Raw genomic sequence first — 445532 nt, 5'->3', positions numbered from 1 at the left:
TGCGCCGGGGTCGAGGCGTAGCAACCAACAGAAAGCAGAGAGATGGGTGCACTTCTAAGCGTCGCCGGACTGCTGGACGGGATCGCCAGGTGGATCGGCAAGACGATCGGCTGGATCATGATCCCTCTAATTCTGGTGATCATTTTCGACGTCATCACGCGGAAGCTCGACTTCACGCGTTTGCTGTTTGCCGAGTACACGGCGACGTCCGGTTATTCGGTTTCGACGATTCTGCAGGACCTGCAGTGGCACTTCCACGCGGCTCTGCTGATGCTGTCTTTCGGTTTCGGATATCTCGCCAATGCGCATGTGCGCGTCGATGTGTTCCGGGAATTGCTGCCGCGCCGACCGCAGGCCTGGATCGAGGTCTTGGGCCTGGTGTTCTTCGGCTTCCCCTTCGTCGTGCTGATGATCTTCTACTCCTACCAGATGACCGAGCTGTCCTTCCATCAGGGCGAGGGCTCGGAATCGATGACGGGCATCGGTCAGCGTTGGTTCATCAAGAGCTTCCTGCTCTGGGGCTTCATCGTGACCATGATGGCCATCCTGGCGACGCTGTTCCGCCTCATCGCCTTTTTGTTCGGCGGTCAGGACGCGCGGGACGAAGCGCTCGAGGGACTGGAAATCTTCGCGGACGAAAATGAAGAGCTCGCAGCGGCCCGCCGGCTGGCGGAAGAAGCCCTCAAGCGTGGTGGAGACTGACCGATGGAGTTCTTCGACGCGATCTACGATCACCTCTACGAGTTCATCGGCGCCTATATGTTCCTGGCGCTGGCGCTGACGCTGTTCACCGGTCTGCCGGTGGCCATCGCGCTCGGCGGCATTTCGGTGATCTTCGGCGGTCTCGCCATCTATCTCGAGTTCCTGGATGTTGCCGTATTCTTCCAGGTCATTCAGCGGGTCTGGGGCGGTGACGGTGCCTCCGGTGCCGTGCAGAACCCAATCCTGGTCGCGGTTCCATGTTTCGTCTTCATGGGCACGATGCTGGAGAAGTCACGGGTGGCCGAGGACCTGCTGCACATTCTGCAGGTGATGCTGCGGCGCGTGCCCGGCGCGCTTGCGCTGTCGGTCACGGTCATGGGCACGATCATGGCGGCGACCACCGGCATCATCGGCGCCTCGGTCGTCATGATGACCCTGCTGGCCCTGCCGGCCATGCTGCAGCGCGGGTATCACCCGGCCCTTGCGACCGGAACGATCGCCGCCTCGGCGACGCTCGGCATTCTGATCCCGCCGTCGATCATGCTGGTCCTCATGGCCAACCTGCTCGCGGTGTCGGTCGGCAACCTGTTCATCGGCGCGATCTTCCCGGGACTGGTGCTGTCGGGCCTGTACTTCGCCTACATTCTGCTGATCAGCGGTATCCGTCCGCAGCTGGCGCCGCCGCTTCCGGACGACGCCATCGTGCTCGAACCGACGCAGAAGAAGAACGTCGGCCGGGTCTGCATGGTTGTGGCCGGCGTCGTTCTCGTGGCCGTCCTCGGTGAGGAATTCCTCGGCGACGACATCATCAACTGGGGCCTGTGCGGCTTCCTGGTCATCTTCGCTGCCTGCATGATCCTCGGCCGGCTGGAGGGGGACACGATGCTGGGCGGCGTGCTCCGGGGCTTCGTGCCGCCGATCTTCCTGATCGTCATGGTGCTGGGCTCGATCTTCGCCGGGTGGGCGACGCCGACCGAAGCGGCCGGCGTGGGTGCCTTCGGCTCGCTCATTCTCGCCTGGTTCAACAGGACACTGTCCAAGCAGGTCCTCACCCAGGTGATCCACCGGACCGCGCTTACCACCGCGATGATCTTCTTCATCTTCGTCGGTGCGACGGCGTTCTCTACGATCTTCCGGAACGTCTATGGCGAGGATCTGATCATCGAATTCATCGAGTGGCTCGACCTGCATCCGTGGTCGCTGCTGTTCATGCTGATGTTCACGATCTTCCTGCTGGGCTTCTTCTTCGACTTCCTGGAGATCACCCTGATCATCCTGCCGGTCTTCGCGCCGATCATCCGAGCCATGGCGCCAGCCTTCGCCAACCATCTTGGATATGCCGACCCGGTGACAGTGGCGGATACGCAATTCCTAGAGGCACAGGTCATATATTGGTTCGCCATCCTGGTGGCGACGAACCTACAGACCTCGTTCCTCACGCCACCCTTCGGTTTCGCGCTCTTCTACATGAAGGGTGTGGCACCCTCCTCGGTGAAGATGCAGGACATCTATCTCGGTATCGTCCCGTTCGTGGCCCTGCAGGTGATCGGCATCCTGCTGGTGCTCGAGTTCCCGGGCCTGGCACTCTGGCTACCCGAGCAGATCCTCGGCCGCTGACGCGGCCGGGCCTACCGACGACCAAAGCGGCCGCTCCGGATCTCCGGAGCGGCCGTTCTCATTGGCGGGGCAGCGCGCTACGATCCCTCCATCAGGCACCGATAAGCCCCAAAAGGAGAGGAAGACCATGGCGCTGGATCCGCAATGCGTAGAGCTGATGGCTGCGATCGACGACATCGGCTCGCCGTTCGACACGGACGATCCGGTCGAGGCGCGGCGCCGGGTGCAGGAATCCGTCGACCGGGCCAAGCCCTATGGCGGACGGTTCAGCGCGGTGGAGAACGGCGGCTTCGACGGACCGGGCGGCAGGATCGCCTACCGTCTGTACCGGCCGGAGGATGCGGCGGAGAGCCCGGGGCCGGTGCTGGTCTACTACCACGGCGGCGGCATGGTCTTCGGCTCACTCGACAGCCACGACCCGATCTGCCGGGCGATCGCCGAGGCGGTGCCCTGCACGGTGATCTCCATCGACTACCGCCTGGCGCCGGAAACCCCGTTCCCGGGCGCGGCACAGGACGCCATCGCCGCCTTCCGCTGGGTGGTGGCCAATGCGGATGCGCTGGGCGTGGATGCAAGCCGGGTGGCGGTCGGCGGCGACAGTGCCGGCGGCAATCTTGCGGCGGTGGTCAGCAACGAGACCCGCGGCGACCCGATCCCGCCCTGTTTCCAGTGGCTGATCTATCCCAACGTGGATCTGGCGGCCGAGGGCGGGTCGATCGAGGAGTTCGCCGAGGGCTACTTCCTCACCAGGTCGGCGATGGACTGGTACAAGAACTTCTACGCGCCGAACCGGGCCGAGCGCCTGAACCCGCTCTGCTCGCCGCTGCGTGCCGACAGCCTCGCCGGGGTGGCGCCGGCGCTGGTCACCACGGCCGGCTTCGATCCGCTGAAGGACGAGGGCAGGGCCTATGTGGAGAAGCTGAAGGCGGACGGCGTGCCGGTCGAGTACATCGACTATCCTGGCATGATCCACGGCTATCTGCGGGCCTTCGCCATCGTCGACGTGGCCCGCCAGACCATCGCCGATTCCGCCCGGTCGATCCGCGCGGCCTTCGGGATGTCCGAAGCCTGAGCGCGGGGAGGGCGGTCAGGCCGCCCGCTTCTTCTTCACCACCCGGATCAGGGCATCGAGGCCGAGCAGATAGGAATCGATGCCCATCCCGGTGATCATCCCGTCCGCCTCGCTGGACGGGATCGAGGGGATGCCGCGCCGCTCGATGTTGGACATGTGGACTTCCACATAGGGCAGCGCTACGCCGCGCAGACAGTCGCGCAGGGCGTATCCGGCGTAGTTGAAGCCGGCCGGATTCATCATCAGCCCGTCTATCCCGTCGCGGGCGGCCTGGTAGATCCGGGTGATCGCCTCGCCCTCGATGTTTGTATAGAAGATGTCCAGCTCGACGCCGTAGCGCTTGGCCTCGTCCAGCAGCAGGGCGTCGAGCTCGTCGGCGGTCGTGGTGCCGTAGACTTCCGGCTGGCGCCGGCCCAGCCATTCCATGTTGGCGCCCTGGATCAGCAGCAGCTTCACCGGTTCCTCCCGTGTTCTTCTGACGTTTATGCGCCCCGCAGGTATCGCACGGCGGCGTCGCGCTCGAACAGGTAGAGAAGCGTGCGCACCGCCTTGCCGCGCGGCCCCTCCAGTTCTGGATCCTTGCCGAGCAGCAGGCGGGCGTCGTCGCGGGCGACCTCGAACAGGTCGTTATGGGCGGCCGCATCGGCCAGGCGGAAGGTCGGCAGGCCGCTCTGGCGCGTGCCCAGCACCTCTCCGGCGCCGCGCAGTTTCAGGTCCTCCTCGGCAATGCGGAACCCGTCCTCGCTGTCGCGCATGACCGACAGCCGCGCGCGCCCGGTCTCGCTCAGCGGCGGCGCGTAGACCAGCAGGCAGGTGGAGGCCTTGTCGCCGCGCCCGATGCGGCCGCGCAACTGGTGAAGCTGGGCGAGGCCGAAGCGCTCGGCGTGTTCGATCACCATCACCGTGGCGTCCGGCACGTCGACGCCGACTTCGATCACCGTGGTGGCCACCAGCAGGTCGACCGGCCCCTCCTTGAAGGAGAGCATCATCTTGTCCTTGTCCGGCCCCTTCATGCGGCCGTGGATCAGCCCCACCCGGTCGCCGAACCGCTCGCGCAGGGTGGCGGCCCGCTCCTCGGCGGCGGCGACGTCCAGCACCTCGGACTCTTCCACCAGCGGGCAGACCCAGTAGACCTTCGCCCCGGCATCCATGCGCCGGGACACGCCCTCGATCACGTCCATCAGCCGGTCGTTGGAGACCACCCGCGTGTCGATCGGCTGGCGGCCCGGCGGCTTCTCGGTCAGGCGCGAGACGTCCAGGTCGCCATAGGCGGTCATCACCAGGGTGCGGGGGATCGGCGTGGCGGTCATCACCAGGATGTCGACGCCTTGACCCTTCTGCCCCAGCACCATGCGCTGGTGCACGCCGAAGCGGTGCTGCTCGTCGATCACCGCCACGGCGAGGTCGCGGAACTCCACCTCCTCCTGGAACAGGGCGTGGGTGCCGACGACGATCTGCGCCGTGCCTTCGGCGATGCGGCCGAGAATGGCGCCGCGGGTCTTGCCCTTGTCCCGCCCGGTCAGGATCTCGCAGCGGATGCCGGCGGCGCGGGCCAGCGGTTCGATGGTGGCGAAATGCTGGCGGGCCAGGATCTCGGTCGGCGCCATCAGGGCCGCCTGTGCGCCGCATTCGATGGCGTTGGCCATGGTGACCAGGGCGACCAGGGTCTTGCCGCTGCCCACATCGCCCTGCAGCAGGCGCAGCATCCGGTTGGGTGCCGCCATGTCGCCTTCGATCTCGGACAAGGCCGTGCGCTGGGCGCCGGTCAGGCTGAACGGCAGGTTCTTCAGGATCGCGTCGCGCAGCCGTCCGTCGCCCTTGATGACGCGGCCCTTCTGCTTCTTCATGCGAGCGCGCACCAGGGCGAGGGCGAGCTGATTGGCCAGGATCTCGTCATAGGCCAGGCGCTGGCGGGGCAGGGAGTCCGGCTCCATCTCCAGCCGGCTTTCCGGATGGTGCACCGCCTTCACCGCCGCGTCCCAGGCGGGCCAGCCGCGCGCCTGAATCAGGGTCGGGTTGATCCACTCGTCCAGCGCCGGGACCCGCGCCAGAGCGCCCTCGATCGCCTTGCGGAGGATGCGCTGATGCAGCCCGTCGGTGGAGGGATGCGTCGGCTCCACGATCCGCACGCTCTCGGCCTCTTCCAACGGCACCACGTGATCGGGATGCGGCATCTGCGCCTTGCCGCGGAACCGCTCGACCTTGCCGCTGATCACCCGTTTCTGGCCGTGCGGCAGCAGCTTCTCCAGCCAGTCTCCCTTGGCGTGGAAATAGACCAGCTCGATCTCGCCGGTCTCGTCGGCGCAGATCACCCGGTAGGGTGCGCGGCCCCGGCCGGGCTCGTGGCGCAGGGTGGTGACGGTGAGGGTGGCGATCATCCCGTCCGGTGCGTCGGCCACCGTCGGGGAGAACCGGCGGTCGACCATGCCGCTCGGCAGGTGCCAGAGCAGATCGACGATCTGCGCCCCGACCGCCTTTTCGATCAGCTTGGCGTAGCGCGGGCCGATGCCCGTCAGCTGGCCGACATCGGCAAAGAGCGGAAAGAGAATCTCAGGGCGCAATGTCGCAACTCGTCCAGTCGGCGTGCCGGGGGTGGTCTCGGGTCTGTCCCTGCTTTATATCCCACAGCCCGGCATTGCGAGACCATCGCCGCCGCAAGGCAAGAATCCGGGTCGGACATCTCGAAGAGGAGTGCCGTATGACCGAGGCGCTGGAAGCCCGCCGCAAGCGACTGCGTTACCGCAGTACCTATACCGGCACCAAGGAGACCGACCTGCTGCTCGGCGCCTTCGCCGACCGGCATCTCGACACCCTGGAAGTTTCCGATCTGGACGATTACGAGCATCTGCTCAGCATCGAGGATCCGCGGCTCTATACCTGGATCACCGGGCAGGAGACCCCGCCCGACGAGTTCGACACGCCGGTGCTGCAGATGCTGCGCGACTTCAAACTGACCCAGGCCTGAGAAGAAGAAGGACCGGCCCATGGACATGGTGGGCGACCACGACCGGTTATTTGCCGACTTCCCGAAAGCCGTCGGCCGCGTCGCCATCGCGTCGGCCCCGGAAGGGGTGGATGCCGAGGCGATCGCCGCGCTGGCCAATGCCCGCGGTCTGCTGCTCCATGTGGCGCGCGACGACACGCGGGTCGCCGCCCTGGCCCGGGCCATTGCCTTCTTCGATCCCGACCTGCGGGTGATGCAGCTCCCGGCCTGGGACTGTCTGCCCTACGACCGGGTGTCGCCCAATACGGAGATCGTCAGCCGCCGGATCGACACGCTAGCCCGGCTCGCCGCGCGCAAGCGCAACGCCAAGCCGACGGTGGTCCTGACCACGGTCAACGCCGTGCTGCAGCGGGTGCCGCCCAAGAGCTTCTTCGACGGCGCCACCCTGGTCCTCAAGCTCGGCCAGTCCATGCCGCTGGACGACCTGACCGCCTTCTTCACCCGCAACGGCTACAACCGGTCCGACACTGTGCGCGAGCAGGGCGAATACGCCGTGCGCGGCGGCATCGTAGACGTGTTCCCGACGGGTACCGAGGAGCCGGTGCGCCTCGACTTCTTCGGCGACGACCTGGAGGAGATCCGGCGCTTCGACCCGATGTCCCAGCGTACCACCGGCAAGCGCAAGAGCGTGGCCTTCCTGCCGGTCGGCGAGGTGCTGCTCGACGACGCGACGATCCAGCGCTTCCGCTCCGGCTACCGCTCCCTGTTCGGCGCCGAGGTCACGGCCGATCCGGTGTATGAGGCGGTGTCCGCCGGCAGGCGCCATGGCGGCATGGAGCACTGGCTGCCGCTGTTCCACGAGACGCTCGGCACCGTTCTGGACTATGTCGACGACGCGCCGGTGACCCTGGATCACCAGGCGGAGGAATCCGCCTCCGCGCGGTTCGAGCAGATCGAGGAGTATCACGACGCCCGGGTGCAGATGCTGCGCGCCGGCGGGGCGGAGGCCGGCGGCATCTACCGTCCGCTCGGCCCCTATGCCCTGTATCTGGCGCCGGCGGACTGGTCGGTTCTGATGGCCGACCGGGCGGTGGGGGCGTTCACGCCGTTCTCCCTGCCCGAGGACGGAGCCGTCATCGATTTCGGTGCCCAGTCCGGGGTGGATCTGGCCGAGGCGCGGGCGCGCGGCGGCTCCGCCGTCTACGACGCCGTGCGCGATGCGGTGGTGGACGAGATCGGCAAGGGGCGCCGGGTCGTGGTCGCCGGCTACAGCGAGGGCTCCTGCGACCGGCTGGCCCATCTGCTGCGCGACCATGGCATCGACGCGATCGAACCGGCGCCCAGCCTCGAGGCGGCGATGGCCCTGCCGCCGGCCACGGTGGCGACGGCGGTGCTGCCGCTGGAGCACGGCTACCGGCGTGGCGACCTGACCGTCATCTCCGAGCCCGACATCGTCGGCGAGCGGCTTGTCCGCCCGTCGCGGCGGCGCAAGCGCCGGGGCGAGGACTTCCTGCGCGAGGTCTCCTCCCTGGAGGCGGGCGACTACGTCGTCCATTCCGAGCACGGCATCGGCCGCTATCTCGGGCTGGAGACCCTGGAGATCGGCGGTGCCCCCCACGACGTGCTGCGCCTGGAATATCTCGGCGGTGACAAGCTGTTCGTGCCGGTCGAGAACATCGACGTGCTGTCGCGCTACGGCAGCCAGGAGACCAAGGCGCAGCTCGACAAGCTGGGCGGCGCCGGCTGGCAGTCGCGCAAGGCGCGGGTTAAGAAGCGGCTGCTCGACATGGCCGAGGCGCTGATCGCCATCGCCGCAGAGCGCGAGCTGCGCAAGACCGAGCCGCTGTATCCGCCGCCGGGCACCTATGACGAGTTCTGCGCCCGCTTCCCCTTCACCGAGACCGAAGATCAGCTCAAGGCGATCGAGGACGTGCTGGAGGACATGGCGTCCTCGCGGCCGATGGATCGGCTGGTCTGCGGCGATGTGGGCTTCGGCAAGACCGAGGTCGCCCTGCGCGCCGCCCTGGTCGCGGCTGGCCAAGGCTATCAGGTGGCGGTCGTGGTGCCGACGACGCTGCTCTGCCGCCAGCATTATCGGAACTTCCGCGACCGGTTCCAGGGCTTCCCCATGCGGGTCGCCCAGCTCTCCCGCCTGGTCACCACCAAGGAAGCCAACGAGATCCGCGAGGGCCTGCGCACCGGCGACGTGAACATCGTGGTCGGCACTCACGCGGTGCTGTCGAAGCAGAATCAGTTCGACAATCTCGGCCTCGTCATCGTCGACGAGGAACAGCATTTCGGCGTGACCCAGAAGGAGCGGCTGAAGGACCTGCGCAAGGAGGTGCACGTCCTGACCATGACGGCGACGCCGATCCCGCGCACCCTACAGATGGCGCTGTCAGGCGTGCGCGAGATGAGCCTGATCGCCACCCCGCCGGTCGACCGGCTGGCGGTGCGCACCTTCGTCATGCCCTATGACGGGGTCATCATCCGCGAGGCCCTGCTGCGCGAGCGCTACCGCGGGGGCCAGACCTTCTATGTCTGCCCGCGCATCGAGGACCTGAGCCGGGTGCACGAGCGGCTGCTGAAGCTGGTGCCGGACCTGCGCATCGGCCTCGCCCATGGCCGCATGGCGCCGACCGAGCTGGAGGACGTGATGACGGCCTTCACCGACGGCAATTACGACGTGCTGCTGTCCACCAACATCGTGGAGAGCGGCCTCGACATTCCTTCGGCCAACACGATCGTCATCCACCGCTCCGACATGTTCGGCCTGGCCCAGCTCTACCAGCTGCGCGGCCGGGTCGGCCGGTCGAAGACCCGGGCCTATGCCTATCTCACCACCCATCCGACCAAGGTCCTGCCGCCGATCGCCAAGCGCCGGCTGGAGGTGATGCAGACTCTGGACAGCCTGGGGGCGGGGTTCTCGCTGGCCAGCCACGACATGGACATCCGCGGGGCCGGCAACCTGCTGGGCGACGAGCAGTCGGGCCAGGTGAAGGAAGTCGGCATCGAGCTGTACCAGGAACTGCTGCGCGAGGCGGTGGAAGCGGCCCGGGCGGGCGAGGGGGCGGTGACCGAGGACAGCTCCTGGACGCCGCAGATCGCCATCGGCATGCCGGTCCTGATCCCCGACGCCTATGTGCCGGACCTGTCGGTGCGCATGAGCCTGTACCGGCGGATCGCCATGCTGGTGGACCAGGACGAGATCGACGGGTTCGCCGCCGAGCTGGCCGACCGCTTCGGCCCGACCCCGCCGGAGGTGGAGAACCTGCTGAAGGTGGTCGCCATCAAGGGCCTGTGCCGCTCGGCCGGGATCGAGAAAGTCGATGCGGGACCGAAGGGGGCCATCGTCGCCTTCCGCAACAACACCTTCGCCAACCCGCAGAAGCTGGTGAACTTCATGCAGCAGCAGGCGGGCTCGGTGCAGCTTCGCCCGGATCACAAGCTGGTCTACCGCCGCGCCTGGAACAAGCCGGAGCAGCGGGTGCTGGGGCTGACCCGGCTGATGGAGGAACTGGCCGCCCTGGCGGCATAACAGTTCCGTGATGTCGACGGCTTGGTGGCGGCTTTCGGGGAACCGGAGGCCGCCCGCGACATTGTAGCTTGAATGAACACATCAAAGCCCGGACCGGAAAACAAAGCGTCGCACGGGAGTGACCCCGAAGACATCGTGCCCCACGAGTCGGACGAGGCCCGTGCCACATCGCCGGCGCGGGTGACCAAAGCCCGCTCCAATGTCGAGGAGGCGGAGAAGAGCGCTCAGCGGGTGGAGGAACTCCGGCCGCTGTCCTCGGACGAGATGTTCGAGGTCGTTCGGCTGAACGGGGTGGAGGAGCTCCGCCGGCCGACCCTGTCTCTGGCCTTCTCGGGACTGGCCGCCGGGCTCGCCATCGGATTTTCCGTCATCGCCGAGGCCGCCATCCTGGGGCGGCTGGACAGCGATGCCGGCTGGGCCTCCCTGGTCGGCGACATGGGCTACACGGTCGGCTTCATCATCGTGGTTCTGGGCCGCCTGCAGCTCTTCACCGAGAACACGATCACCCCGGTCCTGCCGATCTGTCATGCGCCGACCCGCGCCAACTTCCTGGCGCTGACCCGGAACTGGAGCATCGTGCTCGCCGCCAATATCGTCGGCGTCACCATCTTCGCCGCCTTCCTGATGTGGCTGCCCTCGATCTCCCATGACATGCGCGAGGCGATCCTGCACCTCGGCCGGCACTCGGTCGACGGCGGCTTCTTCGTGACCCTGACCAAAGGCGTGGGTGCCGGCTTCCTGGTGGCCGCCCTGGTCTGGGTCAACGCCAACAGCAAGGGCTCGGCCCTCGCGGTGGTGTTCGTGGTCGCCTACATCATCGCGCTGTGCGAGTTCTCGCATGTGATCGCAGGCACCATGGAGATCGTGGCCCTGGTCATGGCCGACAGCATCACCCTGTCGGGGGCGGTCTTCGGGTTCTTCATCCCCGCGCTGATCGGCAACGTCATCGGAGGGACCGTGCTGTTCGCGTTCATCTCCTACGGTCAGGTGTACCAGGAGATCTGAAGTGTTCCTCAGCAGACCCAAGCGGATCGACCGGACGGGCGACGACCGGCCGGCGTCTGTCAATGCCGCCCGTAATTTCCCCAGAAGCGCCGAAGTAAATTTCCCCAGTTTCGCCGGTCAGGTTGTCGCGGTGATGTGGTCGTTTTTGGGCGGCCGTCCCCTTGGCCGTCGTAGCGGTGCTGGGGTCGGCGGTGTGATGGTAGCCTTGGAGCGGACGTGCTCGGGCATGAGGTCGGCGTGCTGGCGCAACCGGTAGCTGGAGCCTTCGATCTGGATGACCAGAGCATGATGCAGCAGGCGGTCGAGGAGTGCGGTGGCGACGACCGGGTCTCCGAACACCTCGCCCCATTCGGCAAAGCCGCGGTTGGAGGTCAGGACCATCGCACCACGCTCGTATCGGGCGTTGACCAGCTGGAAGAACAGGTTGCCACCCCCAGGAACGACGGGCAGGTAGCCGATCTCGTCAACGATCAGCAGAGCCGGTCGACAGAAGAAGCGTATGCGTTCCGTCAGCCGTCCCTCGCGCTCGGCGCGGGCGAGTTGCCCGAGCAGGTCGGCGAGTGTGCAAAAGTAGACACTGCGCCCTGCCTTCACCGCCTCGACGCCGAGGGCGATGGCCAGATGGCTCTTGCCGGTGCCGGGCGGGCCGAGGAAGTGGACGACCTCGCAGCGACCGATAAAGCCGAGTTGTGCGAGGGTGAGGATACGATCGCGGTCGAGCGACGGCTGGAAGGAGAAGTCGAACCCTGAGAGCGTCTTGATGGTCGCCAGTCGGCCCATGCGCAGGGCCGTCTTGATGCGGCTGTTCTCGCGCAGGGTCAGTTCCTCGGCGAGCAGCATGTCGATGGCCTCCAGAGCACCGATCTCCCCGTGCTCGAGGCGGCGCACGACCTGATCGAGGGCTTCCAGGGCGCGTGGCATTTTCAGACCGACCAGATCGTGGCGGATCCGCTCCAGGGTCGACGGGGTCAGATCACCTGGAGCGCTCATGACCGGCACTCCCGGGCAAGACGGCGAGCGACAGCGTCGTAGAACTCCAGGGAGCGCTGAGCGACCACGTCGCCGGTTCGGCTGACGACCACATCTCCGTCGGCTCCACGTCTTCGTCCTGTGGAGCCCCCTCCTTTTCGGTGTCCAGGAGCCACCCGGCGCTGGTGGCGGCCTTCCAGGACCGGATGGGTCGCGATCAACGTGCCGTCCTCGAAGATCCTGATCTCCTGGGCGAGCGTGTGCACCTCGACCGTGCGCCGCCGGGTGGCATCCGGAACGCTGTAGAAGTTGCCACCGACGCTTACCATCCCTTCCCGGGAGATCCGTCGCTCCAGACGTAGTACGGAGCGGAACGGCGCCAGAGGCAGAACCAGCAGGTGCGGCTTCTCCTCGGCGAACGCCTCGTTCACGACCCGCCGGGTTGTGGCATGCACCCTGGGATTGGCGACACTGTCCAGCCAGCGCCGCAGCTGCTCGTTCAGATCGTCCAGGTTGCGGAACGAACGGGCCAAGAAGAAGTCCTCGCGGATGTATCGGAACGGCCGCTCGACCTTGCCCTTGGTCTTGGCCCGGTAGGGCTGGCACGCGCGCGGGTGGAAGCCATAGTGGCGGGCCAGATCCACAAGGGCCCTGTTGTAGACGATGCCGCGCGGCTCCCCGTCAGCAGCTTCGCCGATCACCGCCGTCTTCATGCGGTCGTAGAGAAGCTCGCGTGGCACGCCGCCGATCGCGTCGAAGGCGGCGACGTGGCAGCGCAGCACTGTCGCTAGGTCCTGATGGGCGACGAACCGTGCCCAGATCAGGCGGCTATGCCCCAGGACCAGCGAGAACAGCCACACGATCCGCGGCTGTTCCGGCTCATCGGTGAACACCACCTGGAACTGAGCAAAGTCGACCTGTCCTTGCTGACCGGGAGGTGTCTCGAAGCGGATCTCATAACCCGGTGTCGGCGCGGGACGGATATCACGCAGATAATCCGTCACCGCCGTATAGCCGCCGCTATAGCCGAGGTCCCGCAATTCTCGCAGCAGCCGGGCGCCGGTCAGGCCAGGCCACGTCATCACGCGTTCGCGCAGATAGGGGGTGTACGGATCCAGCAGACGTGACCGTGGCCTGCGTGGGCCATAGCTCGGTGGCTCCAGGCCGCGCTCGATGTAGCGACGAACGGTCTTGCGGTCGAACCCGCTCTCCCGTGCGATCGCCGATATAGACAGCCCCTGCCGATGCAGTTCCAAGATCATGAGCATCTCTCCCAGTTTGATCACCGCCGAACTCCTCTCGCCGACCGAGAGGAGCATCGGCAACTCGCCGCCGCCGGTCATCCGGGGCGCGCCCCGGATGACCGGCGACACGCCAACTGGGGAATTTTCAAACGGCGGTTCTGGGGAGATTCACTCCGGTATCAACAGGCGTCCAACCTGGCGTCGTTCATGTGGCGCATGAGCGGCTGGTATCAGCTTCCGGCCTGCGCTCTGGCGCTTCTGGTTGCGGGGCTCACCGTGGTTCCGCTGGAGCTGCAGCGCCGGATCATCGACGACGCGCTCGCCCAGGGGAACGCAGACCTGCTTCTCACCCTGGCGATGATCTATCTCGGCGTCATCAGCCTGAACGGCATCGTGAAGTTCACGCTGCGGGTCTATCAGGGCTGGCTGGCGGAGAGCGCCATCGCCTATTGCCGCCGCCACATCATCAACCTGCATGGCCGGGAGACCAAGGGCGAGGGGCGGAACGGCACCGCGGTCTCGATCGTCAATCACGAGCTGGAAGCCATCGGCGGCTTCGTCGGCGACGGCATCTCGGACCCGCTGGCCCAGGTCGGCGTTCTTGTCGCCATCGTCGTCTACATGGTGGCGGTGGAGCCGATGATCGCGCTGGTGAGCGTCGCCTTCCTCGGGCCGCAGATCCTCGTGATCCCTCTGATTCAGCGCAAGCTGAACGCTCTGGTGGACAAGCGGGTCGACCTGATCCGCTCGCTCAGCGAGGACGTGGCTGAACAGTCCGAGGACGAGGACGACCAGCGCCGGACCGACAACGACATCCGCCGGATCTTCGGCAACCGGATGCGGTTCTTCCTGTGGAAGTTCCTCGGCAAGGTGGTGCTCAACTTCCTCAACGCCGCGGCACCGCTGATGGTGCTGGGCTTCGGCGGCTGGATGGTGGTGCAGGGCAGGACCGAGGTCGGCGTGATCGTCGCCTTCATCTCCGGCTTCAACCGCATGGGCGAGCCGCTGCGAGACCTGATCAACTACTACCGCACCTACGCCCAGACCGACGTGAAGCACGACAAGGTGGCGAGCTGGATGGACGACCGGGCCGGCGCGGACGACAAAGCCGGCTGAGCGCGCGGCTCAGGCCGTGTTGGCGGCGACCGGCTTGCCGGCGGCTTCGTTCTGAACCAGCTCGAACAGCGGGAAGAACGCCTCCGGCTCCTGCGCCCCGGCCAGCGCGTAGCGCCGGTCGAAGATGAAGCAGGGCACGCCGTTGATACCGTTCTCATAGGCGAAACGGGTTTCCGCCAGCACGTCGGCCACCCCGTCGTTGCCGGTCAGGAAGGTCTCCGCCTCGTCCCGGTCGAGTCCGGCCTCGGCGGCGATGTCCGCCAGGGTCTGCACGTCGCCGATGTTCTTGCCGTCATAGAAGTAGCCGGTGAACAGCTTCTCCACCAGGGCGTCGGAGGCGCCGCGTTCCGTGGCGAAACGGATCAACCGGTGCGCCCGCACGGTGTTCGGCGTGGTGCCGATCTTCTCGAACTGGAAGTCCAGGCCTTCCTTGCGCCCGTTCTCGCGGATCGTGTCGTAGATCTGCGCCGCGCGCTCCGGTCCGCCGAACTTGGTCTGCAGGTAGGTCTGCCGCGGCATCCCCTGCACCGGCATGTCCGGGTTGAGCTGAAAGGCCCGCCAGTGGATCTCCACCTGATCCTGGGGCCGCTGGGCGAGGGCGCGCTCCAGCCGGCGCTTGCCGATGAAGCACCAGGGGCACACGACGTCTGAGAAAATATCGATACGCATGGTCAGACCCTAACGTGCACCCCCGGCGCAGACAACCGGTCTATGGCGACCGCGCCGGGGGAACGAACGGTTTAGATCGGATGGGAGTAGGCCCCACACTACCTAGTTCACGATCGGGTTACCGCCAGCCGTGGCTGTGGTGCAAAGAAGATCAGTGCCTGGGCCTGGGTACTCGAAAAGGTGATAGGAGGTGTAATCGTTCTGATTGTGATAGACGCGAACCGTCATGTGGTTCTTACCATTTCCGGGAATGCATTCCGTGCCGTCGTCGTGCCATCCCCAGGACACTCTGCATCTGTTGTTGTGGTAGGCATCCCGGACCGCCCGGGCGCTGGAACTGGCCGCATGTTCCTCAATGTCCGGGTCGATTGTCCCTCCGACGTCGCCGATGAGGGGGCAGCCTGCCGCGACGGCAGGATGTGGCATCGCGGCCATCGCGAGTAGGCCGATGACTCCCAATGCGAGCGTGACGACAACCGTCTTCATGGCGATTCCTTTCGATGTCTGATGACGCAAATGTCCGACCTGCGCGAGATCAGCGTCTGAAAAGAACCCCGAACGGATATCCCATCACCGGAGGGACGCTGACAGAGAAGCGGACTGGCTACAGAGCTAGTTGTTGACCACCACCACCTGATTGTTGATGACGGTGGTGGTGCAATAGCGGGCGTTGTTGTTCGCCACGGCGTAGCCGAAGACGTGATAGCGGACGCCGTTCACATCGACCGTGATGTGGTTGTTGCCCATGCCGCCGCGGCAGGCCGCTCCCGTCTGGTGGACCGTCGAGGCCAAGGTGCAGGTGGCATTGGCATAGGCGGTGCGAACTGCTGCGGCGCTGGACGTCGCCGGCCACTGATCCTCACCGTTGTGATACCGGAAATGGTTCTGCCCGATTGCGCAGGCTGCTGTAGCCGGCTTTGTGTCTGCCAGAAGGAGTGCTGAGGCGAGTGCGGCTATGCTGCAGGTCAACGCGAGGAATGAATGTCTCATCGTGGTCTCCTGTTGATCGTTCGGCCGCGTGCGGCCTCATCCCGCTGCTTCAAACAGTTGCGAATAACGGGATATTCATCGATAGTAGGTGCACGGTAAGATTGTGGCGCCTCCCATCCGGGAGGCCGTCCTTCGGCGGGTGCAGGAAGCGGTGAACGACGCGGCAGAGAACCAGTCGGGGGCGGCGGTCGGGGCGGTGATCGACGCGCTCGGCTTTCCCGCCGCCATCGTGGATGCCGGAAAGCGGGTCGTTCACGCCAACCGCCTGTTCCTCGACCTTCTAGCCTGCGACACCGGTGAGAGGATGTGGCGGCGGCTGAGGATCGACACGGCGTCCGGCTCCGGCACGCGGTTCGTGGTCGATCTGGGAGACGGAGCCGCCGGCCCCCGGATCGTCGGTGTGCGGGCGCTGGCAGGGTGCAATCACAAGGCGTATCTGGTCGCGGTCTCGACAGCCGGTCCCGCCGACCCGACCCTTGAGGGCGATATCACGCCGGCCGAACAGGCGGTTCTGTTCGGCATGCTCGCCGGGCGGAACCTGGCCGGAATCGCGCGGGACCGCGGCACCAAGGTCAGCACCGTGCGCTGGCACCTCAAGAACATCCAGTCGAAGCTCGGCATGACCGACAAGGCGGAGGTGATCGCCTGGATCGCCCGCAGCCCGGTCTGCTGGCTCGCCGGGAGGCCGGATCCCGGATCGGACGCTTGACCTTTGTCCGGCCCACGGAAATGGTTGAGGCTTCCGTCCCCGACGAATGCCCGCCAAGGACCGACCGACGATGACCGCCTCCATCTACGACCGCGACCTGGACCGCACGCCGGCCAACTACGCGCCGCTGACGCCGAGCGACTTCCTGGCGCGGGCCGCCCATACCTATCCGGACAAGGTCGCCGTCATCCACGGCACCCTGCGTCAGACCTATGCGCAGACCTATGCCCGGGCCCGGCGGCTGGCCTCGGCCCTGACCCGGCGCGGGATCGGGGTCGGCGACACCGTTGCGATCCTGGCGCCGAACACGCCGGCGATGCTGGAAGCGCATTACGGCGTGCCGATGTCCGGCGGCGTGCTGAACGCCATCAACACCCGGCTCGATGCCGCCACGGTGGCCTTCATCCTGGACCACGGTGCGGCCAAGATCGTGCTGGTCGATCGCGAGTTCACGGGCGTCATGTCCCAGGCCCTGTCGCAGTCGAAGGGCGATCCGACCGTGGTCTGGATCGACGACATCCTGGCCGAAAGCGGCGATCCGCTCGGCGAGTGCGAGTACGAGGCGTTCCTGGCCGAGGGCGATCCGGACTTCGCCTGGTCCTGGCCGGCGGACGAGTGGCAGGCGATCTGTCTGAACTACACCTCGGGCACCACCGGCGATCCCAAGGGCGTGGTCTATCACCACCGCGGCGCCTATCTGAACGGCATGGGCAACGCCATCGCCTTCCAGGTCGACCGGAACGCCCGGTATCTGTGGACCCTGCCGATGTTCCACTGCAACGGCTGGACCTTCACCTGGGGCGTCACGGCCGCCTGCGGCACCCATGTCTGCCTGCGCAAGGTCGACCCGAAGCTGATCTTCGAGCTGATCGGCGAGCACACGGTCACCCATATGTGCGGCGCGCCGATCGTGCTGACCATGCTGATCCACGCCCCGGACGACGTGAAGCGCCGCTTCGAGCACGAGATCCATATCGGCACCGGCGGCGCCGCCCCGCCCAGCGCGGTGATCTCCGGCATGGAGCAGATGGGCTTCAAGGTCGTGCATCTCTACGGCCTGACCGAGACCTACGGCCCGTCGGGCATCTGCGCCTGGCCGCCGGAATGGAACGAGCTGATGCTCGATGACAAGGCCCGCAAGATGGCCCGCCAGGGTGTCGGCTATCCGACGCTGGAGGGATTCCGCGTGGTCGATCCGGAGACCGGCGAGGACGTGCCGCGCGACGGGGCGACGATCGGCGAGATCGCCATCCGCGGCAACACGGTGATGAAGGGCTACCTGAAGAACCCGGCCGCCACCGCCAAGGCCTTCGTCGACGGCTGGTTCCGTTCCGGCGACCTGGCGGTGATGCATCCCGACGGCTATGCCGAGGTGAAGGACCGCTCCAAGGACATCATCATCTCCGGCGGCGAGAACATCTCGTCCCTGGAGGTGGAGGACGTGCTGTTCCGCCATCCCAAGATCATGGAGGCGGCGGTGGTCGCCCGGCCGGACGAGAAATGGGGCGAAACCCCCTGCGCCTTCGTCACCCCGAAGCCGGGAGCCGAGCTGACCGAGGAGGAGGTGGTGGCCTTCTGCCGGGAGAACATGGCGCATTTCAAGGTGCCGAAGACCATCGTCTTCACCGACCTGCCGAAGACCTCCACCGGCAAGATCCAGAAATTCGTCCTGCGCGAGCAGGCCGTCGCGATGTAGCGGAGGGGCGGCCATGGCTGCCGAGACCGGCTTCCAGATCCGCCGGCCCGGGTTCGCGGCGGACGACCGGTAGTCCTAGCGGCCGGCCCTTCGACACGTCCCCCGGATTGTCATCCGGGGTCCTGCTCAGGGCGAGGTCATTCTCAACACTTCACTTTTCGTCATCCCGAACTCGTTTCGGGACCTATGGACAGATGATGAAGCATGAGGTCCCGAAACGAGTTCGGGATGACGGTTGTTGTTTTGACCTCGCCCTGAGCAGCCCCGCAGGGGCGTGTCGAAGGGCCGGCCCACCCCTCTAGCTGTCCATCTCTCCGCCCTTCGGCGCCTGGTGGTCGAAGGCGGGTTCCGTCGGGACCGGGCCCAGCATGCGGTCCTGGACGTCGTCGCGCCGGAGCCGGGTGTCCGTGTGCGGCCGCGGGAAGGCGATGCCGGCGGCGCGCAGGCGCTCTGCCACCGCGAAATGCAGGTCGTTGGTCACCGTCAGGAAGTTGTTGATGTCGGTGAGATAGACGCGCAGCTGCAGCCGCATCGCCACGTCGTCGAACCCGTGGAAATACAGGTACGGCTCCGGCCAGGTGGCGACCATCGGGTGCTCGGACGCGATCTCGAGCAGCATGTCGCCGACCCGCTTGGGATCCTCGCCGTAGCTGACGGGGACCGCCACGTCGATCCGGCCGTACTTGTCCTTGTGGGTATAGTTGACCAGGGCCGAGGAAATCAGCTCCGAATTCGGGATGATCACCTCGGAGCGCTGGAAGGTCTGGATCTCGGTGGCGCGTACGTTGATGCGCTTCACGGTGCCCTCGAAGGCGCCGATCTTGATCCAGTCGCCGACCTTGATCGGCCGCTCCGCCAGCAGGATCAGGCCGGACACGAAGTTGTTGACGATCGCCTGCAGGCCGAACCCGATACCGACCGACAGCGCACCGGCGATCAGGGCGAGGTTCGACAGGTCGAAGCCGACCACCGCCACGCCGGTCAGCAGCGCCAGGGTCACGCCGACATACCCGATGCCGGCGGTCACCGAGTGCTGCACGCCCGTGTCGATATGGGTGTGCGGGAAGATCCGGCGCACCAGCCCGCGTTGGATCATCCGGGTGATCACCAGGGCCACGAAGAACGCCACCAGCCCGGCCAGCAGGCTGCCGGGCGAGATCCGGACCGAGCCGACGTCGAAGCCGTCGAGGGTGCGCAGGACGATCAGGTACAGATCCCCCGCGCTCATGCCGGCGATCAGCGCCACGCCGATCAGGGCGGCGGCGAAGGTCGCCAGATCGATCAGGATATTGAACCAGAAGATCGTCCGGGTGATCGCGGTGTCGCTCGCCCCGGCGATGCGCTGGATCCAGCGGTGGGGGCGGGTCTCCTGGTCGTCGACGATGCCGGCCAGATCACGGATCAGGCCGCGTGCCATGATCAGGGCGAGGGCGAGGAAGCTGATGTCGATCAGCTTCGACAGCACCCAGATCGCCGCCTCGCTGTAGCCGACGATGGCGAAGGCCACACCGGCGACGGCGACCAGGATCAGCACCCAGCGGATGACGGTTCCCGGATCGACCCCGGCGCGCGCATCGTCGGACTCGTCGTCGCCGAAGACCGTCTGCGCCTGGGGCTCCCAATAGACCCTGCGCAGCAGCGCGAGCAGGTTGGTGGCGATCAGCAGGCTGAACACCAGGGCGAAGCTCGAGCGCAGCTCCGGCGTGATGTCCAGGTTCTGGGCCACCTGGATCAGGAATAGGGCGACGTGCAGCGTCGTCAGCAGGATCAGCGAGCGCCGCCAGATCACCGAGACGGATGCGTCGGGAATGTCGGGCAGGCGCCAGGGGGTGTTGTGCGGCGACAGGGCGGCGCGGATCAGCCCGGTCAGCAACAGATAGCGCACCAGCGCTTCCTGGGCCGATACCAGGACGATGGCGGCGAACCCGGAGGCGAGCGCCAACTGGTCCGTCACGTAGATCGGTGCCGCGATCACCGCCGCCGGCGCCAGCCCGCGGGAGATCGCGACGACCACGGCGGCCAGCACCTTGCGGGAATAGGAGCCGGGCTCTCCATGGGGACCGAACCGCCGCTCCAGCCAGAACAGGGACGCCAGCCAGAAGGCCAGCGCGGCCAGCGTCACGGAGATCAGCGGCGGCAGCGCCGTGGTGCCGCGCTCGAGAAACCGGCGCAGATCCATCACCGGCGCCGAGACGATCCGCGCCAGCACGTCCAGCCCGTCGCGCAGGCCGGTCAGCAGCACGTCCGGGCGCAGCGGCGTCGGATACTGGGTGAACAGCCGGTCCCGCAGTTCCGCGACCCGGGCGACGCCGATCCGCTCCACGAGCTGGTCGGCCAGCTCGATCAGCAGGCCGATTTCCTTGTGCCGGCCTTCGATCTCGCGCAGCCGTTCCGTCAGCTCGCCGCGCCGGCGCAGGACCGCGTCCGGCTCCAGACCGTCCTCCGGGGCCGGGCCGAGGGAGGCGATCTGGGCGTTCAATTCTGAGATATGGGCGTCGAGCCGGCGCCGCTGTTCCTCGATCACCCCTTTGGTTTCGAGGATCTGGGTGCGGATGATCGCGAGCTGTTCCTGGCTCAGATCCGCCCGCCCGCCGATCAGGCGGAACATCTCCAGCGCCTGTTCCCAGCGGGTGATGTCGCTGTCCGCCTCGTCCAGAATGCCCTCGAGATCGGGGCTGGTGGCGGGGGCCAGGGAGCGCGACAGCGTCTCCTGCAGGCTGTTTCCGGACGGCGCACCGGTCGGCTGGGCGAGGGCCGGCTGGCCGTAGAGGCTCCATCCCAGGACCGCGAGGGCGAAGCCGACAAGGAGGGCAGGGCGCAACATGGGGGCGATGTGCCATGGCAGGCGCTTGCGCACAAGCGGCGTCTGGACCAGCCTCACGGCGTTGACAGGAGGTACGGATGACCGACCGGATCGCGATCGTCGGCTGCGGCTATTTCGCGGCGTTCCATCATGAGGCCTGGACCCGCATTCCCGGGGCGCGGGTGGTTGCGGTGTGCGACCGGGAACCCGCCCGGGCCGAGGCGGTCCGCGCCCGGCATCATCCGGAGGCCCGGGTGTTCGACGACGTGGCGCGGATGCTGGACGAGACCGGGCCGAGCCTGGTCGACATCGTCACCCCGCCGGCCACCCACGCCCCGCTGGTCGCCCTCTGCGCCGCCCGGGGCATCGACGTGATCTGCCAGAAGCCGCTGGCGCCGGACCTGGAGGCCGCCCGGCGGCTGGTGGACGACGCGGAGGCCGCCGGGATCCGGCTGGCGGTGCACGAGAACTTCCGCTTCCAGCCCTGGTTCCGCGAGGCCCGGCGGGCGATCGACGGCGGCCGGTTCGGCCGGCTGCACTCGGTCGCCTTCCGGATGCGGCCGGGGGACGGGCAGGGGCCGCGCGCCTATCTCGACCGCCAGCCCTATTTCCAGCAGATGACGCGGTTCCTGGTGCACGAGACCGTCGTGCATCTGATCGACACCTTCCGGATGCTGATGGGCGAGCCGGTGACGCTCTACGCGGACCTGCGGCGGATCAATCCGGTGCTCGCCGGCGAGGATGCGGGCTACATCCTGCTGGGCTTCGAGAGCGGGAGCACCGGCCTGGTCGACGGCAACCGGCTGAACGACCACGTGGCCGACAACACCCGGCTGACCATGGGCGAGATGTGGCTGGAGGGGGAGGGCGGCGTGCTGCGCCTCGACGGCGCCGGCCGGCTCTACTGGAAGCCCCATGGCGGGGCCGAGGCCGAGCACGCCTATGCCTGGGAGAACCGGGGCTTCGGCGGCGACAGCGTGTTCGCCACCAACGCCCATATCGTCGAGGCCTGGCGCGCCGGTACGCCGGCTCAGAACGAGGGCCGCGCCTATCTGCGCAACATGGAGCTGGTGGAGGCCGCCTACGCGTCCAGCGAGGCGGGGCGCCGGCTGGACGTCTGAGCGGTCAGCGCAGCCGCCAGACGCGGATCGGATGGGACACCCCGCGCAGGGCGCGCTCGCCGAGGCTCTGCGCGTCGGCGGGCGGGCCGCCGGCGTCGGTCACCGTGACGTCGCTGGCCAGAGCGACGATCTCGGCCGTTGGATCGACCTCCTTGCCGAGCTGCTCGATCCGGTTGGCGACGTTCACCGGTTCGCCGACCAGGGTGTAGTTGACCCGGCCCGGCGCCCCGATATTGCCGACCACGACGGTGCCGGAGTGCAGCCCGATGCGGATCCGCACCGGGGGCTCGTCCCCTGCGGTCCGCACCTCGTTCTCGGCATGGATCGCCCGGGCGATGGCGCCGGCGGCCCGGATCGCGCGGGCGGCGTGGTCCTCCTGCCGGCTCGGCGCGCCCCAGAACGCCATGACGCTGTCGCCGATATATTTGTCGATCGTGCCGTCCTCGGCCTCCACGCAGCGGGCTATCAGCGAGAAATGGGCGTTCAGAAGCTCGGAGATCTCGCGGGCATCCTTGCCGTCCGACAGCTCGGTGAAGCCCGTGATGTCGGTGAACATCACGGTGACCTCGCGGCTGCGGGTCGGATAGCCGTCGGTCTGGGGCGCGTCCATCAGCCGCTTGACCAGCCGGCGCGGCACGTACAGCTCGAACCAGCGCAGCGCCCTCACCATGCTGTAGAACGCCGCCGAGGCGTCGCGCAGCTCGGAGACCGTCGTCGCCGGCGCGTCGGGGATGTCGTCCAGATCGAGCCGCCGGATCGCGTCCGAGGCCAGCGCCAGAGCGGTCACCGGCTGGCGGACCGACTGGGCGACCCGCCACAGCAGGAACAGCGTCAGCGCCAGCACCGTGCCGCCGGCGATCAGGATCCCGTACAGCCGGGTGAACAGGATTTCCGAACTCTCCGTGCTGGCGACCACGCCGACCGTCCATTGCAGCGGCGCCACCGCGCGGAACGGCGCGGTGATGACCGCGTAGTCGATGTCGTCCCCGCGCACGACCGCGGAGTTCAGGTCCGGCAGCCCGCGCAGCAGGGTAGTCTTCTCGGTATCGCCGCGCACATAGGCGGCCAGAACCTCGTCGCCGATTTCCTCCGCCGTCGGCGCCACGTCGCTGTGGTCGCTGGGCAGGTTGAAGTTGGTGCGGTGGTGGGCGATGACCCGGTTCTCGGAATCGAGCAGGAAGGCGCGGACCGCCGGCGTCGACAGCCGCTCCAGGAAGGTGGACAGGTCGTCGGTCGTGATGCCGCTGGCGACGAAACCCAGGACCTCACCGTCGCGGCGGATCGGATAGCGGGCCACCACCAGGGCACGGCCGATATCCTTCGCCCAGATCGGGTCGGTCCAGGTGACGCTGTCCCCCGAGGTGACGGCGTCGAAGTTCTCCCGGGTCACGCCGATATCGGTCCAGGTCCCGCGGGCGACCAGATCCTCGCGCCCGATCCGGATGGTCCGGCCGTCCTTGAGGACGATGGCGGTGCCTCGGATCTGCGGAATCGCCGCCATGGTGAGCCGGACCCGGTCGATATCGCCGGAGCGGAAATCGAACTGCTCGGTCTCGATCATGCGGGCGACGGTCCGGGCATGGTCGGCGGCCGTGCGCAGATGCGTCTCCGTGCGCGTGGTGACGACGCGCATCACCTCCACCACCCGGTCCCGGATCAGTTCGACCGTGTTCTGCCCGGCGGCGATGAAGCCGGTGGCGAGCACGATGGCCAGGGACAGGGTCACGAGCGCGCCGACGCCGCCGAGCAGGAGCCAGGCGATAGGAACGCTGCGGGGGCGGAGCAGAGGTTTTTTGCGCGAGAACATCGGATAGGTGCATAAGCGCCCCGCGCCTCGGCGTCCAGCGCCGAGCCTTTACTTGATGATCACGGGCGCGGGGTTTATCTAGCGCCGGTCCAGATACCGAGCGGAAATGTCCATGCCCAGCCTGGCCGAGGAAGTGGATCGGCGTCGTACGTTTGCGATTATCTCGCACCCCGACGCCGGCAAGACGACCCTGACCGAAAAGCTTCTGCTGTTCGGAGGCGCCATCCAGTTGGCCGGTGCGGTGAAGGCGCGCGGCGATCGCCGGCGTGCGCGCTCGGACTGGATGAAGGTCGAGCAGGAGCGCGGCATCTCCGTCGCGTCCTCGGTCATGACCTACGAGTATATGGGCCGGACCTTCAATCTGCTCGACACGCCGGGCCACGAGGATTTCTCCGAGGACACCTATCGCACGCTGACCGCCGTCGACAGCGCGGTCATGGTGATCGATGCCGCCAAGGGCATCGAGGCGCAGACCCGCAAGCTGTTCGAGGTCTGCCGCCTGCGCGACGTGCCGATCGTCACCTTCGTCAATAAGCTGGACCGCGAGGGCCGCGATCCGTTCGAGCTGCTGGACGAGGTCGAGCAGACCCTGGCGCTCGACGTCACGCCGGCGAGCTGGCCGATCGGCATGGGGCGCAGCTTCAAGGGCTGCTACGACCTGTTCCGCGACCAGCTCATCCTGGTGGAGCGGGGCAACAACGACCGCCCGGCCGAGGGCATCCAGTGCAAGGGGCTGGACGACCCGAAACTGGACGAGCTGCTGCCCGCCGCCCAGGTCAAGGAGCTGCGCGAGCAGGTCGAAATGGCCCGTGGCCTGTGCCCGGAATTCGACCTTGAGGCGTTCCGCGAAGGGACGATGACGCCGGTCTATTTCGGCAGCGCGCTGAACAATTTCGGGGTGCGCGAGCTGCTGGAGGGGGTGGCCGAGTTCGCGCCGTCGCCGCGCCCGCAGCCGGCGGTCGAGCGGCCGATCCTCCCGTCGGAGGACAAGGTCTCGGCCTTCGTCTTCAAGATCCAGGCGAACATGGATCCCAAGCATCGGGACCGCATCGCCTTCGTGCGGCTCAGCTCCGGCCATTTCAAGCGCGGCATGAAGCTGAAGCACGTGCGCAGCGGCAAGATGATGACCATGCACAACCCGGTGCTGTTCCTGGCCCGCGACCGCGAGGTGGCGGAAGACGCCTGGCCGGGCGACATCATCGGCATTCCGAACCACGGCAACCTGCGGATCGGCGACACCCTCACCGAGGGCGAGGACCTGCACGTCAAGGGCATCCCCAGCTTCGCGCCGGAGCTTCTGCAGCGGGTACGTCCGCTGGATCCTATGAAAATGAAGCACTTGTCGCGCGCTGTTGAGCAATTGGCTGAAGAAGGTGCGGCCAAGGCGTTCAAGACCCGCCTGGGCAGCCAGTGGATCGTCGGCGTCGTCGGCGCCCTGCAGTTCGAGGTGCTCGCCGACCGCATCCGCACCGAGTACGACGTGCCGGTGACCTTCGAATCCGCCGGGCTGCACACCGCCCGGTGGATCGCCGCCGACGATCCGGCGGAGCTGAAGCGGTTCACCGACGCCCATGGCGGCGATCTGGCCGAGGATCACGACGGGGACCCGGTCTTCCTCGCGCGCAACGGCTGGCATCTGAACCATACGGCGGAGACCTGGCCGAAGCTGCGTCTGCTGGCCACGAAGGAGCCTGCGACCTGAGCGCAGGCGGCGCCGAAAACGGGGGCGTCATAAAAACGCATCTGACGGCAGGTTAAGTCAGTTGTTGGGAATCCGGGTTAGAGGCATGCTTCGGCTATGAGCGACGCGACCGTTGAGAGTTTTCTGGATCGGACCCTGCGCAACCTGAGGGGTGCCTGGTCCGACATTTCCGTTTCCACCCGCCATTACTGGACCGGCGAACCGCGGCCGGACCTGCCGTCCGACGATCTGGAGAAGATCCGCGGTCAGATGTCGGACTGCCTGTCCGACAAGGGCGGCGAGGTCACCGCGCGGGTGCGCGCGGCCGATCTGGGCCGTTCCTATCTGTCCCTGAACCAGATCGGACGGCACCGGTTCCTGGGGCTGCTGGCGACCGAGTTCGGCACCGACCATCAGGCGGTCGAGGTCGCCATGGCCAAGCTGCGCGAGGCCAAGGACGAGGCCGGCCGCCGCAAGGCCGAGCGGGCCCTGCGGGCGGCGCTGACGCCGCGCTGGCGGACCCTGCTGCGCCGCTTCACCGCCCTGCCGGAAGGGGTGAAGTTCCTGGTCGACCTGCGGGCCGAACTGCTGCCGCTGGCCCGCGAGACCCCGGAACTGGCCGATCTGGACGCCGACCTGAAGGATCTGCTGGCCGCCTGGTTCGATGTCGGGCTGCTGGAGATGAAGCGCATCACCTGGAGCGCGCCGGCCGCCCTGCTGGAGAAGCTGATCGCCTACGAGGCGGTGCACGCCATCCGGTCCTGGGAGGATCTGAAGAACCGGTTGGACAGCGACCGGCGCTGCTTCGCGTTCTTCCACCCCAACATGCCGGACGAGCCGCTGATCTTCGTCGAGGTGGCGCTGGTTGCCGGCATGTCCGACAACGTGCAGACCCTGCTGGACGAGGATGCGCCGGCCAGCGATCCGAAGAACGCCGACTCCGCGATCTTCTATTCGATCTCCAACGCCCAGCGCGGTCTGGCGGGAATCAGCTTCGGCAACTTCCTCATCAAACGCGTGGTCGACGTGCTGAAGAACGAACTGCCGAACCTGAAGATCTTCGCCACCCTGTCGCCGATTCCGGGTTACCGGCGCTGGCTCGGCGCCCGCCTGGACGAGGGCGAGGTGCCGGCGCTGACCGCTTCGGAGCGCAAGGCGCTGGTTCAGGCGCTCGAGCCCGGCAAGGAAGCGTCCGATGTGGAGCTGATCAAGGTCGCCCTCGGCACCGACGGCTGGTGGGACGACGAGGAGCTGTCGGAGGCGCTGAAGGGTCCGCTGATGCGCGGCGCCGCCAAGTACCTCACCACCGAGAAGCGGCGCGGCGGAAACGGCGCGGGCGACCCGGTGGCGCATTTCCACCTGTCGAACGGCGCCCGCATGGAGCGGCTCAACTGGCTGGGCGACCGCTCCGCCAACGGCTTCCGCCAGTCCTGCGGGATGATGATCAACTATCTCTACCGGCTGGCCGAGATCGACGACAACCACGAGGCCTATACCGACGATGGGCGGATCGCCCAGTCGTCGCAGATCCGCAGCCTGTCGAAAGGCTGACCCTGACGGCGTGACGTCCGGCGGGGGCCGCCGACAGGCGCTTTGCGGCGGTTGTCCAGGCGTTCGCCGGCCGCGCGGCCCCGGGCACGGTTGACGTCGCCCCCGCCGTCATATAGCAGTGCGCGTCCCCAATGTGGGCGCGTTTGCCCGGCGCGGGTGTGGTGGAAATGGTAGACACGCTGGATTTAGGTTCCAGTGGCGCAAGCCATGGGGGTTCAAGTCCCTCCACCCGCACCATGCGGCCAGGACGCGCGCTCAGCCGGGGAAGAGACACACTGGCCCACGCCACAAAAATGGCCCTGTTCGAGCGGGATTTTTCCTTATGCAAGTGAACGAAACCCTCAACGAGGGACTGACGCGCGAATTCACCATCATCATTCCGGCGGCGGATCTGGACGCGGAGCTGAACGGCCGTCTGGTCGAGCTCGCGCCGCAGGTGAATATGCCCGGCTTCCGTCCGGGCAAGGTGCCGCCGGCCCTGCTGCGCCAGCGCTACGGCGACTCGCTGCTGGGCGAGGTGATCGAGAAGTCGGTCAACGAGAGCTCCCAGCGCGCCCTCGACGAGCGCGACCTGCGTCCGGCCTCCCAGCCCAACGTGGAGATCACCTCCTACGAGAAGGGCAAGGACCTGGAGTACAAGCTCTCGGTCGAGCTGATGCCGGAGATCGAGACCGTCGATTTCTCCACGCTCGAGCTGGAGCGCGTCGTCGCCGAGCCGAGCGAGGACGACATCAACGACGCGCTGAAGCGCATGTCGGAAGGCCAGAAGGAGTCGGCCCCGATCGAGGAGGCCCGTCCGGCCGCCACCGGCGACGTCGTGGTCATCGATTTCGTCGGCAAGATCGACGGTGAGGCCTTCGACGGCGGCGCCGCCGAGGGGCATCACCTGGAGCTCGGCTCCAACACCTTCATTCCGGGCTTCGAGGACCAGCTCGTCGGCGTGAATGCCGGCGAGGAGAAGGCCGTCACCGTCAACTTCCCGGACGACTACCAGGCGTCGCACCTGGCCGGTAAGGAAGCGGTGTTCGACGTCACCGTGAAGGAAATCCGCGAGCCGAAGCCGGTCGAGATCGACGACGCCTTCGCCCAGCGCTTCGGCCTGGACACGCTGGACGCCCTGAAAGAGGCGATCGGCGAGCAGATGAAGGGCGAGTACCTGACCGCCACGCGCACCCGCATGAAGCGTCAGCTCCTCGATATCCTGGCCGAGAAGCACTCCTTCGAGGTTCCGCCGAAGATGGTGGAGGAGGAGTACAAGGGCATCGTGCATCAGGTCGTCCATCACTCGGGCGGCGAGGCGGCCCAGGATCACGACCATGACCATGACCATGACCATGACCATGATCACGGGCATGACCACGACCATGATCATGACCACGATCACGCCCATGATCATGATGCCGGTCACGACGCCGACGAGAAGAAGCTCAGCGAGGAAGACCGCGCCGAGTACCGCGGCATCGCCGAGCGCCGCGTGCGCCTGGGCCTGCTGCTGTCCGAGGTCGGCCGCCAGAACAACATCCAGGTGACCGACGAGGAAGTGTCCCGCGCGATCCAGGAGCAGGCTGCCCGATTCCCGGGTCAGGAGCGGTTCGTCTTCGACTACTACCAGAAGAACCCGCAGGCCCTGGCCCAGGTCCGTGCGCCGCTGTTCGAGGACAAGGTCGTCGACTTCGTGGTCGAGATGGCCAAGGTGACCGAGAAGACCGTCACCGCCGAGGAGCTGTTCCGCGATCCGGACGCCGAGGACGAGGGTGCGGAGACGGCGGACGACGCCGACAAGAAGCCGGCCAAGAAGAAGGCCGCGGCGAAGCCGAAGGCGGCTTCCTCCAAGGCGAAGACGGCCTCGAAGTCGAAGAAGAAGGCCGACGAGTCCGACGCCGAGGCGGACGGCGACGACTGACCGGAGCGCGCCGGCAACCGACACACTGGTGCCGGCGCTTCCGACGACCCATATTAAGGGGACGTGACAGTAGAGGGGTCGGGCAACGGCCCGCGACCAACCGGACGAAGGAAGAGGCACGATGGCCAACCCGGCCGATATCTACATGAACTCCCTGGTGCCGATGGTGGTCGAACAGACCAACCGCGGCGAGCGCGCGTACGACATCTACTCGCGCCTCCTCAAGGAGCGGATCATCTTCGTGATGGGTCCGGTGAACGACGCGGTCGCCAGCGTGGTCTGCGCTCAGCTTCTGTTCCTGGAAGCGGAGAACCCGACCAAGGACATCTCCATGTACATCAACTCGCCGGGCGGCGTGGTGACCTCGGGTCTCGCGATGTACGACACCATGGAGTACATCCGTCCCGACGTGTCGACCGTCTGCATCGGCCAGGCCGCCTCCATGGGCTCGCTGCTGCTGACCGCCGGTGCGCAGGGCAAGCGTTATGCGCTGCCGAACGCCCGGATCATGGTTCACCAGCCGTCCGGCGGGTTCCAGGGCCAGGCGACCGACATCGAGATCCATGCCCGCGAGATCCTCGCGGTGCGTGCCCGTCTGAACGAGATCTACGTGAAGCACACGGGTCAGAAGCTTGACGATATCGAGAAGGCCATGGAGCGCGACAACTTCATGACTCCGGAGGCCGCGAAGGGCTTCGGCATTATCGATCAGGTGATCGACAAGCGTGCGAGTCCCGTGGAAGACGGCGCCGGCTGACGGTCGCGGATTGTCCTTCCTATACGAAAAGCTGAATCCGGTTTCTCGCGGTATACCGCTGGTAAGGGGTTATTTACCGGCGTCGTGGGATATTTCGCATTGTGACTATGCGGGCCGGGTGGCTAACATAGAACCGATGGAACAGGTAAACAGGGCCGAGAACCATGAGCAAATCTGGTAGCGGCAGCGGCTCCAGCGAGTCCAAGAACACCCTCTACTGCTCCTTCTGCGGAAAGAGTCAGCACGAGGTCCGCAAGCTTATCGCGGGCCCGACGGTGTTCATCTGCGACGAGTGTGTCGAGCTGTGCATGGACATCATCCGCGAGGAACATAAGACCACGCTGGTGAAGTCCCGCGACGGTGTGCCCACCCCCCAGGATATCTGCACGGTGCTGGACGATTACGTGATCGGCCAGTACACCGCGAAGCGTATCCTGTCGGTGGCGGTGCATAACCACTACAAGCGCTTGGCCCACGGGGCGAAGAACAACGATGTGGAGCTGGCGAAGTCCAACATCCTGCTGATCGGCCCGACCGGCTGCGGCAAGACCCTGTTGGCGCAGACGCTGGCCCGGATCATCGACGTTCCGTTCACGATGGCCGACGCGACCACCCTCACCGAAGCCGGCTATGTCGGCGAGGATGTGGAGAACATCATCCTCAAGCTGCTGCAGTCGGCCGACTACAACGTCGAGCGGGCGCAGCGCGGCATCGTCTATATCGACGAGGTCGACAAGATCAGCCGCAAGTCGGACAACCCCTCGATCACCCGCGACGTGTCGGGCGAGGGCGTGCAGCAGGCGCTGCTGAAGATCATGGAAGGCACGGTCGCCAGCGTGCCCCCCCAGGGCGGCCGCAAACATCCGCAGCAGGAGTTCCTGCAGGTGGATACGACCAACATCCTGTTCATCTGCGGCGGTGCCTTCGCCGGGCTGGAGAAGATCATCTCCAACCGCTCCAAGGGCTCGTCCATCGGCTTCGGCGCCGATGTCCGGGCGCCGGACGACCGCCGCACGGGCGAGATCCTGCGCGAGGTCGAGCCGGAGGATCTGCTGAAGTTCGGTCTGATCCCGGAATTCGTGGGCCGTCTGCCGGTCATTGCGACCCTGGAGGACCTGGACGAAGAGGCGCTGATCGAGATCCTCACCAAGCCGAAGAACGCCCTGGTCAAGCAGTACCAGCGGCTGTTCGAGATGGAGGACGTGAAGCTCGAGTTCCGCGAGGACGCGCTGTCAGCCATCGCCAAGAAGGCCATCGAGCGCAAGACCGGCGCCCGCGGCCTGCGGTCGATCATGGAGAGCATTCTGCTCGATCCCATGTACGACTTGCCGGGGGCCGACGACGTCGAGGAGATCATCATCAACGGTGATGTGGTCTCTGCGGGCGCGAAGCCGATCTTCGTCCATGGCGAACGCCGAGAGGACGCAAACGCGGGCGCGTGAGCCGGACGCCTTGATCCTCGGGGGTCCGCGCGCCACTTAATGTCCTCGTGCGCAGGGTTCATCCCCCGCCCTGTGTGACGCCGATACACTTTCGACACGGGGGAGGCGCTTATATCGAGGCCATTTGACGTGACCGCAGGAAACGAGGTCTACCCCGTCCTCCCGCTCCGGGACATCGTGGTGTTCCCGCACATGATCGTGCCGCTCTTCGTAGGGCGCGATAAGTCGGTGCGGGCGCTCGAGGACGTGATGCAGGACGACAAGAAGATCCTGCTCGTAACGCAGCGCAATGCCGCTGACGACGATCCCGCGCCGGGCGACATCTACGACATCGGCACGATCGGGACCGTTCTGCAGCTGCTGAAGCTCCCGGACGGCACCGTTAAGGTGCTGGTCGAGGGCGGACAGCGCGCGAAGATCCACCGCTACACCTCCACCGTCGCCTTTTTCGAGGCCGAGGCGGAGATCATCGATGAAGACGCCGGCGACGACCAGGAGGTCGAAGCCCTGTCCCGCGCGGTGGTGGGTCAGTTCGAGCAGTACATCAAACTCAACAAGAAGATCCCGCCGGAAGTCCTGGTGTCGGTGAACCAGATCGAGGAGCCGGCGAAGCTCGCCGATACGGTCGCCTCGCATCTCGCGCTGAAGATTTCCGACAAGCAGGAACTGCTGGAAACCGCCGCCGTGATGGACCGCCTGGAGCGTGTCTACGGCTTCATGGAAGGCGAGATCGGCGTTCTCCAGGTCGAAAAGCGCATCCGCACCCGCGTGAAGCGGCAGATGGAGAAGACCCAGCGCGAGTACTATTTGAATGAGCAGATGAAGGCCATTCAGAAGGAACTCGGCGAGTCTGACGACGGCCGCGACGACCTGGCGGAGCTGGAAGAGCAGATCCACAAGACCAAGCTGTCCAAGGAAGCCAAGGACAAGGCGCTGCAGGAGTTCAAGAAGCTCCGCAACATGAGCCCGATGTCCGCCGAAGCGACGGTGGTGCGCAACTACCTCGACTGGCTGGTCAACATTCCCTGGAAGAAGCGCTCCAAGGTGAAGAAGGACATCTCCCATGCCGAGGTCGTGCTCGATGCCGACCATTACGGTCTGGAGAAGGTCAAGGAACGGATCCTGGAGTATCTCGCCGTGCAGGCCCGCGTCGGCAAGGTGAAGGGCCCGATCCTGTGCCTCGTCGGCCCTCCGGGTGTCGGCAAGACCTCGCTCGGCAAGTCGATCGCCAAGGCGACCGGCCGCAACTTCGTGCGCATGTCGCTCGGCGGCGTGCGGGACGAGGCCGAGATCCGCGGTCACCGGCGGACCTATATCGGCGCGCTGCCGGGCAAGGTCATCCAGGGCATGAAGAAGGCCAAGACCTCGAACCCGCTGTTCCTGCTCGACGAGATCGACAAGCTCGGCCAGGACTATCGGGGCGACCCGTCCTCGGCGCTTCTGGAAGTGCTCGATCCGGAGCAGAACAACAGCTTCCAGGACCACTATCTGGAGGTCGATTACGACCTGTCGGACGTGATGTTCGTGACCACGGCGAACACGCTGCGCATGCCGCAGCCGCTGCTCGACCGCATGGAGATCATCCGGCTCTCGGGCTACACCGAGGACGAGAAGGTCCAGATCGCGCGCCGTCACTTGATCGAGAAGCAGATCGTCGATCATGGTCTGCGCAAGGGCGAGTGGACGATCACAGACGAGGCTTTGTACGACCTGATCCGCTACTACACCCGCGAGGCGGGCGTGCGGAACCTGGAGCGCGAGCTGGCCAATCTGGCCCGTAAGGCGGTCAAGGAGATCGTGCAGAACGGCAAGAAGAAGGTCGCCGTCACGCCGAAGAACCTGGACAAGTTCGCGGGCGTGCGTCGCTACCGCTATGGCGAGGTCGAGGAAACCGATCTGGTCGGCGTGACCACCGGTCTGGCCTGGACCGAAGTCGGCGGCGAGCTGCTGTCGATAGAGGCGCTGACCCTGCCGGGCAAGGGCAAGGTCACCTCCACCGGCAAGCTCGGGGACGTCATGAAGGAATCGGTCCAGGCGGCCGAGTCGTTCGTGAAGTCGCGCTCGCTGACCTTCGGCATCCAGCCCAAGGTGATCGAGACCCGCGACATCCACGTGCACGTTCCCGAAGGGGCGACCCCGAAGGACGGTCCGTCGGCCGGCGTGGCGATGGTGACGTCGATCGTCTCGGTGCTCACCGGAATTCCGGTGCGCCGGGACGTGGCGATGACCGGCGAGATCACGCTGCGCGGCCGGGTTCTGCCGATCGGCGGGCTGAAGGAGAAGCTTCTGGCCGCCCTGCGCGGGGGTCTGAAGACCGTCCTGATCCCGCGCGATAACGAGAAGGACCTCACGGAGATTCCGGATAACGTCAAGCAGGGCATGAAGATTATCCCTGTGGGCACGGTCGACGAGGTGATCGGCCATGCGCTGACGTCGCAGCCGGTTCCGATCGATCCGGCGACCCTCGATCCGGATAAGGCCGATATCGAAGGTCTGTCGAAGACACCGAAAGGCGAAGGGGTCGAAGGCGTCGTGACGCACTAAACCCTTGCGCTCCCTATATGCTTCTCCGGCCGCTTGCCCAGTGCAGCGGCCGGTTGCATTTGGGAGGTCGGGTGGGGATCTTGCTTTGAAGTCAAGCTCGAAAACCGCAGAAAACCTTGAATTCTGGTCCTCAGGAACGTTGACGGACGCGGAATGAGCGGCATAGAGTCTGGGCCGCTAGCGTTGCCCAGACGACGCCATTTATGATTTACCCAGCCACATTGGGGGGCTCTTAAAGTGAACAAGAATGATCTCATTGCTCAGGTCGCCGAGGCGGCCGATCTCTCCAAGTCCGACGCGGCCAAGGCTGTTGACGCAGTGTTCGACTCCATCACCGGCGTTCTGAAGTCCGGCGGCGACGTTCGCCTCGTCGGTTTTGGCACTTTCTCCGTGGCGGCCCGTGCCGCCAGCGAGGGCCGCAACCCGCGCACCGGCGAAAAGATCAGCATTCCGGCTTCCAAGCTGCCCAAGTTCAAGCCGGGCAAGGGCCTGAAGGACGCCGTCAACTAAGACGGTTTCCTGGAGTACAAAAACGCCAGCCTTCTGCGGGGGGCTGGCGTTTTCTTTTCCGGCGCGCGGCCTGCTGTGCGAAAGTCGGGGAAGTCTCTTTGGGGGCGGTTAGCTCAGCTGGGAGAGCGAGCGGTTTACACCCGCTAGGTCGGCGGTTCGAACCCGTCACCGCCCACCATCCACCCTTACAGCGTCGGGATACGATCAGGCTGCGGTGTCTTCCGCGGCCTTGAGCTGTTCCACCTGCTCGCTATGCGCCCGCAGGCTCGCCTCACCGGCCTCGGTGAGCCGGTAGGTGCCGCGGGCGATGCGTTCGAACCAGCCGTAATGGTTCTTCTGCAGGATGTCGGCCGCCCGCTCGACGCGGGCACCGGCGCGAATCGCCTTGACCGCGAGCGGGCCGGAAGCGAGGGCCGCCGCGCAGCGAATCGCGTCCTGCCGGTAGGCGGTGACGATGGTGCGCCGGGTGATCCCACCGAGATTGGGATCGCCGACGCGGGCGGCGAACTCCGTGGCCAGCCGGTGATGGGCCTTGCGGTCGCGGCGCGGCTTGTAGGGGCCCGGATCGACGACGATCTCCACCGCCCGCGTCGCATCCGCGGCGACCGGGTCCACCAGCATCAGTCCGAGCTCCAGGCGCCGGCAGAGCCGCAGCAGGGCGCGCCGACGGCCGCGCCAGTTCCTGCGCTTGGCCGGAGTGTCCGGCGTCGGCACGGCCAGGTAGACGTCGTCGGAGAGCCGCTGGCGGCTGATCCCCTGGAGCACCAGCTCCAGGGAGAAGGCGGTCTTCAGCTCGACCACCAGGGGAGGGGTGTCCGGATCCGGCAGGCGGGCGACCACGTCGCAGCCCTTCACCTCCGCCTTCACGGCATAGCCGCGCGCCTCCAGGAAGCGCTTTACCGGCAGATAGAGGTCCGATTCCTTCACCGATTGTCTCTTCCCGGCCGGTGTCCCGGCTCAGATTCGCGTCCGGCGCAGGATGGCGTAGTTGTACATGGTCTGCAGTTCGCCGCGGGCCGCCGGGGTGAGCCGGCCGGCCTTGATGGCGTCGGCGAGCCGTCGGATGTCGCGCTTGGCGTCCACCGACACGTTCCCGCTGGCCAGCAGCAGGTCGTACATCTGCTGCGGCGTGGCCTGGCCCAGGGGCGGGGGACCGATGGTCTCCGGATCCGCCGGGGCGGCCGCCGCGGCTTCCTCCGGCGCATTGGCGCGCACCGGCAGCAGCTTGCGCGGCAGCAGAATGTCGCTCCAGGCGAGGCCGTGGGCATTGAGCAGCCGGTTGATCGCCATTGTGGCGTTCAGCACCTCGCCGTCGCTGTCGCTGCCCAGCATGTTGATCAGCTTGAGGAGGCGCTCGTAGTCGCCGGCATTCATCTGGTCCAACAGGCGCCCTCCCAAGGCCGTCTTCATGGTGCCCGAACAGTTTAGCGTCTTTTGCCCGCAAGGGGACAGCGCCCGGCATGGGGCGGCCCGGCACCGTCGGGCGAAAATTTCAGGACCGGATCGGCAGGATCCCTTGGGTCTGTGAGACCCGCGGACGACCGGATGGGGAAACCGTCAAAAAAGCGTAGCGAGGGTTGTTGACAGCCCCCAGGGTAGCGAGTACACCACGGCCCTCGACGCCGGGCGGCAAACACTTCGAACCGCCCCGACGTCTCCCGGAGGGGGTGTAGCTCAGTTGGTTAGAGCGCTGGCCTGTCACGCCAGAGGCCGCGGGTTCGAGTCCCGTCACTCCCGCCACTCTTCGACATAGCGATGACGTCGGAAACCTCCCCGCCCGGGGACGTATCGCCTTGCGCGAACGGCCGTTCCGCGCGCTTAAGCCGCGCCTCGAAATCGACCAACGGCCTTCCGAAACGGGTTGCACCGCACTATAGTCCGCCGCATTGTGCGGTGCGCGACCGGACCTCGTCCCGGTGCGCAGGAAAACGGCACTAAAGCCGTAGAGACAAAAGGGGACTTCCCCATGAACGCCATGCTGACCGAATACCTGCCCATCCTGGTGTTCCTGGTGATCGCGATCGGATTGTCGGCCGTCTTCGTGGCCGCATCCTTCGTCGTCGGTCACCAGCGGCCCGACTCCGAAAAGCTCTCCGCCTACGAGTGCGGATTCGAGGCTTTCGATGATTCGCGCCGGCAGTTCGACGTGCGGTTCTACCTGGTCGCCATCCTGTTCATCATCTTCGACCTCGAAGTGGCCTTCCTGTTCCCCTGGGCGGTGTCGCTCGGGGATATCGGGCTGTTCGGCTTCTGGTCGATGATGGCGTTCCTCGGGGTGCTGACGATCGGCTTCGTCTACGAATGGAAGAAGGGAGCCCTGGAATGGGAGTGATGCAGTCCGACCGTCCGGTTCCGGCGGGCGCCGACCAGGACGCGGTTCTTTCCGCCGTCGGCGATGAACTGCAGGAGAAGGGCTTCGTCGTCGCTCAGGCCGACAAGCTGTTCAACTGGGCGCGCACCGGGTCCCTGTGGCCGATGACCTTCGGTCTGGCCTGCTGCGCGGTTGAAATGATGCACACCGCGGCCAGCCGCTACGACCTGGACCGTTTCGGCATCATCTTCCGGCCGTCGCCGCGGCAGTCCGACGTCATGATCGTCGCCGGCACGCTGACCAACAAGATGGCGCCGGCCCTGCGCAAGGTCTACGACCAGATGGCCGAGCCGCGCTGGGTGATCTCGATGGGCTCCTGCGCCAATGGCGGCGGGTACTATCACTATTCCTATTCCGTCGTGCGCGGCTGCGACCGGATCGTTCCGGTTGACATCTACGTGCCGGGCTGTCCGCCGACGGCGGAAGCGCTTCTGTATGGGGTGATGCAGCTCCAGCGGAAAATCCGCCGCACGGCGACGATCGCCCGCTGACCGCGGGTTCTGGGGCGCCCGCGGACCGCGGGCTCAGGGACAAGTCGGCGGGCTGCCGCCGCTAACAGCGAGGACGGGGCGAGCGACGACATGGAGACGGCGACGCCAAATCAGACGGCTTCCGCGCTCAAGGAGCTGGCGGGCTATATCGAGGCCCAGCTCGGGAGCGACGTGAGCGACGTGGCGGTCAGCAACGGCGAGCTTTCGCTGCGCTGCGCGTCGAACAACCTCATCAAGGTCCTGACCTTCCTGCGCGACGACAACCAGTGCCAGTTCAAGGCGCTGATGGATGTGTGCGGCGTCGATCATCCGGAGCGCGAGCCCCGGTTCGACGTGGTCTACAACCTGCTTTCGATCAGCCAGAACAACCGCATCCGCCTGAAGACGGCGACCGATGAGAACACCCCGGTGCCGTCGGCCACCGCGGTCTTCCATTCCGCCAACTGGTGGGAGCGCGAGGCCTGGGACATGTACGGCATTTTCTTCGCCGATCACCCGGACCTGCGTCGGATCCTGACGGATTACGGGTTCGAGGGGCATCCGATGCGCAAGGATTTCCCGCTGACCGGCTATGTCGAGGTCCGCTACGACGACGAGCAGAAGCGGGTCGTGTACGAGCCGGTGAAGCTGGTCCAGGAATTCCGCAATTTCGACTTCCTGAGTCCGTGGGAAGGCGCGCAGTCGCTGCTCCCGGGTGACGAGAAGGCTGAGGAAGAGGCGGCGAACTGATGGCCGAATCGCAGATCAAACCGCTCACCATGAACTTCGGGCCGCAGCACCCTGCGGCCCACGGGGTGTTGCGTCTCGTGTTGGAAATGGACGGCGAGGTGGTCGAGCGCGCCGATCCGCATATCGGTCTGCTGCACCGCGGCACCGAGAAGCTGATCGAGCACAAGACCTACCTGCAGGCGGTCCCGTATTTTGACCGGCTCGACTACGTGGCGCCGATGAACCAGGAGCATGCCTATGCCCTGGCCGTCGAGAAGCTGCTGGGTCTGGAAGTGCCGAAGCGCGGCCAGTACATCCGCGTTCTCTATGCCGAGATCGGCCGGCTGCTGAACCACCTGCTGAACATCACCACCTTCGCGCTCGACGTCGGCGCCATGACGCCGCTGCTCTGGGGCTTCGAGGAGCGCGAGAAGCTCATGGAGTTCTACGAGCGGGCCTCCGGCGCGCGTCTCCATGCGGCGTATTTCCGTCCGGGCGGCGTCCATCAGGACCTGCCGGCCGGTCTGCTCGAGGACATCAAGGCCTGGGCCGAACGGTTCCCGAACTTCATCGACGACCTGGAAAGCCTGCTGACCGAGAACCGGATCTTCAAGCAGCGCACCGTCGATATCGGCGTGGTGACCCGCGCGGAGGCCCTGGATCTGGGTTTCTCCGGTCCGGTGCTGCGCGGGGCAGGGGTGGCCTGGGATCTGCGCACCGCGCAGGCCTACGATTCGTACGACGATTTCGACTTCGACATCCCCATCGGCAAGACCGGCGACTGCTACGCGCGCTATCTGGTCCGCGTTGAGGAGATGCGCCAGTCGCTGAAGATCATCCACCAGTGCATCGAGAAGATGCCGGGCGGACCGGTCAAATCGCTGGACCGGAAGGTGACGCCGCCGAAGCGCGGCGAGATGAAGCGCTCGATGGAAGCGCTCATCCACCACTTCAAGCTCTATACCGAGGGCTATCACGTGCCCGCCGGCGAGACCTACACGGCGGTCGAGGCGCCGAAGGGCGAGTTCGGCGTGTTCCTGATGTCCGACGGGTCCAACAAGCCGTATCGCTGCAAGATCCGCGCGCCGGGATTCGCCTTCCTGGCCGCCATGGACTTCCTGGGACGCGGACACATGCTGGCGGACACGGTGGCGATCATCGGGTCGCTGGACATCGTGTTCGGGGAGATCGACCGATGAGTACCAAACCGATCGCCGAGGCCCATCTCCAGCCGGCGACCTTCGAGTGGACGGCCGAGAGCAAGGCCAAGATCGAGACGATCGTGGCCAAGTATCCCGCCGGCCGGCAGGCCAGCGCGGTGATCCCGCTCCTCGACCTCGCCCAGCGCCAGCACGACAACTGGATTCCGCTGAAGGCGATGGACGCGATCGCGGCGACCCTCGACATGCCGCGCATCCGCGTGATGGAGGTGGCGACCTTCTACACGATGTTCAACCTCGCCCCGGTGGGGAAGTGGTTCCTGCAGGCCTGCACCACGACCCCGTGCTGGCTGCGCGGGTCGGACGACGTGATGCGCTGCATCAAGGACAAGCTCGGCCTGTCGAAGAACTACACCACCACGGCGGACGGTCAGTTCACCCTGCTCGAGGTCGAGTGCCTCGGCGTCTGCGCCAACGCGCCGGTGGTGCAGGTGAACGACGACGTCTACGAGGACCTGGACTACGAGCTGACGGCGAAGCTGATCGACGACCTGAAGGCCGGCAAGGCGCCCGAGGTCGGCTCGATGTCCGGCCGTCGTGGCTCGATGTCCAAGGACGGCCCGACCTCGCTGGTGTCCCTCAAGGACAGCGACGGAGTTCCCGCCTGGTTCGCCGAGAAGCAGGCCTCTGGCGGCGGAGACGACTGAGATGCTCAAGGACGAAGATCGCATCTTCACCAACCTTTACGGCTGGTTCGACCCGAGCCTCGCCGGTGCGCGTAAGCGCGGCGACTGGTCCACGACCAAGGAGATCCTGGCGATGTCCCCGGAGGACATCGTCGAGGTGATCAAGGCGTCCGGCCTGCGCGGCCGCGGCGGCGCGGGCTTCCCGACGGGCCTCAAGTGGTCCTTCATGCCGAAGGAAGTGAAGGACAAGCCGCATTACCTGGTCGTCAACGCGGACGAGTCGGAGCCCGGCACCTGTAAGGACCGGGAGATCATGCGCCACGATCCGCACAAGCTGATCGAGGGCTGCGTGGTCGGCGGCTACGCCATGCGCGCCCGGGCTGCCTACATCTACATCCGCGGCGAGTTCTACAACGAGGCCGTGGCTCTGCAGCGCGCCATCGACGAGGCGTATGACGCGGGGCTCATCGGCAAGAACGCCTGCGGCTCGGGCTACGATTTCGACGTGGTGCTGCACCGCGGTGCGGGCGCCTATATCTGCGGCGAGGAAACCGCGCTGCTGGAGTCGCTGGAAGGCAAGAAGGGCCAGCCGCGCCTGAAGCCGCCGTTCCCGGCGGGTGTGGGCCTGTACGGCTGCCCGACCACGGTGAACAACGTCGAGTCGATCGCCGTCACCCCGACCATCATGCGCCGCGGCGCGGAATGGTTCGCGGGCATCGGCCGGCCGAAGAATTCCGGCCCGAAGATCTTCTCGATCTCCGGCCACGTGAACAACCCGTGCAACGTCGAGGAAGAGCTCGGCATTCCGCTGCGCGAGCTGATCGAGAAGCATGCCGGCGGCGTGATCGGCGGCTGGGACAACCTGCTTGCGGTGATCCCGGGCGGCTCGTCGGTGCCGCTGATGCCGAAATCGACCTGCGACGACATCCTCATGGACTTCGATTCGCTGCGCGAGGTCCGCTCGGGCCTCGGCACCGCGGCGGTCATCGTCATGAACAAGCAGACCGACGTGGTGAAGGCGATCGCCCGGTTGAGCGCCTTCTACAAGCACGAGAGCTGCGGCCAGTGCACCCCGTGCCGAGAGGGCACCGGCTGGATGTACCGGGTGATGCAGCGCATGGTGCGCGGCGAGGCGGATGTCGAGGAAATCGACACGCTGGAGGAGGTGACCCGCCAGGTGGAGGGTCACACGATCTGCGCATTGGGTGATGCGGCCGCGTGGCCGATCCAGGGCCTGATCCGGCACTTCCGCCCGGAGATGGAACGTCGGATCGCGGCGTACAAGGCGGGCCAGCCGGTGACGGCGGTCGCCCAGGCTGCTGAGTAACGGCCAGGAACGGTCGGGAGAGAGGGCACGATGCCGAAGCTGACAGTCGACGGAATTGAGGTCGAGGTCCCCCAGGGAGCCACCGTCCTGCAGGCCTGCGAGGCCGCGGGCGCCGAGGTGCCGCGCTTCTGCTTCCACGACCGCCTGTCGGTCGCGGGCAACTGCCGCATGTGCCTGGTGGAGATGGAGAAGGCGCCGAAGCCGATCGCGTCCTGCGCCTTTCCGGCCGGCGACGGCATGGTGATCCACACCAAGTCCGACGTCGCCCGCAAGGCCCAGAAGGGCACGATGGAATTCCTGCTGATCAACCACCCGCTGGATTGCCCGATCTGCGACCAGGGCGGCGAGTGCGACCTGCAGGACCAGGCCATGGGCTACGGCTACCACTCGACGCGCTACGACGAGAACAAGCGCGCGGTGACCGACAAGTACATGGGCCCGCTGGTCAAGACGATCATGACCCGCTGCATCCACTGCACCCGCTGCGTGCGCTTCTCGACCGAGATCGCCGGCGTGACCGACATGGGCATGCTGAACCGCGGCGAGGATGCCGAGATCACCACCTATCTGGAGAAGGCGCTCGACAGCGAGCTGTCGGCCAACGTGATCGACCTCTGCCCGGTCGGCGCCCTGACCTCCAAGCCCTATGCCTTCGTCGCCCGCCCGTGGGAGCTGAAGAAGACCGAGACTGTCGACGTGATGGACGCGGTCGGCTCCAACATCCGGGTCGACGCCCGCGGTGCCGAAGTGCTGCGCGTGCTGCCGCGGCTGCATGAGGACGTCAACGAGGAGTGGATCTCCGACAAGACCCGCTACGCCTGCGACGGCCTGAAGCGCCAGCGGCTCGACCGCCCGTATGTCCGCAAGGACGGCAAGCTGCAGCCGGCTAGCTGGCCGGAGGCCTTCGCCGCCGTGGCCGGCGCCATGAAGGGCCTGAAGGGCGACCAGATGGCCGCCATCGCCGGCGACACCGTCGACGCCGAGTCGATGTACGCGCTGAAGCGCCTGATGGGCGAGCTGGGCAGCGCCAATATCGACTGCCGCCAGGACGGCGCGAAGGTCGGCGGCGGGGCCCGCTCCGGCCACCTGTTCAACACCACCATCGCCGGCATCGAAGAGGCCGACGCCATCCTGCTGGTCGGCACCAACCCGCGCTGGGAAGCCGCCTTGGTCAACGCCCGCATCCGCAAGCGCTGGATGGCGGGTCCGGTGGCCATCGGCCTGATCGGTGCGCCGGTCGACCTGACCTACGACTACGAGCACCTGGGTGCCGACCCGAAGACCCTGGCCGAGGTCGCCGACGGCTCCCATGACTTCGCCAAGCTGCTGAAGGACGCCAAGCGGCCGATGATCATCGTCGGCATGGGCGCGCTGGCCCGCGAGGACGGTGCCGCCGTGCTCGCCGCCGCCCGCAAGATCGCCGACGACACCGGCATGATCGTGGCCGCCTCGGAAGACGAGGAAGGCAACGAGATCGCCGGCTGGAACGGCTTCAACGTCCTGCACACCGCCGCCTCCCGGGTCGCGGGCCTGGACATGGGCTTCCTGCCGGGCGAGGGCGGCCGCGACGTGGCCGGCATCGTCGAAGGGGCGACGTCGGGTGCGGTGAAGCTGGTCTATCTGCTGGCCGCCGACGAGGTCGACAGCGATTTCGGCGACGCCTTCGTGGTCTATCAGGGCCATCACGGCGACAACGGTGCCCATGGCGCCGACGTCATCCTGCCGGGGGCGGCCTATACCGAGAAGGACGGCCTCTACGTCAACACCGAGGGCCGGATGCAGCTCGGCGTCGCCGCGACGTTCCCGCCGGGCGAGGCGCGGGAGGACTGGAAGATCCTGCGCGCGCTGTCCGAAGCGGTCGGCAAGACGCTGCCCTTCACCACGCTGGAGGATGTCCGTTCCGCCCTGCGGGCCGACCATCCGACCTTCGCGGCGATCGACACGATCGAGCCGGCCGAGTGGGGCGCGTTCGGCGCCGCCGGTGCGACCGACGACACGCCGTTTGCGTATCCGGTCGATAACTTCTACATGACCGACCCGATCAGCCGCGCGTCGAAGACGATGGCCGAGTGCACGGAAGCCTTCGTGCTGCCGAAGCGCGCCGGCGCGGCGACCGGAACCAACGGATAAGCGGCGGGGCAGGGCGCGGGTAATGGAGTTTGTCGATACATACGTGATCCCGGGCGCGATCATCGTCGCCCAGATCCTGGCCGTCGTGGTGCCGCTGCTGGTCGCGGTCGCCTATCTCACCTACTTCGAACGCAAGGTGATCGGCGCCATTCAGCTGCGCAAGGGACCGAACGTGGTCGGGCCGTTCGGCCTGTTCCAGCCGTTCGCCGACGCGCTGAAGCTGATGTCGAAGGAGACGATCCTTCCGGCCGGCGCCAACAAGGTGATCTTCATCCTGGCGCCGATGCTGACCTTCATCCTCAGCCTGATCGCCTGGGCGGTGATCCCGTTCGGCGAGGGCATGGTGCTGGCCGACATCAATGTCGGCGTGCTCTACCTGTTCGCGATCAGCTCGCTCGGCGTCTACGGCGTGATCATGTCGGGCTGGGCCTCGAACTCGAAATACGCCTTCCTCGGCGCCCTGCGCTCGGCCGCCCAGATGGTCTCCTACGAGGTCTCCATCGGCTTCGTGATCATCACCGTGCTGCTCTGCGTCGGCTCGCTGAACCTGACCGCCATCGTCGAGGCGCAGCGTACCGTGTGGTTCGCCATTCCGCTGCTGCCGATGTTCGTGGTGTTCTTCATCTCGGCCCTGGCCGAGACCAACCGCGCGCCGTTCGACCTGCCGGAAGGCGAGTCGGAGCTGGTGGCCGGCTACTTCGTCGAATACTCGTCGATGAGCTTCGCGCTCTTCTTCCTCGGCGAATACGCCAACATGATCCTGATGAGCGGCATCACCGTGGTGCTGTTCCTGGGCGGCTGGCTGGCGCCGTTCGACGTCGCCCCGTTCAACTGGGTCCCGGGACCGATCTGGTTCATCCTGAAGATCTCCCTGGTCCTGTTCGTCTTCTTGTGGGTCCGCGCCACGTTCCCGCGCTATCGCTACGACCAGCTCATGCGTCTCGGTTGGAAGGTCTTCCTGCCGCTGTCGCTGCTGTGGGTGGTGATCACGGCCGGCGTGCTGGTGACCTTCGACTGGGTTCCGTGAGGAAAGGAAGAGGCTGAGCCATGGCTTCCGTCCAATACCGCGCCAAGAGCATGCTGCTGACCGAGCTGGTCAGCGGCATGGCGCTGACGCTGAAGTACTTCTTCCGTCCCAAGGTGACGCTGAACTACCCCTACGAGAAGGGGCCGCTCAGCCCGCGCTTCCGGGGCGAGCACGCGCTGCGCCGCTATCCGAACGGCGAAGAGCGCTGCATCGCGTGCAAGCTGTGCGAGGCGATCTGCCCCGCCCAGGCCATCACCATCGAGGCCGAGCCGCGCGCCGACGGGTCGCGCCGCACGACGCGCTACGACATCGACATGACGAAATGCATCTACTGCGGCTTCTGCCAGGAAGCCTGCCCGGTGGACGCCATCGTCGAGGGTCCGAATTTCGAGTTCGCGACGGAGACCCGCGAGGAGCTGTTCTACAACAAGGACAAGCTGCTCGCGAACGGCGACCGCTGGGAAGTCGAGATCAGCCGGAACCTGACGGCCGACGCGCCGTACCGCTGATTGCGCGGCGCTCGGGTTTAGGTTTCGGTTTAGGAATGCGGGATAACCGATTGTATTTGATCGGTGACGGGTCGAAAGACCGGGGAAAGGGATCGGCATGGCTCTACAGGCCTTAGTCTTCTACCTGTTCGCCTTCGTGGCGGTCGCATCGGGCGTGATGGTCGTCACATCGCGCAATCCGGTGCATTCGGTGCTGTTCCTGATCCTGGCGTTCTTCAATGCCGCGGGCCTCTTCGTCCTGATGGGCGCGGAGTTCCTGGCGATGATCCTGGTCGTCGTCTATGTCGGCGCCGTCGCCGTGCTGTTCCTGTTCGTGGTCATGATGCTCGACATCAACTTCGTCGAGTTGCGCCAGGGCTTCGCGCGCTATCTGCCGGTCGGCGGGCTGATCGGCCTGGTGCTGCTGGCCGAGCTGATCCTGGTGGTCGGGGTGTGGAGCTTCGCGCCCGAGGTTGCGGTCGTCGCCGCCTCGCCGATCCCGGCCGAAGTGACGAACACCGAGGCCATCGGCCAGGTGATCTACACCCACTACGTTCTGGCCTTCCAGACCGCGGGTATCGTGCTGCTGGTCGCCATGATCGGCGCCATCGTGCTGACCCTGCGCCACCGTCCGGACGTCAAGCGCCAGTCGATCGACAAGCAGAACCTGCGCCGTCCCGAGGATGTCGTCGAGGTCGTGAAGGTGACCCGCGGGGGAGGGGTCTGAGATGGAAATCGCTCTGGGCCATTACCTCACGGTCGCCGCGATCCTGTTCACCCTGGGGATCTTCGGCATTTTCCTGAACCGGAAGAACGTGATCATCATCCTGATGTCGGTCGAGCTCATGCTGCTCGCCGTCAACATCAACTTCGTGGCGTTCTCCACCCATCTCGGCGATCTGGTCGGCCAGGTCTTCGCCGTGTTCGTGCTGACGGTCGCCGCGGCCGAGGCGGCCATCGGGCTCGCCATCCTGGTGGTGTTCTTCCGCAACCGCGGCTCCATCGCGGTCGACGACATCAATCTGATGAAGGGCTGAGCCGATGTACGCCGCCATCGTCTTTCTTCCGCTCATCGGCGCGCTGATCGCCGGGTTCGGAAACAAGAAACTGGGGGATCGGGGCGCGCAGATCGTGACCTGCGCCGCCATGGTGACCTCCGCAGTCCTCGGCGTCATCGCCTTCTGGGAAGTCGCGCTGAACGGCCAGTCCCAGACCGTGGAACTCTTCACCTGGATCGACAGCGGCAGCTTCGAGGCGAGCTGGGCCCTGCGCTGGGACACGCTGACCGCCGTCATGGTGATCGTCGTGACCGTCGTGTCGTCCTGCGTGCACGTCTATTCCGTCGGCTACATGAGCCACGACCCGTCGATCCCGCGGTTCATGGCCTATCTGTCGTTCTTCACCTTCGCCATGCTGATGCTGGTGACCTCGGACAACCTGATCCAGATGTTCTTCGGCTGGGAGGGCGTGGGTGTCGCCTCCTACCTGCTGATCGGGTTCTGGTATGACCGGCCGTCCGCCAACGCCGCCGCCATCAAGGCCTTCGTGGTCAACCGCGTCGGCGATTTCGGCTTCGCCCTCGGCATCTTCGGCTGCTTCCTGCTGTTCGATGCGGTGAGTTTCGACGCGATCTTCGCCGCGGCGCCGGAAATGGCCGGCACGACCTTCGACTTCCTGTGGTTCTCCGATGTCGACGCGCTGACGGTCATCGCCATCCTGCTGTTCATCGGCGCCATGGGTAAGTCGGCCCAGCTCGGCCTGCACACCTGGCTGCCGGACGCCATGGAAGGCCCGACGCCGGTCTCCGCGCTGATCCACGCCGCCACCATGGTGACCGCCGGCGTGTTCCTGGTCGCGCGGATGTCGCCGCTGTTCGAATACGCGCCCGACGCCCTGGTCGTGGTGACCATCGTCGGTGCCGCCACCGCCTTCTTCGCGGCGACGGTCGGCACGACCCAGAACGACATCAAGCGGGTCATCGCCTATTCGACCTGTTCCCAGCTCGGCTACATGTTCTTCGCCCTCGGCGTCTCGGCCTATCCGGCGGCGATCTTCCACCTGATGACCCACGCCTTCTTCAAGGCGCTGCTGTTCCTGTCGGCCGGCTCGGTGATCCATGCCCTGCACGACGAGCAGGACATGCGGAACATGGGCGGCATCTGGCGCAAGATCCCCTGGACCTACGCCATGTTCTGGATCGGCAGCCTGGCGCTGGCCGGCATCCCGTTCTTCGCCGGCTACTACTCCAAGGACATGATCCTGGAGTCCGCCTTCGCCGCCCATACCGGCGCGGGTGAGTTCGCCTTCTGGGCCGGCATCGTCGCCGCCCTGCTGACCGCGTTCTATTCCTGGCGCCTGCTGTTCATGACCTTCCACGGCAAGCCTCGGATGGACCAGCACACCTTCGACCATGCGCATGAATCGCCGCCGGTGATGCTGATCCCGCTGCTGGTGCTGGCGGTCGGTGCGGTGTTCAGCGGCTTCATCGGCTACGAGTATTTCGTCGGCCACCACATGGACGCGTTCTGGGGCTCTTCCATCAAGATCCTGGAAGAGAACAACGTGATCGAGGCGGCCCACCATTCGCCGCTCTGGGTCAAGCTGGCGCCCCTGGTGGTCGGCATCATCGGCATCGCCTCGGCCTATGTGGCCTACATCCTGAACCCGGGCATCCCGGCCAAGGTCACCAGCGCGATCCGTCCGGTCTACCTGTTCCTGCTGAACAAGTGGTACTTCGACGAGCTGTACGACTGGCTGTTCGTGAAGCGCTCCTGGCAGGCCGGCATGATGTTCTGGAAGACCGGCGACGGCACCATCATCAACGGTTTCGGTCCGGACGGCGTGAGTGCCATGACCCGCTGGTGCGCGGGGCAGGTGGCCCGGCTGCAGACCGGTTACCTCTATCACTACGCATTCGCCATGCTGATCGGTGTCGTGGCGCTGGTCTCCTGGTACCTGGCCTTCGGGGGTTGAGCTGATGCTCGAACAATGGCTTCTGACGATCGTGACGTTCGGCCCCCTGCTCGGGGTGGCGTTCATTCTGACGGTCCGCGGCACCCCGGAGCAGGTCGCGAGCTCCTCGCGCTGGCTGGCCCTGGTGGCGTCGGGCTCGGTGTTCCTGATCTCCCTGCTGATCCTGACCTATTTCGACCCGGCCACCGCTGAGTTCCAGCTGGTCCAGAAGGTCGAGTGGATCCCGGGCTCGTCGATCGCCTATCACATGGGCGTGGACGGCATCTCGGTCTGGTTCGTGCTGCTGTCGACCCTGCTGACGCCGATCTGCATCCTGGCGAGCTGGGAAGCGGTGCAGAAGCGGGTGCGCGAGTACATGATCGCCTTCCTGGTCCTGGAGACCATGATGGTGGGCATGTTCTGCGCCCTGGACATCTTCCTGTTCTACATCTTCTTCGAAGCCGTCCTGATCCCGATGTTCCTGATAATCGGCGTGTGGGGCGGGGCGCGTCGGGTCTACGCCGCCTTCAAGTTCTTCCTGTACACCCTGGCCGGCTCGGTGCTGATGATGCTGGCGGTCCTGGCGATGTACTGGCAGGCCGGCACCACCGACATCCCGACGCTGATGGCGACCCGCTTCCTGCCGGACGTGCAGACCTGGCTGTGGCTGGCCTTCTTCGCCTCCTTCGCGGTGAAGGTGCCGATGTGGCCGGTGCATACCTGGCTGCCGGACGCCCACGTGGAGGCGCCGACCGCCGGCTCCGTGATCCTGGCCGGCGTGCTGCTGAAGATGGGCGGCTACGGCTTCCTGCGCTTCTCCATCCCGATGTTCCCGGAGGCCTCGGCCGATTTCGCGCCGCTGGTCTACACCCTGAGCGTGGTGGCGGTGATCTACACCTCGCTGGTGGCGCTGGTGCAGCAGGACATGAAGAAGCTGATCGCCTACTCGTCGGTCGCCCATATGGGCTTCGTGACGGTCGGCATGTTCACCATGACCACCCAGGGCGTGGAAGGCTCGATCTTCCAGATGCTGTCCCACGGCATCGTGTCGGGCGCGCTGTTCCTGTGCGTCGGCGTGGTCTACGACCGGATGCACACCCGCGATATCGACGCCTATGGCGGTCTGGCCAACAACATGCCGCGCTACGCGCTGATCTTCATGCTGTTCATGATGGCCTCGGTCGGCTTGCCCGGCACCTCCGGCTTCGTGGGCGAGCTGCTGATCCTGGCCGGCGCGTTCCAGACCAACACTTGGCTCGCCGCCTTCACGGCGACCGGCTTGGTCCTGGGTGCCGCCTACATGCTCTACCTCTACCGCCGGGTGATCTTCGGCAAGCTCGAGAAGGAGCAGCTCAAGGCGCTGCTCGATCTCAGCCCGCGGGAGATCGCGGTCTTCGCGCCGCTCGTCGTCCTGGTGCTGTGGATGGGCATCTATCCTTCGACCTTCACCGACCTGATGTCGGCCTCGGTGGAGAACCTGATCACGAATTACAAGGTGGCGCTCGGCGAAGCCGGCACCGCCCTGGCGGCCCGCTAAAGCGGCCGGGAGCACGGATATGGACGCGGCAACGACCCTTCCGATCATGGCGCCGGCCTCGGCGGAGATCTTTCTGGCCATCGCCGGCCTTGCACTGCTCATGGTGGGCGTGTTCAAGGGCGAGGGCAGCCTCAAGATGCTGTCCTGGGCGACCATCGCCGCCCTGGTGGTGGCGGCCGTCCTGGTCGTGGTGAAAGGCGGCGAGGCGCTGGCCTTCCAGGGCCTGTTCGTCACCGACAGCTTCGCCCAATACGCCAAGATCCTGATCCTGTTGGGATCGGCCTTCTCGATCGTCCTGTCGCTCGGCTATCTGGAGCGCGAGCAGGCCGGCCGGTTCGAGTATCCGGTGCTGATCCTGTTCGCCACGCTCGGCATGATGCTGATGGTCTCCGCCAAGGACCTGATCATGCTGTACATGGGCCTGGAGCTGCAGAGCCTGGCGCTCTACGTGGTCGCCTCGATCCGGCGCGACACGCTGAAATCGACCGAGGCGGGCCTGAAGTACTTCGTGCTGGGCGCGCTCAGCTCGGGGCTGCTGCTGTACGGCTGTTCGATGATCTACGGCTTCACCGGCACCACCAGCTTCGAGATCCTCGCCACCGTGCTCGGCACCGGCGAGGCGCCGTCGACCGGTCTGGTGGTCGGCCTGGTGTTCCTGGTCTGCGGCCTGGCTTTCAAGGTCTCGGCCGTGCCGTTCCACATGTGGACGCCGGACGTCTACGAAGGTGCGCCGACCCCGGTGACGGCCCTGTTCGCCGTCGCCCCGAAGGTCGCCGCCATCGCCCTGTTCCTGCGGGTGATGATCGACCCGTTCGGCGATCTTCTGGCCTCCTGGCAGCAGGTGGTGGTGTTCGTGTCGCTCGCCTCCATGGTGGTGGGCGCGCTGGCCGCGATCATGCAGACCAACATCAAGCGCCTGATGGCCTACAGCTCGATCGGCCATATGGGCTATGCCCTGGTCGGTCTCGCCGCCGGCACCGAGGCCGGGGTGACGGGCGTCATGATCTACATGGCGACCTACATCTTCATGAATATCGGCACCTTCGCCGTGATCCTCGGCATGCGCCGCGACGGCCGTCTGGTGGAGAACCTGTCGGATCTCGCCGGCCTGTCGCGCACCCATCCGATGATGGCGCTGGCGCTGCTGATCTTCATGTTCTCCATGGCCGGCATCCCGCCGCTCGCCGGCTTCTTCGGCAAGTGGTACGTGTTCATGGCCGCGGTGAATGCCGGCCTCTACGGCCTCGCCGTGGTCGGCGTGCTGGCGAGCGTGATCGGTGCGTTCTACTATCTGCGGATCGTGAAGATCATGTATTTCGACGAGGCTCAGCAGCCGCTGGACGGCGCGGTGGCCGGCGACCTGCGGCTGATCCTGTACGGCTCGGCGATCGTCACGGTCCTGTTCTTCCTCGGCCTGTCGCCGATCTACGATACGGCGGCGGCCGCCGCCGCCAGCCTGATCGGCGCCTGATCGCCGTCAGGCAGAGAGGGGCCGGGTGGACGGCGAACCAGGGATCCGCCCGGTATTCCGTCATGGCCGGGATAGTTAGATGCTGCTGGTGATCGACTGCGGGAACACCAACACGGTGTTCGCCGTCTACGAAGACGGGCGCGAGGAGCCGGTCGGCTCCTGGCGGACCTCGACCAACGCCGACCGGACGGCTGACGAATACGCCGTCTGGCTGACCCAGCTCATGGCGCTCGACGCGCTGAACACCGGCGGGATCGACAGCGTGATGATCGCCACCGTGGTGCCGGCGACGCTGTTCAACCTGAAGACCCTGTGCCGGAAGCATTTCGGCATCGATCCCATGGTGATCGGCGAGCGGCCGACGGAGCTGGGGATCGAGGTCAGGATCGACCGGCCGGAAGAGGTCGGCGCCGACCGGGTTGTAAACGCCGTGGCGGCGCACAAGCTCTACGGCGGTCCGCTGATCGTCGTCGATTTCGGCACGGCCACCACGTTCGACGTGGTGGAGGACGACGGCGGCTATGCCGGCGGCATCATCTGCCCGGGCATCAACCTGAGCCTCGATGCGCTCTATATGGCCGCGGCCCAGCTCCCCCGGGTGGCGATCCGGCCGCCGGAGCGGATGCCCGGCGACAACGATCCGGTCCGGGTGATCGGCAAGAACACGCGCGCGGCCATGCATTCCGGGATCTTCTGGGGATACGTGGCGATGATCGAGGGATTGGTCGAGCGCATCCGAGCGGAATATGGCCGGCCCATGAAGGTGGTCGGCACCGGGGGCCTGGCGGCGCTGTTCGCCGACTGGACCGCGGTCATCGAAATCGTGGACGACGATCTGACACTGACGGGGCTGCGCATGATACATGACCGAAATCGGGCCCAGACGGGCGTCGCATGACCCTGAAGCTCGATCCCAACGACGACGACCTGTATTTCCTCCCGCTCGGCGGGTCCGACGAGATCGGGATGAATGTCAACCTGTACGGCTATGCCGGACAGTGGCTGATGGTCGATCTCGGCATCACGTTCGGCGACGACACCACGCCCGGCGTGGACGTCATCCTGCCGGACATCTCGTCCATCGAGCCCCACAAGGACACGCTCTGCGGTCTGCTGCTGACCCATGGTCACGAGGACCATATCGGCGCGGTGCCTTACCTGTGGGAACGGCTCGGCTGCCCGATCTACTGCACCCCGTTCACTGCCTCGCTGGTCCGCCGCAAGCTGGTCGATGTCGGCCTGCTGGAGAAGGTCGAGCTGATCGAGATCCCCGTCAGCGGTTCCGCGGTCATCGGGCCGTTCGAGATCGAGATGATCCGGGTCACCCACTCGATTCCCGAGCCGAACATGATCGTCCTGCGCTGCGGCGCCGGCACCGTCGTGCATAGCGGCGACTGGAAGTTCGATCCCACGCCCTTCATCGGCGGGCCGACCGATTTCGACGCCATCCGCGCGGTCGGCGACGAGGGGGTGCTGGCGCTGATGGGCGACAGCACCAACGTGTTCGTGCCCGGCCGCACCGGCTCCGAGGCCGAGGTCCGCATGGCGCTGACCGAACTGTTCGCCCAATACGACGGGCAGGGCCGGATCGCGGTCGCCTGCTTCGCCTCCAATGTCGCCCGGCTGGAGAGCGTCGCCATGGCGGCGGCGGCCAACGACCGGCAGTGTGCCCTGATCGGCCGGTCGCTCTGGCGGATGCACGACGCCGCCAAGGAGAACGGCTATCTGCAGGACGCCCCGACCTTCGTGAAGGAGGACGAGGCCGGCTACTTCCCGGAGGACAAGATCGTCCTGATCTGCACCGGGAGCCAGGGCGAGTCCCGGGCCGCCCTGTCGCGGATCTCCGACGGCGCCCATCCGCATGTGTCCTTGGGCGAGGGCGATATCTGCATCTTCTCCTCGCGCCAGATCCCCGGCAACGAGCGGGCGATCGGCCGGGTGCAGAACCGGCTCTCGGCCCGCGGGGTGGAGATCATCACCACCGAGGACCAGCCCGGCATCCACGTCTCCGGTCACCCGGCCCGCGAGGAGCTGGCCGAGATGTACCAGATGCTGCGCCCGAAGATCGCGATCCCGGTGCATGGCGACGCCCGCCACCTGCGCGAGCACGCCCGGCTGGCCAAGGCCTGCCAGGTCCCGGAAACCGTGGTGCCTTCCAACGGCAGCCTGATCCGCCTGGCCGCCGGCCATGCCGAGATCATCGACTGGATCAAAGGCGAGGGGGCCCAGGTCGTCGATGACGGCCAGATCCTCGGCCTGCAGTCCGAAACCCTGCGCGACCGGCGGCGGATGCTGCACAACGGGGCGGCGACGGTCACCCTGGTGCTGGACGCCAAGGGCAACCTTCAGGCGGACCCGCTCGTCTCCCTGGTGGGCATCGCCGGTCCGGAGGATGCCGAGGACGTCGCCCTCGATGCGGCGGACGCGATCCAGGACAACCTGCGCAAGCTGTCCAACCGGGACCGGCGCGAGGACGAGGCGGTCCGCGAGTCGGCCCGCCGGACGGTGCGTCGCATCGTGCGCGACGAGTTCAACAAGCGCCCGGTGACCGACGTCCATATCGTAAGGATCTGACGGAGCTCGATACCATGATCGGCCGATTGAACCATGTCGCCATCGCCGTTCCCGACCTTCCGGCGGCCACGGCGACCTATCGCGATACCCTGGGTGCCGCGGTGTCGCAGCCGCTGGACCTGCCGGAGCACGGCGTGACCGTGGTGTTCGTCGAACTGCCCAACACCAAGATCGAGCTGCTCCACCCGCTGGGCGAGGGCTCGCCGATCGCCGGGTTCCTGGAGAAGAACGCCTCGGGCGGCATCCACCATGTCTGCTACGAGGTGGACGACATCCTGGCGGCGCGCGACCGGCTGCGGGCCGAGGGTGCGCGGGTGCTGGGCGACGGGGAGCCGAAGATCGGCGCCCACGGCAAGCCGGTCCTGTTCCTGCACCCCAAGGACTTCACGGGGACCCTGGTCGAACTCGAGCAGGTCTGAGGGCGCCATGGATCTGGTTTCCGGAATCGTCGTCTACGTCATTCTGTGGTGGTGGATCCTGTTCATGGTTCTGCCGGTCGGCGTGCGCCGGGAAGACGACGTGCAGCAGGGCAACGACGCCGGCGCGCCGAAGAAGCCGATGCTGGCGGTCAAGCTGCTGGCGACCACCGTCATCGCCGCCCTGGTCTGGGTGGGGGTGGACCTGGTCGTTCGCTCCGACCTGATCTCGTTCCGCGAGATGATTCGGGATTGGCCCTGACCGGCGAACGCCGGGGGCCGCCCACTCTCATTTTCTCCCAGTACTCGAAGCCTTTGGCCGGGCTCGGCGAGACGCGGGCCGGAGCGCCTGCTTGAGCGATCCGGGCGCTGCGGCATCGCCGCGTCCGCCCCCGCAGCGGGCCGGAGCGACGGCGGTCCTGTTTTGCAGCGCGGCGATTGTGTTGCGATGCACAATACTGTGCCAAACACCCGCCGCTAAAAGTGACAATTGCACAAAAAATGAACAATGATATGCTTTTTGCCAAAAAAAAGAGCGGCTGAGGCGATAAAGCCTTGCCACTCCCTTTTGTCAGGCCTATTTTCCTGACTGTGATCGTTGGCGATCACATACGCCTGATGGCGTTTCCTCCCTAAACTCGGGCCGTGCCGGCTACGCCGGTGCGGTCTTTTCTTTGCCCGGGAAAGATAGGGGAACCAACCGAGCGCGTCGACCAAAAAAAGCGCTTTGCGGACAATTTTTGAACATGTTCGCATCCTAACGAGTATGTTTGTATCTCGCTGTTAGGAGAGACGGTCATGAACGCCCGACGGTTTCCATTCCAAAGGTCGTCGCGACGCTTGAACCGCCTGCTTGTCGCCGCAACCGTCGGTGTTTTCTGTCTCGCTGCCCACGACTCGCCCGTTGCCGCCTCGACGATTACCGTGACGGCCACCGACTGCCAGCGCCTGGTGGCGCACCAGCCCGCGGCCGACGTGGCCTACAAGCCCGGCGTGGACGTGAACGGCAACGCGGTGGCACCGGCCGACCTGCCGGGCTCGGTGACGATCAAGACGCCGACCGAGGTCACCTTCGACATCACCTACGATCTTCTGTCGAATTACGGCGTGGCCTCGGACACGGCACTCGCGCCGCGTGGCGAGGCGGTGATCGGCACGGTGAAATACGACCTGCTGTCCGGCGCGCTCACCTTCAACGGCGAGACGCTGGGCGATGCCGAGACCGCGGCGCTGCGCGAACTCTGCAAGGCGGCGGAGGGGCAGTAGCGACCCCATACCGTCATTCTGATGCACGTCAGGATCAAGCAGCCTGCGTCCGGAGACCCGCAGATCCTGACGGTCGTCAGTATGACGGGGGAGGGAACAGGGAATAAAAAAAGGGCCCCGCCGGAGCGAGGCCCTTTCGTCGTTCGGTGGCTCGTGGGGCGAACCCCCTTCGTTACCCGGTGAACGCCTGCAGGCCGGTCTGGGCGCGGCCCAGGATCAGCGCGTGCACGTCGTGGGTGCCCTCGTAGGTGTTCACGGCCTCCAGGTTCAGCACGTGGCGGATCACGCCGTACTCGTCGGAGATGCCGTTGCCGCCGTGCATGTCGCGGGCCATGCGGGCGATGTCGAGCGCCTTGCCGCAGGAGTTGCGCTTAGCCAGCGAGATCGCCTCCGGCGCGCCGCGGCCCTCGTCCAGCAGACGGCCCAGACGCAGGCAGGCCTGGAGACCGATGGTGATCTCGGTCTGCATGTCGGCCAGCTTCTTCTGGATCAGCTGGTTGGCGGCCAGCGGCCGGCCGAACTGGGTGCGCTCCATGGTGTAGTCGCGCGCCGCGTGCCAGCAGGCCTCGGCCGCGCCGAGCGCGCCCCAGGAAATGCCGTACCGCGCCTTGTTCAGGCAGCCGAAGGGGCCGCCCAGGCCGGAGATGTTCGGCAGCAGGTTCTCTTCCGGCACGAAGACGCCGTCCATGACGATTTCGCCGGTGATGGAGGCGCGCAGGCTGAACTTGCCCTCGATCTTCGGTGCGGACAGACCCTCCATGCCCTTCTCGAGCACGAAGCCGCGGATCTTGCCGTCCTCGGTCTTGCCCCAGACCACGAACACGTCGGCGATCGGCGAGTTGGTGATCCACATCTTGGCGCCGGACAGCTTGTAGCCGCCGTCGACCTTCACCGCGCGGGTCTTCATGCCGCCCGGATCGGAGCCGTGGTCCGGCTCGGTCAGGCCGAAGCAGCCGACCCACTCGCCGCTGGCGAGCTTCGGCAGGTACTTCTTGCGCTGTTCTTCGGAGCCGTAGGTGTAGATCGGGTGCATGACCAGGCTGGACTGCACGCTCATGGCGGAGCGGTAGCCCGAGTCGACCCGCTCGACCTCGCGGGCGATCAGGCCGTAGCAGACGTGGTTCACGCCGGCGCCGCCGTATTCCTCGGGGATGGTCGCGCCGAGCAGGCCGAGCGCGCCCATTTCGGTCATGATGTCCCGGTCGAAGACTTCGTGGCGGAAACCCTCGTGGACGCGCGTCAGGAGCTTCTCCTGACAATAGTCGCGGGCCGCGTCTCGGATCATCCGCTCTTCTTCGGTGAGCTGGTCGTCCAGCAGGAGCGGATCATCCCAGGCGAAATCGGGACGCTTCTTGATTTCGGACGCCGGCTTGTCAGCGACGGCGGCGACGGGCGGGGCCATGTCGATCTACCTCGTAATCTTGGTGCGTTCGTTCTTATATACGGTAGTGCGCGGCGTCCAAACATCCAGAGACGAGAATGCCTCCAAGAAGCGACGGACGAGTGATCCTGGAGTTCATCCCCAGGGGCGCCTACGTGAAGGTAAGCGCCATTGATACGGTGACCGGAACCGAAGTGTCCATCGTCGGAGATCCGACGCGCGGCGAGGCCGCCCTGCGGCAATTGGCCATCCGGAAGCTCGAATACGTGATGAACAAGCAAAAAAAATGACGGCCGCCGGGGATCCGACGGCCGTCCGATAGACTCAATGTCGCGTGACGGGCGCTCAGGCGCTCTTGCGACGGCCTCCGCGGCGGGAGGTCTGACGGCCGAGGCCGATCTTCTTGGCGAACTCGGAACGCTGGGCGGCGTAGTTCGGGGCGACCATCGGGTAATCGGCCGGCAGTCCCCACTTCGCCCGGTAGTCTTCCGGCGTCATGTCGTAGGTGGTGCGCAGGTGACGCTTCAGCATCTTCAGCTGCTTGCCGTCTTCCAGGCAGACGATGTAGTCGGGGGTCACCGACTTCTTGACCGGAACGGCCGGCTTCAACGGCTCCGGCTCCGGCTCGCCGCCGCCTTCAGTCAGATTGTTCAGCGCGTCGTGCACCGTATTGATCACCTCCGCGATTTGATTGGAGGCGACCGAGTTGTTGCTCAGATAAGCCGCGACGACCTGGGTCGTCATCTCGATCATCGATTTACCGGCGGCTGATTCAGTCTTGGTCTCGTCGCTCATTGAAAGGCTCAATTTTGTGGGGGACGTTTCATAATGCATGGCTGACACACGACAAAAGGCAAGTCAATACACTCGTCAAGAATTTCAGTGGCTAACTTTAAGTATGGCGCAGCACTTATTGCATGGATGTTGAAATAATTTCCCTACGAAATTTGTCGCTGAAATCAGTCCCGCCCGGAATCGCGAACGTTCGGACCCAGTCGGGCAGGTAGGGAAAGAGTTAAGGAATTCAACACCGACTCGCGCCAGCTTTTGTGGCATCGGACCGGCAAGTTGGCTTATATAGGGGCGAACTTGTCTCGGAGCCATAGAATATGACCTCTGCCGCGATCGCCGTTGCATCCGATCATGCCGGTTTTCCGCTCAAGTCCGATCTCGCGGAATTTCTGCGTGATAAAGGATTCGAGGTGGTGGATCTCGGCACCGACGGCTCGGAGTCCGTCGATTATCCGGATTTCGCTTTCGAGATGGCGCGCGCCCTGAAGGACGGCCGGGTGGCGCGGGGCGTTCTCGTTTGCGGCACCGGGCTTGGAATCAGCATCGCCGCCAACAGATATCCCTGGGTGCGCGCCGCCCTGTGCCACGACGTGACCACCGCGCGGCTGTGCCGGGAGCATAACGACGCCAACGTGATCGCCCTGGGCGGGCGGCTGATCGGCGTCGAGCTGGCACGGGACTGCGTGGAGACGTTCCTGGCCACCGAATTCGGCGGCGACCGCCACGCCCGGCGCGTCGGCAAGATGACCAATCCGCCGGAGTTGTAGGGCGCCGCTAGAGGGCGCTCGCCGGAACCGGCGCGCGCCGCACCATTCGCTATCACCTGACCCAGACTGAGGTCCGAAGGAGACCGATCTCTTCATGACCCTCGCTACCGATCTTCATACCGATGCCGAAAGCTTCTTCGGCGCGACCCTGGCCGAGAGCGACGCCGAGCTGCTCGGTTCGATCACCAAGGAACTGCACCGCCAGCAGTCGCAGATCGAGCTGATCGCCTCGGAGAACATCGTCTCCCGCGCCGTGCTGGAGGCCCAGGGCTCGGTCCTGACCAACAAATACGCCGAAGGCTATCCGGGACGGCGCTATTATGGCGGCTGCGAGTTCGTCGACATCGCCGAACAGCTCGCCATCGACCGGGCGAAGAAGCTGTTCGACTGCGCCTTCGCCAATGTGCAGCCCCATTGCGGCGCGTCCGCCAACCAGGCGGTGTTCCTGGCCCTGCTGAAGCCGGGCGACACGATTCTCGGCATGTCGCTCGATGCCGGCGGCCACCTGACCCATGGCGCCAAGCCGAACCTGTCGGGCAAGTGGTTCAACGCCATCGGCTACGGCGTGACCAAGGAAGAGGGCGTCATCGACTACGACCAGGTCGAAGCCCTCGCCAAGGAGCACAAGCCGGCCCTGATCATCGCCGGTGGTTCCGCCTATCCGCGCGAGATCGACTTCCCGCGCTTCCGCAAGATCGCCGACAGCGTGGGTGCGCTGTTCATGGTCGACATGGCGCATTTCGCCGGTCTGGTCGCCGGCGGCGTGCTGCCGAGCCCGCTGCCCCATGCCGATGTGGTGACCACCACCACCCACAAGACCCTGCGCGGTCCGCGCGGCGGCATGATCCTGTCGCGCGACGAGGATATCGGGAAGAAGATCAACTCCGCCGTCTTCCCCGGCCTGCAGGGCGGTCCGCTGATGCATGTGATCGCCGCCAAGGCGGTCGCCTTCGGCGAGGCGCTGCGGCCCGAGTTCAAGGCCTATGCCCAGGCCGTCGTGGACAACGCCAAGGCCCTGGCCGAGGTGCTGAAGAGCCGCGGTCTCGACATCGTGTCCGGCGGCACCGACAGCCACCTGATGCTGGTCGACCTGCGGCCCAAGGGCCTGACCGGCCGCGATACCGAGCACGCCCTGGAGCGCGCCGGCATCACCTGCAACAAGAACGGCGTGCCGTTCGACCCGCAGAAGCCGATGGTGACCTCCGGCGTGCGTCTCGGCACCCCGGCCGGCACCACCCGCGGCTTCGGTGTGGCCGAGTTCCGTCTTGTCGGCGAGCTGATCGGCGACGTGGTCGACGGTCTGGCCCGCAACCCCGAGGGCGACGGCCAGGTCGAAGCCCAGGTCCGGGCCAAAGTCGAGGAGCTCTGCAACCGCTTCCCGATCTACCCGGGCGCGGCCTGAGCGAGCGAGGGAGTAGAGGCATGCGCTGTCCGTTCTGCGGGAATGAAGACACTCAGGTGAAGGACTCCCGTCCCACCGAGGACAACACCGCCATAAGGCGCCGCCGGTTCTGCCCGGAATGCAGCGCCCGCTTCACCACGTTCGAGCGGGTTCAGCTTCGCGAGCTGACGGTGGTCAAGAAGACGGGCAAGCGCGCGCCCTTCGACCGGGACAAGCTGGCGCGGTCGATCCAGATCGCCCTGCGCAAACGCCCGGTCGAACCCGAGCGCATCGAGCGCCTGGTGACCGGCATCGTCCGGCGCCTGGAAAGCATGGGGGAGAGCGAGATCCCGTCCGACGTGATCGGCGAGATGGTCATGGACGCGCTCGCCAATGTGGACCCGGTCGCCTATGTGCGCTTCGCCTCGGTCTACAAGAACTTCCGCGAGGCGAAGGATTTCGAGAACTTCGTCGAAGAAATCCAGAGCGGCGGCAACTACATCGACGACTGACCGCCGGAACCTGCGGCGGCCTGTCATGACCACCGATCCCTCCATCGCTGCAGCCGACCGCGCCTTCATGGCGGTCGCGCTGCGGCTCGCCCGGCGTGGGACAGGGCGCACGGCGGACAACCCCTCCGTCGGCTGCGTCCTGGTGCGCGACGGCCGGATCGTCGCCCGCGCCCGCACCTCCGACGGCGGCCGGCCCCATGCCGAGGCGAACGCCCTGGCCCTGGCCGGGGAGGCGGCGCGCGGCGCCACCGCCTATGTCACCCTCGAACCCTGCGCCCATTGGGGCCGCACGCCGCCCTGTTCCAAGGCGCTGATCGAGGCCGGCATCGCCCGGGTCGTGGTCGCCGTGGAGGATCCGGATCCGAGGGTCGACGGCGGCGGCTTGGCGATGCTGCGCGCGGCCGGCATCGAGGTCGTGACCGGGGTGGAGACGGCGGCGGCCGAATCGGTGCTCGCGGGCTACCTGAAACGCCGCCGCACCGGCCGGCCGGCCGTCACCCTGAAGCTCGCCGCCAGCCTGGACGGCCGCATCGCCACTGCAACCGGCGCCAGCCGCTGGATCACCGGTCCCGAAGCGCGGGCGAGGGGGCATCTGATGCGCGCCCGCCATGACGCCATCCTGATCGGCGCGGGTACCGCCGCGGCCGACGATCCGGAGCTGACCTGCCGTCTGCCGGGACTGGAGGCGCAGTCTCCCGTGCGGGTGGTTCTGGACAGCAATCTGTCCCTGTCGCCGACCAGCCGCCTGATGGCGACGGCGGGGCAGGTCCCGACCTGGCTGGTCTGCCGCGGCGACGTGCCGGACCGGCGCCAGGCCGACTGCAGTCGGTTCGGCGCCACGGTCCTGCCGGTGGCGGGCGACGGGGAGGGCAGGCCGGCGGTGGACGCGGTCCTGGCGGTTCTGGCGGGGGGCGGCATCAACAGCGTGCTGGTCGAGGGCGGGGCCGCCGTGGCGGCCGCATTCCTGCGGGCCGACGCGGTGGACATCCTGGCGCTGTTCCGGGCGCCGGTGGCGATCGGCGGCGACGGCAGAGCGGCCCTGGACGGGCTCGGCGTGACCGATCTGGCCGGCGCGCCGCGATTCCGGTCGCACGGGATCGAGTGTCTTGGTGCGGATACGCTGGAAACATTGCGTCGAGCGACATAGGTTGCGGCCATGTTCACAGGCATCATCACAGATATCGGCCGCGTGCGGTCGGTCGAGCAGCGCGGCGACACGCGTTTCGTCATCGCCACCGGCTACGCCATGGACAGCGTCGATATCGGCGCCTCCATCGCCTGCGGCGGCGCCTGTCTGACCGTGGTCGAGAAGACGGCGGACAGTTTCACCGTCGACGTCTCGGGCGAGACCCTGTCGAAAACCACCCTGGGCACCTGGGCGGAAGGCACGCCGGTCAACCTGGAGCGCTCGCTGACTCTGGGCTCCGAGCTGGGCGGCCATCTGGTCACCGGCCATGTGGACGGACTGGCGAAGCTGGTCGCGGTCGAGCGGGACGGGGACAGCCACCGGCTGTCGGTGGAAGCGCCCGAGGGGCTGGAGGGCTTCGTCGCCACCAAGGGCTCGGTCTGCCTCGACGGCGTGTCGCTGACCGTGAACGCTGTCCAGGGGCGCCGGTTCGAGCTCAACCTGATCCCCCATACCTGGGATCACACCACCTTCCGCGAGCGGTCGGTCGGGGACAATTTGAACATGGAAGTGGATTTACTTGCGCGGTACGTTGCGCGCCTCGCCGAGACCGGGACCGTGCCCGTCTCGTCGCTGATCAGCCGAACGAATGGATCGTGATGTCCGAGCAGCAACCGCAATCCCTGTCGGAGGTCTATACCGGCGCGCTCTCCTCCATCGAGGAAGTCGTCGAGGAGGCCCGCTCCGGACGGATGTTCATCCTGGTCGATGACGAGAACCGGGAGAACGAAGGCGATATCTGCGTGGTCGCCCAAATGGCCACGCCGGAAGTCATCAACTTCATGGCCAAGCATGCGCGCGGGCTGATCTGCCTGTCGCTGACCCGCGAGCGGATCGACAAGCTCGGCCTGCCGCTGATGTCGTCGCGCAACGAGACCCGGCACGAGACCGCCTTCACCGTCTCCATCGAGGCGCGCGACGGCGTGACCACCGGCATCTCGGCCCATGACCGCGCCCATACCATCCAGGTCGCCATCGATCCGCAGCGCGGCCGCGAGGATATCGTCACGCCGGGCCACGTCTTCCCGCTGATGGCGCGCGAGGGCGGCACCCTGGTGCGCGCCGGCCATACCGAGGCGGTGGTCGACATTGCCCGCATGGCCGGGCTGAACCCGTCCGGCGTGATCTGCGAGATCATGAACGACGACGGCACCATGGCGCGGCTGCCGGACCTGGTGCAGTTCGCCCAGTTCCACAACATGAAGATCGCCACGATCGCCGACCTGATCGCCTATCGCCGGCGCACCGAGAGCGTCGTCGACCGCGCGGTGGAGACCACCCTGCGCAGCAAGTTCGGCGGCGACTGGCGGATGATCGTCTACACCAACAAGGTGACCTACGCCGAGCATGTGGTGCTGGTGAAGGGCGACATCACCACCAAGGATCCCGTGCTGGTCCGCATGCACGCGCTGAACGTCCTGGACGACGTGCTCGGCGATGCCAGCGGCAAGCGCGGCGGTACTCTCGGGGCGGCCATGAAGCTGATCGGCGAGGCCGGGCGCGGCGTGGTCGTGCTGATCCGCGAGCCGAGCCCGACCTCCCTGTCCGACCGGGTGCGCGACAAGCTGCGCGCCGAGGCGGAAGGGCGCACGCCCCACGCCGAGCTGCGAGACTACGGCGTCGGCGCCCAGATCCTGCTGGACCTCGGCATCCACGAGATGGTGCTGCTGTCCAACACCAAACGCACCATCATCGGGCTCGACGGCTACGGCCTGAGCGTCGTCGAACAGCGCCCGATTCCCGTGGACGAGTGAGAAGAAGACCATGCCCCGAGTCCTGATCGTTGAAGCCAGGTTTTACGAGGACATCGCCGACGAGCTCGTCCGCGGCGCCATCCAGCATCTGGAGGCCGAAGGCGTGGAGTTCGACCGGGTGACCGTGCCCGGCGCCTTCGAGATCCCCGGCGCCATCTCCATGGCCCACCAGGGCGCGTTGAAGGGCGGGGCCGCCTATGACGGCTATGTCGCGCTCGGCTGCGTGATCCGCGGCGAGACCACCCATTACGACTATGTCTGCGGCGAGAGCGCCCGCGGGCTGATGGATCTCGCCGTGCGCGAGAACCTGGCGATCGGCTACGGCATCCTGACCGTGGAGAACGGCGACCAGGCCTGGGCCCGCGCCCGGGTCACCGAGAAGAACAAGGGCAAGGATGCCGCCGAGGCCTGCCTGGCCATGGTCTCCCTGCGTCACCAGTTCTCCCTGTCATGACCGAATCCGCCAAATCCGGTCCCCGCGGCCGCGGCAAGACCGTCGCCCGCCGGCTGGCCCGTCTCGCCGCCGCCCAGGCGCTGTACGAGATCGAAGTCGCCAAGGCCTCGCCCCACGAGGTCGTGCCGGCCTTCGTGTCGCGCGGCTTCAGCGGCATCGTTGACGACGCCGAGTCGCGCCCGGTCGACGCGCTGTTTTTCGAGAAGCTGGTCCTCGGCGCCTATGGCGACACCCCGACCATCGACCCGATGCTGAGCAACGCCCTGGAGCCGGAATTCAAGCTCGGCCGCCTGGAGGTGCTGCTGCGCGCGATCCTGCGCCTGGGCGCCTACGAGCTCCTGTCCTTCGGCGACGTCCCGGCCAAGGTCGTGATCACCGAGTATGTGGAGCTCGGCCGCGACTTCTTCTCCGGCCGCGAGCCGGCGCTGGTGAACGCCGTCCTCGACCGGCTCGCGCGCCTGCTGCGCGAGGGCGAGGTCTCCGACCGGACCGAGTGACGGGCGGGGCGGGCGAGCGGGATGACCGATGACGCGGCCCCGATGGGCGAGTTCGACCGGATCGCCCGGTTCTTCGCGCCGCTGGCCGAGGGAGCGCCCGGCGCCTACGGGCTGACCGACGACGCCGCGGCCCTCCCGGATGCCGGTGCCGATCGCGAATGGGTGGTCACGGTCGATGCCCTGGTGTCGGCGGTGCATTTCCTGGCCGACGACGCGCCCGACCTGGTGGCGCGCAAGGCGCTGCGGGTCAATCTGTCGGATCTGGCGGCCATGGGCGCCGTACCCTACGGCTATACCCTCGCCCTGGCCCTGCCGAAGGACATGGCCGAGCCGGCGGCCTGGTTGGAGGCGTTCTGCCGCGGCCTGGCGGACGACCAGGCGGAATTCGGCATCCATCTGCTCGGCGGCGACAGCGTGTCGACGCCGGGCCCGATCACTCTCTCGATCACCGCCTTCGGCCTGGGCGTGCGCGGCAAGGCGCTGCGGCGGAGCGGCGCGCGCCCGGGCGACGACCTGTGGGTCAGCGGCACCATCGGCGACGGCGCCCTCGGGCTGCTGGTCGCCCAGGGGCGGTTCCCCGGCCGGTTCTCCGATTTGGCCGACCGCTACCGCCTGCCGCAACCGCGGGTGGGCCTGGGCAGCCGGCTGGTCGACGCCGCCGGCGCGGCCATGGACGTGTCCGACGGGCTGCTGCAGGACGCCGGACACCTGGCGACCCATTCCGGCTGCCGGCTGGTCATCGACGGGCCGCGCGTGCCGCTGTCCGCTTCGGCGGCCGAGTTGATCAGCGACGATCCGGACCTCTTCGCCCTGGCGCTGTCGGGCGGGGACGACTACGAACTGCTGTTCACCGCCCCGGCGGACGCGGCGTCGGCCGTCGAGGCAGCGGGCCGCGAGGCGGGCGTATCCGTCACCCGCATCGGTCGGGTAGAGTCCGGCACCGGTGTCGAGGTCCTCGACCATCGCGGTCACCCCCTGGACGGCCTGACGGCACGGGGTTGGCGCCACTTCTGACGGAGCGCTGAACGATGAAGATCGTGATCATCCTCGTCGTCCTGCTCGCGCTTGTCGGCGGCGGGCTGTTCGGCGTGGCATCCTTCGCGCCCCAGCTCCTGCCGCCGCAACTGCAGACCCTGATGGGGATCGAGGTGCCGGAACCGACCGAGCCGGTGGAGGAGAAGAAGCCGGAGAACACCGCGCTGATCGACGTCGAGGCGCTGACCATCCCGATCTTCGAGGACGGCGACGTGAACCGGTTCCTCGTGATGGACATCCTGCTCGAGGTCGAGGCCGGTCCCAAGCAGGCCTACGTCACCCAGCAGATGCCGCGGATCATCGACACGATCCTCACCCATGTCCACGCGCTGGCTGCCTTGGACATCGAGCCGGGCATCGCCGACCGACAGTTTCTCAAGGAGCGTCTGCTGGCGAAACTGGATGAGGTAATAGGTAAGGACTATGTCCTTAACATTCTGTTTCAGAACCTTTTCGAGCGACCTCTGGGGTGAGGTCATAGGGGCCGTGCTGGCGCACATGCTCCTTGAACGGCAGATCGTCCACCGGCAGGTCGTGCAGCGGGATGTGGGACTCGGTGATGGTGCCGTCGGTCAACGCGATCTGGGTGAAATGGAAGCCGTCCTCGACGGCTGACGGCGCGGCCTCGTCGGTCCGCACCGCGCTGGTCGTGCTCAGCGACAGGAGCCCGAGAAGCTGGAGCGTGCCGTTGCGGCGGACCGGGAGCAGCAGGCGCTCGAACTCGGCCGCCCTCAGACCCGTATGGATCACGTAGCCCTTGAAGATGCAGGCCTTGAGGTCGAACACGTCGAAGAAATACGGCGCCACCAGACTGTAGATGGCGGGAGGCACGACCTGGCTCAGGGTCTTGCCGATATGGCTGGAGAAGAAAAGGTCGTTGACCGACTCGCCCGACACCCGATAGCGCAGCGCGTCGCCGTCGCGCTCGAGAATATAGACGTGCGGCAGCAGGGGGGCTGCATCCATCGGATCGAAGCCCGGCAACTCGCCCGGCGGCATCCGAAGGAAGGAGGCGGCCCAGTGCTCCGCCAGCGCCAGCGTCGGCTTGAAGCGCAGCCGCCGGCGGCAGAGTGCCAGAAAGGCCTCTCCGGACCGGACCGCATCGGGCTCGTCAGTGTGCGGCATGGCGGAACCTGATCCGGGCTCGTTGCAACATTTTTAGTTACCTGAAAATGTCTAATAACGTGATTACCGGGTGAGGCGCTACCCGCGGTGTCCCGGCGGGCCCGATCGGGCCGGGTCGAAACCGCCGAACGGAATGCGCTCCAACCGGTTGAATCGAGGAGGAATCCAGGCGATCCGGCCGCTGCGTCAGATTGTGACCGGCGCCAGTTCGGGGCTGGACGCCATGGGCTGCGGGGAGTAGGGGACTGATCCTTCCCTCTTCCGGTATCCGCCCGAGTGTCGCGGACCTCCGCTCTTCCTGGAGCCTGATTCATGTCTTTCCGCGACCCCTCGGTCAAAAACGTCGTGCTTCTGGCGATCTGCCAGGCTCTGTCGATGTCCGGCATGATCATGAACATGACGGTCACGGCGCTCGCCGGCGAGACGCTGGCGCCGGATCCGGCCTATGCGACGCTGCCGCTGGCCTTCCAGTTCACGGCGACCATGCTGACGACGATGCCGGCCGCGCTGTTCATGCGCCATGTGGGCCGCCGTCTCGGGTTCATGACCGGGGTGCTGATCGGTGTGACGGGGGCGTTCATCGGCGTCTCGGCGATCTTCTCGGGCAACTTCATCCTGTTCTGCCTCGCGTCGATGCTGATCGGATCGTTCCAGGGCTTTGCGGTGCTCTACCGCTACGCGGCGGCGGATACCGCGTCGGACACGTTCCGGCCGCGGGCGATCTCGCTGGTGCTCGCCGGCGGCGTGGTCGCGGCGCTGCTGGGGCCGGAGCTGGCCAAGGCGTCCTACGACTGGTTCGCGCCGGTCATGTTCGCCGGCAGCTTCGTCGCCATCGCCGTCGTGCAGTCCCTCAGCCTGCTGTTCCTGGCCTTCGTGCAGATCCCGCGCCCGACCGCCGAAAGCCGCGCCGAGAGCGGCCGGCCGCTGATGGAGATCGTGCGCCAGCCGACCTTCCTGGTGGCCGTCATGGGCGCGATGGTCGGCTACGGCAGCATGACCTTCGTGATGACGGCGACGCCGCTGGCGATGGAGGATTGCGGCTTCGCGTTTCAGGATTCCGCCTTCGTCATCCAATGGCATGCGGTCGGGATGTTCCTGCCGTCCTTCTTCACCGGGTCGCTGATCAACCGGTTCGGGGTGATCCGGGTGATGCTGACCGGCGTGCTGGCCTACCTGCTCTGCATCGCCATCAACTTCTCCGGCATCGAGATCCTGCAGTTCTTCTCCGCCCTGGTTCTGCTCGGCATCGGCTGGAACTTCCTGTTCATCGGCGGCACCACGCTGCTGACCGAGTCGTACCGGCCGGCCGAGCGCGCGAAGGTTCAGGGCTTCGGCGATTTCCTCGTCTTCTCGGCCTCCACCGTGGCCGCTTTCTCCTCCGGTTACATCAACCACAACTTCGGATGGCAGGCGGTGAATCTCGGCATCCTGCCGCTCGCCGTGGCCGTCGGCGTCGCCCTTCTGTGGTACGGGAGCCGCCGCCGCGCCGCGGCTGTCTGAAAGCCCTAGAAAAACCGGGGATAGTTGAATGGACAATATTATTTGCTATTGTCCATTGGGCTTCTGAACCGGGGGCAGAGGCCCGCGAATACTACCCTCCGGCTGTTGTCATGAGAGGTCTCGCCAAGCCGTCGCAAAAGATCGGCACCGGGATCTCCTTAGAGGGATGGAAGGGCTTCCAAAGATGGATGAGAAACTTCTGTTCGTAGTCCTGTGCGGCGTGGCCGCCTTGATCTACGGCTGGTGGGCGAGCAGGTCGATCCTGTCTGCGAGTGCTGGGTCCGAGCGCATGCAGGAAATCGCCGGTGCCATTCAGGAGGGGGCGAGCGCCTACCTGAACCGTCAGTACACGACCATCGCCATCGTCGGCGCCGTCGTGACGGTCATTCTGCTCGTGACGCTGGGGATGACGGTCGCCCTCGGCTTCGTCATCGGCGCCGTGCTGTCCGGCGTGGCCGGCTATGTCGGCATGAACGTGTCGGTGCGCGCGAACGTCCGCACCACCCAGGCGGCGACCAAGTCGATGGTCGCGGCCCTGGACGTCGCGTTCAAGTCCGGCGCGGTCACCGGCATGCTGGTGGTCGGCCTCGGCCTGCTGGGCGTGTCGGTCTACTACCTGGTGCTGCAGACGATCTACGACGCCGGCGATCCCGTCGGCCTGCGGCATATCCTGGAAGCCCTGGTGGCCTTGAGCTTCGGCGCCTCCCTGATTTCCATCTTCGCCCGTCTCGGCGGCGGCATCTTCACCAAGGGCGCGGACGTGGGCGCCGACCTCGTCGGCAAGGTCGAGGCCGGTATCCCCGAGGACGATCCCCGCAACCCGGCGGTGATCGCCGACAACGTGGGCGACAATGTCGGCGACTGCGCCGGCATGGCCGCCGACCTGTTCGAGACCTATGCCGTGACCGTCGTCGCCACCATGCTGCTGGCGGCGATCTTCTTCACCGGGGCCGACGTCGTCGCCATGATGACCTACCCGCTGATGATCTGCGCGGTGTGCATCCTGTCCTCGGTGATCGGCACGTTCTTCGTCAAGCTGGGATCCAGCCAGAAGATCATGGCGGCCCTCTACAAGGGCTTCATCGTCTCCGCCGTGCTGTCGGCGGTGCTGATCGCCGGCCTTACCTTCTACCTGTTCGGCACCACCGAGGCGATCGCCATGGGCGACACCACGGTGAACGGACGGTTCCTGTTCTACTGCGCCCTGACCGGCCTGGTGGTGACCGGGCTGCTGATCTGGGTGACCGAGTACTACACCTCCACCGAGTTCCGGCCGGTGCGCTCGATCGCCAAGTCGTCGGAAACCGGCCACGGCACCAACGTCATCCAGGGCCTCGCGGTCTCCATGGAGGCCTGTGCCCTGCCGGCGATCATCATCTCCGGCGGCATCATCGTCTCCTACCTGTGTGCCGGCGTGTTCGGCATCGGCGTGGCGGCGACCACGATGCTGGCCCTGGCCGGCATGGTCGTGGCGCTCGACGCCTACGGTCCGGTGACGGACAACGCCGGCGGCATCGCCGAGATGGCGGAACTGCCGGAAGAGGTGCGCACCATCACCGACGCCCTGGACGCTGTCGGCAACACCACCAAGGCGGTCACCAAGGGTTATGCCATCGGCTCCGCCGGTCTGGCGGCCCTGGTGCTGTTCGCGGCCTATACCGAGGATCTGAAATACTACTTCCCGGATCTGGAGGTGCAGTTCCGCCTGCAGGATCCGTTCGTGGTGGTCGGCCTCTTCATCGGCGGCATGCTGCCCTACCTGTTCGGCGCGCTCGGCATGCAGTCGGTCGGCCGCGCGGGCGGTGCGGTCGTCGAGGAGGTCCGCCGGCAGTTCCGCGAGAAGCCCGGCATCATGCAGGGCACGGACAAGCCGGAATACGGCACCTGCGTCGACATGCTGACCAAGGCGGCGATCAAGGAGATGATCATCCCTTCGATGCTGCCGGTGCTGGCACCGCCGGTGATGTACTTCGTCGTGCTGTGGATCGCCGGCCAGTCGGCCGCGTTCACCGCGCTGGGCGCGATGCTGCTGGGCACGATCGTGACCGGCATCTTCGTGGCGATATCCATGACCGCCGGCGGCGGCGCCTGGGACAACGCCAAGAAGTACATCGAGGACGGCAACCACGGCGGCAAGGGCTCCGAAGCCCATAAGGCCGCGGTGACCGGCGACACGGTCGGCGATCCCTACAAGGACACCGCCGGCCCCGCCGTGAACCCGATGATCAAGATCATCAACATCGTGGCGATCCTGCTGCTGGCGGCCCTGGCGGCCTGATCCGCCCGGCCGTCCGCAACGGACCCAAGAACGGCGAAGGCCCCGGAGACGATCCGGGGCCTTCGTCTTTGAGCCGTCTGCATCGGCAGCGGAGGAGAGCTCGGAGGCTCAGTCGGTCGGGGAGAACCGGCCGACGTTGCCGATCAGCTGCTTCAGAAGGGTGATGCGCTGGCCGGCGGTCGGCGTCTCGCGGTCGACGATCGCGATCTTCTTGCCGTCCTCGAGATCCAGCGTGCCGATCGACTTCACGGTGCCGGCGGGCTCGAAATCGACATAGACGACCCGGCGCTCGATCGTCTCCGGACGATAGAACGCCTGGCGTTCGGTGAGCTGCCCGATGTAGTACCATGTCGGCTCGCCGAAATTCGCCTGACTGGACGGCGATCCGAGCAGGGCCAGAACCTCGGATTGAGGCGTTCTGCCCGGTTCGATCTTGGCGAGGGCGTCCACATCCACCATGTTGCCGTGTGTCGCGATCTGCGGGCTGCAGGCGGCGACCGTGACCGCCAGGGCCACGCCGGCCAGGGCGGAGCGGAAAACTGAGGACGTGACAGGCGGGCGCATCGCGGATCCTGGTATCTGGGTATCCCGCAAGGAACGGGGCGACGGTATGGTCGCTTTCGGAGTAACGGAGAACAAAGATTTTCGCACGGTTTTTCAAGAGGGACGAGACCCGCCTTGCGGTCGACCGTCTGTATGACGCGATCGTCGACCAGGCGCGCGTGCCCGCTTTCTATGCCGACTTCGAGGTCGCCGACCAGTTGGAGGGCCGTTTCGATCTCCTGGTGCTGCATCTTCACCTGGTCATCCGCCGGCTGTCCGCCACCGACGATCCGGCCGCGCGCAAGATCGCCCAGGCCCTGTTCGACACCTTCTTCCACGACATGGACCGCACGCTGCGGGCCATGGGCGTCGGCGACATGAGCGTCGGCAAGAAGGTGAAAGACATGGTGCGGGCCTATTACGGCCGGTGCGCCGCCTATGAGGAGGCGCTGACGGGCGAGGGGGATCTGGCCGAGGCGATCCGGCGCAACGTGTACGAGGGCGCCCAGCACGCGCCGCAGGCGCCCGCCCTGGCCGCCTACGTGCTCCGGGCCCGCGACGGGATCGACGCCCTGCCGCTCGACGCCCTGAAGCGCGGGGCCGTGTCGTTTCCGGCGCCGTCCGCCGACGACCATGCTGCGGCCCCTGCTGAGGAAAAGCGATGACCGAGCCGACCGCCGTTACCCTGGTGGAGCCGATTCCGGTCACCCGGATCGGCCAGCCCGCCAAGACCATCCGTTTCGAGGCCGGCCCCGAAGACCGGGCCGTGCTGGCGCGGCGCTTCGGGCTGATCGAGCTGACCGCCTTCAGCGCCGAGGCCACCCTGCGCCGCCGCCGCGATACCGGCTGGATCGAGCTGAAGGGCAGGCTGAAGGCCAGCGTGGTGCAGGAATGCGTCGTCACCCTCGAGCCGGTTCCGGCGGAGGTCGAGGAGGAGATCGACGAACTGTTCGACGACAGCCGGGAGGTCGACGGATTCGAGGTCGAGCTCGACCCGGTCGCCGAGGATCCCGAACCGCTGGAGGGCGAGGTGCTGGACGTGGGCGAGGTGATTGCCCAGATCCTGTCCCTGGCCCTCGATCCCTATCCCCGCGCACCCGGCGTGCCCCCGGTGGGCGAGCCGTTGGCGGAGGATGGAGCAGAGGACGGGGCCGGGGAGGCGGCCGAGGACGAGGCCCCGGCGTCTCCCTTCGCCGCCCTGGCCGCGCTGAAGGACAGGGATGTCAAGAAACGGTAACGTGGTTGTCCGGTGGGGCAGATGTGGCGTACAAGACGCGCCCGGTTCGCGAGAGCCGGGCGGGCCGGGGAGTTTTTCCGGCAGCGGTCGACGCGCGGCGGCTGGAAGGCTAGAGTCCGCACGATCGATTCAACCGGTCTGGGGGGACTGGGGACCGTTGGAGAAGCGACGATGAGGGTCGACGAGTGTCGGACGGTCTGACGATCGCACTGGACGCTATGGGTGGGGATAAGGCACCGGACATGGTCGTCCAAGGTGCCGAAATCGCTCTGGAGCGGAGCCCCGATCTCAAGATCATCCTGGTGGGCGACGAGGCACGCCTGCGACCGCTGGTGGACAAGACCAAGCGGCTGAAGGCGCAGTCGCCGGAGATCATCCATACGGACAAGGTCATTGCCGACGAGGACAAGCCGTCCGTGGCGCTGCGCCAGGGCAAGGGCTCGAGCATGCGCCTGGCCATCGACCTGGTCGGCCAGGGCAAGGCCGACGGCGTGGTCTCCGCCGGCAACACGGGTGCGCTGATGGCCATCGCCAAGCTCGTGCTGCGGCCGATGCCGGGGATCGACCGGCCGGCGATCGCCGGGTTCTTCCCGACCCGGCGCGGCGAAAGCGCCATGCTGGACCTGGGCGCCAACATCACCTGCGACGCGACCAACCTCGTGCAGTTCGCCATCATGGGCCAGATTTTCGTGCGCACGGTGCTGGGGCTGGAGCGGCCGGTGGTCGGCATCCTCAACGTCGGCATCGAGGAGCAGAAGGGCAACGACTCGGTCCGCGAGGCGGCGACCATCCTGCGCGGCATGACGGACATGCCCTTCGAGTTCCACGGATTCGTCGAGGGCGACGACATTCCGGCCGGCACGGTCGACGTGGTCGTGACCGACGGTTTCTCCGGCAACATCGCGCTGAAGACGGCGGAAGGCACCTCGCGGCTCATCGGCCAGTTTCTGCGCGACGCGTTCCGCAATTCGCTGCTGTCCAAGCTCGGCTACCTGTTCGCCCGCGGCGCGGTCGGCCAGCTCCGGCAGCGCATGGACCCGCGGCGCTACAACGGCGCGATGTTCCTCGGCCTCAACGGCATCGCGGTGAAGAGCCATGGCGGTACCGACGCGCTCGGCTTCGCCAACGCGATCGGCGTCGCGGCGGACATGAAGCGTTATGGATTCCTTGAGAAAGTCCGCGAAGAATTGACCAACGGCCGCCTCGATCGGCCGGACGAGCAACCAACAGCGGTGGCAACGGCATGATGAAACGGTCCCTGATGATCGCGACCGGGTCCTATCTCCCCGAGCGCGTGGTCAGCAATGAGGAGCTGTCGACCTGGGTCGATACCTCGGACGACTGGATCCGCCAGCGCACCGGGATCCGGCAACGCCATCTCGCCGCCGAGGGCGAACTGACCAGCGACCTGGCGATCAAGGCGGCGCGCAACGCCCTCGACATGGCGGGGCTGGAAGGCGAGGACATCGACCTGATCGTCGTCGCCACCACCACGCCGGACGACACCTTCCCGGCGACGGCGACCAAGGTCCAGAAGGCGCTGGGCGCTTTCAACGGTGCCGCGTTCGACGTCCAGGCGGTCTGCGCCGGCTTCGTCTATGCGCTCGCGGTGGCGGACAACTTCCTGAAGGCGGGCCAGGCCCGCACCGCCCTGGTGATCGGCGCCGAGACCTTCTCCCGGCTGCTCGACTGGGAGGACCGCACCACCTGCGTGCTGTTCGGCGACGGGGCGGGCGCGGTGCTGCTGCGCGCCACCGATGCGGCCGGCGACGGCTGGGGCGTGCTCTCCACCCATCTGCATTCCGACGGCCGCGAGCGCGACATCCTCTATGTGGACGGCGGTCCGTCCGCCACCGGGACCGTCGGCCATGTGCGCATGAACGGCAAGGAAGTGTTCCGCCACGCCGTCTCCAAGCTGTCCGGCGTGATCGACGAATCCCTCGACGCCAACGGCCTGTCGGCCGCCGACGTGGACTGGCTGATCCCGCATCAGGCCAACCGCCGGATCATCGACGCGATGGCCAACCGGATGAAGCTGCCGGCCGAGAAGGTGGTGGTTTCGATCGAGCGCCACGCCAATACCTCGGCCGCGTCCGTGCCGCTGGCGCTGGACGAAGCGGTGCGCGACGGCCGGGTCCGGCCGGGCGATCTGCTGCTGCTGGAGGCCATCGGCGGCGGGCTCGCCTGGGGCGCCGGGCTGGTCCGTTTCGGCATTCCGGCGCGCATGGAGAGGTCCGGGACCGAGACGGCACGCGAGGAAGTCGCGCCAATCGCCTGAAATCACCTAATTAATTGACGGTTCGATTCGTTCGGGGTACCGTTCTGTTCCACAACGGGGGTGCGCATGACCGGCGAAACGATCACCCGCGCTCATTTGAGCGAGGCCGTCTACCAGGAAGTCGGCCTGTCCCGAAACGAATCGGCGGATCTCGTCGAGTCGGTTCTTGATGAAATGATTGAAGCGCTGGTTCGCGGGGAGATGGTCAAGATCTCGTCGTTCGGCAGCTTCTCGGTCCGCCAGAAGGGCGAGCGGATCGGCCGTAATCCCAAGACGGGCGAGGAGGTTCCGATCCTGCCGCGCCGTGTCCTGGTGTTCCGTCCGTCCCATGTCCTGAAGAACCGGATCAACCGAGAGTCGGAGGACTGACCCCGGGGGGGTAGGGCGCAATGGCCGACACGCAAGCAACCTCCTCTGCGCCTCGCCGCAACGGCAAGTCGGCGGCGGCTTTCCGCACGATCAGCGAAGTCGCCGACGATCTGGATGTCCCGCCGCATGTGCTGCGGTTCTGGGAAACCAAGTTCAATCAGGTCCGGCCGCTGAAGCGCGGCGGCGGGCGGCGCTATTACCGCCCCGAGGATATCGCGCTGCTGCGCCGGATCCGGGAGCTGCTGTACCGCGAGGGCTACACCATCAAGGGCGTGCAGAAGCTTCTGCGCGAAGGCGCGGTGCGGATGCCGACCGCCGGCGAGACCGCCCGGGCTGTGCAGTCCGGCGATGCCGAGATGGCTCCGGCGCCGAGCAACGGCAACGGTAATGGTAACGGCCATGAGGGTGATGCCGAGCCGGCCGCGGCGGCCGGCGAGGAAGCGGATGTGCCGGCGACCGTGGACCGCAGCGCGATCAAGGCCGTGCTGGACGAACTGACCGCCCTGAAAAAGCTGCTGGCGGCCGCGCGCAGCTGAGACGACGCGTCCGGCGGGATCGGCGCCTGCCGTGCTGTTCCGGACCCCGTTTCACCCGTCGGACAAATCATCAAAAAGAGCTGAAATTCTGGGCCGCTTCGTGTTGTGGCCCCATGGCGGATCGCCTATAGTCCGCCGCGTCGGAGCGTAGCGCAGCCTGGTAGCGCACCACACTGGGGGTGTGGGGGTCGTGGGTTCGAATCCCGCCGCTCCGACCATCTTGATCTCTCGACGCCCCCATCCTCCCCCGATACCTTGTTCCGAGCTGTTTCACGCCCGGTCATTGTCGGGCCGGATATCGTTGGAGAGACCCATGTCGCTTGCCGCCGTTCCCGAGTCCGAGGGCCTCGACGCCCGCGCCAAGACCCGCATCGAGCTGGCGGCCGCCCTGCGCTGGGCCGTGCGCATGGGCATGCACGAGGGGATCTGCAATCACTTCTCCGCGGTGATCCCGGGCGAGGACGACCGCTTCCTGCTGAACCCGCACGGCTATCACTGGTCGGAGGTGCGGGCGAGCGATCTGGTGGAAGTCGACGCCGAGGGCAATGCCGTCGACGGCAAGGAGCCGCCGGAGCCGACCGCCTTCTTCATCCACTATCACATCCACCGGCTGGTGCCGGACGCCAAGGTCGTGCTGCACACCCACATGCCCTACGCCACGGCGATCACCATGCTGGAGGCGGGGCGGCTGGAGCCGGTGCTGCAGACCTCGCTGAAGTTCTACGACCAGATCGCCTATGACGACCTGTACAACGGGTTGGCGTTGGACGATTCCGAGGGCGAGCGCATCGCCGCGTCCCTGCAGGGCGGCAAGCGGGTGGCGTTCCTGGCCAATCACGGCGTGGTGGTGACCGGCCGCAACATCGCCGAGGCCTTCGACGATCTCTATTACCTGGAGCGTGCCGCTCAGGCGCAGGTCATCGCCATGTCGACCCATGCGCCGCTGCGCCGGGTGCCTCAGGACGTGGCCCGGATGACCGCCGACCAGATGTCGTCCAATTCCGAGCGGGCCCAGGCGCACCGGCATTTCGCCGCGCTGATGCGGCTGCTGGACCGGGACGAGCCCGACTACAAGGACTGATCCGGCCGCCGGACAGGTCGGAACGACAACGCCTTCATCTGAGAGATCGGATGAATGCGTTCGTTTATCTCACTGAATTTAAACGACTCAAGGCCAGGGCTGGCTGTCGACCTGCATGCCTACGCGCTTGAAGTAGGAGTCGAAATTGGTCTCCGGCCCGACGAGCTGGTGCACCAGCTTGGCGATGGTCACGCGGCGCTGCGGCACCTTGAAGACCGGGCCGGTCTCGTTGACCGGCTGGGGCAGGATGCAGCGCCAGCCGTCGACCGCCACCAGCATGTCGCGGTAGACCATGGCGCCGTTGAACAGGAAATCGATCAGCACGCCCTGGGCCCGCTTGTTGGGCAGCTTGTCGACCCATTCCTCCTTGTAGTTCTTGTCGCCGACCAGCCCCCAGGCCATGCCGAAGCGCACGTCGCGCAGGAAGGTGAGGGTGGTGGTGTGCTCCTGCAGCTCGAAATCGACGGTGCCGCCGCCGGAGGCTCGGATCGGCACGACCCGGAACATGAAGGTCGGCAGCACCGTGGCGCGCCAGTCGTCCGGCTTGCTGGCGGCGATCACGGTCAGGTAGTCGTCGAGCGTCATGCGGTCCCCCGTGCGGCCCCCCTAAGGCCGAGGGATAGTGGCCGGGGGAAGGGAGCCTGTCCAGCGGGTGAAGTGCCGTAAGTTACTGACCGCCGACGATCCTGCGACCATTCCGGGTCAGTTTGCAGACCAGCCAGTCGGGTTTGAGCGGGTTCTCGAACCAGGGCTCCGCCCATCCCCGGTCGAGGCAGGCCCGCACCATCCGGGCGTTCACCCGCTGGCCGTTTCGGTCGAAGAGCGGCAGCTTGCCGCCGGGCTGGTCGAGGCCGCGGGCGAGCCAGGCCCGCTGGGCGGCCGTCGGCCCGGGCGTGGCCGCCGAGCCTTTACCAGCCGGTTTCTTTGCCGCCGCCTTTCCGCTCGATGTCCCCGATCCCGCCATGGATCCGACTCTAGAAAGCCCGATGGCCCACCGCAAGCGCATGGCGGCGTCTTGTCGCCACTTTGCGTTGCGTGGGATAACGGACGAAAGAGGAAGCGCCCATGTCCAGCCCCGTCTCGCCCGTGCCCGTTTCGTCCATGCCGGTCTCGTCCCGGTTTGCGCTCGGCTTCTCCTGTGTCGGCCATACCTTCTCGCATCTGCTGATGCTGCTCTATCCGACGGTCGTCCTGTCGCTGGAGAGCGCCTGGGACATGCGGTTCGGCGACCTGATCGCGCTGATGCTGGTCAGCCAGATCCTGTTCGGCGCCGCCGCGGTCCCCGCCGGCTGGCTGGCCGACCGGTGGAGCGCGCCGGGGATGATGGCGTTGTTCTTCCTGGGCACCGGCGGCATGTGCGTCGCCACCGGCTTCGCCGACGGGCCGTTCGCCATGGCGGTCGGCCTGGGCGGCATCGGGCTGTTCGCCTCGATCTACCACCCGGTCGGCATCGCCTGGGTCACCCGCGACCCGGCGACCCGGGGCCGCGCGCTCGGCATCAACGGCGTGTTCGGCTCGCTGGGGACCGCCGGCGGGGCCGTGGTCGCCGGCACGCTCGCCGCCGCCTTCGGCTGGCAGTGGGCGTTCTTCGTGCCCGGGGCGATCTGCGTGCTGGTCGGCGTCGGCTTGGTCGTCTCGATCCTGTTCGGTCTGGTGGAGGACAACCGGGCGGTCCATCACGCAGCCGCCAGGGAGGCCAGCCGTGGCGACATGCTGCGCGGCGCCCTGGTGCTGATGGTGACGATCGCCCTGTCCGGTCTGATCTACCAGTCGACCTCCTTCGCCATGCCCAAGCTGTTCGACCAGCGGCTGGTCGGCATGGTCGAGACCACCGCCGGGGTCGGCGTGCTGGTCTCGCTGATCTACGCGGTGTCGGCGCTGGCGCAGGTGCTGGGCGGCTGGATGGCCGACCGGTTCGACCTGAAGCGGGTCTACATCACCTGCTGGGCGCTGCAGATCCCGTTCCTGGCGGTGGCCGCGACCCTGGCCGGGCCGCTGCTGCTGCCGGTGGCGGCGATGATGGTGCTGACCAACACCGCCTTCGTGCCGGCCGAGAACAGCCTGTTCGCCCGCTACTCGCCGCCGGCCTGGCGCGGCACCGCCTTCGGGGTGAAGTTCCTGGTGTCGCTGGGCGTGTCGGCGATCAGCGTGCCGCTGGTGGGCCAGCTTTACGACATGGCCGGCGATTTCGAGCCGCTGCTAGTGCTGCTGGCCCTGTTCGCGGCGGGTGGCGCTGTTGCGGGGCTGCTGCTGCCGGCGGGGCGGCGCACCGAGCCGGTGGCCCAGCCGGCGGAGTAGGGGCTACCCACTCATCCGTTTTAACCGTCATCCCGAACTTGTTTCGGGACCTCCAACGGCATCGACGCACGTGAGGTCCCGAAACGAGTTCGGGATGACACATGTTTAGAGATTAGGCGGGTCAGCTCCGCCTTGCCGCGAAGCGCACCGCTTCCTGGGCCGCGCGGATGAGGGCGCGGGCCTTGTTCTGGGTTTCCTGCCATTCGGCCTCGGGGTCGCTGTCGGCGACCACGCCGCCGCCGGCCTGGACGTACATGGTGCCGTCCTTCACCAGGGCGGTGCGCAGGGCGATGCAGGTGTCCATGGCGTTGGCCGAGAGATAGCCCACGGCCCCCGCATAGACGCCGCGGCGCGACACTTCCAGCTCGTCGATGATCTCCATCGCCCGGACCTTGGGCGCGCCGGACACCGTGCCCGCCGGGAAGCCGGCGAACAGGGCTTCCAGCACGTCCTTGTCCTCGGCCAGCTCGCCGTCCACGTGGCTGGCGATGTGCATGACGTGGCTGTAGCGCTCGATGGTGAACTGGTCCTTCACCTCCACCGTGCCGATCTTGGCCACCCGGCCCACGTCGTTGCGGCCCAGATCGAGCAGCATGAGATGCTCGGCCCGTTCCTTCGGATCAGCCAGCAGCTCCTCGGCCAGGGCCTTGTCCTCTTCCGGGGTCTCGCCGCGCTTGCGGGTGCCGGCGAGCGGGCGGATCGTCACCACCCCGTCGCGCAGCCGCACCAGGATCTCCGGGCTGGAGCCGACGATCGAATAGGCGCCGAAATCGAAGAAGAACAGGAAGGGCGAGGGATTCAGCCGCCGCAGCGAGCGGTACAGCGCGAAGGGCGGCAGGGTGAACGGCACCGACATCCGGTGCGACGGCACCACCTGGAAGGCGTCGCCGGCGTTGATGTACTCGACGGTCCGGCGGACCATCTCGTGATACTGCTCGCGTCCGGTATTGGAGACCGGCTCCGGCAGGGCGTCGACCGCCCCCGGCCGCTCGCGGCGGTAGGGCAGGGAGCGCTCGAAATCGGAGACCACGTCGGCCAGCCGCTCCGCCGCCGCCGCATAGGCCGCCCGCGCGCCCATCTCGGCGTCCGGATAGACCGGGGTGATGATGGTGACCATGTCGTCGATGTTGTCGAACACGCAGACGATGGTCGGCCGCAGCATGATGCCGTCCTGGATGCCGAGGGTGTCCGGGTTGTTGTCCGGAATGTCCTCGAACAGGCGGATGGCGTCGTAGCCCATATAGCCGAACAGGCCGGCCGCCATCGGCGGCACCTCGGCCGGCAGGTCGATGCGGCTCTCGGCGATCAGCGCCCGCAGGGAGGCCAGCGGCGGCTCCGACAGCGGCTCGAAGGCGTCGGTGTCGACCCGGGCCTGCCGGTTGATCTCCGCCTTGTCCTTGTAGAACCGCCAGATCAGGTCCGGCTTCAGGCCGATGATCGAGTAGCGGCCGCGCACCGCGCCGCCCTCGACGGATTCCAGCAGGAAGGCGTTCGCCCGGCCGTCCGCCAGCTTCATCATGGCGGAGACCGGCGTCTCCAGATCGGCGACCAGGGTGGTCCAGACCACCTGCGCCCGTCCTGCGTCGTAGGCCTCTCGGAACGCGTCGAAATCGGGACTGGTGGTCATTGCGCGCCTTCGTTCACGGTGAAGAGCTGACGCACGGCACCCGGATTGACGGTGACCTCGTGGCGGCTTTCCAGATCGGCGAGCAGCAGCTCGATCAGGTCGTTGGAGACGGCGCCGGCAATCTCGGCCCGGACCTGGTCCTGCGGCCCCGCCATGGAGCCGCCGCCCTCGATGACCTCGACCAGGGTGACCACGGCGGCGCCCTGGTCGCTGCTGACGGCGCTGGCGCCGCCGGCCTTCTGCTCGAACAGGGCGCCCGCGACGGCCGGCGGCCAGCCGGGGGTCAGGCCCTGGCCCTGGCGGGTGATCGCCGGCAGACGCTCGACCGTCAGGTCGTGCTCGGCGGCGGCCTCGGCGAGCGGCGTGCCGGCCTTCACGGCGGCGACGATCTCGTCGGCGATGTCCTCCGCCCGCTCCAGACGCTGTTCCGTGTCCCAATCGGCGAGCACCGCCGGGCGGACCTGCCCGAGTTCGGGAATCCGCGGCGGCTCGACGCCATCGACGCGCAGGATGAAATAGGTGCCGTCGCGGGTTTCGGTCAGCGTGCTCTGGGTGCCCGTCTCGGTCTCGAAGGCGGTCCGCAGGAACGGCTCGCCGGGCAGGGTGGTGACGATGCCGCCGGCCGGCTGACTGCCGTCGCGGGCGACGAAGGGGATCTGGTTCAGCGGGATGTTCAGCGACCGGGCCGCTTCCTCCAGGGTGGACCCGGCGGCGAGCGCGTCCTCCACGGCGTTGGAGCGCTCGAAGACCTCGTCATAGGCCCGTTCCAGGGCGACTTCGCGCCTCAGGTCGTCGCGCACGTCCTCGAAGCTTGCCGGCGCGCCGACCTCGGCCTCGCGGATGCGGAACAGGTGCCAGCCGAACGGGCTTTCCACCGGCTCCGTCACCGAGCCCGGCTCGGTGAGGGCGAAGACCGCCTCGGCGGTGCCTTCGGGCAGGTCGCTGCGGGTCACCTGACCGAAATCGAGTTCGGCGGCGGACATGCCGGTGACCTCTTCGGCCACCGCGGCGAAATCCTCGCCCGCCTGGATCCGGTCATAGGCGGCGCCGGCCGCGTCCTGGTCGGCGAACAGGGCCTGGTCGACCGTGCGCGTTCCCCGGGTGTCGAAGCTCGCCTTGCGCTCCTCGAACAGCTCCCGCAGCTCGTCCTCGGGGATCTCCATGGACTGGGCGATCGACTGGGGCGAGACCGCCAGCCAGCTCACGCCGCGGTATTCCGGCGTCTCGTAGTCCTTCTTGCGCTCTTCGTAATAGGCGCTCAGCGCCGCCTCGTCCGGCTGCTCGGGGGCGGGCAGGGCGGAGGCGTCGATGCGCACCGCCGCCGCGATCCGGCGCTCCTCGCGATAGTCGTGCAGCGTCTTAACGATCGCGTCAGGCACGGTCTTCTCGCTGCCGGCGGCCACGGCGCCGATGAGCTGGTTGCGGGCCAGGTCGCGGCGGGCGCGGGAGACGAACTCCGACTCGCTCCAGCCGTTCGAGGCCAGGAAGGTCTGGTAGGCGGTGCGATCGAACTGACCCAGGCTGTCGCGGAACTGCCGGTGGATGAGCTGGACGATCTGCTCGTCGCTCGCGGACAGGCCGAGCCGGTTGGTCGCCACGACCATCAGGCTCTGCACCGTCAGGTTCTGCAGGGTCTGGTCGAGCAGGCCGAGCTGGATCGCCTGATCCACGGTCAGCGGAATGCCCAGACGCCGGCGCGACCGGTCGAACTCCTCCGCCGCCTCGACCGCGGTGACCCGCACGTCGCCGTCGACCTCGACCGCGGCGCGGCCGGCGGGGCTGCCGAAGATCGTGTCGCCGATGCCCCAGATCGCGAAGCTCGCGATCAGCAGGACGAACAGAATCTTGACGAAGATCGAGGAGACCTTGGAACGAATAAACTGGAGCATGATACGGCGGCCTGATGCAGCGGGTCGCGAATGGTCGTTCGGATCAGGGTTGTAGGCTCCGTCCCCCTTAGAACGCAAGGCTTCGGGCAGGGCGGGGGATCGGGCCGGGGATCGGGCGAGGGATCGGACGGGGGATCGGCGGGTGGCGGGCACCCTTGCCCCGTGCTAGAGCGTCCCCACGTTTCAAAGCATCCAGTGACGACCAAGGAGGGTTTCGCCGTGGCTCCACGCGCGCTGATTGCCGGCAATTGGAAGATGAACATGGACCGCGTCTCCAGCGAGGTTCTGGCCGAGGCGCTGGCCCGCAACGTCGGCAAGGTGGCGGTGGAACTCGTGGTCTGCCCGCCGTCGGTCTATCTGTCGCCGGTCAGCGTCATGCTCGGTTCCAGCGGCGTCGCCCTGGGCGGCCAGGACTGCCACACCGCGGAGAGCGGCGCCCATACAGGCGACGTCTCCCCGGAGATGCTGGCCGATCTCGGCTGCACCTATGTCATCGTCGGCCATTCCGAGCGCCGCGCCGATCACGGCGAGACCGATGCGGAGGTCCGCGCCAAGGCCGAGGCGGCCCGCCGGGCCGGCCTGGTGCCCATCGTCTGCGTCGGCGAGACCGAGGCCGAGCGCGATGCCGGCAAGGCGCTTGAGGTGGTCGAGAGTCAGGTCCGCGGCTCGGTGCCCGAGGGGCTGACCGGCGAGACGCTGGTCGTGGCCTACGAGCCGGTCTGGGCGATCGGCACCGGCCGCACGCCGACCGCCGAGGACGTCGCCGCCGTCCATGCGCATATCCGCAAGGTGCTGGACGATATCTGCGGCGACGCGGCCAACGTCCGGCTGCTCTATGGCGGCTCGGTGAAGCCGGGGAACGCCAAGGAACTGATGTCGGTGGCCAACGTGAACGGCGCCCTGGTCGGCGGCGCGTCGCTCAAAGCGGAGGACTTCCTCGGCATCGCCCAGGCGACCCCGTGACCGCGTGTCTGAGATAGACGCACGACAGACTGGCCAACCGGCGCTGGAAACGTTACAACCCGCGCCGACCGAAGACCGGGGTTCGACATGCAACTGATCATTCTCACCGTACATCTCATGATCGCGCTGGCGCTGATCGTCACCGTGCTGCTTCAGCGCAGCGAGGGCGGCGGCCTGGGCATCGGCGGTGGCGGCGGCGGTGGCGGCGGCCTCGGGTCCTTCATGTCGGCGCGCGGCACCGCAAACCTGCTGACCCGGACCACGGCGATTCTGGCCGCCTGCTTCATGGCGACCAGCCTGACATTGGCGATTCTCGCCTCCCAGACCAAGAAGGCGTCCATCGTCGATCAGGTTCCGGCGGTCTCGACGCCGGCCGAGCCGACGGCTCCCGCCGCGCCTCTCTCGCAGTAACACATTGATTCGGCGGGAAATTCCCGCCCGTTCTCGACCGGCATCGCATTCGTGGCGCCGGATGGTCACAACGCGTGCTTGGATCGCACTCGATGATGTATAAGGAACGCCCATGACGCGGTTTATCTTCATTACCGGCGGCGTGGTCTCCTCCCTGGGAAAAGGTCTCGCCTCTGCCGCCCTTGGCGCGCTGCTTCAGGCACGCGGCTATAAAGTCCGGCTGCGCAAGCTGGACCCCTATCTGAACGTGGATCCGGGCACCATGAGCCCGTATCAACACGGCGAGGTCTACGTCACCGACGACGGGGCGGAGACCGATCTCGATCTCGGCCATTACGAGCGCTTCACCGGCGTCTCGGCCCGCAAGAGCGACAACGTGACCACCGGCCAGATCTATATGGACGTGATCACGCGCGAGCGGCGCGGCGACTATCTCGGCGCCACGATCCAGGTCATCCCGCACGTCACCGACGCGATCAAGGAGTTCGCCAAGGGCGACATCACGGACGAGGATTTCGTCCTGTGCGAGATCGGCGGCACGGTCGGCGACATCGAGGGCCTGCCCTTCCTGGAGGCGATTCGCCAGCTCGGCAACGAGCTCGGCCACGAGCGCTCGCTGTTCCTGCACCTGACCCTGGTGCCCTACATCCCCTCGGCCGGCGAGTTGAAGACCAAGCCGACCCAGCACTCGGTGAAGGAGCTGCAGAGCGTCGGTATCCAGCCGGACATCCTGCTGTGCCGGTGCGACCGGGAGATTCCGAGCGACCAGCGCCGCAAGATCGGCCAGTTCTGCAACATCCGTCCCGAAGCGGTGATCCCGGCGCTCGACGCCTCGTCGATCTACGAGGTGCCGCTGCGCTACCATGAGGACGGGCTGGACACCGAGGTGCTGCGCCATTTCGGCCTGCTGCAGGACGAGAGCGAGCCGAATCTGGAGCGCTGGACCGGCATCATGGACCGGGTCGCCAATCCGGAAGGTCATGTGAAGATCGCCGTGGTCGGCAAGTACACGAGCCTGCTGGACAGCTACAAGTCGCTGGCCGAGGCGTTGACTCATGGCGGCATCGCCAACAACGTGAAGGTCGAGCTCGACTGGATCGACAGCGAGATCTTCGAGACCGAGAGCGAAGCGGTCATGCGGCTGGAGGATGTCCACGGCATCCTGGTGCCGGGCGGCTTCGGCGAGCGCGGTTCCGAGGGCAAGATCGCGGCGGTCACCTTCGCCCGCGAGCGGCGGATTCCCTATTTCGGCATCTGCTTCGGCATGCAGATGGCCTGCATCGAAGCGGCGCGCTCCGGCGGCGGCATTGCGGGTGCGGGTTCCACCGAGTTCGGTCCCTGCGATGAGCCGGTCGTCGGCCTGCTCACCGAATGGACCCGGGGCAATGTCACCGAGACCCGCGATGCGGGCGGCGACTACGGCGGCACCATGCGTCTCGGCGCCTATGAGTGCCGGCTCGAGGACGGCAGCCGGGTACACGACATCTACGGCGACGCCCTGATCCATGAGCGCCACCGGCACCGCTATGAGGTCAACATCAACTACAAGCCGGCTCTGGAGCAGGCGGGTCTGCGCTTCTCCGGCATGTCGCCGGACGGTGTGCTTCCGGAAATCATCGAGCGGCCGGACCATCCGTGGTTCGTCGGCGTCCAGTTCCACCCGGAATTGAAGTCCAAGCCGTTCGACCCACATCCGCTGTTCACCAGCTTCATCGCCGCGGCGGTGGAGCAGTCGCGTCTGGTCTGATCCAGCAAAGGGCTGATCCCATGGTTGCCTCCCGCACCGTCCGCATCGGCGACCTCGCCGTCGCCAACGACCGCCCGTTCACCCTGATCGCCGGTCCGTGCCAGATCGAGAGCCGGGAGCACGCGCTGGAGATCGCCGAGGAACTGGTGAAGGTCTGCGCGGCGGCCGAGGTCCCGCTGATCTTCAAGTCGTCCTACGACAAGGCGAACCGGACCAGCCTGAATGCCGGCCGCGGCGTCGGCATCGACCAGGGTCTGGCGATCCTGGTCGAGGTGCGCGAGAAGTTCGGCTGCCCGGTGCTGACCGACGTGCATGAGCCGGCGCAATGCGCCATCGCGGCGCAGGCGGTGGACGTGCTGCAGATCCCGGCCTTCCTGTGCCGCCAGACCGACCTCGTGGTCGCCGCCGGCGAGACCGGCAAGACCGTGAACATCAAGAAGGGCCAGTTCCTGGCCCCCTGGGACGTGGCCAACATCGCAGCCAAGGTGGTCGCCACCGGCAACCAGAACATCCTGCTGACCGACCGGGGCACCAGCTTCGGCTACAACACCCTGGTCTCCGACATGCGCGGTCTGCCGGAAATGGCCCGCGACGGCTATCCGGTGGTGATCGACGCAACCCATTCGGTGCAGCAGCCGGGCGGCAAGGGCGGCTCGTCGGGCGGCCAGCGCGAATTCGTCCCGGTCATCGCCCGCGCGGCCCTGGCCGTCGGCGTGGCCGCCGTGTTCATGGAATGCCACCCGGAGCCGGACAGCGCCCCGTCCGATGGCCCGAACATGGTGCCGCTCGATCAGGTCGGCGGCCTGTTGGCGACCTTCAAAGCCTTCGATAGCATAGCCAAAGCGAACCCGATCACGCTCGACTGAGGGCGGACAAGGAGCTTCATGGCACTCCAGGAAGGCCGCTACGGCCTGACCTACACCAGCGCGCGCCCGGAGGCTGTGGAGGCCTTCGACGGCATGGTGACCTCCTATCTCGGCTTCGGCAGGGATATCGGCGACCGGCTGAAGCAGGTGTTCTCCGCCGATCCGGACATGCCGATGGCCCACGTGGCCAAGGGGTATCTGTTCAAGCTGTTCGGCAGCGGCGCCATGGCTGAGCGCGCGAAGAAGGCGCTGGCCGAGGCCAAGACCCGGGCGGAAACCCAGGGCGTGACCGAGCGCGAGGCGCTGCACCTGGCCGCCCTGGACGCCTGGTGTGCCGAGGATATCGACCGCACCACCGCCTGCTGGGAGCGGGCGGTTCTCGAATACCCCAAGGACGCGCTCGCCCTGCGGCTGGCCCATTTCAACCATTTCTACGCCGGCGAGGGCCGGATGATGCGCGACAGCACCGCCCGGGTGCTGCCGGACTGGAGCAAAGACGACCCGGATTACGGGTTCCTGCTCGGCATGCATGCCTTCGGGCTGGAGGAGGCCGGCGACTACGCCGCGGCCGAGCCGTTCGGCCGCATGGCGGTGGAGCAGAACCCGGCCGATGCCTGGGCCGTGCATGCGGTCGCCCATATCATGGAGATGCAGGGTCGCCACCGCGAGGGCGTGGACTGGGTCTCGGGTCTGGAGCCGTCCTGGTCGGCCACCAACAACTTCCGCTTCCATCTCTACTGGCACCAGGCGCTGTTCCACCTGGAGCGCCACGAGTTCGGCGCGGTGCTGGCGCTCTATGACCGGCAGATCGCCTCCGATCTCGACGCCGACATGTATCTCGACGTCTGCAATGGTGCGTCGCTGCTGTGGCGGCTGGAGATGTACGGCGTCGATGTGGGCGATCGCTGGAAGGACCTGGCGCGGGTCTCCCTGCGCCATGCCGAGGACCACGAGCTGATCTTCGTGTCGCTGCATTATCTGATGGCGCTGATCAAGGGTGGGGAGCCGCAGGCTGCGGCCACGCTCGCTGGGCATCTGGAGAGCTACGCCAACGCCGCGACAACGCAAGGCCGGGTCGCCGCCCGGGTCGGGACCGCCACGGCGGAGGCCATGGCGGCCCTGGCCGCCGGCGATGCGGCCACGGTCGTGGAGGCGCTCTATCCGGTGCGCTACGACCTGTACTGCATGGGCGGCAGCCACGCCCAGCGCGACGTGTTCGAGGAGATGCTGGTCACCGCCGCGGTGGAGGCCGATCCGATGCTGGCCCGGGCCCTGCTGGCTGAGCGCACGGCGGCGAAGCCGAACTCGGCCTGGAGCTGGCAGAACTACGCCACCGCGCTCAAGGCCACTGGCCGCGACCAAGCCGCCGATCTGGCGAAGGCGCGGGCTGCGGCCTTGGTGTCGGCAGCGTCGGGCTAGGGCGCGGTCTCATAGGTGCGCGCCTAACCGCGGCGAGGAGATCGATCTCGTGAGCCGGGACGGATTTTTCGACGAGGGGATCGCGGAAACCTACGATCGGGACCATGGCGGCACCGACCCTGACTTAATCCGGCAGACCGTCGAGTGTCTGATCGACTTGTCCGAGGGCGGGGAGATCCTCGAATTCGCCGTCGGCACGGGCCGGATAGCCATCCCCCTGGCCGAGCGAGGCGCGGTCGTGAAGGGGATCGAGCTTTCGCGGGCCATGGTCGAAAAGCTGCGGGCGAAGGAAACCGCGGCACCCATGGAGGTCGCGATCGGCGACATGACCTCGGTGCGGGTTGCCGGGAGTTTTTCGCTCGTCTTCCTTGTTTTCAACACCATCGACAATCTGACGACACAGCAGGCGCAGGTTGCCTGTTTCAAGAACGCTGCGGTGCATCTGCGGCCAGGAGGGCGGTTTCTCGTCGAGACGCAGGTCCCGCCCCTCCAGAAGTTGGCGTTCGGCGAGACCAGGCTGGCCTTCGCGAGCGATCCCCGACATTTCGGTGTCGATGTGTTCGATGTTGCGACGCAGAGCTACCGGTCGAACCACGTCTGGATGGACGGCGACCGCCACACGCACCTTTCGATCCCCTTCCGCTATGCGTGGCCGTCCGAACTCGATCTGATGGCAGAGCTCGCCGGTATGACGCTGGAGTTTCGGTGGGCCGATTGGAATCGCTCACCCTTCGACCGTCTGAGCGGCAAACACGTATCGGTGTGGCGCAAGCTCTGAGCCGATCCCGGCCTGGGGCGGGAGCAACTAGGCGCCGCCGCTGAAGGTCACCGGTGCATCCTCTTCCGACTTCCTGGACGTTCCCGGCGCAAAGCCGGGGGCGATCCAGGACCGTGTCCCCCGCGTCGATGCCAGGGTCCTGGATCGACCTCCGTCCCGGCTGGGCGCAGGGGTGGAGGTCGTCCAGGAAGTCGGTGAGGGGGAAGTCGGTGGGGGGGAAGGGGGAGATGGGGGGAGGCGCTGAACCCTGCGTTCCCGGCCACAAGGAGGGCTCCCGCCCGCGTCAGTCGTCCTGACCTGCAACCTTTCCGACTTCCTGGACGCTCCCGGCGCGATGCAGGGGGCGATCCAGGACCGTGCCTCTGGCGTCGAGACCAGGGTCCTGGATCGACCTCCGCCCCGGCTGGGCGCCAGGGTCGGAGCTCGTCCAGGAAATCGGGGAGGGGGAAGTCGGTGAGTGCGGAAGTCGGTGAAGGGTAACGGGCAAGGAGTCCGGTCGCCGCCTCCCAGGCCGCCCCGGGCTTGCCGACCCAATCAGTATGGAACCGCGCTGACGACCCAGCCGTTCCTGAAGGCGAGGACGGCCTCGTTTCCGAGTCAGGAGACGGCTTCGGCGTCTCATTCGTCCGGTCGTTCAGAGCCGATGGCGAAGGTCACGACGACCCCCGCTGAGAATACGCGCAAAGGAGAACAGTATGCATACCACATTGCTTGAAGACTTCGTGGTGGCGTCAAATTCAGACAACCGTATTGAGGCATTCTACATCGACACCGAGACGGCAACGGTCATGCATACATGGCAGCTGGAGCCGGATAATCCTGCTTCGTGGTCAAGTCCCGAGCCGCTATACGGGACGAATTCTTCGGGTGGAGGGTCGAACGCTTCCCTAACGGGCGCGCACCGTGTCGAGGCAACGACGGATGCCGATGGGCAGATCCATGTGGTCGCGTCGACAACCGACAACAAATATCATGTCTGCTATCAAACTCCCGGCAAGTGGAATGGGTGGTTCGAGATTCAGCAAAAATAGCTGGCCTGGCCTTCTGGGCCACAGACATCACGGTCGTTTCGGCGTGGCGGGCGTTTGACAGTGACGGCCGGTCACTCCGCCTTCTGGATCACCGAGCCGTCGCTGCGGCGCACGAAGTATTCCGCGCCATCGATCCAGCGCACCGCCATGTCGATGTCCGAATAGTCGACCTCGTCGCCCTCGGTGCGGTCGCCGATCTCCAGATAGGTCGCTTCCGCATCCGAGCGGTTCTGCAGGGCATGGCCGTCGCCGGTACCCTTGGGGAAGGCGGCACAGTCGCCCGCGCGCAGCACGCGCTCGCCCGCATCGGTCTGCAGCACCAGCTCGCCGGTCAGCACCATGACGAACTCGTCCTGCCGGGTGTGCCAGTGGCGCAGCGCCGACTGGCACCCGGCGGGCAGGGTGACGTGGTTGACGCCGAAATTGCCGATGCCGCCGTGATTGCCGAGCTTGCGCTTGATCCGGGCCGCCGAAGATCTGGCATAGGCGTCCGGATAGCCGTTGCCGGTTTCCGGCGGAACCGAAAGGGCGGCGTAGGTGGGCGTGGTGGGGTTATCCGTCATCGGTCATCCGTTGCGGAGGGAGCGCTGCCCCCAGTCTATCGCGACGGACTGAAATGAAAAACGGCGGCCCGAAGGCCGCCAGGGGAAACAAGAACGGCGGGCCGAAGGCCCGCTGGGGGAAACAAAAACGGCGGCCCGAAGGCCGCCGGGGATCCTGGGTCGGAAACGCGGTCAGACGAAGACGGAAACGCCGCCCGTCGCACCGGTGCCGCTGCGGTCGCTGGCGCCCGGAAGCAGCGAGTTCGTGCTGTTCGGCGCTGCGGCCTCTTCCTGCCGCTCCTCGTCCTCGCTGGCGGCCTGGGCGCTGTCGGTCTGGCCGGTACCGGTCTGGGCCGGGCCGGTGTCCTGTTCTTGGGTCGCCTGGATCAGCGCGCTCAGGGACTCGCTCGCCAGCGACGTGCTCGGAACGCTGCTGCCCTGTCCCGGAAGCGGGGAGGCGGCATCGCCGAACCGCTCCTCACGGGCCTCGACCTGCGAGGTGTCGGACGTTCCGAACCGGGCGTCCTGGGACTCCTGGGCTCGGTTTTCCTCAGCGCGGCTCGGCTGCTGAGTGTTGCGAAGGGCGCTAAGCTGCGAGCTGCCCTGGGTATCGACGCCGGCGATGGCCATGTCGCACTCCTAAATCGTCGCTTCCCGACATGCCAGCCGGGAGACACCGGAGAATTTAGTCCTTCTGCGGCGGAAATACAAATCCGCCGCGCACCTGGAAACCCGCCGGCCGGTCACGACCTGTTGAACTTGGCGTGTTGAATGCTGCCGGGAGCAAGGCTATTGAGAGCGCGCCGAACGCACCGACGCCGACCGCACGCGCCGCCACCCATCCTGCCCACCCCTTCTGTGTAGAGGACAGACATGAGCGCCATTATCGACATCACCGCCCGCGAAGTCCTGGACAGCCGAGGCAATCCGACCGTCGAGGTCGATGTGGCTCTGGAGACCGGCGCCATCGGCCGCGCCGCGGTTCCGTCCGGTGCCTCCACCGGCGCCTACGAGGCGGTGGAGAAGCGCGACGGCGATCCCAAGCGGTATGGCGGCAAGGGCGTGCTCGCCGCCGTCGATGCGGTGAACGGCGAGATCTTCGACACCCTGTCCGGCCGCGAGGCCTGCGAGCAGCTTCTCATCGACCGGGCGCTGATCGACCTGGACGGCACCGAGAACAAGAGCCGGCTGGGCGCCAATGCGCTGCTGGGCGTGTCCATGGCCGTCGCCAAGGCCTCGGCCGCCGAGATGGAGCAGCCGCTGTGGCGCTACCTGGGCGGCGCCTACGCCCATGTGCTGCCGACGCCGATGATGAACATCGTCAACGGCGGCGCGCATGCGGACAACCCGATCGACTTCCAGGAATTCATGATCATGCCGGTTTCGGCGCCGACCTTCGCCGAGGCGCTGCGCTGCGGCGCCGAGGTGTTCCAGGCGCTGAAGAAGCGGCTGGTCGCCGACGGCCACAACACCAATGTGGGTGACGAGGGCGGCTTCGCGCCGAACCTGTCGACCGCCGACGAAGCGCTGGGCGCCATCATGAAGTCGATCGAGGCGGCCGGCTACAAGCCCGGCGAGGACGTGATGATCGCCCTCGACCCGGCCTCCACCGAGTTCTTCAAGGACGGCAAGTACGTGCTGGCGGGCGAGGGCAAGACCCTCGACACCGAGGGCATGATCAAGCTCTACGCCGACCTGTGCTCGCGCTACCCGATCGTGTCGATCGAGGACGCCCTGTCCGAGGACGACTGGGACGGCTTCAAGGCGCTGACCGCCGAGATCGGCAAGAAGGTGCAGATCGTCGGCGACGACCTCTACGTCACCAATCCGAAGCGCCTGAAGCGCGGCATCGCCGAGGACAGCGGCAACGCGATCCTGGTGAAGGTCAACCAGATCGGCACCCTGTCGGAGACCCTGGAGACCATCCACACCGCCCAGGCCGCCCGCTTCGGCACGGTGATCTCGCACCGCTCCGGCGAGACCGAGGACACCACCATCGCCGACATCGCGGTGGCGACCAATGCCGGCCAGATCAAGACCGGTTCCCTGTCCCGCTCCGACCGGATCGCCAAGTACAACCAGCTCCTGCGGATCGAGCAGGCGCTCGGCCCGGCAGCCCGCTACGCCGGCCGCCAGTCGCTCGCCCCGCTGGCCGGCTAAAGGCCCGACCGGAAAGGCCATCCCGTGGCCGAGAAACCGCGTACCCATCCGTCCCGGCTCGGCGACAGCGCCACGCTGAAGCTGCCGGGATGGCGCCGCGGGGTGTTCCCGTTCGCCTGCGCCGTGGTGGTCGCCTCGGGGTTCGGGCTGATGTCCGGCGAGGAGCCGCGCCTGGAGACCGGGGCGGCGATGGTCGGCATCGGCATGGTCGCCGGCTCCCTGTTCCTGCTGGCGACCAACGCCTGGAACCGCCTGCAGGTGCATCTGGACCGCGAGGGCCTGACCGTCGCCAAGCTCTGGACCGTGCGCCGCTACCGCTGGGACGAGGTGTCGGAATTCACCGTCTCCGGCCGCGGCAATGCCCGGGGCGCGAAGCTGGCCTATGTGGTGTTCGATGCGGACCGGGGCACCGGCATGGGCCGGGCGATGAACCGCTTCCTGACCGGCAAGAGCCAGATCCTGCCCGTGGGGCTGGTCTTCGAGGACGGCTCCGGCGATGCCATCATCATCGCCGACGTGCTGAACGCCTGGCGGAGCCGCGCGCTCAAACACGCCCGCAAAGCCTGAGTCATTTCTGCAACACCGTGCCGGATTCGCCCTTTGGCGGGTTTCGATTCGCGTTCTGTTCACGGTGACCGTTAATCGGCTTCATGATTCAATGCGTCGTATTCGCAGATTGGAGGGTTCGGTGTCCCTGTCCGCTGAACTGAAGCGACGCGTTCCCAAGGTACTCGGCCCGCTGATGGCGTCGCTGCTGATGGCGTATTTCGCCTATCACGCGGTCGAGGGCGATCGCGGTCTGCGCGCGTGGCAGCGGCTCGACATCGAGATCGCCGAGGCGAGCGACGTGCTCGCGGAGGTTTCGGCCGAGCGCGAGGCCCTAGAGAACAAGGTCGCCCGTCTGAACCCCGCCAACCTGGACACCGACATGCTCGAGGAGCGGGCCCGTCTGGTGCTCGGATATATCCCGTCGAATTCCGTGGTCATCGGCAACGGCCTCGTTCCGAAGGACGGACTGGTGCTGAACGTGGCGGTTCGCTGAGTGATTTCGACGGCTTAACCAAAATCAAGTTAAGTGACGTTTTTGCGTTGCAACACAAGATGTTAGGCATCTTGAAAATGTGACGTGTTTCCCTTAGTTGTGTGGGTACCGAGTTGGTGCGGACTGAACGCGCCCCGGACACGTACAGGGGGAGACCCATGGCCCGTGCAGCCACGACGAAATCGGCCTCGAATTCCTCGGGTGCCGCGAAGAAGCCCGCCGCCACCAAACGCACGTCCCGATCCACCAAATCCGCGTCCGCGAAACCGGAGATGCCGTCCAAGGACGAGCTCGTCGGCTACTATCGCGACATGCTGGTGATCCGACGCTTCGAGGAGAAGGCGGGTCAGCTCTACGGCATGGGCCTGATCGGCGGCTTCTGCCACCTCTATATCGGCCAGGAAGCGGTCGTCGTCGGCATGCAGGCGGCGATCGAGGACGGCGACACGGTCGTCACCTCCTACCGCGATCACGGCCACATGCTCGCCTGCGGGATGGAAGCCCGCGGCGTGATGGCGGAGCTGACCGGACGCATCGGCGGCTACTCCAAGGGCAAGGGCGGCTCGATGCACATGTTCAGCCGCGAGAAGAACTTCTTCGGCGGCCACGGCATCGTCGGCGCCCAGGTGCCGATCGGCACCGGCCTCGGCTTCAACCACCGCTACCGCAAGACCGACCGGGTCTCGCTCACCTATCTCGGCGACGGGGCGGTGAACCAGGGCCAGGTCTACGAGAGCTTCAACATGGCGGCGCTGTGGAAGCTTCCGGTGATCTTCATCATCGAGAACAACAAGTACGCCATGGGCACCTCGCAGCAGCGCGCGGCGGCCGGTCCGTCCCTGGCGCAGCGCGGTCACGCCTACGGCATCCCCGGCGAAGAGGTCGACGGGATGGACGTTCTGGCGGTCAAGGCCGCCGGCGAGAAGGCGGTCAAGCACTGCCGCGAGGGCAAGGGCCCGTACATCCTGGAAATGAAGACCTACCGCTATCGCGGCCACTCTATGTCCGATCCGGCCAAGTACCGGACCAAGGAGGAGGTCAACAAGATGCGCCAGGAGCACGATCCGATCGACACCCTGCGCCGCCTGGTGCTGGAGCAGGGCGTGGACGAGGACACGCTGAAGAAGGTCGACCGCGAGGTGAAGGATCTGATCACCGACGCCGCCGACTTCTCGCAGCAGAGTCCGGAGCCGGATGTCGAGGAATTGTGGACCGACGTGCTGGTCGAGGCGCGCTGAGCGCGCCCGCCACCGTCGCGAGCGAAACAGAACGCGCGGTCCTGCCCCGGAGGGCGATCCGGCCGCTGCACCCGAGAGGGGGGACACCGAATGCCTACTCCCATTCTGATGCCGGCCCTGTCGCCGACCATGACCGAGGGCAACCTCGCGAAATGGATGGTGAAGGAAGGGGACACGGTCTCCGCCGGCGACGTGATCGCCGAGATCGAGACCGACAAGGCGACCATGGAAGTGGAAGCCGTCGACGAGGGTAAGGTCGGCAAGATCGTCGTTTCCGAGGGCAGCGAGGGAGTTCAGGTGAACGCGGTCATCGCCTACCTGCTGGAAGAGGGCGAGAGCGCCGACGACATCCCGGCGGATGGCGGCGACGCGCCGGCCCCGAAGGCCGAGGCCAAATCCGACGATGACGACGGCGGCAAGGACGAGGCGCCGGCGGAAATCGCCGACGGTCCCAAGCGCCCGGCCCCGGTCTCCGCCCCGTCCGGCGATCTCGGCTCGCCCCTGGCGACCGCCACCCAGATCCCCGACGACGTCGACGAGGCCAAGTTCTTCAAGGAGACCACGCGCCAGACCGTGCGCGAGGCCCTGCGCGATGCGATGGCCGAGGAGATGCGCAACGACGGCGAAGTCTTCCTCATGGGCGAGGAGGTCGCCGAGTACCAGGGCGCCTACAAGGTCACCCAGGGGCTGCTGGACGAGTTCGGCGCCGACCGGGTCATCGACACGCCGATCACCGAGCACGGCTTCGCCGGTCTCGCGGTCGGTGCGGCCTTCGGCAACCTGAAGCCGATCGTCGAGTTCATGACCTTCAACTTCGCCATGCAGGCGATCGACCAGATCATCAACTCCGCGGCCAAGACGCTGTACATGTCCGGCGGCCAGATGGGTTGTCCGATCGTGTTCCGCGGCCCGAACGGGGCCGCCTCCCGCGTCGCCGCCCAGCACTCCCAGTGCTATGCGAGCTGGTACGCCCACTGCCCGGGCCTCAAGGTCGTCTCGCCCTGGTCCGCGGCCGACGCCAAGGGCCTGCTGAAGGCGGCGATCCGCGATCCGAACCCGGTCATCTTCCTGGAGAACGAGGTCCTCTACGGCCAGTCCTTCGACGTGCCGACGGATCCGGACTTCGTGCTGCCGATCGGCAAGGCCAAGGTCGTGCGCTCCGGCAAGGACGTGACCATCACCGCCTTCTCGATCATGGTCGGCAAGGCTCTCGAGGCCGCCGAGAAGCTGGCGGAGGAGGGGATCGAGGCCGAGGTCATCGACCTGCGCACCATCCGCCCGCTCGACATCCAGACCATCGTCACCTCGGTGAAGAAGACCAACCGTCTGGTCACCGTCGAGGAAGGCTGGGCCTTCTCCGGCATCGGATCGGAGATCGCGACCCAGATCATGGAGGTCGCGTTCGACCATCTGGACGCACCGGTCGGCCGGGTCGCCGGCGCCGATGTGCCGATGCCGTATGCCGCCAATCTCGAGAAGCTGGCCGTGCCGCAGGCGGAGAATATCGTCGCCGCGGCCAAAGTCGCCTGCTACCGCGCCTGAGGGGGACCGAGCGATGCCTACTCCCATTCTGATGCCGGCCCTGTCGCCGACCATGACCGAGGGCAACCTCGCCAAGTGGATGGTCAAGGAGGGCGATACCGTCTCTCCGGGCGACGTGATCGCCGAGATCGAGACCGACAAGGCGACCATGGAAGTGGAAGCCGTCGACGAGGGTAAGATCGGCAAGATTGTCGTCGCCGACGGCACCGAGGGTGTCGCCGTGAACGCGGTCATCGCCTATCTGCTCGAAGAGGGCGAGAGCGCCGACGACATTCCCGCCGATGGCGGCGAGGCGGCGGCCGCGCCGGCGCCGAAGAAGGAAGAGGCTCCCAAGGAGGAGCCGAAGCAGGAAGCCCCCAAGCAGGAGGCCAAGCCGGCCCAGCAGGAGAAGTCGGCGCCGGCCCCGGCCAAGAGCGCCGGCAGCGGCGGGCGCGTGTTCGCCAGCCCGCTGGCCAAGCGCATGGCCGAGCAGGCCGGTCTCGACCTGAACGACGTCTCCGGCTCCGGGCCGAACGGCCGCATCGTGAAGGCGGATATAGAGAAGGTGATGGAAGGCGGCGCGCCGAAGAAGGCGGCCGCGTCCCAGGGTGCGGCTCCCGCCGCGGCGCCGGCTGCTGCGGCTCCGGCCGCCCAGGCGCCGTCGCCCGACGTGCCGGGCCTGCCGAGCTACAAGGAGATTCCGAACACCAACATGCGCAAGGTCATCGCCAAGCGCCTGACGGAATCCAAGCAGTTCGCCCCGCATTTCTACCTGACCGTCGACTGCGAGATCGACGAGCTGCTGAAGGTCCGCAAGGACCTGAACGCCAAGTCCGACAAGTACAAGCTGTCGGTCAACGATCTGGTGATCCGCGCCTCGGCCATCGCGCTGAAGCAGGTGCCGGCGGCCAACGCCACCTGGACCGAGAAGGCGATCCGGATCTACGACCAGGTCGACATCTCCGTCGCCGTGGCGATCGAGGGCGGTCTGATCACCCCGGTGATCCGCGATGCCGGCTCCAAGGGGCTGGTCGAGATCTCGGCGGCGATGAAGGACCTCGCCGGCCGGGCGCGCGAAGGCAAGCTATCGCCGGAAGACTACCAGGGCGGCACCTTCTCGATCTCCAACCTGGGCATGTTCGGCATCAAGGACTTCGCCGCCGTCATCAACCCGCCCCAGGGCGCGATCCTGGCGGTCGGTGCCGGCGAGCAGCGTCCGGTGGTCAAGGACGGCGCGCTGGCCGTCGCCACTGTGATGAGCTGCACCCTGTCGGTCGACCACCGGGTGGTGGACGGTGCTGTCGGGGCCGAGTTCCTGGCGGCCTTCAAGAAGCTGATCGAAGATCCGCTCACCATGTTGCTGTAAGGGGAGGCGCGTTATGGCCGATACCCAATTCGACGTCATCGTGGTCGGCGGCGGGCCCGGCGGCTACGTCGCCGCGATCCGCGCCGCCCAGCTCGGGATGAAGGCGGCGGTGGTCGAGCGCGAGCATCTTGGCGGCATCTGCCTGAACTGGGGTTGTATCCCGACCAAGGCGCTGCTGCGCTCCTCCGAGGTCGGGCACATCCTGCACAACCTCGACGCTTACGGCTTTTCCGCCAAGGACATATCGTACGATCTTAAGAAGGTGGTTAAGCGGTCGCGCGATGTCGCGAAGCAGCTTTCCGGCGGCGTCGGCCACCTGCTGAAGAAGAACAAGGTCACCGTCATCGACGGCCAGGGCAAGCTCGCCGGCACCGACGGCAAGCTGCGCAAACTGGAGGTGACCAAGGACGGCAAGTCGGCCGGCACCTACACCGCCAAGAACATCATCCTGGCCACCGGTGCCCGCGCCCGCACGCTGCCTGGCATGGAGCCGAACGGCAAGACCATCGTGACCTACAAGGAAGCGATGGTGCCCGAGACCATGCCGAAGAAGCTGCTGGTCATCGGCTCCGGCGCCATCGGCATGGAGTTCGCCAGCTTCCACCACGACATGGGCGCCGAAGTGACCGTCGTGGAAGTGGTCGACCGGATCCTGCCGGCAGAGGATGCGGAGATCTCCGCCTTCGCCCTGAAGCAGTTCACCAAGCAGGGCATGAAGATCCACACCGGCGCCAAGGTCCACAAGCTGGAGGGCTCCGACAAGGGGGCTAAGGCCGAGATCGAGGTGAAGGGCAAGAAGGAGACCCTGGAGGTCGACCGGGTCATCCTCGCCGTCGGCATCGTCGGCAACGTGGAGGATATCGGCCTCGACGGCACCAAGGTGAATGTCGAGAAGACCCACGTGGTGACCAACGAGTGGATGGAGACCGGCGAGCCGGGCGTCTACGCCATCGGCGACCTCACCGGCCCGCCCTGGCTCGCCCACAAGGCCAGCCACGAGGGCGTGATCTGCGTCGAGAAGATCGCCGGCGTGAAGGGCCTGCATCCGCTCGACATCGACCGGGTACCGGGCTGCACCTATTGCCGTCCGCAGATTGCCAGCGTCGGCCTGACCGAGGCGGAAGCCAAGGAGACGGGCCGCGAGCTGAAGGTCGGCAAGTTCCCGTTCATCGGCAACGGCAAGGCGATCGCGCTCGGCGAGCCCGAGGGCATGGTGAAGACCATCTTCGACGCCAAGACCGGCGAACTTCTGGGCGCCCATATGATCGGCGCCGAGGTGACCGAGCTGATCCAGGGCTATACCGTGGCCATGACCCTGGAGACCACGGAGGCGGAGCTCATGCACACCGTCTTCCCGCATCCGACCCTCAGCGAGATGATGCACGAGTCCGTCCTTGACGCGTACGGCCGGGCCATCCACTTCTGAGGTTCGCAATTCCGCACGGATCGAGCCTGCAAAGGACCGAGCAATGACAGAGGCGACCACATCTGCCGACAAGGCGCGGGTCCGCCATCCCGAGAAGGCGCATAAGCCGGACAACCCGGTGCAGAAGCGCAAGCCGGCCTGGATCCGGGTGAAGGCGCCGACCTCGGCGACCTACCAGGAGACGCGCAAGATCATGCGCGACCACAACCTCCACACCGTGTGCGAGGAAGCGGCCTGTCCGAATATCGGCGAATGCTGGTCCAAGCGGCATGCGACGATGATGATCCTGGGCTCGGTCTGCACCCGGGCCTGTGCCTTCTGCAACATCGCCACCGGCCGGCCGGATCAGCTCGATCCGCATGAGCCGGAGAACGTGGCGAAGTCGGTCGCCAAGCTCGGCCTGAACCACGTGGTCATCACCTCGGTGGACCGCGACGACCTGCCCGACGGCGGGGCGGGGCATTTCGCCGAGACCATCCTGCAGATCCGCAAGCACTCGCCCGGCACCACCGTGGAGGTGCTGACCCCCGATTTCCGGCGCAAGAAGGACGCGCTGGCCATCGTCGTCGCGGCCAAGCCGGACGTGTTCAACCACAACCTGGAGACCGTGCCGCGGCTCTACGGCACCGTGCGGCCGGGGGCGAGGTATTTCGGGTCGCTCCACCTGCTGCACCAGGTGAAGGAGATGGACCCGTCGATCTTCACCAAGTCGGGCATCATGGTCGGCCTGGGCGAGGGGCCTGAGGAGGTCCATCAGGTGATGGACGACCTGCGCTCGGCCGAGGTGGATTTCATGACCATCGGCCAGTACCTGCAGCCAACGCCGAAGCACCACGCGGTCGACCGGTTCGTGGAACCGGCGGAGTTCGACACCTACAAGAGCCGGGCCTTCAACAAGGGCTTCCTCATGGTCTCGTCCTCGCCGCTGACCCGCTCGTCCTATTTCGCCGGCGACGATTTCGCCCGGCTGCGCGCCGCCCGCGATGCGCGGCTGGCCGGCAAGCCGGTGCGCGAGGCCGACGCCATCGCCCTGTCCGAGACGAGCCCCATCGAGCCGGCCGCCGCCGCGCCCGCCGCCGAATAACCGACCCGATCGCTGCCGGAATGCCGACACACGCCGAAAAGCGCATCGTTCCGTATTCCCCGGACCAGATGTACGCCCTTGTCGCCGACGTGGAGACCTACCCGGACTTCCTGCCGTGGTGCGTCGGCGCGCGGATCAAGAAGCGCGAGGGCAACGTGTTCTTCGCCGACCTGATGATCGGCTACAAGCTGATCCGCGAGCGCTTCACCTCCCGGGTCGAGCTGCATCCCGAGGAGCACCGGCTCGACGTGACCTATACGGACGGGCCGTTCCGCTACCTGAACAACCACTGGGCCTTCATCGAGCAGGGCGACGGCGGCTGCCTGATCGATTTCTACGTCGATTTCGAGTTCAAGAACCTGGTGCTGCAGCGGGTGATGGGCCTGTTCTTCAACGAGGCCGTCCGCCGCATGGTGCAGGCCTTCGAGGACCGGGCGAAGGCGCTGTACGGCCCTTCGACACGCCCCGAGTAAGGCTCGGCGCTGCTCAGGATGAAGGGCACGGGTGGCCCTTTGACAGGCTTCCGGTATGCTGGGTCTCGGCCCGCCCCCGGATCAGGTCCGGGCGCGTCCGGGATGACGACGTAACTCGGGCTTCACACCTTCACAAATGTAAACGTCATCCCGGCGAACTCCGGGCTTGACCCGGAGGTCGGCCGGGACCCAACGTCGCTAAAGCCGCGCCAGCAGCATCTCCAGCGCCGTGCGGACCGTCGCTTCGCGCACCGCGGACCGGTCGCCGGGGAAGATCTCGCGCCGGTGAACCGTCTCGCCGCCCGCCATCGCGCAGCCGAAATGCACCAGCCCGACCGGCTTCTCCGCCGTGCCGCCGCCCGGTCCCGCCACGCCGGTGACCGCCACCGTCAGCCCCGCCCGCGAGTGCGCCAGAGCGCCCTCGGCCATCGCGCGCGCCACCTCCTCGGAGACCGCGCCCATGGCGGCGATCGTCTCGGCCGGCACGCCCAGCATCTCGGTCTTGGCCTCGTTGGAATAGGTCACGAACCCGCGCTCGACCACGGCGGAGGAGCCGGCGATCTCGGTGAGACACCCGGCGATCAGGCCGCCGGTGCAGGATTCGGCGGTGGCGATCATCACGCCGCGCGCCTTGGCCCGGTCGAGCACCTGGGTCGCGAGATCGAGAAGCGGGGCGGGGAGCATGAGAGCCTCCGAGGCAAAGATCAGGGGGCGGTCCACAGCCAGGCGGCGGCGATCCAGACCACCAGGGCGGCATAGGCGCCGGCCACCAGGTCGTCCAGGATCACGCCGAACGGCGTGTGCATGTTGCGGTCGATCCAGTTCGCCGGGAACGGCTTGGTGATGTCGGCCACCCGGAAGGCGACGAAGGCGATCGCCCACCACAGCGGGTGCGGTGGGCAGAGCGCCAGGGCGAGCCACTGGCCGGCGACCTCGTCGATCACCACGGCCCCCGGGTCCTGGGTCCCGGTGCGCTCCATATAGACCCGCGTCGCCCAGGTCCCCGCCAGGGTCGCCAGGACCGCGCCCCCCAGCAAGGCCAGAGACCCGCCGGCCTGGGCCAGCGGCCAGGCCAGCACCGCCGCCAGCAGCGAGCCCCAGGTGCCCGGCGCCTTGGGCAGGTAGCCGGTGCCGAGCCCGGTGGCGATCAGCACCGCCGGGGAGGCGAGGGAAGGGCGTACCACGGGAGGAAGACCGCTCACAGTGTAGCCGGACCGCAGGTTTTGGAGTCCGGGACAGCAGGTTTTGTAGCACATGCATTCTCCACGGCCGGTAGCTCGCACTTCATCGGTTCGTCACGATCAGCTCTCGCCTCCGGACGTCGGCAGCTGCGGGGTTGATCGTGTAGGACAGCTCGACCTCGAGCAAGCGCCGGCGGCCGAATAGCTCTCGCGCCTGGTCGCAATCGTTGATGCTGAGAACGAACGCCCCGGCCAGGCCTTCCAGGTGGTCGGCTATGCGGCGATGGTCGACGGCCGAGAACAGCTCCGCTCCATAGTCGTCCTCGCACCCGATGTAGGGCGGGTCCAAGTAGAACAGGGTGTAGGGCCGGTCGTAGCGGGCTAGGAAGGCTCCCGCGTCGAGACGCTCGATCACCACGCCTTCGAGGCGCTGGTGGACCCTCCTCAGCAGCCGCATGACCCGGCTTGGCTGGAAGCGCGCAGGGGAACCGGGGTCGACACCGAAGGTCCTGGACGTGGCCTTGCCTCCGAATCCCGCATACTGGAGGTAAAGGAACCGGGCAGCCCGCTCGATGTCCGTGAGGCTCTCCGGATCCTGTCGGGCCAGGCGCTCAAACTCGGCCCTGCCCATCAGCTTGCCTGACAGCTCCTCGGCCAGAGCTGCAGGGTGTCGCTGCGCGATGCGGAACAGGTTCACGACGTCGTCGCTCGCGTCGTTGATCACCTCGGCCGCCGCCCGTCTCGGCCGCCGCATGAAGACGCCGCCCATGCCTATGAAGGGCTCGGCATAGCATCGGTGCGGAATCCTCAGGATCTCTTTCACGATGCGGCCGGCGAGCGCCCGCTTGCCGCCAAGCCAGGGCGCGAGGCCCTGAAGCACGTCCACTTCGTCTTGGAACAATCTCGGAGTCGACTCCATCGCTGTACCTTCCTACGCTCGCCGTTCCCCCGCGCGGGGAGGGCGGGACCGGCGACCTGGTTGTCCATGGCGGCCGGTGTATCCGGTGCGGGGGTCCATCCCGCGGCTCGGGCTGTTAGCGCAGCCCGTCCCCCGCCCGGAAGCGGGGGCAGTATTTAAACGGCGTTCAAATGCAGTCGATGGACCGTTTAAACGCCTTCCGGCGGCCGTTACGGCCAGCCTGCCATGATGTCGATGGCGGTCAGATCAGCCTGGGTTTCGGCGTCGTCCACCTCTCCATAGAGACTGTTCTCATTCTCTTGGCAGGCGGCAACGTGGTCCTCGATCGCCCGAAGCATGTCTGTTGCGATCGCCGCCGTCAGGGTCACCCGAGCCTTGCCGCGAGTGACGACGGGGATGGTGCCAGCCGAATTGGTGCGGGTGATCTTGGCGATTGCCCGATCAAGTTCGACCGCTGCCTCGTGTGTCGTTGAGACTTCGACGTCGAATCCACCGATCGACGCGGTCGTGCCGCCATTTCGCCGACGACGGAACTCCTCGGTGATCGCCTCTTTCAGCACTGCCTTCCGCTCGGCCAACGGCAGAAACTCCAAGTGATAGGAGCGGCCGACATGCTTCAGCTCAGCGTCGATCGACATTTCCGGCGTCTGTCCGAGGGTTTGGCCAAGGCCCGGTGTTGGAGGCGGGAGATCTACCACTGGCCAGTAACCGACACCGTCTAGGTCCGGATAGGTACTCGCGAACAAGCTAAGGTCCGTCAACGTGTCGAGAGCTAGACCGACAAGGAAGTCGGGCAATGCGCCAACTTCCCCAACGCTTGTAGGCCCGGACAGCTCCACTCTTTGCCAGTCGGTCATGTCAGCCTCAGATCAGTTTAAAGGAGCCAGCGCCGGTGAACGTGACGATCTTGTACAAGCCGTCATTTGCCACCGAAAAACTTCCAGTAGCGACAAGCGTTCCTTCCGATGCCAGGAAGCGAACGATGACAACACCGGAACCACCGGTTTGGCCGTCGTCGTAGCCTGTTGAGCCGCCACCCAAACCGCCATTACCTGAGTTATTGGTGGCGCCGGGATATGACGTGCCCCCATTCGTCACGCCAGCCTGTCCGCCAGCGGCGTAGGTTACAGGTGATCCTGTGATGGATGAGCTTCGCCCCGGCCCGGCAGCGGTTCCGCCCCCGTTTGTACCGCCTGCGCCAGCCCCGCCTGGGCCAGTTGAACCAAAGCCGTAGCTTGCAGAGTTGAATTTGACCGATGACGATGATCCGGTGATACAGCCGCCACCCGAACCGCCGTCAAAGCCGCTGCCGTTTCCTGTTCCCGACGCACCCGGCGTATACGGAGCGCCACCACCACCGCCGCCGTTAACGGCCCAACGAAAGGCGAACGTTGCCTCTCCGCTCTCGCCGCGTTGCGCCACATTGCCGGCAGCGGAAGTCGTGGCACCGCCCCGTCCGCCCAGACCCGGCCTGATTGGGTAATCGACGCCTTTTTGAATGGTGAATGGCGTAGTGATTTCAAGAAACTCACCACCGCCGCCTCCAGCGCCGATGGCGCCTACATCAACAGACCCTCCTCCTCCTCCGCCGCCGCCGCCAACAAGGAGCAGCGCAGCAATCGTTGCCAGCGCAGCACCACGCACCGCCTTTGAGTAACCTGGCGGCGTCCCGGACGGCCTTCCCCCGGCTGGCTGCATCGGGTGCGCCATCAGAAGTCGTGCCCCTCGGCCACGATCACGACGCCGCCGCCGAGCGCGACGGCGATGGTAGCGCCGAGCACCGCGTCTGCCGGCAGATCCAGGAACGTGTACTGATCCTCCGGATCGATAACGGTAACCCGCCCGGCATTAGCCGTTGTGTTGGCGACAGTGTACGCCGGGATGAGGGCATCGAGGCGCGGAAGATAGGTCCACGTTGATCCCTCGTCGGTCGACAGAAAGAACCGAACCGCCGTCGCCGTCACCGTGGCCCGCGCCCCGGCGTAGAGGCCGGAAATGCGCCGGCCGTTCGCTCCAGCCGTGGCAACGGTCGTAATCGCGCCAGTGCCATCCGTCGCGGTGTTGGCCGAGGTGATTGCCGCCGTCTCGATCTTCGGGACCTGCGGCCAGGCGGGCGTGTTGGTCAGTGCCATGATGTTATCTCCTCTCTCAGCTAAGTGCGTAGGCGATGCCGGCGATCAGACCGAGATTGACCGAGATGGTGCGCGTCTCGTTGCCGCCTTCGTTTTGAGTGGCCATGTCGATGCCGGCGCCAGGTAGGAGCGCCTCCTCCAGGTGCTTCGGTGTGTCGTCATTGGCGGACACTCTCACGCCGTTCACGGCCGCCGCCGCATCGGTCGCCGACTGCTCGGCCTTGGCCGCGTGGTGCTTGGCCGAGTAGCGTCCCGCTTCGACCTCAGTGTCTTCGTCGGCGTCCGCCCACTGCTCAGCTTTGTCGCGGGCCGTACCCGCTGCACTCGCAGCGCCGGCAGCGGCTATTGCCGAGAGGCCGGCCGCGTCGGCGGCGTCCGATGCGTCAGAAGCATCGCCGCTGGCAGCCGTCGCCTTCGTCGCGACCTCGCTTCCGACGACGCCGAGCGCCTCGGCCAGGGCCGGCAGGTTCTCGGTGTGTCCGTCGTTGCCGAAACCACCGGGGTTGGCGTCGGTCTTGGACCCAGAGTTCCAATATCCGGCCAGGAGCCGGCTGATCGCTGTCGCAAAGTCGATAGCCATGCTGATCTCCTATCCCTGCATTTCTTCAAAGCGGAGCGTGACCGACCAGTCGCCGGTTTCGTCGACCTGGCGCGGCGGGCTCACCACGGTCATGACGGCGGGGAAAACCTCCCGAAACTCGTGCACCAAGTCGGTTCGATCCGGGTCAAAGACGATCGGGTGCTCGTCATCGAGCAGGGCGCGGTCGTAGATCGCCATGGCCTCGACCTTGGTCAGAGACGAGAAGCTGACCGTGTGCACGCGGGCGTTGGTACGGCGTGACTTGATCACCCGGCCGCCGGTGGTGACTTCTTCCTGAGTGCGCCGGCCGATGGCCAGCTCTCGGCCCCAATCGTAGGTCCAGCCAGGTGTCAACGCGGCGGTCGCTGCTAGGTATCCGATGTCGAAGTCCTTGCCAGCTTCGGCGACATCGCGGACGTCCAGCTCGACCAGAATACTGTCCGGCGAGCAGGAGAGCGGAAACCGGATCGGTTTATGGCGGGCATAGCCCTGGATGTCCTTGAGGCGCGGCTTTCCCGTGTACCAATTGCTTTGTTCGAAGGGCAGCGACGACGTCGGGTAGATGCGCCCGAAGATGTCGTGCCATCCGATCTGCTGCAGCGTGGTCTCCCCCTCGTAGCAGGTGACTCTGTAGCGACTGTCGAGCAGTGCTGTGTGACCGCCGATCAGGAGATCGGTCAGATACACCTTGCGGTCGAAGGTGATCAGGAACTGGCTCGCCTCGAGGTCGGACGGATCGGCGCACCGTGCCGGTTTGCTGACAATCCGGGGATCCAGGACGTTGTCGAGCGTGCCGCCCCAGCTGCCGCCGGACAGGGTGGCGTCGAGCGCCAGGTTGTCGAGGAGGATACGACCTGTCGTCATCTCAGCCCCACAGTCTCAAGGTGAGCTGACCGCCGGTCGGCCGGCCGGGCTGGGCAGCCATGACGATCATCACCCGGTCGATATCGTCGGCGCTGTACCGGAGCCGGACCTCCGCCTTGCCGATGCCAGGATCGGCCAACAGGTCGAGCCACTCTTCATCCTGCTCCACGGTGACCACCCACTCCGCGAACGGCGTGCCGTCCTCGCGCACCGACATGCAGTCGAAGAGCAGCTCGGCGACGTCGGTCAGGTCCGCCGGATCGCGTAGCGCGGTCTCCAGGTCGATCGAGCGGACATTGGGCCACCAGAGGTCGCGCAGCGCGGTGTCCTTCTTGATGCCGGTCCGCCACTCCCGACGCAGGCGCTCCTCGGCGTCAGTGCCCCATATGCTGCCGGCCAGGTTGCTGCGCGAATGGGTCTGGTAGAGCCGGCCGCCGCGTACCGTGACGGACCATACTGGCCGGCTGACCTCGGGATCGCCCGGCCGAATGGAGATGATGTCGACGTCATCGATCGTGCGATCCGGCGAGCCGGTCGGCAGGTGCAGCTTGCCGATCTGCCACACGCCCAGCGGATCCGGCAGGACCCAGCAGGCGATCGACCGGGCCAAGGCCTCGATGACGCGCGCGGTCGACGTTCGCTCGGCGATGTAGAGCCCGACCTTCGCCGTCTCGGAGATCGCCGCGAAGGTGGGGCCTATCGTGGCCGCCGGATCCTGTCTCTCGATCAGCGCGGCGATCAGCTCCGGAGCGGTGTCGAGGTAGCCCACACCGGCGACCAGATCGACCGCACCCTTCACGCCGGCGGTGACCACTCCGCCGAAGGACTGGTTGACCTTCAGCAGCCCTCGGCCGAGGTCGGTGACCCGATGGCCCGCAGACGGACTAGCGCTGTCGAAGGCAGATCCGGACACGTCCCCGTCGTCGGTCAGGCCGGTGGCGGCCCCGCGATCGTAGATCGCCGAATACTCCTCCATCTCGCCGGCGTGGGCCTGGGCGACCTGGGCGGTCGCGTTGACCCATATCAGCGGGATGTTGGCGGTAACCAGGTCGCCAAGTGCCAGCGGCTTGACGCTGTCCTTGAGATCGTCGGCGGTGCCCTCGTAGCCGGTAGCTCCGCTGTTGGATCCGTCGAAGGTCTCTTCCTGGATGTCGTTCTCCAGGTCCGCCCGGCGATCGTAGATCGGGATCTCCAGTCGGCTCGGCCGACTGCCGGTGACGTCCCAGGCCGGCGCCTCCGGTCGCGCGTCGACGATCTTGCGGAAGTCGGCCGCAAAGGAGCGTTCCTCCTCTTCGTCCGTCTTGATCTCGCCCCACCAGACGCGCACGGCCGTGAAGATGGAGCCGCGGTACTGGTTGAGGGCGCCATCGGCATTGGAGAGCACCAGAGCACCCGTGCCGAGCGCTCCGGTGAGCCGGGAGGCGTCGGCGAAGACCTCGAGCCCGATCGACGGGGCCTCCAGAATCCGGCTGTCATAGGACTGGTTCGGGCGATTGGCATCCGTCGAAGGCCAAGGGCGCATCGGCAGGTCGCTGAGATAGAGCGTCGTCGGCGACGTGCCGTCGGCCGCGGTCAGGTCGACCTCGGCAAGGTAGGCCATGATGCGCCCGCGGCTCATGATGACCTCTTCGACAGCTGCATGGAGAGATCGCGGATCTGGCGACCCTGGTCGGCGATGGTCATCCCCATGCGCTCCACCTGGCCGGCCAGATCTGCCGTGGCCATGGCCTGGCGATCGCCGGCCGAGTAGATCGCCGAGGTGGTCCGGCCGATCGCGCCGACCAGCGGCGTCATGTCCATGGTGTTGGTGTTCGCCGGCCGGGACATCAGCGCCAGCGACTGCTGGGCGTTGAAGACGTGCATCGGCCCGCCGGTGTAGAGCAGCTCGCCGGGGTGCACGATCGCCGGACCGCCGGGATGCCAGCCGCCCTTTTCGTACTCTCGCCCTTCCGCGATGCCATACTCGTGAGCGTGTTGATATGCGAGCTGGTTCAGGCGGACGCGTAGTTGATCCGGGTCGGTAACGCCCTCCGCCGCGGCCGTCGCCTGTGCCCACGCCGCAACGTCCGAATTTCGCGCCAGATACCGCTCCTCTCGCGTGTACTGGTCGCTGATATCTCCTGCAGACCCGCCGCTGGGCGTTGCAGCGTTGGGGGCGGCTGCAAGCACGGCTTCCAGATCGCGGATCGCGTCGGCGACGGAGATGACGTTGTCGTTGATCGAAACGAGTTGGCTGACCTGCATCTGCATTTGCGCCAGCTGCTGATCGGCGATCTGGGCTTGTTGCTTTGCAACGGACTCGACACGCGACAGGCGGTCCGCCGTCATGTCGAAGGCGGCGTTATAGTCCGCACCCACCAGGACCTCGCGGGCGATCTGGAGATAGTTCTGGGCCGCCTGCTCGATGCCGGCGATCGCGTCCTCGTTGCCCGCCTGGGCGCGCTCGAACACGTCGTCGAAGATACCCTTCGCGGCATCCAGCCGATCGGTGGGACCGCCCTTGGCCAGGTCGCTGACTTCCAGGCCGCGCCGGGTTTCACGGATCGAGTTTGCGAACCCCATCATGCGGTCGCGAAGGGTCTGCAGTTCGGCGCTCTCGCGCTTGTAAGCTTCGATCAGGGTATTGCGGGCTTGCTCTTGCTGCTCGGCGATCTCCGCAGTGGTTGCGGCAGTCTGGGTAAGGGAGTCCACCACCTGTGAATTTAGGGTCTCGGTAAGCTCTCGCAGAATGATGTCCGCGCCCTGGACCTGATCGGCCACCCCGCTGAATGCATCGATCAGAGCCTGCAGCTCTCCGGCTCCGAGGCCCTCGATGACGGGTCGGAAGCGGCCGTCGATCACCTGCGCCAGGGTATCGGCGCTCACGCCGGCCACTTCGGCATCGGTAGAGAGCTGTTTGAGCTGTGCCGCAAGGGAGAGGAGCTGGTTGTACTGGCCGCCTACACCGGCCGCCTCCGCCTCGAGGCTGGTGCGGAAGCCCTGCTGCACCTGGGTGACCGCGGTCGCGTAGTTGTCGGCCAAATTCTCGGTCGCCAGGCCAAGTTCCTTGGCGCGTTCCTTGGCCTCTTCGAAAGCGTCCTTCAGCGCATCCAGCTGCGTCTTCAGCGGTCCGGCGATATCGAGGTCCGGCAGGAACAACTCGTCCAGGCCGGCGGCGAAGTCCAAGTCCGAGAGCAGCTCTTCGATCGTCTTGGCCGACGAATTCTGGAGGGCTGTCGAAACGCGGTCCGTGTCGAAACCGTCGAAGGCCTTCTGCAGCGTGAGCCGCACGCCTTCCGTAACCGCCTCGTCGGCCGACAGGCCTCGAAACAGGTCCTTATCTGCCAGCTGGCCGTTGATGATTTCCTTCAGGTTGAAGCCGGCCGACTGACCCGAACCACCCTCCGGATTGGAGAAGGCGCCGACATCGAGCCCGTATGCGCGAGAGCCGGTCGCCCCGTAGCGATCGCTGGCCTCGGTGGCTATCTCCCGGATGCGCCGGGCAACCTCGCCGGCCGCCGTGGGGTCGCCGTCGTTGTCGGCGGAGAGCTGGATCTCGCTGGTGCCGATGACATTGGGTATCCGTGCCACCCCGGTCGGCCCGACCGAAGGCGTCTGACCGCCACCGAAGAGGCCGCCGACGACATTGCCCAGGGCCGAGCCAGCAATGGTGCCGAAGGGACCGAAGAAGGAACCGGCGACGGCGCCGATCGTCGAGCCGATCGTCGAGCCGATCCCTCGGTCGCCCAGGAGCTGGTCGAGCAGCAGGTTGGTGGCGAAGGAGCCGATGGAGCCGAGCGGAGATCCGAAGGCAAGGCCGGCATTGCCGAACGTGGCGCCCAGCTCAGCACCGCCGAGCCTGGAGCCCAGCGACGCGAAGAGGTTGCCGATCGTGGCCGAGCCCGTGGTCAGCGAGCCCCCGCGCAGCAGGTTGATCAGCCCCATGCCGGCGCCGATGCCACCGATCAGCCCGCCACCGCCGCCTGAGAAGGCCGGCAGGGCGCCGGTCAGTCCGCCGGCACCGCCTCCGAACTGGCCGGTGATGCTGGCGATCGCCGACGGGGACAGACCGACCGCCTGGCCGAGAGCGCCGACGATCGGGACGATGATCGGCTTGGCGATCGCCAGAGTGGCGATCTCCCCGAACATGCGCGCGAAGATGTCCTTCGCACTGCCAGCCAGATCCTTGAACTGCAGCTTGCCGTTGCGCACGACATTGGTGATCGCGTCGCTGAAGCCGCGCTGGATCCCCTCCGCCGCCGTCTTGAAGGCCTCGGCCAGCGGGTTGGCCTGATCCTTGATGCGCTCCAGCTCGCGCACCTGGCCCTCGTCCATGATCGCCTTGCGCATCCGATCGTAGGCCGCGTTCACCGCGTCGATCTGTTCTGGCAGGGCCTCGAGCAGGGCGCGCGACCGCTCCAGCTCCAGCTGCTCGAGCTTCCGCGCCGTGGTCAGCGCGACGATCCGCCGGCGGGCCTCGTCGGTGTTCTCCAGCTCCAGGCGTCGGATCTCGTTCTGGAACTCTAGGTCCTCGGCCGAGCGGACCATGGCATCGGCCGCCTGGTTCTGCGCGGCCGCCCATGCCTCCACCTGGTCGCCCAGGCGGGCGATCAGATCCAGGTACTGCTCGTAGGTGAGCTTGCCCGCCTCGAAGCCCCGCATCAGCAGCTGGGCCTGCTGGTCGACGTCGCGATACTTCTCGGCGATCGGATCCAGACGCGCGCGCAGTGCCTTCAGCGCCTCGTCCTGGCCGGATGACCATTCCAGCTCGGCGTCGCGGGTGGCCAGCACCGCGGCGCGCAGCTCGGCGTAGGCCGCGTTGATCTCCCCGATCTGACCAGGTGCGGCCGCCATGACGGCCTGCTGGCGACGGGACTCCAGGCGATCCAGTTCGCGGGCAGCGGTCAGCCGCACGATCTCCTGGCGGGCCTGCTCGGTGCCCTCGGCCTCGAGCTTGCGGACCTGTAGCGCCAGCGTAGTGTCCTGGGCCTGCTCGCGGGCCGCTCGAGCGGCGGCGCCCAGCCCGAAGGCGTAGGCGTCGGTGCCGTGGTTCAGCGCTTTGATCAGGGCTTCGACGTCGTAGCCGGCGGCCGTCAGCTTCTCATGCGACGCCCGCAGCTGCTCTTCGGCGTCGCTGGCCTCCCGCATGACCTTCGCCATCGGATCGAGCTGGTCCACCAGCGACTGGACGTCTGTGGCCAGCCCCCCGAAATCGGCGCCGCCACCTGGACCACTGGTCGGCAGGATCCCCGACAGACCGCCGGCTCCGAAGAGACCCTCGTTGCCGTCGAAGAGGGCGCGCAGCTCACCCTGGACATCGAGCAGCTTCAGCCCTTCGCGCAGTTCCTGGGCCTGCCGCTTGTATTCGGCCAGGTCCTCCTGGGCGGCCCGTCGCATCTGGCCGCCTCGGGTCGCGCGGACCTGTGTTTCGGCAATCAGTGCCTCGGTCAGCGCCAGGCTCGCCTCGGCCTCCTCACGGGCGCGCTGCGCTGCGTCCTGGCTGAGGCCGGCGCCCAGGCCGAGCTGGCGGTTAACGCCCTCGATCGCGCGCGCATGCAGCTCTGCGGCCTGCGACGCCTCCGACTGCCTGGTCGCCAGGTAGTAGATCCCGCCGGCGGCAAGTAGCGCAGCACCGGCCGGGCCGCCGATCAGGTTCATCGCCCCGGACAGGCCCCGCATGGCGATGGTCGCCGTGCGGGCGCCGACCGTAGTGGCTTGCAGGGCAGCCAGGTGCCGGGCCTCGGCGGCGGCCAACGCGTTCTTCTGGGCCAGTAGCTGGGCTTCGATTGCGAGCACCTGGCGCCCGACGGCAATGCGGGCCAGGTCGGCCTCCGCGGAGCCTGCAACCACCACGGCACGCGCGCGCTCAGCCTTGACCTGGGCCAGGGTGGACGCGGTTGCCTCGACACTGGCGCGGGCTGCTGCGACCTGGGCGGCCGCCTTCAGCTCGGTTGCTCGAGCGCTGTTAAGGTCGACGGCACTTCCGGTCGCGACGGCGGCGTTCAATGTCACCCAGCTGGCCGTGCTCGAGGCGACTGCCGGAACCAGCGCATTGATCGACTGCAGCACACCGACGATCCCCGGCCGCATACGGGCGAAGATTCCGACACCCACGGTGGCGGCGAGTATGTCCAAGTTGCTCGAGAGGGCGCCGACCGCATAGGCAACCGCGTCGAAGGTCGCCGCGACGTCGCCGGAATCCACCGCCTCCTGGACGAACGACCGCAGATCATCGGTCGCCTCAACAATCGCCGGCGCGAGTGCGGAACCCAGGGACGCGGCGATCTCGTCCAGTGCATTGCCGGTCAGAGCCAGCTGCGAAGACAAGGTCTGCGCCGACCGGAGATACTCTTCGTTCAGCGCGGTCGTATTGCGCGTCTCGTCGGCGACGATTCCCAGGAAACGGCTAAGCTGATCGCTGTTGACGGCCAGGGTCGGAAGGACTTTTAGCAGTTCCTCGCCCTGCAGGCCGAAGCGTTCCAGGACCTCGGCCGCGCTCTCTCCACTCTCGACCGCCGCCCCCACACCTTCGACGAACGATACGAAAACCGAGGTGGCGTCCTGCTCGAACGTCTGGCGGAGCTGGTCGCCGGCGATGCCGGTGATCTCGGCCAGCTCACGGAAGCGCTGACCGCCGCCACGGATGGACTCTTCGATCGCCCGGAACGTCCGGCCGACGGCGGACCCGCCCAGCTCGGCCTGGACACCGACCGACCGGAGCGCCGCGCCGAAGCCCGCAGCCTCGCCGGCGGAGACGCCGAAGATCGCGGTGGCCTGGGCGACCTGTGTGGCGACACGGGCGATCTCGGACTCACTGGCCGCCGCATTGTTGCCCAGCGCCACGATAACCGAAGCCAGGGTATCGATGCTGTCGATCGCCTCGCCGGTGACGTTGAGGATCCGTGTGAGGCTGGTCGCCGCTTCCTCACCGGCGAGGTCGGACGCGGTGCCGAGCTTCGCTACGGTCTCGGTGAAGAGCGTCAGGTCCTTCACGCCCTTGACGCCCAGCTGACCGCCGGCCTGGGCGATGCCGAGCAGCTCGGTGCGCGCGAACGGCATGCGCCTGGCCATCTCGGTGACGGCGGCACCCATCTCTCGGATCTGGTCTGCACTCAGATCGGCGGTTTTGGCGACACCGACCAGCCCGCGCTCGTAAGCGGCGAACTCCTGCACGGCATCGCGCACGCCGATGGCCAGGCCAAGTCCGGCGATGACGGTCTGCAGCGATCGAAGCGATGCGAGCGCGGATGAGCTGCGCAGCCGCAGATCTTCGAGAGCGCGGCCGGCGCCGGTACCGCTGTCGCGCAGCCCAGCCAGCTCCGATCGGGCGTTGCGGACCTCGCCGACGAAGCCCCGGCCGTCCGCACGCAGTGTGAGGCCGACGACGATATCGGTCATCGCGACCTCGCCGGCCGGGGTTGCTGTCGGCGGATCCGGGCCAGGTCCGCCATCCGGATCCGGTTGAGCACCTCGAGCGCCTTCATCTCGATGATCTGGATCCGGCCGAGCAGATCGGACCGGCGCTCAGCCGGGACGCCGAGCGCATCAATCACTGCGGTGACGGCCTCGACGCGCAGACCCGTATGGGCCGGCGGGTCGCCGGCATACGTCCATTGGGTCTGGCACCGCTGAAACACCATCACTGCCTCGGTATTGGCCGGCAGGATCGGATAGGCCGGCCTGGTCGCCGGCAGCTCCCGCTCCCGCCGGCGTTGACGGGCGCGTCGCCGGCGCTGTGCGTCGAGGAAGGCGTCGACGTCCTGACCGGCATCGCGCAACTGATCGGCTATTCCGTAGCCTTCCTGGTCTTCGCCTCCGCCGCCCGACGTGCCGCGCGGTTTGGCCCGCCGGCCTGCGGTTGCCCATCTTCGGGCGGCGTCTCGGAGTTTTTTTCCTCGATCCCCAGGACCATGCGGGCGGTGGCTTCCATCACGGCGCCGCGGATCCGCGGGTCGCGCAGTAGCTGACTCTTCGCGGCATCGGAATAACCGAGCGCGCCCTTGCCCTGGGCGGCGATCCCAGACCAGCCCTTCAGGTGCTTGTAGAGCGGGTCGGCGGCGTCGCCGTGCTTGCCGCCCTTGGCCGCATAGTCCGTCATGTCCTGCTGCAGCTGCATGTAGGCGTCCATGTCCAGGTAGTCGACGTCGATCCGGATCTCGTGCGTCTGGAACTGGCCATCGCCGATCGGCACACGGATCCGAGCCGGCCAGTTGCGGACCACCGGGCGGGCATCGAAGACGAACAGGCCGCCTTCCTCGAACGCATCGAGGGGAATGTCCGAGGCGTCGATGTCCTCGTGCTTCTGTTTCCTGGGCGCCATGCGGCTCTCCTCTGAGACAACGGTTGCCGGTCTCTCCCGGCTGTCACGCGCCATAGCTCCCGCGTTCAGCAGCTGTCCGCCCAGCTGCGGGCCTACTCCCGGATCGTCGGGCCTCGCCGGCCATTGGGTGTCGGGTGCGGCGAGGCCCTCCTCGGTTTCGCTTGGGATCTACTTGATCGCCAGCAGCAGCTCGTCGTTGCCGGCGTCGGACGGGAGCGCGGTGACGTTGGCCGAGAACATCGCCACGCCTTCCTCGTCCTGGTACTGCAGACCGGTGATCTCCAGCCGCGTGCAGGTCAGGTGGACGATCTCGCCGCGCACCAGGCCGTGGATCAGCTCGAAGGTGAGGGTCGACCCGTCGTCCAGGTTGTCGAAGAAGTCGGCGTCGTCGAGATCCAGCGCCTCGAACACGATCGTGCCGGAAGAGGCGCGGCCTGACGTGCGGACCTTCTTCTGACCGACCAGGGACCGCATGACGGTGTTCTGACCGACGTTGAGGTTGAAGCTCCGCAGCACGATCTCCACGCCGCCGAGCGCCACGTAGGGCGAGTTGTCGTCGTCGACGATCAGCGGATCCTGGAAGGCGGAGAAGTCGACGGCCGGGATCTCTTCGCTCGAGCGCACCCCCGGCAGACCCATGAAGTCGAACTGCAGGTCGAAGTAGCCGTCGGCCGCCGCGTTGATCGTGACGTTGCCGCGCTGCCCGCCGAAGCGATGCCGGTTGGTGCCATACTGGAAGAAGCTCTCACCGGATTCGAAGGTGTCGCTGATCGGCGCATAGAAGGAGCCAGGCGGGGACAGCTGGATCGTGTAGCTGTCGCCGACCTCGAAGGCGGTACCGACCGTCGGCGTGATGGTCGCACCGTGCAGAAGATCGAAGTCCGTGGCATCCGTCATGACCTGCGCGGTCGCCTCGTAGGCCGCCAGGTGCTTGGTGGCCGGCGCGCTCACCGTGAACTCCGCAACGCCAGACCCACCCCCGGTGGTGCACAGGAGCGTGACCAGGCGATCGACGATCCCCTCGTAGGGGTCGCCGGCCGCGTAGGTGAACGTGCCGGTGGGGCCGCCGACGCCCGTCGGCGGGCTCGCCGCGATCGTCGCCGCCGGCGCACGGACAGTCTCGGACGTGCCAGCCTGCCGCAGCAGTCGGCCGAACGCGGGTGCCTGGCCGGCATCGAGCGCCGTCTCGCCCGCGCCGGTCGCCTCAACGGTGAACTGCATGGTCCCGCGCTTGGCGGCCAGCTTGCCGGGGTTGGCGCCGAAGTACGGCGTGACGATGTCGCGCTCGACCCGGTTGCCGGTCAGCGGCACGGCGGTCATGGACTTGATCAGAACCGCGTTGCTGGCGGCCATCGCACCCGGAGAGACGTTGTATGTCTCCTCGAGCTGGTTGAACAGCACGGCCGTGTTCATGGAGATTTCGTCGGCCATTGCGGTCACTCCTTACCGCTAGAGGAATCGGACGCCGCCTTCGCCGAGCTGGTGCTCGTTCCCAGGGGGCGCGGGCTGCTGTCGCTCGTCGGCGATCGCCGCGGCGACGGCTTGTCGGACTTCGGCTCGGCCGCCGGCTTGGGCAGCGCCTGGACCGGCTTCTCGGCCGACGGCTCGGCCTTCTTATCGGCCTGGGCCGCCAGCTCCCGACGCTCGGCGCGGCTCAGAGACTTCGGCGGTTCGCCGACGCGCACGCGCTCGCCGGTCTTCGGATCGATGACGAATTGGCCTCCTGACATCGGACGGCTCCCTACGGTTGCAGCTTGGTTCGGACGGTGAAGTCGAGCTGGCGCCACACGACCTGGTCGCGCAGGCCGAGGGTGCGGCTCCCGGCAAACTGCATGGAGTCCTCGGCCCCGGTCGGCTTCCACCCCGCCAGCTGTGCGGTGACGGTCGCCTCCAGGTCTTCGATGGCCAGACTTGCGCCGGCGCCTCGCGGATCCCGCAGGTTGCCCAACGCCAGCACGACAGCGATGCCGCGGGTCACGAGCTGCCGGTGCTTCCCGATCAGCTCGGACTTGCCGGCTCTGTCGGTCGTAGCGATCACATAGCCAGCGGGTTGCAGGTGGCGCGGCGGGTTGCCGGTGAGTGCCGCGAACTCCGCGACACCTTCGATCAGCACCAGGCCACTGGCTTCTTTGCCCTCTTGGAGGCGTGCGATCGTCTGCGACAGGATCGTCATGCCGCACCCCCGGCCGCCATGGCGATCGGGGTGAACAGCCAAGCCTCGAACATGTCGATCACGGACGCCTCGTCCTCCGGACCGAAGCCGACGAACGGGCGGGGCGGCATGGTCACGCTCTGGACGTTGACGAAGCCCTCCTGGCCGCCTTCAGCGGCGAAGCCAGGCACCGTGAAGGACAGGCCTTTTTCGGTCTTAGCGCGGATCACGCCACCGAATTGGTGGATGGCCGCATAGATCACGTTGGTCCCCACCATGACCTCGCCGGCGGAGGCCTCGTAGGTCATGGAGTTTCGGAGGCGAGCGCTGTCAACCAGCGTCTGGCCACCCTCCTGAGAAGCTCGTCGGCTCTTCGGCCAGGCGGTCCCGTCCGGACCCTTGCCCGTCTCGAACCGGTCGAGCACGTTGTCGCGCAACGCGGCGCCGATGGGATCCAACAGCTCCGTCAGATCCTGCCCGCCGTCCGCCCACTGCGACAGCACGGTCGCCGCGCGGACCTCGTCGATCGACAGGGAAGCGGAGAAGCCGGCCATGGTCAGAAGTCCTTCAGGCCGGTTCGGGACATCAGGCGATCGTCGCCGACGAACTCGATGGTCGCGGACGCCGGCCCGGCGGCGGTCACTCCATCGTCGCCGAGCGTCGCCTTGCCGGCGGCCACGTCGCGCAGCCAGGTGAGCGAGTCTTTGTAGGCGGTGCGGACCTGCTCGGTCGGCGCATCGGCGTGGAGGAAGTAGCGGGCAATGTCGCCGGCGACACGCACCAGGCGCTCCGGGACCGTGGCGAGCGGCAGGGCCGCCCGCGCCGCGATGTAGCTGTCGATCAGCTCGTCGGCATCGGCCAAGGCGGAGGCGACCACCTCCGCATCGATCGAGCCGACGTTATCGCGATCGGTGAGCTGAAGGATCTCCAGCTCACCGAAACGATCGACCAGGGCCTGTTGCGTGGCGTAGGTCATGCGCTCTTGCCGCTGCCCTTCTTAGGCTTCTCTGCGTCGGCCTTCTCTGCGTTGGCCTTCTCTGCGTTGGCGTTGTCGGCAGCGGCCTTGTCGGCAGCGGCCTTGTCGGCAGCGGCCTTGTCGGCAGCGGCCCGGTCAGCGGCGGCCTTGTCGGCAGCAGCCTTGTCGGCGGCGGCCTTGTCGTCCTCGTCGTCCTCCAGTTCCACCGGAGAGACGGAGAGCATCGGCTCGGCCAGAAACTGGCGGAGCTGGTCCTCGGAGAAGCGGTCGACCGGATAATCGGTCGGCTTCTTCGGGTGGCGGACGCCAGCGCGACGGAAGCCGTCGCGCTGGGCGGAGATCCGGATGCCGGGGCGCGCCATGATCAGGCCGCCAGCAACTGTTCGACGTGGTGCATGGCCGTGCCCTGGGCCACGTTGGTCGCACCGGCCGCGTCACGCTCGGCCTTCAGGACCTCCAGAGCCTTCTTCTCCAGGCTCGGCGGCACGACCAGCAGGTTCGGGCGCAGCCGCAGCTGGCGGCCATGGTCGCCGGTCATGGACATCATGGCGGCGCGGGCGGCGAAGTAGTTCTCGGAGTTGAGCGTCTGCTTCGACGCATAGGCCAGCTGCCAGAGCCCGAACCCGGCAGCGCAGCGCATGTCCACACCCCACACGAACTGCTTCGCCATGAAGACGTTCGGGTCGGTGTTGTTGATCAGCGCTGTGAGCTGCGCCCGGCGGCGCATCTGGAAGATGAGCGGCTTGATCGCCCGCGTGGTGTCCAACAGGAACCAGGCGGTGCCGGCGCCGCCCTGGAAATTGGAAACACTCTGCTCGTCGCCGTTCTCGCCGATCACCGGGTGGTCTGTGTCGAAGAAATACTGGCCGTCGTAGCAGGCCTCAGTGAAGCCGGACTTCAGCAGGTTCCAGACCAGAAAGTCCGGGTGCTCGGCCGCCGTCTGACCCAGGTCGGCGACCAACGGGTTGTAGACCCCGATCTGATCGTCCTCGATGTCATCGCGATCTACGCCGATCGTGTTCTCGAACGCTTCGTTCTCGACCTTGTAGCCATCCTTGGCCACGTTGTTGATGACACGGTCGCCAACCCACCGCCGCATGCCCTGCAGCTTGGCGAGCCAGCGATAGTCGTTCTCGCGGGTGGTCGAGGGGACTTCCATGGCGATCTTGTTCCAGGTCGTCTCGACGCCGCCCAGGGCGCCGTTGAAGATCGTGTTGAAGCTGGTGTTGATCCCAGCCAGCGATGCGCGATTGACTTCCAAGGGTGCCTCCGGGGCTCAGGTTTCGATCAGCAGGGTGACCGCCGCGGTCCGCGCCGCGTCGTTGGTGCCACCCGGCGTGATGGTGATGACATCGCCGGCGGCCACCACGTTGGCGGCCGAGGGCGTGGCGCTGTCCGCGTCACCGGCGGCGGAGCCCGCCTGAGTGATCGTGATCACGCCGTTGGTGACGGGCGTCGCGCCGATGGCGGCCGTCAGCGTGGCGTTGCCGGTGGTCAGGGCGCCGTCGATCACCGAACGGATGCTGGTGATCATCCCCGCGACGGGGCTCACGATCCGGATCGGGTCGGTGCCGTCGAGAGCGGCGGCATCCGGGACGGAGAGCACCACCTGGTTGGCGCCGATGTTCGCCCGCGCCGTAGCCGCGTCGTCGACGTCGTCCAGATTGTTCTGGTCGAGCAGTGCGCCGGCATCGCTGTCGAACGGACCGTTGCCGACCAGGACCCACACCCCGCGGGTATCGACGTCGATAATCCGTCCAGCCCGCGACCGGGCGCCGGTGTCCGACGTCTTGGCCACCGTCTGATCATCGACGATGTAGCAGGCACTGTGGATGTTGGCGGCCGTGATCGCGTCGCCGCCTTCGCTGTTGGCGTACTGGAAGACGCCGCGCTTCACCTTCACCGACTTCGCGCCGTTGGCCCCGAGGCTGTTGTCGACCTGCTCCTCGGCCCGGCCGACGGCGATCAGCCCGGTGGCGGTCGAGCCCGGCTCGGCATAGCCGCCGTTCAGGACCACCAGGGAGCCGGCATGGATGGTGGTGGCGGCCGCGACCAGCAGCACCACCAGTTCGCCCGAACGCTCGGGCGTGTTGCGATCTCCGGTCAGCGCCGTCATGGATCAGCCCTCCGCCTGCACGCCAAGCTCTGCCTGGCGGGTCTTTTTGAAGTCCTCGAGCGGCACGCCCATCTGGGACGCGATCGCGCGGTCGATCTCGGAGAGCCCGTCCTCGCCCTTCTGGGGCTGAGCGGCGAGGCCCGAGGTGCCGGTAACCACCGGCGCCTTCTCCGACCAGGCCTTGAAGCCGGCGAGATCCTGGGAGGCGTAGGCGGTCGCCCATTCCTTCAGCGCCGGCGAGACCTTCCCGGCCTTCACCGCCGCATCGACGGCCGCGGTCGCCTTGTCGGTCGACAGCTCCTTCTGGATCGAAGCCAGGGAGGTCTGCAGCTCGGTGACCTGTTCGATCGGCACGAACTTGGACGGGTCGGGCGCGGTCGACTTCCGCGCCTCGTCGATCGCAGCGGCGAGGGCCGTCTCGGTCGTGTCCTTCACGCCGAGCTTGCTGGCCATCGCAGTGACGATCGCCGTCGAGCTGGAGAGCTTCTGAACATGCGCCAGGGCGGTCGCCTGGTCGGTGTCCTCCTTGAGGCCCAGCGCCTCAAGCAATGCTTTCAGGAACGGGTCCACCTGGACCTCCTTGTGCTGCTGCTGGTGGGAAAGGGCGGTCATGACGAAGGCGGGATTGTTCGTCAGCGCTGCATGGCGCAGCCGGACGATCTGCCGGCCTTCCTTCGTGTAGTCGAAGACCGGGGAGATGAAGCGATACTCTTTGGCCGCGATCGCCTGGGCCGCAGCAGCGGTCCACTCGACGCGTCCCCAGATGCCATCGGCCCGCTCGGCAAGCTCTTTGATCCAGCCCGCGGCGCGGGCCGTGCCGCCGACGCCTTTGACGGCCGACAGGTCGATCTGGTGGTCGTAGTCGATCGGGAGATCCAGGCCACGGGCCGCCGAGATCGAGGTCGCGATCACCGAGGCGGTGTCGGTTAGCTCATACGGCGGGCGTCCGTCGCGCGGCTGAATGAGGCCGAGCGGCATCAGCTGGATCCACTCGGGCGCAACGCCGGCGACCGGATCCGGAAGCTGAATAACCGCGCCCATACCGGTTTCGTGGCGCGTGGGGTCTGTGACCTTCTTGCTCATGGAGAGCATGGTGGAGCCGCCACCAGCCCGAAAACATGGTGACACCTGTCACCATGGGGAGCGATTAAACGGAAGGTCGGGAAGCGGTTCGGTGGGGCTTCAGGCCCGGTCGGTCGACTGGATCAGTCCCCCGAACTGGCCCCAGCATGGTGGTTTCGGGGTGCGCGGGCAAGAGACAGTCCGCCGAGCTACTCCCGAATGGGCCTGGGAGGCGCTCCAGGCCGTTTAAAAATCGTTTAAGGGATTTCAGGGCATCACCGGGGGTCTCAGAGCGATCTCGGCCGTCCTGGGGCTTCCTAGCGCCTCGCCTTGCGCGGTGGCTGTCTGTTCCAGAGGAGCGATCACTGGAATTTAAACGACCTTAAACGCGCTTCGATCCGATCGGTGGTGTCGTTCAGCCATTGCTTGACTGGATTTCATGGCGAGCCTACCTGATAGGAGCGGCGCGCGCGACACGGTGAAACTCTCCCGGCCGTAGCACCGTCCTCGGTAACGAAGACGGGAGCGCAATGCGGGGTTCATGGGAGGCCCCGCCGCGCGCCGTCTACTCCTCCCAGGATCCAAACAGAATGCGACCTCGCTGGATCAGCCGGCGGATATCGGCCGAGTTGGTCCGCCGGAACGACGTCACATAGGTCGCGGCTCCCGTGTCCGTCGCCTTGACCGCCGCCATAAGCGGGCCGTCCTGCCGCCGGACGATCACCACCGACACGTCACGATCCTGGACGATCAGGGAGGGCGCCGCGCCCAGCTCGGGCAGCTGCCGGTACTGAGCCGGGGTCAGGTCGGGATGCTGGCGGAGGTTCTTCGTCAAGCTCTCGGGCGACAGAACGGCGATCGGCGACCTGGCGCCGATCTCTTCGGCTACCGCCGGCGGCAGGCGCATGACCGGCATGGGCACGGTCGGCTTCGTCAGCTGGCGGGCGAAGTCCGGCGATCGCACAACGTCACGCAGGGCCGCATGGGCGATATCCGGGCGGGCGCCGGCGAGCTTGTCCAGCAGCGCGCGGGTGGCGCCGGACGACAGGCCCTGCTCCAGGGTCGCGTCGCGTCGGACGGCGTCGGCAGCGAGCCCGACATGGTAGTTCCATCCCGGATCGATCCCGGCTGGCACATTCTGGATCTCGCCGGTCCGCTGGTTTTCCCACCGGCGTTCCCTCAAGACGGGTGCTTCACTCACGCCGCCGAGCCGCTCGGCCTCTCTCGCCGAGAGCTGGCGCACGGTGCAACGACAGTTCCAGCCGTTGGGCGGGTAGTGGGTCGACCACCAGGCGTCGTCGACGGGGAGCACGGTACCGTGCCAGGCCTGATGTTCCGGCCGGGTGCGATCATCATCGACGGCGACGTACCGCAGATAGGGCCGTAGCCGCTTGGTGCGCTGGATCTGCTCCCAACGGCCGGCCGCATATGAGGTTCGGAGATTCACGTCGAAGATCGTCTTCAGCCGTCGCGGGCTGCCGAGCTGCGCCAGGCGCTCCTCGCCAGTGACCGGGTCGGTTACGCGCTGCCGGCCCCACCATCCCTTGGCCTGCAGCAGTGGCTCCAGGCCCTCGCGGAACTGAGCGAAGGTGGTGCCGTCGGCAAGCGCCTGGTCGACGGCGCCGCGGATGTCCTCAAGGATGTCTAGCTGCATCGCCTTGGCTACGGTGAAGTACCGGGCGTGCTCGCTCTGCCAGACGTCCTGCCAGGCAAAGCCCACCTTGAAGCCCTTCGAGCGGAAGTAGTCGACCGCCTCGCGCGGCGGAAGCGGTTTCAATTCGAGCGCGGGCATCGATCAGGCACCCGCGTCGGAACTGTCGTCGATCGGCGCGTCGACCTCACCGGCCAGTCGTGCTGCAAAGCCGGCCTGGGCCAGTACGGTGATGACCTCGTCGGGCTCCATCTCTTCGATCAGCTCCGGAAGGCGATCGCGCAGCTCCTCCAGGCTCGTCACGTCCTCGAGCAGCTGGCGGACCGGATCCACGATCGGCTCGACCATCGGGCGCCAGTCGTCAATCGCCTCGTCGGCAAGCTCGGTTACGGCGTCACGATCGCCGCGCGCTTGGGCGGCGGCCGTTGCCGTGTCCTGCTCCGGGTCCGACGCACCATCTCGGTTCTCGTTCGGTGCGCCCGGCGAGGCACGCCGACGGGGCTGCAGCAGCTCCTCGTCCTTGTCGGGATCCGGCAAGCCGAGCTTGTCGCGGACGACGGACGATCCGACCTTGCCGCCCATGTCGACATACTTCTCGATCAGCGGCATCAGCTTGGCCATGTCCGTCTGGTCGGGCAGGCCGATGAAGACCCGAGGGTACTTGCCATCCTTCGGCGGGCCGAAATTCAGATCGATCATCGGCTTGACCAGGTCCCGGTTGATCGGGATCGCCAGGCGCTTGGCGTCGCTCTGCTGGATATCCTGACGCACCTGGTCGTGAACCTTGCCGACCGCATAGCCGCCGGCGATCGCGTCGGTGGTCCCCACCTGACCGAGCACGGCCTTGGAGATCTGCTGATCCAGGAAGTTCGCGAGGCTGCTGAAGAGGGCGCCGTCGCCTTTCGAGGCCGACTCAACGAAGTCGATCTTCATGCTGTCGGGAATGATGCCGCCGGCGTCGTGACCGAGCTGCGATACGGCCCGCAGCAGCATCCGGCGGTCTTCCGGCGTGGATCCGTTCGGATACATGCCCAGCCGCAGCGGCTGACCATAGGTCTCCAGGAACGAGACCCAATCCTTCAGGCCGAAGTTTTTGAACAGCCAGGCCCACGACACCGGCCGGGCGAGACCGCCGCGGATCGGCAGGCCGGACTTGGCCTGGATGATCGACGTGATGAACTTGTACGGCGCAAGAGGCACAGGCTGACCGGCGTCGTCGCGCAGCCGAATGGTGCGAAGGTCGACCAGGTCGAACATGAACCACCGGGGATCCCGCCATTCCAGACGCCTCGGCCACCACTGTTTCTCGCTCGTCTCCCACAGGATCTCGACAACGCTGAAGCCCTTGCCGATCGCGTCGAGCATGTCGAACAACTCGTCTTCCAGCTCGTCTCGGCGGAGCCATTCCCGAATGAAGTCCGCGTGCTCCTGCCAGGGGCCTTTGTCCTCGGCCGCTTCCACCGTGATCTCGAGCTGGGCGACGGCGCGCTTGCGCGCCCCAAGGACGCCGACGTAGTGGAGGTCCTTCTCCTCGATGTCCTCGGCCAGCTCGAGATAGGAGACCGGGTCGCCTTCCTCAGAGGCACGCAGGATCGTGCCGAGCCGGGCGGGTGTGAGGCCGCGCGACGGGTGCTCGCCGATCGGGCGGCGCACACCGGCCATGGTCGGACCGGCCAGCTCGTCGAGAAGGACCTCGCGGCGTAGCGGCGTCACACCGTCCGGGCCAACAAGTGTCGGGATCTTGGCCATGCTCTCGTCTCCTACCAGGCACCTGGTCCAAACCGGGCGCCCGGCATTTCGTCATCGGTGCCATATGCGGGTGATTCATCGACCCGGCGACGCATCGGGATCGCGGCCTCGTATCCGAACTCGACGATCCCGGTCAGCGTCGCGACATAGAAATGCAGCAGGGCCTGGCCGGCGTCTCCGTGCCGCCGTCCACCGTCGCTGCCCTCGTTGCGGATATCACTCGGGATCTTGCCGACACCACCGACCACTCGGAACTGGCGCAGATCGTCCCGGACATCTCGATCGGCCGGGATCCAAATGGTCCGATCTTGGAAAGCGGCCGTGAACTTCGGGGTGTTCTCTCGGTACCATGCGTCGTTGGCCATCAGCTCGGTCACCCGGTTCGATCCGAACTTCTGGCGAGCCTCCTGGGCCAGCACCATGCCGTTGCCATTGGCGTCGAGGACCATCCGCTGCAGCCGGTTGAGCCGAGCCCCTATGTAGTAGAGCGCCTGCTTCTGTTGGTCGTAGGGGCATTGCCGCAGCTCGACCACCAGCGGCGCTCGGCGCACCAGGTTCTGAGCTGTGTAGCCGACGACAATACAGGTCCGGTCCTGGCGCATGGCGAAGTCCTCACCGATCGCCGTCGGGAGATCCTTCAAAGCCTCTAGATGCGGGCCGACGTTCTCGTCGAGCCAGGCGCGCATGTCGGCCTGGCGTTGAACCTCGGGGAGGTCAACAAACCCCTCAACCGGTGGCTCCCAGCGCGCGACGCGATAGTCCTCGATACTGCACGCCTCGATCCAAGCCAGGGGCAGCATCACGCCGTCGCCTTCCCGCGGAACGGCGTCCAGTTCTTCCCGCATCGCATCGACACGCGTGCCGTAGCTCCGACGGACCTTGCGGTACCACTCGGCCTTGCCCTCGGCCGAAGCCGTCCAGTTCCGCAGCAGACAAACCCGCTCGTAGAGGCCGTTGGCCACCGCGTCATCGAACGTAATGCGGTGGATGGAGTAGTCGTACCGGCCCTCGCGGGTCTCTTTGATCAGCTCGTTGAAGGCGTTCAGCGTGCCGTTGTGAGTAGAGATGATCCGGATCTTGCCGCCCCAGATGAGCAGAGCGTTGCAGGCGTCGATCACACCGCGGACGTTCGGATGGAACGCCGCCTCGTCGATGATCACGCGCCCCTGCAGGCCTCGGATGTTGGCCGGCCGGCTCGACAGAGCGCAGATCTGGAAACCGGATGCGAAGCGGATCCGGTATGCCTGGATCTGCCTCGAGCTGCCGTCCTCCTGGACGTCGTCGAACAGGAAGTCCTCCACGGACAGCAACTCGGCGGCGACGTTGCGCGCGAACTTGGCGCAGGTCCCGATGAACTCCAGACCCTTCTCCTTGGTGTCGCCGATGTAGAAGGTGTTGTCTCCTCCGGCCGAGGCGCTGGCCGCGCCGATCAAGGTGCTCGCAAGGGCCTCGGCGAAGGTGATGCCGGTCCGGCGGCCCTTCTCGGCGAGCTTCAGGTCGGACTCGTCGGAGACCCACTCCACCTGGTGGGCCATAAGAATGCCGTCCGCCAGAGGATCGAGATCGTCTGGCGGCAGCACTCCCAGGGGCAGATCGTCGATCGGCGATCGCGGTGGCGGCATGGTCGCGGTGGGGAGCTGCTCGCTCATGTGGCCTGGACCCGGACGCCGAGAATGTCGCGGCGGAGCTGCGCCAGGCGCTCGGCCGACAGGCCCTTTCCTTCACCCGCGGATTGGGCGTCTCGCTGCGCCTGGTCGAACAGCTTGGCGGCCTCGCGCTTCAGCTTGGCGAGGACCTTCTCCTCGGCATCGAGCGTGGTCTTGCGCGCGGAGGCCATGTCCTTCATGCCCTTCATCAGGAGCATGAACTCCTCGACCTCGAGGACGTTGTCGGCGCCGGCGTGTTTGTCCATCAGCTTGAAGGCGATGGTCTGCGCGATCTGCATAAGGAAGCGGGCGGCGTCGTTGTCCTGGTCGCCGAACTCTTTAGCCAGCTGAGACGTCACAGACTGCATTCGGTCCATGTCGCCGCGCATCTTGGCTGTCGTGGCGCTGTATCGCGCGACCGAACCGCGCGACGGTGTGTCATCCAGCTTGAGCGTCTGGAGGAACTCAACGACGTCGTCGATCGTGCGCCCTTCGACGTGCAGAAGCCGGTCGATCTCGGCTTTGATGGCCGGATCCAGCTTCTCGATCTTGCTCTTCGGGCCGCGCTTTCTCATGTGGAGCGCTACGCGTTCGGGCGACGCACGCCGGCGGTCTTGAGCCGCCCGGTGGCGGTCGCTTCGCCACGCGCCGTCAGGGTGGCCGTGTAGCTCACACGACCCGGCTGCGGATGCTCGGCGATCGTGAGCAGGCCGGCGTCGCGAAGCCAGATCAGCTCTGCCTGAAGCTCGGCGCGGGTCGGAAACTGGTTGTGATAGCGCGCGATCGCTTCCTGCAGCAGGCCCTCGTAGGCGCTCTGGCCAGGTACCTCGTTGAGGGTCACGATGATCGTCAGCCGCAGCTCCTCGCGCAGCATGTCCTGGATGCTCATGTGCTGACCCTCTGGCTCTGTGCGCCCTTGATCTCGTTCTCGACAAGCATGTCGACCTTCCGGCCGATCTGGCGAAGCTCCCGATCGAGACCGGTCACCTCCGACGCCATGGCCTTGACGTCGCCTCGAAACGACTCGATCGAGATCACGATGTTCTGCAGATCGGTCTGTGTCGGCGCGGTGGCCGCCCGCTGCTCGAGCCGATCGACTGCTCGCTCCAGCTTCTCCACTCGGTCGACCACCTTCTTGGCCGCTTCGTCCCTGGCCGCGACTTCCAGTTCCAGGTCGGAGCGCGGAGCGAACACGCTTCGCAGATACAGCATCGCGATGGAAACCATCGCGATCCCGACGACCGACAGCAGGCCGGCCCACGCGTTAAGCTCTTTAACCAGCTCGATCATCGTGTCGCGCGCTCCCGGTCACGTTGGCAATCGATACAGGTGACCGCGCCCGGATCGGCCGCTCGACGTGCCTCCGGAATCTCCTCCCCGCAGTCGATGCAGTGGGTCCGACCGTCGCCTTTCGGCACGGAGAGCGCGCGCCTCACAGCGGAAGCGCGCGCAGCCTCTTCGTACTCGCTGGCCTGGTCGGCGAAATCAGGCACTGCCGTCCCCATGCAGCTTGGCCCGCAGCTCGTCGGTGACAGCGTTGATGTCCGCCCACTCGGCATCAGTCGGGTCGCGGTTCTCGGCCACCATGCGCTCGATCGCCCGCTTCGCGGCGATCGCGTTCGGGATGCCCGCGGCGATCGCGTCGGCGATCTGGATCCCGATCAGGATCATGGACGCGTTCATCGGCCCGTCTCCTGGCGTGCGAGATAGACGGCAAGCTCGGCGACGGCCGAGCGGGCGAGGGACACGGCCGCCTCCACGGTCGGATCGTGCCCTCGGCGCACCGCGACCTGGGCGCGCTTCAGCGCCTCGTAGGCCGCGTTGTCCAGGCGCCGGATGGTCTGCACCTGGTCCTCGCTGATCAGCCCGCTCTCGATCAGCTCGGCCGCCGAGGATAGGGCGGCGTTGTAGTCCGACTGGACGGCGTAGACCGCCTGGGCGGGCGTAGCGGCCTCGGCCTTGTAGACCGCGTAGGTGCCGCAGGCGACCGGTCCGCCGAAGGCGAGCCCGCCCAGCAGCAGGAACATCAGCGCCACCTTCGTCACCGCGTCGCCGGGTACCTTGAAGGTCGACTTCAGGTCGCTGTCGATGCGCCGCAGGATGTCCAGGGCGGCCGGCGGCACGAAATAGTGCACCGCTCCCATGACCAGGCCGACCGCGGCCGTCTGGATCTCGGTGGGGACATCCACGCCGACGGCGGCCAGGACCAGCGTCAGCAGCCAGGTGGCGATGCCGGACAGCCCGGCGGCGAGGAACTTGCGTTCCGGGATCCAGTGCTTCTTCACGTCGTTCACTGCTCGGTCTCCTCAGTAGGTCCAGAGCGCCGGGCGCGGGGCGTGGTAGCCCTCGGCCGCGGTCATGTCGTCGAGGTGCACGAAGCGCGGTCCGTCGCTGCCATTGGGCTGGGACACGCCGATGCCGGTGAAGCCGAAGGCGCGCGCCTGCTCGACGATCGCCAGAGCCCGGACGCCGTAGACCTGGATGTCTACGGCCCGGCCGTAGGCATGCGTCCCCGGCTGCGCCTTGTTGCGCTCGGCCGGATGCGTGCGGTGGCGGTAGCCCGAGCTGATGATGAACGGAAAGCCCAGGATCTCACGGAGCGTCTGCAGCTTGTCCATGAAGTCCGGAACCACGACCAGCAGACCGGTGTACTTGCACCGCAACTCGTCGGGCGTGAAGTTCTTCCATTGCCAGTCCGGGATGACGGACGACTTCGGATCGGGCAGGGCTAAGGACATCGCGGTTCCTCGAACGTAGGGCGCGGGGCTATGCCCCGCTCACGTTCGAAGCGTGACCGATGCTCGGTCACAAACCCATGGTGACACCTGTCACCATGGCCGTTCTCTAGTCCTGATCTTGGGAGAGGCCGGCAAGAAGCGGAAGATCGTCATCCTGCTCTCGAGCTTTCGCACGATGCCGTTTCACCGTGCGTGCGGCAATGCCGAAACGCCGGGCGAGATCGGACGCACTGCCCTCTCCGTTGATAATCGCCTGCCGCAATTTCTCGGCACGCACGCGATCGCGGGCGTAGGGGCCAAGCGGTATGGCAACCGGACCGGTGCCGTAAGTCGAGACCAACCAGGTTGCGACCTGGTCCCCGAACCGGCGTGTCAGCAACGGGGTGGGCTTCTCTGGCAGGAAAACGATTGTCCCCCCTGCTTCCCGCGCGAGCGACAGAGCGGCCCCGAGACCATGAGCCTCGGCCAGCTCCGCGAGCAATTGAGGTAGCGGGAGCGCCGGCGCGGTCATGGTAGGCTCCGCCGGCGACGTTCATCGAGCGAGACTTTCTCATGGGGCCTAGACCGGTCGATCCGGACCTCTACAGGGCGGTTGCCATCGCCTATCGAGAGCGGCGCCAGGCAGGTGATCTTGACCACCCCGCTTTCTTGGCCGCCCGGAAGGTCTACATCGAGAAAACGGGCGACGAAGCTGGTGCAGCGGATGCTGTGCCGCGGATCATCCATTGGGTCTCTGAGAACTACACAAAGTGGTTCTGGACGGACGTTGGCGGCAAAGGTCAACTCTGAACCTCCCCGCCCAGGTACTGGAAGCCGGCCTCGACCAGCACCGGAACTGGCCAGCCGATTTGATAGTCCGGATCGTCGATCGGCCGCATCGCCACCACGCGCTGCACCGCCGTCTGTACTCGGTGGTCGAAGCCGTGGTCCCTTCCGAGACGGGCTGTCACCCTTTGGACTCCGTGCCAAACGGTCGTGTGGTCGCGGCCGTAGAACCGGCCGATCGCCATCAGGGAGTTTTCGCCATGCTGGGCGCTCAGCCAGAAGGCGACCTGCCGCGGCTCGGTGAACTTCCGCTGCCGGGCAGGTCCCCTGACTTCGGCGGCGTCCACACCCCAGATCTCGCAGACGATCGGCAGAATCCAACGGTTTGGGATGCGCCGGGTCATGACCTGGCCGCCAAGGCTTCACGCAGCGTCCGGCCAAACCATTCGGTAACCCGGAACCAGTCCTCCGGTTCGTAGAGATCGGGACGCGTCTTGTCGGTGGCGGCGATCGCGACGTTCCACCAGCGCGTCTCCTGGGGGTCGCTGACGGCGTCGAGATCCCGCAGGCGTCGCCACTGCGCCGACACCACGGCAAAGCGCTCGTGCGCGTCGATCGGCAGGTAGGGCGCCCAGGCTCCGAGGCCGTCCGTGCTCCAATCCACGCCACCGTCACGCGCTGCCCAGGCCTTCAGCGCCTCGATCGCCTTAAAGGCTTCCTCGCCCTTCAGCCATTCGAGGGCCTCAAGCCCACGGCCTCGGCCGCCGGTTACTCGCCGAACGTAGGTGACCAGGGCGGCCTCCGCTGGGTCGCGAACCACGCCCAGGTGATAGAGGGAAATCCAGAGCGCCCGGACCTTGCGGGCATACTTGTTCGTGGCCAGGCGCCTGCTGCCGGCGCGGGCCGGGGCGGCGGCCTTGGCAGGCTTGAAGCCCTGGGCCTTGAAATGGTCGAGCAGCTCGTCGAGCTGGCGGAGGTTCAGCGCAGTGCTGCTCTCGACACCGAACATCCGGCGGAGGAGCGCGCGATAAGTTTCGTCGTCGAGGCCCAGGTCTCTCTTGGCGATCTGGACCTTTTGCATGCGCGGCCGGCGAGCAGCCTTGTCGTCGGTGCGGGTGGCGGTAGCGGTCATTCGGCGGCTCTCTTGGCAGGGCCGGAACAGCGCCGGCCGGTGGCGTTCACGATCACCATGACGTCCGACCATCCGAGCTGGGCGGATGCGCGCTCCAGGGCCTCGCGCAGCTCGGTGGTCGGATCGCCGGCCGGCCGCTCGGCGGCCTCGCGGGCGGCTTGGGTGACCGCCGTCGCTGCCCGGCGGACGTTCTCCTGCAGGGCTTTCGGCTGATGCGGCAGCAGCTGCATCGTGGCAGACCAAAAGCCCAGCAGCGCGTCGTCGAGCGGCCGGGTCATCGCCGCGTCTCGCTGTCCGATACCGCCAGCGCCAGGGCGCCGCGATAACGGTTGACGGCCTGAAGCCGCTCGTCGATCGGGCTGCTCTGAACCTGCCGCCAACGCTGGCTGACATTCCGTCGATGGAATGTCGACGTCCGGTGCCAGCACTCGCGACACATGGCGTGGCCCTTTCGGAGCGGTGCGCCGCAGCCGCGGACGGGGCAGACGCGGTCCATGTCAGACTCCCTGGCCGGCGAGGAACTCGCCGATTGGAGGCCAGCCGAGCCACTCGGCGTCGGGCAGCGGCGTCGGCAGGCCCCGCACGGGGGTCACGGTGCGGACCTCACCACCGGCCGCGCGGTAGACCCACAGGTCCCGGCGGCCATACCAGAGATCGACGTGCACCACCGGGACCTCAGCCGGGCGGGATGCCTCGTAGATCTCGACCTGGATCAGATCGTCGGCGGCGGGTCGGGCGTGGCGGTTTGCGAGCGCGCCCATGGTCGCCTCCTCATACCGCGGCCAGGTCGATCGGCACGGCGCGCCACCCATCGGCCTGGTCGTTGCGAATGTAGAAGCGGGCGTAGCTCTTGGAGCCGATCACTCGGATGCTGTCCCGGATCGCCTCCTGGCCGCGTTTCCACCGAGCGTCGTCGAACTCCAGGCGCAGCAGTCGGAAGACGGCGTCGCGGCTCACCTGACCTTCCTTGTCGGCCTGGAAGGCCTGATCGACCAGCGTGCGCAGCTCGTCGCGGGCGTCCTCGGTCCAGTCGGAAATGCACTCGTCGAAGAGCGCACGCGCCACCTGCAGCTCCGGTCCGAAGCTGAGGCGGTCGGCGACCGCGATCTGCACCTTCATCAGACCGTCGAAGGTCATGAAGGTGACGTTGCCGCGTCCCTTCGCGCCTCGTTTCGTGGCGCCGTACTCCTCCTCCGCGAGGCTCATGTAAGACCCGGTGTCGGCGAACACGTGGCCCTTGAAGCGCTGGATCTGGTTGTGCAGCTCGACCGCGTAGCCCAGGACCTTCCGGACCATCTGATCTTCGAGCTGCTGGACCGGGCGGATGCTCGCTTCGGTGACGAACCTCCCCTTGGCGTCCTCGACGTAGCCAGCCGGGATTTCGCGGCCGGAAACGGGCAGAGTGAGTTGATCGCTCATATCAGGCTCCTCAGATCTGTGTGTCGGTGAAGCGGGAGCGATGGAGGCTGCCGAGCAGCCACCACCGCAGTTGTTGGCGGATCAGCCAGACCAGGCCGCGGCGCTTAGCCATGGTCGGCCTCCAGCGCGACCAGGTGCGGCTCGCCATCGGCGGTCTCGAATGTCATCGAGATCACGCCGCTGTCGGGGTTGGCATCCATGACGGCGGTCACCGAGGTTCCGTCGAAGAAGTCCAGACGGCAGACCTGCATGTGCCCGCTGGCGCGGATCTTCGAGACGACGGCGTCGATCCGAACCGCAGTCGTGCCTTTGCCTTCGACCCAGCTGATGCGCGCGCCCTCGCCCGGGTACAGCGGGGCGGTTTCCACCACGGCGCTCATAGACCGGCTCCCGATGTCGGCTGTTTGGCTCGCCCCCGGAAGGAGGCGAGATCGACGACGGGGTCGCTGGGGTCGGTCGACGCCACGACACGCTGGCGCCGCGGTACCGGCTTGGCTTCGAGGCGCCGCGCCATGCGGGCCGCGTCGTGCAGTTCGTCGATGCCCTGCATGAAGAGTTGGTGCGGGAAGACGCCGGTCTCCTGCATCACCGTGAACCAGCGCTCGATCACGCCTTCGATCTTTTCGGCAATCATTGGCCACCTCCCAGGTTTGCCCAGGCGGCCTTCAGGTGCTGGAGCCCCATCAGCTCCACGCCGCCCGCGTGCATCACGGCGCGGCGGACCACCTTGTTGACCAGGCGCAATGCGCCGGGCTTTGCCGCCACCTCCTCGACGTAGGCGATGCATTCCGGGCTGGTCACACCCCATGCTTCGGCCTGTGCTCGAACGTCGCCGGCGGTCGGGCGCGGTATGTACCGGCGCCCGCCAACGCGGCTGTAGACCTGGGCGTGCTCGCCGGTCCTGCCGCCGCCCGTCATTCGGCCGGCGACCGTCTCGTTGCCCAGAAACGCGATCCCGATGCCTGTGGCGTCATGGATGCTGCGGATTTCGTCGAAGCACTTGACGTTGAGGTGCTGCGCCTCATCCACGATCAGCAGGCCGCCTGTCTCGGCGGTTTTACGAAGGATCGCCCTATACAAGGGCCGGGCGCCGGTGAACGACATGTCCTTGATGCCCACCGCCTCGGCGATCTCCTGCAAGGCCGGCACGACGGACGAGCAGTGCGGGGCCATGGTGGCGAGCCACACCGACCGGTTGTTGTCCCGGTAGTGTTTGGCGGACTCCGTTTTGCCGACTCCCGGCACGCCAGTGATCGTCACGATGTCGCCGTCGGCATGGGCGATTGCGAGCGTCACCACGATGTCGCGCGCCGTCGGCCCATTGAAGAACGGAGGCGATGAAGGGATCCGCAGGGCGGCTTCCTGGCGGCGACTACGGGCGGACAGCCACTGCTCTACCGCCCGGTCAAAGCCGTCGTTATCGCCCTTGTATTTGCCCTGTAGCCACTGGTTGAGGGCACCGCCGGATACGCCGATCTCCTTTGCGGCGGCGGCCTGCGACAGGCGCTCAGCCTCCATGACGGACCGGGCGCGCTGGCGAAGGTCGCCGTCGTCGACGCTTTCCAGGGCTGTATGTGTGCTGATAAGGTTCATGTCTTCCTACCTCCACTGTTATCGACCGGTGGGCGTTCCCGCGCCCGCCGGTCACTCACGGCCCGTCACAGACGGGTGCGATCACGGATGGCCTTCATGGCCATCACGTTGTTCACGAACTCATCGGGGAGTGCGTTGGGGTCGCTTTCGGGCAGCCGGGCCGGCTGCGGCTTCGTGGCGGCAGCACTGAACCGCTGCGGTTTGACGACCCTGGCTTCCGGTTTCACCGGGGCGTCGGGCGTCGGCAGCATCCGTGCCACGTCGCGCTCATTCAGGACGATCTGCGCGTCGGCCAGCTCACGGGTTGCGCGCAGCCGGGCCTTCCTGGCTCGGGCGTGCTTCTTCGCTTCCGACTCATCCATGAAGCCGCTGTCGGCGATGCAGCCGGCGGCGGTGATGTAGGTGCCGTCCAGGTCATAGACATGGATGTGCTTGCCGAGTCGGTCCGGGTCGTAGCGGACCGCGACCTTGCGGCCGATATAGCGGGCCAGGGCAGGGTCGTAATAACGGTTGCCGTAGAGGTGCAGCACACCGTCCGGCTGGCGACAGGTAAGGCCGACCACCGACAGCAGCCAGAGGCGACGGATCGCTTCGTCCTCGGGGGCGACCTTGCGGATCAGGTCGCGCTCGTAGCTCTCGTTGAACACATCGTCGAAGGAGCGGCCCTGGGCGACCAGACTGTTGCGGTCGGTGCGGGCGTTGTAGCGGTTGATCTCGCGCTCGCAGACCCGCAGCAGGTCGATCATCCGCACGGCGCGCGCGCCGTAGTTTGCCGGCTTGTTCGTCGGACTGTTGCCGGTATAGGCGCCCTCGAACTCCGGGGCCTTGGAGATGTAGCGAGACAACTCACCGAAGGCGCGCTCGATCGGCTTGGACTGCCCGTGGCCCGGTTTGGTGAACCGCAGGTCGATACCGAGCGCCGGGAACAGCCCCAGGAAGTCGTCGTCGCGCGGCTTGTAGCGGTTGCGGTATTTGGCGCCGCCGGTATTGGCCTTGGCTGCGGCTGCCATCGTGTTGTCCGAGAAGACGGTGTCGGGGATGCCCCAATTCTCGATGACGTCGCCGAAGGCCAGGCGGAAGCCGGTGGCGTTCTCGGTGGTGTCGAGCCGCCAAGAAAGGATCTTGTTGCTCGACAGGTCCTGGAACCCCAACAGGAATGCGCGGCCGATCTCGCCGCCGGGCCACTCCACGAACAGGTCGATCTTGTGACCGTCGTAGTTGAGCGCCTCCAGGGCGCGCAGATCCGAGCGGTCCCGGCGCTGTGCTGGGTATTTCCGGTTGAACTCTTCCATACCTTCCCTCCTGAGTGTGATGACTTCGGGGTCGATCTCGCGCTTGAGCTTGCGGGACAGGGTCTTCGGCGTGCGCGGCAGCACCCATCCGTGGTCGCGCGCGGCGTCCTGCAGGCGTTGCCAGCATTCGGCGACGCTCGGCTTGCTGAGGCGCAGGTAGTCGGCGAGGAAGAAATCCCAGGCGTCGGGATGGATCTCGGACGCCGGCCCGCCGGCCCGCGAGAAGCGGGGTGTGAGCCAGGCCAGCCAGTCGGCGCGGTCTTTGCCCGCCACCGCCTCGAACCAGTTCCAGATGGCGCTGATGGCGACCTTGTTGTCGACGGCGGCCTGGGCGACTGCGGCGGAGCGATTGGCGCCCCCGCGCTCCAGGTCCAGCACGGCTGTCAGAATGGCGAGGTTGCGGCGGGCCCGGTCCTTCGACTTCGCGGTTGCGGCCTCGAAGTGCCGCCAGATCTCGCCGCGGCCGGGCTCGGCGCGCTGCGCGTCCGCCTCGGCCGCCCGTTCGCGGACCTCGCGGGCAAGCAGGGCGACCTGGGTGAGGGTTGGTAGAACGGTGTAGTGGTATTCGAAGCCGCCAGCGCCCTCGCGACCGGTGCGGCGTCGGGCGAGCGGCTGACCGGACAGGGTCTGCATCGCCTGCCAACCCTCTCGGTCAGCCATGGCGTTGACGCGGCGCTTCGTGCGCGGAAGTCCGCGCAACTTCATCTCGGCCAGTTCGGCGGCGGTGAACCACTCGACGCGCATCAGCGACCCCTCCACTCGCGGTCGGCACGGTCGGCATCCTGGTTCGCCATATCCGCCATCCGTTGGTATTCGCGGGCCTCGTCGCGCCGCATGGCGGAGCGCACCGCGGAGAGATACGGCCGGTCGATCATGACCTTGCCGACGCGCTGAACACCTGGCGCCAGCAGATCCGGTCGGTCCAATGCGACCGCCAGCGCGATCATCCGGGCGTGGCTGATGTTGTGATCGTCGCGGGCCTGGCTCGCGTATGCGTTCAGCATGTGCGCCGATACCGGCTCGCCGAGCACCCCGGACATCCTGCGGGCAACCTCGTCGCGCGGCAGGTCGGTGTCGCGCAACGCGTCGGCGACCTGCCGGCTGACGAACTCGGTAAGTCGGCAGCCGCGCGGCTCCGGTGACGGCTCGGCGTTGAGCGCCGGGAACGGCAGCGGCTCCTTGGGCACCCAGGACAACAGGTCCAGCGTCAGCGGATCGCGCGGCGCCTTGGCCATCATCCGGCCCCGCCAAAGTTGCCGGCATTATCGCCGAACGGCGGTCGGAACTGATCGATTCTACTGCTGGCGTCGAGGCGCGTAGCGAGTATCTTGCCGCTCACTGGATCCTGGAGGGCGTGCAGGATCGGTCGGCCTATCGAGCCGTCTGGCCATAGCACCAAGATGTCGAGCCTGCAGGCGTCGTAGATTGCAGCCTTCGCCATCATCCGACCTCACTGAATTTGGCGACCTCGTCGCCGAGGGACTTCCAGCCCGGCCGCGTGTTGCGCGCGAACAGCTCGAGATACGGGCCGTCGAACAGCGTCTCGATGCGCTCGTATTGGCTGGGAGGCTTCTGACTGTGGCCGCGGCGCGGAGAACGGATCTCGTCCTGCGGCCACCAGTCGATGAAGTCCCGGACGCTGTGCACGCCCTCGGGTATCTCGACGTCGCCGAAAAAGGCGGTCGGCTTGCGAACCTGCGGGTTGCCACGGGTGCAGAGCAGGCACGGCTCCAGGTTCTTGCGGGAGCCATAGCCGGGACCGAATGCATACTTGCCGGTCTCAGGATTGAACTTCCGCCATTCCCAGGCGAGGCCGGCATACTCGAAGCCCCAGGCCTTGATCACCCGCGTCCAGGCCGGCATGTGCGGCCAGGTCACCCACAGGAAGAGAACGGCGTCCTTAGCCGCCAGGAGGCTGACATCGACGCTGCAGATCTCGCCGATCGGCATGGTGTCGTAGTGGCGGCTGGGGCTCTTGCCCTGGCCCTTTTCGCTGTGCGTGTCGAAGGGCCAGTTGGGATCGGCGAGGATGACCGGATAGCCGCCGGTTCGGCGGTGGCGGATAAGCTGATGGCGATCACGGAGGTCGATCATGTGCGCGCCCTCCGCAGCCATTTAAGGAGCTGTTGCGGGGTCGTTGTGGCCTCGCCATCCAGGCGCTCGCAGCCGGGGATGACGTACTGCAGGCCCTGGTCGGTGAGGTCGACAGCGAACGGCGCCCCGTCGAGCCATTGCGAAGGGGCGGTCACCAGCTGACGAGGATCGCGGTCAGCCATACCCCCCCCAGGAGCGACGGCCGGGCTACGCATCACAACCGTGACGCGCGCCCGGCCGCGCTCTACCATCGGAGTTGCAACACAACCGATGGAGAGAACGATGGCCACTGACGATGGATTGCTGATCTCGAACTTCTTGATGTCGACAGCCGCTATTCGCGTCCTTGTGCGGTCAGGCGTCCTGGACAAGGAAGCCTTGCTCGCGGAGATCGAGGTTCTCCGCTCACACCTCAGCGACGCCGAGGACCTCGGCGAGTCGGTCGATGCCGCTCTGGAGGGGATCCGCAACATGCCGGGACCTAGCGGCTGAGGCCGTAGACAGAGCGCAAGAGAGCGGACGCCCGCTCTTCGGTGAGCCCGCCGCGATCCTCGAGCTTGACGGTTACGGTGAACGGCCCCTCTAGGCGGCCCCGGTTGAGCAGAACGGTCAGCAGGAGCTCGTCCCAGTCGCGACCACTCCACCCTTGGGCGTCCGCCCATGCCAGGAAGGTGTCTCTCCCGCTCGCGCCGTTGTAGATGGCGGGGTCGGCCGGCACGCTGCCGGGCCGGCGGTCGCCCAAGAAGAACGTCGAGAGAAGTTCGGCGCGCTTCTGTGCGGGTGTGGCGGAATTGGGATCGCGTGCGTTGTCGCTCATGCGTCTTCCTCCGGTTGGTCGCGCTCGGCCAGCCACGCGACGAACTCGTCACGGATGAGCGCGAAGAACATGTTGCGGACCCGCTTGGGCGCCCGGCGCAGCCAGGTGGCAAGGCGGGTGACTTCGCGCTCGGCGGCGCGGCTGGATTTGTCGGCATCGGGCTGATTGTCGCGCTGGCCTCGGATGGCGGCGGCCGCATCCGCGACCTTGCGCGGGCCACCTTCGGTCAACATCAGATCGACCGCCTGCGCCTGCTCCTCGGCCGTCAGCCTGGAGAGCCGGAACAGCTCACCCTCCTGGCGGGCGATCGATGTACCGGCGATGCGGGCGCGGACTGCTGGCGCCAGGCGGTCGTACATCTGAACGGCGCGCCAGACCGTGCGCTCGGCGCGGCCGGTCGACCGAGCGGTCGCGGCGGCGAAGGAGAGGACCGACGACCAAACTGCAATTTTTGCAGTTTGGCCTTTTTCAATGGCTTGCAGGCCGGCCGCGCCCTGAACCGCTCCTGGATACAGCTTCTCGTAATACTCCTTGCGCAGGGCATAGGAGGCTGCCCGGTCCAGCGGGTTCAGATCGTGGCGCGCCAGGTTCTCGTCGATCTCGCGCAGCCGGGCCTCAGTATCGGTCGCGACCACGATACGGGCCTCGATATCGAGGTACCCGAGGTCGCGCACCGCCTCGATGCGGTGCGCGCCGGACACCAGGATGTATCGATCGCGGAGCAACTTCTCGCTTCCGGGCGCCTTGCGGACCTCGATGGGCTGGCTCTGCCCGATGTCGCGGATGCTTTCGGCGATCGCGGCGACATGAGCGGGGTCGACCACCCGCAGCCGGTCGACGACGTCGATTTGGTCGAGCGGGATCCTGTGGATCTGTTCTGTGCCGGCCACCGTCACGACACCCCCCCCGTTTTGACGCTGTCTAGCAAGACGGGATCGTGGACTATCGACATACGACCAACGGATGCAGGAGATGAGGACATGGATATCAACGACGACCTGGCGCTAGAGGCGGCCACAACCTGGTGCATGGCCTTCGGGGTGTTGATGGCGGAGCTGGTGCGCGGCGGAGCACTAGCGCCGGAGGGCGCGGAGCGGGTGCTGGAGCGCATGGCTGGATTCACCGACGCCCTCGATCGCCAGGGCGACCTCGACCGTTCGCCGGCTCAGCAGAGCCTGGCGATGGATTTCCACCGGATGACGCTTGAGCGAGTCGGCGAGATCTTTCGAGATACGCTCGCCTTGCCGCCACATGATCCTGGGCCGCCTTCTGGTCGCTGAAGCTGCTGGCGATCGAGGTCGGACGAGGGGCGGGGCTCAAGAACGCGACGAGCTTCTTGATGATGCTCATGTCAGGCCACCTTCTGCTGGTGTTGCTGACGAAACTTCGGGCGATCCGTATAGTGCGAGCCGGGTTGAGGCTTCAGGCGCTCTCCCGTGCTCGGGTCGTAACGGCTGGGCCAGATCTCGCGCGGCGACATGCCGAGGCATTCCGCGATCGCCAACTCGCCTTTCGGATTGGGGCAGCGGGCGGTGACTCGCGCGACTGACTTCGGCAGACCGTACATCCGGTCGACGTCCGCGAAGGTCAGGCCTTTGCGATTCAAGAGGAACCGGATCTCCATCGGGTCCTTATCCGCGGCACGGCGTTTCGCCATGGGCTTCTCCTGTCGTGTGGCCGGCCTGGCAGGGCCGGCTTCGTTCGGGGTTTTGAGTGAACGTTTGTGAAGGCTCGCACTATGGTGCAAACAGATCAATATCAAAAGTATGAATATTCGTACTTTGGGGTGATTTTCGCTCAGGCTTCGCTGGTGGATGCCGCGCAATGAGCGAGGAAACCGAGTTCGCCGAACGGCTGAAAACCGCTATCGGACTGGAGCCCGTCCACGCCTTCGCAAAGCGCAGCGGCGTTGGCGATGGCAGCCTGCGGAAGTATCTGAAAGGGAGCGCCCCGAGCATCGATAAGGCTGCCGCCATAGCCGACGCCGCCGGTGTTTCCATCGAATGGCTGGCGACGGGCCGTGGGGAGATGCGCTCTTCCAATCCGCAGATGCTGCCCGAGGACGAGATCGATCGACGGCTTCTGGAGATCCGCGAAACCTTGATGGAGCATGTGGATCTGCCGGTCTCGGCTGACGCGCTCGGCCACGATGATGCGCTCTGGCCGATCTATGTGGAGCTACAGTCGCTCGCTCGCGGCGGCGGCGCTTCGGGCGCTCGGCGCGCCGAGGCCGATCTTTATCTGCGCACGGCCTTCGACGATAGGGGGGCCGACCGTCGCATGGAGCAGCGGGTCAAGGACGTCGGTGTCCGCATTCGCGCTGCTTACGCGGCTGTCGATGAGGCGCTGGCGGCGGTCGGTTGGACGCCCTCGCCGCTCTTCAAGGAGCAGCTGCGCACGCTCGCCTTCCGCCACGAAATGACGGTCGAGGACCTTACGCTCCTGTCCTCCGCAGTTAGGGACGAGGTGGGCGCTGCAGGCAAACCCGCGGCATCGGAGGTGGCCTCTGAGCCCTGAAACGCGGGCGCGACTTCGCTGACTTTGGGCGGCAAGATTGCGTCCCACCTTGATTCCGCGAATCCGCCGCCTCTCCTCGGTGATCACAGCTATGCTTCAATGGCTTAACGTAAGGTGGGACGTCTACGGTGGTGAAATCGCCAAACGTCCCACCTTGAGGTTCTGATTTCAGGGTGCCCCCGGCGGGATCGGCGCCCTGTAACTCGCAGTTTCTGGGCGTTTAAACGCCGCTTGAACGTTTATGCGCCGACCGCTTAAATATCGCCTGTCCGGCGCGATCAGGCGCGAAATCGCCGAATTTACTCCCGAACCCGCCGCGGCCGCCCGGGGGTGACACCCGCCCCGTTTTCCGCAGAACCCTGCGCCTGTCACGAGTTGTCACGCCGGATAACGGTTTGTAACGGGTTTCTCTAGAACCTACTGTCCGTCAACACACAGCTCTTCCGGGGCCGGCAGGGCAATGGTCGCGGCCGCCTGGGCGGCGATGCCTTCGCCGCGGCCGGGGAAGCCGAGCCGCTCGGTCGTGGTCGCCTTCACCGAGACACGGGCCACCGGCACGCCGCAGATCTCGGCGATGCGGGCGCGCATGGCCTCACGGTGCGGGCCGACCTTGGGCCGTTCGCATATCACGGTCAGGTCCAGGTGGCGGATCTGCCCGCCGGCGTCACGCACCCGGCGGCAGGCATCGGCCAGAAAGCGGTCCGAGGCGGCACCCTTCCATTGCGGGTCGCTGGGCGGGAAATGGGCGCCGATATCGCCGTCGCCCAGCGCGCCGAGCAGGGCGTCGGTGATCGCGTGCAGACCCACATCGGCGTCGGAATGGCCGAGCAACGCCTGGTCGTGCGGGATGACGATGCCGCCCAGCGCCACGCCGTCCACCCCGCCGGGCGTCTTGGCGCCCAGCCGGTGCACGTCGAAGCCGGTGCCGACCCGGGTTTCCAGGGTCCCGGCCAACAGCCGGTCGGCGAGCGCGAAATCCTGCGCCGTGGTGATCTTCATCGCATCCTCCGATCCCGGCACCAGCGCCACCGCGTGTCCGGCCCATTCCATCAGCGCGGCATCGTCGGTGACGGTCACGCCATCGGCCGCCGCCCGGCGATGGGCGTCGAGGACCGCGTCGAAGGCCATGCCCTGGGGTGTCTGCGCCCGCCACAGCCCGTCGCGGCTGACCGTGCCGGCCGCCAGCCCGTCCGCGCCGCGCTTCAGCGTGTCGGCCACCGCCAGCACGGGCAGGGCGGCGGGCGACGTCTCCAGCGCGTCCAGGACCCGGTCGATCACCGCTGCCGGCAGCAGCGGCCGGGCGGCATCGTGAATCAGCACGACCTCCGGCGCGTCACCGCTCAGGCTCTCCAGCCCGTTCAGCACCGAGCCCTGGCGCTCGGCCCCGCCGATCACCGGCGCGCCCAGGTCGAGTCCGGCCACCGCGGCGTCGTACAGGGCGCGATGCTCCTCGGCGATCATCACCCGCACCGTGTCGATGCGGGGATGCCGCAGGAAGGCCAGCACGGCCCGGCGCAGCACGGGGACGCCGCCGAGCGGCCGGTACTGTTTCGGCAGGCCGCCGCCTGCGCGCTCGCCCCTGCCGGCGGCGACGATCAGCGCGGTGGTTGTCATCGCGGGAAGTTCCGAGAAGTCATTGCAAAAAATCGGGTCTATGGTGGCCGCTGGAGTGGGGGCGGATCTTAGTGTAGGCAACGGCCCATGTCTCTGCTGGGCAACTCAATGCTGGTCAATCTGTCGGCGGTGGTCTCCATCCTGCCGATGGCGCTGCTCGCCTCGCGACCGCTTCCCGCCCGCGACCGGCGGTTCTGGATCGCCGTGGCGGTCGCCGCCCTTGGCGTGGTCGGCTGGACCCTGGTGCGGTTCGGCGACCATTGGGACGGCGGCCTGGGCGCCGCGCTCTGGGTCTCGGCGGCGGCGACGATGGGCCTGTTCGCCGCGATCTCGGCCCTGTCGCCCACCATGGCCCGGCTTGCCGGGCTGCTCGGCCCGTATCTGCTGATCATGGTCGTGCTGGCGAGCCTGCTGGACCGGCCGGCGGCGGGCGGCGTCAGCGGCATGCCCGAGGGCTGGGTGGTGCTGCATATCGTGGTGTCGCTGGCGACGTACGCCCTGGCGACCCTGGCGGCGGTGGCCGGTCTCGGCGTGTTCCTGAAGGAGCGGGCGCTGAAGGCGAAACGGTCCGGCGGGCTGAGCGCCGGCCTGCCGGCGGTGGCCGATGCCGAGACGCTGCTGTTCCGGCTGCTGACCACGGCGGAGATCGTCCTGGGCATCGGAATCCTGTCGGGAATGGCCCTCAACGTGACCGCCGGCCACGGCTGGCTGAGCAGCGATCACAAATCCATCCTGTCGCTCGGCGCGTTCGCCGTGGTAGGGGGAGTGCTCTTCGCCCATGCCCGACTCGGTCTGCGGGGACGGCGGGCGGTGCGGGGCGTTCTCGCGGTCTACCTGCTTCTCACCCTGGCCTATCCCGGGGTGAAAGCGGTTCACGCGCTGCTCGGGACCTAGCGCGTTTCCGCCCTGCGCGGCGGCCCGAACCGGGCCCGGGTGCATAGGCCCTTTGCGATACATAGATTCCCGGCTATCTTGCCCAAACATTGGTCACAATCGGTGGATGCCTATTAAATGTGCCTTCGGATCGGCTCACATACCCTGTCGGCACCGGTAATGGTCGCTCCGATGTCCGGGGTGACCGACCGTCCCTTCCGCCGGCTGGCGCGCCGCCTGGGTGCGCCGCTGGTGGTGACGGAGATGATCGCCAGCCACGCGGTGCTGCGCGACGTCCTGGAGGAGACCCGCAAGGCGGAGATCGATTCCGAGGACACGCCCGCCGTGGTGCAGATCGCCGGCTGGGAGCCCGAAATCATGGCCGAGGCGGCCCGCATGATGGCCGACCGCGGCGCCGATGCGATCGACATCAACATGGGCTGCCCGGCCAAGAAGGTCGTCAACAAATACGCCGGCTCGGCGCTGATGCGCGACGAGCTGCTGGCCGGCCGGATCATGGAAGCGGTGGTCGCCGCCGTCGACCTGCCGGTGACCCTGAAGATGCGCCTGGGCTGGGATGCGGAGAACCGCAACGCCCCGGAACTGGCCCGCATCGCCGAGGCCGCCGGCATCCGGCTGATCACGGTGCACGGCCGCACCCGCTGCCAAATGTATACCGGCACCGCCGACTGGTCCGGCATCCGCGCGGTCGTCGAAACCGTTTCGCTTCCGGTGGTGGCCAACGGCGACGTGACCTCCATCGAGACGGCCAGGGCCTGCCTGGAGGAATCCGGCGCCGACGGCGTGATGATCGGGCGCGGCTGCTACGGCCGGCCCTGGTTCCCGGCGCAGGTGGCCGCCGCCTTGGCGGGCGAGACGCCGCGCGCCGATCCGGACGTGCAGGAGCGCCGCGCGATCCTCGCCGAACATCTGGACGCGATGCTGAGCCATTACGGCGTGCAGTCGGGCATCCGCAACGCGCGCAAGCATATCGGCTGGTACACAGACGGCCTGGCGGGCTCCGCCGGGTTCCGCCAGCGGGTCAACAACACCACGGACCCGGCGGTCGTCTTCGCGGAGATCGACCGCTACTTCGCCGAGCTCGACGCCGGCGCTACCGGAAACGACGACAACGGCGGGAGGATCGCTGCATGACGGCAGTGGCGACGGTGGGACCGGATCGTGTCCCGTCCTACATGGACGGCAACACGGTACTGAACGCTCTGCCCTGGGCGGTGATCGTCCTCGACGGCGACAATTGCGTGCTGTCCCTGAACATCGCCGCCGAGAACCTTCTGGCCTCCAGCGTGGCCGCCGCCGCCGGGCGCAGCCTGACCGACTGGGTGCCCCAGGACAGCCCGCTGCTCGGCATGATCGCCCAGTCCCGCACGTCCCAGTCGGGGCTGAGCGACTACGACCTGGAGATCGAGTCCCCGCGCATCGGTCAGATCGTGGTGAACGTGCAGATCGCGCCGATCCCCGAAGTAGCGGGTGCGGTCGCGGTGAACCTCCAGGAACGCACCATCGCGTCGAAGATGCACCGCCAGCTCTCCTACCGCGGCGCCGCCCGGTCGGTCAGCGCCATGGCGTCCATGCTCGCCCATGAGGTGAAGAACCCGCTGTCCGGCATCCGCGGGGCGGCCCAGCTTCTCGAACAGTCGGTGCACGGGGACGAGCAGATCCTCACCCGGCTGATCTGCGACGAGACGGACCGGATCTGCGCCCTGGTCGACCGCATGGAGGTGTTCAGCGACGAACGCCCGATCGAGCGCACCGCCGTCAACATCCACGAGGTGCTGGAGCGCTGCCGCCGGGTCGCCCAGAACGGCTTCGGCCGCAAGGCGACCTTCATCGAGCGCTATGACCCGTCGCTGCCGGCGGTGCTCGGCAATCACGACCTGCTGGTTCAGGTCTTTCTCAACCTGATCAAGAACGCCAGCGAGGCGGTGCCGGAGGAGGGGGGCGAGATCACCCTGACCACCAGCTACCGCCACGGCATGCGGGTGGCCGTCGCCGGCTCGCGCGAGCGGGTGCATCTGCCGCTGCAGGTCACCGTGCAGGACAACGGCCCCGGCATTCCCGAGGAGCTTCAGGCCAACCTGTTCGAGCCCTTCGTGACGACCAAGACCAACGGATCCGGCCTGGGCCTCGCCTTCGTCGCCAAGGCGGTGGCCGACCATGGGGGCGTGATCGAGGTGGATTCGGTGCCGCGCCGCACGATCCTGCGCCTCACCCTGCCGATCGTCGATGCGCCCAAGCCGCGCCGCGTGCGCCGCCGGCGCGATCAGCAGGGCGTTCCGGGAACCGAAACCGGTGGGAGCACCAACATATGAGCCAACGGGCGGCTTCCATCCTGATCGCCGACGACGACCGGGCGATCCGTACGGTGCTCGGTCATGCCCTGACACGGCTGGGGCATTCGGTGCGCAGCACCGGCACCGCCGCCGGGCTGTGGCGCTGGATCGAGGACGGGGAAGGCGATCTGGTGATCACCGACGTGGTCATGCCGGACGATAACGGCCTGGACCTGCTGCCGCGCATCCGCAAGATCCGGCCGGATCTGCGGGTCATCGTCATGAGCGCCCAGAACACCCTGCTCACGGCGGTCAAGGCGAGCGAGCGCGGCGCCTTCGAGTATCTGCCCAAGCCCTTCGACCTCAACGAGCTGGTCGCCACCGTCGGCAAGGCGCTGGCCGCCCCGGCCCCCGGCGTGAAGGAGCAGGAAGGCGAGGTCCGCGAGGTCGCCGGCCGCAGCGAGGACACCCTGCCGCTGATCGGCCGCTCGCCCGCCATGCAGGAGATCTACCGGGTCCTGGCCCGGCTGATGGGCACCGACCTGACGGTGATGATCACCGGCGAGAGCGGCACCGGCAAGGAGCTGGTCGCCCGCGCCCTGCACGATTACGGCAAGCGCGCGGGAGGTCCGTTCGTGGCCATCAACATGGCCGCCATCCCGCGCGAGCTCATCGAGTCGGAGCTGTTCGGCCACGAGAAGGGCGCCTTCACCGGCGCCACCGTGCGCGCCACCGGCCGGTTCGAGCAGGCCCAGGGCGGCACCCTGTTCCTGGACGAGATCGGCGACATGCCGCTGGAGGCGCAGACCCGGCTGCTGCGGGTCCTGCAGGAGGGCGAATACACCACCGTCGGCGGGCGCACGCCGATCCAGGCCAATGTCCGGATCGTCGCCGCCACCCACCGCGACCTGCGCCAGCTCATCCGCCAGGGTCTGTTCCGCGAGGATCTGTTCTACCGCCTGAACGTGGTGCCGATCCGCCTGCCGGCCCTGCGCGAGCGGCGCGAGGACGTGCCCGATCTGGCCCGCCATTTCCTGGCGCAGATGCCGGCGGAGGGACTGCCGAGCAAGCATCTGGATGCCGGCGCGATCACCCGGCTGCAGGCCTATTCCTGGCCGGGCAACGTGCGCGAGCTGGAAAACCTCTGCCGGCGCCTCGCCGCCCTCTACGTGGAGGAGACCATCGGCGCCGAGGCGATCGATGCCGAACTGGCCGAGCCGCCGATGGTCGACGGCGACGGGACGGTGCCGGCGGTCGATGACGAGAACCTGTCCGGTGCGGTCGAGCGGCACCTGTCGGCCTATTTCAACGCCCATAAGGACGAGCTGCCGGCCTCCGGTCTGCACGAGCGGGTGCTGCGCGAGGTGGAGCGGCCGCTGATCTCGCTGAGCCTGAGGGCGACCCGCGGCAATCAGATTCGCGCTGCCGAGCTGCTCGGGCTGAACCGCAATACCCTGCGGAAAAAGATCCGGGAGTTGGACATTCCGGTAATCCGGAGCGTACGATCCGAGCCTTGATCGCTGCCGGCCGGTGCCGGCCCGCGACGATCGGTGGGACCACCGCGACGGCATAATGAGCAGCACATCCCCGTTTACCGAGGCCCCCTTCACCGAGGGGCAGCCGGAACCGCCGCGCCTGACCCTGTGGCACGCGCTGCGTCGATGGGCCCGCCGCGTGGCCCTGGAACGCAAGCTGGCGGTCGCCTTCAGCGTGCTGGCGATCCTGTCCGGTGCGGCCACGGCCATCGTCATCACCCGCTCGGGTCCGGAAGGGCCGGCGCCGGACCTGGTCCTGCTCTGCGTCTACCTGAACATCGCCTTCCTGCTCGGCCTGGGCGCCCTCGTGGTGCGCCAGCTCATCCGCATCTGGGTCGAGCGGCGGCGCGGGCTGGCCGGCGCGCGCCTGCATCTGCGGCTGGCGCTGCTGTTCGCGCTGATCGCGGTCACGCCGACGCTGATCGTCTCGGTCTTCTCCGCCGTGTTCTTCGATCTCGGGGTGCGCGGCTGGTTCAGCGAGCGGGTATCGACCGCCGTCACCCAGTCGGCGGCGGTGGCCGAGGCCTATCTGGAGGAGCACCGCCAGACCATCCGCGGCGACGTGCTGGCCATGGCCAACGACCTGAACCGGGAAGCGCCGTTCCTGCTGTCCGACAGCCGGCGGTTCGAGCAGGTCATCACCGCCCAGGCGGCGGTCCGCAACCTGACCGAGGCGGTGGTGTTCGACGGCGCCGGCCGGGTCTATGCCCGAACCGGCCTGTCCTTCGCCTTCGATTTCGAGCCGGTGCCGGAGAGCGACCTGGAGCGCGCTCGGCGCGGCGAGGTCGTCATCATCACCTCCGAGGACGACGACCGGATGCGCGCGCTGGTCGCCCTGAACCAGATCGTCGACACCTTCCTGTTCGTCGGCCGCTTCGTCGATCCGGCCCTGCTCGCCCGGGTCGAGGATACCCAGCTCGCCGTGTCGCAATACGAGGCGCTGGAGGGCAGGCGGCAGGACTTCCAGCTCACTTTCGCCATCGTCTTCGCCCTGGTGGCGCTGCTGATCCTGCTGGCCGCCATCTGGGTCGGCCTGTTGCTGGCCGACCGGCTGGTGCGCCCCGTCAGTTCGCTCATCGACGGCGCGGAACGGGTGCGCCACGGCGACCTGTCGGTGCGGGTGCCCCTCGGTGTCGGGTTGGACGAGATCGCCAGTTTGACGCGCGCGTTCAACAGGATGACGGCTCAACTTGAGTCGCAACATGAAGAACTGGTCGACGCCAACACCCAGCTCGACGAGCGCCGGCGCTTCACCGAGGCGGTGCTCGGCGGGGTGTCCTCCGGCGTGGTCGGCCTGGACGACGACGGCCGGATCAACCTGCCGAACCGGGCGGCGAGCCGGCTGCTCGGCATCGACCTGGAGACGCGGCTCGGCAGCACCTTCGCGGAGACCCTGCCGGAATTCGATCCGCTGATCGCCGAGGTGGCCCAGCGCCCGTGGCGCGAGGCCACCGACCAGGTCGCCATGACCCTGGAGAACGGCGACCACCGGATCTTCCACGCCCGCGTCACCGCGGAGATCTCCGACGGGGTGATCTCCGGCTACGTGCTGACCTTCGACGATGTGACCGAGCTGCTGTCGGCCCAGCGCAAGGCCGCCTGGGCCGATGTCGCCCGGCGCATCGCCCACGAGATCAAGAACCCGCTCACGCCGATTCAGCTCTCCGCCGAGCGCCTGCGCCGCAAATACCTGAAGGAGATCGAGTCCGATCCGGAGACCTTCGCGCGGATGATCGACACCATCGTGCGCCAGGTCGGCGATATCGGCCGTATGGTGGACGAGTTCTCTTCCTTCGCCCGCATGCCGACGCCGGTGATGCGCGACGAGGACCTGCGCGACATCGTGACCGCCGCGACCGACCTGCAGCGCGGGGCGCGGGCCGGGGTGAAGGTCACCGTCGAGACCGGCGACCGGCCGGTGATCCTGCGCTGCGATTCGCGCCAGATCCGCCAGGCTCTGACCAATCTTCTGCAGAACGCGGTGGACGCCATCGAGGGGCGCCAGCAGGCGGAAGGCGAGGGTGCGGCACCGGGCAGCATCCTCGTCACAATCGAGCCACGAGGTGATGCGATTGTGACAACTGTCGCAGATAATGGCCGCGGTTTGCCGGACACTGAGCGAGACAGGCTGACCGAGCCTTATGTCACCACGCGCGAGAAGGGAACGGGCCTTGGACTGGCCATCGTGAAGAAAATCATGGAAGATCACGGCGGATCGATAGAACTCCGCGACCGACCCGAAGGCGGCGCAGCGGTTAGTCTGGTATTCTCGGCGCCGCCCACGGTCCTGAACGAAACAAACCCGGCTCTGGCATACCATGGCCAATGATATCCTGATCGTCGACGACGAAGCCGATATCCGGATGCTGATCGGCGATATCCTCGAGGACGAGGGTTACGAGTCCCGCCAGGCGGCGAATTCGACGGAAGCGCTCGACGTCATCCGCCGGCGCATGCCCTCCCTGGTGATCCTCGACATCTGGCTGCAGAACAGCGAGCTCGACGGGCTCGGCATTCTCAGCGCCATCCAGCGCGACCATCCCGGCCTGCCGGTGATCATGATCAGCGGCCACGGCACCATCGAGACCGCGGTCACCGCCATCAAGAAGGGCGCCTACGACTTCATCGAGAAGCCGTTCAAGGCGGACCGGCTGCTGTTCATGGTGCAGCGCGCGATCGAGGCCGCCCGGCTGCGGCGCGAGAACGACGACCTGAAGAAACGCAGCGGCACCGCCAGCGACCTGGTCGGCATCTCCAACGGCATCAACACCGTGCGTGCCTCCATCGAGAAGGTGGCCCCGACCGGCAGCCGGGTGCTGATCACCGGCCCGGCCGGTGTCGGCAAGGAGATCGTCGCCCGCCGCATCCACGAGCGCTCGCGCCGCGCCACCGGCCCCTTCGTGGTGCTGAACTGCGCCACGCTGACCCCCGACCGCCTGGAGACGGAACTGTTCGGCACCGAGCCGGGCGGGGCGGAGCCGCGCACCATCGGCACCCTGGAACTGGCCCATAAGGGCACGCTGCTGCTGGACGAGGTGGCCGACATGCCGTTGGAGACCCAGGGCAAGATCCTGCGGGTGCTCCAGGAACAGTCGTTCCGCCGGGTCGGCGGCGACACCGAGGTCGAGGTCGACGTGCGGGTGATCGCCGCGACCAACCGCGACCTTCAGCAGGAGATGAGCGCCGGCCGGTTCCGCGAGGACCTGTTCTACCGGCTGAACGTGGTGCCGATCCGCGTGCCGCCCCTGCGCGAGCGGCGCGAGGACGTGCCGATGCTCGCCCGGCATTTCGTCGTCCTCTCGGCCGAGGCCAGCGGCATGGCCGCCCGCCCGCTGGGCGAGGACGCGGTCGCGGCATTGCAGGCCTACGAATGGCCGGGCAACGTGCGCCAGCTCCGCAACGTGGTCGACTGGATGCTGATCATGGCCGGCGGCGGCGCCCGCGAGCCGATCCGCGCCGACCAGCTTCCGCCGGAGATTGGCTCCGCCACGCCGGCGGCGCTGCGCTGGGAGAAGGGCAGTGAGATCATGGGCCTCAGCCTGCGCGATGCCCGCGAGACCTTTGAGCGCGAGTATCTGCTGGCCCAGGTGAACCGCTTCGGCGGCAACATCTCGCGCACGGCCTCCTTCGTCGGGATGGAGCGGTCGGCTCTGCACCGCAAGCTCAAGTCACTCGGTCTGCAGCAGGCGGAAAAGCCCGTCCGTCAGTCCGGCTGACCTCCTCATGAAAGTCATCGCTCGATGAAAGTCGTCATCTGCGGGGCCGGTCAGGTCGGCACCAGCATCGCCCGTCACCTTGCCGGCGAGAACAACGACGTCACCGTGATCGACCAGTCGCCGGAGCTGATCCAGAAGCTCAGCGACACCCTCGACGTGCGCGCCATCGCCGGCTTCGCCTCCTATCCCAGCGTGCTGGAGCAGGCCGGACTGCGCGATGCCGACATGCTGATCGCGGTGACCTACAGCGACGAGGTCAACATGGTCGCCTGCCAGGTCGGCCATTCGATCTTCAACGTGCCGACCAAGATCGCCCGCGTGCGCAACCAGGACTATCTGCTGCCGATCTGGGCCGATCTGTTCTCGCGCGAGCACATGCCGATCGACGTGATCATCTCGCCGGAGCGCGAGGTGGCCCGCGCCATCGGCCGCCGCCTGCAGGTGCCGGGTGCGCTCGACGTGGTCCCCATGGCCGACGGCAAGGTCCGGGTGGTCGGCGTGCGCTGCGACGAGACCACGCCGATCATCCACACACCCCTGCGCCAGCTCACCTCGCTGTTCACCGATCTCGCCGTGGTCATCGTCGGCATCCTGCGCGAGGGCAAGGCGATCGTGCCGAAGGCCGAGGACCAGATGCTGCCGGGGGACGAGGTCTATTTCGTCTGCGACAGCCGTCACCTTTCCCGGGCGCTCGCCAGCTTCGGCCACGAGGAGCCGGAGGCGCGCAGCGTCATCATCGCCGGCGGCGGCAATATCGGCCTGACCCTGGCCGAGGAGATCGAGCGCGAGCATCACGGCGTGAACGCCAAGGTGATCGAGTTCAACCGCGCCCGCGCCCGCTCGGTGGCCCAGTCGCTCCAGCGCACCATGGTGCTGAACGGCGACGTGCTCGACCCGGAGATCCTGGAAGAGGCCAACATCTCCCAGACCGAGACCTTCGTCGCCGTCTCCAACGACGACGAGGTCAACATCCTGAGCTCGCTGCTGGCCAAGCGCTCGGGCTGCAAGCGGACCGTCGCCCTGATCAACGCCTCCACCTACGCGCCGCTGATCACCCAGCTCGGCATCGACGCCGTGGTGAACCCGCGGGCCATCACCGTCTCCACGATCTTGCAGCACGTCCGCCGCGGCCGGATCCGCAGCGTCTATTCCCTGCGCGAGGATTTCGGCGAGGTGATCGAGGCCGAGGCGCTGGAGACCTCGGTTCTGGTCGGCCATCCGCTGAAGGACGCCAAGCTGCCGAACGGCGTGATCGTCGGCGCCATCGTGCGCGGCGAGGAGGTCATCGTGCCGCGCGCCGACACGGTGGTGCAGGCCCGCGACCGGGTGGTCGTCTTTGCCACCTATGAAGCGGTGAAGAAAGTCGAGAAACTGTTCGCCGTCCGTCTCGATTTCTTCTAGATATCCCTTACTTCCTTCCTGTCTCCCATCTCGCCCAGCCGGAGGTCCCATGTCCCGGATCGCCTATGTGAACGGCCGTTTCCTTCCCCATTCCCATGCCGAGGTCCATGTCGAGGACCGGGGCTACCAGTTCGCCGACGGCGTCTACGAGGTGGTTCTCGTGCAGAACGGCGTGATGGTGGACGAGATGCCGCATCTCGATCGCCTGGACCGCTCGCTGGACGAGCTGCGCATCGCCCATCCCATGAGCCGGGGCGCCCTGCGCTCGGTCATGCGCGAGCTGGTGCGCCTGAACCGGATCCGCAACGGGCTGGTCTACATGCAGGTGACCCGCGGCGTGGCCAAGCGCGACCACCCGTTCCCGAAGAACGCCAAGCCGAGCATCGTGCTGACCGCCAAGCGGATCGCCATGCCGAGCCAGGAGACGGTCGAGAACGGCGTCAAGGTCATCACGATCAGGGACATTCGTTGGGAACGCTGCGATATCAAGTCGGTAGCGCTTCTTCCTAACATTCTGGGCAAGCAGCAGGCTCGCGAGAACGGCGCCTTCGAGGCCTGGCAGGTGGACGAGGACGGCAACGTCACCGAGGGCACGTCGAGCAACGCCTGGATCGTCACCCAGGACGGCGAGCTGGTGACCCGGCCGGCGACCCACGACATCCTGAACGGCATCACCCGGCTGTCGATCCTCAAGCTGGCCGAGCGCCAGGGCCTGAAATACGTGGAGCGGGCGTTCTCCGTCGAGGAAGCCAAGAAGGCGCGCGAGGCCTTCGCGTCCTCGGCCACCGCCTTCGTCACCCCGGTCACCCAGATCGACGATGTGGTGATCGGCAACGGCAAGGCCGGCACCCTGTCGCGCGGCCTGCGCGACAGCTACATGGAGTACGCGGCCGGGGAAGGGGCCACCGCGTGAGTCGACTGCCGCGTCCCGACGCGGTGCTGTTCGACTGGGACTCCACGCTGGTGGACAATTGGGGCGGCATCACCCGCGCCCTGTCCACCACCTTCAGCGAGTACGGCCTTGACCCCTGGGACGAGGCGCAGGTTCGGGCGAACGCCAAGCTCTCCATGCGCGACAGCTTCCCCAAGCTGTTCGGCGAGCGCTGGGAGGACGCCTCCAAGCGGTTCTACGAGAGCTTCGCGTCGATTCACCTGGAGACCCTGCGGCCTCTGCCGGGAGCTGTCGAGCTGCTCGACGCCCTGGCGGCCGAGGGCATCCCCATGGGCGTGGTCAGCAACAAGTCCGGCACCTATCTGCGGCTGGAGACGGCCCATCTCGGCTGGGACAGGTATTTTCACCGGATCCTCGGCTCGCACGACGCGGCCAAGGACAAGCCGGCGGCCGATCCGATCCACATGGCGCTGGACGGCACCGGCGTGACGGCGGGGCCGAGCGTGTGGTTCGTCGGCGACAGCGCGGTCGATCTGCGGGCCGCTCATGCGGCCGGATGCGTCCCGGTTCTGCTGCATCCCGAGGATCCGCACCCCGAGGATCTGAGCGATTGTGCGCCCGCGGTGCAGCTTTTTGACTGTTATGCGCTTCTTGGCGAGCTACGCGGTTGAGTCGCAACGATTTCGCGGTATATCTTTCAATCTGATCTCGCATCTGCGAAAGAGGTGGTGTCACCACCCGCGCGCGCGAGCCGATTGAGGAGCGAAGGAAAAAACCATGGCCGCAGAAAAGAGCCAGAGCGTCCAAGATGTCTTTCTCAACAAGATCCGTAAGGACAAGACGCCCGTCACCGTGTTCCTCGTGAACGGCGTGAAGCTCCAGGGCATTGTCACGTGGTTCGACAATTTCTGCCTGCTGCTGCGCCGCGACGCCCATTCCCAGCTGGTCTACAAGCACGCGGTGTCGACGATCATGCCGCAGCACCCGGTCAGCCTGTTCGAGCCGGGCGAGGACAGCGATAGCTGATCCGCATGCCCCGTCTCGGGGTAGACTGCCTCCGCCGACAGCTCGGACTTGATCCGGGGCCCGGCCATCCACATGTTGGAGCGCTGGAGGGGACTCCCATGCGCTCCGGCATATCGCCGGTCTTGGCCCAGGCACGTCGCCGGGCGGACGCACCGTGTCGGGTCCCCGTAAAAGGAGCCCCGCTTGGGTAAGATCCGCGCCATCGTGCTGCATCCGCGTCTGCCGTCCAAGGACGAGGACACCCCCGGTGTCCGCGACCCGGAGGCACGTCTGGAGGAAGCCGTCGGCCTGACCGCCGCGATCGACCTGGAGACCGTCCACAGCGAGGTGCTGACCGTCAACCGGCCGCGCCCGAGCACGTTGTTCGGCGGCGGCCAGATCGAGCGCTTCCAGGCGCTGGCCGAGGCGATGGAGGTGGAGGTCGTGGTCATCGACCACGCGCTCACCCCGGTGCAGCAGCGCAACCTGGAGAAGGGGCTGAACGTCAAGGTCATCGACCGGACCCAGCTCATCCTCGAGATCTTCGGCGCCCGGGCGCGCACCCATGAAGGCCGGCTGCAGGTCGAACTCGCCTCGCTCACCTTCCAGCGCTCCCGCCTGGTGCGGTCCTGGACCCACCTTGAGCGCCAGCGCGGCGGTGCCGGCTTCCTCGGCGGCCCCGGCGAGCGCCAGCTCGAACTCGACCGCCGTCTGATCGGCGACCGCATCACCCGCATCAAGCGCGAGCTGGAGGAGGTGAAGCGGACCCGCGAGCTGCACCGCGAGGCGCGGCGCCGGGTGCCGTTCCCGATCGTCGCCCTGGTCGGCTACACCAACGCCGGCAAGTCGACGCTGTTCAACAAGCTGTCCGGCGCCTCGGTGATGGCCCAGGACCTGCTGTTCGCCACCCTCGACCCGACCATGCGGCGAATCGACCTGCCGGGCGGGCGCACGGTGATCGTGTCCGACACGGTCGGCTTCATCTCCGACCTGCCGACCCATCTGGTCGCCGCCTTCCGCGCGACCCTGGAGGAGGTGACCGAGGCGGACCTGGTGCTGCATGTGCGCGACATCTCGCACCCGGACACCGAGGCCCAGAAGCACGACGTGCTGGCGGTGCTGGAGGATCTGGGGGTCGACGAGACCACCCGGCCGGGACGCATGCTGGACGTGCTGAACAAGATCGACCGGCTGCCCGAGGAACGCCGCATCACCCTGCGCAACGAGGTCGCCCGGCTCAACGACACGGTCTGCGTGTCGGCGGTCACCGGCGAGGGGATCGCCGATCTGGTCAAGGCGATCGACGGCTTCCTGTCGGCCAACCACCGGGTGGTGACCCTGCACGTCGATTACGCCGACGGCGAGATCACCGCCTGGCTGCACAGCCATGGCGACATCATCGACCGGATCGACGACGACACCGGCTCGACGATCACCGTCGGATTGGACCCGAGCACCCTCGCACGGGCCGAAAAGCGCTTCGGAGAGCGGTTTCAGCGCCTGAACTGAGGCCAGCCGGTTGACAGAAACAGGGTAAACCTCCATACCCCTGGCACTCATTCACGGCGAGTGCTAATGCCCGCCGTTTTCTTTGGCCGAGCCATGGAGGAAGCCCCATGAAATTCCGTCCGCTGCATGACCGCGTTGTCGTCGAGCCGCTGGTGAGCGACACCAAGACTGCCGGTGGGATCATCATCCCCGACACGGCGAAGGAAAAGCCGATGCAGGGCAAGATCGTCGCCGTCGGCGCCGGCGCCCGGGACGAGTCCGGCAAGGTCGTCGCCCTGGACGTGAAGAAGGGCGACACCGTGCTGTACGGCAAGTGGTCCGGCACCGAGGTCAAGATCGACGGCAAGGACCTGCTGATCATGAAGGAGTCGGACATCATGGGTGTCGTCGGCTGATCGGCCGCTGACCGCCACGACCGACCCTGCCGCCATCCGGCAACGATCTAAGGAGAAACATAATGGCTGCCAAAGACGTCAAGTTTAACGTCGATGCCCGCGACCGCCTGCTCAAGGGCGTCGATACGCTGGCGAACGCCGTCAAGGTGACCCTCGGCCCGAAAGGCCGCAACGTGGTGCTGGACAAGTCGTTCGGCGCCCCGCGCATCACCAAGGATGGCGTGACCGTCGCCAAGGATATCGAGCTGAAGGACAAGTTCGAGAACATGGGCGCGCAGATGGTGCGCGAAGTGGCCTCGAAGACCTCCGACCTCGCCGGTGACGGCACCACCACCGCCACCGTGCTGGCCCAGGCCATCGTCCGCGAGGGCGTGCGCGCCGTCGCCGCCGGCCTGAACCCGATGGACCTGAAGCGCGGCATCGACCTCGCCGTCGCCGCCGTCATCAAGGACGTCGAGAGCAACTCCAAGAAGATCAAGTCGTCGAGCGAAGTCGCTCAGGTCGGCACGATCTCCGCCAACGGCGACGCCGATGTGGGCAAGCTGCTGGCCGAGGCGATGGACAAGGTCGGCCAGGAAGGCGTGATCACCGTCGAGGAAGCGAAGTCCCTGCACACCGAACTCGACGTGGTCGAGGGCATGCAGTTCGACCGCGGCTATCTCTCGCCGTATTTCGTGACCAATGCCGACAAGATGGTCTGCGAGCTGGAAAACCCGCTGATCCTCATCCACGAGAAGAAGCTGTCCAGCCTGCAGCCGATGTTGCCGCTGCTGGAGCAGGTGGCCCGCTCGTCCCGCCCGCTGCTGATCATCGCCGAGGATGTCGACGGTGAGGCGCTGGCGACCCTGGTGGTGAACAAGCTGCGCGGCGGCCTGAAGGTCGCGGCCGTGAAGGCGCCGGGCTTCGGCGATCGCCGCAAGGCCATGCTGGAGGACATCGCCGTCCTGACCGGCGGCACCGTGGTGTCCGAGGATGTCGGGATCAACCTGGAGACCGTCGACATCAAGATGCTGGGCACCGCCAAGAGCGTGACCCTGACCAAGGACGAGACCACGGTCGTCGACGGCGCCGGCAAGAAGAAGGACATCCAGTCCCGCGTCACCCAGATCAAGGCGCAGGTCGAGGAGACCACGTCCGACTACGACCGCGAGAAGCTCCAGGAGCGTCTGGCGAAGCTGGTCGGCGGCGTTGCGGTTCTGCGCGTCGGCGGTGCGACCGAGATCGAGGTGAAGGAGCGCAAGGATCGTGTCGACGACGCGATGCACGCGACCCGCGCCGCGGTTCAGGAAGGCATCGTCGCCGGCGGCGGCACCGCGCTGCTGTACGGCACCCGCGCCCTCGACAAGCTGAAGTATGCCAATGACGACCAGCGCATGGGCATCGACATCGTGCGCCGCGCCCTGCAGGCCCCGTGCCGGCAGATCGCGGAGAACGCCGGTGCCGACGGCTCCGTCGTGGTCGGCAAGCTGCTCGAGCAGAAGTCGAACACCTTCGGCTACAACGCGGCGACCGACACCTACGAAGACCTGATCAAGGCCGGCGTCATCGACCCGACCAAGGTCGTGCGCACCGCGCTGCAGGACGCCGCATCCATCGCCGGACTGCTGATCACCACCGAGGCCATGGTCGCCGAGAAGCCGGACACCTCCGGCGGCGGCATGCCCGACATGGGTGGCATGGGCGGAATGGGCGGCATGGGTGGTATGGGCGGCATGGACTTCTGAGCCAGCCGCACTCGTGTTAGGGAAGGGCCGGGCCGTGTGTCCGGCCCTTTCTCGTTTCCACGGAGCTTTCTGACGATGACATCCGTCGATCTCGACCGGCTCGCCGCTACCCTGACCGAGGTGGCGGAGGCGGAGATCCTGCCGCGCTGGCGCAATCTGGCCGAGGGCGACATCCGCGAGAAGACCGGTCCGACCGATCTGGTGACCGTCGCCGACGAGGCGGCCGAGCGCCGTCTGGTCGAGCTGCTGCCGGATCTCTATCCGGGCTCGGTGGTGATCGGCGAGGAATCGGTGGAGAAGGACCGCTCGCTGCTGGGCCGGATCGACGGCGACGCGCCGGTCTGGATCGTCGATCCGGTCGACGGCACCAACAACTTCGCCGAGGGCAAGGACCGGTTCTGCGTCATGGTGGCGCTCGCCCATCGCGGCGAGACCATCGCCTCGGCCATCCACCAGCCGGTGGAGAAGCGCACCGCCGTCGCGGCCCGGGGCGAGGGGGCCTGGATGCTGGCGGAGGGGACGCGCGCGCCGCTGCGGGTCGCCGCCGCCGCGGGCATCGAGGAGATGGAGGGAAGCTTCAACTTCCGCTTCTTCCCCGAGGAGGTCCGCCCGGGCATCCGCGCCCGCGCCAACGAGATGCTGGGCGACCGGCATTACCGCCGCGGCTGCGCCGGCTACGACTACATCCAGCTCGCGACCGGCCGGTGGCACTATGCGGTGTACTGGAAGAAGATGCCCTGGGACCACGCGCCGGGCCTGCTGATCCACGCCGAGGCCGGCGGCTATTCGGCCTGCGTCGACGGCACCCCGTACCGGCCGGGCAAGCTTGGCGGCGGCATCATCGCCGCGGCCGACGAGGCCGGCTGGCAGGCGCTGCGGGACCAGGTGGTGGGGCCCGTTCCGACGGCCCTGTGAGCGGCGGCCCTTCGACACGCTCCCGTTGGTCGCTGCTCAGGGCGAGGTCATTCATATCTAGAAAATAAGCCGTCATCCCGGCGAGCCCCGGACCTGATCCGGGGGTCGGCCGGGACCGAGCTCACGCGCCGGAACCGGCTCCCGTCCGGGCGCGTCCGGGATGACGATGAGAGCAATCCGGAAATGACGGCATCGCCGCGCCCAGCCTGCCCTTCTACACGCGCCTGCCCTTCGACACGCTCCCGCTGCTCAGGGCGAGGTCGAATTCAGTCTGATCGTCATCCCGGACGACCCGGACCTGATCCGGGGACGGGCCGGGACCAGGTTCCGGCGTGTGGGCTCGGTCCCGGCCGACCCCCGGATCAGGCCCGGGGCCCGCCGGGATGACGGCTTATATTCTAGATATGAATGACCTCGCCCTGAGCAGCGGGCGCGTGTCGAAGGGCGGCGCGTGCCGATAGCTCCTGTCACTCCTTGGGCGGCGGGGGTGGGCCGCAGTGTTTGTCGGCCCAGGCGCGGGCGCGCTCGGCGAAGGCGTGGCGCTGCTCGTCGGTCATCGACGTCACCACGTCGGTGATCGCCGCGTGGACCGCGACCTCCATGCGATCCATCGCGGCGCGCATCCGCCCCAGGGCTTCCTCGTACTCCTCGCGCACGAAGGGCTCGGCCGAGAGCGCGTCGGTCACCGCAGTGCGGGCGGCATCGGCGTCGCGGCGCAGCGGATCGATGACCCCCTCGTGGCGCTGCCAGACCTCGCGCACCGTATCCATGCCCTCCTCGCCGACCATGCGGCGCAGCCAGCGCGGACCCGGCCCGTCGGGCGGCGGCGGGCGCTCGAAGCGCTCCTCGGCGTCCCAGCCGTGATCGACCCACCGGCCGATGGCGAGGCCGCCGATGAACAGGTTCACCCCGAGGGAGGCGAGGAGGAGGAGGGTTAGCCAGCGGGTGCGTGTCATGTCGGGTCTCGGATCGGATCGGTCTTGCGGATATCGGCCATGGCTCAGAACGTGTCCTGGTTGGCGAAGCCCACCGCGGACGCGGCGGCCAGGGAGTAAGTGTCGGTCTCGGCCTCCGGCGCCGCCTGGACCGCCGCCAGGGTCGACGCGGCCTCGAAACCGGGCAGGGGTAGGGTCGGGTTGGTCGCTCCCAGCACGACGCCGAGCACGGCGGCGGCGGCGAGCCCGGCGGCCGGACGCCACAGGCCGAACCAGCCGGCGACCAGCTCCAGCAGCGGATGGCCGCGCTCCGGGATGTCCTTCAGCGCGACCCGCAGGGCCGGGCTCGGCTGCGGCACCGGCAGGGTGTCGAGCATCATGTCCAGGCTGCGCGCGTCGTCGGCGGCCCGCGCCAGCTCCCGGTCGCCGGACAGCAGGGCGACGGCCGCTTCTCGGTCGCGCTCCGGCCAGCGGGCGGGATCGCCGCCATAGGCCTCCACCAGCGCCAGAACCCGGGCCTTGGTCACGTTGCTCTGTGTCATCGGGTTTCTCCCAACAGTTCGGCGCGCTGGCCTTCCAGCGCCTGGCGCAGGGACCGGCGTCCCCGGGCCAGCAGCGATTCGAGGGCCTCGACGGAGATGTCGAGGGCGGCGGAGGCGTCGGCCCCGGAGAGGCCTTCGTAATGGACCAGCACGATGGCGGCGCGCTGGCGCTCGGGCAGGGCGTCGAGGGCGGCGCGCACCTTGCCGGCGGTCGCTTCGTCGTGGAGCCTGCGATCCGGGGCGGGGCCGCTGTCGATCAGGGTCACGTCGTCCGGGTCCACGGTCGGTTTGAGGCGGCGCAGCCGGTCCAGCGCGGCGTTGCGGGCCACCCGGTAGAGCCAGGTGGAGACCCGCGCCTGGGGCGTCCAGTCGCCGGCCTTGCGCCAGAGAGAGAGATAGGTGTCCTGCACCACGTCCTCCGCGGTCGCCCGGTCGCCCAGCATGCGCTGGGCGAAGCCGAGCAGGCGGTCCGCATGGCGGTCCACCAGCAGGCGGAAGGCGGCCGAATCCCCGTCGGCGACCCGCGGCATGAGCGCCGCATCCGGGTCCTCCTGGGTGTGATCCGTCAAACTGCCGCCTCCCGTGCTGCGTTCAGGGTCTCAAGGAAGCGTATCTTATTTCTTCGGCGCGCCGTGATGGGGCGGCTTCGCCGACATCACGTCCTCGGCGGTGACGATCCCGTCGCCGTCGCGGTCGAGCATCATGAACAGGCCGGCCTCGCGGGCGGGGAGCTCGGAGGCGCCGATCATGCCGTCGCCGTCGGTGTCGAACCAGGCGACCATGCGCTCCAGGTTGACCTCGCGCTTCTTGGCGAAGCCCATGGTCTTCAACTCGTCCACGCTCAGCTTGCCGTCGCCGTTGGCGTCGGCGGCCGTGAACTTGGCGACCCGGTAGGCCCGCAGGTCGGCGGCGTTGACCTTGCCGTCCTTGTCGGTGTCGATCTCGTTGAACCGCTGCATCATGCGTTCCTGCATGCGGGCGAGATCCGGACCCTTCTGACCGTCGGCGGCGGCATGGGCGAAGGTCGGGGCGATCACCGCCGTCCCGAGAGCCGCGGCGAGGGCGAGGGCTTTGATACGGGTGGTCATCTTGGATGTCTCCGTGAGGGGGGCTGATATCGGATCAGGTGGCCACCTGTACGACCCATAACGAGGGGCTTTCGGATATCCGTCGCAAATTGTTTGGGGACATGTCGCCACCCGCGCTTGCAGGGCTTTGACACCCCAGCGCGAACCGCTACCGTAGCGCCCGATAACGAGAAGCCGGTCAGACGGAGGAAACCATGGCGGCGAAGCAGAACAAGGTGATCATCACGTGTGCGGTGACCGGGTCGATCCACACCCCGACCATGAGTCCGCACCTGCCGATCACCGCCGACGAGGTCGCCCAGCAGGCCATCGACGCGGCCGAGGCCGGCGCCTCCATCCTGCACCTGCACGCCCGCAATCCCGACGGCAGCCCGACCCCGGACCCCAAGGCGTTCATGGAGTTCCTGCCGCGCATCAAGCAGAACTCCGACGCGGTGGTGAACATCACCACCGGCGGCGGTCACGGCATGACCCTGGAGGAGCGTCTGGCGGCGGCCGTGGCGGCCAGCCCGGAGATGACCTCGCTCAACATGGGCTCGATGAATTTCGGCCTGTTCCCGATCCTGGACAAGATGAAGGACTTCCAGCACGAGTGGGAGCCGAAGTTCCTGGAGAACAGCCGCGACTTCATTTTCCGGAACACCTTCAAGGACATTGAGTATGTTCTTAAGGAGCTGGGCGAAGGCCACGGCGTGAAGTTCGAGTACGAGTGCTACGATGTCGGCCACCTGTACAATCTGGCCCATTTCCTCGACCGCGGGCTGGTGAAGCCGCCGCTCTTCGTGCAGACGATCTTCGGCATTCTCGGCGGCATCGGCGCCGATCCGGAGAACCTGATGTTCATGAAGCGCACCGCCGACAAGCTGTTCGGCGACCAGTACAACTGGTCGGTCCTGGCGGCCGGGCGGCACCAGATGAACTTCACCACCATGGCGGCGATCAACGGCGGCAACGTCCGCGTCGGCCTGGAGGACAGCCTGTTCATCGGCAAGGGCCAGCTCGCCAAGTCGAACGCCGAGCAGGTCGCCAAGATCCGCCGGATCATCGAGGAGCTGAGCCTCGAAGTCGCCACCCCGAAAGAGGCCCGCGAGATGCTGGCGCTCAAGGGCGGCGACATGGTGAACTTCTGAGAAAGAGAAAACCGTAGGGTTCGATGGCATCGCGCTTCGAGCGGATTTTTGAACAAAAGGAGAGAGCCGAAGGAGTGCGCTTCTGCCCTCTCGCCAATTCGTTATTTTATGAAATAAATTTAGTATTGAATGAGGAAGTGAATAGCGAACATCTCGATTCCGCGCGTAAGAAATTTGCTGTTGTTCAATCAATCTCTGCATTTGAAATAGTTATTCGATCCCTAATTAGAGATTTAATTGATTTAAATGATGAAATTAGACTTAGGGCTGTTCCAGTTTTTCATGACGTAAAGTTCAATTATGAAACTGTAGTAGATATCGGATCTAATAGAATTAGTCTTGGGGATATCGCGGCGTACGGATCAAATATCTCGTCTGTCGAAGCTGGGATCGAAAAGCTTGAAACATTGTGGGGATTTTCCTTTGATGAAGGGTTAAAACAAGTTCAAGAGCATGGACATATTTCTGATTTCGATAAGAAATCAATATTTAAATCGGTGAGAGAACTATTTTCTTGGAGGCATATTATCGTTCATGAAAATCCAAATTCTATTAGTGTTTCTTTAGATGAAGTGATGGTGCACTGTCGTGAATGTGAGTCTCTATCGGAGGCTGTGACCGTAATTTCTGGTATATATCTTTGGAAAGATTGGGGAAAAAATCAGTCCCAAATGAATATTGAGGCAAATGAACGATATAGTCAAATTACCCAAGATATTGAATGTACAATATCAGAATTAAGGGGCCATTGCACGGAAGGTACTTTAGAGTGGTTCGATAAAACGATAGCTGCATGGTATGCACTTAGAGATAGTGCTGCCGAGCTTTCTGCTGAACAGGCTCGTGGAGGATCGGCCGAAAGTCACTATAGGAGTCTAGAGGGGATTGCTATGAGTAACCAATTCGTTGAGTCCTTACAGCGATTTACCCAGATTATTGTTCACGACCGGTAGGAAGAAACATGCCGACCCTCAACATCACGGGCAAGACGGCCGTCTACGGCATTCTTGCCCACCCCACCGACCATGTGCGCGCCCCGCAGGTGTTCAACGCGGCCTATGAGGCGGCGGGGATCGACGCGGTGCTGGTGCCGCTCGACGTGAAGCCGGAAGACCTGGCCACCGTCGTCGCCGCGCTCAAGGTCACCCGCAACTTCCACGGCCTCACCGTCACGGTGCCGCACAAGGTGGCGATGGCCGAGCTGTGCGACGAACTCGCCGCCGGCGGCGAACGGGTCGGCTCGGTCAACGCCATCCGCTTCACCGAGGACGGCCGCATGCTGGGCGACAATTTCGACGGCAAGGGCTACGTCACCGGCATGCAGAAGGCCGGTTTCGACTTCACCGGCAGACGCGTGCTCCAGCTCGGGGCCGGCGGGGCAGGGATGTCGATCGCCTTTTCCGTGGCCGAGGCCGGGGCGGCGGAGATCGCCATCGCCAACCGCACGGTCTCCAAGGCCGAAGCCCTGGGCCGGCGTGTCAACGCGGCGTTCCCGAACACCAGGGTGAGCGGCGTGGCGGCGGATGCGGATCCGGCGGGCTATGACGTGGTGATCAACACCACCTCGCTCGGCCTGCACGACGGCGACGCGCTGCCGGTCGACGTGTCGAAGCTCAGCCCCGGCACGGCGGTCAGCGAGATCATCATGACCCCGGTGCATACCGAGCTGCTGAAACAGGCCGAGGCCAAGGGCCATCCGATCTATTTCGGCAAGCCGATGCTGGACGAGCAGATCAAGCTGATCGGCGCCTTCATGGGCTGTCCGCTGCCCGATTGACGGCGCCCGTCCGGCCCTCGACCCGGAAGGCAAATTAATTGACGCCCGGGAGGCATTAAACCGCTTCCCGGCTTTCCGGTTCCGGGCGGTTGCGGCCGCGCGGCAGTGTCCCATTTCTTGGCGAGCCCGAACGGGCGCCACAGGATTTGGGAGGGCCCGCGATGATCGACCACATGATCCCTGAGCATCCGATCCACGTAATTCACGAGAACCCGGAATGGCTGCCGCCCTTCGCGCGGGCCTTCGCGGCGCGCGGCGAGGCGTTCGTCGATCTCGACCTGTCGGATGGCGCCATCGATCTGGCGGCCGAGCCGCCGGCGGGCCTGTTCTACAACCGCATGAGCGCGTCGGCCCATAGCCGCGGCCACCGCTACTCCCCCGAATACGCCGCAGCCGTCATCGCCTGGCTGGAGGCCCATGGCCGGCCGGTGATCAACGGCTCGGGCGCCATCTCGCTTGAGGTCAACAAGGCGGCCCAGCTCGCCAAGCTGAAGCGCGCCGGCGTGCCGGTGCCGCGCACCGTCGCCGCCCTGGGCGACGCCAAGGTGGCCGAGGCCGCCAAGCTGTGGGGCGAGGGGCCGGTCATCGTGAAGCCGAACCGGGGCGGCAAGGGCCTCGGCATCCAGCTCTTCGAGGACGCGCGTGAGGTGGTCGAGCGGGCGGCATCCGGCACCCTGCAGGGCTCGATCGACGGCATCACCCTGCTGCAGGACTACATCGCCACGACGGACGGCAGCGTCACCCGGGCCGAGTTCATCGGCGGCAAGCTGTTCTACGCCGTGCGCATCGATACCGGCGGCACCTTCGAGCTGTGCCCGGCCGATGTCTGCGCGCCGGACGAGGCGGAAGCCACCGGCGGCCCGGTCTTCACCGTGGTCGAGAACGCCCTGGAGAAGGATTTCCAGGCGTCCATCGAGCGCTTCCTGGTGGAGGCCGGCATCGACATCGCCGGGGTGGAGTTCGCCCGCGACGCCCAGGGGCGGCCGTTCGTCTACGATGTGAACACCAACACCAACTACAATCCGGACGCCGAGGCGGCGGCCGGCGTGTCCGCGCCCCAGGCCCTGGTCGACTACCTGATCCGGGAGCGCAACCGCCGCCTGGCGGCGCCGAAGGTGGCGGTCTCGCGCGGCTGAGCGACTCGGCCCCGTCGACCGGAAATCCACACTCTTCCAGAGACTTACAACCCGATCGCCCGGATTAACGCTCCGGGCGATTCGCGAATCGTGCTATGGAAACCGGGCTCCGATTCCTTCCCGGAGTCGTTTCGGCGCCGGGGCAGGGCACCCAACGAGTCGCGGCGAATCAACAAGTTCTAGTGTTATCCACAGCATTCTTCGCGAGATCTGGTGAACGCCCTTGTGACCCTACCCCAGATCCCGTAGCCTCTTGCCAGTTAGCCACTACATGTGGGTGAAACGAGTCGCTCCGACCGTTCGCCCTGGACCGGCCGGCAAGGAGGGATAAATGGGCGACAATTCGCAGAGCGTGTGGACCGACGAGCGCCTTGAGCAGTTGAAGGCCCTGTGGGGCGAGGGGCTGTCGATCACCCAGATCGGCCTGAAACTGGGCGTGTCGCGCAACGCGGTGGTCGGCAAGGTGCACCGCATGGGCCTGCCGAAGCGCCAGTCGCCGATCGTGCGCAGCGCCAATCCGAAGCCGGACGACCGCCCGATCCAGCGCCGCCGCGCCGTGCCGCTCACCCTGGAGCAGTGGGACCGCAACACCTGCTCCTGGCCGATCGGCGATCCGAAGACCGACAATTTTAGCTTCTGCGGCTCCACCGTCGAGCCGGGGCGGCCGTACTGCTCCCAGCACTGCTCGGTCGCCTATACCTCGGTGCGCGAGAAGGACACGTCGAAAAGCAGCGCTGCCTGACCGAGCGGGCAGTCGCGCTACCGGCCCTTCTTCCCGGCGACGGGAGGGAGGGCCGTTCGCGTTTCTGGGGCAGAGTGCGGGGCTCGGGTCAGGGGCGCACGAACAGCAGGAAGAACACCGCGCCGGACGCCATGTGCAGCGGCTGCAGCAGCAGGACCGGGTAGGGCATCCGCCCGGTCAGCCGGCGCACCGCCGGAATGCCGTAGAACACCGCCGCCGACAGGGCGGAGACGGCGATGGCGATCAGCGGGAAGCCCAGCAGGTAGACCAGCAGGTAGCCCAGCGCGGACGTCCCGCCGAACCGGCCCTCCAGGAAGACCGGCGCCACCTGCGCCAGCATCAGCACGAGAACGACGGCCAGGAACAGGACCAGCGAGCGCCAGAAGGCGGCGTAGATCGGGTCCTGGCCGTCATTGACCCACATGGGAAAGGCCTCTTCAGGCGGCGGCCGCCGCCTCGATGCCGGCATCCTCGGGCATGCCGAGCAGTAGGTTCATGTTCTGCACCGCCGCCCCCGACGCGCCCTTGCCGAGATTGTCCAGGCGCGCGGTGATTACCGCCCGGCCGGTCTTCTCGTCGGCGAAGACGAAGATCTCCAGCATGTTGGTGCCGTTCAGCGCCTGCGGATCGAGCTCCTTCATGCCCTCGGCCTCGCCCAGCGGGGCGACGCGCACGAAGCGGGCGCCCTCGTACTGGGCCAGCAGAATCTCGTGCAGCGACGCGGCACTGGGCCCGCCCTGGATCGCCCACAGGGCGAGGGGGACGCTGACCAGCATGCCCTGGGCGTAGTTCGCCACCGACGGCTGGAAGATCGGCGCCTGGCCGAGCCCGGACCAGCGGGCGATCTCCGGGACGTGCTTGTGGTTCAGGGTCAGCCCGTACTGCCAGAACGGATCGGGCTTGTAGCCGGACGTGCCCGTGGATTCATAACGCGCGATCAGCGCCTTGCCGCCGCCGGTATAGCCGGAGACCGCGTTGATCGTGACCGGGTACTCGACCGGCAGCAGGCCGGCGCCGACCAGCGGCGCCAGGATGGCGATCGCGCCGGTCGGATAGCAGCCCGGGTTGGAGATCCGCGTGGCGCCGACGATCGCGTCGCGCTGGCCGGACCGGAATTCGGCGAAACCGTAGACCCAGTTGTCGTCGGTGCGGTGGGCGGTGGAGGCGTCGATCAGCTTGGTGCCCGAGCCTTCGGCCAAGGCCGCCGCCTCGCGGGCGGCGTCGTCCGGCAGGCACAGGATGGCCACGTCGGCCGCATGCAGCGCGTCGCGCCGCGCACCGGCATCCTTGCGCTGGGCGTCGTCCAGGGAGATCAGGTCGATGTCGCGACGGGCAACCAGGCGCTCACGGATCTGCAGACCCGTCGTACCCGCTTCGCCGTCGATGAACACCCGTGCCGATCCCATGATCGCCTCCATTGTTTAGGGAGGCGCACCATACAGGAAAGCCGGCGGCGAGGGGTAGGGGCGTTTGGTGGCGGGGGTTGCAGGGGTGGGGGTGTGCGGGTGCCCTTCGACACGCGCCCGCTGTGCGGACGCTGCTCAGGGCGAGGTCAAGAGGTGAGAAACCCGATGACCTCACCCTGAATTCAATAAACCCAATGACCTCACCCTGAGCAGCCCCCCTGGATCTTGTTCAGGGGGGCGTGTCGAAGGGTCGGGCCTACTTCAGCCCCTTCACCACGTTGAGCGGCGAGAAGGCCTGGGCGCCGGCCATGATCTCGATGCGGTTGACGTTGATGTTCTTCGGCCGGGTCGCCGCCCAGAACACCGCGTCGGCCACGTCCTCGGGGCGGATCGGGTCGACGTCGTTATAGACCGCCGCCGCCTTGTCCTTGTCGCCCTTGAACCGGATCTCGGAGAACTCGGTCTCCGCCAGGCCCGGCTCCACGTCGGTCACATGGATGTTCTTGCCCACGAGATCGGCGCGCAGGTTGAGGGAGAACTGGCGCACGAAGGCCTTGGTGGCGCCGTAGACGTTGCCGCCCGGATAGGGCCAGTTGCCGGCGATCGAGCCGATATTGACCACGTGGCCATACCCGTTCGCCACCATCTGCGGCAGGATCGCCCGGGTGCAGTACATCAGACCCTTGATGTTGGTGTCGACCATCAGGTCCCAGTCGGCCAGGTCGACCTGATCGGCACCCTCCAGGCCGACCGCCAGGCCGGCATTGTTCACCAGCACGTCGACCGGCGAGAACTCGGCGGGCAGGGCGTCGACCGCCGCCAGCACCGCGTCCTTGTCGCGCACGTCGAGCACGATGCTGTGGGACGGGTTCTTCAGCTCCTTCTTCAGGGCCTCCAGGCGCTCGCCGCGCCGGCCCGAGATGACGGTCTGCCAGCCTTCGGCGTCGAACCGCTTGGCGGTCGCCTTGCCGAAGCCGCTGGTGGCGCCGGTGATGAATGCCGTCTTCGCCATTCTGTGTCCTCCTTCGGTCTCTGGTATCGGTTGTGTGCGAAACTCGTTGCGGCGGCGGGTCAGGCCTTTTCGGCCCGTTTGGCCCGCTGCCAGTGCCGTTCCATCTGCTCCAGCCCGACGCTCTGGATCGGCGTGCCTTCGGCGGCCAGCCCGTCCTCCATGAAGCGGAAGCGGCGCTCGAACTTGGCGTTGCAGCGGCGCAGGGCGGTCTCCGGGTCGACGTTCAGGCGCCGGGCCAGATTGACCACGGTGAACAGCAGGTCGCCCATCTCGTCCTCGATGCGGTCCGGATCGTCGTCGGCGCCGCCGGTGACCTCGGCGCGCAGCTCGCCCAGCTCCTCGTCGATCTTGTCGAACACGCCGTCGATGCCGGGCCAGTCGAAGCCGGCGCGCACCGCGCGGTTCTGCAGCTTCAGCGACCGCATCAGCGCGGGCAGGGCGCTCGACACCCCGTCCAGCACTGAGACGGCCCGGTTCTCGGCCGCGGCCTTGGCGGCGCGCTCGGCGGCCTTCTGTTGCTCCCAGGCGTCGGTCTGGGCCTTGGCGTCCTCGACGCTGGCGCCGGCGAAGACGTGGGGGTGACGGCGGACCATCTTGTCGGCGATGCCGCGGGCCACGTCCTCGAAGTCGAAGGCGCCGTCCTGCGGGGCGCGCTCGCGGGCCATCTGGGCGTGGTAGACGACCTGCAGCAGCAGATCGCCCAGCTCGTCGCGCAGCGCGCCCATGTCGCCCAGGGTGATCGCCTCGGCGACCTCGTAGGCTTCCTCGATGGTGTAGGGCGCGATGGTCTCGAACGTCTGCTCGAGGTCCCAGGGGCAGCCGCCGTCGGGATCGCGCAACTTCGCCATGACGGCGATCAGCCGCTCGATCGCGGGCTCGTCCGGGAGAGCCGCAAGCGCGGCGGCGGCATCGGATGTGGGGGCGCTGTCGGTCATGTCGGCGCGAGACTAACGAGGGAGCGGCGCCGAGGAAAGACGGGTCTGGGGCGGTGACCCTGTTTCCATCATGTCATCCCGAACTCGTTTCGGGACCTCCAGGGCGTCGGGGGCGATATGAGGTCCCGAAACGAGTTCGGGATGACGTGAAGGGGGTGGTGGGGTACGCAGGCCGAACGGAGGTCAGATCCCGACGCCGGAGCGATCCATGCAACGCGCATAATGTATATTGCTCAGAGGGATAGGTTCCCCACGTTCTCCGTGGGGAACCCTCCTTGCGAACAGAATGTGAACGCAGGAACCGCATCATGCCGCGTCTCGATGGGTTTGGTTCCGACGATCAAGTTCCGCTCGAACCAGTTTGTTGGCAGCGCGTGCGCCAACGCCAAGGCGATGGCCTATTTCAGTCCCTGACGCACCGCGCTGAGCCATGCTTAGGGCGACGGCCCTGCGAATGTCATTGAGACGCCGTTTCGCCCTCCGTTCGTGCAGCTTGGTGATACTGACCAAGGCAGGGCGACTGATGCCATGGATTGCTGCTTGCTCATCCAGATGCGCTCCCCATTCGTCGGGGGACGGGTTCCGGCGCCGCCAAAATCGGAACAGCGCCGCTCCTACGATCAACAGTCGCCGACGGTGCGTTGACCGACGCTTGGCGTCCTGGTGATCGCGCTCGCGACGTTCTTCTTGGCGGATGTTGTCATTTGCCGCTTCGGACGCCGCATGGGCGATAGCTATGAACTTGCAAAGCAGGTTGATGCTGTCCCGAAGGACCGCCTCAGAAATCCGCAATTCAACGGTCACACCGTCCGGATCTCGTTTAACATCTAAGGCGAACGCTTGCCGCGCGACGGTGGAATCAGTAGAATTTCGCTCTGTGAGCTTCATGCGATCTATCCTCTTGGATGGTTGCGGAGACCGCGCCAACGGTCTCGGAGCAGGCAGGTCAGACAGGCGGCTCGGACTTCTCGTCCGGGCCGTCATTCTTTGCAGCCGTTGCAGTCACATCGTTTGTTCCTCCTTCTGATTGGTTCTGGGCGCGGACGACGTCGTCGATGGCTTCAGCGAAGCTGTCGATATCCAACGAGACATCCCGCAGGTACATCGCCGTCTTCTTGAGCGATGCGAGTGCGCCCCCGCTAAGGTGAAACGAGCCGTAGCGAAGCTCGTGTTCCATCCAATGCCGATGAAAGCTGAAAAATCCGCCCTCTGCCTCGACTACATCGCTAAGGCCCTTGCCGATCTTTGGACTATCGGGGGTTTCAGCATTCTTGCAGAGGTAATCGTCGAAGATGCGGCGCGGATCTAGTTCGAGCACATAGGCAAGCCGTACTAGTGCACCGAGTGGCGGATATTGGCCGCCGGGCGAGCCCGCGAGCTCGTATTTCGCCAGCGAGTTCTGGCCGACACCAGTGAGTTCCGACAACCGAGCGCGCGAGTAGCCGTGAGCTTCACGTTCAGCGCGAAGTCGCTCCCCCGTGGTCATCATTGCTGCTGGGTCAGTTTTCATCGATGCCTTCAATTCATACGAACGATTTGTATGAATGAGGATTGCGACAAACGGAACTGTGGTCAACCAATTTTTTAACGAAATCGGTGCCAGGGATAGCGGTCGACCACCAAATATAGTTGGTCGACCGCCGATTGATGCCAGGATCTCGATCACAGCGCGTACATGAAGTCCCGCAGATCGTCGGGAAGCTGGTCAGCGAGCGCCATGCGCCGCACGGCCGGTCGCACTGCCTCGATCAGCACGTCGTCATTGGACCATCCGAGCCATCCATCGGATTCCAGGCCAGCCGCCTTCGCGATGTCCTGCAGCGCTTTGGGCGCGACCACGTGCAGGTCTACGCCGAGAATGGCGGTATCGATGATCCGCTCCTGGATCGCCGCGCAATCCTGCTGGCCGGTCTCGGGTTCGTTCTCCAGGCGCTCCTGGATCTCCCGCGCCTTCGGGAAGGTGGTCCGGTCGATGCCGCGGGAGTTGGCGATTTCCACCAGCGCCGCGGGCTCCTGATAAGCCAGCATGGATCGGACTTGATCGCACGTCGCCATGGCCTGACGGATCGTGCCGTCGAACCCCTCCGAGCGCAGGGTGTCGATCACACGGAGCGAAGCGTAAACGTCGGCGACCGTGGGAGGGGCGGGCGGCTCGGAGCGCCGCGACGGGGCGGGCTTGGGTGCCGGGGCCGGAAAGTCGTCAACCGCCTCGTCCGGCTCCTCGTCGCCCTGGAGCCACGCAGCGGACTTTCCCGTGGCCGTGGCGAGCAGCTTGACCCGCTGCACGGTCACCTCCTGTTCGCCGTTCTCGATGCGCTCGATGGTACGGGCGGAAATCCCCGTCGCGTCGGAGAGCGCCTTGCGAGACATGCCAGCCTCGGTGCGCGCCCGCTTGATGCGCTCAGCGATCAGGGCGGTGTCGTCGTCGGTATGCATCAGAGTGTCAGTGGACATTGTGTACCTCTCTCGGTTCAGTTGGTGGTGGTGAGAAGCCAGGATTTCTGCGGCACCCCGGCCATGGTGCCTGTCCCGGTAGATCGCCCCGGGCCGACCCTGGGCGTTGCCCTGGGGCAGGCCCGGTGATCACCGGAACGGGGCACCGGTTGAGCCCTGGTGCCTCGAATAGGCGCCAGGGGATTGCGTGGTCGGTGAGGAGTGCGGTGACGCCGTCGAGGCCGTCGGTCTCGAAGGCGACCAGCACGTCGGCCGTCAGACGCTTGGCGACGACTGCATCAAACACGTCGCGATCGATCGTCACGCGATGCGTCTCTTTTGAGAGGTCGGCCTTGGCGAGCGTTTCGTCTTCGGGCGCGTCGGGCAGGGCGTACCGGCGCCGCAGGTCGCGGCTCCAAGTCAGGTGGCGCGTCCCCTTGAAGGCGGTCGCATACTCGCGGAACAGGCGGGCGTCGGACGGGGAGCGGTCGCCGATATGATCGGCGAGGATCTGGAACGGTGTTCTGCCGTTCTTGGAGCGCTTCGTATGCGCCTTCGTGAGTTCCAGCGCAGCGCCCCACTTGGCCACGTAGTCCGCCGCTCCCTGGTCAAGATTGACCGGCTCGAAGGCGAAGGCATCGACGCTGCACCGGCCGAGCCCCATGCGCTCGATGGCGGCCCGCCAGCGGTCGAAGATCAAGCCCGCCAGTCCGTAGGCGTCGTCCTTCGTTGCCCACGGCTCGAAGAACAGCAACACGTGCAGGTGAGGGTGCCAGCCATTTTTGCCGTGGGTGACTTCCAGAGCGCGGATATCGCCCATCCAGCCGTATCGCTCGCGGGCTTCAATCCAGGCTTTGCCGGACTTCACCTTGCGCCAGCCGTTCGAGACGGCAGACCGAAGCGGCGCGCATGCCTGGAAGGCGTAATGGGGTAGGGTGAGGGTGACCATGTACGCCACGCCGCCAGCGTCCCGGTGAGCGCTCAGAACCGCATCGATCTCGGAGCGTCGGCCTTCGGTGATCTTCGCAGCACAGACCGGGCAGACCCACACGGACCCGCAGGTCTCGACACCTCCGAAGTGCGCCACGCCGCCGCTGTCATGGAGTGTAGCCCTGTGACCGATGGTCTTGCGGCCGCAATTCCGGACCCGCCAACCGTCACCGAGGATCCGCCCGGCCATGTTCCGGGACGCATGCCGGAGGCGCTTGGGCGAGGTCTTCCGGCTGTGCGCCGGAGCCGGGTGAGGGGCACAGGTAGGGGCATGGGGTAGGGCCTGTGCAACGACCGCTTGCGCAGCGGGTGAAACACTGCTTGCGTGTATATCAAGGGGCAGGGTCATTGGACCCGGCCCAGATAAAGGCACCGCTCTATGGAGACGCGGCGATGTTGACTATCAAGGATTTTATTCGAGAAACACTTCAGCAGATTTCTGATGCTGCCCTTGAGTTCGATGCAGAGAAGGACGCGAAGGGAGCCACTGTGTTCCCCGTGACTCGAAGACAGGATGAATCCGCCTGGGAAAAGCAGAACCTTATGTTTTTGGGGGTTGATGAGGCTGGAGCGATTTACGCAAGTTTCATCGACTTCGATCTTGCGGTGACAGTTCAGGAGGCTGAAACCGCTTCTGGGAGCGGCGGGATTTCGATCCTGTCTGTCGCCAAAGCTGGCGGACAGGTCCAGACACAAGCCTCGAATTCGTCTGTCAGCAGAATTCGGTTTAAGCTCCCTCTTCAGCTCCGACGCAGATAGCGAGAAATTTTGAAGAGTGGGGGCCTTGCCCCCATACCCCCGCGTCTCGCCGACGGGCAGGGTGCCTGGGCAGGAAGAGAGGCGCCGCTGCGCTCTGCCTCTTTCCGGTCCAGGCACCCGCCCCGAGCGTGGGAGCGGCTCCACGCCGTCAAGGCCCTTCCGCCGCGTGCTGCGCACGCGGTCTCCCGAGAAGGACCCTGACAGCGCTCCTCCGCTCGGGCCTGACCGGGAAACGCCAGAGCCTTGGATCAGCATGGGCATGAGGCGGAGAAGGGCGCTCACGGCTCGCCCCCGGCATCCTGGGCCTTTCGACCCGGATTGAAGGTGGTAGCTGCCACAAGGCGGCTCACCGCCGATCTGGTCTTTTGGGTGACGAGCCTTTGACGTTCGCGCTCTGCCGCCTGGAGGACACGCGACACGGTGGATTGCGAGACATCGCCATAAACCCGGCGCTGTCGGATCAGCCGGGCGATGCGAGTGGTTGTGAGCAAGTCATCGTTGCAGGCGAGGCGGCTGATCTCGCGATCCCGGCGCCGGCGCAGCTTGCGGTTCTGAACCTTTCGCTTGGTCTGGTAGAGCTGCTGTGCCGTAGCATCATCGAAATCCACCAATGAGGCGGCTTCCGCGATGATCTCTTCAAGCGTCCGAGGGATTGCCTGGTTGGTGACGGAGCGGCGAACAAACCGGTACAGCAGCCAAGTCCGCTGCCGCCGGTCCGAGAGATAGGCGCTTCCTTTGGCGGCGCTGTCCGGAACGTCCGCGTAGCCACCGTCGTCGGCAGCCGATTTCCCAATTTCCGGAGATGCGCGGCGCAATGCATCCACCGTCGCCTCAAGAACCTGCGCGACGGCTTCGACAAGGTCTGCCGGAACCTCGATTGAGAGGGTAACGGTCTGGGAATTATCCGCGTAGTGCTTGACCTTAGGTGCCATGGGGCACCTCGGTCGTCAGCAGTGGGTGGGAGGTGCCATGGCTGCGGTCATGTGGAACATCCGATCCACGTAACGCGCATAATGTATATTATGGGAAATCATGCTAACCCGTTCACAGGGTTCAGGACTTCCGAAACACGCGCCGTCTTCCTGACGCCGACCGGGCGATTTTCATGATACTGTTCAAGTGCGGTCGCCGCATCTCCCGGGATCGGCCGACACCTCACCCGCATCGCGGCGGATCTTCCTCGCCCGACACATCACTAGGGATTTCTCAAATGACGCGATTTCTTGCGGTCGTGGCGCTCGCCACGTGCCTGCCGTGGGCCGGTGCCTTCGGCGCTTCGATCTCGATCAAGAACTGCTACCCGGACAGCGCGATCGACATCAAGTTGTTCAACGGCACGGACCTGGTCCGCATGGTGCCCATCTCCAACACCAACGGCGTCGCCTACCGGCGCACGCAGATCCTGAGCTGCAAGACCGACACCTGCCGCGCCAGCATCGGCTACGGCTTCGGCGACAAGGTCTCGAACGGCGGTCTGGCCACCGCCTACGGTACCGGCCAGGCCAACGCGGTCTTCAGCCACCAACTGGACGACACAAAGACCTACTGCTTCGAGATGCTCGATTCCGGTCGCGCGAAGCTCGGCTGGAACGACTGCTGCTGACCGTCCGCCGCCGGACCGGCCGCCGGACCAGCAATCGGACTCGCGCTGCGGTCCGGCACCGAGTCGTCCGCCCGGCAGGCTGCCTGCCCAGCGGACGGCCCAGCGGACGGCCCGGCGACGCCGAGGCGCCGGCGCCGAACCCGTCGGGTCCGGGACTCCGGACCACGGCGCGCGCCCGCAGCCGGCACGATCCCATATGGTTTCACAGAACCGGCGCAATACCCGCACCGATTCTGTGGACACTCGTTTTGCCGAGGCTACAGAGTTCGCCGGCAAACATTCTTTGATCGCGTAGTATTTTTAGGGATAATGTGGGAACGATCTGCCCACCGTATTGTCGCTCCACTTCGAACAGCGGTTATCCGTCGCATGGAAGCATCGGCGCCAGGACGCTAAACGCCTTTCGACGGTCGCGCCGGACGGAGGCGGCGCGGCGGCACCAGGTATTGGGAATGCTCCGAGGCTCAAGGGCGGCAACGATTTTCTTGGAGGCGCGGGCCGGCATCGCGACCGGCGCCCCGAAGTGAACCGTTCCGACCTAGCCGCCAGGGGCTGACGATGAACTCCGAATACAAGACGAACCGCCTCGCCCTCCCCACGGACAGCCAGGCGAGTGGCAGCGATGCGACCGATCCGGCCCAGATCATCCGGCTGAGCGAGGAAGTCGCGCGGATCAGCCGCGAGAAGATCACCGAGATCCAGTCGATCACCGGCCGCACCCGGATTCTGGCGCTGAACGCGCTGATCGAGAGCGCGCGGGTCGGCGAACTCGGCCGCGGCTTCGCCGTCGTCGCCGGCGAGGTCAAGGGCGTGTCCACCGAGATCGCCGCCATCGCCGACGCCCTGGTGGCCGAACTGTCGGAAAAGACCACGCTGCTGGAGACCATCGGCCGCTCGGTGGTCGACCACCTCACCGGTCAGCGGCTGGTCGACCTGGCGCTGAACGCCATCGAGCTGATCGACCGGAACCTGTACGAGCGGACCTGCGACGTGCGCTGGTGGGCGACCGACAGTGCCGTGGTCGACTGCCTGCAGACGCCCGGCGAGGACGCGGTCCGCCACGCCTCCCAGCGGCTCGGCGTGATCCTGGGCGCCTATACCGTCTATCTCGACCTGTGGATCGCCGATGCCGACGGCCGGGTCGTCGCCAACGGCCGGCCCGACCGGTACCGGGTCGTCGGCGCCGATGTCTCCCAGGAGCCGTGGTTCCGCGATGCCATGAAAACCGCCAGCGGCGACGACTACGTGGTGGCCGACATCGCCACCAACGCCCACCTCGCCCACCAGCCAGTCGCCACCTACGCCGCGGCGATCCGCCGGGACGCCGAGGCACGGGGCCGGCCGCTGGGTGTGCTCGGCATCCATTTCGACTGGGGTCCCCAGGCCGAAGCCATCGTCCGGGGCGTGCGCCTGTCGGAGGCGGAAAAGGCGACCACGCGGGTGATGCTGGTGGACGCCAAGAACCGCATCATTGCCGATTCCCGCCAGGGTGCCGGAAAACAGGAGAGCGGGCGGTCGGGCGGCGGCACTTTCGACCTGCGCACCGGCGGCCAGGAATCCGGGACCTATCACACGCCCGAGGGCGCCACGGTCGGCTTCCACCGCACGCCGGGCTACGAGACCTATGCCGGGCTCGGCTGGTACGGGGTGCTGATGCGGTCCTAACGCCACCCCTCCTCCGTCATCTTGAGGTCCCGAAACAAGTTCGGGATGACGAGGGGGTTAAAACGGTGGGCGAGCAGGACTGGAGGCGAAGGGCGGCGAGACGTGCGCCACCCTTCCCGATCGTCCCGCCCCTAGCCCGCCAGCGCTCCCAGAAGCCCCTGCTCTTCCGCCGTCGGCGTGGCGTCGACGATATGGCCGAAGGCGGCCGCCGCCGCCGCGGTGCGGATCGGCGCGTCGTCCGTGGCATCGGGGCCGCTCAGCCGGAACGACGCCGGCGACAGCGGGCCGAGCATCAGCGCCCGCTCCAGCCCCGGCCAGTCGGCCGCCGTCGGCTCCGCGCCCAGAAGCCGCGCGAACACCACCGCCAGCGCGTTCATCGGAATGGCCGGCGCCCGGCGGAACTCCGGCGGCGTGGCGGCGATCACCTGGGCCATCTGCTCGGCCGGCGGCAGGGTCTCCGGCCGGGCCAGGCTCTCCGCCACCCAGCGGGCCTGCAGCTCAACCACCGGGAAATACGGGCCGAGCAGTTCATAGACGCCGACGAAGGCCAGCCCCGGCAGCTCCGGGTGGAAGGTCTGGGCGAACAGGTCCATGCCGACCGGGTCGAGCTGCAGGGTGGCGGCGATCTCCGGCGACAGGAACGGCAGGGACAGGGCATAGCCGGTGCCGAACAGGATACCGTCCACCTCCCTAGCGCTGCCGTCGGCGAAGCGCACCGTCCGCCCGTCGATCCGCTCGATCCAGGGCCGGGTGGCGATCCGGCCCTCCGAGACGGCCGGCAGGAAGCTCTGGGACTGGGTGATGCCGGCGGCGAAGACGTTCTCGTGCGGCTCCTGCGCGCCCCAGTCGGCCGGGTTGCCGGCGACCTTCAGGACCTGCGCCTTCAGGCCCTGGGCCACGACCTCCGGCGGAAACCGCTCGGCCATCAGGGCGGCGGCCCGGGTGAACATCACATGATCCGTGGGCACGCCGACGATCTGCTTGGGGAGCACGTAGCGCTGGCGCCGATAGGCCACGGTCACCTCGCCGGCGTGGTGCGCGAGCTCCGCCGCGATCTCCAGCGCGCTGATCGAGCAGCCGGCGACGAGGACCGAGGCGCCCACCCAGTCGGCCGTCCCCGCATAGGCGTTGGTGTGCCGGATGCCGAGCCGGCCGGCGAAACTCTCCAGCCCCGGAATGTCAGGGAGCGCGCCCTCGACCTGCCGGCCGGTGGCGACGATCACCCGCTCGAAGACCGCGGTCTGCGCCCCCTCTTCCACGCGCCAGTCCAGGCGCCAGCCACCCTCCACCTGCGCCAGCCCCTCTACTCGGCAGCCGAAGCGGATGGCGCCGGCGAGGTCGAACCGCTCGGCATAGGCGGTCAGGTACGCGTGCATCTGCTCGCGGGTCGGATAGACCGGCGTGCCCTCGGGGTGGTCCATGTCCGAGAACGCGGTCATCACCCGGCTGGTGTTGGTGCGCATGCCCGGCCAGGTGGCGCTATGGGGGGCGTCCGGATTCCACTGGCCGCCGAGCCCGGCGCCGGCCTCGAGGATCACGGCGTCCAGGCCTTTGGCCTTCAGCCAGCGGGCGGTCGCCAGGCCGGAAGGGCCGGCGCCGATGATGGCGATGGCAGGCAGGTCTTGCTGGGCGGTCATGGCGCGTTCCCCGTTAGGTGAGGGAAACGCCATACCATTATTCCGGGTTTTCCGGGGGACTATTTCGAGAGGTCCGTTTCCCGCCGGCTATTCGGAGGGGCTGGGACTCTTGTAGTCGATCTGGGCGGCGGCGCAGCGCCCCTCCTTGTCGACCATGGCGCGGAGCACGGTGCGCTGGTCGCTGTCGGCGAAGACCTTGGAGAAGCGGATGGTCTGGTCGGCGGTGCGCAGGAACACCCGGTGCTGGCGGCAGACCGCCATCAGATCCTTCAGGAACGCGCGGGCCTCGTCGCGGGTCATCACGTTCTTCTGGTGGTCCTTGGCGAGGTCGCCCAGCAGCTTGGGATCAATCATGGCGGGACGCCGCTCCGTTTTCGCGATACGATTCTTCGATGACCAGGGTAGCACTCGAACGGGCGCTGAAGAAACCGGGCCGCATTCTGACCTGGCACGCCGGTGCCGGCTGCCGCAGCCACAAGACCTCCGCGCGGGAGGATTACTACACGGTCATCCCCCCTCACCTCGCCGCCTTCGTGCATGGGTTCGGCTCGCACACGACAGAGGCCGACGTGCTGGAGCTGTTCCTGGAGGAGATGCTGATCGACCTCGCCGTGCTCGAGGCCGAGATGGAGGAGCTGGCGCGCGACGACCCGCTGATCCCGCGGATCCCCGAGGGCGGCGGGCCGGTGCTGTTCGAGGTGCGGGGATATTTCCAGGGCTGCCTGGAATTCTACGTCACCCAGCGGGTCATGGCCCGCACCGACCCGTTCCGCGCCGAAAAGGAGCCGCGCTGGCTGATCCTGGCGAGCCCGCATGTGCGCCAGGCGGCGCGCTGTGCCGCGGCCTTCGACGAGCTGCTCGACCGCTGCGAGGCGGTGTCGGCGCGGCACGATCTTGTGCTCGACATGGAACGGGTGCGCGACGGGTTCCGCACCATGCTGCGGCGCCGGCCGGGGCACCGGCCCGAACGGTTGGCGGTGCTGGCGGAGGAGGCGGTGCCGGAGCAGGTGTGGCGGTAGCCGCGCCGACCCGTCCCCTCCCCGTCGTCCTGCCGCACGTCAGGACCAAGCCGCAAACGTCACGGGCTGGGTCCCGGCCGACCTCCGGGTCAAGCCCGGAGCTCACCGGGATGACGGGTAAGTTATTCAGTTACATGAACGTCATCCCGGACGACCCCGTCCCGGATTTAATCCGGGACTGATCCGGGGGCGGGCCGGGGCACCGTCCCGAACGGTTGGCGGTGCTGGCGAAGGAGGCGGTGCCGGAGCAGGTGTGGCGGTAGGGAAACTGAATCGGAACGACTAAATTTTTCCGACTTCCTGGACTTGATCCAGGGCCGTAATGCGGACGTCACCGCCTGATCCGGGCCAACACCCTTTGAAACGCCAGCATCAAGGCCCTGGATCAAGTCCAGGAAGTCGGTTTCATTTGCGTTGGGGGGCCTTGCTTGGTGGGGGGCCGTGCGGTCGGCGCGCTGAGCTAAACCTCCACCACCAGCCCGTCATACCCGGGCTCGACCCCCGGCGGGCACTTCGCCAGGGTCTTCGCGTAGTCCAGGCGCCCGTTCATATGCGTGAGATAGGCCTGTTTCGGGGCCACGCGGGCGATCCAGCCGGTGGCCTGGGCGAGCGACGCATGCGCCCCGCTCTCCTCCTCGCGCAGGCAGTCGACGATCCACAGGTCCAACCCGAACCCCGCCAGCCGATCAAGCTGCGCCTCGCTCAGCACCGCCACGTCGGTGGAATACGCCACTTTGCCGTCGAAGATGAAGCCCAGGCTCTCGCCGGACACGCCGTGGTCCTGGCGCATGACCTCCACCTGCATTCCCGCGATCTCGTAGACCCCCTCGTCGATGTCGTGGCGCGCCAGCGGGGGCACGAAATGCGGCGGCGAGGACGGGGCGGCTTCCACCATGTAGCCAAACCGGGCCATCAGGTCGCCCCAGGTCACCGCGTCGGCATAGGTCGGGATCCGCTCCCGGGTGGTCCAGAACAGCGGCCGCAGGTCGTCCATGCCGTGGGTGTGGTCGGCATGCATATGGGTGAAGAGCAGCGCGTCGATGCTGTCCACCTGGGCATCCAGCAACTGCTCGCGCAGATCCGGCGAGGCGTCGACCAGTACCCGCCTGCCCGCCTTCTCCACCAGGAGGGAGCAGCGGCGGCGGCGGTTCTTCGGCTCGGCCGGATCGCAGGCGCCCCAGCCGCCGCTCAGGCTCGGCACGCCGACCGAGGCCCCGCACCCGAGCATGGTGATCTTCATGCCGCCTGCTCGAACCCTTCGGGTGCCGGAACCCGGTTGAACAGCCGCAGGAAGTTCTGCGTGGTGATCCGGGCGCTCTCGGCCTCGTCCAGCCCCTTGGTCTCGGCCACCACCCGGTGGGTGTGGACCACATAGGCCGGCTCGTTGCGCTTGCCGCGATGGGGCGGCGGGGCGAGGAACGGCGCGTCGGTCTCGACCAGCAGCCGGTCGGCCGGCAGGTCGGCGACGATGTCGCGGATGTCCTGGCTCTTCTTGAAGGTCACGATGCCCGACAGCGAGACGTAGAAGCCGATATCGACGGCCCGCATCGCCAGCTCGCGGCCGCTGGAGAAACAGTGCAGCACGCCGGTGAACGGCCCCTTGGCGTATTCCTCCTCCAGGATCGCCGCGGTGTCCTCATCGGCATCGCGGGTATGGACGATCAGCGGCAGGCCGGTCTCGCGCGCGGCGGCGATATGGGCGCGGAAGCCCTCCGCCTGGGCGTCGCGCGGGCTGTTGTCGTAGAAATAGTCGAGGCCGCATTCGCCGATCGCCACGACCTTGTCGTAGCTGCGGGCGAGTGCGACGATCTCCTCGGCCGGGATGCCCCGCTCCTCCCCCGCCTGGTGCGGATGGGTGCCGACGGAGCAGTAGACCTGCGGGAAGCGCTCGGCGATAGCGCGGATCCGCTCGAAGCGGCGGATCCGGGTGCAGATCGTCACCATGCGGGCGATGCCGGCGCGCTCGGCCCGGGCGACGACCTCGTCCAGCTCGGGGGCGAAGTCGTCGAAATCGAGGTGGCAATGACTATCCACAAGGGTGGGGACAGCGGTCTCAGTCACGCGGAGGTCTCCTCCGGCGCCACCCAGCGCGGGAAGACGCCTTCCGGTTTCGGCAGCGGCGTGCCCGGCACCAGCCGGTGGGCCGCCCCCAGATGGGCGAAGCTGCGCGCATCCGCCGGGATCGCCAACTGGTCCAGCATCTTCGCGCAGGAGGCCGGCATCACCGGCTGCAGCAGCAGGGCCGCGTGCCGGATCGTCTCCGCCAGGGTGTAGAGCACGGTGGCCATGCGCGCCGGATCGGTCTTGCGCAGCGCCCAGGGCGCCTGCTCGTCCACATAGCGGTTAGCGGCCCCGACCACGTCGAAGATCGCCTCCAGCCCCTTATGGAAGGCCTGGGCGTCGAAATGCTTGCGCACGGTCTCCAGCAGCGCGTCGGCGGAGGCCAGCAGCGCCTCGTCCTCCGGCGCGAAGGCCCCCGGCTCCGGCACGGCGGCGCCGCAGTTCTTCGCCACCATGGACAGCACCCGCTGGGACAGGTTGCCGATGTCGTTGGCCAGCTCCGACGTCATGCGGTTGGTCATGGAGCGGTGCGAGAAGTCGCCGTCATTGCCGAACGGCACGTCGCGCATCAGGAAATAGCGCACCTGGTCGAGGCCGTAGGTCTCCACCAGCGCGAGCGGGTCGATCACGTTGCCGACCGACTTGGAGATCTTCTGGCCCTCATTGGTCCACCAGCCATGGGCGAAGACCCGCTTCGGCGGCTCCAGCCCGGCGCCCATCAGGAAGGCCGGCCAGTAGACCGCGTGGAAGCGCAGGATGTCCTTGCCGACCATGTGCACGTCGGCCGGCCAGAACTTGGCGTAGGTGCCGGAGGTATCCGGGAAGCCGGCGGCGGTGATGTAGTTGGTCAGCGCGTCGAGCCACACATACATGATGTGGTCCTCGTCGCCCGGCACCGGGATGCCCCATTTGAAGCTGGTGCGGCTGACCGACAGGTCCTTCAGCCCGCCCTTCACGAAGGAGATCACCTCGTTGCGGCGGCTCTCCGGGGCGATGAAGTCCGGGTTCGCCTCGTAGAAGGCGAGCAGCTTGTCCTGCCATTTCGACAGGTCGAAGAAGTAGGACGGCTCCTCCACCCAGTCCACCGGCGCGCCGGTCGGCGCGATCTTCTGGCCGTCGACGGTCTTCACCTCGGTCTCGGTGTAGAACGCCTCGTCGCGCACCGAGTACCACCCGGCATAGGCGCCGAGATAGATGTGGCCGTTGTCCTTCAGGCGGCGCCAGATCTCCTGGGTCGCCTTGACGTGGCGCGGCTCGGTGGTGCGGATGAAGTCGTCCTGGCTGAAGCCCATCACCCCGGCCAGGTCGCGGAAGTTCTGGCTGACCTTGTCGGTGAAGCTCTGCGGGTCGATGCCCGCCGCCTCGGCCGCCTTCTCCACCTTCTGGCCGTGCTCGTCGGTGCCGGTCAGGAACATCACGTCGTAGCCGTCGAGCCGCTTGAACCGGGCCATCACGTCGCAGGCGAGCGTCGTGTAGGCATGGCCGATATGCGGCTTGTCGTTCACGTAGTAGATCGGCGTCGTGATGTAGTAGGTCGGGCTCATGGCCAAGTCTCCGCTGGTGCCCCGGAAAGAGGCGGCCCTTGGGTAACCCGCCACACCGGGCCGATCAAGGTCGCTGATGGTGCAGCGCGGTGCGGCGCCGCTCGGGACCGGGATGGGCTCAGGCGCGGCGGCGTTCCAGCCCCTCGCCGAAGGCCAGGGTGTGGACCGCGTCGATCAGCACCTGCTTGCGGTCCAGGTTCAGGGCGCTCTCCAGCCGGATCAGCCGCTGCACCGCCTCGCGGCGGCGGAAGGCGGCCTCCACGCCGATGCGGGCGACGTAGATGCGGCCGGCCTCCAGGTCGCCGGGGATGATCTCGTGCAGGCCCGGCGCGTGGTTGGCGGCCCGGATCGCCCGGTCGATCCAGCGCAGCAGCAGGTCGGTGCCGGTGCTGAACGGATCCTGCTCGCCCTCTTTCGGCTTGCGCCCGCCCCAGCTCCCGGCCAGCGCGTGCAGGTTCTCGCCGCTCACCTCCGGCAGGTCGGCCAGCACCTTGGCGACGTTGCGGTACAGCTCGGCGCCGCCGGCCTCCACGAACTCGACGGCCCGGCCGGGACTGCCCTCCGCCAGGCGCAGGATCAGGTCCATGTCCGGCCGCGGCAGATGCGGATGCGCGCGCGACACCAGGGCGGCGACGGCCTCGTCCTCCAGCGGCGACAGCAGCAGCCGACGGCAGCGCGACCGGGTGGTCGGCAGCATGGCGTTCAGCGCATTAGAAACAATGATAATCAATGTCTTGGAGGGCGGTTCCTCAAGTATCTTGAGAAGTGCGTTTTCCGCGTTCCGGTTCATCTTCTCGGCTTCGTCGACGATCGCCACCCGCCAGCCGCCGGAGCTGGTGCGGAAATGCAGCGAGCCTTCGAAGGCACGGACGTCGTCCACTCGGATCACCGCACTCATCACGCCGCGGTCGTTCGGCTTGCGGCGCAGGATCTTCAGGTCCGGGTGGGATTCCGCCGAGACCTGCCGCACCGCCAGATGCTCCGGATCGACCGACAGGCTGGTCGGCGGCAGCGCCTCGCCGAACAGGCCGCCCGCGGCTTCGCCGCCGCCAGACAGCACGAACTTGGCCAGGCGGAAGGCCAGCGTCGCCTTGCCGATGCCCGGCGGGCCGGCGAACAGCCAGGCATGGGGCATCCGTCCGGAATTCCAGGCCTCCAGCAGCCGGCGTTCGGCATCGCCATGGCCGAACAGCTCGGTGGCGGCGGCCGGCGTGGGCAGCCCTTCGGCCTGCGGGGAGTCGTCGGAGGTATCGCTCATGCGCGCAGTCTAGCCCAGGGACAGGCGGGCGGACACGGCCGAGAGGATGGCCTGGGCGACCGTCTCCACCGATCCGGTGGCGTCGATCAGGGCGCAGCGCTCCGGCTCGTCGGCGGCCAGCGCCCGGAAGCCCTGGGCCACCTTGGCGTGGAACGGCGCGCCCTTGCGCTCGAACCGGGTCTCGGCCGCCGGATCGTTCCCCCCTGTTCGCTCCCCTGCCCGCGCTCCGGCCCGGCTCAGCCCGGTCGCCGGGTCGATGTCGAGGATCAGCGTCAGGTCGGGCCGGGTGTCCTCCACCGCCATGTCGATCAGGCTGCGCAGGGTCGCCATCGGCACCCCGCCGGCCACGCCCTGATAGACCAGGGTGCTGTCGTAGAACCGGTCGCAGACCACCCAGTCGCCGCGCTCCAGCGCCGGGCGGATGGTGCGCACCACATGGTCGCGCCGGGCGGCGTTCATCAGCAGCGCTTCGGTGATCGCGTCCCATTTGCCGGGCTCGCCGGTGACCAGCAGGCGGCGGATCTCCTCCGCCCCCGGCGCGCCGCCCGGCTCGCGGGTCCTGACGGCGGTGATGCCGCGCTGCGCCAGCCAGGCGCAGAGGGCGGCGATCTGGGTCGACTTGCCGGCCCCCTCGCCGCCTTCCAGGGTGATGAAGCGCCCGCGCCGGGGCGTCGCGGCGTCAGTCACCCGTGCTCGGTCCCCAGATGAGGTGTCCGACCGCCGAGGTGATCCGGCCAAGCGGGCCGAGCTTGCCCACATCGGTGCCGGCACGCAGCGGCACCACCCGGTCTTCCATGTCCGGTGCGGCGATCCGCATCCTGGCCAGGACCTGGCCCTTCACGATCGGCGCCGGGATCGGCCCGTCGTATTCGACGGTGACCCGCATCTCCTTGCGGGCAGCGCGCGGCATGGTGAGGATCAGCTCGTTCTCGGTGACCAGCGGCACGGTCGCCTCGTCGCCGAGCCAGACGGCCGCCTGCTCGATCACCTCGCCGCGTTCCAGCATCTTGTAGTTGTCGAACTCGCGGAATCCCCATTCCAGCATCCGCTCGCTCTCGCTGGAGCGCTGGCTGACGCTGTCGAGGCCGTTGACCACCAGGACCAGCCGCCGGTCGCCGCGCTTGGCGCTGGCGGTCAGGCCGTAGCCCGCGTTCTCCGTATGGCCGGTCTTCAGGCCGTCGGCACCCATGCCCTTGTAGAGCAGCGGGTTGCGGTTGCCCTGCTTGATCTCGTTGTAGGTGAAGGTCTCCTCGGAGAATATCTCGTAGTAATCGGGAAACCGCCGGATCGTCTCGGCCGCCAGGGTGGCGAGGCCGCGCGCCGTGATCCGGTGCTCCGGATCCGGCCAGCCGGTGGAGTTGCGGAACGTGGCGTCCTTCATACCGATCTCCGCCGCCTTCTCCGTCATCAGCTCGGCGAAGGCCTCCTCGGTCCCGGCGATGGCCTCGGCCAGCGCGATCGACGCGTCGTTGCCCGACTGCACTATGATGCCGCGCAGGATGTCGTGCACCGTCACCCGAGAGCCGATCTCCACGAACATCTTGGAGCCGCCCTTGCGCCAGGCCTTCTCGGAGATCGGAATCTCGTCGTCCATGTGGAGCCGGCCGTCGGCGAGCCGCTCGAAGGCCAGGAAGACCGTCATGATCTTGGTCATCGAGGCCGGCGGCATCAGCTCGTCGGCGTTCTTCTGGAACAGCACCTGGCCGGTGTCGTAGTCCAGGAGGATCGCCTCCCGCGCGTTGGTCTCGATCCGGGCCGCCTCGGCGGCCGGCGGGACGGCGAGCGCCAGGAACAGGATCAGTGTGGCGAGACGGGTGAGGATGCTGACTCTCATCTTCGGCGGTCCGCTCCGGAATGGGGTGGTCGGGGATGACTGTCTCACGGCAGTCTCGCCGCGGAATGGGACGGAAGTGCGGCGGCGCGCGCGACATTCGGGCGTCGGCGCTGCCATGGCCTCAGTCGAGAACGATGCGCGCCCCGGGATAGCCGGCGACGATCACCCGCTCCAGCAGCCTGTCGGCATTGTCCACTTCGTTGATCGGGCCGATCCGGACCCGGTAGAACGTCTTACCCGAGACCTCGGCCGGCTTCACATGGGCGCCCTGAAAGTACGCGCCCAGCCGGCCGGTCAGGCGCTGGGCGTTGTCGGGATCCTCGAAGGAGCCGGCCTGTATGTAGATCTGGGTGGCTTCCGGCTTGGTGCGGCTGACCAGCGGGCGCGGCGTGTCCGTCGCGGGGGCCCTCGCCGCCGGCACGGAGGCGGTCACCGCCGGGGCCGGGATCGCCGTCGCCCCCGGCGTGCCTCGGGCGGTGCGGGCGCCGCTCGGCGCATTCAGGACCGCCACCTGCACCGAGCCGGACGGGGCGGCGCTGGGGGCCGGCGCCGACGGCAGTTTGGGGTCCGGCGACGGCACATAGTCCAGGCCCTGGGCCGCGGCCCGCTCGCGCAGGCTCTCCGGCTCCAGCAGCTCGACCCGGACCTTGGCCGTGCCCTTGTTCATGAAGCCGAGCAGCTGGGCGCTGCGCCGGGACATGTCGATGATGCGGCCATGGGCGAAGGGCCCGCGGTCGTTCACCCGGACGACGATCGAGCGGCCGTTGTCCAGGTTGGTGACCCGCACGATGCTCGGCATCGGCAGGGTGCGGTGGGCGGCGGTCAGGGCGTTCTCGTTGAACACCTCGCCATTGGCGGTGCTCTTGCCGTGGAAGCCCGGGCCGTACCAGGAGGCGATCCCCGTCTCCGAGTAGTCCCATTCCTCCTTGGGATAATACCAGACCCCCTGGATCTGGTAAGCGTTGCCGACCTTGTAGTAGCCCGTCGCCGGGGCCGCGTTCTGACTCTTGGCGGTCTTCGCCGTGTGCACCAAGAGCTCGGTCTCGGCGCATCCGGCGAGCACGACGGCAACGCCCAGCAGGAGGGCCGAGACCCATCTCCCGGCGATCGAATTCAGCATTGATATCTGCATATTGTGGTGGTCCCGATGTTATCCACCGCTAGATCGTGAAACTACCGTGCCCCCAGGGCATCGGCAAGCGTACCGACCGCGATCGCGAAATAGGTCGAGCGGTTCCACTTGAGGATCGTCTCGAAATTCTCGTAGGCCATGAAGTAGCGCGAGGAGCCATCGCGTTGGGTGACCTCGACCATCCGGCCCTCGACCGCCCGGCCGGGCAGCTCGCCGCCGCCGACCTTGCGCACGCCGAGCGCCTCCCATTGCGGCAGGGTCTTCTTGGTCTCCTGCGCGATCGCCGTCTTGTCGAAGCCGGCGGGAATCGAGACCTCGCGGCCCCAGGTGATGTCGTCGCGCCAGCCCGATTTCGACAGGTAGGTGGCGATCGAGCCGAACACGTCCGGCAGGCTGCCCCAGATGTCCTTGTCGCCGTCGCGGTCCTGGTCGACGGCGAAGAGGTGGAAGCTGGAGGGCATGAACTGGCTCTGACCCATGGCGCCGGCCCAGGAGCCCTGCATGTCTTTCGGCGCGATATGCCCCTGCTCCAGGATCTCCAGGGCGAACATCAGCTCCTTGCGGAAGAACTCGCTGCGCCGGCCGTCATAGGCCAGGGTGGCCAGGGCGGTGACCACGTCGAAGCCGCCGGTGATGCGGCCGAAATCGGTCTCGATGCCCCACAGGGCGACGATGAAGCGCTTCTGCACGCCGTACTGTTTCGACACCGCGTCGAGCAATTCGTGATGGCGCTGCAGCAGGGTGCGGCCGTAGTCGATCCGGCCCTGGGTGACGACCCGGGAGAGATACTCGTCGACCTTCAGCTTGAACTCGGGCTGGCTGCGGTCGAGCTCGATGATCCGCGGGATCGGCTTGATGCCGGTCAGCGAGGCGTCGAGAATCCGGTCCGACACGCCGCGGCCCCTCGCCTCCTGGCGCACGCCGTCGAGCCAGGCGTCGAAGGGCTGTTCGTTGGCGCCTGCCGGGCCGCCGAGACCGGCCAGCAGCACGCCGCCCGCCAGCAGTCTGATACCCGCGCGCAGTGCTGCCGCGGGGACATCCATCGGCGCACGTCCAAAACTGATCCTCACCGCCAACTCCCTGGCTGAAGTCCGTACCCGCGTCCCCGACACCGCGTGTGCCACGCCTGCGCGGCGGCTTCAAGGGGGACGCGATGTGACTCTTGCAGCGGATTGGGTCGGTGAGGTGCTTGCGGCGCGCGCCCGGCGCTTGTATCGATGCGGCAGCAGATGCCGGTCCGCCGACGCGCGGGCCAGGCACGGACGGGTGGCCGAGTGGTTGAAGGCAGCGGTCTTGAAAACCGTATAGCGGTGTCCCTGGCTGTCCCTGATTGTCACTAGGAGGCGCGGAAATCCTCGGATTTTTCGCCCCTCCTTCCCTCCCCGTCCTTCGTAATTTTTGCCCGTCCCGTGCAGTTGGGTGGCAAATGGGGTGGCAATCAGGGCGTCGACTTGGGTGGCTGGGGCGCCCGGAACAGCGAGGCGAAGCCCTTCCGGCGCTGCTTCAGTTCCTCGAGCAGCCCCGCCTTCACCAGGCGCTTGCACGCGACCTGCTCGGCTTCGTTCACGGCGGTGGTCCAGTATTCCCCGCCGTACTTGGCTAGGATCTCTTCATCCGTCATCGTGCAGCCGATCTCGGTATGCCTTCCACTCCGCGAGCACGTCTTCCTCACTCATTTCATGAGGGAGACGGAAGCCCTTTTCGACCCGGTACCTTGCCCTAGCTCTAACGCCTATTGGTTCAGCCAGTGAATTCGAAAGGCCCAAGAGCCCGCCAGCCGCAAGCTTCGGATCCCATCCGTGCCACTTTCTTACGAAGTATCGCACCGCGTCCGTGGCCACCGTGTCAGCGGCCGTGGTCCTAACTGACAGCCGGCGTAGATCCTCTGAGTGCGCACGTATGATCTCCGGACCATCCGGTCGGTAGAGGTTGCCATCTTCGTCGCGATCGAGAAGCCACGAACCTACATTTGCCGTGAAGATAAGCGCCTCGTAGGATTCACGCCGAAGCTGCCGCAGGTCCGTATATGGGGCCCCAAAAAGGTGGAACGCTATCCACCCAACACCCCCCAGCGCGAGCGCGAGAATTGACCCTGCAACGTGCTCCAACATGGATCAGCACCTTCGCGGCAATGACACGTCTCTATCTTACCATGACCACGCGGTGCTCAACGCTCGACCCATCACTGAACCGGCCGCGTGCGGTGATCAGGCCTCTGTCCTATCCGAGCGCAAACGGTGGGAGAATCCCACCATTGAACATCGATTTTGCAGGGTCATCCCCTATGGGGATGGGCGACATCCCCCCCTTCCAAAATCACTCTCAGTGAAAATGGAACTACCGCACTGGTCTAAGAGAGCGCCACGATAGGGTTTCGAGGGCGCCCCCCCCTGGGGCGGTACCAGGTCCCGGATGTGGTTACGACAATCCCAAGCCGGTCATGCCTGCTGAAACCGCCTCGATTGCGCCGCTCCTGGCCGAGGCGTGGTCGACGACAGACGGCGGGCTGATGGTGTGCCCAATCACCTTGAACGGCAGCGAGTAACCGTAACTGCGATGTAGCCAGATCATCTGGTGCCCGCTTCCGTCAACACGTGGTCGATCGGCCCACCAGCGACCCGTCGCACGCAGGTCGCCGTCCTGAAACGGGGCCAGCGGCACAGCCACCGGCGAGGCGAACAGAGCGGTATCATGCGCCTCCGACAGGTACGAACGCAGGGCGGCCACTTCCTCTGCCGTGAAGGATTCGGCGATCACCTCGCGGGTATTGTGGACCAACTCTACCGCATATTCTTCGTTCGCCTCGAAATCGGCCAGGAGTTCATCGTCGATTTCCGTGAATGGAGCTGGATCGAACGGGCGCGGGCGCTCGATCACGTGCCATCGCACGGTGTGGCCATTGAACACGCGCCCGTCGATCGACAGCACCGGCAGCGAAAGGGCTGTGTACAGGGCTGCGGGAGGTTCCGCATCGCTCATCGTCATGGTCACGTCCTTTCACGAAACTCCGTGTGCGAGCATCGCACGGGCTTGACGCTTGGTCACGGCGCGAGTGATCGCTGGCCACCGATGACGGCCTCACCGGTGGCATAGTCGAAGCGCAAGACCGTAGGGCCCTCCTGCTCCCCGCCGGCGACCGCGTGCAGGGCGTCGAAGACCTTCCGCTCTTCCGGGTCAGTGGGGGCGATCCGCAAGGCAATCCGCTCCAGCCCGTCGCGCAGCGTCGCCACCAGCCCCAGGTCGGGCGATGGCGCCTTGGCGTCCATCAGGCGCTTGTGCAGCGCCGTGGTGATCGGCAGCAGGGCGAGGGCCAGGATAGCGGCCTCCCGGCCGTCAGCGGGCACGCCGTGGCGCAGAGCGTCCATCAGTGCCAGCCGGGCCTCGGTCATGGCGTCGACCATCCAGCCGTCGACGCCCTCGCCTTGGGACTCATGGTCCGACCGGGCGATGATTTCCGCCGTGGGCCAGATCCAGGGCGTGAGTGTGCCGGCCGGCGGCTTCCGCGCGCTCATGACCGCACCGCCTCGGCAAGGAAGCGCCGGATCCGGTCCTCCGAGGATTCCTGAGCCAGGGCCAGCCGTTCCTGTTCCTGGGCCTGCCGTTCTGCCTTACGCTGTGCCGCCGCAACGCGGATCTCTTCGGCAAGTTGCTTGGCGAATTCGATGGCGCCGTCGAGGTTGGGGGTCAGCGGCTCCGGGACCACACCGCCAGCGACTGCATATGCGTCGTGGATCAGCCGGCGCATCACGGCGGCGTCCGCCGCTTTCTCATCCTCACCGAGGGCGCGCAGCTTGGCGGCAAAGCCGGCCGAGGTTTGAGGTGTGATCTCCATCAGGGCGTCCGTCGCCTCGCAGGCGCGGTCGTAGTGCGGGTCGCCGGCTTCGTCGGACGGAGCGTCGTTGCAGGCCTTCCGTTCGGCATGGGCCGTTTCGCAGAGCGCGAGCAGCTCCGCGTCCGGATGAGACAGGGCCGCCGCGGCTCCGGTGCTGCCGGCGATCGCGGGAACCGCGAGACCGGCAAGAGCCTGGCGGCGGGTGATGGTGGGCGATGTGCGATTAATCATGCTTCACTCCCGTTGGATGATTTCACGCGGAGTGATATATTTCGCTCAAAGTGAGCGTTAGTCAATATCTATGGATCAAAATGATAGGAATCGCTCAATGAACGTTTCCGGTCGGCAGATCGCCGCAGCCCGCGTCATGGCTGGGCTTGATCAGAAGACCCTGGCAGCCGCGGCCAACGTCTCCGTCGCGACCCTGAGACGAATGGAGGCGAGCGACGGAAATGCGGCAGGGCTGGCCAACAACGTCGCCGCTGTCATTCGAGCAATCGAGGAAGCCGGCGTCGAGTTAATACCGGAGAATGGCGGCGGCGCCGGGGTACGGCTTAGGAAGGGCCATGACGGACCAGGCTGACCATCGATCTCTCTACCAGTTGGCTATGAGAGCGCAGATTATCTACGACATGTTCGTGCGCACCGCAGACGAGGATTACGTCACCGCGCGCTGGGCAATGAGCACCCGCATGATGTCGACCTTCTTTTGGCTCAGCGCCCATTGCCTCGAGAAGTACTTCAAGGCTGTGCTGTTGATGAACGGCCACAGTGCCCGGACGCAGGGGCACGATATCGTAAGGCTATATAACGAGGTCAACGACTTGGCTGGAGAGCTTTTGCCTGAAAGCATGCAACGGCCAGATTGGGTTGAAGACGAATACTGGCATGATCAGACGATTGAACAGTTCATAGAACGCCTTGCGGAATTTGGACACTCCGACAATAGATATTTAGTGTTCGGCTATATTTATTTCGAGCAGGATTTATTTTTCCTAGATCATATGGTGCTTTGTATACGACGACTCATCGGGCGTCTGGATGAGCCAATCAATCCGGATGAATCCGACCTACCGACGCTGCGCGAGGCTTTGCGCTCGCCTGCCTATCATCCGATCCATGGCGCGAGGCTGTTGGAGGAATTGACGCAGCGCCCCGACACAAATGCCGAGGCTTCGAGAGCCCTGCTAAATCGAAATTTCTCACTCGCTCCGGCCGACTATCCGCATGCCGGTGCTGTTGGCGGATCCGGGTCGTCTAGCTCCGCAATCGTCCGGCAAATTCTAGAGCCTATGCGGAGCCCGAACAGAGAATGGGCTCTGGACGGCGTCGATACCGCCGATTGGCTGCTGACCAACGTCAGGCTCTCAAGAGGAGTGGAGAGGCAAATTCGTGAGGCGGTTGAAGAGGCCCGACGGCGATTGGCGCCGGACGAAGAATGACCGTCCCTCTATGCCACCGTTCTGGAGCAGGACTCAATTTCCGGCGCCACCGATCTGTCCCAGAGCCCACCGTTTGAGAGCTTCGACTCCCACTTCTTTGATCACCTTCAGCGGCATGGACGCCAAGTCTGACGGCGAGAACGTCTTTTTGATCTGTCCCCAAACGGTATCATTTTTTATGGCGGCCAGAAGGTCGTGGCCCTCCCAAGTGAGGTCTCTCACCAGAACGCGGGCGTAATTCGGCTCTGAGCTGCTGCGCAAGGGCGTGCCGTCTAGGAGCCCCTCTTGGTGAAGCATTTCGATATGTCGGCCTACAATGAGCGGATCGCGCCCTTCGATCACGATCGCCTGCGCCCTAAGATCTTCACGCGCTTCGACATGAAGCAGGATCTCGCGGACCACATCCATGTCCCGTCGCACGCGCTTCGCTCCCGAGCAGTCATCCACGGCCGAAGCGATATGGTTCATTGTGCAATTCTCCGTTGCAACCTGTTTGGCGACTTGATCTGCCGCAGCCCTACCCCTTCCCCGGGCCATTGAGCAGGCGCGTCACGTAGCCCAGGCAGGCCCCGGTGACTTCGGCCAGGTCGGACTTCGCGACGGCGGTGATGGTCTTCTTCACCGTGCTGCCGTCCGGCCGGCCAAGACCGACATGGACCACCACCCCGAGGGCGTCCAGGTCGACGGCCTTCACGCGATCGATGACCGGCAGCAGCCCACCGAACGCCCGGGAAATCCGGATCATGCCGTCTGCGCTCGGCGTCAGCGCCACGGCCTCCCCTGCCAGGGTCAACTCGAAGGAGTCCCCTTCCGCCTGCGCGGGGGGCGGCACCGGTGCAGCGGCTCCGGCGTCCGGGGTCTGTGTGGCTTCAGGCTGGTTCATGGCTCGGTTCCTTTTCGGCTGAATCGTTGGCTGGGGTGCGGCCGGGGTCGAACTGGCCTTCCAGGGTGGCGGCGATCTCTTGGACGCGGTGGCCAAGGTCCACAGTGCTGGCATGCACGGCCGGATCTTCCCAGAGCTGCGCGAGGGCGGCTGCGTAATCGACATGCATCCCCACCAGGAGCGTGAACCGCCACCGGTCGCGCTGCTTCGGCCAGGCCTCCCCACGGTCGACGGCGGCGCCGGCTGCAGCCTCGGCAGAGCGGACGAGCTGCGCCATGACGGGCGGTTCCTCGATCCCGGCTTCCTTCAGCTTGCGGCGGGCCGTGATCACGCTGCGCAGGCGCGGCGGGTCGAACGACAGTTCCTCGCCCGCCATGTGCAGATACAGGGCCGACAGGTCACCCGCGATCCGGCTGGCCAAGGTCCGCCAGGTCTGCCGGGGCGTCTCGGCGCCGAGGTAGCGGGCCAGTTCCTCCTGCGTGGCCAGCAGGCGCTCGATCATGTCGCCCCGGCGGGCGACGCGCAGGTCTTCCACGGTCTCGGCGGTCATGTGTCGTCCTCCAGGGCAGCGGCGAACAGGTCGAAAATCTCGCCGTCCTTCGCCTCGGCGTCGGCCAGGTTCGCGCGCACGTCGGCTGCGGTCATTCCGGCCGGCAGCAGGCGATTGCGGGTTTCGGTGCGGATCTGGGCCAGGGCGATGTCGACCACTTCCCGGCCGGCCGGCGTCAGTCGCACTCGGGTCAGGAGCGGGCGGACGGCCTTGACCACCGCGTCGGCGTGCCGGTCGGCGGCGTCCTCCATGCGCTCGGCGAAGGCGGCGGCGTCGAAGGCGTCGGACGATCGGGCCTCGGTCAGATCGGTCAGCAGTGCCGCGCGCTCCGGTGCGAAGCGCTTGGCCACGCCACGGGCGACTGCGCCCAAGGTTGCGCGGCTGATCATGCCGCGGCCTGCTGTGCCAGGAAGGCGGCTACGGCGGCGGCGTTCGGATCGCTGAAGGCTTCGGCGTGCTGCGCGTGGTCGGGATAGAGCCCGACGATGCGCTGATCCGCCCCGGCCGCCGTAACGGTCGTCAGGTGCATCACGCCGCCGATGCAGAGCTGGCCCATGAACTGGTCCCGCACCTTCCACTGTGCGAGGGCCAGGCGGATGAACTGCGCCTCCGACACCGTCGAGGGCATGGGAGGCAGCGTCGCCGGCCGGGGCAGCAGGTGGACGCCCTCGGTGAAGGTTTCGGCCTGCACCGGTTCCCTCGGCGCCTTGGTGACCATCTGGACGGCCAAGGCTCCCAGACGGTCGCTCCAGCCGGCGACGGTGATCTCGAGTCCCTTCCCTACGGCGTCATCGGCCAGCGTTTCGGCAAAGACCCGGGCGGCCAGGATCGCACCATCGGCGTCCGCGAGGCCTGCCGCCATTTCATCGAAGCGCTCGCCCAGCGAGACATAGCCGCGGGTCGTCCAGGCGAAGCGGCCGGACGGAGCAACATGCGTCTTCGTCTCGCACAGCGAGTGCGGCTCCCCTCCGGAATAGCAGAGCGTGTCCGAAAGCAGGTCGATCCGACCGGGGGCGAAATTGATGTTGAGAACGCTCATCGAAGGGCCTCCATGACCAGGGCGCCGAATGCCTCGGCGTGTTCATCGGGGATGGTGTCCAGGCTCTTAGCCGCGTCCTCCGCAGCCCGGGCCGCTTTCCTCTGCGCCTCGGTCTGCGTGTCCCACTGGTCGGACAGCTTCTTGGTCGCGGCGGCGGTCTTCAGGATGGCCGCTTCCTCGGTGTCGGAGATCTGGACGCCTGCCTTGCGCAGCTTGGCGATATCTGTCCGGATCTTCGCTTCGTCCTCACCCACCTGCAGCCGAAGCTTCGCCAGATCGTACTCCTCGCCTAGGCCGGCGATGTACTGGTCCAGCGCCTGGCGATCGGCGGTGCGTTCCTGCAGCTCGGCGATCTCGCCGAGGGTGTCGCGGTAGTCGGCGGCGGTGCGGGACTGGAGTTGACCGGACTCGATAAGCGCCTTGTTCGCGCTGTTGAAAGCCTCGGCGGCATCGGCCGCTTTCTGGTCCAGATCGAAGCCGGCGGAGATCTTCTCGAACGCGGCGAGCCCGGATCCGGCCAGCGCCTCATACGCCTTCCGCGACCGGGCAAGCTGGGTGTCCAGGCTGGTGAGGTTGTCATTGACCGCTGCGGACGCCTTCATGCTGGTCGAGGCGACCACGTCGGCGGCTGCCTTCCCACCACGCTCGGCTCGGTCGATGAAGCCCTGGATCGCGACGGACTCTTTCTCCAGCTCGGCGAGGCGCTCCTGTGCGGCCGTATTCTGAGCGCTCTTGCCGCGGGCGCGGCCACCATTGGCGATCTTGTCCTGGAGGTCGACAATCTCGCCCTGGACCCGCGCAAGTTCCTTGTAGGGGTCCACCGCCTCCAGGGCGCCGAGGCGGGCGCGCAAGGCGATGCTCTGCCGGGTGGCCGACCGCCCGTCCACATCGGCCAGTGCTTCCAGTTCGCCGCGAAGCGCTTCCGCCTGCGCCCGGGCGGCGTCGAGCTCGTCGCCGAACATGAATGTCTGCGGGCCAAGCCCACCGACCGCATCGGCCACAGCCACGGACAGCCGCTCGAAAACCCCGATCGCAGCTTCGATCGCCGGCGCCATGGAGAGCACGAAGGTCTGCGCGGCCGTGTCCGCCCGCTCGGATAGGATACCGAGGCGGTCGTTCAGTTCCTCAGATCGGCGGGCCAGGTCGCCACCGAGGACGACACCCGCATCGTTGGCCTGGGTCGCGAGATCAGCGAGGCCGGCGGAGCCATTCTTGAGCAGGTTGACCATCGGCCCACCGGACTTACCGAACGCCTCGGTGGCCAGCCGCATGCGCTCCTGGGGGCTGACAGCGCTGGCCAGGGCGTCCGCGTAGTCGCCAAGCACTGCCTCGGTTGAGCGCAGGCGCCCATCGTTATCCCGCAAAGCGATGGAGTACTGTTTGAGGATCGGGAGAAGGTTGCCGGTCCCCGCCTGCGCCTGGCCCAGCCGGCGGATCCACTGCTCGAGCGATTTGTCGAGCGCCTCCGTCGCCACACCCGATCGCGCGGCACCGAACCTGTACTCCTGCAGGCTTTCGATCGTCAGGCCGAGGGCGTCGGCCATTTTGACGAGTGAATCGGCGCTGGCAATGTTCGACTTCGTGAAGTTGACGACGGCCCCCACCGACAGCGCCACGCCGAGCGCGCCGAGACCTTTCGTCACCAGGTTGCCCGCCCGGTTGACCCTGCTCATCGCTTCGTCGACTTCTTTCATGCGCCGGTCGGTCTTCCGGGCGAAGTCGCCGACGGTATCGTCCGCTTTGCGCAGCTCGCGCCGCAATCCTTCGGCGGTGGCGTCGAGACGGAGGAGGAGCTCTTCAGTTGCAGTCGCCATCGATCACAAGGCCTCCATGACCAGGTTCGCGATTTTTAATTCGCCCCAAATTTTCAAATGCACGCGCAGAAATTTGACCAACCGACCGGCATGCGACCGGTCCCCGTCAGGGTTTTCGACCCCTCCCCCCTCCTCATGGCGTCGGCGCCCCGAGCTCGCGCCACAGGGCGTCGTGGAGTGGTGCGACCGGCTGTCCGTCAGCGTTCCGCATGAGGTGGAAGGGCCGCCGGCCGTGGCTGATTGCGGCGGTGATCTCGCGGTGATGGTCAGCGCACAGCGAGGCGAAAGGACCGGCCAGGAACTTCTCCCAGCTCGTCGGCGGCTCCGTATGGTGCACGTCCGTGGCAAGCTCGACCCGATCAAACACCACACGGCAGATGCGACAGAGCGGCTCCGATGAGAGATGGTCCGGCCGCACCCGCTTGCGCCACGCGGCGCGCATGTACCAGCGGCGCAGTTCCCCGTTCTCCCGATAGCGGCGCGCGTCGGTGCTGCGGCGCTGCTGCTGGCGGGTTGCCGATCGGGGGGCGCGGTGTACTGGCGGGCGGCTCGGCATCAGTCGATGCCCTCATCGTCGTCTTCATCACCACAAGCCGCGATCTCTTCCGGGCTGGCGTGGTTTTCAGGATCCACGAGGTAGAGCAGCTCCTTCCGGGCCGCATCCGATGCCATGCGGATCAAGCCCTGGATCGCCAGCAGGCGGGCTGCGCTTTCCCGTTCCATGCCGAGGCGCATCAGGTCTGTGATCGCCCCTTCAATGATCGCCCGCACCTGGGCAGTCGTGTCGCTCATTGGTCGCTCCGGTTCCAGGGGTGGCCAGGGTCGACCGGCCGGCCGGATAGGTCCGCACCCTTCACCCGACCGGTGGATTCCATCTGCTGTTTCTCGCGGCCGTGGTGCGATGCACAGAGCGGCTGCAGGTTGGTCTCGTCCCACATCAGAGCTGGGTCGCCTCGGTGCGGCACGATGTGGTCAACCACCGTCGCCTCGGTGGTCAGCCCCTCGGTCCGGCACATGACGCACAGCGCGTTCTCAGGGCGGGATAGGAACCGCCGCCGCATCCGCTGCCATCGCGCGTTGTAGCCTCGCTGAGCGGCAGTGCCGCGCCGGGCGTCGATCTCGCGCCACCGGCCAGCCGGCTTGGCATCGGCTTGCCTAACAGCGAGTGGTGGGCGCTTGGGCATTATCGGCCAGCCTTCCTGGCGCAGACGGCCTCAAACGCGGCGATGGCGCCATTGACTGCGCCGAGCCTGATTTCAATTGCATCGAGCCTGGCGTGCAGCGGTTCGACGGCCTCCTCGACTGCGGCCTCGATCGCGCCGCGCAGGGCGTCCCAAAAGCTAGTTTTGAAGTCGTCGCCGCCGTCGCTGGAGTCGGTCACTGGCCTGTCTCCGTGTCTGGGATGCTGCGCGGCGCCTCCACTGCATGCTCGCCTAAAGGCGCCGCGCGCTCCTCGTCCGCGTGGTTCGGCATGCTCGCCGGTGCGGTTGAGTCCGGGTTTGGTTGACGCAGTGAGCGGGCCGGTACGCGAACACGGGGCTTTGCCGGCGGTTCGCTACGGGTCGCAGCGACCTCAAGGGCGGCGATACGCTCCGACAGGACCGTGGTGGTTGCGCGTACTTCGCTGAGCGCTTCGCCGAAGATCGCGCCGATGTCGCCAACCGCGTCTTCCACGTCGGCGAGCGTTGCCTGTTCTTTCGGTGTGGCGCGAGAACGCGACAGAAGTTGGGCTATAGCGTCGAGCGGCGATGTCTGGTCGATGCTCATGACGTATGCGCTCCGCCACGGTGATAGAAGCCATCAACGAAGAACTCGCGGTAGTCCCCGACCGGGACCACGCGCCCATGATCCGCGATGAAAAGGTCGCCCTCGCAGGCGAATAACAGGACCGCGTGATGCTCCTGTTTCGGCTTCCATCCAGAGAGGACGACGCCGCCCAGGCGGCTTTGAAGCCAGAGACTTTTGTTTTCGCAATTTCCCTGGATTGACGGGATACCGCGCCCGCATCCCTCGCGGACGTAGGGTGCATTCCAGGCCTTTCGACACAGATCGACTGCGCGCACCAGGGCGACATCGACCACCGAGCGGGACCACTCAGCGGCAGGATCCGCTTCCGGCGAGCGTGCTACACGGGCCAGGGTCTCAGCGGCACGGGCCAGCACGCGGGTCTCGCGGCTGTAGTCGGCGGGGCTGGTCGTGGTCTCGGTCATCGTTCCTGCCTCCATGCGGCCTGAGGCATCGGTCCGTCGCTCGCCTTCGCGTGCCGGCGGCTGGCGTTGAGGACCCGCCGCATGCTTTCAATCCCGCCGCGCAGGTCCCGCAAGCGGGGCATGAGGCTGTTCGGCAGGAAAAAGCCGCGCTGCCGAACCTCGACGGCGGCGATAACGGCGGGGTCGATCAGGCGGTCCAGATCGTTCAACCGCTCTCCGACCGTGTCAGCGAGAATCTCGAGACCGTCGAGGAGCCGGGAGACCGTCGCGTCCTCAAAGGCCTTTTTCTCGGCGTCCAGGGCGGCTTGAGCGTCGTCCTCGGCGGCATAGAGTGCGGCGAGGCTCTTGCCGATCTCATCGACTTCGCAGGTGGTAATCGTCTGCGGCTGGCCTGGCACCTGCCGAGCCAGAACCCTCGACGCCTCGACGTGCTTCACCTGCCCGGCCTCACGGGCCGAAACCGCGTCGTGCAGGGCTTGCTCGGCGGCGACCAGCGTCGCCGGCTTCGGCGGCACGGCCAGCAGGGCAACGTAATCGTCGTCGGGCTGTTTCGTCTTTGTCGCCATTGTGTTCAGCCTCTGGTTCGGTGATTCGCCAAGAAATTTGCCCTAATCCGAGCGCGACGTATCGAACGCGTTCCTTTTGGTAGTGAGGGTTTCGAAAACTAGCCGGTAGACCGTATCGCTCAGTACCTTGTGATCCTCGCTGACATTCGCCTCGATTATTCCGTGATCTATAAGTAATCCGACAATTCGGTCGTCGGCTTCTTGGCGATAGAAAAACGTGCCCTTGCCGGCCTTCTGAAGTGCCCGCCACTTGCGGGTGCGGAGGGTGGCGGGCTTGGGATTGTCAGTGCGGGGGCGGGTCATCAGCCGACCTCCAGCGCGTCCACAAGGGCGACCAGGTCGTCATCCGACCCGATCGCCGCAAGCTTGAGGCGGATGCGGTGGTTAATGCCCAGCCGGTCGAAGATCTCGGCAGCATCGTGGCCCGGCTTTGCCGCGGCGATGGCGTCGAGCACCTGAGTCTCGGCCGCACGCCACCGCTGGCGGGAGTCTTCCTGCCGTGCCTGCTCGGCTTCGACTTTCCGCCGGCGCTCGCGCTCCACGTCGACCGCGTCCAGCGCGCGTAGGGCATGCCGGCGCGGACCCGCGTAACTTTCGGCCAGGGCGACAACCTCGGCTACGGCGGGCAAGAACGCCTTCGCGTGGACGATTTCCCAGCAGGCCCGGGCGACCACATCCGCAGGAAATCCGGCGAGGTGTTCGGCCAGGCCGATCACATAGCCGCGGATATCTGCTGCGCCGCGCTGTGGATACGCTGCGACAAGCCGGGCGATTGCCCGCTCCAGTTCGCTCACTTCAACCGGTTCAGTGGCCGCGACAAGATCTCGGCGGATCTCGTCTTCCTCGGCTAGCGTCGGGAGACGGCTGTATCGGTCGGGCATGGAGTACGCGAGCCATCCGTACGGGCCACGCTCCAGGTCCAGGCGGATAGTCGACAGGCCCGTTTCCCGGGCCACTGTCGCCGGAAGACGGCTCACGATTGCACCTCCTGCCCTCGCCGGATGTGTTCGAACACCTCCCCGACTTGGTCGATATGGCTGGCTGGTTTCGAGCCATGTCCGCCCGGCCTGAACTCGTGAGCCCGCCGGATCCAGTTGCGCCACGTCGCTGACCAGTCGGCCTTGGCCGCGTCGCGCCCGCTCTTGGCGAGCCAATGGTCCCGGAACCGGGCGGCCTCCCGGTCGATGGCGTTGTCGCTCATCCCCTCCCGGGCAGCGAATTCCCAGTCGGCCTGGCTAGGCCACCAGTCGGAACTGATTCTTGTTGCCCGCACCGGCCGGGTTGGCTTCGGGCTACCACCCTCTTCCAGCAACGAAGCTTGCGCGCGTTCTCTCTCTATCGGAGATATTGGATGGAGATAGTATGGAGAGGGCGCATCTCCTGCGCCCGTCCTGCGCATCTCCTGCGCCCCTACGGGCGCATATCCTGCGCCCGTAAGACCCGAGGGGCGCACCTCCTGCGCCTGTAGGGGCGCATCTCCTGCGCCCGTCGGGCGTTCCTCAACCTCATTCTGGAGATGACGATCGGCCACGGGTAGTTGATAGACCGTCGTGAGTTTCCGGCCAGCGTTTGCGGCTCGCGCGACGGCGATCAGTCCAGCGGCTTCAAGACCTCGCAACGCACCCTGCACCGCCCGGCGCGACAAGCCCGTCTCTTCGACCATCCGTGCGGTGGTTCGCCAGGCCTCGGACCCGTCGTCGTTGGCGGTGTCTGCCAAGCGAAGCAAGACGAGCTTTTGAGGCGCCGATACCCCGGAAATCGACCAAGCCCATGTGATCGCGCGAAGGCTCATCACGTCCACCTCCGCCGGGTGGTGTCAGGGCAGAATGCTTGCGTTTCTGCGGGGTTTGGGCTACTTTTAAAACCGTCCTGGCCGGCAAGCTGGACGAATTTCGAGGCCCCGCGATCCACCCGGACGGCGGGGCTTCGCGCTTTCGGGCGGGACATAGATCAGGCCGCCTCCCCGCTCAGCATGCGATCGCCGGCGACCTTAGGAACCAGTATGCGCTTGCCAATCCTGATGGTGGGAATTTGGCCTTCCCGCGCGGCGGCATAGACCTGATTTCGACCCACTCCCAGCATCGCCCCGAACTCGTCCAGCGTGTACGTCTGACGTTGCGGTTTGGCAGCGCGCGTTCTGTCGGTGGGATTAGCGTTGTGCATATTGGCCTCCTATTAGCTAGATGTGGTTTGCTGTACTGATACAGAAATACGATCCTCGGAGGTCTCTTGCAATATTTTTCTGTACCGGTATAGAATATAAACACCAATAGGGACGCGAGGGTACGAAATGACCGAAGAACGGAAGCGGCGGGGTCGGCCAACCAAAGAGCCAGGCCGGGAGGGACGGGTATCCCTAGGTCTCCGCGTGACGCCAGACGTCAAGCGTCGTCTCGACGCCGCGGCGGAATTGTCCGGCAGATCGCAAAGTCAAGAAGCCGAGATGAGGTTAGAGCGCTCTTTTCGCGAGCCACTTGCAGAGGCCAGCAATGAGCTCGTCGAACTTCTGGATCTGTTTACGAGGTACTTCGCCCATACGGGAAAGATGAAGGCGCTCAGTAAGAACCGACCAGACATCCAATCCGGCGCATGGGTGCGGGATCAGGATTGTCTTCGGCCTGCGATCGTCGCAACCGTCGCAGCCCTCATGACCGCTGATCTAGGAACGACCAAGGCAGACTGTGACCAACTCGTAAGTGAACTGGCTGAGCATTTCGAGGGTCTGGCCAAGGGCGGCCTAATCAAGGAGTAGGGAAATGGCTAACGGCAGCATCCGCCAACGCGGCGCAGGATCTTGGGAGGTCAAGTACGACATCGGTCGAGACCCATTGACTGGGAAGCGCCGCACCAAGTTTGAGACCGTCCGCGGCTCCAAACGCGAGGCGCAGAAAGTTCTCCGGGACCGGCTTACCACGATCGACCACGGGACCTATGCGAACGCTGGCAAGTTGACGGTCGCGCAGTGGCTCAGCGACTGGCTTGCCCAGGCGAAGCACGGGACCAGCGCGAAGACCTGGGAGCGATACACCGAGATCGTGAACCATCATCTGGTGCCAGGTCTCGGCGCCGTTACCCTCAACCAACTGTCGGCCGCGGCGATCCAGCAGTTCTATGCCAAGGCATTGGAGTCCGGCCGGCGGGATGGCAAGGGCGGCCTGTCCCCTCAGACCGTCCGGCATTTCGATCGCGTGTTGAACGTGGCGCTGAAGCGCGCCCGGGCCCTTGGGCTGATCGCGCGCAACCCCGTTGAGGATGTCGCCAAGCCGAAGGTGGAGCGGGGCGATATGCGCATCCTTTCACCGGACGAGGCTCGCGCCCTCCTCGCCATCGCCCGCCCTACCCGGCTGTTCGCTCCGGTGTTCCTGGCTCTCGGAACTGGCCTGCGCCGTGGAGAGATCCTGGGGCTGCGCTGGTCCGATATCGACCTTCCCCGCTCCTCCCTCACCGTGGCCCAGTCGCTGGAGACCACGAAGACGGGTCTGCGCTTCAAGGAACCGAAGACCAAGCGGGGACGGCGGACAATCGCGCTGTCGGCGTCCGTGGTCGAGGAACTGAAGGAGCACCGCGCCCGGCAGGCGAAAGAGCGGCTGCAGCTCGGTCTGGGGAAGGATCCGGCCATGCTGGTCTTCACGAAGATCGACGGCGAACCGGTCCAGCCGGACGGGATGAGCAAGGAATTCGTCGCCATGGCCAAGCGGGCGGGCCTGCCCAGGGTCACGCTCCACACTCTGCGGCACACGCACGCGAGCGACATGCTCCGCGTCAACGTCCATCCGAAGATCGTCAGCGAACGGCTTGGCCACGCCTCGGTGGCGATCACGCTGGACGTCTACAGCCACGCCGTTCCAGGCTTGCAGGAGGATGCTGCCTCGCGTATCGATGCGGCCCTGCGAGGCGTCCTCGGGAACTAGGGTGGCAATCGGGTGGCAGATGGACATGCCACCGCGCCGGCCCATCTTCTAACTCGTTGAAACGCCTTATAGGACGGGTGGCCGAGTGGTTGAAGGCAGCGGTCTTGAAAACCGCCAGGGGTGCAAGCCCCTCGTGGGTTCGAATCCCACCCCGTCCGCCATATTCCTGTGAAGGCTTTCACATCTGGTCCGCCGCGCCCTGTCCGGTTCATCCTTGACGCCTCACGCGGTACCGTGTGCGTGGGCCGATATCTACCGGCCTCTGTGCCACGCCAACCCGGTGAGCCTCCATGAAACTGCTGATCATCACCGACGACAAGGTCGGGCAACGGCCGGACGGGCGGCTGACCGCGCAGCTCGCCACCACGCGGCTTCGGCTGCTGGTCGCCTATCATGCCGCCCGGTCGGCCGGGTTCACCGCGTGGCTCGCGGTGCGCCATAAGCCGGCGGACCTGATCGGCTCCGATGCATTCCGGGACGCCGATACTGTCCTCTTTGGCAAGACGTTCGAAGACCACAGCGCGACGGCCCTGGCGGCGAAGCAGGCCGGCAAGCGGGTCCTGGTGGATATCGCCGACGGGTTGGGATCGACCGGCGACTTCGACGAGCTGGGCCGCGTCGCGGCATGTGCCGACGCGGTGTTCTGCTCGAGCGCGCGGTTGACGGAGATGGCGGCGGCCTGGGTTCCGGCCGACTGCCGGCGGTTCTGCATCGAGGAACCGGCGGAAGAGGCGATCCGCGCGCCCAAGGCCCAGCTCGGTGGAGACGGCATCCTCGAGCTGCTGTGGTTCGGCACCAGCAGGAACATCGTCTACCTCGTCCCGCACCTCTCGGAGATCGCCGCCCTCGCAGAGGACCGGCCGTTCCGGATCACGCTGGTCTGTCACGAGAACGTCGTGGCGCAGCAGCTCTGTGCCGCGGCGGCCGAGCAGGACCAGGGTCTGTTCAAGATCCGCTTCGAGGAATGGACGCCCCAGGTCCAGGCGGCGGCCCTCGATGCGACGGACATCGTCCTGATCCCCGGCGATCTGGCGAAGGATTCCGCGCAGAAGAGCCCGAACCGGCTGATCAACACCATCGCCGCCGGCCGGCTGGCGGTCGCCTCGCCGATCCCGTCCTACCTGCCCTTCGCCGATTTCGCGCTGATCCGCGACTGCCTGGCCGACGGTATCCGCGATGCACTGGCCATGCCGGCGGCGGATCTGGAGGCGCGGATCGGCGCCGGGCAGCGGGTGGTGGCGGAGCGCTACAGCGCGGCGGAGATCGGTCGGCACTGGATTGCGGCGTTTCAGGCGCTCGGCTCGGAACGACCATAACGGCCCGTCGGCCGCCGGCCCCTCCTGGCTCCGGCGCCGCTCATCCCAAGGGCAGCATCTTCGCGATCCCCTGGGGGCAGACCGGCTTCTCCACCGAGCCGATGATGTTCAAACCTTTGGCGCGGCCGTAGGATTCCGCCACGTCCAGAAGGTCGCTCATCAAGCCGCTGACCAGGAAGATCTGCGGTTTGGTGAGGCCGAGCTGCGCCATCTGCTCCAGCACTTTGAGGCCGTCGATCTCTTTGCGGAGGATCAGGTCCAGGACCACCAGGCTGGTCTCGTCCAGATCCAGTGTCTCCAGCGCCGGCGGTTCATCGAACCAGAGAACGTCGTCCACGCCGCGGCCCTTCAGCGCCCGGATCAGGGCCTCGGCGTCGCTCTCCGAGTCGTCGATGATGACGATCCTTCGTACCGGGGCCCGAGTGATCAGGGTCATTGTCCCGACTCCGATGATGCTCGATGGTCGACGGCGACCGTGCTGCAACCGAAATTATCGGTGAATATCTAATTAAACCTTAATCCGGCGCTTCGCGCCCCTCCTGCGACGGTCAATAATTACAAAAAAATAATGGTGATTTCAACAAGTTGTTCGGTATCCGGCCGGCGCGTGATGTAGCATGACTGGAACCTTGGAGGTGCCACGTGGTCGTGAGAACGTCGCCGGCGGGAACCCTGTCCCTGACCCTTCGAGCGAAATATCTACTGCTGGTATGTGCTGCCGTGGTGGTTGCCACGGCCGTCTCCGGCATCAGCTATTTCGTGTGGATCGAACGGCTGACCGTCGCCAAGGCCACAGACAGCCTGATGTTCCAGACCCAGCTCGTGGCGACCCAGGTGAAGCTGAATGTCGAGCAGCTTCGCAACGACGTGCTCACGGTGTCCCGCATGCCGCCGGTGCAGGGGATCATCCGCAGCGGCCGCAACGGCGGGATCGATCCGGCGGACGGCTCCACCGACGCGCAATGGCGCAACCGGCTGGAGGCCATCTTCACCTCGACCATGACCAAGCGGGTCGACTACGTGCAGATGCGCTATATCGGGCTGGCGGGCGACGGGCTGGAACTGGTGCGGGTCGATCGGGACAAGGACGGCCACCTGCGGACCACCGAGGAGGAGGACCTTCAAACCAAGGCCTCGCAGCCGTATTTCCAGGAGAGCCTGACCCTGGCGCCCGGCGAGGTGTACTTCTCCGACATCACGCCGAATGTGGATTTCGACCGGACGGAATTCGAAAACCCGATGCTGCGGGCGGTCACCCCGGTCGTCGATTCCAGCGGCGTGCCGTTCGGTTTCGTCCTGATCAACGCCCATTTCGGTGCCCTGATCCAGGGTATTCTGGCCCAGATCCCGCCCTCTCCGGACCTGTTCATCGTGACCGATGCCGGCGACTTCGTTCACCGCAGTGCCGCCGGCGTGGTCGATCCCCTGGTGCTGGCGCAGGGGAGCGACCGGCTTCCGGGTGCCTTCGGCCGCGCCATCCGCGAGGACGGCACCGATCCGCACGGTCCGACGGCCAAGATCTATGACGACCGGGTGGTCGCCACCGTGCGTTTCGCTCCGGACGTGGCCATCGCCCCGACCCTGGCCGTCGCCCTCAGCCAGACCCGCGAGGACCTGCTGGCCGAGGTGTTCGAGACCCGGCGCAAGGCCATCGTCCTAGCCCTCGGCCTGATCCTGCTCGTCGCGGTTCCCGGCTTTTTCATTTCGCGCCGGCTTACCGGCCCCCTGCTCCGCCTGGCGACCGACCTGCGGACCAGCGATCCGGGGCGCAGCGAGATCGATCTGCCGGTCGATCGGGGCGACGAGGTCGGCGAGGTCGCCCGAGCCATTGACGTGCTGATCGCCCGGCGCCGGCGGATCGAGGCGATCCAGGCCTCCACCCTCGCCCGGCTGCAGTCGATCCTCGACCGGACGGTGGATGCCATCGTCACCGTCGACGCCACGGGCACGGTGCAGAGCTTCAACCGCGCCGCCACCCGGATCTTCGGCTACGAGGCCGACGACATCATCGGCCACGGCGCCGATCTGCTGCTGCTCGACACGTCCCGTGCCGCGGTCGGCGCGGTGAGCGAACAGGAGGTGCGGACCGCCGACGGACGAAAGATCCCGGTGGAACTTTCCGTCAGCGAGGTGCAGACCGCCGAGGGCAAGTTCTTCAGCTGCATCGTCCGCGCGATCGGCGAGCGCAAGCGCCTGGAGGCGGCGGTCCGCGCCCATGCCGACGCGCTGGAACGCAGTAACGCGGAGCTGGAGGAGTTCGCCTATATCGCCTCCCACGACCTGAAGGAGCCGCTGCGGGCGATCAGCAACCACACCCAGTTCCTGGCGGAGGATCAAGGCGACAAGCTGGACGAGGACGGCCACCGGCGCATCGCCCGGCTGAAAGAGCTCTGCGTGCGGGCCGATCGGCTGATCACCGACCTGTTGCACTTCTCCCGCCTGGGCCGCGACGAGCTGCGGATCGACGCGGTCGATATCGGCGGAGTCGTCGAGGCGGTGCGTGCCGGTCTGGTCGACTACCTGAAGGAACGCAATGGGGAAATCCGAACCGTTGGGGAACTGCCGATCGTACGCGGCGACCGCAGCCGGCTGACCAGCCTGATCTACAACCTCGTCGTCAACGGCTTGAAATATAATGACCAGGGGGCGCGGTACGTCGAGATCGGCGTACGGGAGGGCCGGAATCGCGACCGCGTCATTGTGTTCGTGCGCGACAACGGCATCGGCATCGCGCCGGAGTTCCGCGACAGCGTGTTCAAGATCTTCAAGCGGCTGCACAGCGAGAAGGCTTATGGCGCCGGCTCGGGCGTGGGCCTGAGCTTCGCGCGCAAGATCGTCGAGCGGCATGGCGGCCGGCTGACGTTCGACTCCACTCCAGGTTCCGGCACAATCTTCTTCTTCGATCTGCAAAGGACAGGGACATGAGACCCTCACACGGCCAGCCGATCCTGATCATCGAGGACAGCGACGACGACTACGAGGCGACGCTGCGGGCGCTCAAGCGGGAAGGACCGCTGGCCAATCCGATCCTGCGCTGCGAGACCGGCCGGGAGGCGCTGGACTATTTCGCCGCGATGGGCACGGACGAGCGACCGCGACCCGGCCTGGTGCTGCTGGACCTCAACCTGCCGGGCATCGACGGGCGCGAGGTGCTCACGCGGATCAAGGGAGACCCGCGGACGGCGCGCATCCCGGTCGTCATCCTGACCACGTCCGACGACGACTGGGACATCACCCGCTGCTACGAGGCCGGCGCCAACACCTACATCAAGAAGCCGGTGACGCTGGAAGGGTTCTTTGTCGTGCTGAAAACGCTGCGCGAATACTGGCTGGAGGTGGCCCTGCTGCCGCGCGACAGTGCCGAGGAGGGCGGCTGACGAGGATTGACAGCAGCCCGGCATCGCCTTAGCACCGGCATCGGGTGAGAGACGCCCGCCGCTCGCCGGGACTGTCCCGATGGTGAAGATCTCCCGGCCGATGCGGCCGCGACGACTGTCCGACACGCGACCCCTCCTCCCGGTCCGGCGGCAAGGCGAGCCCCGCTCAGCGAGACCGGACACGAGGATCGGAGTCCGTCATGACCGCCCCCCTTCACACTCCCCCTGTCCATACCGCCGACCAGGCCAAGGCCCTGGCGAAGGCCCTGCGCGCCGACCAGGCGGCCGCCGGACACGCGATGAGCCATTCCGCCGCCCTGGAACGGGTCGCCCGCGACCAGGGCTATGGGACCTGGAACGCCATGTCTGCCCGGCTCTCCAACGCGCCGGAGATCGCCCTGCAGGTCGGCGACCGGGTGGCCGGCCGGTATCTCGGCCAAGCCTTCGCCGCGAGCGTGCTGGCGGTGCGCAGTCTCGGCCAGGGCCAGGGGCTGGAGATCACCCTGGAGTTCGACGCGCCGGTCGACGTGGTGACCTTCGACAGCTTCTCCGCCTTCCGCAGCCGGGTGACGGCAACGATCTCGCCGGGCGGAACCTCCTTCGCCAGGACCGGCAACGGGGTACCGCAGCTCGTGGTGACGCGGGTCGACGGGTAGCGGCAGGTAGGCGCACAGATAGAGGCGGCGGCGGTTACGGCGCCGTTCCCTCCTCCGCCCGCAGCCAGTCCAGCGCCTCCTGCCGGCAGAAGAACCAGCGCCGCCAATAGGGCCGCGCGTCGTCGAACCCTTCCGCCCAGAGCTTCAGGATATGCGCGTCGGTCGGGCTGGAGACCACGCAGGCGACGCGCAGCCGCTGGCGCGGCTCTCCCTCGTTCTTCATGCGGAAGACGTCGCGCAGGGTGCCGATGGTCAGGCCGCTCAGATCCGCCTCGCGCAGGTCCCAGAGCACGCCCCGGAAGCGGTCGGCATCGGGCAAGGCTTTCAGCGCGTGGATGATCGCCAGGATGTTTTCCGTCACGAACCTGTCGCGGAAGTCGATCTCGACGAGGTCTCTCTCGGCGTTGAACGTGACCGTGTGGCGACTCATATCCCATGCTTCCGGCCCGGTTGCCGCCGGGACCTGATTCGTGCTGCCAAGGCGTCGGGGCGTCCGACGGGGCACAGGATACCGTCCCCCTCCCCGCCGTCCTAGCGGCGCTTTCCGCCAGAGGCCGCCCGAGGCCCGCGCATCCACCCGTTGAAGCCGGAGGCCGCGCGCCTTATCTTGTGGGCAGAGTTTAAAAGGAACGCAAACATGCCCGACGGCGCAGTTCAGGACCGGAGCTTCGGCATCACCGAGAGCGCAGCCAAGCGGATCGCCTTCCTGAAAACCCAGGAACAGGACGGCGACGCCCTGCGGATGCGGGTCTCCGTGCTCGGCGGCGGCTGTTCCGGCTTCCAGTATGTCTTCGATTTCGACCGCACCCGCAACGACGACGACCACGTGTTCGAACGCAACGGCGTCGAGGTGCTGGTGGACGACGTGTCGCTCGACCTGCTGTCCGGCGCGCAGCTCGACTACAAGGACGAGCTGATCGGCGCCTATTTCGCGGTGGAGAATCCGAACGCCACCTCGTCGTGCGGCTGCGGCACCAGCTTCGCGATCGGCTGACCCTCCGGCCGTCCCGGCCTGCGCACTTGCGATCCGCAGGGGTTTGCGCTGACCTGTCGCCTTCCGCGCACAAGCGAGCGAGAAGGCCCCCGTCGATGAAGCCAAATCCATGAAGATCGCCACCTGGAACGTCAACTCCATCAAGGCGCGTCTGCCGAACGTCCTGGACTGGCTGAAATCGGCCGATCCGGACGTGGTGCTCATGCAGGAGATCAAAACCGTCGACGACGGGTTCCCCCGCCTGGAGATCGAGGCGCTCGGCTACGAATGCGCCGTGCACGGCCAGAAGAGCTATAACGGTGTTGCGATTCTCTCCAAGCGCGGGCTGGAGGACGTCTCCGCCCGGCTCGCCGGCGACGACGCGGACGAGCAGGCGCGCTATCTGGAGGCGACCGTCGACGGCGTGCGGGTCGCGACCATCTACCTGCCCAACGGCAATCCCGTCGACACCGAGAAATACCCGTACAAGCTCGGCTGGATGAAGCGGCTGAAGGCGCGGGCGGCAGAGCTGCTCGCCGAGGAGCGGCCGGTGGTGCTGGGCGGCGACTACAACGTCATCCCGACCGACGACGACGTGCACGACCCGGTCGCCTGGCAGGGCGATGCGCTGATCAAGCCGGAAACGCGGGCCGCATTCCGCGAGATCCTGTATCTCGGCTACACCGACGCGTTCCGCGCCAAGGACCCCACCCCGCATCGATACAGCTTCTGGGACTACCAGGGCGGCGCCTGGCAGAAGGATCACGGCATCCGCATCGACCATCTGCTGCTGTCGCCCCAGGCCGCCGACCGGCTGGTCGATGCCGGTATCGATTCCAAGCCGCGCGGCAAGGAGAAGGCCAGCGACCATACGCCGGTGTGGTGCGAGATCGCTGATAAAAACACGTCAAAGTAGTTTTTAACCTCGACATAACATATTACTCACACTAACCTTCGATCCGGTTCCTTTCGGATCGGAGGCGGTGATGGGGTCGGAGCGGTCGGTTTCACGGGAGAGATCTTCCGGACGCGCCGGCGCTCGACCCCGCGGCGCGGATCCGCGCCCCGATCGTCCCCTCCCTCCACGGGGCTTTTTCCCTCGCGCCCTCGGCGCCCCTCTCACGCTGATCGCGGCGACCGCCTGCGCCCAAGTCACGATCCAGTCGGGTGACGGCAGCGTCTCCCAGGCCACAAGGTTCGGCATTGTCTCCATCGAGACCGCGCCGGGCAGGCTGCCGCAGATCGTCGAGCTGCGCGGCGTCGGACTGATCGGCCAGAACGGCGGCATCACCCTCGGCTATCTGTCGTCGACCATGGCCGTGCTGCCGGTCGACGACTGCCGGATCGTCGTCTGGATCGACCCGGACACCCTGCTCGACGGGACCCTGCCCGCGCCCCTGCGGAACCTGCTCGCCACCCGTCCGGATGTCTGCGCGGTCGGACCCGCCGCCGGCATCGGAGCGGCCCCGCACATCATGAGTCCGGGCGTCACTGATTGGGGCAACGACACGGCTTTCACCCTGTCCGCCGCGGCGGACTGACAGCGCAATGGAGGGGACGATGAAATCGACGATCGTGACGGTGGTTCTGGCCGGGTTCGGCCTGACGGGCTGCGGCAATATGAGCGGCGCGGACCTGATTTTCGGCCAGCAGGAATCCATGGGCCTGTCGATTTCCGCGTCGGCCCCGCAGCAGGGCGGCGGGCTGACCCTGGGCTATTCCAGCCTGGATATCGCCATCGTGCCGGTGGTGATCGAGACCGCGAGCGGGAACATCGTCGTCAAGGGCGAGACCAAGACCCTCGACGACAGGGGCGAGTCGGCCGGCGGCCTGTCCGACGCGCTGTCGACCATTGGCCAGTTCGAGGTGGAAACCGGCAGCGACACGGTTCTGTCGGCCGGGCTGGCGAAGTTCTTCGCCACCGGCAACGCCGCCCAGGTCCTGGCTCAGGGCTTCGCCGACAAGTTGAGCGCGACCCCCGCCAAGTGACACCGGCGACCGATCGAGGGAAGGAACGGAAAATGGCGGATGACGGAACGCAGGATGAAGCACCCAAGGGAACGCCGCTCCCCCCGACGGCGAGCGGGTCGGAGGGTGCGGAGGATCCCGGGGCCGAGACCGAAGGGCGCATGGGCCGGATCGGCCGCGTGGGACGGGTCGGCCGCCTCGGCAAGCTGGGCGAGCTGGGGCGCGTCCCGGAGGAACCCGGGAGCCCGGAGGCGACGGGCGCCTGAACCGGCGCCCCGCCCTCACCCGTTCCAGACCGGACCCAGCGGCGACAGGCGCATGCCCCGGCGCAGCTTCTTCCAGGGCAGCTTGGCCGGATCGGCGATCATCGGGCCCGGAGCCGCCGCCACCAGGATCTCGTGGGCGATGGGGGCGAAATCGGCGCGGAAATGCACGGAGGACTTGTTGACCAGGATCGCCTGTTCGGTCGGCTCGATGCCGACATAGCGGTACAGGTTCTGGTCCGCCATCTGCACCTTGTGGGTCGCCAGCGCGATCCGCACCCCGCCGATCCGCAGGCAGGCGGACAGGCCGAGCCGCATCTTGGCGTTCTTGTAGAACGGTCCCGTGCCGGTGGTCTGTCCGTCATGCAGCGCTTCCACGGTATAGGTCGCCTCCAGCGGCGTGTCGCCGGGAATGCCGGAACAGCCGCCGAGCGGGATGGTGATCTCCGCCCCGACGCCCGCCGCATGGGCCGCCTTGGCGGCTTCCGGGTCGATCATCAGGCCGATCGCCGCATTCTCCACACCCGCGTTTACCAGCGCCTTCAGCATGCCGGCCGTGTCGCCGTTGCCGCCCGCGCCGGGGTTGTCCTGGGTATCGGCGATGACCACCGGCTTAGACGCTCCCTGGGACAGTCGCACCGCCTCGGCCACCGCCTCGTCCGGGTCGTAGATCTTGCCGGCGAATTCCGGCTCCAGGCGGTGGATATCGGCGGCGATGGTGTCGGCCGCCCGGTCGGCATCCTCCTGGGTGCCGCCATAGGCGAAGATGCTCGGCCCGCAATCGGCGATATCGGCCGCCGGGAAGCCGGGCAGATAGGACGTGGTCCACACGCCGCCGGTCTCCATGGCGGTCATCCGGTCGTAGACCGGTCCCGACGGCGCCATCATCGTGCACTGCCAGGACAGCGGGATGAGGAAGTCGATCTGGCGATAGGCCTTGGCCGGCTTGCCCTCTTTCAGGATGCGCTCCAGCACGGCGGCGGTCCGCTTGCCGGTATCGGCCATGTCCACATGGGGATAGGTCTTGTAGGCAACGCAGGCGGTGACCAGCTCGTGGAATCGCCTTGTCATGTTGCCGTGCAGGTCGAGCGACACGATGATCGGCAGGTCAGGGCCGACCACCTCGCGGACCCGGGCGACGGTCTCGCCCTCCCCGTCCTCGTGGCTCTCGGTCACCATGGCACCGTGCAGGCAGAGATAGACGGCGTCGATCTCACCGGCCTCCCGGATGCCGTCGCAGATCATGCCGGTGATCCGGTCGAAGGCCTCGTCGGTGACCTCGGCCGAGGGCGAGGCGGCGGCCCAGGTGGTGGCGACCAGCTCATGGCCCAGCGCCTGCGCCCCCTCGATGAAGCCGGCGCAGGAGATGTTGCGGCCTTCCATGGCGGCGAACAGCTCGTTGCCGGTGGTCACCGGCGGCCAGCCGCCGCCGATGTTGAAGGCGTCCCAGCCCGCCTTGGTCGGCGCGAAGGTGTTGGTCTCGTGCTGAAATCCGCCGATCGCGATCCGCGCCATGGTCTTCCCCGTTCTCAGGTTTTCTCGCAAACCGAGCTTAGACGAGGGAAGCGCGCGCGAGAACGCCTGGAAATCGGCATCCGCACCACGATCAACCCGATCAGGGCCAGCGCCATCCCGGCCCCGTCAAGCCATCCAATGCGGTCGCCGAAGGCCAGATAGCCGAGCACCATGGTTACCGGAGGGGTAAAGTAGAACAGGCTGGAGACCCGCACGGCACTGGCCCGGTCGAGCAGCCACCAGAGCAGTCCGAAACTGGCGATCGACTGTCCGGTGACCTGCCAGACCATGTTAGCGGCATAGAGCGGCGTCCAGGTCGCCTGCCAACCTTCCAGGAACACCGCGATCGGCGTGATCACCATGGCGGCCACCCCGAACTGCATGGCGAGCTGGGCGAACCCGTCCGACGCGCCCTGGGGCGAGGATTCCCCGGCCTCGCCACGGCGCCGTCGGTGCAGGACGGCGACCGTCATGGTGATCGCCGCCCCCGCCGCCACCAGATGCCCGAGGGCCATGCCACGGCTGCCCTCCGCTCCGGGCGCAATCACCAGCACGGTCCCTGCGAGCCCGAGCGCCAGGCCGAGCCAGTGACGCGGTTCGGTGGGCTCCCGGACCACCCAACCGGCCAGGGCCGCCGTCGCCAGGGGCTGCAGCGCGGCGATCAGCGCCACCTCCCCGGGGCGGGCGCCGAGCGCCTGGCTCTGGAAGATGCAGATCAGCCAGAACGCCTGGGCGGTCAGCCCCTGGATCACCGCATCGCTCAACCGGCTCCGGTCGAACCGGTGCCGGGCGCGGACAAAGAACGGCAGCAGCAGCGCGGCGGCGATCCACAGCCGGATGGTCAGTGTGATGAACGGCCCGCCATCCACCAGCGCGAGCTCGACCGAGATGAACCCGAAGGCCCAGATCAGAACGAAGATGATTTCGACGGCAACGAAGCCCATGGCCAACTCCTCTTGGTGTCGGCCTTGGCAGGTATGCGGCGGCTATCAATCAATCAAACGAGTTGTTTTGATCTCGATGATCACTAATTTGGATGCATGCTCGATGTCACCGCCCTGCGCACCTTTCTCACCGTCCTCGATCAGGGCGGGTTCAATGCGGCTGCGACCCTGACCGGGAAGCCGCAATCCACCGTCAGCATGCAGATCCGCCGGCTGGAGGAGACGGTCGGATCGCCGGTGCTGATTCGAGAGCGGCAGAACCTGCGCCCGACCGCCGCCGGCGAGACCCTGGCCCGCTATGCCCGGCGGATGGTGGACCTGCATGACGAGGCCATGGGCGCCCTCACCCCGGCGCGCAAGCGGAGCCTGCTGCGGATCGGCACCCCGGCGGATTACGCCACCAGCTTCCTCGCCGGCATTCTGCCGAGTTTCGGGCGCACCCATCCGCAGATCGACCTGGAGGTGGAGTGCGATCTCAGCCACATCCTGCTGGAGAAGCTGGCCGCAGGCCGGATCGACGTCGCCCTGGTGACCCGCGATCCGCAGCACGGCGCCCGGGGCACCCTGGTCCGGCGCGAGCGGATCGTCTGGGCCGGCGCCCGGGACGGCAGCGCGCATACCCGCACGCCCCTGCCCGTGGCCGCCTTTCCGTCCGGCTGCCTGTTCCGGCGTTTCGCGGCCGAGGCGGCGGAGCGGCTGGGCCGGTCGACCCGGCTGGTCTGTTCCAGCCCGGCCCTGTCGGCACTGCAGATCGCGGTGACCGGCGACATGGCGGTGGCGATCCTGGCCCAGAGCACCCTCACCCCGGACATGCGGGCGCTCGGTGCGGAGGACGGGTTCGCGCCGCTGCCTGACGTGGAGGTCGAACTGGTCGCCCGCGACGATGCGCCGCAGGGCTGGGGCGATTTCCGGGATGCGGTGACCCGGCTCTAGCTCTTCTCGAACTGGGCGGCGTGAAAGCAGCTCGCGATCCAGCCGGCGACGCTGCGCACCGACGGGTTATTGGACAGCTCCGGGCGGGCGACGACCCAGTAATCGGCCTTCAGTTCGGCGATCTCCGCCGACAGCCGCACTACACCGGGCAGCGTGTTGCCGATGAAGCACGGCAGGACCGCGACCCCGACCCCTGCGGCCACGGCGGCGGCCATCTGGTCGGTGCGCGACAGCCGCGCCGCCGCCGGCCGGTCGCCGGTCAGCGCCATGATCCACTGCATGGCCGAGTAATGCTGCTGCTCGGCGATGAAGGTCAGCCATGGCAGGGCGGCGAGATCCGACCGATCCAATGGCCGGGAGCGGCCCTCGGCGAAGGATGCCCGCCCGTAGACGGCGCAGGCGATCGCGCCGATCCGCCAGGTCAGACCCTCGCCGATCGTCGGCATGCCGTGGCGCACGACCACCTCCGGCGCCCGGGCGGCGACGGCGACGGTATCGCCGGACAGCACCAGTTCCACGCGCGGCCCGTCCGGCAGCGTGCCGAGCCCGCGGGCCAGAAGGGCGGCGGGCCATTCCATCGCCTCGACCCGGACCGTCTCGGCCAGGCCGCGAATCTTGTCGCGGGCGCGGCGCTCGACCCGCAGGGCGGAGGTCTCCACCGCCCGCACCTCCGGCAGCAGTTCCGCCCCCTCCTCGGTGAGCCGGTGGCCGTCGCGGTCCCGCTCGAAGAGTTGCAGGCCGAGATCCTCCTCCAGCGCCCGGAGGCGCCGGGCGACGGTCGGTTGGCTGACCACGAGCTCGATCGACGCCCGGCGGAGGCTTCCGGTGCGGGCCACGGCGAGAAAGGCCTGAAGATCGTCCCAGTTCATGAAACGAATTTGTAACGCCAGAACCGAATTCGTGGAACGAAAACCGACGTCCGGGTGTCCTATACGGGAGCATCGAGCTCCCGATGAGGTGTCCGATGCGTCCCGCTGTTCTCGTCACCGCCGCTGCCATCCTGTCCTGGTCCGCTTTGATAGCAATCAGCCGTATCCTGTTGGTTCGATACGATTTTGATCCCTGGGCCTATACCTTCATCCAGCTCTGCGCCGGCGGGGTCAGTCTGCTGGCGATCGGCGGGTACGGCCGGGTGTCGCTGGGCAGCTTCGCGCGGCCAAGTACCTGGATTCTCGGGGTTTTACGGGTCCTCTCCGCCGCCCTCTTCACCGCCGTGCTGGTCCATGTCAGCGCCATGGAGGCGGGCGTCCTCGGCGCGATCAACATGCCGATGGTGGCGGTCGCCGTCTGGCTCGTCTTCGGCCGCCGCCCCGCCCGCCTGGAATGGCTCGGCCATGCGGTCATCCTCGCCGCCATCGCCCCGCTGGTCGTCAGCCTGGAGGGCGGGATCGCCAATCCGGCGGTTATCCTCATGATTCTGAACGAGATCGTCCTGGTTGCCGGTACCCTGATGGCCGAGCGTCATCCCGACAATACGGGCACCGAGCCCGGCAGCCGCGCCCGGTTTACCGGTGCGGTCCTGCTGGTGACCGCCGGCCTGTTCCTGGCCCTGCGGGTCCTGGAGGTCGGCGGCGTGGGCGATGTGGAGTGGAGCGCCCCGCTCATCGTCTCGGCCGTTCTGGTGGGCGTGTTCCTGCGCGGCCCGTCGATGTTCCTCACCTTCTGGTCCACCCGGCTGGTCGGATCGCAGAACTACGTCGCCTGCTGCACCCTGCTACCGGTAATCGGTATGGCCCTGGAACAGGCCGCGTTTCACCTGGGTCTGATTGACGTTACCCGTTTTCGCCCGGAGACGGTGCTGCTGACCGCCGGGGTGATCGCCGGAACTCTGATCGCGGTTGCCTCCCGGCTCCGCGCGGCCCGGCGGAAAGAGCCGATCCACGCGTGAATCGGCCGGTTCGCAGGAAGGCGACGATCTGCCGGTGGACCTCTCGGCGCCACGGCAGCATGGCGTGAGTGACGGGCGCAGAACGATGTGATCGGCCATGCCGTCGAGCCGGGTACGATCCACCGCTACCCGGCCGTCATGGGGGCCGGAGAACAGGAATCGGGCCACCGGATAGAGCCACCCCGCATCCCGGCGATGATCCCTACCGGGTAGCCGGATCGGTCGACATTCGCGTCCTGCCAAACGGTGGTGAGCTGACGGCCGGCCGGGCCGTAAAACCAGTGGTACGGGCTGAAAGTGAACATTAAATCCGTAACTTCGCTACCCCGGTTCGGCGGGCCGATCATGACGGCGCGCCCCGTCCATCCTGGCGACATCGCACCGGACGCGAGGTAGTCCCTGAGCACCAATCCGCGCATGGAATGGGTGACGAAATGGACCGTCCGGCCTGAGGCCCAAACCCCGATCCGTTGCAGATGGGCGGACAGCCGGTCGGCCAGCGCTGAGGTGTCGTAACGCAGGGAGGGGTATGCAAAAAGGCGGGCCTCGAAGCCCGCCTTCCTTAGTGCCCGGGCGATGCCGAGCATGTTCCATCGGGACTCGCCGATGCCGTGGAGGATCACGACGATCGGCGCATCCTCCGCCGGCGCCATGGCGCCTAGCCGACCTGCTCCAGGCGGCTCAGCGCGGCGGCCAGCCGGTCGCGGCGCTCGGTCTCCTCGGCGAGCCGGTCCTTGTTCTCCTCGACCACCTCTTCCGGCGCCTTGGCGAGGAAGCCCTGGTTCGACAGCTTCTTGTCGATCTTGGCCATTTCGCCTTCCGCCTTGGCGATCTCCTTCGACAGGCGCGCCCGCTCCTGGGCGATGTCGATCACGTCGGCGATCGGCAGCACCAGGGTGGCCTCGTCCAGCACCCCCTGCACCGCACCGGCCGGAGCGGTGCCGCCGGTCTCGATGGAGGACAGCCGGGCCAGACGGGTGAGCAGGTCGCCGTACTTCTCCGCACGGGCGGCGGTCTCGGCACTGGCGCCGATCAGCAGCAGCGGGATCTGCGCCGAGGGCGGTACGTTCATCTCGGCGCGGATCGACCGCACCTCCGAGATCAGCCGCACGACCCAGTCCATCTCGGCCGAGGCCGTGGCGTCGATCACATCGGCCGATAGCGCCGGCCAGGGGCGCGAGACGAGAAGCTGCTCGCTCTCCTCGCCGAAGCTCGCCCAGAGCTCCTCGGTGATGTACGGCATGATCGGGTGCAGCAGGTGCAGCGCCCGGTTCAGCGCCCAGGCCGTGGTCGCCCGGGTCTCGGCGGCACTCGGGTGCTCGGTGCCGCCTTCGGGGGTCTGCAGGATCGGCTTGGTGAACTCCAGGTACCAGTCGCAGAACGTGCCCCAGAAGAACTGGTAGAGGGCCGCGGCCGCCTCGTTGAACTTGTAGGCGTCGAGCGATCCTGCGACCGCCTCGGCGGTCTTGGCCACCTCGCCGACGATCCAGCGGTTCACCGTCTCGGTGCAGGACGCCGGATCGAAATCCGGGTCGACCTTGCAGCCGTTCATCTCGCAGAAGCGGGCGGCGTTCCAGATCTTGGTGGCGAAGTTGCGGTAGCCTTCGACCCGGCCCTCGGCCAGCTTGATGTCGCGGCCCTGGGCGGCCATGGCGGCCAGGGTGAAGCGTAGGGCGTCGGTGCCGTACTGGCCGATCAGGTCCAGGGGGTCGATGATGTTGTTCTTCGACTTCGACATCTTCTGGCCCTTGGCGTCGCGCACCAGGGCATGGATGTAGACGGTGTGGAACGGCACCTCCTTCATGAAGTGCAGCCCCATCATCATCATCCGGGCGACCCAGAAGAAGATGATGTCGAAGCCGGTGACCAGAACGTCGCCGGGATAGTAGCGGTCCAGCTCCGGCGTCTTGTCCGGCCAGCCGAGGGTCGAGAACGGCCACAGGGCCGACGAGAACCAGGTGTCGAGCACGTCCTCGTCGCGGGTCAGCTCCACGGCCTTGCCGTAATGGGTCTCGGCGGCGGCAGCGGCCTCTTCGGCGCTCTCGGCGACGAAGACCTCACCGTCAGGGCCGTACCAGGCCGGGATCTGATGGCCCCACCAGAGCTGGCGCGAGATGCACCAGGGCTGGATGTTGCGCATCCATTCGAAATAGGTCTTCTCCCAGTTCTTCGGGACGAAGACGGTCTTGCCGGTCTCCACCGCCTCGATGGCCGGCTTCGCCAGGGTGGCGGCGTCGCAGTACCACTGGTCGGTCAGCCAGGGCTCCAGCGGCACTCCGCCGCGGTCGCCGTGCGGGACCATGTGACGGTGCGGCTCGATCTTCTCCAGCAGCCCCGCCTCTTCCATGTCGGCGACGACGGCCTTGCGGGCGGCGAAGCGCTCCATGCCGCGGTACTTCTCGGGCACCTCGTCGTTGAGATGCGCCCGGGCGTCCATGATGTTGATCATCTCGAGGCTGTGGCGCTTGCCCACCTCGAAGTCGTTGAAGTCATGGGCCGGGGTGATCTTCACTGCACCGGACCCCTGCTCCGGGTCGGCATACTCGTCGCCGACGATCGGAATGCGCCGGCCGACCAGCGGCAGGATCGCGTAGGTGCCGATCAGGTCCTTGTAGCGCTCGTCCTCGGGATGCACGGCGATGGCCGTGTCGCCCAGCATGGTTTCCGGGCGCGTGGTGGCGACGATGATGAACTTGCTCGGGTCGCTCTCCAGCGGATAGCGGAAATGCCAGAGATTACCGTCGACCTCCTTCGGCTCGACCTCCAGATCGGAAATCGCCGTGACCATCTTCGGGTCCCAGTTCACCAGCCGCTTGTCGCGGTAGATCAGGCCTTCCTTGTAGAGCTGCACGAAGACCTTGAGGACGGCCTTCGACAGCCCCTCGTCCATGGTGAAGCGCTCCCGCTCCCAGTCCGGGCTGGCGCCCAGCCGGCGGAGCTGGTTGACGATGGTGCCGCCGGACTGCGCCTTCCATTCCCAGACCTTCTCGACGAACGCCTCGCGGCCGATGTCGCGCCGGTCGATGCCTTTCGCGCCGAGATTGCGCTCGACCACCATCTGGGTGGCGATGCCGGCGTGGTCTGTGCCGGGCTGCCAAAGGGCGTCGCGGCCGGCCATACGGTGGTAGCGGGTCAGGATGTCCTGCACCGTCATGGTCAGCGCATGGCCCATATGCAGGCTGCCGGTGACGTTCGGCGGCGGCATCATGATGGTGTAGGGCGCCGCGTTGGAGGCCGGGTCGCAGGCGAAGGCGCCGGATTGCTCCCAGCGGCCGTACAGCCGGGCCTCGACATCGGCGGGGGAGTAGGTCTTCTCAAGCATCTGTCGGGTCCTTGACCGGCGCAGGGACGGTGCCGTCCGGACAGGATCCGGGGCCGTCCACGTGCTTCAATGACGACGGAGGCCGTTCATAGGCCAAGCGGGCGCGAAATGCCACACCCGGCCGGCAGATTTCGGGAGGGTCTCCGCCCCTCGCCGCGCGGCTCGGGGCGGATATCGGCGCTACCAGCGGTCCCGGCGTTGGGACAGCATCACCAGGCGCTCGATTTCCTCGCGCACCAGACGCTCAACCATCGACGGCAGGTGCTGATCCAGCCAGTCCTTCAGCATCGGCCGCATCAGCTCGCGGGTCAGACGTTCCAGGGTGACCGCGCCGTTGCCGAGCGGCAGCTCCTGATAGTCCTCGTTGAGCTTTGCCTGCAGCTCGGAGAAGGAATGCACCGTCTCCTGCGCCTGGGACGGCGACACCAGCCCCTGAGGCTGCGGAGCCGGACGGGGTGCCGGCGGAGGCGGCGGTGCGTAGACCGGCTGAGGCGCGGGCTCCGGTTCGGGCTCGGGCTCTGGTTCCGGAAGCGGCTCCGGCTCGGGCTCGGGTTCCGGATCGGGCTCCGGCTGCGGTTGGGAATACCGCTGTTCATCGAAGAGAGGCTCGGCCTCCTCTTCCTCGTCGGCTTCCATATCCGACAGGTCGAGGACGTCCTCTTCCTCTTCTTCTTCCTCTTCAGGTTCCAGGTCGGGCTCGGGAAGAGGTTCAGGTTCGGGTTCCGGCTCTGGATCCGGCTCCGCTTCCTCGACGGCTTCTTCTTCCGCCGGTGCCTCTTCCTCGTCGTCCCCATCCTCGGAAATGATCCGGCGAATCGACGCCAGGATCTCTTCCATGGATGGTTCTTGTGTATCGCTCATGCTTTCGCCCCGGCGACCCTGGCTGTCCGGTCCATTCGAATCTGAAGACTAGCCCATAAACCTCTGTCGGGCCAATACTTCACGCGAATCGCCGTCAGTTACCCGGCATGCGTCCCGGAGGCTCGGTGCCGTAATACTTCGACTCGACCGCGAGGTAGTGACGGTCATAGTCGTAGACCTCCACCGGCAAGGCCAGGTCCTGGGCGGTGAGCCGACCCAGGGAAGCCAGGAGGGAGAAGGCCGCGACGATAGCGTTGCGGTCGGCGGTGACCAGCCTCACCTGGGCGTCGAGCAGCTCCTGTTCGGCGTCGAGCACGTCGAGCACAGTACGGGCACCGACGGTCGCTTCCTGCTGCACGCCGTCCAGGGCGATCTCGGCGGAATTCACTTCCGAGCGCAGCGAATCGATCTGCGCCAGGGCGGTCTTGTAGTCCTCGTAGGCGCTCGCCGCGCTCTCGACCACGGCGCGGCGCTCGTTATCCACGAGCAGGCGCACGCGATTGACGTTCTCCTTCGCCGAGCGGACCTGCGAATAGACCACGCCGCGCTGGTAGATCGGCACCGTGACCTGAACTTCCGCGGAGAGCTGGCTCACCTCGTTGTCGGCGCCGCTGGTGTTGTAGGTCTGCTCCGCCTGGGCGACCAGGTTGATCTGCGGCAGCAGGTTGGCCTCGGCCTGGGACACCACGTGCCGGGCGGCGAGCTCCTGGAACTTCGCCTGGATCAGGGTGTAGCTCTCCTGCACCGCGATATCGACCGCCGCATCCCGGGTCTCCGGGAGGCCCGGTGGGATCGTCGGCTCGGTCAGGGTCGTCGGCACGGTGCCGATCACCCGCTCGAACGCCACGCGCGAGGCGATCAGATTGCCCTCCGCCTGGGTGCGGTCCGCCGTCGACCGGGCGCGCCGCGCCTCGGACTGGGCGACGTCGGTCCGGGTCACCTCACCGACGCGAAAGCGGTCGTTGGTGGCTTCGAGCTGCTTGTCGAGGCGCTGGACGTTGTTGATCTGCAGATTGAGGATCGAGGTGTCGCGGATCACGTTTACGTAAGCGACCACCGCATCGAACAGCGTGCTCTGCTCGGCCTGGAACAGGCCGGCGCGCTCGGCTTCCACGTTGGCATCCGCCTCGTCCACCTGCGCGTCCACGCGGCCGAACGTATAGAGCGGCTGGGTCGCCGTCAGCGAGCCGGTCAGCGGGAAGGAATGATCGTCTGTGGTTCTCACCCCGCGGGTCTCGGCGTTCACGTCGGTGACGCCGAAGCTGCCGGACGCGCTGATGTTCGGGCGCCAGCCGCCCTTGGCCTGGGTGACGGTCTCGTCGGTCCGGCGCAGGTTCGCCCGGGCCGCCAGCAGCTCAGGATTCGTCTCGTACGCCAGCGCCAGCGCCTCTTCGAGGGTCTGCCCCTGGGCGGTCGGCGCGCCGAAGACGGCGATGCCTGCCAGGAGGGCCACGACCGCGGCCGACGAACGGAGTGACTTCGCGAACGAGGTCATGGGCTTCCTTTCAGCTTGCAAGTGCCCTGGGAGAGCGGGATCGCGGGTATATGGCGTCCCGAGATCAGAAGACAAACCCGGCCTCCTTGCGGAAGCCGGCGAGCATGGGCGTGCCCGCATCGAACAGAATGCGCCGGCCGATATGGGCGCCGAGCTTCTCGTACATCACGGCGACGCCGGGTTCGGTCGGTGACCCGCCTTCCACCGTGACGAGACGACCGCCATCGGCCAGCTCGTCGAACAGCTTCTGCGGAACCGTCTCGACTCCGCCGTCGATCAGGATGACGTCGTAGGGTGCCTGCTTGCCATAACCCTGGGCGAGCGGTCCGTTCACGATCGCCGCGTTGTCGATGGCGAGCGCTTCCAGATTCGCGTTGCCGGCCGAGACCAAATCCGCATCCTCCTCCACGCCGACGACCACCGAGACGAGCTTCGACAGCACCACCGTCGCGTAGCCCGTGCCGCAGGCCACATCCAGGGCGACGTCGCCCGGCTTGGGCAGGGCCGCCTGCAGCAGACGCGCGAGAACCATCGGCTCGAGCATGTAGCGGCCGCCGCCAACCTCAAGCGCCTCGTCCACATACGCAATGCCGCGCTTCGACTTGGGCACGAACAGCTCGCGCGGAATCGTGTCGAAGGCATCGATCAGGGCAGGGTCGGTGACCTTGTTGGTCCGGATCTGGCTCTCGACCATGTTCAGGCGTGCCAGGGCGTAGTCGACCATCGCATTCCTCACCGCAACGCGCGCCCCATCGCTGGAGATGGTCGGCGCCTAATTTCCTAGACCTGCTTTATAGGCAAGACACCGGCACGACACAATGAAGTCAACGCCCCAGCCGCCCTCTTTACGCCAGCTTAACATGGCCGGAGAGCCTGTGGAAAAACTGTGGACAGGCTCCACAACCTAAAGATTCGTCTAGCGAATCGGCCGTTGACGCACTGAGTGCGCCTACCCATAGTTTAGTCATCGTCACAGATACAACGGAGGCTACGATGCTTGCATCACCCTATCTCGCTTCCGGCTGGTTCGGAGTGCGCAGACGCTGAGGTAACCATGTCGGTACAGAACTGAGCCGCGGCCCCCGATCAGGGACCGCGGCTTTTTTATTGCTTATCCGACCGGCGGATGCACGCGGCGCCAATGCTCGGCGATCTCGATGCGCCGGGTGATCCAGGTCGCCCCCTTGGCCTGGACGTGATCCAGGAACTTCGCCAGGGCCCTGGCCCGGCCCGGCCGGCCGACCAGGCGCTGGTGCAGGCCGATCGACAACATGCGCGGCCGCTCCGCCCCTTCGTCCCAGAGCTGGTCGAAAGCGTCGGTGATATAGCGGAAGAAGTCCTCGCCCGAGGCATAGGAGGCCGGGGCGCCGAACTTCACGTCGTTGGTGTCCAGCGCGTAGGGGATGACCAGATGGTCGGTGTCTCCGACCTTCACCCAGTACGGCAGGTCATCGCTGTAACTGTCGCTGTCGTAAAGAAAACCGCCCTGCTCTACCAGCAGGCGTCTGGTGTTCGGGCTGGGCGCGTAGCGACAGTACCACCCCTTCAGACGCTGTCCGGTAAGGCGCTGGGTGATCTCGATGGCGCGGGCGATATGCTCGCGCTCCTCGTCCTCGGTGAGTTCGTAGTGGTTGATCCAGCGCCAGCCATGGCCGGCGAAATCCCAGCCCGCCTTGGCCATCGCCTCGGTCGCCACCGGATTGCGCTCCAGCGCCATGGCGCAGGCATAGACCGTCAGCGGTAGGTTGCGCTCGCTGAACAGCCGGTGGATCCGCCAGAAGCCGGCACGCGGCCCGTAGTCGTAGAGCGACTCCAGGCCCAGATCGCGCTGACCCGGCGGATGGCGGCCGCCGACCACTTCCGACAGGCCGCTCTCGTTCTTCGCATCGCCATGCAGGATGTTGGTCTCCGACCCCTCCTCCACGTTGAGCACGAAGTTCAGGGCAACCCGCGCCCCGCCCGGCCAGGCGGCATGGGGCGGCTCGGCGCCGTAGCCGATGAGATCCCGGGGATACTGGTCGTTCATGCCGCTGCCTCCTGTGCCAGACGGGCCGCTCCGGTGCCGGCGATCCGGCCCAGGGTCACAGCCGTTAGCAGCCCGTTGCCGGAAAGGTAGCCCTCCACGCCGGAGCCGGACAGACCCACAGCGGCTCCGCCACCCGCGAACAGGTTCGGCAAGGCCTCTCGCGCTTCGGTCAGAACCCGCGCCGAGGTGTCGATCGACAGCCCGCCCTGGGTATGGAACAGGGCCCCGGTCACCCGCACGGCGAAGTACGGCGGGGCGTCCAGCGTCGGGGCGCCGGTGAAGTCCCGGCCGAACGGATCGTCAACCCGTCCCGCCGCGGCTTCCGCTACATGGGCGAGCGTCGCCGCCAGCCGGTCCAACGGACATCCGATCAATCCCGCCAGCGCGGCCAGATCGGGGAGTTCGCGGATCGCGCCCATCTCGTTGGCGCCGCGATAGTCCTCGTGCCGCATGCCCAGCTCGTGCAGGCGGCGGTCGTAGACGTTCCAGGCGATGCCGCCCGGTTGGGCCAGGACCTTGAGGGCCTGCTCGGAATAGCCTTCATGCTCGTTCGAGAAGCGCGCGCCCTCGGCGTTCACCTGCACGCCGCCTTCCATCATCAGCGCCCAGGAAATCAGGGCGCCGTGGGGGTGCGCGTCGGACCCGTGGCCCTGGTAGCTGCCCATCTGAGCGGTGGCGGCGCCGAGGTCGGTGCCCCAGCGGACCGCGTCGCCCTGGTTGCCGGTATGGCCGAAATACAGGGCGTCGGCCATTTCCGGTATGTAGGTGCGCAGCATCTGCGGGTTGCCGCCATAGCCGTTGCAGGCCAGGACCAGGGCATCGCAGCCGATCTCGTCGGTGGAGCCGTCCGGCCGCTCGATCACCACGCCCAGGACCTTGCCGGCCCGGTCGGCGATCAGGTCGCGCACCGGCGCCTCGCAGACGATGTCGATCCCGGCCCGCTCCGCCGCCGCGGCCAGGGAGCCGACCAGAGCCACCCCGGTCTTCTGCGGGTGGGAGTGCATCCGGTAGGCGGTGTGGCCGGGATAGCGGAAGGCTGTCTCCAGAATGAAGGACTGGCCATGGGCGTCGGCCAGCCACTCCAGGGCCGGGCCCGACGCCTCGCATACCGTCCGGCCGAGGACCGGATCGCCCTCCCCGTGGTTCTTCTTCTGGATGTCGCCGAGCATGCGGTCGACGCCGTCTTCGGCGTCCGCCTCCGTCTGCCAGCGGGTGTTGCAGGCCGGGATGTAGCCGGCCGAGAGCGAGGTCGACCCGGCCGGCACCGGATCGCGCTCCAGCACCATGACCTCGGCGCCCGCGTCATGGGCGGCAAGGGCCGCGATCAGTCCGCAGGCGCCGGCGCCGATGATCAGCACCGGCACATGCGCCTCAGGCCCCGTGTCGCGTCTGACGATAGCCATCAGGCCGCCTCCCAGGCGGCGGCCACTTCGGCGATGGTCGCCACGGTGCTGACCGGCCGCAGGGCGTCGATGGCGGTACGATGGACCTGCTCGGAGAAGGCCGCACAGCCGTCCTCCAGCACCACCGTCTCGAGGTCCCGGACATGGGCGTCGCGCACCGTGGAGGCGACGCCGCCATTGGTCACGATGCCGCCGAAGATCAGCGTGGTAATGCCGGCCTTCCTCAGAACCCACTCGAGCCGACTCATATAGAAGGCTGAAAACGCGACCTTCTCTACCTTGAGATCGATGGGCTGTAGTGCGTCGACCACGTCGTGGCCCCAGCCGCCGGACAGGAAGTCGCCCTTGCGCAGGAACGGCCGGATGGCCTTCAGGTGCGGCGAGATCATCGGCTCGCCGCCCTTGCCCGGCACCAGGGTGAAGTGGGTGGAGACGATCCACCCTCCCTTCGCCCGCACCGCCTCGGCCAGGGGTGCCAGACGGGCCGGCAGGGCCGCGATCTCGTCCGCCTTCGCTCCGCCCCTTGCATAGGCGCCATCCGGGTGGATGAAGTCGTTCTGCAGGTCGACCAGCACCAGGGCGGTGGCCGACGGATCCGGGAACGCGAGGTCGCCGCTCATTAGGCCTCTCCGATCAGCACGTTGCCGTAGGTGTCCACCTCACCGACCAGTCCCGGCTCGATGAGGATGGTGGTGTCGCTCTGCTCCAGCACGGCCGGGCCCTTGATCTCGGCGCCGGCCGGCAGCGCCAGACGGTCGACGATGGTGGCCTCGTGCCAGGCGCCGTCCACATAGACGTTACGGGTGCCGCGGACCGCGCCTTCGACCGTCGTGCCGGCTTCCGGAGCGAGAAGCGACAGGTCGAAGCGCGGACGCTTGCCCACCACCGCCACCCGCAAGTTCAGGATCCGCATGGGGATGCCCTTGAGCAGCCGGCCGTAGGTGGCCGAATAGGCCGCCTCGAAGGCCGCACCCACCGCCTGCTTGTCGACGGGCTTGCCCTTGGCGGCGTCGATCGGCACCGCCACGGTATGGGTCTGCCCGACATAGAGCATGTCGAGTTCGACCACCGTCTCCATGCCTTCCAGGGTCACGCCCGCGCCCTTGACGGTCTTGGTCCCCTCGCCTTCCAGCCGGTCGATGGCCGCCCGCAGGGCCTCTGCGTCCAGCTCGTCCAGCAGGACGTTCCAGGTCTCCACGAAGTCCTGGCGCAGATCGGCGATCGTGCAGCCGAGCGCGCTTGTCACGCCCGGATAGCGCGGGACCAGGGCCTTCTTCAATCCGACTTCCCTGATCAGGGCGCCGGCATGGAGCGAGCCGCCACCGCCGAACGGCACCGCGACGAACTCCTTGGGATCGTGGCCTCGCTCGATGGAGACGACGCGGATGGCGCCGGCCATCTTGGCATTGGCGACACGGATGATCGCTTCGGCCGCCGCTTCTGGCGTTTCCAGACCCAGCGGGATCGCCACATGGTCGGTGATCGCCTGTCTGGCCGCCGCCACGTCCAGCTTGTCCAGCTTGCCGCCGATGGGACGGTCGGCGTTGATTCGGCCGAGCACCAGATTGGCATCGGTCACGGTCGGCCGGGTATTGCCGAGCCCGTAGCAGACCGGACCCGGGTCGGAGCCGGCACTTTCCGGACCGACCTGCAGCAGGCCGCCGGCATCGACCCGGGCGATGGAGCCGCCGCCGGCGCCGATGGTGATGATCTCGATCATCGGAGAGCGCACGACCAGACCGAAATCGATGGAGGTCTGGGCGGCCAGGGCACTCTCGCCCTCGACCACCAGGGAGACGTCGAAGGACGTGCCGCCCATGTCGCAGGTGATGAGGTTGGGATAGCCCGCGACCGAGCCGATATGCGCCGCCGCCGTCACGCCGGCCGCCGGGCCGGACAGGGCCGTGCGGACCGGCACCTTGCGGGCTGTGTCCAGGCTCATCACGCCGCCGTTCGACTGCACGATCAGCACCTGGGCCGGGGAGCTGGCTTCGCCCAGGGCCTGTTCCAGGCGGGCGAGGTAGCGGCCGACCGGCGGCTGAAGATAGGCGTTGAGCGCCGCCGTCGAGCTGCGCTCGAACTCGCGGATCTCGGGCACGATCTGATGGCTGGCGGTAATGTAGTCGTTCGGCCAGACCGAGCGCAGCGCCTCCAGGGCGGCGCGCTCGTTCGCGTCATTGGCATAGGCGTTGATGAAGACGATGGCCACGGCCTCGCAGCCGAGATCCTGCAGCCGCTGGGCCGCCGCCTTCACCTCCTCGGGATCGACCGCCTGGCGCACGGTGCCGTCGGCCAGGGTGCGCTCGCCGACCTCAAGCCGCCGGTCGCGCGGCACGACCGGGACGAACTGGCCCCACAGGCCCCAGGTCTGCGGCCGGTCGCGCCGTCGCATTTCCAGGACGTCGCGGAATCCGGCGGTGGTGATCACGCCGGTGACCGCTCCCTTGCGCTCCAGCAGGGCGTTGGTGCCGACGGTGGTGCCGTGGACGACGGTGGACAGGGCGGTCAGATCCCCTGCCCCGGCCTCCAGGCCCGACAGGAAACCGACCGCCTGGTTCGCCGGAGTGGAGGGAACCTTGGCGACGCGCGCGATGCCCGCCGCCTCGTCCAGGACGAAGACATCGGTGAAGGTGCCGCCGACATCGACGCCGGCAATGAGATGGGGGGTGTTCGTGCTCATGCTGCTCGGAGCTCGCTGGTCGCTTTTTCATCGAGGGTGCCGTCTTCGGAGACGACGACCCGGTACCGGTCGCGGGCGGAGGCCACGCTGACATAGCCGAGGCGGACATCCTCGGCCACGCGGGCGGGTTTCCGTTCGCCCGGCGCGCCGTAACCGCCGCCGCCCGGCGTCTCCAGCAGAACGGACTGGCCCTTGATCAGCTTGATGCCGACCATCTTGGAGGCCATCGGTGGATGCGCCTCCCCACCTTCCGGGCCTGCCGGATAGGTGAAGCGGTTCAGCGCCGCCGCCTCGCCGCCGACGACGCCGGACGGGGCGTAGCGGCCGCGCTCGCCGAACAGGAAGGCCTCCGCCTTCTCCTCCAGCAACTCGATCTCGTAGACCGCGCCGAGACCGCCGCGATTGCGGCCCGGCCCGCCGGAATCCTCGCGCAGGGCCCACTGCCGGAACATCACCGGATAGGCCGCCTCCAGGATCTCCAGCGGCGGGATGGTGGCGGTGGAGATCGGCGCGTTGCCGTGGTTCAGGCCGTCACCCTCCGGATGGCCGCCATGGCCGCCGCCGAAGAAGCTGAACATGACCCAGCGACGCCCGTCTTCGCGCCGGTAGCCGGCCAGGGACAGGGCGTTGATGGTGCCGTAGGCGCAGCCGTTGACCCGCTCGGGTGCGGCCTGGGCCAGGGCCTGAAAGCTGAGATCGATCAGCCGCAGAATGGTCTCGGTATAGCCGCCGACAGGGCGCGGCGCCTTGGCCGCCAGAATGGAATGCTCCGGGATGACGAAGTCGATCGGTTCCAGCACGCCGGCATTGGCCGGCACTTCCTGAAAGATGTGCTTCATCGCCACGTAACAGGCCGCGACCGTGGTCGACCGGGCGATGTTCACCGGGCCGAGACAGGGCGGCGCCGAGCCGGTGAAATCCAGGGTCAACCGGTCGCCGGAGACGGTGATCGCCAACTCCAGCGGCAATGCCTCGTCGACGATGCCGTCATTGTCGAGGAAGTCCTTGGCCCGGTAGGTGCCGTCCGGCAGGGACGCGATCTGCGCCCGCATCAGGGCGGCGGCCCGGCTCTTCAGCTCCTCGAAGGCGGTGGCGACGGTGGCGTCGCCATACTCGTCCAGCAGGTCCTTCAGCCGTCCCTCGCCCAGCTTGAGGGCGTTGATCTGGCCGTTCAGGTCGCCGTAGAGGCTGTTCGGCAGGCGCGAGTTGGCCTGCAGGATGTCGACCACGTCCTGGCGGAAGCGACCGGCCTCGAAGAGCTTCACCGGCGGCATCAGGAAGCCTTCCTGGAAGCTCTCCGTGGCCGCCGGGTTGTAGTTGCCCGGCACGTTGCCGCCGACATCGTGGTAATGACCGACCGAGGCCAAGTAGCAGAACACCTTGCCGTCCCGGAAGATCGGCTGCACCAGCCGGAAGTCGGACAGGTGCGTGCCGCCGTCATACGGGTCGTTGAAGATGTAGACGTCACCCTCTTCCAGGCCGCCGTCCCGCGCCGCCTTGTCGATCACGGTCTTCACCGCGAAGGCCATGGCGCCGACGAAGATCGGCAGGCCGGACTTGCCCTGCACCAGGGTCTCGCCGGTTTCGGCGTGATACAGCCCGTGCGAGGCGTCGTGGGCCTCGGCGATGATCGGGTTGAAGGCGCTGCGGAACAGCGTGGCGTCCATTTCGTCCGCGATCTGCTCCAGACGGCCGTTCAAGACCGCCAGCGTGACGGGATCAATCGTCCCCATCTGTTCCAGTTCCTTTGCGAGTTGCATTCTGTGCCACCGTGGCGGCGTCGTATTTGGCGCCCTCTGCGAGCATCTCCGGCGTGCCCAGCACGTCGTTGAGGCCCGTGAGGTCGAGCATCCGGTCGCGCCAGGGCGCGGTGGTGCCGTGCTCTTTGAGCGAGGCGAAATAGCCCTGCAGGGTCGGGACCATCGCCCGAGCGGTGCCGCCCGGGAAGATCACAACCTTGAAGCCGTGTTCCGCCATCTGCTGGGTGGAGCGGATCGGTGTCGCTCCGCCCTCCACCATGTTGGCGAGCAGCGGCACACGGCCGGCGAAGCGGCGGGAGATCTCGGCGATCTGGTCGTCGTTCTCCGGCGCCTCGACGAAGAGCAGGTCGACGCCGGCCTCGACATAGCGCTCGGCTCTGTCCAGGGCAGCCTCGAATCCTTCCACGGCGATGGCGTCGGTGCGGGCCATGATCAGCGCGTCCCGCCGGGCATCCAGTGCGGCGTGGAGCTTGCCGACCATCTCGTCGGCACTGACCAGCCCCTTGCCCTTGAGGTGGCCGCAGCGTTTCGGCAGCGACTGGTCCTCGAGCTGGATGACGTCGGCCCCGGCCCGCTCGTATTCGCGCACCGTGCGCTGCACGCTGAGGGCGTTGCCGTGGCCATTATCGCCGTCGACGATCATCGGGATGGAGATCCGCTCGCGGATCGCGGTCAGGGTGTCGGCGATCTCGCGCAGGCCCATCAGCCCGATATCCGGGCGGCCGAGCCGTGAGTAGGCGATGCTTGCCCCGCTGACATAGGCGGCGTCGAATCCGGCCTGCTCGACCAGCAGGCCGGTCAGCGCGTCCCAGCATCCGGGTGCCAGCACGATGCCGTCGCCCTTCAGCAGGGCGCGCATCCGTTCCGTCGTTTCGGTCATGGGTCGTTACTCCCCCGCCTCGGCGAGGTCGACCGCATTCAGCCGTCGGGTCAGCGCGTTGATGTCGTCCAGCTCTTCCAGTCGGAAGCAGTCCTCGTAGATCCCGCGCGCGACGGCGTCCGGCCAGACCAGGCTGGTCAGCTCGGTATACTTCCGGTCGAGCTCGGCATCGTCGTAGGGATCCTCGGTATCGCCCCGGTTGGTCTTGGTCTCCGCTTCCAGCACGGTGCCGTCGGTCAGGGTGACGATCACCCGGGCCGGGCGGAAGTCCGGCATCAGGGCGGTCAGGGCCGGATCCTCGGCGACCTCGACCTTGTCGGCGAAGGCCTGGATCTTCTCGTCGAGCACCTTGTCCCAGGTGAAGCTCTCCACGCCGCTCGACTTGTTGATCAAGGTCGAGGCGACGGCGAAGGGCACGGAGAACTTGCCGGCCAGCGTGTTCTTCGGCGAGGTGTCGCTGAGCTGGGCGGCGAGGGAATACGTCTCCACCCGCACCTTTTGCACCTCGTCCGGGTTCAGGCCGCCGCGCTTGTCGACGATCATCGCCAGGGCGTCGAGGGTGCCGTGGTTGTAGCGGCAGCAGGCGTGGCGCTTGAAATAGTTACGGGCGATCTCCCAGCGCGAGCCGAGCTCGCGGGTCATCTCCTCTGGCTTCCACTCGGTGGAGATCACCGTGCCCCAAATGGTGGACAGGCCGTCGGCTTCCCCGGTGAAACCGCTCTCCACCATCTGCCAGGCGAGGATGCCCATCTGCCCCGAGAAACCGGCGAAGGAGTTCCGTACCGTGCCGCCTTGCAGCATGGTCTGCCGGCTGGTGGCGAGCCCCAGGCTGGAAGCGACGTTGATGGTCTCGCGCACCTGGGCGGCATTCGCGCCGGCCAGCTTGGCGACGGCGACGGCCGCACCCACGGTGCCCCAGGTGCCGTGCGGGTGCATGGTCGGCAGGATCTTGGCGGAAATGCCGATGCGCGCGCCGATCTCGTAGCCGAGGATCGCGGCGGTCAGCACTTCGGCACCGGACTTGCCGTTCGCCTCGCCAAACGCCAGGGCGGCCGGGATGGCGTGGATACCCGGATGGCCGCGGCTGTACTGGTTGCCCTCGTCCAACTCCAGGAATGTCCCGGCGGTGCCGTTGAGGAACGCGGCCTTGGCCGCCTCGGTGCGCTGTCCGGTGCCGACGATGCTCGACTCGCCGCCCGGAGTGGGCACGAGTTTCGCCTTGAGCGCCTGCACCTCCGGCTCGCGGGCACCGGCGCCGATCGCGGCCATCGTGTCTGCGAAAACACGATGGCCCCGATCGACCGCCGCCGGCGAGATATCCGCGAGCGTGGTGTTGGCGATGAAGTCGCAGACCGTATCCAGATAGCCGGTCATGTCAGTCTCCCTTCGGTTGGTTTCTTAACGCGCCGACATCATCCGCCGCTCCAGTCGGGAGAGCAGACGGACCATCGGCCACAGCATCAGCAGATAGATCGCCGCCACCGCCATCAGCGGCGTGGCGTTGTAGACAAGTCCCTGGGCCACCCGGCCCATGCGCAGCAGCTCCGGCAAGGCGACGACGCTGGCGATCGACGTCGCCTTGATCAGCTCGATCGTATTGGAGGTCAGGTCGGGCGCCACGTTGCGCAAGGCCTGGGGCAGGATCACGTAGATCATGGCCTGCACCCGGGTCAGGCCGGTGGAGCGCGCCGCCTCCATCTGGCCGGCCGGTATGCTCTCGATGCCGGCACGCACGATCTCGCCGTAGTAGCTGCCGGAATTGAAGGTGAAGGCGACCAATACCGCCGCGAAAGGCGGCACGTCCCAGCCGAAGAACGGCAGGCCGTAGGTCACGTAGATCAGCAGTACCAGCGGCGGGATCGAGCGGAAGAAATCGACGAACACCACCAGCCCCCAATTCAGGGCGCGGATATGGAAGCTGTGCACGGTGGCCAGGAACACGCCGAAGCAGAAGCCCAGCGGCACCACGGCGAGGCAGAGCTTGACGGTCATCCACCAGCCGCTCATCAGGAGCGGCCAGACCTCGCGCAGGCTGTCCTCGTTGAAGAAACTGAACTTGATGACTTCCCAGTCGAGCATGATCGTCCCTCCCCCTCACCGCTTCCAGGCGTAGCGGGTCTCGACCCAGCGCGACGCCATGGTGAGCGGGAAGAAAATCAGCAGGTAGCCGATGGCCGCCATCGTCAGGGGCGACGTATTGGCGGCATAGGCGAGCGAGGTCTGTGCCACCGTAAGCATCTCCTCCACCGTCACCACGCTGGCGAGTGCCGTGTTCTTGGTGATGGCGATGGTGCGGTTGGTCAGCGGCGGGATGGTCATCCGGATCGCCTGGGGGATCACCACGTAGAACAGGGTCTGGGTGAAGCCGAGGCCGGTGGAGCGCGACGCCTCCCACTGGCCCTTGTTCACCGAGGTGATGCCGGCCCAGTAGATCTCCTCGGCGAAGGCGGCCAGCACGGAGGCCAGCACCACCCAGGAGATGACGAACGCGGACATGGTGATGCCGACGAACGGCAGCCCGAAATAGAAGATGATCAGGATCACCAGCGGCGGCAGGGCACGGAACAGGTCCACGAACAGGATGATCAGCCAGTTGACCGGCCTGATCTGGAACGCCCGGACCATTGCCAGCACCAGGCCAAGCGCGAGGCCGGTTACGATCACCGACAGGGCGAGCTGGATGGTGACCACGAAACCCGCCGCCACGTCCGGCAGGTAACGGGCCATGACCTCCAGATTGAAGAACTGATCGAGGAAGCGCTCCATCTCCGCCTCAGTGACCGGAGACGCTGTGCAGGAACGACTTCAGCCGATCCGAGCGCGCGTCGGTGAAGATCCGTTGCGGCGTGCCCTCCTCCACGACAAGTCCGCCATCCATGAAGATGACCCGGTCGGCGGCATCGCGGGCGAAGCGCATCTCGTGGCTGACCACCACCATGGTCATGCCGCTCTCGCGCAGCTCGCGCATCACCTCCAGGACCGATCCCACCAGTTCGGGATCGAGGGCCGAGGTCGGCTCATCGAACAGGATCACATCCGGCTCCATGGCGATGGCGCGGGCGATCGCCACCCGCTGCTGCTGACCGCCGGAGAGCTCGGTTGGATGGTTGCCCGCCTTCTCGGCCAGCCCGACGCGCCTGAGCGCGGCATGGGCCCGGTCCTCGGCCTCGCTGCGCGCCATCTTCTTCACCTTGCGCAGGGCGAGCGAGACGTTCCCCAGGGCGGACATGTGCGGGTACAGATTGAACTGCTGGAACACCATGCCGATGCGCTGGCGGACCTTGTTGATGTCGACGCTGCGGTTGGTGATCTCCTCGCCGGTGATCTTCACCTGGCCGCTGGTCGGCTGCTCCAGCAGGTTGCAGCAGCGCAGCATAGTGCTCTTGCCGGACCCGGACGGGCCGATGATAAAGACCAGTTCCTGCGGCGCGACCGTCAGGTTGACGCCCTTCAAGGCCTGGAAGTCGCCGAACGACTTATGAATGTCGTAGGCCTCGACGACATATCGTGCAGGGACGGTCTGGGCTTGCGCCATTAGGGACCTCGCGCGGACGGGGACGACTGGAGGGAACGGAGAGCCGCCGGCCACGATGCGGCCGGCGGCGATGGTTGGATCCTCAGCAGCCGCTGCCGGACGGGGTTTCGTCGTAGCCGGGCATGCCCGGAACGCCGATGCCGGGCTCGACCTTGTAGGCCGCACCACCTTCGATCGGCTTCTGGCCGGTCCACTTCTCGTGGATCGCCGCCACCGTGCCATCGGCCTTCATGCACTCGATGACCTTCTCGAACTTGGCCCGCAGCTCGGCATTCGCGGTGTCGAAGGCGAAGGCGCCGACGCTGCCCGACTTGATGACCAGCGTGGAGGGGACGACCAGGGGGTTCTTCTTCGCCGTCCAGCCGACCACCGTGTCGCCGGCGAAGTTGGCGTCGGCCCGACCGGAGGCCACCGCGGCGATGGCATCGGCATTCTTGCCGAAGCGCTCGATCTTCCAGCCGTACTCGGCCTCACGCTCGGACAGGTACTTGTCGTAGAAGTTGCCCTTGTTGACCGCGATGGTTTTGCCCTTCAGGTCCTCCAGCTTCTCGACCTGCGGCGCGCCGCGCTTCACCAGGAACTGGTAGTTCACCTCGAAATACGGCTCGCCGAAGAGCATCTTCTCGGCGCGCTCCTGGGTGACCGTGGTCGGGGCGATGATGGCGACGTACTTGCCGGCGGCTAGGCCGGCGAAGATGCCGGACCATTCCTGGTCGACGACCTCGTACTCGACGCCAAGGCGCTTGGCGGCCTCGGCGGTGAGATCGATGTTGTAGCCTTCAACCCCACCGGCCGGCACCGCCATCACATGGGGCGCGTAGCCCACATCGGCGGCGACCTTCATGGTTTCGGCCGAAGCCGGGGCGGCGACCGCCACGCCAAGCGCTGCGACGGCCCCCAACATTGCGAACTTGTTCATGTGCAACCTCCGTCTCCTGTTCAGGTTCTGGCGATGATCTCGCCGTTGCCACGGGCCCCGTCTTTCCGCGAGGTCCCGCAAGTCAGTCACTCTCTCCCTACTCCCCGGCATCCCCGACGGCCTGCCCTGCGGCATGCCATGTTTCGCCGGTGGAGAATGGCGTCCCGTTCACCGCTTCGGGCGACCAGCCGGCCTCGGCATCCCCGCCGCGGCTCAGGGTCATGGTCAGGCGGTAGAGGTCCGAGCGGTACAACGCGACCAGCAGCTCGATCGCCCGCCCCTCGCCGTCGCGCACCACCCGGCGGATTCGCAGCAGCGGCGCCCCGACCCCGATTCCCAGTCGGTCGGCGACAACCATGTCGGCCAGCGTCGCCGAGACCGTCTGATCGGCGGTGGCGGGCGTCACCCCGGCGCGCTCGAACAGCGCCAGCAGCGGTGTATTCGCCAGATCCGACTTCTCGAATTGCCGGCCGATCTCTTCGGGGACGTGGGTGGTCAGATGGGAGAACGGGTCGCCGCCGATGGAGCGCACCCGGACCGAGCGCTGAACCGTGGTCCCGATCGGCAGGTCGAGAGCGGCGGCGACATCGTCCTCCGCCGGGCCGTAGCCAAACTCCTTCACCGAAACCTCGGTTTCGCCGCCCATGGCGAGCAGCGCATCGAAGGCGCCGGTCCCCTGGCCGGAGATCTTCACCCCGGCGCGGCCTTCCACGACCCGGGTGCCGCGCCCGCGCTCCCGCACGACCAGGCCGTCATTGGCGAGTTCATCGAGAGCCCGTTTTGCGGTGATTCGCGACACGCCGTGGAATTCGGCCAGGTCCTGCTCGCTCGGCAGGGTGCCGCCGGTGCCGAACTCACCGTCGACGATGCGCTGACGCATGATCAGGTAGATCTGGTGATAGAGCGGCGAGCGGAATCGACCGAGCGCCCCGGCCTCGCCGCCGGTTGACCGATCGGCAGCATAGCCCGCCGCCTGTTTCTGGCGGGAGTCACGGCCGGAGCGGGGTAAGCGGGATCTCATGAAATGATATAATGATATATCTTTTAGGCGTGGCAAGATCCGAAATGCTGCACCTGCTCACTTGCCGCGCATGATCGAATTGGGACCCGGAAAGCTGCCCGGAATCCCGGTTCGTCGGTCATCCGCGGCCATGAGGGGCATCGAGAGCGCCGGAAGCCTCTTGCACGGGCATGCCGGCTCGGGTATCACGCCCCTCCTGCTCGGACACGGCCCCGTGGCAGAGTGGTTATGCAGAGGACTGCAAATCCTTGTACATCGGTTCGATTCCGGTCGGGGCCTCCAGAGTGGGAAAACAAGGCGACATTCGTCTTGAACGACATCGGACAGGACGCTATACAGCGCGGTCTCTGGTCCCGGGTAGCTCAGTGGTAGAGCGAGCGGCTGTTAACCGCTTGGTCGGGGGTTCGAATCCCTCCCCGGGAGCCAACTTTTCAAGCTCCGAACAGATACAGAGTTCCGTAGCGGCGACCGCGTCTTCCGGTCAGCGTGGCTGACGCGTTCAGTTCGTGGAGTGAGGCAGGCTGGTTTGCGGTTCGGCCAGTGCCAGACACACGAACCCGTCCGGGTCCTCCGGGTCGAACAGCGGCAGCACCATGCGGTTCCAGTACGGGGCGATCTTGGGGCTGTCCATGGCGTAGACCTCCCCGAGCCAGGGCCGGCCGGACTCCATCACCTCGAAGTAATGGGCGCGAAACCGGTCTCGGGCCGGTGCGGGGTGGTCCTTGACCCAGCGCTTGTGCAGGGTCCGGGCCATGGCCTTGGCAGAGATATCGCCGGACAGACGGTAGTACAGGTCATCCCTGGCCCGGTCGTACTGCAGGATGTGCAGATACCCGACACAGTTCCAGACCTCGAGCGGGTCGAATCCGGAGAGGTCGAAGAAGGAGCCGTCGGCGGATCCAGCCAGCCAATAGTCGTAGAGCAGGCGCTGCCGATCGTTCATCAGGCGGCGCAGGAAGGACCACTGGACGATACGAATATCGAAGCTGTCCGAAGGCTTGTCCGCGGACCTCATCGGTATGTGCACCGTCATTTCATCCTCTCCGGGCTTGTCCCAGGCTCCCATGATCTGCCAGAAAGAATTAAGGACTGCTTACGAAGCCCCGCGACTCGGTGCGGTCATTGGCTTTTGTGAGGCCCTTCCGAGCGGCTGGATGCGCCGCGGTGTTATTGCCGTTTCGCTTCAGGCATAATCGGCCAAAGGAAAATTCGAGACGGCTATGCACGGCTCGCCTTCGGCGCTGCGGGAAAACCCCGTGTGCGGCGATCGACCTGACAACGAGTGAAAGGCCGATGATCAATCCAAGCCAATGTCGCGCCGCGCGGGCGCTGCTCGGTATCACCCAACAGCAGCTCGCCGATCTCGCTGGGATCAGCAAACGCACGGTCATCGAGTTCGAAGGCGGTATTCGGGTTCCCCTCACCTCCACCAGCCGCAGCCTGCAATGGGCGTTGGAGAATGCCGGGATCGAGTTCATGCGGGGCAATGGGGGCGGCTCTGGTGTCCGGTTCCGCGACCCGTTCATCGAGGAGTCGATGTTGCCGCGCACCGTCTCCCGGCGCCAGGTGCTCAATGCCCCGGGGCTGCTGATCGGGACTGCCGTCGGCGACAGGGCGTCCGGATCGATCCCCTCGGACACGCTGGCCAATGTCTACGAGGCGACGGAGCTCAGCCTCCTCGATTTCGAGCGCTACGGGTCGCAGGAACAGCGTCAGGCACTGGAATTGTTCCGGGCCGGTCGGGACGAGGTGCCGAACGAGGTCGCCCGGCGCGCGACGATGACGCGGCTCGACGGCACTCGGATGGTGATGGACTGGCAAGGGGTGGGCATCCAGCTCTTTCCGAAGAACGCCGCTCTGGCGGGTATGCCGCTCTCGGAACTCCCGGACGCGAAATACGGCCGCTGGGTCGAAGGCCGGATGCGGCGGGCCCAGCAGGCGGGCGAGCCGCTCTTCGAGCTGTGCCACGGGATGGTCGAGGTCGATGGCAACCGGACGGTCTGGCGCTACTACTCCCTGCGGCTGCCGCGCCCGGACGGCCGGACGCTCACCGTCACCACCCGGGCCTGAGCATGCCGAACGACCGGATCCAGAAGACCTAGACGAGGTCCTTGGGGGTTACGAATCGGCGCAGCTCGGCCCGGCCGGCGCCCAGGGTTGCCCAGCCGGAGGTGCTGTCCAGCGTGGCCAGCGCGCAGGTCGGGAACTTGAGTCCAGCGCTGTCGCCGGTCAGAACCCGCACCGTATCCTCCATCCCGGGATTGTGGCCAATGGCCAGGGCGATCCGAGCCCTCACCGGGATCGACTTCAGGCGGGCGACCAATTGAGCGGCGGTTGCGAGGTAGATGTCGCGGGTGGTCTCTACCGCGACATCGTCGGGCAGACCGTCTCGCAGGATCGCCAGGGTGTCGCGGGTCCGGCGTGCGCTGGAGCACAGGACGAAATCGGGTGCGATCCCTTGCTGCCGAAAATACACGGCCATCGCCGCTGCGGCCCGCTCTCCGCGGGCGGAAAGCGGCCGGTCGTGATCGGCCTCCCCTCCGTCCCAGTCCGACTTGGCGTGCCGCAGCAGATGCAGCGTGATCATTCCGAGGTCCCCTGTGGATCCAGGGTCGTGACGATGGAGATCTCCGAGTGAAGGGTGCGGTGCACCGGGCATTTGTCGGCGATCTCCAGGAGCTTCCCCCGTTGATCGGCGTCCAACTCTCCGTCGATCACGAGAACGCGCTCGATCCGGTCGATCTTGCGGTCTTGGGACTCGCAGTCGGCGCAGTCCTCCGCGTGGATCTTCGAATGGCGCAGATGCGTTTCAAGCCGGTCGAAGCTCCAGCCCTTCCGGTCGGCATACATTTTCAACGTCATGTTCGTGCACGCCCCCAACCCGGCCAGCAAAAGGTCGTAGGGGCTCGGACCGCTGTCGGTGCCGCCGACGGAGGTTGGCTCGTCGGCGCGGATCCGGTGATGCGGCCCGGCGGCGATCCACTGCGGGAACAGCCCGTCGCCGGCATCGGCCACCACGACCTCCCCCTCCCGCGCCTGCAGGGTGTCCGGCGTCGCGGCCGGCAGGAAGCGCTCGGCCCAACCGGAAAGGACGGCGGCGACATAGGCGCTGTCGGCCCGGCGCGTCAGCAGATGGTCCGCCTTGTCGAGGGAGACGAAGCTCTTGGGATGCTTGGCGGCGACGAAGAGGTCGGTCGCATTGGAGATCCCGACGGTCTCGTCGAGCGGCGCATGGAAGATCAGGAGATCCTTGCGCAGGGTGGAGACCAGATCGGTGAGCCGGTGGTCGCGCAGGTCCTCCACGAAGGAGCGGCGGATACGGAACCGGCGGCCGGCGAGTTCGACCTCCGCCTCTCCGTCCCGTTCGATCGCATCCAGGCTGCCCTTGAAGTTATGCAGCACATGGCCCGCATCGGAGGGCGCACCGATGGTCGCAACGCCCCGCACCTCCCCGATTCGCGCGGCGGCGGCCAGAACGGCCGCTCCGCCGAGCGAGTGGCCGACGAGGATCGTGGGGGCCCGAAGCTCGCGCCGCATGTAGTCGGCGGCGGCGACCAGATCCTCCACGTTGGACGCGAACGTGGTGTTGGCGAACTCGCCCTCGCTGTGTCCCAATCCGGTGAAATCGAATCGGAGAACCGCGAGTCCCCGCTCTGCCAGGCCGGTGGCGATGTGCCGGGCGGCGGCCAGGTCCTTGGAGCAGGTGAAACAATGCGCGAAGAGCGCGTATCCGCGGATGGGACCCGACGGACGATCGATACGGGCCGCGAGCGTATCGCCCAAAGCCCCGGTGAAGTTGACACTTTCCGTACGCACAGCCATGGTCGATCTCACTGGTCGGCGGGGACTGATGGGGTTCTACCACATGGCGATAGAGGGGGAAGCGATAGCCTATGGCGGCCGTGAGCCGGCGCCGGTCGATATTCGCTTCGCAACGTCGGCCGATGCTGACGCGCTCGCCCTCCTAAGCCAGGAACTCCTCGCCTTCTACTCGCTGCCCGTCCACTACCAGCGCTCGTACATGGCGCATGTCATCGCCGACAAGGCGTTCCGCGAGCCGCCGAGTGTCGAGATCCTGATCGCTACCGGATCCGACCGGGCCGTCGGCTTCCTTGCCTTCAACGAGACCTTTGCCCTGGCGAACTGCCAGAGCGCGGTGTTCATTCAGGATCTCTTCGTCACCCGCAAGGCGCGGACCGGCGGCGTCGGGCGGCGATTGATGACCCGGCTGGCCAAGATCTGCGTGGAGCGCGGCGTAACCCAGCTCGACTGGACCGCGGATCCCTGGAACGACAAGGCGCGCAGCTTCTATGAGTCCATGGGGCCGCTGCTGAAGAGCGAGAAAATGTATTACCGGATGCTCGGGCCCCGTCTGGCCAAGCTCGCCGACCGGGCGGAGGACTGACGCCCGCCCGCCATCGTTCGCATCCGCGATCACTGTATTGACCGTCCTGCGGCCGGTTTCCCCCTCGCCTGCGCTTTATCCCCGCCTTCCGTCCGGCTAGGCTCTCATCAACGAGTTCGGCGCGATCCGCGCCGGCCACAGGATGACGGACGGAGACGACCTCATGGACGTGCGTGACGGTTTCATCGGCGCGATCGGCAACACCCCCCTGATCAAGCTCAAGGCGGCGTCGGAGCGCACCGGCTGCACAATCCTGGGCAAGGCCGAATTCCTCAATCCCGGCGGCTCGGTGAAAGACCGCGCCGCCCTGGCCATCGTGCGCGACGCCGAGGAGAAGGGCCTGCTGCGTCCGGGCGGCGTCATCGTCGAGGGGACCGCCGGCAATACCGGCATCGGCCTGTCGCTGGTCGGCAACGCGCTAGGTTACCGTAGCGTCATCGTCATGCCGGAGACCCAGAGCCAGGAGAAGAAGGACATGTTGCGCCTGTGCGGCGCCGACCTCCGCCTGGTCCCGGCCGTGCCGTACAAGGACCCGAACAACTACGTGCGCTATTCCGGACGCCTTGCCGAAGAGATTGCAGCGCAGGAGCCGAATGGCGCGATCTGGGCGAACCAGTTCGACAACGTCGCCAACCGCAAAGGCCACTACGAGACCACAGGTCCGGAGATCTGGGAGCAGACCGACGGCAAGGTCGACGGCTTCATCTGCTCGGTCGGCAGCGGCGGCACCCTTGGCGGCATCAGCATGGCGCTCAAGGAGCGCAACAAGGACATCCAGATCGGCCTCGCAGACCCGATGGGCAGCGCGATCTTCGGCTACTACGCCCATGGCGAACTGAAGGCCGAGGGCGGCTCGATCACCGAAGGCATCGGCCAGGGCCGCATCACCGCGAACCTGGAGGACATCGTCGTCGACCGCCCGTTCCAGGTGACCGACGAGGAGGCGCTTCCGGTGGTGTTCGACCTTCTGAAGGAGGAAGGCCTGTGTCTCGGTGGCTCCAGCGGCATCAACGTGATGGGCGCGATCAAGCTGGCCGAAGAGATGGGCCCCGGCCACACCATCGTGACGATCCTGTGCGACGGCGGCGCGCGCTACCAGTCGAAGCTGTTCAACCCGGCCTTCCTGCGCGAGAAGAACCTGCCCGTTCCGGCCTGGCTGGCTGATTGATCTGAAGGAATAGAGACCATGACCGACGCACTCGTCACCACCGACTGGCTGGCCGCGCATCTCGACGACCCGAAGGTGGTCGTCCTCGACGGCACCTATCACCTGCCGACGGCCAAGCGCGACGCCGACGCGGAGTTTCCGGAAGGCCACATCCCCGGCGCCCAGCGCTTCGACATCGACAAGGTCTGTGACCCGGACGATCCCCTGCCCCACATGATTCCGGCTGCGGAGACCTTCGCCAAGGCGGCGAGTGCGCTCGGTATCGACAGCGACACCATGGTCGTCGCCTATGACGTCTACGGCCTGCAGTCCGCCGCCCGGACCTGGTGGATGTTCCGGCTGTTCGGTCACGACAAAGTCGCCGTGCTCGACGGCGGCATGCCGAAATGGCAGGCCGAGGGCCGGCCGATGGAGACCGGACCGGCAAAGGCCCGCCCGGCGACCGACTTCAAGGCCACGTTCCGCCCGGAGCTGGTCAAGTCGCGCGACGACGTGCTGGCAGCGGTGAAGGCCGGCGACATGCAGATCGTCGACGCCCGGCCGGCCGGCCGCTTCACCGGCGACGAGCCGGAACCGCGTGCGGGCATGCGCTCCGGCCACATCCCCGGCTCCCGCTCGATGCCGAGCAGCGAGTTCACCGACAAGGCCACCAAGACGATGGTGGACACGCAGACCCTGGAGACGAAGTTCAAGGCAGCCGGGATCGACCCGTCCAAGCCGACGATCTCCTCCTGCGGGTCCGGTGTGACCGCCTGCATCATCGCCCTGTCGGCCTATCGCCTCGGGCATCCCGGCATGGCGGTGTATGACGGCTCCTGGTCCGACTGGGGCTCACGCCAGGACACTCCCGTGGTTACCGGTCCGGCCGACGCCCCATGAGCCTGACCTTCCGGCCGATCGAGACCGGCGATATCGACGGCGTCGTCGATCTGTGGGAGCGGTGCGGCCTCGTCGTCCCGCATAACGATCCGCGGCGGGACATCGAGTCCGCCCGCCGGGCGCCCGATGCCGACGTGCTGGTCGCCCACGTCCTGGGCAAGGTCGTGGCCTCGGTCATGGTCGGCTATGACGGCCATCGGGGCTGGGTGTACTACGTCGCCGTCGATCCGAACCGGCGCCGGGCCAGCATGGGGCGGCAGGTCATGGATGCGGCCGAGGCCTGGATGAAGGCCCGGGGCGTGCCCAAGGCCGAACTGCTGATCCGAGACACCAACGTCCAGGTTCGCGACTTCTACGCCAAGCTCGGCTGGAACGAGGAGCCCCGGGTGGTCATGAGCAAACCGATGGCCGATGCACCGGCGATCGGCCTCGGCACGGTGCAGACCGTCGTGACCGCCCTGGAGATGCTGAACCGGCCGACGCGCCCCTCGCCGCATCCGCCGTCGAGCGTGCGCACGGCCCTGATCCGGGCAGAGCCGCCGACGGTCTCGTTCTACCGCTACCTCTACAACACGGTCGGCGGCGACTGGACCTGGGTGTCCCGCCGCCTGATGGGCGACGACGAGCTCCGCGGCCATATCGCCGACCCGAAGGTGGAAATCTACGTGCTCTATGTGGATGGCGCGCCCGCGGGATACGGCGAGATCGACCGGCGCCAGGGCGGTGGCGACGTGGAACTCGCCTATTTCGGCCTTCTGCCCGACTTCATCGGACGCGGTGTGGGGCGGTATCTGCTGGACACCATCGTCGATATCGCCTGGACGGGACAGACCACGCGTCTATGGGTGCACACCTGCGACCTGGACCACCCCCGGGCCATCGGCACCTATCAGAAGGCCGGGTTCGTGCCGTTCGACCAGTATGTCGAGACCCTGCCGGATCCGCGTCTCGCCGGTCTTCCCCTGCCGCAGCGCCGGCCCGTTCCGTCCGATGCGGTCACCGTGTCAGGGAATGACACGGTGACGCCGATACGCCGCTAGGGCGCCGAGCAGACTGTCGCGGCTGGCATAGACCTTGTCGAAGCCGGCGCGGCGGATCTTCACCGTCGACGACATGTCGTCCCAGGTGGCCGAGAAGGTGGCATCGCCATAGGGACCGCTGGCGATCCGGCCGATATCCGGTTCGCTCAGCCCCTCGCGCGTCACCATTTCCCGCCAGGGCCCTTCCGCCGCGGCGAAGGACGCCGCCAGGCTCTCGGTCTTCACGCCGCCGGCCTCCATGCCGAAGAAGGCGGCGATGTCCGGCCAGACGTCCTTCCAGCGGAAATAGTCGGCATTGATCACGTTGAACGGCTGATTGGCGGCCGAGGGACTGGTCGCGCACCACTGCATCGCATCGACCAGCAGCTCGATATCGGTGACCTGGGAGACCCTGTCGAAATGGCCCTGGGCGCCCGGGAAGGTCAGCGGACGGCCCTGCTCGCGGCACAGCACCGCATGAACGGCGACCACGCTCAGGATGTTGTGCGGGTAACCGAGCGAGAAGCCGATCAGCAGATGCGGACGGGTGGTCGACCAGGTGAAGCCCCGCCTCGGAGCCGCGGCCTCCAACCAGTCCTGCTGGTCGAAATAGAAGTTCGGCACCGGACAGCGGGGATCGTCTTCCGCCGCCGGCGTCTTGAACGGGCCCACGTGGCTGCCGTACCACTTGGTGCCGTGGACCGAGTGGACATGGGCCAGGGCGGCACCGGCCGCCTCGGCCGCTTCGACGGTGTTCACCAGCATCGCGGTGTTGCGCGCCGCCTCGACCGCTGGGTCCGGGTCGGGTGCGCGGCCGGCGTAGAAGATATGTGTGACCGCCGCCCCACTGCCGGCGAGCGCCGCCGTCAGGCCGTCGCCGTCCGTCAGGTCGGCCGCGACATGCTCCAGCCCGTCGATGCCCGGTTTCGGCGGGGTCCGCGACAGGCCGATCACCCGCCACCCCTCGCCGAGCAGCCGCGTGGCGATACCGCGTCCTACGATTCCGGACACGCCGGCGATCAGGGCGACGCCCTTCTCCTCCGCCATGGTTTCCTCCCGATCGATTTTCTCGGTTTTTATGGTGGACCAAATAGATGGGGGGCGCACCGGCGAACCGGTACGCCCCCCGGACCTCCCCCGCCCCCCGCGGGTTTGGTCGTCTCCGGTCCCGTCGCGGACGCCGTCAGTGGGCCAGGATCTGGCTCAGGAACAGCTTGGTGCGGTCCGACTTGGGATTGTTGAAGAACTCGTCCGGAGTGTTCTGCTCCACGATCTCGCCCTCGTCCATGAAAATCACCCGGTCGGCAACGCGCTTGGCGAAGCCCATCTCGTGGGTGACGACCAGCATGGTCATGCCGGATTCGGCAAGGCCCACCATAACGTCCAGAACCTCGGAAATCATCTCCGGATCCAGGGCCGATGTCGGCTCGTCGAACAGCATGATGGTCGGGCTCATGCACAGCGACCGGGCGATCGCCACGCGCTGCTGCTGACCGCCGGAGAGCTGGCCGGGATACTTGGCGGCCTGCTCCGGGATCTTCACGCGCTCCAGATACTGCATGGCGATCTTCTCGGCCTCGGCCTTGGGCATGTTCTTCACCCAGATCGGCGCCAGGGTGCAGTTCTCCAGCACGGTCAGGTGCGGGAAGAGGTTGAACTGCTGGAACACCATGCCGACGTCGCGGCGGATCGCGTCGATGTTCTTCAGGTTGGACCCCATCTCGGTCCCGTTGACGATGATGTCGCCCGCCTGGTGCTCTTCCAGGCGGTTGATGCAGCGGATCATCGTCGACTTGCCGGACCCGGACGGGCCGCAGATCACGATGCGTTCGCCCTTGTTGACCGCAAGGTTGATGTCCTTCAGGACGTGGAACTCCCCGTACCACTTGTTCACCGAGGCCAGCTCGATGACCACCTCGTCGGAGATGGCGGAGGCGACGTGAACCGTCTCGTCGGGGAGGTGAGTGTCGATGCTCATTGGCACATTCCCTGTTCTCGCTCGTTATCGGTCCGTCACCGCCGGCCGTAGCCGCCGCCGATCGTCCGTTCGAGATGCTGGCTGTATTTCGACATGGCGAAGCAAAGCACGAAGAAGATGGCCGCGGTAAACAGCAGCGGTTCCGTGTGGAAGCCAAGCCAGGACGGGTTCTGGCCGGCGGCCTTGCCCATCAGCAGGATGTCGTAGAGACCGATGATGGAGACCAGCGTCGTGTCCTTCATCAGGCCCATGAAGCTGCCGACGATGTTCGGGATCATCAGCTTCAGCGCCTGGGGCATGACGATGAGGGCCATCATCTTCCAGAAGCTCAGGCCCATGGCCTGGGCCGCCTCGTACTGTCCCTTGCTCACCGCCTGCAGACCGCCTCGCACCGTCTCCGCCATGTAGGCGGCGGCGAAGATGCAGACCGCCACGATGACCATCGCCAGCTTCGGCGGGTTGATCTCCACCGGCAGGAAGAGCGGCATCATGGTCACGGCCATGAACAGGATGGTGATCAGCGGCACCGAGCGGAACAGCTCGATGAACGCCGTGCAGAACACCCGGATCACCGGCATCTTCGAGCGCCGGCCGAGGGCCAGGAGGATGCCGTTCGGCAGCGCCGAGGCGATACCGATGCCGGAGATCACCAGGGTCAGGAACAGCCCGCCCCAGATCGTCGTCGGCACCTCCTGCAGTTCCCAGGTCCCGATATAGATCATGGCCAGGACGAAGCCGATGCCGAAGGCCCCCATCAGCACGTATTTGTGCAGCCGGTCGTCCTTGTCGGCGAAGCCGGTGACCGAGACCAGGGTCTGCGGCAGCGACTTGCCCGCGACGTAGCAGAGGGTGACGTGCAGCCAGACCGACACGAACAGGGTCAGGGCGATCGCGGCCATCACGTGCAGGAAGATGCCCAGGTCGCCGCCGATGAACAGCGCCGATCCGAGGAAGGGGAAGGTCAGGACGGCGGACATGCCCACCTGGATCTTGCCGGTCACCTTGGGCAGCCAGAACGGGATCAGCCAGAGCAGCAGGATGATGCCGCCCAGATTGACCCGCCACTGCTCCTCGTCCGGATAACGGCCGTACATCATGCCGTTGAACCAGGCGCCGATGCCGGCCCAGCAGGCCCCCTCGCCCTTGTTGATGTCGAGGCACTCGCGATAGGTGTCGGCCGTCCAGACCGCATTCAGGATCCCGTACTCCACCGCGAACTGCAGGATCAGATAGACCACGTATATCCCGAGAAGGGTCAAGATCGCGTCGACAGGCCCGCCGAACAGGTTCTTGCGCAGCCAGCCGATGACACCGACCGTGTTGGGCGGCGGCGGCAGGCTCGGCTTCGGGCGGAACGCGGTGTCGGATTGGGTCGCATCCGTCATGATCACCGCTCCTTAATCTGAACGAGTTTGTTGTAGTAGTTCAGCGCTGCCGAGATGGTCAGGCTGACCGTCATGTAGAACAGCATCACCATGGCAACGATCTCGATCGCGTGGCCGGACTGGTTCAGCGAGGTCTGCATGAAGACCGCCACGAGATCCGGATAGCCGATGGCAATCGCCAGCGACGAGTTCTTCACCACGTTCATCCAGTTGCTGATCATCGGCGGAACGACCGCGCGCATGGCCTGCGGGATGACGACGAGACGCAGCGTCCAGGATGGCTTCAGCCCGAGGGAATAGGACGCCTCGGTCTGGCCGTGGCTGACCGACAGGATGCCGGCGCGCACCGCCTCCGCCATGAACACCGTGTGGTAGAGCACCAGGGCGAACAGCAGGGCGCAGAAGGCCCGCGGAACGTCGGCACCGCCCTGGAAGTTGAAGCCCTTGAGCGCGGGATAGTCGAAGGTCAGCGGCGCACCCAGGGCCAGGAAGGCCAGCAGCGGCAGTCCGAAGATCAGGCCGACGCCGGTCCAGAAGGCCGGGAAGCGCTGACCGGTCGCAAACTGACGCTTGGTTGCCCAGACCGTCACGCCATAGGCGGCGACGATGCCGAGCAGCACCATGATGATGACGATGTCGAAGCCGTCGCCCGGCACCGGCGCCGGTACATAGAAGCCTCGGTTGTTCAGGAAGAAGCTGTCCAGCCAGCCAAGGCTCTGCTTCGGCGGCGGCAGGGCCGACGACAGCGTGAACCAGAAGAGGATGTGGAGCAGCAGCGGGACGTTCCGCATCACCTCCACATAGGCGGAGGCCAGCTTCGCGATGACGAAGTTGCTCGACAGGCGCATCACGCCGACCACGAAGCCGAGCAGCGTGGTGGCGAGGATCGCGAAGAAGGACACGATCAGCGTGTTCGCGATGCCGACGAGAAAAACGTGGAAATAGGTGTCGCCCGCTTCGTAGTCGATGATCGACCACGCAATTGAGAAACCGGCGGTGCTGTTGAGGAAATCGAACCCGGTGGACATGCCGCGTGCCTGCAGGTTCGCGGCGGTGTTCGATATCAGAAACTGGGCCGACCAAATGACGGCTACGGCAACGATGATTTGATAGAAGATCGAACGATATCTTTCATCGTTTACGATCTCTGAAAATGAACGTGCGTCCCTTCGCGGAACACCCTTGTCGACAACGGACATCAATCAGTCCTCCCCCGAACCGTAAAACGTTCCGTCCAAAGAAACGGTGCCCGATCGAAGAATCGACCGGGCACCGAAACGTTCAGACGATCACCGGAACGGCGGGGAGTACATCAGGCCGCCCTTGGTCCACAGGTCGTTGACCGAGCCCTTGCGCGGGATGTTCATGACGGTCTTCGGACCCATGAACTCTTCGTAGTTCTCCGCGTAGTTGCCCACGGTCTTGATGATGTTGTAGGCCCACTCCGGCTCGAGGCCGAGACCCTTGTTCAGGTCGCCCTCGACGCCAAGCATGCGCTTGACTTCCGGGTTGGTGCTGCTGGCCTTCATCTCGTCGACGTTGCCAGAGTTGATGCCCATCTCCTCGGCGTTGATCATCGCGAACAGCGACCACAGGACGATGTCCTTCCACTGGCTGTCGTTCTGACGAACGACGGGGCCGAGCGGCTCCTTGGAGATGGTCTCCGGCAGGATCGAGAAGATCGACTGGTCCGGCGCCTTGGCGCGGGTCGAAGCCAGGCTCGACTTGTCGTTGGTGATGGCGTCGCAGCCGCCGGAGAAGAACGTGCTGTCACGCACGTTGCTGTCCTCGAACACGACCGGAGTGATGTCGAGGCTGTTGGTCCGGCTGTAGTCGGTCAGGTTCAGCTCGGTGGTGGTACCGGTCAGCACGCAGACCGTCGCACCCTTGAGCTCCATGGCGCTGTTCACGCCGCTGTCGTTGGTGACCATGAAGCCCTGGCCGTCATAGAAGTTCACCGTGGTGAAATCCAGGCCGAGCTGCGTATCGCGGAACAGGGTCCACGTGGTGGTGCGCGACAGCATGTCGGACTCGCCGTTCGCCATCGCGGTGAACCGGACGGCGGACGTCACCGACTGGTACTCGATCTTGTCCGGATCGCCGAAAATCGCCGCGGAAACCGCCCGGCAGTTCTCGACGTCGAAGCCGGACCATTTGCCGTCGTCGGACAGTGCGTAGAAGCCCGGCGCCGGAGTCCCGAGCTGACAACGGAGCATGCCGCGGTTCTTGACGATGTCCAGCGTGCTGTCCTGTGCCAGGACCGGCTCAGGAGTAAACGCGAGGCTCGCCAGGAACCCCGCGCCCAGAGCCAAAAGGCTGACCTTCTTCATGATGTGAAACCCACCCAGGTTATCGTTGTAACTGGATCGACCGATGCGATCCCGGATTCCAGCCTTCGCAAAGACCTTGCCAGGACGTCATTGACCGAATTCCGCGACTTCTCGCCCCCGTTCACCCCCAACAATTGCCCAAAACGCGTGCAATTGCCGTTCGGATGCCGTCAAAGGATGCAGTCCGCCCGGAACATGATCATTCCAACATGGCGTTTATAAGAAAAGCAAGCTTTCCAGGCATCGCCGCCAGCGGACTTGCCCCGGGCGCCAGAGAAACCGAGACTGCGTGTCCACGAATGCTCTCCCGCCCATTTCGCGACCAACCGCGACTTAGCCTGCCGAGGATCCGATGGCCGAAGACCGCCAGCACAAAACCCGCACCCGACTGATTCACGCCGGACGGACGCCGCACGAATTCAAAGGAGTCGTGAACACTCCGGTGTTCCACGCCTCGACGGTCCTCGCACCGAGTCTGGCGGCGTGGCGGGAAGTCCGCGCGGCGCCGCTGCCCAATTATCCGGAAGGGGTGGATGCCGCGGTGACCTACGGGGTCAGCGGCACGCCGACCACCTACCGTCTGGAAGCCGCCCTGTGTGAGATCTACAAGGCTGGCGACGTGGTGATGACCTCGTCCGGGCTCTCGGCCATCACCGCCGGCCTGCTGGCGGTCGTGAAAGCCGGAGATCATCTGCTGATGACCGACACCGCCTACTTCCCGACCCGGAAGTTCTGCGAGCAGGTCCTGGCTAAATATGGCGTGGAAACAACCTATTACGACCCGCGGATTGGGGCCGGTATCGCCGAGCTGATGCGCCCGAACACTACCTGCGTCTATACCGAAAGCCCCGGGTCGCAGACCTTCGAGGTGCAGGACATTCCCGCCATCGCCGAGGTCGCCCACAAGGCCGGCGCGGTGGTGATGATGGACAACACCTGGGGCACGCCGCTGTTCTGCGATCCCTTCGCCCTCGGCGTCGACATCGTCAACGAGGCGGTGACCAAGTATATCGGCGGCCATTCCGACGTGATCATGGGGCTGATCGCCAGCACCCGCGAATACAGCGAGCAGGTCCGCTCCACCGTCCGGCTGCACGGCCACTACGTGGCGCCGGACGACCTGTTTCTGGCGGCGCGCGGCCTGCGCACCATGGAGATCCGCCTGCGCCAGACCGGCGAGACCGGCCTCGCCCTGGCCCGCTGGATGGAGCAGCGGCCGGAAATCGAGTGCGTGCTGCATCCGGCGCTGGAAAGCCATCCGGACCATGCTCTGTGGAAGCGCGATTTCACCGGCTGCAGCGGGCTGTTCTCGGCCGTCTTCAAGCCGGTGCCAGATCAGGCTCTGGCCGCCTTCTACGACGGTCTCACCCTGTTCGGCATGGGGGCGAGCTGGGGCGGTTTCGAAAGCCTGGTGAAGCCGACCGACATCACCCTGGAGCGCAGCGCCACCGCCTGGCCCCATGAGGGACCGATCGTCCGGTTCTATACCGGCCTTGAGGATCCGGACGACCTGATCGCCGATGTCGAAGCCGGCCTGGACCGGATGCGGGCCGTCGCCGCCGCGGCGGGATGATTATCCTGTTAACCGCTCCGAAAGACCGCTGTACCTATCCTCACGGGCCCGATAAGCGCGTTGGGCCAAACGACTCGTAGAGATGCCCTTGGCCGACCGCCCCGCCTCCCCGCCCCGCAAGCCGCGGCTCGTGTTCTGCACCAGCCGTCCGGCACGCTATGCGGCCGTGCTCAACACGCTGCGGGAGACGTTCGCGATCACGGTGACGGGGAACGATTCCACCGCGTCGGACGCGATCGAGAGCCGGCCCGACGCGGTCATCATCGAGGACCAGCTCGTCGGCGGCGACGGGATCTGGCTCGCCCAGCAGGCCCACGCCCTGCGCGGCGACAGCCGGCGGACACTGATCATGGTGGCGCCGAAACAGACCCTGCAGGTGGGACGCCTGCTCGAGGAGGGCGTGATCGACGCGGCGATCGTCGGGGCGCCGGAGCCGGGCGAGTTCCTGGAGCGGTTCTGGCGGGCCCACGGCACCGCCACCGAAGACGAGGCGATCGGCGCCCTCTCCGCCCCGGCCTCCCGGGTGATCCGGGACAGCCGCCAGCTCTTCACCCGGCTCGAGGGCATGGCCGAAAGCGGTGCGATCGATCTGGAGGGGCGGCGCCTGGTGGCCACTGCCGCCGCGAGCGTGGTCGACCTCGCGGGCGATCCGAGCGTGGCGCCCATGCTTCATCAGCTTCGGGGGCACCACGACAACACCTTCGCTCATAGTCTTCGGGTCGGAATCCTGATGGCGTCCTTCGGCCGGGCCATCGGCGTCCCGCAGGACCAGCTTCGGCTGATGGCGGAGACCGGGTTGCTTCACGATATCGGCAAGATGCAGGTACCGCTGGCGATCCTGGCGAAGCCCGGATCCCTCACAGAGGACGAACGTCGGGTGATGAACCTGCATCCGGTGTTCGGCGCCGACCTCGTCCAGGACGGCTACAGCGACCTGCCGGCTCTGGTCGCAGCCGTCCGGCACCACCACGAGAAGCTCGACGGCACGGGCTACCCTGACGGCCAGGCCCGCGGACAGATCCACGAAATGTCCCTATGCACCGCCGTGGTCGACATCTTCTCCGCGCTCACGGACCGGCGGGACTACAAGCCGCCGATGGAGCGGGACCAGGCATTCGACATCATGGACTCGATTGTCGGAACTCATCTTGAACCCCGACTGTACAAACGGTTCAGAGAACTGGTGCTGGACACCGAACTGGTCGAGGAACCGCTCGTCTGAACGGTCCTCGGCAGGCTGGTGTCAGGCCGGGAAGTGCTTGAAGCTGATGCCGCCGGCCTTCTTGATCTGCTCGACCAGCGCGACTTCCCACGTCAGGTAGTCGTTCATCGCCTTCTCGATTTCCGCCTTGTTGGTGCGGTCGTAGGGCCGCAGGTAACTGTCATTCGGCTCCGACAGTACGGCCGTCATGCCGCTCTGCATCGGCAGGTTCGCGACCTTCCAGGCGGCCGTGCCTCCGTCGATCGTGACCACCTCGCGGCCGCTGTCGGCCAGATCGGCGGCGGCGAAGCGCGCCAGCATCCCGTCCGGCGAGGTGAGGACGAGGATCTTGTCCGCCGGGATCTTCGACAGGTTCTCCGCGATTGCGACGCGGCCGGCCCACCACGCCCCCTCGGGATGTGCGTCGCGATAGTCCAGCGCCTTGGCCAGATCCAGAATGACGGCCCCCGCTTCCACCAGCGCCTTGGCCGCCGCGGCGGGGACCGACTTGACGTGGGCCACCGTCTCCAGGCCGAGGATCTCCGGCGTGTAGCGCCCCGAGGCCGTCCGCTGGCTGTCCATGGGGGCGTCCAGCACATGGACGTCGTTCCAGCCGAGCTGGACAAGCCAGCTCGCGGTCATCAGCGCACGGACCTTGCGGTCGTCGACCAGGACGACGCGGGCGTTGCGCACCGGCAGGTAGCTGTCGGTCGCCTGCACGAGCTGGCCACCCGGGGCGTGCCGGCTGTCGGCGATGCGCTGCGCCTCGAACTCCTCCAGGGTGCGCACATCGAGAATGGCAAGGGTGCGGCTGTCCCGCTCGCCGCGCCAGCTGTCCAAGGTGTCGGCGTCCACGGTCTTTACCCCGAACCGCTTGGCACAGGCCTGCGCATGGTCCAGCGCCTTGGCGAACGTGTCGTCCGCCGGCGCCGGGGCGGTGCGGTCGTTGCCATGCTCGAGCTGATAGCCCGACAGGTGCCAGCCCATGGTGCCATTGCGCAAGGCCACAACCTTGTTGGGGATGCCGGCATTGATCAGCGACTGGGCGCCGATGATCGACCGGGTGCGGCCGGCGCAGTTCACCACCACGGTGGTATCGGCATCGGGTGCAACCTGCCCGACCCGATAGACCAGCTCGGCGCCCGGCACGTCGATGCCGGTGGGGATGTTCATGACCCGGTACTCGTCCATCGGCCGGCTGTCGAGGACGACCAGCTTCTCGCCGGAATCCATCATCGCCTTCAATTCGTCGGCCGATACAGACGGCGTGTCATAGGCATGCTCGACGAACTCGCCGAACGCCTTGGACGGGACGTACATGCCGCTGAACAGCTCGAACCCGGCATCGGCCCAGGCCTTGGTGCCGCCCCCAAGGACCGATACGTCGGTATAGCCGAAGCCTTCCAGCAGCGCGGCGGCCCGCTGGGCCAACCCCTCGCCCGCGTCCTCGACCACGATGCGCGTGGAGCGGCGCGGGACCTGCTCGCCGACCCGCATCTCGAGCTGACCAAGCGGGATATTGGCCGCGAGGATCGGATGCGACGCCCCGTAGGCCGCCTGTTCGCGCACGTCGATCAGCGCGATCTCCCCGTCCCCGTCCAGCGTCGCCTTCAGGGTCGCTGCGTCGATCGTCTTGGCCATATCCATTTCCTCCCTTGGTCCGCCGGTCAGGCCGCTGTCGATTCCAGCGCCTCGGCGGTTGCCAGCCAGTGTTCCTCGGCCTTCTCGATGGCGGCGTCGAGATCCGCCTTCTTCTGGATAAGCTTCTGCAGCTCCGCGGTCGACCCGTCATAGGTCGAGGAGTCGCCGAGTTTGGCGACCACCGCCTCGCGTTGCTGCACGAGCTTTTCCAGGGCCTTCTCGGCGTCCTTCGCCTGCTTGCGCAGCTCGGCGTTCTGACGTCGGCTCTCGGCGTTCTGGCGGCGTTGGTCCTTCTTGTTGACCTTCTCGCCGTCCTTGTCCCGGCTCTTCTCGCCGCGGCGGTCGTCGCGAATCCGGTCGCGATAGGCGGTCAGGTCGCCGTCGAAGCGCGACACCGTACCGTCGGCGACCAGCCACAGCCGGTCGACCGTCAGCTCCATCAGGCGCCGGTCATGGCTGATCAGGATGACCGCGCCAGAAAAGTCATTCATCGCCTGCACCAGCGCGATGCGGGCGTCGATGTCGAGGTGGTTGGTCGGCTCGTCGAGCACCAGGACATGGGGATCGTCGGCCATGACCAGGGCCAGGGACAGCCGCGCCTTCTCGCCGCCGGAAAGCGCCCCGACCCGGGTGGTCTGCTTGTCCTGGGTCAGGCCGACGGAGCCGAGCCGGGCGCGGACCCGGTCCACCGGCTGCCCCTTCAGGCGGCGGGCGAGGTGATCGACCGCCGTGTCGTTCGGATCGAGTTCGTCGGCATGGTGCTGGGCGACATAGCCGACCCGCAGCTTCGCCGCGCGATGGATCTCGCCGCTGGCGGCCTGAAGTTCGCCTGCGATGAAGCGCGCCAGGGTCGTCTTGCCGTTGCCGTTGGCGCCGAGCAGTCCGATGCGGTCGTCCGGATCCAGGCGCAGGTCGAGGTTGCGCAGGATCGGCTTGCCCGGTTCGTAGGCAATCGACGCCTTGTCGATCGCCAGCAGCGGCGGCGCCAGTTCCTCCGGCTCGGGGAAGCGGAAGCGGGTCTCCGGATCGGACACGGCCGCCGGGATCACGTCCATCTTCTCCAGCATCTTGATCCGGCTCTGGGCCTGGCGGGCCTTGGACGCCTTGGCACGGAAGCGGTCGACGAAGGACTGCAGATGCTTGCGCTGGGCTTCCTGCTTGGTGCGTTCCGCCTCGATCTGCGCCAGCCGCTCCTCGCGCATGCGCTCGAAGGTGTCGTAGTTGCCGGTGTACTGGTTCAGGGTCTGCCGCTCGACCTGCAGGATCGTGGTCGGCACCGCGTTCAGCAGGTCGCGGTCGTGGCTGACGACGATCAGCGTCTTGGGATAGGCCTTGAGGTGCTGCTCCAGCCAAACCGTGGTCTCCAGGTCCAGGTGGTTGGTCGGCTCGTCGAGCAGGAGCAGTTCCGGCTCCTGGAACAGCACGCCGGCCAGCGCCACGCGCATCCGCCAGCCGCCGGAATACTCCGACAGCGGCCGCTTCTGCATGTCCTCGGTGAAGCCGAGACCGGCGAGGATCCGGGCGGCCCGGGCCGGGGCGGCATGGGCGTCGATATCGACCAGGCGGGTCTGGATTTCGGCGATCCGGTTCGGGTCGGTTGCTGTCTCCGACTCGATCAGCAGGGCGGCGCGTTCCTTGTCGGCGGCCAGCACATGCTCGATCGGCGTCTCGCTGCCGCCCGGCGCCTCCTGACGCACCCACCCGATGGCGTTCTGCAGCGCGAACGGCCCGGTGAGGCTGACCGAGCCCAGGTCGGTCTGCAGCTCGCCGACGATGACCTTCAGCAGGGTCGATTTACCGGTCCCGTTGCGCCCGACCAGGCCGACCCGGTGTCCGGGCGGAATCGTGGCGGTGGCGTCTTCGAGCAGGATGCGTCCGGCGACGCGCACGGTGATGTTTCGAATCGACAGCATGGGCGCGGTGATAGCACCACGGGGCCGAGCCGGCCAAGCGGGAACCCGTGCATGTTCGCACCTTCCCTCCCCCCACCGCCGAGCGTATGACTGGACGGATGGTCTCTCCCGCCCTGCCGCATGCCGGTTCCTCCAACGCCGCCAAGGCGATTCTGATGATGGTTGCCGCGGCGGGCATCCTCACCGTCAACGACGCCATCGCGAAATGGCTCACCGAGCGGTACCCGGTGGGTCAGGTGCTGGCGATGCGCGGCGGGATTGTGGTGGTGCTCGTCTATAGCTGGGCCGTCGTCTCCGGCCGCGGATCGGTCCTGCGGGTCAAGAGCTGGCCGCTGCATCTGGCGCGCGGCGGGCTGATGGCGGTCTCCACCTTTCTGTTCGTCACCTCGCTCTGGCTGCTGCCCATCGCCGATGCCATCGCCATCTCCTTCGCCGGCCCGATCTTCGCCACCGCCCTCGCCGCCCTGATCCTGGGCGAGCCGGTGGGCTGGCGGCGATGGAGCGCGGTCGCGGTCGGCTTCGCCGGCGTCGTCGTCATGGTGCGGCCGACCCCGGAGATGTTCCGCGTCGTCGCGCTGATCCCGATCGTGGCCGCCTTCGTCGGTGCCCTGCGGGACATCGTGACCCGCAGGCTGGGGACCGGCGGGGAGTCGACGCTGATGGTGCTGATCGTCTCCACCAGCATCGTCGCCTTTGCCGGGCTGCTGACTCTGCCCTTCGGCTGGGTCGTGCCCACTCTTTCCGAGCTCGGCCTGATCGCCGCCACCTCCGTTCTGGTGGCGGTTGCCCAGGGGCTGATGATCGAGAGCCTGCGGCTCGGCGAGGTCGGTCTGGTCGGGCCGTTCAAATACACCAGCCTTCTCTGGGCGCTGCTGCTCGGCCTGTTCGTATGGGGCGACGTGCCCGGATCCTGGACCCTGGCCGGCGCGGCTCTGGTCGTCGCCAGCGGGCTGTACATCTGGCATCGCGAGACTGCCATGCGCCGCAGCACCTGAGCGCCGCCGGGGATGCGGGGGTCGACATCGGCGCGGGGCCCGGTAGGCTCATGGGCTCACCCGAACCGAGATCCACAAGACCCGACGGGGAGCAATCGTGACCGATTACGACAAGATTCTGCGCAGCGACGGCCAGGTTTCCATGGACGGCAGCACCAACGCCGTGACCTACGACGCCTGGGCCACCGACTATGACCGCGAGTTGGCGGGCTGGGGATACGAAGCCCCGACCCGGGCGGCTGCGTTTCTTGCCAGGTATCTGGAGGACAAGACCGCCGCCCGCGTGCTGGATTGCGGCTGCGGCACCGGGATGACCGGCGTAGCGCTGCGCGAGGCCGGTTTCGACGGCCCCCTGGTCGGGTTCGACATGTCCCAGGCGAGCCTCGACGTCGCCCGCGAAAAGTCCATCTACGCCGACCTGCAACCGGTCGACCTCAACGGTCTGCTACCCCTGGAGGCGGACAGCATCGACGGCATTCTCTGCGTCGGGGTGCTGACCTATGTGGACCAGGGTCCGCTGCTGCGCGAATGGATGCGGGTCCTGCGCCCGGGCGGCGTCGCCGTCTTCACCTGCCGTCAGGATTTCTGGGATAGCCGCGACTTCGAGACAAGCCTGGGCAGCCTGGAAGCCGAAGGCAGCCTGCGGCGCCTGGAGGTCACCGGGCCGATGCCCTACCTCCCCGGCAACCCCGAATTCGGGACGAAGATCCAGATCCGATACGGCATCGTCGGCGCGGCCTGAGCGCGGCCGCCCGGCCGCTTCCTCCAAGCAGGCGCCAAAGGCCTTGGGGAAAATGGCGCGCCCAGCAGGACTCGAACCTGCAACCGTCCGCTTAGAAGGCGGATGCTCTATCCAGTTGAGCTATGGGCGCCCGATGCGCCACACAAAGCGGCGGCTGGCAGGCGTCAGTGGGTCCAGTTGCCGCGTCGGTTGAACGCGAAATTGTCGGCATAGGCCTTCGGCTTCAGCACCCGCTCGCGGGGCTCCTGGACGATGAAGGCGAAGCCGTGCTTGCGGGCAAAGGCGATCGCCTCTTCCTTGCTGTCGAACGGAATGCGGACCTGGTTCGTGGTGTCGCCGGCCGAGACCCAACCCATCAGCGGCTCGGGGATCCGGCGGGACTCGGCCCGGTATTCCAGCATCCAAGCCTTGGTCTTGGCCCGACCCGACTGCATGGCGGTCTTCGCCGGCTTGTAGATCCGAACCATCATCGCAAGGACGCTCCTCACTGTGGCGCCGTCCAACGGGCTGGCGACGCGTGATAACCCATGTCGTGGTCGGGGTGGACGGATTCGAACCGCCGGCCCTCTGCTCCCAAAGCAGATGCGCTACCAGGCTGCGCTACACCCCGTGCCCCGACACTCTTCCAGATGGATATCCGCACAGCCCCCGTATCGCAAGCCGAGAGTCGCCCCAAGGCCAGGTTGCAGCCTGGCCGCGCTTTCGCGGGAGAACCCCGCCTGCATCGGCGCGTTTGACCTTTGCCGCCGCGGGCCGCTTGCCGGACCCGCGCCGGTCCGTCACCATCGCGCCGCTTCCGGCTTCCCCTGACGAGAGACCCATGGCCAACCGAACCCTGACCTTCGACGAGACCCTCTACGCCTATCTGGCCAATGTCGGAGGCCGGGAGCCGGAGGTCGGCGCCAGACTGCGGGCGGTCACCGCCGAGATGTCCGAGGCCGGCATGCAGATCTCCGCCGACCAGGGCAATGTGATGGCCTTCCTGGTCGAACTTCTCGGGGTCCGGCGGGCGGTGGAGGTGGGCACCTTCACCGGCTATTCCGCCCTGCGCATGGCTCTGGCGCTGCCCGAGGGCGGCTCCCTGGTGTGCTGCGACGTCAGCGACGAGTTCACCCGTATCGGCCGCCCGTTCTGGGAGGAAGCCGGGGTCGCCGACCGCATCGACCTGCGCCTGGCGCCGGCAACGGAAACCCTGCAGGCGATGATCGACGGCGGCGAGGCCGGGACGGTGGACCTGATGTTCATCGACGCCGACAAGCCGAACTACGACGCCTATTACGAGTTGGGCCTGGTGTTGGTGCGGACCGGCGGGCTGATCCTGGTGGACAACGTCCTGTGGTCCGGCGCGGTGGTCGACGAGACGGACCAGAGCGACAGCACCCGGGTGATCCGCGACCTCAACGCCAAGATCCTGGAGGACGAGCGCGTGTCGATGGCGATGCTGGGCATCGGCGACGGGCTGACCATGGTGCGGAAACGGTAACGGGCGCACCTGGCCCTTCGACACGTCGCTGCGCTCCTGCTCAGGGCGAGGTCCAAGAGAGCATCACATTCGTCGTCATCCCGAACTCGTTTCGGGACCTTTTCACGAACCCAGACCGATGAGGTCCCGAAACAAGTTCGGGATGACATCTTAGGATTGCTTCTCGACAGTTGGCGTCGTCCCGAAGGGTGCCGGAACCGCCATCCAGGCGCCGCGCCGCGCCCCCTGCCCCGCTACCGCATCGCCTCCGACGTCACCAGCGCGCCTGGCGCGAGGCCCAGCCTCTCGGAGGTTCCGCCCGGCAGTTCCAGCACGTAGCGCACCCGCCGACGGGACGAGATGATCGCCTCGGAATGGGGGACCGCGCGCTCGTGGATCTGGGTCACCCGGCCGTCGTCGGCAATGAACAGCATGTCGAGCGGGATCTCGGTGTTGCGCATCCACATGGCGATGCGCTCACGCCGGGGGAACAGGAACAGCATGCCCCGGTCCTCGCCCAGCTCCGTGCGGTACATCAGGCCCTGGGCCCGTTCGTCGGCGGTCTGGGCGATCTCGACTTGGAACGAATGGGCGGCCCCCTTCTCCGTCGTGATGGTGAGCGGCACCAGCTCCGCTGCCCAAGCGGCGGCCGGGGCGAGCAGGAGAAAGACGGTCAGCGCTAGAAGTCTCATGGCTGCAGCACGGCCTCGGCCAGACGGTGGATCTCGTCGCGGACGGGGCCGCGGTTCGGCGGATCGGCGATCGTGGTGAACCAGTGCTCCGGCGGATTGCGCCCCCGGCTGTGGTTCCATTCGAGACCGCGCAGCACCGACTCCGCGGCGCCCTGGGTCGGTACGTCCGGGTCGATCCCGTTCAGGGTCGCCCAGATGCCGGTCCAGGCACGAGCGACCGACCAGGGATTATAGCCCCCTCCCCCCACCACCAACACCCGTGGTGCGCAATGAACCAGCCGCTCCACCGCCGTCCACAGCGCGCGGTTCGACAGGTCCAGTTTCGCCTGAGGATCGTCGGACAGGCCGTCGGCCCCGGTCTGGATCACCAGCGCATCGGGAAAGAAGCGCTCGACCAATGGCACGACCGCGCCCTCCACCAAGACCTCCAGCTCGCTGTCGTTCAGCCCCTGGGGTACCGGCAGGTTGCGGGCCATGCCCCCGGCCCGGTCATGGACCGGACCGGTGCGCGGCCAGCGGCCGTCCTCGTGGACGGAGATCGTGAGCACCCGGTCGTCGTGGTGAAAGGCGTCCTGCACGCCGTCGCCGTGATGGGCATCCAGATCCACATAGGCGACCCGCTCCAGCCCGTGGTCGAGCATGGCCAGGATACCGAGGACCGGATCGTTGAAATAGCAGAAGCCCCAGGCCATCGACCGTCGGCCGTGGTGGGTTCCGCCCGCGAGCGAGTGGATCACCCCGCGCTCCACACCGGCCAGGAGGGTACCGGCGAGGATCGACGCCCCCGAGGAGGTGGCGGGGCGGCGAAAGATCTCGGCGAAGACCGGGTTGCCGTTACGGCCGATATTGTAGCGGTCGCGGATCTCTTCCGGCACGTGGCGGGTGCGCTCGGCCTCGGCGACGGCGGCGATGTAGTCGGGCTCGTGGAAGCGGGTGAGCTGCTCCGGTCCCGCCTGCAGGCAGTCGAGATACTGGGCCTCGCCCAGCCAGCCCAGCGCCCGGGCCAGGTCGATCACCGGCGTGACCCGCTGGATCGACAGCGGATGGCGTCGGCCATAGACCGAATGGCGGTAGATCTCGTTGCCGATCAGGATCGGTCGGCGCGGGAACGCCCCCGGCGCCGGCTTCAGCACACCGGCCGTCCAGCGCGGGTCGCGCCGGGCGGTGACCGAGGGATCGACGATCGGGTTTAGCTCTGCGGGGCTGGCCATGTCCATGGGTCGAAATCTGGAACGCCGACAGGCGCTTGCCAAGTGCCGAGCGTCCGATCGGCCAGATCACGGATTGCCAAGGCCGTCCCGTCGGTCCATTCTCCGGCTCGCCACTTCGGGGGAGCCGCATCCAGCGGCTGAGAGGTCCGATCTCCGGACGACCCCAGGAACCTGATCCGGTTTGTACCGGCGTAGGGAGCAAGGAGGCTTGCATGCGCGCGAGCGCACCCGCCTATTCGTCCGACAGTCCTCTCGTGAAACGGTTGCGGCCGCTCGCCATCGCCGCCGGTCTGGTCGCGGCCTGGCAGCTGCTCGTCTGGCTGAGCGGCGTGCCCGCCTTCATCCTGCCCGGCCCCGCCGAGGTCGCGGTCACCTGGGTCAAGCGCGTCAACACTATCCTCCACCACGCCGGCATCACCATGCTGGAGATCGTGCTGGGTCTGATGATCGGCGTGCTGGTCGGGCTGGCGACGGCGGTGATGCTGTCCGAATGGCGCCGCCTGCGGCCCTGGCTGCTGCCGATCCTGGTGATCAGCCAGGCGATCCCGGTTTTCGCCCTGGCCCCGATCCTGGTGCTCTGGCTCGGCTATGGCATGGCCAGCAAGGTCGCCATGGCGGCCCTGATCATCTTCTTTCCCGTGACATCGGCCCTGTATGACGGGCTGCGCCGGGTCGATCCGCTCTGGCTGGAGGCCGCCCGGTCGCTGGGCTGCACCGGCACGCGGCTGTTCCGCCGGGTCCGTCTGCCGGCCGCCCTGCCCGCCTTCGCTTCCGGTCTCAGAGTGGCCACCGCCGTCGCTCCCATCGGCGCGGTCGTCGGCGAGTGGGTCGGGTCCTCGGCCGGACTCGGCTACCTGATGCTGCACGCCAACGCGCGGCTGCAGATCGACCTGATGTTCGCGGCCCTCCTCACCCTCGCCCTCATGGCGGTGGCGCTCTACGCCGCCGTCGACTTCCTTCTGCGCCGAGCCGTGGCCTGGCAGCCCGGCGAAGCCGAGTCCTGATCAAGAACGCCAATCGGAGAGAAACGCATGCGCCTTCTGCTCGCCACCCTTGTCGCCCTGTCGCTGGCCACGCCGGCGCAGGCGGCCGACAAGCTGACCGTCCTGCTCGACTGGTTCGTGAACCCGGACCACGCGCCGCTCTTCGTCGCCCAGGCCATCGGCGCCTATGAGGCCGAGGGCCTGGAGGTGGAGATGATCGCCCCGGCCGACCCGAACGACCCGCCGAAGCTGGTCGCCGCCGGCAAGGCGGAGGTCGCGATCTCCTACCAGCCCCAGCTTCACATCCAGGCCGATGTCGGCCTGCCGCTGATGCGGTTCGGCACCCTGGTCGCCACCCCGCTGAACACGCTGGTCGTGCTGGAGGACGGTCCGATCAAGGAGATCGCCGACCTGAAAGGCCGCAAGATCGGCTTCTCCGTGGGCGGCTTCGAGCACGCGGTGCTGGGCGCGATCCTGAAGCAAGCCGGGCTCGGCAAGGACGACTACGAGCTGGTGAACGTGAACTTCTCGCTCTCGCCCGCGCTCATCTCCGGCCAGGTGGACGCGGTGATCGGCGCCTACCGGAACTTCGAGCTCAACCAGATGGACATCGTCGGCAAGCCGGGCCGCGCCTTCTTTGTGGAGGAGCACGGCGTGCCGCCCTATGACGAGCTGATCTACCTCACCAACAAGGACTTGATCGGCGATCCCCGCCTGAAGCGGTTCCTCAACGCGGTCGAGGCCGGGACCCAATACCTGATCAACCACCCGGACGATTCGTGGGCGAAGTTCATCGCGCTGAACCCGGACCTGGACGACGAGCTGAACAAGCGGGCGTGGCGGGACACCCTGCCCCGCTTCGCCCTGCGGCCCGCCGCCCTGGATGTCGGCCGCTACGAACGGTTCGCGGCCTTCATGAAGGCGGCGGGGCTGATCGAAAACAACCCGCCGGTGGAAAGCTACGCCACCGCCCTGCGGTAGGCGCTGCCGGCGCTCGGCACGCGGCTCGCCTCGATATGGGCCGCGTAGAGCTCCCGGGCGGTGCGGAAGATCGGCCCCGGCTGAAGCTCCCGCGCCTCCCAGCCGGTCACGGCCTGCACCTTGCCCATGTTGCCGGTGGTGAAGATCTCGTCCGCCATGTCGAGATCGGCCGGGGTCACGCTCCGCTGCTCGACCGGGATGCCGGCCTCGGTCAGCAGCGCGATCACCCGGTTCTTGGTGATGCCGTCCAGGAAGGTGCCGTTCGGTTTCGGCGTGATCGCCACGCCGTCCTTGGCGAACCACAGGTTGGCGTGGCTGAACTCGGCCACGTTGCCCTCATGGTCGCAGACCACCCCGAGGGTGAAGCCCTTGGCCATCGCCTCGCGCCGGGCGCGCTGGGAGTTCGGATAGAGGGCGCCTGCCTTGGCGTCGGTCGGGGCCTGGTCCGGTGCTGGGCGGCGGATCGAGGTCATCGTCGCCTTGCCCGCGTTCTCGCCGGGCATCGGTGCCTCGAAGATCGCCAGGGTGAAGCGGATGTCGCCGGTTTCCGGCAGGATCGAGCCGCCGCTGCAGAACACCATCGGCCGCAGGTAGTAGTCCTTGTCGGCCGGCAGCATCTCCAGCCCCTCAATGCAGAGCCGGTGCACCTCTTCCGCGGACAGCGGACAGGCCATGCCGATGGCCGCGGCCGAGCGGATCAGGCGGGCGCAGTGCCGGTCCAGATCCGGCGCGCAGCCGCCGATCGCCCGGGCGCCGTCGAAAACCGTGTTGCCCGACCAGAACGCCAGATCGAGCGGGCCGGACACCAGCGGCTGTTCGTTGCGCCATTGACCGTCGTACCAGTACATACCTGCCATAACGATCCTCCGTTGGGACATAAAATTGTTATGTCAGTATTACTGACCTTATTTAGGTCAGTGTTCCATACCTATTTTTGCAAAGGGCTTTGCGGGAACACGGTGTCAGGGTGACAATCGCCCCGAGAATTCGCCCCGACGCGCACCGCGCCGCATTGCCTCCCATCGGCGCGGCCGTTAGGGTTTCGGCCCAAACTGAACCATAAGAAACCGCACCGGAGACGGCCCGATGGCGATCAAATCGATCCTCTGTCACATGGCGAACGACGACAGGCACAGGGATCGCCTGGAACTCGCCATTCAACTGACCACCCGGTTCTCCGGGCATCTGGACGTGCTGTACAACACCGCGCCGGCGACCATGCCCGCCGGAGCCGCCGGCAGGGCCGCCTCCAACGTGTTCCTGGCCGAGCAGCGCGATATCGCCAAGAAGAAGGCCGAAGCCATCCGCAAGGAACTGGACGAGCGCTTTGCCCAGGTCGATGTGAGCCACGCCTATCACCAGACCGAGGGCGATCACGTCGAGAAGCTGGCCGAATACGCCCATCTGAGCGACCTGGTGATCGTGTCCCAAGCGCCGCCGAAGGGCGTGACCAGCAGCATCGCGCTGCATCACCCCGAGGAGATCGCACTGGAGGCGGGCTGCGGCACGCTGGTGCTGCCGCATGAGGAGGATTTCTGGTCTCCCGGCCGCCGGGTCGGCAGCCGTGTCGCCGTCGCCTGGAGGAACTGCCGCGAGGCGATCCGCGCCGTCCGCGAGGCCATGCCGTTCCTGCTCGAGGCCGATGACGTCCATGTCTTCACCGAGGAGGAAGAGGCAAAGTCGCTGAAGGGCGTCGGCATCGGCCGCTACCTCTCCATGCACGGCGTCAGCGCCACGGTGCACACCGACATTCACGACGAAGGAAATATCGGCGAGCAGCTCCTGGCCCGCGCGGCGGCCTATGACTGCGACCTTCTGGTGATGGGCGCCTACAGCCGGTCGCGCTGGCGCGAGCTGCTGATGGGCGGAGTGTCGGAATATGTCCTGCACCATCTCGACCGGCCGGTGCTGATGTCTCACTGACCTTTCAGGTCGGGGTGCGCCTCGACCCAACCGAGGAGGATGCCCATGGACGGCAGCAGCGCGGAAACCGTCTCCTTCACCCAGATGAAGGACGGCACGCGGGAGGACTATCTGCTCCTGGCCGAGCACGAGCATGCCTATCAGGCCGGCACGGCCGACCGGGTCCTCGGCGAACTGCGCCGCCAGGGAGAGCAGACCCTGGAGGGCTACAAGATCACCCGGCTTGACCATGGGCTGCAGTCGGCCGCCCGGGCCGAGGCGGACGGCGCCGATATCGACTGGATCGTCGGCGCCCTGCTCCACGACATCGGCGACGGGCTCGCGCCGCAGAACCACGACCGCATGGCCGCGGAGGTGATCCGGCCCTTCGTGCGCTGGGACGTGAGCTGGGTGGTGGAGCACCACGGCATCTTCCAGATGCTGTACTATGCCCATCACTACGGCTGGGACCGAGATGCGCGCGAGAAGTTCCGCGACCATCCCTGCTTCCAGCAATGCGCCGAGTTCTGCGAGCGCTGGGACCAGGCGTCGTTCGACCCGGCCTATCCGACCCCGCCGCTGGAGCATTTCGAGCCGATGGTGCGCGAGGTCTTTGCCCGCAAGGCCTACGACCCGGCGGTGATCCGCGAGGGCGAGGTCACTGCGCTGACTGCCTGACTCCAACGCCTACGGGCGAAAGCTTCAGGGCGCTAAAAGAGAAGGCCGGGCACCCGTCGGGGCGCCCGGCCTTTTTCATATCCGCGCCGAGGGATCGATCAGGCGAAGAACACGAACCCGACGACCACGAAGAGCGGCACCAGGATCAGGCCCGACCACAGCATGTAGCCGAAGAAACTGGGCATCGGAATGCCGCGCTCCTCGGCGATCGCCTTGACCATGAAGTTCGGCGCGTTGCCGATATAGGTATTGGCGCCCATGAACACGGCACCGGCCGAAATCGCCAGCAGGGTGTTCGCCAGGGGCCCCATCAGGTGCTGGGCATCGCCGCCGGCAGTGTTGAAAAACACGAGATACGTCGGTGCGTTATCCAGGAACGACGAGAGAATGCCGGTCAGCCAGAAATAGGCCAGGTTCACAGGCTCGCCTGTCTCGTTGGAGACCGCCGACACCACGTCGCGCAGGGAACCGTCTGTCCCGGCCTTCAGGATGGCGATCGCCGGGATGATGGTCAGGAAGATGCCGGCAAAAAGCTTGGCGACCTCCAGGATCGGGAACCAGGTGAAGCCGTTGGCCAGCCGGCTTTCCAGGCTGGTCACCTTCCACGAGATGAACGCGATGGCCAGCAGCAGCAGGTCGCGCACGATGTTCTGGATCTCCCACTGCACGTGATAGACGTCGATGCTGATGCCGGGCTTCCACACACCGGACAGAAGCACCGCGCCGACCACGCCGCCGAGCAGCAGGATGTTGAACTTGCCCTCCAGGCCGATCTTTTCGCCGGCGGTGGCCGGGACGGCCCGAACCTCTTCGCTCTCCTTTGCCCAGAAGAAGCGGTCGAGACCGTAGAACACCACCAGAAGGACCGCCGACACCATCGCCATCGGGGCCAGCATGTGGGTTGTCGGCCAGAAGAACGACACGCCCTTGAGGAAGCCCAGGAACAGCGGCGGGTCGCCGAGCGGCGTCAGCGATCCGCCGATATTCGCCACCAGGAAGATGAAGAAGACGACCACATGGACCTTATGCTTGCGGTCCTCGTTCGCATTCAGGATCGGGCGGATCAGCAGCATGGCGGCACCGGTGGTGCCCATCCAGCTCGCGATGACCGTGCCCAGAAGCAGGATGCCGGTGTTCATCTCCGGCGTGCCGCGCAGGGTGCCGGTCACCCGCACACCGCCGGCCACGGTGAAGAGCGACAGCAGCAGGATGATGAAGGGGATGTATTCCAGCAGCCCGACATGCAGCACTTCGTAAAGCGCCAGGTCGAATCCGAAGATCAGGGCGAAGGGAACCATGAAGGCAAGCGCCCAGAAGGCCGAGATCTTGCCGAAGTGATGGTGCCAGAACTCGCCGGCGACCAGCGGGAAAATGGCGATGGACAGCAGGATGCCTGCGAATGGGATCACCCAGAGCAGGTTCATCTGCGCGCCATCGAGATGCGGCGCCCCCTCGGCTGCGGCCCAGGCCGATCCGGCGGTAAGCGCCGTCAGAACCGTCGCCGTCAGCAGCCAACTCATCAGGCGGCGCGCCCCGTCCCAGCCCATCTTCGTCTTAGGCATCCCTCTCCATCCTCCCACGGCGTCTGCACGACCGATACGTCGCCGGTCTTCGGTTCCGGCCCTTAAAGGCGCGCGAGTATGCCCCAACGTCAGCCCCCCTGAAACCCCCGCTGCCGTGCGACGTTACGTACCGGCGGGTCGGTGACAAGCCGCGCGCAAACATGATAGATGCCCTGTAAGAGATGACTGTGACGACAGCCCGCGGATCCAGGAGATCGTCCCGATGGACATGACCGGTACACAGACCATTCCCGCCCCTCGCCAGACGGTTTGGGAGGCGCTGAACGACCCGGACGTGCTGAAGGAATGCATCCCGGGTTGCGAGGAAATCGAGCGCACCGGCGATCATGGCTTCACCGCCAAGGTCTCGGCCAAGGTCGGCCCGGTGAAGGCGAAATTCGCCGGCGCCGTCGAACTGCAGGACCTCAATCCGCCGGAGAGCTACACTATTGTCGGCGAAGGCAAGGGCGGTGCCGCCGGCTTCGCCAAGGGCGGTGCCAAGGTCCACCTGGAAGAGACGACCGAGAACGGCGAGCCCGCCACCATTCTGACCTACGAGGTCAACGCCAATGTCGGCGGCAAGCTCGCGGCGATCGGCAGCCGACTGATCGATTCGACCGCCAAGAAATACGCCAACGACTTCTTCGAGAAGTTCAAGGAGATCGCGTCAAACCGCGCGCCGTCCGGCGGCGCCGCCCCGACGCAAGCGGCCGAGACGCCGCCCGCCGATGCCAAACCGGCCGGCGCCCAGACGGCACCGGCTGCTCCGGCGCCTGCCGCTGCTGCGCCCGCACCCGTTCAATCTACCCCTGTGACGCCTGCCCCTGCCAAGAAGGAGGACCATGCCGTGGCCGCTGCCAGCACCAATCCGAACAGCGACGAGATGAAGCGCCTCGGGATCCCCGCCGAGAACGTCTATGAAGGCCTGCACTGGGCCGCCGGCCTGGCCTGGGTGGCCCTGGCCGCCGCCGCGATCATGCTGGTCGTCTTGGCCAACGCCTGATCCGTCCGACGAAGGACCGGGCGGCAAGACCCGGTCCCACTGCCGCCGAGCCCGAGGGGGAAACCATGAAGACACGTGCCGCCGTCGCATTCGCCGCCGGCAAGCCGCTGGAGATCTGCGACGTCGATCTGGAAGGCCCAAAGGAGGGCGAGGTCCTGGTCGAGGTCAAGGCCACCGGCATCTGCCACACCGACGCCTTCACCCTGTCGGGCGGCGACCCGGAAGGCATCTTCCCCTCGATCCTCGGCCATGAGGGTGCCGGCGTCGTCGTCGATGTCGGCCCCGGCGTGAAAACCCTGAAGAAGGGCGACCACGTGATTCCGCTCTACACCCCGGAATGCCGGGAGTGCGAGTACTGCCTGAATCCGAAGACCAACCTCTGCCAGAAGATCCGCACCACCCAGGGCCAGGGACTGATGCCGGACGGCACCTCGCGCTTCTCGCTCGATGGCAAGCCGCTGTTCCACTACATGGGCTGCTCGACCTTCGCCAACCACACGGTCCTGCCGGAGATCGCGCTGGCCAAGGTCCGCCAGGACGCGCCGTTCGACAAGATCTGCTACATCGGCTGCGGCGTGACCACGGGCATCGGCGCGGTGGTGAACACCGCCAAGGTCGAACCCGGTTCAAACGTGGTCGTCTTCGGCCTGGGCGGCATCGGCCTGAACGTGATCCAGGGCGCCAAGATGGTCGGCGCCAACATGATCGTGGGCGTCGACCTGAACCCGGCCCGCAAGGCGCTGGGCGAGCAGTTCGGCATGACCCATTTCGTCAATCCCAAGGAGATCGACGGCGACATCGTCGGTCACCTGGTGGAACTGACCGGCGGCGGGGCCGACTACTCCTTCGAGTGCATCGGCAACACCACGACCATGCGCCAGGCCCTGGAATGCGCCCATAAGGGCTGGGGCGAGAGCATCATCATCGGCGTCGCCGGCGCGGGCCAGGAGATCTCCACCCGCCCGTTCCAGCTCGTCACCGGCCGGTCCTGGCGCGGCACGGCCTTCGGCGGCGCGCGCGGCCGCACCGACGTGCCGAAGATCGTCGACTGGTACATGGACGGGAAGATCAACATCGACGACCTGATCACCCACACCATGCCGCTGGAAGAGATCAACGAGGGCTTCCACCTCATGCACGAGGGCAAGTCGATCCGCAGCGTCGTGGTCTACTGAGCGCTTCCCTGCCCGCTTGCGACGATGGCCGCCGAGGGAGACCCGGCGGCCATTTTCTTTTCTTCCCTCCCCCTCTTCACTCACTCCCCGGACTTGTGCCGGGGCGATCCCGTGCGGTCGGACGGTGCGGGAGGATGATCTCCGCCGCCCGCGCGTGATCCCACGGATCACCCCGGAACAAGTCCGGGGATTGTTCTGAGGAAAGTCGAGGCGAACCCGGCGCGACATTACGGGGCACCCGGGTCGCGGCCTCGCCGCTTGACCTTGGGCGGGCGGGGAATGAGACTGCACCCTTGAGAGGGGCGGCACCTGGTTAACGGTCGCCTAAAGAGCCCCCTGCCAACCAAACCAGTCGACTGCTTCACGAGGGAGAATAAGGGCATGCCCACGGTATCCATGACGGTGAACGGCAAGAAGGTCTCCGGCGAGGTCGAGGGCCGGACCCTGCTCGTTCAGTTCCTGCGCGAGAATCTCCGCCTGACCGGCACCCATGTCGGCTGCGACACCAGCCAGTGCGGCGCCTGCGTCGTCCATGTGAACGGCGACAGCATGAAGTCCTGCACGCTCCTGGCGGTCCAGGCCGAAGGTGCGGAGATCACCACCATCGAAGGTCTCGCCGACGGCGACACCCTGCATCCGATGCAGGAGGCTTTCCGCGACAACCACGGCCTGCAGTGCGGCTTCTGCACCCCGGGCATGGTGATGAGCGCGGTCGATCTGGTGAAGAAGAACCCGAAGGCCAGCGAGCAGGAAATCCGCGAGTGGCTGGAAGGCAACATCTGCCGCTGCACCGGCTACCACAACATCGTGAAGTCGATCCAGCAGGCCCAGCAGACGATCTGACCGGACCGGCGATACGCCAGGTTCGCTTAGACTGATCTCGAAACAATGTCCGGCAACCCCTTGTCACTAAAAAGAACAGGGGGACCGGCGACTAGGGAGAGAGAGCATGCCTGAGGGAGGTACCGGCATCGGCGCGGCCGTGAAGCGCGTCGAAGACAAGCGGTTCCTGACCGGTCGCGGCAACTACACCGACGACATCAACCGGCCGAACCAGACCTACGCCTATATCCTGCGCAGCACGCATGCCCACGCCACGATCAACTCGGTCGACACCGGCGACGCCAAGGCGGCACCCGGGGTTTTGGCGGTGTTCACCGGCGCGGATATGGAGACCGGCGGGCTGCCATGCGGCTGGCAGGTGCATTCCAAAGACGGCTCGCCGATGCACGAGCCGCCGCACCCCCCGCTCGCCAAGGGCAAGGTGCGCCACGTGGGCGACCCGGTCGCCGTGGTGATCGCCGAGACCTACGCCCAGGCGAAGGACGCGGCCGAGCTGATCGCGGTCGACTACGGCACCCTACCCGCCGTCGTGAACATGAACGACGCCCTGGCCGGCAAGACCCTCGTGCATGACGAGATCGGCACGAACCTCTGCTACGACTGGGAGATCGGCGACGAGGCCCAGATCGACGAGGCGTTCGCCAAGGCGCATCACGTCACCGAGATCGACATCATCAACAACCGCCTGATCCCCAACGCCATGGAGCCGCGCGCGGCCGTTGGCGAATACGACCGGGCGACCGACGAGTACACCCTGTTCACCACCAGCCAGAACCCGCATGTGATCCGGCTGCTGATGGGCGCCTTCGTCCTCTCGATTCCCGAGCACAAGCTGCGGGTCGTCGCCCCCGATGTGGGCGGCGGATTCGGCTCGAAGATCTACCACTACGCCGAGGAAGCGATCGTCACCTGGGCCGCACCCCGGGTCGGCCGGCCGATCAAGTGGACCTGCGACCGGTCGGACGCCTTCATCTCCGACGCCCATGGCCGCGACCACATCTCCAAAGCCAAGATGGCGATGGACAGCGAGGGCAAGTTCCTGGCGCTGAAGGTCGAGACCAAGGCGAATATGGGCGCCTATCTGTCGACCTTCGCGCCCTGCGTGCCGACCTATCTCTACGCGACGCTGCTGGCCGGCGTGTACTCGACGCCGCTGATCTACTGCAACGTGAAGGCGATCTTCACCAACACGGTACCGGTGGACGCCTATCGCGGTGCGGGACGGCCGGAAGCGACCTATCTCCTGGAACGGCTGGTGGCGAAATGCGCCCGCGAGATGGGCATGAGCCAAACCGACATCCGCCGGGCCAACTTCATCCCGGCCGACGCCTTCCCCTACCAGACGCCGGTGGCGCTGCAATACGACAGCGGCAACTACATCGCGACCCTGGATAAGGCGGAGAGCGTCCATGACGTCGCCGGGTTCGAGGCGCGGCGCAAGGAGTCCGAGGCCAAGGGCAAGCGCCGCGGCATCGGCTACTCCACCTATCTAGAAGCCTGCGGCATCGCGCCGTCCGCTGTCGTCGGCTCGCTCGGCGCCCGTGCCGGCCTCTACGAATCGGCCGAGGTCCGGGTACATCCGACAGGCTCGGTGACGGTCTTCACCGGCTCGCATAGCCACGGCCAGGGCCATGAGACCACCTTCGCCCAGCTCGTGTCCGAACGGCTCGGCCTGCCGATGTCGAATATCGAGATCAGCCACGGCGACACCAACAAGGTGCAGTTCGGCATGGGCACCTACGGCTCGCGCTCGCTGGCCGTCGGTGGCGAAGCCATCATGAAGGCGATGGACAAGGTCGTGAACAAGGCCAAGAAGATCGCCGCCCATATCCTGGAAGCCTCGGAAAGCGACATCGAGTTCAAGGACGGCGCCTTCACCGTTGCCGGCACCGACCGCTCGATGGCCTTCGGCGAGGTCGCGCTTGCCGCCTATGTCCCGCACAACTTCCCGCACGACGAGCTGGAGCCCGGGCTGGACGAAAAGGCGTTCTACGATCCGCTGAACTTCACGTTCCCCGGCGGCTGCCACATCTGCGAGGTCGAAGTCGACCCCGACACCGGCAAGGTCCGAATCGACAGGATGACGGCGGTTGACGATGTCGGCCGGGTCATCAACCCGATGATCGTGGAAGGCCAGATCCACGGCGGCCTCGCCCAGGGAATCGGCCAAGCGTTGCAGGAAGGCTGCGTCTATTCCGACGATGGTCAGCTGGTGACCGGTTCCTATATGGACTACAGCATGCCGCGCGCCGATGATCTGCCGAGCTTTTCGGCAGGCACCGAGATCACGCTGTGCGCCCATAACTCCCTGGGAGTGAAGGGCTGCGGCGAGGTCGGTGCCATCGGTTCCCCGCCGGCCGTGATCAACGCGGTGGTCGACGCGCTCTGGGATTTGGGCGTACACGACATGCCGATGCCCGCAACCCCGCAGACGGTGTGGAAGGCCATCAAAGCCGCTTCCCCCGCCGTCGCCGCCGAATAGATGACCTGACGACAAGGGTTACAGGAGACACAAGCCATGTACGATTTCGCCTATCACAAACCGTCGTCCGTCGCCGATGCGGTCGCTGCCCGCAGCGGGGCCGAGGATGGCACTTACGTGGCCGGCGGGATGACGCTGGTGCCCACGCTGAAACAGCGTCTGGCCCAGCCCTCCGACCTGGTCGATCTTGGCGGTATCGGTGACCTGAAGGGCATCACCGTTTCCGGCGACACGGTCACCATCGGCGCGATGACCACCCATGGGGCGGTCTCCGAGTCCGCCGATGTCCAGTCGGCGATCCCGGCTCTGGCCAAGCTGGCCGGCTCCATCGGCGATCCGCAGGTCCGCAACCGCGGCACCATCGGCGGATCCGTCGCCAACAACGACCCCGCGGCCGACTATCCGGCGGCCTGCCTGGCCCTCGGCGCCACGATCAAGACCGACAAGCGCGAGATCCCGGCGGACGAGTTCTTCTCGGGCCTGTTCGAGACCGCGCTCGAGGATGGCGAGATGATCGTCTCGGTCTCCTTCCCCAAGCCGGAGAAGGCGGCCTATCAGAAGTTCATCAACCCGGCCTCGCGCTATGCCCTGGTCGGCGTGTTTGTCGCCAAGACCGGCGGTGGCGTGAAGGTGGCGGTCACCGGTGCCGGCCAGGACGGCGTCTTCCGGGTGCCGGAGATGGAGAGCGCCCTGTCTTCCAGCCTCTCCGCCGACGCCCTGGACGGGATCGCGGTGGATGCCGACACCCTGAACTCCGACATCCATGCCAGTGCCGAGTACCGCTCGCACCTGATCACGGTGATGGCCAAGCGCGCGGTCGCTGCCTTGTCCTGACCGTTTCTGGGAATTTCTGAAGGCTGGGCCGGTTCTGATAGTGGAACCGGCCCTTTGCTTTGGCGTTTGTGATATCGTCAGGCGTTTGAGTTTCAGGAGTTTCCAATGGCCTTCAAATCGATCGTCCTCAGTGCCGTGCTGGCCGCTGCCCTCGCGGCCCCGGCCTTCGCCAAGAACGACAAGGCCCCCGGCAACGCCGGAAACGGCAAGCCGGCCCATGCCGGCAACCCCGGCAATCAGGGCGGCGGATCGAACAGCACGTCCGACGGCGTCGCCGCGGCTGCGGCGGCCGGCGCGGTTCTGGCCGGCATTCTGCTGAGCGATCAGGAACGGAGCACCATTACCCGCTACTTCCAGACCCATCCCCAGCCTGTGACGTCGCTGCCCCCGGGTATTGCCAAGAACTTGGCGCGCGGCAAGCCGCTGCCGCCGGGCATTGCCAAGAAGGCGGCGCCGAACGATCTGCTCCGTCAGCTCACGATCCCCCGGGGCTATACATTGGAGACCGTCGGCACCGACGTGGTCCTGATCGAGATCGGCACGCGGATTGTCGCAGACCTGCTCAAAGACGTGATCCGGAACTAATCGCACCTTGCCCCGGGCTCGCGGCCGGTCTATGTCGCACCGCAACAAAATCCACGTAACGCGATCCCGGGGACTTTCCCATGCGCATTTCCCACATTCCCATCGGCAAGAACCCGCCCCACGACGTCAACGTGCTGATCGAGGTCTCGCTCGGCTCGGATCCGGTGAAGTATGAGTTCGACGAGGACAGCGGCGCGCTGTTCGTCGACCGGTTCCTGCACACCGCTATGACATACCCGTGCAACTACGGCTTCGTGCCGCACACGCTGGCCAATGACGGCGATCCGGTGGACGTGCTGGTGGTCGGCAGCAACCCGATCATGCCGAAGGCGGTCATCAATGTGCGTCCGGTCGGCGTGCTGATCATGGAAGACCAGGAAGGCATGGACGAAAAGATCCTGGCCGTGCCGGTCGACAAGCTGCACCCGTACTACTCGGACATCGCCTCCTGGACCGACCTGCCGGCGATCCTGACCGACCAGATCAAGCACTTCTTCACCCACTACAAGGACCTCGAGGTCGGCAAGTGGGTCCGCGTCGACCGCTGGGGCGACGCCGACGAGGCGAAGAAGCTGATCACCGAAGGCATCGAGTCCGCCAAGAAGAAGGCCGGCGCCTGAGGACGGCGGTTGGATCCGCACGCCGGTTTCTGAACCGCATTCCGATTTCGGGGCCGCATTGTCGGCCCCGTTGTCGTTTCGGCTACCGGCACCGGACCGACGCGCGCTCCCCGGCTTGTCGCCCTCCCGTCCGTGGTCTAAAACCGGCCAAAAGCGTGTAATCCAGGAAGGGAGAGCCCCGCATGGCAGCGGAGCAGACAGCGGCCGAGACATCTGCGGCCTCATCACAGGCCGGACCGCTCAGCGGCATCACCGTCGTCGATCTGAGCCGCATCCTCGCGGGCCCCTACTGCACCCTGATGATGGCGGAGCTCGGCGCCCGGGTGATCAAGGTGGAGACCCCCGGCACCGGCGACGACGCCCGCCACTACGGGCCCTTCGTCAATGGCAAGTCGGCGTATTTCCAGTCGGTCAACCGCGGCAAGCAGAGCATCGCGCTGAACCTGAAGGACGACGGCGACCGCGCCACCTTCGAGAAGCTGCTGGAGAAGGCCGACGTCATCGTCGAGAACTTCCGCCCCGGTACCATGGAGAAGCTCGGCTACGGCTGGGACACGCTCCACGCCAAGTACCCCAAGCTGATCTATGCGGCGGCCTCCGGCTTCGGCCATTCCGGCCCGGAGATGACCCGTCCGGCCTATGACATGGTCGTCCAGGGAATGGGCGGCATTATGAGCATCACCGGCCATGAGGGCTCGCCGCCGACCCGCATCGGCACGTCCATCGGCGATATCGGCGCAGGCCTGTTCACCGCCATCGGCGTGATGTCGGCCCTGTTCGGCCGCGCCATGACCGGCGAGGCGCGCAAGGTCGATATCGGCATGTTCGACTGCCAGGTGGCGCTGCTGGAAAACGCCGCCATGCGCTATTTCGTGACCGGCAAGGCGCCCGGCCCGCTCGGCGCCCGGCACCCGTCGATCACGCCGTTCCAGGCCTTCAACACCGCCGACGGCCATATCATCATCGCCGCCGGCAATGACGGGCTGTTCCACAAGATGGTCGACGCCCTGGGCAAGCCGGAGTGGAAGACCGACGACCGCTACACGACCAACGACCTGCGGGCGACCCACGTCACCGAGCTCGAGACCGAGATCGAGGCGGTGCTGAAGACCCAGCCGACCGCCCACTGGATGTCCGTCATGGACGCCGCCGGCGTGCCGGCCGGACCGATCAACAATATCGGCCAGGCGGTCGAGTATCCGCAGACGGCGGCCCGCAACATGGTCGTCACCGTGGACGACCCTGTCACCGGCCCGATGAAGGTGGTCGGCAACCCGATCAAGATTTCCGGCTATCCGGACCCGACAACGCGGCTCCCGGCTCCGAATCTGGACCAAGACCGCGACGCAATTCTGAGGGAGATCGAACAATGAACCTGATGGTGAGCGATCTCGACTACGGCCAGGAGCCGTCGCTCGAGCCGAACCTGGACCCCTACGCCCTGGCCAAGGCCCTCAGCGGCCGCCACCTGATCGGCGGCAAGCTGGTGCAGGCCGCCTCGGGCAAGACCTTCGAGGTTATCTATCCGGCCACCGGCGAGATCATCGGCTTCGGTGCCGCCGGCGATGCGGAAGACGTCAACCGCGCCGTCGAGGATTCCGCCAAGGCGCAGAAGGCCTGGGGCAAGATGCGCGCCCGCGACCGTGGCAAGCTGCTCTACAAATGCGCCGAAGCGCTGGAGGAGCATGTCGAGGAGCTGGGCCGGCTGATCGCGCTGGAGACCGGCAAGGCCCTGCGCACCGAAAGCCGGGTGGAGGCCTCCATCCTGGCCGACGCCTTCCACTTCCATGCCGGCCTCGGCTCGGAGCTGAAGGGCGAGACCGTCCCGCACCATCCGGACATGCTCACCATCACGGTGCGCGAGCCGATCGGCGTGGTCGGCGCCATCATCCCGTGGAACGTGCCGCTGCTGCTGATGGCGCTGAAGATCGCCCCGGCGATGCTGGCGGGCAACGCCGTGGTCGTGAAGTCTGCCGAGGAAGCGCCGCTGACCGTGCTGCGCGTCTGCCAGATCATGAATTCGATCCTGCCGGCCGGCGTGTTCAACATGCTGTCGGGCTTCGGTCCGGAATGCGGCGCCCCGCTGGTCGAGCACAAGAAGGTCGGCAAGGTGACCTTCACCGGCTCGGTGGAGACCGGAAAGATCGTCTACAAGACCGCCGCCGAGAAGCTGATCCCGGTCACGCTGGAGCTGGGCGGCAAGTCGCCGATGATCATCATGGCCGACGCGAATATCGACAAGGCGCTGAACGGCGCCGTGGTCGGCATGCGCTTCACCCGCCAGGGCCAGTCCTGCACCGCGGCCAGCCGAATCTTCGTGCATGACAGCCTCTACGACACCTTCGTGGAGAAGCTGCGCGCCCAGGTCGACGCCATGGTCATGGGCGACCCGCTGGATGAGAAGACCGATATCGGTACCATCATCTCGCCGGAGCAGTTCAAGAAGGTGAAGGGCTATATCGACATCGGCAAATCCGAGAAGGGTGCCAAGCCGATCGAGTGCTCGGCGATGCCGACCGACGAGAAGTTCAAGGACGGCCTGTTCGTGCGTCCGGTGCTGTTCACCGAGATGACCAACGACAGCCGTCTCTCCCGCGAGGAGATCTTCGGCCCGGTCACCTGCATCATCCGCTGGACCGACCTGGACGAGGTTGTCGCCGCGGCGAACGACACCGAGTACGGGCTGGCGGCCACCCTGTGGACCAACGACCTGCATGCGGCGCTGAACGTGACCGAGAAGCTGGAGGCGGGCTTTGTCCAGGTGAACCAGAACCTGGTCGTGCAGCCGGGCCTCAGCTATGGCGGCGTGAAGAATTCCGGCCTCGGCAAGGAAGCCACCCTGGAGGCGATGCTGGAGCACTTCACCCACAAGAAGACGGTGATCTTCAACAAGACCTGATGATCGCAGGGACCGCGCAGACACAGAGCGAGAGAGCGCTATGGGCTCCAGCCTGATCCGCCGACTCGTCGTCGGCGCGGTCCTTCTCCTGATCGGCTTGAATTTTCTGGGCGCCCTGGGGCTGTTCTGGCTCCAGGGGTCCCTGCCGGAGACCGACGGCGAGATCATCGGCCTCTCCGCCCTCGCCGCCCCTGCGCTGATCGAGCGCGACGACGCCGGCACCGTCACCATCCGCGCCGCCCGCCCTGAAGATGCCAGCTTCGCGCTGGGTTATGCCCATGCCCAGGACCGGCTGTGGCAGATGGAACTGATGCGCCGCACGGGGGCCGGTCGCCTGTCGGAGATCGTCGGCGAGGCGACCCTGTCCACCGACAAGCTGCTGCGCACCCTCGGCCTGCGCCGCCTCGCCCATGCCTCCTACGAGCGGCTGTCGGAGCGCGCGAAGGCGCATGTGGACAGCTACGTTGCCGGGGTGAACGGCTATCTGGAGACCCGATCCGGGCCGCTGCCCCCGGAATTCCTTCTCGCCGGGATCGAGCCGGAGCCATGGGAACCGGCGGACAGTCTGGTCTGGGCCCGGCTGATGTCGCTGCAGCTCGCCGGGAACTGGTTCTCCGAGATCACCCGGGCGCGGATGCTGAAGGCCGGTCTGAGCACCGATCAGGTGGATCTGCTCTACGCGCCCTTCGACGGGAACGACGGGAGGCTGACCGCGCCCGACCTGTCGGCGCTCGACTTGGTCACCGACAGCCGCCTTGCCGCCTGGGGCGAGTCCCTGCCCGACATCCTGCGGCCGCGCCGTGCCTCCAACGCCTGGGCCGTAAACGGCCTGCGGTCGCCCACGGGACGGCCGGTCCTCGCCGGCGACCCGCATCTCGGATTTCAGAGCCCGAACCTCTGGTGGCTGGCGCGGGTCGAGTCGCCGGGCTATCTGCGGGTCGGCGCGTTCGTGCCGGGCGTGCCGTTCCTGGTGATCGGCCATAACGGGGCCGTCGCCTGGACCTTCACCACCACCCACTCCGATACCCAGGATCTCTTCGTCGAGCGCCTCGATCCGGCCGACCCGACCCGCTATCTGACGCCGGAGGGCTATGCCCCGTTCGAGACCCGGGTGGAGCGCTTCGGCGTCGACGGCGAGACCGTGGAACATACCGTGCGGAGCAGCCGCCACGGACCCGTGGTATCCGACGCCATGGACGACGCGGCGGCGGCCGCCGCCGACGGCACGGTTCTGGCGCTGGCGTCGGCCTCTCTCGCCACCGATGACGATACCTCCCAGGCGCTGTTCGACATGGGGACGGCGATCGACGTGGGCAGCCTGGTCCAGGCCCTGCGGATGTTCGACAGCCCGCAGCAGAACGTGCTCTTCGCCGATACCGCCGGCCGCATGGGCATGGTTTCCGCCGGTCGGGTGCCGCTGCGGCGGTCGGGCGACGGGTTCTATCCGGCTCCCGGCTGGAGCGGAACCCACGACTGGACCGGCTGGGCGCCGTTCGACGCGCTACCTCAGGTCCTGGATCCGCCGGGCGAGGCGCTGATCAATGCGAACGAGCGGGTGGTCGGCGCCGATCCGGACCTGTTCATCGCCCGCAGCTTCGACGCGCCCTACCGGGCCCGACGGATCGCCGAGATGCTGGCCGGGGGCGACCGGACGGTCGCCGGCATGGCGGCGATGCAGATGGACACCCTGTCGCTCTTCGCTCGCGATCTCCTGCCGCTGCTTGTCCCGCACCTCCCGACCTCAGAGGGAAAGGGGCTGGAGGCGCGGGCCGCCGGCCTGCTGCGCGCTTGGGACGGCACGATGGCGGCCGAACGGGTCGAACCGCTGATCTTCGCCGCCTGGGTTCGGGCACTGCACACCCGATTGTTCGCCGACGAACTGGGCACCCTGCTCTCGGACTATTCGCGCGCCCGTGCGGCGAACCTGTTGGCGATCCTGCGCGACGAGGATGCCTTCTGCGACGACACCCGCACCCCGGAGGTCCGGGAACGGTGTGGGGACGTGGTGGCCGGCGCCTATGAAGACGCGCTGACCCTGCTGGCCCGTCTGTACGGCAACAAGATCGAGGCTTGGACCTGGGGCGAGGCCCACCGCGCCTGGTTCAGCCATCCGATCTGGAGCAGGATCCCGGTGATCGGGGCCGCGCTCACCACCCGCACGCCGACCGGGGGCGGCGACTACACCGTGTCGCGCGGCAGCTTCTCGGGACCGGAGGACGATCCGTTCCGCCACCGGCACGGCGCCGGGATGCGGGTGGTCTACGACCTGACGGATCTGGACAATTCGCGCTTCGCCGCCGCTCTCGGACCGTCCGGCAATATCCTGTCGCCGATGAGTCTCAGTTGGCACGCCGCCTGGGCACGCAACGACGGCCTACGGCTGGTCGCACAGGAAGAGCCGAGCCATGAGCTCACTCTCTCTCCATAACAAACAATATCAGTAAGTTAGAATCGTAACTTCGCGCCGATCATGAACTTCTGAGAGACCTGCGGGGTCTGCTCGGCGCCGCCGGAATCCCCAGCACCGCGCACGGACGCCCGATACTCCGCACTCAGGTCGAGAGAGTTCGAGATCGACACGTCGGCGCCAAATCCGACCTGCGCCGTCGGCGTCATATCCGCGCCGGCCCCGATTTCCTGCCGCATCCGCACGGGGGCCCCATTGGGATCGAGGTAGCTCACGCCCACGCCGGCCATGAACCGCGGCGTCACGATCGTTCCGGTATGCCAGTCATAGGCGCCGGAGACGAGGAAGGTGAACCGGTCCTCCGCCTCGCCCTCCATGGTCGGGGCGGTGAAGCTCAGGGTCCGGTCGGGTTCGGCGTTGGAGAATGTGACCCCGAGCCCGACACCGCCGCCCGTGAAGGTCTGCCGGTCGTCGAAACCGCCGTTGAAATCCAACGCCCCGGGATCGTGGCGCCCGAAATCGCCGACGACGTACCAGGAGGCCGATGGCGGTTCGACCGACCCGGCCGGTAGCTGGTTCGTCGCGAGGGTCTGATCGGGGGTGAGAGTCTGCGCGGAGGCGGGCAGCGCCAGACACAGCACGGCCACAGCCGCGGCAGCTGCCGCCACCGGGAACCTATACCCATGCTGAATGCAGCTGCCAGACAAGGACGCCTCCTCGAGTCAGCAACAAAACAGGCGGGTCGCCAAACAGCGCCCGCTCCCCATTCCCCTGAAGCGTCATGTCTACCATGCCGCGGCGCACAATCCAATCGCCATATGGGCGTCGGCCCCGCTCCCTGCCCCGGTTGTCGGGGCTGGCAATCGACCGTCTCTTCGCTACCCTGCGCCGATGGACGCGCCCCTGCCCGAATGTCAGATCGTCTGGAACGACACCGGCCTCTCCGACTGGGAGGAGGTCTTCGCACGCGCGCCGCGCGCCAACCTGTTGCAATCGCCGGGATATGCCCGTGCGATCTGCCCGCCCCTGGGCCAACGACCGCGTCACGGGCGTATCCTGATCGACGGGTCCCTGGCCGGCGTGTTCCAGATCCAGGAGGCGCAGATTCTGCGGCGGGCGATTCATGCGGTGATCCTGGATCGGGGGCCTGTCTGGCTCGACGGATACGGCACGCCGGACCAGGTCGGCGCGTTCTTTCGCGCCTTCGACCGGACTTTCCCGCGCCGGATCGGGCGGAAGCGGCGACTCCTGCCGGAAGCGCCGAACACACCGGAGATGCGCGCCGCCCTGGACGCGACCCGCCTGAAGCGCCGGCCCGGCTCGACCGGCTATCAGACCGTCTGGGTCGACCTGCGCCCGGATCTGGAAACCCTGCGCGCGACGCTGAAATCCAGATGGCGCGGTGCGCTGCGCAAGGCGGAGGCGGCGGAACTCACCACCGAATGGTCCTGGAAAGGCAAATCGCTGCTCCAGGTGCTGACGGGCTACGAGCAGGACAAGGCCGAACGGGGCTATCCGGGACCGACGGTCGGCACCGTCACCGATCTCTGTCGGACGTTGCTGGGACACCGGAAGGTTCTGGTCGGTACGGCCAGCCAGGGCGACAGGCTCGTGGCCGCCGCGTTGTTTCTCTGCCACGGGAGCGGCAGCACCTATCAGGTCGGCTGGACCACCGCCGCCGGCCGTACCTTGAGCGCCAGCCATCTGCTGCTGTGGCAGGCCATGGGCGAACTGAAGGATGCCGGCCATCTCGACCTCGATCTCGGCGGGGTCAACGACGCGGACGCCAAGGGGGTGAAGAGCTTCAAGGAAGGTCTCGGCGGGGAAACCGTTGAGCTCGTGGGGCAATACGAGTGATACAAGGCCCCCAGTAGAGGATCGCAGGACCGGCAACCCGACGGCCGGACGCGCGGTCCGTCCCCTCCCCCTGCGGGAAACCGAGGCCCCATGACCCTGCCCGTTACGATCGACATGATCGACGATGCCGCCGTCCTCCTGAAGGGCGCCGTCCTGCACACCCCGACCGTCGAGGCGCAGAGCCTGGGCCAGCAGCTCGGCTGCCGCCTCAGCCTGAAGCTGGAGAACCTGCAGCACACCAGTTCCTTCAAGGTCCGCGGCTCCTTCGTCAAACTGCAGGGGCTGAGCGAGGCGGAGCGCAAGCGCGGCGTCGTCGCGATGTCGGCCGGAAACCACGCCCAGGGCGTGGCCTATCACGCCGCCCGCCTCGGGATACCCGCGACCATCGTGATGCCCGCCACCACCCCGTTCTCCAAGGTCGAACGGACCCGTGCCCACGGCGCACGCATCGTGCTTGAGGGCCGTACCGTTGCCGATTGCGTGGCCCGCACGAAGGCGCTGATCGACGAGGAAGGCCTGGTGCCGGTCCACCCGTACGACGACCCGGACATCGTCCGCGGCCAGGGTACCGTCGGCCTGGAGATCGACGCCGATTCCGGTCCGCTGGACTGCGTGGTGGTCCCGATCGGCGGCGGTGGGCTGATGGCCGGCATGGCCATCGCGCTGAAGGCCCGCCGGCCGGAGATCCAGATGATCGGCGTGCAGGTCGACAGCTTTCCGTCCATGTACGATGCGGTGAAGGGGCTGCCGAACCGGGCGGGTGGCTCCACCCTCGCGGAGGGCATCGCGGTGAAGGAGCCGGGCCTGCTGACCCGGGAAATCATCGCGCAGGTGGTCGACGAGATCGTCCTGGTTCCGGAACGGGCGATCGAGCGCGGCGTCCAGCTTCTGGTGGAACAGCAGCGCGTGGTCGCCGAGGGCGCCGGCGCCGCCGGCATCGCCGCCCTGCTCCATGCGCCCGAGCGGTTCGCCGGCCTGTCGGTCGCGACCGTCGTCTGTGGCGGCAACATCGACTCGCGGCTGCTGTCGTCGGTCCTGATGCGGGGCCTGGTCCGCGACGGGCGGCTGATCCGGATCCGCTTCGAGATCCACGACGAGCCTGGGATGCTGGCGACGGTGGCCGACACGATCGGCAAGACCGGCGGCAATATCGTCGAGGTCCTGCACCAGCGCATGTTCCAGGACACGCCGATCAAGAACGCCGATCTCGACGTGGTCGTGGAGACCCGCAACCGCGCCCATGTGGACGAGATCCTGGCGCGGTTCGTCGAACTGGGGATCTCGGCCCGGCTGCTCGGGGTCGATGCCGCGCAGGGTTAGACGGTCAGCAGAGCTTTCTGTAGGAGCCGCGCCAGTAGACCAGCGGTTCGGCGTCGTCGAGCACGGCCAGACGCTGGACCCTCCCGACCAGAATGACATGGTCGCCCCCGTCGTGCCGGGCATGGACCGTGCAGTCCAGGGCGGCCAGGGCGTCGGCCAGGATCGGCGCGCCCGTCGACCAGCCGGTGAACTCATTGGCCGAGAACCGCGCGGCCAGCGGGTCGGCGAACCGGTTGGACACGGCTTCCTGGTCGGTCCCCAGGATGTTGACGGCGAAGCAGGAGGCCGCCTCGAAGGCCGGCAGGCTTCCGGCCTCGAGATCGAGGCAGAACAGGATGAGCGGCGGATCGAGCGAGACCGACGTGAAGCTGTTGACGGTCAGTCCTACCGGATCGCCCTCCGGCGAGCGCGTGGTCACGACGGTGACTCCCGTCGCAAAGCGACCAAGCACTGCCCGGAAATCTCCGGGGGCGACATTCTCAGGACCGTTCATCGGAACCTCGGTTTGCGGGGACGCAACGCTAAATAGCGCGCCACGCGACCTGTTTCAAACCGGCGCTTGGCGAAAGGCTCGCGAACCCGGCGAAGACCGGCTATTCTGATACGTCGCATCGAGAGGGTGTGTCGGGAACCTATAGGACCGCAAGCGGAGCCGAAGATGTTCATTATCGTCGGGTGGGTCGTCGTCATAGCCTGTGTGATCGGCGGCTATATGGCCATGGGCGGCAAACTTGCCCCCCTCTGGCAGCCATTCGAGCTGGTCATTATCGGCGGCGCCGGTGTGGGCGCGTTCATCGTCGCCAACCCGAAGCACATTCTCAGCAAGGCCGGCTACGGCTTCAAATCGGCGCTCAAGGGCCCGAAATACAATAAGGACGATTATCTCGAGCTGCTTTCGCTGCTCTACGCCATTTTCAAACTGGCGAAGACCAAGGGCATGCTCGCCATCGAAGCGCATATCGAACGACCTGAAGAAAGTTCCCTGTTCCAGGCGTTCCCCAAGTTCTCCGGCGATCACCATGCGATGGAGTTCCTCTGCGACTACCTGCGCATGATGACACTGGGAACCGACAACCCGCATGAGCTTGCCGATCTCCTAGACGAGGAGCTGGAGACCCACCACGCGGAAGACGCCGCGATTCAGAGCGCCTACCAGACCATGGGCGACGGCTTCCCGGCGCTCGGGATCGTGGCCGCCGTGCTCGGCATCATCAAGACCATGGGGTCCATCACCGAGCCGCCCGAGGTTCTCGGCAAGCTGATCGGCGGCGCGTTGGTCGGAACCTTCCTCGGCATTCTTCTGGCCTACGGTTTCGTCAGCCCGATGGCGGCATCCATGGGCGCGACGTTCAACGCGAACGCCAAGTACATGGGGTGCATCCGCGCCGGCCTGCTCGCCCATGTTTCGGGCTATGCCCCGGCCGTTTCCGTCGAATTCGCGCGCAAGACGCTCCTCTCCAAGGACCGACCGTCGTTCTTCGAGGTCGAAGAAGCCGTTGCCGCACTGCCGCCGGTGTAAGTGCGGCATGTGCGACAACGCGGCCCCCGGGGTTGACGACGGCGGCTTCGGCACCGACTTTGCAAGAGCGTAGCCACTGGTCACGAATAGGGGACGCGAACGGTGGACAACCACGCCACAATCGTCATCAAGAAGGTCAAGAAAGGCGGCCATGGCGGACACCATGGCGGCGCCTGGAAAGTGGCGTATGCCGACTTCGTGACCGCGATGATGGCGTTCTTCCTGCTGCTCTGGTTGCTGAACGCGACCACAGAAGAGCAGAAGATGGGCATTTCCAACTATTTCGACCCCACGGCCATCAGCCGCTCGACCCGTTCCGGCTCCGGCGGCGTGCTCGGCGGAACCTCGATCACCGTGCCCGGCGCACTGAAATCCGCCTCCTCGCCGCCGATGATCTCGACGCCCCAGGTCGCGCGGCCGCAGGCGGAGCGGACCGAGTCCCTCGACCCCGATTCGGATGATCCGGAGAACATCGAATCCCGCCTCGGCTCCCGCGAGGACGAGGAAGGGACGATCAATCAGGAAGTGATGGAGCAGATGCTGCGCGAACGCGAGCAGCAGCAGTTCGATCAGGCCGAGGCCGCGCTCAAAGAGGCGATCGAGCAGACCCCGGAACTGTCCGAGGCCGGCGAGTCCCTGAAGATCGATGCCGTTCCAGAGGGACTGCGCATCCAGCTCATCGACCAGGAGCGGATCGCCCTGTTCCCGAACGGCAGCGCCGCCATGTACGACCAGACCCGGGCGCTGCTGGAGAAGGTGGCGGAAGTCATCAAGAAGATGCCGAACAACATCGAGATCTCCGGCCATACCGACAGTTCGCAATTCGCGCCGGGATCGACCTATACCAACTGGGAACTGTCCTCCGACCGCGCCAACGCCTCGCGTCGGGTGCTGGAGGAGAACGGCATCCCGATCAGCCGGATCGAGAAAGTGGCCGGCCGGGCCGACCGGGAGCCTCTGGTCGTAGACAACCCGGCCGATCCGACGAACCGGCGGATCAGTATCGTGCTGAAAAACCTGACCACGGAACAGGCGCAGAACCTGAACCTGCTCGATCCGTCGGTCGCCGGCACCACGCCGGGCGTCACCCTCGGCGGTACGCCGGCCCCGGGCGGCGACGATTCCGGCGCTCCTCCGGGGACCCCGCCGGCCGCCTCGACGGATACCGGCGCCCCGGCGGTGCCGGCTCGCAACGATACCGGAGCTCCGGCCCCACGGGTGGGAGGCTGATCACCCCACATGCATGACGCAACCCTCGCTCCGCCGCTGACATTCTTCCATACCCTGCCGATGCCGTGCCCCTACCTGCCCGGCCGGCTGGAACGACGCCTGGTCTGCGACCTGTCGACCCGCCGCGGCCGGCATGCCCACGACACACTCGCCCGCGCCGGTTTCCGCCGGACCCAGCACCTCGCCTACCGGCCGGCCTGCGAAGGCTGTCAGGCCTGCGTGCCGGTGCGGATCCGCGTGGCAGATTTCGACTGGACCAAGGGGCAACGGCGGGTGCTGAAGGCGAATGCCGACCTGACCGGCGAACTGGTACCGAACGAGGCCACCCGCGATCAGTTCGACCTGTTTTCGCGCTATCAGTCCGGCCGTCACGGAGATGGCGAGATGGCGCTGATGGACGAGGCCGACTACGCGGCCATGGTGGAACGCTCTCCCATCGAGTCCTCGCTGATCGAGTATCGGGATCCCCGGGGGATGCTCTGGGCGACGATTCTGATCGACCATCAGGACGATGGGCTGTCGGCGGTCTACAGCTTCTTCGAGCCTGGCGCGCCGAAGCGGGCGCTCGGCCGCTTCATGGTGCTGGACGCGGTCCGCCGCTCCGCCGCTCTCGGCCTGCCCTACGTCTATCTCGGCTACTGGATCGAGGGCTGCCGGAAGATGTCGTACAAGACGATGTACCGCCCGGTCGAACTCCTCGGCCCGGACGGCTGGCAGACCTATACGGCGCCGGCCGAAGAGTAATCATCTGAGAACAGTAATCATCTGATCGGAACTCTGACCTCGCCCTGAGCAGCCCCGTACGGGGCGTGTCGAAGGGCCGGTGCAGATCCCCCGCCCTTCGACACGCCCCGTCCCGGATCAGGTCCGGAACGGGGCTGCTCAGGGCGAGGTCAGAGAGATCGAGGATGGACCGCCTCCGTGACGCGGCCTTCTCTTACGTAAACCGCGGCGGACGCGGGAAGCCGGTCGGCGGCATCTTGCCGGAGCCGGCGCGCTTGCCGCGCCACGCGGTCAGGTCGGTCTCCGTGCGTCGGCGGCCACCCTGAAGCGACCAGGAGAGCCCCTCCTCGGCCTTGAACACCGTCACGTCGGCCAGGGTGCCGCCCGACTTGTACTTCTGCAGGATCACACCCTTGCCGCGTCCCATCTCGGGCAGATCGGCCACGTCGAAGACCAGCAGCTTGCGGTTGGTGCCGACCACGGCGACGGTATCGCCCGTGATCGGGATACACACCCGCGCCTTCGACTGCGCGTCCGTTCCCAGCACCTGCTTGCCCGACCGGGTCTGGGCCAGGACGTCGTCCGCGGGCACGATGAAGCCCCGCCCCTCGGTCGAGGCGACCAGCAGCTTCTCTCCGGCGCGGTGCGGGAAGATGGTGACGATGTCCTCGTCGTTGGCCAGGTCGATCATCAGGCGGATCGGCTCGCCGTGGCCGCGGCCGGACGGCAGCTTGTCGCCGCCGATCGTGTAGAACCGTCCGTCGGTGGCGAAGACCAGGATCTTGTCGGTGGTCTCCGCGTGGACGCGGAACCTCTCGCCGTCGCCCTCCTTGTACTTCACCTCCTGGTCGGCGCCGATATGACCGCGCAGCGCCCGGATCCATCCCTTCTCGGAGCAGATGACCGTGATCGGCTCGCGCTCCACCATGGCCTCGGTCGGAATGACCACGGCGCTGGGCGCGGTGCCGATATCGGTGCGGCGGCGGCCGAGCTCGGTCGACTTGCCGAATTCCCGGCGGATCTCGCCGATCTGCTGGCCGATCACCTTCCAGCGACGCTCCTCGTTGCCGAGCAGGTCGTTGAGGTCGTCGCGTTCGGCGGACAGCTGCTCGAACTCCTTGCGCAGCTCGATCTCCTCGAGCCTGCGCAGGGAGCGCAGACGCATGTTGAGGATCGCTTCGGCCTGGACGTCGGACAACTCGAACGTCCGCATCAACTCGGCCTTCGGCTCGTCCTCCTCGCGGATGATCCGGATCACCTCGTCCAGATTGAGGAAGGCGATCAGGTAGCCGCCCAGCACCTCCAGGCGATGAGCGATCTTGCCCAGCCGGTGGTTGGTGCGCCGGACCAGCACCTCGTGGCGGTGGTCGAGGAACGCCTTCAACGCCTCCGGCAGGCTCATCACCCGCGGGACGTTGTCCTTGTCGAGCACGTTCAGGTTCAGCGAGATCCGGCTTTCCAGATCGGTCTGGCGGAACAGGCTCTCCATCAGCACGTCTGGATCGACGTTGCGGCTCTTCGGCTCCAGCACCAGACGGATATCGGCCGCCGACTCGTCGCGGATGTCGCCGAGCAGCATCAGCTTGCGGGCCTGCAGCAGCTCCGCCATGCGCTCGACCAAGCGCGACTTCTGTACCTGGTACGGGATCTCGGTGACGACGATCTGCCAGGTGCCGTTCTTCAGCGGCTCAACCTCCCAGCGCGCCCGCACGCGGAATGACCCCCGGCCGGTGCGGTAGGATTCGATGACGGACTCGCGGGATTCGACCAGGATGCCGCCCGTCGGGAAGTCCGGGCCGGAGACCTTGTCCACCAGGGTCTCGATGCGCGCATCGGGGAACTTGATCAGGTGCTGCAGCGCGTCGCAGAGCTCGTCGACGTTGTGCGGCGGAATGGAGGTCGCCATGCCGACCGCGATGCCCTGGGCGCCGTTCGCCAGCAGGTTCGGGAACGCCGCCGGCATGACGACGGGCTCCTCGCCCTCCCCGTCATAGGTGGCGCGGAAATCGACCGTATCCTCGTCGATCCCCTCCAGCAGGCGCTGGGCGACCTCGGTCAGCCGCGCCTCGGTGTAGCGCATGGCCGCGGCGTTATCGCCGTCCACGTTGCCGAAATTGCCCTGGCCGTCCACCAGCGGGTAGCGCACGGCGAAGTCCTGGGCCAGGCGCACCATGGCGTCGTAGATCGCCGAGTCGCCGTGGGGGTGGAACTTACCCATGACGTCGCCGACCACGCGGGCCGACTTCTTGAACGCGCTGCCCGGATCGAGCTTGAGCTGACGCATGGCGAACAGCAGGCGACGATGCACCGGCTTCAGCCCGTCGCGCACGTCCGGCAGCGAGCGCGCCATGATGGTCGATAGGGCATAGGCGAGATAACGCTCGCTCAGCGCATCGGCCAGCCAGGTGTCCCGGACGGTACCCGGCTCGATCGGCGGCGGTGGCGGGGGCAGTTCAGAAGATATCGTGCTCATGCGTTGGAACCTCCACCAGATACTGTAGCGCGCTCGGCGAACCGTTCAACGAATCGCGTCCGCGCCGGCGGCGGTTGGCGGCCGTGGGTCGCAAACACATGGCGCTCAAGGAAGAATCCGGACAGGGCGAGTCCGGCGAACAGGTCGTCCGAGTCGCCGCCGCCGCGACTCCCAGGATTTCCGACAAGGAATCGGGGCAGCGTCATCAGCTTGTCGCGATACGGCTCGCCCGCCGCGAGAGACACCGCCCGGCCCGAGCGCGGGCTGACATAGGCGAGATCGTCGTTGGTCCCGGTCGCGGCACAGGTGTCCAGATCCAGCCCGTAGCCGAGGTCGGCGAGCAGGCCGATCTCCCAACGGACATAGACCGCGATCCAGGCATCGCCGAGGCTGTCGTCGGCCATGACGTCCAGCAAAGCGCAGAGCGCGTCGAACAGTCTTGGATGCGGCTCCCGCTCCGGCAGGGCGGCATCGGCGACCGCGCAAATGGCCGAGAGACCGGACAGGCGCAGGGGATCGTTCATCACGCCGGCGGCGTATCCGGTATCGAGCTCGCAGGTCCAGCTGCCCAGATGCTCGGCCAGCCGGGCGCGCCACTCGGCATTGACCCGGTTGCCCGGCTGGAACACCCCCCGAGCGCGGCCCCCGAAGGCGCCTCGGGCGAGGCCGGCATGGCGTCCGTGCTCAGCGGTCAGCAGGGTGACGATGGCCGATCCCTCCCCGTGCGGGCGGGCGGAGAGGACGATGCCGGTGTCGGTCCAGTCAATCATGGGGCCAAGGTAGGATGCCGGAGGGTTGCTGGGGAGGGCCGAAACGGCGGTAGCGGAGCGACGTCAGACGCTAACGCCGAACAGCGAGCCGACGACGGCGGTGACCCCCATGGCGAACACGCCCCAGACCACGACCCGCAGGGCCGCCCGCCCCATCGGCGCCCCGCCTGCCCGCGCGCCCAGCGCACCGAGAAGGGCCAGCGCCACCACGGTGACGATCAGGACCGTCGGGATCGTGAATCCCGCCGGCGACAGGACTGTCGCCAGAACCGGCACGGCGGCGGCGCAGGTGAATGTCAGTCCCGAGGCGAGGGCCGCCTGGATCGGATTGGCGGCATGGACCTCGGACAGGCCGAGTTCGTCGCGCACATGGGCGCCGAGGGCATCGTTCGCCGTCAGTTCCCGGGCGACCTGCAGCGCGGTTTCGCGGCTCAGGCCCTTGTGTTCGTAGATCGCCGTCAGTTCCTCGAACTCGGCCTCGGGAACCCGCTCCAGCGCCTTGCGCTCGCGTCGGATATCCGCCTTCTCCGTATCGGCCTGCGAAGAGACCGAAACGTACTCGCCGGCCGCCATCGACATCGCCCCTGCCGCCAGTCCCGCCACACCGGCGATGATGGCAGCCGTCGGCGACGGATCGGCGGCGGCGACACCGACGATCAGAGAGGAGACGGAGACGATCCCGTCATTGGCACCGAGAACCGCCGCCCGCAGCCAACCGCTCCGGGTGATGTAATGCGGGTCGTCCGGATGGGCGGAGGGTTGGGTCAAGACGGTCCTGGCTTTGAATTCTCGCAAACCCTAGCACGTCATCCTGATGCACATCAGGATCGATGCTCCGGCGTTGGTGCACCGCAGATCCTGACTTGCGTCAGCGACTGTGATCTTGGTCAAGCGACTTGCCATGGCTTTTGATCTCTGACGATGGCGTTGAGGATGGTAAGCAGCTTTCTGGCGACGGCGATGAGGGCGACCATCTTGGGCTTTCCTGCAGCGATCAGTCTGGCGTGGAAGGCCTTGAGGGTAGGGTTGTAGCGCGCGCCGACCATGGCTGCGACGAACAGGGCGGTGCGTACGCTCGCGCGTCCGCCGCCGATGAAGGCTTTGCCGCGCCAAGTTCCCGATTGGCGCGTCCACGGTGCCAGCCCCGCCAGGGAGGCGATCTGGCGCCGGTCCAGTCGGCCGAGTTCGGGCAGATCGGCGAGCAGGGTGCGGGCGGTGGCCGGACCGATGCCGGGCACGCTGCGCAGCAGATCCTCCTGTGCCTGCCAGACCGGCGAGCCGCGGACCTGGTCGTCGATCTCGCGGTCGACCTCGTTCAGTTCCTTCTCCAGGGCCGTGATCAGACGCAGGATCGAGCGCCGCACCCGCGGTTCCGTGAGGCGGCTCTGACGCTGGCGCTCGGCGGCGATCATCGACACGATCTGCCGTCGCCGGGCCACCAGATCGGCCAGCAGGCGGCCGGACGCATCGGGCAATGCGCGCGGCTCAGGCCGGGTCGCCGCCAGGAACCGGGCGATCATCTCCGCATCGATCGGATCGGTCTTCGCCCGACGTCCCAGCGCCTGGGCGAAGGCCCGGATCTGGCGCGGATTGACCACGACGACCGGCAAGCCCGCCCCGGCCAGACCCGCCGCCACCACCGTCTCGAAGCCGCCCGTCGCCTCGACCCCCACCAGCGTTGCTCCCAGCGCTCCAAGACGCTCGGCCAACGCTGCAATCCCAGCGCCGTCACGCGGCACCGCCTCACATTCGCCCGGCCCTTGCGCGCCGAGCAGGATATGAACATCCAGACGGCTCTTGGAGACGTCGATACCCACGATCACCTGGTCCATCGCTACCCTGCCTTGCCTAAACGGGCTCGCCATATGGCGGCCCCGGCGACTGTTCGGGTTCGAGGGATGAACGGTGGATGGGCAACCTTGCTGACGTTCGGGCTCGCACGCTCCAGGACGACTCGGCGTCCCATCCACCACCGCTTCCGAAACTCTACCAGAAGCGGAAGACGATAAGTTACAAGGATGACGGGGGGAGTGGATGGACATAGGAGGCAGGTTTCGGCTTGCTTGAGGAAGACCTCACACGTCCCATTCCAGGCCCCATTCGCGCAGGTGCTGGCGGTCGTCCTGCCAGTTCTCGCGGACCTTCACGAACAGGAACAGGTGGACGCGGCGCTCCAGCATCTCTTCAAGTTCCGTGCGAGCCTGAGACCCGATCTCTTTGATTTTCTGACCACCTTTACCGAGCGCGATCTTCTTCTGGCTGTCGCGTTCCACGTACAGGGTCTGGTCGATCCGCACCGAGCCGTCGTCCCGTTCGGTCCACTGATCGGTTTCCACCGTGGCCGAATAGGGCAGTTCGTCATGCAGGCGCAGGAAGACCTTCTCGCGGGTGATCTCCGCCGCCATCAGGCGCATCGGCAGATCGCTGAGCTCGTCCTCGGGATAGAGCCAGGGGCCCGGCGCCATCCGCTCGGCCAGATATTTGCGCAGGTCGGCGCAGCCGCTGCCGTTCAGGGCCGAGATCATGAAGACCCGCTCGAAGTCGAAGGCCTCGCTGAACTCGGCGGCGATCGGCAGCAGCTTCTCACGCTTGATGTCGTCGACCTTGTTCAGGGCGAGCACCGCCTTGCGGCCGGCCTGTTTGAGCCCCTCGATGATCCGCATCGTGTCGTCGTCCAGGCCCTGCCGGGCGTCGGCGACCAGGACGACCACGTCGGCGTCCCCGGCGCCGGCCCAGGCGGCATGCACCATGGCCCGGTCCAGCCGGCGCTTCGGCTGGAAGATGCCCGGCGTGTCCACCAGCACGATCTGGGTGTCGCCCTCCAGGGCGATCCCGCGAATGCGGCTGCGGGTGGTCTGGACCTTGTGCGTGACGATGGAAACCTTGGCCCCCACCATCTGGTTCACCAGAGTCGACTTGCCGGCATTCGGCGCGCCGAGAAGGGCGACAAATCCGCAATGAGACTTCGGGGCGTTCATGCTCCCACCCGTTTGATCAGTTCGGCGGCTGCGGCCTGTTCGGCCAGCCGCTTGGATCGGCCGACCCCGATGGTCGGCTCCTGTCCTTCTACCACCACCTGGACCGTGAACTCGGGCGCATGCGCCGGCCCGGACTGGGTGACGGTGATATAGCGCGGCAGGGCCAGCTTGCGACCCTGGGCCCATTCCTGCAGCGTGGTCTTCGGGTCCTGGGGCGGGCGCAGGTCCAGCTCCAGCAGCCGGTTCCACTCGTTCAGGATGAAGCGCCGCGCCGCCTCCAGCCCGCCGTCCAGATAGAGTGCGCCGATGACCGCTTCCATGGCGTCGGACAGGATGGTGTCGCTGTTGCGCGACCCGGCATCGTCCTCGCCGCGCGACAGGATCAGGAACCGTCCCAGATCGATCGTACGCGCCACCTGGGCTAGGGCCTCGCGGCGGACCAGGTTCACGTGGCGCTTGGCGATCGCGCCCTCGCGCTCGTGCGGGAAGCGGTCGAGAAGCTGCTCGGCGACGACCAGCGCCAGCACCCGGTCGCCCAGGAATTCAAGGCGCTCGTAGGCATTCCAGGCCCGAGGCTCGGCGCTGGCATGGGTTACCGCACGCCGCAGAACTTCGGTATGATTGAACGCGTGTCCCAGGATCTCGGCGAGCGCCGACAGATCCGTGTCATCCGACGTCATTCGATGCCTTCCAGCAGACGTCCGTAACGAATGGCAAAGGGCCATTTCCACACTTCCCACAGCTTCGCGCTGCCGTCATGGGAGAAGAACAGGACGTCGGCCCTGCCCACCAGGTTCTGCTCGGGAATGGGTCCGACCTCCGGGAAACGGCTGTCCCGTGAATTGTCGCGGTTGTCGCCCATGGCGAAATAGTGCCCCGCCGGCACCCGGTATTCGGGGGTGTTGTCGGCGCTCATGGTGTCGCTGAGCTCCAGAATCCGGTGCTCACGGCCGTTCGGCAGGGTCTCGATGAACTGCGCGACCGGGCGGGAACCGTTCTCCGGCTGGAAATCCTCGATCTGGCGGCGCTTCACCGGCTCGCCGTTGATGTGGAGGATGCCGCCCTTTACCTGAACCCGGTCGCCCGGCAGCCCGACGATGCGCTTGATGTAGTCGGTGCTGTTGTCGCTCGGCAGCTTGAACACCACGACGTCGCCGCGCTCCGGCGGGGTGAAGAGCACCCGGCCCGGGATCAGCGGCAGCGCCAGGGGCAGCGAGTAGCGGCTGTAGCCGTAGGACGCCTTGGACACGAACAGGTAGTCGCCGACCAGCAGGGTCGGGATCATCGAGCCCGAAGGGATGTTGAACGGTTCGTAGAAGAAGGTCCGGATGCCGAGCGCGATGGCACAGGCGATTATCACGGTGCGGATCAACTCACCGTACCCGCCCGATTTTTTTGCAGCCATCGAAACCCATCCTGACAAGACCTTGGCACCCAGCGCCGCATGCGCGAGCATGGACCGGTATGCCGAATTTGACGCGCCGGGGCAAGCAATGCCCTCGGCGATTGACCCCGGCTTCGCCGGTTTACGAGCCTAGCCTTCGCCGGGCCTCAGAGCCTCGATGGAGGCCGGTGCCGCGGAGACGACCACGAAAGCCTGCGCGTATGGCGGCTCATCCGACAAAGACAGGTCGATGCGGGCGATCATTCCCTGCGGCGTGAGGGTTGCCAGCCGTTCGGCCGCCCTGCCGGAGAGCACGAAGCGCGGCTTTCCGGAGCGCGCATTCTCCACCACGAGCTCGCGCCACTGGATGCCGTCGCGCGCATCGTCGCCGAGTGCCTTCCAGACGGCCTCCTTGGCGGCGAACCGCTTGGCGTAGACCAGGGCCGGATCGGCGGCGTTCTCCGCCCGGGCGATCTCCTGGGCGGCGAAGCAGCGGTGACGGAAGCGGTCGCCGAACCGATTCAGGGCCGCTTCGATCCGGCGGGTGTCGACCAGGTCGGCGCCGATGCCGAGGATCATCCTTCGCCCCTCACCCGCGCGCGCGATCGACGGAGTTGATCACCGGCGTCGCACGCAGCGCGGCGATGATCGTGGTCAGGTGCCTGATATCGGCCACCTCCACGTCGATCAGCATCTCGAAGAAATCGACGGAGCGGTTCACGATCTTCAGGTTCATGATGTTACCGCCATTCTTGCCGATCACCGTAGACAGCGAGCCGAGGCTGCCGGGCTCATTGGCGATCACCACGTCCAGGCGCCCCACATGGGCCGACTCCGCGTCGTCGTCCCAGGCCACGTCCAGCCAGCGCTCCGGCTGGTCCTGGAACCCCTCCAGGGTTTCGCAGTCGATCGTATGGATCGTCACCCCTTTGCCCGTGGTGACGATGCCGACGATCCGCTCGCCTGGGAGCGGGTGGCAGCAGCGCGCGAAATGCATCGCCATGCCGTCGATCAGCCCGCGGATCGGCAGCGCATCCTTCTGCCGGCCCTTCTTGGCCCGGCCCCGCGCCCGGGCGATCGGGACGACGTTCTCTTCCTTCTTCGGCTCGACCACCGGCGGATGCACGGCGTGGATGACTTCCAGCGCGCTCTCCAGCCCCTCGCCGATGCCGGCATAGAGGTCTTCCACCGCCTCGGCGTGGAACCGGCCGAGCAGCGGCTCGAGCTGCTTTTCGGAGAACGGATGGCCTTCCTGGCGGAACGCCTTCTGCAGCATCGCCTTGCCGAGATCGGAGAACTGCTGGCGACGCTTCAGACGCACGAAGCGGCGGATTCGCGCCTTGGCCTTGCCGGTGACGACGATCTGTTCCCAGTTCGGCGACGGCGTGGAGGTCTTCGAGGTGACGATCTCCACCTGGTCGCCGTTGCGCAGCTGGGTCATCAGCGGCACCAGGCGGCCGTTCAGCTTGGCGCCGACGGTGCGGTCGCCGACCTCGGAATGGACGGCATAGGCGAAGTCGATCGGCACCGCCCCTTGCGGCAGGGCGATCAGGTCGCCCTTCGGGGTGAAGCAGAACACCTGATCCTGGTACATCTCCAGCTTGGTGTGCTCCAGGAACTCTTCCGGACCGGAGGCCTGCTCAAGAATGTCGAGCAGCTCGCGGATCCATCGGTACTGCTTGCCCTCGTTGATCGCGTCGCGCTGCTTGTAGTTCCAATGCGCGGCCACGCCGAGTTCGGCCACGTCGTGCATTTCGCGGGTACGGATCTGCACCTCGATGCGCTGACGGTGCGGCCCGATCACGCCGGTATGCAGCGACCGGTAGCCGTTCGGCTTCGGCGTCGAGATGTAGTCCTTGAATCGGCCCGGCACGACCGGATAGGAGCCGTGCATGGCGCCCAGGCACTGGTAGCAGTCGCCGATATTATCGACGACCAGCCGGAAGGCCATGATGTCGGACAGTTGCTCGATCCCGACTTCCTTGCGCTGCATCTTCTGCCAGATCGAATAGGGGGTCTTCATCCGGCCGGAGATATCGGCATGCACGCCGGCATCGGCCAGCTTCTCGTGCAGCTCGGCGATGATGCTCTCCACCATGTCGCCGCCCTGGCTGCGCAGGTAGTCGAGCCGGGCCTTGATCGAGGTGCGGGCGTCCGGGTTGATTTCGGCGAAGGCGAGGTCTTCGAGCTCGTCCTTGATCTCGTTGATGCCGATGCGCGCGGCGAGCGGCGCGTAGATATCCATCGTCTCGGCGGCGATCCGCCGGCGCTTGTCCGGGTTCTTTATGAAATGCAGGGTGCGCATGTTGTGCACCCGGTCCGCCAGCTTCACCAGGAGCACGCGGATGTCCTGGCTCATCGCCAGCACGAGCTTACGGAAGTTCTCGGCCTGTTTGGTGCGGTCCGACTGCAACTCGATGCGGGTCAGCTTGGTGACGCCGTCCACCAGTCGGGCGATCTCGTCGCCGAACAGGTTACGCACGTCGGCAAGGGTCGCCTCGGTATCCTCGATGACGTCGTGCAGCAGCGCGGTGATGACCGTGCCGTGGTCGAGCTTCATCTCGGTCAGAATGCCGGCGACTTCCAGAGGATGGGAGAAATACGGGTCGCCCGAGGCCCGCGTCTGCGAACCGTGCATCTTCATCGCGTAGACATACGCGCGGTCGAGCGCGGCTTCGTCCGTGGTCGGATCGTAGGCCCGTACGCGCTCGACAAGTTCGTATTGACGGATCATGGCATCAGCACCTTCGGCAGGTGCCTATGCATATAGGGACGCCGGCCCGGAAAATCCGGGCGCATGGCGGCTGGATCAACCTTCGCGGTCGAGCTCGCTGTCGTCGACATCCTCGAACTGCTGGCCACCGTCACCCTGCTCGATCTCCATACCGAGATCCTCCGCCGCGTCTTCCCCGAGAGTTTCACCCTCGGCGAGCCGGCCGTCCAGTCCGACACTGCCGGCACCGGCATCGGAGCCGATCAGGCGCTCCATGTCGTCGTCCTCGGGCTCGTCGATCTCGACATGCTTCTGCAGACCCTTGATCAGCGCCTCGTTCAGAGCCGCGATATCCACGGTCTCCTCGGCGATCTCGCGCAGGGCGATAACCGGGTTCTTGTCGTTGTCCCGGTCCACGGTGATGGTGGAGCCGGCGGAGACGTCGCGCGAGCGCTGGGCTGCGGCCATCACCAGGTCGAACCGGTTCGGGATCTTGACGATGCAGTCTTCGACGGTAACGCGGGCCATGAAAAGCCTCTCGATCGGGTGCGCACAATGATTAGGCGGAGCCGCGGAATATAGAGACCAAGCGGCGGTAAAACAAGCGCTGATCCGAGGTTATCGCCCGGAAATCAAGATCCTGACGCGCCTTCCTCGATCGCCCTGATCGACTCGCCGAGATCGGACAGCGCGCCGATCAGCGTCTCCACGGTCTCGCCGGTGACCGGATGGCGCCACTGCGGATCGAGGTCACGGATCGGCAGCAGCACGAATGCCCGCTCGGCGGCCCGGGGGTGCGGCAGGGTCGGCGCCATCGCGCCGATGCGGACCCTGCCCTCGTAGTCGATCAGATCGAGGTCGATCGGGCGTGCCTCGTTGCGGACCCGCCGGACCCGGCCGAAGGAATCCTCGATCTCGTGCATCCGGGCCAGCAGCACCTCCGGGATCAGGTCGGTCTTCACCGCGACCGCGCCGTTCACGTACCAGGGCTGGTCGGATTTCGGGACCGGCTCGGACTCGTACCACCGCGACCGGGCGACGACCCGGACGTCCGGCTCCTGATCCAGTCGGCGGACCGCCGCCTCGCAGGTGGCCAGCGGCGTGTCGAAACCGGCGGCCGGCAGGTTGGCGCCGACGGCGATGACGATCACCGTGCCCCCTCCGCCGACCGGCCCTCCGGAGCCGCTCTTCGACACCGCCTCGTCCCCGACGCGACTGACAATTTCACCATGTAATCGTTGCCTCCACGGCAGGCCTTTGGCCTGTACATCAGCCCATATTCGGACCTAGACTGCAAACAGTTCGACGCGGGGGCCTCATTCCTCAGCCGCCTGCCGAATTTTTGAGAATTCAGCGCAAGAAGAGCGCAAAAGCAATTGAAAGGATTGCATATGCTATTCCATCCCGATGAACGAATGGCGCTGTTCATAGACGGTGCCAACCTCTATTCCGCCGCCCGCTCCCTGGGTTTCGATATTGACTACAAGCGACTTCTCGATCTGTTTGCAGGTAAAGGCCGGTTGATTCGCGCCTTTTATTATACCGCATTGCTGGAAGATCAGGAGTATTCGCCGATCCGGCCGCTAGTCGACTGGCTGGATTACAACGGTTACACGCTGGTTACCAAGCCGGCCAAAGAATTCACCGACAGCGCCGGCCGCCGCAAGGTGAAGGGCAACATGGACATCGAGCTTGCGGTGGACATGATGGAAATGGTCGACCGGGTCGACCACGTGGTCCTGTTCTCCGGCGACGGCGACTTCCGCTCCCTGATCGAGGCGGTGCAGCGCAAGGGTGTGCGCGCGTCCGTCGTTTCCTCGATCCGCACCCAGCCGCCGATGATCGCCGACGAGCTGCGGCGCCAGGCCGACCAGTTCATCGAACTCGACCAGCTCGCGGCCCAGATCGAGCGGGTTCATTCCGATCGCGGTCCCCGTCGAGAGCGGCCGGCGGCGCCTGCCTCCGCCCCTGTCGAGGCGGATGACGATCTCGACGACGATTATGTCGACGACGATTACGAGGACGATGAGCCCCCCGCGGTCGTGCGTCGGACTCCGACGCCCCGCCGCGGCTGAGCCGCAGACCGTCGAGAGATCGCCTGCCGATATGCTGAGTGACCCGCCTGCCGATTGCGGTCTCTGCCCGCGTCTCGTCGCCTTCCGGCACGAGAACCGACGGCTGTACCCGGACTTCCACAACGCGCCGGTGCCGAGTTTCGGCGGCACCGATGCGCGGCTGCTGGTGGTCGGGATGGCGCCGGGCCTAAAGGGAGCGAACCGCACCGGCCGCCCGTTCACCGGCGATTACGCGGGCGACCTGCTCTACGACACCCTGCTCACGTTCGGCTTCGCCACCGGCACCTACGATAAGCGGGCGGATGACGGGCTGTCCCTGATCGACTGCCGGATCACCAACGCCGCCCGCTGCGTCCCGCCCCAGAACAAGCTGATCGGCTCCGAGACCGCGAATTGCCGGCCTTTCCTGGAGACGACCATCGGCGAGATGCCGGCGCTGAAGGTGATCCTGGTGCTCGGCTCCCTCGCCCATGGCGCGACGCTGGCGGCGCTGGGCCGACGGAAGTCCGCCTTCAAGTTCGGCCATAACGCGGTGCACGATCTGGAGGACGGCCGGCTGATGGTCGGCTCCTACCACTGCTCGCGCTACAACACGAACACCGGCCGGCTGACCGAAGAGATGTTCCACGACGTGTTCCGTCAGGTGCGGGAACTGCTGGACACGAGGTAAGGGACTCCTCCTTCCCCGCAATCACTCCCCGGATTTAGTCCGGGGCCCACCCCAAAGCCGCTTAGAACGCCTGACTTAGGGTCTAGTGACCCGTAGGCCCCGGACTAAATCCGGGGAGTGACGGTGAGAGAAGTTGGTCTTTACCGCATGATCGGAGCCGCTCGAGTCGGCATCCACTGCTGCAGCCCGCCCTCACCCCTTCTCGCGCAGAAGCCGGGCCTTCTGGCGTTCCCAGTCCCGCTTCTTCACGTCCTGGCGCTTGTCGGCCATCTTCTTGCCGCGGGCGAGGCCGATCTCCAGCTTGGCGATGCTGCGGTCGTTGAAATACAGCGACATCGGCACGATCGTGTAGCCCTCGCGCCGGATCATGCCGAGCAGCTTGTCCCGCTCCTTGCGGTGGACGAGCAGACGGCGCACCCGGCGGGGCTCGTGGTTGAACGGCTCGGCCGGCTTGTATTCCGGAATATGGGCGTTGATCAGCGCCAGGTCGCCCTTCTCGTCGCCCGCATAGGACTCGCTGATCGACGCGCGGCCCTCGCGCAGCGACTTCACCTCGGAACCGGTCAGCATGAGACCGGCCTCGAGGGTCTCCTCGATCATGTACTCGTGTCGGGCCCGCCGGTTTCGAGCAACCTCTTTGCGGGCGCCCTGCTTACCCGCCATGGCGCGCTCTCCTCAAATCCAGACGTGCGTATATAGGCAGCCCCCGCCCCGTGTCGAGGCCGGGGTCCGGGACGGCGCCCCCGGGAAGACCCCAGAAAGGCAACGGCCCGCCCGGATCGGGGCGGGCCGCTCAGGCCTCCGCAGTGCGGAAGCGATGGTCAGTTCAGCAGGCCGGCATAGCGCATCGCGCTTTCGACCTTCGCCTTGTTCTCGTCGGCGATCTCGTAGATCGGCAGGCGGGCGGTCGACTCGCAGATGCCCAGCAGGCTGGCCGCGTATTTCACCGGTCCCGGGCTGCTCTCGGCGAACAGCGCGGCATGCAGGGGCTGCAGCCGCTCGTTGATCGCGAAGGCGGTGTCCAGGTCGCGGTTCTGCCAGGCCACGTGCAGCTCGGAAAGCTGCTTGGGCGCGACATTGGCCGTGACCGAGATGCAGCCGTGCCCGCCATGGGACAGGAACGGCAGCACGGAGGCGTCCTCGCCGGTGAGCTGACAGAAATCCTCGCCCATCGCCATGCGCTGCTTGATCGGACGCACCAGATCGGCGGTCGCGTCCTTCACGCCGGTGACGTTCTTGAGCTCCTCGTAGCACCGCTTCATCGTGTCCACGGACATGTCCACGACCGAGCGGCCGGGAATATTGTAGATGATGATCGGGATATCGACGGCGTTATTGATCGCCTCGAAATGCCGGAACATGCCTTCCTGGGTCGGCTTGTTGTAATACGGCATGACGTGCAGCACCGCATCCGCACCGGCCTCGGCCGCGTGCTGGGTGAACTCCACCGCTTCCTTGGTCGAGTTGGAGCCGGCACCGGCGATGACCGGGACCCGGCCCGCCGCCTGCTCGATGCAGAGCTCGATGACCCGCTTGTGCTCCTCGTGGCTCAGCGTCGGGCTTTCCCCCGTGGTGCCGACCGGAACAAGGCCATGGGTGCCCTGCTCGATCTGCCAGTCCACGAGTTTTCGGAACGCATCCTCGTCCACCGCGCCGTTTTTGAACGGCGTGATCAAGGCAACAAGTGATCCCTTGAACAACGGCTGTCCGAATGCGTAGCCCATCGGTTCTCTCCGAGTCGGCAGTTATAGGAAGGTCGAAGGCGCGACATTACGCCCGGCCCCACCTGGGGGCAAGTGTGCCTGATAGCTAATTTCTCATGCCCGCTTGGCGGTTAGCGGTTGCAGCATTACCTTGGTCGTTCGTCGTCGGCCCCAAGCTCCCCCCACAGGCGCCGACGATCGTGCGGAGAAGTACCATGATCGTTCGCGGTCTCCCGGTCATCTTCGGCGTGGTGGCGCTGGCCTGGGCCGGTGTTGCCCCGGCTGCCGACAAGGCGCCATCGCCCGAGCTGCGCCCGTCTACGGCGACCGCCGTCGCTCCCGGCGGTGCTCCCATACCGATGGCCCGGCCAGCCGGCCTGACTGGCCTCTCGGCGTCGGACTCCGCGTGGAGGACCACCCTGTCCTTCGCGGCGTCCGGCGATTGGGACAAGGTCTCGGCGGTGCGCGGCCGGGGCCGGGACGCCGCGATGGAGGCCCTGTTCCAATGGACCCGGCTGCGCGACGGCGGCCAGCCGACAGATTTTGCCGCGATCGAGCGCTTCCTGAACGATCATCCGGGCTGGCCGGACGAATCCACCCTCGTCGCCCGGGCCGAGGAGCTGATGCCTCGCGACATCAGCCTGGCCCGCAAGCTCGACTGGTTCGCCAAGCATCCGCCGCGCTCGACCCAGGGCAAGCTCGCCCATCTCGAGGCGGTGGCACGGACCGGCGATCAGGCGACGGTGCAGGCCAAGGTGCGCCAGACCTGGCGCAGCATCGAGCTCGGCAACAAGGACGAGGCGCTGTTCCTCGCCCGCTACGGCAAGTACCTGCGGCAGATCGATCATATCGAGCGCCTGGACGACATGCTGTGGCGCGGCCATGCGGGTGCGGCCCGTCAGGCCATGGACCATGTGCCCGACGGCTGGCGGAAGCTGGCCGACGCCCGCCTGCGCCTGCGTTACAAGCAGGCCGGAGTGGACGAGGCGATCCGGCGGGTGCCCAAGGATCTCCAGGACGACCCGGGGCTGCATTACGAGCGGCTGCGCTGGCGCCGCCAGTCCGGCATGAAGGTCGGCGCGCGGGAACTGATGTTCCAGGCGCCGCCGTCCGAGGAATTCGCCGCGCTGTGGTGGCGCGAGCGGGCCTGGCATATCCGCGAGGCCTTGGACGACGGCAACCTGAAGGACGCCTACCTGCTGGCGGCCTCCCATAACCAGCGTTCGGGTGCCCCCTTCGCCGATGCCGAATGGCTTGCCGGGTGGATTGCGCTGCGGTTTCTCGATCGCCCGAAGGACGCCCTGCGCCACTTCACCCAGTTGCACGGCAATGTCTCCACCCCGATCAGCTCCGGCCGCGCCGCCTATTGGGCCGGCCGGGCGTCGGAAGCGGTCGGCGATCCGGACGGCGCGCGGGAATGGTATGCCCGCGGCGCCGCCTTCCAGACCACGTTCTACGGCCAGCTCGCCGCCGCGCGGATCGGCGCCAAGCGGATCGCCCTGCCCGCGCCCGCGGCACCGGATGCCGCCGCCCGCGCCGCCTTCGACGCCGACGACGAGGTGCAGGCGACCCGCGCCCTTCTCCGCCTGCGGATGGACCGCACCGCGCGGCTGTTCCTGCGGCACATGGCGGTGTCCAGCGACGACATCGACCGCTCGGCCCTGATCGCCGAAATGGCGGCGGAGGCCGGCGAGTTGGGCACGGCCGTGTTCACCGCCAGGCGCGCGGCGACCGGACGGATGATCCTGCCCGCCCTCGGCTACCCGGTGCTTCAGCCGACGCCGACCGAGGGGCCGGAGCCGGCCTTCGTGCACGCGATCATCCGCCAGGAGAGCAGCTTCGAGACCACCGCCATCAGCCGGGTCGGGGCGCGCGGCCTGATGCAGCTCATGCCGGCCACGGCGGAGGTCACCGCCAAGTCGATCGGGCTGGTCTACGACCTGGGCTCGTTGATCGCCCGGCCGGACTACAACGTGACCCTGGGCAGCACCTACCTGAAGCAGATGGTGAACCGCTTCGACGGCCACTACATCAAGGCGATCGCCGCCTATAACGCCGGTCCCGGCCGGGTCGCGGCCTGGGTCCGGGACCACGGCGATCCGAGCGACCCGAAGGTGGACGTCATCGACTGGATCGAGCGGATCCCGTTCTCCGAAACCCGCAATTACGTCCAGCGGGTGCTGGAGGCGCTGCATGTCTACCGCGACCGGCTCGCCAACGATCACGATCAGGCGACCGCCATCGCCGCGCTTGCTCCGAGCGCCCAGAAAGTCTGGTGCGTCTATTCCTGCGGCGTATTGTTGGACCGGCAACAGGCCGCCCTGAAGAAATAGGCGGCCGTCAGCACGGGGGAACGCCATGACCGAACGGTTCGACGGGATCGAGGCCTGCGTCTTCGATGCCTACGGAACGATGTTCGACGTCCATTCCGCCGTCGCGCGCTGCCGCGACGATTTCGGCCTGGAGGTGGAACCGGCCCAGATCATGTCAGACGTCTGGCGCACCAAGCAGCTCTCCTATTCCTGGCTGCGCAGCCTGATGGGCCCGGACCATTATGTGCCGTTCTGGCAGGTCACCGGCGACGCGCTCGACTTCGCGCTGGAGACCGCCTTTCCCGGCGGTCCGCCGACCGGCCTGCGTCAGGCGCTGATGGACAGTTACCGCACCCTGGACACCTATCCCGAGGTGGTGGGCGTGCTGCAGAGGCTGAAGGCCGCCGGCATGAAGACCGCCATCCTGTCGAACGGGTCGCCCGACATGCTGGAGAGCGTGTGCGAGAGCACCGGCTGCGCCCCGCTGCTGGACGCCGTGCTGTCGGTGGATGAGTTGGGCGTGTTCAAGCCGGACCCTCGGGTCTACCGGCTCGCTGTCGATCGCCTGGGCGTGTCGGGTCCGGCGGCAATCAGCTTCCAGTCGTCCAATGCCTGGGATGCGGCGGCAGCCTCCGCCTTCGGCTTCCGGGTGGCCTGGTGCAACCGCTTCGGCCAGGCGCGTGAGCGGCTGCCGGGATCGCCGGACATCGAGCTGAAGACATTGGAGCCCCTGCCGGCCATCGTCGGCGCCATCTGACGGAGCGCCGGATCGTGCTGTCCTGCCGGGAACGCTTCGTCACCAGCCGGTCGGGCGCGCGGCTGTTCACGGCCGATTGGGGGGACCCGCTGGATCCCCGCGTGCCGGTGCTCGGCCTGCCCGGCTATGCCCGCACCACCAAGGATTTCGCCCATATCGCCGAGCGGATCGCGCCGCGCCGGCTGGTCAGCCTCGACTATCGGGGCCGCGGCCGGTCTGATTATGCCGCGGATCCCGCCGACTACGCGCCGCCGATCATGGCCGACGACATCCGCGCGGTAATGATAGCGCTGGGGCTGCACCGGGTCGTCGTGATCGGAACGTCCTTCGGCGGACTGATGGCCATGGCCCTAGCGGTGATGGCGCCGACCGCGCTGGCGGGCGTCGTGCTGAACGACATCGGGCCGGAGATCCCGGATACCGGCGGCGACTTTTTGATCGAGGTGATGGGCCGCGAGCGCCGGCCCGCCTCGTGGGAGGCCGCGGCGGCGGAGATGAAGACGATCCTGCCGGACATGTCCTTCACCACGCAGGAGGAATGGGTCGCCTTCGCCAAGACCACCTATCGCGAGGAGCCGGACGGCAGCCTGCGCCAGGACTGGGACCCGGCGATCGTAAAACCGCTGGCCGGGGCCGAGGCCACGGAGGCGGACCTCTGGGCACTGTTCAGCGCGCTGACGGCGGTGCCGGTGCTGCTGGTGCGGGGTGGCAGGTCGATCGTCCTGTCGGCGGAGACGGCATCGGAAATGCAGCGCCGCCATCCGGCGATGGAAACCGTCCTCCTGCCGGAGATCGGTCACGCCCCCACCCTGGACGAGCCGCCGGCGCGGGAGGCGCTGGAGCGATTTCTGGGGCGGCATTGAGCGGCTGCCCTTCGACACGTCGCGCCGCTCCTGCTCAGGGCGAGGTCATACCTTAACGCAGAACCACACCCATCCTTTGACCTCGCCCTGAGCAGCCCCATAGGGGCGTGTCGAAGGGGCGCCCCTCACATCTCCAGCACGACCTTCCCCACCACCTTACGGTCGGAGATGACCGCCATGGCCTCGGCCATCCTGTCCAGCGGGAAGGTCGCCATCACGTTGGCCGACAGCTTGCCCTCGGCATGCAGGCGGAAGATCTCGGCCTGGGCCTCGGCCATGCGCTCTGGCGTGCGATCACGGTAGTCGGACCATTGCAGGCCGGTCACCGCAATGTTCTTCACCAGCAGGTAGTTCGCCTTGATCACCGGGATGCGCCCGGCCGCGAAGCCGACGACCACTATCCGACCGCACCAGGCCAGTGCCCGCATGGCCGCGTCGAACGGATCTCCCCCCAGCGGGTCGATGCAGACATCCGCGCCCGTGCCGCCGGTCGCCGCATGGACCTGATCGCGCAGCCCGTCGCGCAGGTTCTCCACCGACAGGTCGATGATGTGGTCCGCCCCAGCCTGGCGCGCCGCGTCGGCCTTGGACATGGTCGACACGCCGGCGAGCGCGGTGCCGCCCAGCGCCTTCACCAGTTGGATGGTCGCCATGCCGACGCCGCCGGTGGCGCCCAGAACCAGCACCGTCTCGCCTGGCTTGAAGCCGCCCCGGTCGAGCAGGGCGAACCAGGCGGTCTGATAGACCAGCCCCATGGCCGCCGCGTCGGCGAAGGCCATGCCGTCGGGCATCGCGAAGCACTGGTCGATCCCGGCCACGACCTCTTCGGCGAAGGCGCCGTATTCCATCTGTGCCATCACCCGGTCTCCCGGCTTCCAGCCGGTCACGCCGGCGCCGACCGCGGTGATCTCGCCGGCCAATTCCTTGCCCGGAATGAAGGGCAGCGGCGGCTTGTGCTGGTACCTGCCCTCCACCACCAGCAGGTCGGGATAGTTCACGCCGGCCGCCCGGGTGCGGATCGCCACCTGGCCCGGTCCGGGCGTCGGAGAGGGCAGCTCCCTGACCACCGCCGTCTCCGGCGCGCCGAACGCTTCCATCATCACAGCACGCATCGGCCTAGTCCCTCAGCAAGTCGTCATTGGCGTCGCCCAGGGCCGGGAACGACTGCCCGCCCTCGGGGTCGCGGTAGATCGGGGCGATGGGCGGCGGCAGCGGGATCATGGCGGTCTTGCCCGCCTGCATGGTCCCGGCGAACAGGCCGCGCTGCTGGAAATGCGGGTCTTCCGCGGCTTCGGAGATCGACTTCACCAGGGTGACGCAGGCGTCGATGCCATCGAAGGCCTCAAGCCAGTCGGCGCTGGTGCGCGAGGCGATAAGGGCACGGACCTCGGCGGTGGTGGCCGTCGGATCCTTGGAATCGTCGCGCAGGGCCGGGTCGAGGCCGATCACCTCGCAGAAATTCGCCCAGAATTTCGGCTCCAGAGGCGCGCAGGCGAGCCAGCGGCCATCGGCGCAGCGGTAGACTTGGTAGCGCGGGGTTCCGCCGGTCACCAACTCGCCGCCGGGCTTGGGATCGCCCTTGCCGGCCGCCCGCTCGCCCAGCGCCCAGTAGCCCCAGGCGAACAGATTGTCGGCCATGGCGACGTCGAGGAACGCGCCCTCGCCGGTTTTCTCCGCCTCGCGCAGGGCTAGCAGGATCGAGATCACCGCCGGCATGGTGCCGCCGCCGATATCCGCCACAAGCACCGGCGGCAGGACCGGATCGCCGCGGCTGTCGGCGCCGAGGTTCAGAACGCCGGTCTCCGACATGTAGTTCAGGTCATGGGCCGCCAGCGCCGCTTTTGGGCCGGTCTGACCGAAGCCGGTGATGGAACAGTAGACAATGGCCGGGTTCAGCGCCTTCACTGTCTCGTAGCCCAGGCCGAGCCGGTCCATGACGCCGGGCCGGAACTGTTCGACCAGCACGTCGGCATCCTTGATCAGCACCTTCACCCGCTCGACCGCTTCCGGATCCTTCAGGTCGACGGCGAGCGAGCGCTTGCCGCGGTTCAGCAGGGCGAAGTTCACGCCGCTGTCCTCGGTCACCATCGGCGGATAGGCGCGCATGTCCTCGCCGCTGCCGGGCCGTTCCAGCTTGATCACCTCCGCTCCGGCCTCGGCCAGGATCAGGGTCGCCATCGGCCCCGGCAGGAGGGTGGAAAAGTCGATCACCCGCACGCCGGCCAGCGGCTTCCGAGACTTCTGCGCCGTGCCCGGCATCAGGAAAGCCCCCGCTTCGCGCGCTTCTTCGCCACCCGCGCCCGGCGGGCCGGGGCGTAATGCTTGGTGCCGTAGACCTCGAACAGCGCCTGGGTGACGTCGTGGTGATGGTGCAGACCCGTGCGCTCCAGCAGCTCGATCGGGCCTTCCGGATAGCCGAGGCCCAGCTTGACCGTCAGGTCCATGTCGTCGGCCGTGGCCAGCCCCTCGTCCAGCTTGGCCAGCGCCTCGTTGTAGTAGGGCCGGATCAAGCGATCGAGGATGCGGCCGGCGAAGTCGAAGCATTCGGAAACCTGCAGCCCCGCCCCTTCCAGCACCATGCGCGCAGCCTCCAAGGCGGCCGGATCGGTATGGGGCTGACGCACCAGCTCGACCAGATCGGAGGGTGCGCCATCGCCGACGCGGAACCGGGCGAAGCCGACGGTATTGGAGCCCTCCTCGCCGCGGCTCTCGCCGGTGACCTCACCCAGGGTCTCGGTGTGGAGCTCGACTAGGATCGCGGTGCGCGACGGGTCCTCCTGCCAGGCGGAGATGGCGCCGGCCCCGATATAGGCGACGACCTCGCCGTCCCCGCCGGAGCCGGCGAGAAACGGATGGTCCTCGGGGAACGACCGGCTGTCGCCGGTATCGACGATCGAATAGCTCACCATGGCTCAGGCCCCGTACATCTTGTCGCTGTCATAGGTGAAGAAGCCGCGCCCCGACTTGCGGCCCAGATGGCCGGCGGCCACCATGCGGTGGAGCAGCGGCGGTGCGGCGCATCGCGGGTCGTGGGTGACGCCGTAGAACGCGTCGCAGAGCAGCACCTGGGTGTCGAGCCCGATCAGGTCGAGAAGCTCGCACGGTCCCATCTTGTAGCCGAGCCCGGCCTTGATCGCCCGATCGATATCCGCCGGCTCGGCCACGCCCGCCTCGATCAGGCGGATGACGTCGTTGTTAAACGGCACCAGGAAGTAGTTGAGGATGAAGCCCGGCGCGTCCTTGGTCTTCACCGGCTTCTGCCCCAGCGCCTCGCAGAACGCCCAGGCGGCGGCGAAGCTCGTGTCGGAGGTGTTCAGCCCCGGCGACATCTCCACCAGCTTCATGAGCTGGGCCGGCAGGCAGAAATGCATGCCCACCACCCGATCCTCCCGGCCGCAGCCCGAGGCGATCTGGGTGATCGACAGGGTGGAGGTGTTGGAAGCGAACAGGGTGTGCTCCGGGCAGACGTCGTTCAGCTTGCCGAACAGCTCCTGCTTGACAGCCAGGTTCTCGAACACCGCCTCGATGACGATGTCGCACTCGCCGAGGCCGTCCAGCGTGTCGGTGGTCTTGTAGCCGGCCAGGGCGGCGTCGACCTGTTCCTGGGTCAGCTTGCCGCGCTCTACCGACTTGGCGAGGAAGGCCTCGGTCTGGCCCCTGGCCCGGTCCAGCGCCTTGGCATTGGTGTCGTAGAGCACGGTGCGGTAGCCGGCGCGGGCCGCCACGATGGCGATCCCCGCCCCCATGGTCCCGGCGCCGCACACACCGACGGTCTGGATGGTTGTCATTGGTGAACTCCAACAATTTTCACGCCGTCATCCTGAACTCGTTTCAGGACCTCGCTTGACCAACCGCCCATGAGGTCCTGAAACGAGTTCAGGATGACGGGTCGGGGTCTGGGGTTGCCTATTCCTTCCGCGCGAAACTGCGGCCGATGAGCTGGCGGTGGATCTGGTTGGTGCCTTCCCAGATCTGGGTGATCTTGGCGTCGCGCATCAGCCGCTCGACCCGGTAGTCCTGGCAGTAGCCGTAGCCGCCATGGAGCTGCACCGCCTCGTCGGCGATCCGCATGGCGAGATCGGAGCCGCGCATCTTCAGCATCGACGCCTCGATCCCGAAATCCGTCGCGCCGCCGTCGACCATGCGGCCGACCTTCCACAGCCACGCCTCGCACATGGCGAGGTCGGTGGCGAGATCGGCCAGGGTGAACTGGATGCCCTGGAACTCGACGATCCGCTTGCCCGACTGGCGGCGGTCGTTGATGTAGTCGATCGCGTCCTCGAACGCCGCCCGGGCGATGCCGAGCGCCTGGGCCGCCACGCTGGGCCGCGACTTGTTCAGCGAGGACAGCAGGATCTGCAGCCCGTCTCCCGGCTCGCCGATGATGTTCTCGCGCGGAATCTTCATGTCCTCGAAGGACAGCGCCACCGTGGGTGCGGCCCGGTGGCCCATCTTCTCCTCCTTGCGGAGGACCTCCAGGCCCGGCGTGTCCTTGTCGACCACGAAGGCGGTGATCGACTTGCGCGGGTCGTCGATCTCGCTCCACTTGCCGAAGACCAGCAGGTGGTCGGCGACGTTGCCGTTGGAGATGAAGGTCTTCCCGCCGTTGATCACCACGCTCTCGTTGCCGTCCGGGGTGATGCGGGTCTTCATGCCGGTGGCGTCGGAGCCGGCCGTCGGCTCGGTGATGCAGAGCGAGCCGATCCCGCCGGCGGCGATGGTCGGCAGGATGCGCTGCTTCTGCGCCTCGGTGCCGAAATCCATCACCGGCTTCATGCCGTGGAAGTTGGTGGCCCAGATGATGCCGGTCGACGCACAAGCCTTGGAGATCTCCCGCACGCAGGCGAGATAGACAGTGTAGGACAGGCCGAGCCCGCCATATTCCTCCGGCACGAACATGGCGTTCATGCCGAGCGCGTTCATCTCGGCGATGTTGTCGGCCGGATAGGTGCCGTTGCGGTCGTGCTCCGCGGCACGCGGCGCGATCTTCTCGGTGGCGAGCTGGCGCACGCTGTCCAGCACCATGGCCTCGTCCTCGGGCAGGTCGAGGCTGGCGTCCAGGCGGTCGAGTACGGTGGCCATCAGCGATCCTTGAAACTCGGTTTGCGTTTCTCGACGAAGGCGGCGAGGCCCTCGTCGGCGTCCTCGGTGCGGAAGGACAGGGTGGAGAGATCCGCCTCCACCTTCAGCCCCTCATGGATCGGCAGGTCCAGGGCGCGGGTCACCGCCTCCTTGGCGAAGCTGATCGCCGGCAGGCCGTAGCGGGTCACCTCGCCCAGGAAGCCCTGTGCCTCGGCAACTGGATCGGCGGTTTCGGCCAACCTATTCACCAGACCGATCCGATGCGCCTCCTCGGCATCGACGGTGCGGCCGGTCAGGATCATCTCCAGCGCCCGCCCCTCGCCTATCAGGCGCGGCAGCCGCTGGGTTCCGCCATAGCCCGGGATCAGGCCGAGCTTGATCTCCGGCAGTCCCATCTTCGCAGTCGGCACCGCCATCCGGAAGGTGCAGGCCAGCGCCATCTCAAGCCCGCCGCCGAAGGCGAAACCGTTGATCAGGGCGAGCGACGGGATCTCCAGGGCGGCGATCTTGGCGAAGGTCGCCTGCCCGGCCTCCGCACCGCGCTTCTGGGCCATCAGGTCTCGGCCCATCAGTTCCTTGATATCGGCGCCGGCGCAGAACGCCTTCTCGCCGGCACCGGTGATCAGCAGGCCACGAGCCGCAGAGTCTCGGACCTCGTCCAGTTTCTCAGCGATATCCGATATCAGGCTGAAATTAAGCGCATTCAGCGTCTCCTGACGGTCGATGGTCAGGGTGGCGATCCCTTCGGACAGGGCCAGGGTCACGGTCATGGTGTCGTCTCCTCAGGCGTCTTCGGGCTGCTTGAACCGGCAGGGCTCGGGCGCAATCCGTCCGGACTTCGCCCATTCCGCCAGCTCGCGCTTCAGGATCTTACCGCTGGGGGTCAGCGGGAAGCTGTCCATCACCAGGAAGTATTCCGGCATGTCGTATTTCGACAGCCCCACCGCATAGAGATGATTCAGCACTGTGGCGGCATCGGGGCTCTCCCCGCTTGGCAGGATCGCCAGGGCCAGCTTCTCGCCGAGCCGTTCGTCCGGCACCGGGAAAGCCGCCGCCTTGGCGATGTTAGGATGCTTCACCGCCAGATCTTCCACCCGGGCCGGGAAGATGTTGTGGCCGCCGCGGATCACCACGTCCTTCAGCCGGCCGACGATGGACAGGTTGCCGTTGCCGTCGAGCACGCCGAGATCGCCGGACAGGAACCAGCCGTCGCGGTTGAACGAGCCCTCGGTGGCGGCCTGGTTGTCGAAATATCCCAGCATCAGGGCGGCGCCCTTGCCGCCGATCTCGCCGATGGTGCCGGGCGGCACCTCCTCGTCCCGGTTCTCCTGGGAGAAGATCCGCACCTCGTACCCCGCCCCCCCGCGTCCGCAGGTGGCGCAGATCGTCGCCTCGTCGTCCACCGGGTGGGTGTACTGGTGCGAGGAGTTCTCGGTCATGCCGTAGATGTTCTGCGGCCGCACGCCCTGGCGCACGAACCGCTCTGCCACGGCCGGCGGGATCGGCGAGCCGGCCATGTAGAACAGGTTGACCGAGCCAAGCTTCCCGATGCCGCGCCGCGCCTGTTCGGCCTGGATGTCCATGGCATGGGTGGGCACGCCCATCACGTAGGTCGCCCCGGTCTCGATCATCCAGTCGAGGCGGGACAGGCCCGGGGCGGGATCGTCGATCACCAGCTGCATGCCGGCGACCAGCCACTGGCCGACCGCGACCCAGGCGATGTGGTGGCTCAGCGGCGACAGGGTCAGCAGCACGGTGGAACTGTCGTGATGCCAGTCCTTCACCAGGTCGCGGCAGTTGGCCAACAGCGAATTGTCGGAATGCATCACCCCCTTGGGCTTGCCCGTCGTGCCGCTGGTGAAGGCGAGATAGCAGATGCTGTCCGGGTTCGGGTCGGGCTCCCGCAGGTGGCGCGGGGCGGTGCCGACCCCCGGCAGGTCGCCCTCTGCGCGGTGGGGCGGCAGGACAAAGACCCTGCGCATGGCCTCCAGCCCGCGCAGGGCGGCGATCGGGTCGTGGCGATCGGTATCGGCCCCCCAGCCGGTCTCCACCACGGCCGCCGTCGCCCCGACCCGCTGCAGCAGGCCGGCGATCTCCTCCACCGTGTAGTTGCGGTGGAGCGACGGGTTGCAGACATAGCCGTTGCGCGAGCACGCCAGGAAGGACGCGACCACTTCCACACGGTTGGAAGCCCAGAGCGCCACCCGCTCGCCGGTCACCACGCCCGCCTCGTGCAGGCTGTCGGCAATGGTGTCGACCCAGTCCTTCAACTGCCCCCAGGTCAGATGGCGGGCGGAATCCCGCACCGCTTTGGCGTCGGGCCGTGCGGCCGCGTGCTTGGCCAGCAGGGCATAGAAGGTCTCGTCATGCCACAGACCGGCCTCGTAGTAGCGCCGCGCCGTGGCCGGGTCGTGCAGGGTCAGAAGCCGGCTCATGACCGCGCCCTCAGTGGCCGAACTTGTCCGGATCGGGCGTGCGGCGCTCGCCGAAGGCCTTGGACAGCTCCTGGCTCTCCTCGGTCTTCAGGTACAGCTTCAGCAGCATGTCGTGGGAGACGCGGCCGAGACCGCCGACACCGCCATGACGCGCGAGGAAGGCGTGCTTGATGCCGGCCAGGGCCATCGGGCCGCGCTCGGAGATCGACAGTGCCCAGGCGCGGGTCTCCTCGCGCAACTTGTCGTCCGGCACCACCTTGTTGATCAGACCCCAGTCAAGCGCCTCGGCGGCGGAAAGCTTGCGGTTTGTGTACCACATCTCCTTCGCCCGCTTCTTGCCGATGGCGTCCTCCAGATACCAAGTACCGTAGCCGGCGTCGAAGCTGCCCATCATCGGGCCGACCTGGCGAAACACCGCGCTTTCCTTGGCGATGGTGAGGTCGCAGACCGTGTGCAGCACGTTGCCGCCGCCGACCGCGAAACCGTTGACCATGGCGATCACCGGCTTCTGCAGCTTGTCGATGGCGTCGTACATCTCAAGCGTCGGAAGCACGCCGGCATAGAGAGTGGTGTCCTCCATGCCGTCCTTGCGGCCGCCGATGCAGAAGAACTTCTCGCCCGCCCCTGTTAGCACCACCACGCGGGTGCGGGTCTCGCGGCGGATCGCCTCGATACAGTCGCGGATCTCGATACAGGTGACGGGGGTGAACATGTTCCCGTCTTCCGGCCGGTTGATGGTGATCCAGCCGATGGGGCCGTCTTCCTCGTACAGGATGGTCTCGAACGTCTGGGACATGCGTCTCTTCCCTTGGGATGGTGTTCTTCGAAGGGCCGGGGTCAGCTTTCGCCGAGCCAGTCGGCGCGGATGTCGGTCTCGTGGGCGCCGAGATCCGGCGGCGCGCGGCGCGGCGCGTTGGCCCGGCCGTCGATCTGTACGCCGGTGCCGACCTGGGGCGACGGGCTCTTGCCCTCCCGCGCGATCGTATAGAGGAAGCCACGCTCGTACAGATGGCGATCGGTGCAGACCTCGTCCACACGCTGGATCGGGCCGGCTGGCACCTTGTTGGCGTCGAACAGGGCGAGCCATTCGGCCCGGGGCCGGGTCTTCAGGATCGCCTGGATCTCGGCTACCAGCTCGGCGCGGACCTCGCGGCGGCCGGCATTGGTGGCGGTCGCCGGATCCTCGCCGCGCCTGGCATCGCCCACCGCCTGCCAAAACCGCCGCCAGATCGCGTCATTGCCGAGGCCGAGGGTCATCGGGTCGTCGGCGGTGTCGAACACCTGATAGATCGCGATCACACTGTCCCGCGCGCCGGAGCGGGCCGGCACCTCGCCGGAGCCCAGATAGCTGGCGATGCGCGGCACCATGAAGCGGGTCATGCTCTCCACCATGGAGACGTCGACCACGGCGCCCTGCCCCGTGCGGCCCTTGCGCACCAGGGCGGCGGCGACGGCCAGCGCCAGATCGTGCCCGGCCAGCAGGTCGGCGGCGGGGGTGCCGACCTTCTGCGGCGGGCTGTCCGGCTCGCCGGTCAGGTCCATGACGCCGGAATAGCCTTCCGCGATCAGGTCGTAACAGGGCTTGTCCTTGCGCTCGCCGGTCAGGCCGAAGCCGGTGACCGAGGCGACGATCAGCCCGGGATTGAGTTTTTGCAGGGTCGCCGGGTTGGTCTTCAGCTTCTCCTGCACCCGCGGCACCTGGTTCAGAACCACCACGTCGGCGGCGGAGACCAGCTTCTCGAACAGGGAGCGCCCGGGATCGACCGTGTAGTCGACGGCTACACTGCGCTTGTTGCGGTTCACCGACATGAACCAGAGCGAGTCGCCGTCGAGAAACGGCGGGCCCCAGGCGCGGGCGTCGTCGCCGCTGCCCGGCCGCTCGATCTTCACCACATCGGCCCCGTAATCCGCCAGCAGCAGCGTCGCGTAAGGCCCGGCGATGGACGTGGTCAGGTCGAGCACCCGCACGCCCTCGAGCAGGTCGAACGGTGCGCCGGTGGGCGCCGGCGGCAGATCGTTGAGCGGTAACTTGGTGTCGGTCATGGGCGGTTCCTCCACCTGCGGACAGCGCAACGGCCGTGCCAACCGCAGATCCGCCGGATTTCCGCATCCTAGACTCCAGAACTGTACTCGACGCGGACAAACGGATTTTCTACTGTCCGCCTCATGGACACATCTCCCAGCATCCGCCTGTTCCAGCCCGACGGCACCCTGCTCTTCGCCGACGGCCCGCGCCTGCCCGACGCCGTCGACCGCGCATTGACGGTCGCCGATCCGGACCGACGGATCTGGAGCGTGGATCTCGGCGACACGGTCTGGTCGGTGCTGTCCCGTCACACCGATAGGGGCGTCGCCCTGCACCTGGTCTGGCCGGGGGGGGGCGAGGACCCGGTGGTGGATTTCGCCGCGAGCGTCGACTTCGCCCACGAGATCCTCGCCCATTTCCTCACCAACCCCTACGAGGCGATCACCGTGGTCGATGCCGAGGGGCTGCTGCGCTGGGTCAGCCCGGTGCATGCCAAGTTCTTCGGCATGAAGCGCGGCGAAGGCCTCGGCCGCCCGGCCGAGGAGGTGATCGAAAACACGCGCCTGCCCGAGGTGGCCCGGTCGGGCCGTGCCCAGATCGGCCGGCTGCAGGAGATGAACGGTGTCGCCCGCATCGTCAGCCGCTTTCCCATCAGCCGGGACGACCGCACCGTCGGCGCCATCGGCCAGGTGATGTTCAAGGGACCGGACCAGGCGCTGGAATTCGGCCGCGAGATCGCCAAGCTGCGGGCAGAGGTCGACTACTACCGCCGCGAGCTGGAGGAGATGCGGCCGGGTCCGGCCGATCTGGAGGCGATCATCGGCGACAGCCCGCCGATCCGGAAGCTCAAGGCCGACATCGCCCGCATCGCGTCGCTCGACATTTCCGTCCTGATCCGCGGCGAGAGCGGCACCGGCAAGGAGCTGGTCGCCCGCGCGCTGCACGGCCAGTCGAACCGGGCAGCCAAGCCGCTGGTGGTGCTGAACGCCGCCGCCCTCCCCGCCACCCTCGTAGAAGCCGAACTGTTCGGCTACGAGCCCGGCTCCTTCACCGGGGCCGACAAGCGCGGCCGGTCGGGCAAGTTCGAACTGGCCGACAAGGGCACCCTGTTCCTCGACGAGATCGGCGACATGGGCATCGACATCCAGGCCAAAGTGCTGCGGGTGCTGGAGGAAGGCACTTTCGAGCGCCTTGGCGGCCACCGCTCCCGCAGCGCCGACTTCCGCCTGGTCACCGCCACCAACCGGCCGCTGGAGCGGATGATCGAGGAGGAGGATTTCCGCGCCGACCTGTATTTCCGCATCGGCGCCATCACCCTCTGGCTGCCGCCGCTGCGCGACCGGGCGGCCGACATCCCTGCCCTGGTCCGCACCTTCCTCGCCCGCACCGTGAAGCGCCACAACCTGCCAAGCCGAGGCGTGCGGGCCGATGCCATGGCGCTGCTGACCGCCCATCCCTGGCCCGGAAACGTACGCGAGCTGTTCAACACGGTGCAGAAGGCGGCGATCTTCTGCGACGGCGAGGAACTGACCCCGGCAGACCTGCCGGACTTAGTGGGAGAGGAACCGCAGGCGAACCCCGCCGCCCCGCTGGAGGCGCAACTCCGCGCGCTGGAGGAGCGGCTGATCGCCGAAGCCCTGGACCGCGCCGACGGCAACAAGAAGCGCGCCGCCGAGGCACTGGGGATCAGCCGGACCTATCTGTACAAGCGCCTCGGGGAGATGGCGGGGTAAGGGCGGCGGCGGCCCTTCGACACGCGCCCAAGGGGGCGCTGCTCAGGGAGAGGTCATCTTAGGTTCAAAAAATTGACCTCACCCTGAGCAGGACCCCGGCGTTCAGCCGGGGGACGTGTCGAAGGGTCAGCGATGCAGCGCGAACAGCATGCTGTACAGCCCGCTCTCGACCTTGCGGGCGCCGCGGTCGGCGAGGCCTTCGATGATGCCCGCTTCCACCAGCGCCGCCTCGACGAACGCGCGCTCGGTTCCCTCCACCACCGCGGTGAACGGCGCCTTGCCGTCGCGGCTGGTGCGGATCGCCTGCTCGGCGGTCTTCGCAAGGGATCGATCCATATCGGCCTGCCAGTGCTGCACCCGGGTGATGCCCTCGCTGGTGCGCAGGTCGTGCAGGGCGGTGCCGGCGAGCCAGCGGGCGATCTCCTCGGGGTCGCCGGTACCCGGATCGTAGCGCACCGTCGCGATCACCGATCCCAGCGCCTCGCCGCTGGAGAACCGCACCCGGCTGGTGGCCCGCACGAAGTTGCGGAAATTCGGCATCATCCGGGTGGTCCACTCGGTCGGATGGTCGAGCGCGTGGCGATAGGCCGGGTCGTCGAAACAGGCCATGCGGTCGACGTCGTAGACCGCCAGATAGCGGTGCTTGCCGCGGCCGATCTTGCGGTAGCGCCGGCCGTTGCGCCAGCCGGGCATGCCGACCCGCTCGGGGATGTGCTCGCGGTGGTACCACTCGCTGAACTCGGCGTCGCCCTCGGGCGCGGTGTCGCCCCAGACCGCCATCACCGCATCGGTCATGTGTCTCTCCCTCCGGATATCGCTTGTTCTTCTTGAGATCAGGCCGCGTCGATCCGCCGGGTCGGTCCCTCCGGATGATCCGGCGAGGCCGCGGGGATCACAGGCACATCGCGGGCGTCCTTGGGCCGGCGATCGGGCGGCGTCACGATGCCGCCGGAGACCACCATCTTTATCCCCTCCTCCACCGTCATCGTTAGAACGTGGCAGTCCTCGCGCGGAACGAAGAGCAGGAAGCCGGAGGTCGGGTTCGGCGTGGTCGGCAGGAACACGTTGACCACGTCGTCGGAAGTCAGATTCTGCACCTCGCCCACCGTATCGCCCGTCAGGAATCCCAGCGCCCAGATCCCCCGGCGGGGGTATTCGATCATCACCACCTGGCGGAACGCCTTGGACTGCTGCGCCAGCACCGTCTCAAGGATCTGCTTCAGCGCGCTGTGCACGTTGCGGATGACCGGCATGCGGGCCATCAGCCGCTCGGACAGGCTCACCAGCCAGCGGCCGACCAGCCCGGCGGTGAAGGCGCCGATGATCGTCAGCACGACAATGGCGACGATCACACCGAGACCCGGGATGCCGAACGGCAGATAGGTCTCCGGGTTGTAGCGGGCCGGTATCAGCGGCGTGACCCGATTATCGATAAAATCGATGATCAGCCACGCAAGATAGAGGGTTATGCCAATGGGCGCGGTGACCAGCACGCCCGCGAAGAAGTAGGTCCGAAGCCGGGAAAACATTGAGACCTTGGTATTCGGCGCCATCAGCGGCGGCCTCCTCTGCGCGGATAAGCGGATCTGCGTTTACGGTCATTTAGGGAGCCGGGCTCCCCGCTGCCAGGGCGAGCCACGAGTTCTTGTGTGCGGCGCAATATCAACAGGCAGCATAGCGCCAAGCCATTCCGCCACACAATCGCCCCCCATTCCCGGCCTGTCTCCCGTCCCTGTCGGGCGTCCCGAAACCGAATATCCCGTGGCCCTGGCCAAAATGAGGCAGGCGCGCCACAGGGGTCCGGACGCTGTCGGCTGGGCAGCGCGAAAATCATTGTCGGCAGGACAAAGTAGCCTTGGCGGGGCCGCGAAACCTCCGGCACACTTGCCTCCATGAAGACCGTTCCTTCCGCCTTCGGCACCGACCTCCGCCCGCTTTTCTGCCTCGAAGAGCGCTCCGTGCACCTCAACCACGGCTCCTACGGCGCCACGCCGCGGGCCGTGCTGGAGGCGCAGCGCGACTGGCGCGATCGGATGGAGGCGGAGCCCAGCCGATTCATGGAGTTCGAGTTCCGCCCGGCCCTGCGCGCCGCCGCCGCCAGGCTCGCTCCCTATGTCGGCACCACGGGCGACAGCCTCGCCATGGTCGAGAACCCGACACAGGCGGTGAACGCGATCCTGCGCTCCCTCGACCTGAAGCCGGGCGACCGGATCCTGATCAACGACCAGACCTACGGCGCGGTCCGCAACACCGTCCGCTTCGTGTGCACGATGACCGGGGCGGAGATCGCCGAATGGACCCTGCCCTTTCCGGCCGAGGCGCCGGAACAGGCCATCGCCGCCTTCGAGACCGCCCTCGCCGAGAGCAAGCCGCGTCTGGCGATCATCGACCATGTCACCTCGCCGACGGCCCTCGCCCTCCCGGTGGCGCCGATGACCGCCGCCGCCCGGGATGCCGGCGCGCTGGTGCTGGTCGACGGCGCCCATGCGCCGGGCATGATGGGGCTCGACATCGAGGCGCTCGGGGCCGACTGGTACACCGGCACCTGCCACAAATGGCTCTTCGCGGCCAAGGGCTGCGCCTTCCTATGGGCCGGGCCGCGGGTGATCGACAGGCTGCACCCGGCGGTGATCAGCCACGGCTATGGCGGCGGATTCCGCGAGGAGTTCGACTGGGTGGGCACCCGCGACGGGTCGGCCCAGCATTCCCTGCCGACGGCGCTGGATTTCGTCGACAAGTTCGGCATCGAGGCGATCCGCGCCCACAACCATGCCCTGGCCATGGCCGCCGGCCGCCGCCTGGCGGCCGCCTGGGGCACGGAGATGGGACAGCCGGAGAGCATGGTGGGCTCGATGGTGATGGTCCGGCTGCCCGACGGCTACGGCACCAGCTTCGACCAGGCCCGCGACCTCCGGCTGCGGCTGTTGAACGAGGACAACATCCAGGTCCGCGTGAACCCACTGGGCGGCGGTCTGTACGCCCGGGTCTCCAGCCAGATCTACAACCATATCGGCGAGATCGACATCCTGGCCGACGCGGTTCTGGCCAAGCGGCCGAATGCCTAGCGGCACGATGCCGCCGGATCGAGCCGGGTCGGGCGTACATTCGGTTGCTGCAGGTCCGTGTTGCTGAACGGGCAAGGCGCAGTGACGCCCTCTCGCGCAGAAAGAGGCGGGGTATGGAAATCACGGTCGGATTTGCAGGACGCGAAGAAGCCCTCATAGACCTGTTCGCTGCGACATTCTCCGACTCCGAAGGGCCGGAGGAAGGCGCCCTCGTCGGCGATCTCACCCGAGATCTGCTCGCACATACGCCGACGACGGATATCGACGTGTTCTGCGCGGAAGACGACGGTGCCGTGATCGGGGCAGCCGTCTTCACGCCTCTGAGCTTCGCAGACGATCCGCGAAGCGTGGTTCTGCTTTCTCCAATGGCGGTGACGGGCCGGCGTCAGCGCCGGGGCGTTGGGCAGGGCCTGATCAACCACGCCTTGGAGGCTCTGCGCGCCCGGGGGGTCGATGTCGCGATCACATATGGCGATCCGGCCTACTATGCCCGCGTCGGCTTCCAGCAAATCACCGAACAGCAGGCTCGGCCGCCGCTGCCGCTCAGTCATCCGCACGGATGGCTTGGACGCCCCCTCAGTCAGTGGGATTTCCCCAATCTTCGAGGGTCGTCCACCTGTGTATCGGCGCTTAACCGCCCGGAAATTTGGTGACGGCGTGAGTGGACCGGCAAACGAGCTTGGGATCGATCAGTTCAGCTTGTGCCTGAACTTGCGCTCGAGTTCGCGCAGGATCTCCACGCGACGCTTGCCGCCATTCGCCAGAGCCTGCTTGAACAGGCGCGACGCCTCGTTCTCCGGCTCCGGCGGCTTCTGGCCGATCTGAACCAGCGCCGCGTTCTGGGCGCGCTTGAGAACGTCCGGGTCGATCTTCTGCCGGACGGCGCGCAGGAGCTTCAGGGCTTTGTCGCGTTCGCTCATGGGACGAGTATGGCCGAATCGCCGCCCGTCCACAATCGCCAGGCGGCCCGCCGTAGGGAGAGTGCGATCTCAGAAGAACTTGGTGACGAAGGCCGCGGCCAGGGCGTTGTCTACGACTTTAGTGACGACGGCTTCCGCCCGGCCCTGGATCGGTTTGTCGTTGTACACCGCGTTGATCTCGAACCGGAAGCGCTGGCCGGAAATCACGATGTCCTTGTCATAAGGATCCAGGATGAATCCCTTGTCGTTAATCTCTCGAACATTAAAGACAAATTTATCTATTTTGACCGTCCCCTTGGATTCGGCCTTCTTCGGAGCGCTCACCGGCCGGGGCCGGACGGGCTTTTTCTTATCCTTGCTGACTTTCAGAAAGTCGAACATCGCCGGACTCCCACGCCCATGCGTTATTAACGCCATTTAACGCTGTTGCAATATACGCTGAGCAGCGGGAGGTGCAAAGCGCGTTAGACGGCTGGGATGGAGGCCGCAGTAAAGCCTGAATAAACGTCTGGGCTTTTACTCTGCGACGCAGGACCGGAACGGATGCTTCCGCCGAATGGCGGTGCCGGTCTCGAGTGGTCTGGAAAGGCGGGGAATGGTGAGCGCGACAGGGTTCGAACCTGTGACCGTCTGATTAAAAGTCAGATGCTCTACCAACTGAGCTACGCGCCCGCCAAGGGGTGGCGGGAAGCTATGCAGCGCATCCCGCCGGGTCAAGCAAAAGCCGACGTAAAAGATACATCCACGCCCCTGCCCGTCACGACGGGCGCGCGATCGAGGGGCGCATCCTCACGCCACGGCGGGGGCGAAGGCGAAGCCCCGGGCGATAACCGTTTCGCACGCCCGTACGACGTCGGGGTCATACCGGGTGCCGCTGCCCGCGCGCAACTCGTCGAGGGCGGCATCGATACCCAGGCCGGCGCGATACGGCCGGTGGCTCCACATCGCCTCGACCACATCGGCGACACCGATGATACGGGCTTCCCGGCAGATCTCGTCCGCCTTGAGCCCCTGGGGGTAACCCGATCCGTCCAGACGCTCATGGTGCTGACGGATGATGTCGGCCACCGGCCAGGGAAAATCGATCTCCCTCAGGATCTCATAGCCGTGTTCGGCGTGGGACTTCACCACGTCGAACTCGCTGGCCGTCAGACGGCCCGGCCGGGTCAGAATGTCGGTCGGTACCGCGAGCTTTCCCACATCGTGCAGCAACGCGCTGTATTCCAGCCCTTCGCACGCATCGTTCGACAACCCCATTTCGTGCGCGATCTCAAGGCTGAGAACCGCGACCCGCCTCTCGTGGCCGGCGGTATAGGGATCGCGTTTCTCCACCGCCATGGCGATCGCATCCACGGTCTGCTTCAGCACATGCTTGACCCCTTGCAGCGCGCCGCGAAGCCGCTCCTGGGCATCCTTGAGGTCGGTCATGTCGATCCCGACAACGGCGATCTCGGATACCGCACCGTTGGCGTCCAACAGCGGCGCGCCATGCCAGCGGTAGGACAGTGTGCGGCCGTCAGCGGTGACCAGCCTGACATCGGCGTTCGTCGGGCGCGCCGTGTCCTTGACCCGGCCGATCGCCGCCTTGGCGGCGGCCAGATCGTCCGGATGCGCCAGGGCGTCGACCGTCATCCCCGACAGATTGCTATGGGAATAGCCGAGCACGGCTTCGTTGGCGGCATTCCACTCCACCAGGCGTCCGTCGGTATCGAGGATCAGCAGGGGATTGGGCAACGCGTTGCTCAGGTCCCCCAGCCGCTTGCGGGTATTCTCGTGGCGCAGGCGCTCATGCCGCTCGCGCTTCTCGAGACTCGTCCAGACCAAGAAGAGGGACACACCCGTGACAGCGACGAAGGCAAATCCCTTGGTCATCTGGAGTTCGATCAGGACCTCGGGATCGCTCGATATCAAAGAGACGATCAGGTCGGAAAAGAGGATATAGAGCGTTGCGACCGCAACATAGGCAGCCGAGACCGCGGCTGCGGGGCCTTTGAGGGTGTCAAGAATGCGGGGGGAAGCGGACTCGTCGGAGTCGGTCGCAATCGCCATCGGTGCACAGCTCCTTGGTTGTCGGAGCACTTAACCATGACATGCTTAAAATTGTGTTGATCCCGACGTCTTCGCCCGCTCCCCAACCCGTTAATCAGAGGCTGATGGTTACCCGGTAAAGGGTCCGGTCTGCTTCGCCTGGCTGTCCTTGGCCGGATCGCCGTCGAACCGGTTCATCACCCGCTCCGCCACCCGGGCCGAGACGAACTCGCTGATCTCCCCGCCGAGCCGGCCGATCTCCTTCACGAAACGCGAGGAGATGAACTGGTGGCGGTCCGAGGCCATCAGGAAGGTCGTCTCGATCCGTGGGTTCAGACGGGCGTTCATGCCGGCCATCTGGAACTCGTACTCGAAGTCGGACACCGCCCGCAGCCCGCGGATGATGACGCTCGCCCCCTGGGTCTCGGCGAAGTGCATCAGCAGCGAGCCGAAGGGCTTCACCTCGATGGTGCCGATGAACCCGTCCTCGCGGTTGCGGGCCAGGATGTCGTCGATCTCGTCGCGCACCATCTCCACCCGCTCGTCCAGGCTGAACAGCGGGCCCTTGCCGGCGTTGCGCGCGACGGCAACCACCAGATGGTCGACCGTCTTGCTGGCCCGGCGGATGATGTCGATATGACCCTTGGTGATCGGGTCGAACGTGCCGGGATAAACCCCCACACGAGTCTTATGCTCGGTCATTGCGGCGCCTCTCCCCCTTCGTCCGCATCGCCCGAGGGAGCGTCGTCCCCGCTCTCCCCCGTCTCGCCGGCCGCGATCTCCTGATCGACGCCGGTCTCGGCCGTCTCGTCCTCGGCCACATCCTCCTCGCTGCTCTCACCGACCAGCGAGACGGACACGACATTCTCCTCGTCGGCCACCCGGAAGACGTAGACGCCCTGGGCCTGGCGCGAGGTCTCGCGCACATCGCCGATCGGGCAGCGGATGACCTGGCCCTTGTCGGTCACGGCCATGATCTGATCCGTCTCCGCCACCGAGAAGGAGCCGGCGACCAGGCCGTTCTTGTCGGTCAGGTCGACGTTGGCGATCCCCTGCCCGCCCCGGTTGGTCAGGCGGTAGTTGTCGATCAGGGTGCGCTTGCCGAAGCCCTTGGTGGTGACGGTGAGGATGTGCTTGCGGCGGATCTCGTCCGTCGCATCGGCCTCGCCGCCGGCCGCCCCGTCGATGTCGAAGCGGCGCAGGATCGACATGGAGACGACCTTGTCCTCGCCGAGCAGACGGATGCCGCGCACACCCAGGGAATCGCGGCCCTGGAACACGCGCACGTCGGTGACGTGGAAGCGGATCGCCTTGCCGTCGCGGGTCGCCAGGAACACATCGTCGGCATCGGTGCAAGGCATTACGCCGATCAGACGGTCGTCCCCGTCCAGCCGCATGGCGCGCTTGCCGGCCTTGTTGATGTTGGTGAAGTCGCTGAGCGCATTGCGCCGCACCGTGCCCGCCTCGGTGGCGAACATGACGTGGAGCTGCTTCCAGCTTTCCTCGTCCGCCGGCATCGGCATGACGGTCTGGATCCACTCGCCCTCTTCGAGCGGCAGAAGATTGACCATCGGCCGGCCGCGGGACTGCGGCGTGCCTTCCGGCAGGCGGTAGGTCTTGAGCTGGTAGACTTGGCCGCGAGAGGTGAAGAACAGGATCGGCGCGTGGGAATTGGCCACGAACAGCCGGCTCACCACGTCCTCCTCGCGGGTGGCCATGCCCGAACGGCCCTTGCCGCCGCGCTTCTGCGCCCGGTAGGTGGTCAGCGGCACCCGCTTGATGTAGCCCGCATGGCTGACCGTGACGACCATGTCCTCGCGCGGGATCAGGTCCTCGATGTCGTGCTCGAACTCGTTCTCTTCGATCTCGGTCCGGCGCGGGTTCGCCCAGGATTCCTTCGACTGCAGGAACTCGCCGCGCATCACGTCCAGAAGACGCGGGCGGGAGGTCAGGATCTCCAGGAAGTCCTTGATCTTGGCGGCGATCTCCTCCGCCTCCTCGATCAGCTTGCCGCGTTCCATCCCGGTCAGGCGCTGCAGGCGCAGCTCCAGGATGGCTCGGGCCTGGATCTCCGACAGGGTATAGGTGCCGTCGTCCTGCACCTTGTGTCCCGGATCGTCGATCAGAGAGATGAAGGGGGCCACGTCGCCGGCCGGCCAGGCCCGGGCGCAAAGCCGCTCGCGCGCCTGTGCTGCGTCGGAGGACGCCCGGATCAGCTCGATCACCGGATCCAGATTGGTGATGGCGACCATCAGGCCTGCCAGGATATGCGCCCGCTCGCGCGCCTTCTTCAGCAGGAAGCGGGTGCGCCGGGTGATCACCTCCTCGCGGAACTGCACGAAGGCGTAGATCACGTCCCGCAGGTTCATCTGCTCGGGACGGCCGCCGTTCAGCGCCAGCATGTTCACGCCGAAGCTCGTCTGCAGCGGGGTGAAGCGATAGAGCTGGTTCAGCACCACCTCGGGCACCGCGTCGCGCTTCAGCTCGACGACGACGCGCACGCCGTCGCGGTCGCTCTCGTCGCGCAGGTCGGCGATCCCCTCGACCACCTTCTCGCGCACGATCTCGCCGATGCGCTCGATCATGCGGGCCTTGTTGACCTGATACGGGATCTCGGAGACGACGATCGCCATCCGGTCCTTGCGAATCTCCTCGATCACCGCGCGGCCGCGCATCACCACCGAGCCGCGGCCGGTGTGGTAGGCGTCGCGGATGCCGGCGCGGCCGAGGATCAGGCCGCCGGTCGGGAAATCCGGACCCGGGACGAAGCGCATCAGCTCGTCCACGGTGATGCCTGGATTGTCGACCATCGCCAGACAGGCGTCGATCACCTCGCCCAGGTTATGCGGCGGGATGTTGGTCGCCATGCCGACGGCGATACCGCCGGCCCCGTTCACCAGCAGGTTCGGGAACTCCGCCGGCAGGACCGCAGGCTCTTCCGTCGTCTCGTCGTAGTTCGGGACGAAGTTGACGGTTTCCTTGTCGATGTCGCGCAGCAGGCCCTCGGCCGCCTTGGCGAGGCGGGCCTCGGTGTAGCGCATGGCCGCCGCCGGATCGCCGTCCATGGAGCCGAAGTTACCCTGGCCGTCGACCAGGGGCAGGCGCATGGAGAATTCCTGCGCCATGCGGACCATGGCGTCGTAGATCGCGCTGTCGCCGTGCGGGTGATACTGGCCCATGACCGCGCCGACGATGTTGGCCGACTTGCGGTACGGACGGCTCCAGTCGTAGCCGCCCACCTTCATGGCGTAGAGGATGCGACGGTGCACCGGCTTCAGGCCATCGCGGACGTCGGGCAGCGCCCGGGCCACGATTACGCTCATGGCGTAATCGAGGTACGAGCGGCGCATTTCGTCTTCGATGGAGACAGGCGCGATGTCGTGCGGACCGGGCGTTGAGTCAGACAACCGAGGGGTTCCGATCGTAGGTTTCGACAGGGATCATGCCGGCGATGAACAGGTAGCGATCGAGATGCCAACTGATTCGTTAAATCTTAGCAAAATCGCCCATTTCCGGCAATGTTGCGGCGCCGAAATATCACGGTTCGGGCGCGCCGGATCAAGTTCCGAGTGCGCCCGGCGCCGCCGCCGCCTCGGCTCGCCCGCTCATCGCCCCCTAAGTCCCCGCAGTCAGGCGGTTATGCGGGTTCCATGCTCGCCCGGCCGGCCTCCGAGCGGACGGCCCTGTTCGGAAGCACGAAGGTGACCAGGGTGCCCTTGCCGGGGGTCGATTCGATCTCCACGGTGCCGCCATGCAGATCGATCAGGCGTTTGACGATGCTCAGGCCGAGGCCGGCGCCCTCGGAGGTCGCGGCCCCGCCGGCCGACCCGCGGGTGAACAGCTCGAAGGCCGATGCGGTATCGCTGGACGTCATGCCGCGGCCGGTGTCTCGTATCGCCACCGCCACACCGTCCGCCACCCGCGATACCTCGATCGAGATCGAGCCGCCCCTCGGGGTGTACTTGGCGGCGTTGCCAACCAGATTGAGCAGGATCTGCTCCAGCGCGTTCGGGTCGGCCCAGACGCTCAGCCCGCTGCGCGGTGCAGAGACCGAGAAGGATTTGGCGTCCAGATCCCCCTTCAGCAGCACCAGACAGGTCTCGACCGCCTCGTCCATCGAGACCATTTTGCCCTGGAATTCGTAGCGGCCGGAATCCAGACGCGCCACGTCCAGGATGCTGTCGATCAACGACCGCAGGTGATCGCCCCCGGTGTGGATTTGACGGGCGTAATCGCGATAGCGCTCGGCCGCTGCCGCGTCGGAGCCAAAAGTCTGCAGGGCGATCACCTCGGAAAAGCCGAGGATGGCATTCAGCGGGGTGCGCAGGTCGTGGCTCATCTGCGCCAGGAACTCGGTCTTCGCCCTGTTGGCCCGGTCGGCGTCGTCCCGGGCCATGCGCAAGGCCTCTGTCCGGTCTTCCAGCGCGTGGTGGGCTTCCATGAACTGGGCGAAGACGGAGCGCATGCGAAACACGATCCAGCCCAGCGACGCCATCGCCACGAACAGGATCGCCGCCATGGGCATGATGAGTTCGTGCAGGAACTTGGTGCCCGGCTTCGGGCTCCGCCAGGTGAGCCGGGCCACGGTGCTGCCGTCGAGACCGGTAAGATCGAGGACGTCGGCCACCGAACCGGCCTCGGTCAGCAGGCGGAGGCCGTCGATCCTGTAATCGGCGGCGAATGCGGCGAGCAGATCGTCATTGATCTCCCGCAGGTAGATCAGGACCGCGGGCCCACCCTTGCGTACGGGAAGCTCGGCCCTGTCCTCCCATTTCGCGACGGCGGCGGCGGCCATGAAAATCTGGTCGCCGTACCGGACGTAGGTCTCCTGGGCCACCGGGCGCATATTTGGAGACCCGGGATCGCTTCTGGCGGCGCGGACCAGGGCGACGAGTTCGGCCGGCAGTTCCAGCAGACGGCCGTCGACCGTCAACTCCTCGGCGACGGAGACCACATACGGTTCGTTCGATCCGTCGACCACGAAGGTGATGTCCACGCCCAGATTCTGCTGTGCGTAGAGCCCGACATTGTCATTGATCCAGACCGCGTCCGGGGCGAGAACGACGTGCTCGACGAAGTCGTTCCAGTACGCGTAGTCCGACGTCCAGCCGCCAAGCTCGCGACGGTTCCCGTCGATGATGCTGCGCAGGGTATGCCGCGTGGCGTCCACCGCCTGCCTGTCCTGAGCATCCGCGGCCAGCCAAGCCATCGCGAAGACGGCGCCCACGAGCCCGGCGATAAGACCGATGACAGGGAGCAGCAACCCGAAGCGCGGTGCCACAGACGCCTGCCCGTCGGTCCTCGCTTTACGGTCCATGCTTTGTCCGTAGGTTCCGAAAATCAGGCCAGACTGCGCCCGTTCTCTTGGTGACCCAGCTTACCCAAGAGGCTTGCCCCGAAGCCTTTCAATATCGTTAACATTCCAAAACTATTGGAATCAATTCGAATAGAGGCCGTCCGGCTTCCGTGCGCTGAAGGACAGGCTGAGCGGAAGCAGCGGGTCGGTGCCCTCCGGCCAGGCATGAAGACCGTCGGCCCGCTCGACCAGGCTGGGCAGCAGCGCCCAGGTGATGGTCGGATGCTCGTGCAGGAACTCGAAAGCGAGTCCGGCCGCGGCTACTGATGTGACGAGTTCCGACACCGGATGGGCCCATTCGTAGGTCCGCGTGTTCACGGTCTTGTGAGCGCTCCCGTAATCGTCCGGGTCGTCCAGTTCGGTGGGCGCGGGGTCGTGAAAATACCGATACTTGGTCTTGAACCGCCCGGCCGCCGCCTCGCAGGCGCCCTGCCCCTCGTCCCAGACATAGGCCAGGGGGTGGCAATCGGCGAAATACAGGCGACCGCCGGGTTTCAGGAAATCGGCGGCGATCCGGGCCCAGCCCGCGAGGTCCGGCAGCCAGCAGATCGTCCCCCAGCTCACGAAGACCAGATCGAAACGCTCGGGGATCAACTCGGGCGCGGCGTAGAGGTCGCCCTCCACGAAGGTGGCGGAGAGGCCGGTCTCCTGCGCCAGGGCGCGGGCCGCGCGGATCGCCTCGCCGGAAAAATCGAGCCCCGTGACCGTCGCCCCGCGCTGCGCCAGGGTCAGGGTGTCTAGCCCGAAATGGCATTGAAGGTGCAGGACGCAGAGCCCGGCCACCGGGCCGAGCTCCTCCTCCACGATCGGGTCGAGCCGGCGGTTGCCCGCGCGCAGGGCATCCACCGAATAGAAGCCGGAGGTCAGATGGGGCTGAACCAGCTCGTCCCACTTGGCGCGATTCGCGTCGCGAAACCGGTCCATGCCCCCTCCACGTGCCGATCCGGTTAGAACGGGATCTCGTCGTCCAGGTCGCTCGGCCCACCCATGGGCGGCTGGCCACCGCCGCCGCCGGAGGAACCGCCGCCATAGCCGCCGCCCGAGGAGCTGCCGCCACCCGACGAGCCGCCGCCGTAGCCGCCACCCGAAGACCCGCCGCCGTAATCGTCGCCGCGGCTGTAGTCGCCGCCGCCGCCGCCTTCGCCCCGGCCGCCAAGCAGGGTCAGCTCGCCGCGATAGCGTTGCAGCACGACTTCGGTGGAATACTTCTCCTGCCCGCTCTGGTCGGTCCATTTACGGGTCTGGAGCTGGCCCTCGATATAGACCGAGCTGCCCTTGCGCAGATACTGCTCGGCGATCCGCGCCAGGTTCTCGTTGAAGATCACCACGCGATGCCACTCGGTGCGCTCCCGCTGCTCGCCGGAGGTCCGGTCGCGCCAGCGCTCCGAGGTCGCAATCGCGAGGTTCACGATTTTCAGGCCGTCCTGGGTCGATCGCACTTCCGGATCGCGGCCCAGATTGCCGACCAGAATCACCTTGTTGACGCTGCCCGCCATGTTTCTCGCTCTCTGTTTGTTCCGAACCTCGTCCCATGATGCGGTCCATGGAACGGTTTGGGCGACAATCCCACAGCCTGCCCCGATGCGCAAAGACTGCCGTGACCAAACTGCAAACGGCGAAGAACCGCGGGAAACTGCAAATCTAGTTTCGAACTCTCGACCCGCCGCTTATCGATCCGAATTCGTAACGATCCGAGTCGCACTATCCGCTACCCCGGTCGGCGAAAGTTACCCACAGCCTTGTTACCGCGCCCCAAGGCTATACTTAGAGTGCATATTCGGACAGGTGGTCATACCGGGCCTCTGTGTACTATATTTGTTCTCCTTCCGCGACTCTCGAGGACCCGATGGCGCCCGACCCGTCTTTGCCGAAGCCGGCCACCCCTGAGCTGCGGGCGATCCGCATACGCGGTGCCCGCGAACACAACCTGCGCAACGTCGATGTCGACCTGCCGCGGGACAGCTTGGTGGTCCTGACCGGATTGAGCGGGTCCGGCAAATCCTCGCTCGCCTTCGACACGATCTATGCCGAGGGTCAGCGCCGCTACGTGGAGAGCCTGTCGGCCTATGCCCGTCAGTTCCTCGAACTGATGCAGAAGCCGGATGTGGACCTGATCGAGGGCCTGTCGCCGGCAATCTCTATCGAGCAGAAGACGACCTCGCGCAACCCGCGCTCCACGGTCGGTACGGTCACCGAGATCTACGACTATTTGCGGCTGCTGTTCGCCCGCATCGGTGTCCCCTACTCGCCCGCCACCGGCCTGCCGATCGAGAGCCAGACGGTCAGCCAGATGGTCGACCGGATCTGCGCTCTGCCCGAAGGCACACGGCTCTACCTGCTGGCCCCGACCGTGCGTGGCCGCAAGGGCGAGTACCGCAAGGAACTGGCCGAGCTGCGCCGGCGCGGTTTCCAGCGCGTGCGGGTCGACGGCGAGCTGTACGAGATCGAGGACGTGCCGGCGCTGGACAAGAAGCGCAAGCACGACATCGAGGTGGTGGTCGACCGGCTGGTGGTGCGCGAGGGCATCTCGACCCGGCTGGCGGATTCCATCGAGACCGCTCTGGAGCTGTCCGACGGCCTGCTCTTCGCCGACGACGCCGATAGCGGAGAGCGGCACACCTTCTCCGCCAAGTTCGCCTGTCCGGTCAGCGGCTTCACCATCGACGAGATCGAGCCGCGGCTGTTCTCGTTCAACAACCCGTTCGGCGCCTGCCCGACCTGCGACGGGCTCGGCAGCCAGATGTATTTCGACGAGCAGCTCGTGGTGCCGAACCCGAAGCTGAGCCTCAAGGCCGGGGCCATCGCCCCCTGGGCCGGTTCTTCTTCGAAATACTACGCCCAGTCGCTGAAGAGCCTGGCGGCGCATTTCGACATCTCCCAGGACACGCCGTTCGAGGATCTGCCGGAGGAGGCCCGCCAGGGCATTCTTTTCGGTACCGGAACGACCCCGGTGACCATGACCTTCGATGACGGGTTGCGCAGCTACAAGACCAACAAGCCGTTCGAGGGGGTGATCCCCAACATGGACCGGCGCTGGAAGGAGACCGACAGCTCCTGGGTGCGCGAGGAGCTGGGCCGCTACCAGTCCGTCGCGCCCTGCGAGGCCTGCGGCGGCCAACGCCTGAAGCCGGAGGCCCTGGCGGTGAAGATCGCCGGGCTGAACATCTCCGAGGTGACCGAGTTCTCCATCGGCACGGCCGTGACCTGGTTCACCGACCTGTCCGGCAGCCTGACGACGAAACAGGGCGAGATTGCCGAACGGATCCTGAAGGAGATCAACGAGCGGCTGGGGTTCCTGAACAATGTGGGCCTGGAATACCTTACGCTCTCGCGTTCCTCGGGCACCCTGTCCGGCGGCGAGAGCCAGCGCATCCGGCTGGCCTCGCAGATCGGCTCGGGCCTGACCGGCGTGCTCTACGTGCTGGACGAGCCGTCCATCGGCCTGCACCAGCGCGATAACGACCGGCTGCTCGCCACCCTGAAGCGGCTGCGCGACCTCGGGAATACGGTGATCGTGGTCGAGCATGACGAGGACGCGATCCGCGAGGCCGACTACGTGGTCGATATGGGCCCGGGCGCCGGGGTCCATGGCGGCACCGTCGTCGCCGCCGGCACCCCGGCCGAGGTCATGGCCAATCCGGCCAGCCTGACCGGCAAGTATCTGGCCGGCTTCGAGCAGATCGAGATCCCGGCGACCCGCCGAAAGGCGAAGAAGGGCAAGCAGATCGCCCTGACCGGGGCCACCGGCAACAACCTGAAGAACGTCACCCTGAAGATCCCGCTGGGTACCTTCACTTGCATCTCCGGTGTGTCCGGCGGCGGCAAGTCGACCCTGGTGATCGAGACGCTTTGGAAGGCGCTGGCCCGACGGCTGCACAACGCCCGCGAACACGCCGCCCCGTTCGAGCATCTGGCCGGGCTGGAGAATGTCGACAAGGTGGTCGATATCGACCAGTCGCCGATCGGCCGCACGCCGCGCTCGAACCCGGCCACCTATTCCGGCGCCTTCACCCCGATCCGCGACTGGTTCGCCGGCCTGCCCGAAGCCAAGGCCCGCGGCTACGCGCCGGGCCGCTTCTCCTTCAACGTGAAGGGCGGGCGCTGCGAGGCCTGCCAGGGCGACGGCGTCATCAAGATCGAGATGCACTTCCTGCCGGATGTGTACGTGACCTGCGACGTCTGTAAGGGCAAGCGCTACAATCGTGAGACGCTGGAAATTACTTTCCGGGACAAGTCGATATCGGACGTTCTTGACATGACGGTGGAGGAAGGCGCGGTCTTCTTCAAGGCGGTGCCCTCGATCCGCGACAAGCTGGAAACCCTGGAGCGGGTCGGCCTCGGCTACGTGAAGATCGGCCAGCAGGCGACCACCCTGTCCGGCGGCGAGGCGCAGCGGGTGAAGCTCGCCAAGGAACTGTCGCGCCGGGCGACCGGGCGGACCGTCTACATCCTGGACGAGCCGACCACGGGGCTGCATTTCGAGGATGTGCGGAAGCTGCTGGAAGTGCTGCAGGCGCTGGTCGATCAGGGCAACACGGTCATCGTGATCGAGCACAACCTGGAGGTCATCAAGACCGCCGACCACGTGGTCGATCTCGGCCCCGAAGGCGGCGACGGCGGCGGCCGTATCGTCGCCCAGGGCACGCCGGAAGACGTCGCGGCGACGGAAGGCAGCTACACCGGCTCCTACCTGAAACGCTACCTGCGCCCCACTCCGGCGAAGAAATCGGCGTAGGGGCACCTCTCTCACGGCCCCCACTCCCCGGCCCTGTGCCGTGGCCTGCGACGGGGCCTACGGCGGGACGGTACGGGCACTCTGTGCAGAATGCGCGGACGGACGGGACGGCAGAACCGTGGGCCCAGGCACAAGGCCGGGGAGTGCGTCATCCTGGCGCTCGCGGATTTGCCACGACAGCTAAGGCGCTGTCTGCGGGCCCCTCATCGCAGCGGTACCACGGTCTTCTCGGTCTGGTCCGCATTCCAGTAGGCGACCTGGCGCGCCTCGAAATCCCAGTCGCCGATGGCGACCAGATAGGCGCCGCCCACCTCCCACCGGATGTCGTAGATCATCGACACCATGGGCACCGGCATTCGACCGTAATCCGTGCCGTCCGTTCCCTCGATCCGAATGTGGCCGGCCTTGTCCCCCGACTGGCCGGGGAACCGGGGCACCATGGCGTCGAGGACGCGGTAGGTGGCGATGGCGGTATATCGGCCGTCCGGCGATGGCTCGCGCCGGTACTCGCCCTCCTGAAAGGCCAGGAAAATCACCCCGCCCATGGGCAAGGCAATAAACGCCACCGCCACAACGAGCAGCCGGCGTTTCCAACCCCATCGTGTTCCGCCCTGGCCCATGAGTCCCTGTTGCCGCTTCGCCTGTGCGCAGTATCGCATGGCCTCGCAGAACGACGACAAGCGCGGGGCAGGTTTAGGCGCCGAGAGGAAGGCACGCTCGCTCCCGCAGAAGCCGACAGTCGGTCAGATGTTGAACACCTTGCCGTGGATCGGCATGGAGGGGGCCACGCCCAGGCCCTGGACGTAGTCGAACTGGGCGCGGCGGGCGGCGGTGGCCGCGTCGAAGGTCTGGGCGCCGTAGAAATAGCGCCGCATCTTGCCCGCCTTGTTGCCGGTACTGAATGCCCTGAGGGCTTTGCTGCCCTCCACCGTGGGACTGCCGAGTTCCGCGCCGTTCACGGCGACCGCCACCAGCCCGACCCCGCCGAGCTTGTCCGCGCGCCGGAATGACAGGCTGAAATCCCCCACGAATCCAGAGAAGTACGGCGACAGGTATGTGAAGATCGTGTGCAGACGTCCCTGAGGCACATCGTCCGGCAGGTCGCGGACCATCAGCATCGCCCGCTGCTCGGCGATGCGGGGCAACAGTTTGCAGACGTCCAGATAGGCCTGCCGGAAGCCCTTGGCGGCCACCGTCTCGAAATGCACGGGGATGATGAGGAGCGCCCGCATCCGGCGCTCGGCCGCCTCGGTCAGCGCGCGGCCGGCATGGCTCAGCACCAGCCGGTCCATCGCGGCCTCCACCGCCCCCGTCCCCGACGAGCCACCGCTGCCGCGGCCGAGATCGACGTCGTCCGGCACATGCAGGTCGGCGTGGTAGCAGGAGACGAGACGCTTGCGCACATTGGCGACCGGCCAGAACCGCATCACCATGCGGTCCTTGGCCGCCTCGACCATGGCCTCTTCCGCCCGCTCCGCGTCGCGCTGGGCCTCCTCAACCGATTTCTCCAGCGCCGCCGGGCTCTTCAGCGCCTCGGTGTCCTTGCGCGGCACCTCGAAAACGACGGGTCGGACGGACACCGCCTCCATCCCCGCCCCGGCGCCGCTGAGCTTGCCGTTGACCTCCACCGCGATCCGGCGGGCGGTGGCATCGGCCTCGGCCCGCGTCGCCTTGCCGAACAGCACGACGAACTTCTCGTCGTTCATCAGCAGGAACACGTCCGACGACGTGATGTGCCGCTTGATGACGCCCTCGGTCACCAGATGCACCTTGTCCTTGATGCCTTCCCAGCGGTCGCCGAACCGCTCCTTCAACGCCTCGAATCCGAGCATCTGGACGTTGCCGGCGATCAGGGCATCGGCCGCGACCCGGTTCTCCCGCACGAAGGACAGGACTTTGGAGGTGAAATCGGCGGCATCTCTCGGGTCGAGCTTCTGCCGGTCGAAGGATTGCAGAAACCCGCTTTTCTTCGTTTCGCGAGGGATACCGCTCTCGTAGGTCTCAGACATACCTTCTCCGGTGGGGAGACCGGCCGGTTTCCGGCCGGAAGAGTGACGGTCCGGTCGATACACTACCGCAAGTTTCCATCCTATTTTAGGCGAAACCGCGATATCTCATGGGAGGCCTGCCCTTGCGCGGCCGCCGGGCGGAGGTTATCTCCCGCACAGACTGCGAGGAAATGATGTCTATTCCCTTAACGCCCACCTCCGAGCGCCCTGCTTCCGCCGTTCCCGTTCATGTCATCGGCGGCGGACTCGCCGGCAGCGAAGCCGCCTGGCAGCTCGCCCGCGCCGGCGTGCCTGTCGTGTTGCACGAGATGCGCCCCGTGCGGGGTACGGCCGCCCATCAGACCGACCATCTCGCCGAGCTGGTCTGTTCCAACTCGTTCCGCTCCGACGACCACACCGCGAACGCGGTCGGCGTGCTGCACGAGGAGATGCGGCGCTGCGGCTCGATCATCATGGCCGCCGCCGACAGCCACCAGGTCCCGGCCGGCTCCGCGCTGGCGGTCGACCGGGTCGGGTTCTCCGCCGCCGTGCAGGAACGTCTGGAGGCCGAGCCGCTGATCACCATCGAGCGCGGCGAGATCGCCGGGCTGCCGCCGAAGGAGTGGGACAGCGTCATCGTGGCCACCGGTCCCCTCACCTCCGATCCCCTGGCCGAGGCGATCCGCGAGCTGACCGGCGCCGACAGCCTGGCTTTCTTCGACGCCATCGCGCCGATCGTCCATGCCGAGAGCATCGATTTCGACACCGCCTGGTTCCAGTCGCGCTACGACAAGCCGGGCCCCGGCGGGTCCGGCGCCGACTACGTGAACTGTCCGATGGACGAGGAGCAGTACAATGCCTTCGTCCAGGCGCTGCTCGACGGCGACAAGATGGACTTCAAGGAGTGGGAGGCCAACACTCCCTATTTCGAGGGCTGCATGCCCATCGAGATCATGGCGTCCCGCGGCCCCGAGACCCTGCGCTTCGGCCCGATGAAGCCGGTCGGCCTCACCGATCCGCGCACCGGCCGCCGGCCCCACGCGGTCGTCCAGCTCCGCCAGGACAATGCGCTCGGCACGCTCTACAACATCGTCGGCTTCCAGACCAAGCTGCGCTACGGCGAGCAAAGCCGGATCTTCCGGATGATCCCGGGGCTGCAGAATGCGGAATTCGCCCGGCTGGGCGGCCTCCACCGCAACACCTTCATCCATTCCCCGAGCCTGCTCGACGACACCCTTCGGCTGAAGGCCGATCCGCGCCTCCGTTTCGCCGGTCAGATCACCGGGGTGGAAGGCTATGTCGAGAGTTCCGCCATCGGCCTGATGGCCGGCCGCTTCGCTGCGGCAGAGCGTTTGGGACGCGCACCGGACGTACCGCCGGTGACCACGGCCTTCGGCGCGCTGATCGGGCATATCACCGGCGGCGCCAATGCCGAGACCTTCCAGCCGATGAACGTGAATTTCGGCCTGTTCCCGCCGCCGGAGGAACAGATCACGGCGAACGGCAAGCGCCGCAAGCTGAAGGGCACCGACCGCCGCAAAGCGATTGCCGAACGGGCGCTGGCGGATCTCGACGCCTGGCTCGGCCGCCCGGCGGAAGCGGCGGAGTAGCGGCCTCTACCGCATCGCCTCCCCGTTCCTGGGATCAAGCCGGCGCACAGCAGTCCGCCCGGCGGTTCAGAACAATCTGAAGCGCGCTGCCCGCAGGGCGTGGCGCCAGGCGAGTGACGCCGGAATGTCGGCGAGTGCCGGATCTCGAGGGTCGCCGCCGGTGCGGGCCAGAGCCCCCAGCAGGTCCTGGGCGCGCGCGGCGAGAAGCCGAAGCGGGCGGGCGGGGCGACTGCGAAGCGCGGGAGAGGTCTCGGCATCGCTCAACCGCGCCTGCCCTCGCGCCAGGATCGGACGGCACAGGGCGCCGAGATCGACCGACGCCGGCAGATCCTTGATCCGCGACAGCGTCGTCCCGGCCGCCTCCAGCACCGACGCCGGCAGCGGCGCGCGTCCGGCCGCCAGCAATACCGGCATGGCACGGACGAGCCCAATCAGCGCCCAGGCGGTCCCCACGTTCCGGGCCATTTCCGTATCGGCCCCCAACACGCGCGCCATCGCCGCCGTTACCTCTCCCCCCGTCGCCGCGGCGTAGTCCTCCAGCGCGTCCAGATCCGCCGCCGGCTCTTCCGACAGGTCGCCCTCGCGGGCATCGACCACCCGGCGCAGATCCGACAGCAACTCGGGATGCCGCTCCGCGACCTGAGATAGCGGGAGCACCACCTCATGGGCGCGCGGGGTCCCCGCTTCGATCCCGTCGAAGGCCTCCCGCCACCATTGCAGCCGGATCAGGCCGATGGTCGGGTCGCTCACCACCTCCGCGATCTTCGCGATCTCATGATTGGCGGCGAGCACGGCGAACAGGCCGTCGCGCTGCTCCGGGGCGGCGAAGAGCGAGACCAGGTAGCGCTCGCGGTCGTGCCGGCGCACGATCTCCGCACAGGCCGCCAGGTGTGATGCCAGGGTCGCGTCGGTCATCGGGCCGAACGTCGGCCTCAGCCGCCGGATTCGGGGATGAAGTGCTTGGCCAGCGCGATGCCCTGGCCCTGGTAGTTCGACTTGATCGCCTCGCCATAGACCATGTCGGTCTGACCGTTGGCGATCCGGCGGTAGTCGAGCCAACCGACGATCTGACCGTGCTCCAGGGTGAAGGGCACGCCATAGGAGCGCACCTCCAGCACCGCCCGGCTGCCCTGGGCCTTGCCCTCGACCCAGCCGAAGCCCGGATCGAAGAACCCGGCGTAGTGCACGCGGAACTCGCCGGACTGGCTGTCGAAGGGCAGCATCTCGGCGGCGAGGTCGGGGGGAACGGCCACCTCCTCGCGGGTGGCCAGGATGTAGAACTCGTCCTTCTCCAGGATCAGCCGGCCCTGGTCCCACATCAGCGGCTCCCAGAACTCGGCGACCGGATAGGACCGCGGGCGGTCCACGTCGATCTTGCGGGCGTTCTTGCGGGCCTTGTAGCCGACGATCGCCCCCTTGCCCGCGCCCTGCAGGTCGATGGAGAACGGCACCAGCGTGTCGCGCGGCGGGATCAGGGTGTCGCCCTCGGCCACCCGGGCGAAATGACCGAGCGCGTGACGCTCGCGCACCTCCTTGGCGGAGAGCGCGCTGGCGCCGCGCTGGAAGCGGAGCTGGTTCAGCCGCGAGCCCTGGCTGACCACCACGCTGAACGACAGCGGCACGACCTCCAGGTACAGCTTGCCCTTGTAGCCCCGCTCGATCCGGTCGAAGGCGGTGCCGCCGTCGGTGATCAGGCGGGTGAGGATGTCGAGACGGCCCGTGGAGCTCTTCGGATTGGCCAGCGCCTCCACGTCGTGGGGCAGGTTCAGGCTCTCCAGCAGCTCGATGACATAGACGCAGCCGCGCTCCAGGGCGGCGCCGTTCGTCAGGTCCAGTTCCGGGCGCCCGTCGAGCTGGTCGATCTTCTCCATCACCGTGCCGCCCTGGCCCGGCAGGAAGCTTGCCCGCACGCGGTAGGCCTTGGGACCCAGGCGCAGGTCGAGACTGGCCGGCTGGATCTGGGACGGATCGACCGGGACGGCGCCCTTGATCTGGCCGTCCGCGATCATCCGCTCGATTTCCTGATACGGCAGGACGCCGGTGGTCGGCTTGGCCCATTGGCCGCGCCCGCCCTCGCCCGACGGGATCAGATCGCTCGGCGTATCGAAATTCATCACGGAAACCCTCGCTTTCCGCCCGGATGGCGGTCGGTCATCCTAGCGTCGGTGCCGGTGCGGACGAAACGCAAAGGATCCGCAAAGGATACCCCGAACGCTCCCGTCCATCGGCTGTCCGAACCGTTTGGGACACCGAGGGTTTCCGGCTTTTCCCCACTATCCACAGCCAGGAGCCCCGGGGCGGATGTGAATGGCCGACCCGCTTGGCGGTCACACAACCGGCAGCAGTGCCGCCGCGACCCGCCGGCCTTCGGCCAGGAGCAGGTTGAAGGTGCGGCAGGCGGCACCGGTGTCCATGACCTCGGCAACCGGCCCCTTGTCCCGAATATCGCGGCGCAGGGCCGGCGGCAGGAAGACCTGCTTCGTCCCGGTGCCGATCAGCAGAATGTCGAAGCGCGGCTCCGCCTCCAGGATCGGCCCGAGCGTGGCGAGGTCCAGCGCGGCCAGATTAGCCTCCGGATCCACATCCCACCCCAGGGTGTTTTCCGGCCGGACCAGGATCGGGCCGGTATGGCTCACGTCGCCGACCCGAAACCTGCCGTCGCCGTAGCCGTGGATGATCTGCACGCCCTGGGCGACCATCGGCGTGATATCGACCATGCCTAGCTCCCGTTCTTCACCGTCCGCTCATATTCCGGCAGCATGCTCTCATCGTCGGCATCGCCGTCGCCCCGCCGCAGGCCCGTGTAGAGCAGCAGCGGCACCGCGATGAAGATCGACGAATAGGTACCGACCACGATGCCCCAGATCATCGCCAGGGCAAAATCGGCCAGCACCGCGCCGCCGAAGAAGTAGATCGCAGCCAGCGCCAGCAGCGTGGTCAGGGAGGTCATGGTGGTACGCGACAGGGTGTCGTTGATCGACAGCTCAAGCAGCTCGCCCAGCGGCATGGTCTTGTAGCGCCGCAGGTTCTCGCGCACCCGGTCGTAGACCACCACGGTGTCGTTGATCGAGTAGCCGGCGATGGTGAGCACCGCGGCGACGGTCGCCAGGTTGAACTCGTGCTGGATCAGCGCGAACAGGCCGAGGGTCGAGATGATGTCGTGGCTCAGCGCGACGATGGCGCCGACTCCGAACTGCCATTCGAAGCGGAACCAGATGTAGATCAGGATCGACAGCAGCGCGAGACCGACCGCGAGGATGCCGGCCTCGATCAGCTCCTGGCCGACGGTCGGGCCGACGAACTCGGTGCGGCGGAACTCGACATCGGACGGCAGGGCGTTGCGCACCACCTCGATCGCCTTGATCTGCTCAGCTTCCTCGCCTTCTTGGCGCTGGATGCGGATCAGGACGTCCCGGTCCGACCCGAACTCCTGCAGGCTGACCTCGCCCAGACCGAGCGCGTTCAGGTCGGAACGCATCTGGGCGATGTCGGCCGGCTCACTGGTCTGGATCTCGATCAGGGTCCCGCCCTTGAAGTCGATGCCGAAATTCAGACCGATCCCGAGGACCGCGGCGATCGAGCCGACGACCAGCAGGGCGGACAGGGCAAAGGCGGCGATCCGGAACTTGACGAAAGGAACCTTGGTGTCCCGCGGGATGAGGCGGAGCGGCTTCATGTTTTCTCTCCCCTCAGATCGGCAGGCTGGTCGGGCGGCTGCGGCGCGCCCAGAGGGCGACGAACAACCGGGTGACCATGATGGCGGTGAACATCGACGTGACGATTCCGATGCCGAGCGTGACGGCGAAGCCCTTCACCGGGCCGGAGCCCAGGGCGAAGAGGAACACCGCGGCGAACAGGGTCGTCAGGTTGCTGTCGACGATGGTGGTCAGCGCGCGGCTGTAGCCGGCGTCCAACGCATTCAGCGGAGAGCGTCCGGCTCCGATCTCGTCGCGCACCCGCTCGAAGATCAGGACGTTGGCGTCGACCGCCATGCCGATGGTGAGCACGATGCCCGCGATGCCCGGCAGGGTCAGGGTCGCCTGCATCGCCGAAAGGGCGCCCATGATCAGGACGATATTCACGAACAGGGCGATGTTGGCGAAGATGCCGAACAGGCCGTAGCTCAGGATCATGAAACCGACGACGAGCACCAGGCCGATGACGGCGGCGATCTCGCCGGCGGCGATGGAATCAGCCCCGAGGCCCGGACCGACCGAGCGCTCCTCCAGCACTGTCAGCGGTGCCGGCAGAGCGCCGGCCCTCAGCAGCAGGGCCAGGTCCTGGGCTTCCTGAACGGAGAAACGGCCGCTGATCTGCGCTGATCCGCCGAGGATCGGCTCGCGGATGACCGGTGCCGAGATCACCTTGCCGTCGAGCACGATGGCGAAAGGTTTGCCCACATTCTCCGAGGTCGCGCGGCCGAACCGCTGGCCGCCGGCACTGTCGAACCGGATTGTCACGACGGGCTGGCTGTTCTGATCGAAGGACGGCTGGGCATCGACCAGGTTTTCGCCGCTGACCATCACCCGGCGCTGAATGACGATATTGCCGCCTTCCAGCATCGGCAGGGTCCGCGCCCCCGGCGGCGGGCGGTTGGTGTCGGCCCCGATGGACACCAGATGGAAGGTCAGCTTGGCGGTCTGGCCGATCAGTTCCTTGATGCGCTGCGGGTCGTCGATGCCCGGAAGCTGGATCAGGATGCGGTCGATGCCCTGGCGCTGGATAAGCGGCTCGCGGGTGCCGGTCTCGTCGACGCGGCGGCGCACGATCTCGATCGACTGCTGGACCGCATTAATCTTGATTTGCCGGATCGCGTCCTCGCCCATGGACAGAGACACGCGGTCGCCGTCGACGGTGACCGTCGCGTCCTCGTCCAGGTCTGCGGCGATGTCGCGGGCACGCTCCAGATCGGCCGTCTCGCGAACGGTGAAGGCGGCGGCCCCCTGCTCGACGCCCAGCCCCACATAACCGATCTTCGCCTCGCGCAGCGCCCGGCGGGCGCCGTCGACGATGGCCTCGAGCCGTTCCTGCACGACGACGTCGGCCTCGACCTCCAGCAGGAGATAGGACCCGCCCTGGAGGTCGAGCCCGAGGCTGATCTGCTTACCCGGCACGCCGACCGGGAGGTCGTCGCCGATACCCTTCTCCATAAGGTTCGGGGCGGCATAGGCCAGCCCCGCCAGGCAGACGAACGCAACGAGGATCGTCTTCCAGGTTTCGAACTGCATCATGGGCAGGGTCTCCGCCGGGCTCGGGCTGGATCTGTCGATACGCGGATCAGGATTTGACCGTCTCGTCCCCGTCGGTCACCGCGCTCTGGTTAGCGGCAGCCGGAGCGGCTTCGTCCTCGGCCTTGGAAGCCTTCTTCTTCGGCGGCTTGCTGACCGGCTCGCCCTTGCCGCGGACCTCGGCCAGCATGGAGCGCAGCATCTGGACGCGGACACCCTCGGCGATCTCCACCGTCAGGGTGTCGTCGTCGTCGCTGACCTTGGTCACGGTACCCATCAGGCCGCCATTTCCGACGATCCGGTCGCCGCGGCGCACGTTCGCCAGCATTTCCTTGTGCTGCTTCATCCGCTTTTGCTGCGGGCGAATCAGCAGGAAGTAGAAGACCACAAAGATCAGGACCAACGGCAGGAGCTGGATGACGAAATCGCCACCGCCGCCGCCGAGAGACTGCGCGTGAGCTGTCGAAATGAGCATGTGAAATCTCCCGCGGACCGCATCCGCTCTCGTTTATCCCGCCATATATGGGGGCGCGAAGTGGCGGGACTATACCGACGGAGGCATGAAATGCAACGGCGCGGCGGCGCCGGACCCGGTCCCCGGCCGACCGCCCCGCGATCGAAAGCATGGCTCGGCGAGATTACCAACGCCTGCGGGGGTCGATCGTCCCGCCCACACCCCTTAGCCCTCTAAAACCCCATCATTTAAGCGGAAAAGATGTGCGAGATGGCGCTTTGCTATTTTTCCCCTATGCCGGTCGTGGATTTTCCCGGAATCAAATAATTTTGAACCGGAAAATTAGGAATTTGTTCAGACAGTTACGGTAGTGATCGACATTGCGATCACACTGCCGATCTGGTTAAGAAGAATTTTACTCATATCCCCCAGATAAAGCCTCACCGCAGCATCGAGTTCGATGGAGTTACCAGCATGAGCACGACGACGACCTCCGGGACGGAGATCATCAAGGAATCGATCACCGGGACGCTCCAGGCGTCCGAGTTGCTCGTGGTCGATCCCGGGGTTGAAGACGTCGGCGCGTTGCTCGCCGGTGCAAGAGACGGGATCGAGATTCTGTATCTGAGCGCGGCCGGCGATGGCCTCGGCCAGATCGCCCGCCATCTGGCGACGAGAGAGACCGGTCTGCAGGGGCTGCATGTGCTGGCCCATGGCGAGCCGGGCGCGCTGCATCTCGCCGGCGAGCGGATCGACTCGGCGACCCTCGACGGATCCATTGCGTTGGACACGATCGCCAACGCAATGGATCCGTCGGCGGCCGTGATGATCTATGGCTGCTCGCTGGGCGCCGCGGCCGAGGGACGTCGGTTCGTCGACCACCTGTCGGCGCGGCTGGGCGTTCAGGTGGTCACCGCCACCGGCCCGGTCGGGTCGGCCGTCCTGGGAGGCGATTGGAACGCCTTCGATCACTCGTCCGTCGCCGTCGCCTTTTCGCCGGCGTCCCGGACCGCCTGGCGGGGATTGCTGGCCCAGGTCAACCTGACGCTCGCGGACGACAACCTGAATCCGGGTATCGGCGATGACGAGTTCATCGCGTCAATCTCCAACAGCTGGAACCCGAACGATTCTTTGGACGGCGGCGCCGGCAACGACACGCTGACCATTTCTGCCGCGCAGACGGTGACGTTGGGCGCAACGGCACTCGTCAATATCGAGCGGGTCAACATCACCACCGGTGTTCAGGCCATCACCACCAACGATGCCTCTGTTGCGACCGGTCTCACGCTCACCGTCGACGCGAGCGCGTCGAGTTCGAACGTGAATTGGAACGGCTCGGCCGAATCAGACGGCCACTTTGCGATCACGACGGGCGGTGGCCGCGATACGATCATTGGCGGCGCGCTGGCGGATACGATCTCGACCGGCGATGGCAACGACACGGTCTCCGGCAGAGCGGGCGACGATGTCATCTCCGGCGGCGGCGGCAACGACACGCTCTCGGGCGGCGACGGCGCTGACACCATCTACGGCGGCGCCGACAACGACTTCCTGTATGGCGCGGCCGGCGACGACTCTCTGTTCGGCGGCGACGGCAACGACGGGGTATCCGGCGGCGAAGGCGACGACACCCTCTCCGGCGGCGCCGGCAACGATACGCTGATGAGCAGTTCCGGCAACGACGTGGCCCGTGGCGGCGCCGGCAAGGACTGGATCTGGGGCCAGAAGGGTGATGACGTCCTGTCCGGCGGTGTGGGCGACGACACGATCTCGGGCGGCGACGGTGCGGACACGCTCTATGGCGGCGAGGGCAACGACACCCATTCCGGCGGCAGCGGCACGGATGTCATTCGGGGTGGCGAGGGGAGCGACCTTCTGCTCGGGATGGCGCAGGCCGACACGCTTTCGGGCGGCGCCGGTGCCGATACGATGAGCGGCGGAGCGGATGTCGACCTCCTCATCGGCGGCACCGACGCCGACGTCTTCCTCGGGAATACTTCCGAATTCAACGGCGATACGATCAGCGACTTCTCGGCTGAGGATCAGATCGTCATTAAGAGTTCGGACCTCTCGTCTCTCAACGGCACCGCGACGTCGGGCACGCTCTCCCTTGGCGGCGGGCAGGAAATCACCCTGACCGGTATCACCGCGACCACCGGCACCTTCAGCGCCACCTATGACGGGACTAACACCACCATCACCTATACCGCGGCCGCGACGTCCGGCGGATCTGGGGGCGGCGGAACCGTCGACACCTCGACCCCGAACACGGTCGTCATCACACCGGCCACGCCGACAGTGGCGACATTCACTGAAGCCGAGACCCTCAGCAACACCGGCAACACCGGCGCGACCGCTGCGCTGCTACAGAATACCGGTAACAACGGCAACGTCGTCACCGCCATCCTGCCTCGTCTGACGGCCGTGACCTCCGAGGGCCCGCAGGTCGCCCAGACCAAGAGCGCCGCCCTGGACACGCTGATCCAGTCCATCGATTCGCGCCAAGCTCCGGACGGAAGCGTCCTGACATCCCATGCCCAGACCTATCTGAACCGCCTGGGCGACAGCGCGACGTTGGATGTGCGCACCATCGTGCCGACAACAACGGACACGACCCTGGCAACGCCGATCTTCCTGACCGGCACAGGCGGGACCGGTCAGACGGAGGCGTTCGTCGTCGACATGCGCTCCCTGCCGACCGGATCCACGATCCATCTGGACAATATCGAATTCGCCTCGGTGATCGGGACGGCGACCGTCGCCGGCGGCCTGGGCAGCAACTTCCTGACCGGCGACGAGAACAACCAGCGTCTCGAGCTCGGAGCCGACAACGACACCGCCTTCGGCGGCGGCGGCATCGACGTGCTCTACGGCAACGGCGCCGACGACGTGCTGTACGGGAACCAGGCCGACGACACCATGTTCGGCGGCCAGGGCACCGACACCCTGTATGGCGGACAGGACAACGACGTGGTCAACGGCAATGCCGCGTCGGACATCCTGTACGGCAATTTCGGCAACGACACCCTGGCCGGCGGCGCCGACAATGACGGCCTGTATGGCGGCACCGGCGATGACAGCATCGTCGGCGGCGACGGCGACGATGCGCTCTACGGCGGCAAGGCCAGCACGGACGGCGCGGCCGACACTCTGTCGGGCGGTACCGGCGACGACAGCCTCTATGGCGGCGAAGGCGTCGATTATCTCTACGGTGGCGACGGGGCGGACCGGTTCGTGATCGAGCAGAACAACGGCTACGACGTCATCCTCGACTTCGACGCCGTCTCCGGCGACCAGATCCAGATCCAGGCCAACGCCAACGGCACGCAGATCGACACCTTTGCCGAACTGCTTGCCAATGCGCGGACCGTCGACGGCAACACCGAGATCAACCTCGGCGACGACTTCTACGTCCGCCTCGTCGGGGTTCAGGCCGACCAGCTACAGGAGAGCTGGTTCGGCTTCTTCTAGCCCGGCCAAAGATGGCTGCACGGCAGAGGTCCGATTGACCGTAGATGCGGGCGCCGGTAACGTCCGGCGCTCCCGCGCGCGCATGGTCGGATCTCCGGCCGCGCCCCGGTGCCTTCAGGGGCGTCGGCGCGGGCCTGTCTGGCGCCGCGATCGGTGCCGCCCTGGCCTTCACAAACCGGACCGCGACCGATGAGCCTTGATGCCGACACCCACGCCCTGCTGACCCGCATCGCCGACGCGCTGGACCGCCTCGCGCCGCCGCCGCCGGTGCCGAGCGACATCCATGCCGCCGACGGCTTCATCTGGAATGCCGAGCACGGCCGTCTCGATCCGGTCAAGAAGATCAACCGGGTCGACATGAACCTGCTCAAGGGCGTGGAGCTGCAGCGCAAGACCCTGCTGGAGAACACCCAGCGCTTCGCCAGGGGCTTCCCGGCCAACAACGCCCTGCTCTGGGGCGCCCGCGGCATGGGCAAGTCCTCCCTGGTCAAGGCGATCCATGCCGAGATCAACGCCGAGACCCCCGGCGCGCTTGCCCTGGTGGAGATGCACCGCGAGGACATGGAGAGCCTGCCGCGCCTGCTGAACGTGCTGCGCGAGGGGGACCGCCGGGCCATCGTGTTCTGCGACGACCTGTCCTTCGACCATCAGGACAACGCCTACAAGTCGCTGAAGGCGGTGCTGGACGGGGGCATCGAGGGCCGGCCGGACAACGTGCTGTTCTACGCCACCTCCAACCGGCGCCACCTGATGGCCCGCGATATGATCGAGAACGAGCGCTCCACGGCGATCAACCCGTCGGAAGCGGTCGAGGAGAAGGTCTCCCTGTCCGACCGCTTCGGGCTGTGGCTCGGCTTCCACACCTGCGACCAGGACACCTATTTCGCCATGATTGAGGGCTATGTGGCGGCCTACGACATTCCGCTGAGCGGCGACGAGCTGATCGCCCGCGCCCGCGAATGGTCGGTCACCCGCGGCTCCCGGTCAGGCCGCGTCGCCTGGCAGTTCATCCAGGACCTCGCCGGCGAATTCGGCAAGAAAGTGGCCTGACGCACCCACCCGGGGAGGGACCATGCTCGAAAGCCTGACCCTCCTGCTCGCCTGCCAGCTCGTGGGCGAGGTGATCGTGGCCTATTTCGCAATCCCGGTGCCCGGCCCGGTGGTCGGGATGGTGCTGCTGTTCCTCGGTCTCTGCGTCCGTCGGGGAGTCCCCGCCCCGCTGCAGCAGACCGCGACCGGGCTGCTGTCCAATCTCTCGCTGCTGTTCGTGCCCGCCGGCACCGGGGTTCTGCTGCATGTCGCGCTGATCCGCGACGCTTTGCTGCCGATCGGCGTGTCCCTGGTGCTGAGCACGCTGATCGCCGTCGGGGTCACCGCCCTGGCCATGGTCGGCTTCGAGAAGCTGACCGGGAACAAGGGATCGGATGCGCCATGACCGATCTCGGCGGCATCTGGGTCTATCTCTCCTCCAGCCCCCTGCTCCACCTGACGCTGACCCTGGTCGCCTATCTGATCGGCGCGCGGCTGTACCGGCGCTTCAACCTGCATCCGCTGCTGAACCCGGTGCTGATCGCCGTGCTGATCCTGGTGACCGTGCTGGTGGTCACCGATACCGACTACGCGACCTATTTCGAGGGCGCGCAATTCGTCCATTTCCTGCTCGGGCCGGCGACCGTGGCGCTCGCCATCCCGCTGTATAACCAGATCGAGCGGGTGCGGCGTTCGGTGGTGTCGCTCCTGAGTGCGCTTCTCCTCGGCTCGCTGTCGGCCGCCGGCAGTGCCGCCGCCATCGCCTGGGCGCTGGGCGCGAGCCCGCAGGTGGTCGCCTCCATCGCGCCGAAATCGGTGACCACGCCGATCGCCATGGGTATTTCTGAGAAGCTGGGCGGCCTGCCGTCCCTGACCGCCGTGCTGGTCATCCTCACCGGTGTGCTCGGCGCCACCCTGGGGCCGATCCTGCTGAACCTGCTGCGGGTCCGAGACTGGCGCGCCCGGGGGCTGGCCATCGGGGTCGGCGGCCACGGCATCGGCACCGCCCGCGCGATGCAGGTCAACGAGGTCGCCGGCGCCTTCGCCGGGCTCGCCATGGGGCTGAACGCGCTGGCGACCGCGATCCTGTTACCCCTGCTCTGGGCATGGTTGTTCTGATCCCCATATAACCGGCGACGGATATCGGGCGCTCCCGCGTTATCCGATACCTGCCGGTGGATTAAGGAGACGTCGCCATGGCGCACGCGATACAAGCGCGCCGCACCCTGCCCCTGGGCGGACGCCCCGCTCTCGCCGTTACCCTGGTGGCGCTGCTGCTGGTGCTGGCGGGCTGCGCCGGGCGCCAGGTGGCGCCGCCGGAGATCGCCTTCGGCCCCGGCGACCCGCGGGCCCTGGTCCTGGTCGGCATCAGCGCCGGACAGCGCGACGGCACCCTCACCTTCACCCGATTGGCCGACGGCAGCGACCGCTTGCTGACCTCCAGCGACCGCGAGCTGCCGATCCGCTTCAAGGTGTCGAACGACGACGCGGCGACGGTGCTGCTGGTGGCGCCGGGCCGCTACCTGATCAGCGAGGCGGCCATCGTCACCGCCCGCGGCGAGGAATACCGTCCGTCCTACCGCAGCGGCTTCGGCTATCACGACTATCGCCGCAGCCCGCACCCCTACTGGTTCCATCATGGCTGGAACGGCGGCTGGCGCACCGAGCGGGTCACCGTGACCGAAGGCGAACGCTTCCAGGTCAAGAACGGCCCGCGCGGGGTGGAAAACCAGGCCTGGATCATCACCGTGCCGGCCGGTCAGGTGACCGCGCTGGGGCATTTCGCCTTCGACTGGACCCGGTCGAGCAACCTGCTGAACGTGGAGCAGACGCCGTACAAGCCGGAGATCGTCGACCGCGCCCTGGCGGCCTATGGCGGCGTGACGGCGCCGGTGGTGGAGGCCCAGTGGAGCCTCTACGGCCCCAACCTGCCCCCGCCGCCGATGATGCACTGGTCGCGGGACTATTGAAGGGGGCGGGATCTGCTCTTCCCGCCAAGTCGCGCCCTATCACCGACTTCCTGGACCTGATCCAGGATCGTAACTGAGACGCCAGTCATAGGGTCCTGGATCAGCCCTTCGGGCCGTCCAGGAAGTCGGATGTATTGGAAATCACGCGCCCGCCAGTTCCCGGATCACCGCCCAGCCCTCTTCCACGTGGCGCTGTTCGGTGCGGGTCTGGCCGATGGACATGCGGATCACGTAGCGGCCACCCACCCGGTTCTGGGTCAGGTAGATGCGGCCGTCGTCGTTGATCCGGTGCAGCAGCGCCTCGTTCAGCTGGTCCAGCTCGGCCTCGTCGTCCACCCCGCGCGGGCGGTAACGGAAATTGATCAGCGACAGCACCGGCGGTGCCATGATCTCGAAATCTGGATCGGCCTCGACCCAGCCCGCGAACAGCCCGCCCAGGCGCACATGTTCGCGGATGATCGCCTGCAGCCCCTCCACCCCGTAGCTGCGGATTACGAACCACAGCTTCAGCGCCCGGAACCGGCGCCCCAGCGGCACGCCCCAGTCGCGGTAGTCGATGACCGCATCCGCCTCGCGGCTCTTCAGGAACTCCGGCAGGATCGAAAAGGTGCGGATCAGGGCGTCCGGATCCTTCACGTAATGGGCCGAGCAATCGAAATTCGTCAGCAGCCATTTGTGCGGGTTGAAGACCACGCTGTCGGCCAGCTCGATGCCGTCGAACATCCAGCGGTGCTCGGGACAGACCAGCGCGCTGCCGGCCCAGGCGGCGTCCACATGCAGGAAGATGCCGTGACGCCGGCACAGCTCGCCGATCGCCCGCAGCGGATCGACCGCCCCCACCCCGGTCCCGCCGACGGACGCCACCACGCAGGCCGGCCGGATCCCGGCGGCAAGATCGGCCTCGATCGCTTTTTCCAGGGCGTCCACCCGCAGGCGGAACGTCTCGTCCACCGGGATCTTGCGGAAGCCGGCGAGACCCAGGCCCGCGATCTTCACGTTCTTCTCGGTCGCCGAATGGGTCTGCTCGGAGGTGTAGACGGCCAGGGGCGGATGCGCCTTCAACCCCTCGGCGTTCACGCCCCAGCCGGTCGCCTTCTCCCGCGCGGTCAGGATGGCGGCGAGGATCGCGCTGGAGGCGCTGTCCTGGATCACCCCGGTGAAGCCCTCCGGCATGCCGACCATCTGGCGCAGCCAGTCGAGGACCTTGGTCTCCATCTCCGTCGCTGCCGGGCTGGTCTGCCACAGCATGCATTGGGCGCCGAGCGTGGCCGTCAGCATCTCGGCCAGGACCGAGGGAGGGCTGGAATTGGCCGGGAAATAAGCGAAGAAGCGCGGATGCTGCCAATGGGTGATGCCGGGCAGCACGTCGCGCTGGAAGTCGGCGAAGATCGTCTCCATCGCCTCGCCCTTCTCCGGCGGCGCGTCGGGCAGCCGGGCGGCGATCTCTCCCGGCCGGGTCTGGGCGCGGACCGGGAACTGCTCCACCCCTTCCAGAAAATCCGCCATCCAGTCGACCATGGAATGGGCGTGCCGGCGGAACTCCTCGGGCGTCATCTCAGTCGGTTTCCAGCATCGAGACCTGCGCCGGCGGCAACTGCTTGCGCGGATCGACGGGGCGCGGACCCTTGCGGATCTCGAAATGAAGCTGGGGCTGGGAGACGTTGCCTGTCTGGCCCACCGTGGCGATCACCTGGCCGCGCTGTACCTGATCGCCGCGGCCGACCAGAAGCTGGTCCGCATGGGCATAGGCGGTGGTGTAGCCGTCGTCGTGCTTGACCAGCAGCAGGTTGCCGAACCCGCGCAGCTCGTTGCCGGCATAGACCACGATGCCGTTCTCCGCCGCCCGCACTTCGGAGCCGGCCGGCGCCAGGATGTTGATCCCGTCGTTATGCAGCCCTCCCTCGCGCGGCCCGAAGCCGGAGATCACCCGGCCCTTGACCGGCCAGGTGAAACCGCGGCCGGTCTTGGCCGGCGGGGTCAGCAGGACGGCACGGGTCTCGGTCGGAGTGAGCGGACGGCTGGCGGCGACGGTCTGCGGCGCCTGGCCCGCCGGTTCGTTGCCGGCCACCATCACAGGGCGGGGCTCTGGCACCGGCTTGCCGGGGGCGGCAGTGACGGGCGCGCTCTGCCCGCCGGACCCGGCGACCGGGAAATGAAGCTGGCCGCCGCCGCTCCACGGCTTGCTGCGGTCGGTGCCGGGAGCGGGCACGTCGCTGGCGGTTACCGGCGGCTGAGGCGCGGATTTCGGCTGGCGGGCGGCGACGGTCACCTCGCTCCCGCCGCTCGGCGCGTCGGAACCGCCCGGCAGCCGCAGCCGGTCGCCCACCCTTATAGTGTAGGGCGGCCGCAGGTTGTTGGCGACCACGAGGGAGCGCATCGACATGCCGTAGCGCTCGGCGATCTCGGAGACCGTGTCGCCGGAGCGGACCACGTGAACGACGCTGGCCGGCAGGCGGATCTGGTCGCCCGGCCGCAGCAGGTACGGCGGACGCAGACCGTTGGCGTCGATGATGTCGCGCGGGCTGACGCCGTAGCGCTGGGAGATCTGGTACACCGTGTCGCCGGGCCGCACGACGATGATGCCGTTGGCCGGCACACCCGCGGACGCGGAAGCGGACTGGCGCGGTTGGTTGAGGGCGCGCGGACCCGAGCTCATGGCGCATCCGGCCAGGAGCAGAGCGGCTACCGCAATCAGAACGGCCTGCTTCACGTCACCCCCATCGGCAACCGCGGAAAGGACGAGTATCGTGACACAGCGTCCTTATGCCCTCAAATGCCGAATTATTCAATGAATTCCAATTACTCTCGGAATATTCTAACGCTCGGTCTGATGAACGGTTCCCGACTCGACACCCCTCACCCGGCGATGGAGCGAACCTCGCCCGGCACCAGCGGCACGAAGCGCACGTCGAGCAGCGGCTCCTCGACGATGCCCTCGGCGGTGCGCCGGTAGCGGATCAGCTTCTGCACGTCGGAGGACCGGCCGACCGGGATCACCAGCCGCCCGCCCTCGCCCAACTGATCCAGCAGCGCCTCGGGGACCCTGGAGGCGGCGGCGGTGACGATGATCGCCTCGAACGGCGCCTGTTCGGGCCAGCCCTTCCAGCCGTCGCCGATCCGGGTGTGGAGGTTGTGCAGCTTCATCTCGGCGAAGCGCGCCTCGGCGGTGGCCATCAGCTCCTTGTGCCGCTCCACCGTGTAGACCCGGCGGGCCACCTTGGACAGGACGGCGGCCTGGTAGCCGGAGCCGGTTCCGATCTCCAGCACCTTGGTGCGGTCGGTCAGCTCCAGGGCCTGGGTCATGAAGGCGACGACGAAGGGTTGGCTGATGGTCTGGCCCTGGGCGATCGGCAGGGCACGATCCTCCCAGGCCTGGTCGAGAAAGGCCGGATCGACGAACAGTTCCCGGGGCACGCGCTCCAGCGCGCCCAGCACCCGCGCGTCGGTGATGCCGCCGCGGCGCAGCCCCATGATCAGTCGGATCTTGCGGGCCTTGTCGTGGCTCACCCAAAGGCTCCCTTGAGCTCCTCCAGGGTCGCCCGGTCGGTCGCGTCCAGGGCGACCGGCGTCACCGAGATGGCGTTCTCGGCGACCGCGGCGATGTCGGTGCCCGGCTCGGCATCGCGGGCCTTGAGCATGGCGCCGACCCAGAAATACGGCCGGCCGCGGGGGTCGGTGCCGCGCACCACCTCGTCGCCGGTCTTCTGCCGGCCCTGCACCGTCGCCCGGATGCCGGTGACCTCGTGCGGGCCGCAGGGCGGGAAGTTGACGCTGATCACCGTGTCCGCCGGCCAGCCGCCGGCGCAGAGCCGCCGGATCAGGTCGGGGGCGTGGTTCTCGGCGGTGTCCCAGGGAACCTCGCCCTCGCGCGGGACGAACTGGCTGAGCGCGATCGCCGGAATGCCCAACATCATCCCCTCCATCGCCGCCGAGATCGTCCCGGAGTACCGCACGTCCTCGCCCAGATTATAGCCGTGATTGATCCCGGAGAGCACCAGGGTCGGCTTGCGGTCCTTCAGCACCTCGTGGACCGCCAGCAGCACGCAGTCGGTCGGCGTGCCGTCGACGGCGTAGCGCTTCTCCTCGACCTGCCGCAGCCGCAGGGGCCGCAGCAGGGTCAGGGAGTGGCCGGTGCCGCTCTGGTTGCTCTCGGGTGCCACCACCCAGACATCGTCGCTGAAGGTGCGGGCGATGCGGGTCAGCACCGCGATGCCGTCGGCCGCGTAGCCGTCGTCGTTGGTGACGAGGATGCGGGCGCCGTCGAGCTCTACCGGACGACGGGTCATGCGGCGCGCTCTATGCGGTCGCGGCCGAAATAGGGCCGCAGCACGTCGGGGATGGTCACCGAGCCGTCCTGCTCCTGATAGGTCTCCAGAATGGCGATCATGGTGCGGCCGATGGCGAGGCCGGAGCCGTTCAGCGTGTGGACGAAATCGGTCTTCTTCTCGCCCTTGGCCTTGAACCGGCCCTTCATGCGACGGGCCTGGAACGGGCCGCAGGTCGAGCAGGACGAGATCTCGCGATACTGCCCCTTGCCCTCGTCCTGCCCCGGCAGCCAGACCTCCAGGTCGTAGGTACGCCGGGCGGTGAAGCCCATGTCGCCGGTGGACAGCTTCATCACCCGATAGGCCAGACCTAGCTTCTGCAGGATGGTCTCGGCACAGTTGGTCATGCGCTCCAGCTCCTCGTCCGACTTGTCGGGATGGACGATGGAAACCAGCTCGACCTTCGTGAACTGGTGCTGGCGGATCATGCCGCGGGTGTCGCGGCCGGCGGCCCCCGCCTCGGAGCGGAAGCACGGGGTGTAGGCGGTGAAGCGCAGGGGCAGCTCCTCCTCCTCCACGATGCTGTCGGCGACCAGATTGGTCAGCGGCACTTCGGCGGTCGGGATCAGCCAGCGGCCGTCGGTGGTCTGGAACAGGTCCTCGGAGAACTTCGGAAGCTGGCCGGTGCCGAACACGGCGGCGTCGCGCACCATGTAGGGCGGGATCACCTCGGTATAGCCGAACTCGCCGGTATGGGTGTCGAGCATGAAGGACGCGATCGCCCGCTCCAGACGGGCCAGATCGCTCTTCAGCACAACGAATCGGGAGCCGGCCAGCTTGGCGCCCAGCTCGAAATCCATCATGCCGAAGCCTTCGCCCAGGGCGACATGGTCCTTCGGCTGGAAATTGAAGCTGCGCGGCTTCCCGACGGTGCGGACCAAGGCGTTGGCGCTCTCGTCCGGCCCGTCCGGCACATCGTCGGCCGGAATATTCGGCAGGGTCGCCAGCATCGTCTCGACCTCGGCGGCGAGCGTGCGCTCGGCCTCCTCGAGTTCGGCCATGCGGTCCTTGAGCTCGGCCACCTCGGCCATCAGCGCGCCGGCGTCCTCGCCGTTGCGCTTGGCCATGCCGATCTGCTTGGAGGCCTCGTTGCGCCGCTGCTGGGCGGTCTGCAGCTCGGTGGTCACGGATCGCCATTCCGCGTCCTTGGCCAGGATGGCTTCGGAGGACGGCGCCACGCCCCGTCGGGCTAGACCTTTGTCGAAGGCGGCGGCGTCGTCGCGGATGCTGCGAATATCGTGCATGACCGGCTCTGCGGGCTGATTGCGGGTCCGCCGGTTATATCGGCGGCACCGGACTCGGTCCAGAGAGCCTTGCGATTAGGGTGTCGTGCCGTCGTTCTCCGCCGCCTCGGCCTCTTCTTCGCGTTTCTTCTCGATGAACTGCGCCACGAAGATCGAAATCTCGTAGAGCAGGATGATCGGTACCGCGAGCAGCACCTGGCTGATGACGTCCGGCGGGGTGAGAATCGCCGCGGCCACGAAGGCGACGACGATGGCGTACTTGCGCTTATCCCGCAGCCCCTGGGCGCTGACGATGCCGACCTTGGCCAGCAGGATCAGCAGCACCGGCAGCTCGAACGCCACGCCGAAGGCGAAGATCAGGCGCATGACCAGGGACAGGTACTGATCGACCTTCGGCTCCAGGGTCATCGCCAGGTTACCGTCGACGCCCGAGGTCTCGAAACTGGCGAAGAACTGCCAGGCCAGCGGAATCACGATGTAGTAGACCATCGCCGCGCCGAGCAGGAAAAGCACCGGCGTGGCCACCAGAAACGGCAGGAACGCGCGGCGTTCATGCTTGTAGAGACCGGGGGCGATGAACAGCCAGATCTGCATAGACACCAGCGGGAAGGACACGCAGGCGGCGAAGAAGAAACCGACCTTGATATAGGTGAAGAACGCCTCGTGCAGGGCGGTGTAGATCAGCCGCCGGTTCTCCTGACCCGCCCACATTTCGTGCAGCGGCTCGACCAGGAATCGGAAGATCGGCTCGGCGAGATAGTAGCCGAGGAAGAAGCACACCACGAAGGCGGCGACCGCGTAGATCAGCCGGGTCCGAAGCTCGACCAGATGGTCCAGCAGCGGCATCTTGCCGCCCTCGAGTTCGGAATCGGGGTCGTTGGAGCTTTCGGCCATCGGGGTCAGCCCTGTCCGGAGGCGGCGCTGTCGGCTTTCGGCCGAGGGGATGCCGGCTCGGCGGCCGGATCAGAGGTCGGAACGGGCTTCGGCGTCGCCGCAGTCACCGATTTGGCGGCGTAGTCATCCGCCGTCTCGACCGCCGGAGCGGGGGCGGACGAGGATTTCGACATGCCGCTCTTGGCTTCGCTGTCCAGCGCCTTCAGATCGGCCTCGATCTCATCGGTATTGGCCGACTTGCGGGCCTCCTCGACGGTGCTGCGGACCGAACCGTCCGGATCGAACTGCTTTTCGAGGCTCTTGCCGACCCCCTCCTTGGAGATCGACTGCATCTCTCGGCGCACGTCCTCGAGTTCGGCCTCTCGGGCGACCTCTTCCAGGCTGTTCTGGAACTCCCGGGCCATGGAACGCGCCTTGCGCACCCACTGGCTGATCGAGCGGACAACCCGTGGCAGGTCCTTGGGACCGACCACGATCACGGTAATGATGGCGATCAGGATGAATTCCTGCCATCCAAGGTCGAACATGGCGGCCCTCGCTGCGCCCGTTTAGATCCGCGGTCGCGTCACCAGGACGCGACCGCGGCGAACGGGGATCAGCTCTTGACGGTCTGATTGGAAGTCTTGTTCACGTCCTGCTTGTCGCTGCTGTCGTCAGCGACGGACTTGTTGGCCTGCTCGGCCTCCTCGTCCTCGGACTTCATGCCCTGCTTGAAGTTCTTCAGGCCTTTGCCGAAGTCACCCATCAGGCTGGAAATCTTGCCTTTGCCGCCGAACAGCAGGAGCACGACTGCCAGAACGACGAGCCAGTGCCAGATGCTGAAGCTACCCATGAAACGCTCCCAAAATTCGAGTCGGGGATGATTCTCCGACCGTACCGGTCGATTGCGGCCAGATCATGCCCATTAATTCGGGCGGACCATACACGACCAACCCCAAGGGCGGCAACGCACTCCGGCCCGTTCCCTTAATTGGTGTCTCGGGCAGGAAACACAAAGGTCTGGGCCGGGTCGACCGAAATCACGACCCGGGCGCCCGGGCGGGGCAGAAATACCCCGGGAACCCGCGCGTGCAGGTGCAGCGCCTCGCCGATCCGCGGGCCCTCGCCGCGCAAGGTCATGTGGATCAGGCTGGTCCTGCCCAGAAGCCGCGCCTGCTCGACCTCGCCATGCGGCTCGCGGGTGAAGGAGTCGGTGAGGGTCTCGATCCGCACCCCTTCCGGCCGGATCACCACCGAGACCGGCTGACCGTCGGCGAGGCCGGGGGCCGGCAGCCGGCCGACCAGGGTGTCGACCTCCCCGTCCCGCACCTGCCCGTCGATCAGGTTCACATCGCCGAAGAAGGCGGCCACGAAGGCGTCGGCCGGGGCGCAGTACAGATCCGCGGGGCTGCCCTGCTGAACGATGCGCCCGTTGCGCATGACGGCGATCCGGTCGGCCATGAACATGGCCTCCTCGGAATCGTGAGTGACCATCAGGCAGGCGGACCCGCTGGATTTCAGGATATGCAGCACCTCGTCGCGCACCCGGTCGCGCAGCCGCGCGTCCAGGCCGGAATACGGCTCGTCCAGCAGCACGACCCGGGGTTTGGGCGCCAACGCGCGGGCCAGCGCCACCCGCTGCTGCTGGCCGCCGGAGAGCTCGTGGGGATAGGCCGACGCCATGTCGGCGAGCCCGACCATCTCCAGCACTTCCACACCGCGGGCGATCCGGTCGCCGGCGGGCCAGCCCGTGAGCCCGAAGGTCACGTTGCCCATCACGTCCAGATGCGGGAACAGGGCATAATCCTGGAACACCAGCCCGACGCCGCGCTTCTCCGGCGCCAGATTGGCTCCGTCTCCCGCCACAGTCCTGCCGTCGAGCGAGACGCGTCCCTCCTGCAGATCCTCCAGACCGGCGGCCAGGCGCAGAATCGTGGTCTTGCCGCAGCCCGACGGTCCAAGCAGGCACACCACCTCGCCCGGCGCCACGGCCACGTCCACCCCGTCGACCGCCTGCACGTCGCCATAGGCGTGGCGGATGCCGGTCATGGCGAGGGCCGGCGGAACGCGCGGCTGCGGGGCCGGATCCGGCGCGGAAGACTGAAGGGCTGTGGCGGTCATGGCAGACAGATATCCATCGGGGTGGTCGAGGGCAAGGCGCGGCGCGGTCAGGGCTGGTCGCCCTCGTCCGGATCGTTGGTGTCGGGCAGGAAGTCGAGTTGGATGTCCTCGTCCTCCTCGTCGTCGTCCTCCAGGTCCTCCTGCTGCATGGCGATGCTGGTGGCGCCCGTGCGGCGATCCAGCAGGCCGGCGGCGCGCAGTTCCTCGATCCCCGGCAACTCCTTCACCGACTCCAGGCCGAAATGGTCGAGGAAGGCGTTGGTCGTGCCCCATTGCAGCGGACGTCCCGGTGTCTCGCGGCGGCCGCGCGGCGCGATCCAGCCGGCCTCCAACAGTGTGTCGATGGTGCCCTTCGACAGCGCGACGCCGCGGATCTCCTCGATCTCCGCACGGGTGGTGGGCTGGTGATAGGCGATGATGGCCAGGGTCTCGATCGCCGCCCGCGACAGCTTGCGCCGCTGGGCCCGCTCGTGGCGCAGCATCGGGCCAAGATCGACGGCGGTACGGAACGCCCAGCGGGTTCCCGATCGGGTCAGCACCACGCCCCGGTCGGCATAGTGCTCGGCCAGATCGTTCAGCAGGTGCCTGACATTGATCTCCTCCGGCACCCGGCGGCGCAACTCGCCCTCGTCGATCGGGTCGGCGCTGGCGAACAGCAGGGCCTCCACGAATCGCAGCCAGCGGTTCCGCTCGGCCGGGTCGACCAGAAGATCGGGAAGCTCGGCCTCGTCGTCGGTCTTCGGCGCCTTGCCCATCAGGCGGAATCCTTCCGTGCGTCTGCCGAGCGCAGCCAGATCGGCCCGAAGGTCTCGTCCTGACGCAGCTCCGCCGCCCCGTCCTTCGCCAACTGCAGCCCCGCAACCAGGTGCGACGCCAGGGCAGAGCGGATCAGCAGCGACCCGCGCAGCCCGTCCGGCAGGAAGGTGAACAGCATGCGCCATTTCGGCACCCGGCCGATGAAGGCCGCCAACCGCTCCACCGCGTCCTCCACCGCATAGAGATCGGTCGCGGCGATGCGCAGGGTCTGATGCTGTTTCCGGGAATGCTGGTCGCCGTAGCCGCGCAGCAGGTCGTAAAGCGTGACGTCGTAGACGGAGCGGGACCGGGCGGCGATGTTCTCCGGCGCGCCGCGGGCGAAGACGTCGACGCCGAGCTGGGCCCGGCCCATCAACCGGCGGCCGGCATCCTGCATCGCTTCCAGGCGCTGAAGCTGGAACCGCAGGGCCTCGGCCAGGGCGGCGGGGTCCATTTCCTCGTCGTCGGACTCGTCCGGCGGCAGCAGCAGCCGCGACTTCAGATAGGCGAGCCAGGCGGCCATCACCAGATAGTCGGCGGCCAGTTCGAGGTTGAGCGTCTGGGCCTGCTGGACGAACCGCAGGTACTGTTCGGCCAGGGCCAGGATCGAGATCTGGTGCAGGTCGACCTTCTGGTCGCGCGCCAGGGTCAGCAGCACGTCGATCGGGCCTTCGAATCCGTCCAGGTTGAGGAACAGGGAGAGCTGCACCGGCTCCGGCCGGCGGTAGTCAGGCTGCGCGCTCTCGAACGGTTCGCTGGTCGCCAATGGGACGCGTCCCCTCCTCAGCTTCCGGTCTCAGTGACCGGTCAGGGTCGCGATCACCGACATCAGGAAATCCACCGGCACCCAGATCAGCACGCCGGCGATGTCGACATCATACCCCAGTTCGTGGGCGAGATACGGTAGCAGGAACAGCACGCCGATGACGATGAAGAGTCCGGCACGCTCCAGCCGTGCGACCTTCCAGGCCGCCCAGTCCGGCAGGATCGACACCAGGATCCGGCCGCCGTCCAGCGGCGGGATCGGCAGCATGTTGAACACCGCCAGGATCAGGTTCAGCAGCACCAGCCGCTCCAGCATTTCCGCCGACCACAGGGTGGCCACGTCGGGCACCAGGGGCACGAGGTGGAACGCCAGCGCGCCGAGAACCGCCAGCAGGATGTTGGACGCCGGCCCGGCCAGGGCGACCAGGGCCATGTCGCGGCGCGGGTTGCGCAGACGGGAGAAGTTCACCGGCACCGGCTTGGCATAGCCGAACAGGAACGGCGCGCTCATCAGCAGCAGGGCGAGCGGGATCAGGACCGTGCCGACGAGATCCACGTGGGCGAAGGGATTCAGCGTCACCCGGCCCATCAGCCGGGCGGTCGGATCGCCGAGCTTGGCCGCCGCCCAGCCGTGCGCCGCCTCGTGCAGGGTGATCGCCAGCAGAACCGGCAGCGCCCAGATCGACGCGCTCATCAGGAAACCGCCGATGTCGAGATCCGCCATCATCCGCGCAGATCCGCCAGCAGCGCCTCCAGCCGGGCCGCCTGCGCGTCGGCGTCAAGCGGGCGCCGGTCCGCGGCGAGCTTCGCCCGATGGGCGTCGGCCACGTCCGCCCGGCGCAGCGCGTCGCCGTCGAGCGCGCCGACCGCCTCGGCCACCGCGCGCATCTCGGTCATGTCGCCGTTGCAGTGCAGGAGCACGTCGCAGCCGGCCTCGATCGATCGCCGCGACCGGTCGCCGATGGGACCGCCGCCGCGGGCCTCCGACAGCGCACCCATGGAGATGTCGTCGGTGAACAGCAGCCCGTCGAATCCGATCTCGCCGCGGATGACGTCCTGCACCACGGCCGGCGACAGGGTCGAAGGCCGGTCCGCATCGAGTGCGGTGTAGAGCAGATGTCCGGTCATGCCGTACGGCACCCGGTCGGCGAAATGCCGGAAGGGTTCGTAGTCGACTCCGCGCAGCTCCTCGGCCGACGCCTCGATCCGGGGCAGGTCCAGATGGCTGTCGACCACCGAGCGGCCATGGCCGGGCATGTGCTTGATCACGCCGCAGACCCCTGCCCGCTCGATCCCCGCGACCATCGCCTCGCCGAGCCGGATGACCGTCTGCGGATCGTCGCCCAGCGCCCGGTCGCCGATCACCTGTTTGTCGGATTCCGGCTGGCGCACGTCGAGCATCGGCACGCAGTCCACGTCGATGCCGATCTCGTAGAGGTCGGCCGCCATCAGCTCGGCCGACAGGGCGAAGGCGTCCAGCGCTTCCTGCGGCTTCGTGGCAAAGGCATCGGTAAAGACGCCGGGGGCGAGATAGTCGCGCCAGTGCGGCGGGCGCATCCGGCGCACCCGTCCCCCCTCCTGGTCGATCAGGACCGGGGCGTGGGGATGGCTGACGCAGCCGCGCAATTCGCCCACCAGGGCGCGGACCTGTTCGCGGCTCTCGATGTTCCGGGCGAACAGGATGAAGCCGTACGGATCGACGTCCGCGAAGAACGCACGCTCCTCGTCGCTCAACGCCGTGCCGGCGCAGCCGAAGACGATCGCCCGGCTCATGCTACGGGCGGACCAGCAGGCAGGCCTGGTTCTGGGCCTTCAGGGACGCGCAGGCCTTCTCCGCCGCAGCCTCGCTCAGCATGCCGCCCTGGATCCGATGGAACACGCCCTTGCCGGCGCCGAGATCGACCGACTGGATCCGCAGTTCCAGTCCGCCCAGTACGGTCGGATAGCGCTTGGTCAGGCGGTTCCATTCGCTGCGGGCCGCGGCTTCGTCGCGGAAGGCGCCGAGCTGCACCCGGAAATTGCCGCTGGCGGCCGGTTTCGGAGCGGGAGCCGGAGTCGGCTTCGCTTCCGGCTCGGGTTTCGGTTCCGGCTTCGGCTCGGGCGCCGGCGGCGGCACGGCGGCGGCCACCTGGGTCTCTGTGGTCGCAGGCTCGGGCGCCTTGGCCGGTGGAATGTCGCCGGCCTGCGGCTGCGGGGCCGGCACCGGCTGCAGCGTGCCCGGCGTCGTGGTCTGTCCGGAGCCTTCCTGAACGGTGCTCGGGGCCGATTGCGGCGTGCGCGGCGGGATCGGCACGGTGGTCGAGGCCGCATTGCCGTCGGCCGGCGGCGGTGCGTCGGTGCCGGACGCCGTTTCGGACGCTGCCGCCCCCGGCTGTGGCGCCGGCGCGGCGGCGGGCTCGGGAGCCGGCGGTTCGGCCGGCTTCTCCGGCGGCGGCAGCAGCCGCTCGACCGAGGAATCCTCGCCCTGTCCCGGGCGCAGGGCGCCATAGACCAGCTTGTCCTGATTCGGCACGTCGAGGCCGCCCGGCTGCTCCGGACGCACCTTGATCGGCGACGGATCGGCCTGGATCAGCGGTGCGGTCGCCTCGCTGCCGGCATGCAGCCCGCGGTCATAGGCGTACCAGACCACCCCGGCGAACGCCGTGAGCGCGAAGGTCGCCAGGAACGCGCCGATCGCCCGCGAGCGGCGGGGCGGGTCGCGCAGTTCCGGCGGGGGACCGGGACGGTCGTATCCGTCCGCGTGCAGGCCGTCGCCATCCTGGCTCATTCCCTCAGCTCCTCAACCGGCGTCACGCCCATCACCCCCAGACCGGACGCGACCACCGTCGCCGTCGCCCGCACCAGGGCCATCCGGGCCAGGGTCGTATCGCAGTCGTCTTCCAGGATGAAGCGCAGCCGGGCATCTTCCCTGCCCTTGTTCCACAGGCCGTGGAACGCGGCGGCAACGTCACCGAGATAGAACGCGACGCGATGCGGCTCGTGCGCCTCCGCCGCGCTTTCCACGACGCGCGGCCAGCCCGCGAGCAGTTTGATGAGACCAATCTCGTCCGGGTCGGTCAAGGAACCCATGGAAGCCTTGGCCAGCGCGGCATCCGAGAGGGTTTCCGCGTCGAACGTCTCGCCGGCGTTGCGAATCACCGAACAGGCCCGGGCATGGGCGTACTGCACGTAGAACACAGGATTGTCCCGACTCTGCTCGCTGACCTTCTGGTAATCGAACTCCAGGGTCTGGTCGTTGCGCCGGGTCAGCATGATGAACCGCAGCACGTCCGGCCCCACGGCCTCCAGCACGTCGGCCAGGGTCACGAAGGTGCCCGCGCGCTTCGACATGCGCACCGGCTTGCCGCCGTCGAACAGGTGGACGAGCTGGCACAGCTTGACGTCCAGGTCGCCCTTGCCGCCGGTGATCGCGGTGACCGCCGCCTTCATGCGCTTCACGTAGCCGCCGTGATCCGCGCCCCAGACGTCGATCATCTCGGGGAAGCCGCGCTCCAGCTTGTCCAGGTGATAGGCGATGTCGTTGGAGAAATAGGTCCACGACCCGTCCGACTTCTTCAGCGGCCGGTCGACGTCGTCGCCGAACTGGGTCGCCTTGAACAGAAGCTGCGGCCGCGGCTCCCAATCGTCGGGGGTCTTGCCCTTCGGCGGTTCCAGCACGCCGGTGTAGACCAGCCCGTCGGCTTCCAGCTTGGCCAGGACCCGGTCGACGGCCCGGTCCTCCACCAGGGCACGCTCGGAGGAGAAGCGGTCCATGCGGATCCCGAGTGCGATCAGATCCTTCTCGATATCGGCCATCATCAGCTTGATGGCGAAGCTGCGCATCGGCTCCAGCCAGGCGTCTTCCGGCTCGGACAGCCACTTGTCGCCGTCCTGCTCGGCGATGGCCTTGCCCACGTCCTTCAGGTATTCGCCGGGGTAGTGGCCGTCCGGGATTGTCACCGTCTCGCCCAGCGCCTCGCGGTAGCGCAGGTAGGTGGAGCGGGCCAGCGTATCCACCTGGGCGCCGGCGTCGTTGATGTAATACTCGCGCGCCACCTCGAACCCGGCCTTCTCCAGCAGGGCGGCCAGGGCGTCGCCGAACACCGCACCACGGGCATGGGCGGCGTGCAGCGGGCCGGTCGGGTTGGCGGAGACGTATTCGACATTCACCTTGCGGCCGGCGCCCATGGCCGAGGAACCGTAGGCGGTGCCCGCCTCCAGCATCTTGGCGACCTGGGTCTGCCAGACCGACGGCGACAGGCGGATGTTGATGAACCCGGGGCCGGCGACCTCGACGCTGTCGACCGCGTCCAGGCCCTTCAGCGCCTCGGCAAGGGGCTCGGCGATGGCGCGCGGCTTGGCGCCGACCGGCTTCGCCAGCACCATCGCGGCATTGGTGGCGATATCGCCGTGGGAGGCGTCGCGCGGCGGCTCGGCGGTGATGCGGTCGAACGGCAGCCCCTCGGGCCAGCCCTCCTGAACAGCCATGTTCTCCAGGACAGCTTTAATCTCGTCTTTCATCCAATTGAATATGTTCATTCTATTCGCTTGCCCGGGTCGATGCATCAGTGACAGGTCATGTCGGCGCCGGCGAATTCAAGCCCCGACATCGGATTCCCTACCCGGTGTAGTGCCGTTGCGACGGGCGGAACGCAACGGATTTCGCAGTGCGGCAAGCCGCCCGCGATTCAGCCCTGCCGCGCGGACGCGCGAAGATCGGGCTTATCAGCCGCTACCTGTGGTGTAACAATAATCCCGACGCACCCCCTGCCGGCCACCGGGCGGAGATCCGGGCAAGGCCTTCAAAAAAACAATGGGGGGCCGACAGGAGGAAACATGACCGTCCTTTCGCATTCCGTTCGCATCCGCTCTTCCCTGGCCGACGCCTTCCGGCGCGACGGCTACGTCTATCCGATCCGCGCCCTGACCGAGGATGTGGCGATCAGCCTGCGGCGCACCCTCGAGGAGGCAGAGGCCGCGGCACCGGACGCCGAAGTGAAATCCATGGTCACGGGCCTGCCGCATCTGATCCTGCCGGAATTCTACGACATCGTCCGCGACCCGGCGCTGACCGGCCCGGTGTCGGAGATCATGGGTAACGATCTGCTGGTCTGGGGGTGCTCGTTCTTCATCAAGGAGCCGCAGACCAAGAGCTTCGTGTCCTGGCACCAGGATCTGACCTATTGGGGTCTCGACGACGCCGATCAGATCACCGCCTGGGTCGCGCTGTCCCCGGCGACGGTCGAGAGCGGCTGCATGCGCTTCGTGCCCGGCAGCCATCTGCAGCAGATCGTGCCGCACAAGGACACGTTCGACCCGGACAACCTGCTCACCCGCGGCCAGGAGATCGCCGTCGACGTGAACGACGAGGACGCGGTGAACATCGTCCTGCCGACCGGCAAGATGTCGCTGCATCACGGCCGCATGTTCCACGCCTCACACCCGAACCGGACGGACGACCGCCGCATCGGACTTGCCGTGCGCTACATCAAGCCGAGCATGCGGCAGAGTTCGGGAACCAAGACGATCGCCGTTCTGGCGCGGGGCGCGGACCGCTACGGCCATTTCGAGCTGGCGGGACGGCCCAAGGGCGGGTTCGCGCCGTCGGACATCGAGCGCTGCCGCGACGCATTCCGGCGGCGCGAGGGCATCCTGTACGAAGGAGCCAAGGAAAGCGGCCGGCGGAAGATGGCGTAAGGCTCATTTCCCTCTAAGAAACTTCACTCCCCGGCCTTGTGCCGGGGCAAGGTCAAGGATGCGACGGGCGCCAAAATAAACCGTTCGGCGCCCATCTGGCCTTTTGTCTCGCCCCGGCACAAGGCCGGGGAGTGTTTTATGATGAGGAGCAGGCGCTACCCGCCATTGACCCAGGGTTTCAGCGCGGCCCAGGCCATGGTGTGGAGCGGCACCGGCACGCCCCGGGCCCGTCCCAGTCGCGAGACCAGGCCGGACAGGCTCTCCGCTTCGATCCGCCGGCCGCGCGCCAGGTCGTGATACATCGACGCATACATGCCGGGCGGAAAGCTGCGGGTCAGGGCGATCGAGCGCTCCACCGTGTCAGGATTGATGGCGATCCCCTCCGCCGCCGCCAGGGCGGCCACCTCCTCCATCATGCTGCGGGCGATGCCGGAGAGTTCGGCATCGTGATAGATCTCGCCCGCCGGCTTGCGCAGCACGGAGGTCAGCGCCGCGTTGGTGGCGAGCAGGACGAACTTCTCCCACAGGGTGGCGCGGATATCGGCGGAGACGTCGGCGGCGAAGCCGGCGGCGACACAGGCCTCCGCCAGCCGGGTTGCCCGCTCCGATACCCGCCCATCCAGCTCGCCGAACACGATCCGCGACATGTCGGAGGTGTAGCGCACCACCCCCGGCTCGGCGATCAGGGCGGAGACATAGGCCGCCCCGCCCAGCACCGTGCGCGCGCCCAGCACCTGGGCCAGCCGGTCCGGCCCGTCGACGCCGTTCTGCAACGTGACCACCATGGTCTCGGGACCGACGATCGGCATCAGGGTCACCCCCGCCGTCTCGGTGTCGTAGAGCTTCACCGCGAACAGGATCACGTCGGCGGTTCCGCCGAGGGTTGCCGGATCCTCCGTCGCCGTCACCTTGGGCAGGACGATGTCGCCGCGCGAGCCCTCAAGGCGCAGCCCGTCGCGCCGCATCGCCTCCAGATGGGCCCCGCGCGCCACGAAGGCCACGTCGTGCCCCGCCTGCGCCAGATAGGCACCGAAATATCCCCCGACGCCGCCGGCGCCCATGACCACGATCCGCATCCAACCTCTCCTGACGTCACCCCAGGTGCAATAACAGCCCGGATTCCGAAGGAAAGTGAACCCGTCGTCTATCGCGGCGCGAAATTAGCGCGGTCGGCGCCGAGGCGGATGGCGCGACCCGCTACCCGAAATTGAGGAAGTCCGCCCAGACCCGGTCGAGTTTCTTCAGCGTCCGCAGGGCGTCCTGCAGCGGCTCGGCCAGTCCCTCCTCGTCGACGGCGATGCGGGCGAGCCGCTGGTCGAGTTCGCGCAGCCGGTCGGCCACATGGCGTCCGGGCGCGCCGACGCGCAGGCGCACCGCCCGGCGGTCGTGCTCGGAGCGGATCTGTTCCAGATAGCCATAATCGACCAGCTTCTTGATGTTGTAGGTCGCGGAACTGGCCTGGTAGTAGCCGCGCTGGATCAGGTCGCGCACCGGAACCTCGCCGTCGCCGATGGAGAGCAGCAGCAGGCCCTGGCTGGCGTTGATCTCCGTGACGCCCATGCCTTCCAGCGCCAGCCGCACCACGTCCAGGTGGCGGCGATGCAGCCGCTCCAGCAGCCCAGTCAGATCGGAATACAGCGCAGCGATCTCCGCCGCGTCAGGGTCACCGCCGCGCCGGGCTTCTCCGGCTTCGCCCTGGGCCTGCCCGGTTTCGCGCTGCGCGTCGGGGCGATCCGTCTCCGTGCCGGACACCTCGACCGCGCGCATGCTCGCGTCGCGCATTCGTAACCTCCTACAGGCCCGCCGTCCCTCGCAGGTAAGAAATTATTAACACTCTCGGAAATATATTACAGAATGAAAAGCGATATGTTCGATTTACCTTCGGATTATCGAAGTCGAATCGCATATCACAGACGGACTCGGGGGCGAGGCTGACGTGGGACGTTCGATCGTACTGGCTGGGATGCTGCTGATCGCCGCGATGGCGATTTCCGGTGGCCCGCGTGTTGCGGTGGCGGACGAGACCGGGCCTGCAAGCCTGCTGTCCATGGCCCAGGCGGCCGAGGCGCGGGGCGACAACCGGATGGCAATCGCGCTGTATCAGCGCGCCCAGGAGGCGTTCCCCTGGGAAAGCGCGCCGCTGACCGGCTGGGGCCTACTGGCCGCCCGGCTGGGCGCGGCGGAACAGGCCGCCACCCTTCTGACAGCGGCCCTGGATATCGACCCCGACGACATCGACGCCGCCGCCGGTCTGGCCGATGTGATGATGGACCTGCAGCGCCCGGACGAGGCGCTCGCACTCTATGCGGCCGTGCTCAGCCTCGACCCGGCCCATGCCGCCGCGCGCGACGGACAGCGCATCGCCCTGACCCTGCGCGACGGCGTGCCCGCCACAGATGCGACCCCGGCGGCCCTGTCCGGACCGTCCCTGGCGAATGCCGTCACCACCGAGACGCCCACGGCCCCAGTGGCCGATCCGGCCGCCCCGGTGCTGCTCGACACCTCCCTGCCTACGACGGCCCCTGCCGGATCGCTCTGGCGCTGAACGCAGTTCTCTCCTCGCATCCCGAAAAAGGGGTGCGACGGCCAGCGCTGGGCGGTTGGGATGATGCGGCTGGCCGTCGCGCGGGGTAGCCTGTTGGGCGCTCCCCGAGGCAGTTTCTGTCACATCCGACCGGCGGCCCCGTCGCTAGGCGGCCGATGCGGCGATGGGCGTTTCCCTCAACTCATCGTGGACAGACGGTAGCAACCGCCCCGGACGATTTCCAATAAATCCTTCTCCTGAGTTTTCCCGTCTAAACAACGGTTTTTCTTCATAAAATCCCGTCTTTTCGATTCGGACAAAAAAGGACCCGCCGAAGCGGGTCTGAGGCAGGAACTCTCGGATAGGGAAGTCACGCACGCCGGTTACCGGAAGGGCAACCGGGTCGTCTCGTCCACACGGGCGCCGGCCCGGGTGGGATCGGCAAGAAGGGCGTCGCTCAGGTCGGCGCCCCGCAGATCCGTCCCTTGCAGCACGGCATGGGACAGGTCGGCCTTGCACAGGTCCGCCCCGCGCAGATCGACACCGCGCAGGTCGGCGAACCGCAGATCGGCGCCGGCGAGGCGCGTGGCCACACTGCGGCCGGTGTCGGTGACCAGCGAGCGCAGGCTGGCGCCCGCGAGGCGGGCGTTCTGCAGCCGTGCACCGGACAGGTCGGCGCCGCGCAGGTCGGCACCATCCATGGCGGTAAAGCGCAGGTCGGCCCGGCCGAGCCGGCCGGCGGCCATGCGCACGCCGGTCAGGTCCATGCCGCAGAATACGGCACCTTCGGCGATCAGGGCGGTCAGATCGCTGCTGGCCAGCCCCTCCATCTCGCGCAGGTCCATGCCGGAGACGTCGAGCTGGGCGCCCTCGGCGCTGGACGACGCCACCCAGGTCTCGTGCCGGTCCAAAAGCAGGTCCAGAGGCGTGTCGAGGTCCTCCGCCGTGCGGCCGGCCGCCCGGTCGGTCAGGGCGCCGGTCAGGTCGGCCCCGCCCAGTTCGGTCATATTGGTGGTGATCCGCGTGAACACCGCGTCGCGCAGCACCGCCTTCTCCAGGCTGGCCCAGCTCAGATCCGCACCGTCGAGATTGGCGCCGCTCAGGTTGGCGCCGCGCAGGTTGCAGCGGATCAGCTTGGCATCCTTGAGGATCGCGTCGGACAAGTTGGCGTTGACGCAGATCGCGCCGGAAATCTTCGCCCGGGTCAGATCGGCGCCGGCCAGATCGGCCTGGTGCAGTTCGGAGACCGACGGATCGATGTCGATCCAATGCAGGTCGCGATCCGCTTCCTTGGTTTCCGCCAGATGGCTTTCGCGCAGGTCCGCATCGATCAGCGTGGCGCCGACGAGCCGGGCGCCGCGCAGGCAGACGCCGCGTAGGTCGGTCTTGATCATGCTGGCGCCGTCGAGATTGGCACCGCGCAGGTCGACGGCAAACAGCGAGGCATAGTCGAGCGTCGCGCCGACCAGCGATGCCCGCGACAGGGACGCGCCAGTGAAATCGGCATCCGTCAGATCGGCGCCGTGGAAGTCGAGCCAGGACAGGTCGAAGAACGACAGAACCGCCCGTGCGCCGCCCAGGCGACCGTTGCGGAACCGGATATGGCGCCGGATCAGCCCGTCCAGATCCTCCTGGGACAGGCGCTCCAACTCTCGACTTTGTCTCTCGGCTTTCATGTGGACAGCTCCATGCGTTCTGCAGAAAGCACCCCAGGCCAAACGGCCTTCCCTATTCAGTATCTAGAACTGAAATACCGAAATCAATTGCTATTCTTAAAGCAAAATGGGAGCCTGACGGTCGGCACGGAATCTAATTATCTGGTTGGACGTCGGATGACAGGGCTTACGCTCGCGTCGCTCTACGACACGATTCGGACGCTGGAACGGGTGATCGGGGCCTTCCCCCTGCTCATCGTCGCCACGGATCGCGCAGGCCGCATCGTGATGACGACCCAGCACACCCGCGACGTGCTCGGGCTGTCCGAGGTGGAGCTGCTGGACCGGCCCATCGCCGCGGTCATCCCTGGGATCACCTTCAAGCTCGGCGGCGATCCGGACGCGCCCGAGATCGCCATCGGCGCCACCCGTCGGCGCGCCCTGCGCCGCGACGCCACGGCCTTTACCGTCGACATTCAGGCCAGCGCCCATCGCCTCGGCGACGATATCGTCTGTGTCTTCGCCCTGCTCGACGCCACGGACCGGCTGCAGGCCGACCGGATGGCCCGGGACTCCCGTGCCCTGCTAGACGCCGTGCTGAGCGGCATGCCGGCCATGGTCAGCGCCAAGACGCCGGACGGGACCTATGAATTCGTCAACGCCTACCAGGGCGATGTGTTCGGCATCGACCCGCAGGATGCGGTCGGCCGATCGGCCGTCGACCTGCTCGGACCGGAAGCCGGCAGGCCGATCGACACCGCCGACCGGCGGATCGCCACGGGTGCAGCCATCTCCCAACTCGGTCCGGAAAAGCTGATCGACGCCGACGGACGAACGCGGACCTTCATGACCACGCGGGCGGCCATGCACGACGCCAAGGGGCGCGTGCAGCGGGTGCTTACCGTCGGCATCGACGTGACCCATGCCACCGCCGCCGAGGAGCGCCTCGAGCGGCTGTCGCTGCTGGACGAGATGACCGGCCTTCCCAATCGAGGCGCCCTCCAGCAGATCCTGAGCGCGCAGATCCGCGGCGCGAAGCGCGACGGCCGCCGGGTCGGCCTGGTACTTCTGCGGGTCGCCAACCTGGCGGATTTCGGCATCGAGTTCGGCTCGGTCGTGCGGGACAGCGTGATCCGACGGCTGGCGATCCGCCTCGGAGGGTTGGTGCCGGAGACCTGCGTCCTGTCGCGGTTCGACGATACGACATTCGCGCTGGTCGTACCCAATCCCGAGGACGCCGCCGCCTTCGAGGGCGAAGCGGCCCGGCTGGTGGCCCGTGGCGGACGGTCGCTCAACGCTGCCGGCACGACCGTTATGCCGAAGTGCCGGGCAGGCCTGGCCGTCTATCCGGATACCGGCAACGACGCCGATACGCTGTTGCAGGCGGCGGAGCACGGGCTGCGTGTCCAGTCGCGCGCGCCGGTGGCGCCGATGGCGCGCGGCAGCCGGGACATCGACAGCTTTTTCGAAGCCCGCCGGGAGGCGGCCCGGGCGCTGCGCCGGGACCTGGAACACGACCGACTGTACCTGCGCCTGCTGCCGATGCGGTCTCTCGCCGATCAGGAGCTCGCCGGCTTCCAGGCCTGCCTGTTCGACAGTCTCGGCCGCCCCTTGCTGGGCGCACCGTTCTCGGAGCGACCGCCGGATGCCGCACTGGCGGCGGCGGCCGAGGGTCTGGCAATCGACCTGTGCGAAAGACTGCTCCGGGATAGCTGCCACGTGGCTGCCGGCTGGGCGCGGAGCCCTCGGATATCCGTGCCTCTCACGCCCGACATGCTGCTTCAGCCCGATCTGGTCGACATCGTGGGCGAGGTGCTGGAGCGCAGCCGCCTGCCGGCCGGAACCCTGCAACTGACCATCGGCGAGACAGCCCTCGGCGCCGATCCTGACTCGGCAGCGGACGTGCTGGCGGCGCTCGCCGGCCTCGGGGTCGATCTGGGCCTCACCGGATTCGGGGCGGGCGGCAACCCGATGCTGGCCCTGGCGCGCCAGCCGTTCGGCCACGTGATCCTGTCCACCCGCACCCTCGGCCCGCTGGACGAGAGCGTCTCCGCCGCCATCGCCTTCGCCCAGGCGCTCGGCCGCACCGTCGGCGCCGAGGGGGTGCAGACGGCCGAGGAGCTCGCGTTTCTGCGGGACTGCGGATGCACCACGGCGTCCGGCGCGATCTTCGGCGCGCCCCTGGACCCGGCGGCGGCCGAGGCCCTGTCGGCCGGATCCGCCGATCCCGCCATCCGCCGCGCCTGACCGGCATTCTCCATCGTTCATCACGCGCCCGCTCCCCGCTAAACTCCGCCGGCAAGGCAGGGAGGACGCATGCAATCGAACAGCACCGGGCTCGACGGGTATATCGACAGCTACTACAGCCGGACACGCGATGACGGTCCGCCCTTCCCCGCGCTGGACGGCGACCTGGACGTCGAGGTCTGCGTCGTCGGCGGCGGCATGGCGGGCGTCTCCACCGCCCTGGGCCTCGCCGAGCGCGGCAAATCGGTCGCGCTGGTCGAGGCGCGGCGGATCGGCTGGGGCGCGTCCGGGCGCAACGGCGGCTTCGTCGGCGCCGGCTTCTCACGGGGTCTGAGCGCGCTGATCTCGCGGGTCGGCAAGGAACACGCCCTGCGGCTCTACAAACTGAGCGAGATGGGTGTCGCCCTTGTGCGCAAGCGGGCCGATGCCATCGCCGGCGGCGTGGCGCCGATCGTCGACGGCCGCGTCACCTGTTCCTGGTTCGACGATCCGGACGGCGTGAAGCGCGAGGCCGACTGGATGAACGAACTGGTCGGCGCGAATATCGAGGTCTGGGACCGCGCGAAGGTCCGCTCGATCTGGCGCAGCCCGCGCTACTACGAGGGGATGTGGCGGCCCAAGGGCTTTACCTTCCACTCGCTGAACTTCACCCGTGGCAACGCGCGGCTGGCGGCCAATGCCGGCGCGCGGATCTTCGAGAACACGCCGGCGACCCTGATCGAACTCGGCCGCGACCCGAAGCTGGTCCACACCGCCACCGGCACGATCCGGGCCGAGCAGGTGGTCGTCTGCTGCTCGGGCTATATCGAGGGACTGGTGCCGCGCCTGTCGGCGGCGACCCTGCCGATCGGCACCTATGTGGTGCTGACCGAGCCGGTCGGCGACCGCCTGACCGAGGTCATGGGCCTGCCCAACGGGGTCGGCGACACCCGCTTCGCCAGCGACTACTACCGGCCCCTGCCCGACACCCGGATCCTGTGGGGCGGACGGATCAGCCGCTGGACCAACCCGTCCCATCTCTCCGACATCATGATGGCCGACCTGAAGAAGGTGTATCCGCAGCTCTCCGACCTGAAGGCAGAGGTCGCCTGGCCCGGCACCATGGGCTATGCCGCCCACAAGATGCCGCAGATCGGCCGCCTGCGCCCCGGCGTGTGGTACAGCCAGGGCTATGGCGGCCACGGCATGGCGACGACCACCATGGGCGGCGAGCTGGTCGCCTCCGCCATCGCCGAGGGCGACGACCGCTGGGAGCTGTTCAAGCCTTTCGGCCTCACCCCGGTGGGCGGACCGATCGGCGCCTGGTACGCCCAGATGGTCTATTGGGGATATCAGGCCCGCGACGCTTGGCGCGAGAGCCTGGGATAGGAACGGTCATGACGCAGAACATCGCCCCGCTGGGGATCATCGGCCTCGGCACCATGGGCCGGAACCTGGCGCTGAACCTGGCCGACCACGCCGTGCCCCTGGTGGCGTGGGAGCGCGACGGCGCCCTCGCCGCCAGAGCGCGCGCCGAGCTGCCCGACGGCACCATCTGGGCCGACGACGCGGCGGATCTCGCGCGCCGGCTCGCCAGTCCGCGGGCGGTGCTGCTGATGGTGACCGCCGGTGCCGCCGTGGACGCGGTGATTGCGGCCCTGCGCCCGCATCTGGAGGCGGGAGACGTCATCGTCGACGGCGGCAACACCGACGCCGTCGACACCGCGCGGCGTCAGGAGGCACTGGCGGCGGACGGCATCCACCTGATCGGCCTCGGCGTGTCCGGCGGCGAGGAAGGCGCGCGCCGAGGGCCCGCGCTGATGGCCGGCGGCGACGCCGCAGCCTGGGACCGGGTCGCGCCGACCCTGCAGGCGGTCGCGGCCCGGGCCGCCGACGGCACGCCGTGCTGCGACCGGCTTGGCGGCGGGGCCGCCGGACATTTCGTGAAGACCGTCCATAACGGCATCGAATACGCCGTCATGCAGGCCCTGGCCGAGGCCTACGACCTGATGCGTCATGGCCTGTCGATGGACGTGGACCGGATCGGTGAGACCTTCGCCACCTGGAACCGCGGCCCGGGCGGCGGGTATCTGGTGGAGATCGCCGCCGATGTGGTGCGCACCCGCGACAGCAACGGCGCACCGCTGCTGGACAAGGTGGTCGACCGCGCCGGCCAGAAGGGCACCGGCCGCTGGGCCTCCCTTGCGGCGCTGGACCTGGGCGTGGCCGCTCCGTCGATCGCCGAAGCCGTCTTCGCCCGCGCCGTCTCCGCCGCCCGCGACGAGCGGCAGGTACTGGCGGCAAAGGCACCGGAAGCGGTGCAGATCGACCCGGCCGATCTTGAGGCCGCCTTCCGCGCCGCCACCCTGCTCTCCTTCCTCCAGGGTTTCGTCCTGATCGCCGCTGCCGATGCGCGTGACGGCTGGAAGGTGGACCCGGTGGCGGTCGCGAAGGTTTGGCGGGCCGGCTGTATCCTGCGCGCTCCGCTGCTCGACCGGCTGGCCGAAGCCTTCGCCGGTCTGGCACCCGGCACCCATCCGCTGGCCGCCCCCTCCCTGCGTGCCGAGCTGGCCGAGACCCTGCCCGGTCTGCGCAGGACGGCGGCGGCGGGCATCGGCGCCGGCTACGCCGTCCCTGCCCTCACCTCTTCCCTGTCCTGGCATGACGGGATGGTGCGCGCCCGGGTGCCGGCCGACTTCCTGCAGGGCCTGCGCGACAAGTTCGGCGCCCATACCTTCGAGCGCCTCGACGCACCCGGCAACCACCACGCGGACTGGAGCGGCTCATGAGCGCCCCCATCGTCGTCGTCATGATGGGTGTGTCCGGGGTCGGCAAGACCACCATCGGCACCCTGCTGGCCGAGCGGCTGGGCTGGGGCTATGCGGAGGGGGACAGCTACCATCCGCCGGCCAATGTAGAGAAAATGCGGGCCGGTACGCCGCTGGACGACGCCGACCGCGGTCCCTGGCTGGCCGCCATCGCCGCCGATATCGACCGCTGGCGGGCAGCGGGCACCGGCATGGTCGTGTCCTGCTCGGCTCTGAAGCGGCGTTACCGGGCGATCCTGGTCGGCGACCGCGCCGACGTGCGGCTTGTCCGGCTGGCCGGCGACGAGGCGCTGATCCGCGCCAGGATGGAGAAGCGGGTCGACCACTACATGCCGACCAGCCTGCTGACCTCCCAGATCGCAACCCTGGAGCCACCCTCCGGCGACGAGGATGCGATCACGGTGGACGTCACCCGGCCGCCTGAACAGTGCGTCGACGACATCCTGGCGGAACTGGGCGGTGCCGACGCCTCCGGCTGAAATGCCGCATAGCGGGGCGCCCCCGCGACCACATCTGAGGTAGTGGGACACCGTGTCGCGTCCCGACCCGAGAGGAGGCTGCGGTGGCAGCGAAGACAGACAGCGGGCTGAAAGTCGCGAAGGTCTTTTACGAGGCCAACGAGACCCTGTTCTCTGAAGGAGAGCCGCCGACCGGGATCTTTCTGATCGAGGAAGGCGTCGTGGAGGTCTTCCGCGCCTCGGGCGCGCGGGTAAGCACCGTCGCCCGGCTGGGTAAGGGCGATGTCGTCGGCGAGCTGGCATTGATCGAAGGCATACCCCACACCCGCAGCGTCCGTGCCGTAACTCCCGTGGCGGCCCTCAAGGTCGACCCCGGTCAGCTCGACCAGAGCCTGGCGGAAAGCCCCGCCCTGATCCGCATGATCCTCAAGCGCGTGGTCCGCAAGCTGCACCGCACCAACGACGTCGCCTTCGGGCATACGAAGCGTCCGGCCTGATCCTCATTCGGGTTCTGAGCAGCCCTGCGCGGAGCCGATGGATTTAAAACGCATACTCACCGGGAACCCGGCTTCGCTGAGCGCGTAGTCCGGCCAGGGGCTCTAACCTTAGGAACACAGCGGTGCGATCCAACCAGGGCGAAGGCCTGACCGTCTCGAAGTACTACTTCGAGCCAAACGAATGCCTGTTCGAACAAGGAGATGCCGCCACCAGTCTGTTCCTCATCGAGGACGGGACGGTCGAGGTGTATCAGATTGCCGGCGCCCGTACGGTGTCCCTGGCCCGGCTCGGTCCGGGCGAGGTCGTCGGCGAGTTGGCCGTGATCGAGGGGGCGACGCACACCCGCGGCGCCCGCGCGATCTCGCCGGTCACCGCCCTGGAGGTGGCGCCGGACCAGATCGAGGCGGTGATGGACTCCAGCCATACCCTGACGAAGCTGCTGCTGAAACACGTGGTGCGGAAGCTGGATAAGACCACGGACATCGCCTTCGGCCAGCCGCAGATCGAGCATGCGCCGCGACCCTCAAAGGGCGTCGGCGAGATCCTCGGGTAGCAGCGCCGTCCCGCCCAGCCAGCGGGCCGCCTCGCGGTGGAACCAGGCACCGGCGCAGGCCGCCTCGAAGCCCGGCAGGCCGCGCGCCAGCAACGCGCCGATTGCGCCGGCCAGCACGTCTCCGGTGCCGCCGGTCGCCAGGGTTGCCGGCGCGCCGTCGAGGATCGCGCAGCGGCCGTCCGGGGCCGCCACCGTGCTGTCGGGCCCTTTGAGCAGAACCGTGTGGCCGCAGTTGGCCGCCGCCCGACTGACCGCCGCGATCCGGCCGATCTGGCGTGGGTCCAGCTTGGCAAAGAGCCGCGAGAACTCGCCACCATGGGGCGTCAGCACCGCCGGCCCGCCACGCGGCAGGCGTCCGCCGGCGAACAGCGAGAACACGTCGGCATCCAACACCGTCGGCACGACGCAGGCCATCGCAGCCTCCACCAGCCGTCTGGCATCGGCACCCCGTCCCAGACCCGGCCCGACGACGATGGCCGCCACCTTGCGGCCCGCCACGAAGGCTTCCAGGTCGTAGGGGATCTCCTGCACGATCAGTCCTGGCGCATCGCCGGCGATCAGAGGGACAGCCTCCTCGGGCGCGCAGACCGTCACCAGCCCCGCCCCCATATGCCGGGCCGAGCGGGCGGCCAGCCGCGCCGCGCCGGGCATGGCGCCGGCCAGCACCAGCACGTGGCCGCGAGTGTATTTGTGATCGTCCGGACCCGCCGGGGTCAGCAGCCCGTCCCAAAGCCGCGGCGAGATCATCCGCGCCGCCGGCTCGGTCAGCGCCGGAGCGGCCGGGTCGATGCCGATATCGACGACCCGGATGCCGCCGCACAGCCGGCCCCCCGGATGCAGCAGGTGGCCGGGTTTCAGACAGTGAAAGGTGACCGTCAGGTCGGCCGGACAGGCCGTGCCGAGGACCTGGCCGGTATCGCCGTGCACGCCGCTGGGCACGTCGACGGCGACGACCGTCAGCCCGCCGCCCGCCGACCGCGTGGCGGCCCGGTCCAGCACCTCGGCGGCCACGCCCTCGACCGGGCGGGTCAGTCCGGCGCCGAACAGCGCGTCCACGAAGATCTCGGCCGACTCGACGCGCTCCGCCGTCAGCATTTCGATCGGGCCGTCCCAATAGGCCGCCGCTTCCGCCGCATCGCCTGTCAGCCGGTCGCGGGCGCCGAGCAGCGCGACCGTGACCTCCCAGCCATGAGCGCGCAGGTCATGGGCGATGACGAACCCGTCGCCGCCGTTGTTGCCCGGTCCGCAGGCGACCAGCACCCGGCCCGGCCGAAAGGCCCGGCGGATACGGCGCGCCGCCCCCTGCCCCGCACGGAGCATGAGGGTGAACCCGGTCGTTCTCTTTTCAATGGTGAACCGATCGCAGGCGCCCATCTGCTCGCAGGAGAGCAGAGTATCGCGCGTCGTCGGACCCGTCTCTGTCGGCCATGTCATGCCGACAGTGTAGGGAATTGGGGCGAGTGATGGGACTCGAACCCACGGCCTCCAGAGCCACAATCTGGCGCTCTAACCACCTGAGCTACACCCGCCACCGGGCGCCGAACCATCTCGGCTCGGCGGAGGCGTTTGTTATTCCAGCCCCGCCCTGGCGTCAACCTAAATGCCGAGGCCGACCTCCTTCAAATACGTTCCCAGCTTCTCCACCGCCCCGTCGAGCACCGGGTCCTGCTTGGCGAAGCAGAAACGGATGTAGTTCCGCGGCGCGCTCTGCGGGTCGAGATAGAAGGCGGAGACCGGGACGGCGGCCACCCCGGCATCGGTCACCAGCCGGCGGCAGAACCCCTCGTCCGTCTCCGCGTCGTAGAGATGGGCGGCGACGTCGACGAACAGGAAATACGTGCCCTGGCAGGTCACCGGCGCCAGGCCGATGGAGGTCAGGCCCTCGGTCAGCCGGTCGCGGCGCCGCGCCATCTCGTCGCGCAGCCCGTCGAAATACGAATCGTCCTGGTTCAGCCCGAAGGCGACCGCGCGCTGCAGGTTCGGCGCGGTGGTGAAGACCAGGAACTGGTGCGCCTTGGAGATCGGTCCCAGCAAGTGCTCCGGCGCGGTGACGTAGCCGACCTTCCAGCCGGTCAGCGAGAAGGTCTTGCCGGCCGAGCCGATCCGCACGCAGCGCTCGCGCATGCCGTCCAGGGTCATCAGCGGGATATGCGGGCGGCCGTCGAAGGCCAGATGCTCGTAGGCCTCGTCGCACAGGGCGTAGGCGTCGTACTTCTGGCAGAGATCGGCGATCGCCGTCAGTTCCTCGCGGCTGTAGACCTTCGAGGCCGGGTTCTGCGGATCGTTGACCACGATCATCTTGGTGCGGTCGCTGAACGACGCCTCCAGGGCCTCCAGGTCGAGCTTCCATTCCGGCGGGGTCAGCCGCACCGGGCGCGGAATGCCGCCGGCCCGCCGGATCATCGGCAGATAGCAGTCGTAGAGCGGCTCGATGACGACGACCTCGTCGCCGGGCTCGATCAGCGCCAGGAAGCAGGCCGCCAGCGCCTCGGTGGCGCCGGTGGAGACCATGACCTCCTTCTGCCAGTCGACATCGAGGCCGTAGAACCGCTTGTTGTGGGCGGCGACCGCCTGGCGCAGCTCGGGCACGCCCATCATCGGCGGATACTGGTTCGGCGGGTCGTACAGCGCCTTGGAGGCCTGCTCCAGCACCGGGTCCGGGCCGCGGTCGTCGGGGAAGCCCTGGCCGAGATTGATCGCCTTGTGCTCGATGGCGAGCCGCGACATCACCTCGAACACCGTGGTGCCGTAGGAGGACAGGAGCGAATTGGCGGCCTTCATCGGGCGGTCCCCCGTGCGTCAATATGGGTCGCGCGGTTTAGCACCGGGGGACGCGGGCGGCAACGGGCCCCGGAGATCCCCGCACCGCTAGCGCACCGCCGCCTCCAGATACTCCACCAGCCGGGCCTCGGCGGCGGAGAATTCGTGGCCTTTGCGCCAGACCAGGCCAATCTCCATCGGCGGCGGCGCGTCGATGATCGGGACCCATTCCAGCCGGCCGCCATCCAGCGACCAGGGGCGGAACAGCATCTTTGACAGGATCGTCACCCCCTGCCCCGTGGCGACCATGCTGCGCAGCGCCTCCAGGGACGTGGTCTCGAACAGCACCTTGGGCTCCAGGCCGGAGGCGGCCAGGTATTCGCGGGACGAGCGGTCGGCCTCGTCGATCTGGTAGAGCACGTAGGGGTACTCGATCACGTCGGCCCGGCTGACCGTGTCGCGGCTCGCCAGCGGATGGTTTGTCGCCACCCAGGCGCCGCGCGGGCTCTGGAACAGGCCGCGATGCTCCAGGTCCGGGGCGTTCGACAGGTTGGAGGTCAGCAGCAGCGCGATATCCACCGTGCCGGACAGCACCTGCCGCTCCATCTCCTCGCGCTCGCGCTCCAGAAGCTGGACCTTCACGTTGGGGAACGCCCGCTGGAACCGGGCCAGCGGCGGCACCAGGAAGTAGCCGGCCCCGGCATTGGTCACCCCCAGCTTGACCGTTCCCTCCACGTCGGTGCGGTCCGGGTGCATGTCGGCGACCGCGTCGGCGACCGCCGCCTCGATGTTGCGGGCATGGGCGATGAAGTTCTGCCCCTCGCGGGTGAGCGCCACGCCGCCGACCCGGCGCTCGAACAGGGTGACGCCGAGCTGGTTCTCCAACTCCTTCACCGACAGGGTGATGGCCGACTGGGAGATCCCCAGATTGGTGGCGGCGGCGGAGACCTTCTCGGTCTCGGCGACGGCGAGGAAGTATCGGACCTGGCGCAGGGTGATCATCGGAAGCTCCTCTCGGCCCGCCCGTCACCCCCGATCCGGGTGCGGAGCATTATTGATTTTTCTAAATTCACTTCTTTGAATTACGAATTTGTCATTGTGCGTTGCGAAGACCATCTTGGTGATCAGCAACGAACGGCACCGGTACGGAACACGCCGCGTTGCCCCAGACAGGAGACACGCCATGACCACCCAGACGATCCAGATGCGCACCATCACCGAGCAAGACATCGCGCGCGGCATCGCTGCCGGTCGCCGGATGCGCGCGCTCGCGGTTCAGTCCGCGTTCCGCAGCGCTTACGCCGCGCTGACCAAGCCGGTCGTCTCGCTCTTCACCAACACCAAATCCGCCTCCCATGGCGGAGCCCATCCGGCAGCCGTTTAGTCCCTGCTTAACGGCTACCGAAAGAGCGGCGCCGCCCCCGCCCCGGGGCGGCGCCGTACTTGTTTCGGCACCTGGATAATTCATGCTGCATCGCAACATGAGTTTTATTCGAGAGTCCGGCGATAGAGCGCGATGAGACGCTCCCAATGCCGTTCGCCGGCCTGCTTGTCGTAGCACCAGCGGCTCGGGAACGCGAAGCCGTGATGGGTGCCCGGATGCACCTCCAGCTCCCCCTTCGCCCCTGACGCGTCGAACAGCCGCTTCAGCTCGGCCACCATGTCCGGCGGCGCCAGATCGTCGGTCTCCGCACAGCTTATATAGAGCTCGCCCTTGGCCTGGCCGAGGGTGGCGTGCGGACTTTCCACCGCGTCGCTGACGATCCACGTGCCGTAGAACGAGGCCGCCGCCGCCACCCGGTCGGGATAGCGGGCCGCCGCCGCCAGGGCATACGGCCCGCTCATGCAGTAGCCGTGCACGCCGACCGGCCCCGGCCGGGCGATGCCGGCCCTGTCGATATGGTCGAACATCACCTGCACATCGGACATCACCGGCGGAATCGTCATCTTGGTGCGTATCGCCCGCATGGCGGTGTGGTCGTCGCTGCCCGCGGTCAGGACATGCGGGCCGTATTTCGTGTCGCGGCCGGCGCGGTAGTACAAATTCGGCAGCAGCACGCAGTATCCGACCGTGGCCAGCCGCCGGGCCATGTCGTACAGCTCCTCGCGGATTCCCGGCGCATCCATCAGCATCAGCACGGCCGGATACGGGTCCCCGTTTTCCCTGGCGCGTTCCGGGCGGACGATAAAGGTCTCCATCGCCCCATCGGGGGTGGTGATGTCCTCGACGACTTCGATCATGTGCGGCTGTTTCCTCTGGATGGCAGACGTGTTTCTGTTGGATTTCGCTGTCTGGCGGTTTTCCGGCCGGCAGCGTATCACTGCCGCTCCGAGCGTCGCCAGAACGCACCTGAGACACGAACGATTTCGAGGAACCGCCCGATGCCCGCCATGCTCGCTGACCGGATGTCCGTTCTCGGCACCGAGACCGCCTTTGAAGTGCTCGCCCGCGCCAACGCGCTTGCCGCCTCCGGCAAGGACATCATCAACCTCGGCATCGGCCAGCCCGATTTCAAAACGCCGGAGCATATCGTGGAGGCCGGCATCAAGGCCCTGCGCGACGGCCATCACGGCTACACGCCGGCCGCCGGCATCCCGCAGCTCCGCCAGGCGGTGGCCCGCGACCTGAACACCCGCCACGGCGTCACCGTCGATCCGGACACGGTCATGATCATGCCGGGCGGCAAGCCGACCATGTTCTTCGCCTGCCTGATCTTCGGCCAGCCCGGCACCGAGATCCTGTATCCCAACCCCGGCTTCCCGATCTACGAGAGCTCGGTGAAGTTCTCCGGCGCCAAGCCGGTGCCGTACCGGCTGTCGGAAGAGAACGGCTTCGCCTTCTCCGCCGAGGAAATGCTGGCCAAGATCACCGACAAGACCAGCCTGATCATCCTCAACTCGCCGGCCAATCCGACCGGCGGCGCGGTGCCGAAGGAGGAGATCGACAAGCTGGTGGCCGGCCTGCAGAAGTGGCCGAACGTCTATCTGCTGTCGGACGAGATCTACAGCCAGATGCTGTATGACGGCCGCGAGCATGTGAGCCTGCTGACCTATCCGGAGATCGCCGACCGGGTGATCCTGCTGGACGGCTGGTCGAAGACCTATGCCATGACCGGCTGGCGCCTCGGCTTCTCGGTCTGGCCGAAGGCGGTCTTCGGACACGCGGAGAAGCTGGCGGTGAACTGCCACAGCTGCGTCAACGCCCCGACCCAGTTCGCCGGTCTCGCGGCCCTGGACGGCCCGCAGGACGCGGTGAAGGAGATGGTGAAGGCGTTCGACGACCGCCGCCGGGTGATCGTCGGTGAGCTGAACCAGATCCCGGGCTTCCGCTGTGTGGAGCCGGGCGGCGCCTTCTACGCCTTTCCGAACATCGAGGGCACGGGCCTGGGTGCGAAGGCGCTGCAGACCCGGCTGCTCGAGGAGGCCGGTGTGGCGGTGATCGCCGGCACCAGTTTCGGCGCCTACGGAGAGGGCTATCTGCGCTTCTCCTATGCCAATTCAACCGAGAACATCCGCGAGGCGATCCGGCGCATCAAGGAGATGCTGGCGGACTGACAATCGGCAGGGCGGGGGCGTTTGCACAAGGTGCGGGCGACTGTTGACTGAGTTTTATGCGAATGGCGAAAATTCAGGCACACTATCCCGAACGCTCCCGCCGATATCCGGGCCGAAGGCTTGGAAATCAAGGCTCTAACCAAGGTGCGAGGGTTGGCACACACCGTGCTAACCACCACGTTGCCCCGCCACCCGGTGGGGCATTCGCACGCAACACCGAAGGCACGGACCCATGAAGAAGGTCGAGGCGATCATCAAACCGTTCAAACTCGACGAGGTTAAGGAAGCGCTCCATGAGATCGGGATCCAGGGGATCACGGTGACTGAGGCGAAAGGATTCGGACGGCAGAAGGGTCACACCGAGCTGTACCGCGGCGCCGAGTACGTCGTGGACTTTCTGCCCAAGGTGAAGGTGGAGATCGTGATGGAGGACGGCCAGGTCGAACGGGCGGTCGAAGCCATCCAGAGCGCGGCCCACACCGGACGGATCGGGGACGGAAAGATCTTCGTCTCGACCGTCGATGAAATTGTTCGTATTCGTACGGGCGAGACCGGCACGGACGCGATCTGACGGGCCTTCGCGGCCCGACGCGCCGGTCCAAACAGGCCGGCATATCGAGAGGGAGTGTGGCCCCCATGGCATGTCCTGGGGCGCCACGGCAACGTTAGGAAGGAAACCATGTCTGACGACGTGAAGAACGTTATGAAGATGATCGAGGAGCACGACGTTAAGTACGTCGATCTCCGCTTCACGGACCCGCGCGGCGCGGTCCAGCACGTCACCCAGCACGTGCGCACGATCGATGAGGAGAGCCTGGTCGAGGGCTTCATGTTCGACGGCTCGTCCATCGCCGGCTGGAAGGCGATCAACGAGTCCGACATGGGCCTGAAGCCGGACCTGGCCACCGCGGTCATGGATCCGTTCTTTGCGCAGCCGACTCTGGCCATCACCTGCGACATCGTCGAGCCGTCGACCGGTCAGCCGTATGAGCGCGACCCGCGCTCGACCGCCAAGGCCGCCGTCAAGTACATGGACAGCCTGGGCATCGGCGACACCGCGTTCTTCGGTCCGGAAGCCGAGTTCTTCATCTTCGACGACGTGAAGATCGAAGTCAGCATGAACAAGGGCATGTACTCGGTCGACAACGAGGAAGGCCCGTACAACTCCTCGCGCGAGTACGAGGAAGGCAACCTGGCGCACCGTCCGGGCGTCAAGGGCGGCTACTTCCCGGTCCCGCCGGTCGACAGCGGCCAGGACATCCGCTCCGAGATGCTCTCGGTGATGGACGAGATGGGCGTGAAGGTCGAGAAGCACCACCACGAGGTGGCGCCGTCCCAGCACGAGCTGGGCATGGAGTTCGGCACCCTGGTGCAGACCGCCGACCACATGCAGATCTACAAGTACGTGGTGAAGCAGGTCGCTGCCGCCTACGGCAAGACCGCGACGTTCATGCCGAAGCCGATCACCGGCGACAACGGCTCGGGCATGCACGTGCACCAGTCGATCTGGAAGGACGGCAAGCCGATGTTCGCGGGTTCGGGTTATGCCGACCTGTCCGACATGGCGCTGTATTACATCGGCGGCATCATCAAGCATGCCCGTGCGATCAACGCCTTCACGAACTCGACGACCAACAGCTACAAGCGCCTGATCCCGGGCTTCGAGGCTCCGGTGCTGCTGGCCTACTCGTCGCGTAACCGCTCGGCCTCCTGCCGTATCCCGCACGTGAACAGCCCGAAGGGCAAGCGCGTCGAGGTCCGGTTCCCGGATCCGGCCGGCAACCCGTATCTCGGCTTCGCCGCGATGCTGATGGCCGGTCTGGACGGCATCCAGAACAAGATCCATCCGGGCGACCCGATGGACAAGAACCTCTACGACCTGCCGCCGGAAGAGCTGTCGGACATCCCGACCGTCTGCGGCTCGCTGCGTGAGGCTCTGGAAAACCTGGACAAGGACCGCGCGTTCCTGACCCAGGGCGGCGTGTTCACCGACGACCAGATCGACGGCTTCATCGAGCTGAAGATGGAAGAGGTGTACCGCTTCGAGCACACCCCGCATCCGGTCGAGTTCGACATGTACTACTCGAACTGATCAGGCATCCGGCCTTCGGGCCGGGTCCCTCTTCGCGACGGGCCGTCCCTCGGGGCGGCCCGTTTGCGTTTCGGCGGGGGTAAGTGGGTCGCACCGCTCCAGCCCGTCCTCCGCTTCTCCTCCCTACCCCAAATCCGACTTCCTGGACGGCCCGATCCGGGACCCTGACCGGACGCGAGAACGCGGTCCCGGATCGCGCAAGGCGCGTCCGGGAAGTCGGTGAGGTGTTGGAGAGGAAGCATTGTCGGTGGTGCCGGCTGGGATCGCCCACCTCAACGCCCCCGCCTGTCCCCTACTCGCCTTCCTCTTCCCCGCCGGCTTCGTTCTGCTCGGTGCTGGTGGTTCCAGGCCGCTCTCTCTGCCGGCGGCCGCCGGATCCGGACGGTGGGGTATAGCGTTCCGGCCGGCTGCGGTCGCCCTTCTCCCCATCGGGGGAGTCTTCATCGCCCGGGCGCCCGTCGACACTGTCGTCCTTCTCGATATAGAGCGACCGGCTCGGGAAGGCGAAGCCCGCCCCCGCACCCTCGACCACTTCCTTGATGCGATAGGCGAAGCGCTCGCGGATCTCCAGCCACTCGCCCCAGTCGGTGGTGTTGGTGAAGCAGTAGATCAGGATCTCGATGGCGCTGTCGGAGAAGTCGTTCACCCGCACGAACAGGGTTCCCCGGTCCGGCTGCACGAACTCGTCGTTGCCGGTCAGATAGGCCTCGATCCCGTCGCGGATCTCGCGGAGTTGGTCGATGGAGGTGCGGTATTCCACCGCGATGCTCCAGTAGATCCGGCGCTGCGGCATGCGGGAGAAGTTGGTCAGCGCGTTGTCCGACAGCTTGGTGTTCGGCACATAGACCGGCGACAGGTCGAACCGGCGGATGGAGGTGGAGCGGAAGCCGATCTGCATCACCGTCCCCTCGATCACCCCGTCGACCTCGATCCAGTCGCCGTTCTCGAAGCGGCGCTCGGCCAGGATCAGAATGCCGGAGATCAGGTTCTTGAACAGGTCCTGGGCGCCCAGCGCCACGGCGACGCCGACCAGCCCGAGGCCGGCGAGCAGGCCGACCACGTTGACGCCCCAAACCTCGAGCACCGCGGTGGCGCCGAGAAACACCAGGACGACCTTCGCGGATTTCGCCAGCCAGTCTACCAGGGGTCCGCTCAGCCGCTGGCGCAGGCCGGTGCTGAGCTGCACGAAGGGATCGACCGCCCGGTACAGCGCCCAGAACAGCATCACCACCAGCAGCGAGCGCGCCAGATTGCCCATCGCCCAGCGCAGGGTGGTGTCCGGCTCCAGATACTGATGGGCGATCAGCGCGCCGATGATCGGCGGCAGCAGCCGCAACGGCGCCTTCACCGCGTTCAGCAGGCGCCGGTAATGCAACGCCCGGCCGTCATCGGCGACGGTCACCACCGTGCGGGAGATCACGCGGGCGAGGATGCTGGGAAGGATCAGGCAGACGATCAGAACCGCCATCCCGCCGGCCAGGAGCCCGATATTGACGCCGAGGATCTCGCCCTGCCAAAGCTGGGCGGTATCGTCCCACAGGGTGAGAAGACTGGATTCGAGATCGGAAAAGGTCATGGATCTGCGGGCGGCCCGGTCCGGTTTCGGTGCTCCAGCCGCCCCCTGGTCCCGGCGCCCGGTGGTCAGTCAACGCGCCGACGCGGGCAAGGTTCCGCAGCGGACGACCAGACCGGATCAGCCGATCGCCCGCTTCTTCCCCGCCTCGTCGATCGCCACGTAGGTGAAGCGTCCTTCCGTCACCAGCAGCCGCTCCTCGCGCTCCTGGAAGCCGCGGATCTTCCAGACCTCGATCGCCACCGAGATCGAGGTGGTGCCGACCCGCTCGATATGGCCGTAGCAGCAGATCACATCGCCGACGCTGACCGGGCGGATGAAGGTCATCGCCTCGATCCCCACGGTCGCCACCCGGCCGTGCGCCCGATGGGCGGCGGCGAGCCCGCCGGCGATATCCATCTGGCTCAGCACCCAGCCGCCGAAGATGTCGCCGTTCGGGTTTGTGTCGGCCGGCATGGCAATGGTACGGATCTGCATCTCGCCGCGCGGCTGGCGGCCCGACTCGGTTTCCATCAGGCTTCCCTTTTCGGTCTAAACCGCACTATATCTTGCGCTCGCCCTATGGGCGGCTACACGATAGACTACCGCGTTCTCGTCTCACTCGCACTGTCGGATCCCATGTCAGACCTGTTCGCAAGCAACGCCGCGGCCGACACATCGGGCTACTCCGCCAAGGACATCGAGGTCCTGGAGGGTCTGGAGCCGGTGCGCCGGCGGCCCGGCATGTATATCGGCGGCACCGACGAGCGCGCGCTGCACCATCTGGTTGCCGAGGTGCTGGACAACTCCATGGACGAGGCCGTGGCCGGCTTCGCCTCGCGGATCGAGATCGAGCTGACGGCCGACCAGACCGTGACCGTGCGCGACAACGGGCGCGGCATTCCGGTCGACCCGCATCCCCGCTTCCCGGAAAAGTCGGCGCTGGAGGTGATCCTCACCACCCTGCATGCCGGCGGCAAGTTCTCCGACAAGGTCTACGCGACGGCCGGCGGCCTGCACGGCGTCGGCATCTCTGTGGTCAACGCCCTGTCCGACCGGCTGGAGGTCGAGGTCGCCCGCGACAAGCGGCTCTATGCCCAGCATTTCTCCCGCGGCGTGCCCCAGGGCGCGCTGCAGACCGTGGGCGCGGCGCCGAACCGCCGCGGCACCACCGTGCGGTTCCACCCGGACGCGGAGATCTTCGGGACGACGCTGAAGTTCCGCCCCGCCACCCTGTTCAAGATGGCCCGCTCCAAGGCCTATCTGTTCAAGGGCGTGGAGATCCGCTGGAAATGCGATCCGGAGATGCTGCGCGACGGCGATACCACGCCGTCCGAAGCCAGCCTGCACTATCCGGGCGGCCTCGCCGACTTCCTCGGTAGCGCCATGGAGGGCCGCCGCACCGTGGCAACCCAGCCCTTCACCGGCGATGTGGAGGTTCCGGGCGAACAGGGCCGCGTCGAATGGGCGGTGACCTGGCCGGACGATCAGGACGACGGCTTCCTTCACGCCTATTGCAACACCATCCCCACCCCGATGGGCGGCACCCACGAGGCCGGGCTGCGCGCGGCCCTGGCGCGCGGCATCAAGGCCTATGGCGAGCTGGTCAGCAACAAGAAGGCGGCGCAGATCACCGCCGAGGACGTCATGGCCGGCGCCTGCGTCATGCTCAGCGTGTTCATCCGCGAGCCGGCCTTCCAGGGCCAGACCAAGGACAAGCTGGCCAGCCCGCACGCCACCAAGCTGGTGGACCAGGCGGTGAAGGACCATTTCGACCACTGGCTCTCCGGCGATCCGGACACCGCCAACCGCCTGCTGGAGCACCTGATCGAGCGCGCCGAGGACCGGCTGCGCCGGCGCCAGCAGAAGGAGGTCAGCCGCAAGACCGCCACCCGCAAGCTGCGGCTGCCCGGCAAGCTGGCCGACTGCTCGCGCTCCGACAACGAGGGGACCGAGATCTTCCTGGTCGAGGGCGACAGCGCCGGCGGCTCCGCCAAGCAGGCCCGCAACCGGGCGACCCAGGCGGTCCTGCCCCTGCGCGGCAAGATCCTGAACGTGGCCAGCGCTTCGGTGGAGAAGCTGCGCGCCAACCAGGAGCTCAGCGACCTGCTGCTGGCACTCGGCTGCGGCTCGGGCTCGTCCTACAAGCAGGATGCGCTGCGCTACGAGAAGGTCATCATCATGACCGACGCCGACGTGGACGGTGCCCATATCGCCTCGCTGCTGATGACCTTCTTCTACCGCGAGATGCCGCGGCTGATCGCCGACGGCCACCTGTACCTCGCCATGCCGCCGCTCTACCGGCTGGTGCAGGGCGGCAAGACGATCTATGCCCGCGACGACGCCCATCGCGAGGAACTCATGAAGACCGAGTTCAGCACGCGCGGAAAGGTCGAGATCAGCCGCTTCAAGGGTCTGGGCGAGATGCCGCCGAAGCAGCTCAAGGAGACCACCATGGACCCGACCACCCGCCAGCTCCTGCGGGTGAAGATTCCGCCGAGCGGCGGCCCGGAGCTGATGGTCGAGCCGGAGCTGGAAAGCGAGACCGTGCGCACCCGCGACATGGTCGAGACCCTGATGGGCAAGAAGGCGGAAAAGCGCTTCGACTTCATCCAGGCGAACGCGAAGTTCGTGCTTGAGGTGGATGTCTGAGGACCATCGGGCGGTCGGCGGGTCGCGAACGTTCAGCGGGAGCCGCTGGATCCTGATGCGCATCAGGATGACGGTCGGTGGGTCATAGTGTTTGATCTGACTATCTAGACCTGACTTCGGCGCGCCTCAGGCACCGCCTTCTAGGCCCCAATCCCGTCATCCTGATGCACATCAGGATCCAGCCGCGCAGTCTCGGCGCGTCGCTGCCGCAGGCTCGCCAGAACCGCCGCACCGCCGATCAGCGCCCAGTCTTCGGCGCTGAGATCCGGCCAGGGGATGGCGCTCGGCTGGCGGCGGACGGTGGAGGGGATGCTGGCCGAGGGCAAGCTGCTGCGGCCCTGCCGGGAGAGCGTCGTGCGGCCGGCGGAGATCGCCGTCTATACCGGCTCCGGAAACGCGAAACGCCCGGAAACCCGGGCGTTTCTCGATTGGCTGGCGGAGGAACTGGCGGACTAACCTGCCGTTCCTCCGGCTCCGTGACGCCTTACTCGGCGGCCGCGGACGGGCGCGGCTGCAGCGGCGGCTGCACATCGGTCGGGATCGGGCAGACATAGGGCTGCTTGGCCAGACGGTCCTGATGGTCCTTCTTGGCGCGGGCCAGCAGAACCTCGTCGCTGAACAGCATCCGGGCGACGGCGCCCATGGCCTGACCGGCGAAGGTCATGCCCTTATGGGCGGCCGGCGCCTTGCCCTGGGCGACGACCTGCCAGGAGTGGCCCGGCGTGCCGATGGCATGGGTCGCGACCCGAGCCTGCACGGTCGGAACCGCCCAGGACACGTCGGCCACGTCGGTGGAGCCCATCATGCCGTTGCCCTTGAGGTTCAGCGGAACGACGTAGTCGCACAGCGGCTCGTTCTCGCGCGGCTCCAGACCGGCGCGGCCGTAGCTGGCGGCGATGTCCTCCGCCGAAAGGGTCGCCTGGATCTGCGCGGCATAGGCCCGGTCGGCATCGTCGAACGGCACGCCGCCCAGGGTGTCGAGCGCGGTCTGCATCGCCTCTTCGAGCGGCGTGTTGCCGAGCAGGTTGGAGACCGCGGAGATCACCTGGGAGGAGACCTTGGTCTCGGTCATCAGTGCCGCACCCTCGGCGATCTTATTGACCCGCTTGATCAGGGCCATCATGCCCGGCAGATCGACGGCGCGGATAGTGTAGCGGATCTTCGCGGTACCCTGGACGACGTTCGGCGCGGTGCCGCCCACATCGAGATAGGCGTAATGGATACGGGCCGAGCTCGGCATGTGCTCGCGCATGTACTGGACGCCGATATTCATCAGCTCCGCGGCGTCGAGGGCGCTGCGGCCCAGCTCCGGGGCGGCGGCCGCATGGCTGGACCGGCCGGTGAAGGTGTAGTCGATCCGAGAATTGGCCAGGCTCTGGGCGTCGTCGACCTTGGTCATCGCGCCCGGGTGCCAGGTGATGGCGGCATCGACGCCGTCGAACGCGCCGTCGCGCACCATGAAGGCCTTGGCGGCGCCGCCTTCCTCGGCCGGGCAGCCGTAGTAGCGCACGCGGCCCGGAGTGCCGGTCTCGGCCAGCCAGTCCTTCAGCGCACAGGCGGCCAGCAGGGCGGAGGAGCCGAGCAGGTTATGACCGCAGCCATGGCCCGCACCGCCTGGGACCACCGGCTTCGGCTCGGCGATGTTGGCGACCTGGCTCAGGCCCGGCAGAGCGTCGTATTCGCCGAGGATGGCGATGATCGGACCGCCCTCGCCCGCTTCGCCCATCACCGCGGTCGGAATGCCAGCCACCTCTTCGGTCACCTTGAAGCCCTTGGCCTTCAGCAGCGCGGTGTGCTGGGCGCAGGACTCGTACTCGGCATAGAGGGTCTCGGGCATGCCCCAGACGGTGTCGGACAGTTCGATCAGGTCCGGCGTATGGGTCTCGATATGGGCGAGGATCGGCTCGACGTTCTTCATCAGGGAATCCATCAGGTTAGAGCGACCGGCGCGCAAGCGGTGGGCCGGCCGAAAGATCGGTTCTCCCCGATATACCGATCCGAAACGGCGGCCGGAAGACCGAGAAATCGACAGGCACCGTCCCGGTCCCGGCACCGATCCGCGGCGGTCAGGCCTGCAGCCAGCCGCGCAGGGCATCGCCGCATTCCTGCGGCTTCTCCAAGGCCGGCAGGTGGCCGCACGCCTCCACGATACGCAGATCGGCATGGGGGACCGCCGCCGCCATCTCCTCGCTGAGGTCGACCGGGGTGAGCTGGTCGTCGCGGCCGCACACGATCAGAGTCGGCACGGACACGCCGGACAGCAGGTCGCGGCTGTCGTCGCGGCTCAGGATCGCCTTCTGCTGGCGGATGAAGCCGTCCTTGCCGATGCGCGCGGCCATATCGAAGATCGGCCGCGTCACCGTCTCGTCCTCCAGTCGGCTCTTGTGCACCAGCATCGGCAGCAGCCGAGGTGTGACGCCCTTGAACTTCCCCTTGTCGGCCAGCTCGATCAGGCCGGTGCGCCGGCGGCGCTGGTCATCGGAATCCTGCCGTGCCGAGGTGTCGAGCAGGGCCAGCCGCTCGACCCGCCCCGGCGCCTGGCGCAGAATCTCCAGCGCCACGTAGCCGCCCATGGAGAGGCCGGCCACCGCCAGTTTCCCGTCGGTCTCGGCCAGCACCTGGGCGGCGATGTCGCGGATGTCCTCATGGGCCGTGGTGTCCGGGATCACGATCCGGTCGACCAGATCGTCCAGCATCGGGATTTGCTTGGCCCAGAGCTCCGCGTCGTTCAGCAGGCCGGGGATCAGGACAAGGGTTTCAGCGGGCACGCGCACTCCAGTGCTGGGGTTGCCGGTTGAGGTGTCGTGGACGGATGATCGGGATCTAAGGGCGTGTCCAGACGCTTACAAGCAATGCGACCGGGGGGAAACCGACAATGGCCATCGACCGCATCCGATCCGACCACTACCGCATTCCGCTGCCGGTGGTGCTGTCGGACTCCACCCATAAGGAAATCACCCATTTCGAGCTGATCGCCACCCGGATCGGGACGACCGACGGAGCGGAGGGCCTCGGCTACACCTATACCGTCGGCTACGGCGGCGGCTCGGTGCATTCGCTGCTCACCCGTGACCTGCCCGACCTCCTGATCGGCGCCGACGAGACGCGGATCGAGGCGCTGTGGAAGGAGATGTGGTGGCGGCTGCACTGGGTCGGCCGCGGCGGATCGACCGCCTTCGCCATGGCGGCGGTGGATGTGGCCCTGTGGGACATCATGGGCAAGCGGACCGGCCTGCCGCTCTGGCGCCTGCTCGGCGGGGCGGATCCGACCGTGCCGGTCTATGCCGGCGGCATCGACCTGCTCTTCACCCTCGACGCCCTGCTGGAACAGACCGCCGGCAATCTCGACGCCGGGTTCGAGGCGATGAAGATGAAGGTGGGACGAAAGAAGATCAGCGAGGATGTGGAGCGGGTCGCCGCCATGCGGGACTATCTGGGCGACGGTTTCGCGCTGATGGCCGACGCCAATATGGGCTGGGACCGGCCGCGCGCCATCGCCGCCGCCCGGGCGCTGGCGCCCTACGACCTGGTGTGGCTGGAGGAGCCGCTGGAGCCGGAGGACGTGGCCGGCTATGCCGAGGTCGCGCGGATCGGCACGCCGGTCGCCGCCGGGGAGAACTTCCACAATCTGGTGGAATTCGAGCAGCTCATCGCCGCCGGCGGGGTGCATTACGTGGAGCCGGATCTGGCCTGCCTCGGCGGCATCACCGCCTGGATGAAGGCCGCCCGCATGGCCGAGGCCGCCCACCTGCCGGTGACCTCCCACGGGGTGCACGACCTGCATGTGCATCTGATGGCCGCGGTGCCGAACGCCTCCTACCTGGAGCGCCACGGCTTCGGGCTGGAGCGGTTCATGGAGAACCCGCTGCTCATAGAAAAGGGCCGCGCCGTCGCCCCGGAACGGCCGGGACACGGCGTGACCCTGAATTTCGACGCGCTGGAGGAATACAGGGTTACCTGATCACCAGAGCGACTTTTCCTCCTGGGTGGAGACATGGGCGGCCACCACCTTCCAGCCGGCATCCGGGAACTTCACGAAGGTCTGGCTCTGCCGCCCGGTGCGCCCGTTCGGCATGCGGAATTCCAGGTTGGTGGTCGCGAAGTCGGTGCCGATGGTGGTGATCACCAGCTTCAGACGCTCCTGCTTGATGTTGATCCCGGCCGGACGGCGCACACGGTGGGCATGGATCTCGTCGAACCCGTAGCCGTTCTCATGCATGGCGTAGCGGATCGTGTGGGGCGAGTTCCAGAACGTGTTGTCCAGCACGTCCACATCCTTGGTCGCCAGCGCTGCCTCGTAGCGCTCGAAGATGTCGGTGATCTCGGCCACGACCTCGGGGAGGTTCACGCGGCGGTCGGGCTGAGGGACGTCGGTCATTCTGCGGTCTCCAAGGCTCGGGCAACGGCGATCAGGGTGGCGTCGGTGCCGGCGCCGCCGACGATCGACAGGCCGATCGGCAGACCGTCCACCTTGGCCCCTGGAATAGACACCTGCGGCCGCCCCGCCAACCCACCGAACGCGCAGAGACAGGTGATCTGCTCGCGCAGCGGGGTCTGCTGCGAGATCGTCAGGCCGGTGGGCGGGGCCGGGAACGGGGTGGTCGGCAGACACAGGATCGTGCCGGCGGGCAGCAGGGACTTCAGCCGCCCCCTAGCCTCCCGGCGCATCTGGTTGGCCCAGCCGAGCTCGGTCTCGGTGACCGCCGCGCCCTGCATCAGCCCGCGGGCGACGCCAAAGGCCATCCGCGGGTTGGTGTCGAGCCAGGGTTTGAAGGTCTCGTAGGCCTCCCGCGGCTGGATCGTGCGCTGGGCCCGGGCCCATACCGACAGGCCCTGAGGCGCGAGCAGCACGTCCTCGCGGGCGCCGATCAGCCGCGCCAGTCGGTCGACCAGGGGCGCCAGGGCCTCGGCGACCGCATCCTCGGCGAAGGCGAAGGTGTCGGTGGTGACCAGCAGCCGGTTCGGCAGCCCGGACGGGATCGCCTCGCCCAGCAGGTGGCCGGAAACCTTGGCGAAGGTCTCGGCGTCGCGGGCGAACCAGCCGGTGGTGTCGGAGGTCGGCGCCTGGGGCATCATGCCGTCGACCGGCAGGCGGCCATGGGTCGGCCGGATGCCGTAGAGACCGCAGAAGCTGGACGGGACGCGCACCGAACCGCCGGTATCGGTGCCCAGCGCGGTATCGCAGAGCCCGGCGGCCACGGCGGCGGCGGAGCCGGAGGACGAGCCGCCCGGCACCCGGCCCGGCGCATTGACGTTGACCGGCGTACCGTCGAACGCGCTCTCACCCAGGATGCCGAGGGAGACCTCATCGGTGATGGTCTTGCCGACCAGGGTGGCGCCGCCATCGAGCAGCCGCTGCACCGCCCAGGCGTTGCGGGTCGGGACGGCGCGGCCGGTCGGCCAGTCGTGGTTGCCGCCGCCAGTCGGATGGCCGGCGACGTCGAACAGATCCTTCGCGGCGAAGGTCAGGCCCTTGAGCGGACCCTCGGCCGCCCCCTCAACGCGAATATCCGTGCCGGGCACAAAGGCGCCGATCCCGTCTGCCATACCCCTGACCTCCCGTCGTGAACCGGCCTCAAACCTAGCGGATCAGATATTCATAAGACACTGTAAAAAATCTCTCCAAACTATTGAAAAAACGAATAATTCTTCCACCAGAACCTAGTGCTTGGCGCGGGGGAAGCGCAGAGGGATCGCGCTGGTGTCGACCCAGGCATGCTTGCCGTATTCGTAGACCGACCGGTTCGGCAGTGCCCCGTCCGGCTGGTCGAAGCAGCCGGTGGCCACACCGAGCCGGTCCAGCTCCGGGCCCGCCAGCCAATAGACCGTCGTGCCGCAGGACGGACAGAAGTAGTTCCGCAGGCGCTTGCCGCTGTCGGTCCCGCGTTCATAGGCCTTCGGCGTCCCGGAGATCTCCACCTGATCGAGGGTGTAGTAGTTGCCGACCCCGAACGGGGCCCCGGTGCGGCGCTGGCAATCCTTGCAATGGCACATCACCGTCGCATTCGGATCTCCGGTGATGGTCAGGACGATTTCTCCGCAGGCGCAGCGTGCGTTTGCCATCTCATCCTCCTGTCGGTTGCGGGAAGGAGACCGATGCCCCTTCCCGCCTGTCTTGGTTGGCTATCGGTAGGGTCAGCTATGGGTTCCCGGGAACATCGAGCGGAAGCTCTCGTCATCCATCTCGGTCTTGAAGGCGTGGCGTTCCTTGATCGACTCGGCTCGCTTGGCGGCGTCGGTGGCGCTGATCCGGGCGACCAGGCCGGTCACGTTCGGATACTTGGCCGCCGCTTCCTCGCCGAGCACGAACTTGGCCATGCGGCCCCAGCCCCACAGGGCCATGTCGACGATGGTGTAGGTGTCGCCGACCATCCAGGTCTTGCCCTCGAGATGGTCGTTGAGGATGCCGTAATGCCGGTTCGCCTCGAAGTCGTAGCGCTTGATCACGTACTCGATCTTCTCCGGCGCGTGGTTGGCGAAATGCACCTTCTGCCCCGAATAGGGGCCGAGGCCGGTGGCGACGAACATCAGCCAGGAAATCAGCTCGCCCCGGTTCTTGTCACCGGCCGGCGGCAGGAACTTGCCGGTCTTCTCCGCCAGATAGAGCAGGATGCCGTTGCTGTCGAAGACCCGGACATCGCCATCGACGATGACCGGCACCTTGGCGTTCGGGTTGACCGACTTGAACTCCGGGAGGTGCTGCTGGCCTTTGCGGGTGTCCACGGGAATCGCCTCGTACTCGAGGCCGGACTCCTCCAGGAACAGCGCCACCTTCATCGGGTTCGGGGCCAGGCTGTAATAGAACTTGAGCATGCGTTGCCTCCGCTGGGCACGCGGCACCGCCCCCGGCGGTCGCGCGTGCCGATAACTGACTGGACCGGCGCGAGTGTGCCGGTGCGCCGAACACTACCGCAACGCGCGCCATCGGCCACTCATCTGCCACGGTCCGGAACGAATGAAGGCCTTGAAACACGGCATCGTGATGGACCGTCCGACGCGCTCTTGCCGCGGCCCGTGCGCCTCGGCCACGATCGGCCCACAACAAGATGGGAGGAACCGGATCATGGATCTGTACGAACTGCGCACCTACAAGATCGTCGTCGGCAAGCTGCAGGAGGTCCTGAAGCTGTACGAGACCGAGGGCTGGCCGGCGCTCGACCCGCACAAGGACAAGCTGGTCGGCTATTTCGTGGGCGATGTCGGCGGGATGAACGAGCTCATCCACATCTGGAAGTACACCGACGACGCCGACCGCCGGGCCCATTGGGCGGCGGTCTACGCCAACGAGAAGTTCATGGCCTTCGCCGCCAAGCTGCGGCCCAACCTGATCAGCCAGGAGAACAAGCTGATGGTCGGGGCGCCATGGGGCCCGCGACCCTGATACCGGCCTCCCCGGTATAGAGAGCGGTTTCCTCGGTCGGGCGTACCGCCCGCTCGCCGAGGACGCTGGTCCACAGCCAGTCGATGTCCCGGTCGGCCGCTCCCCGCTGCGCCGTCAGCCGGACCGGTGGGATCTCGGACCACCGGTCGCCGTCGCGCTCGGCAACCGCGAACTGGAAGACATAGTTCGGGGTGACGCCCATGCGCAGATCCGACACCAGGACCCGGTCGTCGGCCTCCCAGACCTTGAAGAATCCCTTGGAAAAGGCGGCCACATCCGCCGCCCTGGGCAGGTCCTCGATGCAGGCCAGCAGGGCCTCGCCGCGCGGATGGGCATAGGCGGTGACCGTCTCCTGGGTGCCGAGCAGCGGGATGTAGAGGTTGAAGTACCGGTCGCCGTCGATGGCGATCACCCGCCAGAACAGGGTGTTGAAGGGCATGGGCGTGGCCCAGGTGCGCTCGGGCTCGACGCCGAGATCGGCCAGCACCAGGTCGCCGCGCTTCTGCGCTACCTGCTGGGCGATGGCGCTCCAACCGAGATAGGCGGTGGAGACGATCAGCGCGACGCTGACCACCCGCGCGATCCGCGGCGTCCAGGACCGCACGCACAGTGCCCAGACGAAGGCGACGACCAGCGGGATGGTGTAGAGCGGGTCGATGATGAACATGGAGCCCAGCCCCAATGGCTCGGGCATCACCGGCCAGAAGATCCGCGTGCCGTAGATCGTCAGCGCATCGAGCAGCGCATGGGTGGCCAGGCAGAGATAGACCGCGAGGTATGTGGCCGCCCGGTGCTCGCGCAGGCCGCCGATCACCCGCACCAGCGGCTCGGCGAAGATCGGGGTGACCAGGGCCTGGACGATCAGCGAATGGGAGGGCCCGCGGTGCTGGACGAAATCCGTCACCGGATCGCCCAGGGGAATGAAGACGTCGAGATCCGGGACCGTGCCCAGGACAGCGCCGACGATCGCGGCCTTTCGCGCGCCGGCATGGGGGCCGATCACGGCAGCGGCAACGCCGGCACCAAGGACGATCTGGGTAACGGAATCCACGGCTTTGCCCCGGTCGGTTCACATGCAACCGGGACGATATGGGCCGCGGCGGTCGGATGGCCAGCGCAACCTGACCGCCGCAGGGTCACGCCGCCTTGCGCAGCCCCTCGGCCGCGGTGGCGATGGCGTCGATGGTCAGCGCCACATCGGCCTCGGTGTGGCACAGGCCGATATAATACTTGCTCTCCGGCTTCAGGATGCCGCACTCGCGCATGGTCGCGTTGAACCGCTTCGCCATGGCGGCGTCGCCGGCGAACATGCCGCGATAGTCGTGCACGTCTCGGTCGGTGAAGACCACGTCGAACAGCGGCGGCACGCCGACCACCTTGGCGGCGACCCCGGCCCGGTCCAGGTGTTCCTCCAGGGCGGCCATGATGGTGCGGCCGGTGGCGAACATCTTGGTGTAGGCGTCGTCGCGCTTCAGGATCTCCATGGTCTTCAGGCCGGCGACCGAGGCGACCGGATTGCCGCTCAACGTGCCGACCTGGAAGGTGAAGCCCTCCTCGCCGACCTGGCTCTTGTCGAAATGGGCCATGATCTCGTCGCTGCCGGCGATGGCCGCCAGCGGATAGCCGCCGCCGATCACCTTGCCCAGCGTGCAGAGGTCCGGCGTGATGCCGTAGTACTCCTGCGCCCCGCCATAGGCGAAGCGGAAGCCGGTCACCACCTCGTCGAAGATCAGCGGCACGTTGTGCTTCGTTGTCGCCTCGCGCAGGGCCTCCAGGAAGCCCGGCTTCGGCGGCAGCAGGCGCTGGAATGGCTCGACGATCACCCCGCCCAGCTCGGAGGCGTACTCGGCGATCATCTGGACCGCCAAGTCGGTGTCGTTATAGGGGGCGACGATCACGTCGTCGCGCACGCCCTTGGGGATGCCGGCGCTGTCGGGGACCGCCTGGGGGAAGTTGGCGAGCTTCTTCGGCGCCAGGCTCATCAGCCCGAAATCGCTCATGCCGTGATAGCCGCCCTCGAACTTCAGGATCTTCTCGCGCTTGGAATGGGCGCGGGCGAGGCGCATGGCGTACATATCGGCTTCCGAGCCGGAGCTCACGAAACGGACCTTGTCGGCGCAGGGAACCGCCTGGCAGATCTCCTCGGCCAGCACGATGCCCGGCTCGCTGTCGGCGAAGAAGGTGCTGCCCAGCGGCAGCTGCGCGGTCACCGCCTCGACCACCTCCGGATGGGCATGGCCGATCACCATCGGGCCGGATCCGAGCAGGTAGTCCACGTACTCGTTGCCGCTCACATCCCAGACCCGGGAGCCCTGTCCGCGCGCGATCACGATGTCCGCAGAGAAGTTCCCGAAACCGCCTGCCGGCAGCACCGCCCGCGCCCGTTCCATGAGGTCCTTTTCTTCCTGACTCTTCGTGACGCCGCTCATGGGAGCCTCCATCGGTCTGAACTGTTGGGTTTGATCTATCATTCTCCCAACACGGGTTCGCTGCATACCCGCAAACCGCCTTTGCCCGCCCCGTCAGGCGATGGACGCGCGCATGGCTCCGCGTCCATGCTGGCGGACCGCGGCATCGGGTCCGCGGGGGGGAGCGGAACGCCGATGGAACTCTGGATACCGATCACGATCTTCGCCGCGTTCATGCAGAACGCGCGCTCGGTCCTGCAGAAGCACCTGAAGGGTCGCCTGACGACGCTGGGCGCCTCCTATGTCCGCTTCCTATATGCGATGCCCTTCGCGCTGATCTACGCCTATGCGGTCCACGACATCGGCGGATACGCGTGGCCGACGGTCCATACCGAATTTCTGATCTACTGTCTGTTGGGCGGGATCTCTCAGATCCTGTTCACCGCCGTGCTGCTCTGGCTTTTCCAGTTCCGCAACTTCGCCGTCGGGACCACGTACTCCAAGACCGAGACGGTGCAGGTCGCCCTGCTCGGCTGGCTGGTCATCGGCGACGAACTGGGCCTGGTCCCGCTAATCGCTATCGTTGTATCGGCGGTCGGCGTGATGGCGTTGTCCGTCGGCCAGACCAAGATGTCCGTCGGTCGGCTTTTCACCGGATTGATAGAAAAGCCGACCCTGATCGGCCTGCTGTGCGGCGCCCTTCTCGGCTCGTCGGTGGTGTTCTTCCGCAAGGCAGCTCTCACCCTCGACTACGACGGCTTCGTCATGGCCGCCGCCTTCACGCTCGCGGTTTCCGTGGTGATGCAGACGGTCATCATGGGCGTCTATCTGGCGATCTACGAGCGCCGGACCCTGATCGATGTTTTCGTCCATTGGAAATGGTCCCTGGCGGTCGGCGTGTGCGGCGTTCTCGGCTCCATCGGCTGGTTTACCGCCTTCACGCTGCAGAACGCCGCCTATGTCCGGGCGCTGGGCCAGATCGAACTGGTCTTCACCTTCATCGCGTCCGTGTTTATTTTCCGCGAGACCACGACCCGTGCCGAGATCCTTGGTATCGTCCTCGTCGTCGCCGGAATCATTCTGCTCGTTCTCGGTCGTTAACCGGGATTAAACCGAGCTTCTTCACAGTCCATTAAGGAGACTCGTGTTCTTGTCCATCCGGGCGGGGCAATCGGAGTCGGAGACTCGGTGCTCGAGGATGGTGTAGGAATGCGCATGACACCCGATGGTAGCAATGGTGACGGAGGCTCGCGGCTTCCCTCGCGGCTGTCTGCCGTCGAAGACAAGCTGTCCCGCGCGCTGGAAACCATAGAGGCCCAGCGCCGTCAGCTTTCCACCGTCTTCAACGCCGTCACCGACGCCATCGTCGTGGTCGACGACCGCGGTATCATCGAGACCGTCAACGATGCGGCCTGCAAGATGTTCGGCCGGCCGAGCTTCGAGCTCGTCCATCACTCGGTGAACAAGCTGATGCCGGAATCGGTCGCGATGAATCACGACCAGTACATCCGGGAAGCGCGTCCCCATTCCAAATCCGCCTTCGGCCTGCCCCGTACGCTCGCGGCGATGCATGCCAACGGCCGGCAGTTCCCCGTCTCGATCACCCTGTCGGAGATTCCCCGCTCGGTCGATGAACCCCGACGCTTCGTCGCCACCATCCGGGACATGACCCACGAGCGGGCCCGCGAGGACAGGATCCGCTTCCTCGCCTTCCACGACGAGGCCACGAAGCTGCCGAACCGGCACGGCATCGTCAGCTATCTGGAATCCTATTTCGCCGCCCCGACGCCGCCGCCGATGCTGTTCGTGCACCTGTCGCTGAACAACACCAGCCAGCTCACCGCCTGTTTCGGCATCGAGGAATTCGAGCATCTGGTCGTCGCCTTCTCCCAGCGGCTCAAGAGGGTGTTCGGCACCGCCGTTCTCATCGCCCGGGGCTTCGGCAACACCTTCCACGTGGTGATGCCGATGTCGGAGGCCGACAGCCTCCAGGCCAAACTGGTTTCCGTGGTCGCGGAGCCGATCGAGATCCAGGACGTCGCCGTGGTGGTGGACGTCTGCGCCGGCACCGTGGCGCTTCCCGACCAGGCCTCGGATCCGCGCCAGGCGATGCACCGGGCCGCGGCCACCCTCATGGAGGTCAAGGCCACGACACCGCAGCCGGGCGTCCCCCGGATGCATGAGTATCTGCCCAGCATCATCAACCAGATGAGCCGCCGTACCCGGCTCGTGCACAACATCAACCGGGCCATCGAGGACCGGGAGTTCAGCGTCTATCTTCAGCCCAAGGTCGACATCACCGACGGGAGCTGGATCGGCGCCGAAGCTCTGGCGCGGTGGACGCAGCCGGACGGCTCGATGATCTCGCCCGGGGAATTCATCCCGCTGGCCGAACAGGCCGGCCTGATCACCGCCCTGAATCGCCATATCCTGTCGCAGACGCTCCGCTCGCTGGCGGACAGCGACTGGTCGCGGTCGGCCCCGCTGTCGGTCAATATCTCCGCGCAGGACCTGAGCCGGCCGAGCTTCGCCGACGATATCGCCCGCCTCCTCGCAGAGACCGGCATCGAAGGGACTGCCCTGGAGCTGGAACTCACCGAGCGCGACATGGCCCGCGGTGACGACGTCATCCGCTCCGCCATCGACCAGCTCCGCGAGATGGGCATCGCCATCTCCATGGACGATTTCGGCACCGGGTACTCGTCGCTAGCCGCCCTGGTCGATCTGCCCGTGGACATTCTGAAGATCGACCGGCAGTTCCTGCGCCGGATCGAGGACCGGGAAAGCGACCGGCGCCTGTTGAAGACCCTGGTCACGCTGGTCCAGGACCTCGGTCGCACGATCGTCGTGGAAGGGGTGGAAACCGAAGGCCAGGCGGCGTTCCTGCGCGATCTCGGCGTGCGGATGGCCCAGGGCTTTCTCTACGCCAAACCCGCCCCGGCCATCGCCGTCCTCAACGACCCGCGGCGGCCGCGCCGCGCCGCCTAAATCGGACCCGCCGGTCAGTCCGGCGCCGGTCGGAACCCGTGACCGGTGCGCGCGCACCAGTTGGACAGGAGCGAGGCGACCGTCCGGATCGGATTTCCCGGCTCGTTATCCTCGCTGCGGATCACCGCCGACCAGGACGAGATCACGCCGTCATGGCTGATCCGCGCCGCGTTGATCCGTCCGGCGCGCACCGCCGTCTCCACCGCCCAGCCGGCAAGGACACTGGTGCCCTGTCCGGCGGCGACCAGTTCCACGATCACCTCCGGCAGTTCCACCGTCACCGAGCGGCTCTTCGCGCTGTCGCCGTTGCGCAGCATCTGGCCGACCTCGCCGTCCGTCCCGGGGGTCTTGCTGTAGCTGATCAGGTCCTCGGCGGCGAGTTCGGAGACTTCGACGTAGTCCCGGCCGGCCAGCGGGTGGCCCGGCGGCATGATGAAAAGCTGGTCGTCGTCGAACAGCGGCACGGCCGTCGCTCCGGGCCGCGCGATCTCGCCGCTCATGATCGCGAGATCCACATGCCGGTTAGACAGGCTCTGCATCGGTTCGCGGCTGGCGCCCGCCATGACCTGGATATCGATGTCGGGTGCGGCATTCTGCAGGAAACTGAGAAAACCCGGCAGCCAGTGATAGGAGCTATACGCCTCGATGGCGATGCGGACCACGTGGACCACGCCCCGGCTGGTCCGCCAGACGTCCTCCTCGGCGCGCTCCATATCCGCCAGCACCCGCTCCGCCACATGGGCCAGATGCTCCGCCGCCGGGGTCATCCGCAGGCGCTTGTGCAGCCGGGTGTAGAGCGTCACATCGAGCCGACGCTCGGCCTCGCGGATCCGGTGCGACAGCGCCGACGGCGTCAGGCCGAGCTTCTCGGCCGCCTCGGTTACCCGGCCGGTATCGGCGATCGCCTGGATCATCTGTAGATGACGAATTTCGAGTCTTGGCGCCATTTCGGAAGTGTATGCTGAACTAGTTTCATTGAAAATCTTCAAAAAGCCATCCAGCTTTCACGCATCGTCCAATCATCGCGATGAAGACAACTTCTGATCGCACAGCATTCAATCACTCTGGAAATATGGAAATTCGCATTCGTCCACCCTGCTGGTGCCGGACAGCAGGTTCGGCAGGTGGCCAGCGTTTTTCACCTTCAATCCACATACCCATCCGGTGATTGGACACGAGGGACCCGGACGCTCAGCGAAAACTTCAGCAATCCACGTTCTTTTGTTTTTCCCGTTTAACGTTTGATCAATTATCAATCCCTCGACTGCGCCCGATCGCCTCCGACTCCGCTATCCATCGCCATGAATTGAATAAATCGGAGTCGGCGCGACGGAAGGCGATCCATGACCGGCCTTCCGTTGCTTCTTAACCTCGGCCCGCGGGTTCAACTTGTCCGCCACACCGGTGACACGCAATTCTGCGTCGCCGGACGGTGGGAATTTTCGGTGACTTCGACGTTTTCGACCGACCGTTTTTCCGACACCATGGCGCCATGACGGTGCGGAGGCCGCCTGCCGCCGACTGCCGGTACCGATGGGGGATCGATGTCCACTGACCCGCTGCTGCAGCCCTACCAGCTCAGGCACCTCACCCTGCGCAACCGGCTCATGTCGACGGCGCATGAACCGTCCTATTCCGAGGACGGGATGCCGACCGAGCGCTACCGGCTGTATCACACGGAGAAGGCGAAGGGCGGCATCGCCCTGACCATGACCGCCGGGTCCGCCGTGGTCAGCGCCGACAGCCCCGCCGCCTTCGGCAATCTCTACGCCTATAAGGACGAGATCGTGCCCTGGCTGCGCGAGTTGAGCGACGCCTGCCACGAGCACGGCTCGGCCATCATGATGCAGATCACCCATCTGGGCCGGCGCACCAACTGGAACCATTCCGACTGGCTGCCGGTGCTGGCCCCCTCCCCGGTCCGCGAGCCGGCCCACCGCGCCTTCCCCAAGGAGGCCGAGGACTGGGATCTCGACCGCATCGTGACGGACTACGCCGATGCGGCGGAACGGATGCAGGCGGGCGGTCTCGACGGGATCGAGATCGAGGCCTACGGCCACTTCCTCGACGGGTTCTGGTCGCCGGCCACCAACCGACGCACCGACGAGTACAATGGGTCGCTCGACAACCGGCTGCGCTTCACCTGGCGGGTGCTGGACGCCATGCGGGAGCGGGTCGGCCCGGACTTCCTGATCGGCCTGCGCATGGTCGCCGACGAGGACTGGGACAAAGGCCTGACCCGCGAGGACGGGGTGGAGATCGCCCGACGGCTGGCGACCTGCGGCAAGGTCGATTTTCTGAATCTGATCCGCGGCCATATCGACAGCGATGCCGCGCTCTCCGACGTCATCCCGATCCAGGGCGCGCCGTCGGCCCCGCACCTGGATTTCTGCGGCGAGATCCGTGAGGAGACGAAATTCCCGATCTTCCACGCCGCCCGGATCAGCGACGTGGCCACCGCCCGCCATGCCATCGCCGAGGGCAAGCTGGACATGGTCGGCATGACCCGCCCGCACATCGCCGATCCGCATATCGCCAACAAGGTCGCCGCCGGCCGCGAGGCCGATATCCGCCCCTGCGTCGGCGCCACCTATTGTCTGGACCGGATCTACGAGGGGCACGAGGCCCTGTGCATCCACAACCCGGCGACCGGTCGGGAGCGCACCATCCCCCATGTCATCGCCCGCAGCGCCGGGCCGACGAAGAAGGTGGTGATCGTCGGCGCCGGTCCGGCCGGGCTGGAAGCGGCCAGGGTCGCCGGAGAGCGCGGCCACAACGTCATCCTGTTCGAGGCCGCCGACCGGCCGGGCGGACAGATCCGGCTGGCCGCCCGGGTGCCGCGGCGGCGCGAACTGATCGGCATCGTCGACTGGCGCGCCGAGCAATGCGCCAAGCTCGGCGTCGACATGCGCTTCAACACCTATGCCGAGGCGTCCGACGTGCTGGCGGAGAATCCCGACGTGGTGCTGGTCGCCACCGGTGGCTTGCCGAACACCGACATCGTCGAGGGCGCGGATCTGGTGGTCAGCTCCTGGGACATTCTGTCCGGCGACGTGAAGCCGGGCGAGAACGTGCTGATCTACGACGACAACGCCGCCCATCAGGGCCTGTCCGCGGGCGAGGTGATCGCCAATGGTGGCGCCCGGTTGGAGATCGTCACGCCCGAGCGGTTCTTCGCCGTCGATATCGGCGGGCTGAACCACGTGGCCTATGCCCGCGCCTTCGACCGGGCGGGCACGCGGATCACCATCAACAAGCGGGTCCTGACGGTGCGCCGCGCCGGCAACGGCCTGATCGCGCAGATCGGCTCGGACTATTCCGAGCGGGTGGAGGAGCGCGCGGTCGACCAGGTCGTGGTCGAGCACGGCACCCTGCCCCTGGACGAGGTATACGTTGCGCTGAAACCGGACAGCCGGAACGGCGGGGAGATGGACTACGCCGCCCTTATCGCCGGCCAGCCGCAGACGGTCGTGCGCAATCCGGACGGCACGTACCAGCTCTTCCGCCTCGGCGATGCCGTGGCCTCGCGCAACATCCACGCGGCGATCTACGACGCGATCCGGCTGGTGAAGGATTTCTAGCGGCGCTCAACCGCCCCTTCGACACGCCCCGTCCCGGATCAAGGCCGGGACAGGGCTGCTCAGGGCGAGGTCAAACAGTTGATTGTTTCAAAGACCTCATCCTGAGCAGCGCCGAAGGCGCGTGTCGAAGGGCCGACATTGGCCTTTCCCGCCGGATTTGTGTACCGTGTTGCGCTGCGGCGAAGATCCTTCCCGGCGTGCCCGCGCCATGGAAATCTGCGGCACGGACCCTAGGTTGAAGACAACAGCAGTAACGGAGTGCCGCATGGCCGCGACCGAAGCCGGAACCGATCCGGCGGCCGACCGAGGCGATATGAATAACGGACAGACGGATGTCGACGTCTTCGTCATCGGCGGCGGCGTGAACGGCTGCGGGATCGCCCGCGATGCCGTGGGCCGCGGCTATTCCGTCGCCCTGGCCGAGATGAACGACCTGGCGTCGGGCACCTCGTCCTGGTCCACCAAGCTGATCCATGGCGGCCTGCGTTACCTGGAACATTACGAGTTCCGCCTCGTGCGCGAGGCGCTGATCGAGCGCGAGGTGCTGTGGGGCAGCGCGCCGCACATCATCTGGCCGCTGCGTTTCGTGCTGCCGCACCACAAGGGCCTGCGCCCCGCCTGGCTGCTGCGGCTCGGACTTTTCCTCTACGACAATCTGGGCGGCCGCAAGCACCTGCCGCCGACCCGGACCGTGGATCTGACCACCGACGCTGTCGGCAAGCCGCTGAAGCCCACCTTCACCAAGGGTTTCGAGTATTCCGACTGCGCCGTGGACGATGCCCGGCTCGTCGTGCTGAACGCCCGCGATGCCGCCGACCGGGGCGTGGACATCCGCACCCGTACGGAAGTCGTCGCCCTGGAGCGCGCCGGCGATCGCTGGAAGGTCTCCCTGCGCGACACCGTCACCGGCGCCCGCTCCACAGTCACCGCCCGCGTGGTGGTCAATGCCGCCGGCCCCTGGGTCGACCGGGTGCTGACCCGCGCCGCCGGCAAGAACGACACGCACAACGTCCGTCTGGTCCAGGGCAGCCACATCGTCGTGCCGAAGCTCTACGACCACGACCGCTGCTACATCTTCCAGAACGCCGACAACCGGATCTTCTTCGCCATCCCCTACCAGCGCGACTACACGCTGATCGGAACCACCGACCGCGACTGGAAGGACGACCCGGCGGAGGTGAAGATCTCCGACGAGGAGATCGCCTATCTCTGCAAGGGTGCCAGCGACTATTTCGCTCAGGACATCTCGCCGGCCGACATCGTGTGGACCTATTCCGGTGTGCGACCGCTCTACGACGACGGCGCGTCGGAGGCCCAGGTGGCGACCCGGGACTATGTCCTCCGCACCGACGGCAAGGGTAAGGACGGGCTGCTGATCAACATTTTCGGCGGCAAGATCACCACCTACCGCAAGCTCGCCGAAGCGGTGGTTGAGAAGATCGAGGACGCCATCGGCAAACGCGGCGAGGCCTGGACCCACGGCGCCACCCTGCCCGGCGGCGACTTCCCCATCGGCGGCTTCTCCGACCTGGTCGCCGATCTGATGCGCGACTACCCCTTCCTGACCGAACCGCACACCCACCGGCTGATCCGGCAATACGGCACCCGCGCCCGCCACTTCCTGGGCGAGGCCGCCTCCCTGCAGGATCTGGGCAAGCATTTCGGCGACACGCTCTATGCGTCCGAGGTCGCCTATCTCGTCGAGAACGAATGGGCGATGAACGCGGAGGATGTGCTGTGGCGCCGCTCAAAGCTGGGCCTGAAGTTCGACCAGGCATCCGCCAAGGCGCTGGAGGACTGGATTAGCGCTCGCACCCGTCGGGCCGAAGCGGCAGAGTAAAGGCGGAGCAGACAAGGTTAACGAACCCACCGGGGGATCACCCGGCCGACCGTGCCGGGGACCAGAAAAACACGTACCGCAGGGAGGCCGAATGTCCGGCTACGTTCTCGCCATCGACCAGGGGACGACCTCGTCCCGCGCCATCGTCTTCGACGGGCATTTCAGCATCAAGGGCGTCGGCCAGCAGGAGTTCGACCAGCACTTTCCCCGATCCGGCTGGGTCGAACACGAGGCCAAGGATCTCTGGCGCACCACCGAAGCGACCGTGCGCATCGCCCTTGCCGATGCCGGGCTCTCTGCCGGCGACATCGCCGCCATCGGCATCACCAACCAGCGCGAGACTGTGGTCCTGTGGGACCGCGAGACCGGCGAGGCCGTGCACCGGGCCATCGTCTGGCAGGACCGGCGCACGGCGGAAATGTGCTCGCGCCTGAAGGCCGACGGCCACGAGGCCATGGTCACCGAGAAGACCGGCCTGCTGCTCGACCCCTATTTCTCCGGCACCAAGCTCGCCTGGTTGCTCGACACGGTGGAGGGCGCCCGCGAGAAGGCCGAGGCCGGAAAGCTGGCCTTCGGCACCGTCGACAGCTTCCTGATCTGGCACCTGACCGGCGGCAAGCGGCACGTTACCGACGCCACCAATGCCGCGCGCACCCTGCTCTACAACATCCGCGAGGGACGCTGGGACGACGATATCCTGAAGCTGCTCGACATCCCCAAGGCGCTGCTGCCTGAGGTGCTCGACAGTGCGGCTGAGTTCGGCACCACCGAGCCGTCCCTGTTCGGCGCCGCCATCCCGATCCTGGGCGTGGCCGGGGACCAGCAGGCGGCCACCGTCGGCCAGGCCTGCTTCGAGCCGGGCATGGTGAAATCCACCTACGGCACCGGCTGCTTCGCGCTGCTCAACACCGGCGACACGCCCGTCCTCTCCAAGAACCGCCTGCTGACCACCATCGCCTACCAGCTCGACGGCAAGGTCACCTACGCGCTGGAGGGCTCGATTTTCGTCGCCGGGGCGGCGATCCAGTGGCTGCGCGACGGGCTCGGCATCATCGACCGGGCCGACCAGTCGGCGAAGATGGCCGACGAGGCCGATCCGGAGCAGTCGGTCTATCTCGTGCCGGCCTTCACCGGCCTGGGCGCGCCGCACTGGGATCCGGAAGCCCGCGGCACCATGTTCGGCCTCACCCGCGGCACCGGGCCGAAGGAGTTCGCCCGCGCCGCGCTGGACAGCGTGTGCTTCCAGACCGCGGACCTGATTGACGCCATGCACGCGGACTGGTCCGATGGCGGCGACGTGGTTCTGCGGGTGGATGGCGGCATGGTGGCCAACGACTGGATGATGCAGCGGCTGACCGACATCCTCGCCGCCCAGGTCGACCGTCCCATGGTGCTGGAGACGACCGCGCTGGGTGCGGCCTGGCTGGCCGGGCAGAAGGCCGGTGTGTGGCCCGACATGGAAGGCTTCGCCAAGCAGTGGAAGCGCGACCGGCGGTTCGAACCGGCGATGAAGGATGACGTCCGTCAGCGCCTGCTGGCCGGCTGGCGCGATGCGGTGAAACGGACGCTGACCACATGAACGACGCCCTGGCCGATATCCGGGAGATCCTCGGCGACCTGATCTCGTTTCCGACGGTCTCGGCCGAAAGCAACCTGAACCTGATCGAGCATTGCGCCGACCGGCTCTCCACGATCGGGGCCGACGTGGCGATCACCCGTGACGACACCGGCCTCAAGGCCAACCTGTTCGCCACCATCGGGCCGAAGGTCGACGGTGGCATCGTGCTGTCCGGCCACACCGACGTGGTCCCGGTCGAGGGTCAGCCCTGGACCTGCGACCCGTTCCGGGCGGAGGAGCGCGACGGCCTGATCCTCGGCCGGGGCTCCTGCGACATGAAGGGCTTCCTGGCCACCGCCCTGGCGCTCGCCCCACGGTTCGCCGCCGCCAACCTGTCGCGCCCGCTGCACCTCGCCTTCACCTATGACGAGGAGACCGGCTGCTTCGGCGCCCCGCGGCTGATTCAGGGGATCGCCGACAGCGGGCTGAAGCCGAAGATCTGCATCGTCGGCGAACCGACCGAGATGCGGATCATCGAAGGGCACAAGGGCACCTACGAATACACCACCGAGTTCACCGGGCTGGAGGGCCATGCGTCCAATCCGGATGCCGGCGTCAATGCGGTGGAGTTCGCCGCCCGGTTCATCTCCAAGCTGCTCGAGACCGGCGAGGTGATGCGCCACCGCGCACCGGCCGACAGCCGGTTCGATCCGCCGCACACCACCCTGCAATGCGGGGTGATCCATGGCGGCATCGCCCGCAACGTGATTCCGCGGCACTGCGCGCTGGAATGGGAGATGCGGCCGGTGAACCGGGCCGATGCCGACCTGGCCAAGGAGATCCTGCGCGACTATGTGGACCGGGAACTGCTGCCGCGCATGCATGCGGTGGACCTGAAGGCCAGCATCGTCACCCATACCATCGGCGAGATCGAGGGGCTGGAGCCGATGCTGGACAGCGAAGCGGTGGCGCTGGTGTCGGAACTGACCGGCGCCAATGCGGCGGAGGTGGTCGCCTTCGGCACCGAGGCCGGGCTGTACCAGGCGGCGGGCATTCACACCGTCGTCTGCGGGCCCGGCAGCATCGCCCAGGCCCATAAGCCCGACGAGTTCGTCAGCCTCGATCAGCTCCAGCAATGCGCCACGATGATCGAACGGCTGTTGCCGAAGCTGGCGGCTTAACGACGGGCGATTGCTCCCGGCATCGGGTAATTCAGACCGTTTCTAATCCCCTTCTCGTCATCCCGAACTCGTTTCGGGACCTCACTTTGCCGAACGCCCATGAGGTCCCGAAACGAGTTCGGGATGACAGGGTCGGGAGAATGTTCTCCCCCTTATGCCGCCTTCTCCAACGCCGACACCGTGAACAGCCGGCCGCCCGCCGGCACCGCGTCCTCGACCCCGGCCAGCCGCATCATGTGCCAGGCGAGCACCTGGTTGCTGGCGAGCACAGGTACGCCGATCCGGCGCTCCGCCTCCGCCAGAACCGGCGCCATGCGCAGGTTGGTGCAGGACATGAACACCCCATCGACCTGCTGCCCCGCGACCGTCTGCTCGATCGCCGCCAGCAGCGAGCGCGGGGTCATCCGGGCGACCACGCTCTCGCGGCCTTCGTCGAAGCTGGCGAAGGCGGCGATCTGCGTGCCCGAGGCCTGGAACGCCTCGCGCAGGGCGCGGGAGACGGGCTCCACATAAGGCGACAGCAGCGCGATCCGGCGCAGGCCGAGCGCTTCGAGCGCGGCCCGCGCCGCCGAGAGCGGTTCGGTCACCGCCGCTTGCGGGTAGTGCCGGTGAATGCCCGCGGCCACCCCCTCCGGTCCGATCACCGTCGCCCCCGACGTGCAGCCGTAGCCGATCACGTCGAAGGGCGCGGTCTGCGGGAACATGACGGCGGCACCCGGAATGTCCTCGCGCATCCGTGCCAGGGACTCGGCGGTGACGTCGGGCGCCATGGGGATGCGGCTGTGATAGAGCACCACCCCGTCGGTCGGCACGAAGACCCGGAACTCGTGCTCGATGGTCTCGTCGGTCTTCAGCACGATCAGGCCCAGGGTGGCCCGGGTACCGATCCCGTCATCCGTTTCGAAAGCGAGGGGCATCTTCATTCCCTTCCTGTTCTTCGTATGCGGATCTCATGACGTACTCAGTACCGGAATCTCGCGGTCGGCGCGACGGGTGAGCAGCCGCGGCGCCTCCTGCGTGATCGCCACATTCTCCTCATGCACCATCATCTTCCCCGGTGCCGTCGCCATCCCCGGCTCCAGGGTCATTACGTAGCCCGGCTCCAGCACCGTGTCGTCCCAGTCGGCGATGGACGGGAACTCTGTCAGCACCATGCCGAGCCCATGGCCGAGTCGGCCGACCGCGCCGCCAGCCGACGGATCGGCCAACGGGGCGGTGACCGCGTTCATCGCCCGGAACAGGTCGGCGCAGGTCACCCCCGCCCGTGCCGCCGCGAGCCCCGCCTCGGTCGCCAGCCACACCGCCTCGTAGGCCCGCTTCACCGGATCGGAGGGCGGGCCCACTGAGAAGTTCCGGTCGAAGTCGCAATAGTAGCCGTCGAACACCAGTCCCACATCGAGGATGAGCACGTCCCCCGCCTGCAGCCGGCGCTCCGACGGCGGCGAGATGATGTCGCCATACCCGCCAGGCCCGGCGCCGCCGACCAGGTAGTCCACATCGTCCGCCCCGGCCTGGAGGCAGGCGATCTTGAAGGCGCGGAACACCTCCACCTCGGTCATTCCCGCCCCGGCGATCTCCGGCAGCCGGTCGAAGGCATCGCAGGCGATGCGGCAGGCCTCGGCGATCTTGGCGATCTCCGCCTTCGACTTCACCTGACGCAGACGGCGCATGACCCCGCTCGCATCCTCCCAGGACAAGCCGGGCAACGCCGCCCGCAGGCGCTCCAGATCGCGCAGCGGCATGCGGAGATGGGTCTCCGGCCCCATCTGCAGCCCGACCGCACCACCCTCGCCCGCCGCCTCGCGCAGCGCGTCGGCCAGCAACGTCAAACCGTCGTCGCCGGGATGCGGCGACGACCACGTGCGGATATCCTCAATCCACGTCCGCCCCATCGCCTCCGAGCCGATGCCCGGAATGACCGCGACCGGCTTGCCCGTGGCCGGGACCACCAGGAACCAGGGCCGGGTCGGGCTCAGCCAGAACTGGGTGAGGAACCCGGTGAACCACCGGATATCCGGCTCGGTGGTCAGCAGCAGCGCGTCCAGGCCCTGCGCGTCCATCAGCGCCTGGGCGCGGGCGAGCCGGCTTTCGAACTCGGCGGCGGGAAAGCCGCGCGGCGGTCGGTCATCGGCCATGGCACATCTCGAGCAGGCTGCGGGGCGACCATCGTTTCATGGCTCCGCCCCCGGAAACAATTGAAACAGAACACCCGCCGCCCCGAGGCCGAGGGGAAACATCGCGCGCTTAGTTTGGGTATCCGACAGACAGGACTCCCCAGTCCCCCACAGGAGGTCCCCATGACCCAGCGCACCGACAACGCCTTCACCATCGCCGCCTCGGCCCTGGCCGAGCCCTATGCCGCGCTGATCGGCGTCGCCCGCCTGCTGACCTGGCCGCTGCGGTCGATCAGCCGCTCGTACCGGCTGCGGCGCACCGCGGCCGAGCTGGAAAACCTGGACGCCCGGATCCTGCGCGATATCGGCATCGAGGGCAGCAGCATCCACCGCATTGCCCGTGCCTCGGTCGACCACCCAGGCGTCGATCCCCGGCGCTCCACCACCTGGCGTTGATGCGGAGACGCGGAGCATGGCGAGACATGGCATACTGACGCGATCCCGTCCGGCAGCGTCCGGACATCCCACAGGTAAATCGCGACGCCGGCCCGCCATGATCGCCGATCCGAAGACCGACCGCGCCGCCTCGCCCGCCTCCGCGCCTGTCCGGTATGCGGAGATGGGCGAGGCGCACCGCGCGGCGCTGCTCGACTTCGCCGTCGCCCATTCCTCAATCGTCTTCTATCTGGTCGACATCGATGCCGACCGCCGCACCGTCTATATCAGCGACAATGTGGAAGCGGTGACCGGCCATCCCGCCGCCCGCTTCGTCGACGACAGCGGCTTCGGCACCACGCTGATTCATCCCGAGGATACCGCGGCGTATTTCGCCACCCTGGACGCGGTGCCGGAAAAATCCGGCGAGACCGTGATCGAGTACCGCCTGCGCGACAGCAACGGCGACTACATGTGGATCCGCGACCGCCTGCGGCGGATCGAGGGCGCGTCGTCGGGCGAACCGCGCATGCTGGTCGGCAGCATGGCCGACATCACCATCGAGAAGGAAGCGGTCGCCCGGGTGGGTCAGGCCGAGGCGATCAACCGGGTCCTGCTCGGCAACGTGCTCGACGCCATCGTCGCCACCGACGAGCAGGGGCTGATCGTCGAGTTCAACCCGGCGGCAGAGAAGATGTTCGGCTATTCCCGCGGCCGCGCCATCGGCCAGCCGATCGGCGACCTGATCGTCCCCGACGCCCACCGGGCCGGCCACGATTCCGGCATGGCGCAGTTCATGGCCAACGGCCGGATGAGCCGCCCGTCGCGCCGGATGGAGACCCAGGCCAAACGGGCCGACGGCAGCCTCTTCCCGGTCGAGATCGCCATCGCCCATGCCGAGATCGAAGGCAAGGCGATCATCATCTCCGACATCCAGGACATCTCCGAACGGCTCGCCGCCCGGGCCGAGCGACAAAAGATCGCCCAGCTCCTGCAGGACGCGATCAACAGCATGAGCGAGGGCTTCGTCATCAGCGCGCCCGACAGCACCGTGCTGTTCTGCAACGAGGCCTTCTCCGCCCCTTACGGCATGACGCCGGACGAGATGGTCGGCAGTGACCGGACACAGAACATCAAGCGGTTCTTCAGAAACGTCCGCCGCTTCGACGGCCGACTGGTCGAGGGCGACACCAACCAGATCCGCTGGATCGTCTCTCGTCTTGCGGACTTTGACGGCCACCCGATCGAAGTCGAGCTGACCAACGGCGAATGGCGCCTGATGGTCAATCACCGCACCACCGATGGCGGCTCCGTCACCATCCGGGCCGACATCACCCAACGCAAACGGGCCGAGCAGTCCCTGCGCCAGAGCGAGGCGCTGATCCGCCGAATCCTCGATGCCTGCCCCGTCCCGGTCGGCATGACCCGGGCGATCGACGGCCGGATCATCTACGAGAGCCCAGCCTCCAGGCAGATGTTCCAGCGCGATTCCATGGGCGGCACCCTGTCGGCCCGCGACTTCTTCGTCGACGCCGCCGATCGGGACCGATACCTGGACATGCTGCGCCGCGACCGGCGGGTCGATGCGTTCGAGACCTTTCTGCGCCGCTCCGACGGGCATGAGTTCTGCGCCTCGATCTCGGCGCGGCTGGTCGAGTATCAGGGCCAGGAGGTCGTGGTGTCCTCCACCTACGACCTGACCGAGCGCCGCAAGATGGAAGAGGAGATGGCCCGCCAGCGCGAGGCGCTGCATCAGTCGGAAAAGCTGAGCGCCCTGGGTGAACTACTGGCCGGGGTCAGCCACGAGCTGAACAACCCGCTCTCCGTCGTGGTCGGCCAGGCCATGCTCCTGCGCGAGACCGCCAAGGACGCCGCGATCGTCGAGCGCGCCCGCAAGATCGGCGATGCCGCCGACCGCTGCGCGCGGATCGTGAAGACCTTTCTCGCCATGGCCCGCCAGCAGCCGAGCGAGATGCGGCCGGTACGGCTGAACGACATCGTGGAAAGCGCGCTGGAGATGACCGGCTACATGCTGCGCACCCACGACGTGGATGTGAGCCTGGAGCTGAACCCGACGGTGCCGGCGATCCTGGCGGATGGTGACCAGATCAACCAGGTGCTCACCAACCTGATCGTCAACGCCCTGCACGCCATGGAGAACCAGCCGATGCCGCACCGGCTGCGGCTGGTCACCCATTACGACCGCGGCCGGCGCCAAGCGGTGCTCAAGGTCAGGGACAACGGCCGCGGCGTACCCGAGGAGATGGCCTCGCGGATCTTCGAGCCGTTCTTCACCACCAAGGATCTCGGCGAGGGCACGGGCATCGGCCTGACCATCGTGCACCGGATCGTCGATGCCCATGGCGGCTCGATCTGCCTGGACAGCACGCCGGGCAAGGGCACGACCTTCACGTTGCGCTTCCCGACGTGCGCCGCCGAGGGGAGCGAGGACGGTGCCGAGGACGATGCCGGCGACGATACCGGGCTGACGGTGCTGGTGATCGACGACGAGCCGGAGGTGGCCGAAATCATCCGCGAGTCCCTGGTCTTCGACGGTCACACGGTGGATGTCGTCACCTCCGGCCGGGCGGCGCTGGAGCGGCTGCTGTTCCGCCAGTACGACGCCATCCTGAGCGACGTCCGGATGCCCGACCTGGACGGCCCGGCCCTCTACTCCGTGATCTGCGACCGCCATCCGGAGCTGCTGTCCCGCATGGCCTTCGTCACCGGCGACACCATGAGCCCGGCGATCCGCCGCTTCCTCGACGAGGCCGGCCGGCCCTATCTGGAGAAGCCGGTGATGCCGGCGGAACTGCGCGGACTGATCGCACGGCTGGCGGAGGCCGCCTCTTGAGCGACCGGATCCACATCGCCGTCGTCGACGACGAGCGCGACATCCGCGAGACCGTCGCCGAATACCTGGAGATCAACGGCTACCGGGTCAGCAAGGCCGATGGCGGCACCGCCCTGCGCCGGCTGGTGGAGCAGTCGGAGCTGGATCTGGTCGTTCTCGACATCACCATGCCCGGCGAGGACGGGCTCAGCCTCGCCCGTCATCTGCGCGAGAAGTCGGGCGCCGGAGTGATCATGCTCACCGCCCGCGACGCGGTGGTGGAGCGGGTGGTCGGCATCGAGATGGGTGCGGACGACTACGTGACCAAGCCGTTCGACCTGCGCGAACTGCTGGCCCGGGTCAAGGCGGTGCTGCGCCGGGTGCGGCGGACCGCCGACGGGGCCGTCGATGCCAGCCAGCGCGTCCGGTTCGGCGACCACCTGCTGGATCTCGGCGCCCACAAGCTGTTCGACGGGGCCGGTGCGGAAGTGGCGATCACCGCGATGGAATTCGACCTGCTGCGCACCTTCGCCGAGCGCCCGAACCGGGTGCTCTCGCGCGAGCAGCTGCTGGATCTGGCCCATAACCGGGACAGCGACCCGTTCGACCGCTCGATCGACATCCGCATCGCCCGCCTGCGCCGCAAGATCGAACCGGATCCCAAGACCCCCAGGGTGATCAAGACCGTCCGCGGGGCGGGGTACCTGTTCGTGCCGGCGAAGGCCGCGGGGTAAACGGCGACTGCGGGTCCTGTCTCCAGCTTGCATCGTCATCCCGAACTTGTTTCGGGACCCCAAGGCGGTTGGACGGGGTGAGGTCCCGAAACAAGTTCGGGATGACGGGGTGGGGTGTGCGGGGCAAGCGGACCGATGCTGGAAAAGTACGGTGGCCGTTCCATAGCGTCGGCATGCTGCCCACGGTCTACATCGTCACCAATAAAACGCGCGGAACCTTGTATATCGGCGTGACCAGCAACCCTGCCCGCAGGATCAGCCAGCATCGACGCGGAGAAGGGTCCGCCTTCGCGTCCAAATACAAGCTGCGGCGGGTTGTCTACTACGAACATCCACCGACGATGGAGGCGGCGATCCGGCGCGAGAAGCAGCTCAAGAACTGGCATCGGGATTGGAAGATCGCCCTGATCGAACAGGGCAATCCCGAGTGGTTGGACCTCTGGCCGGGTGACTAGCGGGTCCCTGCCCCTGAGCCTTCTCCCCTTCACCCGTCATCCCGAACTTGTTTCGGGACCTCACCCCACCCAAGCACTGCAAGGTCCCGAAACGAGTTCGGGATGACGAGGGGGGAGCGGATGTGAAAAGCCCGGCCCAGGTGCCCGGGCCGGGCTTCGATGTCGTTCAGAACCGATCGGGCGGTCGGTTACACACCCAACCTCACTTCAGCGCCTCGTCGGTGATCGCGTGGGTCCAGGCACCTTCCGGCTTCTTGGAGATCACCGGGTCGGAGCCGCCGGCCAGCAGGGTGTCGACCGTGCGGGTGTAGTCGGCCTCGGCCAGCGCGCCGTTCGAGCCGGCGGTCAGCTTGGCGATCTCGCCCATCATGCGCTTCTGGTGCTTCTCGGTCTGGGCACCGCTCGCGTCGTTGTCGAGCACGATCTCGGCCGCCGCGTCCGGGTTCGCTTCCGCCCATTTCCAGCCCTTCATGGAGGCGCGCACGAAGCGGACCATCTTGTCCACGAAAGCCGGATCCTGGAGCTTGTCCTCCATCACATAGAGGCCGTCCTCGAGCGTGGCGACACCCTGCTCCTGGTACTTGAACACCACCAGTTCTTCGGCGGGAATGCCGGCGTCGATGATCTGCCAGTACTCGTTATAGGTCATGGTCGACACGCAATCGGCCTGCTTCTGCAGCAGCGGATCGACGTTGAAACCCTGCTTGAGCACCTTCACCCCCTCGGCCGAGCCGTCGGTCGGGATGCCGAGCTGGGCCATCCAGGACAGGAAGGGATACTCGTTGCCGTAGAACCACACGCCCAGGGTCTTGCCCTTGAAGTCGGCCGGCTTGGTGATGCCGGTGTCCTTGCGGCAGGTCAGCATCATGCCCGAGCTCTTGAACGGCTGGGCGATGTTGACCAGCGGCACGCCCTTCTCGCGGCTGGCGAGCGCGGACGGCATCCAGTCGATGATCACGTCGGCACCGCCGCCGGCGATCACCTGCGGCGGGGCGATGTCCGGGCCGCCCGGCTTGATGGTGACGTCGAGATTTTCCTCGTCGTAGAATCCCTTGTCCTTGGCCACGTAATAGCCGGCGAACTGGGCCTGGGTGACCCATTTCAGCTGCAGCGTCACCTCGTCCGCCGCCATGGCCTGGGAGGCGGCCAGACCCATCACTCCCAATACGGCTCCTGCAATCAGTCTGCGCATGTCTGTGCTCCCTGTTCTTGTTGACGCATCCGCGCGCCGGGCCGGTTTGGTCAGGCCCGGTTCGACGGATGCCAGAAGGTGACGGCCCGCTCCACGAGCGCGACGGCACCGAAAAACGCGGAGCCGGCCACTGCGGCCACCGCGATCTCAGCCCACACCATGTCGACATTCATGCGGCCGACTTCGGTGGAAATGCGGAACCCCATCCCGACGATGGGGGTGCCGAAGAACTCCGCCACGATGGCACCGATCAGCGCCAGGGTGGAGTTGATCTTCAGCGCGTTGAAGATGAAGGGCGCCGCCGCCGGCAGCCGCAGCTTCACCAGGGTCTGCCAATAGCCGGCCGCGTAGGTGCGCATCAGATCGCGCTCCATCCGCCCGGCCTCGGCAAGGCCGGCGACCGTGTTCACCAGCATCGGGAAGAAGGTCATGACGATGACCACCGCCGCCTTGGACGGCCAGTCGAAGCCGAACCACATGACCATGATCGGAGCGATGCCGATGATCGGCAGGGCCGAGATCAGGTTTCCGACCGGCAGCAAGCCGCGCTGCAGGAAGGGCGAGCGGTCGATGGCGATGGCGACGAGGAAGGCCGAGCCGCAGCCGAGCGCGTAGCCGATCAGCACGGCCTTCAGGAAGGTCTGCTGGAAGTCGGCCCACAGGATCGGGATCGACGCGGCGAAGCGGGCGCCGATGGCCGAGGGCGGCGGCAGCAGGACCATGGGCACATTCAGCCCCCGGGTGATCACCTCCCACAGCACCAGCAGGGTGACGCCGAACAGCACCGGCACGGCGAGTGCGGTCCAACGCCCTCCCCGCCCCGAAGCGGTCAGCCGCTCCACGAACAGCCAGGCAGAGAGCCAACCGGCCACGGCGAGGCACCAGTATCCGGCACCTCCCCGATCGATCACCGTGAGGGCCATGAGCAGCGCGATCCCGGCGGCCAGGGTCAGGCAGCCGTCCACAAGAACCGGCAGCGGAAAACGGAACCGCACGAGGCTCACCACGCAGAGCAGCGCGAAGATGGTGAGAAACGGCGTGTCGGTCAGCCCCGTCTGCGCCGACAGCGGCAGCACCAGCCCGAGCAGGCCCAGCAGCCCGATGGCCGCCGCGAGGCCGCTCTGCAGCCGGGTCATGGCCGCACCCCCATGCGCCGGGACACGTAGCTCCCGGCGAGCCCGACGATGGCGACCAGCATCGCCGCCAGGACGGCAGCGACGATCAGCGCCGACCAGATCTGCACCGTCTGGCCGTAATACGAGCCCGCCAGCAGCCGCGCGCCGAGCCCGGCGACGGCTCCGGTCGGCAGCTCGCCGACGATGGCGCCGACCAGGCTGATGGCCACGGCCACCTTCATGGAGGCGAAGAGATAGGGCATGGAATGCGGCCAGCGCAGTTTCCAGAACACCTGGGAGGTGGAGGCGCTGTAGGTGCGCATCAGGTCGAGCTGGATCGCCTCCGGCGCGCGCAGCCCCTTCACCATGCCGACGACGATAGGGAAGAAGCTGAGATAGGTGGAGATCAGCGCCTTGGGCAGCAAGCCGGACAGGCCGACCGCATTCAGCACCACGATGATCATCGGCGCGATCGCCAGGATCGGGATGGTCTGGCTGGCGATCACCCAGGGCATGACGGAACGGTCGGTCGCCCGGTTGTGGACGATGGCGACGGCCAGCACGACGCCCAGCACCGTGCCCATCGCGAAGCCGGCCAGGGTCGCCGAGAGCGTGATCCAGGCGTGGTAGACAAGACTGCGCTTGGAGGTGACCTTCTTCTCCGCCGTGGTCTGCCAGATCTCCACCGCCACCTGATGCGGCGACGGCAGGACCGGGCGCTCCTGCGCCATGGTGTCGACGACCAGATCGGCGGCGGCCCAGTCCCGCCCCTCGCGTTCGTAGACGCCCAACTGCCACGGCGTGTTCAGCCAGATTGTCGCGGCGTACCAGATGCAGACGATCGCCGCGACGACGACCAGAATGGGAAAGGTCTTGCCGCCCCCCGCCGTCATTCCGCGTCCTCGTAGGAATGACCGGCCCGCAGCCCTTCGCGCACCCGGTGGGCGATTTCCAGAAACTCGGGTGTCTCGCGGATGTCGAGCGGGCGCTCGCGCGGCAGGGTGCTCTCGATCACGTCGGTGACCCGGCCCGGCCGAGGCGACATGACGACGATCTTGGTGGAGAGGTAGACCGCCTCGGGGATCGAGTGGGTGACGAAGGCGATGGTCTTGGTGGTCCGCGCCCAGAGCTGCAGGAGCTGCTCGTTCAGGTGGTCGCGCACGATCTCGTCCAGCGCCCCGAACGGCTCGTCCATCAGCAGGATGTCGGCGTCGAAGGACAGCGCCCGGGCGATGGAGGCGCGCTGCTGCATGCCGCCGGAAAGCTGCCAGGGGAACTTGTTCTCGAAGCCGGTCAGGTTGACCAGCTCCAGGGTCCGGGCGATGCGCTCGCGCTGCTCGGCCTTGGAATAGCCCATGATCTCCAGCGGCAGCGCCACGTTGCGGGCGATGGTGCGCCAGGGATACAGACCGGCCGCCTGGAACACATAGCCGTAGGCCCGGTTCAGCCGCGCCTGCTCCGGCGAGACGCCGTTGACCGAAATGTAGCCGCCGGTCGGCTGCTCCAGGTCGGCGATCACCCGCAGCAGGGTGGTCTTGCCGCAGCCGGAGGGGCCGATGAACGAGACGAAATCGCCCTTGTCGATGGTCAGCGACACATCGCTCAGCGCCTGAACCGGTCCGTCGCCGGTCTGGAACGTCAGGTCCAGATGCTCGGCCCGGATGACCGGTACGCCGGAAGGTGCGGAAGCGCTGGGCGAGGCAAGGTTCAAGGCGACGCCCTCCTTGGCGTTCTATCGTTGCGCCGGCCGGCCATTCCGTCGGCCGGCCTGGGGACCGAAAGGCGGGATCAGACGCCGGCCGGCATCTTGGCCGGGTCGCGGATCACCTTGCGCGGCGCGGTGATCTCCTTCCAGGTCGACAGCGCCCGGTTCGGGGCCGGGTTGGCCGGCCGCTTCACGAACTCGCCGTGGCCCGGCTTCGCCTTCACCTCGCTCTCGACGATGGCCACCTCGCCGCGGGTCAGGGTGAAGCGCGGCAGGCCGGTGACCTCGATCCCCTCGAACACGTTGTAGTCGATGACCGACTGCTGGTTGCCGGCTGAGATCGTCTTCGAGCGCTTCGGGTCCCACACCACGATATCCGCGTCGGAGCCCTCGCGGATCGCGCCTTTGCGCGGGTACATGTTCAGGATCTTGGCGATGTTGGTGGAGGTGACGGCCACGAACTCGTTCATGGTCAGCCGGCCGGTATTCACCCCCCGGGTCCAGAGCACCGGCAGACGGTCTTCCAGGCCGCCGGTGCCGTTCGGGATCTTGGTGAAGTCGCCCACGCCGTAGCGCTTCTGCTCGGTGGTGAAGGCGCAATGGTCGGTGGCGACCACCTGCAGGCTGCCGGCGGCAAGACCGGCCCACAGGCCGTCCTGATGCAGCTTGGAGCGGAACGGCGGCGACATCACCCGGCGGGCGGCATGGTCCCAATCCGGGTGCTGATACTCGCTCTCGTCCAGCACCAGATGCTGGATCAGCGGCTCGCCGAAGACGCGGATGCCCTTCTGCCGGGCCCGGCGGATCGCCTCGTGGGCCTCCTCGCAGGACACATGAACGATGTAGAGCGGCACACCGGCCATGTCGGCGATCATGATGGCGCGGTTCGCCGCCTCGCCTTCCACTTCCGGCGGGCGGGAATAGGCATGCGCCTCCGGCCCGGTATTGCCCTCGGCCATCAGCTTGGCCTGGAGCTGGGCGACCACGTCGCCGTTCTCCGCATGGACCAGGGGCATGGCCCCCAGATCGGCGCAGCGCTGGAACGACGAGTACATCTCGTCGTCGTCGATCATCAGCGCGCCTTTATAGGCCATGAAGTGCTTGAAGGTGGTGATGCCGCGATCGACCACCGTTTCCATCTCCTTCCAGACCTGCTCGCCCCACCAGGTGATGGCCATGTGGAAGGAATAGTCGGCGCAGGCCTTGGACGACTTGTTGTCCCAGGCCTGCATCGCCTCCAGCAGCGACTGGCCCGGCGCCGGTAGGCAGAAGTCGACCACCATGGTGGTCCCACCAGAGAGGCCGGCGCGGGTGCCGCTCTCGAAATCGTCGGCGGAATAGGTGCCCATGAAGGGCATTTCCATATGGGTGTGGGGGTCGATGCCGCCCGGCATCACGTAGCAGCCGACCGCGTCCAGCACCTCGTCGCCGGACAGGTTCGGGCCCACGGCCGTGATCTTGCCGCCCTCCACCAGGACATCCGCCTCGAAGGTCAGATCGGCGGTGACGACGGTCCCGCCCTTGATCACCTTGCTCGCCATCTATTCCTCCTCTGCCTCGTGCGGATTTTCTTCTGTGACGTTAGCTCAGGCGACGATCTCCGCCGCTTCCACCACGGCCTGGAACAGCACGTCAGTGCCGGCCCGCGCCCAGTCCGGAGAGATCTCTTCCGCCTCGTTGTGGCTCAAGCCGTCGACGCAGGGGCACATGACCATGGCGGTCGGCGCCACCCGGTTGATCCAGCAGGCGTCGTGGCCGGCGCCGGAGACCAGATTGCGGTGGCTGTAGCCGAGCCGCTCGGCGGCCTCGCGGATCATGGTCACGCAGCCTTCGTCGAACTCGACGGGGTCGAAGCCGCCGACCTTCTCGACTTCCATGGTGAGGCCGATCTCGTCGCAGATCTTCTGCGCGCCTTCCTTCAGGCGGGTCTCCATATCCTCGATGATAGCCTTGTCGGGGGAGCGGAAATCGACGGTGAAGACGGCGCGGCCGGGAATGATGTTCCGGGAATTCGGATAGATCTCGCAATGGCCGATGGCGCCCACGGCGTGCGGCTCGTGGCTCCAGGCGATCTCATCCACCAGCTGGGTGATCCGCGCCATGCCGAGCCCCGCGTTCACCCGCATCGGCATCGGGGTGGAGCCGGTGTGGCTCTCCTTGCCGGTGATCGTGAACTGCAGCCAGGTCAGCCCCTGGCCGTGGGTGACGACGCCGATATCCTTGCCCTCGGCCTCCAGGATCGGCCCCTGCTCGATATGCAGCTCGAAGAAGGCCTTCATCTTGCGGGCGCCGACCTCCTCGTCGCCGACCCAGCCGATGCGCTTCAGCTCGTCGCCGAAGCTCTTGCCGTCTCGATCGGTGCGGGCATAGGCCCAGTCGAGCGTGTGAATGCCGGCGAACACGCCCGAGGCCATCATCGCCGGGGCGAAGCGGGTGCCCTCCTCGTTGGTCCAGTTGACCACGACGATCGGGTGCTTGGTCTTCACGCCGGCCTCGTTCAGGCTGCGCACGACCTCCAGCGCGCCGAGCACGCCGAGAACGCCGTCGTACTTGCCCCCGGTCGGTTGGGTGTCCAGGTGGCTGCCGACATAGACCGGCAGCGCGTCGGGATCGGTGCCCTCGCGCCGGAAGAACATGTTGCCGGCCTTGTCGACGCCCATGGTGCAGCCCTCGGCCTCGCACCATTTCTGGAATAGGGCGCGGCCCTCGGCGTCCTCGTCGGTAAGGGTCTGGCGGTTGTTGCCGCCGGCGATGCCGGGGCCGATCTTCGCCATCTCCATCAGGCTGTCCCACAGCCGATCGCCGTTGATCCGCAGGTTGCTCGCCGCCGACATACCGGACTCCCCCTTCCGTGCTCGGGAGTCCGCCCGCCCGCCTGGGTCCCCAACCGCTTGGGGGTTGCGGGCCGCGCGACTTCCGCCTGTAATCATATGACCTTGACCAAATGGTCAAAAACTAGGCTATCAGGCCATGGTTGCCGGTCAAGGTCATAGTTTACCCGCCGCCTGCCCGATTTTTGTGCAGAATCATGCGCCTATCGGGGATCCGGAGACACCGTCGGAGACGCATGGCCCGCGCCGCAGAGACCCGCCGCCGCACCCGCATCCAAGAAGAGAAGGAAGGCCGGATTCTGTCGTCCGCCCTGGACATCTTTGCCCAGAACGGCTTCGCCGGTGCGACCCTGGACGAGATCGCCGCCGGAGCGGGCATGTCGAAGCCCAACCTGATCTATTACTTCCCCGGCAAGGAGCAGATCTACCGCGCCGTGCTCGGCCGCACGCTGGAGACCTGGCTGGAACCGCTGATGGCCCTCGACCCGGCCGGGGAGCCGCTGGCCGAGATCCGCGGCTACATCCGCCGCAAGCTTGAGATGTCGCGCGCACGGCCACAGGAGTCGCGGCTGTTCGCCGGCGAGATCCTGGCCGGCGCACCGCTGATCCGCGACGTGCTGGAAGGCGAGTTGAAGGACCTGGTGGACGAGAAGGTGGCGGTGATCCGCGCGTGGATCGCCGACGGCAAGCTGGCGCCGCACGACCCCTATCACCTGATCTTCGCGCTCTGGGCCACGACCCAGCACTACGCCGATTTCGACACCCAGGTTCAGGCCGTGCTCGGCCGCGAAACCGACGAGTCGGCGCGCTACGCCGGCGCGGAGCGGTTCATGGAGGAGGTGATCCTGCGGGGGTTGCGGCCGGAGTGACATCCTCTTGCGCAACCCCACTTCCATGTACCGGCGAGGCTACACGAGCGTGTGTTGCAGTGACGACGATCTGACTTACTGCTCGACAGGGCGGATCGGGGATTTTCTAATATTGAGGCCCTTTTTCTTCTACCTCCGAAAGGCGGGTGCGCGTCATGTCCCTGGACCCTCCCCACGCCGTTCCGCCGACGCTCCGCGTCCTTGAGAATGTCTTGCCGCCGCAGACCATCGAGATTTTGAACGGACTCAATGCCTGGGCCCTCGGAGACCGCCCGGCGCAATCCGCGGGTCTTGCCGGTCGGAAATCGGAGAAGACGCTTCGAGACATGATCGCCGAGGGCACGATCGGCCATCCAAGGGGTCTGTTCGCGCTGTTCAAGGGCACTGAAATCGAAGCCGTCTGGCATGAGGTTTTGGGGCCGGATATCGCGTTGTGTCTCAGTTCCACGATCATGCGCGACTTCAATCCTGTGAATCGGCCGACCCCGGCACGCTGGCACTACGATGCGTTCCTGCTGGGTATGTCGACGCCGATGCTGAATACCTGGGTGCCGCTGAACGATGTCGGCGTGACCGCACCGGGCATGACGATGTGTCGGATCCCCCATTGGCCGCATGACTATTGGCAACGCGCGGTCGAGATCGCGGACGAAAACGGCATGATCCCCGCCACGCGGCAGGAAGAGGTCAAATACAGCAACGATGAAATCCTGGCGCTCGCGGAAAAGGAGCCGGAGTCCCCGATCTTCGACACGGTTCTGAATGCCGGGGACGTGATCGTCTTCGACCACCAGCACATCCACGGGACACAGCACAGCCTGGTGAACGCTGGACGTCGCAGGTCGCTCGAAATCCGGGTCGTGTCACTGAAATCCGCGCTGCACCTCAGAGATGTCGGCAACCCGCATATGTTCATTCCGTTCGAATAGGGCCCGGCGGAAGAGGACCGGACGACCCTTCGGATTGACGAGGATTCCGATGCGCTGAATATGCTGGCGCTCGTCGGCCATTGTGCACGGCTGTCGGGATGGGGATGCTGGACGCTCGGGATCGGGCCGGCGTTGACTGTTCGCCCTGCCCTCCCAGTCCCACCGCCCGGGCGACGGGCGCCGCCAAGCGAGACAGGACTCCCATGAAGACGCTGACCACCGACGCCCTCCTCGACGCCGTCAAGCAATGGGTGGAGATCGAGAGCCCGACCCAGGACGCGGCCGCCGTGAACCGGGTGGCCGACCTGGCCGAGAGCCAGCTCCGGGCGATCGGTGCCGCCATCGAGCGGGTTCCGGGGACCGACGGGTTCGCGGACATCCTGATCGGCCGGATCCCCGGCGAGACAAATGGAGAGGGCATCCTGCTTCTGGGCCACATGGACACCGTGCATCCGGTCGGCACCATGGCCGGGCCGCTGCCCTGGCGGGTCGAGGACGACCGGGTCTACGGCCCCGGCATCTACGACATGAAGGGCGGCAACGTGATGGCGCTGCAGGCCCTGACCCATCTGCACGATACCGGCCGCCGCCCGAAGCTGCCGGTCACCGTCATGTTCATCCCGGACGAGGAGATGGGCAGCCCGAGCTCGCGCGCCCGCATCGAGGCCGAGGCGCGCCGGCACCGGCTGGCGCTGGTGGTCGAGCCGTCCGGCGACGGCGGCCGCATCACCGTCGCCCGCCACGGCATCGCCCGCTACTACCTGAAGACCACTGGCGTGCCGGCCCATGCCGGCGCGTATCACTGGAAGGGCCGCAGCGCGATCCGCGAGATGGCCCATCAGGTCACCGCGGTCGAGGCGATGACCGACTACGACCGCTACATCACCCTGAACGTCGGCACGATTTCCGGCGGCACCCACGAGAACCTGGTGCCGATCGAGTGCCGCGCCTGCGTCTACGCGATGGTCGGAACGGTCGAGAGCGAGGCCGAGGTCCGCGAGAAGCTGATGGCGCTGACGCCGGTCGATCCGGACGTCCGGCTCGAGGTCACGCCCGGCCTCTTCCGCCCGCCCTACGCCAAGAGCCCCGAGATCCAGGCGCTGTACGACCATGCCTGCGCCCTGGCCCGCGAGATCGGCTTCGAGATCCCGGGCGAGCGCATCGCCGGCGGCGGCAGCGACGGCAACTTCACTGGCGCCCTCGGCCTGCCGACCCTGGACGGTCTGGGTGTGGTCGGCGACGGCCCGCACACCCACCATGAGCACCTGCTGAAATCGTGCCTGGTACCGCGCACCACGCTGCTGGCCCGGCTGTTCGAAACCCTGGACTAAGGGATTGGCGGACGCCGCTGATGCTACCGCGCGGGGTCGCGGTTCAGGACGAGCATCAGCAGCGCCAGCACCGTGGCCGCCACGCCGAGCAGCACCGGCGGCTGCACCCAGCCGTGGCCGCTCAGCCCTTCCAGCACGATCACCACAGTGGGAATGAGATAGCCATAGGCCATCACCTTGGCCGCCGGCAGGCGCAACGCCCCGTAGCGCATCAGGAAGAAGGTGATCGCCGAGGCAAAGACCGAGATGTACAGCGCCGTCACCCAGACGATCGGCGGCAGCGCCGTCCAGTCGGTGCGCAGGATCGCCGGGAAGGCGTAAATGCCGACGACCAGGAACCCGCCGAGCACGGTCCACAGGGTAAACAGCTTGCCGCTCTCCCCCCGGTTCAGGACGGTGATCAGCGGGATGTACAGGGCGTGGCATACGCAGGCGCCGAGGAAGATCAGTTCGCCCGCGCCGATATCGAAGGCGAGCATGGCGTCGACGTCGCCGCGGAACACCACCCACACCGCCCCGCTCGCCGCCAGCAGCAGGCTGCCGCCGACCAGCGGACCGATGCCCTGGCGCAGGATGACGAAGGCGAACAGCGCGGTCATCAGCGGGGTCATGGTGAAGACCGCGGCGAGGCTCACCGGATCGGTCAGCCGCAGCGCCTCGAACATCAGCACGAAATAGGAGCCGAGCAGCACGCCCAGCAGCAGGAAGCGCCAGGGTGCGGTGACCATCAGCCGCCACTCGCCCTTGCGGCCTGCGAGGATCGCGCCGGTCATGACGGCCGCCGCCAAGGCGAAGCGCAGGGCGGTCAGCGCCCCGGGATCGATATGCGGCGCGGTCAGATGCCCCAGGGTGAACGACCCGCTGATGAGCGTGGCGAACAGCAGCATCGCCGCATGGCCCTTGAGGGCTTCGAGGCGGGCGGTGGAGGTGTCAGCCATACAGAATCGATTCGATGACATTGGATTGGACGGGACGCCATCCGAGCGCCCGACGGGTGTGCGGCGCGCCCATCGTCTGGTCAAGGGCATAACCGGCCGCCCAGTCGCCCAGCTCGGACATGGCCTGCTCGACGGGACGATGGATCGGGGCCGGAGCCCGGCATCGCGCCGATACCGCTTCGGCGATCTCGCCGACCGGCACGCCGGCCTCCGCGACGCCGTGATAATCGGTGCCGGCGGCCCCGCGTTCCAGCACAAGCCGATACAGCCGGGCCAGATCGTCGCGATGGACCAGGGGCCAGCGGGTCTCGGGCGGCCCGATCACCTGCGGCGCCTTCCCGTCCCAGGCCGCCTCGAAGAACCCGCCGATCACCCCGGCGCCGTCGTCCCAGACCATCGCCGGATGCACGATCCTCACATCGAGACCCGGTTCGGCCAGAAGGCGGCTTCGGTGCTCGACCATGAAGGCGAAGGCCGGGAGCGGGTCGAAAGGCGCCCCCTCCACGGCCGTGCGGTCCCCGACGGCACCGTACAGCCAGCACCCGCCGGTATAGACCGCCGGCAGTCGTGCGCCCCGCGCCCGCGTCCATGCCGCCGACCACTCGCTCAATGCCAGCAGGAACGCCGCCTCCTGCGCCGCCATGTCCGGCCCGAAGGTCGCCGCCGTATGCACCACCGCATCGACCTCCGCCGCCGGCGGAAGCCAGGCCGGCGCGTCGTCCATCGCGCCCCGGATTGGATCGGCGCCCAGCGCGGTGATCTTGGCTTCAGCCGTTTCGCTGCGCGCCAGGGCGAAAACTTGGTGCCCAGCGGACAGCAGGTCCCGCGCAACCGCCGAGCCGATGAACCCGGAAGCGCCCGTCATCAGGATACGCATCACCCATCCGCCTGAATTGTCCTGGCACCCGAACCGGCGCCGGAGAAGAGGCATAGCGCTGCGGGATTTTTAAAACAAGTGTTCGCTTGTTAAATAAATTGCCCGTCCTTCGACACGTCGCTTCGCTCCTGCTCAGGACGAGGTCGGGTGTGTTGAGAATTGATGACCTCGCCCTGAGCAGCCCCGCAGGGGCGTGTCGAAGGGCGGGCCAAAGGCGGAAGGCTCTAAGATTTCACTTCGCGCCCTGATTCGCATCGCGATGACATCAGGAGAAATGTCCCCCCGCCTACTCCGCCCCCTACTCCGCCGCCACCGAGGACGGGTTGTTCGGATGCTGGGTCCAGTTGCCGTATTCATCCTGGACCGTCCGCCCCGTGCGCGGGTCTACGCTGCCCGCCGGCAGCTTCTCCATGGTGATGCAGCCCTCAACCGGGCAGACATTGACGCAGAGATTGCAGGCCACGCATTCGGCGTCGATCACCTCGAAATGCCGCATGCCGTCCTTCATCGCCGTGATCGCCTGGTGCGAGGTGTCCTCGCAGACGATGTGGCAGCGGCCGCACTTGATGCAGAGATCCTGGTCGATCCGCGCCTTGGCCACGTAGTTCAGGTTCAGGTACTGCCAGTCGGTCACGTTCGGCGTCGCCAGCCCGGTGAAGTCGCCGATCCGGGCATAGCCCTTGCCGTCCATCCAGCGCGACAGGCCGTCGATCATCTCCGTCACGATGCGGAAGCCATAGGTCATGGCAGCGGTGCAGACCTGCACGTTGCCGGCCCCCAGGGCCATGAACTCGGCCGCATCGCGCCAGGTGGTCACCCCGCCGATGCCGGAGATCGGCAGGCCGCCCATCTCCGCGTCGCGGGCGATCTCGGCCACCATGTTGAGGGCGATCGGCTTCACCGCCGGGCCGCAATAGCCGCCATGGCTGCCCTTGCCGTCGATGGTCGGCTCCGGCGCCATCAGGTCGAGATCGACCGAGGTGATGGAGCTGACCGTGTTGATCAGCGAGACCGCGTCGGCCCCGCCCTTCTTGGCCGCACGGGCCGGGTAGCGGATGTCGGTGATGTTCGGGGTCAGCTTCACGATCACCGGCATGCGGGTGTTCTGCTTGCACCAGCGGGTGACCATCTCGATGTATTCAGGCACCTGGCCGACGGCGGAGCCCATGCCCCGCTCCGACATGCCGTGGGGGCAGCCGAAATTCAGCTCCACCCCGTCGGCGCCGGTATCCTCCACCTGCTTCAGGATCTCGGTCCAGCAGACCTCCTCGCAGGGCACCATCAGCGACACCACCACCGCCCGGTCGGGCCAGGCGCGCTTGACCGCCTTGATCTCGTCCAGGTTGGTCTGCAGCGGCCGGTCGGTGATCAGCTCGATGTTGTTGAGGCCGAGCAGCCGGCGGTCCGCGCCCCAGACGGCGCCGTAGCGCGGGCCGTTGACGTTGACGATATGCGGGTCGAGGCCGAGGGTCTTCCACACCACGCCGCCCCAGCCGGCCTGGAAGGCGCGGACCACGTTGTACTCCTTGTCCGTGGGCGGCGCGGAGGCCAGCCAGAACGGATTCGGGGACTTGATGCCGACGAAGTCGCTGCGCAGATCTGCCATGCTCTGGTCCTCCGTCTCACGCCGTCAGGGCGCGGTGGATGCTTTCGGCGGCGTCGCGGCCCTGGGCCACGGCCGTCACGGTCAGGTCGTCGCCCGCCGCCACGCAGTCGCCGCCGGCCCAGACCCCGGCAAGGCTGGTGCGGAACTCCGCGTCGACCACCAGCCGCCCTTTGTCGATTTTTGGGCCGTCGGGCGCCTCCAGGGTCTGACCGATCGCCGTCAGCACGACGTCGGCGGCAAGGAAGAAGGTCTCGCCGGTCCCCTCAAGGCCGCTGGCGCCGGCACGGGTGTATTCGAACTCCACGCCCCGCCGGTCGCCGTCGGAGACGACACGGACCGGCCTCGCCCAATGCTTGATGGCGACACCCTTGGTCTGGGCCAGGTCCTGCTCGAAATGGCTGGCGTTCATCGATTCCTGGCCGCGGCGGTAGACGATGGTGACCTCTTCCGCCCCCAGCAGCTTGGATTGAACCGCCGCGTCGATCGCCGTCATGCCGCCGCCGATCACCACCACCCGGCGGCCGATGGCGAGCGACGACGGCTCCGGCGAGGACCGCAGCTCGGCGATGAACGCCACCGCATCCTCGACGCCCGGCAGGTCCTCGCCCGGCACGCCGAGCGCGTTCACGCCCGCCAGACCGATGCCCAGGAACACCGCGTCATAGTCCCATTTCAGCCCTTCGACGGTGATGTCGCGGCCCAGCGCCTTGCCGGTCTCCAGCGTGATGTTGCCGATGCCAAGTACGAAATCGACCTCGTCGCGGGCGAAACCGCCGGGCGTCTTGTAGGCGGCGATACCGTATTCGTTGAGGCCGCCCGGTTTCGGCCGCGCATCGAACAGGGTCACCGCATGGCCCTTCGTCGCCAGGCGGTGGGCGCAGGCGAGCCCCGCCGGGCCGGCGCCGACCACGGCGACCTTCTTGCCGGTGTTGCAGCCGCGCTCGTAGGGATGGGTGTTGGCCGCCATGAGATGGTCGGTGGCGAAGCGCTGCAGCCGGCCGATCTCCACCGGCTTGCCCTCGGCGGCCTCGCGCACGCAGGCCTCCTCGCACAGGGTTTCGGTGGGACAGACGCGGGCGCACATGCCGCCCAGGATGTTCTGGTCGAAGATCGTCATCGCCGCACCGGCCGGGTTGTCGGCGGCGATCTGGCGGATGAACATCGGGATGTCGATGGTCGTCGGGCACGCCGTCATGCAGGGTGCGTCGTAGCAGAAGTAGCACCGGTCGGCGGCCACCGCCGCCTCGTGGCGGGTGAGCGGCGGGTGGAGATCGGAGAGGTTGGCGGCAACCTGTTCGGCCGTCAGCCGACCGGCCTTGACGTCCGCTCCCTCGAAACCACGCGTCATGGCACTCTCCCTTGGTCGGACCAGGAGAAAAGCCTGCCTGCCGGTAAAAGTTTTATCAAGTGGTCAAAGTTATGGAGGATCGCCAGTGACGTTCTTTAAGGGCCTGAGCCTGGAGACGGTGGAGGTGGCCGCCGGCCCGATGCGCCTGCGCCGGGGCGGCGACGGGCCGCCGCTGCTGATGCTGCACGGCAACCCGCAGACCCATGCCATGTGGCACGCGGTGGCACCGCGTCTGGCGGAATCCTACACGGTCGTCTGTCCCGACCTGCGCGGCTATGGCGGCTCGCACAAACCGCCGGCGACCGCCGACCACGCGCCCTACTCCAAGCGGGCGATGGCCCAGGACATGGCCGACCTGATGGCCGCCCTCGGCCATGACCGGTTCCGCGTGGTCGCCCATGACCGGGGCGCGCGGGTGGCGCACCGGCTGGCGATCGACCACCCGGACCGGGTGGAGCGGATGGCGCTGCTCGACATCGTGCCGACCATCGAGCATTTCGAGCGCGCGGATATGGCCTTCGCCATGGGCTACTATCACTGGTTCTGGTTCGCCCAGCCGCATCCCTTCCCCGAGACGATCATCTCGGCGGCACCCGAGGCCTGGTTCCGCGCCCATACCAACCGCGAGCCCAAGGATGACGGGTTCTTCCACCCCGAGGCCATGGCCGATTACCTCGCCGCCGCCCGGAACCCGGAGATGATCCGCGGCATGTGCGAGGATTACCGGGCGGCCGCGACCATCGACCTGGATCACGACCGCGCGAGCCGGGAGGCCGGCGACCGCATCCGCTGTCCGCTGCTGGCGATGTGGGGCACCAAGGGCAAGATCGGCCAGTGGTACGACCCGGTGGCAATCTGGCGGCAGTATTGCGACGGTCCGGTGACCAGCCAGGCGATCGACACCGGCCACTACCTGGCAGAGGAGGATCCCGAGGCGACGCTGGCGGCGCTGGAGCCGTTCCTGGCGGGGTAAGGGGTATCTCCCTCTACTCTCCTTCTGCGTCTTCCCGGACTTGATCCGGGATCCAGAGAGGTCGCCGCTGGAGTGGATAGCCACTATCTGAGGCGTCTCAGCGAGCGGCGACCCTGGATCCCGGATCAAGTCCGGGAAGACGGGAGAGAACGAAGTACGGTGTCCCTTCCCGCTTGTGCGCATCCCGCGGAGCGGGTCTGATACCGGCAGGCATCTCCACGGTGAGCGGTTGCGATGTTCCGATATCTGCTGATCGTCCGGTTCGCGCTGATCAACGTGGTGGCTGCCGCCCTGCTCGCCGGCGCCTATCTGCAGGGCTGGCTCGATGCGGTCGTCAAGGGCGACCTGATCGAACTCTCCCTCGTGATCGTCGCGGTGTTCTCCTACGGCTTCCTGTACTGCGCCCTGCGCGTCGGTCAGACCAGCGGCGAGCTGGACGAGATCCGAACCGCCACGCCTTCCGACGGCACGCCCGCCGCCCTCTACCTGGAGAAGGCCCGCTTTAGCCACGACCGGGAGAGCCCGCGGGGCGTGCTGCGGATGCGGCTGGGGCGGCGCATCGCCACCGTGCGCCACATCGCCAACAGCCTGGTCTTCCTCGGCCTGATCGGCACGGTGATCGGCTTCATCATCGCCCTGTCCGGGGTCGATCCCAGCCGGGCCGCCGACGCCGACAACGTGGCCGACATGGTGGCCACCCTGATCTCCGGCATGTCGGTCGCGCTGAACACCACCCTGGTCGGCGCGGTGCTCTATGTCTGGCTGATCGTGAACTACCGGCTGCTGTCCAGCGCCACCGTCGACCTGCTCACCGAAACCATCGATCTCGGCGACGGCGGCTAGGGATCGGCCATGGAGGATCCGTTCGACGATTTCGAGGAGGACGGCACCGACACGGTCTTCCGCGACGTGATCATGCTCGCCCTGATCGGCTTCGTCGCCATGGTCATCATGCTGCTGCCCCATATCAGCCGCGAGAAGCAGGAGACCAAGGACGACAACGCCCCCGGCAACGTCATCGTCGAGATGCACTGGCCCTCCGATATGGAGAACGACGTCGACCTGTGGGTGAAGGCGCCGGGCGAAGGCCCGGTCGGCTTCTGGAACCAGGGCGGCGAGGTGTTCAACCTGCTGCGCGACGACCTGGGCGCCATCGGCGACGCCACCGACGAGAACTACGAGGTGAGCTACAGCCGCGGCATCCCGTCGGGCGAGTATATCGTCAACGTCCACATGTACGGCCCGCCGCCGCAGGGCCGGGCGATCCCGGTCAAGGTGGTGGTCAGCGTGAAGAAACCGCGCGAGGACACCCGCCAGATCCTGGAGACCACGGTCGAGCTGCGCCGCTACAACCAGGAGGAAACGGCGTTCCGCTTCCGCCTGTCGGCCGAGGGCGACCTGGTCGAGAACAGCGTGAGCACCCTGCGCTATCCCCTGATCACCGGCCGGTGACGGCCACCGGAGGCCCGGATGGATACACTGATCTACGTCTTCGCCGTCAGCACCGCCGTCGCCGCCTGCCTCGCCAGCCTGGCGATCTGGGCGCCGCGCCTGCCCTGGGTGCGGATCGGCGCGCTGGCGGTCGCCACGCTGCTGATCCCGATCAGCTACATCCAGTTCGTCGAGTTCCTCAGCCGGCCCAAGCCCCGCTCCATGGAATGGATGCAGCGCAATGCCGCCGCCGCCGAGGTGTTGGCGGTCAGCCTCGCCGAGGGCGAGGCGATCTACATGTGGCTGCGGCTCACCGGCGAGCGGGAGCCGCGCTACTACAAGTTCCCCTGGGACCTGCGGCTGGCCGAAAAGCTCGAGGAGGATATCGAGACCGCCATGGAGAAGCAGGGCAAGCTGGTGCTGCAGAACCCGTTCGAGAACCGGCGGCCGGGCGACTATGGCGACCTCAACGTGGAGATCGTGCCGCCCAACCTGCCCCCGACCAAGCCGCCGCCGTCGATGCCGCGGTTCCATAATCCACGCGACCTTAAGATATGAGACTTGGCGGGGTGAACGAATTAACCCTTCGAAATATCCGAAATATATAAAAGTCTCGAAATCTGGCCCCGGCTTCGTTACGATTTAGTAACGCGAACCGCCTACAAGCGGGACGCAAGGGGCATGCGCCTCCGGCGGGTTTCGTCGGGATGTCGGTGCGGCCCTGTCGGCTTTGGAGACGACACCATGGGGACGCGTACCCGCGAGGACTACCGCAGCATCACCGGCCCGGAAAAGGCCGCGATTCTGCTGATGTCGCTCGGCGAGCAGCAGGCCGCCGCCCTGTTCGGACAGATGGACGACGAGGAGATCAAGGAGATCTCCCAGGTGATGGCCGGCCTCGGCATGGTGTCCTCGAACATCGTCGAGCGGCTGTTCGTTGAGTTCGCCGAGCAGGTGTCCTCCACCGGCTCGCTGGTCGGCTCCATGGATTCGACCCAGCGTCTGCTCGCCAAGGTCCTGGGCGAGGACCGTGTCGAAGACATCATGGAGGAGATCCGCGGTCCGGCGGGTCGCACCATGTGGGACAAGCTGGCGAATGTCAGCGAACAGGTCCTGGCGAACTACCTGAAGAACGAATACCCGCAGACCGTGGCCGTGATTCTCGGCAAGATCAGCCAGATGCATGCCGCCAAGGTACTGGCCACCCTGCCCGAGAACTTCGCCATGGAAGTCGTCATGCGCATGCTGCGCATGGAGGCGGTGAATAAGGAGATCGAGAAGGACGTCGAACGCGTGCTGCGCACCGAGTTCATGTCCAACCTCGCCCGCACCAACCGCCGCGACAGCCACGAGATGATGGCCGAGATCTTCAACAGCCTGGACCGCGCCACCGAGAGCCGATTCCTGTCGGCCCTGGAGGAGCGCAACAAGGACAGCGCCGAGAAGATCCGCTCGCTGATGTTCACCTTCGAGGACCTGAACCGCCTCGACCCGGCCGGCGTGCAGACCCTGCTGCGCGCGGTGGACAAGGACAAGCTCACCATCGCGCTCAAGGGCGCGTCGGAAGAGCTGCGCGACCTGTTCTTCGGCAACATGTCCGAACGCGCCGCCAAGCTGATGCGCGAAGACATGCAGGCGCTCGGCCCCCTGCGCCTCAAGGACGTGGAAGACGCGCAGACCGCCATGGTGCAGTCGGCCAAGGACCTGGCCGACCGCGGCGAGATCGTCCTCGGCGGCTCCAGCGGCGACGACCAGCTCGTCTACTGATCGCCGACGGGCATACCGCCCGCCGCCCTCGCCATCGCCCCACGCTTCTGGCATAGTCCGCGGCCCCGTTCCCCCAGACGGATATCTCCATGGCCCGCGCGCCCGACACCGCCAAGCGCCTCGACACCCAGGTCGATGGCGCCTACAGCATCGACGTCTCCAACGTGGACGCCACCGTGCTGCTGCGCATCACGGCGATGGCCTTCCGCCACCACTGGCGCATGACCGTGGCCGTGGTCACGACCGTGCTCGGCGGGATCTTCCAGCTCATGGTGCCGCAGTATCTCGGCCAGGCCGTGGATCAGGCCCAGGGGCTGCTGCGCAATGCCGCCGCCGGGGTCTCCGACCAGGGCGCGGCGGAGGCGGCCCTGCTGACCACCGCGCTGCTGCTGCTGGGCGCCGCCGTCCTGCGCGGCGTCTTCACCATGCTGCACAACTACCAGGGCGAAGCGGTCGGCCAGCTCATCGGCTACCGGCTGCGGCTCGACTATTACCGCCAGCTCCAGCGGCTCAGCCTGTCCTGGCACGACCGGGTGCATACCGGCGACCTGATGACCCGCGGCATCCTCGATATCGAGGGCGTGCGGCTGTGGGTCGATACCGGGATCCTGCGCAGCGTGCTGCTGACCGTGCTGATCGGCGGCGGCGCGGTAGTGCTGTTCCGCAACGACCCGATCCTGGCCTGCGTCGCCCTGAGCTTCGTGCCGATCGTCGGCATCCGTGCTTCCATCGCCCGCCTGAAGCTCCGCGACACCTGGATCGCGCTGCAGGACAAGATGTCCGAACTGACCAACGTGATGGAGGAGAACCTCGGCGGCATCCGCGTGGTCCGCGCCTTCGCCGCCCAGGCGTTCGAGCTCACCCGCTACGACAAGATCTCCGCCGAGGGCCTCGCCATCGCCAGCCGCCGGGTGCGGCTGTTCGTGCTGTCCACCACCCAGATGACCTTCGTCTATTTCCTGGCGATGGGCCTGACCCTGTGGGTCGGCGGCACCAAGGTGGCGGCGGGCGAGATCACCCTGGGCCAGCTCACCGAGGCCCTGGCCTTCATGCTGATCCTGCAGATGCCGGTGCGGCAGATCGGCTGGATGATCAACTCCATCGCCCGGGCCTCGACCTGCGGCGGCCGCCTGTTCAACGTCATCGACCTGGAGCCCTCCATCGCCGACAAGCCCGGCGCCAAGGACCTGGCGCTCACCGAGGGCGTGGTCCGGTTCGAGAACGTAGATTTCAGCTATCCGACCTGGGCCAAGGACGACCGCACCCTGTCCGGCATCGACCTGGAGGCGCGGCCGGGCAAGATGATCGGCATCGTCGGCCCGCCCGGTTCGGGCAAGACGACCATCGCCCAGCTTCTCGGCCGCTACTACGACGTGACCGGCGGGCGCATCACCGTGGACGGCCAGGACATCCGCGACGTGACCCTGTCCTCCCTGCGCGAGGCCGTGGCGATCGTGCAACAGGAGCCGTTCCTGTTCACCGCCAGCATCGACCACAACGTCGCCTATGGCGACCCCTGGGCGGGGCGCTCCAGCATCGAGCGCTCGGCCCAGACGGCGCAGCTCCACAACTACATCAAGGCGCTCCCGAACGACTACCAGACCCTGGTGGGCGAGCGCGGCGTGTCGCTTTCCGGCGGCCAGCGCCAGCGGCTGTCCATCGCCCGCGCCATCCTGCCCGACGCCAAGCTGCTGGTGCTGGACGACAGCACCGCCGCCATCGACGCCGCCACCGAACGGCGCATCCGCGAGTCCCTGAAGGACTATACCAAGGAGCGCGGGGTGATCGTGATCGCCCACCGCCTCTCCTCGCTCATGCATGCCGACGAGATCGTGTTCCTGGAGGCCGGCCGCATCGTCGAACGCGGCGACCATGACAGCCTGATGGCGCACGGCGGCCGCTATGCCCAGCTCTACGAGCTCCAGGCGCGCACCGGCGCGGAACCGAAGACGGGGGCCGCGCAATGACCGCCACGCAGAACCAGCAGGACACCACCCGTCGCGACGCGGGCGAGACGGAGCGGCCGCCGCTGGCCGTGGTCGGCTCGCAGATCAGCCAGGACGAGGAACTGTTCGGCCGCGCCTTCGACCCCTGGGTGGTCAAGCGCTTCATGGCCTACCTGGCCCCCTACAAGCGCCAGCTTCTGATCGGCCTCGGCTGCGTGCTGGCCTTCACCCTCACCCAGCTCACCCTGCCGCTGCTGGTGCGGGCGACCATCGACCATGCCCTGGCGGACGGGGCGAACGACCTGTCGCTGCTGCAGACCTTCGTCATCGCCTTCCTCGGGGTGGTGGTGCTGAACTACGCCGCCAACCATTTCATGGAGACGCTGATCGGCCGGACCGCCCAGCGGCTGCTGTTCGACCTGCGCCGGGCGATGTACGCCCATCTCCAGATCGTCTCCCTCTCCTTCATGGACCGAACCGAGGTCGGCCGGCTGATGTCGCGGCTGCAGGGCGACGTCTATGCGCTGCAGGAATTCCTGGAATCCTCGATCTTCGCCATCGGCGACCTGGTGCTGCTGGTCGGCATCGTGGTGGTGCTGCTGAGCCTGGATCCGGCCCTGGGCGGGCTGACCCTGTCGGTGCTGCCGCTGCTGCTGCTGGTCCGCATCATCTGGCTGCCCCTGGCCCGCAAGGCCTTCATGCGGGCCCGCGAGGCGAGCTCGACTACCAATGCCGCACTGGCCGAGAACGTCCACGGCATCCGCGCGATCCAGGAGCTGCGCCGCGAAGCGGTGAACTTCGACCTGTTCGAGGAGAAGGCGCGCGAGAACCTGGAGGCCCACCTGGCCGCCTCGCGCTACACCAACGTCATGGTGCCGATCGTCGACACCCTGACCGGCTCGGCCATGGCCATCGTCATCCTGGTCGGCGGCTCCATGGTGCTCGACAGCACGCTGGATGTCGGCGTGATGGTCGCCTTCCTGTTCTACGTCCAGCGGTTCTTCGACCCGATCCGCTCGCTGACCCTGCAATACAGCATCATGCAGCGCGCCATGGCCGCCGGGCAGCGGATCTTCGAGGTCATGGACGTGGAGGTCGAGGTGCAGGACGCGCCCGATGCCGAGGATCCGGCCGAGATCGACGGCGCCATCGAGTTCCGCGACGTCACCTTCGGCTACGAGGCGGGCAACCCGATCCTGCGCAACATCACCTTCAAGGTGCAGCCGGGCGAGACCGTCGCCCTGGTCGGCCCGACCGGCTCCGGCAAGACGAGCACCACCGCCCTGGTGCATCGGTTCTACGATGTGTGGGAGGGTCAGGTGATGGTCGGCGGGCGCGACGTGCGCTCGGTAACCCAGGACAGCCTCGGCCGGCATATCGCCATGGTGCTGCAGGAGCCGTTCCTGTTCTCCGCCACCATCGAGGAGAACATCCGCTACGCCAAGACCGGCGCCACCCGGGCCCAGGTCGAGGACGCGGCCACCGCCGTCGGCGCGCATGAGTTCATCATGCGGCTGGAGAACGGCTACGAGACCATGCTGGACCAGCGCGGCTCGAACCTGTCGCTCGGCCAGCGCCAACTCATCAGCTTCGCCCGCGCCCTGCTGGCCGACGCCAAGATCCTGGTGCTCGACGAAGCGACCGCCAGCATCGACAGCTATACCGAGCTGGAGATTCAGCGCGCGCTGGCCCGCCTGCTGAAAGACCGCACCGCCATGGTCATCGCCCACCGGCTGGCGACCATCCGGGGCGCCGACCGGATCATCGTGCTGGAGGGCGGCGAGATCGTCGAACAGGGCAGCCATGACGAACTCATGGCCTCGGGCGGTCTCTACGCGCGGCTGTACCGGATGAACTACGCCTCCTTCGACGACATTCCGGCCGACGAGGTCGCAAAGGCCATCGCGTCCGGCGAGCGGGAGACCTGAGCGGTTGAACCCTGGTCGTCGGCTCCACCCGCCGTTAGTCTCCTGCCAAAGAACACTGAAGGGTTGGAGACGAAGATGAAGTGGAGTGAGCGGCGCGAGCGGTTCCGCGCGGTGCTGGGCGGCAAGTCCTGTGTCTATCCGGGGTCGGTGTTCGACCCGATCTCGGCCCGGATCGCCGAGGAGGTCGGCTTCGAGATCGGCATGTTCGCCGGCTCCGTCGCCTCGATGACCGTGCTGGGCGCCCCCGACCTGATCGTGCTCACCCTCAGCGAGTTCGCCGACCAGGCCGGTCGGATCTGCCGCGCCTCCTCGATCCCCCTGATGGTCGATGCCGATCATGGCTACGGCAACGCGTTGAACGTCCAGCGCACGCTGGAGGAGCTGGAGATCGCCGGCATCTCCGGCATGAGCATCGAGGACACGTTGCTGCCCTACGCCCACCGGTCCGGCGGCAAGACCGCCCTGCTCTCGGTCGAGGAAGCCGTCGGCAAGATGAAGGCGGCGCTGGCGGGCCGGGTCGACAAATCCCTCTCCATCTTCGGGCGCACCAGCGCGTTGGCCGTCACCGGGCTGGACGACTGCATCGCGCGGGTGAAGGCCTATGACGCCGCCGGGGTCGACGCGATCTTCCTGGTCGGCGGCACCGAGAAGTCGGACCTGGAAGCGGTCGCGGCCGAGACCGATCTGCCGATCATGCTGGGCGGCCTGCCGGAAAGCCTGCGCGACGCGGACTGGCTCGCCTCGCTGGGCGTGCGGATCTGCCTGACCGGCCACCAGCCCTTCGCCGCCTCGGTGCAGGCGACCTACGACACGCTGAAGGCGCTGCGCGACGGCACCGCGCCGGCGGATCTGCAGGGCGTGGCCTCGGGCGAGCTGATGAAGCGGGTGACCCGGGACGCCGACTACGCAAGATGGACCAAGGAGTTCCTGGAAGGGTGAGACGGTGGCGGGACGCAGCGCGGCGACATACGGAGTTCTCTGCATTCTCGTCGGAGCGCTGCTCGCCCTCGCCTATGTGAATGCACCCATGCTCCAAACCCTGATCACCAAGCCGTCGATCAACGACATCACGACCGATCTGCTCGATCCGCCGAAGTTCATCTCCACGGACATACCGGCCTATCCGGCCGCCTTCGCCGACAAGCAACGCGAGGGTTATCCGGAGATCGCGCCTCTCATCCTCCCCGACGCGCCCGACGCCGTCTTCCGACGGGCGACCGACGTCGCCATCGACCTGGGCTGGCGCATCCGTCATGCCGAACCCCAGTCCGGTCGGATCGAAGCCGTCGCCACCACATCATTCCTGCGGTTCAAGGACGACGTGGTCGTCCGGCTGCGCCCGCAGGAATCCGGCACAAGGGTCGACATCCGCTCACGCTCCCGGATCGGCCGTCACGACCTCGGCACCAATGCCAGACGGATCCGGGAGTTCTTCAAGCGTCTTCAGCGATAGGAGGCCGCCATGGCCGAGAGCGACTTCGACATCCTCGACGACCGGTTCCGCACCCTGGTGAAGACCGCCGCCAATGTGGAGCGGATCTGGACCGGCGGGCGCTGGGCCGAGGGCCCCGTCTACTTCCCCGCCATGCGCTCGCTGCTGTGGAGCGACATTCCCAACGACCGGATCATGCGCTGGGACGAATGCACCGGCGAGACCGGCGTGTTCCGCGGCAATCACGGGCACTACACCAACGGCCACACGGTCGACCGCCAGGGCCGGCTGGTGAGCTGCGAGCATGGCACCCGTCGGGTCACCCGCACCGAGCATGACGGCAGCATCACCGTCCTGGCCGACAGCTACGACGGCAAGAAGCTGAACAGCCCGAACGATGTGGTCGTGCGCTCCGACGGGTCGATCTGGTTCACCGACCCGGCCTACGGCATCGACAGCGACTACGAGGGCTTCAAGGCACCGCAGGAGCAGGACGGCGACTACGTCTTCCGCCTCGATCCGGACAGCGGCGCCCTGACCGTGGTGGCCGACGACTTCCAGCGGCCCAACGGCCTGGCCTTCTCCGTCGATGAACAGACGCTCTACATCGTCGACAGCGGCTTCAGCCGGTACAAGGACGGCAACCGGCATATCCGCCAATTCGCGGTCAACGCCAATGGCAGCCTGTCCGGCGGCGAGGTGCTGATGACCTGCGAGACCGGGATCTATGACGGCTTCCGCCTGGATACCGAGGGCCGGATCTGGACCAGTGCCGGCACCGGGGTGGAGTGCTACGCCCCCGACGGCACGCTGCTGGGCCGGATCAAGACGCCGGAGCGGGTGGCGAACCTGGTGTTCGGCGGGGCCAAGCGCAACCGCATGTTCATCGCCGGGACGACGTCGATCTATTCGGTGATGCTACCGGTCACGGGGGCCAAGACCTTCTGAGCTCGTCTGCTCGGCCTCCTGCTCGATCTCGTCGCTCTCCAGCGGCTCCTGCGCGACCTCCGAGATCGAGCCGCCGGGGACGGTCGGCTGGCCGGTGACTTTGCGCTCGCGGTGCCAGACATACAGGCCCGCGCCCGCCAACAGGCAGGTGCCGGCGATGGTCCAGAAATCCGGGTAGGAGTCGAAGGCGAAGATTCCGATCAGGGTCGCCCAGATGATCGTGCTGTAGGAGAACGGCGCCAGCACAGAGGCCGAGGCCAGGCTGAAGGCGCGGATCGTCAGGTACTGGCCGGCGGCATGGCAGAAGGCGATGACCACCAGCATCGCCCACTGGGTCGCCGTCGGCATCTCCCAACTGGAAATCCCGAGCGGTGCGATCACCACCATGCCGCTGATCGTCGACCAGATCAGGATCGTCAGCGCGCCTTCCCGGCCCCTCATCGCCCGGGTGATGATCAGACCGCAGGCCCAGCAGAAGGACGACACCAGCGGGATCAGCATCTCCGGCACGAAGGCCACCGTCCCCGGCCGCAGGATCACCATGACGCCGAGGAAGCCCACGCCCACCGCCGCCCAGCGGCGCGCCCCCACCTTCTCGCCGAGAAACGGGATCGACAGCGCCGTCACGTAGAGCGGCGACACGAAGCCGATCGCCGTCGCCGTCTCCAGCGGCAGGGTCCGCATGGCATAGACGAACAGGGTCGCCGAGGCGATCAGCAGCACCCCGCGCAGGATGTGCAGGACCGGCCGCGAGGTGTGGATCGGCCGATGCTTCCAGCGGGCCACCACCACCGGTGCCAGGATCGCGGTGACCAGCAGATAGCGCAGCATGGCGATCCGCTCCGGCGGCATGCCCTGGCTGGCCAGCCCCTTGGCGACACCGTCCATCGCGGTGAACACGAACATGCCCAGCAACAGCAGGGCGATGCCGAGGGCGGGCCGGTCGGCCGGCGGTTCAAACGCTGGAGAACCCGCCATCGACGGAGTGTTCTTATCGTTCATGGACGTCGTTCCGGGGCCGCGCGCCAGCGCCCGACCGGTGGCGGGAAGCCGATGATACCCATGACTTTCACGCCAGAGAAAGTGTCGTGCGCGGATGGCACTTCACGAGCGGGGGTTTCATTGGCTAGATTATAGTTGCCAAGACAACCAATAAGGTCGGGAAACTCGACCATCGGAGGAGACACCATGTCCAGCGAAGCCACTCTCATCATCCGCGGCGGTACGATCGTCGACGGTACCGGCGGCGCCGCCTACGAGGGCGACGTGGCGCTGGCCGGCGACAAGATCCTGGCGGTCGGCGATATCGGCGGCCTCAAGGCGGCCGAGGAGATCGACGCCAAGGACAAGATCGTCACCCCCGGCTTCGTCGACATCCACACCCATTACGACGGTCAGGCGGTCTGGGACCGACACATGGCGCCGTCGGCCTGGCATGGCGTCACCACCGCGGTCATGGGCAATTGCGGCGTCGGCTTCGCCCCCTGCAAGCCGGCCGACCGCGAGAAGCTGGTCGAGCTGATGGAGGGCGTGGAGGACATCCCCGGTCCGGTCATGCACGAGGGGCTGAACTGGCAGTGGGAGACCTTCGGCGAGTATCTCGACACGCTTGACCGCCAGCCGCGCGACATCGATCTGTGCACCCTGCTCCCCCACGCCGCCCTGCGGGTCTACGTGATGGGCGAGCGGGCAATCCAGCACGAGCAGGCCAATCAGGCCGACATCGCCCGGATGCGCGAGCTGACCCGTGAGGCGATGGAAGCCGGCGCCTTCGGGTTCTCCACCTCGCGCACCATCAGCCACAAGACCCTGGCCGGCGACCTCACCCCCACCCTGCGCGCCCATGAGGACGAGCTGACGGGCATCGCCATGGGCATGAAGGAGGCGGGCTCCGGCTTCCTGGAGATCGTCTCCGACTGGAACGAGCCGAGCCCGGAGGGCGAGTTCGCCGTCCTGCGCCGCGTGGTCGAGAAGAGCGGCCGCACGGCGGTGTTCTCCCTCACCCAGCGCCACGACCGACCGGATTTCTGGCGCGACCTGATGCGCATGTCGAACGAGGCCAAGGCCGACGGCCTGTCGATCCGTCCGGTGGCAGCCCCGCGTCCGATCGGCATCCTGCTCGGTTTGGAAGGTAGCCAGAACCCGTTCTCAGGGACGAAGACCTATCGCTCCATCGCCCATCTGCCGCTGGACAAGCGGGTCGAGGCGATGCGCGACCCGGAGGTGCGGGCGAAGATCCTGGCGGACGATCCGATCAAGGAGAGCACCTTCCCCCTGATCCACCGGATCTCGTTCAACAAGATGTTCCGCCTCGGCTCCCCGGCCAATTACGAGCCGCAGCGTGACCAGTCGATCGCCGCCATCGCCGAGCGCGAGGGCCGCACCGCCCAGGAGGTCGCCTACGACGTCTTGCTGGAGCGCGACGGCAAGGCGTTCATCTACACGCCGCTGGTCAATTTCGTGAATTACGACATGTCGACGCCGGAAGCGATGCTGGCCGATCCGAACGTGATCATGGGCCTCGGCGACGGCGGCGCCCATGTGGGCTTCATCCTGGATGCCGGGTTCCCGACCTGGCTGATGAGCTACTGGGGCCGCGACCGCTCGCGCTTCCCCATGGAAGACGTGATCCGGCGCCTCACCTCCGATACCGCCGGCGCGGCCGGCCTGTCCGACCGCGGCGTGCTGAAGGCGGGCAAGAAGGCGGATGTGAACGTCATCGACTGGGATTCGGTCGGGTTTTCCGACCCCTACGTCACCTTCGACCTCCCGGCGGGCGGCAAGCGCCTCCTGCAGAAGTCTAAGGGCTACGCGGCGACCATCGCCGCTGGCGAAGTGACCTACCGGGACGGCTCGCCCACGGGCGCGCTTCCCGGCCGGGTAGTGCGGGGCCAGCGCTGACGCTGTCCCGGACGACTGAAGTGTAACCTCAGACTTCACTCCCCGGTCGCATGCGGCCGGGGAGTTTTTTATCGGCATCTCAGGGACGACGGACGGTCACAGGGACGACGGACGGTCATACGAAGAAGCCGTCGTTGACGTCCTCGGGGGCGACGCCGACAAGTTGGACAGTCGTCGTCGGGTCGACGCGCAGCACCGCGTCGCCCTCAAGCGAGCTTTCCACCGTGACGCCGGCCGAGGTCAGGCCGTCGGCGAAGCCGATGAAATCCGTGCCGGCGCTGAAGCCGTAGACCGTATCGTTGCCGTCGGCCGCACCGACCACGATGAGATCGCTGCCCTCGTTGACCTGGAGGATGTCGTCGCCGTCGCCGCCGACCAGGGTGTCGTTTCCGCCGTCGCCGAAGAGCTGGTCGTTGCCGGCGCCGCCGGAGATCGCATCGTTGCCCAGGTTGCCGAACAGGGAGTCGTCCCCGGTGCCGCCGAGCATCGTGTCGTCGTCCTGGCCGCCGAACATGGTGTCCCGGCCGCCCTCGCCGTACATCAGATCGTCGTCGACATTGCCGAACAGGATGTCGTCGCCCTCGCCGCCGAATTGGGTGTCCTGTCCGTAGCCGCCGCTGATCACCTGACCGCCCTCGCCGCCGGCGATCACCTGATCGCCGGTCAGGTCGCCCAGGGTGACGGTCGAGGCCAGAACGCCGTCGACGCGCACGGTCGTCGTGCCGTAGGTCACGAGCGCGGTGCCGTCCGCATCGGCGCTCAGAACCGCGTCGGTGTCGTCGCCGAAGCGCAGGTAGCCGTTGCCGACCTGGAAGCTGGTGATCGTGTCGTTGCCGTCGGCGCTGTCAAAGACATAAACATTCGGGCCGTTGTTGCCGGCCAGCAGGTCGTCGCCGTCGCCGCCGCTCAGGGTATCGGTGCCGTTGCCGCCGAACAGGGTGTCGTTGCCGAGACCGCCGGACAGCACGTCGATGCCGTTATTGCCGTAAATCAGATCGTCGCCGGCGCCGCCCAGGATCGTGTCCTTCGCCTGGCCGCCATAGGCGATATCGTCCCCGTCGTCGAGATAGAGGACGTCGGAACCCTGGTTGCCGTAGATCAGGTCGTTGCCGGCGCCCGCGCTGACGGTGTCGTTGCCCTGGGCCGCGAGGACGGTGTCGTCCGCGATGGTGCCGAGGATCAGGTCGGAATTGGGGTTGGCCATGTCGATCTCCCTTGATGGTCCGACGCCGTTCCGCGCGTCGCTGCATCAATGACCGGGAGAGCAGCCCCTTATTCCAGTGATTTCACAAAATAATGAATTCTTCTCAAACAAACGGCCGACGCGTCCGCCGGCCGCTGCCCGGACCTGCCTCTTGAAGGCGGTCCCGGGGTCGTATCGGAACGGATCGATCAGTTCAGAAGCTGTTCGGCGCAGGCGGACGCGACGCGGCGTTCGGCCTTGTCGGTGCCCGGCATCGTGGTCCAGCCGGAATCGTTCATGGCCTCGGTGCGCTGATAGGACGGCTTGGCGCGGATCGCCTCGATCTTGGCGGCCCGGTCGCTGTCCTGGCGCGCAAGGTCCACGCAGATCGGCAGCAATGCGGCGGTGACCTCGGCATCGGCCTGCTCGTTGGCCGCGACTTCCGCCTTGCCGGCGGTCATCCATCCGCCGGCAGTGAAGCCGACAATCGTCGCAACGATCGCACCAATCACCACACCAAAAATAACGGGCTTAATCCAACTGGGTAGGTTCATCGTAAATTCCTTATGTCGAGAGACTGTTTTATTTTGTATCTGACGGACAGAGCGGGCTTTTTCAGCCGATTTGTCAAACTATAATTTCTTTTATACATTGATATTTCTATATATATTCTATCCATCGACCTGATATTGCTCGAAAATACCGTCAATGAATTAATATTCCCTGGAGATCGATTTATCGGGCACCGGCATCGAACCCGCCGATGCCCGTGGGTGATACCCGCAAAGCTGTCACATCGCGGGGATAAGCTGTCCGGCAGAACCCTGGGGGCGACCGTGAAGCTGATCCATATCTCCGACATCCATATCCACGACGACAAGATCCTGGGCCAGGCGCCGATCGCCAATTTCACCGCCTGCCTAGCGCATGTCGAAACCCATCACCGCGACGCGGACAAGTTGGTGATCACCGGCGACCTCACCCATCACGGCCAGCGGCATTCCTATGCCCAACTGCGAGAGATCGTCATGGCCTCGCCGCTGGAGCCCCGGCTGCTGCTCGGCAATCACGACGACCGGCGGACCTTCCGCGCCGTGTTCCCCGAAGTCCCGGTGGATTCCTTCGGCTACGTCCAATACGCCGAGGACACTCCGGTCGGCCGGTTTCTGTATCTCGACACCCTCGAGGAAGGCACCCATGCGGGCCGCTACGGCCCGGACAGGCAGGAATGGCTGGCGACGGAACTGGCGCGGGCGCGGGCCGAGCAGATCGGCGTTTACGTCTTCATGCACCACCACCCATGTCCGGTGGGCGCGCGCTCGGCCGACATGATCGGCCTGATGGAAGGCGGGCCGGTGCGGGTCCTGATGGCCCAGTACCGCGATACGATCCGCCACATCTTCTTCGGGCATTGCCATTTCACGCTGTCGGGGTCGGTCTGCGGCATTCCGTTCTCGGCACCGCGCTCCACCAACCACCCCAACGCGCCGGATCTGGGGACCCGAAATGCCATCGGCGTCGGCCCGCTGGCGCCGACCTACAACGTCGTTCTCCTGGGGGTGGAGAGCACCGTGGTCCACACCGTCGATTTCCTGGCCGAACCGGATCTGGAGTGGATCCCGCTGGGCGAGGACGGTTGGATCGACGAGACAGCCGCCGCCGAATAGGTCCCTCGCCGCCGGACAGATGGCCGCTTGGGAAGGGCGCCTGCGGGGCGTAAGCTCGGCGCATGAAAAGAAACCCTCCCCTCCGCCTCGGCCTGATCGGGGCGGGCGCCATCGGCGCCCATGTGATCGAATTCGTCGCCGCCGAACTGGAGGGCCGGATCT

The 445532-nt window shown here is 67.0% G+C and carries 440 protein-coding genes, 12 tRNA genes, 2 pseudogenes and 1 riboswitch (1 of these 455 only partly in view); of the genes and pseudogenes, 208 read left to right on the top strand and 246 right to left on the bottom strand.

The genetic code is table 11. The features are described from left to right. The first annotated feature begins 42 nt into the window (after positions 1–42). The 3 genes from T8K17_RS19080 to T8K17_RS19070 all read left to right on the top strand — a co-directional run bounded on the left by T8K17_RS19080 (position 43) and on the right by T8K17_RS19070 (position 3391). A complete protein-coding gene (locus T8K17_RS19080) occupies positions 43–702 on the top strand; it encodes a TRAP transporter small permease subunit (protein ID WP_322331316.1) in 660 nt (219 codons plus the stop codon). A 3-nt stretch (positions 703–705) separates the two neighbouring features. Beyond that, complete coding sequence (locus T8K17_RS19075; RefSeq protein ID WP_322331315.1) at positions 706–2319, top strand: TRAP transporter large permease; 1614 nt, start codon at positions 706–708, stop codon at positions 2317–2319. 127 nt (positions 2320–2446) lie between these two features. Next, on the top strand, positions 2447–3391 hold the full coding sequence (locus tag T8K17_RS19070; protein WP_322331314.1) for an alpha/beta hydrolase: 945 nt from the start codon (positions 2447–2449) through the stop codon (positions 3389–3391). A 15-nt stretch (positions 3392–3406) separates the two neighbouring features. Here the strand turns inward: T8K17_RS19070 and T8K17_RS19065 are convergent, their stop codons facing one another. Beyond that, entirely contained in the window at positions 3407–3847 is a 441-nt protein-coding gene (locus T8K17_RS19065) for a type II 3-dehydroquinate dehydratase (RefSeq protein WP_322331313.1), read from the bottom strand. 26 nt (positions 3848–3873) lie between these two features. Then, positions 3874–5952, bottom strand: coding sequence for an ATP-dependent DNA helicase RecG (gene recG, locus T8K17_RS19060; protein WP_322331312.1), 2079 nt, complete (start codon positions 5950–5952; stop codon positions 3874–3876). Positions 5953–6089: 137 nt separating this feature from the next. Between recG and T8K17_RS19055 the strand changes: the two genes are divergently transcribed. The 3 genes from T8K17_RS19055 (at position 6090) to T8K17_RS19045 (ending at position 10878) form a co-directional block, all read left to right on the top strand. After that, positions 6090–6356 (top strand): succinate dehydrogenase assembly factor 2, encoded by a 267-nt coding sequence (locus tag T8K17_RS19055; protein WP_322331311.1) that lies wholly within the window; start codon positions 6090–6092, stop codon positions 6354–6356. 19 nt (positions 6357–6375) lie between these two features. Next, entirely contained in the window at positions 6376–9873 is a 3498-nt protein-coding gene (gene mfd, locus T8K17_RS19050) for a transcription-repair coupling factor (protein ID WP_322331310.1), read from the top strand. A 135-nt stretch (positions 9874–10008) separates the two neighbouring features. Continuing rightward, entirely contained in the window at positions 10009–10878 is an 870-nt protein-coding gene (locus T8K17_RS19045; protein ID WP_322331309.1) for a formate/nitrite transporter family protein, read from the top strand. Between the two features lie 117 nt (positions 10879–10995). Here T8K17_RS19045 and istB read toward each other — a convergent pair whose 3' ends face one another. Both istB and istA read right to left on the bottom strand, forming a co-directional pair. Beyond that, positions 10996–11868, bottom strand: a complete 873-nt coding sequence (gene istB / locus T8K17_RS19040) for an IS21-like element helper ATPase IstB (protein WP_028793182.1) — start codon at positions 11866–11868, stop codon at positions 10996–10998. Next, the gene (gene istA, locus T8K17_RS19035; protein ID WP_028793183.1) at positions 11865–13133 is read right to left on the bottom strand and encodes an IS21 family transposase; all 1269 of its coding nucleotides are present in this window, start codon (positions 13131–13133) and stop codon (positions 11865–11867) included. The genes istB and istA overlap by 4 nt, the downstream gene beginning before the upstream one ends. 174 nt (positions 13134–13307) lie before the next feature. Here istA and T8K17_RS19030 point away from each other — a divergent pair, with 174 nt between their 5' ends. Next, positions 13308–14207 carry an ABC transporter ATP-binding protein gene (locus T8K17_RS19030; protein WP_322331308.1) on the top strand — a complete coding sequence of 300 codons (900 nt, stop codon included), beginning with the start codon at positions 13308–13310 and terminating at the stop codon, positions 14205–14207. Positions 14208–14216: 9 nt separating this feature from the next. Here T8K17_RS19030 and T8K17_RS19025 read toward each other — a convergent pair whose 3' ends face one another. From T8K17_RS19025 to T8K17_RS19015, 3 genes are all read right to left on the bottom strand, one after another. Further along, positions 14217–14876: a DsbA family oxidoreductase gene (locus tag T8K17_RS19025; RefSeq protein ID WP_322331307.1), complete on the bottom strand. Its 660-nt coding sequence runs from the start codon at positions 14874–14876 to the stop codon at positions 14217–14219. Positions 14877–14978: 102 nt separating this feature from the next. Next, on the bottom strand, positions 14979–15362 hold the full coding sequence (locus T8K17_RS19020) for a hypothetical protein (RefSeq protein WP_322331306.1): 384 nt from the start codon (positions 15360–15362) through the stop codon (positions 14979–14981). Between the two features lie 126 nt (positions 15363–15488). After that, positions 15489–15866: a hypothetical protein gene (locus tag T8K17_RS19015; protein ID WP_322331305.1), complete on the bottom strand. Its 378-nt coding sequence runs from the start codon at positions 15864–15866 to the stop codon at positions 15489–15491. 103 nt (positions 15867–15969) lie between these two features. Between T8K17_RS19015 and T8K17_RS19010 the strand changes: the two genes are divergently transcribed. Together T8K17_RS19010 and T8K17_RS19005 are read left to right on the top strand one after the other, a co-directional pair. Further along, positions 15970–16575, top strand: a complete 606-nt coding sequence (locus T8K17_RS19010; RefSeq protein WP_322331304.1) for a helix-turn-helix transcriptional regulator — start codon at positions 15970–15972, stop codon at positions 16573–16575. Between the two features lie 70 nt (positions 16576–16645). Further along, on the top strand, positions 16646–18271 hold the full coding sequence (locus tag T8K17_RS19005; protein WP_322331303.1) for an acyl-CoA synthetase: 1626 nt from the start codon (positions 16646–16648) through the stop codon (positions 18269–18271). Between the two features lie 298 nt (positions 18272–18569). On the opposite strand, the gene T8K17_RS19000 is transcribed toward T8K17_RS19005, so the two are convergent. Continuing rightward, positions 18570–21095 (bottom strand): mechanosensitive ion channel family protein, encoded by a 2526-nt coding sequence (locus tag T8K17_RS19000; RefSeq protein WP_322331302.1) that lies wholly within the window; start codon positions 21093–21095, stop codon positions 18570–18572. Between the two features lie 77 nt (positions 21096–21172). Here T8K17_RS19000 and T8K17_RS18995 point away from each other — a divergent pair, with 77 nt between their 5' ends. Further along, positions 21173–22195, top strand: coding sequence for a Gfo/Idh/MocA family oxidoreductase (locus T8K17_RS18995; protein ID WP_322331301.1), 1023 nt, complete (start codon positions 21173–21175; stop codon positions 22193–22195). A gap of 4 nt (positions 22196–22199) precedes the next feature. Here T8K17_RS18995 and T8K17_RS18990 read toward each other — a convergent pair whose 3' ends face one another. Further along, positions 22200–24002, bottom strand: coding sequence for an adenylate/guanylate cyclase domain-containing protein (locus tag T8K17_RS18990; protein WP_322331300.1), 1803 nt, complete (start codon positions 24000–24002; stop codon positions 22200–22202). A 112-nt stretch (positions 24003–24114) separates the two neighbouring features. On the opposite strand from T8K17_RS18990, the gene T8K17_RS18985 reads away from it, so the two are divergent. The 9 genes from T8K17_RS18985 (at position 24115) to T8K17_RS18945 (ending at position 34568) form a co-directional block, all read left to right on the top strand. Continuing rightward, positions 24115–25704, top strand: coding sequence for a peptide chain release factor 3 (locus T8K17_RS18985; RefSeq protein ID WP_322331299.1), 1590 nt, complete (start codon positions 24115–24117; stop codon positions 25702–25704). A 96-nt stretch (positions 25705–25800) separates the two neighbouring features. After that, complete coding sequence (locus T8K17_RS18980) at positions 25801–27234, top strand: malonyl-CoA decarboxylase domain-containing protein (protein WP_322331298.1); 1434 nt, start codon at positions 25801–25803, stop codon at positions 27232–27234. A 152-nt stretch (positions 27235–27386) separates the two neighbouring features. Then, a tRNA-Leu gene (locus T8K17_RS18975) sits at positions 27387–27471 on the top strand. Between the two features lie 85 nt (positions 27472–27556). Beyond that, entirely contained in the window at positions 27557–29137 is a 1581-nt protein-coding gene (gene tig, locus T8K17_RS18970) for a trigger factor (RefSeq protein ID WP_322331297.1), read from the top strand. 121 nt (positions 29138–29258) lie between these two features. Next, positions 29259–29894, top strand: a complete 636-nt coding sequence (gene clpP / locus T8K17_RS18965) for an ATP-dependent Clp endopeptidase proteolytic subunit ClpP (protein ID WP_322331296.1) — start codon at positions 29259–29261, stop codon at positions 29892–29894. 164 nt (positions 29895–30058) lie between these two features. Then, positions 30059–31336: an ATP-dependent Clp protease ATP-binding subunit ClpX gene (gene clpX / locus T8K17_RS18960; protein WP_322331295.1), complete on the top strand. Its 1278-nt coding sequence runs from the start codon at positions 30059–30061 to the stop codon at positions 31334–31336. A gap of 129 nt (positions 31337–31465) precedes the next feature. Then, positions 31466–33880, top strand: a complete 2415-nt coding sequence (gene lon, locus T8K17_RS18955) for an endopeptidase La (protein ID WP_322331294.1) — start codon at positions 31466–31468, stop codon at positions 33878–33880. Positions 33881–34117: 237 nt separating this feature from the next. Continuing rightward, a complete protein-coding gene (locus T8K17_RS18950; protein ID WP_028794908.1) occupies positions 34118–34390 on the top strand; it encodes an HU family DNA-binding protein in 273 nt (90 codons plus the stop codon). Positions 34391–34492: 102 nt separating this feature from the next. After that, positions 34493–34568: transfer RNA gene (locus T8K17_RS18945), tRNA-Val, on the top strand. Between the two features lie 26 nt (positions 34569–34594). On the opposite strand, the gene T8K17_RS18940 is transcribed toward T8K17_RS18945, so the two are convergent. Both T8K17_RS18940 and T8K17_RS18935 read right to left on the bottom strand, forming a co-directional pair. After that, positions 34595–35317: a DUF2161 family putative PD-(D/E)XK-type phosphodiesterase gene (locus T8K17_RS18940; RefSeq protein ID WP_322331293.1), complete on the bottom strand. Its 723-nt coding sequence runs from the start codon at positions 35315–35317 to the stop codon at positions 34595–34597. A gap of 30 nt (positions 35318–35347) precedes the next feature. Next, a complete protein-coding gene (locus T8K17_RS18935; RefSeq protein ID WP_322331292.1) occupies positions 35348–35773 on the bottom strand; it encodes a hypothetical protein in 426 nt (141 codons plus the stop codon). Positions 35774–36053: 280 nt separating this feature from the next. Between T8K17_RS18935 and T8K17_RS18930 the strand changes: the two genes are divergently transcribed. From T8K17_RS18930 to T8K17_RS18835, 20 genes are all read left to right on the top strand, one after another. Further along, positions 36054–36130, top strand: a tRNA-Asp gene (locus T8K17_RS18930). 226 nt (positions 36131–36356) lie between these two features. Then, positions 36357–36722 carry an NADH-quinone oxidoreductase subunit A gene (locus T8K17_RS18925; protein ID WP_322331291.1) on the top strand — a complete coding sequence of 122 codons (366 nt, stop codon included), beginning with the start codon at positions 36357–36359 and terminating at the stop codon, positions 36720–36722. Beyond that, complete coding sequence (locus tag T8K17_RS18920; protein ID WP_028794906.1) at positions 36713–37252, top strand: NuoB/complex I 20 kDa subunit family protein; 540 nt, start codon at positions 36713–36715, stop codon at positions 37250–37252. The genes T8K17_RS18925 and T8K17_RS18920 overlap by 10 nt, the downstream gene beginning before the upstream one ends. A 90-nt stretch (positions 37253–37342) precedes the next feature. Beyond that, positions 37343–37981, top strand: a complete 639-nt coding sequence (locus tag T8K17_RS18915; RefSeq protein ID WP_322331289.1) for an NADH-quinone oxidoreductase subunit C — start codon at positions 37343–37345, stop codon at positions 37979–37981. Next, positions 37981–39159, top strand: a complete 1179-nt coding sequence (locus T8K17_RS18910; RefSeq protein ID WP_322331288.1) for an NADH-quinone oxidoreductase subunit D — start codon at positions 37981–37983, stop codon at positions 39157–39159. Before T8K17_RS18915 ends, T8K17_RS18910 begins: the two co-directional genes overlap by 1 nt. Then, positions 39156–39827 carry an NAD(P)H-dependent oxidoreductase subunit E gene (locus tag T8K17_RS18905; protein WP_322331287.1) on the top strand — a complete coding sequence of 224 codons (672 nt, stop codon included), beginning with the start codon at positions 39156–39158 and terminating at the stop codon, positions 39825–39827. Before T8K17_RS18910 ends, T8K17_RS18905 begins: the two co-directional genes overlap by 4 nt. 1 nt (position 39828) lies before the next feature. Next, entirely contained in the window at positions 39829–41133 is a 1305-nt protein-coding gene (gene nuoF / locus T8K17_RS18900) for an NADH-quinone oxidoreductase subunit NuoF (protein ID WP_322331286.1), read from the top strand. A 30-nt stretch (positions 41134–41163) separates the two neighbouring features. After that, entirely contained in the window at positions 41164–43263 is a 2100-nt protein-coding gene (nuoG, locus tag T8K17_RS18895) for an NADH-quinone oxidoreductase subunit NuoG (RefSeq protein WP_322331285.1), read from the top strand. 22 nt (positions 43264–43285) lie between these two features. Further along, a complete protein-coding gene (nuoH, locus tag T8K17_RS18890; RefSeq protein ID WP_322331284.1) occupies positions 43286–44290 on the top strand; it encodes an NADH-quinone oxidoreductase subunit NuoH in 1005 nt (334 codons plus the stop codon). Positions 44291–44310: 20 nt separating this feature from the next. Further along, positions 44311–44799, top strand: a complete 489-nt coding sequence (gene nuoI, locus T8K17_RS18885) for an NADH-quinone oxidoreductase subunit NuoI (protein ID WP_322331283.1) — start codon at positions 44311–44313, stop codon at positions 44797–44799. 97 nt (positions 44800–44896) lie between these two features. After that, positions 44897–45505 carry an NADH-quinone oxidoreductase subunit J gene (locus tag T8K17_RS18880; RefSeq protein ID WP_322331282.1) on the top strand — a complete coding sequence of 203 codons (609 nt, stop codon included), beginning with the start codon at positions 44897–44899 and terminating at the stop codon, positions 45503–45505. 1 nt (position 45506) lies between these two features. Next, entirely contained in the window at positions 45507–45815 is a 309-nt protein-coding gene (nuoK, locus tag T8K17_RS18875; RefSeq protein WP_028794897.1) for an NADH-quinone oxidoreductase subunit NuoK, read from the top strand. A 4-nt stretch (positions 45816–45819) separates the two neighbouring features. Beyond that, positions 45820–47751 (top strand): NADH-quinone oxidoreductase subunit L, encoded by a 1932-nt coding sequence (nuoL, locus tag T8K17_RS18870; RefSeq protein WP_322331281.1) that lies wholly within the window; start codon positions 45820–45822, stop codon positions 47749–47751. 4 nt (positions 47752–47755) lie between these two features. Next, positions 47756–49267 (top strand): NADH-quinone oxidoreductase subunit M, encoded by a 1512-nt coding sequence (locus T8K17_RS18865; RefSeq protein ID WP_322331280.1) that lies wholly within the window; start codon positions 47756–47758, stop codon positions 49265–49267. Positions 49268–49286: 19 nt separating this feature from the next. Beyond that, positions 49287–50738 (top strand): NADH-quinone oxidoreductase subunit NuoN, encoded by a 1452-nt coding sequence (gene nuoN / locus T8K17_RS18860; protein WP_322331279.1) that lies wholly within the window; start codon positions 49287–49289, stop codon positions 50736–50738. Positions 50739–50817: 79 nt separating this feature from the next. Then, positions 50818–51636 carry a type III pantothenate kinase gene (locus T8K17_RS18855; RefSeq protein ID WP_322331278.1) on the top strand — a complete coding sequence of 273 codons (819 nt, stop codon included), beginning with the start codon at positions 50818–50820 and terminating at the stop codon, positions 51634–51636. Further along, positions 51633–53312 (top strand): ribonuclease J, encoded by a 1680-nt coding sequence (locus tag T8K17_RS18850; RefSeq protein ID WP_322331277.1) that lies wholly within the window; start codon positions 51633–51635, stop codon positions 53310–53312. The genes T8K17_RS18855 and T8K17_RS18850 overlap by 4 nt, the downstream gene beginning before the upstream one ends. Positions 53313–53326: 14 nt before the next feature. Next, the gene (mce, locus tag T8K17_RS18845) at positions 53327–53731 is read left to right on the top strand and encodes a methylmalonyl-CoA epimerase (protein WP_322331276.1); all 405 of its coding nucleotides are present in this window, start codon (positions 53327–53329) and stop codon (positions 53729–53731) included. Between the two features lie 7 nt (positions 53732–53738). Then, complete coding sequence (locus T8K17_RS18840) at positions 53739–53990, top strand: DUF1467 family protein (protein ID WP_322331275.1); 252 nt, start codon at positions 53739–53741, stop codon at positions 53988–53990. Between the two features lie 662 nt (positions 53991–54652). Continuing rightward, positions 54653–54994, top strand: coding sequence for a hypothetical protein (locus T8K17_RS18835; RefSeq protein WP_322331274.1), 342 nt, complete (start codon positions 54653–54655; stop codon positions 54992–54994). A gap of 172 nt (positions 54995–55166) precedes the next feature. Here the strand turns inward: T8K17_RS18835 and T8K17_RS18830 are convergent, their stop codons facing one another. Continuing rightward, positions 55167–56396, bottom strand: a complete 1230-nt coding sequence (locus tag T8K17_RS18830; protein WP_322331273.1) for an acyl-CoA dehydrogenase — start codon at positions 56394–56396, stop codon at positions 55167–55169. A 101-nt stretch (positions 56397–56497) separates the two neighbouring features. Here T8K17_RS18830 and T8K17_RS18825 point away from each other — a divergent pair, with 101 nt between their 5' ends. Beyond that, a complete protein-coding gene (locus tag T8K17_RS18825; protein ID WP_322331272.1) occupies positions 56498–56665 on the top strand; it encodes a DUF6898 family protein in 168 nt (55 codons plus the stop codon). A gap of 55 nt (positions 56666–56720) precedes the next feature. On the opposite strand, the gene T8K17_RS18820 is transcribed toward T8K17_RS18825, so the two are convergent. After that, positions 56721–57170: a MucR family transcriptional regulator gene (locus tag T8K17_RS18820; protein ID WP_322331271.1), complete on the bottom strand. Its 450-nt coding sequence runs from the start codon at positions 57168–57170 to the stop codon at positions 56721–56723. Between the two features lie 314 nt (positions 57171–57484). Here T8K17_RS18820 and rpiB point away from each other — a divergent pair, with 314 nt between their 5' ends. The 10 genes from rpiB (at position 57485) to T8K17_RS18770 (ending at position 65226) form a co-directional block, all read left to right on the top strand. Next, positions 57485–57934 (top strand): ribose 5-phosphate isomerase B, encoded by a 450-nt coding sequence (rpiB, locus tag T8K17_RS18815; RefSeq protein WP_322331270.1) that lies wholly within the window; start codon positions 57485–57487, stop codon positions 57932–57934. A 94-nt stretch (positions 57935–58028) separates the two neighbouring features. Beyond that, positions 58029–59336 (top strand): serine hydroxymethyltransferase, encoded by a 1308-nt coding sequence (gene glyA, locus T8K17_RS18810; protein ID WP_322331269.1) that lies wholly within the window; start codon positions 58029–58031, stop codon positions 59334–59336. A 20-nt stretch (positions 59337–59356) separates the two neighbouring features. Beyond that, a complete protein-coding gene (gene nrdR / locus T8K17_RS18805; protein WP_322331268.1) occupies positions 59357–59827 on the top strand; it encodes a transcriptional regulator NrdR in 471 nt (156 codons plus the stop codon). 25 nt (positions 59828–59852) lie between these two features. Next, entirely contained in the window at positions 59853–60974 is a 1122-nt protein-coding gene (gene ribD / locus T8K17_RS18800) for a bifunctional diaminohydroxyphosphoribosylaminopyrimidine deaminase/5-amino-6-(5-phosphoribosylamino)uracil reductase RibD (protein WP_322331267.1), read from the top strand. A 9-nt stretch (positions 60975–60983) separates the two neighbouring features. After that, on the top strand, positions 60984–61613 hold the full coding sequence (locus T8K17_RS18795) for a riboflavin synthase (protein WP_322331266.1): 630 nt from the start codon (positions 60984–60986) through the stop codon (positions 61611–61613). Then, positions 61613–62767 (top strand): 3,4-dihydroxy-2-butanone-4-phosphate synthase, encoded by a 1155-nt coding sequence (gene ribB / locus T8K17_RS18790; RefSeq protein WP_322331265.1) that lies wholly within the window; start codon positions 61613–61615, stop codon positions 62765–62767. Before T8K17_RS18795 ends, ribB begins: the two co-directional genes overlap by 1 nt. Before the next feature lie 10 nt (positions 62768–62777). Continuing rightward, positions 62778–63221: a 6,7-dimethyl-8-ribityllumazine synthase gene (gene ribH, locus T8K17_RS18785; RefSeq protein WP_322331264.1), complete on the top strand. Its 444-nt coding sequence runs from the start codon at positions 62778–62780 to the stop codon at positions 63219–63221. Continuing rightward, the gene (gene nusB / locus T8K17_RS18780; protein WP_322331263.1) at positions 63218–63718 is read left to right on the top strand and encodes a transcription antitermination factor NusB; all 501 of its coding nucleotides are present in this window, start codon (positions 63218–63220) and stop codon (positions 63716–63718) included. Before ribH ends, nusB begins: the two co-directional genes overlap by 4 nt. A gap of 21 nt (positions 63719–63739) precedes the next feature. Beyond that, positions 63740–64732: a thiamine-phosphate kinase gene (gene thiL, locus T8K17_RS18775; RefSeq protein WP_322331262.1), complete on the top strand. Its 993-nt coding sequence runs from the start codon at positions 63740–63742 to the stop codon at positions 64730–64732. A gap of 14 nt (positions 64733–64746) precedes the next feature. Then, entirely contained in the window at positions 64747–65226 is a 480-nt protein-coding gene (locus tag T8K17_RS18770; RefSeq protein WP_322331261.1) for a flagellar basal body-associated FliL family protein, read from the top strand. Here T8K17_RS18770 and T8K17_RS18765 read toward each other — a convergent pair. Further along, on the bottom strand, positions 65183–65878 hold the full coding sequence (locus T8K17_RS18765; RefSeq protein WP_322331260.1) for a PAS domain-containing protein: 696 nt from the start codon (positions 65876–65878) through the stop codon (positions 65183–65185). The genes T8K17_RS18770 and T8K17_RS18765 overlap by 44 nt on opposite strands. Before the next feature lie 312 nt (positions 65879–66190). Here T8K17_RS18765 and T8K17_RS18760 point away from each other — a divergent pair, with 312 nt between their 5' ends. Together T8K17_RS18760 and T8K17_RS18755 are read left to right on the top strand one after the other, a co-directional pair. Continuing rightward, positions 66191–67378, top strand: a complete 1188-nt coding sequence (locus T8K17_RS18760; protein WP_322331259.1) for an MFS transporter — start codon at positions 66191–66193, stop codon at positions 67376–67378. Between the two features lie 184 nt (positions 67379–67562). After that, the gene (locus tag T8K17_RS18755) at positions 67563–69656 is read left to right on the top strand and encodes a sodium-translocating pyrophosphatase (protein WP_322331258.1); all 2094 of its coding nucleotides are present in this window, start codon (positions 67563–67565) and stop codon (positions 69654–69656) included. Between the two features lie 108 nt (positions 69657–69764). Here the strand turns inward: T8K17_RS18755 and T8K17_RS18750 are convergent, their stop codons facing one another. Next, positions 69765–70220, bottom strand: coding sequence for an outer membrane protein assembly factor BamE (locus tag T8K17_RS18750; RefSeq protein WP_322331257.1), 456 nt, complete (start codon positions 70218–70220; stop codon positions 69765–69767). A 158-nt stretch (positions 70221–70378) separates the two neighbouring features. Here T8K17_RS18750 and T8K17_RS18745 point away from each other — a divergent pair, with 158 nt between their 5' ends. From T8K17_RS18745 to T8K17_RS18710, 8 genes are all read left to right on the top strand, one after another. After that, positions 70379–70864 (top strand): ubiquinol-cytochrome C chaperone family protein, encoded by a 486-nt coding sequence (locus T8K17_RS18745; RefSeq protein ID WP_322331256.1) that lies wholly within the window; start codon positions 70379–70381, stop codon positions 70862–70864. After that, positions 70861–71436 carry a DUF177 domain-containing protein gene (locus T8K17_RS18740; RefSeq protein ID WP_322331255.1) on the top strand — a complete coding sequence of 192 codons (576 nt, stop codon included), beginning with the start codon at positions 70861–70863 and terminating at the stop codon, positions 71434–71436. Before T8K17_RS18745 ends, T8K17_RS18740 begins: the two co-directional genes overlap by 4 nt. Before the next feature lie 185 nt (positions 71437–71621). After that, positions 71622–72683: a phosphate acyltransferase PlsX gene (plsX, locus tag T8K17_RS18735; RefSeq protein ID WP_416153130.1), complete on the top strand. Its 1062-nt coding sequence runs from the start codon at positions 71622–71624 to the stop codon at positions 72681–72683. After that, positions 72680–73714, top strand: coding sequence for a beta-ketoacyl-ACP synthase III (locus tag T8K17_RS18730; protein WP_322331254.1), 1035 nt, complete (start codon positions 72680–72682; stop codon positions 73712–73714). Before plsX ends, T8K17_RS18730 begins: the two co-directional genes overlap by 4 nt. Before the next feature lie 66 nt (positions 73715–73780). Continuing rightward, positions 73781–74083 carry an integration host factor subunit alpha gene (locus tag T8K17_RS18725; RefSeq protein ID WP_028794871.1) on the top strand — a complete coding sequence of 101 codons (303 nt, stop codon included), beginning with the start codon at positions 73781–73783 and terminating at the stop codon, positions 74081–74083. A gap of 20 nt (positions 74084–74103) precedes the next feature. After that, positions 74104–74619, top strand: coding sequence for a MerR family transcriptional regulator (locus T8K17_RS18720; protein WP_322331253.1), 516 nt, complete (start codon positions 74104–74106; stop codon positions 74617–74619). 141 nt (positions 74620–74760) lie between these two features. Continuing rightward, positions 74761–74837: transfer RNA gene (locus T8K17_RS18715), tRNA-Pro, on the top strand. A gap of 95 nt (positions 74838–74932) precedes the next feature. Beyond that, on the top strand, positions 74933–75700 hold the full coding sequence (locus T8K17_RS18710) for an aldolase (RefSeq protein WP_322331252.1): 768 nt from the start codon (positions 74933–74935) through the stop codon (positions 75698–75700). Positions 75701–75787: 87 nt separating this feature from the next. Here T8K17_RS18710 and T8K17_RS18705 read toward each other — a convergent pair whose 3' ends face one another. Both T8K17_RS18705 and T8K17_RS18700 read right to left on the bottom strand, forming a co-directional pair. Beyond that, positions 75788–76285 (bottom strand): hypothetical protein, encoded by a 498-nt coding sequence (locus tag T8K17_RS18705; protein WP_322331251.1) that lies wholly within the window; start codon positions 76283–76285, stop codon positions 75788–75790. An 82-nt stretch (positions 76286–76367) separates the two neighbouring features. Then, positions 76368–76664, bottom strand: a complete 297-nt coding sequence (locus tag T8K17_RS18700) for a hypothetical protein (RefSeq protein WP_322331250.1) — start codon at positions 76662–76664, stop codon at positions 76368–76370. Between the two features lie 101 nt (positions 76665–76765). Here T8K17_RS18700 and T8K17_RS18695 point away from each other — a divergent pair, with 101 nt between their 5' ends. Further along, positions 76766–77998, top strand: a complete 1233-nt coding sequence (locus T8K17_RS18695; protein WP_322331249.1) for an MFS transporter — start codon at positions 76766–76768, stop codon at positions 77996–77998. A 121-nt stretch (positions 77999–78119) separates the two neighbouring features. Here the strand turns inward: T8K17_RS18695 and trpE are convergent, their stop codons facing one another. Together trpE and T8K17_RS18685 are read right to left on the bottom strand one after the other, a co-directional pair. Then, on the bottom strand, positions 78120–79625 hold the full coding sequence (gene trpE, locus T8K17_RS18690) for an anthranilate synthase component I (RefSeq protein ID WP_322331248.1): 1506 nt from the start codon (positions 79623–79625) through the stop codon (positions 78120–78122). Further along, the gene (locus tag T8K17_RS18685; RefSeq protein WP_322331247.1) at positions 79622–81514 is read right to left on the bottom strand and encodes a peptidyl-prolyl cis-trans isomerase; all 1893 of its coding nucleotides are present in this window, start codon (positions 81512–81514) and stop codon (positions 79622–79624) included. The genes trpE and T8K17_RS18685 overlap by 4 nt, the downstream gene beginning before the upstream one ends. Positions 81515–81733: 219 nt before the next feature. Between T8K17_RS18685 and tpiA the strand changes: the two genes are divergently transcribed. The 7 genes from tpiA (at position 81734) to T8K17_RS18650 (ending at position 88729) form a co-directional block, all read left to right on the top strand. Continuing rightward, positions 81734–82477 carry a triose-phosphate isomerase gene (gene tpiA / locus T8K17_RS18680; protein ID WP_322331246.1) on the top strand — a complete coding sequence of 248 codons (744 nt, stop codon included), beginning with the start codon at positions 81734–81736 and terminating at the stop codon, positions 82475–82477. An 87-nt stretch (positions 82478–82564) separates the two neighbouring features. Then, entirely contained in the window at positions 82565–82888 is a 324-nt protein-coding gene (gene secG, locus T8K17_RS18675) for a preprotein translocase subunit SecG (protein ID WP_322331245.1), read from the top strand. A 112-nt stretch (positions 82889–83000) separates the two neighbouring features. Continuing rightward, positions 83001–84635, top strand: a complete 1635-nt coding sequence (locus T8K17_RS18670; protein WP_322331244.1) for a CTP synthase — start codon at positions 83001–83003, stop codon at positions 84633–84635. 20 nt (positions 84636–84655) lie between these two features. Beyond that, positions 84656–85501 carry a 3-deoxy-8-phosphooctulonate synthase gene (gene kdsA / locus T8K17_RS18665; RefSeq protein WP_322331243.1) on the top strand — a complete coding sequence of 282 codons (846 nt, stop codon included), beginning with the start codon at positions 84656–84658 and terminating at the stop codon, positions 85499–85501. Positions 85502–85519: 18 nt separating this feature from the next. Beyond that, on the top strand, positions 85520–86920 hold the full coding sequence (locus tag T8K17_RS18660) for a tetratricopeptide repeat protein (protein ID WP_322331242.1): 1401 nt from the start codon (positions 85520–85522) through the stop codon (positions 86918–86920). Between the two features lie 49 nt (positions 86921–86969). After that, positions 86970–87698 (top strand): class I SAM-dependent methyltransferase, encoded by a 729-nt coding sequence (locus T8K17_RS18655; protein WP_322331241.1) that lies wholly within the window; start codon positions 86970–86972, stop codon positions 87696–87698. A 695-nt stretch (positions 87699–88393) separates the two neighbouring features. Next, entirely contained in the window at positions 88394–88729 is a 336-nt protein-coding gene (locus T8K17_RS18650) for a hypothetical protein (RefSeq protein ID WP_322331240.1), read from the top strand. 71 nt (positions 88730–88800) lie between these two features. On the opposite strand, the gene T8K17_RS18645 is transcribed toward T8K17_RS18650, so the two are convergent. Together T8K17_RS18645 and T8K17_RS18640 are read right to left on the bottom strand one after the other, a co-directional pair. Further along, positions 88801–89292 carry a cupin domain-containing protein gene (locus tag T8K17_RS18645; RefSeq protein ID WP_322331239.1) on the bottom strand — a complete coding sequence of 164 codons (492 nt, stop codon included), beginning with the start codon at positions 89290–89292 and terminating at the stop codon, positions 88801–88803. Between the two features lie 171 nt (positions 89293–89463). After that, on the bottom strand, positions 89464–89901 hold the full coding sequence (locus tag T8K17_RS18640; RefSeq protein WP_322331238.1) for a hypothetical protein: 438 nt from the start codon (positions 89899–89901) through the stop codon (positions 89464–89466). Between the two features lie 243 nt (positions 89902–90144). Here T8K17_RS18640 and eno point away from each other — a divergent pair, with 243 nt between their 5' ends. The 9 genes from eno to T8K17_RS18595 all read left to right on the top strand — a co-directional run bounded on the left by eno (position 90145) and on the right by T8K17_RS18595 (position 99581). Continuing rightward, positions 90145–91431, top strand: coding sequence for a phosphopyruvate hydratase (eno, locus tag T8K17_RS18635; protein WP_322331237.1), 1287 nt, complete (start codon positions 90145–90147; stop codon positions 91429–91431). Positions 91432–91455: 24 nt separating this feature from the next. Then, entirely contained in the window at positions 91456–91998 is a 543-nt protein-coding gene (locus T8K17_RS18630) for a hypothetical protein (protein ID WP_322331236.1), read from the top strand. Positions 91999–92119: 121 nt separating this feature from the next. Beyond that, positions 92120–92473 carry an FtsB family cell division protein gene (locus T8K17_RS18625; protein WP_322331235.1) on the top strand — a complete coding sequence of 118 codons (354 nt, stop codon included), beginning with the start codon at positions 92120–92122 and terminating at the stop codon, positions 92471–92473. Between the two features lie 272 nt (positions 92474–92745). Continuing rightward, on the top strand, positions 92746–93711 hold the full coding sequence (pdhA, locus tag T8K17_RS18620; RefSeq protein ID WP_322334982.1) for a pyruvate dehydrogenase (acetyl-transferring) E1 component subunit alpha: 966 nt from the start codon (positions 92746–92748) through the stop codon (positions 93709–93711). A gap of 90 nt (positions 93712–93801) precedes the next feature. Further along, a complete protein-coding gene (locus tag T8K17_RS18615) occupies positions 93802–95253 on the top strand; it encodes a pyruvate dehydrogenase complex E1 component subunit beta (protein WP_322331234.1) in 1452 nt (483 codons plus the stop codon). 13 nt (positions 95254–95266) lie between these two features. Next, positions 95267–96598, top strand: coding sequence for a pyruvate dehydrogenase complex dihydrolipoamide acetyltransferase (locus tag T8K17_RS18610; protein ID WP_322331233.1), 1332 nt, complete (start codon positions 95267–95269; stop codon positions 96596–96598). Between the two features lie 13 nt (positions 96599–96611). Next, positions 96612–98024, top strand: a complete 1413-nt coding sequence (lpdA, locus tag T8K17_RS18605; protein WP_322331232.1) for a dihydrolipoyl dehydrogenase — start codon at positions 96612–96614, stop codon at positions 98022–98024. A 43-nt stretch (positions 98025–98067) separates the two neighbouring features. Next, the gene (gene lipA / locus T8K17_RS18600; RefSeq protein WP_322331231.1) at positions 98068–99108 is read left to right on the top strand and encodes a lipoyl synthase; all 1041 of its coding nucleotides are present in this window, start codon (positions 98068–98070) and stop codon (positions 99106–99108) included. Between the two features lie 20 nt (positions 99109–99128). Further along, positions 99129–99581 carry a type II toxin-antitoxin system RatA family toxin gene (locus T8K17_RS18595; protein WP_322331230.1) on the top strand — a complete coding sequence of 151 codons (453 nt, stop codon included), beginning with the start codon at positions 99129–99131 and terminating at the stop codon, positions 99579–99581. 198 nt (positions 99582–99779) lie between these two features. Here T8K17_RS18595 and T8K17_RS18590 read toward each other — a convergent pair whose 3' ends face one another. From T8K17_RS18590 to T8K17_RS18370, 45 genes are all read right to left on the bottom strand, one after another. Then, positions 99780–100265 carry a CinA family protein gene (locus T8K17_RS18590; protein WP_322331229.1) on the bottom strand — a complete coding sequence of 162 codons (486 nt, stop codon included), beginning with the start codon at positions 100263–100265 and terminating at the stop codon, positions 99780–99782. A gap of 20 nt (positions 100266–100285) precedes the next feature. Continuing rightward, a complete protein-coding gene (locus tag T8K17_RS18585; protein WP_322331228.1) occupies positions 100286–100765 on the bottom strand; it encodes a phosphatidylglycerophosphatase A in 480 nt (159 codons plus the stop codon). A gap of 100 nt (positions 100766–100865) precedes the next feature. Next, the gene (locus T8K17_RS18580) at positions 100866–101663 is read right to left on the bottom strand and encodes a DNA adenine methylase (RefSeq protein ID WP_322331227.1); all 798 of its coding nucleotides are present in this window, start codon (positions 101661–101663) and stop codon (positions 100866–100868) included. Positions 101664–101890: 227 nt separating this feature from the next. After that, a complete protein-coding gene (locus T8K17_RS18575; protein WP_322331226.1) occupies positions 101891–102538 on the bottom strand; it encodes a hypothetical protein in 648 nt (215 codons plus the stop codon). Positions 102539–102545: 7 nt separating this feature from the next. Further along, a complete protein-coding gene (locus T8K17_RS18570; protein WP_322331225.1) occupies positions 102546–103325 on the bottom strand; it encodes a glycine-rich domain-containing protein in 780 nt (259 codons plus the stop codon). 65 nt (positions 103326–103390) lie between these two features. Next, a complete protein-coding gene (locus T8K17_RS18565; protein WP_322331224.1) occupies positions 103391–103813 on the bottom strand; it encodes a hypothetical protein in 423 nt (140 codons plus the stop codon). Positions 103814–103829: 16 nt separating this feature from the next. Further along, a complete protein-coding gene (locus tag T8K17_RS18560; RefSeq protein WP_322331223.1) occupies positions 103830–104393 on the bottom strand; it encodes a hypothetical protein in 564 nt (187 codons plus the stop codon). Between the two features lie 9 nt (positions 104394–104402). Continuing rightward, entirely contained in the window at positions 104403–105257 is an 855-nt protein-coding gene (locus tag T8K17_RS18555) for a hypothetical protein (RefSeq protein ID WP_322331222.1), read from the bottom strand. 1 nt (position 105258) lies between these two features. Beyond that, a complete protein-coding gene (locus tag T8K17_RS18550; protein ID WP_322331221.1) occupies positions 105259–106875 on the bottom strand; it encodes a hypothetical protein in 1617 nt (538 codons plus the stop codon). Continuing rightward, positions 106872–112634, bottom strand: a complete 5763-nt coding sequence (locus T8K17_RS18545) for a phage tail tape measure protein (protein WP_322331220.1) — start codon at positions 112632–112634, stop codon at positions 106872–106874. Before T8K17_RS18545 ends, T8K17_RS18550 begins: the two co-directional genes overlap by 4 nt. Continuing rightward, the gene (locus T8K17_RS18540; RefSeq protein ID WP_322331219.1) at positions 112631–113014 is read right to left on the bottom strand and encodes a DUF1799 domain-containing protein; all 384 of its coding nucleotides are present in this window, start codon (positions 113012–113014) and stop codon (positions 112631–112633) included. Before T8K17_RS18540 ends, T8K17_RS18545 begins: the two co-directional genes overlap by 4 nt. 8 nt (positions 113015–113022) lie before the next feature. Further along, on the bottom strand, positions 113023–113556 hold the full coding sequence (locus T8K17_RS18535; protein ID WP_322331218.1) for a hypothetical protein: 534 nt from the start codon (positions 113554–113556) through the stop codon (positions 113023–113025). A 168-nt stretch (positions 113557–113724) separates the two neighbouring features. Beyond that, on the bottom strand, positions 113725–114987 hold the full coding sequence (locus tag T8K17_RS18530; RefSeq protein WP_322331217.1) for a hypothetical protein: 1263 nt from the start codon (positions 114985–114987) through the stop codon (positions 113725–113727). Positions 114988–114992: 5 nt separating this feature from the next. After that, positions 114993–115286, bottom strand: coding sequence for a hypothetical protein (locus tag T8K17_RS18525; RefSeq protein ID WP_322331216.1), 294 nt, complete (start codon positions 115284–115286; stop codon positions 114993–114995). A gap of 11 nt (positions 115287–115297) precedes the next feature. Next, positions 115298–115729 (bottom strand): hypothetical protein, encoded by a 432-nt coding sequence (locus T8K17_RS18520; RefSeq protein ID WP_322331215.1) that lies wholly within the window; start codon positions 115727–115729, stop codon positions 115298–115300. Next, entirely contained in the window at positions 115726–116262 is a 537-nt protein-coding gene (locus T8K17_RS18515) for a phage virion morphogenesis protein (RefSeq protein ID WP_322331214.1), read from the bottom strand. The genes T8K17_RS18520 and T8K17_RS18515 overlap by 4 nt, the downstream gene beginning before the upstream one ends. Before the next feature lie 2 nt (positions 116263–116264). Then, complete coding sequence (locus T8K17_RS18510) at positions 116265–116684, bottom strand: DUF1320 domain-containing protein (RefSeq protein ID WP_322331213.1); 420 nt, start codon at positions 116682–116684, stop codon at positions 116265–116267. Then, entirely contained in the window at positions 116681–117046 is a 366-nt protein-coding gene (locus tag T8K17_RS18505; RefSeq protein WP_322331212.1) for an HI1506-related protein, read from the bottom strand. Before T8K17_RS18505 ends, T8K17_RS18510 begins: the two co-directional genes overlap by 4 nt. A gap of 2 nt (positions 117047–117048) precedes the next feature. Next, positions 117049–117945 (bottom strand): Mu-like prophage major head subunit gpT family protein, encoded by an 897-nt coding sequence (locus T8K17_RS18500; RefSeq protein WP_322331211.1) that lies wholly within the window; start codon positions 117943–117945, stop codon positions 117049–117051. A 15-nt stretch (positions 117946–117960) separates the two neighbouring features. Next, on the bottom strand, positions 117961–118800 hold the full coding sequence (locus tag T8K17_RS18495) for a hypothetical protein (protein WP_322331210.1): 840 nt from the start codon (positions 118798–118800) through the stop codon (positions 117961–117963). Between the two features lie 3 nt (positions 118801–118803). Further along, positions 118804–119841, bottom strand: a complete 1038-nt coding sequence (locus tag T8K17_RS18490) for a phage protease (RefSeq protein ID WP_322331209.1) — start codon at positions 119839–119841, stop codon at positions 118804–118806. 586 nt (positions 119842–120427) lie between these two features. Then, positions 120428–121654 carry a phage minor head protein gene (locus T8K17_RS18485; protein ID WP_322331208.1) on the bottom strand — a complete coding sequence of 409 codons (1227 nt, stop codon included), beginning with the start codon at positions 121652–121654 and terminating at the stop codon, positions 120428–120430. Positions 121655–121657: 3 nt separating this feature from the next. Then, entirely contained in the window at positions 121658–123262 is a 1605-nt protein-coding gene (locus T8K17_RS18480; RefSeq protein ID WP_322331207.1) for a DUF935 domain-containing protein, read from the bottom strand. Between the two features lie 11 nt (positions 123263–123273). Next, the gene (locus T8K17_RS18475; RefSeq protein WP_322331206.1) at positions 123274–124911 is read right to left on the bottom strand and encodes a hypothetical protein; all 1638 of its coding nucleotides are present in this window, start codon (positions 124909–124911) and stop codon (positions 123274–123276) included. Further along, complete coding sequence (locus T8K17_RS18470; protein ID WP_322331205.1) at positions 124908–125483, bottom strand: phage protein Gp27 family protein; 576 nt, start codon at positions 125481–125483, stop codon at positions 124908–124910. The genes T8K17_RS18475 and T8K17_RS18470 overlap by 4 nt, the downstream gene beginning before the upstream one ends. 8 nt (positions 125484–125491) lie before the next feature. Continuing rightward, positions 125492–125797 (bottom strand): hypothetical protein, encoded by a 306-nt coding sequence (locus T8K17_RS18465; protein ID WP_322331204.1) that lies wholly within the window; start codon positions 125795–125797, stop codon positions 125492–125494. Beyond that, the gene (locus T8K17_RS18460; protein ID WP_322331203.1) at positions 125794–126198 is read right to left on the bottom strand and encodes a DUF2730 family protein; all 405 of its coding nucleotides are present in this window, start codon (positions 126196–126198) and stop codon (positions 125794–125796) included. The genes T8K17_RS18465 and T8K17_RS18460 overlap by 4 nt, the downstream gene beginning before the upstream one ends. Continuing rightward, positions 126195–126413: a TraR/DksA C4-type zinc finger protein gene (locus T8K17_RS18455; RefSeq protein WP_322331202.1), complete on the bottom strand. Its 219-nt coding sequence runs from the start codon at positions 126411–126413 to the stop codon at positions 126195–126197. Before T8K17_RS18455 ends, T8K17_RS18460 begins: the two co-directional genes overlap by 4 nt. Continuing rightward, positions 126394–126591: a hypothetical protein gene (locus T8K17_RS18450; RefSeq protein WP_322331201.1), complete on the bottom strand. Its 198-nt coding sequence runs from the start codon at positions 126589–126591 to the stop codon at positions 126394–126396. The genes T8K17_RS18455 and T8K17_RS18450 overlap by 20 nt, the downstream gene beginning before the upstream one ends. After that, positions 126588–127202 (bottom strand): hypothetical protein, encoded by a 615-nt coding sequence (locus tag T8K17_RS18445; RefSeq protein WP_322331200.1) that lies wholly within the window; start codon positions 127200–127202, stop codon positions 126588–126590. The genes T8K17_RS18450 and T8K17_RS18445 overlap by 4 nt, the downstream gene beginning before the upstream one ends. Positions 127203–127214: 12 nt before the next feature. Further along, complete coding sequence (locus T8K17_RS18440) at positions 127215–127646, bottom strand: D-Ala-D-Ala carboxypeptidase family metallohydrolase (RefSeq protein ID WP_322331199.1); 432 nt, start codon at positions 127644–127646, stop codon at positions 127215–127217. A gap of 106 nt (positions 127647–127752) precedes the next feature. Then, complete coding sequence (locus tag T8K17_RS18435) at positions 127753–128157, bottom strand: hypothetical protein (protein ID WP_322331198.1); 405 nt, start codon at positions 128155–128157, stop codon at positions 127753–127755. A 268-nt stretch (positions 128158–128425) separates the two neighbouring features. Then, positions 128426–128815 (bottom strand): helix-turn-helix domain-containing protein, encoded by a 390-nt coding sequence (locus T8K17_RS18430; protein ID WP_322331197.1) that lies wholly within the window; start codon positions 128813–128815, stop codon positions 128426–128428. After that, entirely contained in the window at positions 128812–129543 is a 732-nt protein-coding gene (locus T8K17_RS18425; protein WP_322331196.1) for a regulatory protein GemA, read from the bottom strand. Before T8K17_RS18425 ends, T8K17_RS18430 begins: the two co-directional genes overlap by 4 nt. Then, on the bottom strand, positions 129540–129821 hold the full coding sequence (locus T8K17_RS18420; protein WP_322331195.1) for a hypothetical protein: 282 nt from the start codon (positions 129819–129821) through the stop codon (positions 129540–129542). The genes T8K17_RS18425 and T8K17_RS18420 overlap by 4 nt, the downstream gene beginning before the upstream one ends. Positions 129822–130040: 219 nt before the next feature. Beyond that, on the bottom strand, positions 130041–130304 hold the full coding sequence (locus T8K17_RS18415; RefSeq protein WP_322331194.1) for a hypothetical protein: 264 nt from the start codon (positions 130302–130304) through the stop codon (positions 130041–130043). Between the two features lie 10 nt (positions 130305–130314). Then, positions 130315–130962: a DUF3164 family protein gene (locus T8K17_RS18410; RefSeq protein WP_322331193.1), complete on the bottom strand. Its 648-nt coding sequence runs from the start codon at positions 130960–130962 to the stop codon at positions 130315–130317. Positions 130963–131066: 104 nt separating this feature from the next. Next, positions 131067–131342, bottom strand: a complete 276-nt coding sequence (locus T8K17_RS18405; RefSeq protein ID WP_322331192.1) for a hypothetical protein — start codon at positions 131340–131342, stop codon at positions 131067–131069. Then, positions 131339–131596, bottom strand: coding sequence for a hypothetical protein (locus T8K17_RS18400; RefSeq protein ID WP_322331191.1), 258 nt, complete (start codon positions 131594–131596; stop codon positions 131339–131341). Before T8K17_RS18400 ends, T8K17_RS18405 begins: the two co-directional genes overlap by 4 nt. Continuing rightward, positions 131593–132555 (bottom strand): AAA family ATPase, encoded by a 963-nt coding sequence (locus T8K17_RS18395; RefSeq protein ID WP_322331190.1) that lies wholly within the window; start codon positions 132553–132555, stop codon positions 131593–131595. Before T8K17_RS18395 ends, T8K17_RS18400 begins: the two co-directional genes overlap by 4 nt. Before the next feature lie 65 nt (positions 132556–132620). Further along, positions 132621–134591, bottom strand: coding sequence for a transposase domain-containing protein (locus tag T8K17_RS18390; RefSeq protein WP_322331189.1), 1971 nt, complete (start codon positions 134589–134591; stop codon positions 132621–132623). Next, positions 134591–135082, bottom strand: coding sequence for a hypothetical protein (locus T8K17_RS18385; RefSeq protein WP_322331188.1), 492 nt, complete (start codon positions 135080–135082; stop codon positions 134591–134593). Before T8K17_RS18385 ends, T8K17_RS18390 begins: the two co-directional genes overlap by 1 nt. Then, the gene (locus T8K17_RS18380; protein ID WP_322331187.1) at positions 135082–135288 is read right to left on the bottom strand and encodes a transposase domain-containing protein; all 207 of its coding nucleotides are present in this window, start codon (positions 135286–135288) and stop codon (positions 135082–135084) included. Before T8K17_RS18380 ends, T8K17_RS18385 begins: the two co-directional genes overlap by 1 nt. After that, the gene (locus tag T8K17_RS18375; RefSeq protein WP_322331186.1) at positions 135288–135941 is read right to left on the bottom strand and encodes an MT-A70 family methyltransferase; all 654 of its coding nucleotides are present in this window, start codon (positions 135939–135941) and stop codon (positions 135288–135290) included. The genes T8K17_RS18380 and T8K17_RS18375 overlap by 1 nt, the downstream gene beginning before the upstream one ends. Then, positions 135938–136123, bottom strand: coding sequence for a hypothetical protein (locus tag T8K17_RS18370; RefSeq protein WP_322331185.1), 186 nt, complete (start codon positions 136121–136123; stop codon positions 135938–135940). Before T8K17_RS18370 ends, T8K17_RS18375 begins: the two co-directional genes overlap by 4 nt. A gap of 100 nt (positions 136124–136223) precedes the next feature. On the opposite strand from T8K17_RS18370, the gene T8K17_RS18365 reads away from it, so the two are divergent. Further along, positions 136224–136433, top strand: coding sequence for a hypothetical protein (locus tag T8K17_RS18365; protein WP_322331184.1), 210 nt, complete (start codon positions 136224–136226; stop codon positions 136431–136433). Here the strand turns inward: T8K17_RS18365 and T8K17_RS18360 are convergent. Both T8K17_RS18360 and T8K17_RS18355 read right to left on the bottom strand, forming a co-directional pair. Beyond that, complete coding sequence (locus tag T8K17_RS18360; protein ID WP_322331183.1) at positions 136423–136758, bottom strand: hypothetical protein; 336 nt, start codon at positions 136756–136758, stop codon at positions 136423–136425. The genes T8K17_RS18365 and T8K17_RS18360 overlap by 11 nt on opposite strands. Beyond that, positions 136755–137654: a ParB N-terminal domain-containing protein gene (locus T8K17_RS18355; protein ID WP_322331182.1), complete on the bottom strand. Its 900-nt coding sequence runs from the start codon at positions 137652–137654 to the stop codon at positions 136755–136757. Before T8K17_RS18355 ends, T8K17_RS18360 begins: the two co-directional genes overlap by 4 nt. An 84-nt stretch (positions 137655–137738) precedes the next feature. Here T8K17_RS18355 and T8K17_RS18350 point away from each other — a divergent pair, with 84 nt between their 5' ends. Beyond that, the gene (locus T8K17_RS18350; protein ID WP_322331181.1) at positions 137739–138038 is read left to right on the top strand and encodes a hypothetical protein; all 300 of its coding nucleotides are present in this window, start codon (positions 137739–137741) and stop codon (positions 138036–138038) included. 71 nt (positions 138039–138109) lie between these two features. Here the strand turns inward: T8K17_RS18350 and T8K17_RS18345 are convergent, their stop codons facing one another. Next, on the bottom strand, positions 138110–138415 hold the full coding sequence (locus T8K17_RS18345; protein ID WP_322331180.1) for a helix-turn-helix domain-containing protein: 306 nt from the start codon (positions 138413–138415) through the stop codon (positions 138110–138112). A gap of 167 nt (positions 138416–138582) precedes the next feature. On the opposite strand from T8K17_RS18345, the gene T8K17_RS18340 reads away from it, so the two are divergent. Further along, complete coding sequence (locus T8K17_RS18340; protein WP_322331179.1) at positions 138583–139275, top strand: helix-turn-helix domain-containing protein; 693 nt, start codon at positions 138583–138585, stop codon at positions 139273–139275. 417 nt (positions 139276–139692) lie between these two features. Here T8K17_RS18340 and T8K17_RS18335 read toward each other — a convergent pair whose 3' ends face one another. After that, on the bottom strand, positions 139693–140889 hold the full coding sequence (locus T8K17_RS18335; protein ID WP_322331178.1) for a bifunctional 2-C-methyl-D-erythritol 4-phosphate cytidylyltransferase/2-C-methyl-D-erythritol 2,4-cyclodiphosphate synthase: 1197 nt from the start codon (positions 140887–140889) through the stop codon (positions 139693–139695). 87 nt (positions 140890–140976) lie between these two features. On the opposite strand from T8K17_RS18335, the gene ccsA reads away from it, so the two are divergent. From ccsA to T8K17_RS18265, 14 genes are all read left to right on the top strand, one after another. Continuing rightward, positions 140977–141783, top strand: coding sequence for a cytochrome c biogenesis protein CcsA (ccsA, locus tag T8K17_RS18330; RefSeq protein WP_322331177.1), 807 nt, complete (start codon positions 140977–140979; stop codon positions 141781–141783). Between the two features lie 117 nt (positions 141784–141900). Beyond that, positions 141901–142917: a tRNA dihydrouridine synthase DusB gene (gene dusB / locus T8K17_RS18325; RefSeq protein WP_416153129.1), complete on the top strand. Its 1017-nt coding sequence runs from the start codon at positions 141901–141903 to the stop codon at positions 142915–142917. After that, a complete protein-coding gene (locus T8K17_RS18320) occupies positions 142914–144095 on the top strand; it encodes a two-component system sensor histidine kinase NtrB (RefSeq protein ID WP_322331176.1) in 1182 nt (393 codons plus the stop codon). Before dusB ends, T8K17_RS18320 begins: the two co-directional genes overlap by 4 nt. Next, positions 144092–145573 (top strand): nitrogen regulation protein NR(I), encoded by a 1482-nt coding sequence (gene ntrC / locus T8K17_RS18315; protein WP_322331175.1) that lies wholly within the window; start codon positions 144092–144094, stop codon positions 145571–145573. Before T8K17_RS18320 ends, ntrC begins: the two co-directional genes overlap by 4 nt. A 55-nt stretch (positions 145574–145628) precedes the next feature. Further along, the gene (locus T8K17_RS18310; RefSeq protein WP_322331174.1) at positions 145629–147920 is read left to right on the top strand and encodes a PAS domain-containing sensor histidine kinase; all 2292 of its coding nucleotides are present in this window, start codon (positions 145629–145631) and stop codon (positions 147918–147920) included. Next, a complete protein-coding gene (locus tag T8K17_RS18305) occupies positions 147910–149307 on the top strand; it encodes a sigma-54 dependent transcriptional regulator (protein ID WP_322331173.1) in 1398 nt (465 codons plus the stop codon). The genes T8K17_RS18310 and T8K17_RS18305 overlap by 11 nt, the downstream gene beginning before the upstream one ends. 24 nt (positions 149308–149331) lie before the next feature. After that, positions 149332–150708 carry a Trk system potassium transporter TrkA gene (trkA, locus tag T8K17_RS18300; protein ID WP_322331172.1) on the top strand — a complete coding sequence of 459 codons (1377 nt, stop codon included), beginning with the start codon at positions 149332–149334 and terminating at the stop codon, positions 150706–150708. A gap of 49 nt (positions 150709–150757) precedes the next feature. Next, a complete protein-coding gene (gene dat / locus T8K17_RS18295; RefSeq protein WP_322331171.1) occupies positions 150758–151621 on the top strand; it encodes a D-amino-acid transaminase in 864 nt (287 codons plus the stop codon). Continuing rightward, positions 151618–152271, top strand: coding sequence for an HAD family hydrolase (locus T8K17_RS18290; protein WP_322331170.1), 654 nt, complete (start codon positions 151618–151620; stop codon positions 152269–152271). The genes dat and T8K17_RS18290 overlap by 4 nt, the downstream gene beginning before the upstream one ends. 106 nt (positions 152272–152377) lie before the next feature. Then, entirely contained in the window at positions 152378–152626 is a 249-nt protein-coding gene (gene hfq, locus T8K17_RS18285) for an RNA chaperone Hfq (RefSeq protein WP_322331169.1), read from the top strand. A 192-nt stretch (positions 152627–152818) separates the two neighbouring features. Continuing rightward, on the top strand, positions 152819–154114 hold the full coding sequence (gene hflX / locus T8K17_RS18280; RefSeq protein WP_322334980.1) for a GTPase HflX: 1296 nt from the start codon (positions 152819–152821) through the stop codon (positions 154112–154114). A gap of 107 nt (positions 154115–154221) precedes the next feature. Beyond that, positions 154222–154509, top strand: coding sequence for a co-chaperone GroES (locus T8K17_RS18275; RefSeq protein WP_322331168.1), 288 nt, complete (start codon positions 154222–154224; stop codon positions 154507–154509). Between the two features lie 62 nt (positions 154510–154571). After that, positions 154572–156233 (top strand): chaperonin GroEL, encoded by a 1662-nt coding sequence (gene groL / locus T8K17_RS18270; RefSeq protein WP_322331167.1) that lies wholly within the window; start codon positions 154572–154574, stop codon positions 156231–156233. 75 nt (positions 156234–156308) lie between these two features. After that, entirely contained in the window at positions 156309–157148 is an 840-nt protein-coding gene (locus T8K17_RS18265) for an inositol monophosphatase (RefSeq protein WP_322331166.1), read from the top strand. A gap of 467 nt (positions 157149–157615) precedes the next feature. Here the strand turns inward: T8K17_RS18265 and T8K17_RS18260 are convergent, their stop codons facing one another. From T8K17_RS18260 to T8K17_RS18245, 4 genes are read right to left on the bottom strand one after another with little or no spacing between them, the layout of a single operon-like run. Further along, complete coding sequence (locus tag T8K17_RS18260) at positions 157616–158104, bottom strand: periplasmic heavy metal sensor (protein ID WP_322331165.1); 489 nt, start codon at positions 158102–158104, stop codon at positions 157616–157618. A gap of 44 nt (positions 158105–158148) precedes the next feature. After that, positions 158149–158625, bottom strand: coding sequence for a hypothetical protein (locus T8K17_RS18255; protein WP_322331164.1), 477 nt, complete (start codon positions 158623–158625; stop codon positions 158149–158151). Then, positions 158622–159194, bottom strand: a complete 573-nt coding sequence (locus T8K17_RS18250) for an RNA polymerase sigma factor (RefSeq protein ID WP_322331163.1) — start codon at positions 159192–159194, stop codon at positions 158622–158624. The genes T8K17_RS18255 and T8K17_RS18250 overlap by 4 nt, the downstream gene beginning before the upstream one ends. A 45-nt stretch (positions 159195–159239) precedes the next feature. Continuing rightward, a complete protein-coding gene (locus T8K17_RS18245) occupies positions 159240–159713 on the bottom strand; it encodes a hypothetical protein (RefSeq protein WP_322331162.1) in 474 nt (157 codons plus the stop codon). A 194-nt stretch (positions 159714–159907) separates the two neighbouring features. Between T8K17_RS18245 and T8K17_RS18240 the strand changes: the two genes are divergently transcribed. The 5 genes from T8K17_RS18240 (at position 159908) to T8K17_RS18220 (ending at position 164498) form a co-directional block, all read left to right on the top strand. After that, a complete protein-coding gene (locus T8K17_RS18240; protein WP_322331161.1) occupies positions 159908–160843 on the top strand; it encodes a 3-keto-5-aminohexanoate cleavage protein in 936 nt (311 codons plus the stop codon). A gap of 23 nt (positions 160844–160866) precedes the next feature. Then, positions 160867–161796, top strand: coding sequence for a hypothetical protein (locus T8K17_RS18235; RefSeq protein WP_322331160.1), 930 nt, complete (start codon positions 160867–160869; stop codon positions 161794–161796). Positions 161797–161804: 8 nt separating this feature from the next. Next, entirely contained in the window at positions 161805–162620 is an 816-nt protein-coding gene (locus T8K17_RS18230) for a shikimate dehydrogenase (RefSeq protein ID WP_322331159.1), read from the top strand. A 161-nt stretch (positions 162621–162781) separates the two neighbouring features. Next, on the top strand, positions 162782–163756 hold the full coding sequence (locus T8K17_RS18225) for an alpha-L-glutamate ligase (protein ID WP_322331158.1): 975 nt from the start codon (positions 162782–162784) through the stop codon (positions 163754–163756). Between the two features lie 331 nt (positions 163757–164087). Further along, positions 164088–164498 carry a GcrA family cell cycle regulator gene (locus tag T8K17_RS18220; protein ID WP_322331157.1) on the top strand — a complete coding sequence of 137 codons (411 nt, stop codon included), beginning with the start codon at positions 164088–164090 and terminating at the stop codon, positions 164496–164498. Between the two features lie 88 nt (positions 164499–164586). On the opposite strand, the gene T8K17_RS18215 is transcribed toward T8K17_RS18220, so the two are convergent. From T8K17_RS18215 to T8K17_RS18180, 8 genes are all read right to left on the bottom strand, one after another. After that, the gene (locus T8K17_RS18215; protein ID WP_322331156.1) at positions 164587–164922 is read right to left on the bottom strand and encodes a hypothetical protein; all 336 of its coding nucleotides are present in this window, start codon (positions 164920–164922) and stop codon (positions 164587–164589) included. Between the two features lie 13 nt (positions 164923–164935). Then, on the bottom strand, positions 164936–165904 hold the full coding sequence (gene argC, locus T8K17_RS18210) for an N-acetyl-gamma-glutamyl-phosphate reductase (protein WP_322331155.1): 969 nt from the start codon (positions 165902–165904) through the stop codon (positions 164936–164938). A gap of 256 nt (positions 165905–166160) precedes the next feature. After that, entirely contained in the window at positions 166161–166916 is a 756-nt protein-coding gene (locus T8K17_RS18205) for an SDR family NAD(P)-dependent oxidoreductase (protein WP_322331154.1), read from the bottom strand. 59 nt (positions 166917–166975) lie between these two features. Beyond that, on the bottom strand, positions 166976–167851 hold the full coding sequence (gene mazG / locus T8K17_RS18200) for a nucleoside triphosphate pyrophosphohydrolase (RefSeq protein ID WP_416153128.1): 876 nt from the start codon (positions 167849–167851) through the stop codon (positions 166976–166978). A 306-nt stretch (positions 167852–168157) separates the two neighbouring features. Then, positions 168158–168739: a hypothetical protein gene (locus T8K17_RS18195; protein WP_322331153.1), complete on the bottom strand. Its 582-nt coding sequence runs from the start codon at positions 168737–168739 to the stop codon at positions 168158–168160. 58 nt (positions 168740–168797) lie between these two features. Then, positions 168798–169361, bottom strand: coding sequence for a helix-turn-helix transcriptional regulator (locus T8K17_RS18190; RefSeq protein ID WP_322331152.1), 564 nt, complete (start codon positions 169359–169361; stop codon positions 168798–168800). A gap of 152 nt (positions 169362–169513) precedes the next feature. Continuing rightward, positions 169514–170287 carry a helix-turn-helix transcriptional regulator gene (locus T8K17_RS18185; RefSeq protein ID WP_322331151.1) on the bottom strand — a complete coding sequence of 258 codons (774 nt, stop codon included), beginning with the start codon at positions 170285–170287 and terminating at the stop codon, positions 169514–169516. Between the two features lie 7 nt (positions 170288–170294). Then, the gene (locus T8K17_RS18180) at positions 170295–171464 is read right to left on the bottom strand and encodes a protein rep (RefSeq protein WP_322331150.1); all 1170 of its coding nucleotides are present in this window, start codon (positions 171462–171464) and stop codon (positions 170295–170297) included. 203 nt (positions 171465–171667) lie between these two features. Here T8K17_RS18180 and T8K17_RS18175 point away from each other — a divergent pair, with 203 nt between their 5' ends. Further along, entirely contained in the window at positions 171668–172033 is a 366-nt protein-coding gene (locus T8K17_RS18175) for a hypothetical protein (RefSeq protein ID WP_322331149.1), read from the top strand. A gap of 278 nt (positions 172034–172311) precedes the next feature. Here the strand turns inward: T8K17_RS18175 and T8K17_RS18170 are convergent, their stop codons facing one another. After that, the gene (locus T8K17_RS18170) at positions 172312–172965 is read right to left on the bottom strand and encodes a hypothetical protein (protein ID WP_322331148.1); all 654 of its coding nucleotides are present in this window, start codon (positions 172963–172965) and stop codon (positions 172312–172314) included. Between the two features lie 278 nt (positions 172966–173243). On the opposite strand from T8K17_RS18170, the gene T8K17_RS18165 reads away from it, so the two are divergent. Together T8K17_RS18165 and T8K17_RS18160 are read left to right on the top strand one after the other, a co-directional pair. After that, positions 173244–173636, top strand: coding sequence for a hypothetical protein (locus tag T8K17_RS18165; RefSeq protein ID WP_322331147.1), 393 nt, complete (start codon positions 173244–173246; stop codon positions 173634–173636). Between the two features lie 558 nt (positions 173637–174194). After that, positions 174195–175301 carry a methyl-accepting chemotaxis protein gene (locus T8K17_RS18160; RefSeq protein ID WP_322331146.1) on the top strand — a complete coding sequence of 369 codons (1107 nt, stop codon included), beginning with the start codon at positions 174195–174197 and terminating at the stop codon, positions 175299–175301. 131 nt (positions 175302–175432) lie between these two features. Here T8K17_RS18160 and T8K17_RS18155 read toward each other — a convergent pair whose 3' ends face one another. After that, the gene (locus T8K17_RS18155) at positions 175433–176938 is read right to left on the bottom strand and encodes a flavin-containing monooxygenase (protein ID WP_322331145.1); all 1506 of its coding nucleotides are present in this window, start codon (positions 176936–176938) and stop codon (positions 175433–175435) included. 87 nt (positions 176939–177025) lie between these two features. Then, complete coding sequence (locus tag T8K17_RS18150) at positions 177026–177292, bottom strand: hypothetical protein (protein ID WP_322331144.1); 267 nt, start codon at positions 177290–177292, stop codon at positions 177026–177028. A gap of 38 nt (positions 177293–177330) precedes the next feature. Between T8K17_RS18150 and T8K17_RS18145 the strand changes: the two genes are divergently transcribed. Then, on the top strand, positions 177331–177957 hold the full coding sequence (locus tag T8K17_RS18145; RefSeq protein ID WP_322331143.1) for a hypothetical protein: 627 nt from the start codon (positions 177331–177333) through the stop codon (positions 177955–177957). Between the two features lie 460 nt (positions 177958–178417). On the opposite strand, the gene T8K17_RS18140 is transcribed toward T8K17_RS18145, so the two are convergent. The 8 genes from T8K17_RS18140 to T8K17_RS18105 form a co-directional block, all read right to left on the bottom strand. Further along, positions 178418–179197 carry an MBL fold metallo-hydrolase gene (locus T8K17_RS18140; protein ID WP_322331142.1) on the bottom strand — a complete coding sequence of 260 codons (780 nt, stop codon included), beginning with the start codon at positions 179195–179197 and terminating at the stop codon, positions 178418–178420. Beyond that, positions 179194–180018 (bottom strand): TatD family hydrolase, encoded by an 825-nt coding sequence (locus tag T8K17_RS18135; RefSeq protein WP_322331141.1) that lies wholly within the window; start codon positions 180016–180018, stop codon positions 179194–179196. Before T8K17_RS18135 ends, T8K17_RS18140 begins: the two co-directional genes overlap by 4 nt. Further along, the gene (gene metG / locus T8K17_RS18130) at positions 180015–181562 is read right to left on the bottom strand and encodes a methionine--tRNA ligase (protein ID WP_322331140.1); all 1548 of its coding nucleotides are present in this window, start codon (positions 181560–181562) and stop codon (positions 180015–180017) included. The genes T8K17_RS18135 and metG overlap by 4 nt, the downstream gene beginning before the upstream one ends. 118 nt (positions 181563–181680) lie before the next feature. Beyond that, positions 181681–182820, bottom strand: coding sequence for a DNA polymerase III subunit delta' (locus T8K17_RS18125; protein WP_322331139.1), 1140 nt, complete (start codon positions 182818–182820; stop codon positions 181681–181683). 9 nt (positions 182821–182829) lie between these two features. Next, positions 182830–183507, bottom strand: coding sequence for a dTMP kinase (gene tmk, locus T8K17_RS18120; protein ID WP_322331138.1), 678 nt, complete (start codon positions 183505–183507; stop codon positions 182830–182832). After that, on the bottom strand, positions 183500–184654 hold the full coding sequence (locus tag T8K17_RS18115) for a D-alanyl-D-alanine carboxypeptidase family protein (protein ID WP_322331137.1): 1155 nt from the start codon (positions 184652–184654) through the stop codon (positions 183500–183502). The genes tmk and T8K17_RS18115 overlap by 8 nt, the downstream gene beginning before the upstream one ends. A gap of 121 nt (positions 184655–184775) precedes the next feature. After that, positions 184776–185774: a septal ring lytic transglycosylase RlpA family protein gene (locus tag T8K17_RS18110; RefSeq protein WP_322331136.1), complete on the bottom strand. Its 999-nt coding sequence runs from the start codon at positions 185772–185774 to the stop codon at positions 184776–184778. Between the two features lie 53 nt (positions 185775–185827). Continuing rightward, the gene (locus T8K17_RS18105) at positions 185828–186829 is read right to left on the bottom strand and encodes a lytic murein transglycosylase (RefSeq protein WP_322331135.1); all 1002 of its coding nucleotides are present in this window, start codon (positions 186827–186829) and stop codon (positions 185828–185830) included. 217 nt (positions 186830–187046) lie between these two features. On the opposite strand from T8K17_RS18105, the gene T8K17_RS18100 reads away from it, so the two are divergent. After that, positions 187047–187175 (top strand) — tRNA-Ser (locus T8K17_RS18100). Between the two features lie 49 nt (positions 187176–187224). Here T8K17_RS18100 and T8K17_RS18095 read toward each other — a convergent pair. The 4 genes from T8K17_RS18095 to T8K17_RS18080 all read right to left on the bottom strand — a co-directional run bounded on the left by T8K17_RS18095 (position 187225) and on the right by T8K17_RS18080 (position 189849). Then, positions 187225–187407, bottom strand: a complete 183-nt coding sequence (locus T8K17_RS18095) for a hypothetical protein (protein WP_322331134.1) — start codon at positions 187405–187407, stop codon at positions 187225–187227. Positions 187408–188204: 797 nt separating this feature from the next. Beyond that, the gene (locus T8K17_RS18090; RefSeq protein WP_322331133.1) at positions 188205–188771 is read right to left on the bottom strand and encodes a hypothetical protein; all 567 of its coding nucleotides are present in this window, start codon (positions 188769–188771) and stop codon (positions 188205–188207) included. Between the two features lie 56 nt (positions 188772–188827). Next, a complete protein-coding gene (locus T8K17_RS18085) occupies positions 188828–189298 on the bottom strand; it encodes a hypothetical protein (protein WP_322331132.1) in 471 nt (156 codons plus the stop codon). Continuing rightward, positions 189295–189849, bottom strand: coding sequence for a hypothetical protein (locus T8K17_RS18080; protein WP_322331131.1), 555 nt, complete (start codon positions 189847–189849; stop codon positions 189295–189297). Before T8K17_RS18080 ends, T8K17_RS18085 begins: the two co-directional genes overlap by 4 nt. 97 nt (positions 189850–189946) lie before the next feature. On the opposite strand from T8K17_RS18080, the gene T8K17_RS18075 reads away from it, so the two are divergent. Then, positions 189947–190201, top strand: coding sequence for a helix-turn-helix domain-containing protein (locus T8K17_RS18075; protein WP_322331130.1), 255 nt, complete (start codon positions 189947–189949; stop codon positions 190199–190201). Next, on the top strand, positions 190185–191060 hold the full coding sequence (locus T8K17_RS18070) for a HEPN domain-containing protein (RefSeq protein WP_322331129.1): 876 nt from the start codon (positions 190185–190187) through the stop codon (positions 191058–191060). The genes T8K17_RS18075 and T8K17_RS18070 overlap by 17 nt, the downstream gene beginning before the upstream one ends. 33 nt (positions 191061–191093) lie before the next feature. On the opposite strand, the gene T8K17_RS18065 is transcribed toward T8K17_RS18070, so the two are convergent. The 18 genes and pseudogenes from T8K17_RS18065 to T8K17_RS17985 all read right to left on the bottom strand — a co-directional run bounded on the left by T8K17_RS18065 (position 191094) and on the right by T8K17_RS17985 (position 200285). Next, positions 191094–191528 (bottom strand): DUF2513 domain-containing protein, encoded by a 435-nt coding sequence (locus T8K17_RS18065; protein WP_322331128.1) that lies wholly within the window; start codon positions 191526–191528, stop codon positions 191094–191096. A 49-nt stretch (positions 191529–191577) separates the two neighbouring features. Further along, on the bottom strand, positions 191578–191943 hold the full coding sequence (locus T8K17_RS18060; protein ID WP_322331127.1) for a hypothetical protein: 366 nt from the start codon (positions 191941–191943) through the stop codon (positions 191578–191580). Then, the gene (locus T8K17_RS18055) at positions 191930–192493 is read right to left on the bottom strand and encodes a hypothetical protein (RefSeq protein ID WP_322331126.1); all 564 of its coding nucleotides are present in this window, start codon (positions 192491–192493) and stop codon (positions 191930–191932) included. The genes T8K17_RS18060 and T8K17_RS18055 overlap by 14 nt, the downstream gene beginning before the upstream one ends. After that, positions 192490–192882: a hypothetical protein gene (locus T8K17_RS18050; RefSeq protein ID WP_322331125.1), complete on the bottom strand. Its 393-nt coding sequence runs from the start codon at positions 192880–192882 to the stop codon at positions 192490–192492. Before T8K17_RS18050 ends, T8K17_RS18055 begins: the two co-directional genes overlap by 4 nt. Further along, a complete protein-coding gene (locus tag T8K17_RS18045; protein WP_322331124.1) occupies positions 192879–193532 on the bottom strand; it encodes a hypothetical protein in 654 nt (217 codons plus the stop codon). Before T8K17_RS18045 ends, T8K17_RS18050 begins: the two co-directional genes overlap by 4 nt. Further along, on the bottom strand, positions 193529–195346 hold the full coding sequence (locus T8K17_RS18040; protein WP_322331123.1) for a hypothetical protein: 1818 nt from the start codon (positions 195344–195346) through the stop codon (positions 193529–193531). The genes T8K17_RS18045 and T8K17_RS18040 overlap by 4 nt, the downstream gene beginning before the upstream one ends. Before the next feature lie 133 nt (positions 195347–195479). Further along, on the bottom strand, positions 195480–195902 hold the full coding sequence (locus T8K17_RS18035) for a hypothetical protein (protein WP_322331122.1): 423 nt from the start codon (positions 195900–195902) through the stop codon (positions 195480–195482). Beyond that, positions 195902–196138 (bottom strand): hypothetical protein, encoded by a 237-nt coding sequence (locus tag T8K17_RS18030; protein WP_322331121.1) that lies wholly within the window; start codon positions 196136–196138, stop codon positions 195902–195904. The genes T8K17_RS18035 and T8K17_RS18030 overlap by 1 nt, the downstream gene beginning before the upstream one ends. Further along, on the bottom strand, positions 196135–196362 hold the full coding sequence (locus T8K17_RS18025; protein WP_322331120.1) for an HNH endonuclease: 228 nt from the start codon (positions 196360–196362) through the stop codon (positions 196135–196137). The genes T8K17_RS18030 and T8K17_RS18025 overlap by 4 nt, the downstream gene beginning before the upstream one ends. 167 nt (positions 196363–196529) lie before the next feature. Next, entirely contained in the window at positions 196530–196727 is a 198-nt protein-coding gene (locus tag T8K17_RS18020) for a hypothetical protein (RefSeq protein ID WP_322331119.1), read from the bottom strand. After that, positions 196724–197113: a hypothetical protein gene (locus T8K17_RS18015; protein ID WP_322331118.1), complete on the bottom strand. Its 390-nt coding sequence runs from the start codon at positions 197111–197113 to the stop codon at positions 196724–196726. Before T8K17_RS18015 ends, T8K17_RS18020 begins: the two co-directional genes overlap by 4 nt. Further along, entirely contained in the window at positions 197110–197556 is a 447-nt protein-coding gene (locus T8K17_RS18010) for a hypothetical protein (RefSeq protein ID WP_322331117.1), read from the bottom strand. The genes T8K17_RS18015 and T8K17_RS18010 overlap by 4 nt, the downstream gene beginning before the upstream one ends. Continuing rightward, positions 197553–198122 carry a hypothetical protein gene (locus tag T8K17_RS18005; RefSeq protein ID WP_322331116.1) on the bottom strand — a complete coding sequence of 190 codons (570 nt, stop codon included), beginning with the start codon at positions 198120–198122 and terminating at the stop codon, positions 197553–197555. Before T8K17_RS18005 ends, T8K17_RS18010 begins: the two co-directional genes overlap by 4 nt. 42 nt (positions 198123–198164) lie before the next feature. After that, a complete protein-coding gene (locus T8K17_RS18000) occupies positions 198165–198425 on the bottom strand; it encodes a hypothetical protein (protein ID WP_322331115.1) in 261 nt (86 codons plus the stop codon). Beyond that, a complete protein-coding gene (locus T8K17_RS17995; protein WP_322331114.1) occupies positions 198425–199099 on the bottom strand; it encodes a hypothetical protein in 675 nt (224 codons plus the stop codon). Before T8K17_RS17995 ends, T8K17_RS18000 begins: the two co-directional genes overlap by 1 nt. After that, on the bottom strand, positions 199096–199323 hold the full coding sequence (locus T8K17_RS17990) for a hypothetical protein (protein ID WP_322331113.1): 228 nt from the start codon (positions 199321–199323) through the stop codon (positions 199096–199098). The genes T8K17_RS17995 and T8K17_RS17990 overlap by 4 nt, the downstream gene beginning before the upstream one ends. Before the next feature lie 399 nt (positions 199324–199722). Further along, positions 199723–199914, bottom strand: a pseudogene (locus T8K17_RS26300) (helix-turn-helix domain-containing protein); the annotation flags it as partial. 158 nt (positions 199915–200072) lie between these two features. After that, positions 200073–200285, bottom strand: a complete 213-nt coding sequence (locus T8K17_RS17985) for a helix-turn-helix domain-containing protein (protein WP_322331112.1) — start codon at positions 200283–200285, stop codon at positions 200073–200075. Between the two features lie 205 nt (positions 200286–200490). Here T8K17_RS17985 and T8K17_RS17980 point away from each other — a divergent pair, with 205 nt between their 5' ends. The 4 genes from T8K17_RS17980 (at position 200491) to T8K17_RS17965 (ending at position 203349) form a co-directional block, all read left to right on the top strand. Then, a complete protein-coding gene (locus tag T8K17_RS17980) occupies positions 200491–200874 on the top strand; it encodes a TraY domain-containing protein (RefSeq protein WP_322331111.1) in 384 nt (127 codons plus the stop codon). A 4-nt stretch (positions 200875–200878) separates the two neighbouring features. Beyond that, complete coding sequence (locus T8K17_RS17975) at positions 200879–202033, top strand: tyrosine-type recombinase/integrase (RefSeq protein WP_322331110.1); 1155 nt, start codon at positions 200879–200881, stop codon at positions 202031–202033. Positions 202034–202104: 71 nt separating this feature from the next. Further along, positions 202105–202194 (top strand) — tRNA-Ser (locus tag T8K17_RS17970). A 129-nt stretch (positions 202195–202323) separates the two neighbouring features. Then, positions 202324–203349 carry a hypothetical protein gene (locus T8K17_RS17965; protein ID WP_322331109.1) on the top strand — a complete coding sequence of 342 codons (1026 nt, stop codon included), beginning with the start codon at positions 202324–202326 and terminating at the stop codon, positions 203347–203349. A 40-nt stretch (positions 203350–203389) separates the two neighbouring features. Here T8K17_RS17965 and T8K17_RS17960 read toward each other — a convergent pair whose 3' ends face one another. Next, complete coding sequence (locus tag T8K17_RS17960) at positions 203390–203785, bottom strand: response regulator (RefSeq protein WP_322331108.1); 396 nt, start codon at positions 203783–203785, stop codon at positions 203390–203392. A 206-nt stretch (positions 203786–203991) separates the two neighbouring features. Between T8K17_RS17960 and T8K17_RS17955 the strand changes: the two genes are divergently transcribed. From T8K17_RS17955 to T8K17_RS17945, 3 genes are all read left to right on the top strand, one after another. After that, complete coding sequence (locus T8K17_RS17955) at positions 203992–206274, top strand: sensor histidine kinase (protein ID WP_322331107.1); 2283 nt, start codon at positions 203992–203994, stop codon at positions 206272–206274. Beyond that, complete coding sequence (locus T8K17_RS17950) at positions 206271–206726, top strand: response regulator (RefSeq protein WP_322331106.1); 456 nt, start codon at positions 206271–206273, stop codon at positions 206724–206726. The genes T8K17_RS17955 and T8K17_RS17950 overlap by 4 nt, the downstream gene beginning before the upstream one ends. Before the next feature lie 200 nt (positions 206727–206926). Next, the gene (locus T8K17_RS17945; RefSeq protein WP_322331105.1) at positions 206927–207382 is read left to right on the top strand and encodes a glyoxalase superfamily protein; all 456 of its coding nucleotides are present in this window, start codon (positions 206927–206929) and stop codon (positions 207380–207382) included. 34 nt (positions 207383–207416) lie between these two features. On the opposite strand, the gene T8K17_RS17940 is transcribed toward T8K17_RS17945, so the two are convergent. Then, a complete protein-coding gene (locus tag T8K17_RS17940; protein ID WP_322331104.1) occupies positions 207417–207812 on the bottom strand; it encodes a hypothetical protein in 396 nt (131 codons plus the stop codon). 207 nt (positions 207813–208019) lie between these two features. Here T8K17_RS17940 and erpA point away from each other — a divergent pair, with 207 nt between their 5' ends. From erpA to T8K17_RS17915, 5 genes are all read left to right on the top strand, one after another. Further along, complete coding sequence (gene erpA, locus T8K17_RS17935; protein WP_322331103.1) at positions 208020–208376, top strand: iron-sulfur cluster insertion protein ErpA; 357 nt, start codon at positions 208020–208022, stop codon at positions 208374–208376. Between the two features lie 109 nt (positions 208377–208485). Beyond that, positions 208486–209271: an exodeoxyribonuclease III gene (locus T8K17_RS17930; protein ID WP_322331102.1), complete on the top strand. Its 786-nt coding sequence runs from the start codon at positions 208486–208488 to the stop codon at positions 209269–209271. Positions 209272–209341: 70 nt separating this feature from the next. After that, positions 209342–209896, top strand: a complete 555-nt coding sequence (locus tag T8K17_RS17925) for a hypothetical protein (RefSeq protein ID WP_322331101.1) — start codon at positions 209342–209344, stop codon at positions 209894–209896. 19 nt (positions 209897–209915) lie between these two features. Further along, complete coding sequence (locus tag T8K17_RS17920; RefSeq protein ID WP_322331100.1) at positions 209916–210344, top strand: hypothetical protein; 429 nt, start codon at positions 209916–209918, stop codon at positions 210342–210344. Positions 210345–210376: 32 nt separating this feature from the next. Next, positions 210377–210589, top strand: coding sequence for a hypothetical protein (locus T8K17_RS17915; protein ID WP_322331099.1), 213 nt, complete (start codon positions 210377–210379; stop codon positions 210587–210589). 15 nt (positions 210590–210604) lie between these two features. On the opposite strand, the gene T8K17_RS17910 is transcribed toward T8K17_RS17915, so the two are convergent. Then, a complete protein-coding gene (locus T8K17_RS17910) occupies positions 210605–212101 on the bottom strand; it encodes a M81 family metallopeptidase (protein ID WP_322331098.1) in 1497 nt (498 codons plus the stop codon). Positions 212102–212115: 14 nt separating this feature from the next. Then, positions 212116–213045, bottom strand: a complete 930-nt coding sequence (locus tag T8K17_RS17905; protein ID WP_322331097.1) for a DMT family transporter — start codon at positions 213043–213045, stop codon at positions 212116–212118. 96 nt (positions 213046–213141) lie between these two features. On the opposite strand from T8K17_RS17905, the gene T8K17_RS17900 reads away from it, so the two are divergent. Continuing rightward, positions 213142–213978: a LysR family transcriptional regulator gene (locus T8K17_RS17900; protein WP_322331096.1), complete on the top strand. Its 837-nt coding sequence runs from the start codon at positions 213142–213144 to the stop codon at positions 213976–213978. Here T8K17_RS17900 and T8K17_RS17895 read toward each other — a convergent pair. Further along, positions 213975–214847, bottom strand: coding sequence for a LysR family transcriptional regulator (locus T8K17_RS17895; RefSeq protein WP_322331095.1), 873 nt, complete (start codon positions 214845–214847; stop codon positions 213975–213977). The two genes, T8K17_RS17900 and T8K17_RS17895, sit on opposite strands and share 4 nt — an antisense overlap. Positions 214848–214942: 95 nt before the next feature. On the opposite strand from T8K17_RS17895, the gene T8K17_RS17890 reads away from it, so the two are divergent. Beyond that, positions 214943–215866: an EamA family transporter gene (locus T8K17_RS17890; protein WP_322331094.1), complete on the top strand. Its 924-nt coding sequence runs from the start codon at positions 214943–214945 to the stop codon at positions 215864–215866. Positions 215867–215991: 125 nt separating this feature from the next. On the opposite strand, the gene T8K17_RS17885 is transcribed toward T8K17_RS17890, so the two are convergent. From T8K17_RS17885 to T8K17_RS17805, 17 genes are all read right to left on the bottom strand, one after another. Continuing rightward, the gene (locus T8K17_RS17885; protein WP_322331093.1) at positions 215992–216519 is read right to left on the bottom strand and encodes a hypothetical protein; all 528 of its coding nucleotides are present in this window, start codon (positions 216517–216519) and stop codon (positions 215992–215994) included. A gap of 5 nt (positions 216520–216524) precedes the next feature. After that, positions 216525–219188, bottom strand: a complete 2664-nt coding sequence (locus tag T8K17_RS17880; protein ID WP_322331092.1) for a valine--tRNA ligase — start codon at positions 219186–219188, stop codon at positions 216525–216527. A 180-nt stretch (positions 219189–219368) separates the two neighbouring features. After that, on the bottom strand, positions 219369–220025 hold the full coding sequence (locus T8K17_RS17875) for a DUF2497 domain-containing protein (protein ID WP_322331091.1): 657 nt from the start codon (positions 220023–220025) through the stop codon (positions 219369–219371). 118 nt (positions 220026–220143) lie between these two features. Next, a complete protein-coding gene (locus T8K17_RS17870; protein ID WP_322331090.1) occupies positions 220144–221544 on the bottom strand; it encodes a TolC family outer membrane protein in 1401 nt (466 codons plus the stop codon). A gap of 64 nt (positions 221545–221608) precedes the next feature. After that, the gene (locus T8K17_RS17865; protein ID WP_322331089.1) at positions 221609–222268 is read right to left on the bottom strand and encodes a protein-L-isoaspartate O-methyltransferase; all 660 of its coding nucleotides are present in this window, start codon (positions 222266–222268) and stop codon (positions 221609–221611) included. Positions 222269–222655: 387 nt separating this feature from the next. Then, positions 222656–223570, bottom strand: a complete 915-nt coding sequence (gene puuE / locus T8K17_RS17860) for an allantoinase PuuE (RefSeq protein ID WP_322331088.1) — start codon at positions 223568–223570, stop codon at positions 222656–222658. Then, positions 223567–224973: an FAD-dependent oxidoreductase gene (locus T8K17_RS17855; protein ID WP_322331087.1), complete on the bottom strand. Its 1407-nt coding sequence runs from the start codon at positions 224971–224973 to the stop codon at positions 223567–223569. Before T8K17_RS17855 ends, puuE begins: the two co-directional genes overlap by 4 nt. Further along, positions 224973–225593, bottom strand: a complete 621-nt coding sequence (locus tag T8K17_RS17850) for a cysteine hydrolase (protein WP_322331086.1) — start codon at positions 225591–225593, stop codon at positions 224973–224975. The genes T8K17_RS17855 and T8K17_RS17850 overlap by 1 nt, the downstream gene beginning before the upstream one ends. Beyond that, complete coding sequence (locus T8K17_RS17845) at positions 225593–227653, bottom strand: hydantoinase/oxoprolinase family protein (protein ID WP_322331085.1); 2061 nt, start codon at positions 227651–227653, stop codon at positions 225593–225595. Before T8K17_RS17845 ends, T8K17_RS17850 begins: the two co-directional genes overlap by 1 nt. Beyond that, positions 227650–229413, bottom strand: coding sequence for a hydantoinase B/oxoprolinase family protein (locus tag T8K17_RS17840; protein WP_322331084.1), 1764 nt, complete (start codon positions 229411–229413; stop codon positions 227650–227652). Before T8K17_RS17840 ends, T8K17_RS17845 begins: the two co-directional genes overlap by 4 nt. After that, entirely contained in the window at positions 229373–230293 is a 921-nt protein-coding gene (locus tag T8K17_RS17835) for an isocitrate lyase/PEP mutase family protein (RefSeq protein ID WP_322331083.1), read from the bottom strand. Before T8K17_RS17835 ends, T8K17_RS17840 begins: the two co-directional genes overlap by 41 nt. 6 nt (positions 230294–230299) lie before the next feature. After that, the gene (locus tag T8K17_RS17830; RefSeq protein ID WP_322331082.1) at positions 230300–231667 is read right to left on the bottom strand and encodes an MmgE/PrpD family protein; all 1368 of its coding nucleotides are present in this window, start codon (positions 231665–231667) and stop codon (positions 230300–230302) included. Between the two features lie 24 nt (positions 231668–231691). Next, on the bottom strand, positions 231692–232372 hold the full coding sequence (locus T8K17_RS17825) for an amino acid ABC transporter permease (protein WP_028794784.1): 681 nt from the start codon (positions 232370–232372) through the stop codon (positions 231692–231694). A gap of 15 nt (positions 232373–232387) precedes the next feature. After that, complete coding sequence (locus tag T8K17_RS17820) at positions 232388–233059, bottom strand: amino acid ABC transporter permease (RefSeq protein WP_322331081.1); 672 nt, start codon at positions 233057–233059, stop codon at positions 232388–232390. A gap of 7 nt (positions 233060–233066) precedes the next feature. Further along, entirely contained in the window at positions 233067–233828 is a 762-nt protein-coding gene (locus tag T8K17_RS17815) for an amino acid ABC transporter ATP-binding protein (RefSeq protein ID WP_322331080.1), read from the bottom strand. A gap of 82 nt (positions 233829–233910) precedes the next feature. After that, positions 233911–234747: a transporter substrate-binding domain-containing protein gene (locus T8K17_RS17810; protein ID WP_322331079.1), complete on the bottom strand. Its 837-nt coding sequence runs from the start codon at positions 234745–234747 to the stop codon at positions 233911–233913. 97 nt (positions 234748–234844) lie between these two features. Next, the gene (locus tag T8K17_RS17805; protein WP_322331078.1) at positions 234845–235768 is read right to left on the bottom strand and encodes a GntR family transcriptional regulator; all 924 of its coding nucleotides are present in this window, start codon (positions 235766–235768) and stop codon (positions 234845–234847) included. Between the two features lie 208 nt (positions 235769–235976). Between T8K17_RS17805 and T8K17_RS17800 the strand changes: the two genes are divergently transcribed. Beyond that, positions 235977–236050, top strand: a tRNA-Cys gene (locus T8K17_RS17800). 69 nt (positions 236051–236119) lie between these two features. Next, positions 236120–236194: transfer RNA gene (locus T8K17_RS17795), tRNA-Asn, on the top strand. Between the two features lie 73 nt (positions 236195–236267). On the opposite strand, the gene T8K17_RS17790 is transcribed toward T8K17_RS17795, so the two are convergent. Next, positions 236268–236801 (bottom strand): hypothetical protein, encoded by a 534-nt coding sequence (locus tag T8K17_RS17790; protein WP_322331077.1) that lies wholly within the window; start codon positions 236799–236801, stop codon positions 236268–236270. Positions 236802–237061: 260 nt separating this feature from the next. Between T8K17_RS17790 and T8K17_RS17785 the strand changes: the two genes are divergently transcribed. Continuing rightward, a complete protein-coding gene (locus T8K17_RS17785) occupies positions 237062–237838 on the top strand; it encodes a helix-turn-helix transcriptional regulator (RefSeq protein WP_322331076.1) in 777 nt (258 codons plus the stop codon). A 28-nt stretch (positions 237839–237866) separates the two neighbouring features. On the opposite strand, the gene T8K17_RS17780 is transcribed toward T8K17_RS17785, so the two are convergent. Beyond that, on the bottom strand, positions 237867–238355 hold the full coding sequence (locus tag T8K17_RS17780) for a SixA phosphatase family protein (RefSeq protein WP_322331075.1): 489 nt from the start codon (positions 238353–238355) through the stop codon (positions 237867–237869). Then, on the bottom strand, positions 238352–239590 hold the full coding sequence (locus tag T8K17_RS17775) for a bifunctional alpha/beta hydrolase/OsmC family protein (RefSeq protein ID WP_322331074.1): 1239 nt from the start codon (positions 239588–239590) through the stop codon (positions 238352–238354). Before T8K17_RS17775 ends, T8K17_RS17780 begins: the two co-directional genes overlap by 4 nt. On the opposite strand from T8K17_RS17775, the gene T8K17_RS17770 reads away from it, so the two are divergent. The 4 genes from T8K17_RS17770 (at position 239589) to T8K17_RS17755 (ending at position 243260) form a co-directional block, all read left to right on the top strand. Then, on the top strand, positions 239589–240173 hold the full coding sequence (locus T8K17_RS17770) for a GNAT family N-acetyltransferase (protein ID WP_322331073.1): 585 nt from the start codon (positions 239589–239591) through the stop codon (positions 240171–240173). The genes T8K17_RS17775 and T8K17_RS17770 overlap by 2 nt on opposite strands. A 163-nt stretch (positions 240174–240336) precedes the next feature. Then, positions 240337–241341, top strand: coding sequence for a cysteine synthase A (locus tag T8K17_RS17765; protein WP_322331072.1), 1005 nt, complete (start codon positions 240337–240339; stop codon positions 241339–241341). 18 nt (positions 241342–241359) lie between these two features. Beyond that, positions 241360–242220, top strand: coding sequence for a 3-mercaptopyruvate sulfurtransferase (sseA, locus tag T8K17_RS17760; protein ID WP_322331071.1), 861 nt, complete (start codon positions 241360–241362; stop codon positions 242218–242220). Then, positions 242217–243260, top strand: coding sequence for a GNAT family acetyltransferase (locus T8K17_RS17755; protein ID WP_322331070.1), 1044 nt, complete (start codon positions 242217–242219; stop codon positions 243258–243260). The genes sseA and T8K17_RS17755 overlap by 4 nt, the downstream gene beginning before the upstream one ends. Here T8K17_RS17755 and T8K17_RS17750 read toward each other — a convergent pair. The 5 genes from T8K17_RS17750 to T8K17_RS17730 form a co-directional block, all read right to left on the bottom strand. After that, a complete protein-coding gene (locus T8K17_RS17750) occupies positions 243225–244286 on the bottom strand; it encodes an SDR family oxidoreductase (protein ID WP_322331069.1) in 1062 nt (353 codons plus the stop codon). The genes T8K17_RS17755 and T8K17_RS17750 overlap by 36 nt on opposite strands. Positions 244287–244422: 136 nt before the next feature. Further along, positions 244423–245217, bottom strand: coding sequence for an amino acid ABC transporter ATP-binding protein (locus T8K17_RS17745; protein WP_322331068.1), 795 nt, complete (start codon positions 245215–245217; stop codon positions 244423–244425). 35 nt (positions 245218–245252) lie between these two features. After that, positions 245253–246602: an amino acid ABC transporter permease gene (locus T8K17_RS17740; protein WP_322331067.1), complete on the bottom strand. Its 1350-nt coding sequence runs from the start codon at positions 246600–246602 to the stop codon at positions 245253–245255. 2 nt (positions 246603–246604) lie between these two features. Next, the gene (locus T8K17_RS17735) at positions 246605–247630 is read right to left on the bottom strand and encodes an ABC transporter permease subunit (protein ID WP_322331066.1); all 1026 of its coding nucleotides are present in this window, start codon (positions 247628–247630) and stop codon (positions 246605–246607) included. Between the two features lie 261 nt (positions 247631–247891). Then, positions 247892–248932, bottom strand: a complete 1041-nt coding sequence (locus T8K17_RS17730; protein ID WP_322331065.1) for an amino acid ABC transporter substrate-binding protein — start codon at positions 248930–248932, stop codon at positions 247892–247894. Positions 248933–249284: 352 nt separating this feature from the next. On the opposite strand from T8K17_RS17730, the gene metC reads away from it, so the two are divergent. Then, on the top strand, positions 249285–250505 hold the full coding sequence (metC, locus tag T8K17_RS17725) for a cystathionine beta-lyase (RefSeq protein ID WP_322331064.1): 1221 nt from the start codon (positions 249285–249287) through the stop codon (positions 250503–250505). Between the two features lie 88 nt (positions 250506–250593). After that, on the top strand, positions 250594–251727 hold the full coding sequence (locus tag T8K17_RS17720; RefSeq protein ID WP_322331063.1) for an HD-GYP domain-containing protein: 1134 nt from the start codon (positions 250594–250596) through the stop codon (positions 251725–251727). 21 nt (positions 251728–251748) lie between these two features. Here the strand turns inward: T8K17_RS17720 and T8K17_RS17715 are convergent, their stop codons facing one another. After that, complete coding sequence (locus tag T8K17_RS17715) at positions 251749–253347, bottom strand: rhodanese-like domain-containing protein (RefSeq protein ID WP_322331062.1); 1599 nt, start codon at positions 253345–253347, stop codon at positions 251749–251751. A 26-nt stretch (positions 253348–253373) separates the two neighbouring features. Next, positions 253374–255260 carry an ABC-F family ATP-binding cassette domain-containing protein gene (locus T8K17_RS17710; RefSeq protein WP_322331061.1) on the bottom strand — a complete coding sequence of 629 codons (1887 nt, stop codon included), beginning with the start codon at positions 255258–255260 and terminating at the stop codon, positions 253374–253376. A gap of 98 nt (positions 255261–255358) precedes the next feature. Here T8K17_RS17710 and T8K17_RS17705 point away from each other — a divergent pair, with 98 nt between their 5' ends. Both T8K17_RS17705 and T8K17_RS17700 read left to right on the top strand, forming a co-directional pair. Further along, positions 255359–256255 carry a DMT family transporter gene (locus T8K17_RS17705; protein WP_322331060.1) on the top strand — a complete coding sequence of 299 codons (897 nt, stop codon included), beginning with the start codon at positions 255359–255361 and terminating at the stop codon, positions 256253–256255. Positions 256256–256352: 97 nt separating this feature from the next. Next, positions 256353–256997: a class I SAM-dependent methyltransferase gene (locus T8K17_RS17700; protein WP_322331059.1), complete on the top strand. Its 645-nt coding sequence runs from the start codon at positions 256353–256355 to the stop codon at positions 256995–256997. Between the two features lie 53 nt (positions 256998–257050). Here T8K17_RS17700 and T8K17_RS17695 read toward each other — a convergent pair. From T8K17_RS17695 to T8K17_RS17685, 3 genes are all read right to left on the bottom strand, one after another. Next, positions 257051–257127 (bottom strand) — tRNA-Arg (locus tag T8K17_RS17695). 34 nt (positions 257128–257161) lie between these two features. Beyond that, positions 257162–257467: an ETC complex I subunit gene (locus T8K17_RS17690; protein ID WP_322331058.1), complete on the bottom strand. Its 306-nt coding sequence runs from the start codon at positions 257465–257467 to the stop codon at positions 257162–257164. A 63-nt stretch (positions 257468–257530) separates the two neighbouring features. Further along, a tRNA-Pro gene (locus T8K17_RS17685) sits at positions 257531–257607 on the bottom strand. A 210-nt stretch (positions 257608–257817) separates the two neighbouring features. Here T8K17_RS17685 and T8K17_RS17680 point away from each other — a divergent pair. Then, positions 257818–258480, top strand: coding sequence for a class I SAM-dependent methyltransferase (locus T8K17_RS17680; RefSeq protein WP_322331057.1), 663 nt, complete (start codon positions 257818–257820; stop codon positions 258478–258480). A 233-nt stretch (positions 258481–258713) separates the two neighbouring features. On the opposite strand, the gene T8K17_RS17675 is transcribed toward T8K17_RS17680, so the two are convergent. Continuing rightward, entirely contained in the window at positions 258714–259151 is a 438-nt protein-coding gene (locus T8K17_RS17675) for a DUF192 domain-containing protein (RefSeq protein WP_322331056.1), read from the bottom strand. Then, complete coding sequence (locus tag T8K17_RS17670) at positions 259148–260362, bottom strand: acetoin utilization protein AcuC (RefSeq protein ID WP_322331055.1); 1215 nt, start codon at positions 260360–260362, stop codon at positions 259148–259150. The genes T8K17_RS17675 and T8K17_RS17670 overlap by 4 nt, the downstream gene beginning before the upstream one ends. 107 nt (positions 260363–260469) lie before the next feature. Further along, a riboswitch (TPP riboswitch) is annotated at positions 260470–260578 on the top strand. On the opposite strand from T8K17_RS17670, the gene T8K17_RS17665 reads away from it, so the two are divergent. Next, entirely contained in the window at positions 260575–261366 is a 792-nt protein-coding gene (locus T8K17_RS17665; RefSeq protein WP_322331054.1) for an ABC transporter permease, read from the top strand. (Overlaps the previous riboswitch by 4 nt.) 27 nt (positions 261367–261393) lie before the next feature. Next, the gene (locus T8K17_RS17660) at positions 261394–262326 is read left to right on the top strand and encodes an ABC transporter substrate-binding protein (RefSeq protein ID WP_322331053.1); all 933 of its coding nucleotides are present in this window, start codon (positions 261394–261396) and stop codon (positions 262324–262326) included. On the opposite strand, the gene T8K17_RS17655 is transcribed toward T8K17_RS17660, so the two are convergent. Next, a complete protein-coding gene (locus T8K17_RS17655) occupies positions 262305–263183 on the bottom strand; it encodes a branched-chain amino acid aminotransferase (RefSeq protein WP_322331052.1) in 879 nt (292 codons plus the stop codon). The two genes, T8K17_RS17660 and T8K17_RS17655, sit on opposite strands and share 22 nt — an antisense overlap. A gap of 229 nt (positions 263184–263412) precedes the next feature. On the opposite strand from T8K17_RS17655, the gene T8K17_RS17650 reads away from it, so the two are divergent. After that, entirely contained in the window at positions 263413–264249 is an 837-nt protein-coding gene (locus T8K17_RS17650) for a universal stress protein (protein WP_322331051.1), read from the top strand. Between the two features lie 45 nt (positions 264250–264294). Beyond that, complete coding sequence (locus T8K17_RS17645) at positions 264295–264906, top strand: HD domain-containing protein (protein ID WP_322331050.1); 612 nt, start codon at positions 264295–264297, stop codon at positions 264904–264906. A 98-nt stretch (positions 264907–265004) separates the two neighbouring features. On the opposite strand, the gene T8K17_RS17640 is transcribed toward T8K17_RS17645, so the two are convergent. Next, a complete protein-coding gene (locus T8K17_RS17640) occupies positions 265005–266468 on the bottom strand; it encodes a sodium:proton antiporter (RefSeq protein ID WP_322331049.1) in 1464 nt (487 codons plus the stop codon). A 229-nt stretch (positions 266469–266697) separates the two neighbouring features. Here T8K17_RS17640 and T8K17_RS17635 point away from each other — a divergent pair, with 229 nt between their 5' ends. The 10 genes from T8K17_RS17635 to T8K17_RS17590 all read left to right on the top strand — a co-directional run bounded on the left by T8K17_RS17635 (position 266698) and on the right by T8K17_RS17590 (position 279337). Further along, the gene (locus tag T8K17_RS17635) at positions 266698–267471 is read left to right on the top strand and encodes a carbon monoxide dehydrogenase subunit G (protein WP_322331048.1); all 774 of its coding nucleotides are present in this window, start codon (positions 266698–266700) and stop codon (positions 267469–267471) included. 65 nt (positions 267472–267536) lie between these two features. Further along, positions 267537–268646 carry an S-(hydroxymethyl)glutathione dehydrogenase/class III alcohol dehydrogenase gene (locus tag T8K17_RS17630; RefSeq protein ID WP_322331047.1) on the top strand — a complete coding sequence of 370 codons (1110 nt, stop codon included), beginning with the start codon at positions 267537–267539 and terminating at the stop codon, positions 268644–268646. A gap of 381 nt (positions 268647–269027) precedes the next feature. Then, complete coding sequence (locus tag T8K17_RS17625; RefSeq protein WP_322331046.1) at positions 269028–269489, top strand: (2Fe-2S)-binding protein; 462 nt, start codon at positions 269028–269030, stop codon at positions 269487–269489. Positions 269490–269595: 106 nt separating this feature from the next. Next, entirely contained in the window at positions 269596–271971 is a 2376-nt protein-coding gene (locus tag T8K17_RS17620; protein WP_322331045.1) for a xanthine dehydrogenase family protein molybdopterin-binding subunit, read from the top strand. A gap of 36 nt (positions 271972–272007) precedes the next feature. Continuing rightward, complete coding sequence (locus T8K17_RS17615; RefSeq protein WP_322331044.1) at positions 272008–272805, top strand: xanthine dehydrogenase family protein subunit M; 798 nt, start codon at positions 272008–272010, stop codon at positions 272803–272805. Between the two features lie 105 nt (positions 272806–272910). Further along, a complete protein-coding gene (locus T8K17_RS17610) occupies positions 272911–273390 on the top strand; it encodes an anti-virulence regulator CigR family protein (RefSeq protein WP_322331043.1) in 480 nt (159 codons plus the stop codon). Between the two features lie 80 nt (positions 273391–273470). Beyond that, the gene (gene ppa / locus T8K17_RS17605) at positions 273471–274010 is read left to right on the top strand and encodes an inorganic diphosphatase (RefSeq protein ID WP_322331042.1); all 540 of its coding nucleotides are present in this window, start codon (positions 273471–273473) and stop codon (positions 274008–274010) included. Between the two features lie 182 nt (positions 274011–274192). Beyond that, a complete protein-coding gene (locus T8K17_RS17600; RefSeq protein WP_322331041.1) occupies positions 274193–275383 on the top strand; it encodes a CoA transferase in 1191 nt (396 codons plus the stop codon). Further along, the gene (locus T8K17_RS17595) at positions 275380–276909 is read left to right on the top strand and encodes an aldehyde dehydrogenase family protein (protein ID WP_416153127.1); all 1530 of its coding nucleotides are present in this window, start codon (positions 275380–275382) and stop codon (positions 276907–276909) included. The genes T8K17_RS17600 and T8K17_RS17595 overlap by 4 nt, the downstream gene beginning before the upstream one ends. A gap of 40 nt (positions 276910–276949) precedes the next feature. Beyond that, a complete protein-coding gene (locus tag T8K17_RS17590) occupies positions 276950–279337 on the top strand; it encodes a penicillin acylase family protein (protein ID WP_322331040.1) in 2388 nt (795 codons plus the stop codon). Positions 279338–279354: 17 nt separating this feature from the next. On the opposite strand, the gene T8K17_RS17585 is transcribed toward T8K17_RS17590, so the two are convergent. Then, positions 279355–279984 carry a hypothetical protein gene (locus T8K17_RS17585; RefSeq protein ID WP_322331039.1) on the bottom strand — a complete coding sequence of 210 codons (630 nt, stop codon included), beginning with the start codon at positions 279982–279984 and terminating at the stop codon, positions 279355–279357. Positions 279985–280207: 223 nt separating this feature from the next. Between T8K17_RS17585 and T8K17_RS17580 the strand changes: the two genes are divergently transcribed. Further along, positions 280208–281173 carry a lipid II:glycine glycyltransferase FemX gene (locus T8K17_RS17580; protein WP_322331038.1) on the top strand — a complete coding sequence of 322 codons (966 nt, stop codon included), beginning with the start codon at positions 280208–280210 and terminating at the stop codon, positions 281171–281173. Positions 281174–281263: 90 nt separating this feature from the next. Beyond that, entirely contained in the window at positions 281264–282493 is a 1230-nt protein-coding gene (locus T8K17_RS17575) for a threonine ammonia-lyase (protein ID WP_322331037.1), read from the top strand. A gap of 4 nt (positions 282494–282497) precedes the next feature. Here the strand turns inward: T8K17_RS17575 and T8K17_RS17570 are convergent, their stop codons facing one another. Beyond that, a complete protein-coding gene (locus T8K17_RS17570; RefSeq protein WP_416153126.1) occupies positions 282498–282986 on the bottom strand; it encodes a flavin reductase family protein in 489 nt (162 codons plus the stop codon). Between the two features lie 165 nt (positions 282987–283151). On the opposite strand from T8K17_RS17570, the gene motA reads away from it, so the two are divergent. The 3 genes from motA (at position 283152) to T8K17_RS17555 (ending at position 285986) form a co-directional block, all read left to right on the top strand. Next, the gene (motA, locus tag T8K17_RS17565; protein ID WP_322331035.1) at positions 283152–284012 is read left to right on the top strand and encodes a flagellar motor stator protein MotA; all 861 of its coding nucleotides are present in this window, start codon (positions 283152–283154) and stop codon (positions 284010–284012) included. Positions 284013–284114: 102 nt separating this feature from the next. Further along, positions 284115–285242, top strand: a complete 1128-nt coding sequence (locus T8K17_RS17560) for a flagellar motor protein MotB (protein ID WP_322331034.1) — start codon at positions 284115–284117, stop codon at positions 285240–285242. Positions 285243–285251: 9 nt separating this feature from the next. Continuing rightward, complete coding sequence (locus T8K17_RS17555; protein ID WP_322331033.1) at positions 285252–285986, top strand: arginyltransferase; 735 nt, start codon at positions 285252–285254, stop codon at positions 285984–285986. Positions 285987–286179: 193 nt separating this feature from the next. Here T8K17_RS17555 and parC read toward each other — a convergent pair whose 3' ends face one another. The 11 genes from parC to folK all read right to left on the bottom strand — a co-directional run bounded on the left by parC (position 286180) and on the right by folK (position 297479). Beyond that, complete coding sequence (gene parC, locus T8K17_RS17550) at positions 286180–288438, bottom strand: DNA topoisomerase IV subunit A (protein ID WP_322331032.1); 2259 nt, start codon at positions 288436–288438, stop codon at positions 286180–286182. Further along, a complete protein-coding gene (recO, locus tag T8K17_RS17545) occupies positions 288435–289208 on the bottom strand; it encodes a DNA repair protein RecO (RefSeq protein ID WP_322331031.1) in 774 nt (257 codons plus the stop codon). Before recO ends, parC begins: the two co-directional genes overlap by 4 nt. A 63-nt stretch (positions 289209–289271) precedes the next feature. Beyond that, positions 289272–289976 carry a VIT family protein gene (locus T8K17_RS17540; protein ID WP_322331030.1) on the bottom strand — a complete coding sequence of 235 codons (705 nt, stop codon included), beginning with the start codon at positions 289974–289976 and terminating at the stop codon, positions 289272–289274. 119 nt (positions 289977–290095) lie between these two features. After that, positions 290096–291040, bottom strand: coding sequence for an IS110 family transposase (locus T8K17_RS17535; protein WP_322330493.1), 945 nt, complete (start codon positions 291038–291040; stop codon positions 290096–290098). A 243-nt stretch (positions 291041–291283) separates the two neighbouring features. Then, positions 291284–292186 (bottom strand): GTPase Era, encoded by a 903-nt coding sequence (gene era, locus T8K17_RS17530; RefSeq protein ID WP_322331029.1) that lies wholly within the window; start codon positions 292184–292186, stop codon positions 291284–291286. Next, complete coding sequence (gene rnc, locus T8K17_RS17525; protein WP_322331028.1) at positions 292183–292866, bottom strand: ribonuclease III; 684 nt, start codon at positions 292864–292866, stop codon at positions 292183–292185. Before rnc ends, era begins: the two co-directional genes overlap by 4 nt. After that, the gene (lepB, locus tag T8K17_RS17520) at positions 292863–293591 is read right to left on the bottom strand and encodes a signal peptidase I (protein ID WP_322331027.1); all 729 of its coding nucleotides are present in this window, start codon (positions 293589–293591) and stop codon (positions 292863–292865) included. Before lepB ends, rnc begins: the two co-directional genes overlap by 4 nt. 129 nt (positions 293592–293720) lie before the next feature. After that, the gene (acpS, locus tag T8K17_RS17515; protein ID WP_322331026.1) at positions 293721–294149 is read right to left on the bottom strand and encodes a holo-ACP synthase; all 429 of its coding nucleotides are present in this window, start codon (positions 294147–294149) and stop codon (positions 293721–293723) included. A 10-nt stretch (positions 294150–294159) separates the two neighbouring features. Next, positions 294160–296304 carry a bifunctional (p)ppGpp synthetase/guanosine-3',5'-bis(diphosphate) 3'-pyrophosphohydrolase gene (locus tag T8K17_RS17510; protein WP_322331025.1) on the bottom strand — a complete coding sequence of 715 codons (2145 nt, stop codon included), beginning with the start codon at positions 296302–296304 and terminating at the stop codon, positions 294160–294162. A gap of 75 nt (positions 296305–296379) precedes the next feature. Next, positions 296380–296811, bottom strand: coding sequence for a DNA-directed RNA polymerase subunit omega (gene rpoZ / locus T8K17_RS17505; protein ID WP_322331024.1), 432 nt, complete (start codon positions 296809–296811; stop codon positions 296380–296382). Between the two features lie 104 nt (positions 296812–296915). Further along, positions 296916–297479, bottom strand: a complete 564-nt coding sequence (folK, locus tag T8K17_RS17500) for a 2-amino-4-hydroxy-6-hydroxymethyldihydropteridine diphosphokinase (protein ID WP_322331023.1) — start codon at positions 297477–297479, stop codon at positions 296916–296918. A gap of 195 nt (positions 297480–297674) precedes the next feature. Between folK and T8K17_RS17495 the strand changes: the two genes are divergently transcribed. Further along, positions 297675–298358 (top strand): NYN domain-containing protein, encoded by a 684-nt coding sequence (locus T8K17_RS17495; RefSeq protein ID WP_322331022.1) that lies wholly within the window; start codon positions 297675–297677, stop codon positions 298356–298358. Between the two features lie 31 nt (positions 298359–298389). After that, complete coding sequence (locus tag T8K17_RS17490) at positions 298390–299028, top strand: uracil-DNA glycosylase (RefSeq protein WP_322331021.1); 639 nt, start codon at positions 298390–298392, stop codon at positions 299026–299028. 192 nt (positions 299029–299220) lie between these two features. Here the strand turns inward: T8K17_RS17490 and smpB are convergent, their stop codons facing one another. Beyond that, positions 299221–299691: an SsrA-binding protein SmpB gene (gene smpB / locus T8K17_RS17485; RefSeq protein WP_322331020.1), complete on the bottom strand. Its 471-nt coding sequence runs from the start codon at positions 299689–299691 to the stop codon at positions 299221–299223. A 158-nt stretch (positions 299692–299849) separates the two neighbouring features. Continuing rightward, positions 299850–300752: a 4-hydroxy-tetrahydrodipicolinate synthase gene (gene dapA / locus T8K17_RS17480; protein ID WP_322331019.1), complete on the bottom strand. Its 903-nt coding sequence runs from the start codon at positions 300750–300752 to the stop codon at positions 299850–299852. A 194-nt stretch (positions 300753–300946) separates the two neighbouring features. Between dapA and T8K17_RS17475 the strand changes: the two genes are divergently transcribed. Genes T8K17_RS17475 through T8K17_RS17465 form a run of 3 tightly spaced genes read left to right on the top strand, consistent with a single transcriptional unit; the run spans position 300947 to position 304663 of the window. Then, complete coding sequence (locus T8K17_RS17475; RefSeq protein ID WP_322331018.1) at positions 300947–303064, top strand: lytic transglycosylase domain-containing protein; 2118 nt, start codon at positions 300947–300949, stop codon at positions 303062–303064. 25 nt (positions 303065–303089) lie between these two features. Further along, on the top strand, positions 303090–303800 hold the full coding sequence (locus tag T8K17_RS17470; RefSeq protein ID WP_322331017.1) for a haloacid dehalogenase type II: 711 nt from the start codon (positions 303090–303092) through the stop codon (positions 303798–303800). 14 nt (positions 303801–303814) lie between these two features. Further along, positions 303815–304663 carry an alpha/beta hydrolase gene (locus tag T8K17_RS17465; protein ID WP_322331016.1) on the top strand — a complete coding sequence of 283 codons (849 nt, stop codon included), beginning with the start codon at positions 303815–303817 and terminating at the stop codon, positions 304661–304663. A 125-nt stretch (positions 304664–304788) separates the two neighbouring features. Here T8K17_RS17465 and T8K17_RS17460 read toward each other — a convergent pair whose 3' ends face one another. From T8K17_RS17460 to T8K17_RS17420, 9 genes are all read right to left on the bottom strand, one after another. Then, positions 304789–305775 (bottom strand): NADPH:quinone oxidoreductase family protein, encoded by a 987-nt coding sequence (locus T8K17_RS17460; RefSeq protein WP_322331015.1) that lies wholly within the window; start codon positions 305773–305775, stop codon positions 304789–304791. A 4-nt stretch (positions 305776–305779) separates the two neighbouring features. Next, a complete protein-coding gene (locus T8K17_RS17455) occupies positions 305780–306922 on the bottom strand; it encodes a CaiB/BaiF CoA-transferase family protein (protein WP_322331014.1) in 1143 nt (380 codons plus the stop codon). After that, a complete protein-coding gene (locus T8K17_RS17450; RefSeq protein WP_322331013.1) occupies positions 306922–307572 on the bottom strand; it encodes a 3-hydroxyacyl-CoA dehydrogenase family protein in 651 nt (216 codons plus the stop codon). The genes T8K17_RS17455 and T8K17_RS17450 overlap by 1 nt, the downstream gene beginning before the upstream one ends. A gap of 3 nt (positions 307573–307575) precedes the next feature. Beyond that, entirely contained in the window at positions 307576–308451 is an 876-nt protein-coding gene (locus tag T8K17_RS17445) for a 3-hydroxyacyl-CoA dehydrogenase family protein (RefSeq protein WP_322331012.1), read from the bottom strand. A gap of 118 nt (positions 308452–308569) precedes the next feature. Continuing rightward, positions 308570–309745 (bottom strand): acyl-CoA dehydrogenase family protein, encoded by a 1176-nt coding sequence (locus T8K17_RS17440; protein WP_322331011.1) that lies wholly within the window; start codon positions 309743–309745, stop codon positions 308570–308572. After that, positions 309745–310515 (bottom strand): enoyl-CoA hydratase/isomerase family protein, encoded by a 771-nt coding sequence (locus tag T8K17_RS17435; RefSeq protein ID WP_322331010.1) that lies wholly within the window; start codon positions 310513–310515, stop codon positions 309745–309747. Before T8K17_RS17435 ends, T8K17_RS17440 begins: the two co-directional genes overlap by 1 nt. A gap of 12 nt (positions 310516–310527) precedes the next feature. Further along, positions 310528–312180 (bottom strand): class I adenylate-forming enzyme family protein, encoded by a 1653-nt coding sequence (locus T8K17_RS17430; protein WP_322331009.1) that lies wholly within the window; start codon positions 312178–312180, stop codon positions 310528–310530. Between the two features lie 10 nt (positions 312181–312190). Further along, a complete protein-coding gene (locus tag T8K17_RS17425; RefSeq protein WP_322331008.1) occupies positions 312191–312976 on the bottom strand; it encodes an enoyl-CoA hydratase-related protein in 786 nt (261 codons plus the stop codon). Between the two features lie 41 nt (positions 312977–313017). Next, positions 313018–314223, bottom strand: a complete 1206-nt coding sequence (locus T8K17_RS17420) for a CoA transferase (protein ID WP_322331007.1) — start codon at positions 314221–314223, stop codon at positions 313018–313020. Between the two features lie 123 nt (positions 314224–314346). On the opposite strand from T8K17_RS17420, the gene T8K17_RS17415 reads away from it, so the two are divergent. Continuing rightward, complete coding sequence (locus T8K17_RS17415) at positions 314347–315939, top strand: sigma-54 interaction domain-containing protein (RefSeq protein WP_322331006.1); 1593 nt, start codon at positions 314347–314349, stop codon at positions 315937–315939. A 126-nt stretch (positions 315940–316065) separates the two neighbouring features. Here the strand turns inward: T8K17_RS17415 and T8K17_RS17410 are convergent, their stop codons facing one another. Together T8K17_RS17410 and T8K17_RS17405 are read right to left on the bottom strand one after the other, a co-directional pair. After that, a complete protein-coding gene (locus T8K17_RS17410; RefSeq protein WP_322331005.1) occupies positions 316066–316734 on the bottom strand; it encodes a DUF4286 family protein in 669 nt (222 codons plus the stop codon). 38 nt (positions 316735–316772) lie between these two features. Further along, on the bottom strand, positions 316773–317492 hold the full coding sequence (locus tag T8K17_RS17405) for a DUF502 domain-containing protein (protein WP_322331004.1): 720 nt from the start codon (positions 317490–317492) through the stop codon (positions 316773–316775). 339 nt (positions 317493–317831) lie between these two features. Between T8K17_RS17405 and T8K17_RS17400 the strand changes: the two genes are divergently transcribed. Both T8K17_RS17400 and T8K17_RS17395 read left to right on the top strand, forming a co-directional pair. Further along, entirely contained in the window at positions 317832–319004 is a 1173-nt protein-coding gene (locus T8K17_RS17400) for an aminotransferase class V-fold PLP-dependent enzyme (RefSeq protein ID WP_322331003.1), read from the top strand. Between the two features lie 113 nt (positions 319005–319117). Further along, positions 319118–319657, top strand: a complete 540-nt coding sequence (locus T8K17_RS17395; protein ID WP_322331002.1) for an N-acetyltransferase — start codon at positions 319118–319120, stop codon at positions 319655–319657. Between the two features lie 36 nt (positions 319658–319693). Here T8K17_RS17395 and T8K17_RS17390 read toward each other — a convergent pair whose 3' ends face one another. The 9 genes from T8K17_RS17390 to ssb form a co-directional block, all read right to left on the bottom strand. Further along, positions 319694–319924, bottom strand: a complete 231-nt coding sequence (locus T8K17_RS17390) for a hypothetical protein (protein WP_322331001.1) — start codon at positions 319922–319924, stop codon at positions 319694–319696. A gap of 69 nt (positions 319925–319993) precedes the next feature. Next, entirely contained in the window at positions 319994–320305 is a 312-nt protein-coding gene (locus T8K17_RS17385) for a hypothetical protein (RefSeq protein WP_322331000.1), read from the bottom strand. A gap of 215 nt (positions 320306–320520) precedes the next feature. After that, positions 320521–320596: transfer RNA gene (locus T8K17_RS17380), tRNA-Lys, on the bottom strand. 117 nt (positions 320597–320713) lie between these two features. Continuing rightward, positions 320714–321973, bottom strand: coding sequence for an HD domain-containing phosphohydrolase (locus tag T8K17_RS17375; protein ID WP_322330999.1), 1260 nt, complete (start codon positions 321971–321973; stop codon positions 320714–320716). A gap of 108 nt (positions 321974–322081) precedes the next feature. Next, positions 322082–322654 (bottom strand): pantetheine-phosphate adenylyltransferase, encoded by a 573-nt coding sequence (coaD, locus tag T8K17_RS17370; RefSeq protein ID WP_322330998.1) that lies wholly within the window; start codon positions 322652–322654, stop codon positions 322082–322084. Then, positions 322651–325359 carry a DNA gyrase subunit A gene (gyrA, locus tag T8K17_RS17365; protein ID WP_416153125.1) on the bottom strand — a complete coding sequence of 903 codons (2709 nt, stop codon included), beginning with the start codon at positions 325357–325359 and terminating at the stop codon, positions 322651–322653. Before gyrA ends, coaD begins: the two co-directional genes overlap by 4 nt. 230 nt (positions 325360–325589) lie before the next feature. Then, positions 325590–327269, bottom strand: coding sequence for a sensor histidine kinase (locus T8K17_RS17360; RefSeq protein ID WP_322330996.1), 1680 nt, complete (start codon positions 327267–327269; stop codon positions 325590–325592). 120 nt (positions 327270–327389) lie between these two features. Then, the gene (locus tag T8K17_RS17355; protein ID WP_322330995.1) at positions 327390–328232 is read right to left on the bottom strand and encodes a class I SAM-dependent methyltransferase; all 843 of its coding nucleotides are present in this window, start codon (positions 328230–328232) and stop codon (positions 327390–327392) included. Between the two features lie 23 nt (positions 328233–328255). Beyond that, on the bottom strand, positions 328256–328804 hold the full coding sequence (ssb, locus tag T8K17_RS17350; protein WP_322330994.1) for a single-stranded DNA-binding protein: 549 nt from the start codon (positions 328802–328804) through the stop codon (positions 328256–328258). Positions 328805–329154: 350 nt separating this feature from the next. Here ssb and uvrA point away from each other — a divergent pair, with 350 nt between their 5' ends. Then, positions 329155–332043 (top strand): excinuclease ABC subunit UvrA, encoded by a 2889-nt coding sequence (gene uvrA / locus T8K17_RS17345; protein WP_322330993.1) that lies wholly within the window; start codon positions 329155–329157, stop codon positions 332041–332043. Positions 332044–332246: 203 nt separating this feature from the next. Here uvrA and T8K17_RS17340 read toward each other — a convergent pair whose 3' ends face one another. Together T8K17_RS17340 and T8K17_RS17335 are read right to left on the bottom strand one after the other, a co-directional pair. After that, entirely contained in the window at positions 332247–332588 is a 342-nt protein-coding gene (locus T8K17_RS17340) for a hypothetical protein (RefSeq protein WP_322330992.1), read from the bottom strand. 198 nt (positions 332589–332786) lie between these two features. Next, positions 332787–334052: a hypothetical protein gene (locus tag T8K17_RS17335; RefSeq protein WP_322330991.1), complete on the bottom strand. Its 1266-nt coding sequence runs from the start codon at positions 334050–334052 to the stop codon at positions 332787–332789. 173 nt (positions 334053–334225) lie between these two features. On the opposite strand from T8K17_RS17335, the gene trmFO reads away from it, so the two are divergent. Then, positions 334226–335641 carry a methylenetetrahydrofolate--tRNA-(uracil(54)-C(5))-methyltransferase (FADH(2)-oxidizing) TrmFO gene (trmFO, locus tag T8K17_RS17330; RefSeq protein ID WP_322330990.1) on the top strand — a complete coding sequence of 472 codons (1416 nt, stop codon included), beginning with the start codon at positions 334226–334228 and terminating at the stop codon, positions 335639–335641. Between the two features lie 66 nt (positions 335642–335707). On the opposite strand, the gene T8K17_RS17325 is transcribed toward trmFO, so the two are convergent. The 6 genes from T8K17_RS17325 to yajC form a co-directional block, all read right to left on the bottom strand. Continuing rightward, complete coding sequence (locus tag T8K17_RS17325) at positions 335708–336556, bottom strand: phytoene/squalene synthase family protein (RefSeq protein WP_322330989.1); 849 nt, start codon at positions 336554–336556, stop codon at positions 335708–335710. A 17-nt stretch (positions 336557–336573) separates the two neighbouring features. Then, positions 336574–337755, bottom strand: a complete 1182-nt coding sequence (locus T8K17_RS17320) for a 2'-deoxycytidine 5'-triphosphate deaminase (RefSeq protein ID WP_322330988.1) — start codon at positions 337753–337755, stop codon at positions 336574–336576. A 213-nt stretch (positions 337756–337968) separates the two neighbouring features. Beyond that, on the bottom strand, positions 337969–338358 hold the full coding sequence (locus T8K17_RS17315) for an Mth938-like domain-containing protein (protein ID WP_322330987.1): 390 nt from the start codon (positions 338356–338358) through the stop codon (positions 337969–337971). Positions 338359–338360: 2 nt separating this feature from the next. Further along, a complete protein-coding gene (gene secF / locus T8K17_RS17310; RefSeq protein WP_322330986.1) occupies positions 338361–339317 on the bottom strand; it encodes a protein translocase subunit SecF in 957 nt (318 codons plus the stop codon). A gap of 13 nt (positions 339318–339330) precedes the next feature. Further along, positions 339331–340872, bottom strand: coding sequence for a protein translocase subunit SecD (gene secD, locus T8K17_RS17305; RefSeq protein WP_322330985.1), 1542 nt, complete (start codon positions 340870–340872; stop codon positions 339331–339333). A 46-nt stretch (positions 340873–340918) separates the two neighbouring features. Then, complete coding sequence (gene yajC, locus T8K17_RS17300) at positions 340919–341344, bottom strand: preprotein translocase subunit YajC (RefSeq protein WP_322330984.1); 426 nt, start codon at positions 341342–341344, stop codon at positions 340919–340921. Positions 341345–341797: 453 nt separating this feature from the next. Between yajC and T8K17_RS17295 the strand changes: the two genes are divergently transcribed. The 5 genes from T8K17_RS17295 to T8K17_RS17275 all read left to right on the top strand — a co-directional run bounded on the left by T8K17_RS17295 (position 341798) and on the right by T8K17_RS17275 (position 347793). Then, complete coding sequence (locus T8K17_RS17295) at positions 341798–344794, top strand: DUF4347 domain-containing protein (RefSeq protein ID WP_322330983.1); 2997 nt, start codon at positions 341798–341800, stop codon at positions 344792–344794. 189 nt (positions 344795–344983) lie between these two features. Further along, complete coding sequence (locus tag T8K17_RS17290; RefSeq protein WP_322330982.1) at positions 344984–345844, top strand: ATP-binding protein; 861 nt, start codon at positions 344984–344986, stop codon at positions 345842–345844. Positions 345845–345866: 22 nt separating this feature from the next. Next, positions 345867–346229, top strand: coding sequence for a CidA/LrgA family protein (locus T8K17_RS17285; RefSeq protein WP_322330981.1), 363 nt, complete (start codon positions 345867–345869; stop codon positions 346227–346229). Next, the gene (locus T8K17_RS17280; protein WP_322330980.1) at positions 346226–346942 is read left to right on the top strand and encodes an LrgB family protein; all 717 of its coding nucleotides are present in this window, start codon (positions 346226–346228) and stop codon (positions 346940–346942) included. The genes T8K17_RS17285 and T8K17_RS17280 overlap by 4 nt, the downstream gene beginning before the upstream one ends. Positions 346943–347019: 77 nt before the next feature. Beyond that, positions 347020–347793 carry a hypothetical protein gene (locus T8K17_RS17275; RefSeq protein WP_322330979.1) on the top strand — a complete coding sequence of 258 codons (774 nt, stop codon included), beginning with the start codon at positions 347020–347022 and terminating at the stop codon, positions 347791–347793. 141 nt (positions 347794–347934) lie between these two features. Here the strand turns inward: T8K17_RS17275 and T8K17_RS17270 are convergent, their stop codons facing one another. From T8K17_RS17270 to argS, 15 genes are all read right to left on the bottom strand, one after another. Beyond that, positions 347935–349347 (bottom strand): pyridoxal phosphate-dependent decarboxylase family protein, encoded by a 1413-nt coding sequence (locus tag T8K17_RS17270; protein ID WP_322330978.1) that lies wholly within the window; start codon positions 349345–349347, stop codon positions 347935–347937. A gap of 1 nt (position 349348) precedes the next feature. Then, positions 349349–350449, bottom strand: a complete 1101-nt coding sequence (locus T8K17_RS17265; protein WP_322330977.1) for a LysM peptidoglycan-binding domain-containing M23 family metallopeptidase — start codon at positions 350447–350449, stop codon at positions 349349–349351. Between the two features lie 200 nt (positions 350450–350649). Further along, positions 350650–351300 carry a protein-L-isoaspartate(D-aspartate) O-methyltransferase gene (locus tag T8K17_RS17260; protein WP_416153124.1) on the bottom strand — a complete coding sequence of 217 codons (651 nt, stop codon included), beginning with the start codon at positions 351298–351300 and terminating at the stop codon, positions 350650–350652. After that, positions 351297–352079 carry a 5'/3'-nucleotidase SurE gene (surE, locus tag T8K17_RS17255; RefSeq protein ID WP_322330976.1) on the bottom strand — a complete coding sequence of 261 codons (783 nt, stop codon included), beginning with the start codon at positions 352077–352079 and terminating at the stop codon, positions 351297–351299. The genes T8K17_RS17260 and surE overlap by 4 nt, the downstream gene beginning before the upstream one ends. Continuing rightward, positions 352076–353362 carry a serine--tRNA ligase gene (gene serS, locus T8K17_RS17250; protein WP_322330975.1) on the bottom strand — a complete coding sequence of 429 codons (1287 nt, stop codon included), beginning with the start codon at positions 353360–353362 and terminating at the stop codon, positions 352076–352078. Before serS ends, surE begins: the two co-directional genes overlap by 4 nt. 75 nt (positions 353363–353437) lie before the next feature. Beyond that, positions 353438–354256, bottom strand: a complete 819-nt coding sequence (gene tatC, locus T8K17_RS17245; protein ID WP_322330974.1) for a twin-arginine translocase subunit TatC — start codon at positions 354254–354256, stop codon at positions 353438–353440. 5 nt (positions 354257–354261) lie between these two features. Beyond that, a complete protein-coding gene (gene tatB / locus T8K17_RS17240; RefSeq protein ID WP_322330973.1) occupies positions 354262–354783 on the bottom strand; it encodes a Sec-independent protein translocase protein TatB in 522 nt (173 codons plus the stop codon). Positions 354784–354851: 68 nt separating this feature from the next. Next, entirely contained in the window at positions 354852–355088 is a 237-nt protein-coding gene (locus T8K17_RS17235; RefSeq protein WP_322330972.1) for a twin-arginine translocase TatA/TatE family subunit, read from the bottom strand. 134 nt (positions 355089–355222) lie between these two features. Continuing rightward, the gene (locus tag T8K17_RS17230) at positions 355223–356356 is read right to left on the bottom strand and encodes an ABC transporter ATP-binding protein (protein WP_322330971.1); all 1134 of its coding nucleotides are present in this window, start codon (positions 356354–356356) and stop codon (positions 355223–355225) included. Between the two features lie 47 nt (positions 356357–356403). After that, entirely contained in the window at positions 356404–357111 is a 708-nt protein-coding gene (gene scpB / locus T8K17_RS17225; RefSeq protein WP_322330970.1) for an SMC-Scp complex subunit ScpB, read from the bottom strand. Then, positions 357111–357917, bottom strand: coding sequence for a ScpA family protein (locus T8K17_RS17220; RefSeq protein ID WP_322330969.1), 807 nt, complete (start codon positions 357915–357917; stop codon positions 357111–357113). The genes scpB and T8K17_RS17220 overlap by 1 nt, the downstream gene beginning before the upstream one ends. Positions 357918–357947: 30 nt before the next feature. Continuing rightward, a complete protein-coding gene (locus T8K17_RS17215) occupies positions 357948–358640 on the bottom strand; it encodes a site-2 protease family protein (RefSeq protein ID WP_322330968.1) in 693 nt (230 codons plus the stop codon). After that, the gene (gene nagZ / locus T8K17_RS17210) at positions 358640–359689 is read right to left on the bottom strand and encodes a beta-N-acetylhexosaminidase (protein ID WP_322330967.1); all 1050 of its coding nucleotides are present in this window, start codon (positions 359687–359689) and stop codon (positions 358640–358642) included. The genes T8K17_RS17215 and nagZ overlap by 1 nt, the downstream gene beginning before the upstream one ends. Position 359690: 1 nt before the next feature. Next, positions 359691–360683 (bottom strand): SPOR domain-containing protein, encoded by a 993-nt coding sequence (locus T8K17_RS17205; RefSeq protein ID WP_322330966.1) that lies wholly within the window; start codon positions 360681–360683, stop codon positions 359691–359693. After that, positions 360680–362434 carry an arginine--tRNA ligase gene (gene argS / locus T8K17_RS17200; protein ID WP_322330965.1) on the bottom strand — a complete coding sequence of 585 codons (1755 nt, stop codon included), beginning with the start codon at positions 362432–362434 and terminating at the stop codon, positions 360680–360682. Before argS ends, T8K17_RS17205 begins: the two co-directional genes overlap by 4 nt. A gap of 297 nt (positions 362435–362731) precedes the next feature. Between argS and T8K17_RS17195 the strand changes: the two genes are divergently transcribed. After that, positions 362732–363592 (top strand): phytanoyl-CoA dioxygenase family protein, encoded by an 861-nt coding sequence (locus T8K17_RS17195; protein ID WP_322330964.1) that lies wholly within the window; start codon positions 362732–362734, stop codon positions 363590–363592. Positions 363593–363747: 155 nt separating this feature from the next. Here the strand turns inward: T8K17_RS17195 and T8K17_RS17190 are convergent, their stop codons facing one another. Together T8K17_RS17190 and T8K17_RS17185 are read right to left on the bottom strand one after the other, a co-directional pair. Next, the gene (locus tag T8K17_RS17190; RefSeq protein WP_322330963.1) at positions 363748–364668 is read right to left on the bottom strand and encodes a 2-dehydropantoate 2-reductase; all 921 of its coding nucleotides are present in this window, start codon (positions 364666–364668) and stop codon (positions 363748–363750) included. Positions 364669–364789: 121 nt separating this feature from the next. Next, on the bottom strand, positions 364790–365374 hold the full coding sequence (locus T8K17_RS17185) for a MarR family winged helix-turn-helix transcriptional regulator (RefSeq protein WP_322330962.1): 585 nt from the start codon (positions 365372–365374) through the stop codon (positions 364790–364792). A gap of 154 nt (positions 365375–365528) precedes the next feature. Between T8K17_RS17185 and T8K17_RS17180 the strand changes: the two genes are divergently transcribed. After that, positions 365529–366137: a tetratricopeptide repeat protein gene (locus T8K17_RS17180; RefSeq protein WP_322330961.1), complete on the top strand. Its 609-nt coding sequence runs from the start codon at positions 365529–365531 to the stop codon at positions 366135–366137. 362 nt (positions 366138–366499) lie between these two features. Here T8K17_RS17180 and T8K17_RS17175 read toward each other — a convergent pair whose 3' ends face one another. Further along, on the bottom strand, positions 366500–367792 hold the full coding sequence (locus T8K17_RS17175; RefSeq protein WP_322330960.1) for a pentapeptide repeat-containing protein: 1293 nt from the start codon (positions 367790–367792) through the stop codon (positions 366500–366502). A 156-nt stretch (positions 367793–367948) separates the two neighbouring features. On the opposite strand from T8K17_RS17175, the gene T8K17_RS17170 reads away from it, so the two are divergent. The 6 genes from T8K17_RS17170 to T8K17_RS17145 all read left to right on the top strand — a co-directional run bounded on the left by T8K17_RS17170 (position 367949) and on the right by T8K17_RS17145 (position 374334). After that, positions 367949–370018, top strand: coding sequence for an EAL domain-containing protein (locus T8K17_RS17170; RefSeq protein ID WP_322330959.1), 2070 nt, complete (start codon positions 367949–367951; stop codon positions 370016–370018). A 69-nt stretch (positions 370019–370087) separates the two neighbouring features. Next, on the top strand, positions 370088–371386 hold the full coding sequence (locus T8K17_RS17165) for an FAD-binding oxidoreductase (RefSeq protein ID WP_322330958.1): 1299 nt from the start codon (positions 370088–370090) through the stop codon (positions 371384–371386). A gap of 8 nt (positions 371387–371394) precedes the next feature. Beyond that, on the top strand, positions 371395–372786 hold the full coding sequence (gene gndA, locus T8K17_RS17160) for an NADP-dependent phosphogluconate dehydrogenase (protein ID WP_322330957.1): 1392 nt from the start codon (positions 371395–371397) through the stop codon (positions 372784–372786). Next, positions 372783–373304: a gluconokinase gene (locus tag T8K17_RS17155; protein ID WP_322330956.1), complete on the top strand. Its 522-nt coding sequence runs from the start codon at positions 372783–372785 to the stop codon at positions 373302–373304. The genes gndA and T8K17_RS17155 overlap by 4 nt, the downstream gene beginning before the upstream one ends. 83 nt (positions 373305–373387) lie before the next feature. Next, the gene (locus T8K17_RS17150; RefSeq protein ID WP_322330955.1) at positions 373388–373780 is read left to right on the top strand and encodes a cyclic nucleotide-binding domain-containing protein; all 393 of its coding nucleotides are present in this window, start codon (positions 373388–373390) and stop codon (positions 373778–373780) included. A 122-nt stretch (positions 373781–373902) separates the two neighbouring features. After that, entirely contained in the window at positions 373903–374334 is a 432-nt protein-coding gene (locus tag T8K17_RS17145) for a cyclic nucleotide-binding domain-containing protein (RefSeq protein ID WP_322330954.1), read from the top strand. Here the strand turns inward: T8K17_RS17145 and T8K17_RS17140 are convergent. From T8K17_RS17140 to T8K17_RS17125, 4 genes are all read right to left on the bottom strand, one after another. After that, entirely contained in the window at positions 374305–375654 is a 1350-nt protein-coding gene (locus tag T8K17_RS17140; protein ID WP_322330953.1) for an NAD(P)H-hydrate dehydratase, read from the bottom strand. The two genes, T8K17_RS17145 and T8K17_RS17140, sit on opposite strands and share 30 nt — an antisense overlap. Before the next feature lie 132 nt (positions 375655–375786). After that, a tRNA-His gene (locus T8K17_RS17135) sits at positions 375787–375863 on the bottom strand. A gap of 67 nt (positions 375864–375930) precedes the next feature. Further along, complete coding sequence (locus tag T8K17_RS17130) at positions 375931–377115, bottom strand: aminotransferase (protein WP_322330952.1); 1185 nt, start codon at positions 377113–377115, stop codon at positions 375931–375933. Between the two features lie 87 nt (positions 377116–377202). Further along, positions 377203–378096, bottom strand: a complete 894-nt coding sequence (locus T8K17_RS17125; RefSeq protein WP_322330951.1) for a LysR family transcriptional regulator — start codon at positions 378094–378096, stop codon at positions 377203–377205. 181 nt (positions 378097–378277) lie between these two features. Between T8K17_RS17125 and T8K17_RS17120 the strand changes: the two genes are divergently transcribed. Then, a complete protein-coding gene (locus tag T8K17_RS17120; protein ID WP_322330950.1) occupies positions 378278–378478 on the top strand; it encodes a hypothetical protein in 201 nt (66 codons plus the stop codon). Between the two features lie 104 nt (positions 378479–378582). On the opposite strand, the gene T8K17_RS17115 is transcribed toward T8K17_RS17120, so the two are convergent. After that, complete coding sequence (locus T8K17_RS17115) at positions 378583–379335, bottom strand: dienelactone hydrolase family protein (RefSeq protein WP_322330949.1); 753 nt, start codon at positions 379333–379335, stop codon at positions 378583–378585. 141 nt (positions 379336–379476) lie between these two features. Between T8K17_RS17115 and T8K17_RS17110 the strand changes: the two genes are divergently transcribed. The 3 genes from T8K17_RS17110 to glnA all read left to right on the top strand — a co-directional run bounded on the left by T8K17_RS17110 (position 379477) and on the right by glnA (position 382741). Beyond that, a complete protein-coding gene (locus T8K17_RS17110; protein WP_322330948.1) occupies positions 379477–380649 on the top strand; it encodes a pyridoxal phosphate-dependent aminotransferase in 1173 nt (390 codons plus the stop codon). A 232-nt stretch (positions 380650–380881) separates the two neighbouring features. Continuing rightward, entirely contained in the window at positions 380882–381220 is a 339-nt protein-coding gene (locus tag T8K17_RS17105; protein WP_028794676.1) for a P-II family nitrogen regulator, read from the top strand. A 108-nt stretch (positions 381221–381328) separates the two neighbouring features. Further along, a complete protein-coding gene (gene glnA, locus T8K17_RS17100; RefSeq protein ID WP_322330947.1) occupies positions 381329–382741 on the top strand; it encodes a type I glutamate--ammonia ligase in 1413 nt (470 codons plus the stop codon). A 292-nt stretch (positions 382742–383033) separates the two neighbouring features. On the opposite strand, the gene T8K17_RS17095 is transcribed toward glnA, so the two are convergent. Together T8K17_RS17095 and T8K17_RS17090 are read right to left on the bottom strand one after the other, a co-directional pair. Further along, entirely contained in the window at positions 383034–384317 is a 1284-nt protein-coding gene (locus T8K17_RS17095; protein ID WP_322330946.1) for a mechanosensitive ion channel family protein, read from the bottom strand. 117 nt (positions 384318–384434) lie between these two features. Further along, on the bottom strand, positions 384435–384827 hold the full coding sequence (locus T8K17_RS17090; protein ID WP_322330945.1) for an acyl-CoA thioesterase: 393 nt from the start codon (positions 384825–384827) through the stop codon (positions 384435–384437). 105 nt (positions 384828–384932) lie between these two features. Between T8K17_RS17090 and parE the strand changes: the two genes are divergently transcribed. Together parE and T8K17_RS17080 are read left to right on the top strand one after the other, a co-directional pair. After that, a complete protein-coding gene (gene parE / locus T8K17_RS17085; RefSeq protein ID WP_322330944.1) occupies positions 384933–386945 on the top strand; it encodes a DNA topoisomerase IV subunit B in 2013 nt (670 codons plus the stop codon). Between the two features lie 234 nt (positions 386946–387179). Beyond that, positions 387180–387401, top strand: a pseudogene (locus T8K17_RS17080) (LysR substrate-binding domain-containing protein); the annotation flags it as partial. A 28-nt stretch (positions 387402–387429) separates the two neighbouring features. Here the strand turns inward: T8K17_RS17080 and T8K17_RS17075 are convergent. Further along, positions 387430–388863 carry a M20 family metallopeptidase gene (locus T8K17_RS17075; RefSeq protein WP_322330942.1) on the bottom strand — a complete coding sequence of 478 codons (1434 nt, stop codon included), beginning with the start codon at positions 388861–388863 and terminating at the stop codon, positions 387430–387432. Between the two features lie 148 nt (positions 388864–389011). Further along, positions 389012–389713, bottom strand: a complete 702-nt coding sequence (locus T8K17_RS17070; protein WP_322330941.1) for an alpha/beta fold hydrolase — start codon at positions 389711–389713, stop codon at positions 389012–389014. A gap of 107 nt (positions 389714–389820) precedes the next feature. Between T8K17_RS17070 and T8K17_RS17065 the strand changes: the two genes are divergently transcribed. After that, positions 389821–390906 (top strand): mandelate racemase/muconate lactonizing enzyme family protein, encoded by a 1086-nt coding sequence (locus tag T8K17_RS17065; RefSeq protein WP_322330940.1) that lies wholly within the window; start codon positions 389821–389823, stop codon positions 390904–390906. Here the strand turns inward: T8K17_RS17065 and hpxZ are convergent, their stop codons facing one another. From hpxZ to T8K17_RS17045, 4 genes are all read right to left on the bottom strand, one after another. Further along, a complete protein-coding gene (gene hpxZ, locus T8K17_RS17060) occupies positions 390907–391323 on the bottom strand; it encodes an oxalurate catabolism protein HpxZ (protein ID WP_322330939.1) in 417 nt (138 codons plus the stop codon). Continuing rightward, positions 391320–392492 (bottom strand): amidase, encoded by a 1173-nt coding sequence (locus T8K17_RS17055; RefSeq protein WP_322330938.1) that lies wholly within the window; start codon positions 392490–392492, stop codon positions 391320–391322. The genes hpxZ and T8K17_RS17055 overlap by 4 nt, the downstream gene beginning before the upstream one ends. A gap of 114 nt (positions 392493–392606) precedes the next feature. Continuing rightward, positions 392607–393008: a GFA family protein gene (locus T8K17_RS17050; protein WP_322330937.1), complete on the bottom strand. Its 402-nt coding sequence runs from the start codon at positions 393006–393008 to the stop codon at positions 392607–392609. A 72-nt stretch (positions 393009–393080) separates the two neighbouring features. Beyond that, positions 393081–393758, bottom strand: coding sequence for a glutathione S-transferase family protein (locus T8K17_RS17045; RefSeq protein ID WP_322330936.1), 678 nt, complete (start codon positions 393756–393758; stop codon positions 393081–393083). Between the two features lie 250 nt (positions 393759–394008). Here T8K17_RS17045 and T8K17_RS17040 point away from each other — a divergent pair, with 250 nt between their 5' ends. Further along, positions 394009–394326, top strand: coding sequence for an NIPSNAP family protein (locus T8K17_RS17040; protein WP_322330935.1), 318 nt, complete (start codon positions 394009–394011; stop codon positions 394324–394326). Here T8K17_RS17040 and T8K17_RS17035 read toward each other — a convergent pair. Further along, positions 394274–395377 (bottom strand): metal-dependent hydrolase, encoded by a 1104-nt coding sequence (locus tag T8K17_RS17035; RefSeq protein ID WP_322330934.1) that lies wholly within the window; start codon positions 395375–395377, stop codon positions 394274–394276. The two genes, T8K17_RS17040 and T8K17_RS17035, sit on opposite strands and share 53 nt — an antisense overlap. An 85-nt stretch (positions 395378–395462) precedes the next feature. Further along, the gene (locus T8K17_RS17030; RefSeq protein ID WP_322330933.1) at positions 395463–396755 is read right to left on the bottom strand and encodes an aspartate aminotransferase family protein; all 1293 of its coding nucleotides are present in this window, start codon (positions 396753–396755) and stop codon (positions 395463–395465) included. Positions 396756–396929: 174 nt separating this feature from the next. On the opposite strand from T8K17_RS17030, the gene T8K17_RS17025 reads away from it, so the two are divergent. Then, on the top strand, positions 396930–397835 hold the full coding sequence (locus tag T8K17_RS17025; protein WP_322330932.1) for a DMT family transporter: 906 nt from the start codon (positions 396930–396932) through the stop codon (positions 397833–397835). Between the two features lie 108 nt (positions 397836–397943). Continuing rightward, a complete protein-coding gene (locus tag T8K17_RS17020) occupies positions 397944–399722 on the top strand; it encodes a putative bifunctional diguanylate cyclase/phosphodiesterase (RefSeq protein ID WP_322330931.1) in 1779 nt (592 codons plus the stop codon). Positions 399723–399736: 14 nt separating this feature from the next. Here the strand turns inward: T8K17_RS17020 and T8K17_RS17015 are convergent, their stop codons facing one another. Continuing rightward, complete coding sequence (locus T8K17_RS17015) at positions 399737–400669, bottom strand: LysR family transcriptional regulator (protein WP_416153123.1); 933 nt, start codon at positions 400667–400669, stop codon at positions 399737–399739. Between the two features lie 597 nt (positions 400670–401266). Here T8K17_RS17015 and T8K17_RS17010 point away from each other — a divergent pair. The 4 genes from T8K17_RS17010 to argE all read left to right on the top strand — a co-directional run bounded on the left by T8K17_RS17010 (position 401267) and on the right by argE (position 407882). Then, complete coding sequence (locus T8K17_RS17010) at positions 401267–403303, top strand: NADH:flavin oxidoreductase (protein WP_322330929.1); 2037 nt, start codon at positions 401267–401269, stop codon at positions 403301–403303. A gap of 265 nt (positions 403304–403568) precedes the next feature. Beyond that, the gene (gene glpD / locus T8K17_RS17005; RefSeq protein ID WP_416153122.1) at positions 403569–405143 is read left to right on the top strand and encodes a glycerol-3-phosphate dehydrogenase; all 1575 of its coding nucleotides are present in this window, start codon (positions 403569–403571) and stop codon (positions 405141–405143) included. Positions 405144–405234: 91 nt separating this feature from the next. Then, positions 405235–406722 carry a glycerol kinase GlpK gene (gene glpK / locus T8K17_RS17000; RefSeq protein ID WP_322330928.1) on the top strand — a complete coding sequence of 496 codons (1488 nt, stop codon included), beginning with the start codon at positions 405235–405237 and terminating at the stop codon, positions 406720–406722. Next, positions 406719–407882 (top strand): acetylornithine deacetylase, encoded by a 1164-nt coding sequence (gene argE, locus T8K17_RS16995; protein WP_322330927.1) that lies wholly within the window; start codon positions 406719–406721, stop codon positions 407880–407882. The genes glpK and argE overlap by 4 nt, the downstream gene beginning before the upstream one ends. Positions 407883–408034: 152 nt before the next feature. Here the strand turns inward: argE and T8K17_RS16990 are convergent, their stop codons facing one another. Together T8K17_RS16990 and T8K17_RS16985 are read right to left on the bottom strand one after the other, a co-directional pair. Beyond that, positions 408035–408799 (bottom strand): Asp/Glu racemase, encoded by a 765-nt coding sequence (locus T8K17_RS16990; RefSeq protein WP_322330926.1) that lies wholly within the window; start codon positions 408797–408799, stop codon positions 408035–408037. Between the two features lie 33 nt (positions 408800–408832). Beyond that, on the bottom strand, positions 408833–410017 hold the full coding sequence (locus T8K17_RS16985; RefSeq protein ID WP_322330925.1) for a Xaa-Pro peptidase family protein: 1185 nt from the start codon (positions 410015–410017) through the stop codon (positions 408833–408835). 162 nt (positions 410018–410179) lie between these two features. Between T8K17_RS16985 and T8K17_RS16980 the strand changes: the two genes are divergently transcribed. The 4 genes from T8K17_RS16980 (at position 410180) to T8K17_RS16965 (ending at position 414453) form a co-directional block, all read left to right on the top strand. Then, positions 410180–410452 carry a DUF1127 domain-containing protein gene (locus T8K17_RS16980; protein WP_322330924.1) on the top strand — a complete coding sequence of 91 codons (273 nt, stop codon included), beginning with the start codon at positions 410180–410182 and terminating at the stop codon, positions 410450–410452. Positions 410453–410549: 97 nt separating this feature from the next. Then, positions 410550–413285, top strand: coding sequence for a PAS domain S-box protein (locus T8K17_RS16975; protein ID WP_322330923.1), 2736 nt, complete (start codon positions 410550–410552; stop codon positions 413283–413285). Next, positions 413282–413998, top strand: coding sequence for a response regulator transcription factor (locus T8K17_RS16970; RefSeq protein ID WP_322330922.1), 717 nt, complete (start codon positions 413282–413284; stop codon positions 413996–413998). The genes T8K17_RS16975 and T8K17_RS16970 overlap by 4 nt, the downstream gene beginning before the upstream one ends. Positions 413999–414171: 173 nt before the next feature. Further along, a complete protein-coding gene (locus T8K17_RS16965; RefSeq protein ID WP_322330921.1) occupies positions 414172–414453 on the top strand; it encodes a GIY-YIG nuclease family protein in 282 nt (93 codons plus the stop codon). A 202-nt stretch (positions 414454–414655) separates the two neighbouring features. On the opposite strand, the gene T8K17_RS16960 is transcribed toward T8K17_RS16965, so the two are convergent. From T8K17_RS16960 to T8K17_RS16935, 6 genes are all read right to left on the bottom strand, one after another. After that, the gene (locus T8K17_RS16960) at positions 414656–415645 is read right to left on the bottom strand and encodes an ABC transporter substrate-binding protein (protein WP_322330920.1); all 990 of its coding nucleotides are present in this window, start codon (positions 415643–415645) and stop codon (positions 414656–414658) included. A 50-nt stretch (positions 415646–415695) separates the two neighbouring features. Further along, entirely contained in the window at positions 415696–416781 is a 1086-nt protein-coding gene (locus T8K17_RS16955; protein ID WP_322330919.1) for an ABC transporter permease, read from the bottom strand. Then, positions 416778–417653: an ABC transporter permease gene (locus T8K17_RS16950; protein ID WP_322330918.1), complete on the bottom strand. Its 876-nt coding sequence runs from the start codon at positions 417651–417653 to the stop codon at positions 416778–416780. The genes T8K17_RS16955 and T8K17_RS16950 overlap by 4 nt, the downstream gene beginning before the upstream one ends. Further along, complete coding sequence (locus tag T8K17_RS16945) at positions 417650–418423, bottom strand: ABC transporter ATP-binding protein (RefSeq protein ID WP_416153200.1); 774 nt, start codon at positions 418421–418423, stop codon at positions 417650–417652. Before T8K17_RS16945 ends, T8K17_RS16950 begins: the two co-directional genes overlap by 4 nt. Positions 418424–418548: 125 nt before the next feature. Next, positions 418549–420006, bottom strand: coding sequence for a dihydropyrimidinase (gene hydA / locus T8K17_RS16940; protein ID WP_322330916.1), 1458 nt, complete (start codon positions 420004–420006; stop codon positions 418549–418551). A gap of 45 nt (positions 420007–420051) precedes the next feature. Then, positions 420052–421299, bottom strand: coding sequence for a Zn-dependent hydrolase (locus T8K17_RS16935; RefSeq protein WP_322330915.1), 1248 nt, complete (start codon positions 421297–421299; stop codon positions 420052–420054). Positions 421300–421532: 233 nt separating this feature from the next. On the opposite strand from T8K17_RS16935, the gene T8K17_RS16930 reads away from it, so the two are divergent. From T8K17_RS16930 to T8K17_RS16920, 3 genes are all read left to right on the top strand, one after another. After that, positions 421533–422165, top strand: coding sequence for a TetR family transcriptional regulator C-terminal domain-containing protein (locus T8K17_RS16930; RefSeq protein ID WP_322330914.1), 633 nt, complete (start codon positions 421533–421535; stop codon positions 422163–422165). A 155-nt stretch (positions 422166–422320) separates the two neighbouring features. Further along, positions 422321–423094 (top strand): phytanoyl-CoA dioxygenase family protein, encoded by a 774-nt coding sequence (locus T8K17_RS16925; RefSeq protein WP_322330913.1) that lies wholly within the window; start codon positions 422321–422323, stop codon positions 423092–423094. A gap of 203 nt (positions 423095–423297) precedes the next feature. After that, entirely contained in the window at positions 423298–424425 is a 1128-nt protein-coding gene (locus tag T8K17_RS16920; protein WP_322330912.1) for a M20 family metallopeptidase, read from the top strand. A gap of 23 nt (positions 424426–424448) precedes the next feature. On the opposite strand, the gene T8K17_RS16915 is transcribed toward T8K17_RS16920, so the two are convergent. From T8K17_RS16915 to T8K17_RS16900, 4 genes are all read right to left on the bottom strand, one after another. After that, entirely contained in the window at positions 424449–425363 is a 915-nt protein-coding gene (locus tag T8K17_RS16915; protein ID WP_322330911.1) for a DMT family transporter, read from the bottom strand. Continuing rightward, the gene (locus T8K17_RS16910) at positions 425356–426240 is read right to left on the bottom strand and encodes an NAD-dependent epimerase/dehydratase family protein (RefSeq protein WP_322330910.1); all 885 of its coding nucleotides are present in this window, start codon (positions 426238–426240) and stop codon (positions 425356–425358) included. The genes T8K17_RS16915 and T8K17_RS16910 overlap by 8 nt, the downstream gene beginning before the upstream one ends. A gap of 298 nt (positions 426241–426538) precedes the next feature. Then, positions 426539–427846 (bottom strand): NAD-dependent dihydropyrimidine dehydrogenase subunit PreA, encoded by a 1308-nt coding sequence (preA, locus tag T8K17_RS16905; protein WP_322330909.1) that lies wholly within the window; start codon positions 427844–427846, stop codon positions 426539–426541. A gap of 16 nt (positions 427847–427862) precedes the next feature. After that, positions 427863–429194: an NAD(P)-dependent oxidoreductase gene (locus T8K17_RS16900; protein ID WP_322330908.1), complete on the bottom strand. Its 1332-nt coding sequence runs from the start codon at positions 429192–429194 to the stop codon at positions 427863–427865. Positions 429195–429279: 85 nt separating this feature from the next. On the opposite strand from T8K17_RS16900, the gene T8K17_RS16895 reads away from it, so the two are divergent. From T8K17_RS16895 to T8K17_RS16850, 10 genes are all read left to right on the top strand, one after another. After that, positions 429280–430167: an alpha/beta hydrolase gene (locus T8K17_RS16895; RefSeq protein ID WP_322330907.1), complete on the top strand. Its 888-nt coding sequence runs from the start codon at positions 429280–429282 to the stop codon at positions 430165–430167. A 234-nt stretch (positions 430168–430401) separates the two neighbouring features. Further along, complete coding sequence (locus T8K17_RS16890; protein ID WP_322330906.1) at positions 430402–431010, top strand: MotA/TolQ/ExbB proton channel family protein; 609 nt, start codon at positions 430402–430404, stop codon at positions 431008–431010. 9 nt (positions 431011–431019) lie between these two features. Beyond that, on the top strand, positions 431020–431619 hold the full coding sequence (locus T8K17_RS16885) for a hypothetical protein (RefSeq protein WP_322330905.1): 600 nt from the start codon (positions 431020–431022) through the stop codon (positions 431617–431619). An 18-nt stretch (positions 431620–431637) separates the two neighbouring features. Then, positions 431638–432156 (top strand): hypothetical protein, encoded by a 519-nt coding sequence (locus T8K17_RS16880; protein WP_322330904.1) that lies wholly within the window; start codon positions 431638–431640, stop codon positions 432154–432156. Positions 432157–432342: 186 nt separating this feature from the next. After that, positions 432343–433365 carry a flagellar motor switch protein FliG gene (gene fliG, locus T8K17_RS16875; protein ID WP_322330903.1) on the top strand — a complete coding sequence of 341 codons (1023 nt, stop codon included), beginning with the start codon at positions 432343–432345 and terminating at the stop codon, positions 433363–433365. A gap of 89 nt (positions 433366–433454) precedes the next feature. Next, positions 433455–435332, top strand: a complete 1878-nt coding sequence (locus tag T8K17_RS16870; RefSeq protein ID WP_322330902.1) for an ABC transporter ATP-binding protein — start codon at positions 433455–433457, stop codon at positions 435330–435332. Further along, entirely contained in the window at positions 435329–437239 is a 1911-nt protein-coding gene (locus T8K17_RS16865) for an ABC transporter ATP-binding protein (RefSeq protein WP_322330901.1), read from the top strand. The genes T8K17_RS16870 and T8K17_RS16865 overlap by 4 nt, the downstream gene beginning before the upstream one ends. Before the next feature lie 75 nt (positions 437240–437314). Further along, positions 437315–438178, top strand: a complete 864-nt coding sequence (locus T8K17_RS16860; protein ID WP_322330900.1) for an isocitrate lyase/PEP mutase family protein — start codon at positions 437315–437317, stop codon at positions 438176–438178. Positions 438179–438182: 4 nt separating this feature from the next. After that, positions 438183–438692, top strand: a complete 510-nt coding sequence (locus tag T8K17_RS16855) for a DUF1499 domain-containing protein (RefSeq protein ID WP_322330899.1) — start codon at positions 438183–438185, stop codon at positions 438690–438692. 9 nt (positions 438693–438701) lie between these two features. After that, a complete protein-coding gene (locus T8K17_RS16850) occupies positions 438702–439619 on the top strand; it encodes an SMP-30/gluconolactonase/LRE family protein (protein WP_322330898.1) in 918 nt (305 codons plus the stop codon). Here the strand turns inward: T8K17_RS16850 and T8K17_RS16845 are convergent. Continuing rightward, positions 439590–440621 (bottom strand): DMT family transporter, encoded by a 1032-nt coding sequence (locus tag T8K17_RS16845; RefSeq protein WP_322330897.1) that lies wholly within the window; start codon positions 440619–440621, stop codon positions 439590–439592. The genes T8K17_RS16850 and T8K17_RS16845 overlap by 30 nt on opposite strands. A 186-nt stretch (positions 440622–440807) precedes the next feature. Here T8K17_RS16845 and T8K17_RS16840 point away from each other — a divergent pair, with 186 nt between their 5' ends. Beyond that, on the top strand, positions 440808–442520 hold the full coding sequence (locus tag T8K17_RS16840) for an N-acyl-D-amino-acid deacylase family protein (RefSeq protein WP_322330896.1): 1713 nt from the start codon (positions 440808–440810) through the stop codon (positions 442518–442520). Between the two features lie 115 nt (positions 442521–442635). Here T8K17_RS16840 and T8K17_RS16835 read toward each other — a convergent pair whose 3' ends face one another. After that, positions 442636–443724 (bottom strand): calcium-binding protein, encoded by a 1089-nt coding sequence (locus T8K17_RS16835; RefSeq protein WP_322330895.1) that lies wholly within the window; start codon positions 443722–443724, stop codon positions 442636–442638. 188 nt (positions 443725–443912) lie between these two features. Beyond that, the gene (locus T8K17_RS16830) at positions 443913–444164 is read right to left on the bottom strand and encodes a hypothetical protein (protein WP_322330894.1); all 252 of its coding nucleotides are present in this window, start codon (positions 444162–444164) and stop codon (positions 443913–443915) included. A 375-nt stretch (positions 444165–444539) separates the two neighbouring features. Between T8K17_RS16830 and T8K17_RS16825 the strand changes: the two genes are divergently transcribed. After that, positions 444540–445370 (top strand): metallophosphoesterase, encoded by an 831-nt coding sequence (locus T8K17_RS16825; protein WP_322330893.1) that lies wholly within the window; start codon positions 444540–444542, stop codon positions 445368–445370. A 62-nt stretch (positions 445371–445432) separates the two neighbouring features. Further along, positions 445433–445532: the start of an aspartate dehydrogenase gene (locus tag T8K17_RS16820; RefSeq protein WP_322330892.1), read on the top strand. 713 nt of this gene lie beyond the right edge of the window; only the first 100 of its 813 coding nucleotides appear in the window; its start codon is at positions 445433–445435; its stop codon lies off the right edge, out of view.

It is taken from the genome of Thalassobaculum sp. OXR-137 (genome assembly GCF_034377285.1).
GTDB lineage: Bacteria > Pseudomonadota > Alphaproteobacteria > Thalassobaculales > Thalassobaculaceae > Thalassobaculum.
This window is presented reverse-complemented; position numbering and strand designations above follow the sequence as displayed.

Excerpts from the sequence above, each read along its gene's own strand:
- hydA (WP_322330916.1), bottom strand. The coding sequence starts at position 420,006 with ATGGCGAGCAAGGTGATCAAGGGCGGGACCGTCGTCACCGCCGATCTG.
- glnA (WP_322330947.1), top strand. The coding sequence starts at position 381,329 with ATGTCTGACGACGTGAAGAACGTTATGAAGATGATCGAGGAGCACGAC.
- T8K17_RS18080 (WP_322331131.1), bottom strand. The coding sequence starts at position 189,849 with ATGATTAATCGCACATCGCCCACCATCACCCGCCGCCAGGCTCTTGCC.
- T8K17_RS18090 (WP_322331133.1), bottom strand. The coding sequence starts at position 188,771 with ATGACGATGAGCGATGCGGAACCTCCCGCAGCCCTGTACACAGCCCTT.
- T8K17_RS17435 (WP_322331010.1), bottom strand. The coding sequence starts at position 310,515 with ATGACCGTGACCCTGGCCCTGTCCGAAGGGATCGCCACCCTGACCATC.
- T8K17_RS18095 (WP_322331134.1), bottom strand. The coding sequence starts at position 187,407 with ATGACGGATGAAGAGATCCTAGCCAAGTACGGCGGGGAATACTGGACC.
- nusB (WP_322331263.1), top strand. The coding sequence starts at position 63,218 with ATGACCGAATCCGCCAAATCCGGTCCCCGCGGCCGCGGCAAGACCGTC.
- T8K17_RS17285 (WP_322330981.1), top strand. The coding sequence starts at position 345,867 with ATGCTCGAAAGCCTGACCCTCCTGCTCGCCTGCCAGCTCGTGGGCGAG.
- T8K17_RS18165 (WP_322331147.1), top strand. The coding sequence starts at position 173,244 with ATGACGCGATTTCTTGCGGTCGTGGCGCTCGCCACGTGCCTGCCGTGG.
- T8K17_RS16955 (WP_322330919.1), bottom strand. The coding sequence starts at position 416,781 with ATGACCCGGCTGCAGAGCGGCCTCGCGGCGGCCATCGGGCTGCTGGGC.
- glyA (WP_322331269.1), top strand. The coding sequence starts at position 58,029 with ATGACCCTCGCTACCGATCTTCATACCGATGCCGAAAGCTTCTTCGGC.
- T8K17_RS16980 (WP_322330924.1), top strand. The coding sequence starts at position 410,180 with ATGACCCAGCGCACCGACAACGCCTTCACCATCGCCGCCTCGGCCCTG.
- T8K17_RS17410 (WP_322331005.1), bottom strand. The coding sequence starts at position 316,734 with ATGACCGATGCGGTGATGGCGGTCTGGGGCGACACCGCGCCCGAGGGC.
- T8K17_RS17765 (WP_322331072.1), top strand. The coding sequence starts at position 240,337 with ATGGACGTGCGTGACGGTTTCATCGGCGCGATCGGCAACACCCCCCTG.
- T8K17_RS17440 (WP_322331011.1), bottom strand. The coding sequence starts at position 309,745 with ATGGCCACCGTACTCGACCGCCTGGACGCCAGCCTCGACCTGCCCGAG.
- T8K17_RS18865 (WP_322331280.1), top strand. The coding sequence starts at position 47,756 with ATGCTCGAACAATGGCTTCTGACGATCGTGACGTTCGGCCCCCTGCTC.
- T8K17_RS18015 (WP_322331118.1), bottom strand. The coding sequence starts at position 197,113 with ATGAGCATCGACCAGACATCGCCGCTCGACGCTATAGCCCAACTTCTG.
- T8K17_RS17065 (WP_322330940.1), top strand. The coding sequence starts at position 389,821 with ATGGCCATCGACCGCATCCGATCCGACCACTACCGCATTCCGCTGCCG.
- T8K17_RS17640 (WP_322331049.1), bottom strand. The coding sequence starts at position 266,468 with ATGCCTAAGACGAAGATGGGCTGGGACGGGGCGCGCCGCCTGATGAGT.
- T8K17_RS17680 (WP_322331057.1), top strand. The coding sequence starts at position 257,818 with ATGGCCAACCGAACCCTGACCTTCGACGAGACCCTCTACGCCTATCTG.
- T8K17_RS19055 (WP_322331311.1), top strand. The coding sequence starts at position 6,090 with ATGACCGAGGCGCTGGAAGCCCGCCGCAAGCGACTGCGTTACCGCAGT.
- T8K17_RS17735 (WP_322331066.1), bottom strand. The coding sequence starts at position 247,630 with ATGTCCACCGGGTTCGATTTCCTCAACAGCACCGCCGGTTTCTCAATT.
- T8K17_RS18465 (WP_322331204.1), bottom strand. The coding sequence starts at position 125,797 with ATGAGCATCCAGGACATGCTGCGCGAGGAGCTGCGGCTGACGATCATC.
- mazG (WP_416153128.1), bottom strand. The coding sequence starts at position 167,851 with ATGACCGACAGCGCCCCCACATCCGATGCCGCCGCCGCGCTTGCGGCT.
- T8K17_RS17635 (WP_322331048.1), top strand. The coding sequence starts at position 266,698 with ATGACCGGTACACAGACCATTCCCGCCCCTCGCCAGACGGTTTGGGAG.
- T8K17_RS18700 (WP_322331250.1), bottom strand. The coding sequence starts at position 76,664 with ATGGCGGGATCGGGGACATCGAGCGGAAAGGCGGCGGCAAAGAAACCG.
- T8K17_RS18470 (WP_322331205.1), bottom strand. The coding sequence starts at position 125,483 with ATGAGAAAGCGCGGCCCGAAGAGCAAGATCGAGAAGCTGGATCCGGCC.
- T8K17_RS17740 (WP_322331067.1), bottom strand. The coding sequence starts at position 246,602 with ATGACGGATGCGACCCAATCCGACACCGCGTTCCGCCCGAAGCCGAGC.
- T8K17_RS18170 (WP_322331148.1), bottom strand. The coding sequence starts at position 172,965 with ATGGCACCTAAGGTCAAGCACTACGCGGATAATTCCCAGACCGTTACC.
- T8K17_RS19070 (WP_322331314.1), top strand. The coding sequence starts at position 2,447 with ATGGCGCTGGATCCGCAATGCGTAGAGCTGATGGCTGCGATCGACGAC.
- T8K17_RS18360 (WP_322331183.1), bottom strand. The coding sequence starts at position 136,758 with ATGAGCGACAACGCACGCGATCCCAATTCCGCCACACCCGCACAGAAG.
- T8K17_RS17620 (WP_322331045.1), top strand. The coding sequence starts at position 269,596 with ATGCCTGAGGGAGGTACCGGCATCGGCGCGGCCGTGAAGCGCGTCGAA.
- T8K17_RS17965 (WP_322331109.1), top strand. The coding sequence starts at position 202,324 with ATGAAACTGCTGATCATCACCGACGACAAGGTCGGGCAACGGCCGGAC.
- motA (WP_322331035.1), top strand. The coding sequence starts at position 283,152 with ATGTTCATTATCGTCGGGTGGGTCGTCGTCATAGCCTGTGTGATCGGC.
- T8K17_RS17570 (WP_416153126.1), bottom strand. The coding sequence starts at position 282,986 with ATGAACGGTCCTGAGAATGTCGCCCCCGGAGATTTCCGGGCAGTGCTT.
- T8K17_RS18460 (WP_322331203.1), bottom strand. The coding sequence starts at position 126,198 with ATGATCGAGCTGGTTAAAGAGCTTAACGCGTGGGCCGGCCTGCTGTCG.
- T8K17_RS18795 (WP_322331266.1), top strand. The coding sequence starts at position 60,984 with ATGTTCACAGGCATCATCACAGATATCGGCCGCGTGCGGTCGGTCGAG.
- T8K17_RS18455 (WP_322331202.1), bottom strand. The coding sequence starts at position 126,413 with ATGGGGACGGCAGTGCCTGATTTCGCCGACCAGGCCAGCGAGTACGAA.
- T8K17_RS17950 (WP_322331106.1), top strand. The coding sequence starts at position 206,271 with ATGAGACCCTCACACGGCCAGCCGATCCTGATCATCGAGGACAGCGAC.
- T8K17_RS18085 (WP_322331132.1), bottom strand. The coding sequence starts at position 189,298 with ATGAGCGCGCGGAAGCCGCCGGCCGGCACACTCACGCCCTGGATCTGG.
- T8K17_RS17805 (WP_322331078.1), bottom strand. The coding sequence starts at position 235,768 with ATGAGATCCCGCTTACCCCGCTCCGGCCGTGACTCCCGCCAGAAACAG.
- preA (WP_322330909.1), bottom strand. The coding sequence starts at position 427,846 with ATGGCAGATCTGCGCAGCGACTTCGTCGGCATCAAGTCCCCGAATCCG.
- T8K17_RS17355 (WP_322330995.1), bottom strand. The coding sequence starts at position 328,232 with ATGGACCGGTTTCGCGACGCGAATCGCGCCAAGTGGGACGAGCTGGTT.
- nrdR (WP_322331268.1), top strand. The coding sequence starts at position 59,357 with ATGCGCTGTCCGTTCTGCGGGAATGAAGACACTCAGGTGAAGGACTCC.
- T8K17_RS17595 (WP_416153127.1), top strand. The coding sequence starts at position 275,380 with ATGAACCTGATGGTGAGCGATCTCGACTACGGCCAGGAGCCGTCGCTC.
- T8K17_RS18490 (WP_322331209.1), bottom strand. The coding sequence starts at position 119,841 with ATGGGCGCGGTTATTCAGCTTCCGGATCCGGTCGCCGGCGTTGCGCCC.
- T8K17_RS18045 (WP_322331124.1), bottom strand. The coding sequence starts at position 193,532 with ATGAGCGTTCTCAACATCAATTTCGCCCCCGGTCGGATCGACCTGCTT.
- fliG (WP_322330903.1), top strand. The coding sequence starts at position 432,343 with ATGGGGACGCGTACCCGCGAGGACTACCGCAGCATCACCGGCCCGGAA.
- thiL (WP_322331262.1), top strand. The coding sequence starts at position 63,740 with ATGACCGATGACGCGGCCCCGATGGGCGAGTTCGACCGGATCGCCCGG.
- T8K17_RS18640 (WP_322331238.1), bottom strand. The coding sequence starts at position 89,901 with ATGGCCATCGCCGGCGTCGATACCCAGGGCAGCTCGCAGCTTAGCGCC.
- T8K17_RS17400 (WP_322331003.1), top strand. The coding sequence starts at position 317,832 with ATGAAGACCGTTCCTTCCGCCTTCGGCACCGACCTCCGCCCGCTTTTC.
- T8K17_RS17375 (WP_322330999.1), bottom strand. The coding sequence starts at position 321,973 with ATGGCGATTGCGACCGACTCCGACGAGTCCGCTTCCCCCCGCATTCTT.
- T8K17_RS18000 (WP_322331115.1), bottom strand. The coding sequence starts at position 198,425 with ATGACCCGCCCCCGCACTGACAATCCCAAGCCCGCCACCCTCCGCACC.
- T8K17_RS18705 (WP_322331251.1), bottom strand. The coding sequence starts at position 76,285 with ATGACGCTCGACGACTACCTGACCGTGATCGCCGCCAGCAAGCCGGAC.
- T8K17_RS18070 (WP_322331129.1), top strand. The coding sequence starts at position 190,185 with ATGACGGACCAGGCTGACCATCGATCTCTCTACCAGTTGGCTATGAGA.
- T8K17_RS17625 (WP_322331046.1), top strand. The coding sequence starts at position 269,028 with ATGCCCACGGTATCCATGACGGTGAACGGCAAGAAGGTCTCCGGCGAG.
- T8K17_RS18730 (WP_322331254.1), top strand. The coding sequence starts at position 72,680 with ATGATGAAACGGTCCCTGATGATCGCGACCGGGTCCTATCTCCCCGAG.
- T8K17_RS17835 (WP_322331083.1), bottom strand. The coding sequence starts at position 230,293 with ATGACCGAAACGACGGAACGGATGCGCGCCCTGCTGAAGGGCGACGGC.
- T8K17_RS17125 (WP_322330951.1), bottom strand. The coding sequence starts at position 378,096 with ATGATCACCCTGCGCCAGGTCCGATACTTCCTCGCCGTCGCCGAGACC.
- T8K17_RS17730 (WP_322331065.1), bottom strand. The coding sequence starts at position 248,932 with ATGAAGAAGGTCAGCCTTTTGGCTCTGGGCGCGGGGTTCCTGGCGAGC.
- T8K17_RS17930 (WP_322331102.1), top strand. The coding sequence starts at position 208,486 with ATGAAGATCGCCACCTGGAACGTCAACTCCATCAAGGCGCGTCTGCCG.
- T8K17_RS17010 (WP_322330929.1), top strand. The coding sequence starts at position 401,267 with ATGTCCACTGACCCGCTGCTGCAGCCCTACCAGCTCAGGCACCTCACC.
- T8K17_RS18075 (WP_322331130.1), top strand. The coding sequence starts at position 189,947 with ATGAACGTTTCCGGTCGGCAGATCGCCGCAGCCCGCGTCATGGCTGGG.
- trpE (WP_322331248.1), bottom strand. The coding sequence starts at position 79,625 with ATGACCACCAGTCCCGATTTCGACGCGTTCCGAGAGGCCTACGACGCA.
- nuoI (WP_322331283.1), top strand. The coding sequence starts at position 44,311 with ATGGCTTCCGTCCAATACCGCGCCAAGAGCATGCTGCTGACCGAGCTG.
- T8K17_RS16985 (WP_322330925.1), bottom strand. The coding sequence starts at position 410,017 with ATGGCCGATGACCGACCGCCGCGCGGCTTTCCCGCCGCCGAGTTCGAA.
- T8K17_RS16860 (WP_322330900.1), top strand. The coding sequence starts at position 437,315 with ATGAAGTGGAGTGAGCGGCGCGAGCGGTTCCGCGCGGTGCTGGGCGGC.
- T8K17_RS17580 (WP_322331038.1), top strand. The coding sequence starts at position 280,208 with ATGGACGCGCCCCTGCCCGAATGTCAGATCGTCTGGAACGACACCGGC.
- T8K17_RS17655 (WP_322331052.1), bottom strand. The coding sequence starts at position 263,183 with ATGGCAGGTATGTACTGGTACGACGGTCAATGGCGCAACGAACAGCCG.
- T8K17_RS17360 (WP_322330996.1), bottom strand. The coding sequence starts at position 327,269 with ATGGACCGTAAAGCGAGGACCGACGGGCAGGCGTCTGTGGCACCGCGC.
- T8K17_RS18065 (WP_322331128.1), bottom strand. The coding sequence starts at position 191,528 with ATGAACCATATCGCTTCGGCCGTGGATGACTGCTCGGGAGCGAAGCGC.
- T8K17_RS18105 (WP_322331135.1), bottom strand. The coding sequence starts at position 186,829 with ATGGATGTCCCCGCGGCAGCACTGCGCGCGGGTATCAGACTGCTGGCG.
- T8K17_RS17630 (WP_322331047.1), top strand. The coding sequence starts at position 267,537 with ATGAAGACACGTGCCGCCGTCGCATTCGCCGCCGGCAAGCCGCTGGAG.
- T8K17_RS17055 (WP_322330938.1), bottom strand. The coding sequence starts at position 392,492 with ATGGCAGACGGGATCGGCGCCTTTGTGCCCGGCACGGATATTCGCGTT.
- rpoZ (WP_322331024.1), bottom strand. The coding sequence starts at position 296,811 with ATGGCCCGCGTTACCGTCGAAGACTGCATCGTCAAGATCCCGAACCGG.
- T8K17_RS18475 (WP_322331206.1), bottom strand. The coding sequence starts at position 124,911 with ATGAGCGAGCAGCTCCCCACCGCGACCATGCCGCCACCGCGATCGCCG.
- T8K17_RS16885 (WP_322330905.1), top strand. The coding sequence starts at position 431,020 with ATGGAGGATCCGTTCGACGATTTCGAGGAGGACGGCACCGACACGGTC.
- T8K17_RS17665 (WP_322331054.1), top strand. The coding sequence starts at position 260,575 with ATGCGCGCGAGCGCACCCGCCTATTCGTCCGACAGTCCTCTCGTGAAA.
- T8K17_RS17185 (WP_322330962.1), bottom strand. The coding sequence starts at position 365,374 with ATGCGCGACGCGAGCATGCGCGCGGTCGAGGTGTCCGGCACGGAGACG.
- T8K17_RS18435 (WP_322331198.1), bottom strand. The coding sequence starts at position 128,157 with ATGACCGCGCCGGCGCTCCCGCTACCTCAATTGCTCGCGGAGCTGGCC.
- T8K17_RS17690 (WP_322331058.1), bottom strand. The coding sequence starts at position 257,467 with ATGATGGTTCGGATCTACAAGCCGGCGAAGACCGCCATGCAGTCGGGT.
- T8K17_RS17600 (WP_322331041.1), top strand. The coding sequence starts at position 274,193 with ATGGCAGCGGAGCAGACAGCGGCCGAGACATCTGCGGCCTCATCACAG.
- T8K17_RS18575 (WP_322331226.1), bottom strand. The coding sequence starts at position 102,538 with ATGACCGACTGGCAAAGAGTGGAGCTGTCCGGGCCTACAAGCGTTGGG.
- T8K17_RS17975 (WP_322331110.1), top strand. The coding sequence starts at position 200,879 with ATGGCTAACGGCAGCATCCGCCAACGCGGCGCAGGATCTTGGGAGGTC.
- T8K17_RS18995 (WP_322331301.1), top strand. The coding sequence starts at position 21,173 with ATGACCGACCGGATCGCGATCGTCGGCTGCGGCTATTTCGCGGCGTTC.
- dat (WP_322331171.1), top strand. The coding sequence starts at position 150,758 with ATGTCCCGGATCGCCTATGTGAACGGCCGTTTCCTTCCCCATTCCCAT.
- T8K17_RS18645 (WP_322331239.1), bottom strand. The coding sequence starts at position 89,292 with ATGACGGATAACCCCACCACGCCCACCTACGCCGCCCTTTCGGTTCCG.
- T8K17_RS18395 (WP_322331190.1), bottom strand. The coding sequence starts at position 132,555 with ATGAACCTTATCAGCACACATACAGCCCTGGAAAGCGTCGACGACGGC.
- T8K17_RS18505 (WP_322331212.1), bottom strand. The coding sequence starts at position 117,046 with ATGGCGCGCCCCGGCATCCGGATCTCCGCCCAGCGCGACGGCTTCCGT.
- T8K17_RS18855 (WP_322331278.1), top strand. The coding sequence starts at position 50,818 with ATGCTGCTGGTGATCGACTGCGGGAACACCAACACGGTGTTCGCCGTC.
- T8K17_RS16965 (WP_322330921.1), top strand. The coding sequence starts at position 414,172 with ATGCTGCCCACGGTCTACATCGTCACCAATAAAACGCGCGGAACCTTG.
- T8K17_RS18830 (WP_322331273.1), bottom strand. The coding sequence starts at position 56,396 with ATGGCCCCGCCCGTCGCCGCCGTCGCTGACAAGCCGGCGTCCGAAATC.
- erpA (WP_322331103.1), top strand. The coding sequence starts at position 208,020 with ATGCCCGACGGCGCAGTTCAGGACCGGAGCTTCGGCATCACCGAGAGC.
- T8K17_RS17130 (WP_322330952.1), bottom strand. The coding sequence starts at position 377,115 with ATGAAGGCCGCCAATTCGCTCCTGTCCTCCTACGGCACCACGGTGTTC.
- T8K17_RS18765 (WP_322331260.1), bottom strand. The coding sequence starts at position 65,878 with ATGCCGCACACTGACGAGCCCGATGCGGTCCGGTCCGGAGAGGCCTTT.
- ribD (WP_322331267.1), top strand. The coding sequence starts at position 59,853 with ATGACCACCGATCCCTCCATCGCTGCAGCCGACCGCGCCTTCATGGCG.
- T8K17_RS17710 (WP_322331061.1), bottom strand. The coding sequence starts at position 255,260 with ATGCTGTCGATTCGAAACATCACCGTGCGCGTCGCCGGACGCATCCTG.
- T8K17_RS17335 (WP_322330991.1), bottom strand. The coding sequence starts at position 334,052 with ATGTCTGAGACCTACGAGAGCGGTATCCCTCGCGAAACGAAGAAAAGC.
- T8K17_RS19025 (WP_322331307.1), bottom strand. The coding sequence starts at position 14,876 with ATGCGTATCGATATTTTCTCAGACGTCGTGTGCCCCTGGTGCTTCATC.
- T8K17_RS18480 (WP_322331207.1), bottom strand. The coding sequence starts at position 123,262 with ATGGCCAAGATCCCGACACTTGTTGGCCCGGACGGTGTGACGCCGCTA.
- T8K17_RS18110 (WP_322331136.1), bottom strand. The coding sequence starts at position 185,774 with ATGCTGAATTCGATCGCCGGGAGATGGGTCTCGGCCCTCCTGCTGGGC.
- T8K17_RS17390 (WP_322331001.1), bottom strand. The coding sequence starts at position 319,924 with ATGAGCGAACGCGACAAAGCCCTGAAGCTCCTGCGCGCCGTCCGGCAG.
- T8K17_RS17840 (WP_322331084.1), bottom strand. The coding sequence starts at position 229,413 with ATGCAACTCGCAAAGGAACTGGAACAGATGGGGACGATTGATCCCGTC.
- T8K17_RS18670 (WP_322331244.1), top strand. The coding sequence starts at position 83,001 with ATGACGCGGTTTATCTTCATTACCGGCGGCGTGGTCTCCTCCCTGGGA.
- T8K17_RS18495 (WP_322331210.1), bottom strand. The coding sequence starts at position 118,800 with ATGACGGCGCTGACCGGAGATCGCAACACGCCCGAGCGTTCGGGCGAA.
- lepB (WP_322331027.1), bottom strand. The coding sequence starts at position 293,591 with ATGGCTGCAAAAAAATCGGGCGGGTACGGTGAGTTGATCCGCACCGTG.
- T8K17_RS17670 (WP_322331055.1), bottom strand. The coding sequence starts at position 260,362 with ATGGCCAGCCCCGCAGAGCTAAACCCGATCGTCGATCCCTCGGTCACC.
- nuoH (WP_322331284.1), top strand. The coding sequence starts at position 43,286 with ATGGAGTTTGTCGATACATACGTGATCCCGGGCGCGATCATCGTCGCC.
- T8K17_RS17650 (WP_322331051.1), top strand. The coding sequence starts at position 263,413 with ATGGCGATCAAATCGATCCTCTGTCACATGGCGAACGACGACAGGCAC.
- T8K17_RS18440 (WP_322331199.1), bottom strand. The coding sequence starts at position 127,646 with ATGTCCTTAGCCCTGCCCGATCCGAAGTCGTCCGTCATCCCGGACTGG.
- T8K17_RS19020 (WP_322331306.1), bottom strand. The coding sequence starts at position 15,362 with ATGAAGACGGTTGTCGTCACGCTCGCATTGGGAGTCATCGGCCTACTC.
- groL (WP_322331167.1), top strand. The coding sequence starts at position 154,572 with ATGGCTGCCAAAGACGTCAAGTTTAACGTCGATGCCCGCGACCGCCTG.
- T8K17_RS17865 (WP_322331089.1), bottom strand. The coding sequence starts at position 222,268 with ATGGTCGACTACGCCCTGGCACGCCTGAACATGGTCGAGAGCCAGATC.
- T8K17_RS17155 (WP_322330956.1), top strand. The coding sequence starts at position 372,783 with ATGAGCGCCCCCATCGTCGTCGTCATGATGGGTGTGTCCGGGGTCGGC.
- rpiB (WP_322331270.1), top strand. The coding sequence starts at position 57,485 with ATGACCTCTGCCGCGATCGCCGTTGCATCCGATCATGCCGGTTTTCCG.
- T8K17_RS18535 (WP_322331218.1), bottom strand. The coding sequence starts at position 113,556 with ATGGCGCCCAGGAAACAGAAGCACGAGGACATCGACGCCTCGGACATT.
- T8K17_RS17195 (WP_322330964.1), top strand. The coding sequence starts at position 362,732 with ATGACCGTCCTTTCGCATTCCGTTCGCATCCGCTCTTCCCTGGCCGAC.
- ribB (WP_322331265.1), top strand. The coding sequence starts at position 61,613 with ATGTCCGAGCAGCAACCGCAATCCCTGTCGGAGGTCTATACCGGCGCG.
- T8K17_RS18610 (WP_322331233.1), top strand. The coding sequence starts at position 95,267 with ATGCCTACTCCCATTCTGATGCCGGCCCTGTCGCCGACCATGACCGAG.
- tatC (WP_322330974.1), bottom strand. The coding sequence starts at position 354,256 with ATGGCCGAAAGCTCCAACGACCCCGATTCCGAACTCGAGGGCGGCAAG.
- eno (WP_322331237.1), top strand. The coding sequence starts at position 90,145 with ATGAGCGCCATTATCGACATCACCGCCCGCGAAGTCCTGGACAGCCGA.
- T8K17_RS18245 (WP_322331162.1), bottom strand. The coding sequence starts at position 159,713 with ATGACCACCCGTATCAAAGCCCTCGCCCTCGCCGCGGCTCTCGGGACG.
- T8K17_RS18560 (WP_322331223.1), bottom strand. The coding sequence starts at position 104,393 with ATGGCTATCGACTTTGCGACAGCGATCAGCCGGCTCCTGGCCGGATAT.
- T8K17_RS17395 (WP_322331002.1), top strand. The coding sequence starts at position 319,118 with ATGGAAATCACGGTCGGATTTGCAGGACGCGAAGAAGCCCTCATAGAC.
- T8K17_RS17555 (WP_322331033.1), top strand. The coding sequence starts at position 285,252 with ATGCATGACGCAACCCTCGCTCCGCCGCTGACATTCTTCCATACCCTG.
- T8K17_RS18220 (WP_322331157.1), top strand. The coding sequence starts at position 164,088 with ATGGGCGACAATTCGCAGAGCGTGTGGACCGACGAGCGCCTTGAGCAG.
- T8K17_RS16865 (WP_322330901.1), top strand. The coding sequence starts at position 435,329 with ATGACCGCCACGCAGAACCAGCAGGACACCACCCGTCGCGACGCGGGC.
- T8K17_RS18230 (WP_322331159.1), top strand. The coding sequence starts at position 161,805 with ATGCCGACCCTCAACATCACGGGCAAGACGGCCGTCTACGGCATTCTT.
- T8K17_RS18425 (WP_322331196.1), bottom strand. The coding sequence starts at position 129,543 with ATGACCGCTACCGCCACCCGCACCGACGACAAGGCTGCTCGCCGGCCG.
- T8K17_RS18125 (WP_322331139.1), bottom strand. The coding sequence starts at position 182,820 with ATGAGCGATACCTCCGACGACTCCCCGCAGGCCGAAGGGCTGCCCACG.
- parC (WP_322331032.1), bottom strand. The coding sequence starts at position 288,438 with ATGAGCACGATATCTTCTGAACTGCCCCCGCCACCGCCGCCGATCGAG.
- T8K17_RS18155 (WP_322331145.1), bottom strand. The coding sequence starts at position 176,938 with ATGACCGCCCAGCAAGACCTGCCTGCCATCGCCATCATCGGCGCCGGC.
- clpP (WP_322331296.1), top strand. The coding sequence starts at position 29,259 with ATGGCCAACCCGGCCGATATCTACATGAACTCCCTGGTGCCGATGGTG.
- T8K17_RS18275 (WP_322331168.1), top strand. The coding sequence starts at position 154,222 with ATGAAATTCCGTCCGCTGCATGACCGCGTTGTCGTCGAGCCGCTGGTG.
- T8K17_RS18185 (WP_322331151.1), bottom strand. The coding sequence starts at position 170,287 with ATGCATACCGACGACGACACCGCCCTGATCGCTGAGCGCATCAAGCGG.
- T8K17_RS17025 (WP_322330932.1), top strand. The coding sequence starts at position 396,930 with ATGGAACTCTGGATACCGATCACGATCTTCGCCGCGTTCATGCAGAAC.
- T8K17_RS17495 (WP_322331022.1), top strand. The coding sequence starts at position 297,675 with ATGCTATTCCATCCCGATGAACGAATGGCGCTGTTCATAGACGGTGCC.
- scpB (WP_322330970.1), bottom strand. The coding sequence starts at position 357,111 with ATGGGCAAGGCGCCGAAGACCGACGACGAGGCCGAGCTTCCCGATCTT.
- T8K17_RS19030 (WP_322331308.1), top strand. The coding sequence starts at position 13,308 with ATGAGCGGCTGGTATCAGCTTCCGGCCTGCGCTCTGGCGCTTCTGGTT.
- T8K17_RS17910 (WP_322331098.1), bottom strand. The coding sequence starts at position 212,101 with ATGGCGCGGATCGCGATCGGCGGATTTCAGCACGAGACCAACACCTTC.
- T8K17_RS16850 (WP_322330898.1), top strand. The coding sequence starts at position 438,702 with ATGGCCGAGAGCGACTTCGACATCCTCGACGACCGGTTCCGCACCCTG.
- argS (WP_322330965.1), bottom strand. The coding sequence starts at position 362,434 with ATGAACATATTCAATTGGATGAAAGACGAGATTAAAGCTGTCCTGGAG.
- T8K17_RS17845 (WP_322331085.1), bottom strand. The coding sequence starts at position 227,653 with ATGAGCACGAACACCCCCCATCTCATTGCCGGCGTCGATGTCGGCGGC.
- T8K17_RS17315 (WP_322330987.1), bottom strand. The coding sequence starts at position 338,358 with ATGGTCGATATCACGCCGATGGTCGCCCAGGGCGTGCAGATCATCCAC.
- T8K17_RS18265 (WP_322331166.1), top strand. The coding sequence starts at position 156,309 with ATGACATCCGTCGATCTCGACCGGCTCGCCGCTACCCTGACCGAGGTG.
- T8K17_RS17785 (WP_322331076.1), top strand. The coding sequence starts at position 237,062 with ATGATCAATCCAAGCCAATGTCGCGCCGCGCGGGCGCTGCTCGGTATC.
- nuoK (WP_028794897.1), top strand. The coding sequence starts at position 45,507 with ATGGAAATCGCTCTGGGCCATTACCTCACGGTCGCCGCGATCCTGTTC.
- parE (WP_322330944.1), top strand. The coding sequence starts at position 384,933 with ATGTCAGACCTGTTCGCAAGCAACGCCGCGGCCGACACATCGGGCTAC.
- T8K17_RS18340 (WP_322331179.1), top strand. The coding sequence starts at position 138,583 with ATGAGCGAGGAAACCGAGTTCGCCGAACGGCTGAAAACCGCTATCGGA.
- T8K17_RS17490 (WP_322331021.1), top strand. The coding sequence starts at position 298,390 with ATGCTGAGTGACCCGCCTGCCGATTGCGGTCTCTGCCCGCGTCTCGTC.
- T8K17_RS17915 (WP_322331099.1), top strand. The coding sequence starts at position 210,377 with ATGGCGGATGACGGAACGCAGGATGAAGCACCCAAGGGAACGCCGCTC.
- T8K17_RS17895 (WP_322331095.1), bottom strand. The coding sequence starts at position 214,847 with ATGAACTGGGACGATCTTCAGGCCTTTCTCGCCGTGGCCCGCACCGGA.
- T8K17_RS18660 (WP_322331242.1), top strand. The coding sequence starts at position 85,520 with ATGGCACTCCAGGAAGGCCGCTACGGCCTGACCTACACCAGCGCGCGC.
- T8K17_RS17825 (WP_028794784.1), bottom strand. The coding sequence starts at position 232,372 with ATGCTCGACTGGGAAGTCATCAAGTTCAGTTTCTTCAACGAGGACAGC.
- T8K17_RS16890 (WP_322330906.1), top strand. The coding sequence starts at position 430,402 with ATGTTCCGATATCTGCTGATCGTCCGGTTCGCGCTGATCAACGTGGTG.
- T8K17_RS17030 (WP_322330933.1), bottom strand. The coding sequence starts at position 396,755 with ATGAGCGGCGTCACGAAGAGTCAGGAAGAAAAGGACCTCATGGAACGG.
- T8K17_RS17075 (WP_322330942.1), bottom strand. The coding sequence starts at position 388,863 with ATGAAGAACGTCGAGCCGATCCTCGCCCATATCGAGACCCATACGCCG.
- T8K17_RS17810 (WP_322331079.1), bottom strand. The coding sequence starts at position 234,747 with ATGAACAAGTTCGCAATGTTGGGGGCCGTCGCAGCGCTTGGCGTGGCG.
- T8K17_RS17905 (WP_322331097.1), bottom strand. The coding sequence starts at position 213,045 with ATGGGCTTCGTTGCCGTCGAAATCATCTTCGTTCTGATCTGGGCCTTC.
- T8K17_RS18350 (WP_322331181.1), top strand. The coding sequence starts at position 137,739 with ATGGATATCAACGACGACCTGGCGCTAGAGGCGGCCACAACCTGGTGC.
- hfq (WP_322331169.1), top strand. The coding sequence starts at position 152,378 with ATGGCCGCAGAAAAGAGCCAGAGCGTCCAAGATGTCTTTCTCAACAAG.
- T8K17_RS18910 (WP_322331288.1), top strand. The coding sequence starts at position 37,981 with ATGGCCGAATCGCAGATCAAACCGCTCACCATGAACTTCGGGCCGCAG.
- T8K17_RS18310 (WP_322331174.1), top strand. The coding sequence starts at position 145,629 with ATGAGCAGCACATCCCCGTTTACCGAGGCCCCCTTCACCGAGGGGCAG.
- T8K17_RS18160 (WP_322331146.1), top strand. The coding sequence starts at position 174,195 with ATGAACTCCGAATACAAGACGAACCGCCTCGCCCTCCCCACGGACAGC.
- T8K17_RS18175 (WP_322331149.1), top strand. The coding sequence starts at position 171,668 with ATGTTGACTATCAAGGATTTTATTCGAGAAACACTTCAGCAGATTTCT.
- trkA (WP_322331172.1), top strand. The coding sequence starts at position 149,332 with ATGAAAGTCGTCATCTGCGGGGCCGGTCAGGTCGGCACCAGCATCGCC.
- T8K17_RS17090 (WP_322330945.1), bottom strand. The coding sequence starts at position 384,827 with ATGGAAACCGAGTCGGGCCGCCAGCCGCGCGGCGAGATGCAGATCCGT.
- T8K17_RS18515 (WP_322331214.1), bottom strand. The coding sequence starts at position 116,262 with ATGGCCGGCTTCTCCGCTTCCCTGTCGATCGACGAGGTCCGCGCGGCG.
- T8K17_RS18650 (WP_322331240.1), top strand. The coding sequence starts at position 88,394 with ATGCATACCACATTGCTTGAAGACTTCGTGGTGGCGTCAAATTCAGAC.
- T8K17_RS17095 (WP_322330946.1), bottom strand. The coding sequence starts at position 384,317 with ATGACCTTTTCCGATCTCGAATCCAGTCTTCTCACCCTGTGGGACGAT.
- T8K17_RS18050 (WP_322331125.1), bottom strand. The coding sequence starts at position 192,882 with ATGATCAGCCGCGCAACCTTGGGCGCAGTCGCCCGTGGCGTGGCCAAG.
- T8K17_RS17140 (WP_322330953.1), bottom strand. The coding sequence starts at position 375,654 with ATGCTCCGTGCGGGGCAGGGGGCGGCGCGCCGTATCCGCCGGGCCTTT.
- T8K17_RS18520 (WP_322331215.1), bottom strand. The coding sequence starts at position 115,729 with ATGACGATCCTGTCGCAGACGATCGCACGCCTCCAAGAGGGCAAAGAA.
- T8K17_RS18145 (WP_322331143.1), top strand. The coding sequence starts at position 177,331 with ATGACCAGGGTAGCACTCGAACGGGCGCTGAAGAAACCGGGCCGCATT.
- gndA (WP_322330957.1), top strand. The coding sequence starts at position 371,395 with ATGACGCAGAACATCGCCCCGCTGGGGATCATCGGCCTCGGCACCATG.
- T8K17_RS18240 (WP_322331161.1), top strand. The coding sequence starts at position 159,908 with ATGGCGGCGAAGCAGAACAAGGTGATCATCACGTGTGCGGTGACCGGG.
- T8K17_RS17230 (WP_322330971.1), bottom strand. The coding sequence starts at position 356,356 with ATGACCGCCACAGCCCTTCAGTCTTCCGCGCCGGATCCGGCCCCGCAG.
- T8K17_RS18450 (WP_322331201.1), bottom strand. The coding sequence starts at position 126,591 with ATGAACGCGTCCATGATCCTGATCGGGATCCAGATCGCCGACGCGATC.
- T8K17_RS18530 (WP_322331217.1), bottom strand. The coding sequence starts at position 114,987 with ATGGCCGACGAAATCTCCATGAACACGGCCGTGCTGTTCAACCAGCTC.
- T8K17_RS17575 (WP_322331037.1), top strand. The coding sequence starts at position 281,264 with ATGACCCTGCCCGTTACGATCGACATGATCGACGATGCCGCCGTCCTC.
- T8K17_RS17040 (WP_322330935.1), top strand. The coding sequence starts at position 394,009 with ATGGATCTGTACGAACTGCGCACCTACAAGATCGTCGTCGGCAAGCTG.
- T8K17_RS16935 (WP_322330915.1), bottom strand. The coding sequence starts at position 421,299 with ATGTCGGCGGCGAGCAACCTGCGGATCAACGGCGATCGGCTGTGGGAC.
- T8K17_RS17415 (WP_322331006.1), top strand. The coding sequence starts at position 314,347 with ATGGACACATCTCCCAGCATCCGCCTGTTCCAGCCCGACGGCACCCTG.
- argE (WP_322330927.1), top strand. The coding sequence starts at position 406,719 with ATGAACGACGCCCTGGCCGATATCCGGGAGATCCTCGGCGACCTGATC.
- T8K17_RS18190 (WP_322331152.1), bottom strand. The coding sequence starts at position 169,361 with ATGAAAACTGACCCAGCAGCAATGATGACCACGGGGGAGCGACTTCGC.
- T8K17_RS18485 (WP_322331208.1), bottom strand. The coding sequence starts at position 121,654 with ATGCCCGCGCTCGAATTGAAACCGCTTCCGCCGCGCGAGGCGGTCGAC.
- T8K17_RS18985 (WP_322331299.1), top strand. The coding sequence starts at position 24,115 with ATGCCCAGCCTGGCCGAGGAAGTGGATCGGCGTCGTACGTTTGCGATT.
- T8K17_RS18565 (WP_322331224.1), bottom strand. The coding sequence starts at position 103,813 with ATGGCACTGACCAACACGCCCGCCTGGCCGCAGGTCCCGAAGATCGAG.
- T8K17_RS18115 (WP_322331137.1), bottom strand. The coding sequence starts at position 184,654 with ATGAGAGTCAGCATCCTCACCCGTCTCGCCACACTGATCCTGTTCCTG.
- T8K17_RS19080 (WP_322331316.1), top strand. The coding sequence starts at position 43 with ATGGGTGCACTTCTAAGCGTCGCCGGACTGCTGGACGGGATCGCCAGG.
- T8K17_RS17590 (WP_322331040.1), top strand. The coding sequence starts at position 276,950 with ATGGGCTCCAGCCTGATCCGCCGACTCGTCGTCGGCGCGGTCCTTCTC.
- pdhA (WP_322334982.1), top strand. The coding sequence starts at position 92,746 with ATGCCGTCCAAGGACGAGCTCGTCGGCTACTATCGCGACATGCTGGTG.
- T8K17_RS17190 (WP_322330963.1), bottom strand. The coding sequence starts at position 364,668 with ATGCGGATCGTGGTCATGGGCGCCGGCGGCGTCGGGGGATATTTCGGT.
- T8K17_RS18195 (WP_322331153.1), bottom strand. The coding sequence starts at position 168,739 with ATGAAGCTCACAGAGCGAAATTCTACTGATTCCACCGTCGCGCGGCAA.
- T8K17_RS17430 (WP_322331009.1), bottom strand. The coding sequence starts at position 312,180 with ATGAGCCGGCTTCTGACCCTGCACGACCCGGCCACGGCGCGGCGCTAC.
- T8K17_RS17170 (WP_322330959.1), top strand. The coding sequence starts at position 367,949 with ATGACAGGGCTTACGCTCGCGTCGCTCTACGACACGATTCGGACGCTG.
- argC (WP_322331155.1), bottom strand. The coding sequence starts at position 165,904 with ATGGGATCGGCACGGGTGTTCATCGACGGCGAAGCGGGTACGACGGGT.
- ntrC (WP_322331175.1), top strand. The coding sequence starts at position 144,092 with ATGAGCCAACGGGCGGCTTCCATCCTGATCGCCGACGACGACCGGGCG.
- T8K17_RS18590 (WP_322331229.1), bottom strand. The coding sequence starts at position 100,265 with ATGCTCCCCGCCCCGCTTCTCGATCTCGCGACCCAGGTGCTCGACCGG.
- T8K17_RS16835 (WP_322330895.1), bottom strand. The coding sequence starts at position 443,724 with ATGGCCAACCCCAATTCCGACCTGATCCTCGGCACCATCGCGGACGAC.
- T8K17_RS17870 (WP_322331090.1), bottom strand. The coding sequence starts at position 221,544 with ATGACCTCGTTCGCGAAGTCACTCCGTTCGTCGGCCGCGGTCGTGGCC.
- T8K17_RS17715 (WP_322331062.1), bottom strand. The coding sequence starts at position 253,347 with ATGGCCAAGACGATCGACGCAGCGACCCTGAAGGCGACGCTGGACGGG.
- T8K17_RS18375 (WP_322331186.1), bottom strand. The coding sequence starts at position 135,941 with ATGATCGACCTCCGTGATCGCCATCAGCTTATCCGCCACCGCCGAACC.
- T8K17_RS17115 (WP_322330949.1), bottom strand. The coding sequence starts at position 379,335 with ATGATCGAAGTCGTCGAGGACATCACCACCCCCGATGGGGCGATGGAG.
- T8K17_RS18595 (WP_322331230.1), top strand. The coding sequence starts at position 99,129 with ATGCCGACACACGCCGAAAAGCGCATCGTTCCGTATTCCCCGGACCAG.
- T8K17_RS16830 (WP_322330894.1), bottom strand. The coding sequence starts at position 444,164 with ATGACCGCCGGCAAGGCGGAAGTCGCGGCCAACGAGCAGGCCGATGCC.
- T8K17_RS17850 (WP_322331086.1), bottom strand. The coding sequence starts at position 225,593 with ATGAGCGGCGACCTCGCGTTCCCGGATCCGTCGGCCACCGCCCTGGTG.
- T8K17_RS17880 (WP_322331092.1), bottom strand. The coding sequence starts at position 219,188 with ATGCTTGAGAAGACCTACTCCCCCGCCGATGTCGAGGCCCGGCTGTAC.
- ssb (WP_322330994.1), bottom strand. The coding sequence starts at position 328,804 with ATGGCGGGCAGCGTCAACAAGGTGATTCTGGTCGGCAATCTGGGCCGC.
- T8K17_RS18305 (WP_322331173.1), top strand. The coding sequence starts at position 147,910 with ATGGCCAATGATATCCTGATCGTCGACGACGAAGCCGATATCCGGATG.
- T8K17_RS18710 (WP_322331252.1), top strand. The coding sequence starts at position 74,933 with ATGTCGCTTGCCGCCGTTCCCGAGTCCGAGGGCCTCGACGCCCGCGCC.
- secD (WP_322330985.1), bottom strand. The coding sequence starts at position 340,872 with ATGATGCAGTTCGAAACCTGGAAGACGATCCTCGTTGCGTTCGTCTGC.
- T8K17_RS18365 (WP_322331184.1), top strand. The coding sequence starts at position 136,224 with ATGGCCACTGACGATGGATTGCTGATCTCGAACTTCTTGATGTCGACA.
- T8K17_RS18770 (WP_322331261.1), top strand. The coding sequence starts at position 64,747 with ATGAAGATCGTGATCATCCTCGTCGTCCTGCTCGCGCTTGTCGGCGGC.
- T8K17_RS16925 (WP_322330913.1), top strand. The coding sequence starts at position 422,321 with ATGTCCCTGGACCCTCCCCACGCCGTTCCGCCGACGCTCCGCGTCCTT.
- smpB (WP_322331020.1), bottom strand. The coding sequence starts at position 299,691 with ATGGCGGGTAAGCAGGGCGCCCGCAAAGAGGTTGCTCGAAACCGGCGG.
- T8K17_RS18380 (WP_322331187.1), bottom strand. The coding sequence starts at position 135,288 with ATGGCGAAGGCTGCAATCTACGACGCCTGCAGGCTCGACATCTTGGTG.
- nuoG (WP_322331285.1), top strand. The coding sequence starts at position 41,164 with ATGCCGAAGCTGACAGTCGACGGAATTGAGGTCGAGGTCCCCCAGGGA.
- T8K17_RS18990 (WP_322331300.1), bottom strand. The coding sequence starts at position 24,002 with ATGTTCTCGCGCAAAAAACCTCTGCTCCGCCCCCGCAGCGTTCCTATC.
- ppa (WP_322331042.1), top strand. The coding sequence starts at position 273,471 with ATGCGCATTTCCCACATTCCCATCGGCAAGAACCCGCCCCACGACGTC.
- T8K17_RS17900 (WP_322331096.1), top strand. The coding sequence starts at position 213,142 with ATGCTCGATGTCACCGCCCTGCGCACCTTTCTCACCGTCCTCGATCAG.
- T8K17_RS18255 (WP_322331164.1), bottom strand. The coding sequence starts at position 158,625 with ATGACACAGAGCAACGTGACCAAGGCCCGGGTTCTGGCGCTGGTGGAG.
- T8K17_RS16840 (WP_322330896.1), top strand. The coding sequence starts at position 440,808 with ATGTCCAGCGAAGCCACTCTCATCATCCGCGGCGGTACGATCGTCGAC.
- T8K17_RS17830 (WP_322331082.1), bottom strand. The coding sequence starts at position 231,667 with ATGACCGGCTATCTGGATACGGTCTGCGACTTCATCGCCAACACCACG.
- T8K17_RS18370 (WP_322331185.1), bottom strand. The coding sequence starts at position 136,123 with ATGGCTGACCGCGATCCTCGTCAGCTGGTGACCGCCCCTTCGCAATGG.
- T8K17_RS18725 (WP_028794871.1), top strand. The coding sequence starts at position 73,781 with ATGACCGGCGAAACGATCACCCGCGCTCATTTGAGCGAGGCCGTCTAC.
- T8K17_RS17050 (WP_322330937.1), bottom strand. The coding sequence starts at position 393,008 with ATGGCAAACGCACGCTGCGCCTGCGGAGAAATCGTCCTGACCATCACC.
- T8K17_RS18740 (WP_322331255.1), top strand. The coding sequence starts at position 70,861 with ATGACCGAGCCGACCGCCGTTACCCTGGTGGAGCCGATTCCGGTCACC.
- T8K17_RS18010 (WP_322331117.1), bottom strand. The coding sequence starts at position 197,556 with ATGACCGAGACCACGACCAGCCCCGCCGACTACAGCCGCGAGACCCGC.
- T8K17_RS18430 (WP_322331197.1), bottom strand. The coding sequence starts at position 128,815 with ATGACCCGGCGCATCCCAAACCGTTGGATTCTGCCGATCGTCTGCGAG.
- T8K17_RS17405 (WP_322331004.1), bottom strand. The coding sequence starts at position 317,492 with ATGGCGCCGAATACCAAGGTCTCAATGTTTTCCCGGCTTCGGACCTAC.
- T8K17_RS17535 (WP_322330493.1), bottom strand. The coding sequence starts at position 291,040 with ATGGACCAGGTGATCGTGGGTATCGACGTCTCCAAGAGCCGTCTGGAT.
- glpD (WP_416153122.1), top strand. The coding sequence starts at position 403,569 with ATGGCCGCGACCGAAGCCGGAACCGATCCGGCGGCCGACCGAGGCGAT.
- T8K17_RS18385 (WP_322331188.1), bottom strand. The coding sequence starts at position 135,082 with ATGGCCAAGGCGCCGCGCGATCCGCTGACGCTGGACCTGTTGTCCTGG.
- T8K17_RS18140 (WP_322331142.1), bottom strand. The coding sequence starts at position 179,197 with ATGAAGATCACCATGCTCGGGTGCGGGGCCTCGGTCGGCGTGCCGAGC.
- coaD (WP_322330998.1), bottom strand. The coding sequence starts at position 322,654 with ATGACCGAGCATAAGACTCGTGTGGGGGTTTATCCCGGCACGTTCGAC.
- recO (WP_322331031.1), bottom strand. The coding sequence starts at position 289,208 with ATGATTGACTGGACCGACACCGGCATCGTCCTCTCCGCCCGCCCGCAC.
- T8K17_RS17385 (WP_322331000.1), bottom strand. The coding sequence starts at position 320,305 with ATGTTCGACTTTCTGAAAGTCAGCAAGGATAAGAAAAAGCCCGTCCGG.
- T8K17_RS18685 (WP_322331247.1), bottom strand. The coding sequence starts at position 81,514 with ATGCTCCAGTTTATTCGTTCCAAGGTCTCCTCGATCTTCGTCAAGATT.
- T8K17_RS17820 (WP_322331081.1), bottom strand. The coding sequence starts at position 233,059 with ATGGAGCGCTTCCTCGATCAGTTCTTCAATCTGGAGGTCATGGCCCGT.
- T8K17_RS17770 (WP_322331073.1), top strand. The coding sequence starts at position 239,589 with ATGGTCGATCTCACTGGTCGGCGGGGACTGATGGGGTTCTACCACATG.
- T8K17_RS18720 (WP_322331253.1), top strand. The coding sequence starts at position 74,104 with ATGGCCGACACGCAAGCAACCTCCTCTGCGCCTCGCCGCAACGGCAAG.
- T8K17_RS16975 (WP_322330923.1), top strand. The coding sequence starts at position 410,550 with ATGATCGCCGATCCGAAGACCGACCGCGCCGCCTCGCCCGCCTCCGCG.
- lipA (WP_322331231.1), top strand. The coding sequence starts at position 98,068 with ATGACAGAGGCGACCACATCTGCCGACAAGGCGCGGGTCCGCCATCCC.
- T8K17_RS17780 (WP_322331075.1), bottom strand. The coding sequence starts at position 238,355 with ATGATCACGCTGCATCTGCTGCGGCACGCCAAGTCGGACTGGGACGGA.
- T8K17_RS17475 (WP_322331018.1), top strand. The coding sequence starts at position 300,947 with ATGATCGTTCGCGGTCTCCCGGTCATCTTCGGCGTGGTGGCGCTGGCC.
- T8K17_RS18880 (WP_322331282.1), top strand. The coding sequence starts at position 44,897 with ATGGCTCTACAGGCCTTAGTCTTCTACCTGTTCGCCTTCGTGGCGGTC.
- T8K17_RS17235 (WP_322330972.1), bottom strand. The coding sequence starts at position 355,088 with ATGGGTAGCTTCAGCATCTGGCACTGGCTCGTCGTTCTGGCAGTCGTG.
- T8K17_RS18335 (WP_322331178.1), bottom strand. The coding sequence starts at position 140,889 with ATGACAACCACCGCGCTGATCGTCGCCGCCGGCAGGGGCGAGCGCGCA.
- T8K17_RS18550 (WP_322331221.1), bottom strand. The coding sequence starts at position 106,875 with ATGAGCCGCGGGCGCATCATGGCCTACCTTGCCGAGGTCGACCTGACC.
- T8K17_RS17445 (WP_322331012.1), bottom strand. The coding sequence starts at position 308,451 with ATGACAACCATCCAGACCGTCGGTGTGTGCGGCGCCGGGACCATGGGG.
- T8K17_RS17165 (WP_322330958.1), top strand. The coding sequence starts at position 370,088 with ATGCAATCGAACAGCACCGGGCTCGACGGGTATATCGACAGCTACTAC.
- T8K17_RS17645 (WP_322331050.1), top strand. The coding sequence starts at position 264,295 with ATGGACGGCAGCAGCGCGGAAACCGTCTCCTTCACCCAGATGAAGGAC.
- T8K17_RS17295 (WP_322330983.1), top strand. The coding sequence starts at position 341,798 with ATGAGCACGACGACGACCTCCGGGACGGAGATCATCAAGGAATCGATC.
- T8K17_RS18260 (WP_322331165.1), bottom strand. The coding sequence starts at position 158,104 with ATGACACGCACCCGCTGGCTAACCCTCCTCCTCCTCGCCTCCCTCGGG.
- T8K17_RS18205 (WP_322331154.1), bottom strand. The coding sequence starts at position 166,916 with ATGGCGAAGACGGCATTCATCACCGGCGCCACCAGCGGCTTCGGCAAG.
- T8K17_RS18415 (WP_322331194.1), bottom strand. The coding sequence starts at position 130,304 with ATGGGCGCGCTCGCAAACCGCCACGCCCGACCCGCCGCCGACGATCTG.
- T8K17_RS17920 (WP_322331100.1), top strand. The coding sequence starts at position 209,916 with ATGAAATCGACGATCGTGACGGTGGTTCTGGCCGGGTTCGGCCTGACG.
- T8K17_RS16930 (WP_322330914.1), top strand. The coding sequence starts at position 421,533 with ATGGCCCGCGCCGCAGAGACCCGCCGCCGCACCCGCATCCAAGAAGAG.
- T8K17_RS17320 (WP_322330988.1), bottom strand. The coding sequence starts at position 337,755 with ATGAATTTCGATACGCCGAGCGATCTGATCCCGTCGGGCGAGGGCGGG.
- secF (WP_322330986.1), bottom strand. The coding sequence starts at position 339,317 with ATGAAGCCGCTCCGCCTCATCCCGCGGGACACCAAGGTTCCTTTCGTC.
- glpK (WP_322330928.1), top strand. The coding sequence starts at position 405,235 with ATGTCCGGCTACGTTCTCGCCATCGACCAGGGGACGACCTCGTCCCGC.
- T8K17_RS17945 (WP_322331105.1), top strand. The coding sequence starts at position 206,927 with ATGACCGCCCCCCTTCACACTCCCCCTGTCCATACCGCCGACCAGGCC.
- T8K17_RS19005 (WP_322331303.1), top strand. The coding sequence starts at position 16,646 with ATGACCGCCTCCATCTACGACCGCGACCTGGACCGCACGCCGGCCAAC.
- nuoL (WP_322331281.1), top strand. The coding sequence starts at position 45,820 with ATGTACGCCGCCATCGTCTTTCTTCCGCTCATCGGCGCGCTGATCGCC.
- T8K17_RS17175 (WP_322330960.1), bottom strand. The coding sequence starts at position 367,792 with ATGAAAGCCGAGAGACAAAGTCGAGAGTTGGAGCGCCTGTCCCAGGAG.
- T8K17_RS18545 (WP_322331220.1), bottom strand. The coding sequence starts at position 112,634 with ATGACCGATATCGTCGTCGGCCTCACACTGCGTGCGGACGGCCGGGGC.
- T8K17_RS18695 (WP_322331249.1), top strand. The coding sequence starts at position 76,766 with ATGTCCAGCCCCGTCTCGCCCGTGCCCGTTTCGTCCATGCCGGTCTCG.
- T8K17_RS18525 (WP_322331216.1), bottom strand. The coding sequence starts at position 115,286 with ATGTCAGGAGGCCAATTCGTCATCGATCCGAAGACCGGCGAGCGCGTG.
- mce (WP_322331276.1), top strand. The coding sequence starts at position 53,327 with ATGATCGGCCGATTGAACCATGTCGCCATCGCCGTTCCCGACCTTCCG.
- T8K17_RS18555 (WP_322331222.1), bottom strand. The coding sequence starts at position 105,257 with ATGACGACAGGTCGTATCCTCCTCGACAACCTGGCGCTCGACGCCACC.
- T8K17_RS16845 (WP_322330897.1), bottom strand. The coding sequence starts at position 440,621 with ATGAACGATAAGAACACTCCGTCGATGGCGGGTTCTCCAGCGTTTGAA.
- acpS (WP_322331026.1), bottom strand. The coding sequence starts at position 294,149 with ATGATCCTCGGCATCGGCGCCGACCTGGTCGACACCCGCCGGATCGAA.
- T8K17_RS17940 (WP_322331104.1), bottom strand. The coding sequence starts at position 207,812 with ATGAGTCGCCACACGGTCACGTTCAACGCCGAGAGAGACCTCGTCGAG.
- T8K17_RS17985 (WP_322331112.1), bottom strand. The coding sequence starts at position 200,285 with ATGCACAACGCTAATCCCACCGACAGAACGCGCGCTGCCAAACCGCAA.
- T8K17_RS17705 (WP_322331060.1), top strand. The coding sequence starts at position 255,359 with ATGGTCTCTCCCGCCCTGCCGCATGCCGGTTCCTCCAACGCCGCCAAG.
- T8K17_RS16870 (WP_322330902.1), top strand. The coding sequence starts at position 433,455 with ATGGCCCGCGCGCCCGACACCGCCAAGCGCCTCGACACCCAGGTCGAT.
- T8K17_RS17325 (WP_322330989.1), bottom strand. The coding sequence starts at position 336,556 with ATGACCGACGCGACCCTGGCATCACACCTGGCGGCCTGTGCGGAGATC.
- T8K17_RS18405 (WP_322331192.1), bottom strand. The coding sequence starts at position 131,342 with ATGAGCGCCGTGGTGGAAACCGCCCCGCTGTACCCGGGCGAGGGCGCG.
- T8K17_RS18150 (WP_322331144.1), bottom strand. The coding sequence starts at position 177,292 with ATGATTGATCCCAAGCTGCTGGGCGACCTCGCCAAGGACCACCAGAAG.
- T8K17_RS18915 (WP_322331289.1), top strand. The coding sequence starts at position 37,343 with ATGGAGACGGCGACGCCAAATCAGACGGCTTCCGCGCTCAAGGAGCTG.
- T8K17_RS17815 (WP_322331080.1), bottom strand. The coding sequence starts at position 233,828 with ATGGCGCAAGCCCAGACCGTCCCTGCACGATATGTCGTCGAGGCCTAC.
- T8K17_RS17675 (WP_322331056.1), bottom strand. The coding sequence starts at position 259,151 with ATGAGACTTCTAGCGCTGACCGTCTTTCTCCTGCTCGCCCCGGCCGCC.
- nuoF (WP_322331286.1), top strand. The coding sequence starts at position 39,829 with ATGCTCAAGGACGAAGATCGCATCTTCACCAACCTTTACGGCTGGTTC.
- T8K17_RS16920 (WP_322330912.1), top strand. The coding sequence starts at position 423,298 with ATGAAGACGCTGACCACCGACGCCCTCCTCGACGCCGTCAAGCAATGG.
- sseA (WP_322331071.1), top strand. The coding sequence starts at position 241,360 with ATGACCGACGCACTCGTCACCACCGACTGGCTGGCCGCGCATCTCGAC.
- T8K17_RS17755 (WP_322331070.1), top strand. The coding sequence starts at position 242,217 with ATGAGCCTGACCTTCCGGCCGATCGAGACCGGCGATATCGACGGCGTC.
- T8K17_RS18510 (WP_322331213.1), bottom strand. The coding sequence starts at position 116,684 with ATGACCTACGCCACGCAACAGGCCCTGGTCGATCGTTTCGGTGAGCTG.
- metC (WP_322331064.1), top strand. The coding sequence starts at position 249,285 with ATGGCCGAAGACCGCCAGCACAAAACCCGCACCCGACTGATTCACGCC.
- T8K17_RS18035 (WP_322331122.1), bottom strand. The coding sequence starts at position 195,902 with ATGCCGAGCCGCCCGCCAGTACACCGCGCCCCCCGATCGGCAACCCGC.
- T8K17_RS17265 (WP_322330977.1), bottom strand. The coding sequence starts at position 350,449 with ATGAGCTCGGGTCCGCGCGCCCTCAACCAACCGCGCCAGTCCGCTTCC.
- T8K17_RS18760 (WP_322331259.1), top strand. The coding sequence starts at position 66,191 with ATGTCTTTCCGCGACCCCTCGGTCAAAAACGTCGTGCTTCTGGCGATC.
- T8K17_RS17470 (WP_322331017.1), top strand. The coding sequence starts at position 303,090 with ATGACCGAACGGTTCGACGGGATCGAGGCCTGCGTCTTCGATGCCTAC.
- T8K17_RS17450 (WP_322331013.1), bottom strand. The coding sequence starts at position 307,572 with ATGGTGAGCTATTCGATCGTCGATACCGGCGACAGCCGGTCGTTCCCC.
- kdsA (WP_322331243.1), top strand. The coding sequence starts at position 84,656 with ATGGTTGCCTCCCGCACCGTCCGCATCGGCGACCTCGCCGTCGCCAAC.
- T8K17_RS16950 (WP_322330918.1), bottom strand. The coding sequence starts at position 417,653 with ATGACGGCGGGGGGCGGCAAGACCTTTCCCATTCTGGTCGTCGTCGCG.
- ccsA (WP_322331177.1), top strand. The coding sequence starts at position 140,977 with ATGTCTCTGCTGGGCAACTCAATGCTGGTCAATCTGTCGGCGGTGGTC.
- era (WP_322331029.1), bottom strand. The coding sequence starts at position 292,186 with ATGAACGCCCCGAAGTCTCATTGCGGATTTGTCGCCCTTCTCGGCGCG.
- T8K17_RS17205 (WP_322330966.1), bottom strand. The coding sequence starts at position 360,683 with ATGAGCCAGGATGGCGACGGCCTGCACGCGGACGGATACGACCGTCCC.
- T8K17_RS17340 (WP_322330992.1), bottom strand. The coding sequence starts at position 332,588 with ATGGGCGGGGTGATTTTCCTGGCCTTTCAGGAGGGCGAGTACCGGCGC.
- surE (WP_322330976.1), bottom strand. The coding sequence starts at position 352,079 with ATGACCCGTCGTCCGGTAGAGCTCGACGGCGCCCGCATCCTCGTCACC.
- T8K17_RS18060 (WP_322331127.1), bottom strand. The coding sequence starts at position 191,943 with ATGAACCAGCCTGAAGCCACACAGACCCCGGACGCCGGAGCCGCTGCA.
- T8K17_RS17960 (WP_322331108.1), bottom strand. The coding sequence starts at position 203,785 with ATGACCCTGATCACTCGGGCCCCGGTACGAAGGATCGTCATCATCGAC.
- T8K17_RS17425 (WP_322331008.1), bottom strand. The coding sequence starts at position 312,976 with ATGTCCCAGACGTTCGAGACCATCCTGTACGAGGAAGACGGCCCCATC.
- T8K17_RS17875 (WP_322331091.1), bottom strand. The coding sequence starts at position 220,025 with ATGGAAGAGATCCTGGCGTCGATTCGCCGGATCATTTCCGAGGATGGG.
- metG (WP_322331140.1), bottom strand. The coding sequence starts at position 181,562 with ATGAGCCCGACCTACTACATCACGACGCCGATCTACTACGTGAACGAC.
- mfd (WP_322331310.1), top strand. The coding sequence starts at position 6,376 with ATGGACATGGTGGGCGACCACGACCGGTTATTTGCCGACTTCCCGAAA.
- T8K17_RS17615 (WP_322331044.1), top strand. The coding sequence starts at position 272,008 with ATGTACGATTTCGCCTATCACAAACCGTCGTCCGTCGCCGATGCGGTC.
- T8K17_RS18235 (WP_322331160.1), top strand. The coding sequence starts at position 160,867 with ATGGCATCGCGCTTCGAGCGGATTTTTGAACAAAAGGAGAGAGCCGAA.
- T8K17_RS18025 (WP_322331120.1), bottom strand. The coding sequence starts at position 196,362 with ATGTGCCGGACCGAGGGGCTGACCACCGAGGCGACGGTGGTTGACCAC.
- dusB (WP_416153129.1), top strand. The coding sequence starts at position 141,901 with ATGTGCCTTCGGATCGGCTCACATACCCTGTCGGCACCGGTAATGGTC.
- serS (WP_322330975.1), bottom strand. The coding sequence starts at position 353,362 with ATGCACGATATTCGCAGCATCCGCGACGACGCCGCCGCCTTCGACAAA.
- T8K17_RS17215 (WP_322330968.1), bottom strand. The coding sequence starts at position 358,640 with ATGGCGGATCTCGACATCGGCGGTTTCCTGATGAGCGCGTCGATCTGG.
- T8K17_RS17020 (WP_322330931.1), top strand. The coding sequence starts at position 397,944 with ATGCGCATGACACCCGATGGTAGCAATGGTGACGGAGGCTCGCGGCTT.
- T8K17_RS18980 (WP_322331298.1), top strand. The coding sequence starts at position 25,801 with ATGAGCGACGCGACCGTTGAGAGTTTTCTGGATCGGACCCTGCGCAAC.
- T8K17_RS18420 (WP_322331195.1), bottom strand. The coding sequence starts at position 129,821 with ATGACCCGGCCGCTCGACGACGCGCTGCTGGGCTTTTGGTCTGCCACG.
- T8K17_RS17510 (WP_322331025.1), bottom strand. The coding sequence starts at position 296,304 with ATGATCCGTCAATACGAACTTGTCGAGCGCGTACGGGCCTACGATCCG.
- T8K17_RS18750 (WP_322331257.1), bottom strand. The coding sequence starts at position 70,220 with ATGCGCCCGCCTGTCACGTCCTCAGTTTTCCGCTCCGCCCTGGCCGGC.
- nuoN (WP_322331279.1), top strand. The coding sequence starts at position 49,287 with ATGGACGCGGCAACGACCCTTCCGATCATGGCGCCGGCCTCGGCGGAG.
- T8K17_RS17290 (WP_322330982.1), top strand. The coding sequence starts at position 344,984 with ATGAGCCTTGATGCCGACACCCACGCCCTGCTGACCCGCATCGCCGAC.
- T8K17_RS17610 (WP_322331043.1), top strand. The coding sequence starts at position 272,911 with ATGGCCTTCAAATCGATCGTCCTCAGTGCCGTGCTGGCCGCTGCCCTC.
- secG (WP_322331245.1), top strand. The coding sequence starts at position 82,565 with ATGCAACTGATCATTCTCACCGTACATCTCATGATCGCGCTGGCGCTG.
- T8K17_RS17420 (WP_322331007.1), bottom strand. The coding sequence starts at position 314,223 with ATGACCGACACCAAGTTACCGCTCAACGATCTGCCGCCGGCGCCCACC.
- T8K17_RS16915 (WP_322330911.1), bottom strand. The coding sequence starts at position 425,363 with ATGGCTGACACCTCCACCGCCCGCCTCGAAGCCCTCAAGGGCCATGCG.
- puuE (WP_322331088.1), bottom strand. The coding sequence starts at position 223,570 with ATGAACGACCAGTATCCCCGGGATCTCATCGGCTACGGCGCCGAGCCG.
- T8K17_RS17270 (WP_322330978.1), bottom strand. The coding sequence starts at position 349,347 with ATGACGCCCGAGGAGTTCCGCCGGCACGCCCATTCCATGGTCGACTGG.
- T8K17_RS17890 (WP_322331094.1), top strand. The coding sequence starts at position 214,943 with ATGCGTCCCGCTGTTCTCGTCACCGCCGCTGCCATCCTGTCCTGGTCC.
- ribH (WP_322331264.1), top strand. The coding sequence starts at position 62,778 with ATGCCCCGAGTCCTGATCGTTGAAGCCAGGTTTTACGAGGACATCGCC.
- T8K17_RS18055 (WP_322331126.1), bottom strand. The coding sequence starts at position 192,493 with ATGACCGCCGAGACCGTGGAAGACCTGCGCGTCGCCCGCCGGGGCGAC.
- nagZ (WP_322330967.1), bottom strand. The coding sequence starts at position 359,689 with ATGAGCCGGGCGATCGTCTTCGGCTGCGCCGGCACGGCGTTGAGCGAC.
- T8K17_RS18925 (WP_322331291.1), top strand. The coding sequence starts at position 36,357 with ATGAACGCCATGCTGACCGAATACCTGCCCATCCTGGTGTTCCTGGTG.
- T8K17_RS17015 (WP_416153123.1), bottom strand. The coding sequence starts at position 400,669 with ATGGCGCCAAGACTCGAAATTCGTCATCTACAGATGATCCAGGCGATC.
- T8K17_RS18345 (WP_322331180.1), bottom strand. The coding sequence starts at position 138,415 with ATGGCGAAACGCCGTGCCGCGGATAAGGACCCGATGGAGATCCGGTTC.
- T8K17_RS18840 (WP_322331275.1), top strand. The coding sequence starts at position 53,739 with ATGGATCTGGTTTCCGGAATCGTCGTCTACGTCATTCTGTGGTGGTGG.
- T8K17_RS17120 (WP_322330950.1), top strand. The coding sequence starts at position 378,278 with ATGACCACCCAGACGATCCAGATGCGCACCATCACCGAGCAAGACATC.
- tig (WP_322331297.1), top strand. The coding sequence starts at position 27,557 with ATGCAAGTGAACGAAACCCTCAACGAGGGACTGACGCGCGAATTCACC.
- T8K17_RS17660 (WP_322331053.1), top strand. The coding sequence starts at position 261,394 with ATGCGCCTTCTGCTCGCCACCCTTGTCGCCCTGTCGCTGGCCACGCCG.
- T8K17_RS16880 (WP_322330904.1), top strand. The coding sequence starts at position 431,638 with ATGGATACACTGATCTACGTCTTCGCCGTCAGCACCGCCGTCGCCGCC.
- T8K17_RS16900 (WP_322330908.1), bottom strand. The coding sequence starts at position 429,194 with ATGACGCGTGGTTTCGAGGGAGCGGACGTCAAGGCCGGTCGGCTGACG.
- T8K17_RS17045 (WP_322330936.1), bottom strand. The coding sequence starts at position 393,758 with ATGCTCAAGTTCTATTACAGCCTGGCCCCGAACCCGATGAAGGTGGCG.
- istB (WP_028793182.1), bottom strand. The coding sequence starts at position 11,868 with ATGAGCGCTCCAGGTGATCTGACCCCGTCGACCCTGGAGCGGATCCGC.
- T8K17_RS17105 (WP_028794676.1), top strand. The coding sequence starts at position 380,882 with ATGAAGAAGGTCGAGGCGATCATCAAACCGTTCAAACTCGACGAGGTT.
- T8K17_RS17925 (WP_322331101.1), top strand. The coding sequence starts at position 209,342 with ATGGGGTCGGAGCGGTCGGTTTCACGGGAGAGATCTTCCGGACGCGCC.
- T8K17_RS17775 (WP_322331074.1), bottom strand. The coding sequence starts at position 239,590 with ATGGCTGTGCGTACGGAAAGTGTCAACTTCACCGGGGCTTTGGGCGAT.
- T8K17_RS17790 (WP_322331077.1), bottom strand. The coding sequence starts at position 236,801 with ATGACGGTGCACATACCGATGAGGTCCGCGGACAAGCCTTCGGACAGC.
- T8K17_RS18820 (WP_322331271.1), bottom strand. The coding sequence starts at position 57,170 with ATGAGCGACGAGACCAAGACTGAATCAGCCGCCGGTAAATCGATGATC.
- T8K17_RS18390 (WP_322331189.1), bottom strand. The coding sequence starts at position 134,591 with ATGCGCGTCGAGTGGTTCACCGCCGCCGAACTGGCCGAGATGAAGTTG.
- T8K17_RS18180 (WP_322331150.1), bottom strand. The coding sequence starts at position 171,464 with ATGGCCGGGCGGATCCTCGGTGACGGTTGGCGGGTCCGGAATTGCGGC.
- T8K17_RS18400 (WP_322331191.1), bottom strand. The coding sequence starts at position 131,596 with ATGATTGCCGAAAAGATCGAAGGCGTGATCGAGCGCTGGTTCACGGTG.
- T8K17_RS19000 (WP_322331302.1), bottom strand. The coding sequence starts at position 21,095 with ATGTTGCGCCCTGCCCTCCTTGTCGGCTTCGCCCTCGCGGTCCTGGGA.
- uvrA (WP_322330993.1), top strand. The coding sequence starts at position 329,155 with ATGGCGCCCGACCCGTCTTTGCCGAAGCCGGCCACCCCTGAGCTGCGG.
- T8K17_RS17455 (WP_322331014.1), bottom strand. The coding sequence starts at position 306,922 with ATGCCGGGCACGGCGCAGAAGTCTCGGAAGCCGCTGGCCGGCGTGCGG.
- T8K17_RS17990 (WP_322331113.1), bottom strand. The coding sequence starts at position 199,323 with ATGAGCGACAACGCCATCGACCGGGAGGCCGCCCGGTTCCGGGACCAT.
- T8K17_RS18850 (WP_322331277.1), top strand. The coding sequence starts at position 51,633 with ATGACCCTGAAGCTCGATCCCAACGACGACGACCTGTATTTCCTCCCG.
- T8K17_RS18410 (WP_322331193.1), bottom strand. The coding sequence starts at position 130,962 with ATGAGCGATCAACTCACTCTGCCCGTTTCCGGCCGCGAAATCCCGGCT.
- T8K17_RS18005 (WP_322331116.1), bottom strand. The coding sequence starts at position 198,122 with ATGGCGACAAAGACGAAACAGCCCGACGACGATTACGTTGCCCTGCTG.
- dapA (WP_322331019.1), bottom strand. The coding sequence starts at position 300,752 with ATGGGCTACGCATTCGGACAGCCGTTGTTCAAGGGATCACTTGTTGCC.
- T8K17_RS19015 (WP_322331305.1), bottom strand. The coding sequence starts at position 15,866 with ATGAGACATTCATTCCTCGCGTTGACCTGCAGCATAGCCGCACTCGCC.
- T8K17_RS16910 (WP_322330910.1), bottom strand. The coding sequence starts at position 426,240 with ATGCGTATCCTGATGACGGGCGCTTCCGGGTTCATCGGCTCGGCGGTT.
- T8K17_RS17460 (WP_322331015.1), bottom strand. The coding sequence starts at position 305,775 with ATGCGTGCTGTGATGATGGAAGCGTTCGGCGCGCCGGAGACGGCGGTG.
- T8K17_RS16960 (WP_322330920.1), bottom strand. The coding sequence starts at position 415,645 with ATGCGCAGACTGATTGCAGGAGCCGTATTGGGAGTGATGGGTCTGGCC.
- T8K17_RS18905 (WP_322331287.1), top strand. The coding sequence starts at position 39,156 with ATGAGTACCAAACCGATCGCCGAGGCCCATCTCCAGCCGGCGACCTTC.
- T8K17_RS16990 (WP_322330926.1), bottom strand. The coding sequence starts at position 408,799 with ATGCCCCTCGCTTTCGAAACGGATGACGGGATCGGTACCCGGGCCACC.
- T8K17_RS18225 (WP_322331158.1), top strand. The coding sequence starts at position 162,782 with ATGATCGACCACATGATCCCTGAGCATCCGATCCACGTAATTCACGAG.
- rnc (WP_322331028.1), bottom strand. The coding sequence starts at position 292,866 with ATGACGTCGGATGACACGGATCTGTCGGCGCTCGCCGAGATCCTGGGA.
- yajC (WP_322330984.1), bottom strand. The coding sequence starts at position 341,344 with ATGCTCATTTCGACAGCTCACGCGCAGTCTCTCGGCGGCGGCGGTGGC.
- hpxZ (WP_322330939.1), bottom strand. The coding sequence starts at position 391,323 with ATGACCGACGTCCCTCAGCCCGACCGCCGCGTGAACCTCCCCGAGGTC.
- T8K17_RS17280 (WP_322330980.1), top strand. The coding sequence starts at position 346,226 with ATGACCGATCTCGGCGGCATCTGGGTCTATCTCTCCTCCAGCCCCCTG.
- T8K17_RS17745 (WP_322331068.1), bottom strand. The coding sequence starts at position 245,217 with ATGAGCATCGACACTCACCTCCCCGACGAGACGGTTCACGTCGCCTCC.
- lpdA (WP_322331232.1), top strand. The coding sequence starts at position 96,612 with ATGGCCGATACCCAATTCGACGTCATCGTGGTCGGCGGCGGGCCCGGC.
- T8K17_RS17275 (WP_322330979.1), top strand. The coding sequence starts at position 347,020 with ATGGCGCACGCGATACAAGCGCGCCGCACCCTGCCCCTGGGCGGACGC.
- T8K17_RS18320 (WP_322331176.1), top strand. The coding sequence starts at position 142,914 with ATGACGGCAGTGGCGACGGTGGGACCGGATCGTGTCCCGTCCTACATG.
- T8K17_RS18615 (WP_322331234.1), top strand. The coding sequence starts at position 93,802 with ATGCCTACTCCCATTCTGATGCCGGCCCTGTCGCCGACCATGACCGAG.
- T8K17_RS18040 (WP_322331123.1), bottom strand. The coding sequence starts at position 195,346 with ATGGCGACTGCAACTGAAGAGCTCCTCCTCCGTCTCGACGCCACCGCC.
- T8K17_RS18920 (WP_028794906.1), top strand. The coding sequence starts at position 36,713 with ATGGGAGTGATGCAGTCCGACCGTCCGGTTCCGGCGGGCGCCGACCAG.
- T8K17_RS17110 (WP_322330948.1), top strand. The coding sequence starts at position 379,477 with ATGCCCGCCATGCTCGCTGACCGGATGTCCGTTCTCGGCACCGAGACC.
- T8K17_RS17855 (WP_322331087.1), bottom strand. The coding sequence starts at position 224,973 with ATGGCTATCGTCAGACGCGACACGGGGCCTGAGGCGCATGTGCCGGTG.
- T8K17_RS17750 (WP_322331069.1), bottom strand. The coding sequence starts at position 244,286 with ATGGCGGAGGAGAAGGGCGTCGCCCTGATCGCCGGCGTGTCCGGAATC.
- clpX (WP_322331295.1), top strand. The coding sequence starts at position 30,059 with ATGAGCAAATCTGGTAGCGGCAGCGGCTCCAGCGAGTCCAAGAACACC.
- T8K17_RS18755 (WP_322331258.1), top strand. The coding sequence starts at position 67,563 with ATGGATGAGAAACTTCTGTTCGTAGTCCTGTGCGGCGTGGCCGCCTTG.
- tatB (WP_322330973.1), bottom strand. The coding sequence starts at position 354,783 with ATGTTCGACCTTGGATGGCAGGAATTCATCCTGATCGCCATCATTACC.
- T8K17_RS18215 (WP_322331156.1), bottom strand. The coding sequence starts at position 164,922 with ATGTGGGTCAATGACGGCCAGGACCCGATCTACGCCGCCTTCTGGCGC.
- T8K17_RS17885 (WP_322331093.1), bottom strand. The coding sequence starts at position 216,519 with ATGGCGCCGGCGGAGGATGCGCCGATCGTCGTGATCCTCCACGGCATC.
- T8K17_RS18030 (WP_322331121.1), bottom strand. The coding sequence starts at position 196,138 with ATGAGCGACACGACTGCCCAGGTGCGGGCGATCATTGAAGGGGCGATC.
- T8K17_RS19075 (WP_322331315.1), top strand. The coding sequence starts at position 706 with ATGGAGTTCTTCGACGCGATCTACGATCACCTCTACGAGTTCATCGGC.
- trmFO (WP_322330990.1), top strand. The coding sequence starts at position 334,226 with ATGTCTATTCCCTTAACGCCCACCTCCGAGCGCCCTGCTTCCGCCGTT.